Raw genomic sequence first — 461373 nt, 5'->3', positions numbered from 1 at the left:
GCCTAATTACATTATGCCCTAAAAATGTTAAGATCCTAGCAATAGCATCACCAATAATTGCTGAACGTAAATGTCCTACATGCATTTCTTTTGCTACATTTGGACTTCCATAATCTACTACTATTGTTTTAACATGTGGGGTAGAAACTATGCATAGTCTAGGATCATTTAAGAAAGTAGATAGATAAGATTGTAAGAAATTACTATCTATTTTAATGTTAATAAAGCCTGGTTTGGAAGGTTTTACTGTATAATATATATCATTACGTGATAAATTTGTACTTATAATTTCTGCTATTTCCAAAGGATTTTTTTTGAGTTCTTTGGCAATAATAAAACACGCGTCAACTTGATAATCAAACTCTTGTAAAGCTAAATTACTGCGTATTGAGAGAGTACTGAGAGAAAGATTGAATAGTTTATTTATCGTATCAATAAAATCTTGTTCTATTTGGTATTTTAGATAATCCATTGGTCGTTTATGCCTTATTATTATAGCCCTAAAATGTTATTATATTTGTGATGATTTAAGAAAATTTATATTTACTTATATCATATATACTTGAACAGTACAGAAATTTTTATAATGAAATAATGGTGAGTATAAGAACTTTTTATATTTATAGTTTTTTGATTTGAGCTTGCGGACACAGTTAGCTTAAAGCTATCCTACTATTTGTCATACTACCAGACAAAAAATTGTAAGAAAGAATATAGCAAAAAATATAATATATCTTTCACTTCTCCCCTAAGGGAGAAGTCGCGAAAAACTTTAGTTTTGAGCGGATGATGGAAATATTAAATAATTAAATCTACTAGCCCTTCACCTCTCTGAATCATAGATTCATTAGGATCCTCCCTTCAGAGAGAGGTAAAAATTGAGATTATTATTTCTTTTCGCTATACTCGTACTTCCAGTTTTATCTAGTAATAATAAAGTATATACACTACTATTTTAATATTATTGTATAATTATACTATTACCTAGGCTTTTATTAATACTATTGTGACTTGCTCTGACTAAATTCCTCCAAAAATTATTAATGTTAGTGGGTAGATTACAGTTAGATGTATGTGATAAAGTATTTTCTTCTTTAGAAGGCATATCACTTAACAATTGCTTGATAGTAGTATTATTAGAAGGATATGCTTCTTTCTCTTTTAATTTAAGTTGTAAATACTCGCTTAGAATAGATTCATTTTTTACTAAATCTTTTTGTGATATTCTTAATATGTAAAACAGTTCTTTGTCTTTTTCTACTATTGAGTTACTTAATCTTAAACTTGAGGGTAAATCAAAATGATATCCATCAGTTTTGCCATCATCAATAATAATCATACAATTTTCGCTGTGAACAAAAATACCAAATGATTTGATGCTATCAATGGATCTTTTTTCATTTTTATATTGTATTTTATTTAAAGCATGGCAGATTTTATTATGAATATCACTTAGGCCATCATTTTTGATAAAATTATTTAAACTTTGATTAGCATGTTTTACTAGTTCCTCATGTAAAGAGGCGCCGGCTTGTGCTACATACCAAATTTGATATAAATCTTTTATGCCCCATACTTTTTTATCAACTTGTTGTAATTGTGCTGTAAATAGATCATGCACTGGGCGACCAACTAAAGAATAACTAAAGACCAGATTTGACAAATCTTTAGGATGAAAATCTTTTAATTTTTTTATAGCAGCATGCTCAAAAGACTGCCAAAAATCTTCGGCAGGAGTATAACCAGCTAAAGCTATAAAATATATACTTTTTGACAATAATTTTGTATCTAAATAAGGTAATTCAGCAATAGCCATTTTTTGCCATAATTGTATTAGATCACTAGACACATTATGCTTTAATTTTACTAATAGTTTTATATTATTTAATAATTCTCTATAACCTAAAGTAGGTGCTAGAGAATTCCTATTGGCTTGTTTAGGTTGTTCTATATTTTCTACTGCTGGAGTATTTTGGAAAAAAAACTCAGGTAAAATATCTCTATACACCTTTTTTAATAGATTATTATCTTGTGGATATTTATTTAAAATCTTATCAGCTTTTTCCTTTTCCCAGTTTATTAAAAGATTTTTGCAATATGTATAGACAGAATTAGGGAGCATATATTCTATCATATTTAGTAAATAATCATATTTTAAAAACATTATACTCTCTGGTAATGGAGTAGGTTGCTTAGGTTGTGGTACCGTAAAATTACAATGTTTAAATTTATTTATTGTAGCGTTTTCAAAATTTGCTAAAAATTTTATAGGTAATAGATAATTATTTTCAGAAGCAATGTTTAATATTAAGCTGAGTTGTTGAAGATTAAAATTTTCAATGTATTTGTCAGCATTTTTACACCATGCAGTTAAAAATGGTATAGATTTTTTAATGTTATTGCTCTCTATAGGAGAATCCTGAAAAGCCTTGATTATACCTAATAATTGTTCTTGGTTGAAACCTTCTTCTTCCATAACGGTTTTAAAATTATTGATATTGGATATCAAAAATTTTGGATTTTTTGATTCTTCTAAAGATTGAAATAATTTATTTGGTGTTCTTTTTTTTGTAAAAAAGTTTAATTTTGTGCTCACAATGTGTACTCACTATTATGTTATAATTGGTTTAGGCATATTATTTAAATATAATTTAGAAGTTTATAGAATATATATATATAAATCAATAAAATATTTTAACTATTATAAATATTTTCTTAATAATATTTAAAAAAATATGTTTATGTAACCTATAGAAGGTTATAATAAGATAAATGCTAGATTTTGCACAGTTTTTCCTATGTAGTTTCATGATTTGAATTAGCATATGCGTTCTTCTCCGCTAACCTAACAAAAAGTATAGGCTCGCTCATCATTCCTATCTGATAAGGAAGCTGAAAAAGCTATAAATACGCAAATTCAAATGTTTTTACTATAGATTTAATAATGAGGAACATAAAAGTTCTTCATTATATATTTATCAATTTCTTCGGGCATATCAATTGATGCTAAGTTGTGTTTAACAATATAATTAGCAATACTCGAAGCTACATAGAGAGATGTTGTAATGATCTGTTCCATAGGAGGATAAATACACCCTGATTTTAAGTTATCTTCTGTGACTAATTCAGCTACAGCCTTTGCCGCCACAATAAACATTTCTTGTGTAACTCTCTTAGCTTTAGTAATAAAAATAGCCATTCCCATTGCAGGAAATATATAGATATTATTTCCTTGTCCAGGAATAAAAACTTTACCATTTAAGGATACCTCCGGAAAAGGACTACCACTAGCAAATATAGCTCTACCATTTGACCATTTATAGGCTTCTTCAGCAGTACATTCAGAACATGAGGTAGGGTTAGAATATGGAAAAATAATAGGACGTTCGTTAATTTTTGCCATAGCTTCTATAACCTGTTGATTAAATAGTTTAGGTACTGTGCTAACTCCTATAATACCTGTGGGTTTTAATAGATTTATAGCATCTATAAATGTATCTATACTTGGTATATCGTGAGCAAAAGGTTTTTGAAATTCTGTTATGTCAGAACGTGATTTAGTAATTAGTCCATTTATATCATATAAAATATTTCTTTCTTGAGCTTCTCTAATCTCCATTCCCTCTAAAACCATACTTTCAGCAATAAGAGATGCTATACCCGTTGCTGCAGCCCCTGCCCCCATAAATAGAAATTTTTGCTCATTCAAAGTTTTTTTAGAAATTTTTAAAGCGGCGAATATTCCTGCCAGAGCAGCTGCAGCTGTTCCTTGTATATCATCATTATAACTACATATTTTCTCCTTAAATCTATTAAGTATAGAATAAGCATTGAAATTGGCAAAATCTTCCCATTGGATACAACAATCTGGAAAAAATTCCTGCACTGATTCAACAAATTCTTCGATAAATAGCATATATTCTTCATCTCTGACTCGAGGTTGTTTTAATCCAAGATAAAGAGGATCGTTTAAAAGTGATTGGTTGTTTGTTCCAACATCAAACATTACTGGCATACAATATTTTGGAGGAATACCCGAACATAAAGTATATAATCCTAATTTTCCAATAGAAATACCCATTCCCCCTACTCCTAAATCTCCTAAGCCAAGTATTCTTTCCCCATCAGTTGCAACGATAAACCTTACTTCCTTTGTTGGCCAATTTGCTATCAATTCTTTTACTCTTCCTTTGGCATTAATTGGGATATATAAACCTCTAGAACTATGAAAAATATGATCAAATTTTTGACATGCTTCACCTACCGTAGGAGTGTATATAAGGGGAATAAATTTTGCCGGATTAGAACGGAGTACAGCATAAAATAAAGTTTCATTACGGGTTTGTAGATCAGAAAGCATTAAATATTTTTGAAGATTATCATTTAATTTATCTAATGAATTAACCATACGCATAATTTGTAATTCTAAAGTCATAACGCCTGGTGGTAATAATCCTTCTAACCTTAAATTTTTACGTTCTAACAAAGAAAAGGCTGTGCCTTTATTAAGATAAGGACTATATAAAATATCTACACCATTTATACTATTCTATACTATTCATAACTTATCCACTATCAAATAAATTGACAAAAGTAAATAATATATTTTATTTATTAATAAAGTATTAATTTAAATTATAATAAATTAAGCGAAATTAGGTAAATACTAAGCATAATCAATTAATTATGAATATGAGAAAAATTAAAGATAAAAATATTATAGTAAAAGAAGTTGAATATTGATTACTTACCACAGATAGAGCGAAGAGCTAACTGAGCAGGTAAATTCAAATGTTTTTATTATAGATACACAAAATTAGTTAATACTTGTTTACAAATATTAAATAATATTATATATTACTAAAATAATTTACTATCTCTTAACAATGGTATAACAAAATGTTAACATTACAAGAAAAAGAATTTTTAGATGCAGTACGAACAGGCAATATAAGTAAATTAGAAGCTATGCTTCAATTGTCTCCACAGCTAATTATCATAAAAAATAATCATGGATTTACAGCAATGCACTTTGCTGCTCAGGGTGGCCAGAATGTAACTATAGAGTTTTTAGTTTCAAAAGGTTTAAAGCTAGATGACAAAACTAACGCTGGAGCTACAGCAATGCACCTTGCTGCTCATGGTGGCCATAATCATACTATAGAGTTTTTAGAAAAAAAAGGCTTAAAGCTAGATGACAAAACTAACCATGGATCTACAACAATGCACTTTGCTGCTCAGGGCGGCCATAATAATACTATAGAGTTTTTAGTTTCAAAAGGTTTAAAGCTAGATGACAAAACTAACGATGGATCTACAGCAATGCACTATGCTGCTCATGGTGGCCATAATCATACTATAGAGTTTTTAGAAAAAAAAGGCTTAAATATAGAGGAAAAAGAGAATTATGGAAATACACCTTTATCTCTTGCTATTCAACTTAAGCAAGTCCATACAGTACAATTTTTACAAGCAAAAATAGCAGCAAGACAGCTATCTACATCCGCAATATCTTCTACTTCTAATATTAACAATCTTCATTCTGGAAATCATACTACTATTCAACCTAATTTATCTTCTTCTAATAACAATAACGCACCTGCAAATTTAATAAAACAAATTCAAGATTTAACTAATGATAATGAGAAACTAAAAAAATCTAACCGTAATAATGAAGCATTGTTAATAGAAAAAGATTTAGAAATATTACAATTAAAATCTAAATTAGAGTTTGCAGAACAATTACTTAATCGATATATGGGTAATACTCTTGCATTCACTCAAACACCAATTCATGAAAAAAATACTACTACCACAACCACCACTTCAGCTCTTCCCGATCAATTCAGAGAAGTAAATAATAAATAATAATAATAATGCTAATCAACCATTATCTAATATTAAATCTGAAACTTCTAATTTAACTTTTCAAGAGCGAGAACATAGGAAAAGAAGTGCAAATTCATCTGAGATAGGTAGTAATAAAAATTCACGCACGGGATAATTATACTACCTGGACAAAAAGGGTGAAGTAGTGAGTAAAATATATTAGTCTATATTTTCAGATAAACGTGCTGCTTCATCAGCGGACACTAAGGCATCTACAAACTCATCTAACTTACCTTCATTAATAATATCATCCATTTGATAAGATGTAAGGTTAATGCGATGATCGGTTACTCTGCTTTGAGGAAAATTATAGGTACGAATTCTTTCAGATCTATCTCCAGAACCGACTTGTCCTTTTCTTTGAGCAGCACGTGCCGACTCTTTTGCCATACGCTCCGCTTCATACAGTCTAGCTCTTAATATTTTGAGGGCTTTAGCTTTATTTTTATGTTGAGATTTTTCATCTTGCTGTTGTACAACTATACCGGTAGGTATATGTACTATTCTAACTGCGCTATCTGTGGTATTAACCGATTGCCCTCCAGGACCACTTGCCCTAAATACATCTATACGTAAGTCTTTTTCCTCGATACTGATATCAATTTCTTCAGCTTCAGGAAGTACAGCAACAGTAGCTGCAGAGGTATGTACCCTACCCCCAGCTTCGGTTGCAGGAACTCTTTGTACACGATGTACCCCTGATTCAAATTTTAACTTTGAAAACACGCCATTTCCTGAAATTAAGGCTTGTGCTTCTTTATAACCACCTATACCTGTATCACTTAAAGATAATACTTCAAATTTCCATCCTTTTTTATCAGCATATCTTTGATACATATAAAATAATTCTGACGCAAATAGAGCGGCTTCTTCCCCGCCCGTACCAGCCCGTACTTCGAGTATAGCATTTTTTTCATCATCTTTATCTTTTGGCAAAAGAGCTAATTTAACCTCCAGCTCTAGCTTAGGCAAAGCAATTTTTGCTGTTTTTAATTCTTCTTCGGCAAGTTCAAATAACTCTTCATCATCCTGAACATTTTGGGTCATTTCAGTTAATTCAGCAATATTTTTCTTAAGCTGATTAAATTCAGATATTTTTGCTACTACTGGCGTAAGCTCTGCATACTCCCTAGAATATTGGATATATTCATTACTTGCTGGATTTAAGCTATCACTGGATAATTTATTTCCCAATTCTTCATAGCGTATTATAATTCTTTTTAAATTATTCTCAAAATTAGTTTCATTCATAAATTTAGATTACTTATATTTAAAATTACAGAATGATGAGTATATACACAACTTAGGTAGTGTCAATATACACTATATAAGCAAGTTTTTTAAAAACATAATAATAAATTTATAATAAATGCTTGCTGTATGATTAAGCTATGGTTAAATTAAAATAAAATTTTCTATAGAAAGGGAAGAAACTATGCCAAAAATAGATTTGCCTGAAGGATATAAGCCAAGTGAAGATGAAGATTATATGAATCCAATGCAACTTGAATATTTTAGACAGAAATTATTATCTTGGAAAGAAGATATATTAAATGGTTCAAGAGAAACTTTAGAACATTTACGCGAAGAAAATTGGCATGAACCAGATTTTAATGATCGTGCTTCGGTTGAAAGTGAAGCAGCTCTCGAACTAAGAACCAGAGATAGAGATCGTAAATTACTTGATAAAATTGAAGATGCTTTATTACGTGTAGACACAGGACAATACGGCTATTGCGAAGAAACTGGAGAACAAATAGGATTAAGAAGGCTTGAAGCTCGCCCCATTGCAACTTTAAGTATAGATGCTCAGGAAAAACATGAGCGCCATGAAAACCAGTATAATGAAGATGATTATGACGATTAAACCATACATAATTCAAGGATTCTGTTATAAAAACTATGTAAATTAAGACAAGGATAGGAGGTGGATTTGTGATAGCCTCCTATTACGGCTTTTTTTGAAGCCTGTGAAAAAATCAGCAAATTATTCAGGATTAAAATAATGCTGTATAATATCGGTAAGAGTCTCAGATTTTAAGGACATTTTTTTAGTCATAATTTTGCTCCATATAAGTTGATTAATTATGATTCTTGGCACCTAATATCATAATAAAACAAAATCTATAATTCCAGCTATTAATCTTTGCTTAAATCTTGGCGGTACAATAAGATTATTATTTAACTTTTGTGCATAATCTATTGGTTTAGTATTTATTATCATTTAAAACGTCTACTTGATTGGTTCATATATTCATCTATCTATTACCCAATCATCATAGCTTGTATATACAAACTCCCCAAATTCTCTTGACAAGTCAAGACTTGGATTTAAAGTCAAGACTTGGATTTAATAGCTTTTTTATATGTTCAATAAAATTAAGCTTGCTATTATTACAAGTATATGCTTAAAAATAATCATTAATTTTTTACAGGTAAAATATATGCAATCATTTATAAAAATTCTAAGTGATATAATTCCAATAGTATGCTTTTTTATACTATATAAAAAATTTGATCTTGTCATAGCTACCACTGGATTAATTCTGATAACTTTGATTATCAATATTATTACATTTCTATTTACACGTAAATTATCTATTTCTTCCTTAATATCTTCTGGGTTATTAATTGTAATGGGAGGTATAACTGTTTTTACTGGAAATAGTAATTTTATTAAATTAAAACTCACTATTATTAATGTAGTTTTTGCAGCTATTTTGTATGTTGGTACCTTTTTTAATAAAGGATTATTAAAATATTTATTTGGCAAAACCTTAAATTTACCTGAACAATTTTGGGTTAAATTTTCTAAAAGATGGGCATTATTTTTCCTTTTAGTTGCGGTAACAAATGAATTTGTTTGGCGTAATTTTTCTGATGATATATGGGTTAAATTTAAAGTATTTGGAGTATTAGGATGTACTATAATATTTATATTAAGCCAGATACCCTTTTTATCCAAAGGTGTGGCCATAACAGAAAATAATCCTTCAAAGCATTAAAACATAAGCCGATGTAGCTCAGCTGGTAGAGCAACTGTTTCGTAAATAGTAGGTCGCAGGTTCGAATCCTGTCATCGGCACCAGGATTTCTTTATTCTTCTAAAAATTAATACTTTATAATTAATAATATAGTGCTACTTTTAAAATAAATAATATAAAGTTTTTAAGATATAATTTTAGTAAAAAAAATAATTTATATTATTGTTAGTTTTATTAGAATTGCTTTACTTAGAGCCTAGGTGTATAGTTTCGAGGGTTGATGGTTAGGATTAATTCTAAAGCTTTTAGCATTCTGTTGATAACAAGTCAAGATCATTTTCCAAGGGGTTTTTCTAGCAATAGTAGAAAGCCTTTTAGCATAATTATAAGCCATCACAAAAGCTTGCAGATGATCATCTAACTCTTCTTTACTACTATAATGATATTTCTTGATCGTAGCTTCCGATCACTGTAATTCTTTTCTAATTGCGTACGTGGTCTTGGCACAGCCATGTAATATTTGTCCCATAATTCCTCTCGATTACATATCTCTCTTGCTCTTATTATATAGCTTCTTTTTAATCCTTTAACCCTTGAAATTATACAGCTAGCCCCAAATATAACCTTTAATATTAAAACTTACTGAACAAATTATACCTATAAATAGAGCAATATGCACTACTCTATTCAATACTTCCAGAAACATCCTTACTTTATGTAAAAAACTTGTCCACCACCATAAAATTATTGAACATCCCTAATCTTTATAATAGTTTTACTACCCGCCTGTTTTCTAGATAGCCAATTCTGGAAATATTGCTTAGCTACAGCTGAATCATTGATAATTATAACATTTTCTGCATTCTTAAGATCAGCATTCTTACTAAAATTAAAGCTGCCAGTAATGACAGTATGCTGATCAATAATCATTACTTTATTATGAGCAATACCCGGTACATAATCTATCGATACATCAATGCCAGCTTCTTTTACTTTAGGCATTTGTGAATATTTAGAATATAGGTTGCTTTTATCTAGTAATATTGCCACCTTTACACCTCGATTATAAGCAGAGATTAAAGAATCTGCTATACCTACATCAGTAAATCCATATGCTTGAACGTAAATACTTTTAGTAGCCTTATTTATAGTTTCAATTATTACTTTGCTGCAGCCAGATGGGGGAGTGAAACATGTAGGAATTCTGATAGGCTGGCTTATAGTATTATTATGGGTAAAACTTGGTAATGGATTACATGCTGCTATTCCTATCATTATTCCTACAATAAGAGAAAAAGTAATATTACGTACTTTAGATCTATAGGCTAGTTTTCTTTTACTCATATTAAAACCCAATATATTTTATAAATGTTGATATTATTACCAAGAAACATTATTGTTTCTATTATAGCAAGTATTCCAGTTAAAATTCAGTTAAATCTCCTGGTATTAATCCCTCCAGCCTTTGCATAAAGTAAAACTTTAGTTGCTAGATAGTTACTACTGCGATAAATATTAGGATAAACATTGTAAAGGAACAGAAGAATTAAGAGAAGAAGAGCCAGGTTATGATATAAAAATTGGCAAAAAGGCTTGCTTTCAAGCGGGACTTATCTTAGCACATATTAGCCGGTAATATTGAGGTTTATGGAGCTGTAGATACTAATCAACCCGAGCATCCGTTAGTAGTCAAGAGAAAATATAACAAGGTTATTAGGAATATCTTATAAAAGAGATATCATTTCCTTCCCGAGAGGATTTTACTCGTTCTTGAAATGATAGTTTATTTTGTAATATATTTTTTTGGTAAGCAAACTTATCTATTGCAAAATTTTCTCTGGCAGCTTCTACTCCACTAATAGATTTATATAAAAGAGTATCTAATTCTTCTGCAATTTTATCCATTATTTTTTCATCTATTTCAACAATGCGTGATAAATATTGTTCTTTTAATTCTGGACTTATAGTATTTTTTCTTTTTTCTATTTCTCCTATATATATAGTTAATAACAAGGCTGTATTATTTGCTAATTTTAAGTTGCCATTATTATATTCATTGATGATGATATTGAATATATCACACAATTTTGACGTTTTGTTTTGATCTACACTTGAGTAATAATAGAATGTATATAATACATCTTGAGCATGTTTTCCAAATAATATTTCTAATAACTTCTGATCTAAAGTTTGGTTTTCCAAATTTTTTTGGATCAATCGTTCAGAGTCAATCCATGCTAATTTTATTTTAAAAAATTCATTTTCAAAAAGGTGCCGTATTGTAGGATCATTTGTCATTTTTTTGTAGATTAAAGATTGCATATGTCCTAAATCTTCATACAAAAATATACATTCTTCTACATCGGGAGAAATTTTAAATCTACCATTTAGCTCCATAACTATGCTAATCATTCCCATATCTTGTAAAAGTTCAAGAATTTTCTTAACATATATAAAATTATTTTCATCAGTTTCCAAGGAAGTGATAGGCAATGCTGGTAATACTATATCATTTAACCCAGCTTCTCGATATAAATAATTTATAATCTCTTCTATACCATTAAGTTTTACTTCTCTAGATATTATTAAATTTTCCATAATCTTTGTTTTTTATTTAGTTAATTTTTATTAATAAATATAATATAATCTATTTATTAATATAATAAAAGTATTATTTTAATTAAAAATTTTGTAATAATATAGTAAATTAAGTTGTAATTGGGACGAGGCCAGATAGAGCAAAGCGTAGAGATGCTATTGTAGGTAACGAACAACAAAGTAATATTTAAATTACCACAGCTATAACCTCGTCCGCAAGTTCAAATCAAGAAGCTATAGTGATACAAGATTAGCAAGATAAAACTTTTATTATAATTATGTGCATCAAGCATAATAAGCTGGCAAAAATATTTAGACGATTACAGATACTTTAAGTTTGAATATGAAAGATAAAAAAGAAAAATAAAAGAGAATAAAAACAGGATAAAATGATAACATAGAAAGTAATATCTAGCCTAAGATATATAACCTGTAATATCAGAGGCTATAATACATATACAAAATTACTTCTTAATTTTAGACCAAGCAGTTGGATTACCATCTGTATCAAATGCAAGTGTGCCATCTTCATACTGAACAGCCATATATTTACGCATTTCCCCAATATAAAGAACAGGTTTAACTTTTTTACCATTAAAAAAGATTTCTTTTGCTTTTTCACGGGCGACCGGGTTATTTTTACTAGCTGTTTTAGCTTTAGCCATATTAATACCTTCTAAAAAACTTATTTATGTATATAGTGAAAACAGTTGACCAATAATACAAGGCAACCAGCACAAAACCTACAATTAACAGTATGGCAAAAAGACAATGTATGCAAAAGTTCAAATGTTTTTACTATAGCAGTTTCTATATAATTCATATCTAAAAGTCAAGAAAAAATTTTACCTAATCCACCACGTAATAAAGCACTTTTATCCATTTTACCAAATTTTTTGACCATATTACTCATTTCATAATATTGTTTTAACAACCTATTCACATCTTGAACTGTCATGCCTGATCCTAAAGCGATACGACGCTTACGTGATGCATTCAAGATTTTAGGATTGCTTCTTTCATGTGGAGTCATTGAATAAATTATTGCTAGTTGTCTTGCTAAGGCTTTTTCGTTAATATTGGCATTCGAAATCTGATCTTTAATTTTTTTAACTCCAGGTAACATAGTTAAAATTGCTGACAATCCCCCAATTTTATTAATATTTTTTATTTGCGATGCTAAATCATTTAAATCAAAGTTACCTTTACTCAATTTTTTAGTTAATTGCTCAGCTTCTTTTTGATCTACTATTTGGGCCGCACGCTCTACTAAGGAGATTACATCACCCTTATCTAAAATTCTTGAGGCAATTCGATCGGGATAAAATTCCTCTAATTCTGTTAGTTTTTCACCTACTCCTAAAAATTTAATTGGGCAGTTAGTAATAGATTTTAAACTTAATGCAGCCCCTCCTCTGCTATCACCATCAACCCTAGTTAAGATCAAACCTGTTAATTGTAATGTTTCATGAAAACCTTGCGCTACATTTACAGCATCTTGGCCGGTCATAGAATCTACTACTAACAAAATTTCTTTTGGATTAACAAGAGTTTTAATATCATTTAGCTCCTGCATTAAAGAATCATCAATATGTAATCTACCAGCAGTATCTAAAATGACAATATCATACCCTTCGTTATTAGCAATTTTTATACATCTTTTGGTAATAGCAGACGGAGACTCTCCCTCTATAATTGGCAGAGAGTCTACTTCTGCCTGCTTTGCTAAGATTTCTAGCTGTTGCTGTGCTGCAGGACGATATATATCTAAAGACGTGAGTAATATTTTTTTCTTGAGCTTTTGTTTTAGGCGGAGAGCAAGCTTAGCACTTGTGGTGGTTTTACCAGAACCTTGTAGCCCTACAAACATAATAAACACTGGTGGTGTAGCATTTAATTGTAGCTCAGCAAAATCACTACCTAAGGCTTCGATTAAATGATCTTGCACTAATTTAATTACCATCTGTCCTGGAGATACAGATTTTACAATTTCTTGACCAAGAATTTTTTCTTTTACCTTGGCAATAAAATCCTTAACAACTGGCAAAGCAACATCAGCCTCAAGCAAGGCTATACGTATCTCGCGCATTGTGTTATCAATATCATCTTGCGATAATATTCCACGTTTTGTAAGCTTATCAAAAATCTTTGTAAAATTATTACCTAAAGATTCAAACATTTATTTATACCTCGCTTTTTGTGCATATATCTTATAATATATATTATCTTTTGGCCTGATTAATAGCATTTATTAAATCATGGAATGTTAATAATTCAGATAATAATATACCATCAATAGCACGGGGGCCATATACTATATTAAATGGTAATCCAAATCTATTATAGCCTTTCATATAATCCATAATCTCTTTACGATTCTTATCTGTCAAATTTGCTCTCATAGCAACAATTTTATTATCTCTAAATATTTCTAAAAGCTTTTCTCGGTTTAAAACAGTATATTTATTCATCTGGCATATAATACACCATTCAGCAGTGATATCTACAACTACTACATTACCATTTGCAACGAGCTTTAGTATAGCATCTTTATTAAATTCCTGCCATACAAGATCTATATGATCTTTATGTATAGAATCATAATCCGCTATTTTCATGGGTATATAAAACATATAAAACATTATTAAGAAAGCTATTAAAAATTTGATTGGTATATATTTTAATAAAAAGCTATTAGTTTCCAATACAAATTTAAATAATATACATAATAAGAATAGCACTATTGCCGCTTTAATTCCTAACTGAATATATACAATATATAATAACCATAAAACTGTCATTAATAATAAGATACCCAGAACATATTTGACTTTTAGCATCCATGGGCCAGGCTTAGGTAAATATTTTATGCAGCTTGGAAAAATAATTAATATAAAATAGGGTAAAGCCATCCCACACCCTAAACTAAAAAATATAATTAATATTTCAATAGAGCCTTGAGATAATGCAAAACTAACTGCAGTCCCAAGAAAAGGAGCGCTGCAAGGTGTAGCTAAAATAGTAGCTATTACTCCGCTAGCAAAATTATTCATCATTTGCCTGGTAAGATTAGTATTAGAGGGATTAAATCCTGGGAAATAATTAAGGAATTTGCTTGAAATATTAATAGAAAATACTCCTAATAAATTACAAGCAAACAACATCATGATTACTACTAAAAAAATTATAAATAGAGGGTTAGTAAATTGTATTCCCCAACCAACTGTTTTACCTAATTTTGACATTAAAATTGTAAAAACTCCAAGTCCTACAAAAGTCATAACAATCCCAATAGAAGAGGCAAGAAAATTTAGCCTTTGATGTAACTTATTAGCAGCATTTTGATGATTAATAATAGCCAGTAGCTTTAATGACAATACGGGTAGTACACAAGGCATAACATTTAAAATAACTCCACCTAAAAAGGCTGTCAATATAACCAAAAGGAGTTGGTAATAATTATATGATTCATTATCAACAGTAAATTCTTGATCAGTGATATCATTAACTAACGTATCAACTTTTAAATCAAACATTACAGGTATACAACTTTCACCACATACCAAGTAATTTATAGCTAATTGCAAATCTTTTACTTCGGTTTGAGGCATTATAATAGAAATGGGAATAATAACCTTATTACGATATACATGACTTGTCAAACCATGGTTATTCACTTGTAACATAGGATTAGGCCAGTTAATATCCGTAATGCGCGCAAGGAAAGGTTCAATAATTTTTATACTAGTAGGAATTCCTATTTTCTCATCTTTATACCAATATATATACCAATCATTTTCAATATCAAAATGTAACTCTAAATTAAGGTGTGCATTATCTTCAAAAATCTTTAATTCTTTGGTTAATAACCGTAATTGCGAATGAGGAGCGTTTAACCACTTACCTACTACATAATTACTAGCATTTACTATCTCATGAGACAAACAAACACTAAATAAAATTAATAAAATAATTATTTTTCTTACTATATGCATTACAATTGAATTATTTAAGTTTAATCTATATAATTGTTTAGGTACTTGAAAATTAAAAAGACGATTAATATATAATATTTATAAACAGTTTTGTATAGACAAAACTCAGAATTTTGTGTTCATATATAAAGAATTTTAAATAGAGCTATTGTTATGGCCACTAATATATCAAATTATAATACTTATTGGGCAGGTAAACTTTTAATAGCCACACCCTCGATGCCTTTGGACTCTTTTTTTTCTAAAGCGGTAGTTTATTTACTTTCACATAATGCAAATGGCGCAGTAGGGATAGTTGTAAACCATACTGTTGGCAACGTAAACTGTTCAACAATCTTTAATTCTTTAAATATTATTCCATCTGAATTAAATAATTTTCCTCCAGTATATTTAGGAGGCCCTGTTGAAGCGGAAAAAGGTTTTGTCTTGCACACTAATGATTATAATAAAAATCCTTTATTTAAGTCTGAAATCGATGGAGTTTCGGTAAGTTCAGATATACAAATATTAAAAGACATAGCAACTGGCCAAGGCCCTGATAAAATTATTTTTGCCTTAGGTTATGCAGGTTGGCAACCTGGTCAATTAGAAGAAGAAGTTCTTAAGAGTAATTGGTTAGTAATGCCCTTCTCTCCTTATGTAGTCTTTGCAAATAATCACCTATCTAAATGGAATCTTGCCTTGGATGCCATGGGAGTTAAATCTTCACATCTTTCAGTTGAACTAGGGCATGCCTAGGTTATGTACACATAACCTAAATTAATTATCTCCCAGGCAAATAGCTCTCTTATTGCTTATATTCCTATCAAAGGTAAAAGTATTTTTACAATCTTTACAAAATTCATAATTAAAAAATTACACATTTATTAATAAGAATTAACTTGATTAATTATTTATATTATAATATTGTTAACAATTAATATTACAACATTATAAATATGGTAAAAAAATTGAAAGAAAATAATCCTCTATACCAAGCTTTTACTAATAAAAATTATCCTGAAATTGAAAAACTGTTATTTTCAGCTAACGCTAAAGAACTTATAAATATTACCTTTGAGGATCATGCAAATATTTTACATTTAGCTGCTAATAATGACTATCACCAAATCATATCTCGAATAATAGAGCTTGGTATTAATGTCGATAGCAGAAATATTAATGGTGAAACACCTTTACACTTAGCCGCAGAACGTGGAAATACAGAAACTATCATTACATTAGTTAATAATGGTGCAAGTCTTGGACTTCCTAGTCGTGCTGGCGATACTCCTTTACATTACGCTGCATTATTGGGAAACAAAGAGGCTACAGTAGCTTTAGTTAATCATGATGCTATAATTGAGATACAAGATGATTCAAATTATACTCCTATAGCAATTGCCCAAAAATACCACCATACAGAAGTTAAAGATATTTTGGAGGAGGGATTGGTAGTTGATCGATTACGTGATAGTAAAATAGACTTTAAAATAAATTACGCTGATAAAAATATAAGCGAAGTTTTACCTAGATTAGAGCATTTAATAAAAACCGATCCTTCACCTTCTCGTCTACGGAATCATAATAATATTCCTCAACCTATTAGATTAGCTTTATCGAACAATAACCAAAATTTTGAAAAAAAGGCAGATCAAACTTTCAGTTTTGCAGAAAGAGAGCAAGAGCGAAATAAAATAGCTAAAGCTCACGAGCGTTAATACATAGTATGGATATATAAGATGAAAGACAATAACTCTTTATTTCAAGCTTTTACTAATAACAATTATCCTGAAATTGAAAAACTGTTATTTTCAGCTAACGCTAAAGAACTTACAAATATTACCTTTGAGGATCATGCAAATATTTTACATCTAGCTGCAGAACATGGTTATGACAAGCTTATTCCTAGAATAATCGAGCTTGGAATTGATAAGGATAGCAAGAATAACAACGGAGAAACGCCTTTGCATTATGCGGCAAAGGAAGGAAAGAAAAAGACCATCATTAAATTACTTTATGAAGGAGCAAATGTTAATGCTGAAGATCATTATCGCTTCACTCCCCTGCACTATGCTGTCTTTCGTGGAAAGAAAGAAAATATTACTATATTAATTGAGAATGGCGCTGATATTAATATTAAAACTAACAACGATATAACCCCCCTACATTATGCGGCGCAGGCAGGAAATACAGAAGCGATTAATATATTAATTCACAAGGGTACAGAGGTAAATAGCCAAACTACAACTGGCGAAATTCCGCTACACTTTGCGGCAGAAACTGGTGAGAAAGAAGCTATTATAACTCTACTTAATAAAGGCGCCATAGTTGATATAAGAGATAATTCAAATCATACTCCTATAGAAGTTGCTCAAAGAAATAATTATCCGGACATTGCTACTATTTTAATTGGCGAATTGTTAATTACTAAATTATACCATAATAAAATAGACTCTGAAGAGAGTTATACTGAGGAAAATGTCATACAATTTTTACCAAGGTTAGAATTTTTATTAAAAACCAAAGGGTTACCGTCTCACTTACTTATTCCTAATAATATTCCTGAAGCTATAAGATTACAGATTATAAGCTTTATAGAACCATTTAACAATATAGAGAAAAACATACATGATGCTGTAGAAGTTCATTCTGCCGCTATTTTATATAAATTATATCCTGAACAATTTCCAAGTCCGCTGCCTTATTCTCATGCTTTAAAATATAAGGATTATATAATTAATACCAAAATATGTAATAAGCTATTAGAAAGCTATGAACAAAATCCACAGTTTAAGCCTGTTAATTTCTTTAATTGGATTATTGGTCCTGCAAATACTAACTCTGTCATAGAGCAATTAATTAGCTGTCGTAAAGAAGTTAAAAATATGTTCCGTAGTAGTGATAATATTGTCTTAACTCAAGATCAATGTAAGAACTTACTTTCTTTTAAGGAAACATTTAATTCTACTGAGACTAAAGCTAAATTCAAAAATCTACCTCATATGGAACCATCTAATATAATTACCCATCCAGAAAAAGACTTAGAACATGCTATTCAAAAAGAACCAAAAACTGAACAAATATCAGAAACTCAAACTCTGTCATTCCAAGAGAAAATTGCTTTAGAACGAATTTCATCTGAGCAACCTAAAATGGGTACATTCATTCTACCAAGAACGAACCAGAACCAGAGATGAGTAATAGATCAAAATTAACATTTACCACTGCATAAATAATAAATATTACGGATATATAAAATGACAGAAAACAATAGTTTATACCAAACTTTTATTAATAACAATATTACTGAGATTGAAACTATTTTATTTTCAGATAACACCAAAGAACTTATAAATACTACCTTTGAAGATGATGAAAATATTTTACATTTAGCTGCTAAATATGGATATGACAAGCTTATTCCTAGAATAATAGAGCTTGGTATTGATCAAGATAGTATAGATAATAAGGGCAAAACGCCCCTGCACTATGCGGCAAAAAATGGGAAGATAGAGGTTGTTAGGACCTTACTTCAGCATAATGCAGATGTACATAGCCAAGATAATAAAGAGCGGACCCCTTTACACTATGCTATAAATAAAGAAATTGTTATGATCTTAATTGAACATGGCGCAGATGTTAATGCTGAACAGGAAAATGGTAAAACTCCTTTACATTATGCTGTCCTTAATGACAATAAAGAAACTGTTATCACATTAATTGAACATGGCACAGACGTAAATGCGGAAGAAAATAATGGTGAAGCGCCTTTGCACTATGCTAGAAGTGAAGAGACTGTTACTGCCTTAATTGAAGGAGGTGCCAATGTGTATTCTACTACTGCGAGGAAAGAAACTATCCTACATACTGCTGCACTTTATGGAAATATAAAAGTTATCAGTACATTTATTAGACATGGGATAGATGTAAATAGTAAAACTGATAATGGCAGAACGCCCTTACATTATGCTGCAAAAAATGGGAATGTACCAACTATTATGATACTCATTAATAATGGCGCTTCAATTAACATGCACGATAGTTCAGGTAACACTTCTATAAAAATTGCTATAAACAATAATCATCAAGAAGCTGTTGAGACTTTGAAAACCGGATTGTTAATTGATAAACTATATACTGCTACACTAGACCCTAAAACAAATTACGAAGACCAAGATGTAATCAAATATTTACCTAGATTAGAGTGTTTAATAAAAACCAAAGGTTTACCACCTCACTTACTTAATGAAAATAATATTCCTGAACCCATTAGAGATGAAGTTATAAAACTTATAAAACCCTTTAAAAATATAGATCAAAACATACAAAATGCTGTAGAGGTAAACTTAGCTGCTATTTTAAATAGATTATATCCTGATCAATTTCCAACTCCTCTTCCTTATTCTAAAGCTTTAGAGCATAAAGATAGTAAGACTGACCGTAATATATGTAAAGCGCTTTTAAAAAGCTATGAACAGCATCCAGAGTTTAAGCCTGTTAATTTATTTAATGAGATGATTAATTCTATCAACAGACAAACTAGACAAACTGTTATCGATGCATTAATTAGTTGCTATTCAGATGTTAAGTATATGCTCATTCATCTTGATGGTACTGTATTAACCCAAACGCAGCGCAAAAATTTTGTTGCTTTTAAGGAAGTATTTAATTCTTCTAGAACAAAAGATAGAGCTTTAGATAATTTTAATGATATTATTAATATACAACAAGGTGCTTTGCAGCAATCCGAAGAAAAAATTAAGATTTTGCAAAATGAGCATACAAAATTGCAAAAAGATATCGAGAACTTACAGGATGATCAGAAAAAACTGCAAGAACAAATGACTCAATTACTTCAAGCGATTCCTAATCCAAAAAGACTCCCAGAACAAACTTTCAAGTTTGCTAAAAGAGAAGACGAACGGACTAAAATACCTAAAGCTCAAGAGCGTTCATAAAAGTATAAAACATTTTTACCTATAAGCTTGTTTGGTTAGAATACTGCTTTGGTTCTGTAATTTTCTGAACAAAAGGGATATTTCCATTTCGCCTTATTGATATTCTATCTGCAATAGACTGAACGCTAATCTTAGCTAACTCCGGTATTGGCCTATTTTCAAGTATGGCATCTGTATGTTGATCTGTCCAGATAAAACCAAAAAATTTACTATTCTCCAATAACAAATCAAAAATAGTTTGGCCATTATGATTAGGAATTTCAAGATTAGCACCATATTTTTTTAATAATTTTAAAGTATTACATAGATTTTCTAGCTTAATACTTAATATTTCAACGTTAGATTTCTTATAATATTTGTCAAAGCTAGTTTTAGTAATTAATCTGTGAGCAGGAGTATTACCATTATAATCAACAGCATTTAGATTAATATCTAGCTTTAACAATTCTTCTAATATACCAATTGATGGTTGCTCTTGACTTAATTTTCTAATGGAGATATGCAAAAAATTTTGATCATATAAATCTGACATATTAATAGTATCTTGTACTATGTTCTTAGTCATTTGCTCGGAATAACCAAACTTTCTAAGCATGCGTTCTTGGGATTGTATTAGTTCAAATGCAACTTGATAATTTTCATTATTTATAGCTAACATCAAAGGAGGGTAGCCTTTATATACTATGTAGGTACGATATAGTGATAAACAATCCACCGTCATATAATCTTCTACGATCTTTATAAGGGATGGAGCTATAGAAGATTTATTTTCAGCAATAGCATGAAAAATATTATTAAATATATATGGAGAATCTTGATTAAGTACCGCAGGGTTAGTTTTTATATAATTTTTTATAACATTTATACAGTTTTCACTATATGCATTACGTACAGTAAATAGTAAACTTGAAGCAATATCACTACCTTGTGTATTTTCATGTTTTCTTTTCATGATATATTCCTTTGTTAATTTATTTTAATAAAAAAATCTTATACTATTTTAATATATAAAAGTAAATATATAATTTAATATATAAAAGTAAATATATAATTTAATATATAAAAGTAAATATATAATTTAATATATTAATTATTACCATTTATATAAATTAATTTTTAAGTATTTACTAAATATAAATCTCATTTTTTAAAAAAACATTTATGATTTGATTAAAAGATATAATAATTTTCAATAGAGATTAAATGAGGAATGGAAGCCTACTATAGTATTTTCAGCTTCCTTAGAAGATAGGCGTGAAAACCAATATATACATATTAATACATTAGCAATAAACAACGCATATACTATTCACATCAAAACACTATATATTTAGGGTTATAGTATTAATTAGCTCAGCAGATTTTACAATACCATTTATAGTCAATGGTGTTGAATAAAAAAAGCTCAGAAAGTAATTAGCCCCTTAAGTTGCCTGTAAGTTTGAGCATTGATAATAACTAAGAACTTGCGCATACAGGCAGTAATGGGTAATGTACTTGACTTACCATTTGCCTTTAATCTAAGATAAAACTCTCTAATAGTTTGATTAAATCTTATAGCAGCGAGTGTTGCCATATATAGCGCAGATCGTACAATTTTTCTACCACCTGTAATAGATCTTTTTCCTTTAAACATACCGCTATCTCTATTGATCGGCTTTGTTGCATGGTTAATATGGTATATAAAAAAAGAGAATGAGTTAAAGAAAGTTAGATAAAAAGCCATTGTTCAGAGTATTTAGATAATAAAAGAGAGGATAGTAGAGCAACTCAAGCTAAAATTAAATGCAAAATCGTTAACATTATCAATGCAGCTTAGTGAATACCTCTAAGACGCATTTTTTATTACAGCTTAACCATGCAACAAAGCCTCTCCTTCGGGAGAGGTCGAGGAAAACTAAAAAATATTTAAGTTAGAATTATTAATTATAAAAGGCACATACTTATTTCACCTCTCCTGCGGGAGAAGTCGTGAAAAACTTCAGTTTTGAGCGGATGAGGGGTATATTAAATCTAATTATTTAATATAGCCTATAATTAAGATATACTCTTTTTTGTCATTACCACAAAAGCGGTAATCTAGTAGTACCAACTCATGAGATACCCGTTTTCACGGGTATGACATCATTTTTTTGCTCATTATAGTAAAAACAGTTGATTCTTGATATAAGGGCAGATAGAGTGAAGCCTCCAGTTAGTAGGAAAGCTTTGAGCTATAGCAAAGGCAATTTAAAATAATACGAGGTGTAAGGCAGAAAGCTTAGAAATACTATCGCAGGCAACGAACAACAAAGTAATATTTAAATTGCCACAGCTACAACTGCGTCCACAAATTCAAATCAATTTACTATACTCTAGGTTCTGTGAAGTTTTCTAAAAAATATGGTTTTTAGCAAATTTTTGAGCGAAAAAATAGCTTTTATTCGAAGGAATATTAATATATTTCAAGCAATAAAAGCTTTTTTTGTAGCCAAAAAGTGCTAAGAAAACAGTTGTTGAGAAACCTTCACAGAACCTAGTATTACATAGAATTTTCACAATATGCTGAATATATAACCTTACCAAATTTAGATATATCAAATATTTTATTTTGTATAACTTCCTTTTGCAGCAATATATATTGTATATTATTTACAGATAAATAATACTCAGCTACGCGTCCTGAAAAGTCTTTTCCACTAACACGCAAAATTTTGTTACTACCCATTTTACATTACCCTGTGCACGCCTTGAACATTTGTGAGAATAACTTGGATATCACTAATTTGGGTTAAAGGTATAACATAATTTTGCATCTCCTTGGCTATACTAAACATACCTACCATAAATTCCTTAGATGCCTCTTTGCTAATAGCTAATTGCATTTCTGTACGTATGATCAGCATATTACTTTGATTAGTAAGTAGTTTTTTTACATCTTCTAAATATGACGATAGTAATTCCTTAGCTTGTAAAGATTCTAGAGGTGTTTGTGCTACGAACTCTAAGAGATTTTTAGCTAATTCAAAATTCCTTAAAGGTCTATAGGTGCTCTTATGGTAATTGCAGCTGCTCAGCTCGCTCCATAATTCTTGCATATTGTCTGGGAAAGTTAACTTGGCATTTAACTCAACAGAACTATAAGGTATCTCTAATTTAGATAGGCTTTTTATAATTTCAGAGTTACTACTGGTATTAATAGAATGACAATATTTAGAACGTAATTTATTCATATCTGAGTCAGCTGACTCATGCAGAAAAACAGCTAGCCCATGATCAGCAGTTTTATCTATTAAAGACTGAACAAATTTATCCATATTTGGAGCATAATATGCTATATGACTAGCTAACACTAATCCAGCCTTTTCAGGAAGATTGCTCAAATCGTCACCAAAGCAATTACCACATATTAATTCATAATTATTTACTCCAAGCTTAGAAAGTTTATTCTTAGTTTGATCCACAAATTTATTGTCATATTCAATACCTGTATAAAGTAAAGAAGGGTAAATATTTGTTAAACTTTGGGCTATACGTGATGATAATTCACCCTCACCAAAACCTACATCTAACACTACCGGTGCAATATGACACGATTTTTCTTTAACTTTATTAATTAAAAAGTCAAAAGCCAAGGCAGTAATACGTTTTTGATTAGTATTTTCAACAAAGGTTTTAAACCATGTAGATGTTCTTGCTGCTTCTAATTTACGATCTAACTGGTCTACATTTTCACGCTGTATAGCAACCTGTTCTTGACTTGCATTATGAGATAAGTTTATACTAGTATTCATAGGTTTATTGGGACTTTTCATAACTAATACTCCTATATGATAAATTGTGAGAATAGTTTATCTTGTTCGCAGCAAGATAAACTATTTAAATAGTTAATAAATTTTGGTATTTAATTAACTTTGGCCAAATGGTAGCATATAATTTTATAGTTACGGAAGTACCTTTTTTAATTTTTTTTAAAAATTAATTTTGATTTCTTTATTTAGATAAAATGTTAATATTTATTAATAATATACTTTAAGTAATGTTTATTAGATTATATTAACTTCTATGAGAACCTCTATTATTTCCATTATTATGACTCCCTTTATGATGATCTTTTTTATCATTATATACTTTTTCTTTAAAGCTCTTGGGTGATGTACTAATATATATATCACTATTATTTTTTGCTTTATTACTAGATTTTAACTGTTGCATTACCTCTTCATAAATATGATGTGGGGTAGTGCTAGATCCCTTAGTTTGCTTTTCTGATTTATTCGTAAATTCCTTATCATTTTCTAAACTCTTTTTTAGAATTTCAGATAAATTATGATTCTCTTTTATTAAATCATTACTAATACTTAATAACTTTTGAGATAGGGCTTGCATATTACTTAAAAACTGGCTAGATTCCTCATTTAACTTATTTTCAATAGATACATTTTTAGTACGATTTATTTTATCAGAAATAGCACTTCCTATAATGGCAATTGCAGATGGTATTGATGTGCCAATTGCCAAAGGTTTAATAAAAGCTCCACCTAGTACTGTTGCAACCTTAGTTATACCTGCAGCTACTCCGTAAGTGGCAAGCCCCGTAGCTACACCACCAACCACTATAGTAATACCTAACGCTAGAGCTATTGAAGCTACGCAAGAAAAGATAATTAAAGCTGTGCTAAAGGTGACTCCTACAAAATGTTTACAAAACTTATCCTGAGAATATGTATCTATAGAATAATCAATCTGCTTATCCAATATTTTAAGCTGATTTTTTAATAGAGTATCTAGATTTTGAAGTTGTTCTATATTAGCTTTTAATAAAGAATTACTTAACTTATTAAATTTTTGTTTAGATAAAATTTTATCATTTTCTTGGGCTGTTCGTAGAAAATTTTGTATCTGCTCTAACTTTATTATAGATAACAACTCAAATTGTAAATTATTTTTATCATATTCTAATTTTAAGGGAATGTTTTCTTCCTTAAAGAGATTGGTTAATTCGGTAGCAACTTTAATTTTGGTGTTTTTCTTAACATTAACCAATATTTCGTGTTTTTTCTTAGAAGAAAGCTTTTCTTGAGACAAATCATATAATATTTTACTTGTCTCATCTGCTATTCTGCCTAAATTCTCATTAAATTTCTGAGATAATTCATTTTTTACTACCATAATGTAATTTCCTATTTTTAAAATAATTCTATCTATTAATAATAAATTATAATTTTAAAAAAATAGTAAATGATTATAATCAGCTTAAATATTAACTTATAATACAAATTAACAATTTTATTTAAGAGAAAGAAAGTTAAGCTCTTGCTCATAACAAAAAGATATTATAATATCCCCGCTATCACTATCAAAATTGAGTCAATAATGCCAGAATTACCAGAAGTTGAAACTGTCTCACGCGGACTTAAAAAGGAAATATTAGGCCATACTATAGATCACGTGATTATTAATAATGTGAAGCTACGCGAGCCAATTCCAAGTAATTTATCTGAAATTATAGCAGGAGCCCAAATTCTAGATATTTTAAGGAAAGCAAAATATATATTATGTCAGTTAAATAATGGCTATACTCTTATTTTTCATCTTGGGATGACCGGCAAACTTCTGATATCGTTTAATCCTTATATTCCCGATAAGCATGACCATGCTATTTTTCAATTGTCTAACAATAAAAATATAATATTTAATGATGTGCGTAGATTTGGATTAATTACCATAACAGAATCTGATAAATTACACCTTTTGCCTATTTTTAATAAGCCTATTATAGAGCCTTTGAGTGATCAATTTAATATAGAATATCTAACAAAAAAGCTAAAAAATAAGCAAATTCCTATTAAGATGGCTTTGATGGATAATAGTGTAGTAGTGGGAGTAGGAAATATTTATAGTAATGAAGCTTTATTTAGAGCAAAAATAAATCCAAGAAGAGCAAGCAATACACTTACCTTAGAAGAACTTTCCCTCTTAATAACAACGATTAAAAATATATTAATAGAGGCTATCAATCTAGGTGGATCAACTTTTAGAGACTATACTGATGCAAGTGGGAAAACAGGTAATTTTCAAAATAAATTTACTGTTTATAATAGATATGGTAAAAATTGCATGGTATGTTCTGGCGTAATAGAACGTATTAAACAAGGTGGTAGATCAACCTTTTATTGCATACACTGTCAAATATAGTAAATTGAAATCTTTAATTGGATAATGGTTTAATAAATTTAACTAATTCCGCTATGAAGCGTTATTGCATAGTTCAAAACAACCCTCTTAGTCATTATACTTCTCACCTATTTTGAACCATGCAATTACCTAAAGCACAGGTGAAAAAGTGATTATAAAGTAAATTCTACCATCACAGCATATAAATAATCAAAATACCATAATATAGAAGTGGAAAGAGTCAAAATGAATATAAAAAAGCTCAATAACATCTGCACAGGGGTCATCAAGAAAAAAACCTGTACTGCTGGCATCAATCTTGATAGTACACTACTAATTATTAAAATTAATAAGCTAACTATAACATAAGGAGAAGCTATCTTAACGCCTATTTCAAAACTCTCAGCTACTGCTTTAATAATAGCATTCAGCATATCATCTACTATCAATATTTGATAAGGTAATAGTTGATAACTATCTATAATAGCTTCTATAAACACATGATGCATATTGGTTAGAAATACCATAACAATAGCCAAGCTGCTTAAGAAAGTACCAAATACCGCACCTTGGTCTCTTTGATTATAATCAAACATGATTGCCATACCTAGTCCAGATTGAGTAGTAATAAGCATTCCTGCTACATGTAATGCACTAAATAATATACGAACAATAAGGCCTAAAAATACCCCCATTAGAATTTCAATAAATAATATTAAAAATAGACTTATAATATCTTCGGGCATTTTAGGAAGATATACGCTTACTATAGGGTATATAATTATACTTAATATTATTGCGAAAAGTAACCTAGAACGTGACATTACATATAATTCACCTATACCAGGCAAAACCATTAAATTTGCGCCAACTCTACAAAATACTAGAATTATTTTAAATAAATAATCAGCAGTAATACTTTCAGGCAACCCTATCCTACATAAAAATTATAAATTAGACTAAGTATATCTAAGAATTACTTTCAAGTACAGTACTAATATCAGGAGCATCTACCTGTTTCATTCCAATCACATGATAACCAGAATCTACATATAAAGTTTCACCAGTAGTACCACTACCAAGATCACTTAACAAATATACACCTGCTCCACCTACATCCCAAATAGTAGTATTACGCCTAAGCGGAGAGTTATACTCATTCCACTTCAATATATATCTAAAATCTCCAATTCCAGAAGCAGCTAAAGTTTTAATAGGACCAGCAGAAATTGCATTTACTCTAATATTTTTTTTACCTAAATCTACCGCTAAATATTGTACACTTGTCTCTAATGCAGCTTTTGCTACTCCCATAACATTATAATGTGGCATAACTTTTTCCGCTCCATAATACGTAAGTGTTAACATACTACCACCTTCTTTCATCAAAGGTTCTGCATATTTGGCTACAGATGTAAAAGAGTAACAAGAAATATGCATGGTCATAAGAAAATTCTCTAAAGTAGTATCTACATAACGTCCACGTAATTCATTCTTATCAGAAAATGCTATAGCATGCACAAGAAAATCTAGCTGTCCCCATTTCTGCTGTAACTCACTAAATAATTTTTCTACACTAGATATATCAGAAACATCACAAGGAAAAATCATATCTGATCCAAGTTGATTTGCTAAAGGTTCTACCCTCTTTTTTAAAGAGTCTCCCTGATATGTAAATGCCAGCTCTGCTCCTTGAGCTCTTACTGAGGATGCAATTCCCCAAGCTATAGACTTATCATTTGCAACACCCATAATTAAGCCCTTTTTACCTTTTAGTAAGCTGCCACTTAAAGCCTTACCTTCATCATTTTTCATAATATAATCCTTTTATTTAGAAATATACATTTATAGTAAACTAAGTTGGAATAAATATAGCATCGTTCCTTATATTATTTTCACGACTAACTTTTTACTATAACTCTATAGATACTAATATCTTGCTCAAATTTTTTATAAAATATAAAACCTTATCTCTCAATATAAAAATAGTTTAAATGCAGTACTATTTCAATATTTTTGTAACTAATTAAGCAGTTTTACCACTAAGACGTGCAATAATTTTGTCTTTGCCAAGTATAGGTAGTAAATACTTTAATTCTGGACCCTGTGATTTTGCCGTTAAAGCAAGCCTAATTGGTAAAAATAAATTTTTTCCTTTTTTGTTTGTTTCATTTTGTAGAATATTCATCCATTTTGACCAACTATCTATACTTAAATCTTCATTTGGCAATAACTTAATTGCCACATCAGTTAGCAGTTTATCTTCTATAATTGGTGTCAATGGCTGCTTGCAAATATTCCACCATTCTTTTATATCATTCAAATTTTCTAAATTATCACGTATTAATAACCAAAAATCTTCACCAATATCATGAAGACCTAATTCATCTACTCGTGATCTTATTTGTTCAAAAGATAATATACTTAATAATTTGTGGTTTAATTTAAGCAAATCTTCTTGCTGATAACTAGTTGGAGATAAAGTGAAATTACTTAAATCAAATTCATCAACTAATTCTTGTAATAAAGATCGACCCACTATAGATTTTGAAGTACCTAATTTTGCAAGGAAACTATTAATAGTCATAGCTTCAATACCAGCTTCACGTAATCCTTTAATATCAAATCCACCTAGTCTCTTAGAAATTTCTCCTTCTTTAGCTTTAATTAAAGCTAAATGAGCGAAATTAGGCGGAGTAACATTTAAACTTTCAAAAATTTGTATTTGTACAGCCGTATTCGTCACATGATCTTCACCACGTATAATATGGCTAATTGCAAAATCTATATCATCAACTACCGAAGACAAAATATACGTCATACTTCCATCTTCTCGTATCAATACAGGATCGCTTGCATACCTTCCTTCAAAAACAATTTTATCTTTTACTAAATCATTCCAACTCGTCTCCTTGCTTTCATCAAGCAAAAAGCGATAATGCGGTTTTTTTCCCTCCTGATGTAACTGTTCCTTTTGCTTCTCAGTTAATTTAAGAGCAGCACGATCATAAATTGGAGGTAACCCTGCGTTTAATTGTATTTTCCTTTTCATATCAAGCTCAAAACTAGTTTCATAACAAGGATATAATTTACCTTGCTGCAATAAGAGATCCTTCACTTGTTCATAGCGTTTGAGTCTGGAAGATTGGTTTATAGTAAAATCCCACTCTAGCCCAAGCCATTTCAGGTCTATCTTTAATTGTTCTTCATATTCCTTTTTTGAACGCTCTAAATCAGTATCATCTATACGTAGCATAAACTTGCCATGAAACTTCCGAGCATATAAAAAATTTACTAATGCAGTACGTATATTACCAACATGTAATAAACCTGTGGGGCTTGGAGCAAAACGCGTAACAATTGACATAATATATTTTCTCTAATAATTTTAAATTACAAATCCCTATTTACAAAAAGCTGTACAATACCTATCTTCAATAACCATTCCACCACAATTTTGGTAACATAAATTATAATCATTATAGCAAAAATTCTCACAATTAGTTTTATTACTATCACATCTATAATCATAATTTCTATTATAATTATGATAATAATCATAACGTCCATATTTCTCAGAATTTTTATTATTCTCCGTAGCGATCTTTGCCATTTCTACAATTTGAGCACTACTTATACACATCTGTTCTGTATTATTACAATTATTAAAACACTGCCCTTTCTGCATTAAACACATACTCACACAAGTTCTACCTTCAGGATATTCAGGAGGTATATAATTATATTTAGTACCGTATATTGGAGCACAAGCACTAAGCATTACGATAAAAAATAATATCAATTTTTTATTATTGTACCACATAAAACCCCTCATATTATATCTATAGTCAATATACTTTGATAATAACAAAAATATATTAATAATATACTTTTACTATTAAAATTTAATATAAAATTAACTTAATAATCATAAAATACAAATCAAAAGTTGTAGTTTATTTAGAATAATACTATATCTTACATACAGAGTAATTTTTATAATTCAAATAGCAAGGCAAGTTCTATGCTGGAATGCCACAAAAGTTTTATACAACAATTACAAAACGTAATTGAATTTGATATAAATAATCACAACTTTTCTTCATTATTAGTCATAGAAATTAAAAACATGCCTATTCTAATTACACTCTATAATAAAGAATTTGTTTATAACGCTCTACACATGCTAAAACAAGATCTTTTTTTAAAATTAAATCAATTACACCAAGAACAAGATGATAATAGCGTTAAATCTCCAAGTAATATTATTATCAATGTAAACGATTCCTACATTTACATAATTATACATACTAACTTAGACGAGATAGGTCAGTATGTTTATGCTTTATATAACTATATACAACTTTTTTCTTATAATAATGACTTAAAACCTTTACATTTTACTCCAAATATTAGCGGCATATCTATCCCGCACGATGCGAGTAGTGCCATAGAGGCTTTAAATAAAGCATATACTGTATTAAATACGAATAATAATTTTACTTACTCAAAATATTATACTTCATATAAAGAATTTATAAATAATAAAGAGCATTTCAAAAGATCCCTAATTCTTACATCATGCATAAAAAAAGCTTTATTAGAGCAAAAACTGAGATTGGCTTTTCAACCTATTATAGAAAGTAAAACTGGTAATGTAACCCATTATGAAAGTTTATTAAGAATAATTAACAATGAAGGACGCATTGTTTCTGCAGGCCCTTTTATAGAACAAGCTGAAGAAATGGGATTTATTAGTTTTATAGATGAAGCAGTGCTAGAAATGGTAGTAGAAGAATTAAAAACTAGCCCCAATATCCATTTAGCATTTAATTTATCTGCCCTTGGTATCCATAATGAAAACTGGTTAAAAAAGACCAAAAAATTACTTCAAGATTCAAGTTTAGCAAATAGAGTAATTGTTGAAATCACAGAAACTGCTGCTCAAAAAGACTTAAGTAAAACAGCCTATTTTATCGCCACTTTGCAAGAGATAGGATGCCAAGTTGCTCTAGATGATTTTGGCTCTGGCTATACTTCCTTCCGCCAATTAAAAGCATTATCTGTAGATATAATTAAAATTGACGGAGCATTTATACGAGATATTTTAGATCATTCTGATAATCTATTATTAGTTAAAACTTTGCTTAACATGATACGTGGGTTTGGACTCAAATCTGTAGCTGAATTTGTTGAAAACGGCGAGATAGCAAAGCTCTTAATGGATTTAAATGTAGATTACATGCAAGGAAATTATTTTTGTCCAGCAGTCAATTACAGATCCTGGATACAAAATCATGATAATTATACAGTTAAAGAATAAATATATTTGATATATAGTTTTTTCAGCTTCCTTAGGTTCTGTGAAGGTTTCTCAACAACTGTTTTCTTAGCACTTTTTGGCTACAAAAAAAAGCTTTTATTGCTTGAAATATATTAATATTCCTTCGAATAAAAGCTATTTTTTCGCTCAAAAATTTGCTAAAAACCATATTTTTTAGAAAACTTCACAGAAGCTAGGTGTACAATTTCAAGGGTTGATGGAAGAAAAAAAGAGTATATAAGTAAGAGCTAGGGATATAATTAATTTGGAGGAATTGTGGGACAAATATTACATGGCTGCGCCACGACTACGCACGCAATTAGAAAAGAATTACAGCGATCGCAAGCTACGATCAAAGAATTAAGTGAACAATATAATATTAACCCTAAAACTGTGATAAAATGGCGTCAAAGAAAAGAAGAAGGAGTAGAAGATCGCTCTAATGCTCCTAAAAAAGCAACTACTATTTTGAAGCCCGAAGATGAAGCTTTGATTATTGCTTTTCGTAAGTCTACGCAATTACCTTTGGATGATTGCTTTGATGCACTTATTAAAGAAATACCTTATTTAACTCGTTCAAATCTTTACCGATGCCTTAAACGGTACGGTTTATCTTGTTTACCCAAAGAAGATAATATCAAAGAGAAGAAGAAATTTAAGGCTTATGAAATAGGATTTATGCATCTTGATATCACAGAAGTAAGAATTGGTGAGGGAAAATTTTACATATTTGTGGCAATATGTAGAGTGAGTAAATTTGCTTATGTTGAGCTGCATAATAATAGCAATGGCGATACTACAGTTAATTTTCTTGATAACTTGGTAAGTAGCTGTCCCTTTAAGATACATACCATATTAACTGATAATGGTGTTCAATTTGCTTACAATGGTTTAGCCAGGTACAGAGCTCCTAAAGCAAGACATAGATTTGATCTAAAATGTAAAGATTACGGTATCAGGCATCGCACAACAAGGCCTTATAGTCCAAGTACCAATGGTCAAGTAGAAAGAATGAATAGGACTATAAAAGAAGCTACTACTAAGAAGTATCATTATACTAGTAGAGAAGAGTTAGATAGTCATCTACAAGCTTTTGTTATGGCTTATAATTATGCTAAAAGGCTTTCTTCTATTGCTAGAAAAACGCCTTTTGAAATGATCTTGACTTGTTACACACAAAATGCTAATAATTTTAGAATTAATCCTAACCATCAACTACTGAAACCGTACACCTAGTACCAATGTTTGATGAAAGTCTGAAATTATCTTATAATAAAGATGATATTAGTGCTCTAGCCTCTAAAAGAGAAAATATTTGGTCAAGAGTACAAAATTGTAATTTTATGACCATTAATGAAAAACGAGCTGCAGTAGGTTTATCTCCTATACTAGATGGAAATAAAATAGTCTAAAACATTTACTAATTTTTAATATCTTGCTTGTCTGCTCTTATTTCCTTTCAAATTAAACATAATCAAGCTTTTATTTCTAATAAAAGGTTAATTTAACGCTTCCTATTATATAAAATTTATACTATTATTATGGTATATATAAAAAATTTAACTAATTATATAACTATATGTTAATTATTTATGGAGAAATATTATGACCAAAGTAAATAAGGCTATTAACATATCAAAATGGCAAAATAAAATTAATGCTACTGAAATTCATGATCATGGAATAAAAACAGTGATTATGCGGGCTACTGAAGGTGCCACTTATCAGGATCCAAAATTTGTTGAATATTGGAATGAAGTAACTGCCAATAATATAGTACCAGCTGCTTACCATAATTTCCGTGTTTTAACTTCTACTCCAGCGGAGCAAATACAAAATATTAACACTGAACTTGCAAAGGTTAATTTTGATAAAAATATACATGTTCTTGCTGTATCCGTGTTTCCTAATTCAGAGGAAGTTTCGTCTACTGAAAGAGCAGATAAATTGAACGAATTTTTAGATCTCTTAAAACAAGCAGGCTATCAAAAAGTGTACCTTAATACTAATAATAATGATTGGAATGATAAAATTGATTGGCATAAATATGATTTTAGTCAAAATAAATTGTGGATATCACATTGGACAGAGAACCCAGAACCAACTATCCCAGAAACTTGGCAGAATGTAGGATGGGAATGGTGGCAATATAGCTGCATTGGACAAGTGGCAGGGATTTCTGGAGATGTGTGTTTGGATCTTGCTAAAGATGCTTAGTTTTTTAATTTGAATTAGGTGGGGTGTTGATCAATGCTCTCCTAGCTATTAGTAGGCTTCGACTCCTCACTCTTACCCCTAATTCAAATTAATTCACTATAGATCAATATAAGCAACACTTAATCGAAAAAAATAAAAAATCAGGCAGTTTGTAATATGTAATTACTAAATTGTCTGATTTTATTTTTATATTATTAAATTTCTTACCAATTCTTAACTATAGTCAATTAAGTTGAGAATGGCATAGAGAAGCCATAATCAATAGCATCGCTAAGGTTATTAAAATTAGTAATGATAGGTTTGATTTTAGCTTTTAAATGAGCCCAATATTTTTCAATTGGGTTGAGATCAGGAGAGTAAGGTGGTAAGAATAAAAGTTTACAGCCTATATCTTCTATTAAATTCCTAGTTCTAGCTGACTTATGGAACGTTGCATTATCAAGTATTACAACTTGACCAAATCTTAGTTCGGGCACCAAACACTGACTAACCCACTCGTTAAAAACTTCTGTATTACATGTGCCCTTGAAACACATTGGCGCAATAATTTTCTTCCCAACCTTACCTGCAATAAAGCTTTCTCAATCATGTTTTTTACCTGAGATATCACCATAAACTTTACTTCCTCTGAGACTGTATCCCCAAGAATAGTACAAATAGCTATCAATTCCACTCTCATCAATATAAACTATATCTTCCGCTTTATAGTTTGCGATAGCTGCCAAAAATAATTGCCGTTTTGCTTCATCCCGTTCACGATAGAGTGTGGTCTTTTTTTTCGTGTGATCCCCAAAGTCTTGAATGCCAAACAGATAGCAGCTGTAGACACATTAAAAACCTTTGCAAAATCAGATAATAGCCAATTGCTGTTTTTAGACACCTCGTTTAATAATTTGATTGGATCAAGCTTCTTCCATGGCTTAGCTGCTCGTGTGGCTGCTAAATTCCCGGATTTCGATCTCGATAACCATCTATAAATTGTTCTTTCACCTATGCCAAAAATTCTTGCAGCTTCTTCTCTGGTATAACCTTTATTAACATAGTGAATTACTTTTTTACGTAAATCTAAGGAATATGCCATTGCTTCTACTGTTTTGGGTTTATGAGCTTTTTAATATATCATATATCATGTCTTTATCAACTTAATTTACTATAGTATAGACCACTTTGAGAAAATCAGCTTATATATTTCAATATTTTATATTATTTAATTACAATTAATTATTATATTATTTATACTTAAAATTTAAGAGAAATTAGCAATTTAAAATACAATATAAATTATTGAATTAGGAGTAGGCTCAAATAGAACGAGGGCAGATAAAGTAAAGCCTACAAAGAGTAGGAGAGCTTTGATGGGACGATGTATGGAAGTTCAAATGCTTTGACTATAAAAGATATGCTAATAATAAAAATGCTATTTAATCAGTAGTATTCTTGTTAGATAAACTCAGCCAGTATTCAATTCTTTTTTTAATTTCTCGTTCAAAACCACGTTCTATAGGAGAGTAATAAACTGCCTTTTGCATATTATCAGGAAAATAATTTTGTCCAGAAAAACCTTCTGGTAAATCATGGTCATAAATATATCCCTTGCCATAATCATGTTCTTTCATCATGGAAGTTGGAGCATTTAAAATATGTTTGGGAGGGGGAAAAGATCCGGTTTCTTTTGCATCTTTTATAACCTTTTTATAGGCTAGATAGCTTGCATTTGATTTAGGAGCAGTTGCAAGATAAATAACCGCTTGGCTAATTGCTAGCTCTCCTTCTGGTGATCCTAGAAAATCGTAAGCATCTTTTGCAGCTATAGTTTGGGTAAGGGCATTGGGATCGGACATTCCTATATCTTCAACAGCACACCGTACTAGTCTCCTTGCAATATATAATATATTTTCGCCGCCAACTATCATACGTGCTAGGTGTACGGTTTCAGTAGTTGATGGTTAGGATTAATTCTAAAATTATTAGCATTTTGTGTGTAACAAGTCAAGATCATTTCAAAAGGCGTTTTTCTAGCAATAGAAGAAAGCCTTTTAGCATAATTATAAGCCATAACAAAAGCTTGTAGATGACTATCTAACTCTTCTCTACTAGTATAATGATACTTCTTAGTAGTAGCTTCTTTTATAGTCCTATTCATTCTTTCTACTTGACCATTGGTACTTGGACTATAAGGCCTTGTTGTGCGATGCCTGATACCGTAATCTTTACATTTTAGATCAAATCTATGTCTTGCTTTAGGAGCTCTGTACCTGGCTAAACCATTGTAAGCAAATTGAACACCATTATCAGTTAATATGGTATGTATCTTAAAGGGACAGCTACTTACCAAGTTATCAAGAAAATTAACTGTAGTATCGCCATTGCTATTATTATGCAGCTCAACATAAGCAAATTTACTCACTCTACATATTGCCACAAATATGTAAAATTTTCCCTCACCAATTCTTACTTCTGTGATATCAAGATGCATAAATCCTATTTCATAAGCCTTAAATTTCTTCTTCTCTTTGATATTATCTTCTTTGGGTAAACAAGATAAACCGTACCGTTTAAGGCATCGGTAAAGATTTGAACGAGTTAAATAAGGTATTTCTTTAATAAGTGCATCAAAGCAATCATCCAAAGGTAATTGCGTAGACTTACGAAAAGCAATAATCAAAGCTTCATCTTCGGGCTTCAAAATAGTAGTTGCTTTTTTAGGAGCATTAGAGCGATCTTCTACTCCTTCTTCTTTTCTTTGACGCCATTTTATCACAGTTTTAGGGTTAATATTATATTGTTCACTTAATTCTTTGATCGTAGCTTGCGATCGCTGTAATTCTTTTCTAATTGCGTGCGTAGTCGTGGCGCAGCCATGTAATATTTGTCCCACAATTCCTCCAAATTAATTATATCCCTAGCTCTTACTTATATACTCTTTTTTTCTTCCATCAACCCTTGAAATTGTACACCTAGTGTACGTAATTTATTTAAAGCATCAAAAGAAATAGATAATGTGACTTCCAAAGGAGAGAAAAAAACTTATAAAGAAGATGATATATTTAAACGACGCGAGTTTCGTAAGAAAATTGATATGTTTGAACAAAATGCTGGCGATAAACCATTATTTCCTCACAAAATGGCAGAGGAAATGTACAGAACCAGAAATAGAACTACAGTTCAAGATATTCAGAAAGAATCAGAAAAATTAAAAGATAAAATGAAAATAAAAGTTGAAACAAACGACAGTGTTAACAAGCAAATGATAAAAGCAAAAGATAACTATCTTGCAACAGGAAAAAATACGTCTTTGCAGGAAGATGATATATTTAAGCGACGCGAGTTTCGTAAGAAAATTGATATGTTTGAACAAAATGCTGGCGATAAACCATTATTTCCTCACAAAATGGCAGAGGAAATGTATAAAATTAAAAATAATTTAAAAGATAAAGATTTAGTAAAATCAGATTCCAATCCTTCCTCTATCAGATTTATAAAATCTAGTAGTGATAAAGGAAAAAGTAAATAACTCTAAATTATAAACGATAATCTTATTTGCACTATTATATGTACTAGTACAAAACATGTGTACTAGTTCAAACATGGTATGACAGTTACCCATAATGAGGAAGTATTTTACTGTCGTTTAAGTCCTAATTTATAAACTGTTAGATTAAAACCCCTTTATCCTTCCTGATTATTATTTTCTTCTTGCCTTCTAAACTTCTTTTGCACAATAGATTGTATCATCTTTTCTTTTAAGTTTAATTCATTTGCGTTTCCTAGAGATTTTAATAGCTTAATTAATGAATAATTTTCCCCTCTAACTAAATTTTCTCTATCAATATTAATTTTCCATTCTATGATAGACAGTTGTTCCTTCAAAAACATACCAGGTTTATGTTGTAAATCCTCCAATTCTACACTAAGTTTGGTTAGCAATAATGAAATATATTTGTATTTCTTTTCAGAAACTCTATTATTATATAATGCTGCAACTCTAAAAAAATTACGCTTTATAATATTATAATGTTCTATCAACTCTAATATACTGGCTTGTATATCTTGATTAATTTGTTCACATCTTACTAATGTATGGTCTAATAATTTAATAAAGCCCCCTACTTTTAAATCTTGCTGTTCTATCCAACTATGCAACTCATTTTCATTGATTTTTGCTTCTTTTGTACATTCTTGATGATATTTATTTCTAAATGTAAACATCTTGTTTTCCTTTCTTATCCGTCAGCTATGAGAGAGGTATTTCTTACTGACTTAATTAAATGATTTTCTTAACTACTTTTGTATATTGAGGACAATTTAATAGAGATAAAATATTTAATAATTTTTTTAAGGAATATGTTTTATAATTGTAATTATCTTTTTATTTCTCCTATTTGTTTATGTCTCTCCCACTTCAATAGCCTATTTGTTTTTATTAATTTTTCTCATGATTTTACTTCTTTAGCATAATATAATATAATTATTTAATCATATATATGCAGGTATTGTATATTATAAGTGTATTGTACATTTATATGTGTATATCATACATTTATGAGTGCATCAATAGTTTTTATATACATTTATATTGATACGTGAGGAGTCAAGATTTAAGTTGCTTATAGACTTATTTCTAAATAAAGTTTATTAAAGAATCGGTATTTTTGCTTTAAAAATTATGAAAAAAATTAACAAGGATAATAATGTGTATGAAGGCTACTTTGCAGCAGAATATAAAAAATCGTATGGGGCAAAAAAAACTTAATATTAGAGATATGGAACGAAATGCGGGTGTAAAAAGAGGATCTTTTTATAATATAATATCTGGGCGCTCCCTTAACCCTACTTTAGATACTTTATCTAATTTGGCAGACATTTTAGACTGCTCAGTATCAGATTTAATAAATGAGACACCAAGATTTAATAGTCATACTGTAGAAAAAAATAAGGAAAATCTACAAACTGAACAACATCTTTGGAATGATCAACTTTTTACTAATATAGTACATAAAGTACTAGCTTATCTTAAAGAAAAAAGGCTTAATCCAACTTTTGAACAAGTACTTTCTTTTATCAAAGAAACATATCTTTTTTCTTTAAAAGAAAACCCTAATACTAACATACCTAATGAACGCTTTATTGAATGGATTATAGAAAGAGGTATTTAATCTATAATACCTCTTGCATATAGTAAATGAGAGCTTAAGAATAATGATGCGTATTAAAAAACATAGTGAAGCCTACTTACTATAAAACATAGTTGATTCAACTGAAAAAATATAGTCTATCTTACAATTTTTTTGTTCGGTAATATAAGAAATACTACGTGAGCAACAAACAATGAAGTTAATATTTAAATTGCTGCAGCTATAAAGAAAATTTGAAATATACCAATATAAATTACCCACAAAATTTGTGGATAATTTATGTATTGTTTACTTAATTTTTCTGTGTGTGAATATAATGTATAATTAAGATAGAAAGTGATATAAAAAAATGAAATTAAAATTAATTATATGGCGTATAAATTATAGATGGTGTTTCAGTTATTTTACCTAGTCTATAAAAATGATAACCAAATTTTTGATAAAACTCTTGGGATAAATGTTCGATCAAATTTTCTTTAACTGTAAATAATAAACCGTAATCTTCACCGCCATGAATAACACCATCACTGATGGATATAGCTAAAATAGAAGAAATTTTTTGAGTATTATTATCCAATGTAAGGGATGGATTGATATCTACTATAGCGCCTACATTTGAAGCATCACATAAATTTTTTAAATCAATAGATAATCCGTCTGAGAGATCTGTCATAGCGGTTACTTCGTAATAATTACCCAAAAATATTCCTTCACTAAGTTTTGCTTCAGGAAAGAGTTGTGCATTTTTAAAGGTTTCAAATCCGGGTATATTTTTTTCTAGAGCATGAAGTCCTAAATGAGCATATCCCATCCTGCCAGCTACACATATAATATCACCTGGTTTAGCTGTATTAATATATTTTATATTTTTTGTATTACCTATACCGCATACCGTAATACTTATTACTAATTTATCTACCGATGGAACAGTATCACCACCGATCACTATAATAGAATGTTTTTTGCATAAAATAGCTAAACAGTTGATAAACTCTTCAATCCATTCTATAGAAATATAAGGCGGAATGGACATACCAAGCAGTATATATTCGGGCATAATTCCCATTGCAGCTATATCACTTAAATTACTATGTAAAGATTTATGAGCAACAGCTTGTGGGCTAAAATATGATAGCCTGAAATGACTATCTTCTACAAGTAAGTCCTTGCTTATTGCCATCATTTGGGTGTCGCTGATTTTTATTAAAGCTGCGTCATCACCTATGCCAACTATATTTTTGTTAGATGAAGGAAATTTAGACTTTATTAGGTTTATAATTTGAAATTCGTTAAATAAATGCATAATGTTTAAGATAATATAAATTGGGATAAATGAACGATCAATTGATTGAATAATAAAAATAAATTGTCTAATATGTAAAGCAGAAAAAATGTGGAAAGGATCATTATATGGCATTATTTTGGAAGATAGCTTATATATTAATGTATATTCTTATGAATTTCTGTTTTATAAATGAGGTATGCGCTACTAATAATCCTAAGATTATAGCTAATAGAGGAGGCAAAGGTGAGCTCCCGGAAAACACTATATATGCTATAAAAACTGTATTAGAAGCTGGTGTTGATGGAGTAGAAATAGATTTACAACTAACTAAAGATAATAGAGTAGTATTATATAATTATAAAGATTTAGCTATTAAAACTGATTGCCAGGGACAAGTCAAAGATTTAACTTATAATGAAATACTCAAATGTAATGCGGCATATTATTTTGATCCTGAAAATGATAATACTTTTCCGCGGCGTGGCGATTTACATAAAATTCCTACTTTAGAAGAAGTATTAAACATAGTATTAACAGGTAATAATATATTATTTATAGACCTAAAATCTTTACCAAGCAAAATATTAATTGATGAAATAGCATCAATTTTGGATCAAAAAAATGCTTGGAATAATATTGTATTTTTATCTACCAAGAATATTCATCTAGATTATTTAAATGATAAATTCCCTAAAGCTAAAACCTTTGAGCCTCGTGATCAAACTAATAAAAGATTATTATCTTTGCGAAATGAAGGTGTATGTTGTTGTACTAATACAAATAATGAGTATGTGGGATTTGAAACGCACAAAAGTATGATGGTTGAAGATGTACTAACTCTTGGGCCTTTATATACCAAAGTAGAATTTCATTTGTGGGATAAGAATGCAATAAAATGTACCAAAAAATCTAAAGGCGAGAATGTAAAAATAGTATTTCTAGGAGTAAATAATGAGTTAGAATACAATCAAGCTAAAATATTAGGTGTTTATGCGGTTATAACCGATTATCCTATCAAATTATTAAATTCTATAGATTCTTAATAGAGTAAATTGAATAATAATATTTTATTTCCTGTAAATATTGTTACTCCCTGTAATAGTATTTTTAAGGTTGCAAAATATATTTTGTTCTAGTAAACGAGCTAATGTGAATTATATTTTCTCTATAAGAATAAAGAAAGTTATAAACATTTATATTTTATAAGTATTTAATAATTTGAAGTATTTATAAAATGTATAATTATAATATAAAGATCAAAATGGGAAGTTTTTATGACAAATTCTATGGCTGAACTCTTAGAAAATAAACGCCAGATGGCTAGACTCGGTGGAGGACAAGATAGAATTGATATCCAACATTCAAAAGGTAAACTAACTGCTCGTGAACGTATAGAAGTACTACTTGATCCTGATTCTTTTGAAGAGTATGGAATGTTTGTCGAGCATCGTTGTACAAATTTTGGGATGGAAAAAAACATTATTTCTGGAGATGGTGTTATTACTGGGCATGGAACAATTAATGGTAGGTTAGTATTTGTATATAGTCAAGATTTTACAGTTCTTGGTGGGTCGCTCAGTGAAGCTAATGCTAAAAAGATATGCCAAATTATGGATATGGCAATGAAGGTGAAGGCTCCTATAATAGGAATTAATGATTCAGGTGGAGCACGTATTCAAGAAGGTGTTGATTCTTTAGGAGGATATGGAGAAATATTTCAAAGAAATGTACTTGCTTCAGGTGTAATTCCTCAAATTTCACTTATAATGGGTCCATGTGCTGGCGGGGCTGTATATTCTCCTGCGCTTACTGACTTTATCTTTATGGTAAGAGATTCATCTTATATGTTTGTAACAGGGCCTGATGTGGTAAAGGCTGTAACTCATGAAAATGTAACGCATGAAAAACTGGGAGGAGCTGATGTCCATACTGCCAAAAGTGGTGTAGTAGATTTAGCTTTTGAAAATGATATTGAAGCATTATTACAAACTAGACGTTTATTTAATATGTTGCCTTTATCTAATCGGGATATTGCTGCTAAACGTTCTACGCATGATCCTGCAGATCGCGTTGATATGTCGCTTAATACTTTAGTACCTGATAACCCAAATAAGCCTTATGATATGAAGGAGCTAATTGAGCGCATTGTAGATGAAGGAGATTTTTTTGAACTCCAAGCTGACTTTGCTAAAAACATTATTATAGGTTTAGGCTATATGGAGGGCACACCAGTTGGTATTGTAGCAAACCAACCTATGTATTTGGCTGGATGTCTTGATATTAATGCTTCACGTAAAGCCGCAAGATTTATCAGATTCTGTGATGCTTTTAATATACCAATCATTACTTTTGTAGATGTACCAGGGTTCTTACCTGGTATAGATCAAGAATATAATGCCATTATTAAACATGGAGCAAAATTGTTATATGCTTATGCTGAAGCTACAGTACCCAAAATTACAGTAATCACAAGAAAAGCTTATGGTGGAGCTTATATAGTGATGAACTCAAAACATTTGCGTGGAGATATTAATTATGCGTGGGCGAATGCTGAAATTGCTGTTATGGGTGCAAAAGCAGCAGTAGAAATATTATTCCGTAATAAAAATACTGTAGGTGAAGATGGAATAGAAGCTAAAATTGAAGAGTATCAAGAAAAATTCACTACCCCTTTTACAGCTGCTGCTCGTGGCTTTTTAGATGATATTATTAGACCACAAAATACGCGCTGGAGGTTGTGTAGAGCTCTTGCATTTTTAAAAAACAAGCAAGTTGAAACACCATGGAAAAAACATGATAATTTACCTTTATAATTATCAATATAAAAATTAAGTTATAAGGGATTAGGAAGGGGAATTTAGGATATGCCGCACAATGTATTTGAAAAAGTATTAGTAGCAAATAGGGGTGAAATAGCTGTAAGAATCATGCGTACTTTAAAACGTATGGGAATAAAAACTGTTGCAGTATATTCCGAATCAGATACCAATTCTTTGCACGTACAATATGCTGATGAAGCTATATATATTGGGCCTTCTCCTGCCACTGAGAGTTATTTAAGTATAGATAATATTTTATCGGCTATACGAATTAGTGGAGCTCAAGCTGTACACCCAGGTTATGGTTTTTTATCGGAAAATAGTAATTTTGCTAATGCACTTAGGGATGAATGGATAACTTTAATTGGTCCAAGTGTACATTGTATTAAAGCGATGGGAGATAAAATTGAGGCAAAGAAATTGGCACAAGCTTCAGGCGTCAGTACAGTACCAGGCTATATTGGGGTTATTGATACAGCAGAAGAAGCTGTAACTATTGCAGCAAATATAGGATTTCCTGTAATAGTGAAAGCTGCTGCTGGTGGTGGAGGTCGTGGTATGCGCGTAATTTATAGCGAAGATGAGGTACGGGAAGCTTTTCGTTCTGCTACTAATGAGGCGCGTAGTAGTTTTAGTGATGATCGTGTTTTTATTGAAAAATTTGTTGAAAAACCTCGTCATATAGAAATACAAGTACTTGCAGATAAATATGGTAATGTATTATGTCTTGGAGAACGTGAATGTTCTATACAACGTCATCACCAAAAAGTAATAGAAGAAGCTCCTAGTCCTGTTCTTGATGAAGAGACAAGGCAGAAGATGTATGATCAAGTTATCTCGTTAGTAAAAAAGGTGGGATATTATTCTGCAGGTACAGTAGAATTTATATTAGATCAACACAAAAATTTTTATTTTTTAGAAATGAATACCAGATTGCAAGTTGAGCATTGTGTTACAGAATTAATTACTGGGATTGATATTGTAGAACAAATGATTAGAGTAGCAGCTGGTGAAAAACTTGCATTTACACAAGAAGATATACAGTTAAAAGGGTGGGCTATTGAATCTCGTATTTATGCTGAAGATCCAGCACGTGGTTTTTTACCTTCTAGTGGACGTGTTACCCAATATACTGAACCTCCTCGTAATCCTAATGTACGTATAGACAGTGGAATTTATGAAGGTGGTGAAGTTAGTATGTTCTATGATGCTATGATAGCCAAATTATGTACTTATGCTCCTACAAGGCTTGAAGCAATTAAACATATGCAACATGCACTTGGAGAATTTGTAATTCGTGGTATTTCTCATAATATAAGTTTTTTAGAAGCAGTGATGGATAATCAAAAATTTATTGATGGTGATTTATCAACGAATTTTATAAATGAAGAATATCCTGAAGGTTTCTCAGGTGCTGAACTTACATCAGAAATTACCAGAGTGTTTTTGTCAGTATCAATCCACATTCATCTTACCATGGAAAAAAGGATGGCTTCAATGTCAGGTCAATTATTAACTAGTGATGTAAGAATAGGAACAAGGTGGGTGGTTAATATTGATGGAAATTTATATCCTGTAGTAATAAAACCAACGTCTAAAGGTTATAATATTAGATATGAGCGCGAGCGTCTATCAGTACGTAGTAGCTGGATGCCTGGTAATAGATTATTTAGAGGAATAGTTAATGATAAAACTGTTAGTATTAAAATTAATGACGATGAACAGGGATGTTATTTAACACATGCAGGTCGTACCGTAAAAATTAGTGTAAGATTGCCAAGGATAGCTGAATTAGAACGTTTTATGCCAGTGAAAAGTAATATAAAACATTCTAATAATTTAATTGCTCCACTTGCTGGTAAAGTAGTTGCAATTAAAGTTGCAGAAGGCGAAGAAGTAAAAGCTGGGCAAGAATTAGTGTTATTAGAAGCCATGAAGATGGAAAATTCTATTCATACTGAACATAAAGCTATAATTAAAAAAATATATGCTGAAATAGGGGAAAACGTATCATCTGGACAAGTGTTAATTGAATTTGCTGAAGAATAATAGCAATTCCCCTTAAATTTTTATGTTGTATAGTAAATTGCGCTATAGTTTTTTTAGCTTCCTTAGCAGATATAGTAAATTGATTTGAACTTGTGAACGCGGTTAGTTCTTCGCTAATTCAAATCAAGAAGCTATAATATGTAAGACTTTCCTAGGCTTATACCGAAGGATCACACTACCGTACAAAAAAGCTTAAGATAGTCTATAATATGAGGTATATTCTTTTTTGTCATTACCACGAAAGCGGTAATCTAGTAGTACCAACTCATTAGATACCTGTTTTCACAGGTATGACATCATTTTTTGCTCATTACTTACATTTTTTGTCCGGGAGTATAATTATAGCAATTTATAAATCACACCATATTTTTTTAATTCTAAAAAGAGTATAAAAAGTTTGATCGCAGTCAAGACTGATATAAGTTAATTTTAATTCTTCATTTACTAATAATTTTTTTCATTTTAGGCTGAGCAACACCCGTAGCAAAGCTATTACTATGCGCGATTTTAGCCTGTTTACATATCTCCCCTAAACCACTGATTAGATCCTTACTAAGGGTTTTTTTAGTTTCATGTACGGGCGCTTTATAGTATAATGCAAATTTATTAGCTAGCAGTATGCTCGAGATAATAGTACTGTGTGAGGTACAATTTTATGAAGTAAGCCACATTCTTTAGCTTCTTTTGCACACATTCCTTCACAACCAAAAACCATTTTTTGCATTACACTTCTACTAACCTCTTTTCCTCCAGTAGATTCATCCTTTTGCTACTAAAAGGATTATGTGCGTGTCCTAAGCCAAAACAATTATTGAGACTTTATTTTCAATTACAATAAATATATTGTTTTCATTGACATTTGCTGAATTTTTGTGCATTACAATCTACGTTTAAAGTTTATTTAATAATTTATATTTAATATTTATAGATTACTTGTAACGTTAATAATTCTGGTCTATGTATTAGTGATTATGCATAATAAAAAGTCTATCGCAAGCGATTATTTTTATATTATTCTGATAGGTATTATAACAATAATGGCTCTATCCTTATTTTTTACTGTTTATTTATACTTTACAGAAAAAAAAAGATTATATGATAATATAGTACAATCTGCAGAGCAAATTGAAAATAGTATAAATAACTCTTTTGACTATAGTACAGAACTTGCCGCTTTTATTGGTACTCAAATTATTGAACAAGGGGCTACAAACTATGATAATATAGCAAGTATTTTGAGTAGTCAATTAATTACAAATGCCCTCACTAGAACATTATTTGCTTATACTATTTTTGATTGGATTACACCAGAAAAGCAGCTTGTTATCAGTGGACCTTATGGAATACTGAACAAACCTAAAGATGTTTCGTTTAGGCATTATTCACGTAATGCTGAAAAAGATCCTTGGAAGTTACATTTTGATAATCCAAATTATGGTATACCAAGCGGTCAATATATTTTACCAGCTGGTATGGGTATCGTAGATAAAGAAGGTAAGTTTATTGGTATATTAAGCATGGGATTTAATTTATCTAATCTTAGTAATATAGCTCAAAAAAATATTGCTGATAAACGTATTAGATTTATTATTTTATCAAAGGATGGTACTCCCTTATTTGCTTCATTTGAAGGTCATGTATCATTTCCACCATTACCAAATAAAATACGAAATATACCTTCTAATAAGATAGCTTCTGGTTATTTATTAAATAATTTTGTATATAATAATATAAAATATATATTCTATAAAAAATTTAGTAAATATTCTAACGTGGTGCTAGTAGGATATGATCAAGAAGTTTTAAATAAAGAAATTTATGTAATACTTATACCACGCTTAACAGAATTATTAAGTATTGGTGCTATTTCAATCCTCTTACTGTTAATAATAAGGAAAAGAGTAGTAGTACCCCTTATACATCTCTCTGATATAGCAAAAAAAATTTCAGACGGTATTACTAAGCTGGAGATACCCAAATTTTCTTCATTTGAAATGAATATTTTAGCCAATCAGTTAAAAAATGTTATATCATATACAACTAATCTGGAACAAAAAGTCCAAGAACGAACTTTTGAATTGGAACAGGCTTTAGCTATTAAAACTGAGTTCCTTAACAATATAAGCCATGAAATACGTACTCCTATCCAAGGATTTACAAATATTTCTGAAGGGCTAGTAGAACACTGGAATGATTTTGATGACGAAAGAAAATTTGAATTAGCAAATCAAATTGCGATTAATGCAAATAGATTATCTTCTTTACTTAATCATTTGCTGGATCTCTCTAAATTTCAGGCTGGCAAAATGATATTAGATTTAAAGCAAATAAAATTAAATGATTTATTAGAATCCAGTGTTGATGAATGCAAAAATTTATATGTTAAAAATAAACAACTTAATTTTAAAATTATTGCTACTCAAACAAACAATTTAATTACCGCAGATTTGGAACGCCTGCAACAGGTAATACGTAATCTTCTAACTAATGCCATAAAATTTAGCCCAAATAATGGTAGTATTACTATTTTAATACAAGACACAGAACTTATACTAAACAAGATAAATGTTGTGCAAGCAACTCAGATAACAGTTAAAGATGAAGGAATCTCTATACCAGAACATGAACTCCGTACTATATTTTTACCATTTACCCAAAGCAGCTTAGCTAAAGCTGGAGGTACAGGGCTAGGATTAACTATTTCAAAAGAAATTATAGCAGCACATCATGGTAAAATCTGGGCTGAAAATAATTCAGATCAGGGTGGAAGCATACATTTTGTTATACCTAATACACCTACATTTATACTGAATATGCCAGAAAAAATCAATTATCATGATAAGGAAAAATCAGAAAATATGTCTACTACAATTTTAATGATTGATGGTGAGGATGCTTGCTTAATTAGTATGGAATTATTACTACATGATACAAATTATAACTTGATTACAACTAAAAGTGGATTATCAGGCCTTAATTACCTTAAAACTTACCATAAGTCAGTAGATATTATATTATTAGATCTAATGATGCCAGATATATATGGTATAAATGTTTTAACTGAGATTAAACAAAACCCGCTTACTAAAAATATACCTGTGATTTTACAAACAGGGATATACGATCAACAAGAAATAAAAAAGGCTTATGCACTTGGTATCGTATCATATATTAAAAAACCCTATCAAAAACAGATAGTACTTACAGAATTAAGTAAGGCATTATATTAACAACATTTTACTCTTAGCTTCGAGAGTTTGTTCATCTAATTATGGTAAATAGCGTGTTTTAAAAGCTGTTGAGCAAAAATTATAGTTCAATTTGAAGTCAAAAATATTTATCATAATTAGATACACAAGTAACCATTTTAAATTACCTTTGCTATACATTCCATTTGCACTAACCTTTCATAGCTTAAAGCTTTAGGAAAATATTGCTTTAGGTTCTGTGAAGTTTTCTAAAAAATATGGTTTTTAGCAAATTTTTGAGCGAAAAAATAGCTTTTATTCGAAGGAATATTAATATATTTCAAGCAATAAAAGCTTTTTTTGCAGCCAAAAAGTGCTAAGAAAACAGTTGTTGAGAAACCTTCACAGAACCTAGATGTACGGTTTCAGTAGTTGATGGTTAGGATTAATTCTAAAATTATTAGCATTTTGTGTGTAACAAGTCAAGATCATTTCAAAAGGCGTTTTTCTAGCAATAGAAGAAAGCCTTTTAGCATAATTATAAGCCATAACAAAAGCTTGTAGATGACTATCTAACTCTTCTCTACTAGTATAATGATACTTCTTAGTAGTAGCTTCTTTTATAGTCCTATTCATTCTTTCTACTTGACCATTGGTACTTGGACTATAAGGCCTTGTTGTGCGATGCCTGATACCGTAATCTTTACATTTTAGATCAAATCTATGTCTTGCTTTAGGAGCTCTGTACCTGGCTAAACCATTGTAAGCAAATTGAACACCATTATCAGTTAATATGGTATGTATCTTAAAGGGACAGCTACTTACCAAGTTATCAAGAAAATTAACTGTAGTATCGCCATTGCTATTATTATGCAGCTCAACATAAGCAAATTTACTCACTCTACATATTGCCACAAATATGTAAAATTTTCCCTCACCAATTCTTACTTCTGTGATATCAAGATGCATAAATCCTATTTCATAAGCCTTAAATTTCTTCTTCTCTTTGATATTATCTTCTTTGGGTAAACAAGATAAACCGTACCGTTTAAGGCATCGGTAAAGATTTGAACGAGTTAAATAAGGTATTTCTTTAATAAGTGCATCAAAGCAATCATCCAAAGGTAATTGCGTAGACTTACGAAAAGCAATAATCAAAGCTTCATCTTCGGGCTTCAAAATAGTAGTTGCTTTTTTAGGAGCATTAGAGCGATCTTCTACTCCTTCTTCTTTTCTTTGACGCCATTTTATCACAGTTTTAGGGTTAATATTATATTGTTCACTTAATTCTTTGATCGTAGCTTGCGATCGCTGTAATTCTTTTCTAATTGCGTGCGTAGTCGTGGCGCAGCCATGTAATATTTGTCCCACAATTCCTCCAAATTAATTATATCCCTAGCTCTTACTTATATACTCTTTTTTTCTTCCATCAACCCTTGAAATTGTACACCTAGATTCTTCACAACATATTTTTGTCCAGATTTACGATATTTATATTGTTTCCTACTGGAGGTAGGATTGGACCCATCTTGGCTAATACTCAATATTCTATAATTTTGACATTAATTTTAAATTTGGTATTGCTTCCTTTCTTTCGTCAATAATTTTTTGGCTAAAACCTATCTTAGAGATTAAAGATTTGTTATCTCCCAACCAATATTGATGATGCTTTTGATCATAAATATTATGCTTTTCAGCTATAAATTGTGTATCACTTATGGATAATAGCAAATAACTTAAAAAATTAGCACTAAGCGCTGCAGGAAGTGATTCATTGTTAGCTCTTTTTTTTCTAAATTCTTCGGCTCTAGCAAACTTGGAGATATCTTGATCAGCCAATACTTTTAGCATATTAGTATCAACATTGCCCGGATAGACACTTGCTGTAAGAATTTTATGATATTTTAAAATATCAGTTAATTTATCTAACGCTGATTTAGCTATACAATAAGTCACCATACCATTATATAAACCTTCGCCTGGTTTAGAAGTTATATTTAGTACCCTGCTATCTGGTAGTAATTTATTCTTAAGAGCTGAGATTAATATTAATGGAGCAATAATATTTGTCTGAAAATTTTGTTCTATTTCCTCTGGAGTAATTTTATCCAAATCCCCTACGGGAATTATAATAGCAGCATTATTTATTATATAATCAATTTTAGGAAAAGGTTTTAGATAATCGAAAACTTTTCTTCTACCTTCTTTAATACTTAAATCAGCAACAAGAGGTATAATATAATTAGGATATGACCTTTGTAATTTGTTTAATGACTCAGCATTTCTAGCTACAGCTATAACGCAAATTTTATGCTCAGCTAAATTTTTGGCTAACTCTTTACCAATCCCACTACTAGCTCCTGTTATTAATGCTATTTTCATTAAAACTCCTAAAATAATATTATTTCTATTAAATCATCACTACTATAGTAAACTAAGTTGTACGTGGGACGAGCGCAGATAGAGCGAAGCCTACAAATAGTAGGAGAGCTTTGATTTAACTGTGTCCGCAAGTTCAAATTAATTTACTATATATATGGTATTCTATAATTTTTTTACGATTTGGCATAGCTGACCACATAAAAATACCTAATTTGTACAGTAGTATGGCTATTTGTGGTCTTTGATCCTCGCTTCAAGTCATTTAACTTCAATTTTTTACTATAATTTTTATTGGCTTATAAGATGGTTTAAAGTTCGGAATCTATATTATCAAAATATCTTTCTCCTACCATATTGATAGCATGTTCAAGACAAGTAATCATTTTCTGACTAACCGCAATATATTCTTCCACCTGCTCCTCAGTATTATCCAGTGCATAGAATATCTCTATATCGCTTAGATATATTTGTTTGCAATCATACATCCTCTTCATATCATTATTAATATGACCATGTTTAAGTTTTTCATAAAACACAGGATATCTCTTATAAATTTCCTGATAATGAAAGTTTATTATATTATCCAAGAAATTTATATATTAAAATATTAAATAAAGAAAGATATTTTAAAAGAATATAATATACAGTAAATTAAAATGAGCTGGAACATTATTAGATTACCGCTTTTTCGGATATGACATCATTTGTTGTTCATTACTTACATTTTTTGTCCAAGAGTAGGGCTATTTGTAGGAGAGCTTTGAGCTCACTGAGTACACAAATTCAAATCAATTTACTATGGGACTGTTAACAGTCCCATATATCTCCTCTTCAATAAATAGGAAGAAGCACCTACTTTATGAGAGTAAAGATACATATAATCCATTCATCCTATAACTTATGCAAACGACATTTTTAGATCAAACACAGGTAAAATAGCAAATAAATGATCAAAAATATCAGCCTGCATATCTTCATATAATACCATATCAGTGATATGAGTATAAAAATATAACTCTATAGGAATACCATGTGCAGTAGGCTGTAATTCCTTTACTAAACATGCATTATCTTTTTTTATTCCTTCGTGCTGAGCTAAAAAAGCTCTTATATATGCTCTAAATATAGTAATATTTGTGATTTGAGGTGTAGAAGATTCAGAACTCTTTGGGATTATTCCTTCAATTAATTTTATATTACTTAACCTATCTATTAAACTTTGGTCACAAAATTTGACTGTGTCAGGAGATATAGTAAGAGAACGCTTAACACGTCTACTATTCATTTGATCAACTCCACACCAATTTATTATGCTACTAGACAGCAATACATAAGTAGGAAGCATCGTAATCGAATTATCATCATTGCGTATCTTCACAGTACTTAATGAAATATGTATTACCTCACCACTAGCATTATAGCTAGGAATATCTACACAATCTCCTATACTTACCATATTATGTGCAGAAAGCTGAACACTAGCCACTAATCCTAATATTGAATCTTTAAATACTAACATAATCACAGCAGTAAGAGCACCTAACCCTGCAAACAATGTTGCTGGAGACTTATCTATAATAACTGCTACAATACAAATTATTGCTATTGCCCATAAAATTATTTTCATTATTTGTACATAGCTTGTTATTGGATGTTGTATAGCAGTTTTTGCAATATGGCTATAACCATCCTCTATAATGCTAAACAATGCCGAAATCACCCGTACAACTACGAAAATCATGTAAATACTCAGAATTCTCTGTAATACTGTTACAATAGTGTAAGTTATAGGAAAGCCTTTGACCTGTATCATAGGTATTAACAAATAGGTTACTATTGCCGGAACTAATACCAAAATTTTATATATAATCTCATGCTTAACACATAAATCATGCCACAGCGGCTTGACACGTTTAAAAATTATATTAGAAAAATAATTTAAATATAATCTAAATATTACATACCAAATCCAACTTATAGCAGCTATAATTAATAAAGCAGACGTTACAGCTAAAATATAGGAAATAAATGTCCCACATTTTAGAGATACAAACAAATCAAATAATCTATTTATCATACTTTACCTCTTATATACTACATACATAAGTTATTATGAAAGCGCGTAACTTATATTAATATACTTACTGTACAACTAATATTTTAATATTACAAACGTTACAACATTATTAATATTAATTATCTTAATAAAAAATTATAAACTACACAACATCAATCTCCTATATAAAAAATAGTTAACGCTCTTTTTATAGAATATATGGCTATGACAACAAGAAAGCACTGTCATTCTTTATGCTTAAACACTTTAAATGTTATAAATATCATTTTACTTTATAAATCATTTATAATTTATTATATAACTTCTCGCAATCTTGATTGAAATATTGAACGACATTGAAATATCGAGCGGTATGTTTACCTATCACCCGCTCAAAATTTCCTTTTTCTATATTATGTTCTATATTTTTAGGTTCATTTTTTGTAATCTCTCTGCCTGATGTTGCTTTATTTTCTGCAGCCATCTTAGTAAATACCCTCTCTAATAAACTATTTACTTCTTCTATATCGCTTTCTGTTTCAGTACAATCTAATATCTCCCTTTTATCCTCAAGAGTTATTTTATCATCTAAATTATCTAATAAAATATTCACTATCTTCAAATTGCCTTTTATGGTAGCAAAATATAACGCTATTCCTTTATCTTCGATAGTTATCTCCTCTCCTCTAGCCAATAACATCTTTACTACTTCTGTATAACCTTGCTCTGCAGCTAAATATAATGCTTTTCCTTTATAGTGTGGAGTTATATTTTCTATTTTATCTAATAAAAGATTTACTACTTCTAAATAACCTTTACCAGCAGCTAAATATAACGCTTTTCCTTTATTTTTTATGGTAAAATAATCTTTACCTAATCTATTTAATAAAAGATTTACTATCCCTATTCTACCTTCCACTGCAGCTCCATGTAAAACCTCTCCTTTATGCTCAACATTTTTATCATCCTCTATTTTATCTAATAAAAAATTTACTAACTCTAGATAACCTCCTACGGCAGCGAAATATAATGCTTTACATTTATCTTCCATATTTATCTTATCACCTACTTTATTTAATAGAGTACTTACTATTTCTCTATATCCCTTCACTGCCGCCGAGTATAAGGCTTGTCCTATATGTTCTGGAGTAATATTATACCCTATCATATCTAATAAACTATTTACAACCTCTAGACGCCTTTCTATTGCAGCCCAGCATAAAGCTATTCCTTTATCTTCCAGCGTTATTTCATTACCTACACTGCTTAACAAAAGATTTACTACTTCGAGCTGACCTTCTCCTGCACTCCAATACAATGCTTTACCTTTATCTTTTTTAGAAATCTCATCGCCTACTTTATTTAATAAAGTATTTACTACTTCTATATAACCTTGATCTGCAGCCCAATATAAGGCTTCTCCTTTATCTTGTGGAGTTATATCATTCCCTAGTTTCTCTAATAAAATATTTATACACTCTACATGCCCTTCTTTTATAGACCATTTTAATATTTCTCCCTTATCTTTAGGAGAAAGTTCATTAATTATTTTCTCTAATAAGCTATTTATGATTTCTAAATATCCATTTTCTAGCGCTTCTTTTAATATTATTATTTTATTAGCTGTAGGTATCTCATTACCTAATTTATCTAATAAAAGATTTACTATCTCTAAATAACCCCCTTCTACTGCTTCTCTTAATACTCCTATTTTATGATTTATAGGTATCTCATTACCTAATTTCTCTAATAAAATACTTACTCCATCTAAGTACTCATTATCTACAGCCACATATAATATATTTATTTTAACTGGAATAGTTATGCTATTACCTAGCAAGTCTAAAAGATTATTTACCCAATAATTGTTACGTTGCTCTGTTGCCCACGTTAATAACTTATATAAACTATTTTCTTCCTTTTGGAGATGAGGTATAAGATTGCTGATAATGGTATTTAAATTTTTATTATCATTATTATATACTGCCATTCCTATACTTAAAACTTCCTCAGAATTCATGATAGTTAAGAGTGCAGAATGGGTTTGGATAATATTCAAATTTCCATGACTATATTTAGCTATATCTTTAAAAGATAGAGAATACTCAAATAGATTGTTTATAAAAACAAAAAGAAAATTTATTTTGTCATACTTAACTTCGGATAATTCCTGTAAGCCTTTATTTTGATTCCCACTATAAATATTTTTTGCTAATTGAAAAATTTCTTTTATCTTATTTTCATGCTGAGCATAATATAATTTATAAATATTAAGTTCCTCATAATTAAACAACATTGCTTCTTCTTTGGTTAATATATTTTCTTGAACCAATAAATAATCTTCCGTAGAATCTTCTCGTTTGGCCATTCTTAATTGTTGTTCATTATGGGTTAGCAATGCTTGCTTTACTTTAATTTCTCTAGCTTGTTTTTCTTTCCATTGCTTCTTTATCAGATCGGCTTGCTCAGGGTTATTATAAACCTTTACAGCCGTCATATAATTATTCTCTTCCTCTATTTTCCAACTTTTTAATTTTTGTTCTAATTTATTTTCAATCCACTGATCACGATTTAACCAAGCTTGTTTATTTTTAGGAGACGCAGTATTTTCATTATATCCTATAATCCCATTCTTATGATCATACTTACTTACTATTCTAGATTTTAGTTCTAATGCTTTCTCCTTTACCTTATTATTAATCAAGCCATGAATTATATTTTGCTGATTTAGAGGATTTTTTTCAGCAATAATTTCTTTTATTTCCTCGTGTTGAGACATATAAAAATTAATTTTCGTTTGCAAATATTTAACTAAAATTTGTTCACTTAAGCCATAATCATAATGTAAGTTCTCTTTTAATTTACTGGGTATGTTTTTAATTAGTTCAATCTGATCCTTAATTTCTGGGGTAATTGATGCCGGAAATTTTACGGTATTACCATATAGGTAATGAAGTGTATAAAATAACACTTCTGCTATATTCCTGTATTGAAATAGTAAATTATCTTCAATTTCTTCAATATATAAATCAGCAATAGTAATAATCTCTATATCTTTCATAAGTAATACCTTAAATTATAAACGAATTAATAAAATTAATACTAATTAAGATACCATTTACATTAAAAATATCAATAATGTTAACGTTTATGTAAAATATGTTAAAGACATAGAGAGTTATAGTAATTTAAATTTTAGCAGAAGTAATTACGAGAAATATAGCTATAAATGCACAATAACTATATGTATATTGAGATTAGGAACTTGGTATGATTACTAAGCAAAAAAAAATCGTAGGAGATTTTAATAAAATATATAATATAGCTATTCTCTTTTTATAATTAGCTCGTCTTACAGAACTATGTCACAATTTAGCACTGTGAAGAAAAAATAAATTTATGTGAAATGAGGAGCGAGTAATACAAATGAATATATGAGCAACGAACTTACCGCATAATATAGTTGGAATGGTCACGTTGTCGTTCATCCCTCACCCCTAGCATTTAGTCGGCTTCGGATCCTCACTCCTAGTGTCATTCTCAACTTCTCTAACTATATTTAAATTGCAATAAGTTAGGTTCTGTGAAGTTTTCTAAAAAATATGGTTTTTAGCAAATTTTTGAGCGAAAAAATAGCTTTTATTCGAAGGAATATTAATATATTTCAAGCAATAAAAGCTTTTTTTGCAGCCAAAAAGTGCTAAGAAAACAGTTGTTGAGAAACCTTCACAGAACCTAGATGTACCCCCTCAATCCAAAGCTATATAAACAAGCTATTTATATATTCGAGTATAAGATAATATTAAAATTGATAAAATAAGAAGTATAACACCGTAAATAAAGTAAGCATTATCAAAATTATGTATAGAAATGTAATTTGGAAGAAGAAATATAATTATGCTTATAATGCTACCCATGATCCCAAACGAAGTATTAACTCTTCCTATCATACCTTTAGGACAATGAGTTAATAAGTCACCATTATTTAAGGTTTTAGTAAAGGTAAAACAGGCTCCCATCAAAGCGTATATAAATGTTATTGTATATATATTATACAAAAATGCTAAAATAATACATAATATTCCCAAAATAATTAGGGAATATATATCATAATTTTTTAAATTATATTTTTTGGTGTAAGAAGTTAAAAATATAGTAGCCACTACACTACCAATTGTCCAAGAAGCTTCTATATTACCATAAGATTCACTTGTACCATGTAATTTAAATTTGATTAATGCAGGCATAATAATATTAGAAAGAGACGACACAGACATTACTAATATATTGACTAAACCGATAAGTAAAATAAATTTTGTTTGAAAAATAAAAATAAGACCTCGAACTAAATCCTTTAGGTAATGAATCTTGATTTGATGATGTAAGATATAAGAAGGGTTTGGCAAGTAATATGTAACAATTAAAGTTATAAAGGAAACAATACATAATAATAGGTAAGAATTTTTGATACCAAAAAATTTTAAGACAATACCTGCACAAGACATACTAATTATAAAACAAATTTGCTGAACTAGACTAAATTTAGCTATTTGTTGAGGTATTTTTTTACTACATATCACTGATTGTAGAATATGATTAGTAGCACCGTTTGCTAATATATTGCCACATGTGGTAAGAACCGTCATACAATATAATGATAAATTATACAGCTCAAGTGATGTATCAAAAGCTAGAATAGGTAAATAGTATGCTATCAAAATTAATAGATGAGCCTTACTAAGAGTAGGTCTATAAGCATGTTTATCAATAAATATACCAAGCATTGGCCCTAACAAAATATTAACTATACAACCAATAAAAAAAATTTTTCCAACAATAGATATCTCTTTATTAATATGTAATGCTGCCCATATATTTAAAATAAGCGCAAAACCTATACGTAAGTTATTTAAGACCAAATATAAGTAATAATTATTAATTATCATATCTAAATCTACTGAACATTTTGTTTCATTGTAATACCCTGTGAATCAATACTTCTGATAAATGAACGTGTTATATTAATTCCTTCAAGTGGTTCAGAAAATATATCTCTAGCATGAAATCCTAAAGTATTATCTACAAAAATTCCCCTACGCATTTTTTGCAAAACTGAATATCTAACTTCATTATTACTTATAGATTGTTTCATATTATCCATTATTGCATTATTTAATTCATTTCCCTCTGTAGAGGAAATAATATCCCCGTTTAAAAATACATATAATTCTTGATTTTCAAGTTTTTTAAAAATAGGTAAGGTAAGTTTTCTTGTTTTATTTGTCAAAACAGTTGCATCTTGGTTTCTATATATTATAGGTGTAATAGAAATATTAAATTCACGATCTATACCAATAATCTCTGAAAAATATTTTTTGTCTTTCCATAAAGAAGAAGGTACAAAATAAAAATTACCAGGATTTTTATAACCTATAAACAAGTTATAGATCATTAAGTATTTTGGCAGAAAGACTTCTGTTGCTGAAATTCCACCATCATTATGAAATCCTAATTTTGCTTCTGGACTATAAAATAATAGTGCTTCAGATGATAAAATTTTCTCATTTTCTTTAGATGCGTTATATACTGTAAAAGGCGTATTATTTAAGGAATCTTGTATAGGTAAAAAAAGATTTAAAGATATTGATAATAATGACAGCGCTCCCCAAAAAGCGTTTTCATTTGTACTCATATTATCATTTGTAGGAACATCTAATGATGATATACCCAAATCTCTTTGATTTACTGCTTCTTTAATCAAATTAATATATTTGTTAAAAGCTAAATTACCAGCTGCCCTGACCATTTTTTGTATTTTCTCGCTCTTTAGTATGTTTAATTTTGGTACAAATTTACCAGTTTCTTTAAGTAGTGTTATAAATTTTATATAATCCTCTAATTCTATTATATAATTTGGTGCTTCTATAATTTTTTGCTTAATCATAAATTATAACCTGAGTAAATAATTTTAATATATAAGCGCTAAGAAATAGTAACTTCTTAACGCTTTTCATAGCTAGATTATACCCTATCTGTACATTCGGGAGACTGCATACAAACTAACAAATCTTCTAATAGTAAATTAAAATCTAATTCTGTACTAATTTCTAAATTTATAATATTAGACATTTTTTTCTCCTTATATGTGATTTACAACTTAATTTAGTTATACATATATACAACCTGTAGTTGTATATATGTATATTTCATTACTGTCAATATATATAATTTTATTAATTTTTTAGTTATAAACTCTTAGGATTAGATATTATGGGAGCGTTGTAAAAAAGATTTTTTATTAAAAATTTTTCAATTATATCTATTTTTAATCTGCCGTTTTTAAAACTATAAATAATATATAAAAAATTATCAGAAGAGCTAGTGAGAGGTATAATTCTTGATTACAACACACAATGGAAAAATCTATTTTAGCCTATCTCTACCCTGATCAGGGTAGAGATAGATATAATGATATTAGTAATTAGCTAACTAGTTTTAAAATATTTTGTCTTAACTGATTAATCTGAGCAAGTACAGAAGTACTAGCTTGTTCTCTTACTTGTGCCATAGCAAAAGCAGTAGATTCAGAAGGTATATCAGTAGCCAAGAACACGTCTCTAGCTGCAGTAATATTTTGAATACTAGTATTGATGTTATCAGCAGCGTATCTAATTCTAGACTGTATAGCACCAACATTTGACCTAATATCAGATATTACACTAATAGCACGGTCTAACACCACACTAGCTGTTTGTGCTAATTCTGGAGTTTCAATGCTGATTGACTTATAATTACCGTTTTCATCCAAGAAAATATCAGAAGTTTTAGCACCTGGTATCTGTAAAGATATATTATCCGAAGCACTTAAACCTACTTGGAACGCAACAGAAGCAGCACCTGTATTAATATTAAATGCTTTAGCTAAAGCTTTCTCAGTAGCTTCCGCAGCACTAGTACTGGTTAGCGATAAATTAGTTGCAGCACCACCACCAACATAATTGAATATTAATACATTCTTAGGGTTAGTTTGGCTAACAAATCCATATTCACCAGGAGCAAGTTCTCTACCTAAAGGTGTTACGTTACCAACATTATTATAACCACTGGTATATACTTCACCATTTTTAGTAGTAAAGGTTATACTAGCATTACTACCACCTTCCATTGGAGCTTGGACTGACACTTTAGCAATTTCTACATTTTTAAATTCTGAACTAATAAACTTAAATTCAGATCCTGCTAAATCACCTACTATATTATTATTTACGTCTAAGATAGTACCTGATCCTTTATAGCCAGAAACATTACGTGACTGGAAGAAAGTTAAGCCATTAAATGCAGAGTTCAATCTATTAGCAATCAAATCAGCGTCATCTTGATTTTTTACAGATATATCATTTGCATTAAACGTTAACGATAATGAACCTCCATTACCACCGACAGCTGAAAGAGTCACCCTGGTATCAGCAGCGAAATTGGTGTTTACGCTGGCTGCAGTGTAAGTATAATCTCCAACTTTAAGTTCAAGATCCACTACGTTTTCAAGACCTTTATGGATAACTTTAAACCCTTGTATTTTTCCGGCAAAACTAGCGTTATTAGAGATCAAGGAAGTATCAACACCGGTTGCAACTTCAACACCTGACCCATCATTAGTATTACTAGTATTTAATGCTTTTAAAATAGTATCAGTGACAGTACCTTGAGCAACTGTACGTCCAGATCCACTATATGCGCTGTATAAAGCAATATCAGGAGCGTTAGCATTATGCGCCAGTGGGAAAGTACCACCATTTAAATCACCATCTACTGCTATTTGTAAAGGAGAAAAACCATTACCAAGATCAGCATATCCAAGTCCAGTTGCATTTGCTGCAGTAAAGGCTGCACCAGCTACATTTCCTCCATTAAGCAATACGTCATTTGCGTTCGTAGACATAGCTGCAACACCAAAAGCTGCCGAACCGTTATTGGCATCAGTACCTGCACCATTACCAACAGTACCTGCTACATTAGCAGTTATAGTAATATAAGCATCTCCCGGATTATATGCAAATTGCAATTCAGATAACTTTGATTTTATTCCTATTACATTAGCATCGTTACCAGCATAGTTTAACGCTGATTGTATAGAGCTATATAAAGCTTGCGCCTGATTAGCAGCTGTCGTAGTAAGAGTTGTATCAACCGTAATATCTGCTAAATCACCAGTTGTACCAGTAACAGTTCCTATATCAGCTGTAACAGCAAACGGCATAGCAGCACCATTGATATAAATAAAGCCAGCATTATTAGCAGCTGGTGCTAAAGCATTATTAATGGTAATTCTAGCTTGAGCCTGTGTAGCATCAGTTTTGGTACTTGTAACAATTTTAGCAGGAGCATATAAACTGCCATCTATTAATTTTCTTCCACCAAAATTAGTAGATCCAGCAATACGATCAAGCTCTTGGGTTAAATTTTGAAACTCTTGATTCAGTTTTTGTGAAGACTCTTCACCAAGAGCTGAGTTAGCTTGTGTAGCTAGCGCTTTCATACGCTGTAATATATCCCCTTCATTTTTAAGAGAACCATCAGCTATACCAAGCATACTCATACCTTGGCTTGTATTAACTAATGCCGCTTGTAAAGTTGAAATATTACCAGAAAGTATAGAACCAATAGCAAGACCAGATACGTCATCATAAGCATTTGCTATTTTGTTACCGCTAGATATTCTCTTTGCTGATGCTTGTAAATCATTATCAGCTGCAGCAAGATTTTGTCCTACTGAAAGAGCCGTTGGATTAGAAATTATACCCAAAACCATAAAAAATTCTCCTACTTGGATTAAACTTAAAAGGCTACTTGCCTAATATTTACCATGTCATTATACCATATTATCTATTAATAATATATTAACGCTTTAAAAGCAGTATGCTTAACGATAACTAATAATTTCAATTTGAACTTTTTTAGTTTTCCTCACCTCTCCCTTAAGGGAGAGGTCGTGTAAATGCTTGCATTTATACGGGTGAGGGTTTATATAATACCATAACTTTTAATTGATAAAATTATTTATAATGAAAAATTTTCAGAAATTTTTACGCAAAAATACAACTTCTGAAGAACGTATACTTTGGTATTATCTTCGAGATCGTCGATTCTACGATTTTAAATTTCGTAGGCAACATATAATAAAAAATTATATAGTAGATTTTATATGCCTCTCACACAAAATAGTTATAGAATTAGATGGAGGACATCATTCTTATCAACAAAATTATGATAATAAAAGAGATAGCCTTATAAAAGCTGAAGGATTTAAAATATTAAGATTTTGGAATAATGAAATAAAAGATAATGTAGAAGGAGTATTAGAGACACTACATCTAACCTTGTTATCTATTCCCCCTCACCCTCGAAAAGCAAAGCTTTCCTCGACCTCTCCCAAAGGAGAGGTGAAATAAGTATGTGCTTTTTATAATTAATAATTCTAACTTAAATATTTTTTAGTTTCCTCACCTCTCCCTTAAGGGAGAGGTCGTGTAAATGCTTGCATTTATACGGGTGAGGGTTTAATAAATCTAATTATTTAATATACCCCTCATCCGCTCAAAACTGAAGTTTTTCACGACTTCTTCAAATAGGGAGAAGTTAAATTTAGGTCCTTCTATCCAATATTTCTGCAATTTCGTACATTATATTCTGTCTTTGGTAGGGTTTTTTGATGTAGGTGACAATGCCAAGTGTGAATGCTCTTTCAATTTCGGCACTATCGGAAGAGCCAGTTTGAAGAATGACTGGGATTTTGGCAAGCTCTGGGTTCTGCTTGATCTCAGCGAGTACATTTAAGCCATAAATATCGGGCATCATTAAGTCGAGTAAAATTAAATCTATTTCCTTAGAATGTTCTTTCAGATATTCAAGGCCAGCATAACCTCCCGCTGCTTTATGGAGATTATAGCCACTTCCAAAAAGTAGTAATTCCATACTCATTAAGCAGGCATCTTCATCATCTATTATTAAAATATTAGCTGATTTAGTAGTTTGAGGAGCAGGTTTTGTAGGTATTTCGACATTATTTTCTGCAATGATTTTATGGCCATCCATTTGTTTGGCCTGCGATATTGGAATAACAAAGTTAAAAGTTGCACCTTGGTCTTGGTTATTTTCTGCCCAAATTTCACCATGATGCGCGTCGATAATTTCTTTACAGATAGCAAGGCCAAGACCCGTGCCTCCTGCCCTGGTTTTAGTTTTGCTGCTTTGAACAAAGACCTCAAAGATAGTATATAATTCATTTTCAGGAACGCCTACCCCTTCATCTTTAATGGCAAAATGATAAGCTTCAGATTTATTTTGATCATCATAGGTGATTTCAGAAAGCTTTAGCGAAACAGTGATGGTAGAATTATTTGGGCTAAATTTGATGCTATTGACAAATAAATTACGTAAAACTTGGCCTATTCTTTCTTTGTCCGCCAGGATAAAGGCGTCTTTTAAAGGAGTGAAATTAATTTGGAGCTGCTTACCATTGATATATAGGGTTTGAGCTTCGTCAATCATTTCCGTGATAATCAAGTTTAAATCTATTTTTTCTAAACTAAGCCTCATCTTTCCTGCTTGGAACTTAGAAAGATCAAGGAGATGGTTAAGAAGTGAAGACAATCTTTTGGCATTGCTTGCAATTTTATCTGCTAACTCATATTTTCGTTCATCGTTAAACTCTTGCCAATGCTCAACGAGGGAAGTTGAAATCGCAGTGAACCCTTGCATCGGCGTTCTAATCTCATGACTCATGTTATTGAGGAACTCTGTCTTAGCCGCGAGTGCTTGCTGCAGTTCTGCAGTGCGTTCCTCTACTTTTTGTTCGAGCTGTAAGTTAATATTATTGATATTAATATTAACTTTTTCTAATTCGGCTTGAGATAATTTTAATTGTTGTTCAGTAATTTTAAGTTTATATATAAAGTAAATTAAATTACTAAGTCTGGCTGATAAAATATTTAGTTCTTTAATATTGCTTTCAGGTATACTGATTGTTTCTATATTATCTTCTGTTTCTACTATTTTTTCTGCTATTACAGCAAGTTTTATTATTGGATTAATTAGCATTTTACGTAATATAAATAACATAGCAATAATGATTATGCCTATTACTGTAATGCCTGAGGAACGAGAAATTATAATATTATTTATTTCCTGTTGCTTGCTAATTTCATTATAACCAATCAATATAATAAATGGGAAATTATTCATTTTTTGATAATAATTATATCTGATTTTGCCATATTTTAGCTCTTTCTCTAAATATCCTCGATCTGATGAAGAGAGTTTGATATTATTAAAAATGTGTTGCCGCTCTCTTTCGTCCTTTGGTAATTCACTGCTTGGGGGGGCTAAAACAAAGTGAAACTTATCATTTAATATAACATAATGTATTAAATTACCTCTCAAGTCATTTTCAATTTTACTTTTTAATCTTTCTATACTAAATCCCATTCCAATAACACCTAAATATTTTCCTTGATTATCTATAATGCCTAAGCCGGCAGGAATAATTAATTCTCCGCTTGGTTTACCAATAGCTATATTACTAAAATGTAATTTCCAAGGTTTATCACGAGCTTCTTTAATATAGGAGCGATCAGACATATCAATAATTTTATCTATTTTACCTAAAGTAGTAGAAATTACTAAATTATCATTTTGATCAATCCAATCAAATAAGGTCCAGGAAAATATACTGCCTTCAACAAAATTCTTTGGCAGCTTGATAGTTAGAATAGTTTCTATTTCATTTAAATTAGGATCTTTAAGACTTGCTATTTGCTGACCTAAAAACTTCATATAATTACTTAAATAATCTAGCAATTCACCTATATTATTATTCACTTCTTCTGCCCTAGTTTCATAAAGTGAAATTTTCCTTTGTTCATATTTAGAATAGGTGAAATAACATAAAATAATAATAAATAAGATGGTAATAATGAAAATGATCACGGAAAATATGATGCTTTCTTTTTTTAAACTGTAAGTTTCTGTTGCCATAAAAATATATTATATGTATATATTATTAATTAATCTTAATATATATTATTATAGATTAATATTGTAAATAAAGCATTAATATTAACTATATAGTAAAAAATTTAATTTTGTTTTAAAAATTATATATTAAAGATATAATTAGGAATTTTATCAACCAGCACACAGAATTTTCAGCTACAAGTAAAGCTGTTAATAATGATTTTTATACCCTATGGCATAGGCACCCCTTAAATGTTAAGGAAGCAGAAATATTTTTAGCTAACTATTTTGCAAGAACTATTAATACTGTAGTAATGGTAGGAAATGTAATTAAAGCTTTAATTGATCCTATTAAAATTATTAAAAATTCTGATTATGCCAAAGCTGTAATAAACAATTTACAAAATTTGCATGATGAACTTGGCAATGGGAAAGAGAAAAAGCCTCATCCCGTATTGATGGCTGAATGGATAAATATTTTGCTAGAAAAGCTGGGTTCAAATATTTTACCTATAGAAGATATAGTCAATTAAGTTGAGAATGGCATAGAGAAGCCATAATCAATAGCATCGCTAAGGTTATTAAAATTAGTAATGATAGGTTTGATTTTAGCTTTTAAATGAGCCCAATATTTTTCAATTGGGTTGAGATCAGGAGAGTAAGGTGGTAAGAATAAAAGTTTACAGCCTATATCTTCTATTAAATTCCTAGTTCTAGCTGACTTATGGAACGTTGCATTATCAAGTATTACAACTTGACCAAATCTTAGTTCGGGCACCAAACACTGACTAACCCACTCGTTAAAAACTTCTGTATTACATGTGCCCTTGAAACACATTGGCGCAATAATTTTCTTCCCAACCTTACCTGCAATAAAGCTTTCTCAATCATGTTTTTTACCTGAGATATCACCATAAACTTTACTTCCTCTGAGACTGTATCCCCAAGAATAGTACAAATAGCTATCAATTCCACTCTCATCAATATAAACTATATCTTCCGCTTTATAGTTTGCGATAGCTGCCAAAAATAATTGCAGCTTCTTCTCTGGTATAACCTTTATTAACATAGTGAATTACTTTTTTACGTAAATCTAAGGAATATGCCATTGCTTCTACTGTTTTGGGTTTATGAGCTTTTTAATATATCATATATCATGTCTTTATCAATTTAATTTACTATAATTATCATAAACTACTTACCAAAGAGACAGAATTATTTACTGATTTACAAACAAAACTTTATAATCATCAATCTATTATAACAGTCATTGGCACCTCATTTACTCAAGAATTATTTGCTCATCATATGATGCATAAATTATTTGATGGATACCTAAAAAACTATAAACATTTATTTAAAATCTCTGAAGAGTTTGCCAGAACTAAAGTTTATTTTACCGCCCATGTTAACGGCACAGAAGAAAATCATGCAAATCTTATTTCTGATTTAATATATTGTACTTGCCAAGATATGGATGACCTTAAAGAAATAGAAAATAGTTATAAAAAATTTGAAGAAATTACCATAATGTTTTGGAATGGTATATATAAGCAAATTCAAACTATCAATAGTTAACAGTACTCATTTTCTAAAATTATTAGCATCGCCCTACTTCCTAATCTCTAGTAAATACAAATTCTTGTTCGGAAGACAAATTAGATATAAACTGATAATTTGACTCACTAAAATTTTTAAGCTCATTATAATCATTTATACGGTTTTTAATTATAAAATTTGCCATCATTCCCCGCGCACGTTTAGCTAATAATCCTATAGTTTTATAGCTACCTTTATGTAATTCTTTGAAGGAAATATTGATCAATTTTAGTTTAGGACTAAGAAGCTTTTGATTAATAGATTTGAAATATTCTTGAGATGCAAGGTTAATAAGAGCATTAGTGGAAGAAGTGTTAATAAAATCTGTTATTTTATTTCCCCAAAATTCATATAGATTTTTTCTGTTATTTATTGCTAAATTTGTAGACATTTCTAGCCTATATGGCTGTATCAGATCGAGAGGTTTTAATACTCCATATAAACCTGAAAGTATAATTAAATGTTGCTGAGCAAATTCTAAATCTTCTTCAGAGTAATGCTCGACATCCATCATACTATATACATCACCCTTATAAGCAAAAAGTGCTTGCCTCGCATTATCCAAGTTATGGTCTAAGCTAAATGTTTTATATCGCTTAACATTAATTTGAGCTAAAGAATTACTAATTGACATTAGCTTGCCAAGCTCTTCTTCAGTATAACCAGAAAGATATTCAGCAAGCGTTAAGGCTTGCTGAATATATATTGGCTTAGTGTAGTGTTTTATAGTACTATTATGATCAAAATTTAACGTTTTAGAAGGGGATAATAATATAATCATACGTTATCTACTAGAATGGTATTTCATCTTCCAAATCATCATTAAAAGACTTGCTATGTTCATTATTATTCTTGCTATATGTTGCTTCAGAACTATTATTTGCATAATCATTATTATTAGAATTTCTGGTATCAAGTATCATAAGATTTGAGTTATAACCTTGTAATATAATTTCGGTATAATAACGCTCAACTCCTGAATTATCAACCCATTTACGAGTTTGTATAGCACCTTCTATGTATAGCTTGGTACCTTTTTTGATATATTGTTCAACAATATTAACTAACCCTTCAGAAAAAATTACTATACGATGCCATTCTGTTTTTTCACGACGTTCCCCGCTTGATTTATCACGCCATGTTTCAGAAGTAGCTAAAGCTATATTAGCAATTTTTTGTCCATTTTGGGTTACCCTAATTTCAGGATCACGTCCAACATTACCTATTAAGATTGCTTTATTTATACTACCTACCATTGTTCTTGACCTTCAAATAAATTATAATAAAAAAAATTAATTTAAATTAATAAAAAAACCTTTTGAATAGTGTTAGAAAAAAATATATAATGACCCTGTTTGAAATTTAAATATCTCTTGAACATTGAATTTTACTGTATAGCTTTAAAGTTATACTATCAGTTAAAAGTATAATCAAAATATACAATATTAATTTATAATATTATACTATTTTTATAAGTTTTTATGTTCTACAAATAAAAAATATTTATTATATAATAACCTACAAACTTTCAAACTTAAGGGTTATACACTTTTTTTATCATTATTAACTAATTATACTAGATTTAAATAAAATGGAAGAATTTATTAAAGTACGTGGTGCAAAAGAGCATAATTTAAAAAATATTAATGTTGATATACCACGCAATAAGTTAGTGGTAATTACTGGCCTTAGCGGATCAGGTAAATCTTCATTAGCGTTTGATACTATCTATGCAGAAGGACAAAGGCGTTATGTAGAAAGCTTATCTGCATATGCAAGGCAATTCTTGCAATTACAAAACAAGCCTAACGTTGAATCCATATTAGGCCTATCCCCTGCCATAGCTATAGATCAAAAAACTACTTCTCGTAATCCTAGATCTACTGTAGGTACAATTACTGAAATATATGATTATTTACGATTATTATTCGCACGCGTTGGTATTCCTTATTCTCCAGCAACAGGGTTACCTATAGAAAGCCAAACTGTTAGCCAGATAGTCGATACTATCAACACTTTACCTGTAGATGCTAAAATATACATACTTGCTCCTATAGTACGTGGAGGAAAGGGAGAACATCGTAAAGAACTGTTAGCACTTAGAAAACAAGGTTATCAAAGAATAAAAATAGATAACGAGGTTTATGAGTTAGATAGTTTACCTGTTATTGATAAAAATAAAAAGCACAATATCGAAGTTATCATAGACAGAATAGTAATAGATCCCGGACTAGGTAATAGGCTTGCAGATAGCGTTGAGAATGCGCTGAAATTAGGCAATGGGATGTTATATGTTGAAGTATTAGGTAAAAATCATAGTGATGAAAATTATGATATAGAAAAAACTTTAACATTTTCAGAAAAATTTGCATGTCCTATATCAGGCTTTCAACTTGATGAAATTGAACCAAGAATATTTTCTTTTAATAGTCCTTATGGTGCATGTAAGGTATGTGATGGCCTTGGTACGGAGTTATTTTTTGACCCTGATTTTGTTATTCCAGACAAAACTTTATCTATCAGAGAAGGGGCCATAGCACCTTGGGAAAGTTTACAAACACGCGCTCAATTACAATTACTAGAGAGTCTTGCTTCACATTATAACTTTGATTTAGATACGCCTTTTAAAGAGCTATCTGAAGAAGTGCAATCTATGATTTTATATGGGTCAGGAGAAGATGAAATTACTGTTAATTTTGTAGAAGGTATCCATAATCAAAAAATTCGTAAAGTATTTGAAGGAGTAATACCAAGCTTAGAAAAACGTTGGGCTGAAGCAAATGAAGCTTGGTTAAAAGAGGAATTAGGAAAATTCCAAAGCACCCATAAATGTAAATCATGTCAAGGATATCGTTTAAGACCTGAAACATTATGTATTAAAATAGCCGATTGGCATATAGGACGTGTATGTGAAATAAGTATAGAACAAGCTATTGAATGGGTTAAAGCTTTACCTACCAAACTTAACAATACTCAAAACAAAATTGCTGAACGTGTTTTAAAAGAATTAATAGATAGATTGAATTTCTTAAATAATGTTGGACTAGATTATTTAACCCTTTCTAGGGAATCAGGCACTTTATCTGGAGGAGAAAGCCAACGTATTAGATTAGCTTCACAAATTGGTTCTGGCTTAAGTGGAGTATTATATGTTCTAGATGAACCATCAATAGGATTGCACCAATGTGATAATATTAGGCTAATTAATACACTTAAAAACTTAAGAGATCTTGGAAATACAGTTATTGTGGTGGAACATGATGAAGAAACAATGATTGCAGCTGACTATTTAATAGATATAGGTCCAGGTGCTGGTATACATGGAGGGCATGTTATAGCTGCTGGTCTTCCTAAAGAAGTTCAAGAAGCAAAAGAAAGTATTACCGGCCAATATCTAAAAGGTATTAAAGCAGTTGAAGTACCAAAAGTAAGGCGTACAGGGCATAATAAAAAGTTTATAGAACTAAAAGGTGCAAGAACTAATAACTTGCATAATGTAGATATTTCTATACCTCTTGGTACATTTACCTGTATTACAGGCGTATCTGGAGGAGGAAAATCTAGTCTTATCATCCATACTTTATATAAGGCTGCTATTAAGAAATTAGAAAATAGTAAAGTCATTCCAGGAGAACATGATTCTTTAACTGGGCTTGAGCATATTGATAAAGTAATTGAAATTGATCAATCACCTATAGGTAGAACTCCAAGATCCAATCCTGCCACTTATACAGGAGCTTTTAGTCCAATTAGAGATTGGTATGTAGGCTTACCTATCTCTAAGGCTAGAGGTTACAAAGTTGGCAGATTTTCCTTTAATGTTAAAGGTGGTAGATGTGAGGTATGTCAGGGAGATGGTATCATTAAAATAGCTATGCACTTTTTGCCTGATATTTATGTTCCTTGTGAAGAATGTAATGGTCAAAGATATAATCGTGAAACTTTAGAAGTAAAATATAAAGGCAAATCTATATCAGAAGTTTTAGATATGAATGTAGAAGAAGCGTTACTTTTCTTTAATAAAATTCCAGCTGTCAGAGAAAAAATAGAAGCAATGTCTGAAGTAGGACTAGGTTATATCAAAGTAGGCCAATCTGCAACTACTTTATCTGGTGGTGAGGCTCAGCGTGTTAAACTAGCAAAAGAATTATCTCGTAAATCGACAGGCAAAACATTATATATCTTAGATGAACCAACTACTGGTTTACATTTAGATGATATCAATAGATTATTAAAAGTATTGCATAAATTAGTAGAAATGGGTAACACTGTAGTAGTGATAGAACATAATTTAGAGGTCATTAAAACAGCGGATTATATTATTGATGTTGGCCCAGGCGGTGGTAATAAAGGTGGTTACGTAGTATCAACTGGCACACCAGAAGAAGTTAGTCACTGTGAAAAAAGTGTCACTGGTAAATATCTTCTACCATATTTGCAAAATAAAGGTACAATACAAAAAATAGCTTAAATTAAAGAGGTAATATGGAAAAACATGAAGCATTAGAAACAGCCTTAAAGCAGATTGAAAAATCTTATGGTAAAGGCTCTATTATGAAATTAGGGCAGAAAGCTTCTGTAGAAGTTGATACAGTTTCTACTGGTTCAATTAGCTTAGATATGGCACTTGGTGTAGGGGGATTACCTAGAGGACGTATTATAGAAATATTTGGACCTGAAAGTTCAGGAAAAACTACTCTGGCACTACATGTAATTGCAGAAGCACAGAAAAAAGGTGGAAATTGTGCTTTTATTGACGCTGAGCATGCTCTTGATCCTATTTATGCTAGGAAATTAGGTGTAAAAGTTGACGATTTAGTTGTCTCACAGCCAGATACAGGTGAACAAGCTTTAGAAATAGCCGATACGCTTGTACGTTCTGGGGCAATAGATGTAATGGTAATCGATAGTGTTGCAGCACTTGTACCACGTGCAGAAATTGAAGGTGAAATGGGAGATTCTCATATGGGGTTACAGGCCCGTTTAATGAGTCAAGCTTTACGTAAGCTTACAGGCTCTATTTCTAAAACTAATTGTATGATTATTTTCATTAATCAGATAAGAATGAAAATAGGTGTGATGTTTGGTAACCCAGAAACCACTACAGGTGGGAACGCCTTAAAATTTTATGCTTCAGTAAGGCTTGATATAAGACGTACCACTAGTTTAAAAGATAAAGAAGAGGTTATAGGCCATCAGACTCGTGTAAAAGTAGTTAAAAATAAAGTTGCTCCACCATTTAAAATGGGTGATTTTGATATTATGTATGGTGAAGGTATTTCAAAAGTTGGCGAATTAATTGATCTTGGAGTTAAATTAGATATTATTGAAAAATCTGGTTCTTGGTTTTCTTATAATAATATTCGTATTGGACAGGGTAGAGAAAATGTCAAAACCTACTTTAAAGAACATCCTGACTTAATGACTGAAGTTGAAGAAAAAATACGTAAAAACAGTGATGTAATATTAACTGAAACACAAGATAATAATGCATTAGAAGAGGCTTTTTAACATAAGATTAAAGAGAATAGAGAAATTTCTAATCGTATTATTATAGTGAATTAATTTGAATTATGGGTAGGAATGAGGAGTAGAAGCCTACTAGAGAGCATTGATCAGCACCCCCCTAATTCAAATTAAAAAACTATATCTCCATGAAAGCAGGAACAAGTTGTATTATTACTTGATACCCATCTACAGAGAATCATACTACCGAATAAAAAGTACAAGTAGTTAGGAATATACGATTTCATACCTGTTTACGGGTATTAAGTATAATATTATAATTAGATTCCCGATTTTGTGTAATAACCAAGAAATCTTTTTGAACTATATAATAACACCCTCTTGACTTAACTATAATAATGAGTTTTTTAATTGTCTATGTAACTTGAATATATAACTTCGCCATATTCGCTTAAATCTATAAGATTATTGTTTGCAATTTTATTCAATATAATTTCTTTGATATAATTGGTACGTAAATAATATTCTGCTATTCTACCATCTGTATCATTAGCCTTAATAATTATTACTTTTTTATTTACATAGCATAGCTGATAACCTGATTGTTGATTAACAGGAGTTTGAATAATAAGATTATGAATATTAGGATATATGGCATTTTTTACTTCTTGTAATATATCATCTATAGCCTGTAAATCTAAGATTTTTTCCTTAGAAATAGCTATTTGCATATCTGTACGTATAATCAATATATTACCTTGGTCTCTAAGTAATTGTTTTATTTTTAATAAAAATTCGTGTAATTTTCCACGCTCTTTTAAAATTTCTAGAGGAGTTTGTACCACAAACTCTAAAAGATTTTTAGCTTCCGCAAAGCTTTCTAATGTTTCATAACCATCATAACTATCCTTTTGAAATTTATCCCATAGGCTTTCCATATTTGGAAAAGTAAGTTTTGAATATATAGGAATAAATTTATACGGTATTTTGTATTGTTCCAATGCATCTTTAATTTTTTGATTTGCAGAAATACATATAGATTCACAATATTTTTGTCTTAAAATATTCATATCTGAATTTGAAGATTCATGTATAAATACTAAAGATCCACTATAATCCAATTTATTATATAGAGCTTCTACAAAAAATTTAGTATCAAGGATTGTATGCTGATCTGAAGTCTCAGGAGCATAATAGGCTACATGACTTACTAATATTAATCCTGCATTGTTAGGTAGTTTATCTAAATCATTACTAAAACAATTTCCACAAATTAAATTTTTATTATCTAATTCAAAATTTTCTAATTCTTCAAACCGCCCTTTGACTATATTTACAAAACTTTTATCATATTCAATACCATGATATTGTACTTTTTGATTCATTTCTAAATAAGCATTAACTACCTTAAGTGCTAAATCACCCTCGCCAAAACCAATATCAATAATTACCGGATTAACTTCACCTCTGTATTTTTTTAACAATTTTGCTAATATATTTAATGCTTTGCCAGTCACGTTTTTCTGATCAGTCAAAGGCTTTAAACCAATTAGATTCTCTTTCTTGAGCTATCCCTATTTGATCTAAATCATCTTTAGTCATTTGGTTAGATTGAATCCTCATTGGTTTTGTACCTTTTGGATAATGTTATTTAGTTCAGTTGTTAAGGCGTAATATTAGCAGAAATTATAAAAAAGTAATAATATTTTTTTAAAATTAATTTATCTTAGAAAAAGCATACAATTTTTATAAAACTTTTTAGCAAAAGATCTAATTATTTAATATTTTTTATCAACTTAAACTATAAGTTTTACCTAACTTCTTACAAAGATATAATTATGAAACTGTTAACAAAGTATTTTGAGGTAAGATTTTAGGTATTGATTTTCCTGAGTTAGTCAAATCTCTAATCATTGTTCTTGAATATTCTATTATAATCAATGTTTGCTTCTTTATATTTACCTAATTTATAATATACTAAACTACGTAAATAGTAATTTTTTAAATTGTTAGAATCTAGGTGTAGGGATTTATTATAATCTTCTAAAGATTCCTTATATTTCTTAACTTTATAATAGGCTTTGCCTCTATTACTATAATATTCTGGTGATTTTGAATAAAGAGATATAGCTTGTGTATAACCATTAATTGCTTCTTTATACTTACCTAGCCTATAATAAACTTTACCTAAATTAAAATAAAAATTAGATAAATTAAGTAAATTATTTATATCACGGGTATTTTTTATTAATTTAGATTTAGGTATATAATATATTATAGCACTTATAGATAATTTATAAGGTAAAGATTTAGCTTTACTTAAATAATAAATTTGTGCTTTAGGACTCAGTTTTATTGCGGTATTAAAATCTTTAATTGCCTCTTTATGTTTTTCAATTTTTCTAAAGAATTCTCCTCTTTCATTATGTAAAATGGAATTGTTAGGATCCAATTTTATCTTATTAGTATATAATTCTGCAGCTTTTCTATAATCATTTTCAGATAAAACAGTCATGTTCAATCTCCTATATGCCTTACCTCTTTTGTAATAATATTCAGGTATATTGGAGTCTATATATATTGCTTTATTACAGTCTTCTATTACATTTTGATAATTAGAAAGCTTATAATAAGCTCTTCCTCGACTGTAATAAAGATTTGCATTATTTTGTTTGCGCTCTATAGCATTAGTAAAATCATATACTGATTTTATATAATTACCTATAATATAATAAGTATGTCCTCTCACAGCATAAAAAAGTGAATTATTATTATCTAACTCTATAGCATAATCAAAATCTTGTATAGCATTTAGGTATTGTCTAAGTTTATAGCTTATTAACCCTTTATAAAAATAACACTCTGATGCATCAGGACAAAGCTTTATTGCCATACTTAAATCATAAGTAGCACAACAAAATTCTTCTAATTTAATATAAGAAATAGCTCTATAAAAATAACAATCTGCATCTTGAGAATTTAATTTAATAGCTTCACTAAAACTTTCTATAGCATGTTGGTATTGAGCGTATATAAAAAAAGTGTATCCCTGCTTATAGTAATAATTACCATTATGTTCCATAAGTTATTTACACACAATAATTGTCATATATACCTCAATATATAACACTAATATAAAATAATTAATGCTTTACTAAAAAACATAACAATTATGACTATATATTAGAAAAATTCTAATAATACTAAATTATTAATATTTTTATAAAGGCTACAATTAATATTATTCATTAATTTTAAAAAGTAATTAATGAATAATTAACCTTTATTAACTACAACGAACTTCATTGGTTAGCTTACATATTATAGTCAATTAAGTTGAGAATGGCATAGAGAAGCCATAATCAATAGCATCGCTAAGGTTATTAAAATTAGTAATGATAGGTTTGATTTTAGCTTTTAAATGAGCCCAATATTTTTCAATTGGGTTGAGATCAGGAGAGTAAGGTGGTAAGAATAAAAGTTTACAGCCTATATCTTCTATTAAATTCCTAGTTCTAGCTGACTTATGGAACGTTGCATTATCAAGTATTACAACTTGACCAAATCTTAGTTCGGGCACCAAACACTGACTAACCCACTCGTTAAAAACTTCTGTATTACATGTGCCCTTGAAACACATTGGCGCAATAATTTTCTTCCCAACCTTACCTGCAATAAAGCTTTCTCAATCATGTTTTTTACCTGAGATATCACCATAAACTTTACTTCCTCTGAGACTGTATCCCCAAGAATAGTACAAATAGCTATCAATTCCACTCTCATCAATATAAACTATATCTTCCGCTTTATAGTTTGCGATAGCTGCCAAAAATAATTGCCGTTTTGCTTCATCCCGTTCACGATAGAGTGTGGTCTTTTTTTTCGTGTGATCCCCAAAGTCTTGAATGCCAAACAGATAGCAGCTGTAGACACATTAAAAACCTTTGCAAAATCAGATAATAGCCAATTGCTGTTTTTAGACACCTCGTTTAATAATTTGATTGGATCAAGCTTCTTCCATGGCTTAGCTGCTCGTGTGGCTGCTAAATTCCCGGATTTCGATCTCGATAACCATCTATAAATTGTTCTTTCACCTATGCCAAAAATTCTTGCAGCTTCTTCTCTGGTATAACCTTTATTAACATAGTGAATTACTTTTTTACGTAAATCTAAGGAATATGCCATTGCTTCTACTGTTTTGGGTTTATGAGCTTTTTAATATATCATATATCATGTCTTTATCAACTTAATTTACTATATTACAACCTTCAACAATGTTATAAACTTCATGTACTAATTTTTCCATAATATAAGCTGATATCATATTACACTCTAATTACATGTTACTTTACCTAACTTAATACTGATAAAGATTTTAATGTATGTCTAGAATAAATATATTTTACATTAAAAAATTAAACGATTTATAATGAAAACAGTTGATCATTGTTACTATAGTAAAAGCATTTGAATCCGGAACACGGTTAACTCAAAGTTCTCCTACAATTAGTCCTACTTTCGGACAAAAAATGTAAGTAATGAGCAAGAAATGATGTCATACCCGTAAAAACGGGTATCTCATTAGTCTGGAACATTACTAGATTACCGCTTTTGCGTTAATGACAAAAAAGAGTATATCTTAATTATAGGCTATATTAAATAATTAGATTTATTAAACCCTCACCCTCGGAAGGCAAAGCTTTCCTCGACCTCTCCCGAAGGAGAGGTGAAAAAAGTAATTATTTTTTCTTTCCTCGGCTACTTGTGCGTTTTCACGGCTCTGACATCATTCCTTGTATCAATAATCAACTGTTTTTACTATGGGATAAAAAGGTGAGCTGGCAAGTTGGTGTAATAAATTTGAAATAATAGTTGAAGTTATAGTTTTTGGTAATTAGAATCAAGCTATGGTAATTTTAATAAAAAGGTTCAAATATGGGTTATAATTTTGATACTTCAAAGCTAAACATAAAATATACTGCTAAAGATAATAGTTTTAAACTTTCGTTTGCTGATAATGCTAAGTATGAAACTATACTGGATTCTTGTACTATACAATATTCTGCTGGGCAAAATATTGTTAATAATGATATGGAAATTGGGGATTTTAATTTTGAGGCTAAGATAGATAATCCTTGCCCTATTGAGGGTTGTGCTACTGAACAAGATAAAACAAAAATGAGAAATGAAGTCTCAAAAGTACAAGGATTTGTATATAGTTCATTGATGCATTATCCTTCTGTAAAAAGGACTATTGTAAATGAGCAAGAGGATTTACCAAATATCATTAAATATCACAATGATAATAATGAAGTATTAAGAAATTATGATGATAGAAGGGAAGAATCTGAAATTAAGATATTAGTAATGCATTACACAGTTTCTGATGCTCCTAGATCATTTAATACCTTAACTACCCCAAGAGGAGTAAGTAGCCACTATACAGTAGATAAAAATGGTGAAGTTATGCAGCTTGTACCTGAGAGTAAATCGGCATGGCATGGTGGTCTTGGTTATTGGAAAGGGATAAATAGCATAAATCAGAATTCTATTGGTATAGAAATTGTGAATTCAGGTATTAATACTACTACTAACGAATGTGAACCTTATTCTGATGCCCAGATAAAGGCTGTAGAAGTATTATCTCTAGATATTTTGGAAAGAAATAAGGGAATTTTACCTGAATATGTTATTGGTCATAGTGATTTAGCTCCAAGTAGAAAGATTGATCCAGGTCATTGCTTTCCTTGGCATGATCTAGCAAAAAAAGGTATAGGTAAATTTCCTGAGGTGAAATTACCTGAAGTTAATGAAGTAATTTTTACCAAAGGTAGTAAAGGTCCAGAAATTACTAGATGGAAGGATAATATTGCTAAGGTAGGATATAAAGTAACTCCTGATGATAATTTTGGAGAGCCTGAAGAACAAATTTCACAAGCATTTCATATGCATTATTTAGCCAAATATCCTGTTACTGAGTGGGATACTCATGGGGAGACTATGTTAGTTGCATTAGTGGGTGAAGAGAGTTACCTTACCAATGGTGCCTGAAGTTTAGTTTTGTAAACAATTTTTATATCTTGAATAAAATTAGCTAGTTCATCTGAGGTTTTACCAGGTGTTGAACTAGCTTTTATTTTATATAAAATCAATAATTTAAAATTATATATAAAAATATAATAAATAAAGTTTGTAATATATAAAGCAAAGCTGTATTTCTTGTATTAAATTTTGCTGACATCTAATATATTATGAAAATATTAAAAAAAATTCTACAAAGCAACTTTACTAGATTTTTAGTAGCCAAGCTAATTTATTACTATGTAAAATTGGTATATTTAACTGGGAAATGGGCGGTACATAAGCCTAAAGATATAGATGATTATTTAGCAAAACCATGTATATATGCATTTTGGCACGGTAGATTGACTATGATGCCATTGCTTGCGCCTAAAGGACGTAAGATGAATGTTTTAAGTTCTAGGCATAGAGATGGATATTTAATGTCTGCCTCTATGAAAAATTTTGGTTTTTCTACAATCTTTGGTTCAAGCAAAAAGGGTGGAACTTATGCTTTACGTAGTATAATACGTACCTTAAAATCAGGCGAGAATATTGCTATTACTCCTGATGGTCCGCGTGGCCCAAGACATTGTATTAACAGCAATGTAATTTATATGGCAAAGGTAACAAATACCCCTATTATACCTATTAGTTTTGCAGCTAGCAACCACCGTATATTTAACAGTTGGGATAGGTTTATGCTTCCTTATTTATTTTCACGAGGGATTTTGGTTTATGGTCAACCTATTATAGTTTCTAAGGATATTTCTAATCAAGAAGAAGAGAAATTAAAACAAATTTTGCAATTGGAATTAAATAAGATTACTAATAGTGCTGATTTAAGTGTAAAAGGACAAGTTAGTTAAGATAATGTATATTTTAATAATTTATCGTATTATTACCTTCATACTACGGCCAGTAGAATATCTGTATTTTTTGTATCGTAGATTAATTAACAAAGAAGATAAGAAAAGATTTAATGAAAGATTAGGTAAAGCGAGTGTTAAGCGTCCTATAGGAAAGTTGCTATGGATACATGCTGCAAGCGTAGGGGAATCACTTTCTGTAATCTCATTATTAAATTTAATAAAAGAAAAGTTTCCAGATATTAAAATATTAATTACTACTGGAACTGTAACTTCGGCTGCAATAATAAAACAGAAATTATCTACCTATATTATGCATCAATATATACCAATAGATAATATTATATATGTACGTAAATTCCTTAATTATTGGAAGCCAGATTTGTCTATTTGGCTTGAGTCAGAATTGTGGCCAAATTTGATTTTTGAAGCTGCCACTAGCTGTAATCTCATATTACTTAACGCTAGGATGTCTGAAACTTCATACCTTCGGTGGCTTAAATTACCTAAGTTTATCGAAAGTCTTTTAGGACAATTTTCCATTATTATTCCCCAAAGTAAAGGTGATATAGAAAAATTTCAAAATCTAGGCGCTAAAAAAACTATCTATTTAGGAAATATAAAATATTCAGCCTTACCACTGTCTTTTAGTGAGCCAGAACTGGATAAATTAAAATATATGATAAAGGATAGGAAATTTTGGGTTGCAGCTAGCACTCATAGAGGTGAAGAAGAAAAGATTGCAAATGTACATCTAAAGCTAAAAGCATTATATCCAGGCATGCTAACTATTATCATTCCTCGCCATCCGTCGCGTGCCGAATTTATAAAAGAGATGCTATCTGCCAAAGAGCTTAATGTTGTTGTTCGAACTAACAATGACGAGATTAAAGATAACACAGATATTTATTTGGTAGATACTTTAGGAGAATTAGGATTATTCTATCATTTAACAGAAATAGCATTTATAGGTGGTTCATTAATAACTAATGGAGGAGGACATAATCCTATTGAAGCTGCTCATCATAATTGTGCTATTATTATGGGGCCATATCAATTGAATTTTAGTGAAATTTGTCAGGCTTTTAAAGAAAAAGAAGCAATATTATTATTAGAAAGTGAACAAGAGCTTACGTCTACACTGCAAATGTTATTTGAAAATAGTGATAATAGACTTTCGCTTGCCCTTGCTGCTAAAAATTTGGTAAATGAAATGAGTGATATTGTACATAATGTCTTAACCCATCTTAGTCCTTGGATAGAAAAAGGCATTAGAAGTAAGAAATAGCTTCCTTTTTTGTGATTACTGCGTCCCTTTCTGTGATTACCGCCAGGCATTGTTGCGCGAAAGAGATAAAGAAAAAGGTTGAGTACAACGTGATAGAGGTCTAGGGTAATAAATTTAATCTCCCACAGATAAAAATATGTCAAAGTCTCAATACAAAGTACGCGACTAGAAAGACTATAACAAAAGTTTAATCAAAAGGGGAAAGATAATTTTTACTTTTGATCAAGATTATTTTGAAAGTCTATGCAACAATGCCTTACCGCAAAAGCGTACAAGTAGCCGTGGAAAGAAAAAATAATTACTTTTTTCACCTCTCCATTAGGTAGGGCCCTAATAAATCTCTGATTCAGCCAGGTGAGGGAAGTAGAAGATATAATTATTTAATATAACCCTCATCCACCAAAACTAAGGTTTTTCACGACTTCTCCTCTAAGGAAGAAGTGAAAGATACATTATATTTTTTACTATATTATATCTTTTACAATTTTTTGTCCGCAAGTAAGAGCAATTAGTAGGCTTTGTTCTGCATTCCTTGTCTCATACTAAAACTGTTTTTACTATATTTGAAATTGACTTTGTTACATTATAATAATTAATATATTAATTATAATATATTTTTTCCTTAAGAAATTAATTGACATCTTTGTATTTTATCTATTAATTAATATTATATCTATACATAGGTATAATATTTAATTATATAAGGAAAAACTAATGTTTAATATTAAAACTGAAAAACCAATACAAGATTTAACTATCCCTACTGTCCCTCAAAATATTTTAGTTTTTGATGCAAATAATCAAATTAACGTAGCAAAATTTAATAATATAAAACAATTTATATATCATCATGCTCAAGGAAACCGAGAAACGAAACAAGAAATAGATGTTGTAAAAATAGCAGCAGCTAATATAGTTTACAATCTTGCCTCTCGCCCAAACATTCAAATCTTTGAAGTACCGCGTACAATAGCTATAAAGAATATCATAGCTAATATTAGTGATGATATTTCCAATAAAGAAGAAGTTGCAAGCCAGCTTTATGATAATTGGCTTGATATGAGAAACTCACAGTTATTTATTCAAAATGTGGCTGCTCAAAGATCTAGGAACAGAATAGAAACAGATAGCGTAGATGGTTCAACTCCAGAATTACAGTTATCTATTATACCTAATTACTCACTATTTATAAAAAACTTATTAGCTGCTTATGGTAATACCATAATCACTTCTGATGACCATAATATCCTTAAAGCAAAAGAATTTATATATGTTACTGAATTATTACTTAGTACAGCACAAGGCAGAAATTTTGATATAACAAAATGTTAAATTATATAATACAATTCAAGCCCATCTTATACAAGAAATAGAACATTTACATCAAGCAAATAAATCTATCGATCATATAAAGATTTTTCAGCAAATGTTAGAAGAAGAAACTGGTTTATGGTATCAAGTAGATTTACATTATTTAGATCATGATTTAGAATCACTAAGAAGTAATTATAATCAAAATGATATCGAAGAAGCTCTTAATAATTTGTTATCAGGAAAATTAGAAGATTTTACTATAAATCCTAAGTTAAAAGAAGATTTAGAAGAAATACAGAACATTCTTATTCCAGATGAAATCAAAAATAGTTTTTATAAAAAAGTAATTAACGATAGAACAACCCGTTCTGGCGATAACAAGCCATCATTACCTTATTTGATAGAAGCTGCTAAATTTTATATATATGAAAAATTAAAGAATGAAGGTATAGATTTAAAAGTACCAACCTTATCTCAAAAATTTAAAGATGAAAATTCCTTAGAACCTACTATATGGGACAAACCAGCCCCATCAATGCAAGCAATTGATGAAGAATGTAGCAAAATATTACAGGTAGACTACCTTAGAGATATTGAGAATGGTGATACAAGAGAAAACAGCTTTGTCAAAACTGCTGGTATCAATCATAGACAAGATAATAAAGCATGGTTTGATGGTAGTGTTAGTGGAAGAATAACATTGTCATTAGAATTAACTGAAGTTGAAGCAGCACAGCTAAATGAATATTATAAAAATAAAGTGCCAAATTTAATTAGAGAATATTATCCTGATAATGATCCTAATCTACCAGGTAGTAATTATCGTTTTATATTAGATTCTAGAGTTTTCTACCACGAAGCTTTACCCATTATGACTAAAGAAAATATAAAAAACCTTGAATTTAATAATCCTCGGGTAGAAGCACGTTATCATTCTGAATTGTCTAAGTTGTTAATAACAAAATGTAGGGAAGTATTACAACTAGATATACATAAAGATATTGAGAATGGAGAAGCTCTAGAAAATAGTTTTGTAAAAACTACCGGGATAAATCATAGACAAGATAAAAAATCGCATTTTGACACTACAAATCAAGGCAAAATCGAATTCTTTTTAGAATTAACTGAAAATGAAGCAAAACAAATATGTGATTTTTATACTAAAAATGTTCCGGGTTTAATAAAACAACATAGCTCTATTACTGCCCCTAACTCATCAAATTATAATTATCATTTTATATTAGATCTTGACATTTTCTTCCATAAAGCTTTACCAATCATGACCAAAGAAGATATAAAAAATCTTGAATTTAATACCCCTCAGGTAGAAGCACGTTATCAACGCTATCATAGACGCCCAATGCATAACAACATCGAATTCGATATGCCACAAGCAGAAGATGAAGTAGATGGTAATCGACAAAACGGTACTCATGTACAGAGATTATTAAGTACACGTCAAGTAAATGGTGCAGAGAGCAATAGTCATGCAGAAAGAGTATTAAACTCAAGAAATGAACAAAATGGTATTCCTAGACATTAATTTCTTGTAAAATGTGACTGCTTACTCAAATTAAGTTGGAAAGATAACCTAATCTTCCAACTTAATTTATTAAACTCATGGTAAAAATTAGGGAAAATATTCAATAAGGAAATCTATAATAAATTTTCAACGTAAGATATAATATTACCTGCATATATAAATAGCAAAAACACTATAAGAGTAGTAGTAACAGTAGTAAGTCTCATAGATATAGGTATATCTTTAACTACTATATTAATATCTTTAACAGACCAAAATGATTTAAAAATTATAGGTATAAAATAGCAAGTACTAAATATTGTACCTAAAATTATGGTAATAAGAACAGGCCATATAACGTTATTATCTCTGAGAGCCTCGATAATCAAATAATATTTACTCATAAAACCAGCAGTAAATGGCATTCCGATAATTGATAATGCACAAACCATAAAAAGAATAATGGTAAATGGTAGTTCTCTGGCTAACCCTAAGCATTTATTAATTTCAGTGATACCAGTTGCTTTTTGTATATTACCCGCAGCAAAAAACAAAGATATTTTAGCTGCAGCATGCGCAAACATTTGAAAAATAGTCACCGCTATTGCTTTTTTAGAAAATAAACTTAATGTCATAACACAATATGCTAGCTGGGCTATAGTAGAATAAGCCAAAATAGATTTGATTTGATTTTGTTTTATAGCATATAAAGAGGCTATTATAATAGTAACAATCGTAATAATTTGTACGATATTATATCCTAACCAAGCATGTGCTACTAAATAATGTAAATGTTTCACATCAAAAATATAAAATAATATTTTAATCAAGGTAAAAATCCCTGCCTTAACCACAGCTACGGCATGTAATAACGCACTAACTGGAATAGGTGCAACCATTGCAGTTGGTAACCAAGAATGCATAGGAATTAAAGCAGCTTTTGCAACACCAAAAATATACATAGCCAATAAAATTAAGATGATTAAAGGATTAGCATTAAATCCAATGATTCCTCCTAAGGTAAATTCAACACTACCTGCAAGCATGTAAGTTATAATAATAGCTGGTAGTAATAAGCCAGTAGATGTAAATAATAAGTACATCAGATATTTTCTACCAGCATTATATGATGATACCGACTTAGATAATGATACTAACGGATAAGTCGATAAGGTCAGAAATTCATAAAATATAAATAAAGTAAATAAATTGGCTGAAAATCCAAGTAAAGTAGTACATGTTATTCCGATAGACATATATAAATAAAAGTTTCTTGTATGCAACTCTTGATGTTTATTGACAAAATATCCTAACGAATAAATATAAGTAATAAACCATAATACCGCAGTCATAGCTACAAACATTAAAGAAGTTATTTCTAAATAAAATTCTATCTTTAACCCTGGCAACAATTCTAGCCATACCCACTTTACCTGTCCTATATTATCCAGGTTATAGATCGTACACATTATATTATGAATAAAACATACTATTATAAGCAAACTAGTAGTATGGCGTATAATAGCATTCCTTAATATATAATTTAATATAATTACTATACATGGTAGGGAGATAATATTTAATATAGGAAGAAAATTATATTCTACATTAGCCACTATAAATAACCCTTTAATAAATTACTTGCTATTAATTTTGAATATATTATTAAACTTTTTGAATTTAAGGCTAATATAAAATTTAATATAGTAGCAAATACTATAGTATAACTTTTTGTAATATTACTCTTAACAATTTTCCAGCCATAAAGAGCTGTTAAAATGCTTCCTATCACTATCACTATAAATGAATACCAGGCTCCTTCCTGACTAAGTGAAGATAATAATACCCATTTGGCACTAAAACCTAGTGTAATTGGAATTCCTATTAAACTAGCTATATTAAATGCTACACATATATTAGTAGTAAAACCCTTGTAAGAATGTTCTTCTTTATCTTGAAACATAAGCAAAGTCATTTTGCTTAAGCTATGTGCAATCATTAATAAAAACAATGGCTCTATATTTCTTATATCTACTATTACTATAACCATATATCCAAGCTGAGAAATTGTAGAAAAAGCAAGAGTTTTACGTATATTAGTACTCAAAATTGCAAATATACCACCAAAAATAATAGCCATATATGACATCATTTTTAAACATGAAATAAGCGCAGAAAAATTACTATAAAATTGATCTACACCTATAATATTAAATATTATACGTAATAACATATACAAGCTTATTTTGCTTGTAATTCCTGACAATAATACCCCTACAGAAGGAGGAGCATACGCATAAATATTAGCAAGCCATAAATGCATCGGAAAAAAAGCCATCTTTAATAACACACCTGTGACCATAAATATTATACCATATTTAACAGGTACTAACTCAATTTTATGTATCAATTTTTGGAATAAATCAGTCATATTTAAAGTACCTGTCATCATATATAACAGTCCGATGCCAAATAAGATAAATAAAGCAGCAATGCTTCCAAGTATTAAGTACTGAATAGCAGCTATTAAAGCTTTATCATCACCCAGTGCCACTAGGCCATATGATGCAAGCGACGCTATTTCTAAAAAAACATACATATTAAAAAGATCATTGGTGACAACCATCCCAGTAAAGCCGGCTATACTAAGTAAGAATAGAGCATAAAACAAAGATATTTGCTTATCTGGTATTTTATTTTTAATGCAATTTATGCTGTGTAAAAATGCAAAAAAAGCAACTGTTGTAATTATAACTAACAATAAACTGCTAAGATGATCTATTCTATATTCAATACCAATAGGAGGTAACCAACTTCCAAATGCATAAGATATAGTATGAACACTTTGTATTTTTATTATTATAGCAACGGTAATAATTATATTTAATACTGTTGCCACACCAACTAGAAACAGTAACACTACATAATTACGAATTAATACGCATATGGGCGCTGTAAATAAAGGAATTAAAACTTGTAATAGTGGTAAGTGATCTAAAAGAATGATCATAATTATAAAATTATCACTTCAATTTATTATTTATCATTGTATTCAATTTATTTTCTCCATATATTATACACATATACTAAGTAAATAGTAATAATATATAAAAAATGACTATAACTTAGTATATTACAATAGTAAACATATAAGAGGCAGTAGAAATGGTTAAATCTGTTATTACATTTATCATATCACTTATGATATATTTACCAATTGGTTATGCTCAAATTGCTGAGAGTAGCAACGCCGAAAATACCAATAAAGCCTTATCTAATGAAATTTCTAATCTATCTCCTATAATGGTTATTAGGTTCAATAATAACGAAGCTGTCAACTTTAACTCTTCTGCTACTAAAATGGTTAATTTTGTATTAAAAACTAATCCAAATGCACAATTTATTATTTTATCAGTACTAAACGATAAGCAATCAACACATAAAACATATGATGATACTCTGCTTGTTTCTAGTATAAATAAACTCATTGATATATTTACAAGTGAAGGTGTAGAACCTAGCAAAATACATACCTTTACAGAGGTACAAAATTTTTCATCTGAGCCAAATGAAATAAGGGTTTTTGTAAAATAAAATTATATTTAATATTAAACTAACAGAGATATGCTTTTTCACCCCCTCCATTAGGGAGAGGTCGAGGAAAGCTTTGCTTTCCGAAGGTGAGGGTTTAATAGATCTAATTATTTAATATAGCCTAAATTAAGATATACTCTTCTTTGGTCATTACCGCGAAAGCGGTAATCTAGTAATTGTTCCATACTCATGAAATACCCGTTTTCATGGGTATGACATCATTTCTTACTCATTACTTACAATTTTTTGTCCGAAAGTAGGAATTATTTGTAGGCTTTGGTATACCAACGTTTTCCTATTATTTCCACTCTTTTTGACGGGCTAAATGTAAATAATGGTTATAACGTGGTTGTCTATCAGAGAGCGGACAACTTAAATAAGGAGTATCAGAATTATTAAAAGCCTTTAAAAGATTCTTTATACCTATCTCTGTAGTTTCGAGGGTTTTATCTAATTCAGCATTTAAACTTTTTATATTACCTACTCCTTCATCACCAGATAAATCAATATACATGAGATTAGATATATAATATTCCTGATTTGCAGTTTGGCAGCTAAATCCTTTATTTCTTGCAATTAATCCTTCTAATGTTAATTGCGGATTATTCCCGTTCCTAACCTGACTTAAATCAGGTATATAACCTGTTTTATAATCTATTATACTTACTAAATTTCCTTGTTCAATTTCAATTCTATCTGCTTTAGAGGTCAATGTAAATATATAGCCACAATCAAATTTAATTTCAATCTTGCCCATAGTTTCGGTAAATACCAGAATACCTTCATTCTCTGCATAATACTTTTCTCTCTTTGCAAACCACTGAGCAATCCGCTCAAAACGCGGCCACCATAAATAATAGGTAGAATTATTACTTATATATTCCTTTATTATAATCTTACCACATTGTAATAACTCTTGGTATATTTCTTCTTCGTCATTCTTTCCATAAGATTTTGTACTAAAATATTCGAGTGTATTATGAATAAAATTACCAAAATCAGCAGCTGTACTGATACTTAAAGGCTGCAGAGGATTTAATTTTAATATATATTTTGCATATATTGCATAGGGATCTCTCATCAATAATTCTATCTGGGTTACAGAAAGTTTTGTAGGCCTTAATTCTTTTGGAGGTTTAGGAGCTGGAGGCAAAATAGATTTTATCTCTGACACTGTATTTAATAATTTATGCCAATTTAAATACTTACTGTCTTGCACAAGATGTAATAAGTTTAATTTTATTAAAACTGTTTCTAAACGTAATAAGAATCTTGATGCTATGCTCTGAGTTCCACTTAATTTTCGTGCCCTAGTTAATACTATTTCTTTTGCACCAAGTAATGTAAAAAAATCATGCGCCGCTTGCCCTATATTATGCTCCACCAGTTGCAATCCTATTTGAGTTCTCATATGCTTATTGATAATTGGACTGCTTTTCTCTAGCTTTGGCCAATTACCTTCATTTAATCCCCCGAGTATTAATAAATCAAAATCATGAAACCTTGCTTCTATAGGAGTTAAAACTGTGAGGCGATTATTATCTTTATTTTGTGGAAAATATAACTGCCCATAGAGAAAATCGTAAATAATTTCAGTATAGGATATAGGGTCTATTGCTCCGAGTTCTGGTGCGTATTCTCTTAACTGTAATAAGAATTTTGCTAATTCTTGCCCATCTTCACTGTCCCAAATAAAATTACTACTATCTCTTGTTAATGACTCAACCAATAATATATGTTCTTCTAATATTTTACTAAAATTTACTGTTTTACTTTTCTTAATCTCTAAAAACCTCTCTACACATGTTTTGAATCTTATCATTAATTCGTATAATTCTTCATCACCAACTGATTTTATACTATCCAACAATCCCTCAACTCCTGGTTTTATTTTTAGAATGCGTAGTATCTTACATTCAAGTCTAATAATCAGTTCTCCTAAAAAGAGTTTATCATATCCAAGTGAAGTAAAATTATGTTTTAAAACCGACAGGAGTGATACTAACTCAAAATCTTTATTAACAACATCTAATATTAGTCTGAAATATATGGTAGAAGGAGCATTAATTAATTTTTTTCCTGAAGAATTATCAATTTTAATATTCCATTGCTCCAAATGCGCTAGTACCGATCTTGATAGATTTTCATCATTACTTACTAAAGCTGCTGTTTTACCAGGAGTTTCTAAAACTTGGCGCATAATTATAGCAATTACACTCGCTTCCGAAGAAGAATTATCACATACAATATATTTTATATCTTTAATTGCTTCATAATATTCCTGTGAATTAGTAAGATTATACCAATTATTAGGCACTTTATAAGAACGCATAGCTTTAGACAATAGCTTTATTCTGGTATCATTTGTATATTTAAAACTTTCTATACAGCCCGGCCATAATTTTATATCACCTCTATTATAACCTAAATAGTTCAAGAAATTTTTAAGATGATATTGTGGATGTAATTCATCAATATATTGCCAAGTTTTTTCAGACATATATAAATCTAAACTTGGCATAATAACATGACCATAGGGAAGTGAGTCAATAACCTTCAGTAACATTGCCGTGATTTTAGTACTGGCTGTAGAACCAGCAGCAATTACAGGATATTCAGGAGGATTTTCATTCCAGTAATTAATTAACTGTAAAGTAATTAAATTACGATATGCAATTGGGTCTATTAAATTCTTTTCCTCTAATATTTTAGGCCATGAAGTAGCAAGTATATTAAGTAATTGCTTTATATCTTGCCAATGTAATGCCGCTGCATCAATTTCACCTATAATTATACTAATTGCAGTTTTTATATCTATCTGCATTTTTTGTAACTCATCCAATAGATTTATTAACTCAGTAGCCAAATGGCTATATCCTAAATCTGATAATGAATTATAAACAATATTTAATTCTTTGGTACGAACCTTATCTAGAAGTAATTTAGTAAATAAAATTTTCTGTTGTAATTGATTAATTATACTAGGATATTCTACAGTATCAATGATACCTAAAGAATATAATGGAAATTCTTCAGTACCAATATCACCAATAGGACAAATTCTAGGTAATATCAAAGAATTTTGTCCCGAATGTTTAAGTAATTTCTTTTTAAGATTATGTACAGCACGTCTTGAGGGCAAAAATATTTGTATATTACTCAATATTTGAGAATCACAACTATACTGCTTGATAATATAAAACGCTAAACTATCAAGAAAGGAAAAATTAGGTGGTATATGATAAATCATGGCATAAACACTTCTACAAATTTATCTCCAAATTATATATATAAATCCTGCCTAAATTCAATACTATAGTAAATTGATTTGAATTCGGGAAGTTGTTACTCTTCGCCCTCCTACTATAGTTTTTTATATCATCTAGCCTTTATGGTAATTAAATGGATCACCCCTGTTATACGAAAAACTTTCTAAGTTAAAGCTTAAAGATACATAGTTTTTTACTTTTCCTCTAGGAGAGCGTTGTTGCATGGTTCAAAATAACTCTCTTTAGTCATTAACGCTTCGGTGGTGATAATAAAGAAAAGAGCGTCCATATCGTCATTTATTCACTTGTTTTGCACGCATGAACTGCTCTAAAGAGAGCATTTGCTCTCTTAGGCAAAAGTAATATAAATATTAATTTCTTTTCTTATCTTCAAATTTTTTCACCTCTCTTCTTCGTACAGATTGAGTTGAACCCGCTTGTTCAAGCATATTTGCACCTGTTCTATCCAATCCTGTACGCCTTACTGTAGGAGTATAAGAAGTACTTGGTCCTAAATTAGTACCACTAGGTCCACCAGTACCACCAGGACCACCAGGACTACCGCCTCCAGGAGCACCACTTCCTCTACCTGTATTAGGTCCGCCAGCACCAGGACCACCTCCTCCTCCAGGGGCTCCTGGTCCACCAGGCCCAAATCCTCCACCTGTAGGCTCTCCAGTTCCAGGTCCAGCATCTCCAAGGCGTCCTCCTGAACTTTGCATTGACCTTTTACGTAGATTATAAATTTGATTAGCCATGCTACCCACAGTACCAGCACTATATAAACCCCCAAGTGCAGTCCCCACCAGAGGATTAGCGAGTAATGTACCACCAATAATATATTTGGCCCATATATCATTACCCCCTACTATATTACCCGAAGCATTATCAAATATTCCTTTTAACTCTTGATTATACTCTGGCTTAATACCAAATGCTTCTCCAAAACGCTCAGCTACCCCATCAAGATTAGTTCTAACTTGATTAGGATCCTTATAAAATGCATATCGCTCTCCATAAGGATTTACTTTATCATTCATGCCTTTACCAAAATGTCCACCAGTAGCATTATACAAAGCTTGATCTTTTAACATTCCTCCAACTTCTTTTACTGAGTCTATTTTCCCCCCTATCCTATCTTGTAGTTCATGTTTATACTCTTCACCTCTTTTATTTCTATCAATAAGCTTCTGTAGAGGCCTTGGGGTTAATTTTTTACCCATCTTACTATGCATAGTATCAATACCTCCACCTATACTATCTTGCACACGACGTTTAAGGCCTGTTAACATGACTCTCTCTTTTACAGTATCTACATCTTTACTTAAATCTCGTCCTCCGGTTATACGATGATATGCAAGTTGAGTTAATGCGCCACCAGTAATACCTTTAAATGCAGAATCAGCTGTTCCTGCTAAATCTGTGTAGCTGCCTATAACTACCCCTGCTACCCCTTTTGCAATATCAGGCACTATTTTTTGGAATTTCAGCATAATATAGATTAATACAAAGAATAAAAATACGTCAAAAAACGTAACATAAGTGCCAGAAGTAATGCTATCTATTCTTGCTTGATCGTTCGCTTTAGATGAATCTGCTGGTATTAGATATGGTAAATCTGGGTAACGGTTGTCTCTGCACTCATAAGGAGCGCATAAATTTGCGTTTTTACAAGCAAAATTTTTCTGATCTGGATCACATCCTGCAAAAACATCTCCATCTCTTGACCAATATTCAGGTACATCAATACTTCTTAAATCTTTTGTAGGATCAGTACGTACATCCTTCGGATACCAGTATACAATTAAAGGTATATTAAATGGACTAGGTATTTCTAATACTGTTTTTACACATACAGGAAATCCTACCAACACATGTAGTTGATGTAAGACAACTTGAGCCATTAGCGTTAAACCTGCCATCACCATTAGTGGTTGAATTGAATATCCAATAATTTGTTTAAGCCAATTATTAAATAATTCCCTAGTCATTTTAAATAAAATAAATACTAAAAATATAGGAAATAAGGTAATTAATACGCATATAGCTATATAAGCTAATAAATATAATATAACTGCCTTTGCAATAGCTATCATATACACTATCAAAGATGCATAAAATATTAATACAAATACAAAACCCAAGAAAGAAGTAAATAATAAAGACTGAATTTTTGCATTAGTCTCAAATGAAGTAAAAGTAGATACTAAATTATCAAAATAATTTAAGGGACTAGCTCCAGCATCACAACCTACTCCCCCTAAACTACCCACCATGATACATACTAGGCTATCTACTCCTTTTTTAAATAAATCTAAAAAAGTATCATTGAAAAAGTTCCAGCTCGTAGCTGTAGCAGAGACTTGTATAATTAGAGCTATTTTAAATATATGTACAGCTAACTCTTTTTGAGTAATATTAACAATACCAAACATAAAGGCTATGCCTAAAAACATTATGTAAAGCACAAGACAAATTCGAACTACAGTTAAATATTCTGTTTCATTTATCAAATTGTTATAAATAGACTTAGTAGCGGTATCAAGTTGATCTTTAACCCATCCTACCACTGTTGCAATTGGCCCAGGATAAGGATCTGCTACTCCAGACTTAAATATTAATTGATATTGCCCACCGTTATCATCATAATAACTATCTAAAATTCTTAAGTATAAATATCCATTTGCTGGAACCTCTGACGGAGGATTATCATTCCATCCCCCTGCACTAACACCATCTGAGTCAATTAAGGGAGTACTTTCTCCTAAATGGAAAGCTAAACTACCATCAGGAATCTTTTTTAATACTGATTCACTAGCATTAGGATCCGTCCCTTTAGGAACAGCTAACGCATACAATCCTACACCTTTAGTAAATAAGCATATATTATTAGGATCATAAAAACCTGAGGTATTTACTGTTTTACTACAACCCCAATCACTACTCGTACAAGCTCGTAAACTACGTAAAAATAATGGTACATTATCAGTATCACCTGAAGTTCCCCACCACGCTGTCCAACGTGAGTTTTCCCCATTTCTAACTAAAATTACTAATCTACTTCCAGTTAGAGTCAAACGTGCATCTGTCCAAGTAGTTACCTCTTGCCCTTTTTGCGATAAAACGCTTAAATCATGCCCATAAATAGTATCACCACCACGTGCAGATATATTCATCTTATTAAAACCAAAATCATCAGGATCTATACAAGGCTGATTCCAGTCCTTACACCCTACTAGGTTACAAGCTATAATGAATATCGATACTAAAAATTTATTACATGATTTTTTCATATATTTCTATATATTAAATTTATTACACAACACTTACTTAATTTTACATCTTTATTTTCCAATACCACTTACACCTCCTGCTCCACCACCTCCTGGCATTCCTCCTCCACTACTTCCACCTCCCGGTATACCTCCTCCTGAACCACCTCCGCCAGGACCACCTGCTCCACCTCCTGGCATTCCTCCTCTGCTCTTTTCTTTAGATTTAGCTTCATTAATATCACTTCTCTCTTTACGTCTTCCTTTACTACCTTTATCTTGACCTATTGCACCTTTTGCTAAATCTTTGAAATTATCCATAATTGCTCTACTTTGAGATCCTTTACCACTGAAATTAACCCCAAGGGCCCCTGTAATCCAATTAGTTATCTCAGGAGCAAGATCTGCAACTTTCGACATTAGTTTTGCAAATATTAAAAACATCAATAATAATACCAAAAGGGAAAATAAAGGACCACCCATTGCTGTTAAGACATTAGGTAGATCAGTATCGCCAGCATTAGCTGCACCATAAGGTAAATAATAGTTATAACAAAAAAGCTTGACTTTAAATAATCCAAATAAACTAAAATAAAATGGAATAGCGCATCCCCAACAAACTCTAAAACTCATAGCCTGATAAAATGAAAGTAATACTAACTTATTCACAAACATTATACAGGCAAATAATATAACGGGTTGCAGAGAAAAGTTTATTATATATTTTAGCCAATTATCAAATAACTCTTTTGTCCTATTGAATAAGATACAAGCAATAAAAATGGGGGATACAGCTATCATTAGGGATACTGCTATTAATGCAAATAAATAAGCCATTATAGCTTCTACTATAGCCATCATATAAATGATCATTGTGGCTATCACGACGCAAGCATAAATTATACCTGTAATCGAAAATAATAAAGATGTGATTCTAATCCATGTATATTCCGTAAAAAATTGTCCTACAGTTTGGTCAACAAACACAAATAAGCCACTAGTACCAGGAGAAACTGTATTAGTAGTGGTCACAGTAGTAAGTAAATAATCGCTACCGTTTACAAAAATATTAAAAAGATTTTGGGAAAAGAAGCCCCAACTAGCATTACTATTGATTAAATTTAATAATACGCCTATTTTTACAAGCCTAATTACCAAATCAAGCTGGCTAATTTGGACTATACCAACTATGAATAAAATAGCATATACTATTATATACAAGTTAATTAAAGCTACCACCATCTTGTGAAAATAACTATTACCAGCAAGATTACTATATATTGAAGCAGCTGCAAGTCCTACTTGCGCTTTAATAGGGTCGACAAGGCCAGCTATCAAATTTGATAAAGTATGATTACTATTATCTACAGAAACATGTACATAATATTCCCCTGAATTATCTTGATATGCATTTGGAGTATCGTATACCCTTAACCATAAAGTTCCAGTATTATTTGCTGCACCAGAAAAGGTCCCATCAGATAAGGTAGTGGCACTACTTGTATCACCACCATTATTAGGGTCACTACCACTAATTAAAATTTGTAATGCACCTTGAGCATTGGTATTACCATTATTTACGGGGCACCCTAGTACCTTAGCATTTAAACTATATGAGCCTCCATTATCATAAAAACAGCAAGATGATGAGCTTAAATTCCTACACGCAGTATTGGTATCACCAGGGCAATTACAACTATCATAAGCCTGAAATTGTAACTCTCCATCATTGGGAGCCTGTAAATACATTCCTCGTACTAAACCATCATTAAAATAATAGCCTTGTAATCCACCACTCATTTGCTGTTCTGCTGGATCAAAACTCTTATTTATATCATTAATTAATGTATTACCAATATATACTTGTATCCCTATACCATTATAACCATAACATGCACCACCCGTAAATGTTTTAGAAGATTGACCACTACTATCACAGTTGTTTCCACGTTGTACTTTACTAGGAAAATAATATACTCCCCCTCCACCCGAAAGAAGGTTTAATACCAAAAAATCGCCAGCTTTTAGCTGCACACCAGTACGTTGTCTTAGGGAATATTTAGGACAAAAATTGAATGTTGGACTTGAGGCATTACAAAAATACACAGTACCAACAGTACTAAGACTAAAACCTTGCCCCTTTGTTAAAGATAAACCCGTATTATACCAATTACCATAATCACGAGAATTAGAATTATTATACCTTGGAGTTGAAGAATAATAACCATCTCCTTGTACTACGTAATTACCGTTCACATCTTGACCAAAATCTACAGCATCAATACAATCTCCATAAGGAGGGCTACAAGCTGAGACCATATAAAACAACATTACTATAATGGTAGTTCTTATATTAAGTAATACCATTTCCCATTTAAAATTAACCAGCAGTAGTATGAATGGTGAAGTCGATGAGCATACTGTAGTAGGTAAGCGACGAACAACGACGTACATAAGTTCAAATGCTTTTGTTATATATGACAGAGGGAGAATTCTCGAAATACTACAACGTGGGAATTTAAATGGGAAATGGTATAAGGGTTTAACATATGCCAATAGTCGTTTACTTGCGTAAACATTCATACAAGACCGGTAAAAATATTGACATAATTTCTTGAACATACTCACTTATTACTCTTTTAATTAATTTATACTATACCACTTACTCCTGAATCATCATCCTTTGATTTAGGTTGTTGTACTTTATCATTAGTATTGTTTTCTTTTGGACGATCTCTATCAGATTCTTCTTTTTTGCTCTCACGTGCCAGCTCTTCACGAGCCATTTCTTGAATTCTATTACGTTCTTTTCTTCTGCCTATACTTCCCTTATCCATCCCTATTAAATGTTTTGGTGCTTCAGTAAGAGCCTCAGCCATTTGTCCTGCAGCTCCTCCGGGACCTCCCATAGCAGGCGCACTTAAAGAATTAGTTAAAATAGTAGCAATCTTTTGAGAAAAACTACCATACTCGTCGATTAATTTTACTATAATAATAAAAAATATAATCTGGGGAAATAAACCCATAATACTTGAGAGTATACCATGACCTCCGCCTATATTATCCATTCCCCATATGCCAAAAAAGTTTAAGCAAAATAAAGGAATAGATGGCACGCCAGGTATAGGCACTCCTAAATTAAATGGAATTACACATTTCCAACATGCAGCAAAGCCAAACATACCTATAGTTGTTAATAAAATCTGCGTTAAAATACCTAAACCTGTAAGCAAGATAACAGGCTCTAAAGCATATTTTCCTAGATATTTTAACCAATTATCAAAAACATGCCGGGTCATACTAAATAAAATACAAGGTATAAAAATAGGAGCTAGGCTAATTAGTAACCCTGTTGCTACGTAAGCCATCATATATACTATTACAGCCTTAAACATTGCACCAATATATATAAAGACTCCATATAAAATCATTACTAAATATATTATGCCAAATTTTGAGGAAAATAATAAAGCTATTAATCTAAAGACAGCTGTTTTACTAAATAACATTACCGCTAGTACATGATCGGCAAATGTAAAAGGATTTGCAACAGAACCATCATTACCATTCATCATGTTAACAAGCTGTGCCGATCCATCAATAAATATATCAAAAAAGTTGCTGTAAAAAAACTGCCAACTATTTGGGCTAGTAAGAGCTAAGACCAAACCCATCTTCATTACACGTAATACCAAATCTAATTGACTAATTTGTACTAACCCAAACATAAAGGAAATAGCATAAATCATTACAAATAAAGTTAGAAGTGCACGTATAGAGGTTAAATAATCATAACATGTACTTTTATCAGTAGTATTAGAGCAAGTCATTTTATTAAAAATTACCGGAATAGCACCAGTATTTGAATCAAATAAAGTACTTTTAACAATGTTCATGATATAGCAAACAATAGCAGAAAAATAACCACTGGAAATATCACATCCTGTTCCATCCATTACTGTTTCATAACTTAATTCTACTTTATAGCTACCTATATTATCACTATAAGTAGTATCTTGAACTCTTACCCAAACATTTCCAGTTTTATTAACTGGGTTACCTCCATTAGCATTACTCAAAAACTGACCACAGTCCCCCTTAGTAGTATGCTGACTATCTAAGATACATTCTTTATTAGGATCTTTAGTAGTAACAAGCATTTGTAGCCCCCCACTGGGAGCATATTTAACATTAGGACATCCATTAATACCAGGACAACCATAATGCGTTACATAAACTGTATATCCCCCCATATTATCGCCATAACAATTGTTTGCATCATCACAATCCCATATACGAAATTGTAAATTCCCCTCTCCTTGTGTGCTAATTAAATCACTATTTGAGTCACAAGAATTTTTAGTACCTGCTACAAACTCAAAAGAAGTAATAAGTTGATCTTCACTATTATAAGATGAACTTTGTAATGGAAATGTGCCACTACTATCAGTAGGATTTGATCTAGCTCCTATTACCCCATATAATCCTATACCTCGTATATTCCACTCAGCTTGTCCACCACTAGTACACCCTCCCGAAGAACAAATTTTATTACTATTAATAGTTTGAGGCTTCCACGCATCAGGCGCTTTCCCACTCGAACCACCATTCCATGTAGCCCACCTATTACAACTAGGGGGACAATTGGTATTAGTACATGAATTGCATATATCCACGAATTGATCATTTACCTGTTTACGTGGCTCTCCTACAACTATTGCAAATAAATCTCCTTTTTGAATATTAATACCAGTATCGGTCCATTGATAGCTCCTGGAATTAATCGCAAAATCTTTACCTAAACCATTATTTTCACTGACACCATGGGTGCCACATATATATACATTACCAGAGGTTTTAACATTTAGTGTCTGCCCTGATTCCATCCATAAACCAGAATTTAACCATTGTCCTGAATTGGTTTCATTATTATCTTGAACAATTCTGGTACAACCAGGTTCATCCGGGCATCCATACACATAATCTGCTTGTCCTCTTGTACTAGTACAAGTTACAGTACCAGTTTTTGACTTTTCAACTACACATCCTGGATCCCCCGCGTTACAAGTCATTGTACCAGTGACGCCATCGCTTCCTGGTTTACAATTCGGATCATAATTTTCAGCACTTGGTACAATGCTACAAGTTTTTGTACCGGTTGGATTATCTTCAACTTGACATCTAGGATTGGTATCTATATTACAACTTATATGACCACATCCGATGGTATAAGACGAATAATTTCCATCTGCTCGAACAGTTACCTCAGTTTTAGTAGTCATAGTTGCTTGCTTACCATCATTACTAACACTTACATCACTAAAAAAACAAGTTCCAATATCAAACATATCACATGCTGATAAAGTAAAAAATAACGCAATAATAGACATATTACGTATTATAGGTAACAAACAATCATTAGAGTTAGGGAAGTTGAGAATGACACTAGGAGTGAGGATCCGAAACCGACTAAATGCTAGGTAGGGGACGAACGACAACGTGACCATTCCAACTTCGCTGACTATACCTGTTAATACCAATATACTCTTTTGTATTACGGTCCATTTTTTTAAATATACTATAATAAATCTATTTATTACTTTCATATCCAACACTATTTTGACATAGAACTAATATCACCCATATCTTTCATTGAAGCAGCAGAAATACCAGATCCACTTCCAGAACTTTTATTACCACTGTCTCCACCACTACTAGTCGCACTCACTCCTCCAGTACGAGGTCTAGAATCACTTCCATCTCCACCAGCCGCTTCCACACCTCCCTTAGCTTTCGAAGCAGCACCACCTGTTTTTGCATCTGCATATTTCATGGCTAAATCAATCGCTGCATCTACAACAGCATTCGGACTCACTGCCATTGCACCTAAACTTGGTCCTCCACTTACTTCAGCAGCAAAACCACTTAGCATTTTACCAAAACTATAGAATAAGTAAGCAAAGAGAGTAACAGCAAGCATACCTTTAATTAATTTGACCATTACACTTATATTTAAAATGCTTACTTTAAAGAAAAGAGCCGTAAACTCTAAAATAGAATTAGATTTACTAACTAAATCCATATTATATCCAAAAGTATTAATACATGCAGGATCGAGAGAAGGATTGAGTACAAAAAATTTAAATTTAGTAAGAGGTAAAACTATAGTTTTCCAAGTACAAGAACCATAAAATATCTGATCAAAAATGGTAAGCATTAATGCCATAAATGCACTAATTACTACCGGCTGAAGCGCAAATGAAAACATTAATTTTAACCAAGCATCAAAGTAGGATCTCGTAATGCCAAATAAAGCCATAGGTATAAAAATTGGCCCCAAATAAGAAATAATACTCAGCGCAATCAAAGCTATAATAAAAGTATGCACAAAATATACCGCAATTGATATGACAAATATAGAAAATAATATACAAAAAACAGCAAAAATTATTTGGAAACTAAATAAAGCTGGAATAATAAAGGAAAATATCAAAGACAATCCAACTCCAGCCAAATTCGAAGCATTATTAAAACCTAAATAATAGGCAATTCTACAATCTAAAGCATCCCATAATGCTAAATAACTATATCCAGATTTATATTCACTTACATTATATTTACACAAACCTTGGCTTCCACCAGCTTGAAACATCATATTGGATAAATCATTCGCGGCTCCTACAAAACCAGGAATGATATGTTTGGTTAAGCCATCTTCATAACGACCAGTATCAGAGTTGTATATCCCTACTGCAAAATATGCCACCAATATTATCTTTATTATAAAGATAAAAATTTCAGAATTTTTAGGAATATTTCCACCAAGTGCTATTTTGATACCAAAAATTATAATAGTTAAAGCTACCAATATCTGGACTATTTTACGCATATTATTTTGGAAAGTAGGAAATAAATTAGCATTCATTCCATTGGTACCTGCGCAAGATGCTGGATCAACAAATACTTTAAAAATGGTTTCTCTCACACATTGCATAAGAGCCCCAGTAATAGGAAAGAAACTCAAAGAATATCTTGAGGCTAAACTCGTACATGAGGTACCTACATAACACCCTGCCATAAAAGTTATTTCCGGAGGAGGAACCATATACTTACACCCTAAAGTTTGCCAACCAGTAAAGCTCCAATATTGAACACACAACCTATCTCCAACAACTGTAACCCTAATATTTTTTAATAATCCATAGGTATAACCATTTTGTGCCCTACATGTATAACCTTTCAATATATTGCCATCACATCCTTTGGTACTACCACTCCACATACCTATAAAAAATGAAGCAGCACCATTCATTTTAAATCTTAGATCATTGGTATATGGGCCTGTATAATTCGGGTCAGAATATTTATCAACCATTACAGGGGTATTACATCTAATAACTGGCTTATTATTATCGTCACAAACTGCACCATTACTATTTCCGGAAGGATATGAAGGAGTACTTTCTCCATTAATATCACTACACTTTCCTGATGCTTTTTCTCCTTCACAATCTTCATTACTTTTCATTGAGAATCCAGATTCTATTATTAAGCTGACACCGAGTGTTCCAACAGCACCTAAAAGGTCATTTAATAAATTGTTATCATCTATACAACTATCCCAACCAGCAGCTGCAGGCTTCGCATTAATAGTAATTATTAACATCACCAACAACATAATCTTTGTATAATGCCTTATATAATTAAAGCTTCTAAGCAGTATAAATATTATCGTCAAAGGGTATTGCATATCTTTATCCTTTATCCTTTATCCTCCGTAGATTTAGAACTACTGCTAGATAAATCTTTCCTAGTTACTGTCTCACTTCTAGAAGCACCAGAACTAGACTCTGAAGAAGAACCAAAATCAGTCCTAGCTGATATACCTTGTGATTTGGTTGCTTGATTATTACTTGTATTGCCTCCTCTCTGAGTGGTAGACTCTGCTCCTGACTGCAAAGCTGATTTCGTACCCTCTTTCACAGCGCTTGTAGCGGCCTTGACCCCCGCTCTAACTGCTTGCTTTGCTGCTTCTTTTGCAGCTTGTTTTGCAGTTTGAGTAGCAACAGTAACACCTGCTCCTGCCCCTGCAGTTGCAACAGTAAATGCGGCCATTACTAGATTTACAGCTTTTTCTGCTAAATCTAGAGCTTTATTAGTAATTGCATTAGGACCAATTGCAAGAGCTCCTAAACTTGGACCACCTGTAATATCAGCTGCAATCGCCGATACAGACTCAGCAAAGAAGTAAAATAAACAAGAAAATATTACAATGACCAATAATCCATTAAATACATTGTTAGGCAGAGATGATAATACTGAGATATCAAAGAAAATAGCAGCAGTCTTTGTAGATATAACGCTATCACTACTTAACATTTTAGCCATTGCGTAACCAAAGCTTTTTTGACAAGCATCTGGCTGGTTGGTAGCGAATTCAAAAAAAGGCGTACTTCCCGATACCACAGATTTATTCCATTCGCAATTAGTATAAAATGCCTGATCAAATATGGTAAGCATTAAAGCTAAGAAACCACTAATAACCATAGGTTGCATAATAAACGATAAGAGCATTCTGCTCCAGCCGTCAAAATAAGCCTTAGTAGGCTTAAATAAAGCCATAGGCACGAATATAGGAGCTATATATATCATTATACCAATAGCAATAAGAGCAATCACATAAGTATGTATAAAAAATACACACACTGATACAAATAAAATTGCAAAACACAAAGCTAATATAATAAACAATATTTGTAATGAAAAGAAAGCCGCGCCAATTGCAGAAAATATATTATAATTAAATATTGGCAAAGGCACAGAAGAATTTATACCACTACCCCCTATTTGACCTGCTGCATCCTTTGGAGCTACAATCAGAAAATAAAATGCTATTCTACAATCTAGAGCATCCCACAATGCTAGATATTCATACCCAGGATCATAATCAACACATCCAGCACAATGTTGACATAATGTACAGGGTGTATATGAACATAAGTTTGAATTACCACCAGCTTGGAAAGCTATATTAGCGAGCGAATTTGCAATACCCATAGAATATGGAACTAAATACTTACTTAGACCATCTTCATAAGATGAATTAACACTATATGCGGAATGAGGATTTGTTGTTTTATTTCCCATATAAATGCCAACAGAAAAATATAAAACAAGAATCATTTTCATAACAAATACAAACCACTCCCCTTTATCAGGAGCACTTGGACCTAGAGCAGTTCTAATACCAAACAAAACTACATACAACATCAGAGCAGACATAACTGTTTTGCGCAGAGCATTTTGCATTTGAGGTAAAATATTGACCTTAACATTACCATGTTCATCTTTACATGTTTCTTCACTAAGCATAGCTTTTTCTACACTTTCTTTAACACATTCTACAATCACCGAACTCATTGGAAAGAATCCCTTAGAATGTTGTTTAGCACGATCAGCACATGAAGGTGAGACATAACATGGATCATATGCTAAGCTCATGGTACTCCCAGCAGTATTATATTTACACCCCATTGTAGTCCAACCTAGGGAGCCTAAGACTTGTATACAAATTTTTGATCCTGTATCTATTGATCGAAAAAATGCCCCTTGGATATATTTATAATTATCAGTAACACTAGTTGGATCCATTGTAAAACATTGCCTAGAGCCACCAACTGGAGAATAACAAAATTTAATTTTCTGGGTAGGAACGCTACATAACGGTAACACATTACCTGCAGTATCATATAAAATAGGTGTACCATCACTATAAGTTTTAGCACCTGATGCAGGCTTTTCTCCTTCTGCATCTGAAGCATTCATATCAAATCCATCTATAAAAATACTATATTCCGCCATGCGAGAAATAAATTTATTTATATTGGTATTAATATCATCTTCTACTAAACAACTAGCATCACTTTTACAGCTATTATCCTCTAAACAACTACCTACCCCCGCTAAACTATCTACAATTAAATTATCACATATATATAATAATAGTATTATCTTTAAAATACCAAATAACCACATTATAGGCATAGATAATATTCGAACTCTATATAGTGCATATCTAGTCATTTTTCCGATTTACCCTTTCATAAAAAATAGGTAACCATACATCTGGATCATCACCAACTTCCTTACGGATTTCATCTAGCAATAATACAGTTTCTGTCCTACCAGATAATACATTTATAATATTATTCATACCCGAAAGATCTATTCTTCCTACAATAGAATTAGTACCCTGTTTTACTAAGAAGAAACGACTTGCTGGATCAGTAGTTTTGATTAAAATATATTCACGTTCACTTAACATAAAGGCCGTACGATATACACTTGTAGCTTTTAAATTAGGCAAAAATATTTGAGTAGCGGTTTGTTGTATCAAAGTATCACTAATGGCACTTTTACTAGCATCTTCTACACTCTGCGTTGCAAAAATTACAAAAGTATTTAGTTTTCTTAATACTTTAAGCCAATCTTTTATTTTAGGAGCAAAGATAGGATTATCAATAAGTGCCCATGCCTCATCTAGTACTATCATAGTAGGCGTGCCATCAAGTGAAATATTAATTTTATGAAATAGATACAAAAGGACAGGACCAAGACAAATAGGGTTTTTTAGCAATTCAGCCATTTCAAAACCAAATATTCTTTCCTTTTCTAAATCTAAATAATCCTCTTTGTTATCAAAAACCCTAGCATGAGATCCTTTGCTATGCCACATAGCTAACCTACTTGCTATACTGCCCCCAGTTTCCATACCTAGAAAGGGAGCAATATTACGTAATACACGATCTTTTTGAGCTAATTTATAATTACCCTCAACCGCTGATGATAACAACATTATATCTTCAGACGATAAAATTTCCCCGTGAATTGTGACTAGTATTTTTAACCATTCAAGTATAAAAGTTCTATTTTCTCCACTATCTTTAAGCTGCAAAGGATTAAAACCACAAGGCTTACTAGGATCAACGTTAATATGCACACCACCTAATGCTCTAATAAAAATTTCTGCCCCACGATCTTTATCGAAAAAGAACATACGACATTTAAATTTCTGCGCCTGAGCACAGAGAAAATTCATAAGTACAGTTTTACCAGCACCAGTTGGACCTATAATGAGTGTATGACCCACATCTCTTACATGAAAGCTGAAAAAATATGGAGTACCAGAAGTAGTATCTAAAACTGTTACCGCATCTCCCCAGTGATTACCTTTAGGCTTACCTGGAGGATAATTATGCTGCGAAGCAAATCCTGCTAAATTTAACGTATTAATTACAGCTTTACGTACTATATATGAATAATTACCCGGTAACTGACCCCAATAACACGGTTCTAAATTCATCTTTTCCCTTATAGCCTGTATTCCACCATTAGATAATTCTACTACCGTTTGCGCTAATGCATTTTCAAGAGACTTAGGCGTATCTTCAATACACATAACAGTTAAATGATGCTCTCCAAACCCTATATCACCGCTCATTGCCATATCTAACGCTTGTGATATTTCAGCTATTTGTGAAACAGCTTTGTCTGCTGATTGAATCATACGATTCTGTTGTAACTGCATTTTATTAATAGCAACTTGCCTATTAGTAAAAGTAAAGGACTGGGTCATAATAAATTCAAATGGTAATTGTAAAAAACCATCAAACTGACCAGCAGAAGTAGTTGGACCATATTCTTTAATGCTAACTATACCAGCATATTTACGCCCCATAGCTCCTCTAACTTCTATAGATTTATTACCAAAATATAATCTATGATGAGGCAGGTAATGGTCTATAGTGGAATGAGGATAACGGACAGGAATAGAAACACCACAATTTGCTATTTTCCCTAAAAATTCTAACATCTCTGAAAATACGCCATGTTTAGTTTTGACTACTCCAAGTAGTTCGGGATTATAATCCCGAAAAGTAGTCATAATTCTACCAACCATTTCTTCCAGCTCTTCATAAGCTTCTTTCATATCAGCTTCCCAAGCTGTTTTATCAGTTCTCTGTTTAAATTTCTTTAATAAATGCTCTACAATTGCTGCACCTTTAGTATCTGCTTTGCGTATTATAGTTACATAAAGTTCATTTACATAAGCTAGGTGTGAGATATGCTTTTTACGCCATTCATCTTCTACATAGGTAGCAAAATTCTGGCTAATTTTAATATTAGGATCCATTGAAAAATCATCATCACTGGAAACGATACTTTGTTTACGTCTAATGGTGTGAAAATATATCGCTAAATTACCAGAACTCATATTTTTAAATAATAAGTTACGAATATTTTTTCTGATATCCACATCTTCATCATCAGCAGTTTCAAAAGAAAAACCACCAATCCTGATTATTTGCATTAATTCTTCTTTTTTCGTTAAGATAGTATTTTTATTCCAATGACAATGGTAAGGAATAAAATGACCTGCTGAGTATTCCTTTTCAGCATATTTATGTTTTTTTGTACGTGTAATAGCAAGCTTTATCATTTACTACTCACCTTCAATACATATCATACGAATTTGCTCCATGAAATAGCTTGTTTTTACAGTGAGTACATTTTTGTGCCCTTAAAATAAACAACTCCATAAACAATGGCTCTTTAAAACATATTATATATCCTATTAAATGGAGCACCGGTATAGCTATAAAAGTTCTTAAATCAGAGCTATTAATAAAATACATCATACAACTTAAACTGTATAATATTACAAAAGGAAAGCTAACTCCTAAAAACATAGTGGGACGCGTTAAACCTACGAATAAAGGATCTGCCTGTAATTTACCAGTACTAGCCATAAAATTCCTTACCTTACATAATTATAAAAGCTTATAATATATTTTATTAACTATACTCCAATTTTATTAATTTTGGTATCAAAACAAACACTAGCTTTTATACCAAAAGATAATAATTTTATTATACGATCTTATTTCAGGATCATAGAAAATATAGCAATAATTTGTTAAATATTTACAAACATACTTAATAATGTTATAGAGCTAGTATAAATAATTTGTTAACTAACATAATAAATAAAAGCTATATTAGATTAAATTTAATATTTTAATGTTATTAACGCTTTTACACTATAATTAATAACAGTATAAAGCTTCCAAAAGTTGAATCAACTTTCAGCTTAATTATACACAAAACTAGTTATCTAAAGGAATAATATTGTGGCCCATAACACTTCTTTACCACATTTAGAGCATAAACGTTTATTAGATATGGTTAATTATCCACAATCATTAAAAAAATTATCTATAGCCGAATTAGAATTACTATGTGCGGAACTTCGAACAGAATTAATCAACATAGTATCTAAAACTGGAGGACATTTAGGTGCAGGACTTGGGGTGATAGAATTAACAGTAGCCTTACATTATATTTTTGATACTCCACATGATATATTATTATGGGATACAGGACATCAAAGCTATCCGCATAAAATATTAACTGGTAGGAAAAACTTAATGCACACTTTAAGGCAGGCAAACGGAATTTCAGGTTTTGTATCGCGCGCAGAAAGTATATACGATAGTTTTGGAACTGGTCATAGCTCAACCAGTATATCCGCAGCCTTAGGTATGGCAGTGGGAAGAGATCTAAAAAAAGAACAAAAAGATGTTATTGCAATTATAGGAGATGGAGCTTTAAGCGCAGGCTTAGCATATGAAGCAATGAATAATGCTGGTTCAATGAATATGCGCTTAATAGTTATCTTGAATGATAATGATATGTCAATTTCCAGGCCCGTTGGAGCGTTAAGTACTTATTTATCAAAACTTATTTCCTCCAGCCCTTATTTAAATTTTCGCAATAGGGCAAAACAACTTTTAAGCCATTTACCTAAATCCATTGAACATGCTGCAAAGCGTGTAGAACAATGTGCCAAAACTATTGCTACTCATAGTAATTTTTTTGAAGAAATGGGTTTTTACTATATTGGACCTCTTAATGGTCATAATCTAACAGATCTATTACCTGTCTTAAAAAATATAAAAGATGATTACAGCTTTAACCAACCTGTATTAATTCATGTAGTTACAGAAAAAGGTAAAGGATTTAATTCCAAAGAAAACTGTAAAGAAAAATTCCATGCGGTAAGCAAATTTGATCCCTCTACTGGTATACAACAGAAAGTTACTCAACAAAATGATACTTATACAAAAATATTTGCTAAAAGCTTAATTAATCTTGCTAAGCAGGACGATAAAATTGTAGCTATTACTGCAGCGATGCCATCAGGTACTGGACTGAATTTATTCGCAGAAGAATTCCCAAGTAGAATGTTTGATGTAGGTATCGCAGAACAACATGCCGTAACTTTTGCTGCAGGGCTCGCATGTGAAGGTCTTAAACCATTTGTTACTATTTATTCTACTTTTTTACAACGTGCTTATGATCAGATTATACATGACGTTGCATTGCAAAAACTACCGGTACGTTTTGCCATTGATCGTGCGGGTTTAGTTGGAGCAGATGGACCAACGCACGCTGGTTCCTTTGATATATCTTTTCTTACAATTTTGCCAAATTTTATAGTAATGGCTGCCAGTGATGAAAATGAATTAAAATTAATGATCAACACTGCTGCTGCTATTAACGATTCTCCTTGTGCTTTCCGTTATCCACGTGGTGAATCGATATCACCTATCATGCTAAATCCCGAAGAAAAAATATTACCAATAGGAAAAGGTAGAGTTATAAAACAAGGAAATGACATTGCTATCTTTTCTCTTGGAACACGTCTTAAAGATTCGCTGAGTGCTGCTGATATACTCATGCAAGAACATAATATTAGCACGACAGTAGTAGATGCAAGATTTGCAAAACCCTTAGATTATAATTTATTAAAACAACTTGCTACCCATCATAAACTAATTATTACTATTGAAGAAGGTAGTATTGGAGGATTTGGTACACAGGTATTAACATTTTTAGCTAATAATTCATATCTTAATGGTTCATTACAAGTTAGAACTTTACATTTACCGGATCGATTTATTGAACATAATCATAATATAACTAATATGTATGGTGAAGCTGAATTAAATAGTTCTAATATAGTTAATATTGTTTTAAATACTTACAAAAAATAGTTTTTTATGTAGGTTAAACATATAAACTGCCTATAACAATTAATATAGTAAAAATATTTGAATTTGCGTACGTGGCCTTGGCGCAGCCATGTAATGTCCCATAATTCCTCTCGATTACATATTCTCTCTTGCTCTTATTATATAACTTCTTTTTAATCCATCAACCCTTGAAACTATACAGCTAGTCTTAATTGCTTTTGATAAAAGCATTGATACATACAGGATTTACAACGAATATAGATAGATCTAATTTTGCAATTATCTTTAAGTTTAGTACCATAAAACAGCATCGCACCTTCTTAACATTTTTTCCCACCACTAATATAGCAAAGATGGACATCACTTCTATAGTAAAAAAACAGTGTGTGTTAGCGAATTTCAGATAACTTAATACATTTTTTAAATTCTTCAACAAAATTTTGTATCTCAGGAAGAATTAAACGTCTCTTACCTTCAGTTATATATTTCTGAGAAATTTGATTAAAACAATTTTGATATTGATTTTCTAAGCTCTTTTCATAATTTACCTCATTAAAATTAATTGCTGTTAGGGTATCTCCATAAAATTCAGCCTCACCTATACAACATATCGCACAACTATCTAATAAATCATAATTTTCTTCAACCATTTTAAATATTCTCATCAAATCTTCATCTTTAACTATATTACTTTGATGGTTAAGAAGATCAAACATATTAGAGGAAGTAATATTTTGCTTATATATAAGTATATTATTTTCTATTTTAGCATCTGTAATGCTGCCATTACAACGGTCTCCACCTGGACCATCCTTAATCAATATGAAGTTGTTTTTAACACGCTTTAAAGGATTAATATCACTAAAATGACCAGTTCCACCTCCTGACCACTGCCTCCATATCATCAGAACATTATCAATTTTTCCTAAATACTTATATCGATCATATATCTCTGAGCTTCCATCTTTATAGCGACCTCTGTAACCCATAAATCCTTCAGAAATTTCTTCTGGATAATCTTCATACATCTCTAGATTTGGATCTTTTTTAATGCATTCTTCAAGACTAAGGGGGTCAAAACGACTACTATCGACTGTTATTCTACTAAAGCAAAAAGGAGGTATTATCTGACCCTATAATACATTTCAGGAGGCATCATAACCTCACTAGCCAATACTTGCTGCATCAGCAATATTATCATTACAGCAACTTTTCTTATTAGACTAGAGGTAATTATAGCCTCCTCTTCACACATTAATAGAGTTCTAAGGGTTTTAGGAACATTAAAAATTTTCAACTCCATCCTTTTTATGTCACTGAATCCGCTATTAACTATCTTAATTTATAAATTAGATATTAACAATAATGTTTCTAATTATTAGATTTAGCTCTTTTTCTTTCATTAGGGTCTAATAGCTTTTTACGTAATCTAATATTCTCAGGTGTAACTTCCACAAGCTCATCATCTTTTATATAAGACAAAGTTTCTTCCAAGGTAAAAACTTTATATGGCGTAAGTTTTATATTTTCATCACTACCAGCAGCACGTATATTCGTCAATTGTTTACCTTTAATAGGATTCACCTCAAGGTCATTATCACGGTTATGTTCTCCAATAATCATACCTTCATAAACCTTTGTTCTAGGAGCTATAAAAATAACGCCTCTGTCTTCTAGATTCCATAAAGCATAGGCAGTTACTTCTCCAGTTGAATTAGAAATTAAAGCACCATTACGTCTTGAAACAATTTTACCTTTATATGGCTGATACTCTAAAAAGATACGATTTAATACCCCGGTACCACGCGTATCATTTAAAAATTCACTCTGATATCCTATTAATCCTCTAGATGGAACATTAAATATAATACGTACTTTCCCGCCAGTAGATGGCTTAATATCCTTTAATTCACCTTTTCTACTAGATAATTTTTCAACCACAATACCATTGTGATTTTCGTCTACATCGATAATTACTTCTTCAATTGGTTCCAATAATTGGTCATTTTCATCTTTATTAAATAATACTTTTGGCCTTGAAACAGATAGTTCAAATCCCTCACGCCTCATATTTTCTATCAATACACCTAATTGTAATTCACCTCTACCGCCAACTTCAAAGCTTTCTCCATTCGGAGAAATACTCAAAGTTATAGCCACATTACTTTCCGCTTCTTTTGCTAGTCTATCTAAAATCATACGCGAGGTAACTTTTGATCCTTCACGACCTGCAAATGGTGAATTATTTACACTAATAGTAATAGACATAGTAGGTGGATCAACAGGGGTAGAATTAATTGCTGTTTCTACTAAAGGGGCACATATCGTATCTGCAACAGAAGTTTTATCAAATCCAGCAATAGCTACTATATCCCCAGCTTCCGCCACTTCAATTGGCACTCTCTCAATTCCTTTAAAACCAAACAATTTAGTTAATTTAGTATTTTCAATTAATTTACCTTCTAAATCAATACCCTTAACTACAGATCCAACTTTTGCACTCCCAGAATATACTTTTCCTATTAAAATACGTCCTACATATGGATCCATAGTTAAAATACTTGCAAGCATAGCAAATGGCGCATTTAAATCTACAGCTGGTGCATTTACATGCCTTTTTACTACATTAAACAATGGCTCTAAATTCTCCCCTATTATATCAGCCTCTTCAGTCGCCCAACCATTACGACCTGAAGCATATAAAACTGGAAATTCTAACTGTTCCTCAGTTGCATCTAAAGAGAAAAATAAATCAAACACTTCATTGAGAACTTCATTAGTACGACTATCAGGACGATCCACTTTATTAATGACTACTATCGGCTTTAAACCAATTTTTAGCGCTTTAGATAATACAAACTTTGTTTGCGGCAAAGGTCCTTCAGATGCATCAACTAGTAATATTACCCCATCCACCATTGATAGTACTCTTTCTACTTCACCTCCAAAATCAGCATGGCCAGGAGTATCAATAATATTATATTTTATGTTATCAAAATTAATTGAAGTACACTTAGCTAAGATAGTTATACCACGCTCTTTTTCAATATCATTACAATCCATAACTCTTTCTGAAACAGCTTGGCTATCACGAAAGGTACCACTCTGTTGTAACATACTATCTATTAAAGTTGTTTTACCATGATCAACGTGAGCTATAATTGCAATATTTCTAATTTCCATCTTTTTACTTTTTTATACATTTTAAAAATATTGGCTTAATAAAATGATTTAGCCAATTACCAATTAAACGATAGCAAATTAAGCTCTTTTAATTTACTATATTTATAGCCAAAGTAATTTAAAATAGTACATGCACAACGAACGATAAAGTAATATTTAAACTGCTTAAGCTATATAAAATAAAATAAGGCAAACTCATCAAAAACGAGCTTACCTTATTTTAAAAATACATCAATATTGTATATTACCTTGAGTAATACTCAACTACCAAATTAGGAGCCATTAAAACAGGATAAGGCACATCTGCAAGCTTAGGAATTCTTAAAAATTTCCCTTGCATATTTTCAGTATTAACTTCCATATACTCTGGTATATCACGTTCCATCTTTTGCAATGATTCAACAATAGCCAACATTCCCTTAGATTTTTCAGCCACTTCTATAATATCACCATCTTTTACACGGTAACTACCAACATTAACTATTCTACCATTTACCTTTATATGCTTATGACTCACAAGTTGACGAGCGGCAAACACAGTAATACCAAAATTTAACCTGTATACCACTGAATCTAATCTACGCTCTAATAAACCTATTAAATTTTCCCCAGTATCACCCTTCATTCTAATGGCTGTCTGGAATATTTTTCTAAACTGTTTTTCAGGTATATCGCCATAATATCCCCTCAATTGCTGTTTTGCACGTAATTGAGTACCATAATCTGAACTCTTCCTATTAGCAGTAGGACCATGCTGCCCACGAGGATAATTTCTTGTATTATAAGGATCTTTAGCACGTCCCCACAAATTAACCCCTAACTGACGACTTCTTTTATATTTAACTGTTTGAATTTTTGTCACTTCATCCCTTTAAGTTTTGTTAATATACAACATGTACTCCATCAATAGAATACCTTACTTATTTGAGCTTGGCAGTAGATAGCTACCCTATTATTTAGTGCCTTATAACTAACACCTAACTTCCTTAAAACTGCTATAAATTACAGCTATATAGGCTTTACTCTATATATAAATAATTACTATCTGTCAACATAGAACTTAAAAGTAATAAATATAAATTCAAATACTTAAGCTATAGCTTTTTTAAACCCTTCCAAATCTTTCTTAAATATATATTCCAAATTATCACTAATTCTTACTAACAATTGATCTATTATCTCTAATTCTTGGGTAGTTAATTTTGCTAAAACATAATTAGATACTTGTTCTTTGAGTAGCGGCCTGCCCACACCTACCCTTAATCTAATATATTCAACACCAATATAGCTATCCAAAGATTTAAGGCCATTATGTCCTCCATTACCGCCACCAATTTTCACTTTTAAATTTCCCAAAGCTAAATCAATATCATCATGTATAACAATAATACTATCTATAGGAATTTTATAAAAATTTTTAATTTGCACTAAAGATTTCCCAGAGCAATTCATATAAGTCATTGGCTTTACAGCAATAATTTTTTCACCCGAAATTATAGATTCATATAATAATGCATTAAATTTAGTATGGGTACTAAAAGAACTATGGCGACTAACAATTTCATCTATCGCCATAAAACCTATATTGTGTCTTGTATTACTATACTTAGGCCCAGGATTACCTAGACCTACTATTAATATCATTTACTATCTGCTTGAGAATTTTCTGTTGAATCACTTGCCTCATCCGCAGAAGTTCTACCAATAATGGTAGCTATGGTAACACTACGTTCAGTAACTGTACGCACCCCTTCAGGTAATGCCACATCTGTAAGATGCAAGCTACGCCCTATATCTAATTCTGCCACATTTACTTCAAGCGAGTGCGGTATTTTACTAGGATGACACATAACTTCTATATTATGTGTAATAATATTTAAAATCCCCCCTCTTTTTATTCCTATACATTTATCTTCACCAACAAAATGTAAACTAATTACTACCTTCACTTCTGCATTTTCAGACACATGAATAAAATCTACATGCTCAATTCTATCTGTAACAGGATGTAATTGTACTAATTTAGGCAATACTTGATATTTATTTTTATTTAATTCTATGTAAAATAAGTTTGTAGTAAAGTTACCTTTATAATAATAGCTATTTATCTCTTTTTCATTTAAAGAAAAATGTATATTTTCTTTATTTTGGCCATAAATAACTGCAGGTATTTTACCTAAACGACGCAAAGTACGGCTTCCACCCTTGCCTAATCTTTCTCTTGCTTCTGCAGATAGTGGTAAAATTGTTGACATTTTTATAAACCTCCTTAATCAAATAAACTAGAAACAGATGTTTCTTCAGAAATACGTTTAATTGCCTCAGCTATAAGTGGTGCAATAGTCACCTTTCTTATATTATGAGCATTTTTTATTTTATCATCTAAATTAATACTATCAGTAATTACCAGTGCTTTTAGCTCAGACTTAGTTACTAATTCTACAGCTTGACCAGATAATACTCCATGCGTAACATATGCACTAACTGACTTAGCACCTTTTTCTTTCAGTGCAGCAGCTGCATTACACAAAGTTCCGGCAGAATCTACTATATCATCTATTAATATACAATCTCTATCCTGCACATCCCCAATAATATTCATCACTTCTGATACATTTTCTCTATCACGCCTTTTATCCACTATAGCTAAATCAATATCAAGACGCTTTGCTACTGTACGCGCTCTAAACACCCCGCCTATATCAGGAGATACTATCATAAGATTATCTCTAGAATAATTTTTCTTTATATCTTCTATAAGTACAGGAACAGCATATAAATTATCTACCGGTATATCAAAAAATCCCTGAATTTGACCAGCATGCAAATCAACAGTTAATACCCTATGAGCTCCAGCCAAAGTAATTAAATTAGACACCAGCTTTGCTGAAATAGGAGTTCTAGGTGCAGGTTTACGATCTTGCCTTGCATAACCAAAATATGGTATTACTGTTGTAATACGCGCAGCAGAAGCTCTTTTTAAAGCATCTAAAGTAATTAACAGCTCCATTATATTATCATTCGCAGGAAATGATGTCGATTGTATTACAAAAACATCCTGACCACGTACATTTTCTTGTATAGCTACAAAAACTTCTCCATCTAAAAATCTTCTTATAGATGCAGGAGTCAAAGACATCCCAAGATGGCTTGCTATCGATTCTGCAAGTAAAATGTTACTATTACATGATAATATTTTCATATATGCTTAACCAAATAGGTACTTATACATTAATACACTTAAATATTTAAAATCGGGAACTTAGCATAATAAATTATATATGTAAATGTAATCTTTATAATCTTATTTTTTACCAGGATAAAACTATATAAGGATTGAATATGCCATAAGCTTTTATGTCTCTAACTATGATAAATTAACTTATATCTCTTTTTGCTGCAAATTACCGTTTAATTTGCGCTCAAAATCCTATAAAAACAGGCTTTTTACAAAATTAGGTGCCCAGACCTTAGCAAGTAGAGACATTTATTTTTACTCAGAAAGTAGAATATTTGATAAAATTAAGTCAAGATCAAAGCAGAAAAAGCAACCTAAAGCCAATTTAGATCATGCTAAAGAGTAAGCTTTTTAATTTAGCCCTAAGTGTATCCATTTTATATATAGCAAAGACAATTTAAAACAATACGAGGCACGAAGCGTAGAAATGCTATTGTAGGTAACAAACAACAAAGTAATATTTAAATTGCCGCAGCTATAAATATTGATACATTATTTTTTACTTATCTACTACGGCCTGGCTTAATTTTATTCTTTTTATTTAAATAAGCCTTTGCCCTATTACGTGCTTCTGAAGGAGATATATTAGATTCTTCAGATATTGATGATGTACCCTTTTTCCTTAATACAGATCTTATATTTTCTTTTATGTTATCTACTTTTTTCTTTACTATCCCTTTAGGTTTTTTACCCGTGACCGCAACAGATGTTTCTACTTTTCTATTTTTTTCTTGCTTTCTTGCTGCTTTCTTTTCAGGATTAGTATACTCTCTAAGTTTTTCTAGAAGAGATTTTTTAGGAATATCATCTTTTTTCGTTTTACTTGTTGTAATAGCCTCCTTTTTAGGGCTAGGCTTATTAACTTTTTTATCCTTCAAAGCACCAACCAAAGTATTTTCACGAGCTTGTTTTAATTCTTCTTTATACTGAGGATACATCTCTTGTGCGTCTTTTAAGAACTGCATTTCTTTTGAAGAAAACTTACTCTTAGAAAGTAAAGCTTTTATTTTTTCTTCTGGGGTAATATCACTTTTAGAAAGTTGACTTTCGGGCTTACGCTTTTTTTTGAATGAAAAATGAAACTTTTTTTTACCCACGTTTTTTTCTTGTGGGATTTCGGTATTAGTTTTTTTAACCATATAAACCTCTTATCAATATATTATTAACAAATTGATAATAACATATTCGCTAAATTATGATTCTTATATTTTGAATATACATAATAATAGTTAAAATTATATTAAATACAAATATATATTAACTAAACGCTTGTGATATTGTTAAAACGTTAATATTGAGTAGATCTATGAAAGCTGAACAAAATACAAATAATAGCATCAATTCTATATTAAACTCTATTAATCTGATCAATGATTTTGCTGTTTATGGAGAAGTGACAAGCATTAGAGGACTGATTGTAGAATGCAAAGGTTTAGAGTCATTTTTAACCATAGGTACTCATTGCTTAATTATAAATAATACCCAAGAAATATTAGCAGAAGTTGTAGGATTTAAAGAAAAAACTGCAATATTAATGCCATTCGGTGATTTAGATGGTATAGGTATAGGTTCTAAAGTAAAACTTATTAGCGAACGTCCTTTGATATATCCAGAACAAAACTGGCTTGGTAGAGTTATTAATGCATTTGCAGATCCTATAGATAATAAAGGATCTTTACCTCCAGGACTGACTGGATATTCTCTTAAAAACTCTCCTCCTCCAGCCCACAAAAGGCAAAGAATTAATAATAAAATCGATTTAGGTGTTAAAGCTATTAATTCATTCACTACATGTTGTTATGGACAAAGAATGGGAATTTTTGCAGGGTCTGGGATTGGTAAATCAGTATTAATGTCTATGATTACACGTTATGCTAAGGCAGATATAAAAATCATTGGATTAGTGGGAGAACGGGGAAGAGAAGTACAAGAATTTATTCATAGTTATTTAGGTGAAGAAGGTTTACTCAATACTATCGTAGTTGTTGCAACTAGTGATGAACCAGCCTTAGTGAGAAGACAAGCTGCATATCTAACGTTAACACTCGCAGAATATTTTCGTGATCAAGGGAAAGAAGTATTATGTATAATTGATAATATAACCAGATTTGCTATGGCTCAACGTGAAATAGGCCTTGCAAGCGGTGAACCCCCTACCAGCAAAGGATATACTCCTTCTGTATTTAGCGAACTACCAAAATTACTAGAGCGCGCTGGACCAGGAACAAATAACACTTCTATAACTGGCTTTTTTACTGTGCTAGTTGAAGGTGATGATCAAAATGAACCTATTACTGATACAGTAAGAGGCATATTAGATGGACATATTTTTCTAGATCGCACTATTGCTGAACGTGGCCGTTTCCCTGCTGTCAATATTCTACGTAGTATTTCCCGTACTATGCCTGAATGTAATACTGAACAAGAATATCAATTAATACAATATGCCAAAAAACTTATCTCTATATATCATGATATGGCAGAAATAATACGTATTGGTGCTTATAAACGTGGTAGTGATCCAGAAGTAGATCAAGCAATTTTATATCATCCTAAATTAGAACATTTTTTCACGCAACATCCGCGTGAATCTGTAGATTTAAAAACTAGCTATCAACAATTAGCTGAAGCACTTGATTATACGCAGTTACAATATGACTAAATCTCTAACCACCATTAAAAAAATTTTTAATAAGCAATTAGATATTAAAAAATTGCAGCTTAAATCTCTATATGAACAGCAAGAAAGATTAAATAGTTCTATTACACGTCTGCAACAAACTTTGCAGGATGAACAACAAACTTCTATAAAATATCCAGAAATACGTTACAGCTATCATAAATTTGCTGCCCTAAATCTGCAAAGACAAGAAACTATAATGAAGAATATAAAACAGTTAGATAAAAAAATTGATACAATACGTACTGAAATATTTGAATTATTCACCACAGTTAAAAAATATGATTTGATTATAAATAATAAAAAAGAGCGCCAAAGCAAAGAATTAGAACAAAAGGAAATTCAAGAACTAGAAGAAATGATTTTAAGTCGTTTTAATAACGAAGCATAAATTTAATATACTCTTCCTCTGTAATCAGTAAATATACTAAAGTTAAGCTGTATTTGAAATTAGTAGGGATAAGCGAAACCTACAAATAGGCCTATTCTCAGACAAAAAATTGTAAGTAATGAGCAAGAAATGATGTCATAACCGTGAAAACGGGTATCTCATTAGTCTGGAACAGGACTAAATTACCACTTTTGTGGTAATGACAAAAAAGAGTATATCTTAATTATAGACTATCTTAAATTTTTTTGTCCGGTAGTATTATAAGTCTAAAAGATGGTATCCCTAATGAATAATTTTAAATGGAAAATGGTATAATTATTTATTAAAATTCCAGTAAACCCCATATATACAATCCAAGAAGCAATGTATTATTTTTAATATTATAATTTGTAATACTAATTTTTATTAATTAATATTAATTATTTACGTTGACAGGTTAAGCAAGGTAAATTATATATTTATAAAAAATTAATAGAAATAAGGATTTAGATATATTATGCCACATTTGCCAAATTACCTGATTCTTCCTGAGGTTACTAAAGCTATCCCTACATCAGATTTCCTTCCATTATCAGAGATAATAAATAATTTAACCCATAATTATCCAGATATAGATATTAATGCCCCTTATATAGAAAGTGAAACATTACTACATTTGGCTGTAAGAGAAGCTAAGGATGATGATAGACAAGCGCTCAATAATTTATTAAATTTGCCTGCTACACAATTAAATGTACGTGATTATAATAATAGGACTCCATTACATTATGCAGTATTTTATAATGATATTCACTCTGTCAGAGAATTAATAGAGCAAGGTGCTAGCATGGACATACCTGATAATACTGGATGGAGTGCATTTGACTATGCAGTACATGAAGGTAAAGCCAATATAGTCAAAATTATGATTGAATCTGGTGCTATTACAAAAGATTCTATAGAAATATCGAATGAAAAAATACGGATGTTATTAAAATCAGCAATATTTGCTGATAATTTATATGACGGTCTTATATGTCCTACTGAAAATGACTATATATTATATGCTCCTTATAAAAAACTAATAAGAAAGAGAATTAATTATAACCAAGATATGTCAGGCCTCTATGGTGAAGCATTTTCTTCTTCTCTTTTAGATGAGGCTTTAAAACACCTAGATTATACTTATAATATGCTATTAGATTCATTTATAGTCAATTAAGTTGAGAATGGCATAGAGAAGCCATAATCAATAGCATCGCTAAGGTTATTAAAATTAGTAATGATAGGTTTGATTTTAGCTTTTAAATGAGCCCAATATTTTTCAATTGGGTTGAGATCAGGAGAGTAAGGTGGTAAGAATAAAAGTTTACAGCCTATATCTTCTATTAAATTCCTAGTTCTAGCTGACTTATGGAACGTTGCATTATCAAGTATTACAACTTGACCAAATCTTAGTTCGGGCACCAAACACTGACTAACCCACTCGTTAAAAACTTCTGTATTACATGTGCCCTTGAAACACATTGGCGCAATAATTTTCTTCCCAACCTTACCTGCAATAAAGCTTTCTCAATCATGTTTTTTACCTGAGATATCACCATAAACTTTACTTCCTCTGAGACTGTATCCCCAAGAATAGTACAAATAGCTATCAATTCCACTCTCATCAATATAAACTATATCTTCCGCTTTATAGTTTGCGATAGCTGCCAAAAATAATTGCCGTTTTGCTTCATCCCGTTCACGATAGAGTGTGGTCTTTTTTTTCGTGTGATCCCCAAAGTCTTGAATGCCAAACAGATAGCAGCTGTAGACACATTAAAAACCTTTGCAAAATCAGATAATAGCCAATTGCTGTTTTTAGACACCTCGTTTAATAATTTGATTGGATCAAGCTTCTTCCATGGCTTAGCTGCTCGTGTGGCTGCTAAATTCCCGGATTTCGATCTCGATAACCATCTATAAATTGTTCTTTCACCTATGCCAAAAATTCTTGCAGCTTCTTCTCTGGTATAACCTTTATTAACATAGTGAATTACTTTTTTACGTAAATCTAAGGAATATGCCATTGCTTCTACTGTTTTGGGTTTATGAGCTTTTTAATATATCATATATCATGTCTTTATCAACTTAATTTACTATAGATTTGCAGATAAAATTTATCAAAATACTATAGTACCATCGAAAGAAGATTACATAAAATATGCACCTTACCAAAAATCTATAGAATATAGAATTATTGCTCAAGAAAGCTGTAATGGGAAAGCGCATTCTCCAGCTTTGATACGTTTTGCGCTTAATGAACTAAGTAATACTTATAATATTAATATATTATTAGAAGTAGAAGAATTTACATATAAAATTTATCAAAATACTATAGCGCCATCAAAAGAAGATTATATAAAATATACCCCTTATCAAAAGTTAATCACAGAAAATATTTCATATCTCGAAAACATGTTTGGAGCTCCAAGATCTCCGGAGTTTATTAGTGAAGTATTTAAGAATTTCAGTACTATAAACTCAGAAATAAGAGAAAATTCAGATAAGAAAGCAAGAAAAAATCTAGTCGAAGATACCCGAGAAATATCATGGGTTGAACGTATAAGTAAAGGAAATGTAGAGCAAAATATGAAAGTAGGTATTTAATTTATATATGCTCTATTACATAATTATTTGTTTAGTACAGCTATTATACCTATTGCTTCTTGACCATCTCTAACTGAATTTTTATTCCCTAAATGTTTCATAGAAATATAATCACTTTTTTCAATGTGAAAACCAAGCTTTTCCAAAATTCTCTTTAATGGTCTTTCATCCATTACATGTAAGTATTGAGGTAGATTATATTCCTGATCAGGTAGAGCTTTTGCAACTTCCAGATACTCTCCTGGCCATGTTTTACCAGATATCCAATTTTTTTCATACACCGGTAAAAACCAATCTCTAAATTGTATATGTGTTGGTGACATTACTACTATAAAAATCTTTCCTCCTGGTTCTAACCATTTTACAATCTTTTCTAAACCTGTTTCAATTTGAATAGGAGATAAAAAATGTAATACTCTATAGAGTACAACTGCACTTAAAGATCTAGTCGGAAAATCCGTATAAAATGGAAATTCTGCATAATTCAAATATAAGTTATGCAAATATTCTGGTTTATCATCTATTGATTTACGTAAATACAATAGATGTTCAACCGCACTATCATTGGCTATTACTTTTAAATTCAAGGATAAAGCTTTTTTAGAAATATACCCATAGCCTGCTCCTATATCTAGAATAGGCTTCTTTAGCTTTGTACAAAAACTAAGAAAATCTCTTATAATCCAATTATCTTGTGATTCACTATTATTTAGTACATCAAATCCTGTCTTATTAACCGTCAGTAAACTTTTACCAGTCTTACTTATTTTAGGTTCAGGAATTAAGGAGCTTAAATATTTTACTTCAGGGAGATCTGCCTTAACACCAAAATCAGTTACAGGAAGTTGTTTAAATGTTTCTTGAATTAAATGAGATTTATTATTTTGGGCAAATGCAACATTTTTATCTATTAAGTAACATCCTGAAAATATTAATATATAAATAATATAAATTCTAATATTCACTTTGATCACTCCCCAAAATTATTAAAAAATTGTTCCTATCTTTTAATGTGAGCTAATTGGCATCAATTCATCTTTATCCATCCAATTTTCACGTATTTTTACAAATAAAAATAAATGAATTTTTTGATCAAATAATTTTTCCAATTCTAATCTTGCAGTTTCTCCGACTTTTTTGAGCATTTGACCGTTTTGTCCTATAATGATTTTTTTATGACTTGCTCTATTTGTATAAATAGTTTGGTGTAGTTTAGCTGAATTATTGTCTAATTCTTCCCAAGTATCCGTTACAACGGTTAGATTATAGGGCAACTCATTTTGTAGAAATAGAAATAATTTTTCACGCACTATTTCAGCTGCTAAAAATCTTTTAGGTATAGTAGTCATTTCATCTTCAGGATAAAGCCATGGTCCTGGGCTTGCCTGCTTAGCAAAAAACTGTTTTAATTCGAAAATGCCATCATTTTTGAGTGCAGAAACCATAAATATATTATTAAATATCTCATATTGTTGTAGCTGCTTTGCTAAAGCTAATAATTCTGGTTTCTTGACCAAATCAGTTTTATTTAATATTAATTCAGCTCTAATATTTTTGTTCTTCAAACCTTGGATAATCAACTGTGTATTTTCGCAAATACCACGTTTAGCATCTACCAAAACTGCAATTTGATTTACTCCACTAATACCGCTCCAAGCCTGTGATACTATAGCTTGTTCGAGCTTCTTGCTTACTTTATGGTGAAATATACCAGGTGTATCTACAAAAATTAACTGACTATCTTCATGAATAGTAATACCATGGATAATATTACGTGTTGTCTGTACTTTGGGGGAAACAATTGAGATTTTGCTACCTATTAATTGATTTAACAGAGTAGATTTACCTGCATTAGGACTACCAATTAGAGCGATAAAAGAACATTTGGTTTCAGACATGGAAAACTTTTCATTAAAAATATACGAGTGATTATTAATATTTTATATCTAAATTATAGTTTTTTGGCAAGACTAATAGTATAATAAATTAAGTTGTATTTGGGATGAAGGCATATAGAGCGAAGCGTAGAAATGCTATTGTAGGCAACGAACAACAAAGTAATATTTAATTGCCACAACTATAACCGCATCCGCAAGTTCAAATCAATTTACTATATATATTATCTGGCATGCCTATTAAGTCTATATTTTCTGAAAAATTATTACCGATAATATCTAAATATTTTTCCTTATATTTATTGCTATCTATTGAACATTGGTTATATAATTTTTCCTGATAATAATTAATATTAGGGCATACACCTATTTTGGTGCAATCTTCTAATCGCTGTAATAAGAATAAGTCTGCTTTTTTTTCCTTGAAGTAAGCTCAATAGTGCTAAAATTCTTAAACATATGCAGAATATCATGACGTTGTTTAACTATATCCAAAAAATTATCTATTATAAATTTTTGCCTATTAGGTGCTGTGATATCTCTAGCATAGTAATATTCAAGATGAAATTGAATACCTATTTGATTCATACCCACGCTAAAAGCCTCTATTACCCCAGTTTCTGAATGTGCTCCAACCTTTACTTCTCCACCTAAATTATGCTCAACTGCTGAAAAATTATGTGAAGTATAAATGGGAAAAGATACCTCTGGAAATATACACTGATCTAACATATTAAATCTCTCTTCCTCGCTTAACGTAAAAAAGTAGGATACCGTACCTGGAATAAAGTGAGCAATGTGAGGTGCTATATATTCTGACTCTCTATTGACAGTATATCCCTCAACTTTACCTAATGTACCGCCATGATGCAAAATCAAATGTTGTGATCCAGAACAGATACCTAGATAAGGTATGTCATACTTAGTAACTATACTTAAAATATCTTGATATAAATATTCTAATGGAAACATTGTATCATGATCTAAATCTTTTAATGTAAATGGTCTATCAGTAGGAAAACTATCTAGAGCACCAGGATTAATAAATCCATCAAGATTACTCAAAAATTTTTCATTTTTTATATGCTCTGGTCTTATTGTCAAAAAATGTACACCATCTATATGATCCATAATATGATGTATAATATATCTTATCTTACCTGAAGTATCAGCTTCAATATTAGAAATACCTATGAGAACATCATCAATATTTATTCCTACATTAAAGAGTTTTTCTACCAAATCTGTATCAAGCGTGTTTAACGAGTATTGCATTAAAGAATTTAACGGTGGCTTTATATTAATGTTCAGTATTGTGATAATATTCCATAAATAGTTTTCTTCTGACAAAGAACCTTCTACATGTAAATTATAATTATATGTAGAAAATTCTAGTAACATTTGTAACATTTTTACATTATTATTTAAAGCTGAATAAATTATAGCACTATCTGTCACTGGTATCATCTTAATTAAATCTTTTACCCTATCAAGCTTATTGTGTAGTACAGCTAACTCTAGTTCATTTATACTCAATTGATTTTCTGCTTTTGCCATTTTCGTTATCATTGTAATTCCTATAATTTTTTTATAATTGATGATATATATAAAATTATAATCGTTTAGTGATTAAATAATCTAAGGCTATATTTATTATAAAGATATTAATGTAAACGTGTCTTCAATACACATTATTAGTAAATTAAGTTGAATCTGGGACGCGGTTAACTCAAAGCTCTTCTACTATAGTAGTTTCAAATGAAGGTGCATATGTCATCATTCGTCGCTCTCCGAGCAATTAGTAGGCGTAGGCTCCTCATTCCGAGTGTCATCTCCATTTGAAACTACTATTTTTATAGGCTTAGCTTTATCTGATCCTAGCCCCAAATACAACTTAATTTACTATACTACATTTATTGATATTTAATTGCTTCAATTAAAATAGATAAAAACATAAGAAAATTAATGCCTAAATCTCTATTTTTATGTCTTTAAAAAAACGGTAAATGCAAAAAAAATCAAAAAAATGCAATTTTTTATAAATGAGTACTTTACATTAATAGTAAAGTTTTGCTATAACATTGATTCGAATGTTAAGGGGGTGTAGCTCAGTTGGTTAGAGCGCCGGCCTGTCACGCCGGAGGCCGCGGGTTCAAGTCCCGTCACTCCCGCCATCTTAATCATACAAATGATAGTCTTTGGATATGCTTAAAGTTGCTATAAAAAAATTACCATCAAGTTTTAATCTTCCTTTACCTCAATATGCAACTCCTCAAAGTGCTGGAGTTGATTTGATGGCAGCGATAGATCATGATATTATTCTTTCACCTTTGCAGCACTATTTAGTGCCTACAGGAATTGCTATAGCCTTACCTAAAGGATATGAAGCTCAAGTTAGGCCTAGATCGGGTTTAGCTTTAAAAAATGGTGTAACTGTGCTTAATTCTCCAGGTACAATAGATTCTGATTATAGAGGAGAAATAAAAGTTATTATGATTAATTTAGGTCAAGAGGATATAATAATATCTCATGGTATGCGTATTGCGCAAATGATAATATCGCCTGTAATGGTTGCAAAATTTGAGCTAAATGAAAATCTGGAAGAAACTGTCCGCGGTGAAGGTGGATTTGGTTCTACCGGTGTTAAAGAAGTTATTTCGTAACAATTTGAAATGAGCGTAAAGCTTTTACCTCATATAAATAATTTGTTTAATAATAAATTTTATCTTTATTTATTATTAGTGGTAGTGGGCATGCTTTCTGCTCTTAGCCTTCCTCCGTGCTTTTATACTTTTCTTAACTTTATAACTTTTCCTGTATTATATTATTTTACTACTGTTTGTACTAATAAAGTCAAAGCTTTTGTTGTGGGATGGTGGTTTGGGTTTGGTTATTTTATTTTAGGATTATATTGGTTTGCCCATGCATTACTGATTGAAGCAGATAAATTTTCATGGCTTATCCCTTTTGCTAATTTAGGTATACCTTCTTTACTTGCAATATATATAGGTTTAACAACGTGGAGTTTTTACATATTACTTAAATTAATACCTAGAATTACCATAATAGGCAAACTATTAACCTTTTCTAGTATATGGATGATATTTGAATGGTTACGAGGACATTTATTTACTGGCTTCCCATGGAATTTAATAGGGTATAGTTGGGCAAACGATCCTTCTATGCTCCAAGTTACGTCTATATTTGGGATTTACGGTCTTAGTTTTCTTACAACTTTATTATCAACTTCTCCAATTATATTATTAGAACATAAAAAACATTATTATAAATTTATATGTATTGGTGTAGTGGGATTAATCACCTATTATGCTGGATATCAAAGATTAGTTATGTACCCTACAGAGTTTAATGATACTGTTCCGATTAGAATAGTACAAGCTAACATACCACAGAATTTGAAGTGGCAACCAAATATATTACTTGATAATATAATGAGCCATATAAATTTAAGCAAAGAATACCAGAATAACTCTCAAATACGATATATAATATGGCCTGAATCAGCTGTGCCTTACCCCATTAATAATGATTCATTATTACAACTACTTGCACCAATTATTCCTTCAGATGGTCTATTATTAACAGGATCTATACGTGTTATAGGTAAAGGTAAAACACAAAAATGGTGGAATAGTCTTTCTGCTATTAATGCAAAAGGGCAAATTATAGGATATTACGATAAAACTCATTTGGTACCTTTTGGAGAATACGTCCCTTTTAGATCAATTTTACCTATCGAAAAAATAGCTTATGGATTATCAGATTGGGAGCGTGGTAATGGACAATCAACCTTGTATTTATCAGATAATTTACCCTTGGTGAGTCCTCTAGTATGTTATGAAGTTATTTTTCCTCATGAAGTTACAGATAATAGTCATAGAGCAGAATGGTTATTAAACGTGACAAATGATGGATGGTATGGGCAATCTTTTGGCCCTTATCAACATTTTTATATTGCTTTAGTAAGAACAGTGGAAGAAGGTATACCTCTAGTTAGAGCAGCCAATACAGGTATTTCAGCTATCATAGATAGTTATGGTAGAATTGTATCAAAGCTTTCTTTAGGAACTGAAGGAATAATCGATGGTTTGTTACCCTTAACTGCAACCTCCATAACAATTTATAGTAAATATGGAGATATAATGTTATTATCTATATTATTGTTAAATATATTATATGTTTTTTCTATCAAAAAGAAAAAAGTCTCTAACTGATTTCGAGATAAAGTTACAGATTCATATAATGTTGTTTATAGTAAATTAAGATTTTTATTATGAAACTCTATACCAAGCATTAAGTTATTAGCTATTCTATAAGCTTTATGAACAAAAGATAGAGCTACATCCTTAGGGAAAATATTATAAGCATGTTTTTCAAATATATGGAGCCAACGTAAAAAATGCTCTTGATTTAAATTAGGTATATTGAGGTGTTTTAATAAAGGTTGTCCTTTATAACGTGCAGTAGATAATATGATAGAAGACCAAAAATCACACATGCGTGATAAATGTTCATCCCAATTACCATCTATAATTTTTTCAAATATATTGCCAATTAAATCATCATTTCTTACCTCTTCATAGAAGTTATATACTAACTCTTTAATCATAGATTCGGTTATAGCTGGCATATTAGAATGTGGTGAAGGGGGATTTTTTATTATCATTTTGTCATTATTTTAGAAGTTAGATTGGATATATTATTTATAAATAAGGTAACAGAATGGGTATATAAATCAACAATTTTTATCATAAGCAAACATATAAGGCTTGTGTATAACTAATTATGATTAACATGGTATAGCTAATCAATTTGAATTAAAATAAATTGGAGAAAATCTTATCTATCCTTCAAATTTTAGTAAATTAAGTTGTATTTGGGACAAGGGCAGATAGAGCGAAGACTACAAATATAGTAGTCTCAAATAAGATGCATATGTCGTCATTCGTCACTCTCCTAGCAATTAGTAGGCGTAGACTCCTCATTCCGAGTGTCATCTCCATTTGACCCTACTATAGTAGGAGAGCTTTGAGCTATAGCAAAGGCAATTAATAATACGAGGTGTGAGGCAGAAAGCCTAGAAATACTATTGTAGGCAATGAACCACAAAGTAATATTTAAATTGCCACAGCTATAACCGCGTCCGCAAGTTCAAATCAATTACTATAAAAAGCTATAGCATCATTTGGATATAATATAAACTAAATACCGCGCTGGATATTTTGCTCTACATTACCTGCACTTACACGTTCAACCCATGAAGGTTCCCTAGTTTGCGATTGTATGTCAACCAATTTTTTTAATACTTCTCCTATAAATTTATCAGATGAAAATGTCTCATATCCACAATCTCTATAATAACCTATTCTAAAATTTATTAAACTACATATTGAGCATGCTTTCTATAATCTGCTTCTGTTGGAGTAATTAAATTCATATATACTCTATCAGCAAAATAAGCTGCTTCTATAAGGGAAGAGGTCTTTTCATTATGAACTTCTACATGTATATCTAATAATACTCCCTTCCTCAACATCACTTCTATAATATCATGAGCATTATTAAATATAGCATAGTCAAATGCACTATATCCTCTATTATCTCTAATATCAGCTTTGGCTCCATTTCCTATTAATAACTCTAGAATATATGAATCTTTTCTATCTACTGAATAATGTAATGGCGTTTTACCTTGACCATCTTGCACATTGTAATTTATATAAGGCAAATTCACTAAATCATCCAAAAGACAGTCATTATCCTGCACAGTTTCATCACGATCTACTATCACATGAAGCAATGTTTTATTATCTAAAAAACGAGGAGCATTTACATTCGCTTCCGGATGATCACTTATATAGGATATTATATTTTCTAATGTTTCTTCATTAGCTTCCATAATTACGGCCTGAGCCTCTTCTGGTTGCATTTCATTCATTTCAGCATCTACTTCTTCAACTCTTGCTATATTCGTATTATTTACTGCATTTCCCATAATATATCTTCTAATTCCTTACTAATATTAATTTTTTATAAAAATATTTATTATGGTATAGTTTACGTAATTTAACCTGTCAATACTAAATACTTAATTTTAATTAATTAAAATGTATATTACTAATTGTAATATTAATATAGTAGATAGCTTTTGAAACTGGTCAGGAAGAGTTTGCAGAAATTTTAACAGATGCAATGATTTTAAAATTATGCTATAATAAAAATAATGAGAGTAGAATGTATTTACTCGATAGCAAAAATTTATGGTTTATTAAGGTGATCAGGAACACTTTTATAAATCTAAGTATTTCATATTAATTAACTGTAAATTCACATAATAAGGCCTTAAAGTACGTATAAAGATGGTATTTAATTATGAGCGAAGAAAACAAAAAATTATTAAAAGAACTTGGATCATTACAAAAAGAAAAAAAAGCTTTAGATATTAAATTAAAGCTTGAAGCCCATGATCAGTTAACTATCCATAGAATAAAACGGCATAGAGCTATGATTGAAAGTAAAATATCTATGATACAAGCTATAGTATATCCTGATATTATAGCTTAAATTTAAAAAATTCCTTACATAATTACAAATTTATTAGTAGAATTATAGAGTTTATGCTATAACTTCGTTTTAATCTTGTTTTTTAATTGTGAATATTTGATTGACTATGCTATCTAAAAAAGTGACCAAAAAACATATAAAAGATTCTATCCTAGTTAGTATTATAATGGGCAGTAAATCTGATTGGGCTACTATGAAACATACTGCACAGATCTTAGAAACTCTTAATATCAAGTTTGAAACACTCATTATTTCTGCGCATAGAACCCCAGATCGCCTTTTTACCTTTGCCAAAGGAGCAGCTTCACGAGGGATCAAAATTATTATAGCTGGGGCAGGTGGTGCAGCACATTTACCAGGTATGGTAGCTTCTTTAACTACTTTACCTGTTTTAGGCGTTCCCATAGACACCAAACATTTTCAAGGACTTGATAGCTTATTATCTATTGTCCAGATGCCTGCCGGTATACCTGTTGGTACCTTAGCAGTTGGAGAAGCTGGAGCCAAAAATGCAGCTTTACTTAGTGCTGCTATATTATCAATTACTGACAATGAATTATGCATAGGATTAGAAAAATGGCGCCAAAAACAAACTAATTCAGTTACAGAAACACCTTATGAAGAATAAATTATCTATGATTCCTCCTGGTAGTACTATTGGTATACTTGGCGGTGGACAGCTTGGTAAAATGATAGCAATTGCTGCTACAAATCTTGGTTATAAAACACATATATATTGCCCAGAAGCAACCAGCCCTGCCCTACAAGTTACTAATCACTCTACTATTGCCCCTTATCTTAGTCAAAATAAACTTTCAGAATTTGCTTCCAAGGTTGATATTATTACTTTAGAATTTGAAAATATCCCATGTGATACAATTAAGTTTTTAAATAGCCAAAATAAAATTGTATGTCCTGACTGGCAAAGCCTATATATTGCTCAAAATAGGCTTAGAGAAAAGGAATTTGTAAAATCTTTAGGGATTAAAACTACTAAATTCTTTTCTGTGCAAGATAGTGATTCTCTGTGGATGGCAGCCAACAATTTAAAATTCCCCTTTATTTTAAAAACTCTTGAACAAGGATATGATGGCAAAGGCCAAACTTTCATTAACTCTAAGAAAGTTGTGGAAGATGCTGTTAATATGATTAACTCTAATAAAGATCATTCATTTATTGCTGAAGCATGGGTTGATTATCAAACAGAAATTTCAGTAATTATTGCTCGTAATCAAAATGGTGATACCTCTATCTTTCCATGCATAGAAAATATACATAGACAGGGAATCCTTCATACATCAACCGTGCCCGCAACAATAGATAAAACTATTGCAAAGCAAGCATATCAATATGCATATATGATAGCTGAGAAATTAGAACTGATAGGATTACTCACCATAGAGTTTTTTGTTACTAAAAATGGGAAATTATTGGTAAATGAAATGTCCCCAAGGCCTCATAATTCAGGACATTTCACTTTAGACGCCTGCATTACCAGTCAGTTTGAACAACTTATACGGGCAATATGCAGCCTTCCTTTTGGATCAACTAATTACACTTCTAAAGCTATTATGACTAACTTAATTGGAGATGAAGTAAATAATTGGCTTTCTTATATACAAGATCCTAACACCAAATTACACCTTTATGGTAAAGATGAAATCAAACCTGGTAGAAAAATGGGACATTTTACTACTTTATATCCTTGATTATAGGTATAGCTCGTGAACTACTTTAAATTTATTAAACCATTTTTATATTCTTTACCTGCTGAAGCTGCACATAAGGTAGCTACTTGGGTTTTAAAACATAATCTTCTTCCTAAAAATAATATCAATTATTATCCCAATTTAGCTAACACAGTTATGGGTTTAAATTTTTTTCATCCAATTGGACTAGCAGCTGGTTTTGACAAAAATGCTGAATGTATATCTGGCTTATTGAATCAAGGTTTTAGTTTTATAGAGACAGGAACAGTGACTCCTAAAGCACAAGCAGGTAATCCTAAACCTCGTATGTTTCGTTTGACTGAGGATCAAGCTATCATTAATAGGCTAGGATTTAACAACAAAGGCGTAGATTATTTTATTTCTAAATTATCTACCTATCAAAAAAAAGCGGTGGTAGGAGTTAATATTGGTAAGAATAAAGATACTACTGAGTTTATAGATGATTACATATTTTTATTACGTAAATTATACCCATATAGCTCTTATATCACACTAAATGTTTCTTCTCCTAATACGCCAGGACTTCGAGATTTACAACATAGCACACAATTACAATCTCTATTACATGAAGTAGCAAAAACACGCCAAGAATTATCTTTATCTTTTAATAAAAATATACCTATTTTATTAAAAATAGCTCCAGACCTCAGTAATGAAGACATAGAAAATATAGTGCATATAGCATTAAATAATAACATTAATGGTATTATTATTAGTAATACTACTATTCAAAGAAACTTTCATTTAAAGAGTCATAATGCACATCAAGCTGGCGGATTAAGTGGTAAACCCCTTTTTAATTTATCTACCCAACTCCTCAGATCAGTATATAAACTAGTTGGAAATAAAATAGCTTTAATAGGTGTGGGAGGAGTATCTTCCGGCTATGATGCTTATCTTAAAATTTTATCAGGTGCTTCATTAATCCAAATCTATTCTTCCTTAATTTATAATGGCTTTGGTGTAATAGAGTCTATTAATAAAGAATTAAGCTATTATTTAGAACGAGATGGATTAAAAAATATTACTGAAGCTGTGGGAAAAGATGTGACTTAGCCTATGGTTCTTAGCACCTATAGTAAATTAAGTTGTATTTTGGACGAGGTAAGAATAAAGCGAATCCTACAAAAATAGTAGCTTCAAATGGAGATGACACTCGTAATGAGGAGCCTACGCCTACTATAGCTAAGAGAACGACGAATGACGCCGTATGCAAATTCAAATGTTTTTACTATATACCCACGTCCGCAAGTTCAAATCAATTTACTATAATACCATTTTGATCTATAAATTCCCTCATCTTTAATAAATCTTGCCACACTAACCTTTTTTGTGAAGGTTGGCGTAAAAGATAGGAAGGGTGATAAATAACAATAGTAGGTATTGGATTATTTAAATAATCATTAGAGTACTCATGTATTCTAGATCTTAACTTTGATACGGCTTCAGTAGTAGCTAATAAACTGCTAACTGCTGTAGCGCCAACTAAAACTAACAGCTTAGGATTAACTAATGCTATATGTTTTTCAACAAAAGGGAGACACATAGCAATTTCTTCTGGTGTAGGCCTACGATTCCCTGGAGGACGCCAGAAAATGCTATTACTAATATATATATTTTTTTTCCTAGATAAATCTATATATTCAAGCATGTTATCTAATAGTATACCACTTGCTCCACAAAAAGGTATACCTTGTAAATCTTCATTGGCACCAGGGGCTTCTCCAATAAACATAATTTCAGCTTGGTTATTTCCATCACAAAAAACTGTATTGGTTGCTGTTTTTTTTAAAATACATCCATCAAACTCTTTGACTATTTGCTCTAACTTTGATAAATCATGACAATTCTCTACTAGATTTTTAGAATGCTTGATAATATCTAAAACTGGAGTAAAATGGGTTACTGGTTTTGCATGTTTAATATCTGGAATATTTTGTGATACGTGAATTTTTTTTTCTTCGTTAATTGAATTTTGTAATAAAGAATGCGTATTATTAGATACGATTTCGTCAACTCCCATTTGATGATACCATTTTAATAATGTTGTTATAGGCATAAATCTTATTTATTATGATTATTAATTCAACAATTAGCTTAACACCAACAGCAAGTGAACAAGGGCTGCGAGTAGATAAATTTATAGCAGAGCGTCTTAAATATCTCTCCCGCACTAGAATTAAAACTTTAATAACTAGCGGCTATTTAACCATTGATAATTGTATCATAGAAGATTGTAACACATCTGTCAAATTAGGATCTACATATATATTAACCATACCTCCTCCTGTAGAAACCTATATAAAGCCTAATGAATCTTTAAAAATCAACATTATATATGAGGATAAATTTTTATTAGTCATAAATAAACAAGCAGGGTTAACTGTCCATCCTGGGGCTGGTAACCATCAAGATACCTTAGTAAATGCTCTACTTGCTTATTATGGAGATAGTCTATCCGCAATTGGTGGACGTTTAAGACCAGGCATTGTGCATAGATTAGATAAAGATACTAGTGGATTAATGGTAGTAGCAAAAGATGATCCTACCCATCACTCTTTAACCAAACAATTAGCATCCCGCACATTAACAAGAATATATCTAGCTGTCGTTTTTGGAGTACCCAAACCATTACAAGGCACAATCACTGGTAATATAGGTAGACATAATCAAGATCGTAAAAAAATGAGCATTCTAAAGACAGGAGGCAAAGAAGCAATTACCAACTATTCAGTACAACAAATTTTTTATAATAATATTGCCTCCTTAATAGAATGTAAACTAGTGACCGGTAGAACCCATCAAATTCGGGTACATTTCAGTCATTATGGTCATTCTCTAATAGGTGACCAAACATACGGTAATAATAAACGTAAATTATCAAAATTATTTTCCGAAGAAATACAAGAAAAAATCTACAATTTTAATAGACAAGCGCTCCACGCTATATCTATAGGATTTATTCACCCCATTACCAAAGAACATATGCAATTTACTACAGAACTACCAGATGATTTACAAAACCTTGTACAAATATTATCCGATGCAAAATAAAAATATTTTAATAATTTAAAGTTTTGAAGAGTGATTAGAATAGAGCCAAAGAAACTTATCGTTTGAGCAGATAAGGAAATATATTAATAATTAAATTTTACTATAAAGCACTAGTGTCCAATCGTTCTTGATTTATCCTCTTTTCTAGGAATAGTAGGTTCAGAAAGATGTTTTGTTTCCATTCCCTTCTTTAATTCTTCTATTATACCTGAGTGTTTAATAAGTACTTCTGGATCAGTATTATCAGACATACTATAGTAAATTAAGTTGATAAAGACATGATATATGATATATTAAAAAGCTCATAAACCCAAAACAGTAGAAGCAATGGCATATTCCTTAGATTTACGTAAAAAAGTAATTCACTATGTTAATAAAGGTTATACCAGAGAAGAAGCTGCAAGAATTTTTGGCATAGGTGAAAGAACAATTTATAGATGGTTATCGAGATCGAAATCCGGGAATTTAGCAGCCACACGAGCAGCTAAGACATGGAAGAAGCTTGATCCAATCAAATTATTAAACGAGGTGTCTAAAAACAGCAATTGGCTATTATCTGATTTTGCAAAGGTTTTTAATGTGTCTACAGCTGCTATCTGTTTGGCATTCAAGACTTTGGGGATCACACGAAAAAAAAGACCACACTCTATCGTGAACGGGATGAAGCAAAACGGCAATTATTTTTGGCAGCTATCGCAAACTATAAAGCGGAAGATATAGTTTATATTGATGAGAGTGGAATTGATAGCTATTTGTACTATTCTTGGGGATACAGTCTCAGAGGAAGTAAAGTTTATGGTGATATCTCAGGTAAAAAACATGATCGAGAAAGCTTTATTGCAGGTAAGGTTGGGAAGAAAATTATTGCGCCAATGTGTTTCAAGGGCACATGTAATACAGAAGTTTTTAACGAGTGGGTTAGTCAGTGTTTGGTGCCCGAACTAAGATTTGGTCAAGTTGTAATACTTGATAATGCAACGTTCCATAAGTCAGCTAGAACTAGGAATTTAATAGAAGATATAGGCTGTAAACTTTTATTCTTACCACCTTACTCTCCTGATCTCAACCCAATTGAAAAATATTGGGCTCATTTAAAAGCTAAAATCAAACCTATCATTACTAATTTTAATAACCTTAGCGATGCTATTGATTATGGCTTCTCTATGCCATTCTCAACTTAATTGACTATATATGCAATAGCAGCTATCTTAATTGGTATCATTAAATATGCTTCGTTCTTATACATATTAGGCATTTCTTGAGCAATAAGTTGCTCTTGTGTTTCATTAATCACTTTATTAGTTTTTAATGCTTTAATTTTATTATTAGCTGCTGTCACTTCCATTATAGGTTGTAGAATTTTTCTTCTATCCATTGGAAATCCTTCGCTTGTTACCTTTAATGTCCCATAACAACCAATTGTTGCACCACCAGAATATACTCCTCCCGCTTGCCCAGCAGTGTGACCTGACTTTAAAATCTGCTGATCAATATTCTTTATATCAATTTTTAATTTGTTTGCGATAGCCCAACTAGTCTGGTCATGTTCAGCTAATCCCGTTCTATCTTTCCCACTTGCACACATAGTAAGCACTTCAGACTTGGGAACCAAACCTAAAATTTGATCCTTAGAATTTAATATTTTATTATTCAAATAATTCATTTTCTTTGAAATATCCGCACTTATGTTATTCTTGTCATTTCTTCTTAGGAAGAATACATCTGCTTTTTCTACATTTTTCCTTAAATCAGAAGCTATTTCCAATATTTCAATAGCATTTGGAGACAAATTATGAGTTTCTTTTACTTGATTTAACAATTTCCCAAAATCATTTTTTCGTTTATTATTAAATAACCTAGCGAAGAGTCCAACAGGTTTTAAATGTGCCTTTATCTCTTCAAATTCCTTTTCTTTTGGTAAGTTATCAGCTAAATTATTAAGTAAATCTTTAGTTCCTTGTAAGTTATTTAAGGGAGCAAAAATTCTAAATTTATTAAAAGCTGTATTAGTATGAATTCCTCCTACATTGCTCATAGCTCTGTTGGTAAGTAATACTATTTTTGCATCTTGTTCTGGGATATTTACTTTTATACTACCACTGTTTAGAGTGTTGGTATGTAGAACATAATCTTTCCCCATCCATTCTTGAGCTTGTTTAGCGTTCAAATCAGTAATTCTTTGCCTAGAACCATTATCACGTGAAATAGAAGCAAGAGTTCCGGCATGCTTGGAACTATGAAGGATTTCAAAATCTTTATTATCTGTATCGGAAATAGCTGTAATTTTTTCAAAAGCGTTTTTCATACCCACAATTTGCCTTAATTGGGTTGAAATAACATAATTACCCTCAGTTATTTTATCCACATATCTATTAACTAATTCTTGTTCCCAAAGCGGCATTTTGGTAAACCATTTCTGATGATCCCTATTTGTATATTCTGTCTTTTGTTCCTCAGTTATACCTTTTAGAGCCACTTCTGCTTCAACAATTGTATGTTTTTTACCTTTATGATCTATAATCTCTGAAAGAGTAGCTATATTAAAATGTTCATCATTAAAATTTTGAAAATCTTTAGCAATATTTATTTTTTGATAAGGCTCATCAATACCGTTTTTTTCTAGAAAATCCATTATATTGCTGATCTTATTTTTGACATTAACGGAAATTTCTTCTTGTGACTTCCCTTGATTATTTTTATGAAAACTATTAATAAATTTTACTGCTTCCTTCATTAACTGATCTTTAAGTTCAGCTTTATTTTCAATTTCTACTACTTCAATAGCTGCTCTTATTACATTTAAATATTGCATTTCAAAACCTTCAGTATCTAGAATACGGTTTTGATGAGGATTATTTCTACCATCTCTTATCAATATAGGAGTATTACTGTTTGTACCATCAATCTTAATAAGTTTTATACCTGTTTTTTGTTCTCGTAAAATTTCTAAATTTTGTAGTGCTTCTGTGAAATTGTTATTCTCCACTGCTTTATTGATTTTATCTCTATCTGTTTCTAATGGTGTACCAAAATCAGTTTCAGATTTCAAAAATCTAGTAATTTGATCGATAAGAAAATTTTTATCTTGATCTGCCTTTTCTTTTAGAGAAACGTTTAGTATTTCCATATTTTGTTCTATAGAACTTTTCATATAATCTACCTCATTCCACTGATAAACCACTTGCTATATTTATTTTAAGATATTTTCCTTCTTTAATAGTATTATCCGTGCTAAATAAAACATATCTTTATTAATTATATTACTTAATCAAGCTATTATTATATACACCTATAAGGTAAAATTTTTATTAAAATCATCAAAAATATTAATAAATAACTTTATCCAAGTAATCATTAATAATATAGCGACGAATGACAACATATATAGGTAAACATGTTTTCAAGTGTACATATAGATTCTAAGTTGTGTGAAGTTTTCTTTAACGAATCCATATAAGAATGCCTACAAAATTAAGGAAATTTAAGAATATATTTGCAGATTTATCAAATCTTGAGAATATTCTACGAAAATGCTTAATTTTACCAAAAAAACATTCAATCAGATGGCGCTCCTTATAAATATGCTTATCATGAGGACGTATTACTTTACGATTCTTCCTAGAAAGAATAACCATTTCGCAATCATTTGTTTTTAAGCTTTCTATCAATTTGTTCTAGCCATATACGATATGGCCTCTATAAATTTTCTTAGCTTTTTTTGATTTTTGCTTCTTATGTCTTTTCTTTTGCTCAATTGGTAATAAATTTGTTTCCAATCATTATTTTTTATGTAATACTGCATATCGGTAGTTTGTTTATAGTTTTTACAACTTCAAACTACCACTAATCTCAGTATTTTCAACCTTTACATGCTAATACATCTCTAGAAAACTTCACATAACCTAAAGCAGCTGCTACTTTTTTATTAAGCAATTTACCCATAATTATTTCCATATTTTATTATAATATAGGGGATTAAGTTGTATTTGGAACTAAGAGCAATAAGCGAATCCTCCAAATGGAGAGCTTTGAGCTAATTGCGTCCCGGATTCAAATCAATTTACTATAATTATTATTTCATAACCGTATTAAGAATATATTACTAAATAATTATTTTATTTTCTTATATATAAAATATATCAAATTTTATTAAAAATGCTTAGAAGGAGATACGCATAATAAATAATTTATGGTAGTTAGAGAGTTATAATGGAGGTTGTTTTCAAATTTTTCTTGGAGTTGTTATGTGGAGAATGGTACAAGGTAATAAACGATGTGTACGAATAGAGCTGTAAGAGCTAGGAGCGACAGCTAATAATGATTAGCTTAGCCCCGCTCAACGACGTTGCATTTTAACTTAATTAACATAGGCATATTTTTCTATTAATAATTATTATCATTATATTGCATACCCAATTTTTTCTCCTAATGTAAATCACCCCATAGGTATATTATAAAAATTATATTAATTTCTTTCTAACTTGCTAGCCTTTTATATTTGATACGAGTTGGAGCAAGGTTATTGACTCCTATCCTTCTTTTTCTATCCTCTTCATAATCCAAGTAGTTTCCTTCAATAAACACCACTTGACTATCTCCCTCAAAAGCCAATATATGAGTAGCTATCCTATCTAAAAACCATCTATCATGGCTTATAATAATAGCTGAACCAGGGAAATCCATTAATGCCTCTTCTAAAGCACGCAAAGTATCTACATCTAAATCATTTGTAGGTTCATCTAGCAATAAAACATTATTACCTTGTTTTAACATTTTAGCCAAATGCACCCTATTTCTTTCTCCCCCCGATAAGCTGCCTACAGACTTCTGTTGATCACTCCCTCTAAAATTGAAAGCCGCACAGTAGGCACGGCTTTTTACCATTTGTTTTCCTAAAGTAATCTCTTCCTGTTGATCAGAAATCTCTTCCCACACTGTTTTAGCGTCATCCAGCCTATCACGAGATTGGTCAACATAACCCAAACTAACGGTTTCACCTAGCCTAAATGTTCCACTATCAGGTGATTCTTGCGCTGTTATTATACGAAATAAAGTGGTTTTACCAGCACCATTTGGCCCTATAACCCCTACAATTGCACCAGAAGGTACTGTAAAAGTTAAATTGTCAACAAGAAGCCTATCACCAAAAGCTTTGCTAATATTTTTACATTCTAAGACAATCTCTCCTAAACGAGGCCCTTCCGGAATAACAATTTGTGCTATCTGCACTTGCCTTTCTCTCTGTTTATTAGCCAATTCTTCATAAGCTGATAAACGTGCTTTGCTTTTAGCTTGCCTTGCCTTAGGCGATTGCCTTACCCACTCTAATTCACGCTGCAGCTGTTTTTGTCTATCACTTTCTGATTTTTCTTCAAGTTGTAATCTAGATTGTTTTTGTTCAAGCCAAGAAGAATAATTACCTTCCCACGGTATTCCCTGCCCTCTATCAATTTCTAAAATCCAAGAAGTGACATTATCCAAAAAGTAACGATCGTGCGTAATTAATACTACCGTCCCTGTATATTCTTTTAAAAATCTTTCAAGCCATGCCACAGATTCAGCATCAAGATGGTTTGTAGGCTCATCTAATAATAACATATCGGGATGCTCTAACAGTAACTTACATAAAGCTACTCTACGCTTTTCTCCACCAGAAATTTTGGTAACATCATTATTACCAGCTGGACAACGCAATGCATCCATAGCTATTTCAATTTCCCTATCCAAACTCCATCCATTACAAGCTTCTATTTTTTCTTGTAATTCGCCTTGGCGTATAATGAGATCATTCATTTCTTCATCTGTCATCTCTTCAGCAAATTTTGCACTCATTTCATTAAAGAGATCTATCAATTGTTTCTTTTCTTTAACTCCATCCAGTATATTTTCCAAAACATTCTTCTTTGGATCTAATTGAGGTTCTTGAGATAAATATCCAACTTTTATACCAGCTGCCGACCATGCCTCACCCATAAACTCTTTATCAATACCTGCCATAATTTTAAGTAATGTAGATTTACCAGCACCATTTGGACCTATAATACCAATTTTTGCTCCAGGCAAAAAAGATAACCAAATATTTTTTAAAATTTCTTTTGTGTGATATGATTTAGATAAACCTTTCATCACATACACATATTGGTAATTAGACATTAGACTCTCCTGAGGAAGGCAGTTTAAAACTTCAGATGGTGCCGGATGTCGGGATTGAACTGACGACCTACCGCTTACAAGGCGGTTGCTCTACCACTGAGCTAATCCGGCGTAATTTCTATTCTTTTATTCAATAATTTTATAAAATACAAGCAAAATTATTCGTTTTTTCGTTTTTATACTCTATTTTTGCTATATCTTGTATATTATTTGGTTTTATATATAAAATTTTATCAATAATTTAGCATGGTGGTAACGTTAAATTTAATACAAAGTTTTATAATATATCAATATAGTTAATTTATTAATTACCAATATAATCAATATATATTAATATTATTCATATAATATTTGTATATTTTATTGACAATCATTAAACTATTTTATATTATTGGCACATAATTTAGTTTATTTTTCTGATAAACATTTAATTTAACTAAATAAAATAACTTGTAATTTTGAATGATTCAGTATAGATCAATAACACACATACAATATTAATATATTATTTGATAAGTGGTTAGTAAAGGGATTATCATGGAACAAACCAATTTTTTAATAAATTTCGAACAATTATTAGATAATAAAGGTATTGATATAGATGAGTTTTGTACTTTATCAGGTATAAACTATTATGAGTTAGAAAATATAATATATAATCGCATTATTAGTATCTCTAATAGTGTAATACAAAAAATTTGTACTACTTTAGAATGTACAGTTGAAGATTTATTTGCAGCTACCATTAATGATACTTCCGATGAAAACGAGATTGAAGAAGGCAATTATAAGAAATTATTATCACATTTTAATAATATTAATTTAGAGTTGTTTTTTGAAACTATAGCAAAAGTTGATGCAATAATTGACTCTGAAGGCAAGAAAATCTCTTCTCACGATAAAGCCAAAGCTTACATAGCGTTTTATGAATTAGCTGATAAGCTTATTGGTAACGCTAGCTCTTTTTAGAGTATAGGAATTATAGCAAATTAACTTGTTATTTAGGCTAGAAGAGACGAGTTGAATTGTATAAATAGTAAATTGATTTGAACTTTTAGACGCAGTTAGCTCAAAGCCTTCCTACTATAGTAGTCTTTGCTCTATCTAAGCTTCCAAATACAACTTAATTTACTATAGTCAAGTATTTTTGTAAATTTCCTGATATAAGATCATGCATTAATTCATGCATTTCTTTAACTAATTCTTTTTCGTTATTAAATAATACATCATTCCTTTCCATAATCAACTTACTTAACCTATCATATAATTCTTTGTTATTTGCTATTTTTACTGCGATTTCTGCATAATGTACTTTATCGTGCGCAATCATATCTTCTATATTCATCAATTTGTAACACGAATATGTAACTCTACTACGTAAAGATTCCATAGGTAACGTAATCACAGGTATGCCAAGTCCTAACATAAAATAAGATGTTGTTCCCCCACCAAAATGAATTGGATCCAAAATTACATGTGCCTTTAATAACATCTGTTTAAATTGATCCCTATTAAGCCAAGGTATAAATATTACTCTTTGATAACTCTCCGGCATAGTTTTTGCAAATCTTCTACATAATATTTTAGCAAAATGCTTTAGTTTTGCATCATCAAATAAAATTATTATCCCATTTGGATCTGCCTGTAATATATTAGCCATGATTTCATCAAATTCTGGATGGATTTTATATAATGTCATTGGACATACATAATAAGTACCATCTGGTAAATTTAAAAATGATAAATCGGTTTCAAACTCCGGTAACTCTGGCCTTGCTATTAATGCGGGCAAATTATCTAATAATATTAATGTTTCACTATAATGCTCTTTAGCATTTACAGGTTCAAAATTTCTACTAGATATATAATAATCAATAGTACTTAAACCAGTTGTTACAGGATGACCAGATAAGCAACATTGTATAGGCGCAAGACGTGCCATAGCCAAAGCATATGTTTCCTCATTCATCCCTATATCAGTATAAATCAATATATCAAGCTCTTCTTCAGCCACTATTTTAATTGCATATTCATGATTACTCGGTAACTCTCTGTAAAGAATTTTTCCCTCAATTAAATTTTGTAATGCTGAGTCTTTCTTACGTTTTTCTGTAAAAACTATTATTTCTAAATCATCTAGATCGCCGAGCTTTTTAATTAATACGTTAAAGCATTTACCTACAGAATGCTCCCAAAAATAGTGCGAAAGAAAGCCTACTTTAATTTTTTTCAAAGACTTTGATTGACTTATCTTCATTACATGAGGTGCGACATAGTTAAAATATTGCATATTTTTTTTATACAATACATTAAACTTAGAAACCAATTCCTTATCATTAAAACCATGATACGCCAAGTGAAATAATGGGTTTTTTAACATACCACGCAGAAGTGTTATATTATTTGCATAAGAATTTTCCAATGTTGTATTTAACAAAAGATCTACTTCTTTCTGTACCCATTCTCTCATTAAAGTAAGATCTTCATATGTTTCAACTATTACGGGTATTACAATAGCCATAAATGGTATACGCATTACCGTAGTAGCATTTTTCTGAATAAGCTTTTCATATAAATCTTTCAATTCATTAGGTAACTGAGAAGAAGATAAGCATACTGCTAAATTTAAATAAAATTGCAGTTCATCTGGATTTAATTCTATAGCCTTTAATAAAGCATATTTGGCACCTATATTATCTCCTCGTAAAATACAATTATAACTCAATATATTGTATAAATCACTATCATTTGGAGAACATTTGATTGCTTCCGTAATACAAGTATGTGATAATGAAAGTTTTGATAATTTATTATAAACAATTGAAAGATATTTATAATATAAGGCATTTTTAGGGTTTTGGGTTATAGCATTAGTCAGTAAATTAGCTGCTACATCATATTGTCCCGTATCATACATTATTAGCCCACATAAAAACAAAGCTCTATGATTTTTAGGTTGATGTACTAATATTTCCTTACCTAAATGTGCAGCATTCACCAAATCACCTTGCTTATAATAACTTTCTGCTAACTCAATATAATGGTTAACTTTTAGAGAAAATGTAGATGATTGAGAGATATCAGTATGATAACAGCATTTTTTATATTTCTTCCCACTCCCGCAGGAGCAATCGTCATTACGTTTGAGTTTCATAACTACCTTATAATTATAAAAATAGCATATTACTATACAAACGTTAACTAATTGTTTAAGAAAAGCTTAATATAAAATTATTGTACCCAAATAAATTTTATAAGGGCACAACAATAATTTATTTACTACCTTTTTCTACTTTCTTGCTTTAAATCATTCTCTTTCTGCAATCTAATTCTCTCTGCAAAACTAGGCTCTAAACTTGCAGGTTGAAATTTTGCTATATTCCTATTCACTATTCCTTTATTTATACTATTCACATTACTTAACTTAGAATCAGAAACAGATTGTTGAGTTACATTCTTCTGTAAAAAAAGCTCTGGAGCAAGTTTAGGTTTACTTTCAATCTTCCGTGGTGGTAACGGTGGAACAAGTTTAGGTTTACTTTCAGTAGGCCTTGGAGGTAATGGTGGCTTTTCATTAATATTTTGCTCCTTACTTGAAAATCCTACACTTTTATCAAGCGCAGACTTATTATTCAAAACCGTTTTATTATGAATATTCATAATTGTACTTTCACTTACCTGCGGTATTGGGTATAAAGCTGAATATATCTTTTCCTTTGGAGCTGTGATAGTATTCACTTTACTACTTGATTCTTCCTCTTTTTTATATATGACTGAAGGTACAAGGGGTTTTTGAATATATGGCCTTGGGGGAAGAGCGGGTTTTATTTTATTACTAGAATCTACTGTTTTTACCACTTCTGAAGATAAAGCAGAATTTTTATTTATTTCATTATTATTATTTAAATTACTGACTTTATTCTGCTCTTCTTTTAAAATAGCACTTCCTTCTTTTTCCAATTTCTTTTCAATCATCTTTTTTGCATGAGGACGTAAAATCCCCGATAGAGAAGGCTCTTTTTGACCCAATTTATATACTTGCTCAATTTGCTCTTTTGAAGTTTTAAGAGAACATTTACTTAATAATACTCCTAATATTTCTATCTTTTCATTATCAAGAGCTTCTTGAAATAAAGTACGATCTTTTGCATCAGGAAAAACAATATTAGGATCTTCGCCAAGCCCAAATAATATTTTCATACTATCAATATCATTTAATTGATATGCTAACATCATAGGAGTAATACCATTGTTATCAGCTTTGGTATGCAATGTTCTATCATTACGTGAAATAGCCCTACCAAATTCATTTATTTCATGTATAAATGCATTAATATTATTCTTATATATATCTTCTGTAAAAGTCTTCTTTCCCAGTTTACAGTCATTTTTTAATTTAATTATATGGTGCCAAAGATTAGCTCCCCGCTCATCTACAAAATCAAGAGGTGCATTTGTACTCACAAATGTTATTACTTTAGAAGCCTTATTCTTAATTTCTCCATATAATATTTGTGCCATATAGTTCTGCATAAAAGGAATAGCAACCCTTTCTTCACCGCCATATATATCCATTCTACCCTCTAAATAAATATTACAACCCCCTAAAATTTCTGTGACACGTCCTGGTTTCTTATTAATTGGTTTATACATTTTTACATCTTCTTATTATTATAGTTATTTTAATTAAAAAAAATTATAATATATGTAATAATAATAAAAATAAAGTAATATTTTTGTATAATTGTAATAAATAATAAAGAATCCTTAATTTTTTTAAATATGTATTTTTTATTACTTATTACACTATGTAATTAAAGAGAAATTTTAATAAGAAAAAATTCTATGCAAGCTTTGAGAGCAGTAAATTTACTGGAGGAGACCACATAATATAGTAAATTAACCTGTAATTTGTTAACAGTCCCATATATATTATACTAAAGTTTTTAATATACTTTAGATAAAAATACAGCTCCTTTAAAAGTTCAGGACTTATACTTATATATTCAATATTTTTGATTTTAACCAAAAGGTATTCTACTGCATAATTTTACCTTCATCTTTTTATTTTATTTTCTTGTTTCTTCTTTTTTTATCTTGCATATTTAAACTTAAAGTATCAATAATCGTCTAAATATTTTTGCCAGCTATTAGGCTCGATGCATCTAATTAGATACATGGAACCTTCATTTAAAGATTCTCAGAATCCTATTTATAAGAAGTTATTTAGATAAAGTTAAAGCATTAAATTACTACTGCATTTTTGGCTACAGCTATAATTCATTTTTAACTTCTTGGACCTTGTAACTTCTTTTTAAGTTCTGGCCTCTAGCCTAAGCAATTTAAGTATTACTTTGTCGCTTAAAGTTCATGTACTGTTTCGTACATTTCACTTCTCACTCCTAGTAATATTTTAAATTGCCTTTGCTAGACTCTTTAAACGATTACTGATACTACTCATGGTATATATAATTTTTGATCTATGGAAGTATCTTTCTTTAATTTTTTAAAAATTTTTTATTTTTGATAAGAATGTAAGTAAATACAGTAAAAACATTTGAGCTTGCATACGTAGCTACTCTTTCTTTTTCTACTAATGGTTACATGGCCAGACCAAGAAAGCTACAAGTAACGGACAAGAGGTGAGGTCATACTTGGAAGAACTAGTATCTAATTAAAATTTTTACCAGAAGAGCATACATAGCTCCTCTGGTAAAATATATGCTTAAAAAAATTTAAAACACAAATTTTATTTTTTGTGTTTTTTAGCACTCTTACTTTTGTTGCTGCTACCGCTGCTTTTACGATGATTTACAGCATCTTTTAATCCTTTACCAGCTTTGAATTTTGGTAATTTAGAAGCAGGAATATTTAAAGAAGCACCTGTTCTTGGATTACGACCATGACTTGCTTTTCTAGAATTCACAGACCAAGTACCAAAACCTACTAGACGTACTACGCCTTCTTTTCCACCTTTTTCTAAAGTTTCGGTAATAATGTCAACAAATGCATCTAATGCTCTTTCTGCATCAGACTTTGTCATCCCAACTCTATCTGCTATTGCGCTTACAAACTCTTTTTTATTCACTTGAATCCCCTTCTATTTAGTTATACATTATATAATTATTAAAATTCAAACAATATGTATCAGAGCTCTTTATAAAGATAGTCATATAATTTCTATATTCTCTATCTCCTATAATAACACAATCCTAGTACATCTAGTTTCGAACTTTAATACTAAGTGCGGCACTCCATAAAAAAAATACCCACAAAGTAATCTTTTCCTACTTTTGCAAATATGTCAATGAGTTACCACATCTTCAGGCTGTTTTTGTGTTGAAATAGATTCGACATTGTCTATTTCTATCCACTCTACCGGCTTTGGCATAGTTATTAATGCCAAAGAAATAGCTTCAGCAGCTGAAGAAATAGGTATAATTTCTAAACCTTTTTTAACATTTGAAGGAATTTCTTCAAGATCTTTTACATTTTCTTGTGGTATCAATACAGTTTTTATACCACCTCTTAGTGCCGCCAAAAGTTTTTCTTTTAATCCTCCAATACCCAGTACCCTACCTCGCAAGGTTATTTCTCCAGTCATTGCGACTGTTTTCTTCACTGCAATTCCTGTCATAACTGAAACAATAGAAGTAAAAATTGCTACCCCAGCTGATGGTCCATCCTTGGGTGTAGCCCCTTCTGGTACATGTAAATGTATATCTTTACTTTGATATTTAGGAGGAATCACACCAAATTCTAAGGATTTTGACTTAAAATAACTAAAAGCAGCTTGCGCAGATTCTTGCATCACATCTCCCAGTTTACCTGTTGTTTTTATGTTACCCTTACCAGGTAAACTTACTGATTCAATAGCAAGAAGATCTCCCCCAACTTCCGTATAAGCTAAACCCGTAGTTACTCCAATTAAATCTTTTTCTTCAACCTCACCATAACTAAAGCGGTGAACACCCGCATATTTTTGTAGATTACGCGCAGATATACTAACCGTATTAATCTTTTCTTTCTCAATTATCTCTTTAACAGCCTTACGTGCTAAATTAGCAAGCTCTCTTTCCAAATTACGTACACCTGCTTCTCGAGTGTAATATCTTATAATACTAGATAAAGCATCTTCCGATACTTTCCACTCATTTTCTTTTAAACCATGTACTTTAAGTTGTTTAGGTATAAGATGTGTCTTAGCTATTTCAACTTTTTCATCTTCAGTATACCCAGATAACCTAATCACTTCCATACGATCTAACAATGGCCTTGGCATATTCATAGTATTAGCAGTCGCAACAAACATTACATCAGATAAATCATATTCTACTTCTAAATAATGATCTACAAACTTAGAGTTTTGTTCTGGATCAAGCACCTCAAGCAAAGCAGAAGCTGGATCTCCTCTAAAATCAAAACCCATTTTATCTATTTCATCCAATAAAAATACTGGATTCGAAACTTTAGCTTTTTTCATAGATTGTATTATTTTACCCGGCATTGACCCAAGATATGTGCGTCTATGTCCACGTATCTCAGCTTCATCTCTAACACCACCCAAAGAAAATTTAATAAATTCACGCCCTGTAGCCGCTGCAATAGATTTAGCTAAAGATGTTTTACCAACACCTGGGGGACCAACCAAACACAATATAGGACCCTCCATAGATTTTGTACGTTGTTGCACTGCCAAATATTCTAATATACGTTCTTTAACTTTTGTTAACCCATAATGATCTGCATCTAAAGTTTTTTTAGCTAATTTAATATCATTTTTTATCTTAGTATTCTTCTTCCATGGCAAAGCCAAAACCCAATCTATATAGCTACGAACTACTGTCGCTTCAGCCGACATGGTATTCATTAATTTCAATTTCTTAAGCTCAGACTGTACTTTTTCTAGCGCCTCTTTAGGTAACTTTATTTTCTTAATCTGCTGTTCTATTTCCACTAACTCACTTTTATCATCTCCATTCCCTAATTCTTTTTGAATTGCCTTAAGCTGTTCATTAAGATAGTAATCTTTATGAGTTTTTTCCATTTGCTTTTTCACACGACTACGTATCTTTTTTTCCGTATCTAGCAAGTGAAGCTCTAATTGTATACAGTAACATATTTTCTCCAAACGCTTACTGGCGTTCAAGATTTCTAAAATTTCTTGTCTATCATGAATTTTTATTAATAAATGACTAGCAATAATATCAGCTAACTTAGAGGGACTCACAATTTCTTGTAAAGAAACCAATACATCTTGATTAGCTCTTTTATTCATTTTTACATATTGTTCAAAATGAGTAATCGCAGTCCGCATTAATAAATTAGCTTCATCACTCTCACTATCTTCTTCAACTATATCTTCAACAAAGGCCTGAAATAAACTTTTCTCATTGACAAATTTTGTAATCTTTACTCTTTTTTGAGCTTCAACTAAAATTTTTACTGTTCCATCAGGTAATTTTAACAACTGCAAAATATTACCTAATACTCCTACTCTAAATAAATCATCTTCTGTAGGATTATCTACTGCACTATCTTTTTGGGTTATCAATAAAACTTGCCCATTTTTTTCAATAACTTGTTCCAAGGAACGTACTGATTTTTCGCGTCCAACAAATAAGGGAACTACCATGCCAGGAAATATTACTATATCTCTCAATGGTAATGTTGGGTATAAGTTATTATCAGACATAATAAATTTTCCATTTCTGAATTTAATATAATAAGTATGTATAATAAGATAAGTATATAATTCACAAAATTCAACTAGGAATAAGTAATTTTATGCAAATTATAAAAAAAGGACGACCTATAATCCAAATTCTCCCACTTTATGCATCATTTAAGTTTTACTATATTATAATAGTTAAATACTTAAACTATATTAATATAAGCTGAGCTCTAGTAATAAACAAATGATGGATAAACTATAGTTTTTTCAGTTGTAGCAGATAGGAATGATGAGTAAAACCTACTTTTTGTTAGGTTAGCGGAGAAGAACGCATACGCTAATTCAAATCAAAAAACTATAAACAGTAGGATCCCTAGGAAAGCGTTGTTGAGCATGTAGGGTATAGGTATAATTATTTAATATACTATTCACCTTGATCATGATTAGTTGCACAGATTCCATTTGCACAAATGTATTTGGTATCTTGAAGAGTGGCTTTTTCCAAAAATTCAACAATATTAAATTTTTCTCTACTAAGAGCATATTCACTTATGGTACATAAGTTGGGTGCAGCTTTGATAAAAGAATCGGTATAGGATAATCCTGATTTTTCCAGTTCTAGTAAAGTTGAATCTCTTAAACCCATGAACTCAAATTCTGCCCTAATATCAATGTTATTCTCACTAATAAAACTCTTAAATGTTTCAACCCTATCTTGTAATATTAGATATTCTAATTCCAAAGTGTATCGATAGGTAGGTAATTTACTTTTGATGGTTATTAAAAACTCTGCAAGATTTTTAAGAAAGATTAAGTCAGCGCCTATTACAGGATCGTTGAACAATTCATAAACTTCAAACAATTTATTTAATCTACGATAAATCGATTCCTGCCATAAATCATCTGGTATGTGGCCTAGATTACCTATAGCTTCAGCAAGGCAATTTAAATTATCTTTAATAGCTTTGTGTAATCTATAATTCCCTCCCTTTAGAGTTTTTAAAACACGTTCTTGGAAAGTTAAATTACTATAAATACCTATATTAAGGTCATGATCAATTTTAGCAAGAATAACATTATTAGAAATGGGAGTAATAATACCAAAATTTCTTGCATTAGCATCGCTCTCCCCGAGTATCATAGCTAGTGAAATAAAAGTGTAATAATTTGAAAAATTGGCCTCTTTACAATTAGGAAAATCATCAAGTAGTGACCCATAACAAATTTTGTTAGTACTAATCATTGATTCATAATTCTTAATAAATTCAGACCCTATAAGAAGTTCGGTAGGTGATTTTATGAATTGCAAATTAGGAGCAGCATTTCCAAGTACTAGCTTATATATATCAGCTAATAAATAATAAATTAATGGATCAGATAAAGTTTTTCTATCACGCAGTAAAGTTTTAGAGGTGCTAAATACTGCCCAATAATTTTCGTTAAAATCTTGTAAAAGGGTACTATTTTTTGTTTTACCTTGTCGTAAGCTGAGATTACCACTTACTTCTGGTAAGTTATCAACTGACAAAAAGTTTTTTATATCCAAAATCTCTAGAAGAGGTAAATTATTAAAATTTTCAGTATATTCAATTTTAAAGGTTTCTATGGGACAGAGAGTTTCAGCCATTGCTTGAATTATACTAAAAATTTATATTTTTTAATATAACATTATTTGATTAAAAGTAAATAAATAATTATTTAAAATTAAAATCTTAATAATTAGGAGTTTAAACCGGGGTAGTTTATTTCTACCAACTAAAAAGCCTAAGCTATTCTCTAATTAGGATACAATAAGAAATATTGACCGTTTATTTAATTTATAATATAAGAACATAAAATTTCTTCTTTAGCAAAATAGAATTGGTATTAAAAACTTTTAAGATAGTTGCCTATTACTAACTATGTTCCAAAAAAACTTATTTATTCAAAATAACCAACAGTTAATTTGTTGTCCTGTTGCATCTAATGCTAGTAATTGTGTACTTGCTGCTATTTCAATAGATAATCCTACAAAAAATATACTATATATAGTAAATGATGAAGTAGAACTCTCTAGTATTGTTAAAGAATTAAATTTTTTTATAGCTGGCACTAAAATTATAACTCTTCCAGGCTGGGATTCGCTGCCATATGATCGAGTGTCTCCAAGTAAAATTGTTTCCAATAGTAGAATTCAGGCTTTATACAGTATAGTAGCTGCTGAGAATAGGGTAATCTTAGTAACTACTTTAAATAGTATGATCCAATATACGGTGCCTCCGGAAATGCTGATTGATATGAGTTTTTCTATAAGGCAAGGTTTAGAATTAAAGCGCGATGATTTTATCGATAGATTATTAGAGTATGGTTTTTTAAAAGTTTCAATTACGAGTGAAGCGGGAGAGTTTTCAGTACGGGGCAGCATTATTGATATTTGTTTACCAAATGAAGAGCAAGGAATACGTTTAGATTTTTTTGGTAATACCATTGAATCAATAAAAGTTTTTGATCTTATTACCCAAAAAAGTGATAAAATATTAAAAGAAATTACTATATTACCTGTGAGTGAAGTAATATTAAATTCCACCTCCATTAAGAATTTTACGCAAAATTACCTGAAATTATTTGGTATTAATAAATCTGATCTTTTATATGAAGCTACCCTCACTGGTCAGAGATATATTGGTGTTGAACATTGGTTACCGTTATTTTACAAAGATGTCGCCACGATATTTGATTATTTAAAATTTGATATAGTAATTCATGATAGTAATTTTTGGACCGCTTATGAAGAAAGAAAAAATTTAATTCATGAATATTACACTGCACGTCTAGAAAGCATCAAAAATGTTATGAAAGATATGATATATAATGCTGTGCCTCCGGAACTAGTATGGATAAATAAGACTGAATTAGAAAGTAAATTATTATCAAAATCAGTAGTAATATTAGATCAATTCTTGCACACTGATAGCAAGAATGTTTTCACTCTTTTTATTAATAAACTCCCTAATTTTTTATTACAGGCGCGGGTAGAAGAAAAACCTATTTATGACATATTACATTCCTATATTAAAGCTATTCAGTTATCCAATAAAAAATTAATAATTTGTTGCACTACTGAAGGTTCAAGACAAAGAATATCCCATATACTACAAAGTAATAATATAACTATTTGTAATATAGAATTATGGAGTCAAGTACAGAAATTAGATGTTAATATAGTTGGGATTACGGTGTATCCTCTATCACAAGGATTTGAGCTAGAAAAATATGTTTTAATCAGTGAGCAAGATTTGCTTGGAGAACGTATAAGGCCTCGGCGTAACTCTCGTAAAAGACTGGAAAACATTATTAATGAGACTGTTTCTTTTGCTGTTGACGAGTTAGTAGTACATCGTGATTATGGTATAGGGCGTTTTATAGGGCTGGAAACAGTTGATGTGCTTGGTATTAAACATGATTTTTTATCTTTAGTTTATGAGGGCGGAGATAAACTCTATATACCAGTTGAGAATATTGAACTTTTGAGTAGGTATGGATCAGATAATGAAGCATCGGTTCTTGATAAGTTGGGTGGTACATCATGGCAGATACGCAAATCCAGATTACAAAATCGTATTAAATTAGCTGCAGAAGAATTATTAAAAACAGCTGCTGAAAGAGAACTTAAAACTGTAGATAGTTTTAATATAACCAGTGGTATGTATGATGAGTTTTGTGCAAAATTCCCCTATCCAGAAACTGATGATCAATTATCAGCAATTAGAGAGATAGAAGAAGATCTGTCTTTAGGTAAACCTATGGATAGATTAGTATGCGGAGATGTAGGATTTGGTAAAACTGAAGTTGCACTGCGAGCTGCGTTTATTGTAGCCCTAGCTGAAAATATAGTAAAGCCACAGGTTGCTGTAATTGTACCAAGTACTTTGCTTGCTAGACAACATTATTTAACATTTAAGGAGCGCTTTGCAGGGTTTCCTATAAAAATAGCATTACTTTCCAGGATGGTTCCTGAAAAAGAGATTACTCTTGTTAAGCATGATCTTGCAGAGGGTAATATTAATATCATTATAGGTACACATGCCATATTAAATAAAAATATTGAATTTAAAAATCTGCAATTGATCATTATAGATGAAGAACACCATTTTGGTGTCGCTCAGAAAGAACGGTTAAAACAGCTACGTGCTGATGTACATATTTTAACCTTATCTGCAACTCCTATACCTCGTACCTTACAAATGTCTTTAGTTGGGATAAAAAAATTAAGCTTAATTGCAACTCCTCCTATCGATAGAATAGCTGTTAGAACATTTATTATGCCGTTTGATTCGGTAGTAATTAAAGAAGCAATTTTAAGGGAGTATAACAGGGGAGGAAAGATATTTTATGTTTGTCCTAAGATAGCTGATTTAACTGAAATACATAATATACTAAAAGATTTGGTACCCGAAATTAGGATGGTAGTGGCGCATGGACAGATGCCTGCAAGTAGACTTGATGATATAATGAATGCATTTTGTAATAATGAATATGACCTCTTATTATCCACATCAATTGTTGAGTCTGGTTTGGATATTGCAAGTGCTAATACGATCATTGTTCATAGGGCAGATATTTTTGGATTGGCACAATTATACCAATTACGTGGTAGGGTAGGCAGAGGAAAAATACGTGCTTATGCATATCTCACCTTGCCTCCTAAAAAAATTCTCTCTAAAATTGCTTTAGCTAGGCTTGAAGTTATGCAAACGCTAGACTCTCTTGGGGCTGGGTTTTCCTTAGCGAGCTATGATATGGATTTACGTGGTTTTGGGAATTTAGTTGGAGAGGAGCAATCTGGACATATTAAGGAAGTTGGAGTTGAACTATATCAAGATATGTTAAAAGAAGCTGTTGAAGCTTTAATCCAGGATAAGAACATTACAAAGTCTGAATTAGATAAAAATGAAAGCGGTAGCAACACTTTCGTTCCTCAAATGAACTTAGGATTATCGGTGTTGATACCAGAAAGTTATATACCAGATTTATCACTTAGGCTGGGCATATATAAAAGGGCATCAACTTTAGAAAATGAACAAGAGATAGAAGAGTTTGCTCTTGGACTAATAGATCGCTTTGGCGATTTGCCTAATGAAGTAGAACATTTATTAACTATACTTAAATTAAAACAATTATGTTACAAATTCAATATAGAAAAAATAGATTCAGGACCACAAGCTGTAGTTATAGCATTTAAAGATAATATTTGTCATAATCCTGAGGAGTTATTAAATTATATTAGGAAAAATCAGATAAAATTACGTGCAGATCAAAAACTATTATTACCTATAAAGATTAATGATGCGGAAGAAAGATTAAAACAATTAATTATCAAGCTTAAAGAACTGAGTTCCATAATAACTATCTGACCTATAGTAAATTGATTTGAACTTGCGTACGCAGTTAGCTCAAATACCAGATTACCGCCTTCGCGGTAATGACAAAAAAGAAGATGTTTTTTCTTGGACATACCCGCGTATGCGGGTATCTAGGGAGGTTGGTAATGTATTACTAGATTACCGCTTTCGCGGTAAGGCCTTGTTGCATAGTTCTTCTTAGAGAATAATAGTAACTTAGTAAAATTTATACTTTCCTCATAGACTTTTCAATCTATGTATAGTAAAAATATACTGATAGGATTAAATTGGAGGCATCTTTGAATACACTACAAACACTATGGAAAAGAGGAACTGATTTTTTAGGATCTAAATATGCCATTTTAGGTGGCGCAATGTCCTGGGTTTCTGAAAGTAACTTAGTGTCTTCAATCTCCAATGCTGGAGGGTTTGGTATTATTGCGTGCGGCTCTATGACGCCCGCACTATTAAACCAGGAAATCAAAGCAACGCAAACAAAAACCTCAGCACCATTTGGTGTAAATCTTATAACTATGCACCCTAATTTAGACGCTTTGGTAGACGTATGTATTGCATGCAATATATCTCACGTAGTACTCGCAGGAGGCCTACCAAAATCAAACACTATTACCAAGCTTAAATCACATAATATAAAAGTTATGTGCTTTGCACCAGCACTTATTATCGCTAAAAAACTTATAAAATCTGGTGTAGATGCAATAATTATTGAAGGAATGGAAGCAGGAGGACATATAGGACCAGTTTCAACTTCAGTGCTCGTACAAGAAATATTACCCAATATTAGCGAAGTACCTATATTTGTAGCGGGAGGCATTGGACGTGGAGAAGCTATATCAAGCTTCTTACAAATGGGCGCAGCTGGCTGCCAGCTAGGTACCCGTTTTGTATGTGCTCATGAATCAATTGCCCATCCTAATTTTAAACGAACTTTTATTCAATCTCATGCTAGAGATGCTGTTGTATCAGTGCAAGTAAGCGAAGAATTTCCAGTAATACCTGTGCGCGCTATCGCTAACAATGCAACCAAAAGCTTTATTAATGTACAGCACGAAACCATAACGCTGTATAAAAATGGGCTTTTATCTAAAGAAGAAGCTCAATTAAAAATAGAACATTTTTGGGCTGGTGCTTTACGTAAAGCTGTAATAGATGGTGATATAGATTATGGATCAGTTATGGCTGGCCAGAGCGTTGGTATGGTAAATCAAGAACAATCAGTACAAACCATTATTGAAGAATTAGTACAACAAGCAAACAATTATGTCTCTTAAAGATTTATTGTAATTATTCAATTAAACTATAGTAAAAATAGGAATAATGCATATAAATGAATAACATACATATTATTGAATCTAAACAACCCATACTACAATTTATAGTAAAAACATTTGAATTTGCGTATGTCGTTGCTCTTCGCTCATCACTCCTGGCATCTATATCTAATTTCTTTTACCATAGTAATATAATAAGTCATTGGGTTTTTAATATTATATTACTATCTTTATTTTTTATATTAAACATTTCCTGCACTACTAATAACCAGAACAGGTATATTACCCCAAACGAACGTTTGAACCATATTCAAAATTTAGCTAATGAAATTAATCAAACAACTCAAACTCATTATGGTAATATCATTATTAAATATGACTTATTAAATATAGATAATAATTACTGTTTTCCAAGTAATTTATATATTTCTCTTATTACAGATAAACCCGAAACTATAGATCATTTTTTATGTAAATTATATAATATAAAACATAAAATATTATTATACCATAATAATCTTCTAGCTTTAGCTAGTAAAAATTCTGCACCACCTATAACCAAACTTAAATCTTTACTCAGTTTGCATCCCCAAAAACATATAAATAACTTTAGCAGTTTATCAAATAGCGAGGATATATTTTCAGTCATAGAAGATTCTCCTAGATTAAATCTTTTAGATGAATTATCGTGTTTAGATAAACTTGCAAAATCAATACCCACTTATCCCCCCATTTATAATTATAAAATTACAAGCAATTTTGGCATTCGAATATGCCCCATTAGAAAAAGAGTTAAACACCATAATGGTATAGATCTATCTTCAATACATGATGCAAAAGTTTTTGCGTCAAGCACGGGCAAGGTAATAGCAAACTTTTCTCAAAAAGGGTACGGCAATATTATAACCCTTGACCATGGAGATGGCTTTACTACTTCATATGCTCACCTTCACAGAAGTTTGGTAAATATTAATGATATAGTCTTGGCCGGACAACTCATAGGATTACAAGGTAATACTGGTAGCAGTACTAGAGAACATCTACATTATGAAATTAGATATAATCATACACCTCTAAATCCTAAACCCTTCCTAAATTTTAACTATAAATGTTGTAAATAACTAATTTTATACCAAGTGGTAAAGAAATTATAGTAAGAGGACAACATGGAATTTAAACTAGGGAATGGGTATATAGTAAAAGAAGTTGAATATTGGTTACTTGGTCAGATAGAGCTAAGAGCTAACTGAGTACCGCAGACTTTCAAAGATGAATACGTCTATTTTTAAAAGTCACCGAATATACATCAAAAAAACAACTATATTTTTTATATTTGCTTCCTGTTATTTAATACTTATTGAATATTTTATTGAATTTTTTTCTTAAACATTATATACAATAATTATTAAATATTTAATATAAGCGCAATATATGAAAAAATCTGAGAATAATATACCGACATTACCTACTTCTCCGTCTTCCTTTATAAATAACCCAATCTATACAATCCCATATATCTGGTAAAGCTGAAGAAAAAGAGACTACTGAAGAAATTCATAATTTGCCTCAAGAACAAATACAACTCATTCAGAAAATGTCTAGCATTGATATAAATGATAATCAAACTTCTACAAATGAGTATGCAGTTTCGACACCAGATACTAAAAAATTAGAACATGCTCTACACACAGAAAAACAAAAATGTAAAGAATTAACTAAAACATTACAAATCTATCGCGATAAATGCGAAGAACTTTACAAAAGACTTCAAATTTATCATAAACAAGAAAAACTATTACAAGCCTCAATATCCTCTCTGCAAGATCAAATTCAGCTATCTAATATAAAGCAACAGCATTTAATTAATGAATTTATTAAAAATATGACATTACATATTCAAGAATTAAAAAAAGATATTTTATACAAAGAGCAAACTATAGAAATGCTTATCAATAATTTAGAAATATATAAGATAACCCTTGGCCTATTGATACAATACAGTGGAATTCAATATACTATAGAAAAAGCGCAAACAGATTATAATAATGCTTTTGACCAACTACAAAATATTTGTCAAAAATACATAAATAGCAGACATAAGATAATTAATTGTAGTCAAAAAACCATACCTTTAATAAAAAATGCCCATAGCATATCATATGAAGATATACAGGAAAAAATATATGGAAATATACGTACTCCTGGCTTCAAAACTAAACTTATTGAAATACATCAAAATAATCCCGAAAATGTATTAAGTGTTTTAATAGATCTTATCCAACACTATGGCTCTGATTCTAGCAAAAAATCTTATATCTTGCACAAAATTTTAGAAAATCTTTTATAGATGCGGTAGATTTTTTATGTATGGAAAAGACGGGTAAAGAAAATTATAATGACGAAGTAATCTTTCAAACCAATTGGAATAAATATTATAATTTACTACAAAATATTATAGATACTTACAATCCAGAAGATTTTCTAAGCTTCCAAGCTGCTAAACAGGAAAGCTTGCGTAATATAGCTAGCCAAAAGATGAGATCAGCCAAAATAGAAGCTGACAACATCCCTAGCAATAGTGAGGTACTGGAAAACTTTTTTACTAATAGAGAACAAGCAAGAAGAAATCATAATATACCCCACAGAGGAATTTCTTGATATAAACTTTATAACGATCATAACTTTATAATTAGTTATCACTAATTTTTAAAGCAGCAATAAAGGCCGATTGTGGAATTTCAACATTCCCTACATTGCGCATACGCTTTTTCCCCGCCTTTTGTTTTTCAAGTAATTTACGTTTTCTGGAAATATCCCCTCCATAACATTTAGCTGTCACATCCTTACGTAAAGCACTTATAGTTTCACGTGCAATAATCTTTCCGCCAATAGCTGCTTGTATTGCAATTTGAAACATGTGCCTTGGAATTAGATCTTTTAAACGTTCACACAATTCACGACCACGAGTCTCAGATCTTGATTTATGTATAATAGTCGAAAGTGCATCTACCACTTCTCCGTTAACTAATATAGATAATTTAACTAATTCGCTTTTCTGATAATCATCCATTTGCCAATCAAAACTAGCATATCCTCTTGAACAAGATTTAAGCTTATCATAAAAATCAAAAACAATTTCATTTAAAGGTAAACGATATACCAGCATCACTCTGCTACCTACGTAACTAAGATCTATCTGTGAACCACGTTTATCATTACATAATTTTAATACGACCCCTAAAAATTCTTCAGGTACAAAAATGGTAGCCTTGATCCATGGTTCCTCCATATATGCAATAGACGTGGTCTCGGGCATATCTGCAGGATTATGCAATTCTAGTAACGTTCCATTATTTAAGTGTATTTTATAGATAACACTAGGAGCAGTTGTAATAAGATCTAAATCAAACTCACGCTCAAGTCGTTCTTGTACTATTTCAAGATGCAATAAACCTAAAAATCCTGAACGGAAACCAAATCCTAATGCTTTTGATGTTTCCATCTCATATTCAAAACTAGCATCATTTAAGCGTAGTTTTGCAAGCGAATCCCGCAAATGTTCAAAATCACTACTATCTGCCGGATATAAACCACAAAACACCACGGGTAAATTAGGTTTAAACCCTGCTAATGCTTTTGCTGTTGCATTCTTCTCATCCACTATAGTATCCCCAACTTTACAGTCAGAAACTTGTTTGATACTGGCTGTAAAAAATCCTATTTCACCAGCTTTTAACTCATTAGTTATAAGTTTTTTAGGAGTAAATACTCCAACACTATCAATATGATAAATACTATTCGTAGCTAGCATTTTGATTTTCATACTCTTTTTTAAGACTCCATCCATAATTCTTACCAGAATTACTACTCCTAAATAAGAATCATACCAGCTATCTACTAGTAGCGCTTTCAATGGTGACTCCACTTCACCTTGTGGTGGAGGTAATAATTTAACAACAGCTTCAAGTACCGCTGCTATACCCATACCGCTTTTAGCAGAAATTGGAACCGCACCGCTCGCATCCAGACCAATTAAATCTTCTATTTGCGCTTTGACACGCTCCGGATCAGCTGCCTGTAAATCTACTTTATTTAAAACAGGAATAATTTCGTGATTATTTTCTAATGCCTGATAAACATTCGCTAAAGTTTGCGCTTCTACACCTTGGCTCGCATCAACTACTAATATTGATCCTTCACACGCAGCTAGTGACCGACTAACCTCATAGGCAAAATCTACATGCCCTGGAGTATCCATAAGATTCAAAGTATAAGAATGTCCGTCTTCTGCCTTGTAAATTAACCTTACTGTTTGCGCTTTAATAGTAATGCCACGTTCTTTTTCTATATCCATAGAATCTAGTACTTGTGCACTCATTTCACGCATTTCAAGCCCACCACATAGCTCAATAAGGCGATCAGCAAGAGTAGATTTGCCATGATCTATATGAGCGATAATAGCAAAATTACGTATATATTGAAGATGGTTCATATTAATTTATTACCCTTAAATTTTAGGCAATTTTTCAAAACTATGAAAAGGTGGTGGAGAACTTAATGTCCACTCAAGCGTGTTTGCACCTTCTCCCCATGGATTAGATGGGCATGGCTTACCATATCTTAAAGTATGAAAAATAATACCAACAAAGAAAAAAGCAGCAAACATTGAAATAATAGAACCTACTGAAGATACCATATTCCATCCCCAAAAAGCATCAGGATAATCAGGAATACGTCTTGGCATACCTGCAATCCCTAAAAAATGCTGAGGAAAGAAAGTAAGGTTTACTCCTACAAAAGTTAGCCAAAAATGTATTTTACCTAATAGTTCAGAATATTGCTTGCCAGAAATTTTACCAAACCAATAGTAAAACCCAGCAAATGCTGCAAATAAAGCTCCTAGCGACATTACATAGTGGAAATGTGCGACCACATAATATGTATCATGATAAATTTTACTTAAAGATGAATTCGAAAGCACGACACCTGTGATTCCTCCTACTGTAAATAGAAAAACAAAGCCAACAGCAAATAACATAGGAGTTTTAAAATCTATAGATCCTCCCCACATCGTTGCAATCCAACTGAAAACCTTTATCCCTGTTGGAACGGCAATAATCATAGTTGCCGCAGTAAAATAAGAGAGCGTATCTACACTTAAACCAACTGTAAACATATGGTGTGCCCATACCGCAAAACCAACAAAACCTATTGAAATTATAGCATATACCATGCCTAAATAACCAAAAATAGGCTTACAAGAAAAAGTAGAAATTACCTGACTAATTACCCCAAATCCAGGAATTATAATTATGTATACTTCAGGATGGCCAAAGAACCAAAATAAATGTTGGAATAATACAGGATCCCCCCCTCCTGCTGGATCAAAAAATTTAGTGCCAAAATTTCTATCAGTTAATAACATCGTAATTGCTCCAGCTAAAACAGGTAAAGCTAGGATCAATAAAAAAGCAGTGGTTAATATAGACCACACAAAAAGAGGCATTTTGTTTAATATCATGCCATTCGTTCGCATATTGAAAATCGTAGTAATAAAATTAATAGCCCCTAAAATTGATGAAATACCAGCTATGTGTAAACTGAGTATGGCCATATCTACAGCTGGTCCTGCATGCGAAGAAATACCACTTAAAGGTGGATAAATTGTCCAGCCTGTACCAGCCCCTCCTTGTATAAATGCAGAAGCTAGTAGTAATATAAACGAAGGTACTAGTAACCAAAAACTGATATTATTCAGACGTGGAAAAGCCATATCCGGAGCACCTATCATGAGCGGTACAAACCAATTACCAAAACCTCCCATTAATGCTGGCATAATCATAAAAAACACCATAATCAGCGCATGAGCAGTAATTAAAACATTATAAAATTGGTGATCACCATGCAAAAATTGTGCGCCAGGACTTGTTAATTCTAATCTAAATATTAAGGAAAACAGGCCACCAATTATACCAGCAGATATAGCAAAAATTAGATACATACTACCTATATCTTTATGATTGGTAGAAAAAAGCCAACGCTTCCACCCTGTAGGATGGTGAGAATCATGTGCCTGATCTTCAGAGTTCATTACTGTTGTTTCTTGTATCATATATTTCAAACCTCTAGACTTAAGTAAATAATCAAATTAATCTCTAATTCAGTAATTTTTAGCTAATAATGCATACTTGCTCTCGAACTTATTGGCACTAAAAGATGTTTTTGCTTGCTGTAACCACTGCTCATAATCTTCTTTTGTTTTTGCCTCTACAACAATTGGCATAAACCCATGATTAATTCCACATAATTCTGAGCACTGACCATAATAAACACCAGGCTCTTTGATATTCATCCAAGTTTCATTGGTTCTACCAGGAACAGCATCTGTCTTAACTCCAAATGATGGAATAGCCCAGCTGTGAATCACATCAGCCGATGTAATTAAAACTTTAATATTGGTATTAATGGGAACCACTACCCTATTATCTACTTCTAATAATCTTTTTTGACCAGGTTTCAGCTGATCATCAGTAATCATATAACTCATAAATGTTAAATCATCATTATCAGGATATATATATTCCCAATACCACTGATGGGCTACAACTTTTAAATTCATCTCCGCATCTGGTATTCTATCTGCATAATATAAAGTTTTTAATGATGGTACTACTATAGTTACTAAAATAAGTACTGGTATAGCAGTCCAAATAATCTCTAATATAGTATTATGAGAGGTTTTTGAAGGTATAGGATTATTTTTTTTAGAAAATCTAATACATACATACGCTAGTAATATAGATACAAAAATTAATATACACGCAATAACAATATGTATATAGTCATTGAGCTTAGTTAATTCCTCCATCACAGGAGTTATAGCACGCTGTGTCCACATTTGCCAAGGGTGTGGATAATCAGCCACAGCCGTATTTGTCACAGCAATAATAGGTAAGAAGCATCCCATTAATAGTAATATTATTTTTTTTGCTAACATAACTTATCACCATTTATACTAATTTACTTATAGTTTTTTAACTTACTTTATGTATATTATTTATAATTACTTATGCAAGTATTATTATATAGCAAATTAATTTGCTATATAAATTTAATATTACAAGTATATCATGACTGAGTTGTACATCAATCTTAAAGTAATCGCAAGAGCTAGAGTAAATAAAGTTGGTGAAACTTTTATAGACTCGGAAGGACAATCCATCTTAAAAATATATGTTACTTCCCCTGCAGAACAAGGTAAAGCTAATAAAGATGTGATTGCATTACTAGCAAAACACCTGCATATAGCAAAAAGTAATATTGAAATCATCCAAGGAAAGTACAACAATAATAAATTATTACGTATAGATAATTATAATGCTAAATTATAAAAATTTATTTCTATATGCTACGTCCCTTATCTGGTGTCTTAGGTGGCTTTATCTCTGTTGCTAAATTGCTTTTATTTTCGTTTAATCTAATAAAAATTTCTTTAATGGATTCTGAAAATGCTTTCGATAAATTTTTAATAGGTAGATATAATGAAAAAGCGCCTTTTGTTTGTTGATAATATAGCTCCGTAAGAGAGGGTAGGACATTTAATCCAGAAGGCTCAGGAAGACTTCCTACAATTTGCTCTTTTTTATCTTGCATAAAATGTTTGATATCTATGCCTAAATTTTTTACTGTAGTAATAATACCTACTAAATGTTGAAAAATTCGTTCACGATCTAAATTATTCTTACCATGACCAAATATATTATTACCTATATCCTCTACTAAATCTTTAGTTAATATCTTCTCTTCTGGAGTTAAAACAGCCTGGGCTTGTATATAAGATTTTATAGTATATTTTAATTCGGGAGATGTTAAGTCATCGATTTGTATACCTCCAGTCAGATACCCAGCCTTAGTATATTTTGTCCCTCTGTCATAATATATCTGGGTTAAACCTGAAGCTTTATTTACTCCACCTTTGTTTGTAAATTCAATATTACCTATTAAATCTTTTGTATTACTAAAAAATTGATCCCAATTTATAATTGGATTTTCTACCTTTAACTCTTGGATAATATTAGCTAAATGCTCTGCAAGTAAGCGTGTTTCGTTTGTTCTAGCTTGATTTAATTTTTCACCACCTTTAAATAAATTATGTGCTATTTGCATAGACATTTTATAAGGAATTAAGTTTTCTCGAAGAGAAGTAATAGTTTCAGGAATGCTATCAATATTATTACCATTAATACCTTGATCCAAATGTTTTACTAATATATTTAAACCAGGATAATTTTGAGAAATTTGCTGTAACTCTATTAAGTCTTTTTGTAAATGAGGGTCTTTGTCAAAAATTGCTTTTAATGATTTTTGAAATTTTATACAAAATTCTTGTTTCTGTTTATTCTCATCTGGAAACTTGATCTCTCCAATTTGTTTAGTTAAATCATTAACTACCTGTAGAAAAGTGGTATCTTCTAAATTAATTCTTGCATTGGTAACTACATTTGAGATGTTGGCAGCAGATGTAAGTTGTGCTTCTGAAATGTTAGAGTTATATAAGTTTGAATTTGATAAATTTACTCCATTTAATTTAGCTTTCGAAAAATCCGCATTTTTAAAAGACATCTCAGATAAATCCATATTACTAAAATCACCAGATAGTTTTACATTATCTAATACAATATTAGCTCTAGTAAGAACACGCTTTGAATCACGTATCGAAATTAATAAAGTCTGTAAAGACTTGGGATCAAATGTAGCACCACTAAAGTCAGTGGTAATATTTTCTAGTTGTTTGGTATTAGGATTTTCTACTTGCTTAGTTAGAAATACGGTGTTAGAAAAATTTGTCTTAGTAAATACTGCATTTTTAAAAGACCCGCCAGTAAAAGTACTACCTGTAAAATCAAAATCTTTAATATTTAAATTATCAAATGCTATATCAGGTAGTTTTTTTGCAGCAAACGCACGCTCATTAATTTCTTTTTCTATTTTGGATGTAGGAGCAGGATTTTTTTGAATATAGCTAATTAGTATATCATATAAGTCATTGCTAGTAGTAGCACGCGCAGAATTATTTAATGCTTCTTTTAAAAAATTTCCTAACGTTTGATCTTGGCCAATAATATTCCCTAACCCTATTTTATCTTTTAAATGTGCTGCCAAATCAACAGGCGCTATAATATTGTTTTGTAATATCTTTACGGCTTCTGCTCTTGTATCATGACTTTGTAGAATTTGTCCGGTTAATTGTAAACTTTGAGATAGGGTATTATATAATCCACCTAAAGGCTCAAAATTATTTAATTGACCTAAAATTAAACCTGATAGTCCTTGAATATTACCTATACCAGCTTCTACTGACAAAGCTTGAATAAATTTAATAATATGTTTTTGATTTTCTGGACTATTTAAAAATTCTGTGAGCTCTGGGGATTTTTTGGATAAATCTATAATATTATTAACTACACTAATATAGCTAGGATTTTCGTTAGATAATTCTTTCAAAATTGTTTCCAAAGTTTCTGGATGTTGTAATAAAATTCCACTAATTTTTAGTAGCCTAGGATCAACATTATAGGGCTTCAGTATAGCATCAACCATATCAGGCTCTTGTTTAAAATAAGATTCTATAATATTGTTAATATTTTGTGCATTATTTGCAAGAGATGTGCATATATTTTGATCTGATAGTAATTCAGAAAGCTTAGCGATTATAGGAGTCGTAGATAAATTAGGCGTATTTGTCCAGTTTATGTACTCGTCATTCAATGCTTTTAGCAATTTATGATTATTTAGCAAAGGAGGAATCATACTCGATATAGCAAAATTATTATCTCCTACACCATATGGTAGTGTGGCTCTTAAATCATCTCTAACTGTTAAAAAATGCTCTATAGCTTTACCAGTTTCAGGATCACGTAAAAATTTATCAAATTTTTCATTATCAGACGCAAAATTTAATAAAACAGTTCCAAGTTCTGGAAAGTTATTTTGGTTATATAGATCATTAACTTGTTTTAATATTGCAGGATTATCAAGAAAAGGTTCAAGCACACGGAAAATATTAGGATTATCAATACCAATAGCTTCGAATGCGGGCAAATTCTCTTGATAATAATTCATAATATAGGAACTTATTCCTGAAGAATTTTTACTTATAACTTTTGAAAGCTCAGGATATTTATTAACAAAATCAATAAACTCTGTACCTAATTTAAACCAATCTTCCTTGGAAGGTGAATTATAAATTTGTTTCATTTCTTCTAATTCTTTAGAAGATTTTGTTTTGAAAATATCATTAACACTTTTTAGTCTCTGCATGATACTATTTTTATCTGTTATTCCAGATATATACTTCCCTTCTAGATCTTTAGATAGTTGGGTTAAAACAGATAATTTATCAATGATGTCCGAAGCTTTTGAAGGAGGAAGATATGGTGACACTTGCTGATATAATGAATCTATTTCTTGCATTTGAGTAGTAATAGTTGCATTACTATAACTACGATATAAGCTTGCTAGCTCAGTAGGATGACTAAACAATTGATCAGCTATTTCTGAAATATTAAGAGACTTACCAAAAATTTGATCAGTATCTGGTTTTAATTTTTCTAATAAATCATGTATTTTATCTTTATTATTTGCTAATAGTTTCCAAATTTCGTCTTTTTGTAATAAGCTTTCTAACGATAATTTACCTTCTATATATTGACCCACAACAGGCCCCACATTCTTTATTTGCCTTACAGAAAATATAACAACTTTTGCTATTAATTTTAATAATGAAAATATGCTATGATTTTGTGAGAACTTATTATAGGTATGGTATATAGAAGCAACTTCTTTAGGGTTATTAACAATATGCTCAATTATTTTACTAAATTTAGCGTTATTCTTAGCATTTTTATCCGGAGAACTCATAATAAACACCTTATAGTAAATGATTAAAGTATTTTTAGTAATATGAAAAGTATAATTTATAATATGTAACATAAGTTAGTTAAAATTTATTTAATTTATTAAGTAAATAATATTTAGGGAGATAATTGATAATGTATAATAAGGTTAGGGCAAAGGAATTTTATGTACAAGGCAAAGACGCTAGACACAAAATGGCATATATGGAATGGGGTAGCGAAAACAAAGAAGTAGTAATTTGTGTACACGGCTTAACACGCAATTCTAGAGACTTTGATTATTTAGCCCAAGAACTCTCAAAAACCTATCGTGTTATTTGTCCAGATATCATAGGACGTGGTAAAAGTGATTGGCTAGAAGATCATAACTTATATAATTATGATACTTACGTTTCAGATATGAAACAATTTCTTCAATATCTTAATATTCCTGAAATAAATTGGATTGGTACATCTATGGGAGGATTGATAGGGATCATTTTAAGCGCAAGCGATGACAAAAAGGTGATCAAAAACATGGTACTTAACGATATTGGCCCTTTTATTCCTGAAAAATCTTTACAGAGAATAGCAAAATATATTAGTATTAATCCTAAATTTTCTAGTTTAGCGCAAGCTGAAAGATATATACGAGATATCCTTTCTCCTTTTGGCATTAAAAAAGATGAAGACTGGAAATATATTACTATGCATAGTATTTTGGAAGATAGTAATGGAAATATAATACTTGCATATGATCCTGCTATCTCTAAGGTTTTTTCGCAGGCAGATGCACTAAAAGATATAGATTTATGGAATCTATGGGATAAAGTGTGTGCTAATATACTCGTTTTACGAGGCACATTATCAGATGTATTGGAGCAAAAAACGGCAGAATATATGGTCAAAAATAAAGATTCTGCATTATTAGTAGAATTTCAAGACATAGGACATGCTCCTGCTTTAATGAGTAGTGAACAAATAAGTATAATAAAAAATTGGTTAGATAGTAAAAGAATATTATAAAGAGACCAAATATTAATGATATTAGAACTTTTATCTGATTTAGAAACTAAAAAGGTAATATTAGATACTTTACATCAAAATTTTTTGCATAACCTTCAGATAAGCTTACAGCTGGGTACAGAATTAGAGTTTTATTTATCAGAAAATATCTCTCTTGATCAATTATCAATATTTTTAAAGCCACTTTTAAATAAAGAAAATATAGTCTTTGAAAAAGAAAAAGGTAATAATCAATACGAGCTAAAGTTACCAATTATGACTGACCCATGTGTTTTAGCAAAAAAATTAACCTATATTAAAAGTACAATGTTAGAACTATTAGCTATTCACAATATCGATATAATATTTTTAGCAAAACCTTATCCAGACCAAATTGGTAGCTCTTTACATATACATTTGAGCTTGTGGAAAGAGGAAAAAAATTTATTAGAAAAAGATCATGAGGTGGAATCAGATACTATGCTAAATGCAATAGGAGGAATGTGTGCTTTAATGTTAGAGTCTATGATTTTTTTTGCCCCTACCGAAAATTGCTATAAACGTTTTACTCGAAATCATGAAGCTCCTACAACAGTTAGCTGGGGTGGAAATAATAGAACCACAGCGCTACGAATTCCATCTAGTCCTCCAGGTAAAAGAAGAATAGAGCACAGAGTTTCTTCATCAGCAAGTGATCCTTATTTAGCATTAACAGCCATTTTAATTTCAGTTTTTTATGGTATAAAAAATAAAATCTTGGCTCCCAAGCGCATTTATGGTAACGCTTCAGATAATCAATATCAATTAAAACAGTTACCTAAAAACTTGCTAGAATCATTAAATTTATTTGAAAACTCTATAATTATAAAACCTTGGATATATAAGTTAATAAATTAAATGATACATAATATATGTTGCTAAAAAGCAACAGTGAGTAATGATTATAAATAAAACTTAAAAAAGGCAATTTACTATCTATTATCTACCCTTTAAGATATATAAAATTGATAATAATGAGTATTTGATAAAAAAGGAAAAAGAAAATGTTTTCTGGACAAGAATATATGATGAATTTAGTGCCAATAGTTGTAGAGCAAACAAGCCGCGGTGAGCGTTCTTATGATATTTTTTCAAGGCTATTAAAGGAAAGGATCATTTTTGTAAATGGCCCAATAGCAGATGAACCTGCAAGTTTAATTGTAGCACAACTTTTATTTTTAGAGGCAGAAAATCCAGAAAAAGATATATTTATGTATATTAATTCACCTGGAGGTGTAGTTACTTCTGGATTAGCAATTTATGATACTATGCAATATATAAAGCCTAAGATAGCTACTTTATGTTTTGGTCAAGCTGCATCTGCTGGATCTTTATTACTGACTGCCGGTTCTCCAGGTATGCGTTATTGTTTGCCTAATGCACGTATTATGATCCATCAACCATCTGGAGGTTTTAGAGGACAAGCTACAGATATTGAGATACATGCTAAAGAAACCATGAACATTAAAGCCAGATTAAATCAAATTTATGCAAAACATACAGGCCAAAAATTATCTGTTATAGAAAAAAGTATGGAACGCGATAATTTTATGTCACCAGAAATGGCTAAAGATTTTGGTCTAATAGATGCAATAATGGATAAACGTCCAAATGTTGATACAAAAGAAAAGAAATAGTAATTATTTATAATGAGTAAAAGTTAATGTCCAGTTCAGATCAAGATTCAAGAAGTGTGTTATATTGTTCGTTTTGTGGCAAGAGTCAACATGAAGTACGTAAATTAATTGCTGGTCCTACAGTATTTATCTGTGATGAGTGTATTGCTTTATGTTTAGATATTGTTAAAGAAGAGAGCAAATCGTTATTAGGTAGTAAATCAGAGCATATTCCTACTCCTAAGGAAATATGTGCTGTACTAGATGATTATGTTATAGGACAAAGCCGAGCAAAACGTATATTATCCGTAGCAGTACATAACCATTACAAACGTATTGCGCATATGGAAAAAGACTCAGATATAGATATTTCAAAATCTAATATATTATTGGTCGGACCTACTGGATGTGGTAAAACTTTATTAGCTCAAACTTTAGCTCGTATTTTAAATGTGCCTTTTACCATGACCGATGCTACAACCTTAACAGAGGCCGGCTATGTAGGTGAAGATGTAGAAAATATTATCCTAAGATTACTACAAGCTGCTGACTATAATGTGGAAAGAGCTCAAAAAGGTATAGTATATATAGACGAAATTGATAAAATTTCTAAAAAATCAGATAATCCCTCAATTACTAGAGATGTTTCTGGTGAAGGTGTACAACAAGCTTTGCTTAAAATTATTGAAGGCACTATTGCCTCTGTACCTCCTCAAGGAGGGCGCAAACATCCCCAACAAGATTTTCTCCAAGTAGATACTACAAATATATTATTTATTTGTGGTGGAGCATTTAATGGTTTAGAAAAAATTATTGCTGGTAGATTACAAGGTAATTCTATAGGTTTTGGTGCTGATGTACGTTCAAAAGAGGAAAAAAAAGTTGGTGAAGTTTTAAGCAAAATTGAGCCAGAAGATTTAGTAAAATTTGGTTTAATTCCAGAATTTGTAGGTAGAATGCCAGTAGTAGCAACGTTGGAAGATCTAGATGAAAAAGCACTAATTGAAATTTTAATTAATCCTAAAAATGCTTTAGTCAAACAATATCAACAACTCTTTGCTATGGAAAACGTTAAATTAAACTTTTCTGAGGATGCACTAGAAGCTATTGCAAAAAAGGCTATTAAAAGAAAAACAGGTGCTAGAGGTTTACGTGCAATTATGGAAAGTATTTTATTAGATTCTATGTATAATTTGCCGGGTGCTAAAGACATAGAAAGCGTTACTATTAATCAAGGTGTTGTAGAAAATACTATTAATCCTATTATAGAGTATATTGAACCAAAGAAAAAGAAGAGCGCAAAATAATACTCTTATTAGAATATATAGTTTTGCAATTTCCTTAATAGATTAGCGAAGCAATTAATAAATATTTTTTGCTATAGTAAACTAAGGTATATTTGGGACTGGTCAGATAGAGCGAAACCTACAAATAGTAGAAAAACTTTGAGTTAACCACGTCCCAGATTCCAATCACTTTACTATAAATAGTATGAGAGCTTTGAGCTAACTGCATCCGCAAGTTCAAATCAATTTACTATAGCAAAGTTAATCTTTAAATTGCTGTAACTATATAACATCTATACATCTAACAGCTTATCTGCAGCCGCTTTAGCTTCTTTAGTAATATGTTGTCCAGAAAGCATACGTGCAATTTCTTCTGTACGTTCACTACCAGAAATTTCTTTAATATTGGTTACAGTAGAAATAGGAGTATGCTCTTTTATTACATGCAAATGCAACTTACCTTTTGAAGCAATTTGCGGCTGATGAGTTATGACTATTACCTGAGTGTTATGACTTAACAAGAGGAGTTTATTACCTATAGCATCAGCTACTGCTCCACCTACACCTGTATCTATTTCATCAAAAATCATAATGGAAGATGAATGTATTTTTAATAAAGCTATTTTGATAGCAAGCATAAATCTAGATAATTCTCCTCCAGAAGCTATCTTATTTAAAGGGCTAGTCGGAAGACCTGGATTAGTAGCTGCAGAGAAATATACGTTATCTATACCAGTTATATCCCAATTTGTTTCAGATTTTTGGGTTATTATTACAGAAAATATAGCTTTCTCCATATATAAAGAAGATAATTCTTGCATTATGGATAATTCAAGTTGTTCCGCAGCTTTCGCTCTTTCTTTACTCAAAACACCTGCAGCCTCAATATACATTTTCTTAAATTGCTCTAATTCTTCCTCTAACTGATCTATTTCATCCTGCTTAATATTAAGTCCAGCAAATTTTTGCTCTAATTGTTCTAAATATTCTGGTAAATTATTTGAAGAACAATTATATTTGCGCGCTATGGCTCTTAAATCAAATAATCTTTGCTCTATATCTTCTAGGTTATTCTCAAAACTATTCATTTGGCTTTGTTTATGCTCTAATTGAGCAATTACTTCAGATAATTCTATATAATTTTCTTCTAAAGAAGCGATAATAGAAAAACATTCAGTTTGTAAAACTGTATTACGATTAAGTAATTTCGTAGTATTGTTAATAGCTTTTAAAACGTTACAATGTAAAGTAAGTTCAGCTAGAGATTTGTTAATAGTTTCAGATGTTTTTTCTATGTTGAGAAGTGAAGACCGTCTTTCTAAAAGATCACTTTCTTCACCTACTTTAGGCGCTAATTTTTTTATTTCTTCTATAGAGAAGCATAAATATTCTTTTTCTTGAAAATGGTTTCGTTGTAAATCTTTTATATGATATAAATGTGTTTGTTTATTATGTAATTCTTGATAAACTTTTTTAACAGCTTCTACATAGCCTTTTAAATTACCAAAAGCATCTAATATAGCTAGATGACTGTCTGGGCTTAATAAATTACTTTGTTCATTTTGGCCATGAATTTCAACTATCATTTCAGCTAATTGCTTAACTAAAGTATTTTTCACTAAGGTATCATTGACAAATATTTTGCTTTTCCCATCTAAACTAATAGTTCTGCGTAATACTAATTCTCCCTCTGATTCTATATTATGCTCTTCTAAGAATGCTTGCACACCTTTATTAAAATCTACATTAAATGTAGAAACAACAGTTGCTTGAGATTTATTGGTACGTATATATTTATTACTAGCTTTATACCCCAAAGAAAATAATAAAGCATCAAGCAATATAGATTTACCTGCCCCTGTTTCCCCAGTAATAACACATAGGTTAGAATTAAAATCTATTTCTGCTTGTTCTATAAGTAAAAAATCTTTTATATAAAGACTAATTAGCATTATTTTTAATATTATGATTTTTTAATAAATTATAACTATATTTATACCATTTACTCTCAGGATAGTTATGTCCCAGTACAGAAGCATTCAATTGCGCCTCTTTAATCAAACCTAGAGAAAGATCTATTTCGACAAGCCTATATAATGCTTCTTGAACATGAATGGTGGACTGATAATTTTTTATAACTGTTCTAAACCTATTCATTGCAGCTATAAAATCCCCTCTATGTAAATAAAAACGCCCTATAGTCATTTCTTTACCCGCTAGGTGATCATTCACTAAATCCATTTTTATAGTAGCATCTTGGGCATATTTAGTACTAGGGAATCTTTTAATTATTTCTGTAAGGGCACTATAAGCTTGTTCAGTAACCTTTTGATCTTTATAAACATCTGTAATTTGCTCATAATAACATAACATTTTGAGATAATATGCATAATCTATATTAGGATGAGCTGGATGGAAAGATATAAAATTATCTAATGTTACTATCGCCATACTATAGTCACGCTTTAAGTAATAACCATAAGCTTCTATAAGTTGTGATTTTATTGCAACTTTAGAATAAGGGTAATCTTGTGATATTTGACCAAATAACTTTATAGCCTTACCATAAGACTTTTTGTTCATAGCTTGCACAGCTTGCGTATATAACTCTTCTGGCGTTTGCTGGGCTTCACCTGTTACTTTCTCTATAGATTTTGAGCTATTACACCCTAGTAAAAATAATAATAAAATTATATGATAACTTTTTCTTAATTGCATACACATATCCTAATTAAGTTCTCTAAAATTTCTTGTTAGAAATTAAATGCTATATTATTGTTCAATCTATAGTCAAGACAATTAAAATAGTACTAAAAGCAAGGCACGAATAGCACAAATTAGTACATGAGCAACGAGCTACAAAGTAATATTAAATTTCCTTGGCTATAACATACCATTAAACTACTATAATGAGCAAGATGGTATAAATAATTTAAACCCCATAATTCACTGTCTCCGCGTTATACATTATAAATACCTTACTCGCAACATAAGTTTGATTTTATAAACGCAAATCTTCCTTGATAATAGCCAGAATTTATTTATTTTATTATATAGTAAATTGATTTGAACTTGCGGACACGGTTCACTCAAAAGTTCTCCTACTAATTCTAGGCTTCGCTTATCGCTCCTCGTCCCAAATACAACTTAATTTCCTATATACAAAAAGATCAATATATAGAAAACAAAACATAATTTATTAATATTTTAGTTATTATAAATATTTAATGATTGAGGTTATTTTCCACCTTACCATCGTAATAGTTATATTTTTATCATTTAGCGATAACTCCACAACAAAACAACCATCACAATCATTATGTTTGACATTAATTATAGTCAACTCATTAACATTCCCTAAATATTTAGCTGCTATTCGTGCAGCTTTTATTTGATTGTTAGTTTTTATTTCCCATGAGCGTGTACAACCTCCTATCCGCTTATCCCATAAATATCCTGCTGGCCCAAGGCAACCATGATCATCTCTTTGTCCACCTATAGGTTCAATTTTTCTAGGCGAAACCCCAGAGGCATTATTATTGCTTGTGTATTCACTATTAGCTTGTGCATATAAGAAAGGATAACAAATACCCACATATAGCATATACAAAAAGAATATTCTTTTGTTCATAACTGCCCTAATATTGTAAAAATAAGTATATATTAAATAGTGATTCTATAATGAACAAAATGACATTACGAGTAGAAAAAGAAAATAATCAAAAAAATAATTAAATTTTTTAATCTTTATGTGACTTCTAATATATAATTCTTATATTGTTACCATAAATAATATATAGTATAACAAGCTGGATTATATTAGTGAATTTTTGCAGCTAATTAGACCCAAATATTGCTAATAAAGACTTTGTTAACAATCTTATAGTTAAGAAATTTATATTATCATTTTACATCATTGACTAATACTTGCTTACATTTTATGTTCTTTTTATAAATTTACAGGAGAAATTACATGGCTATAGAATTACAAAATTTAGAAAAAATTATTAAAGATGCTTTCCCTGACGCAAGATTTATGATAAAAGATCTAGTAGGAGATAATGACCATTATTATCTTGAAATAAGCTCAGAACAATTCAGAGGAAAACGTTTAATAGATCAACATAGAATGGTTACAGAAGCTTTAGAGACATGCTTAGGTACAACCTTACATGCTTTACAAATTAAAACCTCTGTTCCACCTGCAGAATAAATTCATTAAAGGGAAATATATGAATAAAACAATTTTTGAAATTATTGATAATGACATAAAAAATAATGACGTAGTATTATATATGAAGGGTACAAGCGATACTCCTATGTGCGGTTTCTCTGTAACAGTAGTGCATATATTAAAAAAATTAGGTATAGAGTTTAAAGATATTAATGTTTTAGCCGATAATGAAATACGTGAAGGTATAAAGCAATTCAGTAAATGGCCTACTATTCCTCAATTATATATTAAAGGTGAATTTATAGGCGGGTGCGATATTGTAAAGGAATTATATGAAACAGGAGAACTATTAGAATTGTTTAAAACAAATAAAATATCTACTACTGTTTAAAATACATAAAAGCTAATATTTCTAACCTTAATTAACTAATTAAGGTTAGAAATATTATATAATTTAACTACATATAAGAATATAAGAGTAAATTACTATCCTATTCGCCTTTACCACCATTCCCAGTACCTGGACCACCTACACAATACCCAGCAGCACGTATAGTTTGGATGCAGTCTTCTTTCTCGTTACTATTTAAAGCAGCCCTTAATCTATTAATATATACATCTATAGTTCTAGGAGCCACTTGTTCATCACCACCCCATACATCATACATAATATCTTTACGAGTTAATACTCTAGTAGGCGCTTTCATTAAACATTCTAATACTTTCGACTCTGTAGGACCTAACCTAAAAGTATTATTACCTTTTGTTACTCTACGCGAAGCAGTATCTAACTTTAAATCTTTATATTGTAAAACCTGCTGTACAAAGGCAGCTCTATTTCTACCACGCAATCTAGCTCTCACACGTCCAACTAAATCACTAGGTGAAAAAGGTTTTACTATATAATCATCTATACCACTTTCCCATCCCTTAATTTTGTCAAACTCCTCACCTTTAGCAGTTAACATTATTATTGGAATATTTTTAGTGTTAGGTTTAGTACGCAAAATAGTACATACATCTATACCTGATAATCCTGGTAACATCCAATCTAATATTATTAAATCCGGTTGCTTTTCACTTTTCTTGACTATAGATAACGCTTCATCTCCGTTTTGTGCAGTAATTACCTCAAACCCTTGTTTTGTAAGTGTATAATGTAACATCGTACGTATTTCTTCTTCATCGTCTACTACTAAAATAAAAGGAGCTCTTTCTTCTTGATTCATCTGTTATACCATTCTGTTCATAATTATTGTCAGTTAATACACTAAATTTATATACACTTATTACATTTTTTTTTCAACTATTTAATTTTAATAATTAATACAATTTTTTAATATTTAGCCAAATCTACCTGTTATATAGTCTTGTGTCAACACTGCTTTCGGGTTAGTAAAAATATCTTTTGTATCACCATACTCAATAACGTGACCTAAATGAAAAAAATAAGTGATTTGTGATATCCTAGCCGCTTGTTGCATAGAATGAGTCACAATAATAATAGTAAAATTTTCCTTTAGCTCGTCTATAAGTTCCTCTATTTTAGCTGTAGCAATGGGATCTAACGCTGAACATGGTTCATCCATTAAAATCACTTCAGGATTAATAGCGATAGCTCGTGCTATACATAATCTCTGTTGTTGCCCTCCAGATAAAGCAGTTCCAGGAAGATGTAAGCTATCTTTAACCTCATTAAATAATCCAGCACGCTTTAAACTATTTTCAACTATCTCATCCAAATGCTTCTTATCTTTAATAATACCATGTATTAAAGGAGCATAAGCTATATTATCATAAATTGATTTAGGAAAAGGATTAGGTTTTTGAAATACCATACCAACTTTTGTCCTAAGCCTTACAACATCTACATCTTTATCATAAATATTTTTATCATCTAAGAATAATTTGCCATAAACCGTACAATGATCAATTGTATCATTCATGCGGTTAATACATCTAAGAAATGAAGATTTACCACAACCAGAAGCTCCTATTAAAGCTGTAACCTGATTAGTATTTACATTAACGTTAATATCAAATAAAACCTGCTTATTACCGTAAAATAAATTTAAACCGCTAGAAAATAATTTTGGCATTTTTTTCGTTAAATTAAACATTCTATTCTTATATATTTTCCTTTATTCATTATTAACTTTACACACCAATGATTCTTTGCCCATTAAGAAACAACTTGAATCTTTTTCAACATCTGTATTACATATCAAGGAATTATTATTCCCTAACCTCAATACACAGGAAGTTCCAAACGGTATTGGTCTATTTTCATTCACATGTCCAATTTCATTAATTTGAATCACTGGTACATTAATATTATTTGCAAATCTTTGAAGCGCATAAGGTGCCAAATTTGTTCCATCCTTTTCAAGCGATTCTGTAAAACTACCTAAGATTACTGCTTTAACCCCTTCTAATAATTTAGCTTGTTTTAAATGTTCAAGACTACGATCTATACTGTATCCACGTTCTCCTATATCTTCAAGTAATAATATTTTATTTACGGTATCTATTTGCCATGAAGTACCTATACTTGTTTCAATTAAACACAAATTACCACCTGTAATGGTAGCTTCTATAGTTTGTTGTTTCTTGCTATTTTCATTTAAAAGATTGAAATCAATAAAACTTACTTCATTTTTATTAGCAAATAATATATCTCGAATTTCTGTTACAGCTTGATCCTTAATATCTTTATCAGCTAATTGAACCAAACAATCTGCATGTAAAGAAGGCCATTGCCATTTTTGTTGGACAAAAAGATGTAAAACTGTAATATCACTAAATCCTATTAATAATTTAGAATGCATAGGCTTATCTAGCTGATTCAGAGTTTCTACTATTCTAGAACAACCATACCCCCCGCGCACAGCCCATACAGCTTTGGAATCTGTTGCAAGTAACGCATTTTTTACATACTTAAACCTCTCTTCATCTGTATTAGAACAAAATGGATCGTAACCAAGCTGTACTAGTTCTTCCGAAGATTTCACTAAATTGCTATCCACCCTAGGAGTCAAGCCCAGAGCTTTTAAAAATTCTACCGCCTTTAATATATCACTATAAGTACCTTTAGCAGGAGCTATAATATCAACTATATCTCCAGAAGACAACGCCTTCCAATAGTTTTTGTACATAAATTATTTACCATTTAACTTCATATTTTTTTCTTAAAAAGACAGATAGTATATTCATAAAAATCAATATAGCAAGTAATACCAATATCGCACCAGCAGTTTTGGTTTTAAACGCTACTTCAGGACTATTAGCCCATAAATATATTTGCACAGGCATCACAGTAGCTGGATCAAACACACCAGTAGGTATATCTACCATAAAAGCTACCATCCCTATCATAATCATTGGAGCAGTTTCACCAATAACTCTACAAATAGTTAAAATTGTACCTGTCATAATACCTGGCATAGCAAGTGGCAATGTATGATGTAATAATATTTGTATTTGTGAAGCACCAAGCGCCATAGCACCTTGTTTAATAGAGCTAGGCACAGTTTTAATAGCCTGACGTGTTACAACTATAAGTATAGGTAATGCCATCATAGATAAGGTAATCCCTCCTACAAATGATGAGGATCTTGGCATATTTAATATGCCCAGAAAAATTGCTAAACCTAGCATGCCAAATACAATTGAAGGTACTGCTGCTAAATTATTAATACTGATTTCAATAAAATAATTTATTTTATTTTTAGGAGCTAATTCTTCTAAATAAACAGCACTGCATATAGAAATAGGTAAGGCAATTCCCATACAAATTAATATTACCAGTATAGAACCCATTATACTACCTGCCATCCCCGCCATTTCAGGATCACGTGAATCTCCTTTTACAAAAAATCTAGTATTAAAGACATTTTTTATTAATTTTTGATCAGACAATTTTTTTAAAATTTTATACTGTATCTTACTACATTTTGATGATTCTTCTTGTAAGCATTCTATAGCTAATTGTGACATTGGTAATTTATAAGATATAGCTTTGGAATATTCTATATCAAGCTTATTCACAATATTATCTTTAGATATAATATTTTTTTGAATATAATGTTTTAATTCATATTGCGCTCCATCACTAATTAATAATGAGACCTTAGAAATTTCTGATTGATTTAACTCAGGAAACATAATATGGATAGAGTTATTTATGATAGCTTGATAATCCTTCGCTAGCACTAAATCTGTATTTAAATATAGCTTAGTTTTTATTTCTTTGATAGTAAAGGCTTTATAACCATTAACTATTATAGAACCAATAAAAACAAACAAAAAGATACAGGCAATTAACACTGCAAACAAACCAGCAAATTTAAAAAGCTGCTCATATAAGTAGCGCCTTTTTAGCCTTTCTTTTACTATACTAGAACTATTATTCATATCTTTCTTGATATTTTTTTACAATAAATAAAGCAAGCATATTAATAAATAACGTGATAACAATCAATGCTAATGCGAGTGCAAATGCTGAAAGAGTTCTGGGACTATTAAATTCCTGATCACCAACGAGTAACGCTACTATTTGAGCAGTAACCGTAGTGACTGAAGCAAGAGGATTAAAAGTTAAATTTGCATTCAAACCAGAAGCCATAGTCACAATCATTGTTTCTCCTACTGCTCTTGACATTGATAATAAAATAGCACTCATTACCCCGGGTAATGCAGCTGGAATAACAACTCTTAATATAGTTTCTGATTTAGTGGCACCAAGAGCTAAAGAAGCATCTCGCAAACTACGGGGAACTTTACTAATAATATCTTCAGAAATCGATAACATAAAAGGTATGATCATTATACCCATAACTAAGCCTGCAGCAAGCGCACTTTCTGATGAAATAGTTCTAGCACCAAGTAAAGATGCCATATTACGTATGAATGGAGATACAATTAAAGCAGCAAAATAACCATACACCACTGTTGGTATGCCAGCAAGTATTTCTAATACGGGCTTCACTATATTTCTTACCGAAGAGTTTGCATATTCTGATAAATATATTGCAGATAATAATCCTATCGGCACTGCAACTAAAATAGCAATTACTGTTATTAATAATGTACCTAATAATAAAGGAATTATACCAAAACTATCATCTGACTCTAGCTGAGGATTCCAATATGTGCCAAATAAAAACTTTAGAGGAGAAACATATGTAAAAAACTGTACAGATTCCATAAATACTGCACCAATAACAGCAATTGTAACAATTACTGATAAGAGCGTTGCTACAAATAAAATAACTTTAATAATTTTTTCTTTAATAAGCTTGATCAATGCTATAAACTACTTATCTAATTAATGATGAAAAATTCATATTTACACAAAAATATTTAATATATTAATTGCCTTATATAAATGGATTTTATTATTATTTATAGTAATAATCTTAATATGACAATATATATTGAATTTTTTATTATAAATTCTTATAAGATAATTATTCTATTCTCATATCCAGTGTTTCATTGTCTCTAACAAACTCTAATTTTGCCTTAATATTTTTTAATTTTATTAATATTTCGGACAATTTCTCCTTATTATTACATACCCTTACCTCGATTTTATCTTTTTCTATTTCTGAATTTATATCTACCATATTAAACAAAAAACTTTGAGCACCCTTAATGGTGTATCCTTTCTCATATAACAACCCTTTAATATTTTGAATAATAAAAATAGCTTTACTATCATAATACCTGCGACCTTTAATTTTATGTACTTTAATAACAGAAAATTTTTTTTCCCAAAATCTTAATACTGACTGTGGTACATCTACAAATTTTGCTACCTCACCGATATTAGATAAGTTTACCGGAATTTTGTCTTGCTTTTTTACCATATAATATTTTTTTACCTTTAACAGTTTAAATTAACTTAAATGTAAACCTTTATTATTATACTACAGTATGAACTAAAAAATAGTTATGGATTACAGTAATTTATAATTTAATAATAGAATATTATACTATTTTCTATAAATATTGAATTAATTTATTATTTGAAGTTTTGCTTATAATATAATAAGGTGACCAAGTGGACCTAAATTTACAAAAACCATGGAAAAAATTATCTAATCCTAGGCAAAAAATTGCTATTATTATTAGTTTGCCTTGTTTTATACTAATATCACTTCTTATCTTATATCTACATTCCTTACGTTATATTTCTACTGATAACGCCTATATTAAAACTGGCAAAATCAGCATTGCCACAGAAGTTAGTGGAAAAATTGATAAAATATTTGTTACTAACAACCAAATGGTAGCTAAAGATACCCTTTTATTTTCAATTGATCAAGAACCTTTTATTTTAGACTTAAACAGCACTAAAGCCAATTTAGAACAAGCGATCAATAATATTAAACAATTACGAATAAAATATTTAGAAGATAGAGTAAGACTTAACCAATCAACCAAAAATGCCATCTATAATAAGATAGAATTTTCTCGTGCAGAGGCCTTACTTATAGATAAAGCCATCGCTCCTAGTAATTACGATAAGGCTAAAAATGATTTTGAAATTGCAGAAGAGGACATGCGCATTGCAGAGAAACAAATAGATAACGACTTAGCAGCGTTAAATGATAACCCCAATATAGCTATAGAACAGCATCCTCTTTATTTATACGCTAAATCAAAATTAGATCTTTCTGAATTAAATTTAAAACGAACAAAAATACTCGCCTCTTCCTCAGGTATCATCACAGGTTTTTCTTTAAAACCTGGAGATAGCGTGTTATCAGGACTGCCAGTTTGTACATTAATAGATCCTCATGATATATGGATAGAAGCCAATTTTAAAGAAACAGAAATTGCTAATGTTAAGTTGGGGCAAAAAGTGGAAATTAGCGTTGATACTTACCCAGATTTAAAACTTAAAGGCGTGGTAGAAAGTATTACACCTGCAACAGGTTCAGATCTTTCTATCTTACCTGCACAAAACAGCTCTGGAAACTGGATCAAAGTTGTGCAGCGCATTATGGTAAAAATATTACTCACTAATTATACTGGTACTCCCTTGCTAGCATCAGGAATGAGTACCACTGTTACCATCAATACCGGTACATAAGTAATATTATGGCAGAAATACCGACCTATAATAAACGTATGATCACAATTTCTGTAATGCTTGCAGCAATTTTACAAGTAATAGATACAACCATTGCAAACGTTGCTTTGCCTCATATACAAGGCAGTCTTTCTGCAACTCAAGATCAAATTGCATGGGTGCTAACTTCCTATATAGTGAGCTCAGCAATTATGACAGCTCTTATAGGATGGATCAGTAATAGATTTGGGACAAAAAAAATTTTTTTAGTCTCTGTCCTTGGCTTTGTAGTTTCATCTATTTTATGTGGCATATCCATGTCTATTACTGAAATAGTACTTTTTAGAGTTTTACAAGGTGTATTTGGAGCAGCATTAGTACCCTTGTCTCAATCTACCTTACTCAATATCAATCCTCCAGAACAACATGGCAGCGCTATGGCAATATGGAGTATAGGAGTAATGGTAGGACCTATACTCGGACCAAGCCTAGGTGGATATTTAACTGAATACTATAATTGGAGATGGATATTTTATGTTAATGTCCCTGTTGGAATTCTTGCTTTTTTAGGCATTTTACTTTATTTTCCTGATTCAGAATCAGAAAATTCAAAATTTGATTTTATAGGATTCGGTTTGCTAGCTATCGCAATTACATGTATACAGCTTGCTCTTGATAGAGGGGAACAGGTGGATTGGCTTGGGTCAAAAGAAATTATTGCATATATAGTAATCACCATAATCTCTCTTTGGTTTTTTATATGGCATACTATTTACGCTATAAATCCTTTCATAAAAATCAATATGTTTAAAGATTTAAATTTTCTAATAGGATTGATAGTCATTTTTTTTCTAGGGGTATTATTAAATGCTAGCACTATGTTACTACCTCCTTTTTTACAAAATCTTATGCAATATCCTGTAATAGATGCTGGAATATTAATGGTACCAAGGGGCATTGGTACTATGCTTGCCATAAGTATAGTAAGTAAAATAATTAACAGAGTGAAAACAAAATTTTTAATATTATTCGGCCTTATCCTATTAAGCTTTTCTTTAAAAGAAATGACCTACTTTAATTTATCTGTTCCCGAGCATCTAATTGTATTATCAGGATTTATACAAGGATTCGGATTTGGCTTTATTTTTGTACCTTTAAGTACGATCACTTTTTCCACTCTCCTCCCCAAACAACGAACAGAAGCTGCAGGTTTTTATAGCTTAATGCGCAATATAGGTGGTAGTATAGGTATTTCGATAGCAAATGTAGTTTTATCTCACTCCGTACAAATTAATCATGCCTATTTAGCAGAATATATCACTCCTTATAATAGTAAAATAGCGTTGTATTACACTACAAATTTTGCTAATAACATACTTCTTGCACCTTTTAACATAATAAATCAGGAAATTACAAAACAAGCTTATTTAATTGCTTATCTAAATGATTTTAAATTTATGTTTATAATGAGCCTGATAATGATGCCCTTAGTATTATTAATACGGTCACAAAAAATTATTAAGCAAGCTCCTTCTGCTGTCATTGAATAATTTAAAGCATGTAAATTAATGGAAGAATTTTATTTTTAATAACATATTAGCTAATTAAAATTGCCTTGTTTTTAAATAATTTACTCAATAAAAATAGAGCAATTACTAGATTTACACAAATTGATAACCCTATATACATATAGCTATCTATATAAATATAGCTGACAATTTGTACATTAGCAAAAAAGATTAATAATTTAAATGTTGTAATTGAAGCACCGAGTCGAGCTTTACCGGTTTTACTTGATGATAACATAATGGGATATAATATATTTACTATAGGTGTCATACCTAAAGAATATATAGAAACAACAAATGTAATAATCCATGGTTTCTTTATGTCAAGTACTATTACTATAATAGACGCAATAATAAATACTATAAACAAGCCTATACCTATCATAAAGCTTCTCTTTTCGCCAAGAACACTGATAATCTTATAGTGACCTAAGCTTGTAATAGCAAACACAAATGCCATGACGCCTTGATATACTCCAAAATCCCTTATATTTACTCCTAAAGATCCCATATATAAAATAGGAGATAAAGCAATAAATACCCAATATCCTACTACTAAGAAACATATACAAAATATATAGAGAGTTGCATTCTGACTTTTAAATACAGCTAAATACCCTTTAATTGAAATATCTACTGTGTGATCCTTATCTGTTTTAGGCAAATATAATATACCAAAGTATAAAGATATAAGAGCCAAAATTAATAATAATATAAAATTTCCCTTCCAACCGTAGTAGAAATTTATGTAGCTTCCTACAGTAGGGGCAAAGGCCATGGCAAGTGTAATCAATCCATTTAATATACTCATAATTTTTTGCTGAGTTTTTAGTTCATATAAATCAGCAATAATAATAAATGGCAGAATAGCTGGGCCTGATATACCAACTCCCTGTAGCACCCTACCTATCAATATATAGTAATATTGATGCGCAAAAATACAAATTATGGTCCCAATTATAAAAATTACTATACTATAAAGAATAATAGATCTTTTACCATATTTATCACCTAAAGCACCTATAATTAACGCACTTAATCCATGAGCTACTAAATTTACCCCTAAAGTCAATTCTACCATATATGGAGTTAAGACAAACTCTTCTTGTAAATTGGGAAAACTCGGTACAATTAAGTCTATCTCAGTTCCAGCTAAAACTGACATCATTAGTATAATAAATAATAACATGAAGGCTCACAACGTTAAGATTATTTAGTCAAACCTAATATATGAATATATATTAAAGATCAATAAATTTTTTACATAACATGTTATATATTTTTATCACTAGCACGTTTATTTTTCTTTAATTTAACTTGAAAGTTTTTATTGGGATTATTCATCGCAACACTAGCATAATAACGTGAATATCTCTTATTGCGCTTTATTTTATTAGTATTATGAACAGATTTTAGTTTATTATTTGCTACTGCAGCATAATGTACAGTATGAGGTTTTATTTTTTGGGTATTGGTGTCATAATTTACTACATCTATAAATTCTTCCAAAGTAATATCTTTAGATCCAGCTCTTCTGGTAAAATGCTTGTCTAATAAACTAGCCATTTTTATATCTCTACTTCTTGCTGTTTCTTCACCCATTACCACCCCCACAAGCTTGGTGCTACCCCTTGTAGCAGAAGTCACCAAATTATACCCAGAAGCATTAATAAATCCTGTTTTTAAACCAGTAGCCCCTTTGTAACTATTCAATACATTATTATGACCTTTATAAGTTTTTCCCCTAAACGCAAAACTAGTACGGGAAAATAAATGGTAATACTCAGGAAAATCTCTATATAAAGCAATAGCCAGCTTAGCCATATCATAAGCTGTACTTACCTGTTCTGCATGGTGTAAACCTGATGCATTACGAAACACCGTTTGAGACATACCAAGATCTTGGGCACGTTTTGTCATTTTTAATGCAAAAATTTTTTCATCCTTAGATACAGCTTCAGCAAGTACGACCACAGCATCATTAGCTGATTTTACTATCGCAGCAAGAATAGCATCACGTACTAAAATTTTTTCACCCACTCTCAGTCCTAAATTAGTCTTTGGACGCGAAGCAGCATAGCTTGACACCCCTAATTTATCGTTAAAATTAAATTTACCAGCTTTCATTGCTTCAAATGTTAAATATAATGTCATCATTTTAGTAAGAGAAGCAGGATGCCTTAATTGGTCAGCATTATCACTATATAACACTATACCCTTATCTGCATCAACCACTAATGATGCATATTTTCCACTTGATATATTTTTTGTCCTAGCACTTAATTGTGTGGCAAAACTGTCCTGCATAAATAATAAAAATAGCAATATTAAATTTATAGATTTTGTATTTAAAGTAAAATTTAATAACCTTTGCATATTAATATCACTACTAGTTTCAAAACACACAACACAATTAGGCTACTGAGTATAATCAAAGCCTGTATAAGAATGTAAAATAAAATTATAAATAAAATATTAATTAGAATCTAATAAATAATATTTAATCTGATTATATATACGCGAAAAAAATGGCAATTCTTGTATATTTTCATTAGAGTATAGTGGAAATTCTTGTTTATCTTCACCAATTTTAATAATGAGTTTTCCTACAATATCACCTTTTTGAATAGGAGCTTTAAGAGAAGCAGTATACTCCTTCTCAATTTTAACTTTGTTAACATCCTGGGTAGGAACAGTCATGATAATATCTTTATCAGATACAACTTCTAAAGTTTTACTTTTTCCAAGTAACACTTCAATCTTTTCTATAGGTTGATTAGCCTTGGCTGCTGTAACATTAGTAAAATTTAAAAAACCATAATTTAATAAAGATTCTGCTTCTATAGCTCGAGATTGCATACTATCCATACCATTAATAACTAATATTAATCTACGACCGTTAATTAACGATGACACTGCAACCCCATATCCAGCATCATCAGCATGCCCTGTCTTAAGGCCATCTACACCTATATTACGTGCAAGTAAACTGTTCCTATTTTCTTGTTTTATACCATTAAACGTATAATCTTTAATAGCAAAATAATCATAATATTCAGGAAAATCCTCAATAAGACGTTTAGATAAAATATACAAATCACGCACACTCATGATATGACCTTCTTCAGGCCAGCCACTTGCGTTTTTAAAAAACGTATTTTTCATGCCAAATTCCTGAGCTTTTTTATTCATAGCTTCAGTAAAAGCAAGTTCGCTACCCATTACACCTTCTGCAAGAGCAATACAGGCATCATTACCTGATTGCACTACTGTGCCAAGTAGTAATTCCTTAACTGATACTTTGCTATCTAACTTTAAAAACATTTTTGAGCCTTGCTTACGCCAAGCCCTCTCACTTACAGTAAATTGATCTTCTAAAGATATAAGATTATTTTTGAGCTGCTCAAATACTAAGTATACTGTCATCAATTTACTCATAGATGAGGGAGCCATAGGAGCATCCGCATTTTTTTCTAATAATACTGTATTAGTGTTATTATCAACCAAAATTGCATATAATGCCTTGGTATCCATAGCATATAATTCATTGGTTAATAATAAAGGTAAAAACCATAATATTACTGTTATGCTATATTTCATTTCTTATCATCCTCATCTTTATTTGCTGCCATCGCACATTCTAATATTGTAATATCATATACAGGATGTTCAAATGTTACAACACTAGGCTTATGGGCTAACATCCAACCATAAAAAATCTTTTTCTGCTCCTCTACATTCTCATCACTTATATCTAATAATACTTTACTTTCATCATTTACAGAGGATTTCCAACATAACACAGGTATAATTTTAAAGTTCTTAAAATTTACAGATTGCCCCACTTTTGCATTTATAATAGAATTCTCTGCAGTAATTTTATTTAATATAGATAATTTGGCTATCTCTTGATATGCACCTTTCAAAGGTTTAATATCTCCTGAATCATTTTCTAAAGAATCTAAAAAATCTGCAGGTATATTTTTATTATCTTCAGAAAAATCTTCTTCATACGTATCAGTTACAGGAAAATCTTCTTGCCTATAATCACCTAACTCTATTTCCATTTTCTCCAGATTAGGCATATCATTTGCCATGGCTAAAGCCGAACTTATCAAAAAAAATAATATCTTAAAAAAAAATATACGATAATACATGCCTAATTCTTAAAACCTGGAATTACTCTACATAGTGAAAACAGTTGATTATTAATATGAACCTCAGATAGAACGAATCCTACAAATAGTAGAAGAGCTAACGATGTCACAAATTCAAATCAATTTACTATATAAGCCTTTCAAAGTAACAAAATACTTTTATTAAAGCAAGAGGGTTATAGCAAGAAAATCAATTTTTTCTCTTAACCTCAATACCTCATAATTTTTTATATAAATATTTATTTACAATTTTATTAATAAATAATATAACTATAATTATTAATAGAAGTTAATCTTTTATTATAACATTTATAGTTAATAAATTAATATTTAGGGCCTCCAATATGTTTAAACAATTACACAAAAAATATTCATATCCAACTAATAATTCTAATGTTCAACCTAATATACAGCAAAATGAAAACTGTTATGAAGGTACGTTTAATAAAGCTACAACTACTTCAACCCAACCCCGATTAAAATCTAACTTTCAAAATCTAGAATTATATAAATGGACTGATAAAGATGGCAAAAATATACTGCATATTGCAGTTATTAAAGGCGATTTTAACTTTACGAAAAACCTTTTACTATCTAATAGGCTTGACATAAATTCCACAGATCAATTTAATATGTCAGCTTTACATTACGCTATTATAAAAGGTCACACTGAAATAACAAAACTTTTACTAGAATATAATATTAATCTCAATATTGTATGCTGTTTTGGTAAAACTCCTCTACATTATGCAGTTGAAAATAAATTTGAATCTATACAAGAAATACTGATTAACTCGGGAGCTATTTTAGATAATAAATTTTTTGAAACTAAAAAAGAAGAAATAAAGACATTTAAAGATCAAATCCATCATTTAGATAGAAAAATTGAAAATATTAAAAATGGCCTATATCTTCTAGATGAGAAGTTAAAAGCATCTAAATATTCTCAAAATATAAGTCCTAAAGAATCACAATCAGAGTCTTTAGCCTCCTCTAGCTTAGTGACAAACCCTAGCAAGAGGAAAGAAAATCCAAGTATTCAAGATATTTTTGAAGAATATAAATATCATAAATACACCCAATTAGATGCTAGCTTATTCACTAATTTTGTACAAAAAGTGACTAATGAAAAACAAAATAAAAATAATCAGCATAATAGATAATAATTTTAAGTACTACCTGGCGTTATTCATTAAATGCTGAATAACGCTATTGTTCAGCTTTCACTAATAATATAATTTGCACTTAATTTTAAAATCAACCTTGCTTAAAATAAAAAAATTCTTTAAAACTCAATGTAGAAATTTATAGTATAGTAAAAATTTAAAAATCATAAAATTACCTAATAAAACTAGTATGTCATTATTTAGATCTGGTATTACTGTAGCATTTTTTACGTTTATATCCCGTATTTTTGGATTTATACGTGATATATTTATAACCTCAGCTCTTGGAACTGGCACTTTAGCAGATGCATTTAATGTTGCCTTCCGTTTACCTAATTTTTTCCGTAGAATATTTGCAGAGGGTGGTTTCAGTTCAGCATTTGTACCTATTTTCACAGGGAAAATTGCTAGCGAAGGTATTGAAAAGGCTAAAATCTTCGCTGCAAAAGTATTAACTTTATTATTAATTAGCTTAATAGTTTTTATAATTTTCTTAGAATTAATATTACCAACATTAATATATATATTAGCCCCTGGCTTTGCAATAAATCAAGATCAAAGCAGGTTCAATCTTTCTTTAGAACTGTCCTTCATTACTACTCCTTATTTATTATTTATATCCTTAGTATCTTTATTCGGCGGCATTCTCAATAGTGTAGGTAAATTCAGCGCTTTTGCTTTTTCACCTATTTTACTTAATATATCTATAATTCTTACCTTATGGTTAGGTGCAGATTTTATGCCAACTTCAGCACATGCATTAGCATGGGGAGTATTAATCGCAGGTATTGTACAACTTATTTTTATTATTATTGCAGCTAAATCTGCAAATTTACTAGTTAAACCTATTTATCCTAGCTTAGACAATGATATACGTAAACTATTTAAGAATATTATACCAGCAATCATAAGTGGCGGAGTAGTTCAAATTAATATAATCATTGACCAAATTATAGCTTCATTTATACCTGGAGCTATTTCTACCTTATCTTATGCAGATAGAATCCATCAATTACCTCTTGCTTTAATAGGTATCTCTATGGGCACAATATTACTACCTTCCCTCTCTAAACAACTTAAACAATTAGATAAAACTCGTGCTTTAGCCACACAAAATCGTGCTTTAGAAATCTCTTTACTACTCAGTATACCGTGTTGCTTAGCTCTTATTATTCTAGCAAAACCTATTATTATGATTCTTTTTGAAAGAAACGCTTTCACACCTATTGATACTCTTAATACTTCTCATGCTTTGATTGCCTTTGCTATTGGACTACCTGCTGCAATAGCCATCAAGATTTTTGCGCCTTGTTTCTTTGCCCACTATGATACTAAAACACCATTAAAAATATCTCTCATATGTATTTTAACAAATATTATATGTAGTTTATTATTAATATATCCTTTAAAACACGTAGGAATTGCACTGTCTGGCTCAATATCATGCTTCTTAAATGCGAGTTTATTAGGTATCATTTTATATAAACGTAAGAATTTTCAACCAGATTTACAGTTAAAACAAAATATTATAAAAATTATCTTTTCTGCAGGCTTTATGTCATGCATTCTTATAATATTGACTTATCTTTCAAAGAATTTTTTATTAAATAGCTCAGAAATACTAAGGGTTATAACATTATTCATCATTATTACGATAGGATGTATAACCTATTTAGCTTTTGCCTGGTTTTTTAAAATTTTGGAATTAAAACTTATAAAAGAATATTTAGTACGTAAATAAATCTTACCTTTTTATTGATTTTATATAGCTTTCTAAAATATTATTACAATATTATAAATATTTAAAAATTTGTTGATTTTATTTAACATTTCATATATTGCATAATCAATAGTAATTTTGACGCTTATAATAAAGATATGAAATATTTAGAGAACCATTTTTCTCAAGAAAAAGAAAGGAAGAGTATTAGAAAACTATCCAATAATAATTCTTGTACAAATGATATATGTTATCTAGACCACTATTCTTCTAAAGAGGAAATTCAGAATATTATTAAGAAGCTATCAGATAATGATCCTTCTATAACTAAAATATATATTAATATTTCAAATAATTATATTCTTACCTCTCTATGCGAAGCTATAAAACATAATAAGTTCATGATATTTTGTGAATTTAAATGTGATATACCTAATTTTTATACCCAATATATTACAAATATATTAAAAGAAAATAAATCTTTAAATACCTTTAATTTAAATCATAGTAAATTTAGTAGTGAGGATATAGAAGAGATAGCGCAAGCTCTTAGCGCAAATACAAATATTACATATTTTAGTTTAGAAGGTACTTCACTTACTTCCGAAGCTATCACATCAATTATTTCTACTATACGTAATCATAAATCTATAAAGTCTTTAAATCTTTCATCTACTGTCAAAAAGGTAGAACACAAACAATCACTACTTACTGCATTAAAATTCTTGCTAACAAATAACTCTAAATTACAAACATTACACTTAACTAATAATATGTTTAATAATGAAGATATAATAGATCTGGCCCCTTCTTTAATGAGTAATAAGTCACTACTAACTTTATCCCTAGCTTCTAATAATATAGGACTCAAAGGAATGCAAGTCATTAGTCAAACCCTGACAAAAAGTAATCTTAGAGATTTGGATTTAAGTGGCCCCATAGATACCGAGGAGGTTTTTTCTATGGACAACAAAAACTTTATGACAAATGAATTTAATTATCTTGGTGATAAGGGTTTAGTAGCGCTTATGGATGTTTTATCTATAAATGATAATATTATTTCTCTTAATTTAAGTGATAATTTTTCTCTTTCTAATCAAGGATTTTCTGTGATTACAAAATATTTACGTAATTCTTCATTAAATATACTTAAAATTACTCTACCCTCTCATAATAATTGTGACTTTTCTCGCTCTATAATTGATAATTTAGCTACATTTATAAAAAATAATAAAAACTTAATAACGCTCGAAACCACATTTTCTAAATCAACCTCTTCTAGAGAATTAAAGCGATTACTAGAAAATAACTATAAAGAAGCATCAAAATTAGCTGATTTAATAGTTAAAGGAGAAATCTTAAATCAAAATGAAGTAAAAAATTTATTAGAACGAAAATCAGCAGTAATATATATATTACTCACTGAAAAAGTTGATAAATTACCCGCCCATAATGTTAATGAAAAATTTGTCAACCAACTTCTTGATAATAGTCTTGATAAATCTCACCTTGGTAAACATACATTGTCCTTATTAACAGTCAGCAATGATCTTAATAATTCCCCAGATTTATGTTATCTAAAAAAATTGCCTAAACCTCTACTCAATAAAATATTTAGCTATAATATTTTTACAGAAAATGCAGCTTTATTTCCTAAAAATCTAGAAATCATTACAAATAATTTCTTAGGAGCAATCAAGAATGAAATGGTATGGACGCTCAAAAGATATTTAGAGTTTATGCATCATCAAAATTTCAATTCTTTAATAGAAACTGGTAAACAAAATACTAACCACCCAGAGATATTGAAATTACTTGACGCTCATATAAAGCAGCTTAACCATAATTCTCAGAAACTAATTACCAGATAGATTTTATGAAGTGAATTTATTTCTTAGTCCTATTTGGGACTAGGCTAAGAATAAAGCGAAGGCTACAAATTAGTAGGAAAGCTTTGAGCTAACTGCATAATATTTAAATTGCTGCAGCTATATTAAAACATTCCCCACTTATCAAATAATACTACTAATACCACTTTCGGTGCTACTGGCACTAAACTATCAACCCTATCTAAAATACCTCCATGACCAGGTATAATATGACCACTATTTTTAACACCAAACTTACGTTTTATCCAAGATTCTATTAAATCCCCTATTTGTCCGTATATAGAAAGTACTATACTAAGCGCTATTAAAAAACTTGGTTTATGCGAGTGTGCGTAGACAGAGGTTATTATACCTACCAAATAGGCAGCTAATATGCCACATACAAATCCAGACCAGGTTTTTTTAGGACTAATTTTTGGACATAACTTCCACCCACCTATTAAATTGCCACCTATATAAGCTCCTATATCAGTCACCCAAACTATAGCTAATAACCATATTATAATCACTGCTCCATTAGTATGTGCTCGCAGCCATATCAGAGAAGTACACGGTAATAGAATATATACTAAAGCAATTAGTTTCCAAATTTGTAAAGCTTTTTGATTATCTTCATATTTATTTTTTAACAAATCACTCCATTCAAATGCCATCAAAACAGCTATAATTATAACTGTACCAATATATACTATACCCCCTTGATAAACTATAAATAATATAATTGGCGCAAGAAGCAACGCTGATATAGTTCTCAATACTAACTCTTTGCTTACAAACTTACCATAATTAACTACCATATCTTCTTTCTCGAGTTTGAAATTCTGTAATTGCATGATTTAAATCTTCTTTTGTAAAATCAGGCCATAAAATATCTGTAAAAAATAATTCTGTATATGCTGATTGCCATAATAAAAAATTACTTAATCTTTGTTCTCCACTTGTTCTAATCAACAAGTCAGGATCTGGCATACTATATGTATATAAATAATCACTAAATTTATCTATATCTATTTCTTCTAGGTTTAATTTTCCTGCTAATATATCTTTTGCTATTCTTCGTACGGCTATTATAATTTCTTGCCTACTACCATAACTAAGAGCTATATTAACATTAATAGCATTATTATCCTTTGTCAAATCTTGACATTTTAACACTTCTGTTTGTACATCTAATGGTAGTTTACCTACATCACCAATAATGCGTAATTTAACATTATTCTTATGCAAAGCTTCTACCTCATCCTGCAAATAAATCCGTAGTAACTCCATTAAATCATTGACTTCTTGCTCTGGCCTATTCCAATTCTCAGATGAGAAAGCATATAAAGTAAGGCAAGGTATTCCCAAATCTATACAGGCTTTAATAATGGTTTTAGCAGTCTCTGCACCCTTTTTATGTCCGAGTAATTTAGGTATATTATGAGCTCTAGCCCAACGCCCATTACCATCCATAATAATTGCTACATGATTAGGAATAAGTTTTATCATTCTTCATCCATTAACACATGGGCATCAAGATCCATACCTTCTTTACTGTAAGTATTTAATTTATTACGTAAAGTACGAATTGATATACCTAAAATATTAGCAGCATGAGTTCTATTTCCTAAGCAATGTTTAAGTGTAGACATAATCAATTCTTTTTCAACACTATCAACAGTCCTACCAACTAGAGAATTATCTAATGATCGCTGCTCTAATACAGGCTCTTGTTTATTATGCAGCATTAAAGACTCTTTAGTAATTTTATTATCTACTGCAAGTAATACTGCTCTATGAATAACATTTTCTAATTCTCTAATATTACCAGGCCACCTGTAATTCAAAATAAACTCTTTTGCTCCTTCGCTCAAAACTGGTATAGACAATCCATTTAATGCAGCATATTTTTTTATAAAATGCCCAGAAAATAATAAAATATCTTCTTTGCGATCACGTAGTGGTGGAAGATCTACGTTAATAATATTTAACCTAAAAAATAAATCTTCACGAAAATTACCAGCTTCAACTTCTTTATGTAGAATCCGATTACTGGTTGCAATAATACGCAAATTAAGCTTTATTGTATTATTACCACCAATTCTTTCAATTTCTTTTTCTTGAATTGCTCTTAATAATTTAGCTTGTAGCTTTATATCTATTTCACTAATTTCATCAAGTAATAACGTACCATTATTTGCCTCTTCAAACTTACCAATTCTACGTGCAACTGCTCCAGTAAAAGATCCTTTTTCATGGCCAAATAGCTCAGATTCAAGCAAATTTTCAGGAATAGCTGCACAATTAATTGCTATAAAAGGTTTACCAGCCCGTTTACTTTTTTGATGTATATAACGTGAGATAACTTCCTTACCAGTACCCGATTCTCCACTGACTAAAACATTTGCTTCTGAAGGCGATATCCTATCCACTAAATTCATTATAGGTTTCATAATATCAGAATTACCTATAATCATGCTTACTTCTTCAGCAATTGAAGCAAATATGGCAGCTATTAATTCTTCATTAGGCGGTAAAGTAATATAGTCTTTTGCTCCCGCACGTATAGCATTCACGGCTTTTTCCTTGTGATGATCAAATCCACATGCAACAACGGGTATATAAATACGTTCACTAGTTAATTTTTTGATAAGCTCTTCTACTGATTGATTCACATCCATCATAATTAAATCAGCACCTTGACCATTCCGGAGCAATTCTAATGCATCCATAATACTCCCTACCTGCTTAACTCGTGTCCCCCTATTTACCGCAATCTTACTTGCTGCTCCAAATTGACCCGATAAATCACCTATAATCAATAAACGCATTTTATACCTTTTCTATTCCAGACCTCATGAATATTTAATACCCTTAACACATTTAGCCCTCAGATATCTTAATCTGTGCAGCTGCAAGCCTTGCTATTGGGATTCTATATGGTGAACATGACACATATTCTAATCCTAAATCTTGGACAAATTTCATGGTTTTAGGATTACCTCCATGTTCTCCACATATTCCTATTTTTAAATCATTTTTAGTACTACGTCCACGTTCAACAGCAATTTTCATTAGCTCTCCTACTCCAGATTCGTCCAACCTTACAAATGGATCTTCAGATAAGATATTTTTCTCTTTATAAGTATGTAAGAAAGAACCAGAATCATCTCTAGAAATGCCTAAAGTAGTTTGGGTCAAATCATTAGTACCAAAGCTAAAAAATTCTGCATGCTCTGCTATTTCATGTGCCATTAAGGCCGCTCTTGGTAACTCTATCATTGTTCCTACTTGATAATTTAATTTTATTTTATGAGCAGTTTCTAATCTATTTGCTTCTTTTACAATTAAATCCTTTAAAATAGATAACTCTTTGCCACTAATTACCAGAGGAACCATAATTTCAACCACTGGCTTTATGCCATCTTTGGTCATCACTTCTATCATAGCTTCAAAAATGGCACGAGCTTGCATTTCATAAATTTCAGGATAAGAAATACCTAACCTACATCCTCTATGGCCAAGCATAGGATTCATTTCCTTAAGCTTATAAGCATTTTCTTCTATAACTTCTATACTTAATCCAGAAGCCTTAGCTACTTCTTTTATTTCCTTTTCAGTATGTGGCAAAAATTCATGTAATGGAGGATCAAGTAATCTAATATTGACTGTTTTACTTTGTGCTAATTCTAAAATTGATATAAAATCATTTCTTTGCATAGGTAGTAGCTTCTCTAAGGATTTTTTGCGCCCTTCCACAGACTCTGAAACTATCATTTCACGCATCACAATTATTCTATCATCATCAAAAAACATATGCTCTGTTCTACATAAACCTATACCGTCAGCCCCAAATTTAAATGCCATCTTGATATCATGGGCCGTTTCTGCATTTGCTCTAACCCCCATAGCACGTATCTCATCTACCCATTGCATTAATTGCATGAATTCACTAGAAAGATTAGGCTGTATAGTAGGTATCTCACCTAAAATAATTTCACCAGTAGAGCCATTAATAGTAATAACCTCACCTTCTTTCACTACATAACCATTCACACTTAACGTAGCATTTTTATAGTCTATATTGACATTTGAAGCTCCACAAACACAGCTTTTTCCCATGCCACGCGCTACTACAGCTGCATGAGATGTCATCCCGCCTCTTGCAGTTAAAATACCGCAAGCAGCATTCATGCCACTAATATCCTCTGGACTGGTCTCAATCCTAACTAAAATTGTTTTTTTATGTTCAGAAAGATATTTTTCTGCGTCTGATGCAGAAAACACTACCATACCAGATGCCACTCCTGGCGATGCAGGTAACCCTTGCGCTATTATATTACATTTGGCATTTGGATCAATGGTAGGGTGTAAAATTTGATCTAGAGATTCTGGGTTAACTCTTCTTACAGCATCTTCTTGCGATATAAGCCCTTCTTGCACCATATCCACTGCTATTTTTATAGCAGCTTGCGCACTACGTTTACCATTGCGAGTTTGTAAAATCCATAACCTATTATTTTGCACCGTAAATTCTATATCTTGCATATCGGAATAATGTTTTTCCAATTTTTGAGATATATTAACAAATTCATTAAAAACATCAGGCATTGATTCTTGCATATGCTTGATAGGCATAGGAGTACGTATACCAGCTACTACATCTTCTCCTTGAGCATTAACTAAATATTCTCCATATAAAACTTTTTCACCGGTAGAGGGGTTACGTGTAAAAGCCACACCTGTACCACAATCTTGTCCCATATTACCAAATACCATAGACTGTATATTAACTGCTGTTCCCCATTCTTCTGGTATATCATTTAATTTACGATAGGTAATTGCCCTGTTATTCATCCAAGAATTAAATACCGCCTTTACAGCAGCCCATAGCTGCTCTTTAGTATCTTCTGGGAACGGCCTACCTGTTTCATCTAAGATTTTTTGCTTAAATTCACTAATAATTCTTAATAAATCTTCAATTGTTAAATCTGAATCTTGCTTGATATTATGAACAAATTTTCTATGTGATATTATTTCCTCAAAATATGAATGCGAAACATCTAAGACTACATTAGCATACATTTGTATAAATCTACGATAACTATCATAAGCAAAGCGCTTATTACCTGTTTTTTCTGCGAGCCCCTCAACTGTTTGATCATTAAGCCCTAAATTTAAGATAGTATCCATCATACCAGGCATAGAAGCCCTAGCCCCTGAACGTACTGAAACTAATAATGGATTATTTTTATCACCAAATTTTGCCTGTAATTTATCTTCTATATTAGCAAGTGCCCTATTTAATTGTTCTTCTAAATCACCTGGTAATTGTCTTTCATGCTGATAATAGTAGGTACATACTTCTGTTGTGATTGTAAAACCAGGCGGTACAGCGATTCCGATGTTACACATTTCAGCTAAACCAGCACCTTTACCGCCAAGTAATTCCTTCATAGACGCATTACCCTCAGTATTGCTACCAAAGCTATATATCCACTTATTCATCTGTTTTACCCCACATAGTTATATACTATAATCCTTTACACTAGCAGACTTATTCTGCTAAGAATATTTATCCTTCTAATAATGTAAAATTCGCTATATTACTAATTAATTCTTTTATATTTGCCAAAATTAATAATCGATTTTTTCGAAGCTCTTGATTACTATCATTAACTATAACTTTGTCAAAGAAATTATTAATAGGAATGTATAAATATTCTAACCTCTCTATAGCATCAATATATCTACCTTCATTAATATATTGCTGAATCACAGGCCTATTTGATACTATAGTATCAAATAATATTTGTTCTTCTTCTAGTTGGCATAGTTTTAAATCAGGAGTGCCAATATAAGATGTACTATCTTTTTTTTCTTCTAGTAATACAATTTGACTAGCACGCTTATATATTTCTAATAAAGGTTTATTTTTTTCATTTTCAATACAATATTTAATTGCTTCAACTTTTTTTACTACATTGCAGATATTATAGTCTGTTTTTAAACTTAAAACCGCATTAATGATATAGTGTTCTATATGCCTATCTAACAGTAAAGATTTTAATCGATCAAATATAAAAAATTGTATTTCTTCTAAGCTTTCATTGATATTTTTTATTTCTAAAATATTTTCATACAGTTTTATAGATTTTTCTAGCAAATCTTTAATTGATAGTTGAAGATTATTTTCAAGGATAATCTTAAGAATACCAAATACCGCTCTTCTTAAAGCAAATGGATCCTTAGAACCCGTGGGCTTTTCACCAATCAAAAATAATCCAACCACACTATCAATTTTATCAGCAATTGCAATTGCTATACTAACTGGTTTATTAGGTATATTATCATTTTTACCAAGAGGTTTATAATGCTCTATAATTGCATCTATTACATCTTGATGCTCCTTATAATAAGCAGCATAATAACCTCCCATAACTCCTTGAAGTTCTGGAAATTCGCCTACTAAAGATGTCACTAAGTCAGCCTTACTAAGTAATGCAGCTCTTGTAAGATTATTTTGATCTCCCGGAAAAATTTGTACTATATCTTTCATGCGATTTACTTTATCAAACATACTTCCAAGTTTTGTATGAAACACAACTTGACGTAATTTTTCTAAATAAAATTCCAAGTTATTACGCAAATCTTGCTCAAAAAAGAAACGTGCATCTGAAAATCTTGCTGCAATTACCCTTTCATTACCAGCAATAATTTGCTGCCCTTGACCCTCTGTACTAATATTTGACACTATTACAAAGTAAGGAGCTAAATTACCTTTTTGATCTAATAAAGCAAAATATTTTTGATGAGTACGCATGGTCGTAATCAAAACCTCTTTAGGTAGGTCCATAAAGCTTGGATCAATTTTACCAAGCAAAACTACAGGCCATTCAACTAGCCCTACTACCTCATCAAGCAGTCCCTCATCTTGAAACAAAACACTCTTATAACTTTGTTCAATCTCTCTTATACCGTTTTGTATTATTTCACGCCTTTTATTACTATCAACTACTACATAATTCTCTAATAGCTTTTGCTTATAATCTTGAAAAGAATCAACAACAATATTCTGCTGTTCAGCCATAAAACGATGACCAAATGTTATATTATTTGCTACCAAATGAGCAAAATTAACTGGCAAAACACATTTATCAAATAAACATAAAATATTTTTTAAAGGACGCACCCATCTTGCCGAATATGTTCCCCACTTCATTGATTTAGGCCACGAAAATTCTTCAATAATTTCCTTTAAAATCTTAGTTAAAGTTTCATTTACTGGCCTACTCTTTTCTTTGGTAACATCAAAATATACCTGATCTTTACCAATATTACGTATTTCTAAATCTTCAAGTTTTTTACCTGACTTAGCTAAAAATCCTAAAATAGCATTTTCTGGGGCATTAACTTTAGGGCCTTTTCTTTCAATTATATTTTCTTGAATAATTGGATCAATTGATTCAACATATAACACTAATCTCCGAGGGGTTACATAAGAATTTATATTATTATATATAATATTATGCTGCTCAAATTTTGTAATAATATTCTTTTTTATATCCTCTGCAGCACGAGCTTGCATACGCGCCGGAATTTCCTCCGAAAAAAGTTCAAATAATAATTCAGCCATTTTGCTTCTCAACCCATTTATTACAACAAATTCTAGCAAGTGCGCGCACCCTTGCAATATATGCGCCTCGTTCTGTAGTACTAATAACTCCACGAGCATCAAGCAAATTAAAAGTATGACTTGCCTTAATACATTGATCATATGCAGGTAGAGGTAAATTTTTTTCTATAAGCCTTTTACACTCTATTTCAGCACTATCAAATGTTTTAAATAGCTGATCAGTATTCGCATATTCTAAGCAATATGCTGAGAACTCTTGTTCTGCTTGCAAAAAGACATCCCCATATAAGGTATCATTTTTATTCCAGTTTAAATCATATACATTATTTTTGCCTTGAATATACATGCATAGACGTTCCAATCCATAAGTGAGTTCACCTGAAATAGGTGAACACTCTACTCCACCTATTTGCTGTATATAAGTAAACTGGGAAACTTCCATACCATCACACCAAACTTCCCAACCAAGTCCCCAAGCACCAAGGGTTGGACTTTCCCAGTCATCTTCAATAAACCTCACATCATGTTTGCGTAAATCAACACCTATATAAGCAAGACTTTCTAAATAAAGCTCCTGTATATTATCAGGCGATGGTTTTAAAATCACTTGAAATTGATAATAATGTTGTAATCTATTAGGATTCTTACCATATCTTCCATCTTGTGGCCTCCGCGATGGCTGCACATATGCTGCATTCCATGGCTTACTACCTAAACAACGCAGAGCTGTAGCAGGATGAAATGTGCCAGCACCTACCTCCATATCATAAGGTTGCAAAATAACGCAATTATGCTTCATCCAAAATTGCTGCAATAGTAAAATAATATCTTGAAAAGAATGTTTGCTATTGATCATAAACCAAATCTATTCCATAAACTACTTTCTATAACTTTTTTTTCTATAGTATCCGTAAACACATTCATGAATATACCTAATCTCTTCTTAAGCCAAGATTTAGGACGAGCCATACGTTTTAATTTTACTCTATTACCATATTTTTCTTGTAATACACTATATAAATCACCAATTCCATCTATTAATCCAAGCTCCAAAGCAGTCTTACCAGACCAAAACTCCCCACTAAATAACCTTTCTTCATCAATTTTTAATTTATCTTTTCTACGTTCTCTAACTAAAGATTTAAAACTTTCATGGATATCAGCCTGTACTGACTTTAAAATTTGTATATCTGTTTCTTTTTCTGGAGAAAAAGGATCCAAAATTGATTTATTTTCACCTTGGGTATATACACGTCTAGAAATACCAAGCCTTTTAATCATTTCATCAAAACCAAAACTAGCACTAATTACACCTATACTACCTATAATTGAACTATTAGATGCAAAAATTTCATCAGCAGCACATGCAAGCCAGTATCCTCCCGATGCAGCTACATCTTCTGCAAAGCTATATATCGGAATTTTATTTTTATCAGCTAATTGTCTAATACGCTTATAAATTAGTTCTGATTGTACAGGTGATCCTCCTGGAGAATTAACTGATAAAGCAACAGCCTTTAACTTAGGCAATTTAAAAGCTAACTCTATAGCTTCAACCATTTCTTCTAATGATAAACCGCTACGCCCCCTAGAAGGGGCTAAAATCACTCCATGTAAATTTATCACAGCTACAAGTGGAGGGGGGGTTATATATTTATTCTTTACATAGCGTTTAATTTTTTTTACAGTTTTTAGAAAAATTTGTTTCATTTTTATATATTCTACCATTAAAATAAAAATTACCTTGAATATAAAAACATGTTCTATATAACTAAAGTATGTAATATTAATTATTTAGACTATTTTTAAGGTTGTTATGGAAGATACACAAACTAATGGTAAAAGTAAATTAGAAATGAGCAAAAAAAGACTCGCTAAAGCATTCAATAGTTTAGAGGCTATTTTAGAGGAAAATCGTCTTATACACGCGGAATGTCTTAAAACAACTCAGCATAAAAATGAGGAATTAGAAGATTTACAAAAAAAACTGTTATTTATTAGTGGAGAAAATAAAAAATTGGTCCAAAATTTACAACAACTAGGTCAAGAATACTCATCTCTTAAGACGCTTAATATACAAGCACTAAGAGATTTAGAAGACTCTATATATAATATTGAGTCATTATTAAAAACTGAACAACTCTTACAACCAGAAGAGAATTAATATGTCTGTTATTAATGTAATAATCCGTAATAATACCCATCAAATTGCTTGTGATGAAGCTGATTTTGAGCATGTTAAAACACTTGCCACCAATTTAGGTGAACGCATAGATAAATTAAATAAAACATTTGTAAGAGCAAGTGATATACAGCTTCTGCTTATGACTGCAATTACAATAGAAGAAGAATTAAACGAATTAAAAAAGAAGCAGCAACAACTTACTTTAAATGATAATAATGCTGAGAAATTGTCTGCTGATAAAAAAAATAATAATGATGTTGACATTGCTGTAGCACAAGCTTTAGATGCTATTTCTGAATATGTTGAGTCTCTTGCAATAAAACTTAAAAGGTAATATAATATAAAGATATAAGAATAAGGGCAAAATTTTGGCTATAATTTGTAAGGCCTGCACAGCTCGTTAGATTATTGTTTCCTAGACCGATAATTTTTTCTTTTAGGGAGCTATCCCTGATAAGACCGTGGTCTTGTTAAATGGCGCCCACCTGTAACGTACGGGTCTTGAGAGAACTTATTAGTCGACGGCTGACGTGGGCCATAATTTTTATTACCATTAATAGATTGTTGAAAAATAAATATAGATCCTATTAGTGTATTTATATTATGCTTCCGATTTAAACTATGCTTGACCCTATGGCTCCTTTTGATTATATTCATCCACACATTACACGATTCATTTGGAGTATTTAAGTGTTTACTATTACCTTTCCTGACGGCACAATAAGAGAGTTCTCACAGACTATTACTGGACTAGATTTAGCAAAAAATATCAGCACTAGCCTGGCAAAAATTGCTATTGCCCTTAAAGTTAATGGTCAAATGGTAGATTTATCCTATAATATAAATGAAAATGCAACCATACAAATTATCACTATTAAAGATAGTGAAGCCCTGGAAATTATCAGGCATGATGCTGCCCATCTTATGGCAGAGGCAGTAAAAGAGCTATATCCAGAAACCCAAATAACTATTGGTCCCGTTATTGAAAATGGTTTTTATTATGATTTTGCACGTAATACTCCCTTCACACCCGAAGATCTAATATTTATTGAAAAGCGTATGCATGAAATAGTAAAACGTAATGAAAATATTATAAGAGAAGTATGGGATAGAAATGAGGCTATTGAATTCTTTAAATCACAAGGTGAAAATTATAAAGCTGAAATTATTAATGCAATACCAGAAGGTGAAAAAATATCTTTATATAAACAAGGCAATTTTATAGATTTATGTCGTGGCCCTCATGCTCCATCCACAAGTTATATCAAACATTTTAAATTAATGAAATTAGCAGGAGCTTATTGGAGAGGTGACAGTAAAAATGCCATGCTTCAACGTATTTATGGTACTGCATGGACTAGTGAAATAGAATTAAACGAATATTTACATCGCCTAGAGGAAGCAGAAAAAAGAGATCATAGAAAACTGGGACGGGATTTAGATTTATTCCATTTACAAGAAGAGGCTCCTGGCATGATATTCTGGCATAATAAAGGCTGGACTTTATATTTAATTATTGAAAATTATATTAGAAATAAAATACGTCAGCATGGGTATATAGAGGTCAAAACTCCAATACTTGTCAATAAATCATTGTGGGAAGCATCAGGCCATTGGGAGAAGTTTAGAGAAGCCATGTTCACTTCTAAAGCAGAAGAACAAGTAATGGCTCTAAAACCTATGAACTGCCCATGTCATATTCAAATTTTTAAGCAAGGTATTAAAAGTTATAGAGATTTGCCAATACGTATGGCAGAGTTTGGTGCTTGCCACCGTAATGAATCTTCTGGGTCATTACACGGCATTATGAGAGTACGTGGGTTTGTTCAAGATGATGCTCACATTTTTTGTACCGAAGATATGATTACTGAAGAAACAGTAAAATTTTGTGCATTACTAAAAAATGTATATAAAGATTTTGGGTTTAATGAAATTAAAGTTAAATTCTCAGATCGTCCTGCAATCCGGGCTGGTAGTGATGAAGTATGGGATAAAGCAGAATTATCCTTAAAAAATGCTGTAAATGCTTCAGGGCTAGAATATACCTTAAATCCAGGTGAGGGAGCTTTTTATGGTCCTAAATTAGAATTTGTTTTAAAAGATGCTATAGGTAGAGATTGGCAGTGCGGAACACTACAGGTAGACTTTATTTTACCAGAAAGATTAGGCGCTACCTATATAGGACAAGATGGCAATAAACACCATCCTGTCATGATACATAGAGCTATCCTTGGCACATTAGAAAGATTTATTGGTATTTTAATTGAAGAACATACAGGTAATTTTCCTCTTTGGCTTGCTCCAATACAAGTTATGATACTAACTATTACTAATGATGCAGATGAATATGCCGAGTCTTTAAAGACAAAATTTGATGGTTTAGGGATTAGGAGCTCAATAGATACTTCTAGTGAAAAAATAAGCTATAAAATAAGGCAGCATTCTTTGACCAAGATACCATTACTTGCTGTCATTGGAAAACGTGAACAAGAACAATCTACTCTCTCTATTCGCTTTTTTGGTTCTGAAAATCAGCAAAACATGACTATAGAAGAATTTATAAACTATATAAAAAATAAAACACAATTGAGTGATTAGATATAAACGAATTTTTTTATATTAAATTAGTTATTTTAGAAGAATAATACTTGATTATAATATAATCATATTGTATTAGTTGGCGTATAAATTTTGGTAATTATGCCCGCGTGATGGAATGGTAGACATAACGGACTTAAAATCCGTGGGACTTCGGTCCTTGCCGGTTCAAGTCCGGCCGCGGGTACCATTTTCTTTATAGTTCATTACAAGCTTTTCTTATAAAAATCTTAGGAATGTTTTTATACATTTACTCTTTGATATTGATTTATAATCTATAGTAAATTCAGTGGTATTTGGACCTAGGAGTGATAATCGCAGCAATGAGTCGTACTCTCGACAAATCGTAGTAGAGCTTTGAGCTAACGGAACCCCGAATTCAAATAAATTTACTATATAATAAAAACCTTTATCTTGAGATAATATCCCCATTTATAAAAGGATATATAGAATCTATCGTACCAAACATAAACATAGAGTTTAATTCTTGACAATCAATATAATTTTTCTCCAAATATTGAGAGATTTGATCTATGAAATGTGGGTAAGTTTGTTCAAATATCTTGAAATTACCATGATAAATAGATATTTTTATAATATCTTTTAGGTGTTCATGAATATTTTGTAGATATGAAAAAATTTGATCAAAGATTTTCTGATTATCATTATATACTGCAGCTCCTAAAGCGGATTTTAAGTGTTCAGGAGTATTGTGTAGATATGGAAAAATCTGATCAAAGATTTTCTGATTATCATTATATACTGCAACTTCTAGAGCAGGTCCCAAATATTCAGGAGTATTTTTTAAATATGGAAAAATCTGATCAAACATTTTTGGATTATCATTATATACTGCAACTTCTAGAGCAGGTCCCAAATATTCAGGAGTATTTTTTAAATATGGAAAAATCTGATCAAACATTTTTGGATTATCATTATATATTGTAATTTCTAGAATAGGTCCCAAATATTCAGGAGTACCTTGTAGATACGGAACAATCTGATCAAACATTTTCTGATTATCATTATATACTGCAATTTCTAGAGCAGATCCTAAATATTTAGGAGTATTTTTTAAGTACGGAAGAATCTGATCAAACATTTTTTGATTATTATTATGTACCGCAATTTTTAGAGCAAATTCCAAATATTCAGGGGCACCTCGTAAATATGGATAAAGTTGACCAAATATTTTCTGGTTATTATTATATACTGCTGTTTTCAAAGCAGATTCTAAGTATTTAGGAGAGTTTTGCAAATACGGAAGAATTTGCTCAAATGTTTTCTGATTATTATCATATACTGCAATTTCTAGAGCAGATTCTAAGTATTCAGGAGTATTTTTTAAGTATGGAAAAATCTGATCAAAGATCTCTAAATTATCATGTTTAATTATACTATATATAGTATTTTTTATAGCTTGTAGATTATTTGGAATATGTAATAAAAGGTGCTTAAGAATTATCCCACATCCTTTAATATGACCATAATTTTCTACTAATAAGTTGATAGTTTTAGCTAGAGTTTTTTCTTGAAAATATGTAAAAGATAAGTATGGTAGTATACTTTCAAAATAATTTAAGTGACTAATTATTTTTTTCTCTAAGGCATGATTTAGCTCAATAAGAATTTTTTCATCCTTAAATAATTCTTGTCTATGTAATAAAGATTTAATAATTTTTGCCTTATAACATTCAAGAAAGTGATGATCTATTTTATGATTATAATAAAATTTAAGATTATTAAATAATCCTTCTAACTTGTCATTTAAAATGGCTTTAGGTATATTTATTACCTTTTCTAAACTATTAATTATTTTCTTATTATCATATCCATGATAATAGTATTTAATTGCATTATTAGAGAATTTTAAACTTTGGCTAAAATCTACAACAGCAGACTGGGCTTCTGTATTATTCACTATAACACCTAAGTTTCCTCCATGCATATCATGATGATCTACAAACTCCATCACTATATTGACCTCTTCTAACTGGGCAATATCAGACATTTGACTATTACTTAACAGATCTGAGTTTGCATTATTGTAAGGCAAATAGTCATCTAAAGGTAAAAATAAGTCAATAGCTTTAGAAGCAGTGTACACATTTCCTTTTCTGTCTTTTACAAGTTCAACTAAAGGAGCTTTATCTCCAATGAGAAATCTTGCTATATGACTTCCTATATATTCTGATATAGTAGATATCTTATTCATTTTTTTAATAAAAAATACTTCATGAGATGTTCTTAATTTATATACTCCTCCTTCCTCTATTCCTGAATTTTTAGAAGATTGGTAACTAAAATCATCCAGTAGTGTATGTTTAAGTATTTTTGTTTTTAACATATAATAGCCATATGGTAATAATATCTATTAATAAATTTCTCTTTTGATTGACAATTATATTAATATTAATTAATATAATTGTCAATCATTATCGTTAATAATTTAAATAAAAATTATATAATTAAGAATACGTAATTTTAGAAGAGCCGAGGGATTGTAGGGCAAATATTCGATCATTAATCTTTTTTATATAATTTATTATTGTCTAAAGTTTCAAATTATATATTATTACCATTACTTGTTTCTAAATGTCTTAAAAAAATATATAAAATTCTATTAACTATGATTAGAAAAATATTGAGATAAAAAATTTTTAATAGGAGTAAAAAAATGATCGATGGAAATATAAAAATCGCAGAATTACCTTCAAAAAAGGTGAGCATTCAGAGCCTCAAATATTTAGCCAGTGGCAATATAGCAAGCATGTGGTTTAGTTATGAAAATGTAAATTCTAATATGAAAACTTATCTCCAAATACATGATAAATACGGAACTAAATTAAAAGGTGCTATTACTGTACCAATTGAAGGCAATAATCCAAAACTTGAACCCCTAAGTGATGGTAAGTTTGTAATTTACACTAAAGATAAATTTTATATTTTTAATTCTGAAGCTAATCTATTAGATACTATAAAATTAGATTATATCCACGATAACTATTCTTTTAAATGGGATATTAAAGATGACCACTATCCAACATCTATAACAGCAATGCCAGACAATAAATTTTTATTTACTTGGCATGAACATACAAAAACTTATCCTGGAGGACAACCTTTATCTATCTTTAAAGGTATAGTAAATTAAGTTGATAAAGACATGATATATGATATATTAAAAAGCTCATAAACCCAAAACAGTAGAAGCAATGGCATATTCCTTAGATTTACGTAAAAAAGTAATTCACTATGTTAATAAAGGTTATACCAGAGAAGAAGCTGCAAGAATTTTTGGCATAGGTGAAAGAACAATTTATAGATGGTTATCGAGATCGAAATCCGGGAATTTAGCAGCCACACGAGCAGCTAAGACATGGAAGAAGCTTGATCCAATCAAATTATTAAACGAGGTGTCTAAAAACAGCAATTGGCTATTATCTGATTTTGCAAAGGTTTTTAATGTGTCTACAGCTGCTATCTGTTTGGCATTCAAGACTTTGGGGATCACACGAAAAAAAAGACCACACTCTATCGTGAACGGGATGAAGCAAAACGGCAATTATTTTTGGCAGCTATCGCAAACTATAAAGCGGAAGATATAGTTTATATTGATGAGAGTGGAATTGATAGCTATTTGTACTATTCTTGGGGATACAGTCTCAGAGGAAGTAAAGTTTATGGTGATATCTCAGGTAAAAAACATGATCGAGAAAGCTTTATTGCAGGTAAGGTTGGGAAGAAAATTATTGCGCCAATGTGTTTCAAGGGCACATGTAATACAGAAGTTTTTAACGAGTGGGTTAGTCAGTGTTTGGTGCCCGAACTAAGATTTGGTCAAGTTGTAATACTTGATAATGCAACGTTCCATAAGTCAGCTAGAACTAGGAATTTAATAGAAGATATAGGCTGTAAACTTTTATTCTTACCACCTTACTCTCCTGATCTCAACCCAATTGAAAAATATTGGGCTCATTTAAAAGCTAAAATCAAACCTATCATTACTAATTTTAATAACCTTAGCGATGCTATTGATTATGGCTTCTCTATGCCATTCTCAACTTAATTGACTATATATCTAATTTGAAAAAACTCTATTTTTCAAATCTATAATAACTATATTATATAATATTATTTTAAATATATAGTTTTTTCAGCTTCCTTAGCAGATAGGAATGATGAGCGAAACCTACTTTTTGTTAGGTTAGCGAAGAAGAACGCATTCGTCACTCATGTATTAATATATTATAGCAAATTAGCTTGTTATTTAGGCTAGAGAGACGAGTTGAATTGTACAAATAGTACATAAGACGAGGAACGACAACATACGCAAGTTCAAATCAATTTACTATAATGTCCATGAGTATTAATATATCCACTTTTCTCCTCCATTCCTAACTACATTCCCAATTTATCTTACTATATTAATATTCATTATTTCATTTTAAAAGAAGAAGAAACAGAGATTTGTATTGGCGCACATACAAAATTTTGCCATTTGTTCTTATCTGGAGAATTTTTAATTTTTTCTTTAACTAGCTCTTTACCAGCATAGATTGTACGGGCAAAAGAATCTAAAACATTAGTTAAATTCATCTCTTCTACATTTTCTATTTTTTTAGCTAAAGTTTTTATCTCTACAGGCTTATCGTGAAAAGCAGCACTTGCCTGCTGGGTTTGATAATGCCCATAGGGCTGCGTAGTAACAAGTGATATTACCACTTTATCACCTGGAGCTTTTTTAGCTTGTTCAGTTAACATATTACCATATTTTTCCCACATAAATTTTAAAGAATCTAAAGTATCTGGTCTTGCACCATTTGGTTTTTTTGGAGTATCTACTGTAGGCATAAAATCTATATTTTGGTAATTATATTTATAATTGCTGTTAATAATATAATCCATCATTTCAGTTTCGGTAGGCCACTTGAATTTATAAGGAGTGTCAGTAAAAAACTGTATAGCCTCCGCTCGAGCCTTATTTGTCTCTTTTTCAAAATTACTCTGTAATTCTTGTACTTCACTTATATCGTAATGATTAGAATTAATTTGATTTTCTAATATAGTAGCTTTTGCAAAAATTTTCTGCATTTCTGTGTTTACTTCTTTTTTTGCTTCCTCAAAACTAATATTTTTAGAAGAGGATAGTTGCTTACTTAAAGAGGTTGAGGTATATTCTTCCATAATAGGCCATAAATCTCTCTTTCCTCCAAGCGAATAAACTACTTGAGTAGTGTCAGCAAAAGTAATTAAATAATCAAAACGTTCCTTGACACTGTTTTGCGCTCCGCCAAGTAAAATTTTATTAGGAATTACCGCTCCAGAATTTATTTCTTTAACGAAAGGAGATAAATATTCAATCAGTTCCTTTTTTTGAGCTGGGGTAAATTTATCTACTAATTGTTGACGTTCCATTCCTTTAGGTCTGAGAAAATGATTTTGCATTGATTTATTTAATTGTTCCAATACTTCTTCTTCACTATAGGAACTACCTAAATCATTTATAATTTCAGTTTTTTCTAACACTTTAACCAGATCTTTTGATTCACTAGGATCAAAACCATATAAAGATAAGACACTTATTAATACTTGTTCTAAAAGTTCATTAATCATACTTAATATCTCCCTAACACTTATTTGGATAATTTATAAACTATTATTTAAGAAATCAATTTAATATTATTAGTTATGTACATTTTTATTTAAATTTCTAAATTATTGGAGATATCTTGTTACATAAAACTGTAATATATAGTAAATTAAGTTGTATTTGGGACTAGGAGTAATAAGCGAAGCGTAGATGGTGTCAACTTAAGGAAAGAGTTGGGTAGGTATGAATAAGAAAATTGAATGTGTTGATAAGAACGGAATGAAGGTATATTAAATAAAGATTTAGACATCTTTATTAATAAAATTAAAATGCTAGGCAAGAAATTACTAAGACAAATTAAAATATCAGTAGAGGATAAATTTGGTAGTTATCCAAGTAACCAACACCAAAAGAATCTACCAATTCTTGCTGGAGTATCATTATTTGTGGATATATGTAGTTCAATGATTTTAGATGGTAGGATAAGCAGCATCAAGACCGGAGAAAGAGAGTTGGTTAAAAGAAGGGTTGAAGAGTGTTACTGAAAAGTTCAGGAATATAAACGAGGAATCGTTATTATATGTATATGAGAGGGAATATATATCGGGAGAATTTATCAAACAGCATAAAGAGCTAGGAGTAGAGTCTTTATATAGAGCCTCACGGGTGTCATTAATAAAAATATTTGGTTCAACTAAGAAGACACTTAGAGAGAATTTATTAGGAGATATGCGCGAAGATAATTTTGAAGCTCTTTTTAAGAGGGTAGCAAAAAGGGCAAAATCAAGGTACCTCCTGGTAGATTCTTTGAACGAAAAAACATTGGCAAGCCTAAGCGAAAACACTTCTTCAGACGAATCTGTTAATCTTTAAGTTGACACCACTTGAGCCCAGCCTCTAATTAGTAGGAGAGCTTTGAGTTAACTGTCTCCCGGATTAAAATCAATTTACTGTAAATAGAGTGATATTTTCACTCTATACCTTATCAATGCTCAATTGCTTTCAGTATATGAGTGATTCAAACGTTTTTTAAGAGAAATTATTCTATTATAAGCTGCTTCAATCGTATGTAAGGAAATTTTACCTTGATGTATCGCTTCTTTTACAATATTTAAGATTGTTTGTGGATTGTAATCGGGTTTACAACCAGCTATATCTTTGCAGGCTAGTATATTATTAGAAATTAATAATAGATCGCTTCCAGCATTTATAGACAAAATTATTGAATCTGCAAAACCATATTCTTTTATTATTGCACCCATAAGTAAATCATCAGTTATAATTATACCATCGTATCCTTTATCTCTAAGTAATTTATGCATGGTAATAGGTGATAATGTTGTAGGATATGTTGTATCAAAGTGCTTATTCAGCACATGTGCGGTCATAATCATATCAGTTTTTTTATCAGCAATTAATCTATAAAAAGGTTCCAATTCTTTATCTTGAACTGTATCAGTAACATCTACCATACCTTTGTGGGTATCTCCTATTGCTAACCCATGTCCTGGAAAATGTTTAAGAGCAGTAGCAATATTATATTTATGGTGAGCATCTATAAATCTTTCTGCATAGTTTACGATAGTTTTTACCTCCTCTCCAAAACTTCTATTTAAACCTCCAATTACGTTACATGGACGCTCTTTATTATTTATATCCACAACAGGTGCTAAATTGAGATTTATGCCATTTTCATATAGTTCTTTGGCAAGACTATCATAAATTTGAGCAGCTTGATCAATGGTATACTTAGTTGCTATTTCAAATGCTGAAGGAAAACCATGAAAACCTTTGTCGGAGGATAAACGCTGTACTCTTCCTCCTTCTTGATCTACAGCAATAAAACTGCTAGGTGCTGCAATATGCAAAGCCTTTGTTAGGGATTTTAATTGATTAGGAGATTCAATGTTATATTTGTATAAAACTATACCTCCAAGTAATCCTTGTTTTAAATACGAAATAGTCTGTTCTACAATTTGATCATTCTCAGTTTTACCTTCAAACCCCATTATAATCATTGAACCAATTTGTTGGTCTAAAGATATATCTAAAATTTGCCCACTATTTTCCAGGAAATTTGTTTGAGAAATTTCAAGGGGAAGAGTGGCATTGTTAGCAAAACATATGAATTCATTTTCATCGTACATATAAATCTCCTTAAGTAATTTAGACAGTGCGTGAATTTTTATTACTCCCTATTTCCGCTGAATTTACACTTCTTTTCCTATTTTCTCGCTCTTGAAAGGTTAAATTAGGAGTTTCAGACTTAATAGTTGCAAGAGTAGCTATAACTTCCAATGGTTCAATATTTGCCGCTATCTCATTGTTAGAAATTTTTTCAGAAATATTATTATTTATTTGGGTAAGGAATGGAGTTGTAGCAGAACTAGTAGATGTAGTACGTGTTCCTTCAGTTTGGGTTTGGAAATTATTTCTATTTTGAGAATTAACACTAGGATTAACATTTATATTTTTACTAATTAATTGTTCTGCAAATTCTAATTTATATTTTAATTGCAATATTTCTAAATTTTTTTGAGCAAGTGCTTGGTCTTTCTCATTATTAGCTTTTTTTAACTCAGTATTATCTTTTTTTAAATCAATATTAGCTTTGATTAAAGAGTGAATTTTGTCCGTTAAATTTGCGTGTGCACTATTATTATTGTTATTAGAGAAAGAAGATGGATTGGACTGAGTAATAGGCGTAGGATTCATATTAGAGTTAGATAGCGGCTGGACGGGTTGGAATGTTGGTATAGTATGGGGAGAATTATCTTTATTATGTATGTTTTGGCCTATTCTTCTTAAATTTTCAACGATATCCTTATTTGATAAAGGTAATACGCTGGATTGAGTTGGATTGCTTACAGAATTTATATTAGAAATAGTTTGGGGCTTTTGTTGTAAAAATTGTACTATATCAGTATGATGATCCTTAGTAGCTAAGGATAAGGGAGTACTTCCATCAAGAGTTTTTTCATTTATTGGTATGCCTTCTTTTTCTAAAAACTCTATTATATAGTTTATCCCACAACTAGCAGCTATATGTATGGCTGTCCTACCTTGCTCATCTTTTGTATGTAATAGATTAGGCGAAGATTGAAGCATAGATTTTAATATTTCTATATCCCCTATTTTAACCATATTGAAAAATTTTTTTTGTTCTTGTGTTAACATTTTATGATATCCTTATTACAAAATAATAAATTACTTTAATATATTATTTAATACTTGTAAATAAATTGCCTTGACTATAACATCAAATTTAATTGGGATAATAACATGTAGAAATAGGGATGAATAATTTGGTTGTTAAAAATTCATCATATTTGTTAAAAACCTTCATTTGTCCATTGATCAATTCAATGATTATCACTTCACCTGTTTTGTCGGTAATTAAAAAATGTAATCTAGGCGGAATCAGTAAGTTACTCTGTTCTTCTGCCCAAAGTTTAAATTGAGGTAAATTATCCATTACATCTAATACATTTGCAAAAGAACTCAGTATAAATTTGCCAAATTCTAAAATAGAAATATATAGCTTGTCATCTTTAGTTACAGTTTGACACTCCGTAAATCCAGGCAAAAAATTAGCGCTAAATCCAAGACCTTGGGAATTCTGCCCTTCAAATAAAGCGTTTTGAGCTAAACCGCTAACAATACCTAAGATCGCATATTTACTATTGAATTTTGGTATAGAGGTACTGGATTGATTTGAAGTTGTATTATATATAGAGCTTTTAGGGTAGTATATTAAATTCCAATTCATGGGAATTATCCACCCCATAGAGGGTTCTGCTATTAATGAACTATTCGGAACTTGAGCGTTCACCAAACTAAAGCCTATAGATGGATGGATAGTACATAATACTATAATAAAAACTGCTGATATTTTCTTCATAATATCTCCTTAAAAATTATAGATTTTTTTGTTTTAAGGATGCTATTTGTTCTAGTTTTTTATTAATAAGTTTTTCTCTGCTAGCCCTAAAACAAGTTAATCTGCTATAGTAGGCTTTTCTCCTCGCTTCAAATAATCAAACTTCAACTGTTTTTATTATATTACTAAAGGTAAATTAATTTACTATATTATAAAATAGGTAAGATGCTATAATATATTAAGTTAGTTAGTAGTAACGGTAATATATATTAACATATATTTCTTCTGTGATAATTTTACAAAATATAGCTTAAGTAATTTAAATATTACTTCACTATAAACGTGGATACAGGAAGATAATAATATAAGAATTATTACTTACTTAAGATATGGATTATTCCATGTAAAGTTCTAATATCTTGCTTGGTGAGTGGCGTGACACGTTTAAAAATATTACGTATATTATTGATCATACCTTCTCTTTTTTCTGCTACTTTAAAAAAGTCTTTATGATCTAATATAGATTCTAGATGTTTAAAAAAGCTAAGAATATCTTGATGATCAGCTAATTCATAGGTAGGATTTAAATTTGCGTTTGGAATATTATTAATCTTTGCCATAAAAATCTCATAACTAATAATACCTACTGCTTGAGCCAAGTTTAGAGAAGAAAAATTTGATTCTGTAGGAATTAATACTAATTTATTTGCTATAGTTAAGTAATCATTATGCAAACCAGTTCTTTCTGGGCCAAACATAATTCCAGTTTTTATAGTAGAATTTAGGCTAGATTTATATATTTCTTCTGACATATTACGTGTGGTAATGGTAGTCTTATTTAAATAACGTTTTCTGGCAGTAGTAGCGTATAATATATTGATATCAGCAACTGCTGCCTCAAGAGAAGAAAAGATTTTTGCTTCTTGAATTACGTGTGATGCGTGTACGGCAACACTTAAAGCTTGTTCATTAGGCCATTCGTCCCTAGGATTTACTATACGTAAATGTTCCAGACCAAAATTCCACATCACTCTTGCAGCTGCACCTATATTTTCTCCAAGTTGTGGATTGACTAAAATGATTATAGGTTTTTGTATTTGCGTCATAAGTAATTACAAAAAGAAGTTATATTTTACGCCACAAAGTTTTACCACTGCTCGTATCTTCTAAAAGAATCCCTTGTTCTTGTAGGTGGTTACGAATTTGATCTGCTAGTTCCCAATTTTTTTCTAACTTAGCTTTAGTTCGCTCTAAAATTTTTTGCTCTATCATTTGCTGATCGTTGCTAATATCGTGAAACCATTGCTCTGGAGTAGAGGTTAAAAGTCCTATAAAATTAGCAGATTTTTTTAAGATCTGAATTAGCTGCAGTTTTCGTTCCTCTATCATTTCTTTATTAATATCTCTGACTAATGAGTGCAAAACAGAAATTGCTTCTGGGGTATTTAAATCATCACAAATTGCAGTATATAAAGAATTATCTATATTACTACTATTATTAGTAGTAGAATCTTTAAGTATAGCGCGGTAAAAACTATCCATAGCTTTTTGTGCATCTCCTAAAGATTTTTCATTAAAATCTAATGGCTTTCGATAGTGTGTTGCAAGTAAAAGATAACGTATAACTTCGCCTTTTATTCCTTTATTTAGTAAATCTCTCACAGTAGTAAAATTACCTAAGGATTTACTCATTTTTTCACCATTTACTGTTAGAAAGCCATTATGAACCCAGTATTTAGCAAAATTAATCTTATCGCCTGAACAACAACTTTGTGCTATTTCATTAGTATGATGAGGAAAAATTAAATCAGATCCTCCCCCATGTATATCAAAATTAGGGCCTAGATATTTTATACTCATCGCAGAACACTCTATGTGCCATCCTGGTCTACCTTCACCCCAGGGACTCTGAAATATAGAGGAAGAATCATCTTCATGATCTGCGGGCTTCCATAATACAAAATCACCTGGATGTTTTTTGCTTGGATCAATATTAATTCTACTACCTGGTATCATTTCTTCAATTGTCCTGCCAGATAAGTTGCAGTAATCTGCAAAACTGGTAATATCAAAATAGACATGAGAATTGGATATATAAGCATGAGACCTTTCAATTAAAGATTGTATTAAATAAATCATTTCTTCAATATGTTCGGTAGCTTTAGGCTCTATTGATGGAGATAAGCAATTTAGAGCGTCTATATCTTCATGAAAAATTTTGGTAAATTTAGTAGTAACATCTTGTATGGAAGAGTTTTGGTTACGTGCACTGGTAATAATTTTATCATCCACATCGGTAATATTACGTACATAAGTTACATTAGTATTTCCATAATACTCACATAATAATCTATACAAAATATCATACACCACAACAGAACGAGCATTTCCAAGGTGAGGATAATCATATACTGTAGGACCGCATACGTATAATCCTACTTTGTCAGGAATTAGAGGGGTAAAACTCTCTTTGGATTTTGATAAGCTATTGTAAAGTTGAATTAACATAGGTAACCGTATACTAGATATAGATTTAAAAATTTACCAATATAATGATAATAGCAAAGAATTTATATATTTAATTGCGTGACGTATATTAGTTAAATCTTGGTTACTCGTCAAAACATTTATTAAATATAGACTAAGCAATTTCACCTTACTTAGTTGCTTTAAAAAATTTGTGTAGATCACGTAACAGAAGATTATATCATTTTTTGTTTGACAGTGTAATTTCTTATAGTCCTTTCACCTTATCAGAGCCAGTATTACTTATAAACAATCTCTTTAGCATTGAAACAAAACCCTCTTCATCACGGCCATTATGATCCAGTAAAGGCGCTTTTTCTCCTTCTGATTTTTCTACTTCCATGGATCTAGAAATTGATTTCATCGCTGCTTCTTGTTTAGTTTGCAAAGGTTCATCTGATTTGGACCTATGCCTTAAGCTAGAGTTTTGTCCTTCTAGTATTTTTTCACTCCAAGTTTTGTCTTTCCAAGTTTTTTCCTGCTTTTCTTCAGCTATGGATGTTGATTTTATTATTTCTGGTAAAAACTTCCTGTGATATGGCATAAGGGGTATGTTTTTTGCCTTTGCTTCTAAACATTCTTGATAATAAACTTCCTGCTCTTTAAGTGCTTTTTTTAGCTCTTCTACCACTTCTTTACCTGGGCTTTTGTCAAATTTTTCTGCTTTTATGATAGGAGTATGCTTTATATCATCAGGTTGTTCTATAAGCCAAGGCAAATCTTGATATTTTTCAGGAAAATATGCCCTTTGTTCTGCTTCATAGTTAAGCAACAGCCTAAATATTTGATAAGAATTTGGGACTGTAGACTTATGCTGATCATCTATAATACAACTCACCGCACGACCGACAGAACAGTGTAAAGGATTTGATTTCTCCTTATCGAGTACATAAATATTAGCTCCTTTCTCTAAAAAATATGCTACATATTTAGAAAATTCAGTATATGGTAATGTATGAAGAAAGGTTCTATTTCTGTTATTAGAATCTTTAAAATTTATTATCTCAATATCAGGATATTCTTCAATTGCGTTTTCTACACATTCTATAAAATGGGGATCTTTCATATCAAGAGATATAATTTTTTGTTTCATTTTAATTACCTATTATTAATTAATAATTCCTTAGCGTATAAATACTGATATTTCATCATTAGAATTGATATTGATTCTTGACACGCTGCTACAGCTGTATTTATTTGAGGAACAGGCTGCTGTGAAGAATCAAGTTTATCTCTTAATGCCTTTGCCTTTTCTCGTTCTTGCTCCAGTTGTTGAGTTAACTGTTCATTTGCTTGTGTAAATTTTTCTGCTGCTTCTCTAGCCAAGTTTCTTTCTTCTGTAATATTATTCACTTGCGCTGTTAGTTCTTCTATTGTTTTGTGCTTTTCAGTAAGTATTCGTTGTATATTCATAACTTTTATATTAATGGGGTCATTTTGGACTTTAATTAATCCAGCTAATTCTTCTAATTTTTGACTTATAATAACATTATTAGTGCTAAGTTCTGTTTCTAACTCCTTGGCAAGCTGTGCTTCATTTTGGATTAATATTTCTATTTCTCCTACCATTGGAGCAGGGGGATTTTTTCTCGCCACTTCCCTTTTAATCATAGGTTTCACTAACATCTGCGCGCTACCTGCAATAAAGGTTCCAACCGCAAGGAGTACTGAACTCACAACTTCAGCTCCCTGGTTATATAAACGGATATGCAGACCAAAAAATAATGCTCCAACCACTACAGCCACAATTCCAGGCCAAATAAATTTTGTAATTTCTAAGGCTTTATCCTGCAAAGTTTTTATATCCTTATTTTTTAACAACTCATTTTTTATTAATTTATAATTGTAACCAAAATCAGTAACAGCAGGTTGTAGGCAACTTATGCCAGCTAATATAAAGCTTACTGTTAAACTAGTATGAGCAAGTATAGCATTACATACTGCAGCAAATCCTATAATACTTAAATTAAGTATATTGCCTGGTTTTTTAATACCTTCTTTAATAATGCTAGGTATTTCACCTATTAAAGTTCTGCGATTATTGCTCGAGCGTATTTTAGCTTCAGGTTGATCAAAAGTAATAGTGTCTGCTCTGCCTTTACCTTTCGTCCTTAACATCTATGCCCTCATTTCTCAATTAAAAAGCTATAATTCTTTAGTTTTTGAGGAGTTCTGGCCAGTAGTGAACCATCCCATTATTTTTTCTACAAAACTTCCTTCATCACGGCCATTATGATCCAGTAAAGGCGCTTTTTCTCCTTCTGATTTTTCTACTTCCATAGATCTAGAAATTGATTTCATCGCTGCTTCTTGTTTAGTTTGCAAAGGTTCATCTGATTTGGACCTATGTCTTAAGCTAGAGTTTTGCCCTTCTAGTATTTTTTCACTCCAAGTTTTGTCTTTCCAAGTTTTTTCCTGCTTTTCTTCAGCTATGGATGTTGATTTTATTATTTCTGGCAAAAACTTTTTATGATATGGAGTAAGAACTATGCCTTTTGCCTTAGCTTCTAAACATTCTTGATAATAAGCTTCCTGCTCTTTAAGTGCTTTTTTTAACTCCTCTACCACTTCTTTACCTGGGCTTTCATCAAGTTTTTCTGCACGCATTAAAGGAGTACGACTTCGATAGTCAAGTTGATCTTTAAGCCAAGGCAAATCTTGATATTTCTCTAGAAAATATGCCCTTTGCTCTGCTTCATAGTTAAGTAATAATCTAAGTATTTGATAAGTATATGGTAATGTATGTTTATATTGCACTTGCCTACTACAAAGGGAAGCGCATCCAACAGCACAATGCAGCGGATTTAATTTATCATCATCAAGTGCATAAATATTGATCCCTTTTTCCAAAAAATATGCAATATAACTAGTGAACTCCGTATATGCTAATCGATGAAGAAAAGCTTGATTTCTATTCTTAGGATCTTTATCATTTATTATTTCAATATCAGGATAATTTTCTATCGCTTTTTCGATATGTTCTAGAAAGTTTGTATCTCTTATGTCAAAAATTATCATTTCTTGTTTCATTTTAATTACCTGTTATTAGTTTATAATTTGTTAACGTGTAATAACCGAAATTTCACCTTGAGAATTATTGTTATTTTTTATTCTATTGATATTAGCTGACCCTATTTCATGAATTGGCTTTTCACGCACGGGCTGCTGTAAATAATTAAGCTCTGCTTGTAGTTTGTCTATTTGATCTTGTTTTTGCTCAAGTTGCTCAGTTAATTGAGCTTTGTCGTTTGTAAGCTCCTCTACTCTTGTATTAAAAGTTTTATTGCTTGCTTGTAAATTACTCTTTTCATTATTAAGTCTATCAATTCCTGTTTTCTGCTCCATAAGAGTTTGTTTTATGTTAGAAGTTTTAGTAAGGAATTTACTATTTTGTGCGGTAATTAATTTACTGAGCTCTTCTACTTTTTGATTTAGAATAGTATTAGCAACTTCCTGTTCAAGCTCCTCAGCAGCTTGTATTGCAGGAGATATTAAGATTTCTCTTTCTCCTACCATTGGAGCAGGGGGATTTCTTCTCGCCATTTCCCTTTTGATCATAGGTTTCACTAACATCTGCACGCTACCTGCTACAAAAGTGCCAACTGCAAGGAGTACTGAACTCACAACTTCAGCTCCCTGGTTATATAAACGGATATGCAGACCAAAAAATAATGCTCCAACTACCACAGCCACAATTCCAGGCCAAATAAATTTGGTAATTTCTAAGGCTTTATCCTGCAAAGTTTTTATATCCTTATTTTTTAATAACTCATTTTTTATTAATTTATAATTGTAACCAAAATCAGTAACAGCAGGTTGTAGGCAACTTATGCCAGCTAATATAAAGCTTACTGTTAAACTAGTATGAGCAAGTATAGCATTACATACTGCAGCAAATCCTATAATACTTAAATTAAGTATATTGCCTGGTTTTTTAATACCCTCTTTAATAATGCTAGGTAGATCTTTAATCAACGTTTTAGTATCAGAATGTATTTTAACCTCTTGAGAGCTAGGGATAATATCATCCTCTCTTTGTTTACCTTTATCTTTTCTCTTTGACATATATACCTCATATATAAAGAAATATGTTTCATAATAATGAATAATTTCATTAACGTCAAGAGACCTGTAACTATTATTAATAATATTTAACTATATTTATAAAATGATAAAATATAAAAATTATTTTTGGTATAAATGTGATTGATAGATTGATAAATAAGGTGTAATAATAAAAGTTGTAGTATTATGATAAAATCTATAATTATATATTTTAAATTAACTTAAATTACCAAATAATAAAACTTGTGTTACCAATATCTGAACAACAAACTTATAAAGTGCTGGCTCGTAAATATCGTCCTAATAATTTTAATAATTTAGTAGGGCAAGAAGTATTAGTTCGTACATTGTCTAATGCTATAAAAATGCAGCGTATAGCACATGCTTTTTTATTATCGGGTATGAGAGGAGTTGGTAAGACCACTACGGCTCGTATTATTGCTAAAACAATTAATTGCACTGATTTAGACCTAAACCAATCCATTATAGTTCCGTGTGGAAAATGTGCTAATTGTATGGCATGTAGTGAAGAGCGTCATCCTGACATTATAGAAATGGATGCTGCGAGTAGAACTGGGGTAGGAGATGTTAGAGAGATTATTGAAAGCGTAAATTATTTACCTTTAATGGGTAAAATGAAAATCTATATTATAGACGAAATACACATGCTTTCTACTAACGCCTTTAATGCACTGTTAAAAACGATAGAAGAGCCTCCAGCTCATACTAAATTTATTTTTGCCACCACTGAAGTAAAAAAAATACCTATTACTATTTTATCTAGATGTCAGCGTTTTGATTTGAAAAGACTGTCTAATGATGCATTAATAAACCATTTACAGAATATCACTAACTTAGAAAACGTAAAAATTGAGCAAGCGGCTTTGGATTTAATTATCGCTAAATCAGAAGGATCAGTTAGAGATAGTTTATCTTTGCTTGATCAAGCAATAGCTTGTTCAGATAGCGAAACAGCTATTACTGATGAAGCTGTTAGGCAAATGCTTGGTATCAGCTGCAAGACGAGTCTTTTTAGTTTATTAGAATTGATTTTGAAAGGTCAGGCAAAAGAAGCTATAGAGTTGTTGCATGAACTTTATTATGATGGTGTGAATCCTACAATCTTAATTGAAGAATTACTTGAAATTACCCATTTAATTACTAAAATTAAGATGGTACCTTCGCTTGCAGAATCTAGGGTATTACCTGAATTTGATCGTAATAAAAGTTTAGAATTGTCTAAGTTACTTGAAGTTTCATCATTGACACTTATATGGCAAATGTTGCTTAAGGGACTTGCTGAAGTTAAGAATGCTCCTATTGATATTAGTGCAACAGAAATGGTTATTATTAGATTATGTTATTTATCTAAAATACCTTCTCCTTTAGATTTACTCAAGAAAATAGAGAATACACAAAATACAGTAATTGCAAATGAAAATGGCTTTAAGGCTAACACTATAGCAGCTGGAAACTCACAATTAACACAAGAAAAGCATTTAGAAGATAATACTATAAAAGAAAGTATATTAAATACTTTACTAGAAAACTCTGTAAAGACAAATAAACTAGATATTGTGGAGAATAAAAAAATAGCTAGCTATGAAGAACTGGTGGCAATATTTTATGCAAAACAAGAATTAATAATATACCATCATTTGGTAGATGATATAAGAATAGTAAAATTTTCACCTAATGAGATGGTCATAAAAATAAATAACTGGGTTTCAAAAGATGTAATAAGAAAAATGAAACAATTATTATTAGAATGGACTGGAGATATATGGTCCATAATTGAAACGCAAGATGATTGTAATGTTTCTACTATTAATGAACAGAAATTATTAATCAAAGAGCAAGCAAAGACTGAAGCAAAATCACACCCTGTTGTAAGGGAAATTTTGGATCAGTTTGATGGAACAAATGTAGTAGATGTACGAGAAATAACAGTTTAATTTTATAGGAGGATAGATTGATTAATCCAGGTCAATTAATGAAGCAAATGCAAGCTATGCAGGAAAAATTTGCTAAAATGCAAGAGCAATTAGCAAGTACAGAATTTGAGGGTCAAGCAGGCGGAGGATTAGTGCAAGTAATTATTAATGGAAAAGGCGAACTATTAAAAATCAAAATAGATCCTTCTCTTGGAAATAAAGATGAAATAGAGATATTAGAAGATTTAATTGTCACAGCTTTTAAAGAGGCTAAGAAAAAACTAGATGAATCTTCTGAAGGAAGTATGTCTGGTATGCTAGGCGGTTTGAATTTGCCTCCTGGATTTAAATTACCTTTTTAATTATGGATCAAAACTATATTGATAGGTTGGCGTATTTGTTATCCAAATTGCCTGGTTTTGGCCCTAGATCAGCTAGGAGAGCGGTGTTATATATGTTAGAGCATCGGGAAAGCTTTATGAACTCTTTAATTCATGCAATGAAAGAAGTATCAGAATTTATGCAAATTTGTGATAACTGTGGTAATATAGATATTCATCAACCATGTCATATTTGTAAAGATCATAAACGTGAACAGCACACAATATGCGTGGTAGAATCTGTTACAGATTTATGGGCTATGGAACGTGGTAATATTTTTAAAGGTAACTATCATGTTTTAGGAGGTACATTATCAGTTTCAGAAAATAAAACTCCAAAAGATCTAAATATAGATAAATTATTACAGCGTGTAAATAATAATCAGGTTAATGAAGTGATTTTGGCTACTAACGGCACTATCGACGGTCAAACAACTGCATATTATATTACAGAGTTATTACAAGACCATAATGTAAAAGTCTCAAGATTAGCTTATGGTATTCCTGTAGGGGGAGAATTGGATTATCTGGATGAAAATACATTAAGTATAGCAATTAAAAGTCGTCAGCCTTTCTAAATTACTATAGGACTGTTAAAATAGTAGCAAATATACTAATAGGTAATGGAGATATAGTGGTAATTGGTGAAGATACATCACATATTTTGGTGGTTGATGATGATAACAGAATTAGAGAACTATTATGTAAGTATCTTTACAGTAAGGGATTTTTAGTTTCTACAGCTCAAGATACTATAGAAGCTCGAAAGTTATTTACCACCTTCACCTTCGATTTATTGATACTAGATGTTATGTTACCTGGTGAAACAGGTAAAGAATTTGCACGTATGGTACGTGCTAAGTCAGATGTACCAATATTAATGCTAACTGCTATGGGTGAAGTAGAAGAAAGAATAAGCGGTCTGGAAAGTGGAGCAGATGATTATCTCTCTAAGCCTTTTGAACCTAGGGAACTATTATTACGTGTTGGTAAGATTATCTCAAGAAGTACTACAAAAGAACGAGATAATGCAAATAATATCATTTGTTTTGGAGAATGTGAATTTAATTTAGTTAACCATCGGTTAACTAAAGGAGGTATAAATATATTATTAACTCAAACTGAAGCGAATTTATTATTTATTTTAGCCCAAAATTTTCATCAAATAGTCTCACGTAGTACACTCGCTAAATTATGTGGTGGGATAAATGAGCGTTCTGTAGATGTACAAATTATTAGGTTACGTAACAAAATTGAGAATGATCCCAAAAAGCCATTATATGTACAATCTATTAGAGGTGAAGGATATATATTATATAAATAATGTTTATGGAATTGTGGCAATCAGATCTTTGGTTGGTAATTTTGTCATAAAAATTTGTCTGCGTTCCTCAAAAAATTTTTTGATTATGACAGTTCCATTATCTATAAAATTCTTGAACCCATTCGTGTAAAGGCTCCCATACGGATTTTCTAGCTTCTTTACCAATAATCATGCCTATATGTCCACATGCTGGAGATATTAATGTATGATTAGGTAACACAGTTGTAAGCTGAGTCGCAGAAGAATATGGTACCATCCTATCATATTTAGGAGCTATAATTAATACCGGTAATTTAAAATTTGATACAGTGGGACATAGTGTATGCAATAAATCCTCATCTCCTTTATAAAGATTGATAACTTCATGTAAAACTTTATTTGTAACAGCAATTCCATCATTAACCCAGTGTTCTGCAGCAATAAATAGACTAGCTTCTTTAGAAGTTTTATTAGAATTTGCAAAATTAATGAATTTTTTATATATTTGAGCTTGGTTGGCAAAGTAAAATAACAATCTAATTAATTCAGGAGGGATTAAATCATATTGATCAATTATATATTCTAAATGTTTTGTAATATAAGGAAAGTAAGGATTTTGCTTAATATACCACGGTGTAGCAAGTAATACTATACCATTTACATTACTATTTTTAATACCAGCGGATAGGGCTAAAAGTCCTCCTATACAATATCCAGCGAGCAATATGGGTTTATTATATTTTTTAGTTAAGAAATTAATTATATTGATAACGCGTTGATTAATATAGTTTTGGCAGCAAAACTTTATTTCACGTTGGATAGGATTGTTCCAGACTAGCATAAATACATTGATATTTTGTTTTGCTAAAAATCTTACTAGGCTTTGTTCCTCGGTTAAATCTAAGATATAATGTTTATTAATTAATGATGGTATAAATAATATTATAGGATCATTTTTATTAAATTTCTTATAGCACAATAGTTTTGCTGACCCTAAAGTATAAAGAGGTTTAGGATCAAGAATTAATCTATTACGTGGTGATTTAAGAAATATATTCATACCAGTAATAAAATCATTAAAAGAACTAAGCTGGGTAATATTAAGCACTGATTATCTATATTAAATTGTATGTTTTATAGAAAATATTACTATTATACTGTAATATATTATATTCTTAAACTAGTTTTATTAGGTGCAGAGACTAGTAAAGAATATTTATTAATATACTACGATTTTTAAAATCGTTATGAAATTTTGCTTACAGCTTTAAAATACCGTCAAAGCATTTGAATTTGCAGACACAGTTAGCTCAAAGCTCTCCTACTAATTGTAGAATTTGCTCTATCGCTCCTCGTCCCAAATACAACTCAATTTACTATAGTTTATATATTAAGCTAATTATAGGCTATTTATTAATAAATAAATATTTTAGGCTTATATTCATAAAAAATTAACTATTTAGATGGTATTATTATAGATATGGTTAATAATATAGAAAGCCTTAAATTCTTAATTAAGGAGAATATTATGATTCACCCTTTAGAAAAAGTAATTTTTGCACCAGCTTCACCTGAATCTAATGAGATTGGATTGAATGGTGAAAATACTGCGAATTTAGATAATTAATTTTGACGCTCTAAATAACTATTATGATTATGCAGAATAATTAATTTATATTATATAAATAACTAAATTATAGAGAATTAAAATACATAAATGTTAAATATTTAGTTTTCAGAACAGAACTCAGTTTTAGTAACGCTTTAATGTATTTTTATTATATGGGATTGTTAACAAAATCTTTATTATTAGTAAATTAAGTTGTATTTGGGACGAGGATAGATAAAGGGAATCCTACAAATATAGCAGTGTCAAATGGAGATGACACTCGGAATGAGGAGCCTACGCCTACTATAGTAAAAACAGTTGAAGTTTGATACAAGGAATGAGGAGCAAAGCCTACTAATTGCTAGGTGAGCAACGAATGACGCCGTATGCAAATTCAAATGTTTTTACTATAATTGCTAGGAGAGCGACACATGACGACATATGCACCTTCATTTGAAACTACTATAGTAGGAGAGCTTTGAGCTATAGCAAAAGCAATTCAAAATAATACGAGACGTGAGGCGCAAAGCAAAGCGTAGAAATAATATTGTAGGCAACGAACAACAAAGTAATATTTAAATTGCAACAGCTATAACCGCGTCCCGAATTCAAATCAATTTACTATAGCAATATTTGAAACTAATTTTATGCTATATTTCATATTCTAAATATTTCCTATTCGGGAGGTAATATGTACATTCATAATGCAATCAATAATTACTTAGACAATAATAAATTTGTACATTGTGGAGGTAAATGTATTGATATACCGTTTTACCATCACCCACATAAGTTAAGATATGTAGACATGGTAGAGTTTACATCTTTGAAAGACCCTACCAGAGAACAATATATAATTAAATTAGATAATGGATTTGAAGTAAAAACTGACAATTATATTATAGGATTTTTATATGATGGTTGTGATAAAGAAAAACAACGTATTGATGTTATATCAGCATATAAATTAAGGGAAATAGATAATAGCAAAATTGTTATACCTGAAGATGTAAAGTGTGTGGATGTTTGTCTATTAGGTAATACAAATTGTGTTGAAGAATAATATGTAGTAAGAGAAGTTGGGGGATGCTACGTTGTCATCCATAGCCCATATATTAGTATATACGCTTTGCTCTTCATTCTTAGTGACAATCCCATATAAAAAAATATTTATTTACTCAAAATTATGAGACTTAATAGCCTGTTTAGCAGGTAATTTTGTTAAAATGCTGTCTATTATACCTGCGGGTAATAAACTTATACAGCGTACTATCAAATAAAATAAATACGGAAAAGCAATTAATGAAGGATTATATTTTAATTTTTCTTTAATGATAGCTGCAGCTTTATCTGCGGTTATTATAAATGGCATAGGAAACTTGTTCTTAGATGTTAGAGGAGTTTTAATATATCCAGGGGTAATTACGGTAATTCCTATATTATGAACAGCTAATAGCCCCCTTAATGCTTCTCCATAAACTTTTACAGCAGCTTTACTAGCTGAGTAAGATGGGCAGTTTGGTAAACCACGATATCCAGCTAAAGAGCTAATAATGGCAATTTGTCCATGATTATTTTTAATGCATTGTGGTATAACAGGTAAAATGGTATTGAGTACTCCATGTAAATTAGTATCAAATACTTGCTCAATTTGCTCTAAAGATTCCATACCATTTTCAGAGCCGGCAGATATACCCGCATTAGCAATTACCAAATCAAGGCTTAAAGTTGATAACCATTCACTCATAGATTCCTTATTTCGTACATCTATAATTTTAGTATAAGTTTTGGCCCCTTGTATCTCGCAATTAAATGCTATTTGCGATAAGCGTTCTTGATCTCTGGCAATTAAAAATAAGGTTATGCCGGGTTTAGCATAAGCCTGAGCTAAACTAGCTCCTAGGCCACTACTTGCACCGGTAATTAAAATAGTTTTAGGTAAATATGCCATAATTACTCTAGACTAATAAAAGGTTAAATAATATAGTGCCAATTTATTGAATACAATATTTATTATATTTTAAGATGAGTAATATACAAATAAAACGTCATGGCTTAATGTTTATTTTATCTTCACCGTCTGGTGCAGGTAAGACTACTCTTGCACGGCATTTACTAGATAATAGCGACAATTTAGTAATGTCTGTATCGGTTACTACGCGTTTAAAAAGACCAGAAGAACGTGAAGGTATAGATTATTATTTTATTAATAAACATCAGTATGATACCATGATTCTCAATAATGAATTACTTGAGCATGCGCGTGTATTTAGTTATTATTATGGTACTCCAAGGCAAAAGATTGAAGAAATTTTGGCAAATGGTATAGATGTATTATTTGATGTTGATTGGCAAGGTGCAGCCCAATTAAAGAAAAAAGCTCCAGATCAAGTTGTAAGCGTGTTTATTTTACCTCCATCAATGAAAGTATTAGAACAAAGACTTAGAGGTAGAAATCAAGATCTTGCAGACGTATTACAGGAAAGAATGGCTGGTGCTAGTAATGAAATTAGTAATTGGGTTAGCTATGATTATGTTATCATTAATGATAATATTGAGGATAGCATGAAAAAAATTATGTCTATCTTAGAAGCAGAACGCTTAAAAAGAAAAAGGCAAATAGGTTTAGATGACTTTATAAATGAGTTATTAAGTTAGTAATGCGCACTTCATCTACAAATTTAATACATGATTATATCAAAAATCTTTTTGCTAAAGAGGATGAGTTGTTATTAAAAATTGATAATAACATAAAGAAATTTGATTTACCTATACATATAAGTCCTGAGGAAGGTAAATTATTATACTTATTATTAAGCATAATACAAGCACGCAAGGTAATAGAAGTAGGTACATTAGCTGGTTATTCTACTATATGGATTGCTAGAGCGCTTATTGATGGCGGAGAAGTGCATACCATTGAACATGACCAAAAAAGGCAAATTCTTGCTGAACAAACTTTCAGAAATTTTCGTGGTAACAGCAAAATTATATTGCATAAAAAATCAGCAAAAGAGGCATTAAAAGAATTATCAGGTGAGGCACCTTTTGATGCAATTTTTATTGATGCGGATAAAGTAAATTATCCAAAATATCTCGATTGGGCAGAAGAAAATTTAAGATATAGAGGCTTAATTATAGGAGATAATACCTTATTATCAGGTTCTGTATATGGTGATCGGCAGTATGATAAAAGAATTAGCAATACTGCCAAGGAAGCAATACATGAATTTAATTTAAGATTAGCCGATGAAAAAAAATATATAAGTATTTTGTTACCCTCCCAAGATGGAATTACTATTGCTCTTAAAATATTCTAGTAACTGTGGAACTGTTAACAAAGTCTTTATTAGCAATCTTTTGATCTAATTTTATTCTATATTTCAATAATTTTTAATAAATAGTATATAAATCTCCTAATAGGGTGGTATTTTCTTGTTCCAAATCTGTATCATGAATTATAGTTTTGTTTATAATATTAAATGTCAGCTCCAAATTATTAAATTTTAATTTTGTGTCTGGTAGTATTTCCTTTAAGTTCAGGCCGTTCATTATAACCAATGAATTATTATGATAAGTTAAGGTTACTTCTTCTATATTCATAGGAAAGCTAATACCTAATTGAGTCATTCCTTCTCCGAAATTTACATATAATAGATCTTTGATATTGACGAGATCAGATATATTATCAAGCGCCCATATTTGACCATTATTAATTGCATATTGAATATTATTAATCACAATATCCTGGTTATAGTTAGGAAAGTGATGTAGAATTCTTGTGTTATTACATTTTATAAATTCATAAAATATTCCATCTTCATATACAAAACTATAGTTGTCAGTATTACTTAAATAATCACTATTACCAATAATTTTCTTATTACCTATTTCTCGTTTGTAAGTAAATATACCTAGAAGATATCCTTCTATATTAATGTTATTATCGTTATAATGAGTAATTATTGATGTCGTAGTTTCAGAGTTCACAATATTTAATATTTTTTCATTTATATCCATCACTAAAATTACATTGAATGTTTCTAATTTACCGTTAAAAGTTATAATAATATTTTTTGAAACGATATTCTTAAACAAACATTTTTTATTGAGAATAGAAAATTCTAAATCAATTTGAGAACTGTCTTCTTCCTTATATCTAACAATATTTCTCAGTACATCATCCATATTATTTACTGTTATATTATAAATAATACCGCCATTCGCAATTTCACTTTTATGTATACCAATCGCATCAACCGATGGAGATTGCACATCTATAACAAAAGCAGATTCTTTATGAGTAATAGTTATATTACCAAATACAGTTATATTAAAAGTTTGGGTATTATTCTCAATTTCTAAGGTACTATTTGCATTTAGTCCCTGTACATTAAAAACTTCTAAATGTTTTGCCCCAAAAATTTGTTTCTGACTGATGATATGATGATTATATGTTATGCTTAAATATTTCTTATCAGAAAGTAAATATATATTACTTTCAGTATAACTTTCTTGGTCATTAATCTTATTTATTGTTATATGGCGTGCTATACCATAAGTATAGTAATAATCGGTATTGTTTAAATTGTGATCAAAAATAAAGTTTATTTTGGTGTAACTATTCACATCATAAATAGCACAAGGGCTATGATTATCTATAGTGTAAGAAGTTATCACTCTATCATTATCAGACATTACACTGAGTTCTGCATTATTCTTATGTAAAGGATAAAATACTTTATATTGCTTAGCCAAAACTAAAATGTGAAATGTGTAAGGCATAGAATTATTATAACTTATATTACTATCTATTTCTATTAAATGCACTTTGTTAATGTAATCCATGGTTTTAAGACCATTTGCCTTAATCTTCATATGAACGCTTCCAAAAACTGGATTATAATGTAGAAATATATTATTTAATTGATGTGAATTTTTATTAATATACACTGCAGTAAATCCTGTATTTTGTAAAATAGGAGATTTATTTGTAGTAAATGGACATACATCACTTCCTTTATCTAACTGCGGTACTCTACACCACTCTTCCTTTTGTTGCTTGAAATGATCTAAAAACCAATTATTGGATTCTAACCTCACAATTTTTTGATTCGTAAATTCACTAAAACCAATATCTGAATTTTGTGGTGATATATATAGCTTTTTAATTGCCCATTCTTTACTTTTGATTCCAGTCGTATAACATTTTTTATTTACATTAAATGCCGGCCCCCATATACTAGCTTTAGTTTTAGTATAAAATTTTACTGTTAATTTATATATATCTTCCCTAATGTCTAAATCGTTACAGGCTTTATGAGCTGCGATCTTCTTATTTATCTGATTTAAGATCTTTATGGGTATATGTTGTTCATCTATATACTCCCAGACATCTTTATCAATTTTTGGTATTTGTACTATTTGCCAACCTAAATATTTATTGTATGATAAATATTCTTGTACTAAACTTCTCTCATCAAAAATTCTGGTCAACCTATCTTGCTCAAAACCTAACTCCATTAAAAACGCATCTAAATAAGAAATATCTAGATTATATTCTTTTTTAAATTCATATGTTTCAAAAATTAATTGTACAGCAAATGATATTATCCATAATGGCATTGTTTCTATACCTAGTATATCCATTATTAGTAATCCTGCATTTTCATACTGTAACATCAAAGAGATCTTAAATTTCTCTTTTCGAGGATCATCATCAGGCATTTGATTTAATTCTTTATGTAGTTCTATAATAGAGTATATAGTATATATTTTCATTATTGGATTACTTAATGTTTTGACTACTTGTATATGATTAATCACCTTATTCAGAACTACATTAGATGTAATATCCCCACCTACCATTACAATTGTTTCTACTAAAGGTGTATAATTATGCAAATTTATAGATTTTATTAAGGTAGGTAGAAAAAACAATGTTTGTAAACCGGTTTCCTTCAGTACTTTATTGCTAGAAAATTTTTGTAGTAAATTTTGGTAAGATTTAACTATATCATGGGCTAGAGATTCTGGTATGTTATCCTCAAATTTTATATAGTCCTCTAACAGCTGCTGCGATAGTTTTGATAACATTAATAGGTCAATACTTCCTTGGACATTTATTATATAGTAAATTAAGTTGATAAAGACATGATATATGATATATTAAAAAGCTCATAAACCCAAAACAGTAGAAGCAATGGCATATTCCTTAGATTTACGTAAAAAAGTAATTCACTATGTTAATAAAGGTTATACCAGAGAAGAAGCTGCAAGAATTTTTGGCATAGGTGAAAGAACAATTTATAGATGGTTATCGAGATCGAAATCCGGGAATTTAGCAGCCACACGAGCAGCTAAGCCATGGAAGAAGCTTGATCCAATCAAATTATTAAACGAGGTGTCTAAAAACAGCAATTGGCTATTATCTGATTTTGCAAAGGTTTTTAATGTGTCTACAGCTGCTATCTGTTTGGCATTCAAGACTTTGGGGATCACACGAAAAAAAAGACCACACTCTATCGTGAACGGGATGAAGCAAAACGGCAATTATTTTTGGCAGCTATCGCAAACTATAAAGCGGAAGATATAGTTTATATTGATGAGAGTGGAATTGATAGCTATTTGTACTATTCTTGGGGATACAGTCTCAGAGGAAGTAAAGTTTATGGTGATATCTCAGGTAAAAAACATGATCGAGAAAGCTTTATTGCAGGTAAGGTTGGGAAGAAAATTATTGCGCCAATGTGTTTCAAGGGCACATGTAATACAGAAGTTTTTAACGAGTGGGTTAGTCAGTGTTTGGTGCCCGAACTAAGATTTGGTCAAGTTGTAATACTTGATAATGCAACGTTCCATAAGTCAGCTAGAACTAGGAATTTAATAGAAGATATAGGCTGTAAACTTTTATTCTTACCACCTTACTCTCCTGATCTCAACCCAATTGAAAAATATTGGGCTCATTTAAAAGCTAAAATCAAACCTATCATTACTAATTTTAATAACCTTAGCGATGCTATTGATTATGGCTTCTCTATGCCATTCTCAACTTAATTGACTATATCTATCACATGTTTAACGTAATTATCCATCAAATGTTGTTCTATATTACTTAACTTTTGAGCGGCATCACTCCAAGATCCTTTTATATTATATTCCTTGATAATATGAAATAAATGTGCTTTTTCCTCTGTATTTAAATTTTGTAAGAATTCATGTAATTTATCAACTCGTAAAGTCAGCCTATATTGATTAATCTTAAAAAAATCATCATTTAATTCTTTGTGATTGATTGTTTTATTATCTATCATAAATAAGTTAATTATAGTCTCGTATGTTAGGTTACTAATCTTATGGTTAAAAGTTAATAATAGAGTTTTATCTGATAATTCCATGAGCGAGTCTATATCAGTTAAAAATAATTCTTTGAACCTAGCTTGATCCCCAGTTGTAATATATAACTTATAATCCTTATTAGAGCCATGCCACCTAAATAACTCCTTAATAAAGGAATTTAATTCTTGAGGTAAAAGTTGATTTTTTATCTTAAATAATTTTTTATAATTTAAATTAGCACTATACAATTTATAGTGATCTTCATTTCTAAGCATTAATATTGAAATTTGCCCATTATCATATATAACACTATTATATTTTCCTCTTTCCTCTTCTGTAATTTCTTTTAATATAGTAGATTCTAGACTGATGCTTTCAATCTTTCTAACCAAGCTATTATATTGTTTAAAAATTTGTGATTGATTTTTACTCCAATTATTTTTTGGAATTTTTAATATCTCTACTACATGTCCGTATAATTTAATAACTTTGCTTACCTTCGAATGTTGTTTAACATTATTATCTATCTTCCATATCTCAGACAAAAGAATATTATAATACCTGTTTATAGAAGACTGTATTATATTAGGTAACTCCTCATACTCCAATGGCTCATATGACACTCTATTTTCTTCTTTACAATTTATAGCGCGCTTTCTTCTAAGATTACTGCAATGACCAGAACTTTCACCCTCATCTAAAACCATACCTACATTACCTACAATTTTTGTAAAATCCTGGAAAGATTTAAGATATCTCCTGGAAGCAAGACTAGCTTTATGTTCAGATAATATATTTATTATTTCGGGATTAAATTTAATCATCGCTAAGTCTAAAGGAGTTTCCCCTTGTAGTGTTTTAACATTAATAGCCGCACCATGTGCAATTAACTCTTTTACTATTTTTGTATTTCCCTTATTGGCTGCAAAATGTAACGGTGTCTCACTGTCTACGGTTCTGCTGTTTACATTTGCTCCATATTTAATTAGTTCTCTTACTATTTCTATATCTCCATTCTCTGCCGCTAAATGGAGAGGAGTCTTATGATAGGTTGTTTTAAGGTTAGCATCTGCACCATATTTAAGGAGATTTTTTACTATTTTTATATTTTTATTCTTGGTTGCCATATATAAAGGAGTAACATTCTCTAGTGTTTTAATATTAATATTTGCTCCATGCTTAATTAATTCTTTTACTATTTTTATGTAACCATTATCTGCAGCAAAATGTATAACAGCTTTACCCTCTATTGTTTGTGCATCAATAGGTGCCTCAGATTTTATTAATAATTTTGCTATTTTTGTATAGCCTTTTTCTGCCGCAAAATGTAGGGCAGTTTTCCGATTTATTGTTTTGCTCTTTACATCTGCACCATATTGAATTAATTTTTTTATTATTTTTATATCTTTCTTCATTACGGCAAAATGCAAGGCGGTTTCACCTTGTGTTGTTTTGGCATTTATATCTGCAGCAGCTTTAATTAATTTTTCTACCATAGTTAAATTTCCAATATTGACAGCAAAATGTAATGGAGTCTCACCATTTACTGTTCTGCTATTTACATCTATACCTGCATCAATGAGACGTGATACGAATCTCTTATATAAAATTGCATAATGTAGAAGATTATGATCATACTTATCTGTAATATTAACGTTTATATTCAGCAAATGTAATAAGACAGATTTTATATTCTTCTTTACCACTAAACTTAGTAATGTATCGTTATTCTTGATATTATTTAAAAAAGATATCTGCTTGAGATCATTTTGAGTTAAATAATTAATATCTTTAAAGCTTATACCTTTGTTAGTTAGTAATTTTAAGATATTACTACTGAGCATAATCATAACTTTTTGATAATCTATTTCCCCTAATTCAATAAAGCCTTGATTGCTATTACCAGGGTAAAAATTACGTGCACTATAAAACAGTGTAAATAGCTTATTCGGGTATTGCATATTAGAGTGCATAAACAATAATGTGTTTAATAACTCATAGTTATGTACTAAATATGACATTTCAGTATCAGATAACAGTCCTGCATTTACAAATGCATGCTTTTCTACATTACTAGTGCTTTGATTTTGCTGTCTACTTGCTTCTACCCTTTGTTGTTGCTCTCTAATATTAGATTGTAATTTTTCGTTAAGCTCTCTACGATAACTCTCAATAATTGTGTGATGTTTTTCTTCAGAACTATTATAATATTCCATGGCATATTTTTGTTCAAGTTCATCCCACCCAGCGCTGCTCTGAACATCTGAAGTTTGAAGTGAGAATATTTTATCATTAATATTGTATAAAATATTTTCATTTATTAATTTTGCAGTTTCTTTATATATCCTGCTTAGATCTTCTTTAGTAATTTGTTCTGTATATTTATTAGCAATAGAGTTTTGTTCAAAATTTTTTTTTGTTTCGTTCAATTCTTTTACAGAGTCATTTAATATGGGTAACTCTTCTAATTCTGGTATAGAATTATGGTCTAAATAGGTTGTTAAATGATGTATAAATTTTTTTTGTTTATCGTACTGAAGAGGTATAATATCTTCGGTGATATAATCAATTTGACTCTCAATTATTTTGAAAAACTCTATTCCTGCTAATCTAAAATCTTCCTCTTTCATACTTGACCTCTTGATTAGGATTATAGCTTATCTGCACAATATATACCAAAAATAACGTTATTGCAAAAAATGTAATGAAATTAATCCTTCAGCAAAATATATATCAATAGATTAAGAATATTATGAAGGTAGTGAAATGAGGTCTATAGTTTTTTCATCTTCCTTAGCAGATAGGAATGATGAGCAAAACCTATGCTTTGTTAGGTTAGCGAAGAGTTACGTATATGCTAACTATAAGTTTAAAATATGCTATAGAACAATTAAAACTTCTCTAGTGTTTTCATGTAATTGGCATTTCTTTAATTATATTCTGATATAAATTTTTACCTTTATTTATATTTGACTATTATAAATAATTTATATATAAATACTTATATAATTATTTAAAATTCTATTAATAATAAGGAATATTATGGCTCCTATACTTTTAACATTATTAACTCAAGCTCTAGCTGTAGGCTTAATATGTGATATGGCTACAATGGCATTAGGAGGAAGTGCAAGGATCACTACTGGATTAATTAATGCTACTACTAACTTAGCTTTTAACATCATAGGAGGAGTAGGTACTGCTGGACTTAATGTAGCAGGTAACATAGTCTCTAATGTATTTAATCAATTTCCTAAAGCAACCGTAGGCGCGATAGCCCTAGGAGCTGCATATTATTATATGCCAACATCACCTTTATTAGCTTTAAATTCATTGCCACTCCCTCTAGTTGCAGGGACAGCTCTTGCATTATATGCTTGCAAAGAACCTATGAACCATGTTTGGAACTATATAACTAACGGTAGAAATCATAACCTTGTCAATCACAATGCGCATAGAGTATATGATCCTGCAGTAAATCAGAGGTGGATACAACAGATAGATCAGGAAAGAATGGCTGAACCACAAAGAAATTTTCGAGAAGAAGTACAATTCCAAAGAGACCTAGCTACAGCTCTCGAAAGATCCAGATGGGAAAGATAATAAACATATCATATTTGCCTATCTTACACTTCTCCCCTAGGAGAAGTGTAAAGCATATTATCTCTTATATTATATACCAACTTAATTTCCTATCTTATCCTATTTATTATTAATTTATCTATATACTAATTTAGTAATAGTTAATTTTTATATATAATAATTGACAATTGTTAATAATTTATATATAATAATTCTAAATTACATAAAATAGTAAATAAGAGGTAATATTATGATTAATGTAGGATTAACATTATTAACTCAAGTTTTAGCCATCTGTTTAGTAGGTGATGCAGCTATAATGGCATTAGGTGGACGCCCTAGGCTCACTACCGGCTTAATGAAATCCGCTGCTAATTTGGTTTGCGATACAATTGGAGCAGTACTTTTTACTATAGCTAAGGGTGGAAGTAACTTATCTATGAGTATGCTCAGCAATTTGCCTAATAAAATAGCACCAGTTGCTATAGCTGCAGGATGTGCCTATTTTTTGATGCCTACATTATCTTTATTAGCCGTAAGTGCACTTACACTTCCTATAATTGCAACAGGTGCAGCCATTGCAATATATGGACCTAAGGGTGCTATTACAAAGACTTGGAACTATATAACTAACAATAATCAAAATAATAGCCCTCCTGTAAATACAGCCAATAATGCACAAACTGCTCAAAATGGAGTAAATACTCCTCAAGTAAATAATAACCCAAGATGGGCAGCACGTATAGATCAAGAGAGAAATGCACCTCAAAGAAAATTAGCTCCATCAAATGGTGTATAGTAAATTAAGCTCTATTTGGGACTAGACTCAGATAAAAAATTATAAGAGAGATTGGCTATATATATAAGATATACTCTTTTTTTTCATTACCGCAAAAGCAAGAAAAAATAATTACTTTTTTTACCTCTCCTTCGGGAGAGGTGAAATAAGTATGTGCCTTTTATAATTAATAATTCTAACTTAAATATTTTTTAGTTTTCCTCACCTCTCCCTTAAGGGAGAGGTCGTGTAAATGCTTGCATTTATACGGGTGAGGGTTTAATAAATCTAATTATTTAATATACCCCTCATCCGCTCAAAACTGAAGTTTTTCATGACTTCTCCCCTAGGGGAGAAGTGAAATAAGTATGTGCCTTTTATAATTAATAATTCTAACTTAAATATTTTTTAGTTTCCTCACCTCTCCCTTAAGGGAGAAGTTAAATTTAGGTCCTTCTATCCAATATTTCTGCAATTTCGTACATTATATTCTGTCTTTGGTAGGGCTTTTTGATATAGGTGACAATGCCAAGTGTGAATGCTCTTTCAATTTCGGCACTATCGGAAGAACCAGTCTGTAAAATAATAGGAATTTTAGCAAGCTCTGGGTTCTGCTTGATCTCAGCTAGTACATTTAATCCATAAATATCTGGCATCATTAAATCTATTTCCTTAGAATGTTCTTTCAGATATTCAAGGCCGGCAGCGCCACCAGCTGCTTTATGGAGATTATAACCACTTCCAAAAAGTAGTAATTCCATACTCATTAAGCAGGCATCTTCATCATCTATAATCAAAATGTTAGCAGTTTTAGTAGTTTGGGTAGCAGGTTTTATAGGTATTTCGACATTATTTTCTGCAATAATATGATGGCCGTCCATTTGTTTGGCCTGCGATATTGGAACAACAAAGTTAAAAGTTGCGCCCTTATCTTCATTATTTTCAGCCCAGATTTCACCATGATGCGCCTCAATAATTTCTTTACATATCGCAAGGCCAAGGCCAGTTCCCCCTGCTTTAGTTTTGGTCTTACTGCTTTGAACAAAGACCTCAAAGATAGTATATAATTCATTTTCAGGAATGCCTACCCCTTCATCTTTAATAGTAAAATGATAAGCTTCATTTTTATTTTGATCATCATAGGTGATTTCAGAAAGCTTTAAAGAAACAGTTAGAGTAGAGTTATTTGGGCTAAATTTGATGCTATTGACAAATAAATTACGAAGAACTTGACCTATTCTTTCTTTATCTGCCAGTATAAATGCTTCTTTTAAAGGAGTAAAATTAATTTGGAGCTGCTTGCCATTAATATATAGGGTTTGAGCTTCGTCAATCATCTCAAGTATGATAAGATTTAAATCTACCTTCTCTAAACTAAGCCTCATCTTTCCTGCTTGGAACTTAGAAAGATCAAGGAGATGGCTAAGAAGTGAAGACAATCTTTTGGCATTGCTTGCGATTTTACTAGCTAATTCATATTTTCGCTCATCGTTAAACTCTTTCCAGTGCTCAACAAGGGAAGTTGAAATCACAGTAAACCCTTGCATCGGCGTCCTAATCTCATGACTCATGTTATTGAGGAACTCTGTTTTGGCTGCTAAGGCTTGCTGAAGCTCGACCGTGCGTTCCTCTACTTTTTGTTCTAGGGATTCGTTAGCAAGTTTCACTTCTGCATGAGCTTGTTCTAGCTCCATAGTTCTTTCTTGGACTTTATGTTCTAGCAATTCATTATGTAACCGTATATTTTGAGAGATATAGTCCTTCATATTTTGATAGCTTTCTTTTTTATAAGCAAATAAACCTCCTATAATAATTACAGCAAAATAAGTAGCTACTATATCATATAAAGTTATTTGTCCTGTATTTATAACTAACTTGTAAGAAAAAACATAAGTAAATAGAAATAAACCTAGGCTTGAACCTAGAAGCAAAATTAACAATGCAACTTTAATATTAACCAAAAGTACTAAAAAAAATGCTGCAGATACACAATTCATTAACCATACAGCAGAAGCATGATTTAATAATGTCATGAAAGTGAAAAAGAAAGGTAAACAATATAAAAGCACTGTATACCAATATAATTTTTTATGAAAATTTAATGGTAAAGTGTAGAAATTATTAAATAATAAAGGAAGGCATAAGATACAGGCTATACTTCTTAAAGTTATTTTATTGATAATTTCTGTAGAATGATAATCAAAAATAAAAAAATATAATAAATGATTCAAAATCATAATAATACCAAAGGTTTGCATTATATAGGTATTATTATCCTTATTATTTATATAACTATTAATTGCTTGATTTACACTATAAAAAATTAATCAAAGGATCATTGAGTAATTATTAAAGCTTTATGATTCTATCTATTAATAATCAAGTATAAGGAGAAATAGTTTAAACAAAATTAAAAATTTAATTTATATTTCAATAAATCTAATTTATAGATTATTATGTATCAAGCTATAAACTCAGAAATTAAAGTTAAAAATGTTGTTAGATAAATTTTTCCACATTTCAAGTTGATGGTTTTTAATGAAATTAAATCCTGTAACAATTTTTTCAGGGTATATATTGTAGATATCGTGTAATTTTGTTTTTGTACTTTCAAAATGTTCTACACGTGTGTGAATTTTGAAAAAAATTTATCCAGAGCTACTGATGTTTAAAGACTCTACCATATTCATTAAGTATACATAATCAATATTATCAAGACGTTCATAGGCAGAGAGTGCTGCAAAACGTTCATCGGCGTCATGGGCATGTAACCACTTTAAATGGCCACGATTAAAATCTTGGAGAAAAGGTAAGTAATTTTCTTCATCAATTAATTCTTTTTCAAGGTTTGCTCCTACACTATTTGCAAATTCTATATATAATTGCTCATGTGACTTAGAGGAGCTATTTAATTCTTCAGAAATATTTTTCAATATAATATCTTTAGTCTCTTTATCAGTTGCATGATTGCCAATATACCAAAGAAAATCATGGAAATGTCCTCTAGCATGGTAGAATATCTTTGCAAAATAGATACATTGTTGAGAAGACCATTCTTTAGTATATTGAGTCTTAAATAAAGGAATTTCCTCTATTTTATCTTTATATTCCTTATCCCAATTAATTAAAAAATTTTCTAAATTCGTGTTCTCTCTGTTGAATATAAAATTAAGTCAAATAATACTTTTAAATATACATTAATATTGATAACTATATATAAAGATTTACTTTTGTTATTGAAATATAGGTTAATTTTTATTAATAATGATGTAATTGTGTAACTTAAAAAGCTAACTCAAGATAAAATTAGGAGTTTAGTACATCCCTAGCTATCCCTTTTCACGGGTATGGCAAAAAAGGAAGCAGGAATGAGAAAGAAGGGGTACGCCAGAATGATAAAAAAATTGTTAATAAAGGCTTTGTTAACACTCTCATAATCTCTTAGAAAGTTTTATCCGGTAGTATTATAATATAGACAATGTCTGAATAACTACCTATACTCAAAAACACTATTTAACATCGTAACTCATAAAACTATGTCTACAGTAGATCATGAAGAAATAGAAAAGTTTGCTAAAATTGCTACCGAATGGTGGAACCCTGAAGGCAAATTTAAGCCATTACATATGTTAAACCCGATACGCATTCAATATATTAGAGACCAAATAATTAGCCATTTTAATATTAAATCTCAAGATTATTGTCCTCTAAAGGAACTGCAATTGTTAGATATAGGATGTGGGGGGGGATTAATAGCTGAACCTATGGCTAGATTAGGAGGAACAGTAACTGCAATAGATGCAAGCAACACTAATATAGAAATTGCGACTGAGCATTCTAAAAATGCAGGACTCAGTATAAATTACTTACACAATACTGTAGAAGAACTTGCCAATTCTAAGCAAAAATTTGATATAATTTTAGCACTAGAAATTATTGAACACGTAGCAGATATAGATCAATTTATCAGTGCGTGTAGAAGTTTACTTAATTCTTCTGGTATTATGTTTATATCTACTCTAAATCGTACAGTAAATTCTTTCTTACAATCTATTATTGCTGCAGAGTATATTTTACGCTGGCTTCCGGTTGGTACTCATAACTGGAGTAAATTTATTTTACCATCAGAACTCTCCAAATATTTAAGACAGCATAATCTTGAGCCTAGAGAGATTAAGGGTATAAAATTTAACCTTCTACAACAACATTGGTATCTGAGCGAAGATATTAGCAATAATTATATAATGTATATCTGTTAAATCAAGTTAACATCCAAATTTACAATTTTCATGGTTCTTATAGTAAATTGATTTGAATCCGGAACGATTATAGCTGTGGCAATTTACTATAGCATCTAAAACATATTTCAAACAAACTGAGAGGGGTATTTTTTTGTATCTTTTATATTAAATATTTCATTATTTTGTAATTTTATAAAATTCTAATACATTTATGTGTTATTAATTGATTTATTAATAAATATAGTATATATAATATAAATATTTAATTACGCTTAAGCTAATATCATGGAGGATAATATGAATTTTGAAGATCTATACCAAGAAATAATTGCTGCAAGTCAAAAGAGTAATTTTGATATGTTTATCAATCCTGATGAGCTAACACCAACAATTGCTGAGAAATTGAAATCATTATCTCATGAAGATATAAATAAAACAGATAAAGATGGTAATACCATATTACATATTGCAGCTTCTGGCATTAACGTTATGTTACTTGAAGTTTTATTATCGGATTCTCGTATTAACGTAAATAGCCAAAATAATAAAGGTGATACTGCTTTACATATAATAGCTCGCAAGAGCTGGGGAAAAACTCCATATGACGCAATAGATAATAATGATGTTGGTGATGATATGTTACAGGTTATATTTAAGCATACTAAAAATATTAATCCAAACATCCAAAATAATAAAGGTGATACAGCTTTATCGAGTATGATTTATGAAAATTTTAGGGATAAGAGCATTAGACCTAAACCCATTAAGCAGTTTTTATTAAACAATAATTTTCAAGGATATGTTAATTTAGATATAGTAAATGAAGAAGGTAAAACTGCCAGATATCGTCTACAAGAGTATTGTAGTAATTCTCAATTATTACCTCATGGCGAAAGGACAAAAATGCAGCAAATAATGAAAGAGTATAACACTCTGATGAATAAAACAACCAATTTAGTATCATGGATTATAGAACATTTTCCATCCCCTGATTCGCCTAGTATAAATCTTCCGGATCCAAAATCTTCAGATGTTATTAGTCATCTAAAAATATATGAAAATAATAGAAATTTATTAGTTAGCTTTTTTGAAACAACCCATAACATGAACAAAAAAAATATAAATGAGTGTTTAAATAGAGTAGATAATTATATTAGCTGTAATTTCGCGGTGTTAACTAAAATATGTAATAGTTGGGAATCAAGAGTAGGTAACAAAACTCTAAAACTACCTCCTGAGATTCAGTATAATATCTTTAAGCATTTAAAGCTAAGTGATGTCAAAGAAGATAATATAGTACCAAGATCTAGGTAAGTTAAAGATTATAATATAATTATAAAAGTGGAGTGATTATACATTACATCCACTTTTAATCTTTTAATCCAATCATGGTAATTATTTCAAAGCTAGCTTCAATCTTGTTCTCATCATCGAAAAATTTACTTTTATATATTTCGTCAGCTTTCATTAAAACTTTTTTGCCTAGATAATTTCGAGTGTTATTATATAATATATTAGTTGCGCCCATATAACGCAAATCATACATCAAATGTATGATATTATCATAGCTCACAGTAATTACATAACTATCAACTACAGGTAAGCTAAAGCCTGCTCTTTGAAGCACTGCGCCAATATCTTTAATATCCACAAATGGTATAATATGTGGGCTCACTCCAGTACCTGTAAAAATTTCAGCTTCAAGTAGTGCTTGACGTAATTCGTATAAAGTATTCCCACCTAACATAGATGCCATTAATATACCATTATTTTTTAAACTATTTTTAAGCTGAACTAAAGTCCCAACTAAATCATTAACAAAATGAAAATTAAAAACACTTACAACCAAATCAAAAATATTATCTGCAAAAGGTACCCATTCTGTATCACCTATAACTTTTGGTTTACTACTTACAGAATGGTTAAATATCTCTATTGCACAATCAAAATGTATAATTTCCTTATCTTGATGGGTTTTTAATAATTGTTTTGTATGACATCCTAAATCTAGTATAGTAAAAAAATCTCTATTAAAATCTTTTAACCTATCTTCTATATCCTGAGTAGCAAGTTTAATTAAAAAATCATGTGAATAAAAATTAGAAGCTATTCTATTACGTCTAAGTCGTAATAATTTCTTATTAAATAATTGCTCTACCATTCAATTTCCCTATAAAACATCTTTACAATTAACTTTTTAATTTATATGGTTAATATTAATAAATTACATTATATATAGTATAATTATTAATTTATTATATAGATACTATTATACTATAAATTATTATTAACATTAATTCTTAGACTAATAAAATGACTCAACTCGTATTCCGTCCCCATCATTTTATGTGTAGCTTGATCTTACAAGATATAGGATATTCTACTCATTTCATCAAAAATTTTAAACAAATAAGCAATATACTAAAATATGATTCTGATGCAATGATAATAGTCAAAGAAGGTATCGATTCTATTTGTACGCCATGTCCACATCATTTAAATAATCACTGCAAAAAGCAATTAGATATAACTCCCTTAGACAAGGCATATGCACGAATACTTAACCTAAAAGACGGAGATCAACTCTCTTGGAAAGAAGCTAAAAAACGTATTGGTCATAAAATGACGATAAAAAAATTTCACAGCGCATGTAAAACCTGCGAATGGAAATGTTTAGGTATATGTGAAAATGAATTACAACTTTTTTTAAAAAAATATCATAAAAATAAATAGATTAAACATTTTTATATAATATATTAATATATATTAATATATTTAGTTAATATAAAATTAAACGTTTTGTAGTAGTATTAACATTATATCATTTAAACTTATCACATAGATGGTGGGGTATATTTATGTCTAACAACAAAACAAATATATATGATATAGATTGGAAAAATACCGATAAGGCCATTAAAACTCTTAAACAAATTATTCAATCTGAAGAGAAAAAAAAGATCATACTTAATCCATATCAAAATCTTACAATAATTACCAAATATAAAAATTATAATACTTATGACTCCACATACTCTTATAGCCATAAAACGCTTAGCAACCATACACAACAAAATTCTGATTTTATGCCTAAAGTTAATTTAAACAATTATGTACCTCAATACCAAAAATATATAGGCAAATCTTACATTTTGCAGCAATACCCTTGTCAGCCTCATACTAGCACTCAATTTGTAAATTATGTTAAAGCTGGCGAAAAGGGAAATGAAATTCTGGGAGGATTGGTCAAAAATGGACCATACAAAGGACAATTCTTATTTACAGAAAGTAAAAATTTTACAGGTACCGTCATTATCCCAGAATATATAAAGACTAACAATGCCAATATCACTACAGTATATCCTGAGGAATCTATTACATTCCTAAATGGGAAAATACAAGATATTCATCAGGCTAAGCCTAGCCGATTAAAAATCCATCGTGCTCATTTTAAGGAGGAACGTAATAACAGCTTCCAGCGTGATAAGGCCATTATCCATACCTTTATAGTTAATGATGCAAAATCACATAATCAGGAAATATTTTTTTCAGATAATCCAAATAAACAAATTTCTTCGACAAAACTATCGCCCAAATACATTATATCACCTGATAGACAATTAATACAATCTATAGAAGAACAACAAAAAACTTTTATAGATAAAATTCCTATCATAAACAAACTATTTAAATCATATTATAACAACAGAATATCTAAAGCCTTTTCTTCTGAAAAATTGGCTATTTCTTTTACAGAATCACCTGAAAAATTTCACATTGCTTTATACGCTCAAAATAGAAACGGTAAACCAATGAAAATAGATTTACATAATCTCTATATATATAATAATAATTTTTATAATAAAATAGAGCAAGCGGTCCATTCTTCTTCTCGTCATATTTCTATTAATACTAACCAGCAAACTAATTATCTTAATCAAAATATGGTAGGTAATAATTCCCCCTAACATACAAACTATCAAATCTGCCAATGATGAAATCCCAATAAGCGAGAATATAAGTAAAATTATAATAGGACTTATACCAACCTTCGGCATAATAGTAATTGCTACAACAACTTTCACAACCCAAGGCATAATGTTACCTTTACTAGATTCTATTTTTGGTATTACTATTTTAACTAGTAAACAGCTCATACCTGACTCATTTCAAATGACCATTGAAGGAACAAAAAATTTAATTAAACCCATTTATGTACCAGAAAATTCCAAACAATCTCCTGAACAGGATATTTCTGAAAACCTAGCTCAAAACCAGATATTTAATGAAATTCAACCTAAAAAAGATAATAATTTTGATAACAAAATTAACCAAAATCCTAAATATTTTACAAACTCTGTCTTAGAATCAAGTAAACATACACCAAACAGAAATGTTTAACTATTACTATAGTTAATTCCCATAGGATTAAAAGCGTGGATAATAGCTCACGATATATCTGCCTGCCTAACCATATCTCTGAAATTACATTCATAATATTCGGAAACACCAAAGAAATTTATTATATGTTGTCCAGCACCTGGTTTACTTTTGGTATTGTTAGGTATTAGGCTAATGGTATCTAACTTAACTTTATTACCTTTAGAATCTATAGCTTTGATAAAATTCCGTGAAATTGATTCTAATTTTGAAAAATCTTCATAATAATAAGCTTTTTCACCTGCTTTTAATTGGTTTTTTTGATTAACACGTAAGAAATCTTTAAATCTTTCTTCGTTGTCTTTTCCTGCATATCTTTTATACCAATCATGATGTTTGGTAGGAAAAATAAGTTTTGCTACCTTTGCTTGTATAAAATCATGTAGATTATTACCCATTGTAACTCTTATAAAAAATTAATATATAGAAATAATATTTAATCACTCATTCGTAATAAAGATAATACTTCTTCATCCAGGACTTGCGAAAAGTCTTGATATGCTTGACCAACAGCATAAAAATCAGTTAATTTACATAAACATGCAATTTCATCAACATAAGGCTCTAGAATTGCTTCAATATCACTTGGTCCTACTGGAACAGCAAAAATAATCTTTTGAGCTCCGTGTTTTTTGATATAAGAGATTGCTGCCAAGGCCGTTGCACCTGTTGCAAATCCATCATCTATTATAATCACCTCTTTAGCTTCTAATACAGGGTAAGGTTTATTATTTCTATACAATTTATCTCTCTTAATTAATTCTTTTATTTCTTGATCAATAACCTTTTGTACATCTTGCATAGTTAAATTAAATTGTTTAATTAATGTTTTGTCTAAAAAGATGGTATCAGATAAAGCAATTGCTCCCATAGCAAGCTCTGGATAAGAAGGAACACCTAGCTTTCTAACAAGACATATATTTAAAGGAAGAACAAGTTCTTTAGCAATTTCATAAGCAATAGGTACACCTCCACGCGGTAAAGCTAAAACTATAGTATTAGATGCGTTTCTATATTTAGAGAGTAAAGATGCTAGTTTTTTCCCAGCGTCACAACGATCTTTAAACATTTTATTGTTCTTATAATAGTTATTGGATGATACACAAAAACCTTACTAAATAGTGGTTCTACTACCCTATAAGACTGTAATATTTTTTTATCAAACCTGCCACCATAGTTTCTAATTTATCCATAGAAACCATAATATGATTTGTGCTAGATTTTCTATTAAATTTCCCAGCCCAATACCTAGTAATCACTGGTTCACCAAGCAAGTTATAATGTATATATAATTTATAATAGGAAGTTGTAGATTGAAAGCTGATAATATTAGGACACATAGCCAATAATAAATCGGCGGCTTTATATTTATTATCCACTATAATACCATTAAACAATATTAAACATAATAGATTCCATATAATAAATTACTTCTTATATCAATAAACTTTTATCTTAATATAGTAAATTAAGTTGTATTTGGGACGAGGGTAGATAGAGCAAAACCTACAAATAGTAGGGGAGCTTTGATACGACAACGTCCCGGATTCAAATCAATTTACTATATCCCATTTTTTGTTATATCTTGGTCTATTTTCTCCACTATATTTAACTGTTCAGTCTGTACCCTATAATTATTCTTAGGATTACGTACCCTCACAAACATATTAGATTTTCTACGATTATGATTCCTAGATACATAATTGCCTACGCTTCTTACTCTTGATGAATTCACATTACTTGTCATAATCCTAGGATATTTATATCTATTTACTCTTTTTACTGGTGTACGTTTAATCGCCTGCCAATGAGATAAAACTTTTTGTGCATAAGGATGTCCAAGCGAGTTAGTTTCAGAATGGTAAGCAGCAATTGCATTATACCAGTTTGAATGTTTTTCAAAATTATTACGTAAAAAAGTAGCAGCATATGCTATGTTCGTTTTAGGCTCAAATGCTTGTTCTAAATTCTTAAAGGCTGCGGGATGATAATGTAAGTTTATCTGCATACAACCTACATCTATGGACTTTTTTCCTTCTTTTAAAAATTTTTTTACTGAAGATATAGCTTCATACTTATTTTTATAATAATAACTTTTACCACCTATATTAACTGCCCATGGCCATGGCACATGTTGATTAGATTCTTGGTGCCACCTACCCGTTTCTGTAAGAGAGACCGCTTTTAATAAATTACTCGGAATTTTATTAATTCTTTCATAAAAAGAAAAATAACGCATACAATATTGAGCGTCAGTTAACAGTGAAGACGAATTAGCTAAGCTAATATTAATATTAGAAAATAAAAAAGCCAAAAATACAAAATAAATTTTCATATTTTGATATATTTCAAAAAAAATTTTTATATAAAGAAATGAATAATAAAAACTATTTCTTAAATATTAGTTAATTTTATCATTATGGCATTTAATCTGAGTATATATTAGCAATTTTAGCACTATTATACCTCTAAATTTTCTTCTCTATCTAATTCAAATGCTGTATGTAGACTACGCAAAGCGAGCTCCATATATTCTTCTTTAATCAGCACACTAATCTTTATTTCAGAAGTAGAAATTACTATTATATTTATCCCCTTGTCAGCTAACACCTGGAACATTTGCTTTGCAACACCAGAATGGCTACGCATTCCTACTCCTATAATCGAAACTTTTGCTATATTTGCGTAAGCTGTAAGCGATTCAAATTTAATTGAACCACTCTCTTGATATAATAATTGTTCAGTATTATGTAAATCTTCCCTAGGCACAGTGAATGTAATATCTGATTTATCACCATTTTCACTTACATTTTTTACAATCATATCTACATTAATATTCGCATCTGCAAGAGGTCCAAAAATTGCAGCTGATATCTGCAACTGATCAGGCATACCACGTAAAACAACCATAGCTTCATTACGACTATAAGTTACAGCGGTAATAAGTTTTTTTTCCATATCTTTATCCTCATCTACTACAAAAGTACCTGGTATATCATTAAAACTTGAAAGTACACATAAAGGCACATGGTGCTTCATAGCCATTTCTACTGATCTGGTTTGTAATACTTTTGCCCCTAAAGAAGCCATTTCAAGCATTTCTTCATAAGATACCTTTGCAAGTTTACAAGCCTTGTTCACAATTCTTGGATCAGCAGTATAAATACCATCTACATCAGTATAAATATCGCATCGCTTTGCATGGAGCTTAGCAGCTAACGCAACGGCAGAGGTATCAGAACCTCCTCTACCAAGAGTTGTAATTCTGTAATCAGGTGATATACCTTGAAATCCAGCTACTACTGCTACTTCTTTTTCTTTTAAGCCATTTAGAATTGGCGTCACATCTATATCTTCTATTCTAGCTTTACTGTGTGCTTTATCAGTTTTAAATGGTAATTGCCATCCGCTCCATGACCTAGATTGTATACCTAAATTTTGTAAAGCTAAAGCTAATAACCCAGAACTTACTTGCTCTCCAGAAGAGACTATAGAATCATATTCAGCCCATGATTGTGCCTTAGATAATGTCGATATATTATTAACTAAACTAACTAGTTGATCAGTAACACCAGCCATAGCAGATACTACAACTACCACTTCATTCCCTTTATCTACTTCAGCTTTTACTCTCAAAGCAACTTTATTAATACGCTCAATATTTGCTACAGAAGTACCGCCAAATTTTTGTAATATTAACGCCATAACATTCTATTTAAATCTTTCATTTTGGAAAATCTAGCTTAAACATCTCTAAATGTCTATTATATTCCTGCATTTAGCATAATATTTGATGTAATATATAAAGTTTATTATAAAATGTTGAAATGAATAATTAGCTACAAGGGTATAAAATTTATACCCTTGGAATTAAGATAGTAGCAGTATAATTTATGGATACATTTACTATAGTTTTTTACCTAGTACTCAAATCTTATTTTCTTATATATTCGTCTCTAGTCATAGTTTTCAGAGATAAAGCATGCATATATTCACGTAAATCGTCTTGCAATATATTATATACCATTCGATGCCTTTCTACTTTATTTAAACCCATAAATTTATCAGATACAATACTCACCGATAAGTGAGTAATTACTCCTGGAATGGCAGTAAAATGGTTAGAATGTTTGTCTGTATCATCTTTAATTTCTAAAAATAGCGGATCCAATATTTTAAGTTTTTCTTCAATCAATTTCATAATAATCCTCTTTAATTTTTCTCAATTATTTCCAGCAGTTTCATTCTTACTAACGGTAAAACTATATATTTGGGTGCTAATAAATGCTTTTCTATAAAATATCCTGTAATGAGCAAACCTTGTTTCAATTCCTGATTATTTATCATATCAAAACTTTTTTGTTCTAGAAAGAAGCTTGGAAGTATAAAAAGTTTATTATGATAAGGTTCACCCACTTTCTTTGAAACTGCACGTCCAGATCTAGGTGATACATAATATAAATCATCTACCGTACCAGTTACTGCACATTCACTTAAATCCATTCCAAATCCTAATTCAAATAATAAAAGCAATTCAAACATTATATATTTTATTAACCAATGATTATTATTGTTTTTGGCAAGGGTAAATATCTGACAGAATTCTCTAAATAATTTTTCTTCTGGTACTCGTTCAGGCAAGACCTGACTTAAGATATTGCACATACCTGAAAAAGCAAAAAGCTTTCTTTTATCAACCAATATATTATAAGGTAATGATTCAATTAATTCAATTTGTAGCCACCCTAAATGCTCAGGTAATCTGGCTTTCCATACAAAATTTATAATATTACCGGGTTGATATAGCGAATTTAATTTTTTATTATTCACACCTTTAATTATACCATTGTATAAACCATGTTGTTTAGTTAAAATAGAAGCTATAGCATTATTCTCACCATGCTTTTTTGCTGAAAGAAAGATAGCTAAATCAGTGAATTGCATATATTTAAAGATAAAAAATGATTGATTTCCTAAACCATGCGGTGATTCAAAAAATTATAAACACAGCTTTAAAAGCTGGAGATTTAATAATGGATTTTTATAGTCAACCTTTATCCGTCCAAATCAAATCTGATAATTCACCAGTCACTATAGCTGATATTGAAGCAAATAATTTTATAGTACAAGCCTTAAATCATATTACCCCTGATATATTAGTCATTTCTGAAGAAGATGAAACACCTATACATATTAATGAGAAAATTTTTTGGCTTGTTGATCCTATAGATGGTACTAAAAGTTTTATTAATAAAACAGGACAATTTACCGTAAATATAGCACTTGTACATAATAAATATCCTATATTTGGCGTAATATATGCTCCTCTTAGCCAAACGTTGTACTTTAATAAACATAATATAGCATATAAACAACATAATAATTCCACTATACCTATTAGTGTCAATAATAACTGGGATGAAGTAGTAGCTATAATTAGCGCACATCATCGTAATCGTCAAATAAACTCTTATCTCAATACTCTTAAATTAAAATCTGTTATGACTGCTTCTAGTTCTATAAAATTTTGTTTGATTGCTGAGGGAAAAGCTGATATCTATCCTAACTTTGGTAAAACCATGGAATGGGATACCGCTGCAGGACATGCAATCCTAAATGCTGCAGGAGGCTCAGTTAAAACGCATGATAATAAACCTCTAATGTATGGTAAAGAAAAATTTGTAAATGATTTATTTATTGCCTATGGTAAAAATATATAATGAAAACAGTTTATCAATTGATACTAAGTGCGCAATAAGCAAGGCCTCCTAATTGCTGGATGAGCAAAGAGCGATGACGTAGCAAGTTCAAATGACTATAGTAAATTAATAAGGAATAATATGATACCACGTTATACTCGACAAGAAATGTCTGATATTTGGTCAGAAGAAAATAAATATAAAATATGGTTTGAAATCGAAGCTTATGCTTGTGAAGCTCAGAGTGAATTAGGAATTATACCTAAAGAATCTGTTCAAAATATATGGCAAAAAGGTAAGTTTGATATTAATAAAATTAATGAAATAGAAAAAACCACCAAACATGATGTAATTGCATTTCTTACTAATGTAGCAGAATATGTAGGAGAAGATTCAAGATTTATTCATCTAGGCATGACGAGTTCTGATGTAGTAGATACTTGCTTTTCTGTGCAATTAAAACAGGCATCAGAAATTTTAATCCAAGGTTTAGAAAAGCTCTTGATCATACTAAAAAGACGAGCTTATGAACATAAAGATACCATATGCATGGGGCGAAGCCATGGCATACATGCAGAACCAATTACCTTCGGACTTAAATTCGCATATGCTTATGCTGAGTTTAGCCGTCATTTAAAACGTTTAAAGGGAGCACAACAAGAAATTTCTGTCTGCGCAATTTCTGGAGCTGTAGGAACTTTTGCAAATATTGATCCTTTTGTACAAGAATATGTTGCAAAAAAAATGAATTTAATATCAGAATCCATTTCAACTCAAGTAATTCCAAGAGATAGACATGCTGCATTTTTTACAACACTTGCACTAATTAGCAGTTCTATTGAAAGACTTGCTATTGAAATCAGGCATTTACAACGTACTGAAGTTTTAGAAGCTGAAGAGTTTTTTTCAGAAGGGCAAAAAGGTAGTTCTGCTATGCCACACAAACGGAATCCTATTATGAGCGAAAACATTTCTGGACTTGCGCGCTTAGTAAGAAGTTATGCATTACCTGCAATGGAAAATATTGCTCTGTGGCATGAACGAGATATTTCTCATTCTTCTGTAGAACGTGTTATTGGCCCTGATAGCACACAAGCCTTAGACTTTGCTATACACCGCCTTATTTCTATTATAGATAATTTAATAATTTATCCAGAAAATATGAAAAAGAATATAGCTAAATCTTATGGGCTTATTTTTTCTCAACGAGTCTTATTAGCATTAACTCAAAAGCACTTATCACGTGAAGAAGCATATCAAATTGTCCAAACTATTGCTATGAAATCGTGGAAAGAAAGTAAGGATTTTAAAGGATTATTATTAGAAAATACTATAATATCTAAATATCTTACTAATAATGAAATAGAAGACTTATGTGATACAAAGCATTATATTACTCACGTAAATAATATTTTTGAGTCTGTCTTTAAAGGTTAAATATCTATAATAATGTTATATAGTAAATTAGAGTTTAAGAATAATACAAGGATCGATGCTGTACGTCTTCCAACTTAATTTACTATATAGCTGTGACCTCATGGTTTTTAATCAATTCAACAATGTTTATATAATGCTATTTTTATTCAATATACCCATCTGATGGATTGAAACAAATTTGTAGACATTTTATAGTGTCCTCAAAATATTTATTAATGAATCCTTCACTGGTAAATTTGTTTGCGCTTTCACGGTTTATAATATTTCTTACAATATATCCATATCCACACGATTCATTTGCAGATGTTATTATAAAACTACCATGAGAAGTAGGAATTTTATAGCCAGATTGTTCTTCTAAATCTATTTCTCTTAAGTGTTTTGCCTTTATTTCTAACTGGCTTTTCTGTAGAGCTATTTCAAAATTTTCTGAATATTTCCTAGGTATTTTAAATAGATTGCCATGACATTGTACATGCTTATAATGATAAAAAAGTTCGAAACCGTGATGAGGAGCAAACATTAATCTAGTCAGAGCCATATAAACCTCCATAAATTAAAATTTATTATAGTTAAGGTAATTTTAATATTACTACATTGTTCTCCTGCTAAAAGAGTGTTGTTGCCTACTACAGTAAAAATTGTAAGAGAGGCTATATCTAAGATACACTCTAATGTCCCAGACACATGAGATACCCGCTTTCGCGGGTATGGCATCATTTCTTGCTCATTATTTCACTTTTTTGTCCGGAAGTAGGACAAATAGTAGGAGAGCTTTGAGCTAACTGCGTCCGCAAGTTCAAATCAATTTACTATATAGATGTGACCTCATGGTTTTTAATCAATTCAACAATGTTTATATAATGCTATTTTTATTCAACATACTCATCTGATGGATTGAAACAAATTTGTAGGCATTTTATATCATCATCAAAATATTTATTAATAAATTCCTCACTTGGAAGTTTGTTTATATCTTCACGGATAAGAATATTTTTTACAGTATATCCATTTCCACAAGGTTCATTTGCACATATCACCTTAAAAGTACCATAAGAAGTAGGAACTTTATATCCAGATTGCTCTCCCAAATCTATTGCCTTTAAGTTTTTTTCCTTTATCTCTAAATAGCTATTATACATAGCCTTTTCAAAATTTTCTGTATACTGTCTAGGTAGCCTGTATGTTTCATCGTTACATTCTACATGCTTATAATAACGATAATAACCTGCAAAACCGTGATGAGGACCAAAAATCATTCTACTCAAAGTCATAGTCATAGTGACCTCCAGCAATTAAAATTTATTAACTTGTCATGTGAAATACTCATGGTATCAAACAGTTATTAACAAGTTATTAATTTAATACGCTAAGTATTAATATTTTAATAAATAATGGATATAATAATTAAATAGATTAGATAATCTTACCAAAATTCTCAAACTATAATTTTCTCTTTAGCATCCAAGTGATTTCATTAAGCGTCTCCTCTAGAACAAATCCTGCTTTTTCATAACTACGAATTGCTCCTACATTTCCAGAATCTGGGTCAACAAATACAGCGTCAAAATGTGAGAATACGTAATTTTCTATAAAAAGATTTAAAGCTTTGGTACCAATGCCTTGGTGTAAATATTCTATTTCACCAATATACCAATCGATTGCTGCAAGATTTAGGGGTAAATTTGAGATCTCATAACCGTATTCTGATGGAAAATCGTGTTTATTATAATACTGAATATAACCAATTTCTTGATCATCTTTTAAAATTATATAAGCATGAAAGGGTTTTTGAATTGTTCCAGTTGTAAGTATCAACCGTTTATAACCTTTTACATATTGGCTGTATTTTTCTTCAATTAATTTTGGGGTCCATGCAACATGGTTATCCCACCACTTACGTACATGCGGTGTCATTAGCCATTTATATAACAGTGGAAAATGCGATGTTTCTAACTTTTGAAATTTAAGATCCATACGAATTCAAACCTTCAAAGATATAATCATACAAGCATTTAGTTATGAACGTTAAAAGTAAGATTTTATGTATAGTAAACTGATTTGAACTTGCGTACGCAGTTAACTCAAAGCTCTCCTACTATTTGTAGTCTTCGTTTATTATTAGCCTAGTCCCAAATACAATTTAATTTACTATATAGCCCCGAGCAAAGTCTTTGATAAATGGCGGATGGAGTGGGATTCGAACCCACGGTACGGTCACCCGCACGCCGGTTTTCAAGACCGGTTCCTTAAACCGCTCGGACATCCATCCACCAGTGTTTTTAGCAGATAGCAATAAGCTATGCAAGCCTAAAATTTTCTAAAAAGAATAAAAAAAATTAGTGTGTAATAATTACGCACTATAATATAATAAAAATTCAATTGGATGAGGTGTACGCTCAACTTCATTAATTTCTTTCATTTTTAATTCTATATAGGCGTCTAATTGCTCATCAGAAAATACGTTACCTTTTTTTAGAAAATCTCTATCGTCTTTGAGAGCTTGTAAAGATTCTCTTAAAGATGTAGGTGTACTTAATATAGAAGATATTTTATCTTGTGATATATTATATAAATTTTCTTCAAATGCTTGGCCAGGATGAATTTTATTTTCTATACCATCTAACCCAGCCATTAACATAGCTGCAAAAGTATAATAAGGATTAGAACTGGGATCAGGAAAGCGTACTTCAATTCTTGTTGCTTCCTTAGAAGAAACATATGGTATACGTATAGCAGCTGAACGATTACTTGCAGAATAGGCAAGTAAAGTTGGGGCTTCAAAACAAGGTACAAGCCTTTTATAACTGTTAGTAGTTGAATTACTAAAAGCGCTAATCGCCCTAGCGTGTTTAATTATACCCCCTATATAATATAAGCATAATTCAGATAACCCAGAATATTCATTACCATTAAATAATGGATTTGCATCTTGCCACAAAGATTGATGAAGGTGCATCCCAGAACCATTATCATCTTTAATAGGCTTAGGCATGAAACTGGCAGTTTTTGCATAAGAGTGAGCCACATTTTGGATAACATATTTACATTTTTGTACATTATCTGCTGTATTAGTTAAGGTATCAAATACAAAACTTAGTTCACATTGACCCGGAGCAACTTCATGATGGTGTACTATAGGTTTTACACCAATAGATTTTAATTGTAATAACATTTCTGCCCTAATATCACTTAAAGAATCTATAGGTTGTACAGGAAAATACCCTCCTTTAATTTTAGGACGATGACCATTATTGCCTGCTTCATATCTCTTGTCGGAATTATAAGGCCCTTCTTCAGAATCAATTTCTACGGATATTTTATTAGAGGAAACTTTAAAGCGTATATCATCAAAAATGAAAAATTCTATTTCTGGTCCAAATACAGCTTTATTCGCTATTTTAGTAGTTTCTAAATATGCTTCTGCTCGTTTTGCTGTGCTTCTTGGATCTCTTGTATAATTACTTTTTGTGGATGGATCAAACACATCACAATATACCACAAGTGTAGGGGAAGCGCTAAAAGGATCAACAAAAGCAGTCTTAATATCAGGAATAAGTAGCATATCAGATTCATTAACTTCTTTCCATCCCGCAATAGATGAACCATCAAATGGTAATCCATCTCTTAAATTTGTTTCATTAATAGCATCCACAAAATAAGAGGTATGATGCCATTTACCTACAGAATCTGTAAATCTAAAATCGATAAATTCTATTTCATGTTCTTTGAGTAATGTAAAAAAAAGGTCTTGATCAGTATTAGACATAATTAATTTCCCCATAAATGTGCGCTGCAAAATTTTGCTTTAAATTAATAGCAAAATACTGACCTCAAAACAACCATTTTATTTTGCTATGATAACGATTTAATTACATCTTTAATAATGTAAGAATGTAGTGAAAAAGTTGCTTTATTTTAACTTATTTTTATGTTATAATAAATTATATGTGAATTTATATTAATTCATTAAATATTCAAATAAAGTATTCCTGATCATAATTAACATACTAATAAATTCAGAGGAGTGATGATGTCCAATAATACTACTTTCAAAGTGGGAGATAGTGTCGTATATCCCTCACACGGTGTAGGTGAAATTATCAAAGAAGAAGTGCAAGCTATAGGTGGAGTTGAACTTAAAGTATATGTAATAGAATTTAAAAAAGAAAAAATGACATTACGTGTTCCTGTTAAAAGAGCTGGTATAATAGGCTTGAGAGCTATTAGTTCAAATGAAGTTGTACAGAAAATGGTTAGTACATTGCAAAGTAGAGCTAAAGTTTATAAAGGTATGTGGAGTCGCCGCGCTCAAGAATATGAAAATAAAATTAATTCAGGAGATATAGTTTCAATTGCTGAAGTTGTACGAGATCTTCATAAAAACGTTGATGACCCTGATAGGTCATATAGCGAACGTGTAATATATGAAACAGCTCTAGGAAGGTTAGTTGGAGAGTTTGCTGCTGTTGAAAATATAGATACTAAGCAAGCTGCAGATAAACTAACAGATATTTTGGCAGAAAGAGAAGCAGCTTAACCTAGTTCTTTATTATAAACTATAGTAAATTAAATTGTATTTGAGACGAGGGCAAACAGCACGAAACCTACAAGTATAGTAGTCTCAAATGAAGATGCATATGTCGTCATTCGTCGCTCTCCTAGCAATTAGTAGGCTTCGCCTCCTCATTCCGAGTGTCATCTCCATTTGACACTACTATAGCAGGAGAGCTTTGATCTATAGCAAAGGTAATTTAAATAATACGAGACGCGAAGCGTAGAAATACTATTGTAGGCAACGAACAACAAAGTAATATTTAAATTGCAACAGCTATAACCGCGTCCCAGATTCAAATCAATTTACTATAGTAAAAACAGTTGAAGTTTGATACAAGGAATGAGGAGCAAAGCCTACTAATTGCTAGGTGAGCAACGAATGACGCCGTATGCAAATTCAAATGTTTTTACTATATATATTTTATTTACACCTAGTAAAATATAGCTTAATAGTATTCTTACAATCAAATAAATAGTCATATTACTTATTCAAGTTTATCATTGATTAATCTATACAGAATATGAAGTGATAAAGGGTGATTACGTTCTAATTTTGGGTGCGCAAAGTCGCCACCAAAATCTCGTTTTAATCCAATCCTTTCCATTACACCAATAGAGCGCAAGTTTGCAGGCACTGTAAATGAAACAATTTTCTTTAATTTACAGCGATTAAATCCATATTCTATTGAAGATTTAGCTCCTTCAGTAGCATAGCCTTTGCCCCAATACTTAGATCCTAAACGCCACCCTACTTCCACTGCTGGAGTAAAATGTGCAGCAAAGTTAGTATAATTAAGACCTATAAAACCTATTAATTCACCAGTTTTTTTTAACTCAGTAGCCCATAATGTATATCCATGTTTTTCTTGATTAATATTTACAGCATCAATAAATTTAACCACTTGTTCCATAGTTAATGAACCACAGAGAAATTCGATAACTTTTAAATCTTGGTTAATTTGAAAATAAATATCTGCATCTTCTTTTTTCCAAGTTCGCAGCAATAGCCTCTCTGTTTCAATAATTATAGTCACTAAAGTTATTTTAGTCCTTATTTAAATAATAATTATAACGAACGAAAACGTAAATTATATGTCACAGTAAAATAGCCTGTTAAAGCTCCTATATAAGCACCAGCAATAATATCACTCAAAAAATGATAATATAATACTAATTGGCATACTCCAACAATAGCTGTGATAACCCACCATACATATTTTTTTGAGGATAAAGGATAGATAATACTACAGCTATACTACACATCGCTATCATATGCCCAGACGGAAAGCTTTTATATAAATGATTAAAACTTAAACAGTTAAAACTGTACATATTATCTGATAACAATGAAGGATTATTATAAAAGGTTGAGGGCCAGCTTCGACCAAAGATTATTTTCAAAATTTCTCTTATAGTAAAGCTTATACTCAAAGCTAAAGATATAATATATAACCTATTATCCAAAACAGTTATTTTATTTGCTATAAGCTTTAACCCTAAATATAGTATTACTATAGGTACTAAAGATAGAACTATGCCTGGAATCTCTGCTATATAATCTAAAATCTTATATTGACGTGTATTTAATGCATCAAAAAAATACACTATTTCCCTATCAAGAAAATAATATGATAGTATTACACTTAATACTATTAAGCTAGTTACAACGCTCAAACGTGCATACATATTTTTACCCTATGTATTCAAGAATCCACGTAATTTTTTTGATCTACTTGGATGTTTAAGTTTACGTATAGCTTTAGATTCTATCTGCCTAATACGTTCACGTGTTACGAAGAACTGCTGTCCTACCTCTTCTAAAGTATGGTCAGTATTAATACTAATACCAAACCTCATACGTAACACTCTTTCCTCTCTTGGAGTAAGGCTAAGTAATACTTTTGTTGTAACCCCTCTTAAATTAGATTGTATTGCAGCTTCAACAGGTAAAATGGCATTCTTATCTTCAATAAATGTCCCTAAAGAACTACCTTCTTCATCTCCTACAGGATTTTCTAAACTTACAGGCTCTTTAGCTATTTTCATTACCTTACGCACTTTTTCTACAGGCATTGCAAGTCTTTCTGCAATTTCATTAGGAGTAGGCTCATAGCCAAGCTCATGCAGCATTTGACGAGAAGTACGTACAATCTTGTTAATTGTTTCAATCATATGTACAGGTATACGAATAGTACGTGCTTGATCAGCGATCGAACGTGTAATAGCTTGTCTAATCCACCAAGTAGCATAGGTAGAAAATTTATAACCTCTCTTGTACTCAAATTTATCTACAGCTTTCATTAACCCTATATTACCTTCTTGGATAAGATCTAAAAATTGTAAACCTTTATTCGCATATTTTTTAGCAATAGAAATTACTAAACGTAAATTAGCCTCAATCATCTCTTTCTTGGCTTTATTAGCAGAACGTTCTCCTTTTTGAATCATCTGCACCAACTGCTTAAAATCAGTAATTGGTAGAATAACAGATTTAGCTATGGAAATAACTTCGTGGTGAAACTTTTTTATTTTTTCCCCTTCACTTGATAATAAATTATTCCAATTTTTATTTTTAGCAGCTAGATTTTCTATCCAAGAAAGACCCATCTCATTACCAATATAATTGTCTAAAAAGGATTTTCGATCTATCTCATATGCTGATATTTGACGTAATAAATTTGTTTCTAGGCTTATTAATCTTCTATTTAAACCATATAAATGGTCTATTAATGCCTCAACGCATTTTTCATTTAAATGTAATTCTTTAATTAAATTCACTAACTCTTTACTATGTTTCTTAATATTTTTAGCCCAATTACTATTAGCACTCTGTTTATGGTTTTCTAAGGAATAATCTAAAACTTCAACACGTATTTCAAGTAATTTAGTACATACATCAGAAATTTTACTAAATGTTTCGAGCACCCCAGGAAGTAAAGCTGCTTCTATAGCAAGTAATGAAGTATCACCCTCTTCTTCTCCTTCCTCATCATAATCCTCTTCATCTTCTTCATCATACTCCTCTTCATCTTCTTCATCGTAATCTTCACCATCAGCCTTAAATTTAGTAGGCTTAACTCCTTCAAACCCTTCGCTTTCACTAAATTCCGTATCAGTACCATACATAGCATCAAGATCTAAGATCTCTCTTAGTAATATTTTTTCATTTGTTAAATCTTCATGCCAAGTAATGAATTGCTTAAGTGCTAGAGGACTTTCACACAATGCATACAACATTGTTTCACGACCTTCTTCAATACGCTTAGCAATTTCAATTTCTCCCTCGCGTGAGAGTAATTCTATACCTCCCATATCACGCAAATACATCCTAACTGGATCATCAGTTGTAGCTAACTCTTCCTCTTCCTCTTCCTCTACCTCTTCTGATAATCCTTCTCCATTGTCATCATCATTTAGCGTGATTTCTTCATCTTCATCCTGATTTTCAATTACATTAATACCTGCCTCAGATAATGCAGTAATCGCATTATCAACTTGTTCAGAAGTTAAATATTCTTGAGGCAACATATCATTTATTTCATCATATGTTATAAATCCTTGCCCTTTTCCTCTTGCTAATATCTTTTTTAGAGCTGTAGTTAATGAAGGATGTGCATTACTACTGGAATTATCTTGAGGCTTTTCAGCTGAATTGTTAATATTTTTAGTATTTGAAGATTTACTACGTTTATTCATAAAAAACGAACCATTAATTAATTTTTAAAACTACTAATAATCATTATGTTGCAAAGACTGCTCCATCTTATTCAGATGTTTTTTTGCATAAATTATTTGCGCTTTTAGCGCAGACGCTATCGATACAGAACTTTCAGTCATACATCTTAATACATCTTGGTATTCTTGTTCAAGTAAAGCAATATGGTATTTTTTTATATTATAATTCCACATATCTATACATGTATTAAAACCATTCACTATATAACTTATTGTTTTATAATGTCCATATAAAAAATTCATTTCATCATTATATGTGTTTTTTTCAAGGTAAGAGTGGAGAATTGTACTATCTATTATGTTTAATTCCTTACTATTTAAAATTAAAGTACGTAATTTATCAAGTTTTTCATCACCAAAATCCATGGAAATGAACTCTTCTTTTGCTTGATCGTTACTTAATATTTCAGGATATTTGACTGTAATTGCAACTAATAATTGCTGTAATAGCTGGATAGAAGATATATCTTGTACAGTATTCAATTTAATTCTATTTATTTGCTCCTGATTAATATCGACTTGTTTTATTTTACTTTTTTTAAAATATTCCCATAATTTATTTTTAAAATATTGTCTGTAATAATGTGCAACAGTATTATCTCGGATTTTGTTTACTATATTTTCTAAGTGCTTTTCTAATAAAGCACGTTGCTCCGGAATCAGAGCTGATGAAAGCTCTCTAATTGATTCTTGCCATATAAAATCTGAAAGTGTAATAGTAGATTCTAAGCTACGTAACATAGCGTCTTTACCATAATTCTTAATTAATTCATCAGGGTCCTTACCCATTGTTAATAACACAAAATCTACTGAATATCCTGGCTTTAATATAGGCATTATATTTTCTGCTACCCTTAACATTGCCTGCCTACCTGCTCTATCTCCATCCAAGCAAATCACAGGTACTTTGCTGTACTTCCAAAGATTGAGAATATGCTCTTTATTAATAGCAGTTCCTAAACTTGCAACAACTTCTTCTATACCAGCGATATTCATCGATATACAATCCATATATCCTTCTACCACTATAATTTTGCCTGATTTATTAGAAGCTTCTTTAGCAAAATTCAATCCATATAGAATTTCACTTTTTTTAAATACATCAGTTTCTGATGAATTCAAATATTTAGGCATCACTTCGTTACTAAGCGCACGTCCACCAAATCCTATTATACGGCCTTTATAATCACTAATGGGAAATATCAATCTATTTCTAAATCTACTATATATATCGTTATTACTGCCATGCACCATTAAACCAGCTTTAATCATCAGTTCATTACTAATGCCCTGACTTAATAAAAACTCTTTTAATTTATATGACTCACCTGGGGCATATCCTAATAAAAACTTTTTAATATATGTAGTATTTATATTTCTATGCTGTAAATATGAATATGCCTCTTTGCCAACAGTAGAAAATAATTGATTTTGAAAATAATTACATGCAAGTTGTAAAGCTTGATATAAGTCTTTAGTATAATTGTGATATTCTAATTGTGATTTATTATATTCTATACTGAAGCCAGCTTCTTCTGCTAGAGAGGTAATCACTTCTACAAAATTTAAATTAGATGTATCACCAATAAATTTAATAACATCACCATGCGCCCCACACCCAAAACAATGATAAAAATTCTTTTCATCATTCACCGTAAAAGAAGGTGTTTTCTCAGAATGAAAAGGACACAAACCTAAATATTCATTTCCTTTACGAGATAATTTAACTTTTCTGGATATAATTTCAGATAATCTAAAACGCTCACGTATTTTTTCTATAAAACTTTCTGAAAAATACACAACATTACCTAACTAATAGTTCAAATATAATTGCAATGGTTAAAGGTATAGATAAATTATCATCAATTTTAAAGCCTTTAGAAAAAAATTCAACAAAGGTTGCCCCAAATACCGCTATAGTACCATATAAGATAAAATCTAAATTTTCATTAAACATTTTGCTAATTATAAATACTATGGTTATCCCGGAAAAGAAAAAAGTTAAACTACCTTCTAAAGTTTTATTACCAAGCCTAATACGACCAAAATATTTACCTACTAACGCTGCTAAACTATCTGATATTACTAGTATTGATAAAGATGTAATCGCAATAACCTTTGGAAACAAACCAATAACTAATACAGAAGCGATCATCATAAAACTCGCACCAGTTAGGCTTCTCGCTTCTGAGATACGCGCAAATTTAGCAAAATATCTATATAGTATAAATTGTAATTTATCATTAAAGTGTCTAGCTAAATCCACTACTAATACCAATATTGTAAGTACCATAATCACAGGAAACATTTCTTCTTTACTAAAAAAGTAATAAGATATAGGTACTATAATAAAAGATAAATGTAAAATTTTACGTAATATTTCAGAAGTCACGCTATGTTGTTCTACCATATATATTTCCTGATCTTTCTCTATTAATTAAAGAAGTATAATTTTCCCCTTTATGAACATATTTTTCATCATAAATAATTTGTTTTATTGTTTTACGAGTATATGTTCCTAGTTTTTTTTCATCCTCTGTAAGATTATAGTATTTTTCTTTATTATTACTAACATTTTCATATATTTCTTGTAATATTTTTATTCCATCTTGTAATGTTGCTTCTGTAGTTTGAAATTTTTGTATATATTTAGGCACTTTCCCTTTTACATATGCATGTTTTACGTAATTATGTAATATTTTATATTCTGAATGAATAGTATCTCTTGCAACATATACATCTTTGCCTACTATCTCCATGGCATTATTACGTTTAATTTCTAGCTTTAACTTGTCACCTAATTCCCCTCTTATATAAGATAAAGCTTTCCTAGGATCCAAGCTCAACATAGAAATCTTTTGATCTCCATAATATACAGATGTAATAATATCACCCTTACGTAAACCTACTTTTTCAGCAGGACATCCCTTAAATACTTCATTAATCTTAAAACCTTTATTTTTATGGAAGTCCCCTAAAACACCTATACCAACATATATCTTTGCTATACCATTAATATTTTTATTTTCTCCTAATTCTTCTGCCAATTTTATTTGTAAGTAATGTGTATATTCTACAAAATCATCAAATTTAATTGAATATTTTTGTATAAGCTTATTAAAGTTACTTTGACCTATAAGTTTACACCATTCTTTTGCCTTAGCTTTATTTATATCAATTTCATTACTATATTGCTTTGAGAACAGAGTATATAAACATGCAGCTTGTCTACACATAGCTATAATTAACCTCAGATCCTCATTATTACTAATTTTCTCCTTGATAATTTGCTCTCTTTTTATACCTTCTTGACGAATTTCTGCCGTTGATTTAGAAAGTAACGCAAATCTTTGAGCCTTAAGGTATATACCTAATTCTTCAAGAATACTTATATCCACCTTTAAAGGCTTACCACGCACAATACCCACTATCTCTAGAAATTTATTTAATCTGTCTTGATCATTTCTAGCTAATATTTGAGTGCTGCTATAATATTTATCAAGTGAGCATCTTATTCTGTCAAGAAAATCAATAGTCTCTTCATCTTGATTTATAAATAAATTTCCTAACTCTTCCTTAAGTAGTTCGTCTTCAACTTCGGCACATATTCTACTTAATTCCATAACCTGCTTTCTTTGATCTATATTAAGTTCTAGATTACTATTTAAATTATATGTTGGTTTTGATTTGTTAGTAAATTGAGTTTCCTCAAAATCCTTACCTAACATACTAATATGCTTTGCTCTTAGCACTACTTCACCAGGATTCTCTACGTTTAAATCTGAATTACAAATATAACGCCTTAAATTTTCACAAAGATAAGGACCACAAGCTACAGTTCCAACTGGTTGTGCCCATATTTGAGAAAAGTTTTGGAATTTTATCACACCTTCATTGTCAGGATCTAAGATATTATTAAGAATATCCTTTATTTCAGTTGATATAGAGACACTTTTGTCCAAAGGATCTATATATGTTATTACATATTCGGTTGTGCTATTCTGTTGTTCTATTACTATTCCAGTCCAATGGTTACCTTCTATATTAAGAACACATATTAATTTCCCAGGGAAAAAACCTGCATCAGACTTCATTTTACTCAATAAAATATCTTTTAATAAAGTAACCTTAATTGCAGGCAAATGATGTATTTTTACTCCTATTACACTAGCTTCTGCTATAATAGTAAGAGATTAACTTACTAATATCTTCATCTTCATATTGATATTGTACATTAATTCTATCGGACGCCACGCCAAAATTTTTATTTACTCTAGCCAATAATTCTATTGATTCATCTGATTTATCCAATTTTTTATAACCAAATCCTGGAATATTTATACATAAATTCTTAATAATTTGACTAAATCCCATCTGACTACACCTCTTAAGATAATAATTTATTAATATTTTTTCATATCTTATATGAAAAAATTATAATACACTACGCTTACATTATACGAGACTACAAAATGTGTTGCATTCTTATATAGTTTTTTCAGTTGTAGTTGAGACAAGGAGCGATAGAGCGAAACGTAGAAATAGTAGGAAAGCTTTGAGCTATAGCAAAGGCAATTTAAAATAATAGAAGGCGTGAGGCGCGAAGCATAGAAATACTACATGAGCAACGAACAACAAAGTAACATTTAAATTGCCACAGCTATAACTGCGTACCGGATTCAAACCAATTTACTATATCAGTGAAAACAGTTGATCATTGATTCCTTAGAGCGATAAACAAAACTTATAAACAGTAGGATAATACAGCACTAACTAAGTATACTAGTTCAAATATTTTCACTATAGTGTTTTTAAAAACTAGTATAATATAATATTGAAGCTTAAATTTAGAAATATGAACAAATTTTTGCTCTTTTACTATTAACTAAAATAGCAAAAACTAGAAAATTATTTAGAACTTATAATATAAAATGTTAATGTTTTATTAATAACCATAATATATTTTCAATTAGCATAATAATAAAAATGGTATACAAGATATGTTAAATGATTTAGAAACAACTGAATTACTGGTTGCAAAAATGTGCCATGATTTATCAGGACCTATAGGCGCAATACACAATGGTTTTGAATTCTTTCAAGAAGAAAACCAGTCCATGCGAGAAAGAGCTGTAAAATTAATAGAAACTAGCACCTACCAAGCTGTAATACGCTTACAATTTTTTAGGCAACTATATGGAATTAGCCCTAGTATAGGAGAAGCTAATTTAGGTGAATTACGCATGCTTGCCAAAAACTTTTTTGCTGAGCAAAAAGTAAAAATTATATGGACAGATGAAAATATGACAATACCTGGTATTATCATAAATCATAAATTTGCTAAAGCTATCTTAAATCTCATACATATTACAGGCCTTATGTTAATCCGTGGAGGTACTATTTCAATTCATTTAGAAAAACTATCCAATGGCAAAAAAGCTAGTATAATTGGCGAAGGAGAAACATTAAAATGTGATACTACTGCAATACAAATTCTACAAAATAATTTTGCAGATGTAACTATAAATACTAAAAATATCAATGTCTATTTACTGAGTAAACTAATACAATCTACCAATACTAATTTAACAATAGCTTTAGGCGAAAGACGTATCTCTTTTGAAATAGAATAGTATCTATTATATTATATAAGCTTCTTATATTTAATATACTAATTATTAATATAATCTTAACTCGTATGAATTAGAATTTTTATATGGTATGTATATATTGATTACTACAGAATATGGATGAATTAATTAAAGACTTTATTATTGAGGTTACTGAAGGGCTTTCTCAACTTGATTCTGAATTAGTCAAACTTGAATCTAATCCAAATGACGAAGAATTACTTAGAAATATATTTCGTATCATTCATACGATTAAAGGTACATGTGGTTTTCTCAATCTACCCAAATTAGAATCTATTACACATGCCACTGAAAATGTACTAAGCAAATTACGTGACAAAGTAATCGAGGCAAATAAGAATGTTATTAGCACTATTTTAGAAGCTGTAGATTGCATAAAAACAATTATGACCCATATAGAATCAACCGGTACCGAATCAGATTATGATATCAAGCCACTAGTATTAAAACTCAATTCCTTAATTAATAATTCTATTCCTCTAACTAATATACAAGAAGAAAAATCTTTACAATCTAACACTAATATCCAAAACTCTTCTAAAACATTACCTACCTCTGTTGCGCTAGAGATAGATGATGCTATTATGCATGGTTTAAAGGTTACAGAAGAAGTAATAGAACCCACACATCGCGCTGGTTATGCTTCCATACGAGTCAATTTAAACTTACTAGAAAATATCATGCAAACAGTCAGTGAATTAGTATTAACCAGGAATCAACTTTTACAATTAACTAGGGCTAATCAAGAAAATTTTTTTTCTACTCCAATACAAAGATTAGATATACTGACCTCAGAACTACAAGACAAAGTCATGAAAACTCGTATGCAACCTATCAGTAACGCCTGGGTACAGTTTCCAAGAATGGTTAGAGATTTATCGTTAGAATTAAATAAAAAAATCCATTTAAAAATGCTTGGTGGAGAGACTGAATTAGACCGTCAACTTATTGAAGCTATCAAAGACCCATTAATACATATGGTACGTAATGCAGCAAGCCACGGTATAGAAGATCCTGGCATAAGGCTACACAACCATAAACCCGAGCATGGCACTATTACCCTAAATGCATATCATCAAGGAGGACACATAGTTATTGAAGTATCTGATGACGGCAAAGGCCTAGATATAGACAAAATTAAAGCCAAAATTCTACAAAACTCCTTACTTACTGAATCAGAAATGAATTCTTTAACAGAACAACAAATTAGTAAATATATCTTTCGCCCAGGATTTTCTACTGCAGAAAATGTTACTTCTGTTTCGGGACGTGGTGTAGGCATGGATGTAGTAAAATCCAATATATCCAGCATTAATGGTACAATTTCACTTCAATATGTTAAAGGAGAAGGCTCAAAATTTATAATTAAAATACCTTTAACATTAGCTATAATTCCTATATTAATCATTGAATGCTCTAATGAAAAATTTGGTATTCCCCAAATTAATATTATAGAAATAGTCAGAGCAGGTCCAAAATTAGAACATAAAATAGAATATATAAATAATAAGCAAGTATTGAGACTACGTCAGGCTATTTTACCATTACTTCTATTATCAGATATATTACATCTTCCACAGCAGATCAGTGACACTGTTTTTATAGTTATATGCGAGGTAGGCGGATATAATTTTGGTGTTATTGTTAATAAAATACACGGTACCGAAGAAATTGTAGTTAAACCTATGGTACCTATGCTTAGATCATTATCAATCTATTTTGGTGCTACTTTACTTGGGGACGGTAATGTTATTATGATTATAGATCCTAATGGTTTAGCAAAATTACTTGATAACCTTGATATCAATGATCACAATCAATCTTTAGATGATCAAGAGCTACAAAATAATGAAGAAGATTCTTCCATCACAAGCTTTTTATTATTTAAAGATTTTAATGACTTACAGAAAGCAGTCCCTATTGAATTTATTACAAGGCTAGAAGAAATAGACGTAACCCAAATTACATATTCCGGTAATAGACCTTTAATTCCATATAATAATGAATTAATGTATTTGGCACAATTAGATTCATATCATACAATACCAAATTCAGGAGAACAACCAGTAATAGTATTTAGTACCCAGGATAAAATAATGGGCTTAATTACAAAAGAAATTATAGATATAATAACTCATCCCATGCCACAATTTACACCTGTCATTCAAGATCCTAATCATAATATACTAGGTACCCTAATCATTAAAGGCATAACTACAGATTTAATTGATGTATCCAAATATTTTTATCAAATATTCGGACAAGAATATAATGCACCTGTATATAATAGAAGCTCCGAAGAAAAGAAATTACTTAATATCCTTTTAGTAGACAACAGTCCCTTCTTTAGAAAATTTATTGTGTCTATTCTAACACATCACGGTTATAAAGTAACATCTGTAGATCATCCCTCAAAAGCACTAGAGTTATTATCAACTGAAAATAAATTTGGTTTAATAATAATAGATTCTAATACCTTTGAATTTTCTGACGAAAGTCTTCCGATAGCATATAAAAACTTTGCACAAATTAATCATGCACCTGTTATAATATTATCATCTACACATGTAAGTAACCTATCTTTTATGCAACAAGATAACAATATAAAAACTTGTATTTATAAAACTAATCATACACAATTACTGAAATTTATTGAAGATACTATAACTAATAAATCACTACTTGAAGCAAAACATGAATAACAACTTTTTAAATTCCATTCAAAACAATGATCTTGATATCAAAAACTCAGATAATGAACAAAAATTCGTTATCATTAACATCAGTGGACAATTATTTGGTATATCCGTACATGTAGTAAGGGATGTTTTATCAACCCATAAAATCACTAATATACCTTTATCTCCTCCAGAAGTTCTAGGATCCTTAAATTTAAGAGGACGAATTGTAACTGTTATAGATATAAGAACGATTTTAAATATTCAATCGTGTGTGAATCAAAATTATTTTATGAGTGTAGTAGTGGAGCATAATGGAGAATTATACAGTTTAATTGTAGATTATGTAAACAGCGTAGCAAATCTACCTAAAACAGAATTTATTGATAATCCTAAAAATTTGGAGCCCAAATGGCAAGAATTTTCTCAAGGGGTTTATCCTAGTACTAAAGAATTAATAGTAATTCTCGATATAAATAAATTACTAAATTCTATTACTAAAAATTAGTATTAAATTAATAGAAGTAGAGGAAAAAATGAAATCTTGTATGATTGTAGATGATTCTAAAGTGGTAAGAAAATTTGCAAGGCGCATAGTAGAAGAATTAGGTTTTTCAGTAAGCGAAGCTGGGGATGGACAAGAAGCATTATCAGAATGCGAAAAAAATCTCCCTGATGTAATATTGCTAGATTGGAATATGCCAAATGTAGACGGTTTACAATTTTTAAATTTATTTAGAAAGCATCAGAAATGGTCACATGTAATTGTTATTTTTTGTACTACCGAAAATGAATTACCTAAAATCAAAGAAGCTTTAGGAGCAGGAGCAAATGAATACATTATGAAACCTTTTGATTTAGAAGTAGTAAAGAATAAATTTATTCAAACTGGTGTACTTTAAGTTGGTATAAATCACATGCAACATAAAAATACTATTAAAGTGATGGTTGTAGATGATTCTTTATTTATTAGAGGCTCTATTATAAAAATTTTACAAACTCATCCAGAAATAGAAGTAGTAACAACTGCCAATAGTGGAGAAGCGGCGCTCGCATATATAAAACGTTTTAAAGTTGAAGTATTATTATTAGATATTGAAATGCCTGATATAGATGGTATTACTTTACTACCAAAATTACTAAATATAGATCCTTATTTAAGAATTATTATGGTTTCTAGCCTAACTAAACAATATGCCCCTATTACAATACAAGCTCTATCAATGGGCGCAGCAGATTATATAGAAAAGCCTTCTTCACTTAACAATGGTTCTATAGAAATATTTAAAGAACAATTATTAACCAAAATTAAAAAATATGCCCCTATTACAATACAAGCTCTATCAATGGGCGCAGCAGATTATATAGAAAAGCCTTCTTCACTTAACAATGGTTCTATAGAAATATTTAAAGAACAATTATTAACCAAAATTAAAATTTTAGGGTACTCTGTAAAACATATAGCCAAAACAATACCTGCTATTTCTATAGCCCAAGAAGAGGTTATAGAGAATAAAACTCTAGACATTCCAACTATAAAACATATTCGTAATATACCTAAAGCTATAGCAATTGCTAGCTCTACTGGAGGGCCACAAGCTCTACAAATCCTATTCTCAAACTTTGTTAAAAGCAATATTTTGCATTTAATACCTATTTTTATAACCCAACATATGCCCCCAACTTTTACTAGTTTTTTAGCTACTCATTTAAGCAATACAACTCAACTACCCTGCATAGAAGTTAATGATACGAATATAGTTAGACCTGGCACTATCTATTTAGCTCCTGGAAATTTTCATATGGTTGCACATAAAATATCTGAAGAAATACGTGTAGCTATAAATCAAGATCCTCCTAAGAATTATTGCCGTCCTTCAGCAGACTTAATGATTGATTCTCTTGTTGATATATATGGGGCAAGTTTATTATTAATAATACTAACCGGCATGGGTAAAGATGGTTTAGATGGGGCTACTAAATTAGTACAAAAGGGTGGGCAAGTAATTGTACAAGATGAAAAAAGCAGCATTGTATGGGGTATGCCAGGAGCAGTGGTAAATGCTGGCCTTTGTAGCACTATACTATCTATTAATGATATGGCAAGCTATATAACAACTATATTCAATAGTAAGGGGTTTTATTAACAATGGACTTATCAACAGAAGATTTTGATTTTATTACAAAATTAATAAAAAAACGTTCTGGTATAGCTTTATCTGAAGATAAAAAATATCTTGTGGATTCAAGACTATTAAACATAGTACGTAATTTAAATTTTAGTAACTTACATGATTTAATAAATAAAATTCGTATAAACAAGGATGAAGGATTAATTACAGAGGTAATTAATGCTATTACAACCAATGAAACTTCTTTTTTCCGCGATATAAAACCCTTTGAACAAATACAAACTATAGTCATCCCTAGGCTAATTTCAATGAATCCGGAGAAAAAACTTTTTCGTATTTGGAGTGCTGCTTGCTCTACTGGACAAGAGCCCTACTCTGTGGCTATGAACATAATTGAAAATAAAACCTTATCTTCCTATAAATTTGAAATTATTGCAACTGATATCTCAACTACAGTACTGGAAAAAGCCAAGGCAGGTACATATAGTCAATTTGAGGTACAACGTGGACTTCCTATTACCCTTCTTATTAAATATTTTAATCAAAATGGTGATTCTTGGATTTTAGATGAAAAGATACGTTCTATGGTAACGTTTAAACACCTTAATCTTTTAGAAGATTCTTCTAGCTTAGGTATGTTTGATATTATTTTATGTAGAAATACTTTAATATATTTTGAGACCGAGACTAGAAATACTGTCTTAACTATGATAAGTAAACAGTTAAATCGAAATGGTGTACTAATTTTAGGCTCTACTGAAAATACCTTAGGGTTAGAGCAAAATTTTGTACCTCTTAAGGAGACTGTAGCAATGTTTACACTAAACGATACAATAAAATAAAGGAGAAAAAGGTGAATAATAAATTTCGCACAGAAACTGATTATTTTGGCCCTATAGATGTGCCAACTGAATCTTATTGGGGAGCTCAAACAGAACGTTCTTTACATAATTTTAAAATTGGCCAAGAAAGGATGCCTAAAGCTTTAATTCATGCTTTTGCTTTACTAAAAAAAGCTGCTGCAGAAATTAATATAGAATTAGGTTTATTAGATAAGAAGGTAGGTACTGCTATCGGACAAGCTGCTGACGAAATCCTAAAAGATCAATTAATAGATCAATTTCCTTTAGTAATATGGCAAACAGGTTCTGGTACCCAAACTAATATGAATTTGAATGAAGTAATAGCAAACCGTTCTATTGAAATTTTAGGTGGAGCTTTAGGATCAAAAACTCCAGTACACCCAAATGATCATGTAAATATGGGGCAATCTTCTAATGATTCTTTTCCAACAGCAATGCATATTGCAACTATTCTTGAAATTCATAATAAATTATTGCCAGCAATTAAAAAATTACATACTTCTATTACAAATAAAGTGAAAGAATTTAATCACATCGTTAAAATTGGCAGAACACATCTTCAAGATGCTACCCCTATTACGCTAGGTCAAGAATTTTCTGGATATGCAACACAATTAGAATATGGTATAGAGCGTATTAATACTTCTTTAACTAGATTATATTATTTAGCTCAAGGCGGTACAGCTGTAGGCACAGGACTTAATGCACATCCAGAATTTGCCAAAAAATTTGCTGAAAAAATATCAAACTTTACTAATTTGCCCTTTATAACTGCTCCTAACAAATTTGAAGCACTAGCAACAAACGATGCTATGGCAGAAATTTCTGGATGTTTAAATGTGCTAGCCGTAAGTTTAATGAAAATTGCTAATGATATAAGATGGCTTGGTTCTGGGCCACGCTGTGGACTTGGAGAATTACATTTACCTGAAAATGAGCCAGGATCTTCCATCATGCCTGGCAAAATTAACCCTACACAATGTGAAGCTTTAACTCAAGTATGCGTACAAATAATGGGCAATCATACTACTATTACAATAGCTTGTTCTCAAGGTAATTTTGAGCTGAATGTATTTAAGCCAGTAATTATATATAATGTGTTGCAATCTATACAATTACTCAGTGATGCTACTATTAGTTTTACTGATAATTGTATTAATGGTATTGCGGCAAATATTGATAATATTAATTCAGCTTTACATCATTCTTTAATGCTAGTTACTGCACTTAATCCTCATATAGGATATGATAATGCAGCTAAGATCGCAAAGAAAGCTCATTTAGAAAACATTTCTCTGAAAGAGTCAGCAATTGCTCTTGGTTTATTAACAGACCATGAGTTTGATGAATGGGTAAAACCAGAAAAAATGGTGGGAAATTAGTATATTAATGTAATTCTTAAATATTTCTTAACTATTTAGGTAGAGCATTTATAGTAGAATAATTATTGGTTTATATTATGGATGAAATTAATAAATCTCTGCTAAATAATCTTAAAAGTGGCCAATATTACCATGATGGAAGATTGTGGTATATGCGTAAGTACATATACCCAATCCTTGAAAGATCTCTATTAACTTTTTTATTTGCAATAATAGCAGTTACGTTTTTACTTATTAGCTATGCAATATATACTCAATTACCTCTTAAAAAAATTGTTCCAATCCTAGTCAAAATTCAAAATCTTACAGAAGATATCTCAGTTATACATAGTATAGAATATCCAAATGAATCCACTAGTATCTCTTTAGCAAAATATTTAGCATCTAAATATATTATATGGCGTGAATCCTATTCTTATGCAGATATTGATACTCAAATTAATAAAATTAAAAATAATTCCACGAAATTTGTCTTTAAACAATTTTACAATAGTTTAAGTTTAGAAAATGCTAATAGTCCTGTCTTACTTTATCAGCAATATATAACTCGTTCTATAAATATAGAATCTGTTGCAGTATCAAATCAAGCCCAAAGTATAATTGTTAAATTTAGCGCAACAATTAAAGATACCAATAGCGGATCAGAAGAAAAATCTTTATGGTTAGCTAATATTTCGTATGATATGAGTGATATTGAACTAATAATGAAAAAAAATGCACCATTAAACTTTCTAGTCACTGATTATAATGTACAAGAAATAAAGTAATATATATAATGTGAAAGTTAACTAGGTATAACTTGTGATTAAAAAAGGTATATGAGTTTGATATGATAAAGTCAGTTTTATCTCTATTAAGTGTATGTTTAGTCTTTCTAATTACTGCTATACCTGCTTATGCAATTAGAGAAGCTAAACCTATGGCCATTGATAGTAGAATTAAAGTTATGGTCTACAACCCTGATGATATTTTCAAGTATGTAGGTTATTATGGTTATCAAGGAAATATAGAATTTTCTGAAAGCGAGGTTGTGGATAATATCTCGCTAGGCGATACGATAGCATGGCAGATTGTGCCTTCAGGTAAACGTATTTTTCTAAAACCTATGGAACCAGATGCTACTACTAATATGACTGTTATTACTAACAAAAGAGTATATTATTTTGAATTGCATGCCAAAAGTGCTGAAGATATTGAAGATCCAGAAATAGCGTTTAATATAAGATTTTTATATCCAGATGAAAGCGGAGGAGAAGTTGTAAGGCATTTTTCAGTTTCTGCTGAACCAGATTTAAGCGAGCCAGAAAAATATAATTTTAATTATACCATTAGCGGCAGTAATAATATTTCTCCTCTTAAAATCTTTGATGATAGGGATTTTACTTATTTTCAATTTAGGGAAAAAAACACGGAAATTCCAGCATTCTTTATAGTGGATCCTGAAGGTAATGAATCTATAGTAAATTATCGGGTTTCTGGTAAATATATAGTTGTAGAACGTGTTGCTAATCGTTTTACGTTGCGTCTTGGTAATGATGTATTATGCGTCTTTAATGAATCAATGCCATTTGATTTATCAAGTAAAAAAAACAAGAAAAATAAAAAATAGTAAAACTCTTAAAAAATTTTAATATTTTTTTATGACAAATACCCTAAAAGCTAAAGCAAAAATTAATCTTTTTTTGCATGTTACTTCTCGTACCGAAAATAATTATCATAATTTAGAAAGCATAGTAGCTTTTGCAAATGATATATATGACATTATCTCTATCAAATCTTCTAACTCTTTATATTTAACCATGGATGGACCATTTTCAAGTAGTCTTTCTGCAACTGACAATTTAATATTAAAAGCTGCATTTTGCTTACAAAATTATACCAATACTTCTTACGGTGCACATATACATTTAACAAAAAATATACCTGTAGCTGCTGGGCTAGGTGGAGGATCGTCTGATGCTGCCGCTGTGTTAAAGCTATTAAATAATTTTTGGAAGCTTGATATAACAGATTTTACTTTATATAACATATGTGCCAAGTTAGGTTCTGATATTCCAATATGCTATTATGGTAAATATTCTTATTTTTCAGGAAAAGGAGAAATTATTACGCCTATAGAAACTACTTGCCCAAAGATTTATGCTTTATTAATTAATCCACTTATAGCTACTTCAACTCAAGCGGTTTTTTACAATTTAAGAGAAGAGGAATTTTCAAAGCCTTTTTCAAACCGGCCCCAATCTTTTCTACATCTTCTAGAATTAATTGAGTTTTTAAAAATTCAAAAAAATGATTTAGAGAAAAGCGCAATTAGGCTGGTACCAGAAATAAATGATATTATTAACGTGTTAAATTCTCAAAATGGTTGTATACTAAGCAGAATGTCTGGGAGTGGCGCTACATGTTTTGGTTTATTTACTTCACTAGAAGAGGCAAAACATGCTTTAACAACCATACAAAAACATCACGGTAATTGGTGGAGTGATGTTACATTATTAACCTAGAGAAGGTATTATAGGTATTATATGTATAATAAACAAATTAAGTACGCTGGATTAAGGGGACGTCTTACCGCAAGCTTAATAGACATGACTATTGTTCTTCTCTTATCGATGCCTGTAATTAAATTATTAGACTTTATGTTATATGGTCATAATACTCCTAAGGTTATGATGGAAGAAGTGATAAAAGATATGGAGCAACATCATGATGCGGCCAATCTTTCTCCTATGCATCAATTTTTTACTGATCCAAAAGTATATGATTTCTTTATTACGCATCATGGGTTAGAAAAGTTTATTATTAGTAATATAATTCAGCTGATATTATTTATGATTATTGTAATAATATGCTGGATAAAATATCAAGCTACTCCTGGTAAAATGTTACTATCTTTTAAAATTGTTGATGCTACCACTTTAGATAAACCTAATAAAAAACAATTATTTATAAGATTTTTGGGATATTTTTTATCTTTTATACCACTCTTACTTGGATTTACAGCGATAATTTTTTCTAAAAAAAAGCAAGGATGGCATGATAAATTGGCTAATACTTTAGTTATTAAAAAATAAATAAGCAAAGCTATAGTAAATACAGTTGAGTATTGATATTTAGCGTAATTGAAGCAAAACCTACAAATAGCAGGAGAGCGAAGAACTTAGGCGTACGCAAATTCAAATGTTTTTACTATATTCTTTACTTATATGATTAGCTCTCTTATTACCTTTCAAATTAAACTTAATAAATCTCATCCCATTTATCCATAGGTCAGTTTAAAATTAGATAAATTATTAAAAATATATTAATTATATTTAATATTTCTTTTCATAAATTATTTTAACTAAGGAGTAAAGGTATGCACCATCAAAATCCTGCTTTACAAGCAAAATATCCCTATCATAAAATTATGGGAGTTTATAAAATAAACGAAGAAATAACTGTATTGAAAGTTGAAGGAAGGGAGTGCCCAGCAAATACTGTATATGTAGGACCCTCAGGCGGGTATGCACATCACTATGAATATGTGAATGGAAAACTCGTTACTAATGAATATTCTTCTGTTGTTGAATCTCTGTGTGAGATAGTAGGCTATTGCAAAGATAACAGTTGCGAAAACTAAGAAATTTAAAATAGTTTTCTTATATGAGGAAACTATTTTATCATAACTTGGATCATAAATGCTCGGGTTAAATTAATAAAATATTGATACCTTTAGATTGGCTAGTATAGCCGAAAATGAGTAAAAATCCTTTTTTCTTCTGCAAAATACTATACTTCCATTTAATTTTTTCATTAAAATATTTACTATTAAGAAATAATAAATACAATAATTTTTAATTAATAATTAATTATATAATGCCATATTAATAATATGTAATAATTTTATTATGAATATATATCATGAAAGAATTTATCCAAAAAACAGGGATTCAAACTGCACAATATATACATTCTAAACTAGTACAAGCTCCAGATAGAATGTTTTCTATGGGAAGAGCCATATTAAAAAGTGAGATTGATTCGGCTAAAAGCTATAAAGGTGCAATGAAAACCGCAATCAAAGGTGGGACTGTAGCAGGTATTGTATACGGTACATTTCAAGGCATGAAAGGCCGCATTCAAGATAAAGAGACCGCGACGCAACAAAAACCCGTTGAACAAGCCATGAGTTTTTCTCCAGAGGATGCTAAAGCTCTTGAAACAGCCATAGATAAGGCAGTACCCTCAGTAAAAGTAGCTTTCCAACGTTTTACAGATGATACTTCAAAAGCTGCAAATGAAGTAATAACTAAATGGCAACAAAAGATTGAAAAATCTGATCCTAAAAAAGTTGGACAGAGTGAGGGTGTAAGAGTTGATAAATCGCCTATTACTACTGGTATAATAGCTGGTGTAACTCATATTACAGATAATAAATATGTTGCAGCTATTCCCTCCATTGCCATTGATGCTCTTTTTAGCAGTGTCCCGCAGTTTTTAGCTGGTACAGCATTTCGTGCTTCCAGCAATATAACCGAAGTAGCTGTAAGACATGGTCCTGAGGTTGTTCAACAAGTAGGAAGTATGGCTATAGAAGCCTATCAGAAAGTTTCTAAAGAAAGCAAACATATGCAAGACGTCATAAGAGATAATAAACAAGATCTCAAAGCTGTGCATGATACTATAGAAAATACTAAATCTAAAGAACCTATTACAAAATCTACTAAAGGCCATGAAAAAGATGGCCCCGCCATATAATTATAATAGGAGGGGATAATGACTGCGGAACTCTATAACCAAATTGATGAGATGATAAATAAGGTAATTAAAGCATGTCCATTAAATGAATCGAATTTAGGTAATAAACTTATTATTGCCACTTTACCAAATGAAATTGATGGTAAAGGATTTAATCAAACTCTTGATGAACTAAATAATATGTCGAAAACACATCCACGGTATACCAATCTTGTAGCTGAACTAAAAGATGTCATGTATACAATGCGAGATATCCATACTAAATATCCTGAAACCGAACAATTCACTTCTTTACATATAGCAGAGAATATTGCATCAGTCCAAGGTAGGAAAATGATGAATAGATAATCTTCTTTATTAATATATACTTTTTCTTTATTTTATGATATTAATTAATTTTAAATTAATTAATATCATAGGAAATTAGTTGTGCCTAAACATGAAATTCAGAATAGAGAAACAATTACACAATCCGAAACTCTGGAAGTACAAAAACAACATAAACCTATTCGAGATTGTTTTCAAATCTCTCCTGAACTGATAGGTAAGATATTAACTTCTACTCTACCAAAGGAAGTAAATGATCAAACCTTTAGCAAGACTAAAAAAATTATCGATGAGCACATAAAAACAAAGGGCTATAATCAACCATCCTCCCCTTGTTCTCAAGTGATTTTTGCTATGGAGAACCTAAGAAAGCTTCATTCCGAAAATAATAATGCAATAAAGCATACGAAAAACGTGATCCAAGATATTATCAATAAGAAGAATAATTCGAGCGAATCTTCGTCTGATAAAACTGCTAGAAATACCAGTTCTAAAGCTTTATAGTATAACGTAAGAACATAAATTTATAACTATATAGAAAACGAACTACCACAGCCACAACGTGCCGAACTATTAGGATTTTTTATTTCAAAATAACTACTTCCCAAGGTTTCTACAAAATCTAATATAGAACCTTGCATAAAGCTATTTAAGGATGTTTCATCTATCACTACTAAAGCACCATCTTTTTGAAATATCACATCATTTTGATTACTTTTAACATCAAAACCCAAATTATATTTAAAACCTGAACATCCACCACCAATAACTTCTATACGAAATTTTGCATTAGGTTCTTCTAATTGCAGGAGCTTAACAATTTGCTTAGCCGCATTCTCTGTGATAAGAAATTTTTCTGTACTCATATAGGCCTCAGATAATTATTTAAGGCAACTGTTTTGCTAATTTATCAAATTCTATAAGCTGCTTCATCAGCAGAGGCAGCTCATTTAATTTCACCATACATGGACCATCACTTGGTGCATTATCTGGATCTTGATGAGTTTCCAAAAATACAGCAGCAATCCCAACAGCAGTTGCAGCTTTAGCAAGTGTAGAGACAAAATGCCTCTGTCCACCACTGGCTTGTCCCATACCTCCTGGTTGTTGTACAGAATGTGTAGCATCAAAGACAACAGGCATACCAGTTTCTCCCATGATTGGTAATGACCTCATATCAGATACCAAGGTATTATAGCCAAAACTTACACCTCTTTCAGTAAGTAATATATTGTCATTTCCAAAGGAGATCATTTTTTCTACTATATTTTTCATATCCCACGGCGCTAAAAACTGCCCCTTTTTAATATTAATAACTTTATTAGTTTGAGCAGCAGCTTTTAGAAGATCTGTTTGTCTACATAAGAAAGCAGGTATTTGCAGCACATCAACTACTTCACCTATAACTTTACACTGATCTTCATTATGCACATCGGTTAAAACAGGACAGCCATATTTATTTTTTATGGCTTCAAAAATAGGTAAAGATTTTTCTAGACCTATCCCTCGTTTACCACTAACACTAGTTCTATTTGCCTTATCAAAAGAAGATTTATAAATAAAATTAATAGATAATTTGGATGCCATACTCACCAATGCATCAGCCATTTCTAAAGCATGTGATTCTGATTCAAGTTGGCAAGGACCCGCTATTAAAACTAGCGGTAAATTATTACCTATACTAAAATTATTTAGTTTAATATGTTTATGAATTACCATATATTTTCCTGTTTTTTTAGGCATCACTTAGATCATATTAATTACATTAGCATATTTATTCTTAAATACCAGCTTCATGTTATCAATTATGCAGCGCCTTATTTAGAAACTGCTACCATAGCAGGACGCAATAACCTATCTTTCAAAGTATACCCAGCTTGCATAATTTGTGTTACCAAACCAGATTCTAATTCTTGATCTTCTACATGTGCTACAGCTTGATGTATATTATGGTCAAATTTCTCACCGCGAGCTGGTACTATGCGCTTTAATCCATGTTTTTCAAAAACTGATATAAATTCTTTTTGGGTAATTTCTACGCCTTCTATAACTGCTTTTAATTCTGGAGTGAATGCTACATCACTACTTGATGCAAATTCAGTAGCACGATATAAATTTTCCATAACGTTAATTAAATCTCTAGCAAAATTAGTAATTGCAAATTTAGAAGCTTCTTCATATTGCTTTTCAGCTCTACGACGTACATTTTCAGTTTCAGCTACAGCTCTTAAAAGTTGATCTTTAAGTAAGGTGATTTCTTTTTCAAAATTCTGTATTACCTCTTGGTCTTGCTGCTTTATATTTTCTGAAAATTCTCCATTTTTGCTTTCTGCAGATTTTGGATTTTCTTCTAAAATTTTAGTTTCATTTAATTCATTATTTGGCATTTCATCATCGTTTTTTGATTCCATAATTCCCCGAGACTTATATTTAAATCACAATTCTATAGCAAAGGCTAAAATAGTTCTAGGCTCGATGCACTAATTTGGCAATATTTAAATTGCCTTGGCTATAATTTATTACTAGTAATTTATGTATTATAATGATAATTTTCAAGCCTTGAGTAAAAAAAACTAATAAATGGATTAAATATGCGTCTTTCAGGCCGGTTAGCAACCGAAATACGTTCAGCAAGTATAGAACCAAATTTTTATAACCATGCAGAAGGTTCATGTCTCATTAAAATGGGTAATACTCATGTAATATGCTCTGCTTCGTTAGATGAAACTATACCTCCCTTTTTACGTGGTAAGAATAAAGGATGGGTTACTGCTGAATATAGTATGCTGCCACGCTCTACCCTATCTAGAACTAAAAGAGAAGCTGTACTTGGGAAACAATCTGGTAGAACGCAAGAAATACAGCGTTTGATTGGACGGGCTCTGAGATCGGTTGTAAAATTAGAACAACTTGGAGAACGGCAAATTATTGTAGATTGTGATGTAGTACAAGCAGATGGAGGTACTAGAACTGCGTGTATAACTGGAGGTTATGTGGCTTTATACCTAGCTCTAAAAAAAATGCATAATATGAAATTAATACGCTCCATACCCATTACTGAAGAAATTGCAGCTATTTCATGCGGCGTGCATTCTGGAGAAGCAATTACCGATTTAGATTATCAAGAAGACAGCAATGCCGATGTAGATGCTAATTTTGTTATGACAGCTTCTGGGCAGTTGGTAGAAATTCAAGGCACAGCTGAAAATCACCCATTTACTGAAGAAACTTTTTATAAAATGCTGGCTCTAGCAAAAGATTCTATTGCACAATTAATTCATATTCAAAGAGATGCTATCAATAATGGTATTAAACATAAATAAAGATTTATTAATAGCCACCAGTAATCATGATAAAGTCAAAGAATTTACCTCATTATTATCCCAATTTCATTTGCAAACAAAATCTTTACAGGATTTTGAACCTATTCCTTCACCTGAAGAAAACGGTACTACTTTTGCCGACAATGCTAATATAAAAGCAATATATTATAGTAATAAATATAATATAATGACTCTTGCTGATGATTCAGGATTATGTATAGATGAACTGGATGGTTTTCCAGGCATATTATCTGCACGCTTTGCTGAAGAACAGAATGGATTTAGTAATGCAATAAATAAAATACAATTTTTACTAAATTTACAAGGTAAAACTACTAGTAAAGCGCATTTTATATGTGCTTTATCTTTAAGATTTCCCAAGGGCCATATAGAAAATTTTACTGGCAAAGTAACGGGCACTCTTACTTTTCCTCCTAGAGGTAATAATGGATTTGGATATGACCCGATTTTTGTACCTTTAGGGTATAATTCTACTTTTGCCGAAATGGCCCAAACAGAAAAAAACACCCTAAGTCACCGAAATCTTGCCGTACAAGCATTAATAACTTTTTTATCAATAAATTAAGTTGTATTTGGGACTAAGCTAAGAATAAAACGAAGCCTAGTACACTATTCAACTTCTTTTACTATAGGATATAATATGTTTTTCACTTCTCCAAATAGGACGAAGTCATGAAAAACCATAAATTCTCCGCGGTTGAGAGAAATCAAATAATTAAATTTCTTATATTTTTATTATTTTTTAATTAAAAAATAAAAATTTTTGAAAAAATTAAACAAAGGTACTTCCATAGATCAAAAATTATATATACCATGATAAGTATCAGTAATCGTTTAAAGAATAGGTCAGTACTTAAGGAGTAATGTCCTTAAGAAGAATTTACGAAGGATGACGATTAAAAAATTAATATTAACTGTAGCCAAAAATGCAGTTATAATTTTTTAGCGTGAGTCCTGAGTTTATAGGGTCCTAAAAATCTTTAAATGTAATAAGCTGACAAAAATATTTAGACGATTATTGATACTTTAAGTTTAAATATAAAAAATAAAAAAAGAAAAATAAAAGAGGATAAAATGACCTAAATTAATAATAAAGAATAATTGATTATTTACGCTGTAGTAGCTATATCAAGAATCTTTTTAATTTTCAATTGGCAATTGTACTTTATCAAATAATTTTAAAAAATTATCTGTAGTGTGTTTTACTATTTCTGCATACGGTATGCAAAATAAGTCTGCTAAAAATTCAGCTGTATTATGTACAAATGAAGGTTCATTCCTTTTGCCACGGTAAGGTACTGGAGCTAAATATGGTGCATCTGTTTCTAAAAGTAGGCTAGATAAAGGTAAAGTTTTTACAATTTCTCTTAAATTATTAGCATTTTTAAAAGTAATAATACCAGAAATAGATATATATAATCCCATTTCTATAGCTTTATGTGCTAGATTTTCACCAGTACTAAAGCAATGTATCAAGCCTTTAAATTCATCTTTTTTCATTTCATCTTCGAGCACATCAATAGTTTCTTGATCAGCCTCTCGGGTATGAATTATTATAGGTAAATTACTTATTCTTGCCGCTTGTATATGGTTACGAAAAGACTCTATCTGATTTTTCTTCGAATCTTGTTCGTAGTAAAAATCTAAACCAGTTTCACCTATTCCGATTACCTTATTATGCTTTGTATAATCTAAAAGCTGCTCTGCAGAGATTACCTTCTGCTTTTTAACATTATTAGGATGAATCCCTACCGAAGCGTAAATATTATCATATTTCTCAGCAATCAAAAGTAATTCGGGCATTTCATCAATATTGGTACATATGGTTTGCATTAAACCAACATTCACTTCCTTTGCTCTCTCAAGTATCAAGTTAAAATCACTTGCAAACTCAGGAAAATTCAAGTGACAGTGTGAATCAACTAGCATTCTGTTTAGCTCCATAACGTGCAAATATTATTTCAGGTTGTCGTATTGTTTTACCAACTTGTAAAGCATTTTCACTGCTTAATTCTTTAAAAGTACGTTTGTTAGTATCTACTGATAACTGATCTAATATTTTATTAGCTGCATCTGGGATAAATGGCTGCAATAAAATTGCTATATAACGTATAGTTTCAGCCAGTATATACAATGTTTGTTGCATCTTTGGAACATCAGTTTTAGCTAGATTCCACGGCGCAGCTATATCTATATAAATATTTGCTGCATTAGATAATTTTATTATTATCTCAATTGCATCATTAAATTGCTGATTACGCATATATTGCTCGATAATAGGAAAGGCATTAACAGCCTGCTGTAACAAAGAAATATTGCTATAAAGATCTGTAGTATTGGTAAGCTCTTGGTCGACAAAATTTGGTATTTGCCCTGCACAATTTTTATAAATCATAGTTAAAGTACGCTGAACCAAATTACCAATATTATTTGATAATTCACTATTTATACGGTTTATCAGTGCACTACTAGAATAATTACCATCACTACCAAAAGCTATTTCTCTCATTAAAAAATAACGAGTTTGATCTAAACCATATTCCTCCACTAATGTTATAGGCGCAATTACATTACCTAAGGATTTTGACATTTTTTCTCCTTCAATAGTCCACCATCCATGAGCTACTATCTTTTTGGGCAAAGGTAATTCCGCAGCCATTAGGAATGCTGGCCAATATACCGCATGAAATCTTAAAATATCCTTACCTACCATATGAATATCAGCTGGCCAATAGTTTTGAAATGTTTCAGAATTTGTGTTTGGATAATCAACTGCAGAAATATAATTACTAAGAGCATCTAACCATACATATATTATATGTTTTTCATCTCCAGGTACTGGTATACCCCATTTAAAGCTAGTACGTGATATAGATAAATCTATAAGTCCTGATTTTACAAAGCTTACCACTTCATTATATCTACTTACGGGTTGTATACAATCTGGATTTTTCTTATAATAAGCCAGTAATTTTTCTGACCATTTGGAAAGATTAAAAAAATAACTTGGTTCTTCTACCCATTCAACAGGAGCACCAGTGGGCGCTTTGCCATCAATTAGCTCCGCTTCACTATAGAAAGCCTCATCTCGTACTGAATACCAACCACTATATTTACCCAGATAAATATGCCCCTCTTCTTGCAATTTTTTCCACAAAGCTTGTACAGCATTTATATGATTAGTATCTGTGGTACGTATAAAACCATCATTACTTAAATTTAGCAATTCGCTTAACTCATAAAATTTTTGTGATACTGTATTTACAAATTCTTTAGGAGTTACCTTAGCATTTAAAGCAGATTTTTCTACTTTCTGACCATGTTCATCTGTGCCAGTCATAAATTTCACCTGCATACCACATAAACGCATAAATCTTGCTAAAACATCACATGCTAAACTTGTATAAGCATGGCCTACATGGGGAGCATCATTTACATAATAAATTGGCGTGGTAATATAATAGTGCATACTTAAGTTCCAATAGCTTATAATTATATATAGTAAATTAAGTTGTATTTGAGGCTAGGAGCGATAAGCAAAGCCTACAAATAGTCCTACTCAGACAAAAAAGTGTAAGATAGCAAAAGCAATACACTATTTATCCTTATACCTCAATTAAAAATTCGTTATCAAATGCAATATTTTATAATGAAAATAGTCTAAATAATCTCTTTACAAAAATTCCAAAATATGGGAAAAGTTATTATATTTTATAAATTAGAATAATATTGTTAAAGAGGTGATGTGTCTGATATTTTTACAGAAATTGATCAAGAACTCAAACAAGAGAAGCTTATAAAGGTTATATCTAAATACGCGCCTTACGCAATAATTGCCATTATTATCATTTTAATACTTGCAATATCTAAAATTGCATGGTCAAATTATAATGTTAATCTCCAAGAAAAAGCCGGAGATATATTTAATACTACGATGACTTTAAATAAAACAGATGATCGTCTAGTCAAAGAATCTTTGAATTATTTAATCAGCCTTAATCAAAAAAATATTTTTTCTACTTTAGCTACCTTTAATAAAGCTTCTTTAGAAATAGGAAAAGATAACAAAAAAGAAGCATTACAATTATATCACAACATATATAATAGTAAAAATACGGATTTAACTTTCAGGCAGTTAGCGGGGCTTCTATATGTAGTTAACTCTACAAACCTAACAGAAAAGGAAATAAATGACTACTTTACATCTTTAAATAATATTAAAGGTCCATTTAATGATTTAATTAAATTAGAGAATGCCCTATTTTTACTAGATAGAGATAATAAAAGTGCAGCAATTGATATTTTAGAAAAATTAAAAGATGATCAAAAATCTTATTTTGTTTATAAAAGGGCAGAAGAGATATTAACAGTCATATCCCAAAATTAATAATGTGCAAACTTGAAGCATAGATATAGGTAGATAAATGTTTATAGTAAAATTATTAATAGCTTTTTTATTACTTATAACAAATAATTGTAGTACTTTATCTAATTTAATAGCAGAAAAAGATTCTTCTCCTGCATTAACAGGTGAAAGGATAACAATATTAAAGCTCGAAAACGATTTAGTAGCCAATAAGCAAATGGAAGATATTAATATAAAACTTCCCTTACAGCAAGAGAACTTCGCGTGGTCTAATAGTAATGGTAGTGAATATGACTATCCTGAAAACATAAAGTTACCTCAAATTAAATCTTGTTTATCCTATTCTTTAGGGCTATCTCGTAAAACATACATAAATTCAACACCTGTTATTGCAGATGACCTCATATTGATTATGGCCAAAAAAGCTAGTGTGGTTGCGTTTAAGAACAATAATTTATCTAAACCACTTTGGACCAAAAATACCATGCCTATTGATGAAAAAGAAGATTATATTGGCGGAGGGATGGTTTATGCTCATGATAAGTTATTTGTCACTGCGGGGCATCGTGATGTCTTAGCTTTAAACATACATAACGGTAAAGAAATTTGGCGTCACTCTCTTAATAATATTATTAGAGCAGCACCTATATTAAGTCAAAATACCTTATTTGTAGTAACAATAGATAATAAGCTATATGCTATAGATAGTACTTCTGGTAATGTAATATGGATGCATGAAGGTGCAAGCGAATCCATAGGTATTTTTGGGGCTGCTTCAATTGCAGCAAGCAATAATGTAGTTGTAATACCTCATTCTTCAGGTCAATTGCACGGCCTCAATATTAATACAGGAGAAGAACTATGGAGCGTGAATCTTGCCTTTAATAAAAGCTCCTTAATGGGATTCTCTTTTAGCGATATAGATATTACTCCTGTCATTCGTGACAATATTGTATATGTTGCAGGTAATACCGGTTCTTTATATGCTATTCATTTAGAAAATGGCATGCCTTTATGGCACAAAAATATTAAAGGTATTAAATCTTTATGGGTTGCAGGTGAGTTTTTATATATAATTAATGATGAAAATGAAATTTTAGCTATTTATAATAAAAATGGCCACATAAAATGGGTAAATAAATTACAACTAGCAGATACTAATAAATCTTCTTCTAAAATTAAGTCATTTGGTCCTATTTTGGCCGGTGACTTATTATTATTTACAACTGATATAGGAAAATTATTATTCGTTTCACCTTATGAAGGTAAAATAATACGTGAGATGTCTATATCTAAAAATGTTCACTCACTACCAATTGTTGCTTCATCTAAATTATTTATTATGAGTGACAATGGAACTTTGAGTATTTGCGAGTAAATATCTAGAATGTTTACTATAGCAATTATTGGCAGACCTAACGTTGGTAAATCTACTTTATTTAATAGATTAGCAAATAAAAAATCTGCTTTAACGCATGATATGCCTGGAGTCACCCGTGATCGTAAAGAGGAAAATGGCAATTTGGGATCAATGCATTTTACCATAATTGATACACCTGGATTAGAACATAAAATTACTAATTATCTTACCGAGCGCATGAATTTACAGACAGAACAAGCTGTTCTCAAAGCAGATTTAGCTATTTTATTAATGGATGGCAAAGACGGTTTAATGTCTGAAGATTATTTACTTGCCAAGTGGATTAGAAAGAGAGGCAAGAATACTATTTTGGTAATTAATAAATGTGAAGCTTACAATACAAAGAATAATGCTTTAGAATTTTCTAAATTAGGGTTAGGTATTCCTATATGTATTTCAGCAGAACATAATGAAGGCATGATTGATCTATATGACGCTATCGAACCTTTTTATGAATCAACCACTAACAATGATGAACACATTGAACAATCTATAAAAATTGCAATAGTAGGAAGACCTAACTCTGGAAAATCAACTTTTTTTAATAAGTTACTTGGTGAAGAACGAGTAATTACTGGACCTGAAGCAGGAATTACAAGAGATGCCACTTATATTAAATGGAGTTTTCAAAATACTCATATTAGTTTAATAGATACTGCAGGAATGAGGCGTAAATCAAATATAGATACTTCTTTAGAAAAACTTTCAGTATCAGATAGTTTAAAAGCTATAAAATATTCACATATAGTAATTTTATTAACCGATGCATCGAAGGTTTTAGAAGCTCAAGATATTAATATTGCAAATTTAGTGATAAATGAAGGTAGAGGCCTTATAATAGCTGTAAATAAATGGGATACTATCACTGATAAATTGGCTATTAAAGACAATATTAAATACAAAATTTCTAAGGTACTTGGTGAAATTAAAAATATACCTGTAGAATATATTTCTGCTTTGCATGGTAATTATATATATTCTCCTATTAAATCAGCTCTTAATTTATTTAAATTATGGAATACAGAAATTCCTAAAAAAGATCTTAATAACTGGCTAACTCAAGCTGTAAATCATCATCCTCCTGCTCTAGCAAAATCTAAACGCCGTATACGTTTTAAATATATCACTCAAAATAAGGTTAGGCCTCCAACTTTCTTATTATTTACCAATTATCCAGAAGAAATAGAAGATAGTTATATTAGATATTTAAGCCATTCTTTACGTGAATATTTTAATTTGCCTGGCACACCTATTAGGATTCTTTTACGCAAAACCAAAAATCCCTATATTTAGTTTCATTTTATAAATAAAATATTATACATTTTAATGTTTATGATCATGATAATGTTGGTATACAGCAATTTTATTTATGGCATGTTGTCCAAATAAATCTATATATGAAGAATGCTTACTAATATTTTCAGGCGTGCCCTCACAACATATATGTTTATTAAGGCAAATAACATGATTAGTCGCTTTCATCACCATATATAAATCATGTGATATCATTAAAATAGCAATTTTATATATATCTCTTATGCGTTCAATCATTGTATAAAATTCCATCTGGCCAGTTATATCTATCCCTTGAATTGGTTCATCTAATACTAACAAATCTGGCTTATTAATTAAACTACATGCAAAAATAATTTTTTGTAACTCCCCCCCCGAAAGATTATATATTTGTTTATTCAATAAATACGATATTTTTAGCATATTAGCTATCTCTTCAATCGAATAATGATTACATCTATCATTAATAGATAATCCTAAAAATCGTGCAACTGTTAAAGGCATTAAATGGGTCAAAGAAATTCTCTGAGGCATATACCCTAATGAAATATTCTTTTCTAATTTCACTGTACCTTTATTTGGCTTTAATAAATTTAGAACTAATTTTGCTAATGTAGTTTTTCCACCTCCATTAGGTCCTATAATTGTTATTATCTGGCCTGAATATATAGTAAAGTTAATTTTTTCTAATACAGTTTGCTTATTATAAGAAAAAAAAACATCTTCTAACTTTAGTACAATATTATTTTGCATTCATCAATCTCATTTGGTCTAAAACAGTTTGCAATATATAACTTGCAGCTATTTTATCATCTAAATTTCCTATTTTTTTTCTAGACATACCAGACTCTTTTAGAATACGTAACGCCGCAGCCGTAGTTAATCTTTCATCTTGAAAAAAAATTGGTATATTAAAATATTGATCTAACTTATCTGTAAAATTTTTTACCATAATACAAGCTGATCCTTCAACACCGTCCATTTGTTTAGGAAAACCAATAACCATACCACAAATATTTTTTTGGGTAATAAGGTTATTTAAAGCGTATAAATCTTTTTTAAAAGTCTTACGCAATAATATATCATATGGACTAGCAATTAGTCTATCTATATCAGTTAGTGCTATACCTAAAGTTTTTAAGCCCACGTCCAACCCCAATATTCTACCCTTAGGTAAAATATACATAAACTCAGATATATTAGTGCAAATCAATCCATTTTCCTTATTTAAAAATATTATAGTAAATTAAATTTCCGAGTTTGATTGGCCTTTGTATTTGGGGCTAGGCTCAGATAAAGCGAACCCTAAAATTAGTAGGAGAGCTTTGAGCTAACTGCGTCCGCAAGTTCAAATCAATTTACTATAATTATATAACAAAACTCTTTAAGCAATATAATCAATATAAGAGTAATACTAAAGTTAAAACAGATAAATTATGCTTTTAATCTGCATATATAGTAAAAAAGTTGAATGTTGATCACTTGGACAGATAGAACAAACCCTACATTAGTAGGAGAGCAAAAATGTTTTTACTATACTCAGTTTATTATCTACATATTATAAGATTCAAATAAAAAGCCCGCTTAATAGGCCTGGCAACGACTTACTCTCCCACATCTTAAGATGCAGTACCATCAGCGCAACAGGGTTTCACTTACGAGTTCGGTATGGGGTCGGGTGTGTCACCTGTGCTATAATCACCAAGCCAATTAAACGGGCTTCATAGCTGCTTAACAAGCAATAAAATCTCTACAAACTTTTTCTTTTTCTTTCTCTATTCCATTATGCAGACTTAACGCTGCATATGAATAAAGTACCCTCATATGCAAAATTTAAATCAATCGAGCTATTAGTATTGGTTAGCTTAACACGTTACCGTGCTTACACACCCAACCTATCAACGTGATGGTCTATCACGGCTCTAATGGGGAAATCTAGTTTTGAGGTGGGTTTCCCGCTTAGATGCTTTCAGCGGTTATCCCGTCCGTACATGGCTACCCAGCCGTGCCGCTGGCGCGACAACTGGTGCACTAGAGGTACGTCCATCCCGGTCCTCTCGTACTAAGGACAGATCCTCTCAAATTTCCTACACCCACGGTAGATAGGGACCGAACTGTCTCGCGACGTTCTGAACCCAGCTCACGTACCACTTTAATCGGCGAACAGCCGAACCCTTGGGACCTGCTCCAGCCCCAGGATGTGATGAGCCGACATCGAGGTGCCAAACGATTCCGTCGATATGAACTCTTGGGAATCATCAGCCTGTTATCCCCGGCGTACCTTTTATCCGTTGAGCGATGGCCCTTCCACGTGGAACCACCGGATCACTATGACCGACTTTCGTCTCTGCTCGACTTGTCAGTCTCGCAGTTAGGCAAGCTTATGCCATTACACTCTAAAAGCTGATTTCCGACCAGCTTGAGCTTACCATCGCGCGCCTCCGTTACTTTTTGGGAGGCGACCGCCCCAGTCAAACTACCCACCATGCAGGGTCCCAAACCCAGTTTCATGGGTCATGGTTAGATATCAGGGATTGAAAGGGTGGTATTTCAAGGACGGCTCCATAACAACTGGCGTCATTACTTCATAGCCTTCCACCTATCCTACACATCCAATCCCTAATACCACTGCAAAGCTGTAGTAAAGGTGCACGGGGTCTTTCCGTCTAGCCGCGGGTACTCCGTATCTTCACGGAGAATCCAATTTCGCTGAGTCGATACTGGAGACAGTGGGGAAGTCGTTACGCCATTCGTGCGGGTCGGAACTTACCCGACAAGGAATTTCGCTACCTTAGGACCGTCATAGTTACGGCCGCCGTTCACTGGGGCTTCAATTCAAGGCTTGCACCTCTCCTCTTAACCTTCCAGCACTGGGCAGGCGTCAGACCCTATACGTCGTCTTATAGACTTTGCAGAGCCCTGTGTTTTTGTTAAACAGTCGCTACCCCCTGCTTTGTGCCACCTTTACATGGTTACCCATATAAAGGCCACCCTTCTCCCTAAGTTACGGGTGCAATTTGCCTAGTTCCTTCAGTATCGTTCTCTCAAGCGCCTTAGTATACTCTACTTGTCCACCTGTGTCGGTTTGGGGTACGGTCTATACGTAGGAGCTATTTCCTGGAAGATTTAAGCTGCATATTCAATCCAATAAGAACATACAACGTTCAATCTCCGTCACTTCCTACAGGTTCAGGAATATTAACCTGATTCCCATCGACTACGCCTTTCGGCCTCGCCTTAGGGGCCGACTAACCCTGCGCAGATTAACTTTACGCAGGAAACCTTGGACTTCCGGCGAGAATGTTTCTCACATTCTTTGTCGCTACTCATGTCAGCATTCTCACTTCTGATATCTCCAGCAATTCTCACGAATCACCTTCACAGACTTACAGAACGCTCCGCTACCGCGTATATCCAATGATATACACCCGCGTCTTCGGTATATGGCTTAAGCCCCGTTACATTTTAGGCGCAAGAAGGCTTATTTAGACTAGTGAGCTGTTACGCTTTCTTTAAAGGATGGCTGCTTCTAAGCCAACCTCCTAGTTGTTTTGGCCTTCCTACATCCTTTACCACTTAGCCATAATTTAGGGACCTTAGACGGCGATCTGGGCTGTTTCCCTCTCGACTACGGACCTTAGCACCCATAGTCTGTCTGTTGTACTATACTCACAGCTATTCGGAGTTTGGTTGGGTTTGGTAGGGCTTCGGGCCCCCCTAGCCTATCCAGTGCTCTACCCTCTGTGGTAACCATACAACGCTCTACCTAAATAGATTTCGCGGAGAACCAGCTATTTCCGAGTTTGATTGGCCTTTCACCCCTAGCCACAATTCATCCCATAATTTTGCAACATTAATGGGTTCGGTCCTCCAGCGCATGTTACTGCGCCTTCAACCTGATCATGGCTAGATCACCCGGATTCGGGTCTAATTCGTCGAACTATACGCCCTATTAAGACTCGCTTTCGCTACGCCTACACCTAACGGCTTAAGCTTGCTCGACAAACTAACTCGCTGACCCATTATACAAAAGGTACGCCGTCACATTATTTTTATTCCAAAAAACAAAAAAATGCTCCGACTGCTTGTAGGCATTTGGTTTCAGATACTATTTCACTCCCCTAGTCGGGGTTCTTTTCACCTTTCCCTCACGGTACTTGTTCACTATCGGTCGCCAGGGAGTACTTAGGCTTAGAGGGTGGTCCCCCTACGTTCAGACAGGATTTCACGTGTCCCGCCTTACTCAAGGACTTAAAGTCTTTTACTTATACAGGGCTATCACCTTCTATGGCTGACTTTTCCAAGTCATTCTAATTATTTCCTTTAAGCCACTGGCCTGGTCCGCGTTCGCTCGTCACTACTAACGGAGTCTCGGTTGATGTCCTTTCCTCCAGCTACTAAGATATTTCAGTTCACTGGGTTTGCTTCATATGATTTATTTATTCATCATACGATACCTGTAAAAACAGGTGGGTTTCCCCATTCGGAAATCTTCGGATCAAAGATTGTTCGCATCTCCCCGAAGCTTATCGCAGCGTACTACGTCCTTCATCGCCTCCTGGCGCCAAGGCATCCACCAAATGCCCTTTTTTTATTTAAAATTCACACTTGAGAGTACTTTTCATATGCAGAATTAAATCTACATTAAAAAAAGAACTTATTTCTTGTATCAACTCGCTTTTATTAATAAAGCTAGTATTTTTGTAGAAATTTTATTTACAATGTTAAACAGCTTCTTCTACGCTTCTGGCTTATGTTTTTAAGTTTTTGCCTGCGTAGGAAAGTGTTTATATTATCTCTTGCACCTTTTGTCAACACTAAAAAATACAAAATATTATTTTCCTTAAACCCAAGCATTTTCATACGTTACAGGGCTATTTATGACCTAAATCGCATATATATTACAATATTTTTTTGTTTTTTTTCGAATTTTTTTAATATTTTTTGAGTAATTATAACAATTAGTTTTTACAACTGACTCTAAATATTTCTTAATTTATACCAAATAAATATAGCATATATTTTTTTATCTCTTATAATACCTTCTACTAGACTATTAGGTCTAATAATTAAAATAGCCATCTCAAGAAGCTTAATACATTAATTTAAAATTTTAATCGTATGGAACAATCTTTTAATATCGATCAGCAATTAGCTAAAGATACTTTTTACATTACAGAGCTTGAATTATCTATAATCTTACTTATGAATAATGCTTTGTTTCCTTGGATCATTTTAATACCTAAAAGAAATTATGTAACAGAGTTAATAGATTTATCTACAACCGATCAACAATTACTAATGCACGAGATTATTTATACTTCTAAATTATTAAAACATTTTTTTTCTCCTGATAAGATCAATGTAGCAACCTTAGGTAATGTCGTAGCTCAATTACATATACATATAATAGCAAGATTTAAAAATGATGCAGCATGGCCTAAACCTGTTTGGAACACATATAATGAGCCTTATACTACTTTAACTAGCACCAGACTTACTGAAAAAATTAAACAATATATTAATTTACATAAAATTGAATATATATGAATTTTAACTTTGTTTATCATAGAAGATGGTTTATTTTTGTTGTTGCTTTAATATATACAACATTATTTAATCTACCTTTTATTTTAAAGAGATTATATATATATAATATTTTTTCTACTCAGTTATTAATTTCCATAACTACAGAATTTATCATATCTTGTATAATTACCTGGCTATTTTTTTATACCTTAACCATAAATAAGAAAATTTTTGTATTATTTACTATATTAACTTTTATTATCACTGCTCTAGCTAAATATTTTCTTATAAATTTAGGTCTGAATGTTAATATTTCTACTATTAGTGCTGTATTTGCTACTGATCTTAATGAAGCTAAAGACTTTTTTAACATTGGAATTTTAACCGAAATTATCTTTTCTGGAGTTGTATCTATAATATTAGTAAGAATTTTTGATAAATATGATAACCATACTACGAAATTCCAATATCTTATATCACTTATTTCCCTTACACTATCATTAATGGGGATTTTCTTAAATGGCGCCAAAATAAATGCCAAATATTATCCATATAATATTTTAAAAGAAATAACATATTATGCCCTAGACCAATTAAATTGGTATAAAAGTAGAACAGATATTGCAAATATATATAAATTTCATCTTCAAGAAGATGAAGCAAAAGATTTAATTGTTGTACTAGTCATTGGTGAATCAGCACGTTTTGACCATTTTGGCATAAACGGTTATAATAAACCTACGACTCCCTATCTATCACAAATATCTAATTTATTAAGTTTTCAAAATGTGGAAGCTTGTGCAGCTATGACAATGGATGCAGTACCATGCATAATGACCCGTTCTACCAACCAAAATAGATCTTTAGGTAGAAAAGAAACTTCTTTCGTAAGCATTATGCGAAAATTAGGTTTTAATACTCTATGGCTTGGATCCCAAGGTTCTTCTTCATTTAATCGTCATTACTATGAATTTGGCAAAGAAGCAGAACATCATCTCTATGTAGAAGATTTTATTACTAATAGCGCAAAACCTCAATTTGACGTTGATTTATTGCCGTACCTGGAAAAATTTGTAACCAATCATGGTAAAAAGCTTATCATCTTCCATAGTATTGGTAGCCATTTTCATTATGATTTACGCGCACCATCTAATTTTCAAATATTTATACCTAGGTGCAAACCAGATTTTAAACATAAAAATTTACATAATTGTTCTCAGGAACAGATTATCAATTCATATGATAATTCTATTTTATATACAGATTTCTTCTTATCCAAAATTATAAACTTATTAGAGAAAAAAAATGCATTATTCTTTTATATATCTGATCATGGAGAATCATTAGGAGAAAACGGAATATATATGCATGGCAATAGCAATATAAAAGAACAAATTCATATACCTATGTTTGTATTTGCTTCAGAAAACTACATAAAAAATCATCCCGCATATTTTAATAATATGCAATCCAAACTACACTCCGCTTTAAATCAAGACAATATATTCCATAGCATTTTAGACTGTTCTTTCATTACTTCAGATATAATAAATAAAAACTTGAGTATTTGCCAAAAATAATGCTATATAGTTTAATAAAAATATAATAACCTATAAATAAGGATTTCTCCTTTATGACTATTAGACATGATTGGCAGCTTCCAGAAGTTTTAGCACTATTTAATCAGCCTTTTAATGATTTAATATTTGAAGCGCAAACTATACATAGACAGAATTTCCTTGCTAACAAAATACAAATCAGCACTTTGCTAAGTATTAAAACTGGTAGCTGTCCTGAAGACTGTAAATATTGCCCCCAATCAGCCCATTATAATACCAATCTGCAGAAAGAACCATTACTAAATCTTACAGATATTTTAACTAAAGCTCAGGAAGCTAAAGACTCAGGAGCTTCTAGGTTTTGTATGGGCGCAGCCTGGCGTAATTTACATGATCGTGACCTCCCTAAAATGGTAGAAGTTATAAAAGCAGTTAAAAACTTAGGATTAGAAACCTGTGTTACGCTTGGTATGTTAACTCAAAACCAAGCTTTTACATTAAAAAATGCTGGACTTGACTACTATAATCATAATATTGATACTTCTCCTGAACATTATAAGCATATAATTAGCACTAGAACGTTTCAAGATAGATTAGATACTATTGAAAATATTAGAAATGCTAATATTAAACTATGCTGCGGTGGTATAATAGGTATGGGAGAATCTATTGAAGATCGATTATCCATGCTTATTACTCTTGCTAATTTTAATCCTCATCCAGAAAGTGTGCCTATTAATTTATTAATTAAAGTTAAAGGAACTCCTTTAGAGCATATAGAAAATGTTAATATTTTCGATTTTATACGTACAATAGCAGTAGCTAGAATAATTATGCCTCAATCCGTAGTCAGATTATCGGCAGGCCGAGAAACTATGACTGATGAAGCACAAGCATTATGCTTCATGGCAGGTGCTAATTCTTTATTTTATGGTGAAAAATTACTAACTACCAAAAACCCTGATGCAGATCATGATACAAAACTATTTAATACACTAGGACTAGAAGCGGCAGCTACAGCTTAAACCAAAATGGTACCTATAAGTATTACACATGTTTTACTTCTTGTTCTGTAAATAGATTTATTATTAATAAATTTGTGGCAAATTTCATTTGAATTACAGAAAGAACTGTACAAAATTAGTACAAAACCTAATAGAATCCTTATTCACAGTTAAAAATTTATAATGAAAACAGTCCACAAATTGGTAAATATATTTTTTCATTTTGATAGACAATTAAAGAAACCTTGTGTCTAAACTCTGTCTATTTAATTCCTGAGAAGAATTTTTATGAATAGATAGTTAAATGTCGTTAATAATATTTACAGGTCTCTTGACGTTAATGAAATTATTCATTATTATGAAACATATTTCTTTATATATGAGGTATATATGTCAAAGAGAAAAGATAAAGGTAAACAAAGAGAGGATGATATTATCCCTAGCTCTCAAGAGGTTAAAATACATTCTGATACTAAAACGTTGATTAAAGATCTACCTAGCATTATTAAAGAGGGTATTAAAAAACCAGGCAATATTAGTAATTTAGTTCTAATAGGCTTTACCGCTATGTGTAATGCTATACCTGCCCATCCTAATTTAGCAAGTTAGTTTTGTACTCGCTGGCATCACTTGCTTGCAACCTGCTGTTACTGACTTTGGTTACAATTATAAATTAATAAAAAATGAGTTATTAAAAAATAAGGATATAAAAACTTTGCAGGATAAAGCCTTAGAAATTACCAAATTTATTTGGCCTGGAATTGTGGCGGTAATAGCTGGAGCCGTGTTTTTTGGTCTATATATTAATTATAGCCAAGGCGCAGAAGTAGCCAGTTCTGTACTCCTTGCGGTTGGAACCTTTATTGTAGGTAGCGCGCAGATGTTAGTGAAACCTATGATCAAAAGAGAAGTGGCGAGAAAAAATCCCCCTGCTCCAATGGTAGGAGAAAGAGAACTTTTGATATCTCCTGCAATACAAGCTGCTGAGGAGCTTGAGCAGGAGATTGTTAATAATGATGTACAACTGGAGCAATTAGAACAGATTACAAGTTTAGTTAAGGCACAAAACCGTAACGCTAGCATCAAAACTATGGCATTAAAACAAAAGGTTAATGAACAACAAACAGAAATTGTCCAACTTAGTAAGGCACATAATAATTTACAGGCAAATAATCAAGCTCTTACTGAACAGCTAGATAAAAATGTAGAAACTATAGAAAAACTTACCCAAGAAAAAGAACAATTGACTCAACAATTTGAGCAAGCAATCGAGAATAACAGAGAATTACAAAACCAGCTTAATCATTTACAGCAACCAATTACTCAAATAGATACAGCCAGTAGTAGCGCGTCAAGAATCAACATAAATTCTAATGATGAAATATCAGTATTTATACGCTAAGGAATTATTAATTAAAATAGGTAATTAAAATGAAACAAGAAACTATAGCCCTTGATATACGAGCCCAAAATTTTCTAGAAGATCTAGACAAAGCAATAGAAAAATATCCTAATATTGATATAATAAATTTTAAAGACCCAAATAATAAAAATAAAACATTTCTCCATACATTACCCTATACTAACTTTACTCATTATGTTGCATATTTTTTAGAAAAAGATGCTAATATTTACGTGTTCGATAATGATAAATTAAATCCGCTGCATTGTGCTGTTGGATGCGCTTCTCTTTGTATGAAAGATAATAAGCTGAAACCTCTTGTCCAATTCACTTATCAAATACTTAGATTATTACTTAACTATGAAGCAGAGCAAAGGGCATATTTTCCAGAAAAATATCAAGATTTGCCTTGGCTTAAAGATCAACAAGACAATGTAAAATGGACTCCTGTAATAAATGCACAAAAGCTTGACAAAAGCCCAGGCAAAGAAGTGGTAGTGGAGTTAAAAAAAGCACTAAAAGAACAAGAAGCTTATTATCAAGAATGTTTAGAAGCTAAAGCAAAAAACATACCCCTTATGCCATATCACAGGAAGTTTTTACCAGAAATAATAAAATCAACATCCATAGCTGAAGAAAAGCAGGAAAAAACTTGGCAGGAAAAAACTTGGAGTGAAAAAATACTAGAAGGGCAAAACTCTAGCTTAAGGCATAGATCCAAATCAGATGAACCTTTGCAAACTAAACAAGAAGCAGCGATGAAATCAATTTCTAGATCCATGGAAGTAGAAAAATCAGAAGGAGAAAAAGCATCTTTACTGGATCATAATGGCCGTGATGAAGGAAGTTTTGTAGAAAAAATAATGGGATGGTTCACTACTGGCCAGAACTCCTCAAAGTCTAAAGGATTATAGCTTTTTAATTAAGAAATGAGGGCATAGATGTTAAGGACGAAAGGTAAAGGCAGAGCAGGCACTATTACTTTTGATCAACCTGAAGCTAAAATACGCTCGAGCAATAATCGCAGAACTTTAATAGGTGAAATACCTAGCATTATTAAAGAAGGTATTAAAAAACCAGGCAATATTAGTAATTTAGTTCTAATAGGCTTTACCGCTATGTGTAATGCTATACTTGCCCATCCTAATTTAGCAGTTAGTTTTGTACTCGCTGGCGTCACTTGCCTGCAACCTGCTGTTACTGATTTTGGTTACAATTATAAATTAATAAAAAATGAGTTGTTAAAAAATAAGGATCTAAAAACTTTTCAGGATAAAGCCTTAGAAATTACGAAATTTATTTGGCCTGGAATTGTGGGACAAATATTACATGGCTGCGCCACGACTACGCACGCAATTAGAAAAGAATTACAGCGATCGCAAGCTACGATCAAAGAATTAAGTGAACAATATAATATTAACCCTAAAACTGTGATAAAATGGCGTCAAAGAAAAGAAGAAGGAGTAGAAGATCGCTCTAATGCTCCTAAAAAAGCAACTACTATTTTGAAGCCCGAAGATGAAGCTTTGATTATTGCTTTTCGTAAGTCTACGCAATTACCTTTGGATGATTGCTTTGATGCACTTATTAAAGAAATACCTTATTTAACTCGTTCAAATCTTTACCGATGCCTTAAACGGTACGGTTTATCTTGTTTACCCAAAGAAGATAATATCAAAGAGAAGAAGAAATTTAAGGCTTATGAAATAGGATTTATGCATCTTGATATCACAGAAGTAAGAATTGGTGAGGGAAAATTTTACATATTTGTGGCAATATGTAGAGTGAGTAAATTTGCTTATGTTGAGCTGCATAATAATAGCAATGGCGATACTACAGTTAATTTTCTTGATAACTTGGTAAGTAGCTGTCCCTTTAAGATACATACCATATTAACTGATAATGGTGTTCAATTTGCTTACAATGGTTTAGCCAGGTACAGAGCTCCTCAAAAACTAAAGGATTATAGCTTTTTAATTAAGATTACCTTACGAGAGCTATATATAAGTATTTTATAGATTATTGTTACTATTTGATTAAAGTAATAAAGTAAAAAATATATTAATTTTTGTATTTTTTTTATTAACATTTTTAATATTTAGTGTATAATGTTATAATAAACTTTTATTTATTATAATATAAGAAGAAATATTATGAAAACATCAGAACAAATTTGGAAAATTGCCCAAAGCTCTCCACAAACATATCGTGAACACACTGCTATGGAGAATGGTAACTATAATATTCATTATATGCTCTCCCATGAACAAATTGAAGCAGCTGCATTTCTTGATATTGCAAAGCGTAAGAATATCAGTTTTAATGATGCAATAAAACAATGTTTTATAGATGGATTCTCTATAAAAGGTACTACAACTATATCTCCAGATCTAATGGGTATTTTTTTTGGAGAATCTATAGAAAATGCTATTAACCATACCAAAAAGGGAACACCTGCATTTCTTTCTCTTGATGATGGTAAACACTTTGTTTTAATTAGCTTATTACCACATGGTAAAAACCCAAATGAACTTTCTGTATTATATACAAATTCAATTCCATCAGATACCACAGCTAAGCATTTTGCTAGCACACTGGTAAAATATCTCCAAGATAAAGGTATCAATATACGTGATAATAAATATAAAGAAGTGTCAAATGATCAACAAGTAGGAAATTGCTGTGGATTATCAGTTGCAACCAATATTGCTAGTATAGTTACCCATTACTCTACAAATCAAGAGGTAGATTTTCTTAAATCTTCTTTATTTGCGCCTAAAGATTTAGAAGAAAAAAGAAAATATTACCAAAATTTTGGCCAAGATTTTTTCCAAAAATTAAATAATCCTATATTTGACCATAATAAGCGAAAAGCAAGCTTAGATGATATATTAAAACTTACTAAAAATGGACATATAGACTCTGCTGTTGATATACTTAGAAGTATAAATCTAACTACAAAAGAATTAACTCGCAGTAATTTAAAATTAATTCAAGCCTTAGAAGAAATTAAACAAAAAGCACCAAAGCCTATACCACTAGTTGAAGGATATTTGGATTGTATTTATAGTTATAATCGTAAAATAGGCGTCGATATTAAAGATTATATACGTGAACCTCTTGCAAAGTTTACGTCTACTAGCATAACTGACCAATTTCTCAGTAGTATCCCTGTATCTACAAATATTGACCTCACAACAGAAGAAGAACTAGAGTTTAAAAAAGCCTCTGAACAAGCTAAAGAACAACCAAACTTAGTTGCTGCTCTTAAAAACTTGCATAATGCAGCACCATTACCTACCAAAAGCTTATTATCAAAAATTATTGATTATGCAAAATATATATTAAGTTCTATCAAAGAGACCTTAAGTAGCAATGTTTCTCAAGATACATCTCATAAATTTGCTGATAATGTAAAGACCATTGCTCCAAATGATAACCAAAGATCACGCTAAAGAACGTGTATAAGTAATATATAATATGTTTTTTACTTCTCCCTTAGGGGAGAAGTCGTGAAAAACTTCAGTTTTAAGCGTATTAGGTGTATATTAAATAATTATTTCTATTAATTCCTTACCCTACCCAACAAAAAAGTTTAAGATAGTCTATATACAAAATATACTCTTTTTTGTCATTATCGCGCAGGCGGTAATCTAGTAATATGGGCAAAACTTCACTATAGCTTGTTAGTTACACAATTACATCATTATTAATAAAAATTAACCTATATTAAAATAACTAAAGTAAATTTATATGTAATATTAACGATATTATATATATATTTAAATTATTACTTTTATAAAGAGAATTTAGAAGGCGTTACATGACTAAATCATTTTCCACTTTAAATAGGAATACTAGTAAAAAATATGTTATAGATTGTTATAATTTTATTACGGATTTTACTGAACAAGAACTTATAAAAGTGTCTAAAAATGCTAAAAATTTACCAATACCTACTTTATATGGTACATTTATAGACCAAAAGCATTATTTGGATTCAGTAGATTTATTAGTTGCCTCTACCCGTGAGACAGAACATAGAAGAGAAATTCTCTTTACCAAAATTCTTCCCAGAATAAAATCTTTCAAAAATTTATTGGATATAGGAGTTGGCAATGGTGAGCTTACAAAAGATATAGGGTAGTATTTTACTAATATCACTGTAGTTGATAATAGCATAGCTTCTTTAAATAATATTCCAGACTATCATTGGTATACACATACCAATATAGGTAAACTCTGTGGCTCAATTATAGATATTAATATACCCAAGAAAAATTATGACTTAATTATATTATCTCAAATTTTATATTACATTCCGGTAAATATTAGAAATTTTTTAATAAATAAGTTATATAGTTATTTAAATAAAGAAGGTGTAATTTTAATTATATTTAATGAAGGTTTAAGTCGTTATGAATTAACTCAGCAGTTTAATGGTACGAGTTTTGAATTTAGTGATATTAAAAATTATATTGTAAATAATTATAAGAATGTAGAAATTGTAGAGTCTAAAGAATCTATAATAACTCAAGATCTTATTACTATGCAGCATATTGCTGGAGTATGTTTATGTGATGCTTCAACAACAGCTACTGGCGAAGAATTAGCTGAATATCTAACTAAATATCACTATAACGGAGTAAAATATCATATTGAGATGATTCAGACTATTATTTCAATTGGGGAATTAAATGATTATTCAAAGAGTAAGGCAATTAATTTGGCGCAATATGATTTATAATACTGAAGAAGCAAAACCATATTTTACTATTCTCGGATGGGTACTAATTTTAGCTTTTACAGGATTTTATTTCTTTAATCTTAAAATAGCTGCCCCCAGTGGCTACGAAAACCTTCCTCTTAGGCTGATTATCGCATTATTTGGTATATTATTAATAGTATATAAAGATTGGCCAAAATCGTTTGTATCACAAACTCCGCTGATATTTTACAGTATTCTTATATTTAGCTTTCCTTTTTTCTTTTCGTATATGCTTTTTAAAAATCCAACTTCTAACATTTGGCAAGTCAATGAATTGGTAGGGTTAGTATTATTGACGTTTTTTGTTGATAGTATTATTGACGTTTTTTGTTGATTGGGTAAGTTTTTTATTAATGACAATGATAGGATTATCTATAGCTATTATTATGAGCTCTCTATCAAGCAATTCTTTTGAGCTACATAATAATTTAATAGGTGTATTTGGTTCGTATAGTGCTCCTATAATCTATTTTATTATTTTTTCTAGCAAAAGAAAGGAGCTATATGAAAAACGTAACGACTATCATCATAAAATAGCTGAATTAAATAATCAATTAGAAGATAAAGTTAGTAAACGAACAGCAGAGTTAGAACAAGCTCATGCAGAAGTGAAACTTGCTAACGAATCCCTAGAACAAAAAGTAGAGGAACGCACCGCAGAACTCAAGCAAGCCTTAGCAGCCAAAACAGAGTTCCTCAATAACATGAGTCATGAGATTAGAACGCCGATGCAAGGGTTCACTGCGATTTCAACTTCCCTCGTTGAGCATTGGCAAGAGTTTAACGATGAACGAAAATATGAGTTAGCAGATAAAATTGCAAGCAATGCCAAAAGATTGTCTTCACTTCTTAACCATCTCCTTGATCTTTCTAAGTTCCAAGCAGGAAAGATGAGGCTTAGTTTAGAAAAAATAGATTTAAACTTGATTATCACGGAAATGATTGACGAAGCTCAAACCCTATATATCAATGGTAAGCAGCTCCAAATTAATTTCACTCCTTTAAAAGACGCCTTTATCCTGGCGGACAAAGAAAGAATAGGCCAAGTTTTACGTAATTTATTTGTCAATAGCATCAAATTTAGCCCAAATAATTCTACCATCACTGTTTCGCTAAAGCTTTCTGAAATCACCTATGATGATCAAAATAAATCTGAAGCTTATCATTTTGCCATTAAAGATGAAGGGGTAGGCGTTCCTGAAAATGAATTATATACTATCTTTGAGGTCTTTGTTCAAAGCAGCAAAACTAAAACCAGGGCAGGAGGCACGGGTCTTGGCCTTGCTATCTGTAAAGAAATTATCGACGCGCATCATGGTGAAATTTGGGCAGAAAATAACCAAGACCAAGGTGCAACTTTTAACTTTGTTATTCCAATATCGCAGGCCAAACAAATGGATGGCCATAAAATCATTGCAGAAAATAATGTCGAAATACCTACAAAACCTGCTCCTCAAACTACTAAATCAGCTAATATTTTAATAATAGATGATGAAGATGCCTGCTTAATGAGTATGGAATTACTACTTTTTGGAAGTGGCTATAATCTCCATAAAGCAGCGGGAGGTTATGCTGGCCTTGAATATCTGAAAGAACATTCTAAGGAAATAGATTTAATTTTACTCGACTTAATGATGCCCGATATTTATGGCTTAAATGTACTCGCTGAGATCAAGCAGAACCCAGAGCTTGCCAAAATCCCAGTCATTCTTCAAACTGGCTCTTCCGATAGTGCCGAAATTGAAAGAGCATTCACACTTGGCATTGTCACCTACATCAAAAAACCTTATCAGAAACAAGCTATCATGGCTGAATTAAATAGGACATTTACATCAATATTATAAGCAAGCCTTTACGGTTCTTAGCACCCACTAAATATTGAACAATATATTAATTATTATTTAACTTAAATAGTGCATAATATATAGTTAACTAAATTATATTGAATAAATATAATAAGAGAATAGGAATATTCTATGCACAAGCAAGAAATATTAAATTTAGCATCAATGCCACTCGATAGCCCTAGTTACCCTAAAGGACCTTACAGATTTATTGATCGTGAATATTTGGTCATAACTTATGAATCTAACCCAAGTACAATCGCAGAAGCATTACCAGAGCCCCTTATACCTGATGGAAGCAATACAGTTACATACGAATTCATTAAAATGCCTGATAGCTCAGGATTTGGTAGCTATTGTGAAAGCGGTCTAGTTATACCTGCATTATTTAATAAAGAGCCTGTTAATTTTACTGCACAAATGTATTTAGATTGTGAACCACCTATTGCAGCTGGCCGAGAAATTTGGGGCTTTCCCAAAAAACACGCAAAACCTAAATTATATATTATACATGATACTTTAACAGGTATTTTAGAATATGGTGGAGAAAAAGTAGCCATAGGAACTATGGGATATAAGCACGAAAATTTAATACATAAGCAAAATAGTGCTGAAGATATAAAATCTATAATAAATAAATTATCAAAAACTCAAGTCAATCTTAAATTAATACCAGATGTTAATGGGCAAATGGCAATTGCACAACTAGTTGGTTATCAAATGACAGAACTAGAACTAAAAGGAGCATGGAGAGGTCCTGGCAGACTACATCTTGTCCCCCACGTTAATGCGCCAGTAGCTGATTTACCTGTTAAACGGATAGTTGACGTCACGCATTTTATTGTCGATGCCACTTTACCATATGGCAACGTTTTATTTGATTATTTAAAAAAATAGTAATATGAAAATAAAGAAGAAAATAGTACATTTAGCATTACAAGGTGGAGGTGCTCACGGTGCGTTTACCTGGGGTATACTTGATAAATTATTAGAAGATGGACGTTTAGATATAGATGGAATAGCAGCTACTAGTGCCGGATCCATGAATGCGATTATGTATAGCTATGGTTATATGGAAGGTGGCATAGATGGTGCAAGACAAAAGTTATATGATTTTTGGCAACATGTCAGCAGTTATAGCTCTTCCTTTATCCCAGACTATCCTCCTCTAGAAAAACTATACTATCAAATGATGTATATTGCTTCGATTTCTTTAGGTAGTATATTTTCTCCTTACCAATCTAACCCATATAATATTAATTTTCTAAAAAATATTTTAGACCAATTAATAGATTTTGATAAACTAAAAGCATGCAAATGCAATAGCTTATTTATTAGTGCAACTAATGTACGCAGTGGTAATGTTAAAGTCTTTACCAATAAAGAATTATCAATAGAGGTAGTTTTAGCTTCAGCAGCATTACCTAACTTATATCAAGCTGTTAAAGTAGGGCAGGATTATTATTGGGATGGTGGTTATATGGGTAATCCCCCTATCTTCCCACTATTTTACCATGGTAAGACACGAGATGTTATTATTGTACATATTAACCCTATGTATAGACACAACATCCCTAAAACCGCTAATGAAATTGCTAACCGTATAAATGAAATTACTTTTAATTCTTCATTATTAAAAGAATTTAGATCTATCGCTTTTGTAAATAAACTTATAGAAGAAAAATGGCTTAAAGATAAATTTGCATCTAAGCTCAGACATATTTTAGTACATTCCATACGCGCTGACCATGCTTTACGTGATTATGATGTTGCAAGCAAATTCGACTCTAGCTGGAAATTTCTAACCCATTTACGTGATATTGGAAGACACACAGCATCAAATTGGTTACACGAACATTTTAGCAAAATAGGAAAAATATCCACCGTAGATTTATATAAAGATTTCTTAAACGCTGGATCAAATTAATAATTTATTTTCTATTGAACAAAATTATATACTAATTCCTTATGCTAACAGAATAGCATTCTGCTTTTAATTTTTCCTAATGATAAATAGTTTCAATTTTTTGGGCTTTGTCTTTTCTTTTTATATTTTCTGCTTCCACAAAACTTTCACTAAATTTACGTTTACCTATATCAGGTAAAGCTTCTTTGCTATCATTAGTTTGAGGCTTCACCAACATAGTATCACTACCAGTTTTCCCCTTTGCTTCTATACCTTCTTCCCATAAATTTATTACCTCTTGCTGTTTATTAACACGAGCTACAAGTTGAGCAATAGAATCTTTAAGTTCAACAATTATATTTTCATAATCTTTAGTTTTATCATTCATAATTTTGCTCTCATAATATAGATTTTTTATAATTTGAGCTTGGATAGGCTTACTATTTAGTATTTTATCTAACTTAAATAATTCGTGTTTCTGGTCATAATATAAAGATAAAGGTTTAAGTCCGTAAATAATTAATCTCATTTCTTCAGGCATAGTTATACATAATGTAATAATTTTTTCTCTATTACATGGATTAGTCATGTAGTAGAAAAATTGCACAGGATGAGAATGGGGAATATATTTATAGCTATTTAAATTCTGCTGATAATTATACTTAGTATCACTATCTTTATATTTCAGTAAAAGTGTATATGGAGCTTGGCAAGGAAAATCTTCTGGATATAGCTTGTTAAATATTTCAGCAAGGGGTACTTCTACTGCTTCTATTATTTTCTCTTCTGAAACCTTAATAGATTTAGTAGAATCTTTAATACGATTTTGTAAATCGTGAGGAAGTATTTCAAGATTTAAATTATTTAATATACCTTCTGCATTATATAGATATATTAATCTAGATAAGAATACATCTATATCAAAATTATCTAACATTTCTTTAATATCTTCTGAACCAACATAATATAACCGATCAGCAAGAATTGCTCCCCTCACAGCTTGAATAATTTTAGTAGTATTCTCAAATTCTGCTACATTAAAAGAGTATATTATAGCATTAATAATATAGTCTCCAATCAATACTCCCTTAGATATTAGCTTTGTTACAACTTCTATATTCCCTAAAATTATTGAGGTAATTAATGCCGTATGACCTATTTTACTTTCATTTTCTATATTTACACCATACTCTATAAGCATTAATGCTATCTCAGTATGATTATTTAATATAGCTATTTGTAATGCTGTATTACCTTCAAAATTTTTACTATCTTGATTAGTTTTATCTAGAAATAGTTGAACCATTTCCTTATTACCTATATACCCTGCTATATGCAAAGCTGTATGTTTTAAATTATCTCTACTATTTTTATCTACACCTAAAAGTAATAATTTTTTTATCATATTCATATGTACATTATATACTGCTAAGTGTAATGGAGTTTGCTCCTTATAGTTTTTAGCTTCTTTATTAGCGTGCTCTTTTATTAATAAATCAGCTATTTCAATATTCCCATTTGAAACTGCTAGATGCAGAGCAGTATTACCATCTTGATTTTTTGCTTCTTTATTACAGCCATATTTAATTGCTAAAGCTGCAATCTCTACATTGTTTTGTTCTGCTGCCATATGTAATATGGTAGTGTTAGTTATATTTGTAGCATCTATATTCGCCCCTGCTGCAATCAATATTTCCACTGCTATTTCATTATTATTAGCTGCAGCTACATGCAAAGCTGTATATTTCAAGTGGTTAGGAGCCTCTAAATATACATTTTTGCTAATCAAATAACGTAACATATTTTCACTTTGATTCATTCCAGCCAAATGTAATGCGCTATTTCCTACATCATTTCGATAATTTATATCTATCCCTGCTGCAACAAAATATTCTACTACCTCTAGTTGACTATGAATTATTGCTAAATGTAATGGGATTCTACCATCATTATTATAAATATATAGATTGGCACCAGCTTGAGTTAAAATTTTTATAATATCTAATTTATCTTCTGATACAGCTAAATGTAATGCAGTATTACCATCATTATTTTGTAGATCTTTCTCAACACCAGCCCCAACTAGATAATGAATCATTTCTATATTATTTTCTAATACAGCATGGTGTAATGCTGTATTACCATTAGTTTTATCAATTACATCTTCTATTATAACACCATTTTGAAGATATAAGTCTAACGATTGATCATCTATATCTTCTATTACAGCGCCATTCTCAAAATATTCTTTTAATGATTGTTCTTCTATATTTTTCATACTATTCTGATAATTTTTTATTAATATTAATATAAAATCTTTATAAAGTTTTTATACCAAATATTATTAATTATCAACAACTTATAAAGCATTTTAAGAAATTGTAACTTTTTCTAGACATTTTAAAACGATAAGTATAGTAAAAGAAGCTAGAGTAAGAATGAAGCAGAAGAAAACTTAACTTTATTAAGGTATAGGACTTTAAGATGAAAAATTACACATTATTTACTGCTCTTACTTAACCCTTGATTAATATTATATGTTTCACTTCATTATATATTTATTCGTAATCTGTATTATGCATTTACCAACAAAACAATGCTATACTGCAGCGTGGTTACAAGATGAAGGTGTGTCATTTTTTATTACTAACTATTCCTGGCTAAATAGCTATAAGTTATACACTAATCCCGACATCACATTCTCAAAGCATGGATATTCTCAAGATATTGAATATGGATTAAATAAAAATCTAACTCTAGGTATTAATCATCAAACAGATTTTGGAAAATTTAAAGAAAAAGCAAGACCCCGTAATACGTATATATACTGTAACCATGGATATGGTGATAATGTAGGATGTAAGCATCTGCACAACTCTGATTACGGATATGATGGAAAATTTTCAATGTATTTTAGAAAGTTGTTATTGCAAAATGGTGCTTCTATCTTATCAATACAACCTTTAGTTTCTTTGCATAATTTAGAAGCTGAACTCAGATTATTGCTAGGACATAGTTTTCAAGAACACGGCAAAGATTATTTTATTAATGCAGAATTTGGAATAAAAATAAAGCAATCCGTCCCTGATGAATTAGTTTTTGATTTTACCCATGGAGTAAAATTCCCTCATAATTTTATGTTTCTTACTCAATTTTTTTCTAAATATCATATCAATAAATTAAAATACTCTGACAAATATTTAAACGTACATCCACCCTCAATAGTTACTCTATGGTCTGATAATAAACATGAAAAATTTTATAATGTTATTAAAAATCCTTATTATCAAAGATTCTCTATTATTCCCAAAATTTCTCTAGTAAAAGTGTTTAATAGCTCCTATGCAGTGCAACTTGGTTTATCAAACCATGCTTCTTTTAGCAACATTCCTAAAAAATATCGTGCCAAAGCAAATACCATATCTATAGCCTTATGGCTAACTTTATAATTTTTATTATAACACCATGTCATTACAAATAAATCTAGAAATTAATTATTATTACTTGACGATAAATATATTTTGTTTATACAACCTATTACGTCAGATATTTAGTTTTATTTAATATACAAATTATGTCAATATTATGCCAAAAACCCACTTTTAGATTAGGAGAAATCCTAGTAAAAAAAAATTATATTACTAATGACATCCTACAATTTGCATTACATTTACAAACTAAATGTAAATCACAACTGGGTAAAATTTTACTGACCGAAGGTCTAATAAATAGTAATCAACTCTATACTTCGCTTGCTGAACAATTAGAGTTAGAATTTATAAACTTAATTACCCATCCATGTGATATATCTATATTATCACCCGCTTTAGTAAAATTTTATATAAAATATCAAGCTATACCGTGGAAATATAAAGATAATACTATGGTGATTGCTGTCAGCGATCTTAATCATGAAACTCTACAATGGATTAAGGCAAATTTTCCTAACTATAAGCTTGTGATGACCTCTACTACACAAATACAGTGGAATATTGAAAAATTTTTTAGCCAATATCATCTTTATGATTCTATCAACCATCTCAAACATTCCTTACCAAATAAATCTTCGCATTTTACTTTTTGTAGATGGCAAAAAATTAGCATAATTCTATTAATTTTTTTTATTATAATAAGCTTCAAATTTTTTACTACCTCTACAGTATTAAGCTTATTTATAGCTACTAATTTACTTTATTTATGCTCTAATATTTTTAAAACCATTTTATATATTGCAGGTATTTTTTCTTACCAAAATAAAGAAAAAGAAAATTTAGAACTAATAGATAGTGAATTACCCATATATACTATTTTACTTCCTTTATTACATGAACAAGAAGTATTACCTAGATTAATTTTTTCAATCAATTCTTTAAACTATCCCAAAAGTAAATTGGATATCAAATTAATAATTGAAGAAGATGATCATATCACATTGAATGCCATTAAAAATTTACATTGTGGTGATCATTTCCAATTAATAATAGTACCGAAATCTTTTCCTTGCACAAAACCAAAAGCCTTAAACTATGCCCTCAAATTTGCCCGAGGTACATATATCACAATTTATGATGCCGAAGATAGACCAGAACCAAATCAATTACGAAAAGTGATTAAAGCATTTCAAAATGCTTCTGATGACGTAATTTGTATGCAAGCTAAATTAAATTTTTTTAATAGGGAGGAAAATTTACTAAGTAAATTTTTTGCCCTAGAATATTCTCTATTATTTGATGTTATTCTCTGGGGAGTATCTTCTCTCAAGATGCCAATACCTCTCGGCGGTACAAGTAACCATTTTATTAGAGATAAGCTTGAACAAATTGGTAAATGGGACCCTTTTAATGTAACTGAAGATGCAGATCTTGGTATAAGGTTGTCTAGCTATCAATATAAAACACAAATCCTTAACTCTATTACACTAGAAGAATCACCTCTTACATTATTAAGCTGGATTATTCAACGGTCTCGCTGGATTAAAGGATATATATTAACTTATCTTGTACATATGAGAAATCCTAAATTATTACTTAATTCATTAGGAGTAAAAGGTTTTCTAGGCATACAATTTTTTATAGGATTACCTGCTATATGTTTTCTTACAGCTCCTATCATGTGGTTTGGTAGCTTTGTTATAAATTATAATATATCTGGCAGTTTAATATCTCAAACTACTTATTATTTATGGTATATTAATTTAATATATTGTTTTATACTACCACTTATCTCAGCTTCATTTATTAGTTATTTTAACAAATGGCCTCACATGATTTTATCCTGTTTATTATTCCCATTTTATTTTATATTACACAGTATAGCTAGCTTTCGTGCGGTATGGTATCTAATTTTTGCACCTACTTACTGGGACAAAACTCCTCACGGTATCAGCGATTATATATAATTACACGTAACCAATGATTTATATTTTCAAAACTAAGATCTTCATCAAAGGCTGCGATATCACGATAAGACCTCAAATCTTGAATAGAAAAAATCTCTATATTTACTTTTCTTATAATAAATATTTAAATATGTCAGTTTATTTCACAATATAGTTTTTTTAGCTTCCTTAGCCGCTAGGAATGATGAGCAAAACCTACTTTTTGTTAGGTGAGCGTAGAAGAACGCATATGCTAATTTTAAATCAAGAAACTATATTTAAATATTATAAATTATGCAAATAATATAAGGTTTTAAGTATCTTGCCTCCAAACATTTAATACTATATGTAATATTTATTAATGAAATTTAATAAAATACTTGACTAAAATAATTAATATATTTAAAATATAAATTATTAAATAGATTAATTAGTAACAATAAAAGCATGAGTATAGTGATAAGGTACGTAAAGTTCATTAATTGGAGCCTAACATGAGAAGAAAACCCAGAAATAGGGATTTTAAAAAATTAAATTCTACTTTCATACATAGAAGTTTTAAAACAAAAATTAATATTCAACCCTCGTCTAAATTGAGTAATAATTTGTTAGACTACGTACAAGAGAGCTATAATAGCTTAAAAGATATGTGTAATACTCAGCTAAAGCTTCTTAAGGAAATTATTATTCCTAAAAGATCACTACAAGATATAATTGTCCCAGAGATAATAAACATATATAATACTGCAAAAAAAGTAATTATTATAGGAAGTACAGCTGCTTTTATGGTATCACAACCTACATTAGCAGTGTGTTTTATTGGATTATCTATTAGCACAGCTGGTTATGATCATTTTATTAACTCTACTAATAATAAGCCTTGGATCAATTTTATAGTAGGTATGAGTTTATATAGTGCCTCAATGGTTTCCTTATTCACTTCTCCATGGATTGCTTTAGGACTGAGTTTTGCATGTGGCAGTTATATAAAAGATTCAGTAAAAGCTAGTTCCATTGAATTAGCAGGTATTAATATTCCTAATCATTTAGTTGACCCTTTATTATTAATTATAGGTTATGGAATAAAAGTAACCGATACTCTGTTTGGATATATATTGCCTGAACATTACTTAATAGCTGGATTACATAAAATTGGTATGATTAATACTCCTAATACTATTGATAATGTTTTGATTAATTTAGGTTATAAACATTTCGAGCTTATAGGAAGCAATTTCATTTCTATAGGCAATAATATATATCTCACTATCAAAGAAGCTAATACAATTAACTATTATGAAGGAGAATCAAGTAGGGTGACAGTTGATAATTCTTCAGAAAAAGAAGTAAAGCAAACTACCTTGTTAGAAAATATAACTCCAAATAGTTTTAAATCAACTATTTCATTTGTAGAGCGTTTAATACCAACGAAAACTCGTGCTAGTATAATTGGACAATATAGTGAAATATTTATTTAGAAAATGTTTAATACTTCGAGCATACATACTTTTTTGTAAATAAGGATATTATTATTCTCTTAATTTTTTCCGTTAGCTTTACTATAGATAGTAACATTTAAATGTTACTATCTATAGTAAGAGCAAATTCTACAAAATTTATTAATTACACAAGTTCAATTTTCTGTAACAATAAATTTAGCCTTTTACAAAAAGCAGCTGTATCCTTTACATTTTCACCTTCTATAATACATGCTTGATCATATAATAAATTAACTAATTCCTTAGACATATCACTACCCTGGTTATGAGTTTTATTTAGATCATGACTAATATTAACAATAATTGGGTTTTTAGGATTAATCTCCAAAATTTTAGCAGAAGCAAATTTTAGTTGCTTTTGTTCAAGTAAAAATTTCTCCATTCTAATATCCATTGAACCTTCAGATACTGTCAAACATACTGGACTATCTACTAATTTTTGAGAAATTTTTGCTTCTTTTATAGCTTCTCCCAAAATATCTTTAAAATAAGTAGTCAAATGTTTTTGCTCATCTTCATTGATTGCTGTTTCGTTATTTTGAGATTTATCTTCTTCTATATCAGTCTTAATCTTATTAAGATCAAGATCAGCTCTAGTAATAGACTTAAATTCTTTTTCCTTGTACTTATAAGTTACATTTACCCAGAAATCATCAACGTTATCGCTTAACAGTAATACATCAATACCCCTTTTTACAAAACCTTCTAGCTGAGGTAAAGATTGCTTGTTATCCGAATTATCATCACCTGTTAAATAGTAATAAATATGCTCCTGGCCTTCTTTCATATTGTTTATATATTCATCAATCGAAATCAAATTACCAGTTAGTGCACTCTTAAATAAACAACTACTTAAAATATTTTCTCTATATTCATCAATACCTTCACACAATCCTTCTTTGAGTACCGCACCAAAATTCTGCCAAAACTCTAGATAATTTTCACGATCATTATCCATTTTTTTCTGTAATTCATTTAAGACTCTTTTGATAATAGATTTACGAATTTTTTCTAAAACATTATTATGCTGAAGGGTCTCTCTACTAACATTTAAAGGTAAATCTTCTGAATCTACCACCCCTCTTAAAAAACGTAAATAAGCTGGCACAATATTTACATTATCTTCGGTAATAAAAATACGTTTTACATATAGTTTTACCCTGCATTTACGTTCTGGATTAAATAAATCAAAAGGTTTGTTAGTAGGAACAAACAACAAATTGGTATATTGTATGGTTCCCTCATTGTGGTTATGCAATATCATCCAGGGTTGATCCGGAGCATGCGATACATGCTTGTAAAACTCTTGATATTGCTCTTCAGAGACCTCAGATTTAGGTCTAGTCCATAAGGCAGAAGCTTTATTTAATACACTCGTCTGATCATTTTCTTCCTTTAGTTCTACTGGGAATGAAATATGATCAGAGTAAGTACCAACTATATGACGTATACGAAATTTATCTAAATATTCATCTTCGCCAGCACGTAACCGTAAATGTATGGTAGTACCCCTACTTACTTCACCATCAATAGACGAAATTTCGAATTCGCCTTCTCCTTGAGACTTCCACATCCAACCTTGTGTTTCTCCTGCTTTTCTAGTAATACATGTGACTTCTTCCGCCACCATAAATGCAGAGTAAAACCCTACACCAAACTGACCTATTAACTGCAAATCCTTTTTATCATTTCCTGTTAACTGATTAATAAAGTTTTGTGTACCAGATTTTGCAATAGTACCTAAATTTTCAATTAAATCCTCTTTATTCATACCAATACCATTATCAGCAATGGTTAAAGTACGATTTTGTTCATCAACCGATATTGTAATTTTTAATTCAGTATCACCTGTAAGCAAAGCAGAATTTGTAACTGATAAATATCTCAATTTATCACAAGCATCAGAAGCATTTGAAATTAATTCTCTCAGGAAAATATCTTTATTAGTATAAAGCGAATGTATCACCAAATGAAGAATTTTACCAACTTCTGCATCAAATTTTCTAGTTTCAGGTGCCATAGACATACTTTAATATCCTTTTTTATCAGTATTATAATTTTTCTACCTTTTAATTTAGGGTGTAATTTTAATTATACAAGGGTCAGACTCAAGAAATTTCTCAAATATTTTAGAACCCATTATGTTTCTAAATGAAATAATAATTAATATTATTACAATTCTATCCATCCTTTGTCTTATCAATTTTCTTTTATAAATACACATCTTTAGAATAATTGATTATTACATTTGCTGTAATATATATTAATATGTTAAAACAGTCTTGACAATTATTACAAAACTAGTTAATTTTATACTAGAAAATTAACTATATAAAGTTGTAGGATTATGAGAAAATTATTTAAATTATTAAAGAAATCATTAATTATGTATTTAGCAATCTATGCATCAAGACCCTTAAATGTTAATGCTAACTCCCTAAATGAGAATCAACTACAAATTAATAATGATAATTTACTATCTTCCTCTTCTATTCCAGCAGAAAATAACTATATAGATTTTTCAAGTAAAGAACATCTATTACAAACAGCGATAAATCTGGTATATGCAAATGGTAAAGATTATTACAATACCAATATATATAATCAATTTAATCAATATAATGAAAAGTTAGCAAATTTTCTTACTCAAAAACTCCTTGAAAAATCTGAAATGCAAACTTTCTTTTTAGAGAAAATCTTAGATAAAAATTATATACATTCTGACCAAGCTATTCTTTCATCTTCAGGACGCGATAATTTTAGTAAGCTGCTAAATAATAAACTAGATTTAACTCCACTGTTTAACAAGATATATAACGATATACCGCTTCCAACATTTGATGCTATATTAAATGCATTTTTCAATTATTTAAACTTTGACGATTTACAAACCTTGATTGAACTGCTTCCTGAGGATTGTGATTATGCTAATTTGCCTTCATATATTGTTAAATCACCTAATGATAAATCTAATTTTAATTTTTATAATATAGATATAATTTTAATCAGGAATGATTTATCACCTGATATGAAAATAAAATTATTAAAATTATTAATAGACAAAAATCAAACTATTTTGCCTTATGAACATCTATCAATAAATTGGTCTTTCGGATTAACAAAGCTTTTAATAAATAGCAACCTTCAAGCAGTAAAATTTCTGAACACTATAGCTGATCCTATTACTATGCTATATACCTATTTACATTGCTTAGAAAAAAACAAATCCCATCTTACAAAGCAAACTCTTGAGTTCATGACCGGAGAAATAAATTCCTTTATCAATTCTTATAATAATATTACTAAATTTCCTGATGCTTATAGAGCATTTCAATTACTATAGTCAATTAAGTTGAGAATGGCATAGAGAAGCCATAATCAATAGCATCGCTAAGGTTATTAAAATTAGTAATGATAGGTTTGATTTTAGCTTTTAAATGAGCCCAATATTTTTCAATTGGGTTGAGATCAGGAGAGTAAGGTGGTAAGAATAAAAGTTTACAGCCTATATCTTCTATTAAATTCCTAGTTCTAGCTGACTTATGGAACGTTGCATTATCAAGTATTACAACTTGACCAAATCTTAGTTCGGGCACCAAACACTGACTAACCCACTCGTTAAAAACTTCTGTATTACATGTGCCCTTGAAACACATTGGCGCAATAATTTTCTTCCCAACCTTACCTGCAATAAAGCTTTCTCAATCATGTTTTTTACCTGAGATATCACCATAAACTTTACTTCCTCTGAGACTGTATCCCCAAGAATAGTACAAATAGCTATCAATTCCACTCTCATCAATATAAACTATATCTTCCGCTTTATAGTTTGCGATAGCTGCCAAAAATAATTGCCGTTTTGCTTCATCCCGTTCACGATAGAGTGTGGTCTTTTTTTTCGTGTGATCCCCAAAGTCTTGAATGCCAAACAGATAGCAGCTGTAGACACATTAAAAACCTTTGCAAAATCAGATAATAGCCAATTGCTGTTTTTAGACACCTCGTTTAATAATTTGATTGGATCAAGCTTCTTCCATGGCTTAGCTGCTCGTGTGGCTGCTAAATTCCCGGATTTCGATCTCGATAACCATCTATAAATTGTTCTTTCACCTATGCCAAAAATTCTTGCAGCTTCTTCTCTGGTATAACCTTTATTAACATAGTGAATTACTTTTTTACGTAAATCTAAGGAATATGCCATTGCTTCTACTGTTTTGGGTTTATGAGCTTTTTAATATATCATATATCATGTCTTTATCAACTTAATTTACTATAAAAGATATTGCCAAATTTAAACAATTTAACAAGGTTGATCTACCAACAATCGAACAGAATCTTAGCAAAAATGCTCCCTTTCTTATCATGAAGTCTTTCCCTATAGACATAATTATAGAAAATAAAAACAATCTTATCCTTACTATTCCTACTAACCTATCTGTAATGGTTAAAGATTTAGTATATGCAATACTATCTAACCATAAAGCACAGGTTTCAAAATTACTGAATAAGGAATTAATTAATGAATTTTTTCAAACACTTGGCTCTCCCTTAGAGTTGGCCAATCAGATCCATAATCTAGAGATGATAAAACTCCTCTCAGAAAACAAGTATATTGAAGAGTTATCTAACACTTCCATATCTTATTGGCACACAAATCCTGCTATATATCTAAAAGATGAAAATAGTAAACATTTTTTAAAGCAAATAATAGAATACTATAATCCATTTCAATTTATTTCTTCTGCTGGAAACAGAGCATATACGTCTTATGAGATAATGGATAAAATATCTAATGATAATCCCCTAGAAATGCCATACCATGCTTTTAGTATTAATGCCTCTATAAAAAAAGATATTATAGCTTCTATAAAAAGCAATTATGTTGCCCGCTATCCAAATATACTTGGGTTTTTAGCTGGAATAGTATCGGTGCTCTTTTCACTAAGAATTATATTACATAGTGCTTACTCTATACTATTTTACAAGAGCGATATAGCATTAGATAATATTTTATCCCCTGTAATTAACGAACCTTGGCATCAAACTTCTGAAGGCTTAAAATTAGAAGTTGCTAATATAAAAGAAGTAACACTAGATAATACACCACACAAAATTTATGCTCATAACATAAAATCCTTGTCTAAAATACTAACAGCTATACTTAACAAGATTTTAAATGACGATTTAATGGTTATAAATAACAATGAAAACATATTAATTAAGAGTAAAAATCAAAATATATTATCTACTAAGTTATTTGTAAAAAATATAGACACTATATTAAAAGAAACCCAAAATCAATTGAGTAAAGACCTTGAAAAATTGGTCCACGAGAATAATAATAAAGTTACCATTACCAAAGATAATACAGAAAAAACTACTGCTAAAGTAGAAAAATCAACTGCCATAATAGCTACTTTACAACCAGTATTACAATATCATAACCCTAATAGCTCTAAAAATGCCCTTGTAGAAGAACAGGAAATAATAGAAGCTAAACAACCTCAAGAAATACGCATCTCTAAAAAGAGTCAAAAAACTACACAAGTACTTGAAATTTTACAAAAAAAACAACAACAGAGACAAGAATTAACCGAATTAAATCGTAATAAAATTATTGAGCAAAAGGAAAAAAATAAAAGCAAAGCAGTAGCTATCAAAGAAGAAAATACACCTGAATTTATTAACCAAAATCCTCTGTCGAATATATCTCCAGAAAAGATTAAAGAAAATGATTTAGTAGTGATCTCAATGCTCCATCAATTTCATCTCCTCCAATTTCAAGTAAAGGTAAAAACAAGTTAGAAGCGGTTAGCAACAATAATAATATTAACAAACCTAAACTAGATAATATACTTGCAAATAGAGGTATTATAATAAATCCTCCAAAAAACTTCTCGCCAGTACAAGCTTTGCACAAAATTACTAATACTACCCATAAATTAAAAGGGCTCTTAGAAACACCCCTAACTAATGAATTTACAATTAACACAAAATTAGATTCTATCCAATATTTAATTATCACTTTGATAGAACGTATAAAAAATTATCAACCTCATCGTAAATTCCCTATTGCCTTAACTAACGTTTGAGAAGTGCTGGTAAAAGATTTTTATGTGATTAAGGATAGAAGTGTGGAAATTAATTTAGAACAATTAGAAATATTCTCTCTATTGCTCATTGATTATGCTGAAAACATTCATAATCCAAATAATAACAAGCAAATTGATTTTTTAGGCAACAAATTTGTACAACATATAACAAAATTTATTAATCATGGCTTACCTGCAAATCTTCAAGAGAGAAATAATTTTTATCTACATGCTTTAGAAGAAAGTGTGACAAAACTTGAATATTATCGTGATACTACCTGTACCAATAATGTTATAGATGCTATTTCATATCATTTAGCCAGAATTGGCGAAATCCGTAATCAGTTTTCACATAGATTTAAATTGGACAATAACTTTTTGCTTAATAATATAATTAATGACGATTTTAGAGAAATTAGAAACTCCCTTGTTCATGGGGATATTATAGATCGTGAAATTATATCCACAACTATTGCTAAAGTTCAAGAAATTGCTTATGGCATCCAAAATAGTGTAGCAGCAAAAAATATCTTTATAAAAGATGATTTTAAGCCTATTTTCATAGGATAAATATGATAATTTTGGGAGTAGGAACAATAAGCGAAGCCTACAATTATAGTTTGATTTGCAACAATATAGTTTATATTGTAAAAACCAAGCTACCATTTGCAGACAAAAGTATCAAAACGGATTTATAACAATTAGGTGCTAAGAACCCTAGAAGAATCACAAGATTATATTATAATTATAAAAGTAATAAGCTAGCTAATCCTAAAAAGATAAAGAAACCTACAATATCGGTAATTGCTGTTAAAAATACACTAGAAGCAACTGCAGGATCAGCATGCATACGTGTAAATAATAATGGTATCATTGTGCCACAAAATCCTGCTATAGCGAAATTTACTATAACAGCAAGAGCAAAAATTAAACTTAATTTCAAATCTTTATGCCATACCAACATAATTATTCCACCAAGTATGGCTAATAATACGCCACTTACTACATTCGTAGTCACCTCTTTCACTAAAACTCTACTAGCATTTATCATATTTAATTTACGATGTGCTATTGCGCGCACTGAGATAGTTAGAGTTTGGGTGCCTGCATTTCCTCCCATAGAAGCTACAATAGGCATAATAGCAGCTAAAGTTACTATAGTATGAATAGTATCATTAAAAGATACTATAACGCCTGAAGTTATGCATGCTATCAATAAGTTAACAAATAACCACGGAAATCTCTGAATAACAGCAGTAAAAAATGGGGCACTTAAATCACTATCATGAATACCTACCATTTTCATTATATCCTCTTCTGTTTCTTCTTCAATAACTTCAACTACATCATCAATCAATACTATTCCAACTAAACAATTATTGTTATCAACAACTGGCGCAGATACTAACCCATATTGTCTAAATAAATAACTCACTTCCTCTTGATCAAGATTTACGCTAATAAGATGTGATTCTTCCGTCATAATCTTACTAACTAATATGTTGTTAGGATTACGTATAAGTTGGCTCACTAATATACTACCAACTACATGATATTTTGTATCAACAACAAAAATTTTATAAAACTCTGAAGGTAATGAATTTGCCTCCTTTAAATATTGAATAGCTTGCTCTATAGTTAAATCCTGTTGTACAACCACAAATTGCTTGCGCATCATTCTACCAGCACTATTCTCAGGATACGCTAACCATTTCTGGACAATATCATGCTTTGTACGCGGTAAATAAGAAAGTATATAAGATTGCTCTTCTGGACTTAATTCTTCAAATATAGTGAAGATTTTTTCTGCTTCTAAATCACCTATCTTATATAATTGATCAGATGTTAAGGTTGAAATCATCTCTGATCTCACAGAAGCATTTAAAGTAATTAAAATTTCTGGATCAAAACTACCACCTAATATTCTAAGAATATTCTGCTTACGCTCACTAGTAGTATTATTAATAAATTCAGCTAAATCGGCCTTGTGCAATCCTATTAAAAGCTCTTTTGCTTTTAGTTCATCATGTATTAAAGCATCATTAATCTCATTAATGAGATTACTGTTTAATCCATATGTCGGAGAAATACTTATTAAATCTTTACCAATTTCAGAATGTTGCATTTTTTGCTCCAACATATTTTGCTTAATATTTAATACAACTATTACAGCGTTTTTATTACAAAAAACGTAAGTAACCAAAACTTTTATTTTAAAAAACTTATTATTATTTAAGCAACAATTACTTATAATTGCATTTGATATATCTATCAAACAAATTAAAAAATATTTAAAGTAAGGATTTTTATAAAGTAGTATATTAATTTAATATATAAGACAAGAGACTCTCTGGTGCGGTCGAGAAGACTTGAACTTCCACCCTTTTTCAAGAACAGCGACCTCAACGCTGCGCGTCTACCAGTTCCGCCACGACCGCATAATCCAAGCCTTTTAAGTTTTAGGAGCCAAAACCATCATAATTTGCTTACCATCCATCCTAGGTAGTAATTCTGTTTTAGCAATAGATAGAGTGTCTTCCTGTAACTTAGACATTAACTGCATACCTATTTCATGATGCGTGATCTCTCTACCCCTAAAACGTAAAGTAATTTTAACTTTGTCACCTTCAGTTATAAATTTTTGTATACTCTTTAATTTGACATCATAATCATTCTGACCAATGTTAGGACGCAATTTTATTTCTTTTATCTCTACTATTTTCTGCTTCTTTTTAGCATCATGTGCTTTACGCTTTATTTCGTATTTAAACTTACCAAAACTGCAAATTCTACATACAGGCGGTTCAGCATTAGGAGATATTTCGATTAAATCTAGGCCTTGTGCTTCAGCTAAAGACATCGCTTGAGATATCGATACTATACCAATCATTTCTCCATTACTATCTATTAAGCGCACAGTTGATGACGTAATTTCATGATTTACTTTTGATGACTCATTACTGGCTATTTTTATGTCTCCTTCTTTAATTTATTTTAAATACTTATCTTTATCACAAATTTTAAGATAAGCTATATACACATAATATAGTAAAATATAATAAGGTCAAGAACAACCCAAGAAAGCTCATTACGGCTGCTTCTTTTCAGACCTGACCGACTTACTGAATTACCTGCCTATCCTTGACCCTTTAAGATATATGCTATAAAAATTATTTTCTTTCAAGTTAAATCTTACATTTATGGTTTATTTCTGTATAAATAACTTGACTATTATTATAACAGATGATAATAATTATCATTATCTAGAAAAATTCTTAACACAAGTTAATATATGCACGACTTATATAAATTATTTTTAATCATTTTATTTATTACATTTGCTACTCTTGCAATATTATCATTAAATACAGCCACTCAAGGTGAGTTTGTTATAACCTTACAAAACCACGTCTTTGTACCAAACTCTATTACAATCCCCTCTAACACTAAAGTTAAATTAATTATTAATAACTTAGATGACTCTGTAGAAGAATTTGAAAGTATAGATTTAAAAAAGGAACGCTTAATTCCTGCAAATTCTACTATAAGTACTAGTATTGGACCATTATCACCAGGAACTTATAGCTTTGTTGGTGAATTTCATGAAGATACTGCTCAAGGTAAAATTGAGGTAAAATAAAATTATGTTTGCAATTGCATTAATATTTTTCCGCGAATTATTAGAGGTTACGCTTATTACAGGTATTATAATGGCAGCCACAAAAAATGTCCTAAATCGTAATTTGTGGGTTATCATAGGCATTAGTTTAGGGGTCATATGCTCAGGATACATAGCATATTCAGCTAATTCTTTCAAAAATTTACTTGAGAATATAAACGAAGAAGCTATAAATGTTATTATTTTGTTTACAGCAGTAATAATGCTAAACTGGACTATTATATCTATGAAACATTATACATCCCACTTAAAAAATAACATAAAAAAAGTAGGACAAAATGTACAAAACGGTACAATACCTTTATATACAATAGCAACTATTATATTTGTTGCCGTTGTACGCGAGGGCATAGAAATTATACTATTTACTTATGGCGTTTTAAAATCTTCCTCTGAGTTAAGCTATACACATGTATTACTTGGTATGATTATAGGTAGCTTAGGAGGTATAAGCTTAGGTATAGCGCTATATTATGGCATTATTAATATTAAGAAAAAATATATGTTCTCGGTGACAACCATATTATTAATTTTACTTACATCTAGCATTCTTATTCAAATACCAAACCATTTACCTCTTAATGAATTTTTGCCCTCGCTTTATACAGCAGCTTGGAACACTTCTGATATAATACGTGAAGATAGTCTGTTAGGTAGTTTATTACATGTAACTATAGGATATATTGAGCAACCCTCTAAAATACAATTAATATTATATCTCTTAGAAATAACAATTATAAGCAGTATAATATTTTTTCAAAACAGCAAAGTTTCACATTAATACTATAGAGTTAAATTGTATAAATACAGACGAGTTACAACATCCCAAATAACTAGTTAAAAGCTATATAATACTGCAGCCATCCCAAAATCATTTAGAATGTTAATCTTTATATTTAGCAATCATGTTCTTTTTTAAAATATAACTATAACTACTTACAATTATAATTGATCCTATAATAACCCATATATCAAATTCTTCACGAAATATAATATAACCTAATAATGAACTAAATATTACCCTACTAAAGTCAAAAGGTGCTAAACTAGGCAAATTAACTAAACTAAATGCCCTAAATACAGCAATTAGATGTATAAAATATAACAATGCTAACATTACCATCCAAGGTATATGTGTTAACTTCACTGGTTTCCATTCATATAAAGAAAAGGGCATAGCAAGTATCCAAGAAAATAAACTAATATAAAATAGATACTGTATTGGCTTTTCAGTACGCCCTAGTAATTTTATGGTTAAGTTATCTATAGCCCACACTAGTGCAGCAACTATAACCCATAAAGATTTAATATTAAAATCTAATGCACCAGGACGTATGATAATTAATGACCCTATACATCCTAATAATAATGCTACAATTATATTCTTATTAATATATTCTCTTAAAAACACTACAGCAAGTATACTCATAAACAATGGCTCTGTTAATAATAAAGCACTACTTTCAGCCAGCGATAAGAATTTCAAAACATGAATAAATATTAAGGTTCCTGTAATACTAAGAATAGATCTAAGAAAATGTAGCCACAATTTGTGAGTTCTTAAATTTTTTATACCCTTATATAACACATAGCAGAATATGCATAAAAATAGAAAAAACTTATATAAAAAAGCTATTTGAAAACCACTCAAACTATATAATAGCATCTTGTTTATAGCTTGTTGTATACAACATACTAAATTATTCAGTAATATAAACAATATACCTAGAAAAAACTGTTTATCTTGTTTATTGAGCATTTTAAAATCAATTTTTATTATTAGTATATTAGAGCTAATATACCTATTTTTAGTTGTGCAATATATACAACTATAGTAAATTAAGTTGTATTTGGGACTAGGAGCGATAAGCAAAGCCTACAAATAGTAGGAGAACTTTGAGCTAACTGAGTCCTGAATTCAAATCAATTTACCATATTGACAAAAACCTACCAAAAACTACTATAAGTAATTTAGTAATAACCTAGAATACATATATTAAACAGACGAAGCTTATTAAATAAGCTTCGTCCTTCTGAAATTATTCTATCTCTTCTATATCATTATTACCAGAGTTATTAGGGTTATCAAAGCTTCCTTTAGCTTCTATATCCCTTTCAACAAACTCTATAATAGCTTTAGGTGCCATATCTCCAAAACGGAAACCAGCTTTTATAATACGTAAATATCCACCTGGTCTATTAATATATCTTGCAGCCAACACTTCTAATAATTTATTGACAGCAACTTTATTTTTTAGAATTTTTAACAAATAACGACGAGTAGATAAGTCTTTTTTTCTACTTATAGTAACAAGTTTTTCTACTATAGGGCGCAAATCTTTAGCTTTAGGCAATGTAGTAGTAATTTGCTCATGTTTAATTAATGAAACTGCCATATTCGAAAACATCGCATTTCTATGAGCTGTTTTTCTGTTTAATTTTCTACCTTTCAATCTGTGACGCATAATTTACTCTTCTAATCTATTTATAAGGATCTTCAAAACGTTTTGCTAATTCTTCTATATTTTCTGGAGGCCAACCTTGTACTTCCATACCAAATTTTAACCCCATGCTAGATAATAGCTCTTTTATTTCATTTAAAGATTTACGACCGAAATTAGGAGTTCTAAGCATCTCTGCTTCAGTTTTACTCACTAAATCACCAATATACACTATATTATCATTTTTCAAACAATTTTGTGATCTTACAGATAATTCTAATTCATCAACTCTACGTAATAAACTAGGATTAAAGCTCAGCGCTTCTTCTTTCTTTTCTTCTCTTATCTCTTCTTCAAAATTAATAAATAACTGTAATTGATCTTGCATAATTCTAGCAGATAATGCTATAGCAGTCTCCGCAGACAAAGAACCATTTGTTTCCACGTACATTAATAGTTTATCATAATCTGTTACTTGCCCAACACGACAATTTTCTACTTTATATGATACTTTACGTACCGGAGTAAATACTGAATCTATAGCAATTAAACCTATAGGATCTTCCGCTGTTTTATGTTGTGAAGCAGGAACATAACCTTTACCAATTTCACATGTCATTTCAATATTTAACTTAGCGCCTTTATCCAAAGAACAAATAACCAAATCTTTGTTTAAAATTTCTACATCAAGACCAGTTTCAATCATACCTGCTGTAACAACACAAGGTCCTACAACATTTAATGCTATACGTCTCTTTTCCATAGCAAGCATTTTAATCACTATAGATTTAATATTCAATATAATATCAGGAACATCCTCAACTACACCAGGAATAGAAGAAAATTCATGTACAATACCTTCAATCTTTATTGAGATAATAGCAGCACCTTGTAAAGACGATAACAATACTCTCCGCAATGCATTACCAAGAGTTACTCCAAAACCTCTTTCTAATGGCTCTGCTATTACCTCAGCATAATGATCTCCTATATGTTCATTATTTTTTATAAGCAATTTAGATGGCTTTATTAATTCATTCCAATTCTTGGCAAGTAACGACATAAACTATCCCTTTTAAATTTAGATTTTTTATAGACTCACACCCTACGACGCTTAGGTGGTCTACAACCATTATGAGCCATTGGGGTCACATCTCTAATACAATTAACATTAAAGCCTAGTATCATCAATGCCCTTAATGCAGACTCTCTTCCAGCACCTGGGCCTTTTACATCTATTGATATAGTTCTCATCCCTTGATCATAAGCCTTCCTTCCAGCATCTTCAGCTGCCATCTGTGCTGCATAAGGAGTTGCTTTACGTGACCCTTTATACCCTTTACTTCCTGCAGACGACCACGCTACAATGTTTCCTTGGACATCTGTAATAGTAACAATTGTATTATTGAATGAAGCACACACATGTGCTACCCCTACCGGTACATTTTTTTTAATTTTTCTTTTAATTTTTGATACTTTATCTTTACTCATATATTACCTATTTTTTCTTCCCAGCTATAGGTTTAGTTTTTCCCTTACGTGTACGTGCATTAGTATGTGTACGTTGACCCCTAACAGGCAATTTTTTACGATGCCTTAATCCCCTATAACATCCTAAATCCATAAGATTTTTAATATTAATTGCTACTTCTCTTCTTAAGTCACCTTCAACTACATAATCTCTATCTATTATTTCTCGTAACTTAGCCACTTCCGCTTCAGTTAATTGATTCACTCTTTTTTCCATAACAATAGAAGATTTCTTACAAATCTCTTTAGCCCGAGTGTTACCTATACCATGAATATATGTAAGAGCCACCCAAACCTGTTTATTGGCTGGAATATTTATACCTGCAATACGTGCCACCATTTACTCCTTTTTACCTTAATACAGCAAGAGCGCACCATAATAAGAAATTTTTTTAGTAAGTCAATATACTTGCTCTTGATTTTAATATTAAATTTATTTGTTCACTTACTTCATCTACACCTTCCATACCATTTATAGAAGATAAGAGCTTCTTTTCTTGATAGTATGAAAGTAATTTTTCTGTCTCCTCATGATAAATTTTCAAACGAGTTTCAATTATTTCAAATTTATCATCATTACGTACTACAAATTCTTTACCTCCACATTCATCACATATACCTTCAACAAATGTCTTTTTTAATTTCTTATTATATCCAGTACCACAATTTTTACAAACAAAGCGCTCTATTACTCTATCAATTATAACTTGATCTGCAACCCTTAACTCTATTACAGCATTAATAGACCTTTTAGATAATTCTAATGTTCTATCTAGGCCCATGGCTTGAGCTACATTTCTAGGAAAGCCATCTAATACAAACCCATTTAAACAATCATCTTTCTTAATACGCTCAGAAATTAAAGATAACATTATATTATCTGAAACCAATTTCCCAGAATCTAAAAAGCTTTTAGCATGTATCCCTATTTCTGTACCTTGCGCTATAGCCTCCCTTAACATATCACCAGTAGAAAGCTTTTTAATATTAAACTTTTTTTCTAAACGCGCAGATTGAGTACCTTTACCAGCACCAGGTGGACCTATTAAAATAACATTCATTTCTTTTCTCGTAATTTAGCTTTTTTCATTAAACCTTTGTATTGATGAGCAAAAAGATGAGTTTGAACCTGAGTCATAGTATCTATTACCACGTTCACTACTATCAATATACTGGTACCTCCCAAATAAAAAGGTATAGAATAACGTGATATTAATATTTCAGGCAAAACACATACTAATACGATATAAATTGTTCCTATTACCGTTAGTCGAGTAATAACATAATCCAGATACTCTGCTGTATTTTTTCCAGGTCTTCTACCTGGTATAATACTTCCATACTTTCTTAAATTATCTGCGGTCTCTTCAGGATTAAAAATAATAGCTGTATAAAAAAAACAAAATATACTAATTAATGTTATATACAATATTATATAAAGTAATTTTCCATGCCCTAGATAAACATTTAACCACTCTAACCACTCAGAATTATTACTAGTAAAATTTGCAATAGTCATTGGAAATAACAATATAGAACTTGCAAAAATTGGAGGAATAACTCCAGCAATATTTAATTTAAGCGGTAAATGAGAATTTTCTCCTCCATATATTTTATTTCCCACCTGTCGTTTTGGATACTGTATTATAATTTTTCTTTGAGCACGCTCAACAAAAATTACAAATCCTACTATAAATAACATTACAACTAACAAGATTATAATAAAATACGAAGAAATAGCACCAGCTTTACTCAATTCTAAAGTCTTGATAACAGCATTTGGTATACCCGCTACAATACCTGAAAAAATTATTAAAGATATACCATTACCAATACCACGACTAGTAATTTGTTCACCTACCCACATCAAGAACATAGTACCGCCTACAAGAGTTACTACGGAAGTTACTCTAAAAAACATACCAGCATTTATTACTGCAGATCCATGAGGTAATATAATATGCTCCAAACTTAAAGCAATACCCAACCCTTGAAAAACACACAGCACTACCGTAAGGTAACGAGTATATTGATTAATTCTTTTTCTACCAAACTCACCTTCTTTTTTTAAAGTATCAAGTGCTTTTGAAACCGAAGTCATCAACTGTATAACTATAGACGCAGTTATATATGGAACTATGGCAAGGGCAAACACTGACATTCTACCCAACGCTCCCCCTGATAACATATTAAACATACCCAAAATACCACTTGAATTTTGTGAGGCAATATCAGCTAATATTTTAGGATTTACACCAGGTATTGGTATATATGAGCCAATTCTAAATATTATTAACATTAATAATGTAAATAAAACACGATTTTTTAATTCGTGCGCTTTAGAAAACAAGCTAAAATCAAGCGCGGGGGTAGTAGACATGCTTATTTAATTCACTTTTATTTGTGGTACAATAACAACTTTTCCACCTAATTTGGTAATTTTTTCTATTACATTCTTAGATGCTTTTTCAATTTCGATATTTATTGGTAAAGTTATTTCACCCTTTGCTAACAACTTTACAGACATAAATATATTTTTAATTATTCCAGCTTTATATAAAATTTCTTTAGTAATCATTTGTTCTAACGACCATTTATTTTCTTTTATTACCTGTTCAATAAAAGGTAAATTTATTATTTGGCATCTATTAGAGGAACATTTGCTTTTAAAACCTCTTTTAGGCAACCTTCTATGTAATGGCATTTGTCCACCCTCAAAACCTTTAATAGCAACACCAGATCTCGACTTTTGACCTTTTACACCCTTACCACATGTTTTACCTTTACCGGAACCTATTCCACGGCCTAGTCTTTTACTATTTTTTCTAGCCCCATCAATGTCTTTTATTGTATTTAATTTCATTTTATTAGAACCCTTCCATTACTTAAGAATTTATTTCTGTTACACACACCAAATGGCGTACTTCATAAATCATTCCTCTAACAGATGCATTATCTTGTAGCACTTTATGACTTTGTATTCCTCTCAACCCTAAACCTAATAAATTTAATCGCTGATTCTTATTGCAACCTATAGTACTTTTTAATTGAGTAATTTTTATTAATTTATTTTTCTTTATATTGCTCATATTAATTTTTTACCTCGCCGCTAGTTTCACGTCTTTCAATGATTTCTCCTACTCTTTTATTCCTTTTATCGGCAATTTGCCTAGGAGAATTCAATTCTTTTAATGCATTGAAAGTTGCACCAATCATATTATGTACATTTGAAGATCCTATAGACTTAGCTACTATGTCATGTATGCCCAGTACTTCAAATACAGCACGCATAGGGCCACCAGCAATAATTCCAGTACCTGCTTTTGCAGAACGCAATAATACTTTTCCAGCGCCAAAATTACCCAATACATCATGATGCAAAGTACGCCCCTCACGTAAGTGTATTCTCATCATTGACTTTTTAGCCACTTGCGCTGCTTTCGCTCTAGCTTCCGTCACTTCTTTGGCTTTTCCTAAAGCATATCCCACACGCCCCTTACCATCACCTACGACAACTACAGCTGTAAAGCCAAATCTTTTACCACCTTTTACAACTTTGGATACACGACCTATATATACTAGTATTTCTTTTAATTCTGATTCTTCATTAATATGTTTAGAATCACCACTTGCACTACCCTTCATAAAGACCCTTATATTATTAAAAACTAAAATAACAAACCATTTTCACGCGCACTATCAGCCAAAGCTTTTACTCGCCCATGAAACATATAACCACCCTTATCAAATACTACTTCTTTAATATTAATTTTTTGTGCCCGCTCCGCAATTAAGATGCCTACTTTTTTAGCAGTATCTATATTGTTACTTAATTTCTTTTTTTCTATCCCTTTTAATTTAGTATCTAAAGTAGAAGCTGAAGCTAATGTAATTCCTTGTACATCATCTATTAACTGAGCATAGATATGTTGATTAGACCTAAATACAGATAACCTAATTCTTCCATGTTTATTACACTTTCTAATAGCAGATCTAGTTCTTTGCTTTCTACGCCTAAAAAGTTTATCAGCAGTAATCATTTTTACCTCTATTATTTCTTTTTACCAATTTTTCTTCTTATACGTTCATTTTCGTATTTTATTCCTTTTGCTTTATAAGGTTCAGGTGGTCTTAACTTTCTTATTTCTGCCGCTACTTGACCTACTTTCTGTTTATCAACACCAGTAATGGTAATAGAAGTAGGCTTTTCAGATTTTATTTGTATACCTGAAGGTATAGCATACTTTATTTCATGGCTAAATCCTAAAAATAAAGTTAAAAATAATTTATCAACAGCACACCTATAACCAACTCCGTTCATTTCTAGTTTTACTACAAATCCTACCGATACACCATGTACCAAATTATATATAAGACTTCTAGATAATCCCCACATAGCCTTTGCATCCATTGATTCATCTACAGGCAATACTCTAAGTTCTTGCTTTTGATGATCATAATTCACTTTTACTTTATTACTAATTTTAAAAGCTAACTGACCCAAATTACCAATAACACTAATCTTACCTTCTTCTAGGTTCACTTTTACTCCTGGAGGTACAGTTATAGGCATTTTACCAACACGCGACATATTATATTTCTCTCTCAAATAAATTAAAAAACTTTACATAAAATTTCGCCACCCACCTTAGCTAAGCGCGCTTCGTAATCAGACATAATTCCTTTTGAGGTAGACAAAATCACAACACCTAAACCATTATAAAACTTTTTTAATTCTTTAACAGATGAATAAAGACGTCTTCCAGGCTTAGATATTCTTTTAATTTCCTTGATAGCTGGTTTATTACTATATTTCAATTCTATACTTATCTCTTTAATACCTTTTCTTATTTCATCTATAGAATAATCTCTAATATATCCTTCCTTTTTTAAAACATCTAATACCATAATGTTTTGCATTGACATTGGCATTTTAACAAGAGACAATCTGGCACGCTGACCATTTCTTATTCTTGTAATCATATCTCCTAAAGAGTCTGTAATTGTCATAATTTTTACCCCTACCAACTAGCTTTTATCATTCCAGGAATTTGCTTAACTGCTGCTAAATCACGTAATGCTATTCTTGATAATTTAAATCTACGATAATATCCTCTTGGTCTTCCAGAAAGCAAGCATCTATTACGTAATCTATTTCTAGCACTATTACGAGGCAGTTTTGCCAACTTAAGCTGAGCATCAAATCTTTCTTCAATACTTACATTTTTATTCATTATAATTTCTTTCAATTTAGTTCTTTGTAACTTAAACTTATTTACTAAACGAGTACGCATTTTATTCTTTTCTATTGAACTTTTTTTAGACATAAAACCTCTAATTCTTAAAAGGTAGATAAAAACCTGACAACAATTGCTTAGACTCTTGAACTGTGTTAGCTGTCGTTACTATAGTTATATTTAAACCAAAAATTTTATATATTTTATCATAGTTTATTTCAGGAAAAATTACATGTTCTTTAATTCCCAGCGAAAGATTTGCATTAGAGTCAAAACTATTTATAGAAAATCCTCTAAATTCTCTAATACGAGGTAAAGCCACAATTACTAATCTTTCTAAAAAGTCATACATTTTATCTTTACGCAATGTTACTTTACACCCTATAGGCATGCCTTTACGCAATTTAAATGCAGCTATAGATTTTTTTGCCATAGTAAAAACAACTTTCTGACCAGCAATTAAAGCTAAATCATGCGCAGCTGCTTCTAAGGTTTTACTATCCCCCACTACTTCACCTACTCCCATATTCAAAGATATCTTTTCAATACAAGGAATTTGCATGGGATTAATATAATTAAACTGATTTTTTAAATCTTTAACTATAGCATTTTTATATAATTCTTTAAAACGTAATAACATAATTTTTATCCTACTAGTCTATAATTTCTCCTGAACGTTTAGCAATACGCGCTTTACGACCATCATCTAAAATTTTATAAGCCACCTTAGTAGGCAGATTAGTTTGAGGATCTATGTAAGCTACATTAGAAACATCTATAGGAGCTTCCTTAGTAATAATCCCACCAGAAGACTTCATACTAGGACGTACATGCTTTTTTACAAGATTTATACCTTCTAAGATAACTTTATTAGATTTAGGCATAACTTTCTTTACTACACCCTTACTGCCTTTATCTTTCCCAGATAAAACCTGCACCCTATCACCTTTTTTAATTTTTATTTTAGTACCCATATTATAAAACCTCTGGAGCTAAAGAAATTATTTTCATAAACTTTTTTGCCCTCAATTCACGTGGAACAGGACCAAAAATTCTTGTACCTATAGGCTCACCTTGATTGTTTATAAGAACGGCAGCATTTTTATCAAACTTTATTACACTTCCATCATGCCTTTTAATTTCTTTTGCCGTACGCACTATAACAGCTCTTTGGACTTCTCCTTTTTTTACCTTACCCCTAGGTAAGGCATCCTGAACAGAAACTATTATTACATCTCCTACAAAAGCATACCTTCTTAAAGAGCCTCCAATAACTTTTATACATTTTACACTACGAGCACCAGAATTATCTGCCACATCTAAATGAGTTTGCACTTGGATCATAATTTACCATTTACAGTATTTATATTAATTTAGCTATATATTTATTCGTATACAACTTTCCATTTTTTTGTTTTAGAAATAGGCCTAGATTCCACTATATTTACAATATCACCTATATCACACCGATTCTCCTCATCATGAGCAGTATATTTTTTTAATCTACTTACTGTTTTCTTATAGATAGAATGTATAAACCTTCTTTCTACTTTTACAGTAATAGTTTTATCATTTTTATTACTAACCACTACTCCTTGTAAAACACGCTTAGGCATTACCTTTTTCTCCAACTACTTTTAATCTCTGTTCTAACAAAGTCTTAACTTTAGCTATACTTCTTTTTACAATCCTCAATCTAGCAGTATTCTGTAACTTACCCAAAGGTTTTTGAACACGCAAATTAAAGGACTCTCTCTTAAGTTCTAGCAATAATTCTAATAATTTATCATTATCTTTAGTCTTTATTTCGGAATATTTCATTTTAATTCCCTATTCTTTTTACAAATTTGGTACGTACAGGCAATTTAGCAGCACCTTTGTCAAAAGCTTCTCTAGCTATTTTTTCTGGTACTCCATCAAGCTCAAACATTATTCTACCAGGATGCACTCTACATACCCAAAATTCTGGATTTCCCTTTCCACTACCCATGCGTACTTCCGCAGGCTTTTTAGACACAGGAACATCTGGAAAAATTCTAATCCATAATTTTCCAACTCTTTTCATATGCCTCATTACAGCACGTCTTGCAGCTTCTATCTGCCTTGCTGTAACGCGCTCAGGATCCAAAGACTTTAAGCCAAAGGCACCAAACAATAGATCAGTACCCCCCTTAGCATTACCATGAATCCTACCCTTATGAGCTTTACGGTATTTAGTTTTTTTAGGACTTAACATAATATTACCTTTGTCTATTACCTACAATTCTTGAACTTTATCAACGACTACTTCTTGATCTACTGCATCACCTTTATAGACCCAAACTTTTACTCCTATTACACCATAAGTAGTATAAGCGTTTGCAGAGCCATAACCAATATCCGCTCTTAATGTATGCAAAGGCACCCTACCCTCTCTATACCATTCCATTCTGGCAATTTCAGCACCACCCAATCTTCCAGAACAATTAATCCTAATACCCTTACCACCCATCTTTAAACAAGATTGAATAGCACGCTTCATCGCCCTTCTAAATGCCACACGACGTTCTAATTGCTGAGCTACAGACTCAGCTATAAGAGTAGCATCAATTTCAGGCTTTCTAACCTCTACTATATTCAGCTGTACTTCACTTTTAGTAAACTTACTAATTTGAATTTTAATTTTTTCAATATCAGAACCCTTTCTTCCAATAACCACTCCAGGCTTAGCAGTATAAATTGTTACACAAGCTTTTTTAGCAGGCCTCTCTATCAGAATTCTGCTAACACCAGCCAATTTTAGAGCTTTCTTTAAATAGCTTCTTATTTGTAAATCTTCGTGTAATTGATTTGCATATTCCTTGTCAGCATACCATTTAGAATCCCAGTCTTTATTAACAGCTACTCTAAAACCTACAGGATTAACCTTTTGACCCATTAATTATTTCTCCTCATATTCACGTACAATTATAGATAAATTGCTAAAATATTTATGAATTCTATTCGCCCTACCTCTTGCTCTAGCATGCATTCTTTTCATCACAACAGATTTACCTACTACAGCTCTATAAACATATAATTTATCTATGTCTAAGTTGTGATTATTTTCCGCATTCGCTATAGCAGACTGCAAACACTTTTTTACTTCTCCTGCAATACGCTTCCTCACAAACGTAAGTTGCACTACAGCCTCGCTTACTTTCATATTTTGTATGAAAGAAGCAATAAGCCCTAATTTCCTTGGGCTAACACGCAAAGAAGTAGATTTAGCTATAGCCTCATTATTAGCAATTTTACTTGGTTTTGCTTTTTTACCCATAAAATCCTATCCTCTTTTAGCTTTTTTATCACCACTATGACCATTAAAAGTCCTAGTAGGAGAAAATTCTCCAAGCTTATATCCTACCATCTCTTCCTTAACTAGGACAGGAATAAACTTACGTCCATTATATACACCAAACGTTAACCCAACAAAATCAGGTATAATAGTAGATCTTCTAGACCATGTCTTAATAATCTGATTACGCCCAGATTGCAAGACCTTTTGTACTTTTTTTAATAAATAACCATCTACAACTGGACCTTTCCATACAGAACGTGCCATAATTTTTTATCTCCTATTATTTTGCGTATCTACGACGTATTATATATTTACCAGTAGATTTATTTGATCTTGTTCTTTTACCTTTGGTTGATTTACCCCAAGGAGTTACAGGATGACGACCACCAGAAGTTTTACCTTCTCCACCACCATGAGGATGATCTACAGGATTCATTGCTACACCTCTGACAGTAGGTCTACATCCAAGCCATCTCATACGACCAGCCTTACCATAATTTTTATTCTGGTGATCAGCATTGGATACCGTACCAATAGTAGCCATACAATCGCTTCTAACCATCCTAACTTCACCAGATCTTAACCTTAGCAATGCATAGCCAGAATCTTTACCTATAAGCTGAACATAACTACCAGCAGACCTAGCTAATTGACCACCTTTTAATGGCTTTAATTCTACATTATGCAAAATAGTTCCTACAGGTATGTCATACATAGGTAATGCGTTACCAACTTTAATATCTACATTACGACCTGCGATCACCTTATCACCTACCTCAAGTTTCTGAGGAGCTAATATATAAGACAAAGTATCATCAAGATATTTAATTAGCGCAATATATGCCGTTCTATTAGGATCATATTCTATCCTTTCTACCACCGCTTCTATATTTAATTTGTTACGTTTAAAATCAATAATTCTATAACGTTTCTTATGTCCACCTCCACGATGCCAAGACGTAATACGTCCTAAATTATTACGACCACCTGTGTTTTTTTTACCAGAAGTCAAAGTTTTGACAGGTTTACCCTTCCAAAGATTAGATTTATCGACCAACACTAATTCTCTTTGTGAAGGCGTAGTAGGTCTAAATTTTTTTAATACCATATTATACCTCTATTCCAGAAATATCTATATTTTGACCAGAAGACAATGAAATTATAGCTTTTTTATAATCATTTCTTTTGCCCACTTTACCCCTAAACATTTTTCTTTTACCTGACATATTAATTATATTCACCTTGGTAACATTTATACCAAACAAATGTTCAATAGCAGTTTTTATTGTATATTTTGTAGCACCTACACTTACCAAAAAACTATGTTTATTTTCAACTTCTGTTGCTCTGGTTGATTTTTCCGTTATAATTGGAGATCTAATAATGTCATATATATTATCTTTTATCACTTCAATCTCTCCTCTAGTTGCTTCACTCCCTCTTTAGTAATCAACAATGTATCATGACGTAATATATCATATACATTGGCACCTATGTGAGGCAGTATATCTACAGCGTTTAAATTGTTTATTGATTGTAAAAAATTGCTATCTACATTAGCTCCATCAATGATTAATACAGAAGATAAGCCAAAATTTTTCAATAAATCTTTTACTATTTTAGTTTTAGGAGCAGCTAACTTAGCTTCATCAATAATCAATAGTTTTCCTGATAACATTTTTGCTGATAGTGCTGTTTTTAAACCTAATTTTCTTACTTTCTTAGGTAAATCATAAGCATGACTACGTACATTAGGACCAAATATAGTAGCACCACCCCTAAACTGCCCGGAACGCAAACTACCTTGCCTAGCATGCCCTGTACCCTTCTGCTTATAAGGCTTTTTAGTAGTACCAGAAACCTCTCCCACAGTTTTTGTTTTGTGAGTACCAGCACGCCTCTTCGCCCTTTGCCATTCTATTACTCTATGCAGGATATCCTCTCTATTAGGAAGATTAAAAATCTCCTGACTTAACTGGATTTCACCCACTACTTTATTTTCTAAACTTAATACATTAGTTTTCATAATATACCCTACTCACTCTGTTCTTTGATAATAGCAGCTGGAATTTTTACACCTTCAGGCAAAGCACGTTTTACAGAATCACGTATTAAGACATAACCTTTTTTACCAGGAACAGCGCCTTTTATAATAATTAATCCTTCCTTAGAATCAATACCCACTACTTTTAAATTTTGTATAGTAACTTTTTCAGTACCAAGGTGGCCAGCCATTTTTTTGCCCTTAAACACCTTACCAGGATCTTGCCTTTGTCCAGTAGAACCATGCGATCTATGCGAAATAGATACACCGTGACTAGCTTCTAAACCACGAAAATTGTGCCTCTTCATACCACCAGCAAAACCTTTACCAACCGTAATCCCAGTAATATCTACAAATTGACCCGTAACAAAATGATCAGCTACTATTCTATCTCCTACCGTAAGCATAGCTTTCTCAGAAACCTTAAACTCTACTAATTTACGCTTAGGCTGAACTTTTGCTTTTGCAAAATGTCCCTTCAAAGGCTTTGATACGTTTTTTGCTTTTATCGTTCCTACACCAAGCTGAACAGCACGATAACCATCTTTATCTATAGACTTAGTTGAAACTACTTGACAATCTTCTAATTTCAACAAAGTCACTGGTACACGCACACCATCTTGATATATAGCAGACATCCCAAGTTTTTTAGCAACTAATCCCGTTCTCATCACTCTCCTCCAACCAATTTTATCTCCACATCCACACCAGCAGCTAAATCTACTTTCATAAGCGCATCTATTGTCTGCGGAGTAGGATTGCTAATAGTCAACAATCTTCTATGACGCCTAATTTCAAACTGCTCCCTAGATTTTTTGTCAATATGAGGCGATCTATTAACAGTAAATCTTTCAATTTTTTGAGGCAAAGGTATAGGACTAATTTCAGCACCAGTCCTCTGAACCGTACTCACAATCTTTTTAGTTGCTTGATCTAAAACCTTATGATCAAAAGCTTTTAATCTAATACGTATTTTTTGTTTATGCATAACATTCTCAGTTTCTAACTATTTTTTTATTTTATTAACTAAACCAGCTCCAACAGTCCTACCACCTTCTCTGATCGCAAATCTTAACCCCTCATCCATAGCAATCGGCGCTATTAAACTTACACTCAATTTTACTGTATCACCTGGCATCACCATCTTCTTATCTTCTGGCAATTCTATAGTACCCGTAACATCCGTGGTTCTAAAATAAAATTGCGGCCTATAATTATTGAAAAATGGCGTATGTCTTCCACCCTCTTCTGCCGTTAATATATATACTTCTGTCTCAAAATCTGTATGCGGAGTAATCGTACCTGGTTTAGCCAATACTTGACCCCTCTGAACTTCCTCTCTCTTCGTACCACGCAACAATACCCCAACGTTATCACCAGCTCTACCCTCATCTAGTAGCTTACGGAACATCTCTACACCTGTACAGGTCGTCTTTAATGTCGGCTTTAAACCTACTATCTCTATCTCATCACCCGTCTTGACTATTCCTCTCTCAATCCTTCCTGTTACTACCGTCCCTCTTCCAGATATCGAAAATACATCTTCCACTGGCATCAAGAAGGCTCTATCTATATCCCTCTCAGGTTGTGGTATCGTCTCATCTACTGCCTTCATCAACTCAATAATCGCTTCTTTACCTAGCTTATTATCTGTATTCTCTAATGCCGCTAAGGCTGAGCATCTTATTATAGGTATCTTATCTCCATCAAATCCATAGGAACTCAATAATTCTCTAACTTCCATCTCAACTAATTCTAATAACTCTTCATCCTCTACCATATCTACTTTATTTAGCGCAACTACTAACGCTGGAACTCCTACCTGTCTCGCTAATAATATATGCTCTCTTGTCTGAGGCATAGGACCATCAGCTGCTGACACTACTAATATCGCTCCATCCATTTGAGCAGCTCCTGTAATCATATTCTTTACATAATCTGCGTGACCAGGACAGTCTACATGCGCATAGTGCCTATTCTTTGTTTCATACTCTACATGCGCTGTACTAATTGTTATTCCTCTTGCTCTTTCTTCTGGCGCCTTGTCTATCGAATCATATGCCGCATAGCTCGCTGAACCTATACTCGCATCTTCAGATAATACTTTTGTTATTGCTGCTGTTAATGACGTCTTACCATGATCCACGTGACCTATTGTACCTATATTACAATGCGGCTTATTTCTCTCAAATTTTGCCTTTGCCATAAAATTTACTACCCTCTATTAAATCATTTGTTTAACAAAATTTATTACTAACCAATAACAGCTCATACCCTTCTACTTGGAGCGGGTGATGGGAATCGAACCCACGTGACCAGCTTGGAAGGCTGGGGCTCTACCATTGAGCTACACCCGCTTAATTCCTCCTGCTCCTATACCCTTCTCTAAATATTTGGTGGAGGGGGTAGGATTCGAACCTACGTACGCATACGCGGGCAGATTTACAGTCTGCTGCCATTAACCACTCGGCCACCCCTCCATACAACATATAGCGTTTCTATACTTACTATTTTTCACTTTACAAAAATTGTATAGTAGAGGTTTGCTCTTTTAACCTATTAAGCTATATATGTCAACGTGTAAACTACATTTATTTTGATTTATTAAAATTATTTTGTATGTTATACGTCATGCATTATTAAACTTAAAATTAGGAAACCTTTGAAAAAGATAACACATAATACAATTTGGCTATACGGTAAACATGCTGTTTTTGCTGCACTTAAAAATCCAAATAGAAAATGCTATACGTTACTTATCACCAAACATATTTATCCAGAAATTTTTAATTCTGCAATACCAAATAATAAAAAAATTAAAATTATTACCACTGATGTAAATACCATCGCATCCAAACTACCAAATGCTGCTGTACACCAAAATATGGCACTAGAAGTTGCTACATTACCTGAGATTTCTTTAGAATATTTAATAAATAATTTTAAAGACAATAGAAATTCTATTATTATTTTAGATCAAATTACTGATACCCATAATATTGGAGCTATCTTAAGATCAGCAGCAGCATTCAATTGCTTATGTGTGATTCTGCCACGTAATCATGCACCAAACGAAACTAATACTATGGCTAAATCTGCCTCTGGTGCCCTAGAATCTGTACCATTAGTAAGAGTGACAAATTTAGCACATACTATTAATTATTTAAAATCTGTAGGATATTGGTGTATAGGGCTTGATGCCTCCTCAACAACTTATTTAGAACATAACAAACTGCCTGATAAAACTGTGTTTATCATGGGAAATGAAGAAACTGGCTTAAGAAGATTAACAAAAGAAAATTGTGATTTTTTAATGAAAATTCCTATGAGTGATAAAATAGAAAGTTTAAATGTTTCCAATGCTGCCGCAATAACTTTGTATACATTCTTTCTATCAACAAAATAAATTATAAATCCATAAACTCAGCTATTGAATAACGTATTTCTTCTAATCCTATAGAGTCTCTAGCACTAGTAAAAATTAGTGCTGGATGCAAAGCTGAGTGGTAAGCCTTTATATTTTCTATATCAAGTGCCAATTTTTCTCTTTCTTTATCCGTTACCTTATCAAGTTTAGTGAAAACAATTTGGTAAGATACTCCACTATAATCCAATATATCCATAGCCTCCATATCAATCTCTTTTATAGAACGCCTAGCATCTATTAAGATGTATACTCTTTTTAAATTAGTACGCTTTTCTAGATACTCAATAGTTAAATTATTCCATCCCTTAATACGAGATTTACTAACCTTTGCATACCCATAGCCAGGTAAATCAACTAATATAATCTTTTGATTTAATGAAAAAAAGTTAAGTTGTTGTGTTCTACCTGGAGTATGAGAAACTCTAACTAGTTTTTTTCTATTCAAAATAAAATTTAATAAGCTAGATTTACCAACATTTGATCTTCCCCAAAATGCTACTTCAGGAACAAAAAATTTTGGTATATCAGCAAATTTACGCGCACCAGCCAGAAAGACAGTCTCTTGTGCAAATACATGTAATATTTTTTTATCTACTATCTCTTTCATCACTGCCTTTTTCTAATAAAGTACTATATTTTCCCTGAAATCTTGCCAAAGGTAATTTGCTAGATACAGACACAAAATTCATAACTTTACCCATAAAAATTATATGGTCACCACCTATACTTTCCTGATACTTTTCACATTCTATATAAGCTATACAATCATCAATAACAGGCAAATTACTATTTTTACTCATTGAGATATTAATATTATGCCATTTGTCCGCACCATGCATATAAGCAAATTGATATGCTATATGCTCTTGATCCTGAGCTAATATATTTACATTAAAATATTTAGACTCTTTAAAATATTTAATACTATATGATTTATTACTTAAACAAAATAATACTAGCGGAGGATCAAGAGATAGAGAAGTAAAAGATGTTATAGTAACTCCAATTTTTTCTCTATCTTGAGTCATTGCTGTTATCACAACTACACCAGTAGTAAAATTACTTAATGCTTTCTTAAATTGTAACGGTTCTAAAATCATTTATATAATTTTTCTATAATTTTTGGGCATGCTAACATTTTTTTAATAGATTATATGTTTATCATAGTAGAATAATAGTTATGTTTCTAAAAATTTTCTACATATAAAATTAATATATGTGGAGTATGCTTTAATCAATAGCTTTTATTCTTAAAGCAGATAAAAATTTAAAAGAGTAAGATAATATGTTATTTATCATAGGTTTAATAATAGTAGTAGTATCAGTACTGGGCGGATATGTACTTCATCATGGCCAACTAATTCTATTGTGGCAACCAAGTGAATTTATAATTATTTGTGGCGCAGCGTTTGGCTCCTTTTTGATTACTAATCCAATGGACATTGTAAAAGCTACAGGAAAACAATTAAAATACTTATTTAAAACTAAGCCCTACACCAAACATAATTATATAGAATTATTAACTTTTTTATTTACTATTTTTAAACTTATGAAAACTAAAGGTATGCTTGCATTAGAAGCTCATGTCGAAGATCCAAATTCCAGTGATATTTTTCAACAGTTCCCTGAAGTTATAAAAGACCACCACATATTAGCTTTCATTTGTGATGCCCTAAGATTACTCATTATGGGTGTAGATAATTATTTTCATATGGAAGAGTTAATAGATAAAGAATTAGAAGTTCATGAAATAGATGCTAATCACCCCTCACATGCTCTTATAAATGTAGGAGAAAGCTTACCTGCATTCGGTATCGTAGCTGCGGTACTAGGAGTTATTAATACAATGCGCAGCATATCTTCTCCTCCTCAAATTTTAGGTATGCTAATTGCGGGCGCCCTTGTAGGAACATTTGTAGGTGTATTATTGGCTTATGGTATTGTCTTACCTATGGGAAATTTTCTACATAAATACCATGAAGCTGAACATCAATATTTAAAATGTATTAAAGCTGGAATTATTGCACATATGCAAGGTAATGCACCTGCAGTCACTGTAGAATTTGTTAGAAAGCTTATTCCTCCTCTTGAAAGACCTACCTTTCATGAGCTAGAAAATGCATTAAATGAACGATCAAATACCTAGAGATATTCATTATGTCCAAGGATAGTAATAAAACATTAATAATTAAAAAAATTAAAAAATCAGGACAAGCTGGCGGTCACGGAGGTACTTGGAAACTTGCATATGCCGACTTTGTAACAGCTATGATGGCCTTTTTTCTATTATTATGGATCTTAAATTCTGTATCTTCTAAAAAACTACAAGGTATCGCAGATTATTTTACTCCAACTATTGGTCTACCTAATTCTGCAGGCACTTTACAACCCAACACTCCTACACAAAAACATTCAGCTAACAATAGCATTGTATTTGGCTCACCTCCTCCTGGAGCTATTATTAAGATGCCAGAAAAAATTAGACAAACATTAGAACAGCTTGATGCTAGAAATTTTTCACTTACCCAAAGTAGCTTACAAAAAGCTATATCCGATAATCCAGAACTTAAAGAATTTAGTGACAGTATAATGATTGATGAAACTCCTGAAGGATTAAGAATTCAGTTAATAGAGCAAGAAAAACGTCCATTATTTGTTATAGGAACTTCAAAGTTACAACCCTATACAAAAACTATGTTAGATACAATATCTCAATATATACGCTATATGCCTAATTATCTTTCAATTGATGGACATACGAATAAAGATAGAACTGTCAATAGAATAGATAGCTGGCAATTATCTTCAGAAAGGTCAGTCATGACCCGAAGATATCTCATTAATGCTGGTGATATAGACTCAGAACAAATTTTTCGGGTTACTGGTTATGCAGACCAAGACCCTATTGATGCATCAAATCCTTATGAATTACGTAACATACGTATTTCTTTAGTATTATTGCGTAATACCATCGTACCATTTAGCAAACAAGTATTACCTAAAGCTGTGTTATTTGAAGAAAAATAATTTAACTATGATTCTAATACTAACATCTCATCATAAGTTGGGCGACGCCTAATAACTTTCCATTCATTATCTTTAACCATAATCTCAGGTATTAATAACCTTGTACGGTTTCAGTAGTTGATGGTTAGGATTAATTCTAAAATTATTAGCATTTTGTGTGTAACAAGTCAAGATCATTTCAAAAGGCGTTTTTCTAGCAATAGAAGAAAGCCTTTTAGCATAATTATAAGCCATAACAAAAGCTTGTAGATGACTATCTAACTCTTCTCTACTAGTATAATGATACTTCTTAGTAGTAGCTTCTTTTATAGTCCTATTCATTCTTTCTACTTGACCATTGGTACTTGGACTATAAGGCCTTGTTGTGCGATGCCTGATACCGTAATCTTTACATTTTAGATCAAATCTATGTCTTGCTTTAGGAGCTCTGTACCTGGCTAAACCATTGTAAGCAAATTGAACACCATTATCAGTTAATATGGTATGTATCTTAAAGGGACAGCTACTTACCAAGTTATCAAGAAAATTAACTGTAGTATCGCCATTGCTATTATTATGCAGCTCAACATAAGCAAATTTACTCACTCTACATATTGCCACAAATATGTAAAATTTTCCCTCACCAATTCTTACTTCTGTGATATCAAGATGCATAAATCCTATTTCATAAGCCTTAAATTTCTTCTTCTCTTTGATATTATCTTCTTTGGGTAAACAAGATAAACCGTACCGTTTAAGGCATCGGTAAAGATTTGAACGAGTTAAATAAGGTATTTCTTTAATAAGTGCATCAAAGCAATCATCCAAAGGTAATTGCGTAGACTTACGAAAAGCAATAATCAAAGCTTCATCTTCGGGCTTCAAAATAGTAGTTGCTTTTTTAGGAGCATTAGAGCGATCTTCTACTCCTTCTTCTTTTCTTTGACGCCATTTTATCACAGTTTTAGGGTTAATATTATATTGTTCACTTAATTCTTTGATCGTAGCTTGCGATCGCTGTAATTCTTTTCTAATTGCGTGCGTAGTCGTGGCGCAGCCATGTAATATTTGTCCCACAATTCCTCCAAATTAATTATATCCCTAGCTCTTATTATATACTCTTTTTTTCTTCCATCAACCCTTGAAATTGTACACCTAGCAAAGGCAATTTAAAATATTACTAGGCGTAAGAAGTGAAATGTACAAAACAATACATGAGCTTTAAAGCGACAAAGTAATACTTAAATTGCTTAAGCTAGAGGCCAGAACTTAAAGAGAAGTTATAAGGTCCAAGAAGTTAAAAGATTAATTATAACTGTAGCCAAAAATGCAGTAATAATTTAATACTTTAACACTATTCGCTAAGTAACTTCTTATAAATTAAGATTCTAAGAATCTTTAAATGTAATAAACTGGCAAAAATATTTAGACGATTATTGATACTTTAAGTTTAAATATGAAAGATAAAAAAGAAAAAATAGGAAGATAAAAAGAGAATAAAATGGTAAAATAAAATTCTATAAGCGTAAAAAAGTAAATTATCTAAATTATTTCAAAATAGTTTATGAGTAAGATTGGAAGGAGTTTTACTGACATAGATTATCAAACGCATTATTATATTCAAATAATTTTAACAATAATCTTAATTTATGATTTTTGTCACTTAAAAGCAAAGGATCTTCCTGGATAATGTTGTTTGCTTGTTTCCTCGCCATTGTAAAAAGGGGGGTATGGGTTGTGATATCAACAAATTTGAAATCTGGTAGGCCGCTTTGTTTGGTACCGAGTAAATCACCAGCCCCTCGTAAAGCAAGGTCTTGTTCTGCGATAACAAACCCATCATTAGTATCTTTCATAATTTTTAATCTAGTTCTGGCATCTTCGCTAAGAGGTAAACTATATAATAAAATGCAATAAGACTGGTTTTTTCCACGTCCTACTCGTCCTCTTAATTGATGTAGTTGCGATAAACCAAATCTTTCAGCGTGTTCTATAACAATCACTGTAGCCTCAGGTATATCTATACCTACTTCAATCACGGTGGTAGCAACTAAAATATTTATTTTACCGATAGAAAAATCCATCATGACACTTTGTTTAGAAGAATCTTGCATTTTTCCGTGAATTAATCCAACTTTTTCAGGAAAAAGCTCGTTTAATATATTATATCTTGTTGTAGCTGCAGTTAGGTTAGATATAGAATCTATTTCTGAATCGGAATCTTCCACTAAAGGACATACCCAGTAAATTTTTGCCTCTTCTTTTAATTGAGTTTCGATAGAAGCATAAAGCTTAGCTATATGATTGATGGAAATAAGGGAAGTAATAATGGGTTGCCTTCCTGCAGGCTTATCTGTTAAATAAGATATGTCCATATCACCATATAGAGCCATGGTGAGAGTACGTGGGATAGGGGTTGCACTCATAACCAATATATCAGCTTTCTGGTTTTTATTACTTAGCGTTAGGCGTTGTTCAACGCCAAATCTATGCTGCTCGTCAATAACCATTAGACCTATATCCTGAAACTCTACATTTTCTTGAAATAATGCATGGGTACCAATAATGAAGGATGCTTTACCTAGTTTGATGTCATTTAATATATTTGTACGGTTTTTCCCTTTAATTTTACCAGTCAATAAAACAGTATTTAATCCCAAATGGCGAGTAGTTGAGCCAATCCATTCATAATGTTGATTAGCTAATAAATCTGTGGGAGCCATTAATATAGCCTGTTTACCAATTTCAGCAACATTTAACATGGCGCCCAGCGCAACAAGAGTTTTTCCGCTACCCACATCACCTTGTATAAGACGCATCATACGATGGGGAGAATTTTGATCATGAATAATATCTAAAAGAGCATTATTTTGACTAGAAGTAAGAGTAAAGTTAATATATTCTAATAAGGATTTTAATAAAGTTCCTTTAACATTAATAGATTGGCCAGGAATTTTATTTCGATTGTTACGTACTAAAGCTAAACTTAGCTGATTTGCAAGTAATTCATCATAAGCAAGTCTTGATCTATAGGGGTTTGAGCTGTTTAAATCTTGATAGTTTCTAGGATTATGGCACATTAGAATTGATTCATAGAAACTAACCCAATTATTTTCTATTAGCAACTTCTGATCTAACCATTCTGGTAGTTGAGGTAATATATTTAAAGATTGCTGAATGATTTTACTTAGATGTCTTGAATTTATACCATATGTTAATGAATATATAGGCTCAATTTTAGGTATTGATGATTCTTTGCCCATAGGTACTACATAATCGGGATGAGGCATAGTTATTTTGGAACCTAATTTTTCAATGCGTCCACTGATGATACGTTGTTCTCCTACCTTAAGGGAATTGAATAAATATTCTGGGTAATAATTAAAAAACACTAACGTAATATAATGATTATTAGCAGAACATAATATTTCAAATTTTTGTTTAGCCTGTTTTTTATATTGAGGTGAAGATTGAGACATAGACTCAATAGTAACTTTTAGGGTGATATAGCTTCTGTGTTCGGCATGTTGAATATTGACCGTTAGTTTACGCTCAAGAATATTGGTAGGCAAATGATAAATGAGGTCGATAATTCTATTACATGATAATCTATGTAATGCATTTTCTATTTTAGGGCCTACTCCGTTAATGATACTGGTAGGACGAAATAGTTCTGATATAGACATATGGATAATCTTGATGAAATAATTTTTAATTAATTACTTTTAAAAATTGAAAATTTACTTTATTTATCTAATTAAGATAGCTTATTAAATACAATTTGTTAACTTTTATCACAAAATAATTATATATTTATTGTTATACTTAATTATTTATCATACACAAACTTTAATTATAAATAAAATATGAAAAATAATATAACCAGGTTATTTGTAGAAAATCAACTAGATATAGATTCATCAATTTTATTATCACATTCACAAAGTCATTATCTAATGAATGTCATGAGAAAGCAAATCAAGGATCATATAAAAGTTTTTAATGGGAAAGATGGAGAGTGGTTAAGCGAGATTATACATTATAATAAAAAATTGGGCGTGGAAATTAGTTTGAAAGAGAAGCTTAGAAAACAAGAAAATTTGCCTGAATTATGGCTGATTTTTACGCCTATTAAACAATCTAGGTTGCATTTTATATTAGAAAAATCAGCAGAACTAGGTGTGACAAAAATGTTTCCTATACTTACCTCAAGAACTGTAATTTCTAATATAAATTTAGAAAAAAGTAAATTAGTGCTAGTAGAAGCAGCAGAGCAATCTAATCGTCTTGATATACCAGTTATATATAATTTGCAAAAATTGGATACATTGATTTCTAATTGGAATCCTGATAATAAAATAGTGTTATGTAATGAAAGTGAAACTCATATACATATTAGAAATATAATACATAAATTGGATAAAGATATATGTACTATTATGATTGGTCCAGAAGGAGGTTTTACTTCTCAGGAATTAGATTACTTAGGTAAGCTGCCTTTTCTATATTCAGTAAGCTTAGGGGCACAAATTTTACGTAGCGAAACAGCAGCAATAAGCTCCCTTGCTTGTATACAAATGATGAGGAAATAATAAGATATGCATATAATAGACATTTTAGAAAATTTACTTAAAAAGCAATGCAATGAAATAGTAGAATGGTTCAATGAGCTTGAGGGTAATAAAACCCCATGTTTTTATAGTTCAGTTGACTTACGTTATTCTGGGTACAAATTAGCTCCCGTTGATACCAATTTATTCCCTGCAGGATTTAATAATCTTGCTGATAGAGGTAAGAAAAAAGCTACAGAACTTGCTGATAATTTTTTCTCTTCCTATTTTAAAGATATAAGTAAGATTCTAATTATAGCTGAAGATTATAGTAGAAATTTATATTATCTAGATAATTTAATTACATTAAAAGAAGTATTAGAAGATACTGGTAAGCTTGTAGAAGTAGCTATAGTACGTGAAGAAATAAGTAAAGAAAATATAAAGTTAGAGTCTGCGTCTAAAGGTTCTATTACATTATATACGGTTAAAAAAAATGATGTAGGATATTTATTAACTAGTAATGGTTTTATACCTGATATTATTATTTTAAATAATGATTTAACTAATGGAATACCTAAAATATTACAGGAAGTAAAGCAGCCTATCATACCTTCTATGCATTTAGGATGGCATAATAGACGCAAATCTAGATATTTTGATTATTATCATAAATTATTACAGAATTTTTGTGACACTTTTAACATAGATAGTTTTTTAATGCAGTCTCTCTTTAAAAAATGTACAAATCTAGATTTTAAGCATAAAGATGGCTTAGAATTGCTTGCAGAGCAAACCAATATCTTATTATCAGAAATTAAGGAGAAATATAAATTTTATAATATTAAAGATGAGCCATATATTTTTATTAAAGCTGATCAAGGTACTTATGGAAGAGGTATTATAATAGTGAGGTCAGCTGATGAAGTGTTGCATATGAATAAAAAACATAGACATAGTATGAATATTATTAAAGACGGAATACATAATACACAGGTGATTTTACAAGAAGGTATTAAAACAGTAGAAACAGTTAATGGAAACGCTGCAGAGCCACTTATTTATTTAGTCAATAATACACCTGTAGAAAATATCTATAGGGTTAATCGAGAACATAATCAGTTTAATAATCTTAATTCTCCTGGTATGTATTTTGTAAATAATCATATACCAGAGTATATCAATAGTTTATATTTAGTAGCAAAATTAGCAAATATTGCTGCTATTTATGAAGCTAGTGAAAATAATATTTCTTTCGTTAAATAAACTGTTATAATAAGTCTTCTTTATGTATAAATTTTAATGGTATTATGTAAGAGGTGTATTGTGCCTAAAATTTTAGTTTTATATTATAGTATAGTATGTATGGTCATGTCAAGACTTTAGCACAAAGTGTAGCTGAAGGGGCAAAGTCTATTGCAGGAACTGAGGTTGTTATAAAACGTGTTCCTGAGCTTATGCCTAGTGAATTATTTAAGAAAGCTGGTGGTAAAGAAGATAACACAGAACACGCAAGTCCACAAGAACTTGGAGAATACGATGCTATAATTTTTGGTACTCCTACAAGATTTGGTAACATGTCTTCGCAAATGCGTAATTTTCTTGATCAAACAGGAGGATTATGGGTTAAAGGAGCTTTAATAGGTAAAATTGGGAGTGTATTTATCTCTACAGGTTCAGGCGGTGGTAATGAAAGTACTATTTTATCTTTTTATCATACCTTAATACATCATGGTATGCTTATTACAGGCTTGCCTTATAGCTGCAGCAAATTAACAGATATAGTAAATTAAGTTGATAAAGACATGATATATGATATATTAAAAAGCTCATAAACCCAAAACAGTAGAAGCAATGGCATATTCCTTAGATTTACGTAAAAAAGTAATTCACTATGTTAATAAAGGTTATACCAGAGAAGAAGCTGCAAGAATTTTTGGCATAGGTGAAAGAACAATTTATAGATGGTTATCGAGATCGAAATCCGGGAATTTAGCAGCCACACGAGCAGCTAAGCCATGGAAGAAGCTTGATCCAATCAAATTATTAAACGAGGTGTCTAAAAACAGCAATTGGCTATTATCTGATTTTGCAAAGGTTTTTAATGTGTCTACAGCTGCTATCTGTTTGGCATTCAAGACTTTGGGGATCACACGAAAAAAAAGACCACACTCTATCGTGAACGGGATGAAGCAAAACGGCAATTATTTTTGGCAGCTATCGCAAACTATAAAGCGGAAGATATAGTTTATATTGATGAGAGTGGAATTGATAGCTATTTGTACTATTCTTGGGGATACAGTCTCAGAGGAAGTAAAGTTTATGGTGATATCTCAGGTAAAAAACATGATCGAGAAAGCTTTATTGCAGGTAAGGTTGGGAAGAAAATTATTGCGCCAATGTGTTTCAAGGGCACATGTAATACAGAAGTTTTTAACGAGTGGGTTAGTCAGTGTTTGGTGCCCGAACTAAGATTTGGTCAAGTTGTAATACTTGATAATGCAACGTTCCATAAGTCAGCTAGAACTAGGAATTTAATAGAAGATATAGGCTGTAAACTTTTATTCTTACCACCTTACTCTCCTGATCTCAACCCAATTGAAAAATATTGGGCTCATTTAAAAGCTAAAATCAAACCTATCATTACTAATTTTAATAACCTTAGCGATGCTATTGATTATGGCTTCTCTATGCTATTCTCAACTTAATTGACTATAGTAGTAGGGAAATTAAACTGTCCATTACCATTACCTGAAGAACCAAATTTATCTGAATAGGTAGTATCTTGATTAAAAATCTGTATATTATTTTTTATGCTATCAACTACATAGATTTTTCCTGTAGGAGTAGTAGTGATACTAACTGGATCCTCAAATTGTCCATCTGCGGTACCTTGAGAACCAAAGCTAGTAGTCCATATAGGAGCTGCAAAAGTTTGTGGTATAATAAATAATGCTAAAATTGGATAAAGTAGCCATTTAAAATATGTCATTACTATTATCATATAAGAGTTATAATTCTAACTATTAGAATGTAATAGCGTAAAGAAATAGTAAATATATCATTAAAAAATAATATAGTTTAAATAGAATTTAATAATCATGGTTTTTATATGAATAAAATAAAATTGAGTCCTTCGGTAAGTTTTTCAATTATAAGCTGTATCATATTTTTTATGCTAATAAGTTTAGGTAGCTGGCAAATTTATAGATTAAAATGGAAATTAAATGTTATTCAAGCAATTAAAACCAACTTATCTATGGATACGATAGGCAATAAAGATTTAGTTTTTAATAATAAAGCTCATCTAAATTATAGGAAAGTTAAAATTCAAGGTAAGTTTTTGCATAATAAAGAATTATATTTATATGCAGGTAATATGAGCCCAAATGGCAAACCTGGATATTTTATTGTGACTCCATTTGCCTATGAAACAGATAAATTTATTCTAGTAAATCGTGGTTTTATAGAAGCAAAACAAAAGATACCGACAATAAGATCAGATAATACTCAAAATAAAGAGCAAATTATAGAAGGTATATTAATTCCAGAAACACGAAAACCATATTTTGTACCTAATAATGAAACAAAAAAGAATTTATTATTTTGGATAAAATTACAAGAGATATCTAACTATTTAGGAATAGTTTTGTATAACGCTATATTATTACAATATAATTCTAATGAAGATGAATTACAGCCTAATAAATTTTCATTACACGAAATTAGAAATGATCATCTTGCTTATGCCATTACATGGTATAGCATGGCAATAGCGGTTTTGATATTATATTTTAAATATAAAAATAATTTTAAAAACAAGGATTGAGCTATAGCAAAGGCAATTTAAAATAATACGAAGCGTGAGGCAGAAAGCGTAGAAATACTACTGTAGGCAACGAACAACAAAGTAATACTTAAATTGCCACAGCTATAACTGCGTCCCGGTTTCAAATCAATTTACTATATTAAATAGGTTACATCCTCTGGAGTGTAGATTCTTGAGAGTGTTCATTTTTAATCATAGCTTGGTATTTATTTTGCTGTTGCACTGTCTTTAAAGCGTCTGAATATATTTCTTTTAAAGAAGTTAACATAGATATATGCTGTAATTCGTTAGCTAAAGTAAGAGCAGTGAGACCCTCAAAATATTTAGATACAGTAATCTGGATTTTATGACTAAAAATTTTACAAATTTCTTCTGGTGATTTTTCTTTAAAGAAACTTGTGACTTGCTCATGATTATTTTCTACTATATCTATATAAAGTCTTCTAGTCTCCAGATTACCCTCTATACCTATTTGTACTATATTTGTCATTAATCTACCTAATTTTTTCATTGAATGGTTATCACTTCTGTCCATACAATCTCTTAGGGTATCTCGATTATTTATATATATTAGTTGAGAGTCTTCTTTTTCTTGCACAATTCGGTATGGTTCATGCATTAACTTGCAAGCATAATATAAACCACCTTGCAATAAAGCTGTTTTAATTATCTTTAAAGCAATATGAGTATTAGTATGGTTTGCGCTACATACTTGTAAAGCATTCATATTGATAGATTTAGTTATAGTATTCATATATGTAGAGTATTCAAGATTAGGTTTAAAATCTAAATTGACTCCATATTCAATTAAATTATCAATTATGTTTTCCATTATATTTTCTTTTGTGTACTTTATTACAGCAAACTTCAATGCAGTAAGTCCTCTATAATCTACAGCATCAGGATTCGCTCCTAATTCTAATAATAATCTAACTTTTTTTTCACTACTTAATACTATAGCGTCATGTAATAGAGGATGTAGTTTTCCAACATCGTCTATTATTAATACATTCGGATTAGGATTATGAGCCTTTAATAAAGTACATATTTCCAAATTTTCGGTAGAGTCTTCAGTTTTGATGGCAATAGCTAACGGTGTTAAATATATTACTTGCTCAGGTGAAGTAATTGAAGGAAGAGCCTTTATAAGTATAACATTTTGTGCGAGGTCTGAATAATCTTGGAGATAAAATAACAGATTATTATCTATACTAGATCTTAAGGTAAATTTTATATTTTTATTAATATCACCTTTATAATTTTTGAGTACTTCACTTACAGCTTCTACATTATGCTCAAAAATTCCATTTATAAGGTTATGCCATTGTCTATCTTCTTCATCTAACTTGAGTAGTTTTGATTGTTTGATGGCTAGACTCTTCTGAAATTCTGTTTCCAAAAATTGTTCATCTTGTTTGATTTTTTCTGCCTTAATTATGGCTTCTTTATTTTTTCTAATATTTTCTAACTTATGAAATTCAGGTTTCTCTATAACTTTACTCTTAGTAGATTTTTCTTCTTGAGGTAAAGAATTAGGAAAATTCTTGCTTAAGATTTCAAAATTGTGATCTTTTAAAAGGACTGCTATCTTTTCTTTTAACATAAAGCATTCTTGTAAATTAGAATAGATAATGTTCGGGCTGTTAACTAAACTACCAAAAGATTTGCTATGAGCTATATTATTTCGGATAAGAACCCATTTATTCCAATGAGGATCAATCTCAGAATGCTGCCTATATTCTTTTATAGTCAATTAAGTTGAGAATAGCATAGAGAAGCCATAATCAATAGCATCGCTAAGGTTATTAAAATTAGTAATGATAGGTTTGATTTTAGCTTTTAAATGAGCCCAATATTTTTCAATTGGGTTGAGATCAGGAGAGTAAGGTGGTAAGAATAAAAGTTTACAGCCTATATCTTCTATTAAATTCCTAGTTCTAGCTGACTTATGGAACGTTGCATTATCAAGTATTACAACTTGACCAAATCTTAGTTCGGGCACCAAACACTGACTAACCCACTCGTTAAAAACTTCTGTATTACATGTGCCCTTGAAACACATTGGCGCAATAATTTTCTTCCCAACCTTACCTGCAATAAAGCTTTCTCGATCATGTTTTTTACCTGAGATATCACCATAAACTTTACTTCCTCTGAGACTGTATCCCCAAGAATAGTACAAATAGCTATCAATTCCACTCTCATCAATATAAACTATATCTTCCGCTTTATAGTTTGCGATAGCTGCCAAAAATAATTGCCGTTTTGCTTCATCCCGTTCACGATAGAGTGTGGTCTTTTTTTTCGTGTGATCCCCAAAGTCTTGAATGCCAAACAGATAGCAGCTGTAGACACATTAAAAACCTTTGCAAAATCAGATAATAGCCAATTGCTGTTTTTAGACACCTCGTTTAATAATTTGATTGGATCAAGCTTCTTCCATGGCTTAGCTGCTCGTGTGGCTGCTAAATTCCCGGATTTCGATCTCGATAACCATCTATAAATTGTTCTTTCACCTATGCCAAAAATTCTTGCAGCTTCTTCTCTGGTATAACCTTTATTAACATAGTGAATTACTTTTTTACGTAAATCTAAGGAATATGCCATTGCTTCTACTGTTTTGGGTTTATGAGCTTTTTAATATATCATATATCATGTCTTTATCAACTTAATTTACTATATTTATTTAAGATAGCAGATAATAAATTGTTATTTAATAAGGCTGGCCGATTTTCTCTATGCAAACCTATATTATCCTGAGCAGAATAAGCTTTTTCTCGGGACATCTTTTATACTCTTAATATTTATATTAATATTACTATATAAATAATATTTTAATAGTCAATTTATATTAATAATATTTAATATACAAAAAATGTAAGATAGGAACGTATAATATATTAAAGTTAAAATTGCATTCCCAAATTGAAGAGTGCTTCATGAGCCTGGAAGGATTTACTAAATTCACCACTATATCTTCCTCCAACAGAAACACCATTTTTCTTATTGAGTTCTATCTCAACTGATGGAGAGATTTGATGCTCAGCTTTGCTATAATTGTTACTACTATAGCTAGCAGTTTGTTCTTTAAAGCCTGATTTAATTTTGTTATGTTTTTTAGAGCGAGTTTTATTTATATAACTAAGTTTGCCTTTAATATTTAATTCTTCTTCTGAACTTAGTTTTATAGCTTTACGTAACTTGATACCCAGTTCATTTGTGAATAGATGATTTTGCCCAGACTTAACTCGCATATCAAGCGCGTTTGCTCCTTTTTCGGTATAGCCATTTTCAAAAATTATACTATATTCAGTCGCTGCAAAAGGCGTGATTTGGTAATTACAATCTGTTTTAATATTATATCCTAGCTCTACTCTTGGGCTAACCTCATAAGATCTATGTTTACTTGTTGCATAAGCAGTGGCTAATGTTGGTATATTAATCTGCCTATTTAAATGATGATTATTATACGCTGTTAGTAAAGATCCATTAAGATAACTATTATTTATAGTTTTACTACCATAAATAGTTGCAAAAGTGCCTTTAATTTTATTATCATTACCTCCATGACTATTATGATCAAACATAGCCTGATAATAACCAAGAGATATACCTCCTATCACTGAACTGGAAAGTTTTTGATCATAACCAATAATCATTCCACCAATTTTTGCTTTATATCCCCTACCCTTTTTAGAAGTATCTTGCCTAATAAACTGCGCAAATGGTGAGGCCCATACAGCATGTTTTTCAGAGTTTAACCAGTTATTATTGAGATTAGAAGAAATATTATTGATCAAACTAGCCTTAGTGGATGATAAAAGATCCTTTTTATTATGATCAGTAGCCATAAGGTTTGAGTGAGCGTTAAAATTAGTATCATGAGAACTAATGATATCTAAACGAGCGCTAGTAATGCCCTGAATAAGTTGGTTCATATCTTGATTAACATAATTAGCAGTTAAATTGCGATTAGGAGACATACTTTTAACAGCATTATCTCGTTCATCGATAGGTAATTTATCTAAAACATCAAGTATTTTAATAAAATCAGGACTCATATTGGTTAAAGAATTGATATAGTCAACTAAACTATTAGCATGTTTAATAGTAAGGGAAGGAGGAATATCAGGGATATGAGGGATATCTTTTTTGACAATAGTTAATAACACCTGGTTAGGCGTGTAAGTTATAGGAGCTTCATAAGGTCCTGTAATGTTTAAGGTATAATTAGCAAACTCTCCATTAATGCCATTATCAGCTGTTAAAAGTTGATATTCAGCACCATTAGTGTACGATCCAATTGCAGCATTCACCACAAGGTTGTTAGCTGTAATGTCAGCTGTGCCATTGACTAAGAGCTGAGAATAATCAATACCAGCAACGGGACTTGCGCTTGGAGCAATATAGCTTTCAAGAGAAGCGCCGGGAGCTGTAGTATAATTGCCAGTTACGGTGATGATGCCAGGAGAAGCACCAGGTGCTACAATACCATTATTAATAAGGTTGCTTAAAATAGCTCCTGTGCCCTTTAGTTTTGCACTATTTCCAACGGTGACAGGGGCATTAATATTACTGTTATTTAGAACTATAGTGCCTTGCTGGATATCCAGAGCAGGAGTGGTAATAGTGTTGTTATTAAAATTAGTAGTACCAAGGCCATTTTTAATTATGTTTCCTGTTCCAGAAACATCTTCAAATAAATTATTGTTGTTAAATAGAATAAAATTCGATCCAGTAGCAATATTGATAGGAGTATTATAATTGGTACCTGCAGATCTCACATCACCTTGTTGAATATCTAAATTGGTTGCAGTGATCGTATTGTTATTAGACAATAATTCGCCAAGGCCAGTTTTAATGAGGCTAGCATTACTAGTAATATTACCAATAACAGTGTTATTTCCTTCTATAGTTAAAGGTGAGCCACTAGTAATAGTAGTGTTAGTAGTGAGCCTTACATTATTTAGTTTTAAAGAACCTTGCTGTACATCTAAAGAATTAGCAGTAACTTCATTAAAATTAAAAGATAATTCACCAAGAGCTCTTTTAGTTATATTACCTGCACCTGTAATGTTAGTACTGATAGCACTGTCAAAATCGATAACTAAACCAGCACCAAACGCAATATTTATAGGATTAGTTATATTTAAGGTGCTATCTACAAATCTCAGACTACCTTCTTCTATATTTAAGTTATTAGCAGCAATGCTGGTGGCTGCCTCGAATACTGATTCTCCAATTCCAGTTTTAACAATATTCCCTGTACCAGTAATATTATTATTCATTACGTTTACCCCCTCTAAATATAAATTCGAATTCGTCGCAATATTAATAGGAGTATAGAAGGAAGTATTAATTGTTCTAACATCACCTTGTTGTATATCTAGATTATTGGCAGTCACATCATTATTATCAAATAATGCCTCACCATTTCCTGTTTTGATAATATTATCTGTACTAACAATACTTCCTGTAAGAGTAGCGCTATCTTCTATAGTTAAAGGTACAGTGCTACTTAGATTTGTAGTCGCATTTAAGGTAGCATTCGTAAGTTTAAAAGAACCTTGCTGTATGTTCACTGTATCAGCAGTCACACTATTAGAATCAAAAGCTAATTCTCCTGGATTAGTTTTTGATATCTGACCAGTCCCAGTTACGTTATTACTAATAGTACGCGCACCTTGAATTTGCCATGTACCATTAGATATAATATCTTCTGTAATAGAGAAAGTAGAACCATCATTTAAATTGAAAGTTGAAGTATTATCAATTTCCATTGATCTAGCAGTGATACTGCTTCCATTATTTGCAGTTAAAGTTGCACCACTAATTACAGAAAGCTTACCATCTGAAGTTATAGGAGTGCTTGAAGTAGTATCTATCATTGGCTGTATTTGTAGATTATAGCCATTTTGTAACGTTAAATTTTGATTAAGAGGTAACGTACCAAGTATTGTAGTACCAGCAGTTGTCCAGCTATTCGGTTCAAATAGCACGACGATGCGGCGATTAGCAGAATCTGCTACATAAATTGTCCCGTAGTTGGTAACATGAATACCTCGTGGACCATTAAATTGATCTTTACCACTACCTGGTAAACCAAAGTGATTAATAGGTATGGGAGTACTATAAATGGTTGTCATACGACCGCTTAATTCTGATACATATATATTATCTGCATTATCTATGGCTATATCGCTAGGTTGTGAAATAATTACAGGAGGAATACTTGAAGAATCAAGTTTATTTAAGAAATTACCATTATTGTCAAAAATTTGTATATTATTGCTGACCAGATCCGTTACGTATAACGTATTCAAGTTATTATTAAACCCAAGAGCAAAAGGATTTTGGAATTGTCCATCTGCTGTTCCTTGAGAACCAAACTGCCCTTGGTAAACTCCATTATTATCAAAAAACTGTACCCGAAAATTACCACTATCAGCTACAAAAATTTTATTAGTAGTAGTATCTATAGCAATACCGTTATGATCATAAAATTGTCCATTACCACTACCCTGCGAACCGAACTGCCCTTGGTAAACTCCATTATTATCAAAGAATTGTACACGAAAATTAAGATTATCAGTTATGTAAAACGATCCATCAATAGGAGATCTAACAATATAGTAAATTAAGTTGATAAAGACATGATATATGATATATTAAAAAGCTCATAAACCCAAAACAGTAGAAGCAATGGCATATTCCTTAGATTTACGTAAAAAAGTAATTCACTATGTTAATAAAGGTTATACCAGAGAAGAAGCTGCAAGAATTTTTGGCATAGGTGAAAGAACAATTTATAGATGGTTATCGAGATCGAAATCCGGGAATTTAGCAGCCACACGAGCAGCTAAGCCATGGAAGAAGCTTGATCCAATCAAATTATTAAACGAGGTGTCTAAAAACAGCAATTGGCTATTATCTGATTTTGCAAAGGTTTTTAATGTGTCTACAGCTGCTATCTGTTTGGCATTCAAGACTTTGGGGATCACACGAAAAAAAAGACCACACTCTATCGTGAACGGGATGAAGCAAAACGGCAATTATTTTTGGCAGCTATCGCAAACTATAAAGCGGAAGATATAGTTTATATTGATGAGAGTGGAATTGATAGCTATTTGTACTATTCTTGGGGATACAGTCTCAGAGGAAGTAAAGTTTATGGTGATATCTCAGGTAAAAAACATGATCGAGAAAGCTTTATTGCAGGTAAGGTTGGGAAGAAAATTATTGCGCCAATGTGTTTCAAGGGCACATGTAATACAGAAGTTTTTAACGAGTGGGTTAGTCAGTGTTTGGTGCCCGAACTAAGATTTGGTCAAGTTGTAATACTTGATAATGCAACGTTCCATAAGTCAGCTAGAACTAGGAATTTAATAGAAGATATAGGCTGTAAACTTTTATTCTTACCACCTTACTCTCCTGATCTCAACCCAATTGAAAAATATTGGGCTCATTTAAAAGCTAAAATCAAACCTATCATTACTAATTTTAATAACCTTAGCGATGCTATTGATTATGGCTTCTCTATGCCATTCTCAACTTAATTGACTATACATATGAGGTAAGAGGAGGCAGTCCTTATGGAGCCGGTACTCTGGCAGGTGATGGTAGTAGAGTCGTGCAAGAAGTAGAAAAAGATATGGCTAAGTTTCAAGGCAAGCATGTAGCTGAATTAGCGGCTAAATTATGTAGGTAGTCTATTATTTGTATACCCACTTACGCTACTATAGTAAAAACATTTGAATTTGCCTGCGGCGTCGATCAATGTTCACCTAGCAATCAGTAGGCTTTGCGCCTCATTCCTTGTATCAAACTTCAACTGTTTTTACTATATATATCCAAGTAGAAAACACTAATCAGCTATTAAAATAGCTGATTCAGGGGAAAAACAGTATATCTGTTTGGTGTTTGCAACTTCAGTACGTTCTTTAAAAGAATCATCAATAAATATTGCATCATGATGTTGAATGAAATCTGATTTTGGTTGTTCAGTTAAAATATGATGGATCTTGTGAAATAAAGAATATAAACCATACTCATATAAAGACTGAGTTAGATTTCCTTTGTGCCTTGTTAAAAGAATAATTTGATAATTATTTGAACGCCAGCGATATAATTGGGCAATTAATAGATAATTAACTTTGCCATTTTGGATAATTGTATCGTCAAAATCAACATATATACATGAAAAATTTAAGCCTAATAAAACTTGGCAAGTTAGATGCCTATATAATGTGCCCATATAGGGTAGTTTAGGTAGCTCAGTGATATGGTGACCTAAAGCTTCATAAAGTTGAATTTCTAAGCCATTAACACCTTGAGAGCGACTAAGGCTGTAAGATCCTGGCACTCTGTTTGCTATTTCTAATAAGGTTAGTTTTCCGTGTTGATTTCTTTTTACTTGAAAAAACCATACTCCCCATAAAGGGATATGTTTATTGATAGTGGAGGCCATCTCTATAAATTCCATATTTTGTGTTGATGGTATAACTTCACTAGTGATGGCAATACCACCAGCAATTTTACTACGTTTTCGTGCTACTGCGCATAGTAACTTACCATCTTTGTTACTATAACAGTCAATAGTATATTCATCTCCTGGAAGAAATTCAGTAGCAATTAAATCTGGGTTATTATTTAGGTATTTTAAAGCTTCAATACCATTTTCACACAATATGGTGCCTTTAGAACCTTGCCCATTATCAGGTTTAACAAAGACTTTATTTTGGATTGCAGAAAGATCTTCTTGAGAAAATTGTTTTGGTACAGAAATAAAATCTTTAAAATGCTTATATGTTTTAGATTTAAACCGTAAAATTTCACAAGTCTCAGCAGAGGGCATAAATAGAATAGTGTTATTAAATAAGGCTTGTTTAGAGGATAGTTTATATATAACCTCATCGTGTGCAGGAATTAAAATGTCGATTTGATATTTGTTGCATAAAGCTGCTAGCTTAATTGCCAAGTCAATTGAGTTAATATCAAAATCCACATTAATATAATTAAGGTATAATAGAAAAGAAGAATCTTCTATAGTATTGGCGCCTATTAACTCCAAGGATTTTATACCATTTAATGAACGGTAAATTTCAAGACCAATTTCTGTCCCTGCAGGGAATACACATACTTTAGTTTTTTTATTAATCAAGCTCATAAATATTCTACCGGTAAATAAATAGTAAAAATGCTACCTTCTCCTATAGTGCTTTCAATTTTTAAATTACCTTGGTGACGGGCAATAATTTGTTTTACTATAGAAAGGCCAAGGCCTGTGCCAGTTTGGCGTGATTGATTGACCATATAAAATCGTTCTGTAAGTCTTGGAATATGCTTTTCTTCTATACCATCACTTATATCTTTGATTGAGATTTCTATCAATGATTTAGCATTAGAGATAATATTCATTAGCTCAGTAGGTATAGCTTTTAATAATTTTAAGCTAATTGTAATAGTGCTATTAGAATGGGCATATTTGATGGAATTACCTATAAGATTGGTGAAAAGTTGAATCATTTGTCCATAGTCGGCAGTAATTAAAGGTATGTGATCTTCTGTATGGAACAATATATCTAGATTTTTTGACTTACGACTACCATAAGTTTCATCAATCACTGTATTAATAGCTTGTATAATATCAATTTGTGTAGAGGGTAGAATATTGACATTCATTTCAGCTTTAGACAAAGATAGGAGATTATTAACCAGCATGGTAAGCCTTTGAACTTGTTCACCCATGATTTTAAGGAATTTTTCCTGTATTTCAAAATCGTCTTTTGCAGTAGTTTGTAAAATTTCTATAAAACCTTTTAAGCTTGTAAGAGGAGTTCTGATTTCATGGCTTACATTTGCAATAAAATCAGTTAAGAGCAATTCTGTTCTTTTTGAGTTAGTGATATTGGTCATAGATACCATTACGCTTATTTTGTCTTGGTTAATTAGAGGAAACTGCTTGATACGAACTATATAATATGGCTCAGTAGAATTCTCTCCTAAAGCTACTTCTAAAGTTTTTAAATGACGATCATGCATACTCCATTTTATAAAACTTAGTAATAAGTTATTGGAGATAATGTGATTGATATTTTTTCCTACTATATCTAAACCAAAAGTGGTTAAAGCAATACAATTGGCTCGTGTAATATCCATTTCATCATTTATAATAAGTATAATATCAGGTAAATTATCTACTAAAATTTGATTTTCCGTGCTAAAAGATTCTAATTCCACTTGTTTATTTTGCCAAGAAGTATTCAGTTTACTGATGGCGCTAGATAAATTTTCTATATTAGATAAATATGGTAAATAAGGGGGCTTTACCTTATGGTCATGTGATAATTTCTCAACATATTTAGTTAGAGTATTTAGGTCATTAATATATGGCCTTAATAAAAGAAGAATACTAGGAAGAGAAATTAATATCCAGCCAATGAGGTCAATTAAGGTTAGCTTGCCATATAGTAGATATATGATCAGTACGGCTAGGGGAGCTGCTAAACTTACGAAAGCCATTTTAAATAGAGGTATGAGTTTTAAAAAAAATAATTTCACACTTTAAAATTTTTTAGATTATAGATAAGTTACGTCCAATAATATTTACACAATTATATAAATAATAAATTAAATAAACCATATTAAACTACTATTGATCATACGCTATAATATAGTGCTTAAATAATATTTTATGTTTTATTTATAATTTAATGATCACACTAATTAGTGTTAGTAATAATAACACTAGATTTAGTAAAATCACTTTTTTCACTACAGTCGCATGTGATAAACCACGCCGTACCGCTTGTTGAAAAAAATGTTCTGAATGGGCTTTAAATATGTTTTGTTTAGTAATTAATCTTCGGACCATGGTAATTCCGGCATCAAGTATATAATATAGTGGAATAAGTAAAGCTTGTAGAAACAAGCCTTTGCTTGCTATATGTAGTAAAGTACATCCTAATATAAAGCCAAGTGTAATACTGCCTGTATCACCCATAAAAATTCTAGCTGGATGCCAGTTCCAAATTAAAAAACCACAACTTGATAATATAATAAATACATTCAAGTAATTAAAACTTATGCTTAAAGTATGTGTTATTAAATTTAATAATAAAATAGATATGGAAATATGTATAGTTTCGCATCCGGCCATTCCATCTATACCATCCATAAAATTATAACAATTAATAAACCATGCTAGTAATAAGCTAGCAAAAATGCGGTCAGTTGTATATGGAAATAAACCGTTAAATATTAGATTATTACTAGGTATTAACATTATAGCACAGATTGATACAGTAATATGTAATACTAATCTAATGAAAATGCTAATATTTTTTACATCATCAATAAATGAAATTAATACAAGAGGTAAAGATAAGAGAATAATCTGTATGACATACACATCTATTTGAATGATCGTTGAAAGTAAACATAATCCTATTATGGTGGATGAGATTATTGCGACCCCTCCACCTACTGGGGTTGGTAGCATGTGGTTACTACGTGATTCTGGTATGGCCATTATTTTGAGTTTTGGCATAAGCTGAACCATATATTTGGTGCCAAAATAGGATAATATAAATACTATGATACTAATACATATTAAATAATAATTTATACTCATAATTTAGGTAATCCATGTTGATGTTATGTGTAATTTTTTAGTATTTCTATATATTCTTCAGCATGCTTACTATAATTTTTCTCTGATACTTTAAAGTAATCTATTTCATCTTGACGTAATAAACGTAGAAATTTTGCTGGATTACCAGCCCAAATTTCTCCAGTTTTAATAACTTTACCTTGAGTGACCATGCTACCTGCTGCTACCATAGCATTAGTTTCAACAATAGTGCGATCTATTACTGTTGCACCCATACCAATAAATGCACTATCTTGGATAGTGCAAGCATGTAATAAACATTTATGTCCTACCGTTACCCCTGAACCAATATTAGTTGGTCCGGTTTTGCGTGTAACATGTATTACTGTACCATCTTGGATGTTCGTATTATGCCCTATTTTAATTGGTGCTACATCACCTCTTATAACACAATTAAACCATATTCCAGAACCACTACCAATTTCCACATCTCCTATAATACATGCCCCTGGGGCAATGAAAGCATCAGGTGCTATTTTAGGATATATTCCAAGATAGGGTAATATAATTGGTTTTAATCTTTCCATTTTATTGAACATCCCATACTTGGAAATTGTTTTACTTTAGTATGATCAGTTTTTGCAATTTCTACCATTGCATTAAATAAGTCACGATTACTATTAGATTTTTGTTCTAGGCGTGCATCATCAATACGTCCTCTATATTGTAACTCTAACTTGCTATTAAACCCAAAAAAATCTGGTGTGCATACGGCATCATATTTCTTAGCAATTTCTTGTGTCTCATCTATAACATACGGCATTGGAAAAGTTTTAGCTATAGCAAGTTTTTTCATGTTCTCAAAAGAATCCTCTGGATAGCTATTTATATCATTAGACATTATTGCAATAGCTCCAATTCCATGTTGCTTTAATTCTATAACATCTCTGATAATTTTATCTAATACAGCTTTAACATAAGGACAATGGTTACATATAAACATTATAAGTAATCCTTTTGTACCTTTGACACTACTTAGGTTATAATATTTGTTATCAGTAGCTTTTAATGAAAAATCTACTGCTTTCCATCCTATGTCAACTTTAGGTGTCTCAACTAATGCCATTATTTACCTCTTTTTGGTGTATTTTATCTTTACATATTCACAAATGATATTTTTAAAGTCATTTGCTATATTATTACCACGTAGAGTAGCATATTTTTTACCATCAATAAAGACTGGTGCAGCAGGATTTTCACCATTACCTGGTAAGCTAATTCCTATATTAGCATGTTTGCTTTCACCAGGGCCATTAACTATACATCCCATAACTGCAATAGTCATATTTTCTACGCCTATAAAGTCTTCACTCCAAAATTCCATATTTTGTCTAATAAAATTCTGAATATCAGCAGTTAATTCTCTAAAATAACTACTGGTAGTTCTACCACATCCAGGGCATGAAGTAATACTTGGCGCAAAAGAACGTATATCCATAGCTTGTAAAATTTCTTGGCATACTAATACTTCTTTCTCTCTTGCTGCTCCTGGTTCTGGAGTTAAGGAAACTCTGATAGTATCACCTATACCTTCTTGTAATAAGGTAGCCAAGGCGGCTGTAGAAGATATTACGCCTTTTGAACCCATTCCTGCTTCAGTTAAACCCAAATGTAAAGCATAGTTAGAGCATTCTGCCAATTTTCGATAGATTGCAATTAAATCTTGTACTCTACTAACTTTACATGATAGGATAATTTGATTACTAGGTAATCCGATCTCTTCAGCTTTTTTTGCACTAGTTAAAGCCGATAATACCAGAGCGTTTTGTAATACTAACTCAGAAGTAAGGGGCATTGCACTTTGCGCATTCTGATCCATAAGCGAGGAAGCTAAATCTTGATCTAAGCTTCCCCAATTCACTCCAATACGTATAGGTTTGTTGTGTTTAAGCGCCATTTCAATAATAGTTTTAAACTGAGGATCATGTTTTTGTTTTGAACCTACATTACCAGGGTTAATACGATATTTGTCTAAAGTTTTTGCACATTCTGGATATTTAGTAAGTAAAGTATGTCCATTATAATGAAAATCTCCAACCAAAGCTACATTACAATTCTTTGCAAGTAATAGGTCCTTTATAACAGGCACTTGTTTAGCAGACTCTTCATTATTGACAGTGATTCTTACTAATTCAGAACCAGCTTTGGCTAAGTCTATTATTTGTGCAGAAGTAGCAATAGCATTCGCTGTATCAGTATCTGTCATAGATTGAATAGCTATAGGAGCATTGCCCCCTATAGTGACAGATCCAACTTGTACGGCAAAGGTTTTATGCCTAATATTTACCATATTATACCCTCGTAAGTATAAATTTTAAACTTATTAATTGTATAGGATATATTGAATACATTATTGAATTGAAGTATAGCTATATAAGAAAAAACTACAAGCAAAATATATAGTAAAAACATTTGAATTTGCGTACGGCGTCATTCGTCGTTCACCTAGCAATTAGTAGGCTTTACTCCTCATTCCTTGTATCAAACTTCAACTGTTTTTACTATAGCTGCGGCAATGTAAATTAAGAAGAATGGTTGATTGTTATATACTTTTGTACTGGGTGCGTTGTCTACCTCTCTGCTTAATATGAATTAATTTATTAAAAAGTTAATCATTTAATTCCTTTAGGTATTTTTTTAATTCTTTTTTTGCAGCTGTTGTTAAGTGTTGTTTACGTTCTTTTTCCTCTTTAAGTGCATTTTTGGCATCTTTAGAAAGGCTTTCATATAATATCTGACTTTCTTCTATAAGTTCCTTATAATATTTACGATATTCTCTAATTTCTTTTTTTACGGTTGGCGGTAAATTATTAAGAAAATGAATTAGATTTTGGACTTGTTCTCGGTCTGCATCACTAAGAGCAGTATTATCATTTTTACTATTATCAGTTACAGCTATGGTGACATTGAAAAAACTGAAGAAAATTACAAAAACTAATAGATATAATTTGCTCATATTAAACCTTTATAATTGTTTTATTGTTTCTAATATTTCATCCACATGTCCGGCAACAGATACTTTATTCCATATTTTACGTATAATACCTTGTTGATCAATTAAAAAAGTTGTACGTTCAATGCCCATATATTTTTTACCAAACATACTTTTTTCAGTCCAAACTCCATACTCTTCACATACCTTACTATTATAATCTGACACTAAGGTAAAAGGAAGACAATATTTTTCTTTAAATTTAGAGTGACTTTGTACATTATCTTTTGAAATACCAATGATAACTGTATTTAAGAATAAAAATTGATCATGAGAAGTGGTAAAATCTTTTGCCTCTAGAGTACAGCCAGGAGTATCATCTTTAGGATAAAAGTATAAAACAACATTTTTACCTCGTAAAGAAGATAAAGTGAGCTTGCTACTTGTATCAGTATCTAAAGTAAAATCTGGTGCAGGGTCACCTATGTTTAATGTTTTTGACATATTATGATTTCTCTATTTTTTATATTACCAAACATAATGTTTTAAATTTATAAAGAGTGTGAACTATTTTATATCTTAGGTCAACAGCTTTTATTATAGATTATGCTGGTTATTAATGTTTTTCTTGCTCAATATAAGTTTTATATAATGTGCTATATTCCCCATTTAAAAATAATAATTGTTGATGATTGCCATATTCAATAACCTTACCATGTTTCATGACATAAATTAGATCGGCATCTATAATAGTAGATAATCTATGTGCTATAATGATAGTGGTACGGTGCTTATTAAGTTCTGCTAAAGCTTTATGGATTTTAAATTCCGTTATAGGATCAAGGCTACTAGTTGCTTCATCCAACAGCAGAATGGAACTGTTTTTTAAAATAGCACGTGCAATTGAAATACGTTGCCTTTGTCCACCTGAAAGTTTATTGCCATGCTGACCAATTAAAGAATTATATCCTTCCGGTAGGCTAATTATAAAATCATGAATATCAGCTGCTTTTGCTGCATCTACAATTTCTTTTTTTGTGGCATTTAGATTACCATATTGAATATTGGCGTATATAGAATCATCAAAGAGCATAATATCTTGGCTTACAAGAGAAATAGAATCTCTAAGTGATTCTAAAGTTACCGTATTAATATCTTGATAATCAATGGTTATAGATCCTTCTTTGATAGCATAGAATCTTAGTAACAAATTCATTATTGTTGACTTACCAGATCCTGAAAGACCCACTAAAGCTATAGTTTTTCCTGGAAGCATTTCCAAATGTACTGAATCAAGAGCTAATGATCCATTCGGATAGGCAAAAGAGACATTATTAAAAATTATACGTCCATGTATTACGTTAAGAGGTGTTGCGTCAGGTGCATTAATAATTTTAGGCTTTGAATCAAGTATAGAAAACAGTCTTCGTGCTGAAGTTAGACCTTCTTGTAAGTTGGTATTAAGATCAGTTAAAGTTTTTAAAGGTTTATAAGCTGCTATAAAAGCTACAATAAAAGAAAAAAAACTACCAGGGCTAGTATGACCATCTATAACCTGCATACCTCCATACCAAATTACAGAGGCAATAGCAATTCCGCTTAACGTTTCCATAATAGGCGAGGATAGAGCTTCCGTCCTAATAGCTTTAGTATATAAATGAAATATTTGTTCTAAAATATTTTGCGCCCTATCTATTTCGAATTGCTCTCTTTGGTAAGATTTTATAACACGCATTGCCTGAAAAGTATCATCTAGTTTTGCAGTATATTCTCCTAAATGTTCTTGAGTTTTATAGGAAATTTTTCGCATTCTTTTACCTAAACGTATCACAGGTATAACCGCCACTGGAAATACAATAAATGCAATAAAAGATAAGATTGGTTCCTGATAAATCATCAACGCGACTAAAAATACTACTGTAATCAATTCCTTAGCTATACCAGTTAAAATATTTGAAACAGCACCGCGCATCGTAATAATATCGTTAGTAAATCGTGATATTAATTTACCAGAAGACTGTTTCTGTAAAAATTCAAGATCAGAATAGACTAAATGTTCATATAATGTACTTTGTAGATTAGTAACAATACGTTGTCCTACATATTTCATAAAGTAATTTTGCAAATAAGTAGCACCTCCCTTGATTACAGCTAATAATATAACTGCGATTGGTATATATACCAATAATTGTTGATTTTTGTTTAAAAAAATCTGATCTAAGGCTGGTTGAATCATCCATACATGTAATGCACTGGTAATTGCTACAATGATCATACATATGATTGAAATAGTGAGTTTTTTAAATTGAGGTTTAATGTAATATTTAATTAATCTTTTAATTAAATACGTATTACTATAATCGTGAACAGTAAATGAAGACAAAATTATACTCCTCCCACCATCATACTTGGAATTAATAAAGTTGGAGAATCTATACCGTAACGGAATTCTAAATCATTTGCTAATGAAAGTGTTTTAAACATAGATAATAAATTGCTAGCTATAGTAACTTCATTGACGGGATAAGTAATTACACCATTTTCGATAGCAAAACCGGCAGCTCCACGGCTATAATCTCCTGTTACTAAATTTAGATCAGTTGAAAATAGATCAGTAACATAAAATCCATATTTTATGTTAGAAATTAAATCTTGTGGTGAAGATATTCCTGGATGAAAAAATACGTTGGTAGAACCAGGCATTGGTACAGAAGAAAAACTGCGCTGAGCCCTTCCATTTGACTGTAATCCAAGCTTTTTAGCAGAGCTTAGGTCTAACAGCCAGTTTGTTAATATACCATCTTGTACTAAATTTAGAGAAGGGTTTTTAACGCATTCATCATCAAAGGGTGTAGAATATATACCTTTAGTACGCCAGGGATCATCAGTGATATTAATAGCAGAGGAAAAGATGGGGGTATGAAGTTTATCTTTTAAGAAGCTAGCGCCTTTTGCAATAGTATAACCATTGATGCTTTTGATAAAATCAGATAAAATGCTACTGGCAACTCTTGGGGCAAAGACTACTGGAATATTATTAGTAATAATTTTTTTAGGAAATAATTTTTTCAGTGCAAGGTTAGCAGCTTTAGTACCAATGGAGTGCGGAGATTCTAAATCACCGGCAAATCTAGCCATAGAATAATAATAGTCGGTTTGCATATCAGTACCGGTGCCTGCTACGATTGAAACTGAGATACTATTTAATGAAGTAATATAGCTATAAATTTCGTTATGAATGCTGTTGCTAATAATAAAACTATTAATACCATATGTAGCTTTTGCGCCATTGGAATTAGTTATACCATTTACATTCAAAGCTTCTTCTTCGGTTTGTTTGGCAAGATCTGTTAGGGTAGATAAGTCCATGAGTGTATCATCATAAAGCTGTAAATCTAATAATTCTGATTTAGGCACTGGTGTGTTAGCAATATCAATATAGGGATCTTCGGGTACAGACTTGGCCATGAGAATGGCTTTACTAATTAGATTATGCAGAGAATCTTTATTAAAGTCATTAGTTGCAACTAATGACTGCTTACCATCAATTATAACTCTTAACCCTATGGCTTGTGATTCAGCATTTTTAACGTTTTCACGCTTAGCTAATCTAGTTGAAACAGATAAAGATTGGCTAGAAGATTGGATAACTTCAGCGATGTCAGCCCCTTTTTTTAAGGATTCATCTATAATAAATTTTATTAAATCTGTAGTATTATGCATGGCTAATTTAAACTATTTATACTTAATATTTTGTTAAGTAATATCATTTTTCTTATGAAAGGCAAGTTATAGTTTTTTAATTTAAATCTGTAATATATTATTTTTTATTGAATTTACTATAACTTCCATACCATGTTGAACTATAGCTTTTTAAATTGTTATTGCCAATTAAAAAGCTATAATCCTTTAGACTTTGAGGAGTTCTGGCCAGTAGTGAACCATCCCATTATTTTTTCTACAAAACTTCCTTCATCACGGCCATTATGATCCAGTAAAGATGCTTTTTCTCCTTCTGATTTTTCTACTTCCATGGATCTAGAAATTGATTTCATCGCTGCTTCTTGTTTAGTTTGCAAAGGTTCATCTGATTTGGATCTATGCCTTAAGCTAGAGTTTTGCCCTTCTAGTATTTTTTCACTCCAAGTTTTTTCCTGCCAAGTTTTTTCCTGCTTTTCTTCAGCTATGGATGTTGATTTTATTATTTCTGGCAAAAACTTTTTATGATATGGAGTAAGAACTATGCCTTTTGCTTTAGCTTCTAAACATTCTTGATAATAAGCTTCTTGTTCTTTAAGTGCTTTTTTTAGTTCTTGTACTACTTCTTTACCTGTATCTTCATACAATTTTTCTACACGTACTAGAGGAGTGCATTTTATATTATCTTGCTGATCTTTAAGCCAAGGTAAGTCTTGGTATTTTTTTGGATAGTACGCTCTTTGCTCTGCTTCATACTTAAGTAATAGCTTAAATATTTGATAACTGTCTGGAACAAGAGACTTATGTTGACTATTTTTTATGCAATATGAAGCGCGCCCACTTGCGCAATGCAAAGGGTTTAGCTTACTATTATCAAATGCATAGAGGTTAGCACCTTTTTCTAAAAAATATGCCACATAACCAAAGAATTCAGTGTATGCTAATTTATGAAGATAGGTTTGATTATTACTCTTAGAATCCTGCAGGTTTATTATATCAACCTCAGGATTTTGTCCCTCTATTTGCTCTATATGTTCTAAAAAGTTTAGCTCTCTTACATGTGGGAAATTTATATTTTTTTGCTTCATTTTGATTACCTATTTTCTTGATAAATTATTTTTTAACGTGTAATAACCGAGATCTGATCATTAGAACTATTGCTATTTTTTATCCTATAACTACTATTTGATTGTGTTTGAGCATGTAATTCTTGTTGTAAATTACTGAGAATTTCTTGTAATTTTTCTCCATTCACTTTTTCTTGCTCAAGCTGTTGAGCTAATAGTTCTTTATCTTGGGTAAGAACCTCTAAGTTTGTATTAAGTTTTTTATTAAGTTCCTGTAAATCATTTTTTTCCCTAATAATTTGTTCAAGTTGTACCCGTTGATCCATAACATTTTGCTTGATATCAGCGCTTTTAGTCCGGAATGTATTATTTCGTGTAGTAATGAATTTACTGAGTTCTTCTACTTTTTGATTTAGGGTGTTATCAATAGCTTCCCGTTCAAGTTCCTGAGCTGCTTGAATTAGAGGTGATAGCCCTAGTTCTATTCCTTCTATGCTTGGAGCAGGGGGATTTTTTCTCGCCACTTCCCTTTTAATCATAGGTTTCACTAACATCTGCGCGCTACCTGCAATAAAGGTTCCAACCGCAAGGAGTACTGAACTCATAATTTCAGCCCCTTGGTTATATAAACGGATATGCAGACCAAAAAATAATGCTCCAACTACCACAGCCACAATTCCAGGCCAAATAAATTTGGTAATTTCTAAGGCTTTATCCTGCAAAGTTTTTATATCCTTATTTTTTAATAACTCATTTTTTATTAATTTATAATTGTAACCAAAATCAGTAACAGCAGGTTGTAGGCAACTTATGCCAGCTAATATAAAGCTTACTGTTAAACTAGTATGAGCAAGTATAGCATTACATACTGCAGCAAATCCTATAATACTTAAATTAAGTATATTGCCTGGTTTTTTAATACCCTCTTTAATAATGCTAGGTAGATCTTTAATCAACGTTTTAGTATCAGAATGTATTTTAACCTCTTGAGAGCTAGGGATAATATCATCCTCTCTTTGTTTACCTTTATCTTTTCTCTTTGACATATATACCTCATATATAAAGAAATATGTTTCATAATAATGAATAATTTCATTAACGTCAAGAGACCTGTAAATATTATTAACAAAATTTAACTATGCTCAATATATAGTTTCTTGTCCTAAGCCAATTATTACAACTTTTAAAATATACAGGGGAAAATTAGCACTTGGCGTTTGTTAAACTATTTGTAGTTTTTTAGCTTAGTTTAGAGATGGTATAATCTCAAACTGCATAGAGATTAATCATTAAGCCACTTTGCTAGATCCTTGGCGAAATAAGTGATTATAATACTAGCGCCAGCTCTTTTAATGGAGGTAACGACTTCAAATATAGTACGTTTTTCTTCTAACCAGCCATTTTGAATAGCAGCCTTTAGCATAGCGAATTCGCCACTTACATGATAGGCAGCTATAGGAATATATGGATATAATTCTTTTATACGGTAAATTATATCTAAATAAGTATGAGCTGGTTTTATAATTAAAATATCAGCGCCTTCTTTAATATCAAGTTCTGCTTCTTTTATAGCTTCATAACTATTAGCTAAATCCATTTGATAACTACTTCTATCACCAATTTTTGCTGCTCCTCCTGCAGCTGCCCCAAAAGGTCCATACATAGCAGATCTATATTTTACTGCATAGCTCATAATAGGAATTTTATTAAATCCAGAATTATCTAGAGCTTTTCTAATCGCATACACCATATGATCTACCATGCCTGAAGGAGCTATTACATCTGCTCCAGCTTTTGCATGGCTTATAGCTTGTTTTGCTAACAGATTCAGAGTGGCATCATTATCCATGTCTAGAGTATGATTATGCTCTACTGCAATACCACAATGGCCATGATCTGTATATTGACAAAAACAAAGGTCAGAAATAACTAATAAATGCGGAGCTATATCTTTAATTTTCTTTATTGCTTGCTGAATGATTCCCTGTTCCTCATAGGCATGTGATCCATAAGAGTCTTTTATTTCTGGTATACCAAATAAAATAACAGCTTTGATACCATAACTAATGATTTCTTTTATTTCGGTATCTAGCATATCAATACTTAATTGATAATGTTCTGGCAAAGAGGGAATAGGGTTTTTAATATTGGCGCCATGAATTACAAAAACTGGCAGTACTAGATCATTTACTGTTAAAATAGTTTCTCTTACTAAATCTCTAATAGCAGAATTGTAGCGTAATCTTCTAGGACGAATGGATATATAGTTATCGTTCATAATATAAAAAAACCTCTTAGCTATTAGAAACTATTATTGTGATAAGAAGCAGATTTACGTTCTAAATGTTCTTCAGGTAATTCGGTAATAAAACGTGAAGGAGTATTATTTTGATATTGATTATAAATACGTCTATAAAGTGTAAATAAAATATATAGCCTCTCTCTTGCACGAGTCATGCCAACATAAGCTAACCTTCTTTCTTCTTCTAATTGTTTGGCATTTTCTTCATCTAATATTTTTTGATGAGGAAAAACACCTTCCTCCCATCCAGGTAGGAATACCGTTTTAAATTCTAAACCTTTTGCAGCATGAAGAGTCATTATATTAACCATATTGGAAATATCTTCGGTATCCGTAACATTAACTAAGCCAACATGTTCCAAAAACTCAGTGATATTATTAAAATCTTGTATAGCTTTTATTAATTCTTCAATATTTTCTAAACGTCCTTCTGCTTCAAGAGTTTTATCCTGTTTCCACATATTGATATAACCAGATTCTTCGAGAACTAGCTCTATAACCTTATGATGGGGCTTAATAGAGAGTAAAGAATGCCATTTTTTAAAGTTATCAATTAAGATTTGTAAAGAGGCCTTTATTTTAGGTCTAAATTCATTATTATTTAGCATATTCTCTATAGCAGAGAAAAAAGAGATATCATGTATTCGCGAATGCTCAGAAATCAATTTTATTGTAGCATCACCTATAGCTCTTTTGGGTAAATTAATTATACGTTCTAAAGCAAGATTATCATTATGATTCACTGTAACTCTAATATAAGCAATAACATCTTTTATTTCAGCTCTTTCATAAAATCGGAGACCTCCTATAATTTTATAAGGAACCGCATAACTTAAAAAGCTTTCTTCAAAAGTACGAGTTTGAAATCCAGCGCGCACTAAAATTGCTACCTCTCCAAGATTAATATCATGATTTTGTTTGAGGTGCATGATCTCATTGATAATATATCTAGCTTCTTCTTTATCATCCCATGCCGAGACTAAATTTATTTTTTGTCCTACTTTGTCAGTCCATAAATTTTTGCCTAGCCTTAATTTATTATTGGAGATCACATGTGAAGCAGCAGAAACTATTTGATGAGTTGAGCGATAGTTATGTTCTAATCTAATAGTAGTTGCATTACCAAAATCTTTTTCAAAACGTAAAATATTATCTAACTCTGCACCACGCCAGCTAAAAATCGATTGATCTTCATCGCCAACACAACATATATTCTTATGATGCCCAGCAAGAAACCTTACCCATATATATTGCGCAATGTTAGTATCTTGATACTCATCTATAAGTATATAGCGAAATTTATGTTGATATTCCTGTAAAATAGTAGGATGCATAGTAAGCAGTTTAATGTTATATAATAGTAAATCACCAAAATCTACAGCATCTGAAGATAACAACTTACGTTGATACTCTTTATAAACACTAAAGGATATTTCTAGGAGATAAGATGTGATATCAGAAGAAGATATTTTTTCTGGTAAGAGGCCTGTATCTTTCCAGCGCTGAATTACATTTAAAACTGCTTTAGGGTTATATTGCTTATCATCTATATTAAGATTTGCCATAGTTGATTTAACTAATTTTAATTGATCACTCGCATCAATAATATTATAGTTACTATTTAGTCCAAGTAAGTCACTATGACGCCTTAATATTCTAGCTGCAATTGAGTGAAAAGTGCCAAGCCATAAGCCTTGAGCATCAACCATATTTAATATACGATTTTGCATTTCTTTCGCAGCTTTATTGGTAAAAGTAACAGCAAGTACTTGGCTTGGAGTGGCATGGTTAGACAATATAATATGGGCTATTCTAGTAGTTAAAACACGTGTTTTCCCTGTGCCTGCTCCTGCAAGTACAAGAAGAGGACCATTTAATGTGCATACTGCATCGCGTTGATCTTTATTTAAATCAAATAAATAATCAGATGTAGAAATTATATTATTAGTAGCTAAATCAATATCCATAAATCTCAAAAAATATATTAGAATTTTGTTGATTCTACAATTATATATTTAAAATGCAAAAACATTTTATTGCATTTATAAGACTTTAAGTTTACATAGAAATATATAAAGTAAGATACACTATTTTAACAGCTATTTAATAAATTTTAAAGAAATTAATTGTGTGAATTAGTAAAACATTGATCTCTTATGTATAACAAATTATATGGAATCATTTTATGTGTGGAATAATAGGTGTGTTAACCAATACACATGCCGCGTCAAAATTGATAGAAGGTCTAAAACGTTTAGAATATAGAGGGTATGATTCCGCTGGAATTGTAACTGTTGAGAACAATAAATTATATAGTTTGAAAGTAAAAGGTAAAATTAAAGCTCTTGAAGAAGTATATAATAAAGAACCTATAATAGGTAATATAGGCATAGGACACACTCGTTGGGCAACTCATGGAGTTCCTAGTCAGAATAATGCTCATCCTCATTATAGTGATAAAATAGCGGTAGTACATAATGGTATTATTGAAAATTACCATCTTTTAAAAGTGAAATTAGAAAATTTAGGTTATGTATTTACTACTGAAACTGATACTGAAGTTATATTACATTTAATAGATCACTACTTAAACCAGTTTAAAAATAAAAAGCAAGCTGTTTATAACGCACTGCATGAATTTGAGGGTGCTTTTGCTATTGCTGTAGTCTTTAGAGATGATGATAATTTAATTATAGCTGCTAAGAATGGTCCTCCTCTTGCTATTGGATATGGCGAGGGGGAAATGTATCTAGGTTCTGATAGTTATGCAATGGGTGAGTTTACTAATAAAATTTCTTATCTTGAAGATGGAGAAATGGTAGAATTAACCAGAGATTCAGCTTTATTCCTTAATTATCATACTGGTGATGTAATAGATAAGACAGTTAATATTTTAAGCCATGCTGATCTTATAAGTAATAAGGGACATTATAAACATTTTATGCAGAAAGAAATTTATGAACAACCTACGGTGCTTGCAGATAGTTTAGGATTTTATCTTGATCTGCAAAAAGAAACTATAACTATACCAAAGTTAACTTTTGATGTACTCAATATCCCCAAGATTACTATAATTGCTTGTGGGACATCATATTATGCTGCTATGGTAGCTAAGCAGTGGTTTGAATCAATAGCAAAAATATCGGTGGAAGTTGATATTGCCTCTGAATTTAGATATAGAGATATATGCCTACCTCAGAATGGAGTAACAATTTTTATTTCGCAGTCAGGTGAAACAGCAGATACTATGGCTGCATTACGTTTTGCAAAATCCCATAAGCAACATACAATTGCAATTGTAAATGTTGCAGACAGTTCTATGGAGAGAGAAGCAGAATATAGTTTTAGAGTGCATGCGGGACCAGAAATTGGAGTAGCTTCTACTAAAGCTTTTACAGCTCAGCTTATGACTTTAGCTTGTTTGGTACTCGGGATAGCGGATAAGCGTAACCAAATTACTAAAGAAGAATTGATGTTGTTTACTAATAAATTAATGGAAGTGCCAGGAAAAATTTCATCTTTATTACAGAATGATGATGCAATTAAAAATGTTGCTCAAAAATTATCTAGTTTTCATAATGTGCTTTATATCGGTAGAGGTACTTCATATGCAATTGCTCTAGAAGGTGCCTTAAAATTAAAAGAACTTTCATATATACATGCTGAAGCTGTTGCAGCTGGTGAATTAAAACATGGTCCCATTGCTTTAATTGATGAAAATATACCAGTTATAGCAATAGCGTCATATGATGAACTATTTTCTAAGATGGTGTCTAATATTCAGGAAATAGCTGCACGTGGTGGAAAAATTGTTACTATGAGTACTTTAGAGGGTAATAAGTTTTTAAAAGATGTAAGCTGGAATAGTATTAATATCCCGGATGTACACCCTTTTATTAGTCCGTTTATTTATGTGATACCGTTGCAGTTACTGGCATATTATGTTGCGGTATATAAAGGTACTGATGTGGATCAGCCTCGTAATTTGGCTAAATCAGTAACCGTAGAATAATAGCTTGACAGCTAAGATTATAAGTATTACTTTTTCATTTTCTTATTAAATTATTAGGTTTTTATTATGAAAATATTAAGTTCACTAAAATCAGCTAAACAACGTGATAAAAATTGTCGCATTGTAAGACGTAAAGGTAGAGTTTATGTAATTAATAAAGCTAACCCTCGCTTTAAAGCTTGTCAGGGCTAATTTTATATTATTTAAGTTGCTTATTTTAACTAAATGATATTAAATAAATAGTTTTGTTATATTGCTTTATTACTAAATATAGCTTTCACTTTAATTAGAGGTTTGGGTGCTTATCAATCATGTAATGATATATGTTGTACCATTAGCTTTTTGCTCTAATACAAATTAATTTGCTGTAATTTAAAATAAAATTCTAAAAAATCTCTTGCCTAAATTCATTATATATGGCATGTTCCAAAATGGTTTCGTATAGGAGCCGCCATGGCTCAGTGGTAGAGCACATCATTGGTAATGATGAGGTCGAAGGTTCGATTCTTTCTGGCGGCACCATATATAATATCTTTGTTATATAGTTTTAAAAAGAAGTTTGGGTAAGTTAGTGTTAGAAATCATTGATATCATAGCTAGAGAAATTGTAGACAGCAGAGGTTTTCCAACTGTTGAAGTTGATGTGCATTTGAGTGGTGGGCATAAAGGTCGAGCATCTGTGCCAAGTGGTGCTTCTACTGGCACTTATGAAGCTATGGAACTTCGTGATGGTGATAAGAATAGATATCTAGGTAAAGGTGTATTAAGCTCGATTAGTGCTATTAATGGGGAAATAGTAGATACCATACTTGGTATGGATGTTAGTGATCAGTCTATTATTGATCATGCTTTAATTCACTTAGATGGTACAGAAAATAAATCTAGATTAGGCGCTAATAGTATATTAGCTGTATCTATTGCTGTTGCAAAGGCAGCAGCTTCAGCTTCTTATATGCCTCTATATAGATATATAGGAGGTATTAACAGTAATACTTTACCTGTGCCTATGATGAATATCTTAAATGGTGGAGTACATGCTGATAATGATATAGACATCCAAGAGTTTATGATTGTTCCTGTAAATAGTCATACGATGCAGGATGCGGTGCGGATGGGAGCGGAAATTTTTCATGTTTTAAAAGATATCTTAAAACAGTCTAGTTATAACACCAACGTGGGTGATGAAGGTGGTTTTGCTCCTCAAATGAAGAGCAGTTATGAAGCGTTAGATGTTATTATGAAAGCTATCGAACGAGCTGGTTATAAAGCTGGTAGTGATGTATTTATAGCATTAGATTGTGCTGCTTCAGAATTATATATAGATGGTATATATAATTTAGTTGGTGAAAATAAAAAGCTTACTTGTGAAAAACTTGTAGAATATTATGAAAAGTTAGTAAATAATTATCCTATTTTATCTATAGAAGATCCTATGGCTGAAAGGGATTATACTGGTTGGAAAATGATCACTGAATCTATAGGTAATCGAGTGCAATTAGTAGGGGATGACCTATTTGTTACTAATGTAAAGTTACTTAAAGAAGGTATAAAAAATCATTATGCTAATGCAGTATTAATAAAACCTAATCAAATTGGTACTTTAACTGAGACTCTTGAAACAATTAATGTAGCTTATAAGGCTGGTTATAATACTATTATTTCACATCGTTCAGGTGAAACAGAAGACACAACCATAGCTCACCTTGCTGTGGCTACTAATTCTGGTCAGATAAAAACAGGTTCCTTAGCTAGATCTGAAAGATTAGCAAAATATAATGAGCTAATTAGAATAGAAGAGGAATTAAGCGACCAAGGAAAATTTATAGGCTCAGAAGTATATTCAAAGTATATTAAGTAAGTAATTTATAATTATGCGATGCAATAAAAATTAAAACACAAATTTATATATCTGGAATAGCTTAGAAATAAATATTATTAAGATAAGCAATGCTCTATCCATAAATTGGTCAGTTTTTCCTGCACACTATTTTGGCTTAGTCTATTCGATAAATAAGCAAAATCTACTAAATCCATAGATTGATCTTGGTTATTACAACTATAAACATATGTTTCTTTTTTGGTAATAGGGTCAGAATGTTTTTGTAAACATTGCGCGCAAATTTCTTTCATCATACATTGCATGGGGGAATTGATACTAGCAATAGCAATATGATTAGGGTTAAGATATGGTTTTAGAGAAGTTTCTCTTGCTTGCTGAAGCGCAAACATCATTTTGTCTGAGCCTATAGTAATAATGCGGTTGATTTCAGAAAGATGTATAGTTGTTTTACCAAGTTGACCGGTTGCGTAGCTAATCAAAGCATTTACTATATTACCATGAAATGTTAAATCATTTGGTCTATGATCAGTAAATAGACCTTCATCACAGCACCATACAATTTGATCAGCAGCTTCTTCAATTTCCTGTATTTTATAACGGTCTGTAAATTTTTTATAACCTGCAAAATATAATACTTTAGAATTATTTTGGCGACATGCTTCACCTATAGAAAATAACACGGCATTGCCGAGTCCTCCTCCTATAAGTAATACAGTTTCATTTTGGGGAATATGTGTAGGCGTACCGGTAGGGCCCATGAGTATGATAGGTTCCTGAAGGGGTAAAGATGTGCATAAACTGCTAGATCCACCAGTTACTAAGGTAATCATGGAAACTGTACCAAGTGTTTTATCTATTTTTGCACCAGTTAAGGCTATGGACTCCATTGCTAAGTTGGTATTTTGAACTTTATTGGCAAAAAATTCATAATTTTGAAAACGATAAAATTGCCCAGGCTGAAAATTTTTAGCTGCCAAAGGGGCTTTTACTAGGATTTCTACAATATTTTCTGAAAGAGTATTTATTTGTTCTACATAGGGTATTAGTAAAGAATCTAATTCTTGAAAAAATTGTTCGGTGTTTAGATTATTGGTAGATGGTACTTTATAAATAGTATCTTTAATTACTGTAAAACCTTGCTTAGCAGAAGCCATGGCTTTTACTACATTTCCTGCAAAAGAGGGATGAAGATCTCCTAAAAAACTAATAGCTTTATGATCTTGATTTAAGTAAGTAAGTACATGAATATTATTAGGCTTAGAAATAAATTCTGGCTCTACTTGTGTGCCTTGATTATCTATGACCTGGAAATATTTGCCTGCAATTTTAAAGGTTTTGGGCATTTCTTGAGAAGCAATGATATTAGGTGAAGTGCCAGTTGCAATTAAAATAGTTTTAGCAGGTAAATTAAATTTTTGTCCCTGAATGTTTTTACTAATTAAACTAGCACAAGCATTGAATCTATCAAGTTCTATATCTTCTGGTATCAAATTTTCGATAAGTTTTATACCTTCTTTTAGTGCGTACACAATTTCTTCGTGGTTAATGCGATAACTAGGTGAATTGGTAAAGCTATTGCGATACATAATCGTGACACCACCCCAGCTGTTCAGTAATTTTAAAATGTCAGGTTTAGGTTTATTTTTTTCACTACGCAGAGCTGTTGCGTGAGTGATAAACTCATCTGCAATTATTATATCTTCTTCAGTCCAACTACTTCGTATATATGCTTTACCGTATTTTTCTATGAGTTTCTCATAACGGGTAAGGAATTTTTCTACTTGTATAGGGTAGTAGGTTAAAGCTTCGGTCGCACTATCTATGGCTGTGAGGCCTCCTCCTATAACTATTATAGGTAGTCTTATTTGTAAATTAGCTATTGATGACTGACGTGCTGCGCCGCTAAGTTGTAAATTCATCAGAAAATCTGATGCCATCTTTACTCCTTTATTAATACCTGATTTAAAGGGTATAATATTTGGTTTACCAGCACCCATGGCTAGGGTAATATGGTCAAAACCAAGTTCAAATGCCTGAATATCTGTAATATTACTACCAAACCTAGTGCCTCCATACATTCTAAAATTGGTTCTACGCTCAAGTAATAATCTTAAAATTTTTAAGTGATTCTTATTCCACCGGACTGTAATACCATATTCAGCAACTCCTCCAAAACCACCAGGAACACGGTCTTCTAAAGGTTCATATAATTCACTGACAGAATATATGGGTTTAAATTGTACGCGTTTTCCAAAAGGAGTAATACCAGAGAGTTCTGGAGGAAGGGGTTCAATTTTTAGGCCATCTATAGCAGTCACTATATAACCTTCATTTAGGAAATAATGGCTAATTGTAAATCCTGCAGGTCCTAGTCCTACGACTAATGTTTTATAGGTATTATGTTTATGAGGTAAATAATTTATTAACTTTAAAGGATTCCATCTGGTAAGAAGACTATATATTTCAAATCCCCAAGGTAGGATAAGTACGTCCTGTAACACTGAAGTTTCTACCTGCGGGATATTCACTGGTTCTTGTTTTTGATAAATGCAAGCTTTGCTACAATCATTACATATTCTATGTCCGGTAGCTGCAACCATAGGATTATCAATAATAATTGTAGCTAAAGCGCCAATTATATGTCCCTTAGATTTCAAATAATTCATTTCTGAAATTTTTTCTTCGAGGGGGCAGCCAGTTAAATCATTAGCTAAAGAATTTTTTTGGAAATTGTTATTATCCTTATTTTTGAGCCCTTTAGAACAAGAGTCTTTTCCTTGATTATGGCAATAAATACAATAATGTGCTTGATCAAGGGCATAATTAGGATCAATACCTGCATCGTTTAAAGAAAAGTCAAGTCTGGCATGTAGCTGTTCCTGTGTCTTAATATAAGATAAATTATTATTTTCATATTTATCTATAGGAACTAAATGATCAAAATCTAGCTTATTAGGTATTTTAAATATAATACTGTTATGATAAAGCTTTTGTCCTTGCGTGGAGAAGATAGCCCAGCATGCGTATAAAGAGGCTATCTGTAACTTTTCTTCTTCATTTTCTTTCAGCCAAACTTGAACATGGTGAATATAAAGTGCTTCACTAAAACTATCTGCAAAAAGAGTTTCTAATTGGAGGTGTAGTTTTTTTCCATCTAGTTCATGGGCTTGTTCTCTTGTACATGTTTTTAAAGCTTTGCGCTGAATAAAATTACGTTTAAATTCATAAATTTTAGCAAAAGCATTATGCTTATCATAAAGAGCATATATTTCTTGCTTAATATCAAATAATTTAGCAAAAAAATCTTCTAAATAAGGAGCTAAAGTTATAATAAAATTGCTATAGTTTTTGGCCTCTAAGTCTTTATTATTAGAACGCAAAAAAAGTAATTGATTATATAGCTCAATGTTAGATTCTTTTAGTTCATTTAAAAAGAATAAATCTAATTTTTCTAAACCTTCTGTTTGATATAAATCATTAAAATCTAAAGGTAATCCTAAGGTTAACTTATCCATGAAAATAAAACATGTATTAAATGGTTAAAATGGCATTCACTATAGTAAATTAAGTTATATTTGGGACTAAGAGTGATAAGAGAAGCCTACAAATATAGTTTCTTGATTTGAAATTAGCATATGTGTCACTCTTCACTAACCTAACAAAAAGTAGGTTTCGCTCTATCTGCCCTATCTACTAAGGAAGCTGAAAAAGCTATAGTAGGAGAGCTTTGAGCTAATTGCGTCCCAAATTCAAATCAATTTACTATATAACATTTTTTACAGGGATTTATACTATTTTTTATAATAATTTATATATTACTGTCTGCTACTATAGTGGCTTTATTATGTCCACTTGCAATTAGATTAGATAGTAAATTTTGGACAATCTCTGGTTTAAAAAATGGTCCTATACGTACTTTATATAGAACTGAATCTACATTATTTACTTCTGTAATATGAGCATTTTGCCCTAAATTAGCCGCCTTTTGTACAATGTGTTCAGCATTATTTTTGTTTTTATAGGCACCTAGTTGTACAAACAAAGGCGTAATATCATAACCATTACTTTCTTTGGAATTACTATTTTTTGCTTCTACATATTCATATCCTTTATCTAAAGTACGCGGTTTCATACCCTCAACTTCTGGTAATTGCATGGCAGATAATAGCTCCTTAGATTCATTAGATAAATATTCTACTTTTACTTTGGCAATTCCACGACTCTTCATACCCAATATTTCAGCAGCTCTTTCAGATAAATCAATTATTCTGCCAGGTACAAAAGGACCACGATCGTTGATCATTACCATTACAGAACGATTATTTGATAAATTTGTAACGCGCACCATGCAAGGCATTGGTAGAGTTTTATGTGCTGCAGTGAGAGAGCGTTTGTTGTATATATCACCATTAGCAGTAGTTTTATTATGAAATTTATCAGCTTTACTACCATACCATGATGCAATGCCAACTTCTGTATAGTTGGTATGTTTTTTAGGGCTATATTGTCTATTATTTACTTTGTAAGGTTTACCAACTTTATAGTGGGTATTATTAACAGTTTGCTGTGCATCAGATTTCTTTGCATGTACATTGGGGATACACCCAGACAATGTAATGAAAATTATAGAAGATAATATTTTATTTTTCATAGAATATAATCCTTTAAGGTTAAAACTATTATTGATAGATTTAAAAACTAAAACAAGTTCTCCGATATATATTTATTATTAATAAACGATAACTTTTTTAAACTGTAAGTATTAAGTAACTATTCTGATAATGATATCCTTACTTTATGGATTTGGTGGGCGATGACAGGGTTGAACTGCCGACCCTCTCGGTGTAAACGAGACGCTCTACCACTGAGCTAATCGCCCTTTTTATACTGAATAACGAAGACTGATATAAACAAATCAACGTTCTAATTTTTAAAATATCTATTACATTCATAAGATCGGGATATATATAACGAAGTTTATTTTATTTTGCAAGAAAATAATCTCATTTATTATGTAAATAACTAAAATAGCTGTTTAATAGCTATTTTACATTATGTTAGTCGTCAAAATAAGCAATATATAGGAGGTTGTTAACAAACATTAAATATATAATAAAATAAATTATTATAATAAAGTATTGATGTTTTTCTTCATAAGTAACAAAATATTTAACATATATACCTTATAATAATATTAATGAATCACTAATTAAAACTTATTTTATAACGTTAACGCTAAATTAATTCTTATGCTATTTTATAATATTTGAAGTGTAATAATATATGCGGAGCAATGTCATGCAAACAAGAGAAGTAGTGATAGTAGACGCAGTACGTACTCCTATTGGTAATTTAAATGGAGCTTTTATTAGTATAGCGGCTCATAAGCTAGGAGAAATAGTGATAAGAGCATTACTAGATCGGAATAATGTAGATGCAAATATGATTTCAGAAGTAATGATGGGACAAGTATTAACAGGGGCATGTGGGCAAAATCCAGCCCGTCAGGCTTCAATGAATAGTGGTATACCCAATAATATTCCAGCTTTTACAATTAATAAAGTATGTGGTTCTGGGCTGAAAGCAGTGATGCTTGCTGCTCAGTCTATTATGTTAGGAGAAAATGACATAGTAATAGCGGGTGGTCAAGAAAGTATGACTATGACCTCTCATGCTGCATATGTGCGTACTGGTGTAAGAATGGGAGATACTAACCTAGTTGATATGATGATTAAAGATGGATTAATAGATGCGTTTAATAATTATCATATGGGTATTACAGCAGAAAATGTAGCAAAAAAATATGATATTTCGCGTAGCAAGCAAGATGAATTCTCTTGTAATTCTCAAAATAAAGCTGAATCTGCACAAAAATCAGGAAAGTTTGTAGATGAAATTATTCCTGTAAAGATTCAAAGTAAAAAAGGTGAAGTTATTGTAGAGCAGGACGAATTTATAAAGCATGGTACTACAGTAGAAATTTTAAGTAAATTACGTCCGGCTTTTGATAAAAATGGTACAGTTACTGCAGGGAATGCTTCTGGCATTAATGATGGTGCTGCAGCCTTACTTTTAATGTCTGCAGAGTTGGCAAAAAAATTAGGTAAAAAACCACTTGTATCTATAAAATCTTGGGGAAAATCAGGAGTAGATCCGGCCATTATGGGTATTGCGCCTATTTATGCTGTGGAGAAAGCTCTTAAGAATGCTAGTTGGCAGCATACTCAGTTAGATTTAATAGAGGCAAATGAGGCTTTTGCTTCTCAATCAATTGCAATTGATCAGGAAATAGGGTGGGATATAACTAAAGTGAATGTTAATGGAGGAGCTATTGCTTTAGGGCATCCAATTGGTGCATCGGGTGCACGAATATTGGTTACGTTATTACATGAGATGAAAAGAAGATCTGTGCGTAAAGGTATTGCAACACTATGTATAGGTGGGGGGATGGGTGTTGCAATGTGCGTAGAGGCAAAATAATTATATTTTATTTAAGAGGAAAAATTATGACACGTTTAGCAATCGTTACTGGTGGTACAAGAGGTATAGGTAAGTCAACAGCTATTTCCTTACAAAATACAGGTTATAAAGTTGTGGTTAACTATGCCCAAAATGAGGAAACAGCAAAAAATTTTGAAGCTGAAACTGGGATAAAAACTTATAAATGGAATGTAGCGAATTTTGATGAATGTAAGAACAATATCAAGAAAATTGAAGATGAATATGGAGCCTCTGTAGATGTATTAATTAATAATGCAGGTATTACAAGAGATGGATTTATGCATAAGCATAATTATTTAGATTGGTCTGAAGTTATACAAACTAATCTTGTGTCTTGCTTTAATATGTCACATGCTGTATTAACTCAGATGAGAGAGAAACTTTTTGGTAGAATAGTGAACTTAAGCTCGATTAATGGATTAACTGGGCAAATAGGGCAAACTAATTATTCTGCTGCAAAGGCTGGGGTGCTAGGTTTTACCAAGGCGCTAGCAAGAGAAAATGCCCCTAAAAACGTTACTGTTAATGCTATAGCACCTGGGTATGTAAAAACTGATATGGTAGAAAATATTAAATCTAATGTATTAGATCAAATTGTTCAGCAAATACCAGTAGGTCGCATGGGAGAGCCCCATGAAATAGCCAGAGCTGTTTTATTTTTAGTTAGCGATGATGCAGGGTTTATTACAGGGGAAACTATTTCAGTTAATGGAGGTCATTATATGTAATACCGAGTTTGTATTACATAGGAATCAGGGGTTATGGAAAGTTTTTATTATTTAAATAATAGTTTGCATGTTGAATCTATAGCTCTTGAAAATATTATCAAAACTTTAGAACCCCCTTTTTATTGCTATTCATATAATAGTATATTAAATAATTATTTATTACTTGAAAATTGTTTTACCGCTATTAAGCCATTAATTTGTTTTGCCGTTAAAGCAAATTCTAATTTGGCAGTATTATCAATTATAGCTTCGCTTGGAGGTGGAGCTGATGCTGTCTCAAAGGGAGAAATTATTAGAGCCCTTAAAAGTGGTATTGCCCCAAATAAAATAGTATTTTCTGGTGTAGGCAAAACATATGAGGAGCTTAAATTTGCTCTAGAAAAAAATATATTGCAGTTTAATATAGAATCTAAAGCAGAACTATTATTATTAAATCAGATAGCTGGAGAATTAGGAAAACAGGCTAATGTAGCTTTAAGAGTAAATCCTGATGTTGATGGGATGACTCATCACAAAATTTCTACAGGTAAAAAAGATAATAAATTTGGTATTTATTGGACTGAAATAGAAAAAATAGCTAAGGAAATTCAAAGTCTTCACTATATAAAATTAGTGGGTATTTCTACCCATATAGGTTCCCAGATTGCAGAAATAGAACCGTTTCAGCGTACTTTTATATTAATGACACAATTAGTGCATACTCTTAATAAGCAAGGACATAATATAAAAAGGATAGATCTAGGAGGGGGTATAGGAATACCATATTTGCAAGCTGATATACTATTTCCATTAAAAGAATATGCTATTTTAGCAGAAAAATGTGCATTAGAGACAGGCTGTGAATTAGTTTTAGAGCCTGGTAGATTCATTGTGGGTAATAGTGGTATAGTTGTTACTAGAGTAACTTATGTTAAAGAAACTAAGTGGCGTAATTTTCTGGTAGTAGATGCTGGTATGAATGATTTAATGCGACCTAGGTGTACAATTTCAAGGGTTGATGGAAGAAAAAAAGAGTATATAAGTAAGAGCTAGGGATATAATTAATTTGGAGGAATTGTGGGACAAATATTACATGGCTGCGCCACGACTACGCACGCAATTAGAAAAGAATTACAGCGATCGCAAGCTACGATCAAAGAATTAAGTGAACAATATAATATTAACCCTAAAACTGTGATAAAATGGCGTCAAAGAAAAGAAGAAGGAGTAGAAGATCGCTCTAATGCTCCTAAAAAAGCAACTACTATTTTGAAGCCCGAAGATGAAGCTTTGATTATTGCTTTTCGTAAGTCTACGCAATTACCTTTGGATGATTGCTTTGATGCACTTATTAAAGAAATACCTTATTTAACTCGTTCAAATCTTTACCGATGCCTTAAACGGTACGGTTTATCTTGTTTACCCAAAGAAGATAATATCAAAGAGAAGAAGAAATTTAAGGCTTATGAAATAGGATTTATGCATCTTGATATCACAGAAGTAAGAATTGGTGAGGGAAAATTTTACATATTTGTGGCAATATGTAGAGTGAGTAAATTTGCTTATGTTGAGCTGCATAATAATAGCAATGGCGATACTACAGTTAATTTTCTTGATAACTTGGTAAGTAGCTGTCCCTTTAAGATACATACCATATTAACTGATAATGGTGTTCAATTTGCTTACAATGGTTTAGCCAGGTACAGAGCTCCTAAAGCAAGACATAGATTTGATCTAAAATGTAAAGATTACGGTATCAGGCATCGCACAACAAGGCCTTATAGTCCAAGTACCAATGGTCAAGTAGAAAGAATGAATAGGACTATAAAAGAAGCTACTACTAAGAAGTATCATTATACTAGTAGAGAAGAGTTAGATAGTCATCTACAAGCTTTTGTTATGGCTTATAATTATGCTAAAAGGCTTTCTTCTATTGCTAGAAAAACGCCTTTTGAAATGATCTTGACTTGTTACACACAAAATGCTAATAATTTTAGAATTAATCCTAACCATCAACTACTGAAACCGTACACCTAGACTTTTTAAACGATTACTGATACTCCTGATGGTATATATAATTTTTGATTCATGGAAGTACCTTTTTTTAATTTTTTAAAAATTTTTATTTTTAATAAAAAAGTAAAGAAATAGCTTTTGATTCCAGTATTTTTTGCAGAGAAATGATAAGGAAAGGAATTTGAAGCTAGAATTTGCCCTGATATTACTTATTATTTAATCACCTCCTAGTAAAGATTAAGCTCGTGATATTTTCTCTTTTTGTTTTATAAAACGGTTATAGCTCAAATATTTAAAAATAATTTTTATGATGTCTTGTGAAGAAATTAGATTTGTATTGCGACCTATTTGCGACCTAGAAGTAAATTAGAAATTTTTGTAGAAAGCTGTGAGTATTAAATTTAATGGGGCGGGTGACCGGTCTCGAACCGGCGACCCCCAGAACCACAATCTGGTGCTCTAACCAACTGAGCTACACCCGCCATTATTTAGTTAATTGATAATCTGCCAAGAACCATCTGGTTGTCTACACGCAGTTCCATAAGCCTTATGCACTTGACCACCTATATTAACAGTTTGATTATATTCTCGACAATATTGTCCACCACCTGCTCTATAGGTTCTCACCGGAGTAAAGCTACCAGAATGGCCTGTATCTGGATTCACCCAAGTGGTAGTCTGACCAGAAGATGCTCTCTCCAACGATTGTTGCTGTGCATTAAGCATACGCGATTTATCTACTTGATCTAAGGAATTACCTATCGATCCTCCAAGTAAAGCCCCACCCATAGCTCCTAGAGCTACAGCACCAATTTTACCACTACCCTTACCTAATGTAGAACCCAATAACCCGCCAACACCAGCACCAACTATTGTACCTACACTTTGTTTACTCATTCCACCTTGCTCTGCACAGCTCGTTAACACGATTGAGCTAACAACCAGACTAATAAATAGTTTCTTAGAGTTCATAGATATACTCCTTTGAGTTACAATATCAAATTTACTTAATGAATTATAACTTATTTTGTTTTAATATAAAATAAATTCACTATAAAATTAAAACACTACATATGTGTATATACCCATGTGCGTTAATAAGGTCAACAGGAAAGATTAAAAATATGACATCTGATCTAGACAAATTAAAAAAATATGCCACTTATAGCTCAGTTATAGCTGCTATTATTATCATAATTATGAAATTAGCAGGATGGGTGCTCACTAATTCACTATCAATTTTTGCATCCTTAACAGACTCACTCTTAGATGCAGTAACTTCTATGTTAAATTTATTAGCCGTACATTATGCCCTAAAACCTGCAGATAATGAACATCGTTTTGGACATCATAAAGCTGAAGATTTAGCGGTATTTGTGCAATCAGCTTTTTTTGGTGCATCTGGTATTTTTCTTATTATAGCTGCAATCAAACGAGCCGTTTATCCTATACCCTTAGATTATAGTTATCATGGCATCGTTATTATGATGGGTTCAATTATAGTTACCATTTGTTTAATTACTTTTCAGCGCTATGTCATTAAAAAAACCGGCTCTGATGTAATTAAAGCAGATTCTTTACATTATTCTATCGATCTATTATCTAACATAGCCGTTATTATTTCGCTTATTATCGTTACTATATGGGATATTAATATTATAGATCCTTTATTTGCCATTATTGTTGCAATCTTTATTTTACATGGCTCATGGGAATTATTGTGTGGCGCATTTGATAAATTAATGGATCGTGAGCTATCTGAAGAAAAAAAACAACGTATTATCAATATAATTAGGCTACATGATGTGATAAAAGGGTTTCATGATTTAAAAACTAGACATGCTGGAAATAAAGTTTTTATTCAATTTCATCTGGAATTAGATCCTAATATAACTTTAAATAAAGCCCATAATATATCCGTAGAGATTGAACATAAGTTACTACAAGAATTTGAAGGTGCTGAAATTATCATTCACCAGGATCCTGCCGGTATTGATGAACATGTAGAATATATTGAAACTTAATTTTTATGTTTAATTTTAAAAATAACTATATGGAATTTGCCTTGAAAGAAGCCGAGTTAGCTTCTATGAGAGGTGAAGTACCCATCGGTGCAGTAATTGTAAACTCTCTAACTAATGAAATTATTACCACAAGCAGCAATGAAGTTGAAAAATTACAAGATCCAACCGCCCATGCAGAATTATTAGCTATAAAAAAAGCCTGTTCTTTACTTGGTTCAAAATTTATAAATTATTGTGATTTATATGTTACCTTAGAACCTTGCCCTATGTGCGCTCATGCAATTTCTTTAGCTAGAATAAGAAGATTATATTTTGGCGCATATGATATTAAAGGAGGAGGAGTACAACATGGAGCTAGAGTCTTTTCCTCTAACTCCTGCCATCATACACCTGAAATATATGAAGGAATTGAGGCTTTAAAATCAGAAACACTTCTTAAGAATTTTTTTCAAAAATTACGTTAAAAGCATAGCACCCTAATTTAAATTATGGTTAGGCTGCAACATATAGTGGAACAATGCCTATATAATAATAAAATATTATCCCTGCTCTGATATATCAGAGCAGGGATAATATAGAAGTAAAATATTTTATGCTAAAACTTCTGGCATATCTGGTATTTTCCCAATCACCGATGGTGAGGAATCTGCGTTAGAATCTTCTGCAGTGTTAGAAGTCGAAGATGATTTATCTGTATTAATACTTTCATCTTTGTTATTAGAAGTAAAATAATCATATCCAGTGTATATAAGGTAACTTAAACCAGTACCACCTACAATACCTCCTACTGCTTTTGGTACCCAACTTGGTATACAACTTGAGCTCTCAACTAGTTTTGCTTGTGAATCATTATGATCGCTGGTAGAATCTGGTTGTTGACTATTTTCACTTGTAGCTGCTTTATTTTGATTAGTTGAGGGGGAATTATTATCGTTAGATTTTCTCTGCCGTAATGAAAGCTCTATAGCTTGTTGCAGTTCAGGAAAGTTTAGTGGGTTACCATCACCTGACTTATGACCTACTAAAACTCTTGGAAAACCTTCAGCTGCTTGATTTAGTGCTTGTTCTGCCTGCTCTCTTGATAATATATTATCATTCTCAACATAATTTTCCTGTAGGATAGAAGGATCAAATGTTTCAACTTGTTCTTCATCAATTCGTTCTTGCTCAGTAGAATCTGAAGTACTAGCAATACTAGAATCTTGTTCTTTGCCTTGATTACGATCATTTATTTCCATATTACATTCGTCTTTCTGACGATTTATGTCCTCTAATTTATTTTGACTTTCTTTTAATTGCTGGTTTATGTTATCTAGTTTATTTTGATTTTCTTCTAATTGATTTTGTATGTTATTTAGCTCCTGTGTATTTGTAACAGGATTCTGTTCCTGTTTTGCTAATTCTTTTACAGCTTTACCATATTCATCTATCAATTTTTGCTTTTGCGCCTCTAGCTCTTTTTCTTTTTTCTTGAGCTGCTTGGTCAAATCTTCTGATGTACTATCTAACAATTCTTGTTTTGTTACTTCTAATTGTGAATGTATGTCTTGTGCATTATTTTTTACTTTACTTTCTCTTTCCTGTAATGCCTTTTCTTTTTCTTGTAATTTTTGAATAGACTTTTCTAGGTCTTGTTTTTGCTCTTTTAAAGATCTAATTAATACTTCATGTGTTTTATATTCTTTATCTAATTCTATTAATCTAGTTGCTGGACCGGGAGTAGTAACTTTCTCAAGAGAGCTAGCACTACTTGAAGCTGATGATTTATTTTTATATTTTAAGATTTTATTAAGAGGCATAAATCACTCCATAATTATATTAAACGATTTCAATTATATTAAGCACGCTTATTGGCGTTAATAGTAAGGCTAACAATCAATTATTAATTTTTTGATAATAAAAAGACGAAATCATTCGTTTTTTTAATTCTAAACCTTAAAATATAATAATAAATTAATAATTCTATATTTCAATGACAAATAGTAATTTCTTTCTAATATTGTTTTTATAGTAAAATATAAATATCACAAACTATAGAGTTAAGCTGTTAGGTAAAATACCAACAGCTTAAATCCATAAACGTGTAAATGGGGTTTTTACTCAGTAAGTAACGTTGAATCTCCTCTTATTGTTACCACTGCAACATCATTGACTAATAAGGCCGGAGTATTCACAACAGTACTATTTATCCCTTCATTACTGCAACTTTCCTTATTACTTTCTGGTATTGCTGGTAGATTATGAGGTAATTCACCTCTTACATTACTACCTTGAGCCTCTGTTCCCCTATTACCACTTAAGTCTACGTTTTCCCAAGCTTCTCCTTTATTATATGTTGGATCATCCTGATCTTTTTTTCCTTTATTGCCTCCCAAGCACGAAAAACAACCACCCATAATATCCTCCATTATGTAAATAGTTAATATACATTAAGAGAATAAGCCTAATGGACAAACGTTAATTATTTAATAAAAAAAATAGAACAAACATTCTTTTTTATACTCAAAATATATAAACTTCATGTTATAGTAAGTCAAAAATCCATTTATAATTTTTTATTTTCTTATGGATAACTTGTAATTCAATACAATAATTCATATCTTATTATATGAAGATTTATAATAAAATTTTAAGGTATATGAATTATGAATTTCGAAAAATTTACTGAAAATGCAAGAAATATCATTCAAACTGCTCAAACTTTAGCTATTAAAAACAATCATCAAAGATTTGTTCCTCTACATGTCTTAAAGGCATTACTCGATGATGAAGATCAATTAGCAGTGCGCCTAATTAATGAATGCGAAGGTAATATACAAAATATCGCCACTACTGTAGAACAGGAACTAAAAGCTATACCTATGATTTCAGGCTCAGGCGCTTCTGGCCTTTATCTGGATTCTGAAACAGTAAAACTATTTGATACCGCAGAAGAATTAGCGCGCAAAGCAAGTGATAAATTTATCCCTGTAGAAAGAATATTACAAGCATTACCATCTTATATAAAAGTTTTGCCCACCAATGGTATTACTACTCAAAAGCTTGAAGCAGCTATTATTAAAATGCGCAAAGGTCGTACAGCCGATACTGCAAATGCTGAACAAGCATATGAAGCTTTGAAAAAATATGCTAAAGATGTAACAGAACTCGCACGCAATGGTAAACTTGACCCTGTTATCGGTCGCGATGATGAAATTAGAAGAACCATGCAAGTATTATCACGTCGTACTAAAAACAATCCTGTATTAATTGGTGAACCTGGAGTAGGAAAAACAGCTATTGCTGAAGGTTTAGCATTACGTATTATACAAGGTGATGCTCCAGAAATTTTGAGAAATTGTAAATTGGTATCTTTAGATTTAGGTGCTTTAATTGCTGGTGCCAAATTTAGAGGAGAATTTGAAGAGAGATTAAAAGCCGTATTAAATGAAATAGCACATGCTGAAGGCGAAATTATATTATTTATTGACGAATTACATACACTAGTTGGAGCAGGAGCTGCAGAAGGTGCAATGGATGCCTCTAATTTACTTAAACCTGCCCTAGCACGCGGAGAATTACATTGTATAGGTGCCACTACTTTAGATGAATATAGAAAACATATCGAAAAAGATGCTGCCTTGGCACGTAGATTTCAACCCGTATATATTAATGAACCTTCAGAAATAGATACTATTTCTATTTTACGTGGCATTAAAGAAAAATATGAATTACATCATGGAATCAGAATTACTGATAGCGCCTTAGTCGCAGCAACGTATTTGTCTAATCGCTACATTACAGATAGATTTCTACCAGATAAAGCTATTGATTTGATAGATGAAGCTGCAAGCAGACTTCGTATGGAAGCAGATAGTAAACCAGAAAAACTTGATGAGCTTGACCGTAAAATTATTCAATTAAAAATTGAACAAACAGCTCTACAAAAAGAACAGGATACCGCGTCCAAAGAAAGATTAGTGTTGTTATCTACAGAATTACAGGAATTAGAAAAAGAAGCGTTGGACTTAAGTACTAAATGGGAAGCAGAAAAACTTAAACTTAGTAATGCACAAAAACTTAAGGAACAACTTGATACTGCAAAACAAGAATTAGAGCTTGTAGAACGTAAAGGAGACTTAAATAGAGCTGGTGAACTCATATATAGCATTATCCCAGATCTTACTAAAAAATTACAGGAAGAAGAACAACATAAAAATAATCTTATGATTAAAGAAGCTGTAACTGAACAAGATATTGCCTCTATTGTAGCACGCATTACTGGCATCCCAGTAGAAAGGATGCTCACAGGTGAAAAAGAAAAACTTTTACATATGGAGGATTATTTACGCCAACATGTCATAGGACAAGATGATGCATTAATTGCAGTAAGTAATGCCGTCAGAAGAGCACGCGCTGGCATTCAAGATATCCATAGACCTTTAGGTTCGTTCTTATTCTTAGGGCCAACTGGAGTTGGTAAAACCGAACTAACCAAATCTTTAGCTGCCTTTTTATTTAATGATAAAGCTGCCTTAGTACGCATAGATATGTCTGAATATATGGAAAAACATGCGGTCTCACGTCTAATAGGAGCCCCTCCTGGGTATGTAGGCTATGAAGAAGGAGGCACACTTACTGAAGCAGTACGTCGAAGGCCATATCAAGTCATTCTATTTGATGAAGTAGAAAAAGCTCATCCTGAAGTGTTTAATATTTTATTACAAGTCTTAGATGAAGGAAGGTTAACAGATGGACAAGGCAGAACTGTTGATTTTAGAAATACAATTATTATTCTAACTTCTAATTTAGGAGCAGAAATCCTAGCCTCACAGCCAGAAAATACCGAGCTAGAATCAGTAAGAGAACAAGTTATGGATATAGTACGCACTACCTTTAGGCCTGAGTTTTTAAATAGATTAGACGAAATTATCTTATTCCACAGATTAACACGTTCCCATATGAGCAAAATCGTTGATATACAAGTAAAGCAATTGGCTGATACCTTAGCAGATCGTAATATAATTCTCTCTATAGATGATAAAGCCAGAAATTGGCTTAGCAATAAAGGATATGATAGTATATACGGAGCACGTCCTCTTAAGCGTGTTATCCAAAAAGAATTACAAAACGAATTAGCTACTATGTTATTAGCTGGTAAAATTAATGATAATAATAATATATCAGTATCAGCAGATGATAAAACATTAATAATTAATATAATATAAATAATTATTAAAAGTTAATTGTGGTGTATTTTAAATAACACTAAAGAATTTCTATAGTACCTAATTTAATATATTAGGTACAAATACCGCCAAATATATGATTTTGTTTACCAGATGTACGGCCTTTTTCTATCTGCCCACTATAATCCATCATACTTGATATAATTTTGTTCATATTACTAGTGATAGCTTGATAATTAGCTTTAAACATCTTTTCTTGCAATTTTAATACATCTGTTAAAGTTGCACATTTAAAAAAATCCTTAGATAATTCTAAATTCTCTGCTACTAACTCATTCATAGAGTTCATAACCTGACCACCAATAGTTTCACTCATTTTCATATATGCATCTCCATACGTAAAAACAGACGTAAGATTATTTGCAATAGCAGACTCATCTAACTTATGTCCATGAGGAGATATATGAGGCATTTCATGTTCAACATGTTCCACCTGCTTTTTTAGTGTAGACTTGGCTTTATTAAGCTGCTTATCTATCTTAGGGGTAGTAGCTTTTTTCTTTATTTGTGATAACGGTTTCATAATATCACCTCCTTAACATCTTACTATTTTGACTGACTTTTTATAATAAAGATAGAATACTATATTACTAGTCAAAAATTAAAGTCTACAAGTAATATATAAATTATCAGTTAAAATATCAAATTACAGAAAAACTGCCTTATATATAATATATAGTACTTTAAAATTTGGTAAAGAATTTCAGAAAATCATAAAAAAATATTAAATTTGCCCTAAAGAACACACTATATTTTTGTATCACAATATACACATCATTATAATATATAAAATTAATTATTCTATACTATCGAATTTTTTCTATTATTTAAATATAATAAAATATATGTTTAAATAAATTAACTAGTATAATAAAGACAATTATTAATATAGGTAGAAAATATGCCAAAATTTAAACAAATAGTAAGAGATCTTGCAAGTAATAAACATCAAAGAGCACAAGATGCTGTTCAATATTTAAATGGTCAAGGTATTAAATTATATAATAAAAATACAGGAGAAGAACTTAAGCCTTGTAATTTACCTGAAGATTTAAGTATAGAAAGATACTCAGGTAGCAGCCACGAGCATAGCTACGTAAAAAGACTAGAAGAAAAAGGTTATGTACCATTTAATGACTTACCTGAAAATGTTAAGGTAAGTTCATGCACAAATGAATGTAATCTAGAGTCCTCTCTTGAAGCCCTAGGTAAACCTTCTGATATTATACCAGAATAATAATATTTTGATCAAAATATTATTTGAAGCCAATTTATGGAGGATAGACTCTCCATAAATTCATTCTAGTCAATGGTATTGATATTTTAATTCTCTTTCTTATTAAAATCCCATGAATTCATAATATGGGTTTTACGTTGCTCAAGACGTATAATACGATTTTTAGAGATCATAACAGATATTCTACCGCATAGCTGAGGTAAAAATATTATACATAATATACCTACACTAATAATACCATAAATCATAACCCAAACATCACTATTAGATACCAAAACTCTTGAGAATTCATGTATTTTATAGGTATTAAGTAGCTGAAATATAAAAGGCAACAACGCAAGCGTGTTCATTGCAAGCACAGTATTTAAAGAATATATATTAAGTCTATTTTTAATAATAATAGCAATAATACTAGGCATTGCACCTATTATTATGAAGATTAAAATATAATAGGAAAAAAATATAGTACTTAAAAGTATGATACATAATATAATTAATAATATTTTCTTTATTAGATTCGAGTTTAACTTTGACATAATATTCTACCTAAAATTTTGTAATAATTAAGATTATAAACGTAATCGCACAGGATAAATATGATAATACAGCGCATAATTTTAACCCTAATTTATATCCTTTCACATAACATTGCTTTTCATCATGTAACTCCTTTATTTGTTCATTGATAGATGCTAATTGTTGTTCAGCTAACTCCATCTCTTTCCGGTCAAGTTCTAAATAAGATGTATCAATAATTATGTTGAGCAATTTTATAAAATCACCCCTAGGTATTTGATTATTTAGATTATTATGTAATGCTTGCCTTCTTTTATAATTACCTACCATTTCTAATAGAGGTAATAACATCTCTACAACTATTGCAGATAGATTACTAAGCTTATAAATCTTGTATTTTTCTTGAGCTATAGCCATCATAATCAAAATTGTAATTGCATCATGATCTAAAAATCTTTTACTAACTTTATTATAATCTTTATAATTTAATCTTTGATCCATCCCTAAATTTGCAGCAAGAAAAGCAGCTATATGCCTATCTATAACAAATGTACTAGATTGCTCGGCTTTTTTTTCTATACATAATAATAATTCATATACTGAAGTAATATACTCCTCTGCTATCAAAGGACTTTGACAAGGTAAATTAGGGTTTAATTCATATAAACACCTTTCTACACCAAAACCTATACCTGGTTTATTTATGGCATATTTCGCTCTGCTTAAATGCATTAAAAGCTCACGTGCTTTTTCCTCTGTATAATCTAGTTCTGTAAATTCATTCCAAATAGACATATTAATAATACGACGTATATTATCTACGTAACTATTGGCCTTTTCGGAGAGAGCATAAGCTATTAACACTCCTAAAGCATCTAATGATACCGCACAATCTTGTAATCTAATAGGTGCATATTGATCTAAAATACATAAAGCTTTGATAATAATTTCATCTTTATCGCCAGTACCAGTACCATATATTTTAGGTTTTAAAAGCTTTTCTAATTTTACTACTTGCTGACTTTTAGAATTCATTTCCAGCCATTTTAGTAACACTTCCTCTTTAAGAAAAGCTTTAGCTTTTTCCCAGTTTTGATGCATATTATATGCTAATGATCTAAGATTAGGATAATAATTATTATTAAACATTATATTATGATTTGAATCTATATCCTCATTATCTACCACACTTAATTGTTTTCTATTGTACCAGTCCATAATTTCTTGAAACTGCCAACGTGTTTCCAGATCGTCATTTACTAACCCTTTAATGAGAGGCCTAATAGACATTGCTATAGAGCGACCTCGAGTGTAAATCTTATAAGAGCCATACATAAAACGCTGATTAACTAAATCATCAGACTCTGTTACATTAAAATCATGACCAAAAAATAAATATAAGCACGTTACTCCTAATGCAAAATAATCGGTATGTTCCGCTCCATCTCCTTTAGTAATCATAGGATTACATTCTGCACGCTCCAAAGACTCATATATAATATTTTGTGCAAACCCAGTATTACCATTCACACAATCTCCCAGTACAATCTTTTTATTATCAGTATCTATATAGATGTTTTTTGGATTTATATTACCGTGTACTATACCAAAGGAATGTAAAACCTGTAATATTTGACATATAGGTATTAAAATTATATCTGTAATAAATTCTGCACTAAAAGGACCATGTTCTTTAGAATATTCATCTAAGCTAATGATACTAGGTTTTTCTAATATAACTACAAATTGCTCCATATTAGTTTCTGAGATTTTTACTATTCCATAATCTATTGGCGATATTATATTATTTATTGGGTTATGCTTTAAATTATCAATTACTGATAATCTAAGGGGTAAGGACTTAGTATATACCAATGCATATAAATTAGTATTATCAGAGTTATTACGCTTAACCTTATAAGCTTTACAAAAAATGTTGCTAAGTTCCGGGATAAATTCCAAGCAACAAATTAGATATTCTTCTTTAAGAACATCGATTATATTGCTTTTCTTTATAGGATATTTACTATACTCATGATTATTATCTTGAATATTCATATTTAACTCTTGTTCTTCAAGCATTTTCAATTCTAATTCATCCTTAAAGCGTTAGTAATATTTATAATTATAGTAAATTAAGTTGTATTTAGAACTAGAGCAGATAAAGTGAAGCCTACAAATAGTAGAAGAGCTTTGAGCTACCTGCGTCTTGAATTCAAATCAATTTACTATATAGCTTAAGCTAACCAGACTTATTTCTACTCAGTCCGTAATGACATAATATACATTAAATATATTGCTAACTAGTAAACGAACAAATTTAAATGATTATATATGGGACAAGGGCAGATAAAGCGAATCCTACAAATAATAGGGAAGCTTTGAGCTATAGCAAAGGCAATTAAAATAATACAAGGCGTGAGGCTAAAAGCGTAGAAATACTATTGTAGGCAACGAACAACAAAGTAATATTTAAATTGCCACAGCCATAACTGCGTCCCAAATTCAAATCAATTTGCCATATAGATTTTTTTACACTAAATTATGATAAATATGTTTTTATTTCTTTTGGCCACAAATTAAACTATAATTTTCTTTCAAAGGCTCTTAAAACATGGCTTTACCAAATGATGTGCAAAGAAGCCTAGTAACTCTAAAAACTTCGTGAACTTTTATTGTCTATTATATAAGATAAGTCGCCCTTTCTTTTTTTATTTTCTCGATCTTGAAAAGTTAAATTAATAGTTTCAGATTGCATAGAGAATAATGTCTCCATAGATGGTAATAGTCCATTGTATTCAAAACTATTCCGCTGCTTCAAAGTAGTTATATTATCTTTAATACTAGGACTTTCACTAGATAGTCTATTATAAGAATTATAATTGCGTTTTCTAAGTAAAGGAGGAACTGCAAGATTAGTAGAGGTATTACTTACTTTCTCACTCCACGTTTGCGAATTATTGCTATATAATAAAGGAGTAATAGAATTATTATTCATATTTTTATCAATGTACTGTTCAGCAATCTCTAATTGAAACTTTAATTGATATATTTCCCTACCTTGCTGAATTATTAATAACTCTTTATTACTATTAGATTTTTTTAGATCCTCATTAATTTTGGTCAAATCTTGAATTTGTTTTGTTAAGTTTGCATGCCTATTATTAGAGCTAGGTGATACATTATGTTTATTAGTACTTTTAGATAAGCAATTAATTGAATTAATCGGCTTAGAAACTAGAGTAGATGGTGTCAATAGAATAAAATCTTTAACAAAATTTGCTGATAAAGTATTTGTATTATCTTTTGTAGGTGTTATAGAATTATTATTAACCTGATTAAGTTTATTTGATACTCCTTTTGGAACAGACTGTACGTAGTTAGCAGCTAAGTTTGTACTTACTTCATGAACTTGATCACTTCTTTTCAAGGCTTTCTTTTCTAAGAATTCTATGGTATGGTTCTGACCGCCCATAGCTGCAAAATGTAATAATGTGCGTCCATCTTGAGTTTTTTCATCTGTTCTTAAACCTTTTTGGATTAAAAACTTTATCGTATTATTATGACCATTATAAGCAGCTAAATGTAATCCTGTACTTCCGTTATTAGTTTTTGCATCTATGCTTAAACCTTTTTTTTCTAAAAACTCTATGGTACGGTTCTGACCGCCCATAGCCGCAAAATGTATCAGTGTGAATCCGTTATTAGTTTTTTCATCTAGTTTTAAACCCTTTTTTTCTAAAAACTCTATGGTATGATTATGGCCATTATGAGCAGCTAAACATATAAGTATATGCTCTTTAATGTCGATTTTCAAACCTTTGCTTTCTAAAAACTTTATAACACTATTATGACCGTAAGCAATGGCATAATGCAAAGCTGTACTTCCATCATTAGTTTTTATGTTTATTAGGCCTGGAGAGGATTGAAGCATCTTTTCTAATGTTTCGATTTCTGCTGTTCTGATTAGAGATAAAAATTCTTCTTCCTGGTAAGTTAACATTTTATCACACCCTTATTACAAAATTATAAACTGTTTTAATACATTATAAAATGTTTGTAAATATAGCAAAGACAATTTCAAAATGATACGTTACACAACTTTTGTCTACTCGAGTAAAGAGGATTTTAGGAAAAGATTAGGCTTAATTGGCTGTAATATTACATAAGCTCATATTAGGATTTATAATGGTAGATTTTATACCTATACAATCTAGAATGGTGTGAAACATGTGCATATAGCTTATATTCTTATTCTTATTATATCTTAAAGCCTCAAATTTCTTAGAATTATTTTTAATAAAATTATCAGAAGCCCAAATAAATAAAGGAACATGTAATTGTTCTGGGGTAAGCTTGGTACCATGTAGATAAATCCCATTCTCTCCCAAAGATTCTCCATGATCAGAAACATATATTACTATTGCATTCCTATTTCGCATTCTCTCAATAACTGCATTAATAACCTCATCTGTATATAATATTGTATTATCATACGAATTTATTATTTCGTCATCCGTACAGTGCCCAATTTGCCAATTAAAAAATTTCCGCTCACATATAGGGGTAAACTTTTTAAATTCTTTCGTATATCGCCATTCATAGTGAAAATGACTTCCTCTAGTATGCAATATAATTAATTGATTACCTGAAACTTGCAGTAGCTTTTGTTCCAAAAATGGTATGATTTCTAAATCATATACATCATTTTTATCAATATAATAATGTATTAGCGTCTTATATTTATTGGCATTAGCAATATTATTAAAACTTGTTTCGTAAGCAGAATTAGATCCTTGCGTTGCGATCCAACTAGTCACAAAATTAAGTTGATTCAATACTTGGATTATAGAGGGACCGAAAACATTATTTGGCTTATATTCATTATAATTTAAACATAACAAACAAGGTACTGCATGAAAGGTAAAATTATTACAGGCCTGCATTTTACTAAAGCTAATTAAATTAGATATTTTATCTAATTGTGGTGAAGTATTTCTAGGATAACCATTGATGTGAAAATGATCATATCTTGCTGATTCACCAATAATAATTACTACATCTAAATTCTTTACTCCTTCTTCTAAAGATATATCCTGTACAATTTTATTTACATTCTTAGAGCTGTTATGAGTTAGAGCACGATAGGTGCCTTCTAAATAGTTATATGGTAAATAATGCTCTGTAATATCTACACCACCTAATATTACGGCAAATATTACAAAAGCCATACTAACAAAACTTAATTTAGAATAAGATGGATGAGAATAATCATATTTTATAAATAGAATAACTGCCCAAATAGCAACAATAATAGCTAGTAACAAATAGCCAAGAAAATGCATATTAATAAAATGCAAACATTCTTCTTGATTGGCGTGTAGGAAAGAAGTTACTGTATAGTAATTAATACGAATCTGATAATGATAAACAAAATATGCTCCTATAGCACTACATATAAAGGTAATAATAGTTATAATGCTATATAAAACTTTATTAAAGCTAAAAGCAAAGAAAAATATAAAACTAAATAATATAGAACCTAAATAACGATGAATAAATTCTTTAAATGACTGTACAACATCTTCTAACTGCCCTAAATCAGCCATGATCAGCTTCATATTAAATAACATCGTATAAACTACAGCAATAATTATTATAATATATATACGCTGATATTTAGATTTCATATATTATATATGTATTTTAAATGTTGGTTCAGTACGCGCTCTAATTTCTTCTACAGAAACATCTTGGGCAATTTTGGTAAGAATTAATCCTGCAGAGGTGATATCAAAAATGCCTAAATCGGTAATAACTCTATTAACTACATGCTTTCCTGTCAAAGGCAAGCTACATTCCTTAACTAATTTATACCCTTTATCCTTAGTATTATGTTCCATAATCACAACTATTCTTTTGGCACCAGCTACTAAATCCATAGCGCCTCCCATACCTTTAACCATTTTGCCCGGTACGGTCCAATTCGCTAAATCACCTTTATCTGAAACCTCAAGCGCACCAAGTATACTTAAATCAATATGACCTCCACGAATCATTCCAAAGGATGTAGCACTATCAAAATAACTACTTTCTGGTAATGCTGATATAGTTTGCTTACCCGCATTAATTAAATCTGCATCAACTTCATTTTCATAGGGAAAATGTCCCATACCTAACATTCCATTCTCACTCTGTAATATTACATGCACATTTTCTGGCTTATAATTTGCTACCTCAGTTGGCATACCTATACCTAAATTTACATAATACCCATCTTTTAATTCTTCAGCAGCTGTAATACGATATATGTCTTCTTTACTCCAAGCCATATTTTTCTCCTATAAAACTTTATCACTAATGTTTATTTACTACTAAACGTTCAATACGTTTTTCATAATTTGCACCTTGCAATAATCTATGTACAAAAATACTAGGAGTATGAATATTATCACTATCCAATTCACCAATCTCAACTATCTGTTCAACTTCCACAATTGTCACTTTAGCAGCTGTTGCCATAATAGGATTAAAATTCCTAGCAGTTTTCCGATATATAACATTCCCAGCTTTATCCGCTTTCCATGCCTTAATAATCGCTAAATCTGCAATGAGTGCCTTTTCCATAATATATGTTTTTCCATCAAAATCTTTGTGCTCTTTTCCTTCTGCTACCACCGTTCCAACACCTGTCCTAGTATAAAAAGCTGAAATACCTGCCCCTCCAGCTCTAATACGTTCTGCAAGCGTACCTTGAGGATTTAGTTCCAATTCTAATTCACCATTTAAATATTGGTATTCAAAAGTTTTATTTTCTCCCACATAAGAAGAAATCATTTTTTTTATCTGCCTAGTTTGTAATAAAATACCAAGACCAAAATCATCTATTCCACAATTATTACTTACTATTGTAAGGTTTTTAACACCTGAATCACGTATCGAAAAAATTAAATTTTCAGGAATACCACATAGGCCAAACCCTCCCGCCATAATAGTTATATTATCATGCAAAACACCTTGTAATGCTGATTTTGCATCACCATAAATAGTTACCACAATACACAACTCCTAAGTAAATAATGATTAATCCAAATTATAATTCTTTCTAAGTATAGTAAATTAAGTTGTATTCTGGACTCGGAGCGATAAGCAAAACCTACAAATGGTAAGAACTTTGAGCTAACTGAGTCCGCAAGTTCAAATCAATTTACTATAAATATATAGCCAAGACAACGACATAACAAGTTCAAATGTTTTTACTATAGTAAGAGAAGCTAAAGATGTAATCATTGATGATTAGCTAAAGTCTATAATTTTCTAGGAGAAAAATGAAAGTACAATATATACATCTCAACTTCTCTTACTATATTCATTTTGATCATATTAATTAGATATTAATATTTAGTAAATTAAAACTTAAGAATAATACAAGAATCTAAACATAATCAAATTTCTAATGCAAATTAATTATCATTCACTGTTTAGGTAGTTTTGCATCCGAGGGTCTTATATAAAGTGGTACCAATTCTTGATTTATATCATTGCTAAGATATTTATACCAAGCAGCCTTTGCTACCATATCTGCAGTGATAACATTAAAATCTTCATTTAATATATAAGATTTATTAATTTTCAACAAATCTTCTAATAACTCTGCACCGCTACCAGCAATAATACTATCTTGAGCTATTAATCTGACTGCCTGCTCATAATCTAGTAAAGATGGTGCTAAGGTAGATACCATACCTGAAATAGTATGCATAAAACTTTGCATATATACTTGATTACGCCTTGCATCGAGTACAATACTGATATTTTTGTTAATAGTATCTGTAAAATTCAGAGCTATAGCTTCAAAGCAGCTTACCACAACAACCGGTAATTTTGATGCTAGTTTCATGCCATGCATAGCAGCAATACCTGCTCTAATACCTGTAAAACTACCAGGCCCTACAGTTAAAGCTAACATATCTAAATTCGAATATTTCAGATTATGATTATGTAATATTTTTAATATTAGCGAAAAAAGTAATTCTGCTTGCTTTGATGTTTCATCCGAACATATAGTTTCAATAATTTGTCCATTTTCAATAAGCGCAACTGAACAAAAACTATTACACGTATCTATTGCTAAAATTTTTACCATATTTATATTATATTCTACTTTTATATTGTCATATTTATGGATAAGGAAATATTATATCTTTTATATAGAACCATTTATTCATAACATATACTCTATTATTATAATATAAAAATTTTTCGTAAAAAAATCTCTTGCAAAAATAAATGTAACCTGTTAAAGGAATTAGGTAAGTGGTTATTAGCCACAAATATAATGGTAATAACCTCAAAATATTTTGGGGCCTGTAGCTCAGTTGGTTAGAGCATACCGCTCATAACGGTAGGGTCGCTGGTTCAAGTCCAGCCGGGCCCACCATTATTTTCTAATCTTATTGATGATAATATCTATATGAATATTAACCCTGCTATTGATTTAATTGCACAAATTATCAGCTTATATAATTTAATATTAATCGTATGGATTATAATGAGTTGGTTAGTATATTTTAATATATTAAATAAACACCAACCTCTTGTACAAAAACTAATGCATGCCCTAACGAAATTAGTCGAGCCTGTATTAAATTACATTAGAAATTATATACCTACTATAGGGGGAATAGATTTATCAGCTATAGTGTTATTTTTAGCGCTTGGCTTTATAAAAAATGTATTATATACTTATTTTTATAAATTATAAAAGTTTTAGCTAAATCATGCAGGTAATACTCGCCAAACCTCGCGGCTTTTGTGCAGGCGTCGAACGGGCCATAAAGATAGTAGAACTAGCTTTAGAAAAATATGGTCGGCCTGTTTATGTCAGGCATGAAATAGTACATAATAAATATGTTGTTGATCAATTAAAATCTAAAGGAGCTATTTTCGTAAATAGCCTTGATGAAATTCCGGAAAATTCAATTACTATCTTTAGTGCTCATGGTGTTTCAGAACAAGTAGAAATTGAGGCTCATAATCGTAATCTATCTATAATAGACGCTACTTGCCCTTTAGTTACTAAAGTACATAAAGAAGCACAAAGGAATGAAGAACAAGATAGACAAATAATTCTTATAGGTCATAGAGGCCATCCTGAGGTAGAAGGTACTTCTGGACGTGTAAAACAAGAAGTTATCATTGTTTCTTCAATTGAAGAAGTAGCCCAAATTAATGTGAAAGATCCTAGTAAATTATCGTACGTCACGCAAACTACTTTAAGTGTAGACGATACAAAAACGATTATTGATAAATTAAAGACTCGATTTCCTTTGATTCAAGGTCCAGAATTAAAAGACATTTGTTATGCAACCCAAAATAGACAGAATGCAGTACGTGAATTATCTAAAAAAGTTGATATAATTTTGGTAATAGGAGCTATAAACAGTTCAAATTCAAATCGTCTTAAAGATTTGGGTAACGAAATGGGTATTCCTTCATATTTAATTAATAATTATCATGATATAAATAATGATTGGCTAAAAGATGTGAGCACAATTGGTATAACAGCTGGCGCTTCTGCCCCTGAAATACTTGTTGAGGAAGTAATTAATTACTTAAACACTTTAACTGAAGTAACCACCTATGATTTAGACGGCATTGATGAAAATATTAAATTTAAACTACCAAAAGAGTTGGTAACATGATAGATAAAATTTCTGGTAATTTCTTTAAAATCTTAGATTATTATCAGAAAATATTACAAGTTTTCTTACAGAAGCAATCTTTGCAAAAAGATTCTCTTACAAACACCCTAAAACTTACGCAGGATTTCTTACCTATAATTGCTAGCCTTATATCAGACCCAGAAAAACTCCTTCAATATCAATTAAGTTACACAGAAGATTACTTAAATTTATTAAACGCCACTACTAAAAGATTTATGAATGGTGACGATCAAGAAACAATTATATACCAAGCAGTTACCAAGGATAACAGATTTAAAGATACATCATGGGATGAAAACACTTTTTTTTACTTCATAAAACAATCTTATTTTATGACTTCCACATGGATTAGCAATATCATCTATGAACAAACTAAGAACCTTGATAAAAAAACAGCAAGAAAAATCCAATTTTATACAAAGCAAATTCTAGATGCTTTATCTCCATCAAATTTTGCTCTAATTAATCCTTTAGTACTAAAAGAAACTATCGAATCTCAAGGAGATAATATAGTTAAAGGGATGGAAAATTTTTTAAAAGATTTAGAGCGTAGTAACCATTTGCTTGATATACAAACCAGCGATCCAACCGCTTTTAAGTTAGGGTATAATATAGCTACTACAAAAGGAAAAGTCATTTTCCAAAATGACCTTATGCAACTTATTCATTATGCTCCATTACAAAAACACTATTATTCTATACCTCTACTTATTATACCGCCTTGTATTAATAAATATTATATTTTTGACTTAAGAGAAAAGAATTCTTTTATACGTTGGTTATTAATGCAAGGTTATAATGTATTTTTAATTTCTTGGGTTAATCCAGATAAAAATTTAGCTAATAAAGATTTTGAAGATTATATGCTTGAAGGACCAGTATGTGCATTAGATATGATAGAAAAAGCCATAGGCGCAAAAAAAATTAATATGATGGGATATTGTATAGGAGGTACCTTACTTGCCTCTACTCTCGCTTATTTAGAAGCAAAACAAGATAAAAGAGTTCAATCCGCAAGTTTTTTAACCACATTACTTGATTTTGCAGAAGCAGGCGATATTTCTATTTTTATAGATGATGAACAGCTAAATCACTTAGAAAAAGCAAGTAAAGAAGATGGCTATTTTGATGGTATCACAATGTCTACTGCTTTTAGCTTACTTAGAGCCAATGATATGATTTGGAACTTTTTTGTTAATAATTATTTATTAGGAAAATTACCACTGCCTTTTGATTTGCTATATTGGAATGCCGATTCCACACGCTTACCTGCCAAAATGCATAATTTTTTCTTACGTAATATGTATCAACAAAATTTGCTTTCTAAGCCAGGAGCTCTTACTTTATCTGATGTTAAAATTGATTTAAGTACTATCCAAGTACCATGCTATTTCCTTTCTACACGTGATGACCATTTAGCTCCATGGCAATCTACCTATTTAGCAACCAAACTCCTCAACTGTCCTGTTACTTTCGTATTATCTGCTTCAGGACATGTAGCTGGCGTTATCAATCATCCTGATAATAATAAATATTGTTATTGGAAAAATAATAACTATTCTATTGAAGCAACCGATTGGTTAAATCATGCCAAAGAATTTCCTGGTTCGTGGTGGCAAGATTGGCATCAATGGAACAGTAATATGTCTGGAAAGCTAATAACATCTAAAGCTTTATCACAAGATAAATTATTACCTCTTGAAGATGCTCCTGGTTCATATGCAAAAATGAAATAAAGTATCAATTTTAGAGACTGTATATGTGGGACTGTTCACTCTGTATAATTAGGGTTATGTAAAGACATAGAAGCTTTTTACCTATCACTTAGATAGGTCTAATATAGAAATTAGGAGCAATAAACTCCTAATTCAAATTAATTTGCTATAAAATTGGTGTGTCTGATACCCCCAAACAAACTGGAACACACTTTATTTCCTCTGGAAAATGAAGATATAATTCTTTTACTTCATTTTTAGGCATCATATCAATTAATTGATATCCATCAGGACATATAGGAGAAGCAAATGCCAAGTTATAGTGCTGAAGCTTTACTAAAAATCCATACTGCCTATGGTGTAAATGTGATGATTCAAGGTTAGCTTCAGCTAAAATATCATCTCTTTCTCTAAAATTTTTTGGGATATCTTTAGTAATGATATAAATGCTATCTTCACATTTTACTTTCTTTTTAGTATCAATATTATCTCTATCATATTTATGCCTATTTAAATTAAAAAAAGTGTCTTGTATAATACCCATAAAAGCCTATGTTTGAATTGATTAAAGTAATTTTTTATTTATTTATTAAATCACGGCAAGAACATAATAAATTAATTTATCTAAGTCAATTAGGTTAATAGGCAAATTATTAGATTTTGATAATTAACCTTAAATTTTGAAGATTACTCTGATTATAACACTAGAAAGAGTAGTACTGAAAACAGCTTTTAAAGAACTTAAAATTTTATAGAAAATAAATTTAAAACTCTTGAATTTATTCAACTTAAAAATTTTGCCATGTATTATTTTTAATCAAATCTTCTTATTTGCAATACTGCCTATTTTGTATATGCTAATGGTATTAAAAAGGAACATTCTAATTATAATTATTATCTTTTACCTCCCCTTACTAATTTTCTACATCATACCCATCTTATAATCTGCATTTCTATACCAATCTTAATTATGAGTAATATTTCTAGTTTATTTCAATAAGATTTGTATTGACATATCAAACATTATAGATAATGATTATCATTATCATATTTAAATTGAAACAGTAAATAACATGAATAAAAAAAATTATATCTTGATTTTACAAGAACCTACATTATATAGAATTTTAATATGTTCCAATAATTTATACTTACAATCTGTGGATAAATTATCTGAACTAGAAAATCTAAAATCTTCTTGTCAAACTACGAACGCAAATAGCATACCTATCAATTTTTCTACACCCTTAAATATAGAGCATATTATTTTTCATGACTATAATTATAATATTTTAACAAATAAAAGTGTTTCATGTATAAATTTTAAAACTGATAATAAAGAAATAATTAATAACCTAACACAAGATCAATTAACTATAGTTAATACAAAGATAATAGAATTATATAATACAATTTGCGTACCTAATGTAAGTGGTATATGCGAAAATCGTGACTATAACCTTCAAATCTATATTAAACTATATGAGTTGTTACATAATTTTTGTAATGCTTCTTATATTACTACTCCCAGAATTAGTAATGATTCAAATGACTATCTGCGTGTAATTAAAAAAGATATTAATCTTCAGTATAAAATATTCAAGTGCGATAACATCAGTGTATATGATACAGTCAATATGCCTTCAAATAAGGTACAGAAATTCATCACATCACTTGAAAATATATGCAGTCAACCTTCACATATAAAAAGTTGGACTTCAGATTTTTTTCAATCTATGGATACTCTGATTATTGATGAGTACATTAATTATACAAGATATAATTTTATTTATAATAACGTAGAAAATGAGACTTATTTTAGTGATTACAACCATGAGAAGGGAATATTTGCGCAAACTCCTCATGTTCATTTAGGATCACATTCTATAATTTTCTCAACAGACAAATTATATAAAAATCTTTATAATTACAACTCTACTGCAGAGGCAGAGACTACTAATAAGCTCATCTATAATCTTATAAAAAGTATATACTCTCGAAATGGGCATTATGATATTAATGAACGCATACAAGAAATTTTTTATTACAATAGTATAAAATTTACACCTTTAGAATTTCCTTTAGAGATAACAGAAAGTATGTCTAACATTCCAGAAGATAATATAAATGATAGTAACACATCAACTGAATCCCATTATATTCCAAATAATTATTTGGCATTATTTTCTATAGGACTATTAGGAGGAATAGTAGGAGCAGCATCATACACTTACGGCAATAAAATCTTAATTAGTATGCTATCTTTGATAGGGCTGTACTCACATGCCCCAAATGAAGAAAATTATGAATTATGTAGGCTAGAAACATGATTGTTATTCTCAGACTCCTCTGTTAAACTGATTTTTTGTAAAGAGAAGATAAGTGTAAAGAAGTAATATAACTATCTTTTAAAAAGCTAGTAACGTATCAGTCATAATGCTAATTTTGCTCTTCATAGATAGATCATAATATAAACAGTAAATTCAGTTGTATTTAGAACGAAGGCAGATAGAGAGAGCCTACAAATAGTAGGAGCGCTTTGATACGATAACGTCCCGCAAATCATTTACTATACATAATATACTTGCTAACTAATGCCTTGCTTTAGGAGAATCAATTTTTCTATGTAATTCATTAATAAGCCTACATTGTTCTTTATTTAATTCAAATAGCAGATTTACTTGCTGGGTAGTAATCGTATCTATTTTTTCATTTAATTCTCTAATTAACAGTTCTGACTTCAAATTAACTAAATAGTCATTCTCAGCTTGCTTTCTGTCTTTTTCAGAATGTCTATTTTGACTCATCATAATAATAGGAGCTTGTATAGCAGCAAGACAAGATAATATTAAATTCAATAATATAAAAGGATAAGGATCAAAATCATTAGTAATTTTAAAGACATTAATACCTATCCAAATTAAGATAAATAATATAAATGCTAAAATAAAACCCCAACTACCTCCAAAGCGAGCCATTTTATCAGCTAATCTTTGTCCAATAGTTATCTGCTCATCTTTAGATTGTTGATAAAGTTTTTCTACTAATAACTCTTCTGCTTTAATTGAATTAGCAACAATAGAATTTAATCTATGCAAATTTTTATTCTGTACTCGTAACAACTTATTTATATGATGAGATCTATTATAAGTGTTATTATTAATATTTCCCATATTTTCATACCATAAATAGAACTTGTTTACATTAATCATATAAATAATATACGAAGGTTGTTAAAAAAATCTTGATTTATTCGTTAAACCTGATTAAGGTGACAAGCATCATATTGATATTAATCAAAGTACGTGTGATTAAATCTATGGCCCCTTCGTCTAATGGTTAGGACATCACCCTTTCACGGTGGCAATACGGGTTCGAATCCCGTAGGGGTCACCATTTATTCAAAAAATAAATGGTGTTAATTTAGCATATATCTCTCAATATTTTACTTACCACTTAATTTTTTATTTATAGTAAATTGATTTGAACTTGCGGGCACAGTTAGCTCAAAGCTCACCTAGCAATTAGTAGGCTTTACTCCTCATACACTTAGTATCAAACTTAAACGTTTTTACTATAGTAGGAAAAAGTAGTTTAAAATAGTATTTTCCCCACGAGCACCAAAATAAATATTGAAATTGCTTAAGTTATATACATCTCTGAGAATTATTTTCCTTCTCATATAGAATATTTTCTCTCCAATTTCTTTCGGGAAAGGTATTTTTTATTTGAACACTCTTATATTTTTGTAATTCAACTTCTAGTTCAGCATATCTCATTTCCAGCTGTTTATTTTTACTCTTTTCATGAAATAATTCTATTCTAGTTTCTGACAATAATTCTACAGCGTTATTAGCTTGTGCAGCTTTAAATTCGAATATATTCTTGGTTTCTGGATCTAAGGTCCTAATTTTTTCCAGCGATCCATAAAACTTTTTATACAATTCCATGAATTTTTCAAAATCATCCTTATATAATGGAATTCTTTTTAATATGTTAAAAAGATGAATTGCATGGTTATTATCGGCATGCAATATTAAGAATATTTCTTCATCATTATCTGAATTAATAAAATAATCAAAACAATTTTCAGTTTTATACTGAGTATATTCATCATATACTTTAAATAAATCTTTATCAGCCATATTATAGGCTGTATTTTTTAATGCTGAATATGGGGCAGTTGATAGAAATTTATTCGGATAGGCTTTATGTAGCAATATTGCTAAATCTGTTTCTATATTTTCACCTATATTATATTTGCTAGGTACCATCGAAGTAATTATATTTTTTAAATCATTATCTATTTTATAAAACTCTTCTTTATACTCACTATCTAAAGCAGTTAAATATAGTTCTATATCATATGGGTAACCTTCTTTTAAAGCCATATTATAAATTTGCTGTTTAATTATGAATAAGGCTTCTTCATAAGTACACCAAGAAGATTCTTTATCAATAAGTTTTAATAATGGCTGAATATCTATATCTTTTTTTTCGTAAATAAAATAAGCTATATTGGCTATTTCTGCTAATTCTTTATGCTCTTTAGAGTAGGAGAAAGGATCGATATTTTGATTTATTATTACTCCAAGCAATAATAATGTTTTAAATATTGGAACATCTACTATATTAGCTAAATCTAGAGCATTTTTATTATTATTGTTTATTGCATTAATATCTAACCCTTGCGCAGCTAAATATTTCATTACCGCCTCATTATTATTTTTAGCAGCATAGTGGAAAATGTTTTCTAAATTAATATCTAAAATGTGCATATCTGCACCTTTACTTATTAAATACTTTACTAATTCTAAATTATTCCCCTCTGTCGCATAGTGTAAAGCAGTTTTTTTATCATAATCTTGTATATTAAGATCTATACCATTATTTACCAGAAGCTCTACTAATGCACTATTGCCCTTGGATACAGAATAATGTAATAGAGTTTTTCCATGAGAATATTGTGCATCTATATTTAAATTATATTTGATAAAATATTCCACTAATTCTAATAAATCTTGGGTATGATGTTTAATTATATGAGACATAGGAGTTATACCTTTTATATTAGGTAAATTTAGCTCAGCTCCATGTTTTATTAGATAAGTAACAATTTCCCTATTCCAATTAAATACAGCATGGTGTAATGCGGTGTTATTTTCACTATCTTGTAAATTTAGATCAGCCCCATGTGCTATTATATATTTTATTGTTTCAAATTCTTGCTTAAGCACAGCCCAAATTAAAATTGTTTCTCCTGAGGAATCTGGTATATTTATATCAGCTCCGTGAGATATTAATAATTCAGCTAATTCTAGATTATTATTCTCAAAAGCATAAAATAGTGGAGTTTGATGATGGATATCTTGTGCATTGATATTAACCTTGCAATCCAATAAAAACTCTATAACATTCTTGTACCCCTTGTTTACAGCATAATGTAATGGGGATTTTAATTCTTTATCATTTATATCTGCTCTGGATTTTTCGCGTAACAAACGCTTTACCATTGCTATAGTACCGTATTCTATAGCATAATGTAGAGGAGATTGGTTAGAAAAAGTATGGTATGATATAAGATTTTTATCACCTTCCAATAAATAGTCCACTATCTCTGGATGGTTATTCTTAATAGCATAATGTAAGGTTGTTTCGCCGAATATATTTTGAGCAGTTATATTAGCACCATAGATTTTTAATAAATGTAATAATTCTTTATTACCTATTGCTGCAGCGATATGCACAGCCGCTTTGCCGTCAATATTTTTAGCATTTATCTCAATATGATGCGAAATTAAAAATTGTACGGCCTTTATTTGCTCATTTTCTACTGCAGTATGTAAAGCGGTATTTCCATTCTCATCAATAGACTTACCATCCAAATTGGTATTTTCTATTAACCACTCTAGAACATCTACATAACCTACATAAGCTGCATAATGTAAAAGATTTTTTTTTGATTTATCATGAAGTTCTAAATCTAAATTACGATCTGTAATTTTTTTAAATATTTCCTTATTACAGAGTTGTTTGTCTTCTATAACACAATTTTTAATAATATTATTCAATTCATTTACTATCATTACCATATTGTTTTGCATAACCATAGAAACAAATCTCCAAAAATTTTATAATTTTTTAATTTTTATAATAGAAATCAATTTATTAACGGTCAAGCGTATTTTTTTAACAATATTATAATATGTATTAATATAGTATGTTAAAAGACTATTTAGGTAGAGTCCGTTCAAGTTCATATATTATATTCTGTCTTTGGTAGGGCTTTTTGATGTAGGTGAAAATGCCAAGTGTGAATGCTCTTTCAATTTCGGCACTATCGGAAGAACCAGTCTGTAAAATAACTGGAATTTTAGCAAGCTCTGGATCCTGCTTGATTTCAGCGAGTACATTTAAGCCATAAATATCTGGCATCATTAAGTCGAGCAAAATTAAATCTATTTCCTTAAAATGTTCTTTCAAATATTCAAGTCCTGCATAACCTCCCGCTGCTTTATGGAGATTATAGCCACTTCCAAAAAGTAGTAATTCCATACTCATTAGGCAGGCATCTTCATCATCTATTATTAAAATGTTAGCTGATTTAGTAGTTTGAGTGGCAGGTTTTGTAGGTATTTCGACATTATTTTCGGCAATAATATGATGGCCGTCCATTTGTTTGGCCTGCGATATTGGAATAACAAAGTTAAAAGTTGCACCTTGTTCATTATTTTCTGCCCAAATTTCACCATGATGAGCTTCGATAATTTCTTTACATATCGCAAGTCCAAGGCCGGTACCACCTGCTTTTGTTTTGGTCTTACTGCTTTGAACAAAGACCTCAAAGATAGTATATAATTCATTTTCAGGAATGCCTATCCCTTCATCTTTAATAGCAAAATGATAAGCTTCGCACTTATTTTCATCATCATAAGTGATTTCTGAAGAGCTAAGAGAAACAGTTAGAGTAGAATTATTTGGGCTGAATTTGATGCTATTAACAAATAAATTACGGAGGACTTGGCCTATTCTTTCTTTGTCCGCCAGGATAAAGGCGTCTTTTAAAGGAGTATAATTGATAAGAACCTCTTTTTCAGCCATATATAAAATTTTAGCTTCCTCAATCATTTTAAGGATGATGAGATTTAAGTCTATTTTTTCTAGCTTCATAATCATCTTGCCAGCCTGAAACTTAGAAAGATCAAGGAGATGGTTAAGCAGCGAAGATAATCTCTTCGCATTTGTTGCTACTTGTTTAGCCAAATCAAATTTTCTTTGATCTTCAAGAATATTCCAGTGTTCTACTAACCCTTCAGATAAATTGGTAAATCCTTGTGTCGGCGTCCTAATCTCATGACTCATATTATTTAGGAACTCTGTCTTGGCTGAAAGTGCATGTTCCAACTCTGCGGTTCTGCTTTGAACCTGAGTTTCTAAATATTCATTTACTTCATTTAGAGTTTTTTCTTTGAAATGATTAAAAATTTCCTTATTTTTTGCAAATATAGTACCAAGTATTGTAATACACAAAAACATATAAAAAAATAGATAAGTTTGATAACCTGTAGGCCAACTATCAATCTTATTGCCCAACACATAGAAAAATAATAAGCCTAAAATTATACCTATAGCCTCAACACTCAAAAAAGTAATAGAGTCTAATAGCAAAATGACAATCATCACTCCTATGTTAAAGTTGATAAGCCATTCTAATGAGAAATTATTTTTTAGTAAAAGATAAGTGGTCAAAAACGGGAGTGTAAAAATAATCACACTAAACCAATATAATGGTAAATAAAATTTTAATTTATATGGCCATTGTTTATGAAATAACAATACTAAGCATAGTATGAGTGAAATAATTCTTATTATTATCCCAGTAAGGTAAGATTTTGTGTATATTTCATATATAATAGCAATAGGAAAATTGATGAGACCAACTATAGAAAATGTATAATAAGATGCTCCATATTTTTTTACCCTATTTTCAGCAATATTTGCTAGAGCTTTAATCCAAAAGGCAAGGTTTATGGCTTTTTGCATATTATTAACCGTACTTTATTATTATAATTCAATATATCTAACACACCAAATCCTATTTTATGTAATAAATTGTTAATATCCATTAGGGTAAATTTTTGTGAGGCAGCTCCCCGAAGTTCTTGATTTTGTCTTATAGCAATAGTACCATATTTTTCCATTTCAAAAATTATATTTTCTTTTGCTACAAAAAATTTTTCTATCGTCCTACAATGTTTATGCCATAAAAATCTTATTTCAAAAAAATTTAAATAATCTTTAAAGGGAGGATGAATAATAGCAAAATATTCTAAAATACCCCTAATTAACTTATAAGAATATATATTATCATAGGCTTTAATAAGAGTTTGTTCATCTTGATTCGTATCAACTGCTAGAAGCAATTTATCTCCAATATTCATTAATTTGAATATTTGCTGTAAAGCCTGTAATTGTAGAGAGGAAGAAAAATTCCCTATTGTTCCCCCCAGCAATAATATACATTTCTTATCATCCTCTTTTTTTAATGATTTAAGATTACCAAGAGACATTAAATCAGCTTCAACACCCCTTATATCTATGTTATACGTATTTTCTTTTATAAAGGCACAGGCCTTATCTAAATAAGGTTTTGAATGGTCTATAGCATAATAACGTTTCAACGACTTCGCATAATTTAATAGAGGGATAGTTTTATTAGTTATTGTATGATTTGATCCTGGTCCAATTTCAATAATATCTTTAATATCTGATAGATGAGTAGTAAGCTTTTCAGCATTATTTTTTATTATAGCTACTTCCTCACTAAATAAATAATAATCAGGGTTATTTTTCACCATTAAGTCATAGGTAGAGCTTGATCCCATATAAGCATAAGGTAACATATCTATACCTTTTGGATCAGTAAAAAATTGATAATAATCTGCCAATATTTTCTCTTGTTCAGATAATTTAATAGTAGTATCTAATTTATTTTTTAATATACATTTCATTTCTTGCTCCAATTCCCTTATTTACATCGTTACTTATTCTTAATATAATTTTACAATTATTACAATAATAATACGATTAATAAAAAAATATTTAATTATATAGTATTGAAGCTACAGAAAATATAAATGTAATAAAAAATTAAATTTCTCTATCCAATAACTGCTTGATTTCGGCATTGTCTGAGGAACCAGTTTGAAGAATGACTGGGATTTTAATTAGAAGTTAATCAATATACACCGCGGGCATAATTCATAAAATATTTTTGTAGTAAAGGAATTTTATTGACTGCTGCAAGACCGAGTCTACGCATGACTTTAACTGGTAAATAATCATTTGAGAAAAGAGCATTTAAACCGTGGGTAATCAAAAGCATTGCCTGATTGTCAGCTTGTCTTGTGCGCTCATATTCTGCAAGCAGCTGGCTGTTGTTTAATGCAAAGCCCAACTTCTTATACTGCACCATTAATTTTACTAATATCTCAATATCCCTAAATCCCATATTCACCCCTTGTCCTGCAATAGGATGTATCGCATGAGCAGCATCCCCTACCAGTACAATATTATGAGAATAATATTTTTTAGCATAAGAAAAAGAGAGAGGATAAGCAAATCTTGGTTTATGTATCTTAATTTCTCCTAAATAATCAGTAAATCTTTGGCGTAAAAAATAAAGAAATTCTTCGTCAACCATAGACATAAGCACAGGCACCCTGTCTTTTTTCTCTGTCCACACTATTGCAGAATGGAATCCTCCTCGGAGGGGCAAAATAGCAAAAGGTCCCGAAGGTAAGAAACGCTCTTGTGCAATATTATGATGATTTAATTCATGAGATACACTACATACAATGGCAGTTTGATCATAATTTTTACTAACTACTTCTATATTGGTGAGCTTACGAACAGCCGAATTTTTGCCATCAGCTGCAATTAAAATGTCAGCTGATAATATTGCCTTATTTTCTAAAGTAATAAAAACCTTATCATTTTTTTCTTCTATTAAATTATAATGACACTCAGAATACATAATTAAATTCTCATAATTCTTAGCCGACTCATATAATTTATGTATTAATGTATTATTTTCCAGCATAAAACCTAAGGGCTGACCACTCACTAACTCATGATCAAAATGTAAAAATAATTTTGATTTATTATCACTAACTCTAATTTCTTCTATTAAACCTGCTTCTGATTCTAAGTGATGCCATAAATTAAATGCTTGAAGTATTTGCTTTGAACCATAAGAAATAGCACTAGCTCGCCCATCAGGTTTAGCGTTATATCTAAGTTCCATATTGCTTTTTTCAATTAATGCAACTTTAATATTTTTACTTGCCAGCGCGCATGCAAGTGTTAGGCCCACTATACCCCCACCAATAATCACCGCATCAAAATTTATATATTTCATATTATTTGCATTTTTCTCATAAAATAGATATCCTTATTTATTATAATTTATATCATAATATAAATAAAAAATGCAAAAAAATATATTACTTATCGTTACTGGCAGTATCGCTGCCTATAAATCCGCTGAATTAGTTAGGCTATTAAAAAAGGCTAATTATAATGTAACATGTATAATGACTAAGTCTGCAGGACGATTTATCACTCCTCTTACCTTAGCTTCCCTCAGTAATAATATGGTATATGAAAATTTATTCTCGCTGACAGAGGAAGTAGAAATGGGACATATAACCCTATCAAGGCAAGCAGATATTATTTTAGTTGCGCCAGCAAGTGCCAATATAATTGCAAAAATGGCTACAGGACTTGCAGATGATCTAGCTTCAACCGTTTTGCTGGCAAGTAATAAGCAAATAGCTGTTGCCCCTGCAATGAATATTCAAATGTGGAACAGTAAAGCTAACATACGTAACATTAAACAACTCGCCCAAGATGGTGTAGATATTATTGCACCTGAAGAAGGAGATTTAGCTTGTAATGAAGTGGGTAGCAGCCGTATGGCTTCACCAGAAAATATTTTAAATTATGTAAATACGTATTTTAATAAATGAATTTAAAATCCAAGCAACTTACCGCTCTAGTCACTGCAGGGCCCACTCAAGAAAAAATAGACCCTGTGCGCTTTATCAGTAATTACTCTTCAGGTAAACAAGGTTATGCAATTGCAGAGGCACTTGCAAAGCATCTAGTAAAAGTACATTTAGTATCTGGGCCTACTTGTTTAATGCCTCCCAAAAATGTAGATTTTACCTATGTTGAAACTGCTTCGCAAATGCTCAGTAGCTGTGAGCAATTACTGCCTGTAGATATAGCAATTTTTGTGGCGGCAGTTGCAGACTTTAGACCTAAAATTATTTCTTCACAAAAAATCAAAAAAACTTCTGCAGATGAAATCTCTATTACCTTATGTAAAAACCCCGATATCTTAAAAACTATAAGCATGCATCAAACTAAACGTCCTAAACTGGTGATAGGATTTGCAGCAGAAACAGAAAATCTTTTAGAAAATGCCAAAACCAAATTAGAATCTAAGCAATGTGACTGGATTATTGCAAATAACGTCCATACTGATAAATTCGCTAAATCAGCTTTCAAAAATGATTATAATGAAATATATATAATAACCAAACATAGTATTGAGCATTTTCCTTATATGGATAAAAAATCCATAGCTGAAAAATTAGCACAGAAAATTGTTACATATCTTAAATAGGCTGCCTATCTACCCATACAATAATCTAACGCAAGTACCCTAAATATATCTGAAAATATTTATTTATCAGCTAATCAAGCAATAATTAGAGCATATAGCTAATATCTTCCTTATCGATAATACGCTTTAATGCAATCCAATCTCGCATACCTAAATTAGGTTCAAAATTTCTCATATCATTTGATGCTTTTTCACATATTTTAGAATCAGGCATAATAACCTCTTTACCTGTACCGCAAGCTGCTAATTGCACTTTACAGGCTTGTTCTAAATAGTAGGTATAAAATAAAAAGCTTCTTGAATAGTTTCACCACAGCAAAGAGTACCATGGTTACGTAAAATTAAAGTTTTATTCTTCCCTAAATCTTCAACTAGCTCCTTTCCTTGAGCTTTATAATCCAAAGCAAGAGAATTATAATTATGATATGAAATTTTATTATGAAAATGGAAAGAAAATTGACTCATAGAAACCAATCCTTCTTTAAGAGCAGAAACTGCTACCCCAGCAGTAGTATGTAAATGGAAAATAGCATTAATATCAGGACGTGCATCATAAATTGACCCATGTATTACATAACCTGTTTTATTATATTGATATTCAGAACCTGATAATATTTCACCTGACAAAGATACCCTTAATAAAGAACTCGCAGTAACTTCTTCAAATAACATCCCAAATGGGAAGATAAAAAATTCATTCTTACCTGGTATGCGAGCAGAAAGATGAGTATATGTTAAATCATCCATTTTTAATTTTGCAAATATGCGATATGCAAGAGCTAAGCTTGCTCTAATCTCCTGTTCTGTCATATTATGTCCTATATAAATATAAAAACTATTACTGTAAATAATCTAGAGGATTTACAGGTTTTTTATTTTTTCTAATAGCTAAATGTAGTTGAGGTGTTGAAACATTTCCTGTCATACCTACATAACCTATTATCTCTCCCTGCTTTATAGTATCCCCTTTTTTTACTATAATATTTTTTTGGTGGGCATAAGCTACTAAAGTACCATCGGGTTGCTTTATAATTAATAAATTACCATACCCACGCAGTTCATTACCTGCATATAATACTTGGCCACCAGAAATAGCTTTAATTTTTGTACCTTCAGGGCTCGCTATATTAATTCCATCATTTTTAATCCCTTTACCCTTTACCCCAAAAGTGGAAATAACCTTACCCTGGAGTGGCCATATATATCCCTTATTACTTTTACTCTGTACGTTATTTAGAGTTACATTTTCTACCTCTTCTTCTATTTGGACTTTTGTATTGGCCTTACCATCTTCCTGCTGCAACGAGACAATTTTTACAGTATCATTTTTAACGATCTTTTGTTCACTTACTTCAGTTTTATTTGCATCATCATTTTTATTTATCTCTTCCTCTACCAATACATTTTTTTCAACTTTAACTGATTGCTCGATAATACGTTCTGATTTATCTTGTTCTCTATATAATAATTCACGACTTTCAGCTGTGATATTTAATGCAGGCTTATCATGCTTTCTATTTACTCTCGTGAGAGAATTTTTAGACTCTTTACCATAAAATTTTTCTCCTAAATGCACTATTTGTGCAGGATGATTTGAGGTACAACTGATATTCAATATTATTAGAAACAAAGATAATATAGTAAAATATTTAAGCATAAAAACCTATTTTATTTATAATATATTAAATATCTTGGCACTATAGACTCTATACTAGTCAAATTAACAAGTATCTCTGATAATGAAGATAAATTTTCTGCTTGATCAAATATATTATCGTATTTTAATAATTCTACCTGATCACTAGTTATAATGGGGCAAGGAAGTATTTCCACTATTTTAGCCATTATAGATGCTATCCAAAAAGGGACTGGGAATAAAATACGTTTTTTATTTACCGTCTTTAAAATAAATTCAATCATTGATTGAAAGGTAATAACCTCTGGACCAACTGCGGCATATATTTTACCCTGCAATTTAGGATCTGTAGCTATTTTACCAATAGCTTTAGCAAGATCTCCAACATACACAGGCTGAAATTTTGTTTTACCCCCACCAACCATTGGTATACAAAACATATATTTTATCAATTTGGCAAATTTATTAAAAAACTTATCTTCATGACCAAACACTACACTTGGTCTAATAATAGAAGCCTTATTAAAGGCCGCAATTACAGCTTTTTCTCCAGCAAACTTACTTTGTGCATATTTAGAAGAAATTTGAGACTTATTAGATGCTAGTGCCGAAATATGAATTAATTGCTCAACATTTTCCTCTTTGCATATTTTAGCTATATTTTCAGGTATTTCACGGTGTAAATTATCAAAGTCTTTTTCAGAAAATGTACCAAGTAAATTAATTACTATTGATGCACCACGAATAGCTTTATTAAGATGGCTTGAATTACATACATCAGCAGGCATTAGTACTACTTGCCCTGTAGGCCCAGCTGTTCTTAAATGTAAGGATTTTTGTGGATCTCTAGTAACAACTCGTATAACATATCCTAAAGAAGATAGCTCTTTCACTATATAATTACCTAAAAATCCCCCACCCCCAAAAATAGTTACCAACTTACCATTTTCCATTTATTCCTCGTTCTGAATTATATCACACTATATTATAACAAGTTATGCTAGAAGTACCATTCAAATATTTTGTAATTTATCCTTAATCATGGCTATAACTTCAGGAATTTTTTCGCTATAAATACCTCCTGATTGAGCCAAATCTGATTTGCCTCCTCCACCTGCTCCACCAAGTATAGTAGCTGATAATTGTGATAATTCTACAGCACTTATTCTGGCAGTAATATCTTTACTTACTCCAATGATTACTGATAATTTTGTATCTATATTAGATATAATAATAATAACAGCATTATTAAATTTATTTTTTAAATCTTCAACTAAACTACGCAATTCTTTTACAGGTATATTATCAACTATATGATGCATGAAAGAAATATCACCTATTTTCTCATGATAATTTTTTTCAAAGATAGACATCAGATAATCTTTACGTAGCTTTGTTAAATCTTTCTCTAATATTTTTTTATCATTTATTAAAGATGTAACTCTACTACTAAGATCCTCTACAGGTACCAATAGTAATTCTGACAGCTGTACTAATGTTTTTTCCTGCTGATGTATAACTTTGACAGCTTCTTCTCCAGTCACCGCCTCAATACGTCTTATACCAGCTGCTATTGCACTTTCTGAAATAATTTTGAATAATCCTATATCACCAGTACGATTAACATGCGTTCCTCCACATAATTCTTTAGAGATAAGATTATTATTTTTCGATACAGATACTACACGCACTTCTTCTTCATATTTTTCACCAAATAAAGCTTCTGCACCACTTTTAATAGCATCATCTATTGATTGTTTTACTGTAGATATAGGAATATTTTGATAAATTATTCTATTAATAGTTTGTTCAATTAATAAAATTTCCTCTTTAGTAATAGGCTTATTATGGCTCATATCAAAACGTAATCTATCGCTTGCAACTAGTGATCCTTTTTGAGCAACATGACTACCAAGCTGAGCTTTAAGGGTAGCATGTAATAAATGAGTAACTGTATGATTTGCCCGTAATTTATTTCTATATTCTTCATTAATTTCAGCATTAACAATATCATCAATCTTGATACCCCCAGATACAAGAGTTACAAAATGTACATGTAATTTACTTAAATATTTTTTAGTATCATATACTTCTAATTTTATTCCTTGATTATTATCAGTAATGTTGCCTATATCTCCCATTTGCCCACCAGATTCTGCATAAAAAGGGGTTTGATTTAAAACTATTGCAAATTTCTTACCTATAACATCAACTTTTTCTACTATTTTATTATCTAAAATTAAGGCTATAACTTTAGCTTGAGCAGAGGGTGATTCATAACCTAAAAATTCTGTCGCACCAAATTTATTATATATTTCAAACCATATTTCTGACACAGTTTGTTCGCCTGAACCAACCCATGCTTTCCTAGCTAATTCACGCTGAGCTTGCATCGCAGTTTCAAACTCTGGTTCATTTATAAGTATTTGCTTCCTATCTAAAATATCCTTCGTTAAATCAAAGGGAAAGCCATAAGTATCATAAAGTTTAAATGCTACGTTACCACTTAAAGTATCTCCAGTTTTTAGATCTTTAGCTTCAAGATCTAATAATTTTAAGCCTTTATCTAAAGTAGTTAAAAATCTTTCTTCTTCTTGCTGCAGTGTATTAGTAATTAACCCTTCTGCCCTTATTAATTCAGGATAAGCCTCACTCATTTCTTTATTAATAATAGGTACTAATTTATATAATAAAGGATCTTTGCATCCTAATTGGTGTACATGACGCATAGCTCTACGCATGATTCTACGCAGTACATATCCTCTTCCTTCATTAGAAGGAGAAACACCGTCAGCAAGTAAAAAACACGAAGAACGCATATGGTCAGCAATAATACGATAAGACGCAGCATTTTCAATTTTTACTGGCACATTTGATAATTCTTGGATTTCTTCTATAATATTTTTGAATAAGTCTATATCATAATTATCGTGTACATTTTGCATAACAGCTGCTATACGTTCTAAACCCATACCTGTATCAATAGACGCTTTTGGTAATTTTATTCTCTCACCATTTGACAGTTGTTGATATTGCATAAATACCAAATTCCAAATTTCTACATAACGATCACCATCTGAATTTGGCTGCCCTGGTAACCCTCCCAAAATACGATCTCCATGATCATAAAATATTTCAGAACATGGACCACAGGGACCAAGATCACCCATTGACCAAAAATTATCATCCGTAGCAATACGTATAATTTTTTCATCTCCAAAGCCAGTAATTTTATGCCATATTTTGTATGCTTCTTCATCATCATGATAGATGGTAACGTATAATTTTTGTTTGGGAATTGCGAGTTCAGTAGTCAAAAAATTCCAAGCAAATTCTATCGCTTCTTGTTTAAAATAATCTCCAAACGAAAAATTGCCAAGCATTTCAAAAAAAGTATGATGTCTTGCCGTATATCCTACGTTATCCAAATCATTGTGCTTCCCACCAGCCCTTACACATTTTTGGCTAGTCGCAGCACGAGTAAATAATGCTTTTTCATCACCTGTAAAGATATTTTTAAATTGTACCATTCCAGAATTAGTAAACATTAAACTTGGATCATTATATGGCACAAGAGGACTTGATGGCGCTATAGTGTGATTATGGGTCCTAAAAAAATTTAGGAATAATTCACGTATATGATTGGTATGTTTCATAATAAAATTCTATAATAAATTATTGAGTTTAAATATACAACGTAAGACTTCAGCTTTCTTATTATAATAAAAACGTAGAAATAACAAGAGTATCAATAGCCAGAATTATTAGCCAATAATGATATAAAAGTAAAATATCCTAATTATATTTATATAGATAGTGAAAAAGTAAATAATATTTAATAATATATTACTGAATATTCAATATTTTATTAATACATAATGTTTATACTATAATAAATTAAGTTGTATTTGGGACGAGAAGCGATAAAGCAAAACCTACCATTAGTAGGAAAGCTTTGAGCTAACTATGTCCGCAAGTTCAAATCAATTTACTATATACAATTTATAATCAATTAATTGGGTATACGTATGGTACATAATAAAACCAAGGAATCTATGGAAGATTATATAGATGATAGTATAGAAGCTCTTCACAAGAATTTTAAAACTTTTCAAAAGCAGTCTAAACAAGAGTCTAAGGAATTTATAAGACTTTTTAAAGATTTATGGGCAGAAATTAAAGAATCTCTTGAAGATTTAAAGCGATTTTTACAAAAACATAATATTTTCAGAAAAAAAACTACTCTAGATAAATTATCTGATAGTTTTGAAGATGTTACAGATATAGATATACAAAAACAGAGTCATAAAGCAAAAAATCGCATCAAAGGAGCGTGCAAAAATTTTCGTAGAGAAGTTCAAGATTTATCCCCGGACTTAAATGATGGACTCAATAAATTTAGTGATAAAATAGATAGTATGTTCGATAATATAGCAGAAAAATTATCTAGGAGTAAAAAGGGCTCTCATACACAAAAATATAAACGTGATAAAGAAAGTAAAAAACCGCAGCATATTAGATAACTATAGTAAACTTATATGCAAAAAGATAGGAAAGAATAAATGGCTATAATAACAAATATAACCATACAAAATGTAATCTGTACTGAAGTTGTCGCTACATAAATATAATTCTTTCTCATTTTACTTATTTTAGTATTTATAGTAAATTAAGTTGTATTTAGAACTAGGCTTATATAAAGCAAAGCCTAGTCCTACTCTCAGACAAAAAAGCTTAAGATAATTTATATATAAAATATAATATGTTTTTCACTTCTCCAATTAGGGAGAAGTCATGAAAAATCATAAGTTTTAAGCGGATGAAGGGGGGTGATCAAATAATTATATCTTTTAACCCCTCACCCTCAGCAATCTAAGATTTCCTAGGTCCTTTCCTTAATGGAGAGGTGAAAAAAGTAATTATTTTTTCTTTCCCCGGACACGAGTATGCTTTATGGTAATCTAGTAATATACCCGCTCATTAGATGCCCATTTTCAGAGGTATGACCTAATTTTTGCTCATTATTCACTTTTTTATCCGAGAGTAAAACAATTAGTATAAGAACTTTGAGGCTATAGCAAAGGCAATTTAAATAATACGAGGCGTGAGGCACGAAGCGTAGAAATGCTATTGTAGGCAACGAACAACAAAGTAATATTTAAATTGCCATAGCTATAACTGCGTACCAAATTCAAATCAATTTCTATACTAGCTAGTTTACCAATAAGCGTATAATCACTTACTGAGCATCTACTATGTTATAATGAGTTTCCTGTATAAGAAATATGTATAATTTCTATCCTATATATAAATAGACAATATATTAATTTTATTTCAATTATTTTAACTATTAAGTAAAAAATTTTAAGTTTATGTATTATATTCTTTTAAAGAAAGAAATTATATGTTATCTTTGTAATATTAATGTTAAGCTATTAAATTAATAGAAATATAATGAATAATTATAAATTCAGATATTTTGCTTAAATGTTTGTAGCTTGAGGTTTTTGTTAATTCATTGCGTTCTTTATACCAAAATTATTAACTAATTTATATAAAAATGTAAGGAGATTTATCATGACAAATACCATCACTTCTAACCCTACCGCAGAAAAAGACTTAAAAAAAGACTTAGATAATGCCAAAACAGCCATTGAAAATACAATCAATGAGGCTCAAGAAAATTATGTAAGTTTAGTAGAAGCAGAAAATTCTCTAAGAAATAGTTTAAATGATTTACCAAATCATTATATTAATTTAAAAATTGCTGCTAATAATCAAGATGGCACAATGGTAAAAGCTGAAAAAGATACAATTAATAAATTATGGCATGATATGTCTAATACAATTGTTAAACATCCCACTGCCTTTGTTAATTTACTTAATAATACTACTTATACCCATGATTCTAAAGCAATTCCTGTCTTAAAAATTGAATGTAAATATCCAGAATTAGTAGATGCATATGATAATTTTCACAATCAACTTGATTCTGTCTCTCAGTCTTCTCTAGGAAAAACCTTTGCTTTTATTAAGAATCATATGCCTAAAATATTTACCTCTTCTGAAACCGAGGCAACTTTCTTTAATGATACTTGCCTTAAAACAAATAATATCTCTAATATTTATGATAATAATATTGAACCTATTATAACTGGTATAAATAAATTCATAGAAATATTAAATGATCCTCAAAAATTATATATTTTATCGTCTGCATCAGCAATACATACCCCTGTATACTTATCTGATCAAACACAAAATCCTATTCCTGAAGTAACCTGCAGTGGCCAAGTAGAAGGTAATGGTGAGTGTATATAAAATTTCTTTTTAGTAGAATTGTTATATTTACATAGAAGGTAATAAATATTACCTTCTATATAAATCTTATATGATTCTCCTACTCACAATAGAAAGCTAGTATTCACTATATTGGGTCAAGTAATTAAAACTTTTACCAATAAGCTACTTATTATGCAGCCCTAGCGTAGCGCTAGATACTCTGTTAATCTCTTCTAGATTAGCAACATAACCTGTATTTATATCGGTCATATTCTCTATAATTTTTAACATTTCTGCATCAGGTACATATTGCTGTTGTTCAGCATTCGTGTGATTCTTAACATTCAATATTTCCTGATGTATTTCTTCAATCCTTTCTTCAGATATACATTCTGGATTAACATCTATATTAGACTCACACGTCTTTAATCCTACCAATTCTAGAAAATGATTACTTAGGGCTGTAGTATCACTATTATAATACATACTTAATAGGGTACCTATTACTGTTCCGCCCATACATAACGCCATCGTCAGAGCCACACCTGCTGTAGGTACAAGTAAAGCTATAATACCAACACCAATTATAAAGCCTAGCATTCCCCCACTAATTCCAGCAAGTAAACCACTCTTAAAAAGCTGGATCAAGTCTTGAAATATATTAAGAAAACAATTAGCTTTTTTATTACACCAATCTATAGTGTCATTACATCTAGATCTTATAGGAAAAGCCTCTCTATACTGCTTTTTACACAATTCCTTGAAATCTTTATCAAGACGCGCTGTTTCCTGGTTTTTTATACCTACTACCGATGTAGTGTCATCATACTCTACTCCTGATAAATCAGAATTCTTTATATTAACATTTGTTAAATCAGTACCCTGAATTTTGCTACCTTTAAGATAAGTTTTAACAAATTCTGCTCCCATAAAATCAGAAAACTTTAAATTTGCTTCCTTTATATAACATTCTTCAAAATGCGCTTTACGCCCTTGTATATAATTCATATAGCTATTAATTAATACTGAACGTTTTACTTTAGCTCTATCTAGAGTAGCAAATGCAAGATCCAAATCTTTCCCTTGGATGTGATCTAAAATAGCTTCCTCAAAATTTGCTCCTATAGCTTCAGCATTTTCAAGAGAAACAGCATAAAGTTTTGCCTTATGTGCATTTAGCTCATTTATTAATGAGTCTGAGAAATTCGAATAACTAATTTGTATTGCTTCCATATCTGCATGGCTAAAATTTGCTCCTTGTGCTTCTACATAAGCCATAGTAGCCATTCTAAAATTAGCACGCTCAGCATTAATATGTTCCATAATTGAGTTACTAAATTCTGCTAATTCAGCATTTGCACTTTTAAAAATGGCTTTAGTAAAGTCAGTGCCTTTAAATTTACCACCTTTTAAAATAGCATTTGCCATTTTAGCACCACGCATTTGACAATAGTTAGCATGGGCATGAGCCAAGGTAATACCTTCTGCACGCATTAAACTCAACACTGACTTATCTATTTCTGCATTTTCTAAATTAGCAAAACGCATATTAGCTCTTCTAGCTTGAAACTGACCTTTTATTCCGACTAAATATGCGCGCTCTAAATTAGCATCATTCATATTAACTTGTTCAAAAATAGCCGCTTTTGCTGAAATATACTGCATATTTGCTTGAATAAATATTGCATGTGTGAAATTTGCGTTATCAGCATTCACACCCTCTAAACAAGCTCCAAAAAAATTAGTGTGCTTTGCTTCTTTAATTTTACACCCAGCAAAATTCACATTTCTAAAATTACCATAATTAAGCGGTATTTTAGACAAATCTTGATTTGAGATATCTACATATACATTCTTATCTGTATATTGATATTTTTGTATGAGAAAATCAACAAAGCTAGGTACAGATGATTGTGTCCAGTCAATTTTTTGTGTATTATTCTTTTTTAACGATTTTACAATATCTGATTGATTAATTTCCTCAATATATGCCTGCAGATCTTCTATAGTTACCTTCACAGTAATACTATTATTACCAAAATACTGGCCTTCTCCATTTCTTACATAAAATGGATCTAATAATACGCGATCATTTAACGCATCATATAAAGATTCTGTTATAATGCCCTTATCCCTTGATTTTTTTGGGTTAGCACTGCTAAGCTTGATATATGATTTATTATCATCTTGATATTCTTTATCACTAAACCCACGTAATCCAGTATCTTCATAAGAGTTAGAGTCTATTAGTAATTTATTAGTATCTGCACCTCTTAAGTCTAAATTACCATATAAACATTTATTTAAGGACATATTTAATATGTCACAATTTTGTAAATTCATATCTCTACAATCTGCATCTGTAATATATAATGACCTAATTATACTACCACTTAAATTTATTCCTTTTAGATAACTACCCATATCATACGCATTACTAATATCTGCACTAATATCTGCAATAATTATCTGATTTTTTAAAGATTTTATATGATCCTTTAGCCATTGGTGCAAATTTTGCTCACCTTTATCAGAATCTTTTGCAAATAATTCTAGAATTTTTGCATCTATTATAGGATAGGTCACTTTATAAGATTTATTATTTTCATCTATTTCATTTATACTATACGCAGGTACAAAGTATTTATTACCGTTAAGTATAAGTTCTAAATCTTGTTCAGATCTAGGTCCATGTTTCCATTTTTGATATTCAAAAGAATTTTTCGAATGCTTTCTTTTTTTAATAGCTTCAAATCTTTTATATTTTTCCTCCCTAAAATTTGCCCTATTCACAGGACTGATACCACTTACAGCTCCACTGTATATATTTCCCATTAACTTCTGAAATTCTTGCTTCAATTTTAAGTCTGCAAGCGCTTGGTTATTTACTTTTATTCCACCACTAATTAATCCAGGCATAGTATAAGAAGTATAGTTTTCATATATAAACTGATTTAATGTAGATTTAGCATTTGAACCTTTTGTATACTTATCACTAATTACCTGTTTAGCTTCTTGCATACTTAGAACATCAATATCAAATTCAGAGTAGCTAGTTTTAAGAGCCATTAAAATTTCACATAAATAACCATATAATTGTTTGGTATCTTTTTTTCTATTTAAACTAGACCCTACTCCAAACAAACTATACCCTATACGCCTACTAGTTTTTTTAGCCCAGGCTTGTTCAGATCTACTAAGCGTTCCGTGTTGAGTATTTCTTATAATTTCTTTCATGGTAACCTCAACATTATCAAAATGATTAATATTTATTTACAAATAGTATTATAATATTAATATTAATATTGACAAGAAAAAAATATGTATTATTTGTCAACTACTCTCCTAACCTTTTTTACTATAGATACATACCATGCGTAAAGAATTCTTTTTTATAAAAGTAAGTTTATTAACTATTAGTAACATTTTAACGAAAATGAACGCTCTCAAGCAATCCATAGGCTAAATAAAATATCCTCTCATTTTCCCCCCAAAAGAGTAATATAAATCTTCATACATTATTTTTGCATTAACAAAATAATCAATTATAATTTTAATATTCTCAGGTATCATACCATATTCAAGGCTGTTATGATAAATGAAACTTGCCTTACTCCATACAGGCACAATATTCTTTCTAATATCTCTAATTTCCTCAATCTTTTGTATAACTACAGGCCATTTATTACTTTTTAGTAATTTGTTTAGTATTCTTGATATCCTTAGAATCACATCTTACATGATAATTTTTGCCCCATATTGACTTAACAAAGTTAGACATTTCCTTTCTATATGGGCCAATATAACCTTCCGGATAAATTAAATATTAAAAAATATTAATTCAAGTAATAAATTTTTATGATTTACTACAACAAATTAATTTGAATTAGGAATAAGCTTAGATAGAATGATAGCAGAAAATTAGTACATGAGCGAGAAACAACGTACATATAATATATATAAATAATCAAAAAATTTTATTTTGAATTTCTCTTAAAAATAATAACACTAACCGGTATAGATAACCCATATATAATACCTAAAACTGGTAAAATAACCCATGGTTCTATAATCACACCTATAATTAATAAACTTACCAGTGCTAAGATTAATGACATAAACTCACGCGCTATTGAGATCTTTTTTCCAGAAAATGTAGGAATTCTACTGGACATTAAAATAGCTATTATACTAACATATACAGCCAGCATAACTGGTTGAAAAACCATGTCATATTGAAAATTTAACATCATTGGTACTAAAGTTAAGCATGCTCCCGCAGGAGCAGGTACACCTACAAAAAAATTATTTGCCCAACTTGGCTGAGCTTCTTCTAAAGTTGTATTAAATCTTGCTAATCTTAAAGCACAGCACATTGAGTAAATTAAGGATACAGCCCATCCTAATCCTTTTACAGGTACGTTATGCAACTTCCATAAATATAATACCAAGGCTGGAGCAACACCAAAATTAATAAAATCAGCCAATGAATCAAGTTGTGCCCCCAAATTGCTAGAGGCTTTAAGTAACCGCGCAAGCCTACCATCCATTCCATCTATCAGGGCTGCTATAACTATGAATAATACAGCATTCTCCCATTTTCCATCTAAAGCCAATCTAATAGAAGTCATACCCACACATAAACCTATCAGCGTAACAATATTAGGAAAAAGCCTAATGATAGGCATTTTAGTAGAATGTATATCTCTAGTATTCAAATTATCGTTTTCTATCATATTAATTAAGAAACCTACCTTATTTCACCCGCGCGTGCAGGCAATTCCTTTACCAAATCAGCTAATATGGTCTCACCAGCTATTACTTGTTGACCTTCTATTACCAATGGATTTACACCTTCTGGTAAGTATACGTCCATTCTACTACCAAACCTTATTAATCCAAAACGTTCGCCTGCTTTTACTTCTTGCTGCTCATTTAAAGTACATACAATACGTCTTGCTATAAGACCTGCGATTTGTACAAAAATTAATTCTTTATTATTTGTTTCCATTAATACTAATTGACGCTCATTTTCTTCACTTGCTTTATCCAACGAGGCATTCAAAAATTTACCAGGATAATAGTATAGCGCTTTAATTTTACCCGTAGCAGGCACCCTATTAACATGGACATTGAAAACATTAAGAAATATGCTAATACGAAGCCGCTTATTACCACCTATGTTTAATTCTTTAGGAGTATCAGCCATTTCAATTCTTTGTATTATACCATCAGCTGGACTCACCACTAATTCATCACCAATGGGTGTAATACGCACTGGATCGCGAAAAAAGAATACGCACCAGACTGTAACTATAGCACCAATAAAGCCTAATGTGCTAGAAAAATACCCAATCACAATAGAAACAATTGCAAATAAACAGATAAAATAATATCCGTCATTATGGATAGGAGGAAAAATTATTTTTAATAAATTCATAATTTGTATTTTCTTATAAAATAGTATTTGTTATAATTGATTTAGCTTAAGCAGTATAAATAATAATTATTATAATTCAATTCTATTTTTTTATTTTTGTAATTAACTATGGAAAAAGTACATAATATAGGAATTTTTTGCGGTGCAAGCCCAAATATTCCACAAAATTTTTTAGATGAAGCTTATAATTTGGGCAAATTGCTTGCTCAGAATAAACGAACTGTTGTCTATGGTGGTAGTAAATATGGAGCTATGGGTGCTATAGCAGATGGTGCTTTAAGCGCCTCAGGAGAAGTGATTGGTGTTTTTCCTCAAAGCATAACAATCGCAGGTACCAGAGAAATTATGCATACTCACTTAACAAAATTAATTACCGTACCAGATATGCATAGCCGTAAAATGTCTATTTTTAATCTCTCTGATGCTTTTATTACCTTTCCAGGAGGCTTTGGCACAATGGATGAAACTTTTGAAATTATTACCTGGAAATACTTAAAAATGCATAAAAAACCTATTATAATTTACAATTATCAAAATTATTACAATGGACTGATTCAATTGATAGACCATTTTATTGATTTAGGATTTGCAAATAGCTCTATAAAAAGCTTATACCATATAGTAGAGGATATTGACCAGCTACTTAACATATTTAATATTAATCAAATCTCTACAATTATGGCCTGAGTTTTCTAGTTTACTGCATTATATCAATTTTTATAAATTATAATATTTTGCTTGCAACTTATGATATAGTGCAATAAATAATTTTGTATAATAATTTATTTTAGACGTATAAGTATAAATTATATAATTATTAATAATTATAATGACTAATTAAGTTTTGTAATATATATTATATAAAAACTAAATTTATATACTAATAAAATAATATAATCATCTATAACTACGTAAATAATTATCTATGCCACTTGATTTGACAGTTTTTGACTATATAATTTTTACTATAATAATTCTCTCGACTTTATTTGCTTTATTTAAAGGATTTATTAAATCTTGTATAACGTTTATAGCGTTTATTTTCTCTATTATTTTAGCTTATTTTATATTTCCATATTTATTAATTCTAATTAAACATTACATAAAAAACCCTTCTGGGGCTAATATTAGTACTGGATTAATGAGTTATATAATAGCAGCTATTTTTGTAGCTTTCGTTAGTAACCAATTACTTAAACTCACAGAAAATATAAGAGGAGGAGCCTTAGATCGCTCTCTAGGATTGGCGTTTGGATTTACGCGCGGATGTATTATAAGCTGCATAATTTTTATAATAATAGTGGCCATTTCAAAAGCTTTAATACCAGATTCTGCAGAAGATACTATTTTTAAAAACATTAAACATTCAAAAAGCTTCCTGTTATTAACTACTGGAAGTACAGCTTTAATCGAAACATTACCACCAAAACTAAGTGTAAAATTAAATAAAACTATAAATAACCAGTTAAAAAAGCTTACAACAATATCTGATACTATAGCTTTATCTGAGTTAGCAAAATTAATACCTCCTGATATATTGTCTAACATCGATACAACTCATCTTAACATTTTAATTGATAATAATACTTCTACGCAAGAAAAACAACAAGCTATAGAAGATATAATAAACTCCTACGGTAAAGAAAATACAAACAATAATCCTTTAACTAGAGAACAACTGAAAAAAATCTTGATCAACTATATAAAAACCTACCATAAAGATCCTGGCAGTTACAGTGACAAAGATAATAATGATTTTAACCGTCTTATACAGGTATTGGATTAATATGAAAACATTTAACTTATTACCTTTTAATGATAAACTGAAAGAGGAATGTGGAGTATTTGGTATTTCTAACCATAGCGATGCAGCTGCACATACTATACTAGGGTTACATGCACTCCAACACAGAGGGCAAGAGGCTGCAGGTATAGTAACTTTTGACGGTATAAATTTTCATAATTATAAGGCCCAAGGATTAGTAGGAGATAATTTTAGCAATAACTCTGTACTATCAAGTTTAGTTGGTAATTATGCTATTGGCCATGTACGTTATTCTACAACTGGCGGTAATGAAATCAGAAATGTACAACCTATCTTTGCTGAATTTAGTTTTGGAGGGGTAGCAATAGCACATAATGGTAACCTAACTAATGCTGCTTCTTTAAGAAAACAACTTATTGCCCAAGGATGTATTTTTCACTCTGCTATGGATACTGAAATTCTCATTCACCTAATTGCTACTAGGCCTCACAACGATTTTATTATTAGACTCATTGAATCTTTAAAATTGGTAAAAGGGGCATATTCTCTTGTTTTGCTTACAGCACATTGCTTACTAGGAATCCGTGATCCATTTGGAGTAAGGCCATTAGTACTTGGAAAAATTAAGAATTCTTATGTCCTTGCTTCAGAAACTTGTGCCTTTGATATTATAGGTGCTGAATATATTAGGGATGTTGAACCAGGAGAAATAGTTATTATAAATAATGATGGTTCTATAAAAAGCCTTAAGCCTTTTGAACAGGTTCAACAAAGATTTTGTATCTTTGAATATATATATTTCTCACGCCCTGATAGTAAACTAGAAAATAAAGATGTCTACAAAATCAGAAAGCAAATTGGTGCAGAACTAGCAAAAGAAGCCAAAGTACAAGCAGATTTAGTAGTTCCTGTACCTGATTCCGGGGTAGCATCAGCGCTAGGATACGCCGAATATAGTAAAATACCTTTTGAGCTCGGTATAATTCGTAATCACTATATAGGACGCACTTTTATTGAGCCTACTGAAACTGTAAGACATTTAGGAGTAAAGCTTAAGCATAACGCAAATAAAGAACTCCTTAAAGGCAAAAAAATAATTTTAATAGATGACAGCATAGTGCGTGGCACTACATCACGTAAAATAGTAGAAATGGTAAGAGCTGCAGGTGCTACGGAAGTACATATGCGTATTGCAAGTCCTCCAACAGCTTTTTCATGTTTTTATGGTGTAGACACACCAAATAAAAAAGATTTACTAGCAGCAAACAGCTCTGTTGATGAGATTGCTAAATTTATTAACGTTGATAGCTTAGCTTTTTTATCAATAGATGCATTGTATTTTGCGATTGAACAAAGTAAGCGTAATAATTCTTACCCCCAATATTGTGATGCTTGTTTTACTGGAGATTACCCAATAGAGCTTACCGATTCTAACAACTGCACTTAATAGGTTTTTTATGGCTAAGCTTTTACAAGATAAAATTGCTTTAATCACTGGCAGCTCAAGAGGCATTGGTGCTGCCATAGCACGTAGATACATAAAAGAGGGAGCACATGTAATAGCTGTTGCCCGTAATACCACTCAGCTAGAATTATTAGATGACTATGCACGCAAGCATAATAGTGCTATTACTATAGTACCTCTAGACTTACAAGAATTCATAAAAATTGACGAATTAGGATATGAAATAGCAAAGCGCTTTGGTCACATAGATATATTAGTTGGAAACGCTGCTACACTGGGAGTTTTATCTCCTCTTTCACACATAAAACCCTCTTTATGGGAAAATATTATAGATTTAAACCTTACGGCTAACTGGAGGCTAATTAGAAGCTTTGATCCATTATTACATAATTCAAAAGCTGGTAGAGCAATATTTGTTACTTCTTCAGTTACAAAAGATGTAACCTCATATTGGGGCCCATATTCTATATCAAAATCTGGATTAGAAATGCTTGTTAAAACTTACGCTGAAGAAATATCTATTACTAATATCAAAGCTAATTTGGTTGATCCAGGAATAGTTGAAACAAGTATGCTAGCACAAGCCTTCCCAGGACTTGATAAAACACACATACCAAAACCTGATGATATCACAGATATTTTTGTTGAACTTGCTAGTGAACATTGTAATATAAATGGAGAAATATTAGGAGTACATAATAATGATAAACAATAATATTACTGATATTATAATCGTAAAAGACAAACATATACAATGTGATGGTATATCAGATAACAAGGTTGGTCACCCTTTAATATATCTCAATATGGGAAACAATGATCAAGTAATGTGTCCGTATTGCAGCCGCCAATTTGTCTATAAACCGCTTACCCACCTAGAGCCATAAAATTTTCTAGCTAAAGAAAACATACCACTTTTCAAAAATTGTGCATGAGGCCATTGTTGCTTATGTATTAATACGTATAGTAAATTAAATTGTATTTGGGACGAGGAACGATAGAGCGAAGCCTACCAAGAGTAGGAAAGCTTTGCGCTATAGCAAAGGCAATTAAAATAGTACGAGGCGTGAGGCACAAAGCGTAGAAAAATGCTACGTGAGCAACTAACAACAAAGTAACTTTTAAATTGCCGCAGCTATATTCTTTTTTTATTTATTTGGTATATTATTAGTCGTAAAATTCAATTTATTTATAGTAAAATCTGAGTGCAAAGGGGAAAACGCTGTCCAATAATATAAGCTTGTATCTTTAACTATAAAGCAGAATTTATTGTTTAGCTGGTTAAATGGTTGTTCTAAAATTAAATTTTTCGTTTTATATTTATATATGCTAAAAATAATTTCTGCATTTTTTTCAAGATCCATTTCTAAACAATATTCTTTCTGATGGTCTAAATAAATAGTTTTTGTTTTAAGCCCCCCTGGTTTGTGTTTTAGGTTTTTAATTATAGGTTTTATACTAATTCCCGAATTTAATTGAGGTTAAGGAAGGAAAATTATTGTATCGAAAAAGATAAGATGATAGAAATTATTATGTTAATAATAGAATAGAGTAAGTTATGGGACTATCATCAAAATTAATAACTGAAGAAATTTACAACAAAGCAAAGATAATTTTAAAGGAAAGTAGCGAAATTAGTCGTGTTTCTTTAAGGTTAAGAGCAATAGTAGCAGCCAAAGAGCATGGAGTTGCGACAGTATCAAAAATTTTCAATATAACAAGCAACACCTTACGTTCATGGGTAAAGAGCTTTGTTGCTGAGGAGGTTGGAGGTTTAAACTATAGAACTGGTAGAGGAAGAAAGAGCAAATTATTAGAAGTTCATAGAGAAGCTATAGAAGAATGGATAAGTAAAGATTGCAACTTAACATTAGCGCAGATTGTAATAAGATTAGAAGAAGAATTTTCTATTAAAAGCAGTAAATCTGCAGTACATAGAGTATTGGATGATTTAAAGCTTAGTTACATTACGTCCCGTCCAACACATTCTAAAGGTAATTTAGAGGCTCAAGAGCTGTTTAAAAAAAAATCTAAGGAGGGAAATTGAAGAAGGAAAGCATCAAGAATTATATTTTTTTGATGAGTCAAGATTTGGTACTTACTCTAAATTAGGACATAGTTGGTTTAAAAAGGGAATTAGAAGTCAGGTAAAGGTAAAGTTAGGTTTTAAAAATTTTTACGTTTATAGTGCTACTCACTCTAACAATGGAAAAAGTTTTAGCTTACTTCTGCCTAATGTAAATACGGAATGTATGACTATATTTTTGGAGGAGATGGCTAAATATTTGGATAATAGCCCTGCTACAGTAATAATGGATCAAGCCGGATGGCATAAAGCAAAAACACTTAAGATACCAGATAATTTAAATATAGTTTATTTACCTTCTTAATTCTCCTGAGTTAAATCCTGTAGAGAGGCTATGGAAATATATGAAAAACCACATTATTAAAAATAGGATATATGATACTATTGGCAAGCTTGAAAATAAGGTTTGTGAATTTATAGCGCAGTTAAATCAAGATATTGTTAAAACCATATGTACTATCAATTATTAACTCAATTAAATTCGGGAATTAGTATTATTTCTTCATATCAAGGGATAATATTTCCCGCTTCATTATAAGTTGGAATAATAATACTTAATTCTAGTCTCATTCTAGTACCAAAATTATAAAACCAGTGTTATAACTTATCTAAAATAAATATACAAATAAAAAATATATCACTTAAGTAATTTAAATATTTTGAATTATGTATTTTATTATATTCAAAATATATAAAATTAATATAGAGTTATAGAAAATAATACTTTTATCTACCATAAGATTTTATATTACTATAGATATAACTCTCGCTATTAATATTTATAAATATTAATTTGATTTTTTATATTCATTATCAAGTATATTTGATAATTTTTCTAGATTCATTGCACCCATAAATTTTTTGTTATTAATAAAAAAGATAGGAGTAGCATTTATATGCAATTTATTAGTGGCATCTAATCTAATTTTTAGAATTTTATCTTCTACCTCTTTACTCTTAATACACTTCCAAAAATCTTCTCCACTCATCCCTCCAAGCTTAGCTATATTCTCTAAAATCTCTACGAAATTCTTCTGAGTAATCCAGCTAGATTGGACATCAAACAATATTTTTAAATAAGTATAATAATCATCACCAGTACAACTAGCGAGCATGGCTCCTTTTAACGCTACATTATCAAAAGGACATGGACGTTGTACATATTTTACTTTTCCAGAATCTAAATATTTTGTTTTAAATTGATTAAAAACATTTTGGTGGAAATAAGCACAATGTGGACATGAAAGAGAAGAATATTCTATTACCGTAATAGGAGCATCTTTATTACCTAGAAATAACTCATTAGGCCCTATATTTAATACAGTTTCATCTATATGCTCTTCATCTTTATTTATAACTTCAGCAGTGGCTGGAAATACTGTACCTACCAATATTATCAAATATATTACAATTTTTAACATATATACCTTATTGTTTTACAATGCTAACTGCTATAAATATAGCTTTATTTTCTCTTATTACATGTAATAGTACAGATTTCTTATTATCTTTTTGAGCTTTAATAATTATTTTCTCTAATTCTTCTGGAGTATTTATCTGATTCCCACCAGCAGAGAGAATGACATCTCCTTTACGTAATTTACCAACAAAATTACTGTGTCTATTTACTTTTAAAACAATTACACCTTTTATCTTAGAATCTATACCAAAATTACTCTTCAAATCAGGAGTGAGCTTTGCAACTACTATAGCACCTAAAATATTTTGAGAACCTGGTGATTCAGATAAGGTAGAATCATTACCATCCATAGCTTTATTAGTCTCTTCTTTAAATGCCACAAGCATTACATCAACTGTTTTTTTCACTCCATTACGTAAATAAACTATTTCAGCTTTTTGACCAAGGGGAGTTTCTGCAACTATTCTTGGTAATTTCCTCATAGAAGAAACTTCTTTACCCGCAAATGACAAAATAATATCACCTGGCAAAATGCCAACTTTTTCAGCAGGACTACCTACCGCCACTTCTGCAACAAGAGCCCCTTTAGTATCATGCAAACTCAAGCTCTCAGCTACCTCATCATCTATAGGCTGTATATAAACCCCTAACCAACCTCTAGTCACTTTACCATTATTTTTTAACTGCTCTAATACAGACTTAGCCAGTGAAGAAGGAGTTGCAAATCCTATACCTACATTTCCCATAGACGGAGTTAAAATAGCTGTATTAATTCCTACTACTTCTCCTTTAATGTTAAACATAGGACCACCTGAATTACCACGATTAATAGCAGCATCTGTTTGTATAAAATTATCTACTAAACCACCTGCATTTATATCTCTTGATCGTGAAGATACTATTCCACTAGTTACAGTTCCTCCTAATCCAAAAGGATTACCTATTGCAATCACTAAATCTCCAACTCTTAAAGAATCAGAATCTCCTAATTTTACATAAGGTAGAGGTTCAGGTAAATCGACCTTTAATAAAGCCAAATCAGTTTTAGTATCATAACCTATAACTTTAGCTTTTATTTCTTTTTCATCATTAAATTTTACAGTAACTTCTTCTGCTTCACTAATGACATGATGATTCGTAACTATATATCCTTCAGGATCAATAATAAAACCAGAACCCAATGATACTACTCTACGTTCTTTTTGATCCAATTCAAAACCTGGAGGCAGTAAACCAAATTTTTCTAATAAATCTCCGAATTCTTCTAAAGGATATCCTTCTTTATAAGCTAAATTATTTTTATTATTAATTATTTTTTGTGTAGTAGAAATATTAACTACAGCTGGTAATAAAGGCTCAACAATCTCAGCAAATCCTTGAGGTTGTATAGATACAGATGATGTTAGAGCATTAGCTGTAAGCGCAGATAGTATTATAATAAATATTACAAATAACCCTATATGCAATTTTATAGCGTAATTTTTCATCATATTTTTCCCTAAAATTTAACCTATTAAAAACTCAATTTATTTATTATCTAAATCTTTTAAGTACTTAAAGAACTCACTTTTAGGAGATAAAACAAGCGTTGTGTTATCTTTATTTATAACTTTTTTATAAGCTTGTAGAGAGCGATAAAAATCAAAAAACTCTGGATCTTTACCTAAATTATCTGCAAAGATTTTTGCTGCAATTCCATCTCCTTCACCACGAGTAATATCAGCATCTCTTTTAGCTTCGGCGAGTAGTACAGCCTTATCTTTATCTGCTTTAGATTTTATACGCTGTGCCTCCCCTGCACCTTCAGCACGTAGTTCTTTAGCTTCTTTTTCTCGTTCAGTTTGCATACGCTTATAAATTGCGTTACTATTTTCTTTAGGTAAATCCGCTCTAAGTATACGAACATCTATTACATCTATACCAAAATTCAGAGTCTGAGAGTTAATTAAATCTTTGATCTTTTTCATAATATTGGAACGTTCATTTGTAAGTAATGCTACCAATGGAACTTCACCTAACACTTGCCTTAATGATGAATCAAGCATAGTATTCAAGCGCAATTTTATGCCAGATTCATCTCTCACTGTTTGATAAAACTTAAGAGGGTCAATAATTTTATATCTAGCAAAAGCACTAATAATTAGCCTTTTTTGGTCATTAGCTATCACTTCTTTTTCATCAGCTGTAACATTCAGTAACCTATTATCAAAATAAATTATGTTTTGTATAAAAGGTAATTTAAAATGTAATCCAGGAGATTTCTCTACTTTGACCACTTCTCCAAATTGAAAGATTAAAGCTTGTTGACGCTGATCTACTATAAACAAAGTATTTATTAATAAAATAAGCGCAGTAATAGTTATGATAGTAAAAATAGTTTTCTTTGTCATTTCGCTGATGCCGTATTATCTGTTTTCATTGCAGGACCTAAAGGTAAATATGGTATAACATTTTTATCCATATTACCATCTAATATAATTTTATTAGTACTCTGTAGAATATTTTCCATAGCCTCTATGTATAAACGTTTTCTTGTTAATTGTTGTGCACCTTGATATTGTTTATAAAGAGCATTAAATCTACTCACTTCCCCAGTAGCCACCGCAATTACTTGCTGCTTATAAGCTTCTGCTTCCTGTATAATCATCGCAGCCTCACCTTTAGCGCGTGGCATAATATCATTTTGATATGCCTGAGCCTGATTTATTTCTCTTTCTTTATCTGCTCTAGCAGTTTGAACATCTCTAAACGCATCTATTACTTCAGACGGAGGCTCAACCTTAAGTAAGCGTACATTTACTATTTCAATACCAGCCTGGTATATATCAAGCATATGCTGTAACAACTCCCTGACTCTAGTTTCTACAACTGATCTGCCTTGTGTTTGAGCAACAACAATTGGTGTGTTACCTATAACATCACGCATTGCACTTTCAGCAGCACTTTTGACTGCATCTCTTGGTTTTAATACATTAAAAATATATTGCTTAATATCGCGAATTTTCCACTGTACAATAAAATTTACATCCACCAAATTTTCATCACCCGTAAGCATTAAGCTTTCTTCTGGAACTTGTCTTGGCGTATTCCGTTGGATATATATACCATCTGTTTGTGCAGATCTAGAACCTATTTCTTCGCTTTCTATTCTTTCTACACGTTGTTTTATTACTTTTTCAATAGGATCTGGTATATGATAATTAAGACCAGGCATTGCAAGACGAACAAATTTTCCAAAACGTAATACAATGGCCTGTTCACCTTGTTCTACATTATAAAACCCTGATGATAACCATGCTAATAGCACTACCAGCACAATTAATAAAAAAACCTTGCCTCCACCTTTCTTACCATCACGTAAAACCTTTTGTATTTTTTCTTGGCTACTACGTAATAACTCATCCAATTCATTATCATTATTGGATGGCTGACGTTTTGGTCCCCAGGGCGATTCTATTTTATTGTGTATTCCAAACAATTGACTATACCACAACATAAATTATTACTAAAAATTGGAGATTAAAACTTTTATTTATATAATAAATATTTTATAATCCTACCTAACAATACATTCTCTAATTAGACCCATTTAGTCAAGTAGAAAATCTATAATATAAGCAATCAAGTTAATAATGTAAAGTATATGTCCACTATAAATGCAGAACAAGTTTTAAATATTTTAAAAACTATTAGAATTCCTGGCGATAATAAAGATATAGTAACTAATGGTTATGTCTCATCAATCATAATCAGAAATCAACAACTAGGATTTGCCATTACACTTAAATCTGCCACAGATCAAACTGCCTTAACTACTGAATGCACTACTAAACTTAAATCTAAGCTACCAATAGAAGAAGTCAAAATTGTATTTACCAATGATCTTAAAGATAGTGATAATAATTTCCTTAAAAATAAAACTACTACTTTTAAACCTAAAAACAAATTTGATAATATTAAACATATAGTTACAGTATCTTCATGCAAGGGTGGAGTAGGAAAATCTACAATTTCAGTCAATTTAGCTAAAGTACTTGCGAAGCAAGGATATAAAATAGGATTAGTTGATGCCGATATATATGGGCCGTCTATACCTCATATGCTTGGGCACACTACTCAACCTAAATTAGAAAATAATTTAATTCTTCCTTTTGAATCTCATAATATAAAATCTATCTCAATAGGTCATCTTATATCACAAAACATAGCAACTATCTGGCGTGGCCCTATGGCAACTAAAACTTTATATAAATTATTAAATGGAACAAAATGGGGAAATTTGGATCTATTGTTAATAGATATGCCTCCAGGTACAGGTGACATCTATCTTAGTTTAATTGAAAATTACTTTATTTCCGGTAACATTTTAGTATCAACTCCTCAGGAGGTTGCTTTAATTGATGTCCGTAAATCTATTAACATGTTTCAAAAAGTAGGAGTCAAAATATTAGGGATTATAGAAAATATGAGTTATTTTATTAACCCCATCTCCTCAGAAAAACATTATATTTTTGGTAAGGGGGGAGCATCTAAACTTGCAGAAGAGTTCCATCTTAATTTTTTAGGAGACATTCCATTAGATCCAGAAATCAGAGAAACATCTGATCATCCCTCAACTATCAGCGATAACTCTATTTTACATTATTATAACTCTATTGCCAAAAAAATATCTTATGAGTTAAAACTATAATGTTTTTCAAATAATTAATATCAATTTTATTATCGCTTAAAAAAGTTAATAGCAAGACAAAATATTAGAGAGGAAAGACACTTTAAATATTACATATTAATTAACGCTATTAATTAATTATAGACTTTTATTAATATTATATTATAGTAAATTAAGTTGTATTTGGGACTAGGAGTGATAAGCGAAGCCTACAAATAGTAGGAGAGCTTTAATTTAACTGCGCCCCGGATTCAAATTAATTTACTATATATACTCCTACAGATTAAACTCTATAGTGAATACAGTTGAGTATTAATGAAAACAATTAAAAGAGTATTAGAATATTTGAACAAAAAGAAAATATATGCCTTCGGCATATTAGGGATAATGATATTAATATTGATATTTAATATAGTCATATTTTTCCTGGCATTAAATGAAGAATGGAATCAAATGGAGTCACCATATAATATACAATGGGAATATCAAGGTTTTCTTATATCAACCGCTATTAGACAAAAAATTATAAAGAGCGGTGTTTCTGATAATAATTTTTTATCCCATTATTTAAAAAACTTACAAATTAAATATTATGAATTAATCAAAGAAAAAGTTTTTAAAGATGATTTATTGCTAGATCTATTACTACTTGATATCAAATATTTGGTATATTTAGAAACAAAAAATAACTCAGAGATTTTAAATAGTATTATCATATTAAATTTTGATAATTACATAACCAAATCTAGTAAAATTAAAAAAGTAAACGATATTTTAAAATACAAATACATAAACTATATAGTAAATTATTTTTTATATAACAAGACTATTAATAAAAATTTGGTTTTTACAAATTTTTTTGAAACCAAGCTTAGAAATTCTATAGAAAATAAAAATTATCATCTTAATAAAGAAGCACGATTAATATTATTAACAAAATATATTAGAATTGTTACGAATAAATTATTTCATAGTAAATATGATTATTACTATATATGTAATCATTCTGACTATTTCCACTTAAAGCAAACTCTCCAAGCTTCTACAGATTTTATAATTTCAAATTTTATAATGTATAAATGTAATAATTTTTATTTGAGCCTAATAGATTATATTATAAATTTAAGAAATAAAATTAATAATTTTGATACCACAAAATGCACTAAATTAAAATACTCTTATCCAATGACTAAAATAACATTAGATAACTAAAAAATGTTATGAAGTCAGATACAAACTTGAATAAGATAATACAATAGTTAATAAAACATCGTGATAATGAATTAATATTATAGTAACATCTATCTATATTAATTATTTCCGCATGGAGAATAGTAGATGTTTCATAAAGATCCAGCTTTACAGGCTAAATATCCTACTCATAAAATTAAATATGTTTTAAAGCCAGAATGAGGGAAACCAGGACCAGCTTTATTTATAGTTGAAGGGCATGGATGCCCCGAAAACACTAAATTAATAGAGCCTATTCAACCTCCACCTGTGAAACCAATAACGCAACCTATAACGCCTATTTCGCTTATTCCAGGGAATCAAGACTCGTCCTCTACATACATTAATGACTTAGAGCTGCCAAAGAGTTTTCACGCTCCTGATATCAGTTTCTGTTTTGAAACAGTAGAAACTATAGGTAATTGTAAAAATAATAATTGTGAAAACTAAACAATTTACGATAGTTTACTTATTATATTAGGTTCTGTGAAGTTTTCTAAAAAATATGGTTTTTAGCAAATTTTTGAGCGAAAAAATAGCTTTTATTCGAAGGAATATTAATATATTTCAAGCAATAAAAGCTTTTTTTGCAGCCAAAAAGTGCTAAGAAAACAGTTGTTGAGAAACCTTCACAGAACCTAGTAAAAAGTTGAATATTGATTACTTGGAGAGATAAGCGAAACCTACTTTTTGTTAGGTTAGTGAAGAGTGACGCATATGCTAATTCAAATCAAGAAACTATAACTGCGTCCGCAAGTTCAAATCAATTTATGGTCCATAACCTATCTCCACGTAACTGTTGTAAAGAAACAATTTTTAGCTTATCAAGATAAACCATGTAGATATCTCCTAATTGGGAAGTTATTTTAAGATGTTGTAAAATTTTTTTTGTACTATTATTTACAATATCTATGGAATGTTTAGTAAAAATAAGATCATAATTACCCTTATTATATCTACATTCAAAATCGTTTTTGCAATCAATAATATTTGAAGAATGTTTAAGATCTAGCCATGCAAAATCCTTTTTACCTAGATAATGTAACCAAGCCTCTCTTGTATATTTAGGTATCTGTTTACTGGATAATATTACAGCATTTTTATTATTAATTAAAAAAGTATTATCTTTACTATTAATAATTAAATCTGGCATAAGCTGTGTATAGGTCATAATACCTGCTATCACCATTAATAACATTCCAGCAAATCTTAATTTAGTTTTGCATATATATAGGATCAACATACCAGATGTCATGATAAATAGTGTAAAATTAGACATAAAATGTATAGGTTTAACTGAATATGGCCACTCCGCAATTAGGTTAGATATTGCAATAAACATTTTAATTCCATAACCCATAGGAACTAAAGCAACCGACATTAAATGAAATGGATAAAGTATAAATGATAAAACTACGCATGGCATTACAAGAAATGAGGTTATAGGCACAGCAATTACATTGGCAATTACACTATAATTAGAATATTGATTAAAATGATAAATAACAAAGGGTGCAGTAGCGAGCCCTGCTATTAATGATGAAAATGCGGTAGACAGTATATAAAAGAAAAATTTAGTTACCAAACTCCATGATTGTACTTTAGGTGATAAATATTTTTTATATAAACTATAACAAGAGATTAAGGCGAGTACTGCCATAAATGACATTTGGAAACTAGGATTTACAACTACTTCTGGTCTAAATATTAAAATTATTATTGCAGCAAAAGCCAAACTACGTGCAGGATTAGCAGTACGATCTAACATTACCGCTATAATTATCATACTGGTCATAATAAATGAACGTACTGCTGCCACTTGCATGCCTGAGATCAGTAAATAACCAAAACTACCAAGTAACGCCATAAAAGCTGCTATTTTTTTTATATTAGCGCGATAAAAGATAGGATAAAATAAATTAAGCAATAAACGCACCGTATAAAAAAATATCGCTGCAGCAAGAGATAAATGCATACCTGAAACAGATAAAATATGCGATACACCTGCGATACGCATATTATTTAATATAGTTCTATTAATAAGATTATATTCACCAATCATTAAAGCTGTTGCTACACCACCAATATCTTTACCAAGTAACTTAATCACCTGCTTTTCTATGTTTTTTCTCAAATTAGCTATATAGTTTGTTAAAATATTGCCTTGATTTTTTTTCAATACTTTAATAGGAGCAATGTTGTAGCCTACTGCTCCTATCTGTTCAAAATAACTACTACGTGCAAAATCATACCCTTCTGCAACAACAGATTCTGGGGGAGGCATAATATTAGCTTTTATTATAACTACATCACCAATTTTAGCTTTATTTAGGCCTGTTTTAACTACTAACCTTACTTTAGGTAATGATAATTTGAATGAATTTTTTCTAATCTCTGTAGATTTTAAAATAATACGATCTCCAACAGGAAGAACAGTGATAGCCTCTATTTTACCTATAATTGTTGCATATTTTATTTCTTCGGTTAATTTTGGGACATACAATAAACAAGATCTAATATTTATTGCTGCAAAACCAAGGGATATAATAATTAAAGTGATTATTAATAACGTTCTTTTAAAATATAAAACTATTAATAATGTACTAATTATAGATAAAATATAAATAATATTAGGTTCTTTCTTAAGAAAAAAATATATCAATATACCTAACGAATAGAATATTGGCACCCATAATATCCATTGTGCTCTTTCTTCTAAAAAATTATCGTGTATATTAGACACTAACTTATATAATTGTTTAATCATTATCATAGTATTTTATGTTAGATTCTCTTAATACTCGTTATGTTAAATACTTCCTATGTTTGGTCGCTATTACAGGTATATTATTTTTTTTATTTCCAAATTTAGATTTATATATAACTAAGATATTTTATAAACAAAATCATCAATTTTTCCTTGGTCATCATAATATAGTATTGTTCTTTTACAATATTGTACCGTATATAGTAAAAGCTTTAATAGTTAGCTATGCTATTATCTTTATAATTATTAATATTAATAAAAAAAAGTCATTTTTATTAAACAACAAAATTATCATATATCTTGCACTTGCATTAATTATTGGACCAGGCTTAACAATAAATACTATTTTTAAAGATCAAGTGTTTGGTAGGGCTAGGCCTAAGCATATTACGGAATTTGGTGGCAGTAAATCTTTTTCTACTCCTTTTACCATAGCTAAAGAATGTATGAAAAATTGTTCCTTTGTTTCAGGACATGCAGCTATAGGATTTTATTTTACCGCTTTTGCTTTTTTAATAAGAAAGAAATCTCTTGCAACCTTAATATTTTATAGCTCCGTCATATTTGGTTTTATCATTGGTGCCGCCAGGATTTTGCAAGGTGGACATTTTTTCAGTGATGTAATATTTTCAGGATTTATAGTTATTTCTATTAATTATTTATTATATATATTAATGTTCAAACCTAAATAATCAGTTTATAAATCTTAATCACTAATTATAATTAAATAGGAGCTGATTATCCAATAAATCAATTTCAATTTTTCCACCTTTGGCCAGCTTACCAAATAAAATCTCATCAGCTAGCTTCTTTCTAATTTTTTCATCAATTGTTTTTTCAATAATACGAGCACCTTTCGATTGATTTTCTTCGCCCAGCTTACATAAATAATGCTTAGCATGAGTAGTTATAGACATCATAACCGATTTTTCAGATAGTTGCGATGAAAGATGAAGCAAAAACTTGTCTACAACATAAGAAATTGTTTCTGGAGATAAAGGAGTGAAAGGAATAATAGCATCAAGTCTTCCTATAAATTCCGGTGTAAATAGCAAATTAATTTGTTCTGTATCTTCATGTTCTCTTTTTGTCTTACCAAAACCAAGTACTGGCCTACTCATTTCAAATGCACCTATATTAGTTGTCATGATAATAATACTATGAGTAAAATTAATAGTTTTGCCAGTATTATCTGTCAAATGACCATAATCCATAACTTGCAGTAAGATATTATATATATCACGGTGCGCTTTTTCTATTTCATCCAATAAAATGACTGAATAAGGATTTTTACTTACAGCATCACTGAGTAATCCCCCTTGATCAAACCCCACATATCCAGGCGGAGTACCAATCAAACGTGATATAGAATGTTGCTCCATATATTCTGACATATCAAATCTTAAAAGTTCCATATCAATTAATAATGCAAGCTGCTTTGCAAGTTCTGTCTTACCAACCCCTGTAGGTCCAGAAAAGAGATAACACCCTATAGGTTTTTTACTATCTCTAAGACCAGCCTTAGAAAGCTTAATTGCTGCCACTAATTCCTCTATTGCCTTATCTTGTCCAAACATGATCTTCTTAAGTTCATCTTGTAACTTCATCAATTTACGAGAATCATTAATTGATAATGTTCTACTAGGAATATGTACCATTTTAGCAATAATATTTTCTATATCACGTACAGTAATAATTTTATTTTTATTCATAATTTTATGGTGAGAACCCGCCTCATCTAATACATCTATTGCTTTATCTGGTAAATGCCGTTCTGAAATATATCGTTCAGACAGGATAGCCGCAGCTTCTAAAGCACCTTTAGTGTATTTAATACCATGATGTTCTTCATAATATGGCTTTAATCCTTTTAAGATTTTAATAGTATTAGCTACCGAAGGTTCTTCTACTACGATTTTCTGGAATCTACGTGTTAACGCATTATCTTTTTCAAAATGATCTTTATATTCTTTAAAAGTAGTAGCACCTATACACCTTAATTTGCCTCTAGATAACACTGGTTTTAATAAATTCCCCGCATCAAGAGATCCACCACTAGTTGCACCCGCCCCTATAATAGTATGAATTTCATCAATAAATAAAATAGCTGAATCTAACTTTTGTATTTCTCTAATAATCGCTTTAATTCTTTCTTCAAAATCTCCTCTATAACGAGTTCCCGCTACTAATGATCCCATATCTAAAGAAAAAATAACTGCATTTTTCAATGAAGATGGTACCATACCTTTAATTATACGTAACGCTAATCCTTCAACAATTGCTGTTTTTCCTACCCCAGGCTCCCCTACATAAAGTGGATTATTTTTAGTACGACGGCATAATACTTCTATTGTCCTTTCAATTTCACCTTCTCGCCCAACTAATATGTCTAATTGTCCCTCTTCAGCCATTTTATTTAGGTTAACACAATAATTTACTAATACATTAGGTATATCTTTAGGTTCTTTGAGAATACTACCTATGTTATCGGCTTCTTCTCTATTATTTACTCGATTCGGCTGTAATTGTACATTCGAATTGCTTTGTACCACATTTTCTGGTTTATTAGCACTATAGGCTATATAATTAATTATGTCGTTTTTAGTTACACTCTGTTCATGTAAGAAAAATACTGCAAAAGATTCCTGCTCACTTAATATTTCTGCCAAAACGTTAACACCTGTGATTTCTTTTTGTCCATCATTACTCATATGTAAAGCAGCCCTATGCACCACTCTCTGAAACCCAGCAGTAGGCTTAGCTTCAATAAGATTTTTACAAGCAAATGTTGATAATTCGCTATTTAAAAATTCTCTTAATCTATTAGATAATAAAGAAATATTAGCATTACACACACGCAATGCGTTTTTAGCATCGGGGTCTTCGGAAAGCGCTAATAATAAATGCTCAAGAGTTGCATATTCATGCTTATATCCTAAAGCTATATTAAGTGCCCTATGTAAGCTTAATTCAAGGTTTTTTGATAACATATTTTTCATCCTTGCATAGTAGGCATTGTATAATGTAACCATTCAGGTTAGTTGCGTTACGAATATCTTTTGTTTTTTCTTTAACTATTTCTTTTATAAGATCTCTATAATTTATATAGTTTTTATCGCATAATACATTAACGTAACTAACGATCTTACGTTTAGAAATATTTAAATATTTTTTAAAAATAAATAATAACATTTCTTTATTAATTTTATTACTATTAATTAACCATATACGATACAACATAAACTTAGCAGTTTTCATGTAGATATCTTGCCTTATAGTACACTCTGCATCAAAATCACCTTGCTTTTCCATATTAATTATCCTAAGATATCCTCTATTTTGCTTTTTAGTATCATTACTAGTATGTTATAATTCTAATATAATATTCGTTATTAAATAGTTAAAGCGATAGCATTATTACGCAAATAATAAGAAAATATTTATGATTTCGATTACAATTGGCAATAATTTAATTACTAAACCGGTTATTTTGGCTCCTATGTCTGGAGTCACCGATATGCCCTTTAGGAGGTTAGTTAAAAAATTAGGAGCAGGACTCGTAGTATCTGAAATGATAGCGAGCCGTGCAATGATTTTAGAGACTAAACAATCTTTACAAAAATGTGCGATTTCTGAAGAAGAAGATTATACTTCGGTACAATTAGCAGGATGCGAACCTAACGTCATGGCAGAGGCTGCTAAACTCAATGAAGATAAAGGTGCAAAAATCATAGATATCAATTTTGGTTGCCCTGTAAAAAAAGTAGTAGGTGGTAATGCCGGTTCAAGTTTAATGCGTGACGAAATATTAGCAGCTAATATAATGGAGGCAACTGTTAAGGCTGTTAAAATTCCAGTAACTGTTAAAATGCGCATGGGATGGGACCACAACAATCTTAATGCTCCAAAACTTGCTAAAATAGCAGAAGAATGTGGGATACAAATGGTTACCGTTCATGGACGTACACGTTGTCAATTTTATGAAGGTAAAGCAGATTGGCATTTTATTAAAAATGTTAAACAGAATATTTCAATTCCTGTTATTGCAAATGGCGATATTAAGACATTTGAGGATGTAGAAGAATCTCTGGATGCTTCTGGCGCTGATGGTATAATGATAGGTAGAGGTGCTTATGGTAAACCATGGTTAATACAGCAAGCAATTCATTATCTTGAAACTGGAGAAAAATTAGCCTCACCTGATCTCAATTCTCAGCTTAACATTATTTTAGAACATTATGACGATATTATAGAACTTTATGGTGAAACCACTGGTGTACGTATGGCACGCAAGCATATAGGTTGGTATAGTAATGGACTCCCTAATTCAGCAGAGTTCAGATCAAAGATTAACCAATCAACAGATGCAAATCATGTCCGTAACATGATCTTAGAATTTTATAATAGTTTTATTGGTTAATATATAATGCTGACCTCAAATAAGAGCGAAGCCTATGCTTGAATTATTAAAGACTAAATACAAGTAATAATTATTAATCTTCATACGCTAAATTTACTAAATTAATTTGGAATAATATAATGCACGATACTGTACATATTGCAACTTAATTTACAAAATCGGTGAATTCTTAATATTACTACATACGTATTTCAATAAAGGCCTTTTTCCTTAATTCATGCAAATAATGAGTAGCTTGCAAGGATAATTTCTTTTGAATAAGAGTATCACGTATCTCTTCTCTTTCCTTTTTTGCAACCCCAGTATAATCTCTCTGACATGTGATAATTAAGCTTAATATATCGTCAGTTTTAATTACTTTACTTGCTGTACCACGGGGAGTAACCATAATCATATTACGTAATTCTTCATGTAGCTGATTAATTGGCACTGACATAAGCTGTGCTGATAAATTTTTCTTTTTTGCAACATTTACAGCCTCTTCGCAATTTCTAATTTTCGCTCGTAACTCATTGAGCAGTAACATATTTTTATCTATAGCTTCTCTGTTTAGGCCATTAATAGGTATGGTAATTTGGCGAAATGTAATTTCTGCATTTTCAGGTAATATATGTGATAGCACCTCATCTACTTCCTTTTCACTAATATTAATTCTAGGACGTACAACATAATTTAAAATCTTACTCCAAGCAATTTGGGCTTTGATTTGTTCCAGCACAGAAGCTTTAGGTATATGACGACTTTTAAGATAATTAACAAAACCTTCCTTAGGCAAATTATTACGTTCTTCAATCATCTGAAGCGCAAACTTCATATCTTCATCAGTAACATCTAATTTTAGCCTCTTTGCCTCGTATATAAAGATTTTATCGTCAATCAAGGATTGTAATACTTGTTGTTCTAGAAAATGCATATTTATATTAGCATGTTCTGCTGCTAATGTATCTTTTACTACTATCATTCTATCTTGTAAATCTTGAGAAGTAATAATTTCTTTTCCAACAATTGCAACAATCTTTCCAGGTTCATATGCATATACTGGCATACAAACCAAAAATATTAATATTAATGTAATTCTAAACATACTACCTTCTAATTTGTTAAACTTTTTAATGAAACATTGATAAAATGACTAATAGATTTTTTTCTATTTATAGCTTGATCCTGAGTAAAATCACGTGTCACACTATATGACATATCTATACAATCACCATTGTACAAAATTTGACCTTGTGTTGCTATAGTTTTGCTATTCTTTTTATTTAAATTTCTTCGTATATTTCCACCTATTTTCCATCTTGGATTGAGTATCAAATTCGCATTAACAAAAATCTGTTTATTACTTTGCTGTTTATCTATCAACATCTTTTTATCTGAAGTAATATAATTTATGTTAATATCCATTCTTGATAAATAAAAATTAGTTCCAATTTCGTGACGACGTATGGATAAATCTTGTGAATTTACCTTTGTTCTATAATTTATATCAAAAACATTGTTTAATTTCATACCTATTTTTGCTACATAGTCAGAAAAATTCGTTATCATTCCACTACTAGAATTAACCATACTATCTATTTTTTTATGATAATTCTGGCCTAAAAAGAGTTCAAAATTCGTATTTTTAGGACCTAATATTAGGGTATTGATCCCATAATTTATTCTTGGACCATATTCAACGCGATCTAATCCAGTAAAATGGTTACTATTAAATAAATTCATATCAGTTAACTCTAAATTATGACTATCTTCATTAGGAATTTTGGAACTATTTTTACCATTAGGAGCCAAGATAGCTTCTATTTTTGGCTCTAATAATATTTGATAATTATTTAATTGATTTATTAATGGTAATTTCCACATTAATTTAGCCTCAGGAATAAAACGTGTTTTATTATAATTATTATGAACAGAATTGAACGCATGACTTATATTATATATATCTTCTCTAATACTGCCACTCATTTCTAGTACATGACCACGCTTAGTAATATATGGCATTTTCCACCCGCCATTTAAAGATATTCTCTTACTATGCATTCCTATTTTACGTGTTAAAGATAATACATTACTATCTAAGAAAAAGATAGAATTATTAGAGTAAGCCTCAGTTTCAAAATGTGAATTTACTAATGGAACAATCGAAGGTGTATATGATGCATTTGCAGAAGGTGATAATCCTTGAAAATGTAATGTTCTTATATTATGCAAACTATAATCATTATAATATTCTCCAAACACAGTTGTAGTTAAATAATCTTGGTCACCAAATTTATATTTTCTTAGATAGTTTTTATCAGATGCTCTATGTAATTGTGCCCCCCCAGTGACATGATCAGAAAAATGGAAATACCCATTACCATTAATATGATGCCTCCAAACTTTTTTTGCTTTTTGATTAATGATAACATTATCGCTATCAGCTTTTGTAATACTTCCATCAAAGCTAAGCAATCCGTATTTTGTCAATTGATTATACTTACCAGATAATACTATTCCTGATTGGGTAGTAAAAATAGGCGATAATATAGCTTCTTTATCTGGTGCTATATTAAAATAATACGGAACCATTACTGTCCTACCAATAGAAGAAATATAACCAAGTTTAGGAACCATAAATCCACTTTTACGTGGAGCATTAGCTGAAGCATGAGCAAAATAAGGTGTATAAAGTACTGGCACTCCATATACTTCAAAAAAAGCATTCTTATATCTCACACGTGATTCCTCTTGATTTAATTCTACTGCATCAGCCTTAATTTGCCATTGAGGTGCTTTATTATTACAAATAGTACATGCTGTATATGCAGCTTTTTCCAATTGATACAAATTTTTACCTAAAATTTTTGCTTCTTTGGCAATTAATAAAGCATTATCTTGCAGCCTTGCACTAAAATAAGAAGCTATACCCTTAGTCATATCATCTTGCACTATTAATTCTTCTGCAAATATTATATCACCATTATCACGCATAAAGCTTACATTACCAAATGCCTTAACTTCACCTGATTTGCTATTATATATTATCTGATCAGCAAGTAATACATTTTTTAATTGATTTACTTCAACATTCCCACTAGCTACTACCACACCTTGATTATCATAACTTATATCATTAGCTTTAAGCAATATTTCTTCACCCTGAGATATAGGAGATGATAAAGCATACGTAACACTCCGGAAAGCCATAACCAATATGGTTATAAAAACCAACAACACATAATTAAATTTTTTAAAATTCAACTTATAATAATACATTAACCATCTTCCAAATGTAATACAACTGCCGTAGTAATAAGCATAGATATAATGATTGGAGAAGATGCCGCTAGTATTAAAGGAATTTTCCCTGATAATCCAAGTACAGCTACTAAGTCTACTACAAAATATACTATAAAACCTATAATTAAACCTAAAGCAATAATTGGACTAACCTTTTGTTTCCTAGGTAAGGGCAACGCAAATGAAGCTGCCATCAGCACCATTGTACACATAAAGATAGGTTGAAGCAATAATCTATAGTAGTATAAAGAATATTTTATGGCTGAAAAACCTGCCTCTTTTAACATATTTATAAAATATGGGAGTTCTATAAACGGTATCATTTCTGGTGTAGCAAAGCTATCCTGTAACTGTTCTTTTACAAGCTTTGTTGGAAATTCAAGCATATTATAATACTCTGCAGGACGATTTTCTTGCCTAATTCTGACATCATTTAATTGCCAATACCCAGGCTGTAATTTAGCCATTACAGCATCTATACGTTTTTCAAATACATTTTGATGAGATAATATAAAAAATTTTATATCATGTAACGACATTTCTTCTTGATAAGTATAGTATTTAGCATAAATAATAATATTATTTTGTTTATTATTTTCTCTCAGCCATAAACCAGATTTAGATACAAGTAATGTTTGTGGCACATCACGTAAATATTTTTGTGTAATTTTTTCATGCTTGCTAAGCAAGCTAGAAGAAACATAGCTAAAAACCACCGTCATTAATATACCTATCAACAAAGTAATACTTAGTATAGGAGCTAGAAACTGCCATATCGATATTCCAGTTGCTTTCATTACCACAAGTTCAGCAGTACGAGCAACATACAAAAATGTAAATGTACTAGCAAACAAAATAATAAAAGGTACAGTTCTTTGTATAAGGTAGGGATATTTTAAAAATGCCAATTTTAAAATAACTCTAAAGGGTATTTCTTTACCATACGAAACACGCATAAACTCAAATATAGAAGAAAATATTATAATAACAGATACTACAGATAACACTATAGCTAACCGTACTAAGAAGATTTTGCTTATATATAATGATAAAGTAATAGGAAAACGCACTATACTACTATATATCTTATGCTATTTTATTAACGCACAGGAAAATCAAAGTAACTATCTTTAAATGGTCATCTTTCAGAGTAAAGTGCCACCATTCTTTATAATAATTCTCAAAACCATATTTCAACATAATATCTTTTAAAAACTTTCTATTAATTTTTGCTGATTCAGACAAATTATTATATTCTGTATGACTGACCTCATCGAGTAAATCAAATGAACTGCCCATATTGATACTACCATCATCAATAAATGGTATTTCCTGCCCATTTGGTAATTTTATATAATAATATTTAGGCTCTTTTACTTCTTGATTTTGGCTAATAATAGTTAAATCAACAGTACTACCTCTTGAATGTCCAGATTTTTTTGCTATATAACCTGCACTAAATAAATTCACCTTATCCAGATTAGGATAGAACCATTTTTTATTACTATTGCTATTTTCAATCTCTTCGCTCCAAGCTATAAAATCATTTACAGCTTGTTGAGGTCTATATGAATCATAAATCAATAAAGATAAATTTTCCTTTTTTAACTCATTTTGTATTTTATGCAGCGCATAAGCTGCTTCTTTAGATAGAATCACCCTACTACCATTATAACCTTTTACTACCCGTCCCAAAAAATTATCCTCACTATAATAACGTAATGAACATTTTATTGAAGGATCGACTTGATCAAGATATATAAACCCTTCTGGTAATTTATTATCACTAGCTAATGCAGATCCCATATAAACTACCATCCCTATTATAATACTATACAGTGTCTTCATAAATATACCTTATACCCGTGAAGATTTTTTTAAAATAAAACCATCCAACATCATTTGTACAGACGCTCCTGTCTTTTTGCTATTTGCTTCAAGTATACATAATTCTTCTATTATCTGAATAAGCATACTACTAGTCCACTTTTTAATATGTTGCAAGAAAATATGTACATTTTTAAAAAATAAAGGCGGTTCTAAAATTTTTATCGCTTCAGTAGCCACTATTCCTTTTTCTTCCTCACATTTTACCTGGTATAATCTTATAAAATATCTAGATAACGATCTAATAATAGTAATCACTTGAATATTTTCGGCCAATAATTGCTGCAATATATCATTTGTATTCTCATAATTAAAATCAGCAACACTATAACATAATGCATCCAAAGAGGTAGATAATTGATCCACGGTAGATTCTAATACATCCTGTAGCTTAATATGTTTATCATTACCCTTATAGGTTATTAACTTTTCTATAGCATTTAATATCAAAACCCTATCCCCAGAAATATGAGATTCTAAAAATAACAACGCATCATTATCATAGGAAAATCCATATGATTTTAACTTATATATAATAATATTTTTAATAG

Annotated in this window: 402 protein-coding genes, 13 tRNA genes, 2 rRNA genes and 7 pseudogenes (2 of these 424 cut by a window edge); 174 read left to right on the top strand and 250 right to left on the bottom strand. The window is 30.8% G+C overall.

Annotated features, from left to right (window positions below; genetic code table 11):
- From argS to maeA, 3 genes are all read right to left on the bottom strand, one after another.
- Nucleotides 1-472: the beginning of an Arginine--tRNA ligase gene (gene argS, locus NOVO_07695; protein AIL65875.1), read on the bottom strand. The gene continues 1259 nt to the left of window position 1, outside the view; 472 of the gene's 1731 nt are visible here — the first part of the coding sequence; the start codon lies at nucleotides 470-472; the stop codon falls past the left edge of the window.
- Between the two features lie 489 nt (nucleotides 473-961).
- The gene (locus NOVO_07690) at nucleotides 962-2596 is read right to left on the bottom strand and encodes a hypothetical protein (protein AIL65874.1); all 1635 of its coding nucleotides are present in this window, start codon (nucleotides 2594-2596) and stop codon (nucleotides 962-964) included.
- A gap of 342 nt (nucleotides 2597-2938) precedes the next feature.
- The gene (maeA, locus tag NOVO_07685; protein AIL65873.1) at nucleotides 2939-4486 is read right to left on the bottom strand and encodes a putative NAD-dependent malic enzyme 2; all 1548 of its coding nucleotides are present in this window, start codon (nucleotides 4484-4486) and stop codon (nucleotides 2939-2941) included.
- A gap of 413 nt (nucleotides 4487-4899) precedes the next feature.
- Here maeA and NOVO_07680 point away from each other — a divergent pair, with 413 nt between their 5' ends.
- Nucleotides 4900-5868: an Ankyrin repeat protein gene (locus NOVO_07680; protein AIL65872.2), complete on the top strand. Its 969-nt coding sequence runs from the start codon at nucleotides 4900-4902 to the stop codon at nucleotides 5866-5868.
- A gap of 180 nt (nucleotides 5869-6048) precedes the next feature.
- Here NOVO_07680 and prfA read toward each other — a convergent pair whose 3' ends face one another.
- Nucleotides 6049-7140, bottom strand: a complete 1092-nt coding sequence (prfA, locus tag NOVO_07675; GenBank protein ID AIL65871.1) for a Peptide chain release factor 1 — start codon at nucleotides 7138-7140, stop codon at nucleotides 6049-6051.
- 184 nt (nucleotides 7141-7324) lie between these two features.
- On the opposite strand from prfA, the gene dksA reads away from it, so the two are divergent.
- Entirely contained in the window at nucleotides 7325-7756 is a 432-nt protein-coding gene (gene dksA, locus NOVO_07670) for an RNA polymerase-binding transcription factor DksA (protein ID AIL65870.1), read from the top strand.
- Between the two features lie 495 nt (nucleotides 7757-8251).
- Here dksA and NOVO_07660 read toward each other — a convergent pair whose 3' ends face one another.
- On the bottom strand, nucleotides 8252-8866 hold the full coding sequence (locus NOVO_07660; GenBank protein ID AIL65869.1) for a hypothetical protein: 615 nt from the start codon (nucleotides 8864-8866) through the stop codon (nucleotides 8252-8254).
- Between the two features lie 35 nt (nucleotides 8867-8901).
- Here NOVO_07660 and NOVO_07655 point away from each other — a divergent pair.
- Nucleotides 8902-8977 (top strand) — tRNA-Thr (locus NOVO_07655).
- A 640-nt stretch (nucleotides 8978-9617) separates the two neighbouring features.
- On the opposite strand, the gene pld_1 is transcribed toward NOVO_07655, so the two are convergent.
- The 5 genes from pld_1 to dsbD all read right to left on the bottom strand — a co-directional run bounded on the left by pld_1 (nucleotide 9618) and on the right by dsbD (nucleotide 15466).
- A complete protein-coding gene (gene pld_1 / locus NOVO_07650; protein AIL65868.1) occupies nucleotides 9618-10217 on the bottom strand; it encodes a Phospholipase D precursor in 600 nt (199 codons plus the stop codon).
- A 369-nt stretch (nucleotides 10218-10586) separates the two neighbouring features.
- On the bottom strand, nucleotides 10587-11471 hold the full coding sequence (locus NOVO_07645) for a hypothetical protein (GenBank protein AIL65867.1): 885 nt from the start codon (nucleotides 11469-11471) through the stop codon (nucleotides 10587-10589).
- Between the two features lie 464 nt (nucleotides 11472-11935).
- The gene (locus tag NOVO_07640; GenBank protein ID AIL65866.1) at nucleotides 11936-12136 is read right to left on the bottom strand and encodes a hypothetical protein; all 201 of its coding nucleotides are present in this window, start codon (nucleotides 12134-12136) and stop codon (nucleotides 11936-11938) included.
- A 167-nt stretch (nucleotides 12137-12303) separates the two neighbouring features.
- The gene (ffh, locus tag NOVO_07635) at nucleotides 12304-13650 is read right to left on the bottom strand and encodes a Signal recognition particle protein (protein ID AIL65865.1); all 1347 of its coding nucleotides are present in this window, start codon (nucleotides 13648-13650) and stop codon (nucleotides 12304-12306) included.
- Nucleotides 13651-13693: 43 nt separating this feature from the next.
- The gene (dsbD, locus tag NOVO_07630) at nucleotides 13694-15466 is read right to left on the bottom strand and encodes a Thiol:disulfide interchange protein DsbD precursor (GenBank protein ID AIL65864.1); all 1773 of its coding nucleotides are present in this window, start codon (nucleotides 15464-15466) and stop codon (nucleotides 13694-13696) included.
- Nucleotides 15467-15619: 153 nt separating this feature from the next.
- On the opposite strand from dsbD, the gene NOVO_07625 reads away from it, so the two are divergent.
- The 4 genes from NOVO_07625 (at nucleotide 15620) to NOVO_07610 (ending at nucleotide 20406) form a co-directional block, all read left to right on the top strand.
- Nucleotides 15620-16204, top strand: coding sequence for a hypothetical protein (locus tag NOVO_07625; GenBank protein AIL65863.1), 585 nt, complete (start codon nucleotides 15620-15622; stop codon nucleotides 16202-16204).
- Nucleotides 16205-16404: 200 nt separating this feature from the next.
- On the top strand, nucleotides 16405-17166 hold the full coding sequence (locus tag NOVO_07620) for an Ankyrin repeat protein (GenBank protein AIL65862.1): 762 nt from the start codon (nucleotides 16405-16407) through the stop codon (nucleotides 17164-17166).
- 21 nt (nucleotides 17167-17187) lie between these two features.
- Nucleotides 17188-18645: an Ankyrin repeat protein gene (locus NOVO_07615; protein AIL65861.1), complete on the top strand. Its 1458-nt coding sequence runs from the start codon at nucleotides 17188-17190 to the stop codon at nucleotides 18643-18645.
- A gap of 60 nt (nucleotides 18646-18705) precedes the next feature.
- Nucleotides 18706-20406 carry an Ankyrin repeat protein gene (locus NOVO_07610; protein ID AIL65860.1) on the top strand — a complete coding sequence of 567 codons (1701 nt, stop codon included), beginning with the start codon at nucleotides 18706-18708 and terminating at the stop codon, nucleotides 20404-20406.
- Between the two features lie 19 nt (nucleotides 20407-20425).
- On the opposite strand, the gene NOVO_07605 is transcribed toward NOVO_07610, so the two are convergent.
- The 5 genes from NOVO_07605 to NOVO_07585 all read right to left on the bottom strand — a co-directional run bounded on the left by NOVO_07605 (nucleotide 20426) and on the right by NOVO_07585 (nucleotide 25557).
- Nucleotides 20426-21358, bottom strand: coding sequence for an Ankyrin repeat protein (locus tag NOVO_07605; protein ID AIL65859.1), 933 nt, complete (start codon nucleotides 21356-21358; stop codon nucleotides 20426-20428).
- A gap of 453 nt (nucleotides 21359-21811) precedes the next feature.
- Nucleotides 21812-22042, bottom strand: a complete 231-nt coding sequence (locus NOVO_07600) for a hypothetical protein (protein AIL65858.1) — start codon at nucleotides 22040-22042, stop codon at nucleotides 21812-21814.
- Between the two features lie 885 nt (nucleotides 22043-22927).
- Nucleotides 22928-23113, bottom strand: coding sequence for a hypothetical protein (locus tag NOVO_07595; GenBank protein AIL65857.1), 186 nt, complete (start codon nucleotides 23111-23113; stop codon nucleotides 22928-22930).
- A gap of 1 nt (nucleotide 23114) precedes the next feature.
- Nucleotides 23115-24200, bottom strand: coding sequence for a methyltransferase (locus tag NOVO_07590; GenBank protein ID AIL65856.1), 1086 nt, complete (start codon nucleotides 24198-24200; stop codon nucleotides 23115-23117).
- A gap of 241 nt (nucleotides 24201-24441) precedes the next feature.
- On the bottom strand, nucleotides 24442-25557 hold the full coding sequence (locus tag NOVO_07585) for a hypothetical protein (GenBank protein AIL65855.1): 1116 nt from the start codon (nucleotides 25555-25557) through the stop codon (nucleotides 24442-24444).
- Nucleotides 25558-25761: 204 nt separating this feature from the next.
- Here NOVO_07585 and mutM point away from each other — a divergent pair, with 204 nt between their 5' ends.
- Nucleotides 25762-26583 (top strand): Formamidopyrimidine-DNA glycosylase, encoded by an 822-nt coding sequence (gene mutM / locus NOVO_07580; GenBank protein AIL65854.1) that lies wholly within the window; start codon nucleotides 25762-25764, stop codon nucleotides 26581-26583.
- A gap of 152 nt (nucleotides 26584-26735) precedes the next feature.
- Here mutM and NOVO_07575 read toward each other — a convergent pair whose 3' ends face one another.
- From NOVO_07575 to NOVO_07560, 4 genes are all read right to left on the bottom strand, one after another.
- Nucleotides 26736-27491: a flagellar biosynthesis protein FliR gene (locus NOVO_07575; protein ID AIL65853.1), complete on the bottom strand. Its 756-nt coding sequence runs from the start codon at nucleotides 27489-27491 to the stop codon at nucleotides 26736-26738.
- Nucleotides 27492-27531: 40 nt separating this feature from the next.
- Nucleotides 27532-28377 carry an Enoyl-[acyl-carrier-protein] reductase [NADH] FabI gene (gene fabI, locus NOVO_07570; protein ID AIL65852.1) on the bottom strand — a complete coding sequence of 282 codons (846 nt, stop codon included), beginning with the start codon at nucleotides 28375-28377 and terminating at the stop codon, nucleotides 27532-27534.
- Between the two features lie 211 nt (nucleotides 28378-28588).
- A complete protein-coding gene (gene gltX1, locus NOVO_07565; GenBank protein AIL65851.1) occupies nucleotides 28589-29929 on the bottom strand; it encodes a Glutamate--tRNA ligase 1 in 1341 nt (446 codons plus the stop codon).
- Between the two features lie 36 nt (nucleotides 29930-29965).
- A complete protein-coding gene (locus NOVO_07560) occupies nucleotides 29966-30385 on the bottom strand; it encodes a hypothetical protein (protein ID AIL65850.1) in 420 nt (139 codons plus the stop codon).
- 201 nt (nucleotides 30386-30586) lie between these two features.
- On the opposite strand from NOVO_07560, the gene yfgF reads away from it, so the two are divergent.
- The 4 genes from yfgF (at nucleotide 30587) to acm_1 (ending at nucleotide 34102) form a co-directional block, all read left to right on the top strand.
- The gene (yfgF, locus tag NOVO_07555; protein ID AIL65849.1) at nucleotides 30587-31885 is read left to right on the top strand and encodes a Cyclic di-GMP phosphodiesterase YfgF; all 1299 of its coding nucleotides are present in this window, start codon (nucleotides 30587-30589) and stop codon (nucleotides 31883-31885) included.
- A 276-nt stretch (nucleotides 31886-32161) separates the two neighbouring features.
- Nucleotides 32162-33121 (top strand): Integrase core domain protein, encoded by a 960-nt coding sequence (locus tag NOVO_07550; protein ID AIL65848.1) that lies wholly within the window; start codon nucleotides 32162-32164, stop codon nucleotides 33119-33121.
- 5 nt (nucleotides 33122-33126) lie between these two features.
- Nucleotides 33127-33297 carry a hypothetical protein gene (locus tag NOVO_07545; protein AIL65847.1) on the top strand — a complete coding sequence of 57 codons (171 nt, stop codon included), beginning with the start codon at nucleotides 33127-33129 and terminating at the stop codon, nucleotides 33295-33297.
- 193 nt (nucleotides 33298-33490) lie between these two features.
- Nucleotides 33491-34102 (top strand): Lysozyme M1 precursor, encoded by a 612-nt coding sequence (gene acm_1 / locus NOVO_07540; GenBank protein ID AIL65846.1) that lies wholly within the window; start codon nucleotides 33491-33493, stop codon nucleotides 34100-34102.
- A gap of 227 nt (nucleotides 34103-34329) precedes the next feature.
- Here the strand turns inward: acm_1 and NOVO_07535 are convergent, their stop codons facing one another.
- The 4 genes and pseudogenes from NOVO_07535 to NOVO_07520 form a co-directional block, all read right to left on the bottom strand.
- The gene (locus NOVO_07535; GenBank protein AIL65845.1) at nucleotides 34330-34638 is read right to left on the bottom strand and encodes a hypothetical protein; all 309 of its coding nucleotides are present in this window, start codon (nucleotides 34636-34638) and stop codon (nucleotides 34330-34332) included.
- 152 nt (nucleotides 34639-34790) lie between these two features.
- Nucleotides 34791-35183 carry a Transposase gene (locus NOVO_07530; GenBank protein AIL65844.1) on the bottom strand — a complete coding sequence of 131 codons (393 nt, stop codon included), beginning with the start codon at nucleotides 35181-35183 and terminating at the stop codon, nucleotides 34791-34793.
- A gap of 340 nt (nucleotides 35184-35523) precedes the next feature.
- Nucleotides 35524-36015, bottom strand: a pseudogene (gene rarA_1 / locus NOVO_07525) (recombination factor protein RarA, C terminal domain only).
- A 5-nt stretch (nucleotides 36016-36020) separates the two neighbouring features.
- Nucleotides 36021-36980: an Integrase core domain protein gene (locus NOVO_07520; protein AIL65842.1), complete on the bottom strand. Its 960-nt coding sequence runs from the start codon at nucleotides 36978-36980 to the stop codon at nucleotides 36021-36023.
- Nucleotides 36981-37103: 123 nt separating this feature from the next.
- On the opposite strand from NOVO_07520, the gene NOVO_07515 reads away from it, so the two are divergent.
- On the top strand, nucleotides 37104-37616 hold the full coding sequence (locus NOVO_07515) for a hypothetical protein (GenBank protein ID AIL65841.1): 513 nt from the start codon (nucleotides 37104-37106) through the stop codon (nucleotides 37614-37616).
- A gap of 155 nt (nucleotides 37617-37771) precedes the next feature.
- Here the strand turns inward: NOVO_07515 and NOVO_07510 are convergent, their stop codons facing one another.
- A complete protein-coding gene (locus NOVO_07510; GenBank protein AIL65840.1) occupies nucleotides 37772-38311 on the bottom strand; it encodes a hypothetical protein in 540 nt (179 codons plus the stop codon).
- 482 nt (nucleotides 38312-38793) lie between these two features.
- On the opposite strand from NOVO_07510, the gene NOVO_07505 reads away from it, so the two are divergent.
- Nucleotides 38794-39258: a Helix-turn-helix domain protein gene (locus NOVO_07505; GenBank protein ID AIL65839.1), complete on the top strand. Its 465-nt coding sequence runs from the start codon at nucleotides 38794-38796 to the stop codon at nucleotides 39256-39258.
- Between the two features lie 340 nt (nucleotides 39259-39598).
- Here NOVO_07505 and thiL read toward each other — a convergent pair whose 3' ends face one another.
- Nucleotides 39599-40540 carry a Thiamine-monophosphate kinase gene (gene thiL / locus NOVO_07500; GenBank protein ID AIL65838.1) on the bottom strand — a complete coding sequence of 314 codons (942 nt, stop codon included), beginning with the start codon at nucleotides 40538-40540 and terminating at the stop codon, nucleotides 39599-39601.
- Between the two features lie 107 nt (nucleotides 40541-40647).
- On the opposite strand from thiL, the gene NOVO_07495 reads away from it, so the two are divergent.
- The 4 genes from NOVO_07495 to rpfC all read left to right on the top strand — a co-directional run bounded on the left by NOVO_07495 (nucleotide 40648) and on the right by rpfC (nucleotide 48620).
- Complete coding sequence (locus NOVO_07495; protein AIL65837.1) at nucleotides 40648-41565, top strand: cytoplasmic glycerophosphodiester phosphodiesterase; 918 nt, start codon at nucleotides 40648-40650, stop codon at nucleotides 41563-41565.
- A gap of 231 nt (nucleotides 41566-41796) precedes the next feature.
- Entirely contained in the window at nucleotides 41797-43335 is a 1539-nt protein-coding gene (gene accD5 / locus NOVO_07490; GenBank protein AIL65836.1) for a putative propionyl-CoA carboxylase beta chain 5, read from the top strand.
- A gap of 51 nt (nucleotides 43336-43386) precedes the next feature.
- Nucleotides 43387-45390 (top strand): Acetyl-/propionyl-coenzyme A carboxylase alpha chain, encoded by a 2004-nt coding sequence (gene accA1 / locus NOVO_07485; protein ID AIL65835.1) that lies wholly within the window; start codon nucleotides 43387-43389, stop codon nucleotides 45388-45390.
- A 971-nt stretch (nucleotides 45391-46361) separates the two neighbouring features.
- Nucleotides 46362-48620, top strand: a complete 2259-nt coding sequence (rpfC, locus tag NOVO_07480) for a Sensory/regulatory protein RpfC (GenBank protein AIL65834.1) — start codon at nucleotides 46362-46364, stop codon at nucleotides 48618-48620.
- Nucleotides 48621-48989: 369 nt separating this feature from the next.
- Here the strand turns inward: rpfC and NOVO_07475 are convergent, their stop codons facing one another.
- The 9 genes and pseudogenes from NOVO_07475 to fliC all read right to left on the bottom strand — a co-directional run bounded on the left by NOVO_07475 (nucleotide 48990) and on the right by fliC (nucleotide 61825).
- Nucleotides 48990-49949: an Integrase core domain protein gene (locus NOVO_07475; protein AIL65833.1), complete on the bottom strand. Its 960-nt coding sequence runs from the start codon at nucleotides 49947-49949 to the stop codon at nucleotides 48990-48992.
- Between the two features lie 177 nt (nucleotides 49950-50126).
- Nucleotides 50127-50960: a Short-chain dehydrogenase/reductase SDR gene (yueD, locus tag NOVO_07470; GenBank protein ID AIL65832.1), complete on the bottom strand. Its 834-nt coding sequence runs from the start codon at nucleotides 50958-50960 to the stop codon at nucleotides 50127-50129.
- Between the two features lie 308 nt (nucleotides 50961-51268).
- The gene (locus tag NOVO_07465) at nucleotides 51269-51496 is read right to left on the bottom strand and encodes a hypothetical protein (GenBank protein ID AIL65831.1); all 228 of its coding nucleotides are present in this window, start codon (nucleotides 51494-51496) and stop codon (nucleotides 51269-51271) included.
- A gap of 362 nt (nucleotides 51497-51858) precedes the next feature.
- On the bottom strand, nucleotides 51859-53037 hold the full coding sequence (gene mscM, locus NOVO_07460; GenBank protein AIL65830.1) for a Miniconductance mechanosensitive channel: 1179 nt from the start codon (nucleotides 53035-53037) through the stop codon (nucleotides 51859-51861).
- Between the two features lie 283 nt (nucleotides 53038-53320).
- Entirely contained in the window at nucleotides 53321-56077 is a 2757-nt protein-coding gene (locus NOVO_07455) for an Ankyrin repeat protein (protein ID AIL65829.1), read from the bottom strand.
- A 712-nt stretch (nucleotides 56078-56789) separates the two neighbouring features.
- Nucleotides 56790-57962: an enterobactin exporter EntS gene (locus NOVO_07450; protein AIL65828.1), complete on the bottom strand. Its 1173-nt coding sequence runs from the start codon at nucleotides 57960-57962 to the stop codon at nucleotides 56790-56792.
- A gap of 8 nt (nucleotides 57963-57970) precedes the next feature.
- Nucleotides 57971-58960, bottom strand: a pseudogene (locus NOVO_07445) (phage portal protein, HK97 family; partial).
- Nucleotides 58961-59037: 77 nt separating this feature from the next.
- Nucleotides 59038-59145, bottom strand: a complete 108-nt coding sequence (locus NOVO_07440; GenBank protein ID AIL65827.1) for a hypothetical protein — start codon at nucleotides 59143-59145, stop codon at nucleotides 59038-59040.
- Between the two features lie 352 nt (nucleotides 59146-59497).
- Entirely contained in the window at nucleotides 59498-61825 is a 2328-nt protein-coding gene (fliC, locus tag NOVO_07435; GenBank protein ID AIL65826.1) for an A-type flagellin, read from the bottom strand.
- A gap of 253 nt (nucleotides 61826-62078) precedes the next feature.
- Between fliC and NOVO_07430 the strand changes: the two genes are divergently transcribed.
- Nucleotides 62079-62465, top strand: a complete 387-nt coding sequence (locus NOVO_07430; GenBank protein ID AIL65825.1) for a hypothetical protein — start codon at nucleotides 62079-62081, stop codon at nucleotides 62463-62465.
- 193 nt (nucleotides 62466-62658) lie between these two features.
- On the opposite strand, the gene NOVO_07425 is transcribed toward NOVO_07430, so the two are convergent.
- On the bottom strand, nucleotides 62659-65049 hold the full coding sequence (locus NOVO_07425) for a Sensor histidine kinase (protein ID AIL65824.1): 2391 nt from the start codon (nucleotides 65047-65049) through the stop codon (nucleotides 62659-62661).
- A 293-nt stretch (nucleotides 65050-65342) separates the two neighbouring features.
- Here NOVO_07425 and NOVO_07420 point away from each other — a divergent pair, with 293 nt between their 5' ends.
- Nucleotides 65343-65561, top strand: a complete 219-nt coding sequence (locus NOVO_07420) for a hypothetical protein (protein AIL65823.1) — start codon at nucleotides 65343-65345, stop codon at nucleotides 65559-65561.
- On the opposite strand, the pseudogene NOVO_07410 reads toward NOVO_07420, so the two are convergent.
- Nucleotides 65558-66097 (bottom strand): annotated as a pseudogene (locus NOVO_07410) (transposase; disrupted). The gene NOVO_07420 and the pseudogene NOVO_07410 overlap by 4 nt on opposite strands.
- 239 nt (nucleotides 66098-66336) lie before the next feature.
- Here NOVO_07410 and NOVO_07405 point away from each other — a divergent pair.
- A complete protein-coding gene (locus NOVO_07405) occupies nucleotides 66337-66606 on the top strand; it encodes a hypothetical protein (protein AIL65822.1) in 270 nt (89 codons plus the stop codon).
- A 40-nt stretch (nucleotides 66607-66646) separates the two neighbouring features.
- Here NOVO_07405 and NOVO_07400 read toward each other — a convergent pair whose 3' ends face one another.
- Nucleotides 66647-67408 carry a hypothetical protein gene (locus NOVO_07400; GenBank protein ID AIL65821.1) on the bottom strand — a complete coding sequence of 254 codons (762 nt, stop codon included), beginning with the start codon at nucleotides 67406-67408 and terminating at the stop codon, nucleotides 66647-66649.
- 10 nt (nucleotides 67409-67418) lie between these two features.
- Nucleotides 67419-67883: a Single-stranded DNA-binding protein gene (gene ssb / locus NOVO_07395; GenBank protein ID AIL65820.1), complete on the bottom strand. Its 465-nt coding sequence runs from the start codon at nucleotides 67881-67883 to the stop codon at nucleotides 67419-67421.
- 335 nt (nucleotides 67884-68218) lie between these two features.
- Between ssb and uvrA the strand changes: the two genes are divergently transcribed.
- Nucleotides 68219-71098, top strand: coding sequence for a UvrABC system protein A (gene uvrA, locus NOVO_07390; protein AIL65819.1), 2880 nt, complete (start codon nucleotides 68219-68221; stop codon nucleotides 71096-71098).
- A gap of 14 nt (nucleotides 71099-71112) precedes the next feature.
- Nucleotides 71113-72138, top strand: coding sequence for a Recombinase A (gene recA, locus NOVO_07385; protein ID AIL65818.1), 1026 nt, complete (start codon nucleotides 71113-71115; stop codon nucleotides 72136-72138).
- A 362-nt stretch (nucleotides 72139-72500) separates the two neighbouring features.
- On the opposite strand, the gene NOVO_07380 is transcribed toward recA, so the two are convergent.
- The 5 genes from NOVO_07380 to NOVO_07360 form a co-directional block, all read right to left on the bottom strand.
- Complete coding sequence (locus tag NOVO_07380) at nucleotides 72501-73610, bottom strand: hypothetical protein (GenBank protein AIL65817.1); 1110 nt, start codon at nucleotides 73608-73610, stop codon at nucleotides 72501-72503.
- A gap of 10 nt (nucleotides 73611-73620) precedes the next feature.
- Entirely contained in the window at nucleotides 73621-73716 is a 96-nt protein-coding gene (locus NOVO_07375; GenBank protein ID AIL65816.1) for a hypothetical protein, read from the bottom strand.
- 283 nt (nucleotides 73717-73999) lie between these two features.
- Nucleotides 74000-75175: a lipoprotein NlpI gene (locus NOVO_07370; protein AIL65815.1), complete on the bottom strand. Its 1176-nt coding sequence runs from the start codon at nucleotides 75173-75175 to the stop codon at nucleotides 74000-74002.
- Nucleotides 75176-75424: 249 nt separating this feature from the next.
- A complete protein-coding gene (locus NOVO_07365) occupies nucleotides 75425-75733 on the bottom strand; it encodes a hypothetical protein (protein AIL65814.1) in 309 nt (102 codons plus the stop codon).
- Between the two features lie 152 nt (nucleotides 75734-75885).
- Nucleotides 75886-76278: a Transposase gene (locus NOVO_07360; GenBank protein ID AIL65813.1), complete on the bottom strand. Its 393-nt coding sequence runs from the start codon at nucleotides 76276-76278 to the stop codon at nucleotides 75886-75888.
- A 750-nt stretch (nucleotides 76279-77028) separates the two neighbouring features.
- Here NOVO_07360 and amiD point away from each other — a divergent pair.
- The 5 genes from amiD to NOVO_07335 all read left to right on the top strand — a co-directional run bounded on the left by amiD (nucleotide 77029) and on the right by NOVO_07335 (nucleotide 83167).
- A complete protein-coding gene (gene amiD, locus NOVO_07355) occupies nucleotides 77029-78144 on the top strand; it encodes an N-acetylmuramoyl-L-alanine amidase AmiD precursor (protein ID AIL65812.1) in 1116 nt (371 codons plus the stop codon).
- Nucleotides 78145-78344: 200 nt separating this feature from the next.
- The gene (locus NOVO_07350) at nucleotides 78345-79022 is read left to right on the top strand and encodes a hypothetical protein (GenBank protein AIL65811.1); all 678 of its coding nucleotides are present in this window, start codon (nucleotides 78345-78347) and stop codon (nucleotides 79020-79022) included.
- A gap of 4 nt (nucleotides 79023-79026) precedes the next feature.
- Nucleotides 79027-80310, top strand: a complete 1284-nt coding sequence (waaA, locus tag NOVO_07345; protein AIL65810.1) for a 3-deoxy-D-manno-octulosonic-acid transferase — start codon at nucleotides 79027-79029, stop codon at nucleotides 80308-80310.
- 714 nt (nucleotides 80311-81024) lie between these two features.
- Entirely contained in the window at nucleotides 81025-81642 is a 618-nt protein-coding gene (locus tag NOVO_07340) for a hypothetical protein (GenBank protein AIL65809.1), read from the top strand.
- 94 nt (nucleotides 81643-81736) lie between these two features.
- Nucleotides 81737-83167 (top strand): hypothetical protein, encoded by a 1431-nt coding sequence (locus NOVO_07335; protein AIL65508.2) that lies wholly within the window; start codon nucleotides 81737-81739, stop codon nucleotides 83165-83167.
- A 113-nt stretch (nucleotides 83168-83280) separates the two neighbouring features.
- Here the strand turns inward: NOVO_07335 and mrpA are convergent, their stop codons facing one another.
- Complete coding sequence (gene mrpA, locus NOVO_07330; protein ID AIL65808.1) at nucleotides 83281-84762, bottom strand: Na(+)/H(+) antiporter subunit A; 1482 nt, start codon at nucleotides 84760-84762, stop codon at nucleotides 83281-83283.
- Nucleotides 84762-86156: a Na(+)/H(+) antiporter subunit D gene (gene mrpD, locus NOVO_07325; GenBank protein AIL65807.1), complete on the bottom strand. Its 1395-nt coding sequence runs from the start codon at nucleotides 86154-86156 to the stop codon at nucleotides 84762-84764. The genes mrpA and mrpD overlap by 1 nt, the downstream gene beginning before the upstream one ends.
- 155 nt (nucleotides 86157-86311) lie before the next feature.
- Between mrpD and NOVO_07320 the strand changes: the two genes are divergently transcribed.
- Nucleotides 86312-86740, top strand: coding sequence for a hypothetical protein (locus tag NOVO_07320; GenBank protein AIL65806.1), 429 nt, complete (start codon nucleotides 86312-86314; stop codon nucleotides 86738-86740).
- A gap of 298 nt (nucleotides 86741-87038) precedes the next feature.
- Here the strand turns inward: NOVO_07320 and NOVO_07315 are convergent, their stop codons facing one another.
- From NOVO_07315 to NOVO_07275, 8 genes are all read right to left on the bottom strand, one after another.
- Nucleotides 87039-89990 (bottom strand): Double-strand break repair protein AddB, encoded by a 2952-nt coding sequence (locus tag NOVO_07315; GenBank protein ID AIL65805.1) that lies wholly within the window; start codon nucleotides 89988-89990, stop codon nucleotides 87039-87041.
- A 390-nt stretch (nucleotides 89991-90380) separates the two neighbouring features.
- The gene (locus NOVO_07310) at nucleotides 90381-93302 is read right to left on the bottom strand and encodes a Type IV secretion system protein virB6 (GenBank protein AIL65804.1); all 2922 of its coding nucleotides are present in this window, start codon (nucleotides 93300-93302) and stop codon (nucleotides 90381-90383) included.
- Between the two features lie 51 nt (nucleotides 93303-93353).
- Nucleotides 93354-95909: a Type IV secretion system protein virB6 gene (locus NOVO_07305; protein AIL65803.1), complete on the bottom strand. Its 2556-nt coding sequence runs from the start codon at nucleotides 95907-95909 to the stop codon at nucleotides 93354-93356.
- Nucleotides 95910-95929: 20 nt separating this feature from the next.
- On the bottom strand, nucleotides 95930-98887 hold the full coding sequence (locus NOVO_07295; protein AIL65802.1) for a Type IV secretion system protein virB6: 2958 nt from the start codon (nucleotides 98885-98887) through the stop codon (nucleotides 95930-95932).
- Nucleotides 98888-98895: 8 nt separating this feature from the next.
- The gene (locus NOVO_07290) at nucleotides 98896-101031 is read right to left on the bottom strand and encodes a Type IV secretion system protein virB6 (protein AIL65801.1); all 2136 of its coding nucleotides are present in this window, start codon (nucleotides 101029-101031) and stop codon (nucleotides 98896-98898) included.
- Between the two features lie 11 nt (nucleotides 101032-101042).
- Nucleotides 101043-103364: a Type IV secretion system protein virB6 gene (locus NOVO_07285; GenBank protein ID AIL65800.1), complete on the bottom strand. Its 2322-nt coding sequence runs from the start codon at nucleotides 103362-103364 to the stop codon at nucleotides 101043-101045.
- Nucleotides 103357-105780, bottom strand: coding sequence for a Type IV secretion system protein virB4 (gene virB4_3 / locus NOVO_07280; GenBank protein AIL65799.1), 2424 nt, complete (start codon nucleotides 105778-105780; stop codon nucleotides 103357-103359). Before virB4_3 ends, NOVO_07285 begins: the two co-directional genes overlap by 8 nt.
- A gap of 13 nt (nucleotides 105781-105793) precedes the next feature.
- Nucleotides 105794-106090 (bottom strand): Type IV secretion system protein VirB3, encoded by a 297-nt coding sequence (locus NOVO_07275; GenBank protein AIL65798.1) that lies wholly within the window; start codon nucleotides 106088-106090, stop codon nucleotides 105794-105796.
- A 381-nt stretch (nucleotides 106091-106471) separates the two neighbouring features.
- Here NOVO_07275 and dxs point away from each other — a divergent pair, with 381 nt between their 5' ends.
- Nucleotides 106472-108397, top strand: coding sequence for a 1-deoxy-D-xylulose-5-phosphate synthase (gene dxs / locus NOVO_07270; protein ID AIL65797.1), 1926 nt, complete (start codon nucleotides 106472-106474; stop codon nucleotides 108395-108397).
- Between the two features lie 368 nt (nucleotides 108398-108765).
- Here dxs and NOVO_07265 read toward each other — a convergent pair whose 3' ends face one another.
- The 8 genes from NOVO_07265 to NOVO_07230 all read right to left on the bottom strand — a co-directional run bounded on the left by NOVO_07265 (nucleotide 108766) and on the right by NOVO_07230 (nucleotide 115936).
- Complete coding sequence (locus NOVO_07265) at nucleotides 108766-109404, bottom strand: hypothetical protein (GenBank protein ID AIL65796.1); 639 nt, start codon at nucleotides 109402-109404, stop codon at nucleotides 108766-108768.
- 95 nt (nucleotides 109405-109499) lie between these two features.
- Entirely contained in the window at nucleotides 109500-109679 is a 180-nt protein-coding gene (locus tag NOVO_07260; protein AIL65795.1) for a hypothetical protein, read from the bottom strand.
- Between the two features lie 68 nt (nucleotides 109680-109747).
- Complete coding sequence (gene typA, locus NOVO_07255; GenBank protein ID AIL65794.1) at nucleotides 109748-111559, bottom strand: GTP-binding protein TypA/BipA; 1812 nt, start codon at nucleotides 111557-111559, stop codon at nucleotides 109748-109750.
- A gap of 244 nt (nucleotides 111560-111803) precedes the next feature.
- Nucleotides 111804-112421 carry a Ribosomal protein S4 gene (gene rpsD / locus NOVO_07250; protein ID AIL65793.1) on the bottom strand — a complete coding sequence of 206 codons (618 nt, stop codon included), beginning with the start codon at nucleotides 112419-112421 and terminating at the stop codon, nucleotides 111804-111806.
- A gap of 227 nt (nucleotides 112422-112648) precedes the next feature.
- Entirely contained in the window at nucleotides 112649-113203 is a 555-nt protein-coding gene (gene pth, locus NOVO_07245; protein ID AIL65792.1) for a Peptidyl-tRNA hydrolase, read from the bottom strand.
- Nucleotides 113200-113814, bottom strand: coding sequence for a Ribosomal protein L25 (gene rplY / locus NOVO_07240; protein ID AIL65791.1), 615 nt, complete (start codon nucleotides 113812-113814; stop codon nucleotides 113200-113202). The genes pth and rplY overlap by 4 nt, the downstream gene beginning before the upstream one ends.
- A 14-nt stretch (nucleotides 113815-113828) precedes the next feature.
- Nucleotides 113829-114761: a Ribose-phosphate pyrophosphokinase gene (gene prs / locus NOVO_07235; protein ID AIL65790.1), complete on the bottom strand. Its 933-nt coding sequence runs from the start codon at nucleotides 114759-114761 to the stop codon at nucleotides 113829-113831.
- A gap of 539 nt (nucleotides 114762-115300) precedes the next feature.
- Nucleotides 115301-115936 carry a hypothetical protein gene (locus NOVO_07230; GenBank protein AIL65789.1) on the bottom strand — a complete coding sequence of 212 codons (636 nt, stop codon included), beginning with the start codon at nucleotides 115934-115936 and terminating at the stop codon, nucleotides 115301-115303.
- Nucleotides 115937-116103: 167 nt separating this feature from the next.
- Here NOVO_07230 and fliI point away from each other — a divergent pair, with 167 nt between their 5' ends.
- The 3 genes from fliI (at nucleotide 116104) to NOVO_07215 (ending at nucleotide 119069) form a co-directional block, all read left to right on the top strand.
- Complete coding sequence (gene fliI, locus NOVO_07225) at nucleotides 116104-117459, top strand: Flagellum-specific ATP synthase (GenBank protein AIL65788.1); 1356 nt, start codon at nucleotides 116104-116106, stop codon at nucleotides 117457-117459.
- A complete protein-coding gene (locus tag NOVO_07220) occupies nucleotides 117452-117868 on the top strand; it encodes a hypothetical protein (GenBank protein AIL65787.1) in 417 nt (138 codons plus the stop codon). Before fliI ends, NOVO_07220 begins: the two co-directional genes overlap by 8 nt.
- Before the next feature lie 496 nt (nucleotides 117869-118364).
- Complete coding sequence (locus NOVO_07215) at nucleotides 118365-119069, top strand: Ankyrin repeat protein (protein AIL65786.1); 705 nt, start codon at nucleotides 118365-118367, stop codon at nucleotides 119067-119069.
- Here the strand turns inward: NOVO_07215 and NOVO_07210 are convergent.
- Both NOVO_07210 and NOVO_07205 read right to left on the bottom strand, forming a co-directional pair.
- The gene (locus tag NOVO_07210) at nucleotides 119066-119374 is read right to left on the bottom strand and encodes a hypothetical protein (GenBank protein AIL65785.1); all 309 of its coding nucleotides are present in this window, start codon (nucleotides 119372-119374) and stop codon (nucleotides 119066-119068) included. The genes NOVO_07215 and NOVO_07210 overlap by 4 nt on opposite strands.
- Before the next feature lie 152 nt (nucleotides 119375-119526).
- A complete protein-coding gene (locus NOVO_07205; protein ID AIL65784.1) occupies nucleotides 119527-119919 on the bottom strand; it encodes a Transposase in 393 nt (130 codons plus the stop codon).
- 211 nt (nucleotides 119920-120130) lie between these two features.
- Here NOVO_07205 and NOVO_07200 point away from each other — a divergent pair, with 211 nt between their 5' ends.
- On the top strand, nucleotides 120131-120499 hold the full coding sequence (locus tag NOVO_07200) for a hypothetical protein (GenBank protein AIL65783.1): 369 nt from the start codon (nucleotides 120131-120133) through the stop codon (nucleotides 120497-120499).
- A gap of 23 nt (nucleotides 120500-120522) precedes the next feature.
- On the opposite strand, the gene NOVO_07195 is transcribed toward NOVO_07200, so the two are convergent.
- The 3 genes from NOVO_07195 to NOVO_07185 form a co-directional block, all read right to left on the bottom strand.
- Nucleotides 120523-121464, bottom strand: coding sequence for a hypothetical protein (locus NOVO_07195; protein ID AIL65782.1), 942 nt, complete (start codon nucleotides 121462-121464; stop codon nucleotides 120523-120525).
- A gap of 42 nt (nucleotides 121465-121506) precedes the next feature.
- A complete protein-coding gene (gene era / locus NOVO_07190; protein AIL65781.1) occupies nucleotides 121507-122397 on the bottom strand; it encodes a GTPase Era in 891 nt (296 codons plus the stop codon).
- Nucleotides 122398-122778: 381 nt separating this feature from the next.
- A complete protein-coding gene (locus tag NOVO_07185) occupies nucleotides 122779-123963 on the bottom strand; it encodes a hypothetical protein (protein AIL65780.1) in 1185 nt (394 codons plus the stop codon).
- 528 nt (nucleotides 123964-124491) lie between these two features.
- Here NOVO_07185 and NOVO_07180 point away from each other — a divergent pair.
- The 3 genes from NOVO_07180 to lnt all read left to right on the top strand — a co-directional run bounded on the left by NOVO_07180 (nucleotide 124492) and on the right by lnt (nucleotide 126629).
- Nucleotides 124492-124568, top strand: a tRNA-Asp gene (locus NOVO_07180).
- 30 nt (nucleotides 124569-124598) lie between these two features.
- Nucleotides 124599-125057: a Deoxyuridine 5'-triphosphate nucleotidohydrolase gene (gene dut, locus NOVO_07175; protein ID AIL65779.1), complete on the top strand. Its 459-nt coding sequence runs from the start codon at nucleotides 124599-124601 to the stop codon at nucleotides 125055-125057.
- A gap of 9 nt (nucleotides 125058-125066) precedes the next feature.
- A complete protein-coding gene (gene lnt, locus NOVO_07170) occupies nucleotides 125067-126629 on the top strand; it encodes an Apolipoprotein N-acyltransferase (GenBank protein ID AIL65778.1) in 1563 nt (520 codons plus the stop codon).
- A 35-nt stretch (nucleotides 126630-126664) separates the two neighbouring features.
- On the opposite strand, the gene ctb is transcribed toward lnt, so the two are convergent.
- Nucleotides 126665-127081: a Group 3 truncated hemoglobin ctb gene (ctb, locus tag NOVO_07165; GenBank protein AIL65777.1), complete on the bottom strand. Its 417-nt coding sequence runs from the start codon at nucleotides 127079-127081 to the stop codon at nucleotides 126665-126667.
- Between the two features lie 711 nt (nucleotides 127082-127792).
- Nucleotides 127793-128410, bottom strand: a complete 618-nt coding sequence (locus NOVO_07160) for an Ankyrin repeat protein (protein AIL65776.1) — start codon at nucleotides 128408-128410, stop codon at nucleotides 127793-127795.
- A gap of 377 nt (nucleotides 128411-128787) precedes the next feature.
- Here NOVO_07160 and NOVO_07155 point away from each other — a divergent pair, with 377 nt between their 5' ends.
- The 4 genes from NOVO_07155 (at nucleotide 128788) to pyrD (ending at nucleotide 131765) form a co-directional block, all read left to right on the top strand.
- Nucleotides 128788-128979 (top strand): hypothetical protein, encoded by a 192-nt coding sequence (locus NOVO_07155; GenBank protein AIL65775.1) that lies wholly within the window; start codon nucleotides 128788-128790, stop codon nucleotides 128977-128979.
- 106 nt (nucleotides 128980-129085) lie between these two features.
- Nucleotides 129086-129607 carry a N5-carboxyaminoimidazole ribonucleotide mutase gene (gene purE / locus NOVO_07150; GenBank protein ID AIL65774.1) on the top strand — a complete coding sequence of 174 codons (522 nt, stop codon included), beginning with the start codon at nucleotides 129086-129088 and terminating at the stop codon, nucleotides 129605-129607.
- Nucleotides 129597-130688, top strand: a complete 1092-nt coding sequence (purK, locus tag NOVO_07145) for a N5-carboxyaminoimidazole ribonucleotide synthase (protein AIL65773.1) — start codon at nucleotides 129597-129599, stop codon at nucleotides 130686-130688. Before purE ends, purK begins: the two co-directional genes overlap by 11 nt.
- Before the next feature lie 15 nt (nucleotides 130689-130703).
- Complete coding sequence (gene pyrD, locus NOVO_07140) at nucleotides 130704-131765, top strand: Dihydroorotate dehydrogenase (quinone) (GenBank protein ID AIL65772.1); 1062 nt, start codon at nucleotides 130704-130706, stop codon at nucleotides 131763-131765.
- Between the two features lie 202 nt (nucleotides 131766-131967).
- Here pyrD and NOVO_07135 read toward each other — a convergent pair whose 3' ends face one another.
- Nucleotides 131968-132768 (bottom strand): Uracil DNA glycosylase superfamily protein, encoded by an 801-nt coding sequence (locus tag NOVO_07135; protein ID AIL65771.1) that lies wholly within the window; start codon nucleotides 132766-132768, stop codon nucleotides 131968-131970.
- A 14-nt stretch (nucleotides 132769-132782) separates the two neighbouring features.
- On the opposite strand from NOVO_07135, the gene rluD reads away from it, so the two are divergent.
- From rluD to NOVO_07115, 3 genes are all read left to right on the top strand, one after another.
- Nucleotides 132783-133763 (top strand): Ribosomal large subunit pseudouridine synthase D, encoded by a 981-nt coding sequence (rluD, locus tag NOVO_07130; GenBank protein ID AIL65770.1) that lies wholly within the window; start codon nucleotides 132783-132785, stop codon nucleotides 133761-133763.
- Between the two features lie 327 nt (nucleotides 133764-134090).
- Nucleotides 134091-134483 (top strand): Transposase, encoded by a 393-nt coding sequence (locus NOVO_07120; protein ID AIL65769.2) that lies wholly within the window; start codon nucleotides 134091-134093, stop codon nucleotides 134481-134483.
- Complete coding sequence (locus NOVO_07115; protein ID AIL65768.1) at nucleotides 134447-134944, top strand: hypothetical protein; 498 nt, start codon at nucleotides 134447-134449, stop codon at nucleotides 134942-134944. The genes NOVO_07120 and NOVO_07115 overlap by 37 nt, the downstream gene beginning before the upstream one ends.
- Here the strand turns inward: NOVO_07115 and NOVO_07110 are convergent.
- The 3 genes from NOVO_07110 to NOVO_07100 form a co-directional block, all read right to left on the bottom strand.
- On the bottom strand, nucleotides 134941-136914 hold the full coding sequence (locus NOVO_07110) for a hypothetical protein (GenBank protein AIL65767.1): 1974 nt from the start codon (nucleotides 136912-136914) through the stop codon (nucleotides 134941-134943). The two genes, NOVO_07115 and NOVO_07110, sit on opposite strands and share 4 nt — an antisense overlap.
- Before the next feature lie 1325 nt (nucleotides 136915-138239).
- Entirely contained in the window at nucleotides 138240-139916 is a 1677-nt protein-coding gene (locus NOVO_07105; protein ID AIL65766.1) for a putative ABC transporter ATP-binding protein, read from the bottom strand.
- Nucleotides 139917-139952: 36 nt separating this feature from the next.
- Nucleotides 139953-140027: transfer RNA gene (locus tag NOVO_07100), tRNA-Thr, on the bottom strand.
- A 426-nt stretch (nucleotides 140028-140453) separates the two neighbouring features.
- Here NOVO_07100 and NOVO_07095 point away from each other — a divergent pair.
- Entirely contained in the window at nucleotides 140454-140885 is a 432-nt protein-coding gene (locus NOVO_07095) for a hypothetical protein (GenBank protein ID AIL65765.1), read from the top strand.
- Between the two features lie 154 nt (nucleotides 140886-141039).
- Here the strand turns inward: NOVO_07095 and NOVO_07090 are convergent, their stop codons facing one another.
- The 5 genes from NOVO_07090 to NOVO_07070 all read right to left on the bottom strand — a co-directional run bounded on the left by NOVO_07090 (nucleotide 141040) and on the right by NOVO_07070 (nucleotide 150217).
- Nucleotides 141040-143070, bottom strand: a complete 2031-nt coding sequence (locus NOVO_07090; protein AIL65764.1) for a putative O-linked N-acetylglucosamine transferase, SPINDLY family — start codon at nucleotides 143068-143070, stop codon at nucleotides 141040-141042.
- 125 nt (nucleotides 143071-143195) lie between these two features.
- Nucleotides 143196-144569 (bottom strand): hypothetical protein, encoded by a 1374-nt coding sequence (locus NOVO_07085; protein AIL65763.1) that lies wholly within the window; start codon nucleotides 144567-144569, stop codon nucleotides 143196-143198.
- A gap of 1096 nt (nucleotides 144570-145665) precedes the next feature.
- Entirely contained in the window at nucleotides 145666-146004 is a 339-nt protein-coding gene (gene hupB / locus NOVO_07080; GenBank protein ID AIL65762.1) for a DNA-binding protein HRm, read from the bottom strand.
- 216 nt (nucleotides 146005-146220) lie between these two features.
- Nucleotides 146221-148611: a Lon protease gene (lon, locus tag NOVO_07075; protein ID AIL65761.1), complete on the bottom strand. Its 2391-nt coding sequence runs from the start codon at nucleotides 148609-148611 to the stop codon at nucleotides 146221-146223.
- 403 nt (nucleotides 148612-149014) lie between these two features.
- The gene (locus NOVO_07070; GenBank protein AIL65760.1) at nucleotides 149015-150217 is read right to left on the bottom strand and encodes a hypothetical protein; all 1203 of its coding nucleotides are present in this window, start codon (nucleotides 150215-150217) and stop codon (nucleotides 149015-149017) included.
- Between the two features lie 274 nt (nucleotides 150218-150491).
- Between NOVO_07070 and mfd the strand changes: the two genes are divergently transcribed.
- The 5 genes from mfd to NOVO_07045 all read left to right on the top strand — a co-directional run bounded on the left by mfd (nucleotide 150492) and on the right by NOVO_07045 (nucleotide 157921).
- Entirely contained in the window at nucleotides 150492-153983 is a 3492-nt protein-coding gene (gene mfd, locus NOVO_07065) for a Transcription-repair-coupling factor (GenBank protein ID AIL65759.1), read from the top strand.
- 287 nt (nucleotides 153984-154270) lie between these two features.
- A complete protein-coding gene (locus NOVO_07060) occupies nucleotides 154271-155263 on the top strand; it encodes a Nitronate monooxygenase (GenBank protein AIL65758.1) in 993 nt (330 codons plus the stop codon).
- A gap of 56 nt (nucleotides 155264-155319) precedes the next feature.
- Nucleotides 155320-156384 carry a M23 family peptidase gene (locus tag NOVO_07055; protein ID AIL65757.1) on the top strand — a complete coding sequence of 355 codons (1065 nt, stop codon included), beginning with the start codon at nucleotides 155320-155322 and terminating at the stop codon, nucleotides 156382-156384.
- 473 nt (nucleotides 156385-156857) lie between these two features.
- A complete protein-coding gene (locus NOVO_07050) occupies nucleotides 156858-157610 on the top strand; it encodes a hypothetical protein (GenBank protein ID AIL65756.1) in 753 nt (250 codons plus the stop codon).
- 20 nt (nucleotides 157611-157630) lie between these two features.
- Nucleotides 157631-157921: a hypothetical protein gene (locus NOVO_07045; protein AIL65755.1), complete on the top strand. Its 291-nt coding sequence runs from the start codon at nucleotides 157631-157633 to the stop codon at nucleotides 157919-157921.
- A gap of 31 nt (nucleotides 157922-157952) precedes the next feature.
- Here the strand turns inward: NOVO_07045 and lepA are convergent, their stop codons facing one another.
- The 4 genes from lepA to NOVO_07020 all read right to left on the bottom strand — a co-directional run bounded on the left by lepA (nucleotide 157953) and on the right by NOVO_07020 (nucleotide 166255).
- A complete protein-coding gene (gene lepA / locus NOVO_07040) occupies nucleotides 157953-159755 on the bottom strand; it encodes an Elongation factor 4 (protein AIL65754.1) in 1803 nt (600 codons plus the stop codon).
- A 15-nt stretch (nucleotides 159756-159770) separates the two neighbouring features.
- On the bottom strand, nucleotides 159771-161375 hold the full coding sequence (gene ctaD / locus NOVO_07035) for a Cytochrome c oxidase subunit 1 (GenBank protein ID AIL65753.1): 1605 nt from the start codon (nucleotides 161373-161375) through the stop codon (nucleotides 159771-159773).
- 48 nt (nucleotides 161376-161423) lie between these two features.
- Nucleotides 161424-162260, bottom strand: a complete 837-nt coding sequence (ctaC, locus tag NOVO_07030; protein ID AIL65752.1) for a Cytochrome c oxidase subunit 2 precursor — start codon at nucleotides 162258-162260, stop codon at nucleotides 161424-161426.
- Nucleotides 162261-162664: 404 nt separating this feature from the next.
- A complete protein-coding gene (locus NOVO_07020) occupies nucleotides 162665-166255 on the bottom strand; it encodes a Pentapeptide repeat protein (GenBank protein AIL65751.1) in 3591 nt (1196 codons plus the stop codon).
- A 59-nt stretch (nucleotides 166256-166314) separates the two neighbouring features.
- Between NOVO_07020 and NOVO_07015 the strand changes: the two genes are divergently transcribed.
- The 4 genes from NOVO_07015 to clpX all read left to right on the top strand — a co-directional run bounded on the left by NOVO_07015 (nucleotide 166315) and on the right by clpX (nucleotide 170125).
- The gene (locus tag NOVO_07015) at nucleotides 166315-167184 is read left to right on the top strand and encodes an Alpha/beta hydrolase (protein AIL65750.1); all 870 of its coding nucleotides are present in this window, start codon (nucleotides 166315-166317) and stop codon (nucleotides 167182-167184) included.
- Between the two features lie 15 nt (nucleotides 167185-167199).
- Nucleotides 167200-168060, top strand: coding sequence for a Gamma-glutamylputrescine synthetase PuuA (gene puuA / locus NOVO_07010; GenBank protein ID AIL65749.1), 861 nt, complete (start codon nucleotides 167200-167202; stop codon nucleotides 168058-168060).
- Nucleotides 168061-168206: 146 nt separating this feature from the next.
- A complete protein-coding gene (gene clpP / locus NOVO_07005; protein AIL65748.1) occupies nucleotides 168207-168839 on the top strand; it encodes an ATP-dependent Clp protease proteolytic subunit in 633 nt (210 codons plus the stop codon).
- Nucleotides 168840-168865: 26 nt separating this feature from the next.
- Nucleotides 168866-170125: an ATP-dependent Clp protease ATP-binding subunit ClpX gene (gene clpX / locus NOVO_07000; protein AIL65747.1), complete on the top strand. Its 1260-nt coding sequence runs from the start codon at nucleotides 168866-168868 to the stop codon at nucleotides 170123-170125.
- A gap of 272 nt (nucleotides 170126-170397) precedes the next feature.
- Here the strand turns inward: clpX and recN are convergent, their stop codons facing one another.
- The 3 genes from recN to NOVO_06985 form a co-directional block, all read right to left on the bottom strand.
- Nucleotides 170398-172056, bottom strand: coding sequence for a Recombination protein N (gene recN, locus NOVO_06995; protein ID AIL65746.1), 1659 nt, complete (start codon nucleotides 172054-172056; stop codon nucleotides 170398-170400).
- Nucleotides 172046-172822, bottom strand: a complete 777-nt coding sequence (locus NOVO_06990) for an Outer membrane assembly lipoprotein YfiO (protein AIL65745.1) — start codon at nucleotides 172820-172822, stop codon at nucleotides 172046-172048. Before NOVO_06990 ends, recN begins: the two co-directional genes overlap by 11 nt.
- A 496-nt stretch (nucleotides 172823-173318) precedes the next feature.
- On the bottom strand, nucleotides 173319-173735 hold the full coding sequence (locus NOVO_06985; GenBank protein AIL65744.1) for a hypothetical protein: 417 nt from the start codon (nucleotides 173733-173735) through the stop codon (nucleotides 173319-173321).
- Between the two features lie 342 nt (nucleotides 173736-174077).
- On the opposite strand from NOVO_06985, the gene NOVO_06980 reads away from it, so the two are divergent.
- The gene (locus NOVO_06980; GenBank protein AIL65743.1) at nucleotides 174078-174317 is read left to right on the top strand and encodes a Transcriptional regulator BolA; all 240 of its coding nucleotides are present in this window, start codon (nucleotides 174078-174080) and stop codon (nucleotides 174315-174317) included.
- Nucleotides 174318-174336: 19 nt separating this feature from the next.
- Entirely contained in the window at nucleotides 174337-174669 is a 333-nt protein-coding gene (grxD, locus tag NOVO_06975) for a Monothiol glutaredoxin (protein AIL65742.1), read from the top strand.
- A gap of 100 nt (nucleotides 174670-174769) precedes the next feature.
- On the opposite strand, the gene phoB is transcribed toward grxD, so the two are convergent.
- The 6 genes from phoB to NOVO_06945 form a co-directional block, all read right to left on the bottom strand.
- On the bottom strand, nucleotides 174770-175507 hold the full coding sequence (gene phoB / locus NOVO_06970) for a Phosphate regulon transcriptional regulatory protein phoB (GenBank protein AIL65741.1): 738 nt from the start codon (nucleotides 175505-175507) through the stop codon (nucleotides 174770-174772).
- A gap of 114 nt (nucleotides 175508-175621) precedes the next feature.
- The gene (gene pstB / locus NOVO_06965; GenBank protein AIL65740.1) at nucleotides 175622-176398 is read right to left on the bottom strand and encodes a Phosphate import ATP-binding protein PstB; all 777 of its coding nucleotides are present in this window, start codon (nucleotides 176396-176398) and stop codon (nucleotides 175622-175624) included.
- Nucleotides 176399-176419: 21 nt separating this feature from the next.
- A complete protein-coding gene (locus NOVO_06960) occupies nucleotides 176420-177433 on the bottom strand; it encodes a Murein tetrapeptide carboxypeptidase (protein ID AIL65739.1) in 1014 nt (337 codons plus the stop codon).
- Between the two features lie 7 nt (nucleotides 177434-177440).
- Nucleotides 177441-178691: a Phosphate transport system permease protein pstA gene (gene pstA / locus NOVO_06955; GenBank protein AIL65738.1), complete on the bottom strand. Its 1251-nt coding sequence runs from the start codon at nucleotides 178689-178691 to the stop codon at nucleotides 177441-177443.
- Nucleotides 178684-179583, bottom strand: coding sequence for a Phosphate transport system permease protein pstC (gene pstC / locus NOVO_06950; protein ID AIL65737.1), 900 nt, complete (start codon nucleotides 179581-179583; stop codon nucleotides 178684-178686). Before pstC ends, pstA begins: the two co-directional genes overlap by 8 nt.
- Nucleotides 179584-179746: 163 nt before the next feature.
- Nucleotides 179747-180148 carry a MerR family transcriptional regulator gene (locus NOVO_06945; GenBank protein AIL65736.1) on the bottom strand — a complete coding sequence of 134 codons (402 nt, stop codon included), beginning with the start codon at nucleotides 180146-180148 and terminating at the stop codon, nucleotides 179747-179749.
- Nucleotides 180149-180342: 194 nt separating this feature from the next.
- Here NOVO_06945 and emrA_2 point away from each other — a divergent pair, with 194 nt between their 5' ends.
- Together emrA_2 and emrB_2 are read left to right on the top strand one after the other, a co-directional pair.
- Nucleotides 180343-181377 (top strand): Multidrug export protein EmrA, encoded by a 1035-nt coding sequence (emrA_2, locus tag NOVO_06940; protein ID AIL65735.1) that lies wholly within the window; start codon nucleotides 180343-180345, stop codon nucleotides 181375-181377.
- 8 nt (nucleotides 181378-181385) lie between these two features.
- Nucleotides 181386-182906, top strand: a complete 1521-nt coding sequence (gene emrB_2 / locus NOVO_06935) for a Multidrug export protein EmrB (GenBank protein ID AIL65734.1) — start codon at nucleotides 181386-181388, stop codon at nucleotides 182904-182906.
- Nucleotides 182907-182952: 46 nt separating this feature from the next.
- Here emrB_2 and ydhC read toward each other — a convergent pair whose 3' ends face one another.
- The 4 genes from ydhC to NOVO_06915 form a co-directional block, all read right to left on the bottom strand.
- Entirely contained in the window at nucleotides 182953-184113 is a 1161-nt protein-coding gene (ydhC, locus tag NOVO_06930; protein ID AIL65733.1) for an Inner membrane transport protein ydhC, read from the bottom strand.
- A gap of 83 nt (nucleotides 184114-184196) precedes the next feature.
- Complete coding sequence (gene dacF, locus NOVO_06925; GenBank protein AIL65732.1) at nucleotides 184197-185330, bottom strand: D-alanyl-D-alanine carboxypeptidase dacF precursor; 1134 nt, start codon at nucleotides 185328-185330, stop codon at nucleotides 184197-184199.
- Between the two features lie 69 nt (nucleotides 185331-185399).
- The gene (dacA, locus tag NOVO_06920; protein AIL65731.1) at nucleotides 185400-186524 is read right to left on the bottom strand and encodes a D-alanyl-D-alanine carboxypeptidase dacA precursor; all 1125 of its coding nucleotides are present in this window, start codon (nucleotides 186522-186524) and stop codon (nucleotides 185400-185402) included.
- A complete protein-coding gene (locus NOVO_06915; GenBank protein ID AIL65730.1) occupies nucleotides 186521-187021 on the bottom strand; it encodes a hypothetical protein in 501 nt (166 codons plus the stop codon). Before NOVO_06915 ends, dacA begins: the two co-directional genes overlap by 4 nt.
- A gap of 404 nt (nucleotides 187022-187425) precedes the next feature.
- Between NOVO_06915 and NOVO_06910 the strand changes: the two genes are divergently transcribed.
- The 3 genes from NOVO_06910 (at nucleotide 187426) to NOVO_06900 (ending at nucleotide 191838) form a co-directional block, all read left to right on the top strand.
- The gene (locus NOVO_06910; GenBank protein AIL65729.1) at nucleotides 187426-188244 is read left to right on the top strand and encodes an Ankyrin repeat protein; all 819 of its coding nucleotides are present in this window, start codon (nucleotides 187426-187428) and stop codon (nucleotides 188242-188244) included.
- 193 nt (nucleotides 188245-188437) lie between these two features.
- Nucleotides 188438-189988: a multidrug transporter MurJ gene (gene murJ, locus NOVO_06905; GenBank protein AIL65728.1), complete on the top strand. Its 1551-nt coding sequence runs from the start codon at nucleotides 188438-188440 to the stop codon at nucleotides 189986-189988.
- 137 nt (nucleotides 189989-190125) lie between these two features.
- Nucleotides 190126-191838: a Leucine-rich repeat protein gene (locus NOVO_06900; GenBank protein AIL65727.1), complete on the top strand. Its 1713-nt coding sequence runs from the start codon at nucleotides 190126-190128 to the stop codon at nucleotides 191836-191838.
- Nucleotides 191839-191960: 122 nt separating this feature from the next.
- Here the strand turns inward: NOVO_06900 and cdsA are convergent, their stop codons facing one another.
- The 7 genes from cdsA to NOVO_06865 all read right to left on the bottom strand — a co-directional run bounded on the left by cdsA (nucleotide 191961) and on the right by NOVO_06865 (nucleotide 201199).
- Nucleotides 191961-192689: a Phosphatidate cytidylyltransferase gene (gene cdsA, locus NOVO_06895; protein ID AIL65726.1), complete on the bottom strand. Its 729-nt coding sequence runs from the start codon at nucleotides 192687-192689 to the stop codon at nucleotides 191961-191963.
- The gene (gene uppS, locus NOVO_06890; GenBank protein ID AIL65725.1) at nucleotides 192643-193344 is read right to left on the bottom strand and encodes an Undecaprenyl pyrophosphate synthase; all 702 of its coding nucleotides are present in this window, start codon (nucleotides 193342-193344) and stop codon (nucleotides 192643-192645) included. Before uppS ends, cdsA begins: the two co-directional genes overlap by 47 nt.
- On the bottom strand, nucleotides 193341-194666 hold the full coding sequence (gene zraR / locus NOVO_06885) for a Transcriptional regulatory protein ZraR (protein ID AIL65724.1): 1326 nt from the start codon (nucleotides 194664-194666) through the stop codon (nucleotides 193341-193343). The genes uppS and zraR overlap by 4 nt, the downstream gene beginning before the upstream one ends.
- 52 nt (nucleotides 194667-194718) lie before the next feature.
- Complete coding sequence (gene ppdK / locus NOVO_06880) at nucleotides 194719-197343, bottom strand: Pyruvate, phosphate dikinase (GenBank protein ID AIL65723.1); 2625 nt, start codon at nucleotides 197341-197343, stop codon at nucleotides 194719-194721.
- 67 nt (nucleotides 197344-197410) lie between these two features.
- On the bottom strand, nucleotides 197411-199471 hold the full coding sequence (gene glyS, locus NOVO_06875; protein AIL65722.1) for a Glycine--tRNA ligase beta subunit: 2061 nt from the start codon (nucleotides 199469-199471) through the stop codon (nucleotides 197411-197413).
- Nucleotides 199464-200327 carry a Glycine--tRNA ligase alpha subunit gene (gene glyQ / locus NOVO_06870; GenBank protein AIL65721.1) on the bottom strand — a complete coding sequence of 288 codons (864 nt, stop codon included), beginning with the start codon at nucleotides 200325-200327 and terminating at the stop codon, nucleotides 199464-199466. The genes glyS and glyQ overlap by 8 nt, the downstream gene beginning before the upstream one ends.
- The gene (locus tag NOVO_06865) at nucleotides 200324-201199 is read right to left on the bottom strand and encodes a Peptidase S49 (protein AIL65720.1); all 876 of its coding nucleotides are present in this window, start codon (nucleotides 201197-201199) and stop codon (nucleotides 200324-200326) included. The genes glyQ and NOVO_06865 overlap by 4 nt, the downstream gene beginning before the upstream one ends.
- An 88-nt stretch (nucleotides 201200-201287) precedes the next feature.
- On the opposite strand from NOVO_06865, the gene NOVO_06860 reads away from it, so the two are divergent.
- From NOVO_06860 to NOVO_06845, 4 genes are all read left to right on the top strand, one after another.
- Nucleotides 201288-201635 carry a hypothetical protein gene (locus NOVO_06860; protein ID AIL65719.1) on the top strand — a complete coding sequence of 116 codons (348 nt, stop codon included), beginning with the start codon at nucleotides 201288-201290 and terminating at the stop codon, nucleotides 201633-201635.
- Nucleotide 201636: 1 nt separating this feature from the next.
- Nucleotides 201637-201990 (top strand): Cell division protein ZapA, encoded by a 354-nt coding sequence (locus tag NOVO_06855; GenBank protein AIL65718.1) that lies wholly within the window; start codon nucleotides 201637-201639, stop codon nucleotides 201988-201990.
- Nucleotides 201991-202346: 356 nt separating this feature from the next.
- Nucleotides 202347-204254 carry a Threonine--tRNA ligase gene (thrS, locus tag NOVO_06850; protein AIL65717.1) on the top strand — a complete coding sequence of 636 codons (1908 nt, stop codon included), beginning with the start codon at nucleotides 202347-202349 and terminating at the stop codon, nucleotides 204252-204254.
- Between the two features lie 104 nt (nucleotides 204255-204358).
- A tRNA-Leu gene (locus tag NOVO_06845) sits at nucleotides 204359-204444 on the top strand.
- Nucleotides 204445-204663: 219 nt separating this feature from the next.
- Here the strand turns inward: NOVO_06845 and NOVO_06840 are convergent.
- Nucleotides 204664-206601: a hypothetical protein gene (locus NOVO_06840; protein AIL65716.1), complete on the bottom strand. Its 1938-nt coding sequence runs from the start codon at nucleotides 206599-206601 to the stop codon at nucleotides 204664-204666.
- A gap of 330 nt (nucleotides 206602-206931) precedes the next feature.
- Here NOVO_06840 and NOVO_06835 point away from each other — a divergent pair, with 330 nt between their 5' ends.
- From NOVO_06835 to NOVO_06825, 3 genes are all read left to right on the top strand, one after another.
- Nucleotides 206932-207408, top strand: coding sequence for a hypothetical protein (locus NOVO_06835; protein AIL65715.1), 477 nt, complete (start codon nucleotides 206932-206934; stop codon nucleotides 207406-207408).
- 61 nt (nucleotides 207409-207469) lie between these two features.
- Nucleotides 207470-207862, top strand: a complete 393-nt coding sequence (locus tag NOVO_06830; GenBank protein AIL65714.2) for a Transposase — start codon at nucleotides 207470-207472, stop codon at nucleotides 207860-207862.
- Between the two features lie 152 nt (nucleotides 207863-208014).
- Entirely contained in the window at nucleotides 208015-208323 is a 309-nt protein-coding gene (locus NOVO_06825) for a hypothetical protein (protein ID AIL65713.1), read from the top strand.
- A gap of 368 nt (nucleotides 208324-208691) precedes the next feature.
- Here the strand turns inward: NOVO_06825 and NOVO_06820 are convergent, their stop codons facing one another.
- Nucleotides 208692-209870 carry a hypothetical protein gene (locus NOVO_06820; GenBank protein AIL65712.1) on the bottom strand — a complete coding sequence of 393 codons (1179 nt, stop codon included), beginning with the start codon at nucleotides 209868-209870 and terminating at the stop codon, nucleotides 208692-208694.
- Nucleotides 209871-210176: 306 nt separating this feature from the next.
- Here NOVO_06820 and NOVO_06815 point away from each other — a divergent pair, with 306 nt between their 5' ends.
- Together NOVO_06815 and NOVO_06810 are read left to right on the top strand one after the other, a co-directional pair.
- Nucleotides 210177-210392, top strand: a complete 216-nt coding sequence (locus tag NOVO_06815; GenBank protein ID AIL65711.1) for a hypothetical protein — start codon at nucleotides 210177-210179, stop codon at nucleotides 210390-210392.
- A complete protein-coding gene (locus tag NOVO_06810) occupies nucleotides 210376-210720 on the top strand; it encodes a hypothetical protein (GenBank protein AIL65710.1) in 345 nt (114 codons plus the stop codon). The genes NOVO_06815 and NOVO_06810 overlap by 17 nt, the downstream gene beginning before the upstream one ends.
- 119 nt (nucleotides 210721-210839) lie before the next feature.
- Here the strand turns inward: NOVO_06810 and ybbD_2 are convergent, their stop codons facing one another.
- From ybbD_2 to NOVO_06765, 9 genes are all read right to left on the bottom strand, one after another.
- On the bottom strand, nucleotides 210840-211994 hold the full coding sequence (gene ybbD_2 / locus NOVO_06805; protein AIL65709.1) for a glycoside hydrolase family protein: 1155 nt from the start codon (nucleotides 211992-211994) through the stop codon (nucleotides 210840-210842).
- 19 nt (nucleotides 211995-212013) lie between these two features.
- Nucleotides 212014-213024: an Ankyrin repeat protein gene (locus NOVO_06800; GenBank protein ID AIL65708.1), complete on the bottom strand. Its 1011-nt coding sequence runs from the start codon at nucleotides 213022-213024 to the stop codon at nucleotides 212014-212016.
- An 88-nt stretch (nucleotides 213025-213112) separates the two neighbouring features.
- On the bottom strand, nucleotides 213113-213748 hold the full coding sequence (locus NOVO_06795; GenBank protein AIL65707.1) for a hypothetical protein: 636 nt from the start codon (nucleotides 213746-213748) through the stop codon (nucleotides 213113-213115).
- Nucleotides 213749-214101: 353 nt separating this feature from the next.
- Nucleotides 214102-214833, bottom strand: coding sequence for a tRNA (cytidine/uridine-2'-O-)-methyltransferase TrmJ (trmJ, locus tag NOVO_06790; protein ID AIL65706.1), 732 nt, complete (start codon nucleotides 214831-214833; stop codon nucleotides 214102-214104).
- Between the two features lie 19 nt (nucleotides 214834-214852).
- Nucleotides 214853-216235 carry a Cysteine--tRNA ligase gene (cysS, locus tag NOVO_06785; GenBank protein AIL65705.1) on the bottom strand — a complete coding sequence of 461 codons (1383 nt, stop codon included), beginning with the start codon at nucleotides 216233-216235 and terminating at the stop codon, nucleotides 214853-214855.
- A gap of 226 nt (nucleotides 216236-216461) precedes the next feature.
- A complete protein-coding gene (locus NOVO_06780) occupies nucleotides 216462-217346 on the bottom strand; it encodes a hypothetical protein (protein AIL65704.1) in 885 nt (294 codons plus the stop codon).
- Nucleotides 217347-217351: 5 nt separating this feature from the next.
- Entirely contained in the window at nucleotides 217352-218371 is a 1020-nt protein-coding gene (locus NOVO_06775) for a hypothetical protein (GenBank protein ID AIL65703.1), read from the bottom strand.
- Between the two features lie 27 nt (nucleotides 218372-218398).
- Complete coding sequence (locus NOVO_06770; protein AIL65702.1) at nucleotides 218399-219283, bottom strand: hypothetical protein; 885 nt, start codon at nucleotides 219281-219283, stop codon at nucleotides 218399-218401.
- Nucleotides 219284-219313: 30 nt separating this feature from the next.
- Nucleotides 219314-220318, bottom strand: a complete 1005-nt coding sequence (locus tag NOVO_06765; GenBank protein ID AIL65701.1) for a hypothetical protein — start codon at nucleotides 220316-220318, stop codon at nucleotides 219314-219316.
- Nucleotides 220319-220563: 245 nt separating this feature from the next.
- Between NOVO_06765 and dnaX_2 the strand changes: the two genes are divergently transcribed.
- From dnaX_2 to ompR, 4 genes are read left to right on the top strand one after another with little or no spacing between them, the layout of a single operon-like run.
- On the top strand, nucleotides 220564-222273 hold the full coding sequence (gene dnaX_2 / locus NOVO_06760) for a DNA polymerase III subunit tau (protein AIL65700.1): 1710 nt from the start codon (nucleotides 220564-220566) through the stop codon (nucleotides 222271-222273).
- A 38-nt stretch (nucleotides 222274-222311) separates the two neighbouring features.
- Complete coding sequence (locus NOVO_06755) at nucleotides 222312-222614, top strand: YbaB/EbfC family DNA-binding protein (GenBank protein AIL65699.1); 303 nt, start codon at nucleotides 222312-222314, stop codon at nucleotides 222612-222614.
- Nucleotides 222615-222616: 2 nt separating this feature from the next.
- Nucleotides 222617-223210, top strand: a complete 594-nt coding sequence (recR, locus tag NOVO_06750; GenBank protein ID AIL65698.1) for a Recombination protein RecR — start codon at nucleotides 222617-222619, stop codon at nucleotides 223208-223210.
- A 56-nt stretch (nucleotides 223211-223266) separates the two neighbouring features.
- A complete protein-coding gene (gene ompR / locus NOVO_06745) occupies nucleotides 223267-223956 on the top strand; it encodes a Transcriptional regulatory protein OmpR (GenBank protein AIL65697.1) in 690 nt (229 codons plus the stop codon).
- A gap of 97 nt (nucleotides 223957-224053) precedes the next feature.
- Here the strand turns inward: ompR and NOVO_06740 are convergent, their stop codons facing one another.
- Nucleotides 224054-225043, bottom strand: a complete 990-nt coding sequence (locus tag NOVO_06740; GenBank protein AIL65696.1) for a hypothetical protein — start codon at nucleotides 225041-225043, stop codon at nucleotides 224054-224056.
- 372 nt (nucleotides 225044-225415) lie between these two features.
- Between NOVO_06740 and NOVO_06735 the strand changes: the two genes are divergently transcribed.
- Nucleotides 225416-225562, top strand: a complete 147-nt coding sequence (locus NOVO_06735; protein ID AIL65695.1) for a hypothetical protein — start codon at nucleotides 225416-225418, stop codon at nucleotides 225560-225562.
- Nucleotides 225563-226235: 673 nt separating this feature from the next.
- Nucleotides 226236-226607 carry a hypothetical protein gene (locus NOVO_06730; protein AIL65694.1) on the top strand — a complete coding sequence of 124 codons (372 nt, stop codon included), beginning with the start codon at nucleotides 226236-226238 and terminating at the stop codon, nucleotides 226605-226607.
- A 111-nt stretch (nucleotides 226608-226718) separates the two neighbouring features.
- Here the strand turns inward: NOVO_06730 and ydfG are convergent, their stop codons facing one another.
- The gene (gene ydfG / locus NOVO_06725; GenBank protein AIL65693.1) at nucleotides 226719-227495 is read right to left on the bottom strand and encodes an NADP-dependent 3-hydroxy acid dehydrogenase YdfG; all 777 of its coding nucleotides are present in this window, start codon (nucleotides 227493-227495) and stop codon (nucleotides 226719-226721) included.
- 74 nt (nucleotides 227496-227569) lie between these two features.
- Between ydfG and gmk the strand changes: the two genes are divergently transcribed.
- On the top strand, nucleotides 227570-228202 hold the full coding sequence (gene gmk / locus NOVO_06720; protein AIL65692.1) for a Guanylate kinase: 633 nt from the start codon (nucleotides 227570-227572) through the stop codon (nucleotides 228200-228202).
- A gap of 2 nt (nucleotides 228203-228204) precedes the next feature.
- Complete coding sequence (locus NOVO_06715) at nucleotides 228205-228864, top strand: Putative O-methyltransferase (GenBank protein ID AIL65691.1); 660 nt, start codon at nucleotides 228205-228207, stop codon at nucleotides 228862-228864.
- Nucleotides 228865-228937: 73 nt separating this feature from the next.
- On the opposite strand, the gene NOVO_06710 is transcribed toward NOVO_06715, so the two are convergent.
- The gene (locus tag NOVO_06710) at nucleotides 228938-231640 is read right to left on the bottom strand and encodes a hypothetical protein (GenBank protein AIL65690.1); all 2703 of its coding nucleotides are present in this window, start codon (nucleotides 231638-231640) and stop codon (nucleotides 228938-228940) included.
- A gap of 106 nt (nucleotides 231641-231746) precedes the next feature.
- Between NOVO_06710 and NOVO_06705 the strand changes: the two genes are divergently transcribed.
- Nucleotides 231747-232139, top strand: coding sequence for a Transposase (locus NOVO_06705; protein ID AIL65689.1), 393 nt, complete (start codon nucleotides 231747-231749; stop codon nucleotides 232137-232139).
- Between the two features lie 152 nt (nucleotides 232140-232291).
- Nucleotides 232292-232600, top strand: a complete 309-nt coding sequence (locus tag NOVO_06700) for a hypothetical protein (protein ID AIL65688.1) — start codon at nucleotides 232292-232294, stop codon at nucleotides 232598-232600.
- Here NOVO_06700 and NOVO_06695 read toward each other — a convergent pair.
- Nucleotides 232597-235512: an Ankyrin repeat protein gene (locus NOVO_06695; GenBank protein ID AIL65687.1), complete on the bottom strand. Its 2916-nt coding sequence runs from the start codon at nucleotides 235510-235512 to the stop codon at nucleotides 232597-232599. The two genes, NOVO_06700 and NOVO_06695, sit on opposite strands and share 4 nt — an antisense overlap.
- Nucleotides 235513-235924: 412 nt before the next feature.
- On the opposite strand from NOVO_06695, the gene NOVO_06690 reads away from it, so the two are divergent.
- Entirely contained in the window at nucleotides 235925-236485 is a 561-nt protein-coding gene (locus tag NOVO_06690; protein ID AIL65686.1) for a hypothetical protein, read from the top strand.
- A gap of 229 nt (nucleotides 236486-236714) precedes the next feature.
- Nucleotides 236715-237263, top strand: a complete 549-nt coding sequence (locus tag NOVO_06685) for a hypothetical protein (protein ID AIL65685.1) — start codon at nucleotides 236715-236717, stop codon at nucleotides 237261-237263.
- Nucleotides 237264-237688: 425 nt separating this feature from the next.
- Here the strand turns inward: NOVO_06685 and NOVO_06680 are convergent, their stop codons facing one another.
- Both NOVO_06680 and NOVO_06675 read right to left on the bottom strand, forming a co-directional pair.
- Nucleotides 237689-239500, bottom strand: coding sequence for a Sensor histidine kinase (locus NOVO_06680; protein AIL65684.1), 1812 nt, complete (start codon nucleotides 239498-239500; stop codon nucleotides 237689-237691).
- Between the two features lie 216 nt (nucleotides 239501-239716).
- A pseudogene (locus NOVO_06675) lies at nucleotides 239717-240406 on the bottom strand (putative folate metabolism protein; disrupted).
- A 372-nt stretch (nucleotides 240407-240778) separates the two neighbouring features.
- On the opposite strand from NOVO_06675, the gene ubiG reads away from it, so the two are divergent.
- Together ubiG and NOVO_06665 are read left to right on the top strand one after the other, a co-directional pair.
- A complete protein-coding gene (gene ubiG / locus NOVO_06670) occupies nucleotides 240779-241501 on the top strand; it encodes a Ubiquinone biosynthesis O-methyltransferase (protein AIL65683.1) in 723 nt (240 codons plus the stop codon).
- 279 nt (nucleotides 241502-241780) lie between these two features.
- Nucleotides 241781-242797 carry an Ankyrin repeat protein gene (locus NOVO_06665; protein AIL65682.1) on the top strand — a complete coding sequence of 339 codons (1017 nt, stop codon included), beginning with the start codon at nucleotides 241781-241783 and terminating at the stop codon, nucleotides 242795-242797.
- Between the two features lie 55 nt (nucleotides 242798-242852).
- Here the strand turns inward: NOVO_06665 and NOVO_06660 are convergent, their stop codons facing one another.
- Entirely contained in the window at nucleotides 242853-243644 is a 792-nt protein-coding gene (locus NOVO_06660; GenBank protein AIL65681.1) for a biotin biosynthesis protein BioC, read from the bottom strand.
- A gap of 152 nt (nucleotides 243645-243796) precedes the next feature.
- Here NOVO_06660 and NOVO_06655 point away from each other — a divergent pair, with 152 nt between their 5' ends.
- The 3 genes from NOVO_06655 to NOVO_06645 all read left to right on the top strand — a co-directional run bounded on the left by NOVO_06655 (nucleotide 243797) and on the right by NOVO_06645 (nucleotide 245884).
- Nucleotides 243797-244216, top strand: a complete 420-nt coding sequence (locus NOVO_06655) for a hypothetical protein (protein AIL65680.1) — start codon at nucleotides 243797-243799, stop codon at nucleotides 244214-244216.
- 125 nt (nucleotides 244217-244341) lie between these two features.
- Entirely contained in the window at nucleotides 244342-245451 is a 1110-nt protein-coding gene (locus tag NOVO_06650; GenBank protein AIL65679.1) for a hypothetical protein, read from the top strand.
- Nucleotides 245452-245581: 130 nt separating this feature from the next.
- Complete coding sequence (locus NOVO_06645; protein AIL65678.1) at nucleotides 245582-245884, top strand: hypothetical protein; 303 nt, start codon at nucleotides 245582-245584, stop codon at nucleotides 245882-245884.
- Between the two features lie 47 nt (nucleotides 245885-245931).
- Here the strand turns inward: NOVO_06645 and NOVO_06640 are convergent, their stop codons facing one another.
- The 7 genes from NOVO_06640 to NOVO_06610 all read right to left on the bottom strand — a co-directional run bounded on the left by NOVO_06640 (nucleotide 245932) and on the right by NOVO_06610 (nucleotide 250867).
- Entirely contained in the window at nucleotides 245932-246321 is a 390-nt protein-coding gene (locus NOVO_06640; GenBank protein AIL65677.1) for a hypothetical protein, read from the bottom strand.
- Between the two features lie 38 nt (nucleotides 246322-246359).
- On the bottom strand, nucleotides 246360-246992 hold the full coding sequence (locus NOVO_06635) for a Phosphoribosyl transferase domain protein (protein AIL65676.1): 633 nt from the start codon (nucleotides 246990-246992) through the stop codon (nucleotides 246360-246362).
- A gap of 61 nt (nucleotides 246993-247053) precedes the next feature.
- On the bottom strand, nucleotides 247054-247320 hold the full coding sequence (locus NOVO_06630; protein AIL65675.1) for a hypothetical protein: 267 nt from the start codon (nucleotides 247318-247320) through the stop codon (nucleotides 247054-247056).
- A gap of 164 nt (nucleotides 247321-247484) precedes the next feature.
- Nucleotides 247485-248258, bottom strand: a complete 774-nt coding sequence (locus NOVO_06625; GenBank protein ID AIL65674.1) for a Transglycosylase SLT domain protein — start codon at nucleotides 248256-248258, stop codon at nucleotides 247485-247487.
- Between the two features lie 125 nt (nucleotides 248259-248383).
- Nucleotides 248384-249628 carry an Aspartokinase gene (gene lysC / locus NOVO_06620; GenBank protein AIL65673.1) on the bottom strand — a complete coding sequence of 415 codons (1245 nt, stop codon included), beginning with the start codon at nucleotides 249626-249628 and terminating at the stop codon, nucleotides 248384-248386.
- A 229-nt stretch (nucleotides 249629-249857) separates the two neighbouring features.
- Complete coding sequence (bolA, locus tag NOVO_06615) at nucleotides 249858-250124, bottom strand: BolA family transcriptional regulator (GenBank protein ID AIL65672.1); 267 nt, start codon at nucleotides 250122-250124, stop codon at nucleotides 249858-249860.
- A gap of 11 nt (nucleotides 250125-250135) precedes the next feature.
- A complete protein-coding gene (locus NOVO_06610; GenBank protein ID AIL65671.1) occupies nucleotides 250136-250867 on the bottom strand; it encodes a DNA repair protein RecO in 732 nt (243 codons plus the stop codon).
- A gap of 17 nt (nucleotides 250868-250884) precedes the next feature.
- Between NOVO_06610 and cysQ the strand changes: the two genes are divergently transcribed.
- Together cysQ and purB are read left to right on the top strand one after the other, a co-directional pair.
- Nucleotides 250885-251643: a 3'(2'),5'-bisphosphate nucleotidase CysQ gene (gene cysQ / locus NOVO_06605; GenBank protein ID AIL65670.1), complete on the top strand. Its 759-nt coding sequence runs from the start codon at nucleotides 250885-250887 to the stop codon at nucleotides 251641-251643.
- Between the two features lie 120 nt (nucleotides 251644-251763).
- Nucleotides 251764-253059, top strand: a complete 1296-nt coding sequence (gene purB, locus NOVO_06600; GenBank protein AIL65669.1) for an Adenylosuccinate lyase — start codon at nucleotides 251764-251766, stop codon at nucleotides 253057-253059.
- A 142-nt stretch (nucleotides 253060-253201) separates the two neighbouring features.
- Here the strand turns inward: purB and NOVO_06595 are convergent, their stop codons facing one another.
- The 5 genes from NOVO_06595 to glnA form a co-directional block, all read right to left on the bottom strand.
- On the bottom strand, nucleotides 253202-253600 hold the full coding sequence (locus NOVO_06595; GenBank protein AIL65668.1) for a hypothetical protein: 399 nt from the start codon (nucleotides 253598-253600) through the stop codon (nucleotides 253202-253204).
- Nucleotides 253601-253931: 331 nt separating this feature from the next.
- Nucleotides 253932-254339 carry a hypothetical protein gene (locus tag NOVO_06590; GenBank protein AIL65667.1) on the bottom strand — a complete coding sequence of 136 codons (408 nt, stop codon included), beginning with the start codon at nucleotides 254337-254339 and terminating at the stop codon, nucleotides 253932-253934.
- Between the two features lie 163 nt (nucleotides 254340-254502).
- Nucleotides 254503-255036, bottom strand: coding sequence for an Aminoglycoside N(6')-acetyltransferase type 1 (locus NOVO_06585; GenBank protein ID AIL65666.1), 534 nt, complete (start codon nucleotides 255034-255036; stop codon nucleotides 254503-254505).
- 205 nt (nucleotides 255037-255241) lie between these two features.
- Nucleotides 255242-255331: transfer RNA gene (locus NOVO_06580), tRNA-Ser, on the bottom strand.
- An 81-nt stretch (nucleotides 255332-255412) separates the two neighbouring features.
- Nucleotides 255413-256828, bottom strand: a complete 1416-nt coding sequence (gene glnA, locus NOVO_06575; GenBank protein AIL65665.1) for a Glutamine synthetase — start codon at nucleotides 256826-256828, stop codon at nucleotides 255413-255415.
- Between the two features lie 264 nt (nucleotides 256829-257092).
- On the opposite strand from glnA, the gene NOVO_06570 reads away from it, so the two are divergent.
- Nucleotides 257093-257599, top strand: a complete 507-nt coding sequence (locus NOVO_06570; GenBank protein AIL65664.1) for an RNA polymerase-binding transcription factor CarD — start codon at nucleotides 257093-257095, stop codon at nucleotides 257597-257599.
- Nucleotides 257600-258101: 502 nt separating this feature from the next.
- On the opposite strand, the gene NOVO_06565 is transcribed toward NOVO_06570, so the two are convergent.
- The 7 genes from NOVO_06565 to NOVO_06535 all read right to left on the bottom strand — a co-directional run bounded on the left by NOVO_06565 (nucleotide 258102) and on the right by NOVO_06535 (nucleotide 265725).
- Nucleotides 258102-258650, bottom strand: coding sequence for a hypothetical protein (locus tag NOVO_06565; protein AIL65663.1), 549 nt, complete (start codon nucleotides 258648-258650; stop codon nucleotides 258102-258104).
- A 136-nt stretch (nucleotides 258651-258786) separates the two neighbouring features.
- Entirely contained in the window at nucleotides 258787-259302 is a 516-nt protein-coding gene (locus NOVO_06560) for a hypothetical protein (GenBank protein ID AIL65662.1), read from the bottom strand.
- A gap of 9 nt (nucleotides 259303-259311) precedes the next feature.
- Nucleotides 259312-261312 (bottom strand): RNA polymerase sigma factor RpoD, encoded by a 2001-nt coding sequence (sigA, locus tag NOVO_06555; GenBank protein AIL65661.1) that lies wholly within the window; start codon nucleotides 261310-261312, stop codon nucleotides 259312-259314.
- Between the two features lie 33 nt (nucleotides 261313-261345).
- Complete coding sequence (dnaG, locus tag NOVO_06550; GenBank protein ID AIL65660.1) at nucleotides 261346-263151, bottom strand: DNA primase; 1806 nt, start codon at nucleotides 263149-263151, stop codon at nucleotides 261346-261348.
- Nucleotides 263152-263155: 4 nt separating this feature from the next.
- Nucleotides 263156-263761 carry a Cytidylyltransferase family protein gene (locus NOVO_06545; protein ID AIL65659.1) on the bottom strand — a complete coding sequence of 202 codons (606 nt, stop codon included), beginning with the start codon at nucleotides 263759-263761 and terminating at the stop codon, nucleotides 263156-263158.
- Entirely contained in the window at nucleotides 263745-265493 is a 1749-nt protein-coding gene (locus NOVO_06540; protein AIL65658.1) for a hypothetical protein, read from the bottom strand. The genes NOVO_06545 and NOVO_06540 overlap by 17 nt, the downstream gene beginning before the upstream one ends.
- A 25-nt stretch (nucleotides 265494-265518) precedes the next feature.
- Nucleotides 265519-265725 carry a hypothetical protein gene (locus NOVO_06535; GenBank protein ID AIL65657.1) on the bottom strand — a complete coding sequence of 69 codons (207 nt, stop codon included), beginning with the start codon at nucleotides 265723-265725 and terminating at the stop codon, nucleotides 265519-265521.
- Nucleotides 265726-266351: 626 nt separating this feature from the next.
- Here NOVO_06535 and NOVO_06530 point away from each other — a divergent pair.
- From NOVO_06530 to NOVO_06460, 15 genes are all read left to right on the top strand, one after another.
- Complete coding sequence (locus NOVO_06530) at nucleotides 266352-266984, top strand: hypothetical protein (protein ID AIL65656.1); 633 nt, start codon at nucleotides 266352-266354, stop codon at nucleotides 266982-266984.
- 113 nt (nucleotides 266985-267097) lie between these two features.
- Nucleotides 267098-269704, top strand: a complete 2607-nt coding sequence (cheA, locus tag NOVO_06525) for a Chemotaxis protein CheA (GenBank protein ID AIL65655.1) — start codon at nucleotides 267098-267100, stop codon at nucleotides 269702-269704.
- Complete coding sequence (locus NOVO_06520) at nucleotides 269697-270188, top strand: Chemotaxis protein CheW (protein AIL65654.1); 492 nt, start codon at nucleotides 269697-269699, stop codon at nucleotides 270186-270188. Before cheA ends, NOVO_06520 begins: the two co-directional genes overlap by 8 nt.
- A gap of 28 nt (nucleotides 270189-270216) precedes the next feature.
- Entirely contained in the window at nucleotides 270217-270582 is a 366-nt protein-coding gene (gene cheY_2, locus NOVO_06515) for a Chemotaxis protein CheY (GenBank protein AIL65653.1), read from the top strand.
- 15 nt (nucleotides 270583-270597) lie between these two features.
- The gene (gene cheB / locus NOVO_06510) at nucleotides 270598-271827 is read left to right on the top strand and encodes a Chemotaxis response regulator protein-glutamate methylesterase (protein ID AIL65652.1); all 1230 of its coding nucleotides are present in this window, start codon (nucleotides 270598-270600) and stop codon (nucleotides 271825-271827) included.
- 2 nt (nucleotides 271828-271829) lie between these two features.
- On the top strand, nucleotides 271830-272654 hold the full coding sequence (gene cheR / locus NOVO_06505) for a Chemotaxis protein methyltransferase (protein ID AIL65651.1): 825 nt from the start codon (nucleotides 271830-271832) through the stop codon (nucleotides 272652-272654).
- Nucleotides 272655-272665: 11 nt separating this feature from the next.
- Nucleotides 272666-274057, top strand: a complete 1392-nt coding sequence (fumC, locus tag NOVO_06500) for a Fumarate hydratase class II (protein AIL65650.1) — start codon at nucleotides 272666-272668, stop codon at nucleotides 274055-274057.
- Between the two features lie 77 nt (nucleotides 274058-274134).
- On the top strand, nucleotides 274135-274824 hold the full coding sequence (gene virB8_2 / locus NOVO_06495; GenBank protein AIL65649.1) for a Type IV secretion system protein virB8: 690 nt from the start codon (nucleotides 274135-274137) through the stop codon (nucleotides 274822-274824).
- Between the two features lie 62 nt (nucleotides 274825-274886).
- The gene (gene virB9_2, locus NOVO_06490; protein ID AIL65648.1) at nucleotides 274887-275666 is read left to right on the top strand and encodes a Type IV secretion system protein virB9; all 780 of its coding nucleotides are present in this window, start codon (nucleotides 274887-274889) and stop codon (nucleotides 275664-275666) included.
- A gap of 31 nt (nucleotides 275667-275697) precedes the next feature.
- On the top strand, nucleotides 275698-276561 hold the full coding sequence (ispE, locus tag NOVO_06485) for a 4-diphosphocytidyl-2-C-methyl-D-erythritol kinase (GenBank protein AIL65647.1): 864 nt from the start codon (nucleotides 275698-275700) through the stop codon (nucleotides 276559-276561).
- Nucleotides 276562-276582: 21 nt separating this feature from the next.
- Nucleotides 276583-277131 carry an RDD family protein gene (locus NOVO_06480; GenBank protein ID AIL65646.1) on the top strand — a complete coding sequence of 183 codons (549 nt, stop codon included), beginning with the start codon at nucleotides 276583-276585 and terminating at the stop codon, nucleotides 277129-277131.
- A 284-nt stretch (nucleotides 277132-277415) separates the two neighbouring features.
- Nucleotides 277416-277679 carry a hypothetical protein gene (locus NOVO_06475; protein AIL65645.1) on the top strand — a complete coding sequence of 88 codons (264 nt, stop codon included), beginning with the start codon at nucleotides 277416-277418 and terminating at the stop codon, nucleotides 277677-277679.
- Between the two features lie 281 nt (nucleotides 277680-277960).
- Nucleotides 277961-278797 carry a hypothetical protein gene (locus NOVO_06470; protein ID AIL65644.1) on the top strand — a complete coding sequence of 279 codons (837 nt, stop codon included), beginning with the start codon at nucleotides 277961-277963 and terminating at the stop codon, nucleotides 278795-278797.
- Nucleotides 278798-278815: 18 nt separating this feature from the next.
- Nucleotides 278816-279145: a hypothetical protein gene (locus tag NOVO_06465; GenBank protein AIL65643.1), complete on the top strand. Its 330-nt coding sequence runs from the start codon at nucleotides 278816-278818 to the stop codon at nucleotides 279143-279145.
- 81 nt (nucleotides 279146-279226) lie between these two features.
- Entirely contained in the window at nucleotides 279227-279628 is a 402-nt protein-coding gene (locus tag NOVO_06460; GenBank protein ID AIL65642.1) for a hypothetical protein, read from the top strand.
- A gap of 26 nt (nucleotides 279629-279654) precedes the next feature.
- Here NOVO_06460 and erpA read toward each other — a convergent pair whose 3' ends face one another.
- The 3 genes from erpA to grpE form a co-directional block, all read right to left on the bottom strand.
- Nucleotides 279655-279990: an Iron-sulfur cluster insertion protein erpA gene (gene erpA, locus NOVO_06455; protein ID AIL65641.1), complete on the bottom strand. Its 336-nt coding sequence runs from the start codon at nucleotides 279988-279990 to the stop codon at nucleotides 279655-279657.
- A gap of 19 nt (nucleotides 279991-280009) precedes the next feature.
- Nucleotides 280010-280843 carry a 2-dehydro-3-deoxyphosphooctonate aldolase gene (gene kdsA, locus NOVO_06450; protein AIL65640.1) on the bottom strand — a complete coding sequence of 278 codons (834 nt, stop codon included), beginning with the start codon at nucleotides 280841-280843 and terminating at the stop codon, nucleotides 280010-280012.
- Between the two features lie 98 nt (nucleotides 280844-280941).
- A complete protein-coding gene (grpE, locus tag NOVO_06445; GenBank protein ID AIL65639.1) occupies nucleotides 280942-281535 on the bottom strand; it encodes an HSP-70 cofactor in 594 nt (197 codons plus the stop codon).
- Between the two features lie 180 nt (nucleotides 281536-281715).
- Between grpE and rph the strand changes: the two genes are divergently transcribed.
- Both rph and NOVO_06435 read left to right on the top strand, forming a co-directional pair.
- Nucleotides 281716-282447 (top strand): Ribonuclease PH, encoded by a 732-nt coding sequence (gene rph / locus NOVO_06440; GenBank protein ID AIL65638.1) that lies wholly within the window; start codon nucleotides 281716-281718, stop codon nucleotides 282445-282447.
- Nucleotides 282428-283033, top strand: coding sequence for a Non-canonical purine NTP pyrophosphatase (locus NOVO_06435; GenBank protein ID AIL65637.1), 606 nt, complete (start codon nucleotides 282428-282430; stop codon nucleotides 283031-283033). Before rph ends, NOVO_06435 begins: the two co-directional genes overlap by 20 nt.
- A 575-nt stretch (nucleotides 283034-283608) precedes the next feature.
- On the opposite strand, the gene ycfH is transcribed toward NOVO_06435, so the two are convergent.
- On the bottom strand, nucleotides 283609-284397 hold the full coding sequence (gene ycfH, locus NOVO_06430; protein ID AIL65636.1) for a putative deoxyribonuclease YcfH: 789 nt from the start codon (nucleotides 284395-284397) through the stop codon (nucleotides 283609-283611).
- Entirely contained in the window at nucleotides 284387-285937 is a 1551-nt protein-coding gene (gene metG, locus NOVO_06425; protein AIL65635.1) for a Methionine--tRNA ligase, read from the bottom strand. Before metG ends, ycfH begins: the two co-directional genes overlap by 11 nt.
- 276 nt (nucleotides 285938-286213) lie before the next feature.
- On the opposite strand from metG, the gene NOVO_06420 reads away from it, so the two are divergent.
- Genes NOVO_06420 through der form a run of 3 tightly spaced genes read left to right on the top strand, consistent with a single transcriptional unit; the run spans nucleotide 286214 to nucleotide 289547 of the window.
- Entirely contained in the window at nucleotides 286214-286855 is a 642-nt protein-coding gene (locus tag NOVO_06420) for a hypothetical protein (GenBank protein AIL65634.1), read from the top strand.
- A gap of 37 nt (nucleotides 286856-286892) precedes the next feature.
- Nucleotides 286893-288212 (top strand): Outer membrane assembly lipoprotein yfgL, encoded by a 1320-nt coding sequence (gene yfgL, locus NOVO_06415; GenBank protein ID AIL65633.1) that lies wholly within the window; start codon nucleotides 286893-286895, stop codon nucleotides 288210-288212.
- A 9-nt stretch (nucleotides 288213-288221) separates the two neighbouring features.
- Nucleotides 288222-289547 (top strand): GTPase EngA, encoded by a 1326-nt coding sequence (gene der, locus NOVO_06410; protein ID AIL65632.1) that lies wholly within the window; start codon nucleotides 288222-288224, stop codon nucleotides 289545-289547.
- Between the two features lie 30 nt (nucleotides 289548-289577).
- Here der and znuC read toward each other — a convergent pair whose 3' ends face one another.
- The 4 genes from znuC to NOVO_06390 all read right to left on the bottom strand — a co-directional run bounded on the left by znuC (nucleotide 289578) and on the right by NOVO_06390 (nucleotide 294146).
- Complete coding sequence (znuC, locus tag NOVO_06405) at nucleotides 289578-290300, bottom strand: Zinc import ATP-binding protein ZnuC (GenBank protein AIL65631.1); 723 nt, start codon at nucleotides 290298-290300, stop codon at nucleotides 289578-289580.
- On the bottom strand, nucleotides 290290-290733 hold the full coding sequence (yrrK, locus tag NOVO_06400; GenBank protein AIL65630.1) for a Putative Holliday junction resolvase: 444 nt from the start codon (nucleotides 290731-290733) through the stop codon (nucleotides 290290-290292). The genes znuC and yrrK overlap by 11 nt, the downstream gene beginning before the upstream one ends.
- Nucleotides 290734-291137: 404 nt before the next feature.
- Nucleotides 291138-291251: ribosomal RNA gene (locus tag NOVO_06395) — 5S ribosomal RNA — on the bottom strand.
- A gap of 125 nt (nucleotides 291252-291376) precedes the next feature.
- Nucleotides 291377-294146 (bottom strand): 23S ribosomal RNA (locus NOVO_06390).
- A 522-nt stretch (nucleotides 294147-294668) separates the two neighbouring features.
- Between NOVO_06390 and NOVO_06385 the strand changes: the two genes are divergently transcribed.
- The 14 genes from NOVO_06385 (at nucleotide 294669) to NOVO_06320 (ending at nucleotide 307580) form a co-directional block, all read left to right on the top strand.
- Nucleotides 294669-295097, top strand: coding sequence for an HIT domain protein (locus NOVO_06385; protein AIL65629.1), 429 nt, complete (start codon nucleotides 294669-294671; stop codon nucleotides 295095-295097).
- Nucleotides 295094-296656 (top strand): Phosphoethanolamine transferase eptA, encoded by a 1563-nt coding sequence (gene eptA, locus NOVO_06380; protein AIL65628.1) that lies wholly within the window; start codon nucleotides 295094-295096, stop codon nucleotides 296654-296656. Before NOVO_06385 ends, eptA begins: the two co-directional genes overlap by 4 nt.
- Before the next feature lie 53 nt (nucleotides 296657-296709).
- The gene (gene bioB, locus NOVO_06375; GenBank protein AIL65627.1) at nucleotides 296710-297660 is read left to right on the top strand and encodes a Biotin synthase; all 951 of its coding nucleotides are present in this window, start codon (nucleotides 296710-296712) and stop codon (nucleotides 297658-297660) included.
- Nucleotides 297661-298029: 369 nt separating this feature from the next.
- On the top strand, nucleotides 298030-298248 hold the full coding sequence (locus tag NOVO_06370) for a hypothetical protein (protein ID AIL65626.1): 219 nt from the start codon (nucleotides 298030-298032) through the stop codon (nucleotides 298246-298248).
- Between the two features lie 25 nt (nucleotides 298249-298273).
- Nucleotides 298274-299041 carry a hypothetical protein gene (locus NOVO_06365; protein AIL65625.1) on the top strand — a complete coding sequence of 256 codons (768 nt, stop codon included), beginning with the start codon at nucleotides 298274-298276 and terminating at the stop codon, nucleotides 299039-299041.
- A 29-nt stretch (nucleotides 299042-299070) separates the two neighbouring features.
- The gene (locus NOVO_06360; protein AIL65624.1) at nucleotides 299071-299955 is read left to right on the top strand and encodes a hypothetical protein; all 885 of its coding nucleotides are present in this window, start codon (nucleotides 299071-299073) and stop codon (nucleotides 299953-299955) included.
- Between the two features lie 27 nt (nucleotides 299956-299982).
- Nucleotides 299983-301059, top strand: a complete 1077-nt coding sequence (locus NOVO_06355; protein ID AIL65623.1) for a hypothetical protein — start codon at nucleotides 299983-299985, stop codon at nucleotides 301057-301059.
- 135 nt (nucleotides 301060-301194) lie between these two features.
- A complete protein-coding gene (locus NOVO_06350; GenBank protein ID AIL65622.1) occupies nucleotides 301195-302496 on the top strand; it encodes a hypothetical protein in 1302 nt (433 codons plus the stop codon).
- A gap of 368 nt (nucleotides 302497-302864) precedes the next feature.
- Nucleotides 302865-303188 carry a hypothetical protein gene (locus tag NOVO_06345; protein AIL65621.1) on the top strand — a complete coding sequence of 108 codons (324 nt, stop codon included), beginning with the start codon at nucleotides 302865-302867 and terminating at the stop codon, nucleotides 303186-303188.
- 402 nt (nucleotides 303189-303590) lie between these two features.
- Nucleotides 303591-303788 carry a hypothetical protein gene (locus NOVO_06340; protein AIL65620.1) on the top strand — a complete coding sequence of 66 codons (198 nt, stop codon included), beginning with the start codon at nucleotides 303591-303593 and terminating at the stop codon, nucleotides 303786-303788.
- The gene (locus tag NOVO_06335) at nucleotides 303739-304143 is read left to right on the top strand and encodes a hypothetical protein (protein AIL65619.1); all 405 of its coding nucleotides are present in this window, start codon (nucleotides 303739-303741) and stop codon (nucleotides 304141-304143) included. The genes NOVO_06340 and NOVO_06335 overlap by 50 nt, the downstream gene beginning before the upstream one ends.
- Nucleotides 304144-304162: 19 nt before the next feature.
- Nucleotides 304163-305653: a Sensor histidine kinase gene (locus NOVO_06330; protein AIL65618.1), complete on the top strand. Its 1491-nt coding sequence runs from the start codon at nucleotides 304163-304165 to the stop codon at nucleotides 305651-305653.
- 132 nt (nucleotides 305654-305785) lie between these two features.
- The gene (gene adc, locus NOVO_06325; GenBank protein ID AIL65617.1) at nucleotides 305786-306550 is read left to right on the top strand and encodes a putative acetoacetate decarboxylase; all 765 of its coding nucleotides are present in this window, start codon (nucleotides 305786-305788) and stop codon (nucleotides 306548-306550) included.
- Nucleotides 306551-306554: 4 nt separating this feature from the next.
- Complete coding sequence (locus tag NOVO_06320; GenBank protein AIL65616.1) at nucleotides 306555-307580, top strand: Patatin; 1026 nt, start codon at nucleotides 306555-306557, stop codon at nucleotides 307578-307580.
- A 76-nt stretch (nucleotides 307581-307656) separates the two neighbouring features.
- Here NOVO_06320 and NOVO_06315 read toward each other — a convergent pair whose 3' ends face one another.
- Nucleotides 307657-309837: an Ankyrin repeat protein gene (locus tag NOVO_06315; GenBank protein AIL65615.1), complete on the bottom strand. Its 2181-nt coding sequence runs from the start codon at nucleotides 309835-309837 to the stop codon at nucleotides 307657-307659.
- Nucleotides 309838-310135: 298 nt separating this feature from the next.
- On the opposite strand from NOVO_06315, the gene NOVO_06310 reads away from it, so the two are divergent.
- From NOVO_06310 to NOVO_06300, 3 genes are all read left to right on the top strand, one after another.
- Nucleotides 310136-311008 (top strand): hypothetical protein, encoded by an 873-nt coding sequence (locus tag NOVO_06310; GenBank protein AIL65614.1) that lies wholly within the window; start codon nucleotides 310136-310138, stop codon nucleotides 311006-311008.
- A gap of 125 nt (nucleotides 311009-311133) precedes the next feature.
- Nucleotides 311134-312957, top strand: a complete 1824-nt coding sequence (locus tag NOVO_06305) for an N-glycosyltransferase (protein AIL65613.1) — start codon at nucleotides 311134-311136, stop codon at nucleotides 312955-312957.
- 473 nt (nucleotides 312958-313430) lie between these two features.
- Complete coding sequence (locus NOVO_06300; protein AIL65612.1) at nucleotides 313431-314414, top strand: hypothetical protein; 984 nt, start codon at nucleotides 313431-313433, stop codon at nucleotides 314412-314414.
- Between the two features lie 145 nt (nucleotides 314415-314559).
- On the opposite strand, the gene htpG is transcribed toward NOVO_06300, so the two are convergent.
- Nucleotides 314560-316461, bottom strand: a complete 1902-nt coding sequence (gene htpG, locus NOVO_06295; GenBank protein AIL65611.1) for a Chaperone protein HtpG — start codon at nucleotides 316459-316461, stop codon at nucleotides 314560-314562.
- Nucleotides 316462-316782: 321 nt separating this feature from the next.
- Between htpG and NOVO_06290 the strand changes: the two genes are divergently transcribed.
- Entirely contained in the window at nucleotides 316783-317778 is a 996-nt protein-coding gene (locus tag NOVO_06290; protein AIL65610.1) for a hypothetical protein, read from the top strand.
- Nucleotides 317779-317782: 4 nt separating this feature from the next.
- On the opposite strand, the gene NOVO_06285 is transcribed toward NOVO_06290, so the two are convergent.
- Both NOVO_06285 and NOVO_06280 read right to left on the bottom strand, forming a co-directional pair.
- Nucleotides 317783-318091 carry a hypothetical protein gene (locus tag NOVO_06285; GenBank protein AIL65609.1) on the bottom strand — a complete coding sequence of 103 codons (309 nt, stop codon included), beginning with the start codon at nucleotides 318089-318091 and terminating at the stop codon, nucleotides 317783-317785.
- A 152-nt stretch (nucleotides 318092-318243) separates the two neighbouring features.
- Nucleotides 318244-318636: a Transposase gene (locus NOVO_06280; GenBank protein ID AIL65608.1), complete on the bottom strand. Its 393-nt coding sequence runs from the start codon at nucleotides 318634-318636 to the stop codon at nucleotides 318244-318246.
- 161 nt (nucleotides 318637-318797) lie between these two features.
- Here NOVO_06280 and NOVO_06275 point away from each other — a divergent pair, with 161 nt between their 5' ends.
- Both NOVO_06275 and NOVO_06265 read left to right on the top strand, forming a co-directional pair.
- Nucleotides 318798-320240, top strand: coding sequence for a hypothetical protein (locus NOVO_06275; GenBank protein AIL65607.1), 1443 nt, complete (start codon nucleotides 318798-318800; stop codon nucleotides 320238-320240).
- Between the two features lie 329 nt (nucleotides 320241-320569).
- Complete coding sequence (locus NOVO_06265) at nucleotides 320570-321097, top strand: hypothetical protein (GenBank protein ID AIL65606.1); 528 nt, start codon at nucleotides 320570-320572, stop codon at nucleotides 321095-321097.
- A 175-nt stretch (nucleotides 321098-321272) separates the two neighbouring features.
- Here NOVO_06265 and NOVO_06260 read toward each other — a convergent pair whose 3' ends face one another.
- The 3 genes from NOVO_06260 to infC all read right to left on the bottom strand — a co-directional run bounded on the left by NOVO_06260 (nucleotide 321273) and on the right by infC (nucleotide 323444).
- Entirely contained in the window at nucleotides 321273-322652 is a 1380-nt protein-coding gene (locus tag NOVO_06260) for a Magnesium transporter mgtE (GenBank protein AIL65605.1), read from the bottom strand.
- Nucleotides 322653-322878: 226 nt separating this feature from the next.
- Nucleotides 322879-322965 (bottom strand) — tRNA-Leu (locus tag NOVO_06255).
- Nucleotides 322966-322979: 14 nt separating this feature from the next.
- The gene (infC, locus tag NOVO_06250; GenBank protein ID AIL65604.1) at nucleotides 322980-323444 is read right to left on the bottom strand and encodes a Translation initiation factor IF-3; all 465 of its coding nucleotides are present in this window, start codon (nucleotides 323442-323444) and stop codon (nucleotides 322980-322982) included.
- A 375-nt stretch (nucleotides 323445-323819) separates the two neighbouring features.
- Here infC and NOVO_06245 point away from each other — a divergent pair, with 375 nt between their 5' ends.
- Together NOVO_06245 and efeU are read left to right on the top strand one after the other, a co-directional pair.
- Complete coding sequence (locus NOVO_06245; protein AIL65603.1) at nucleotides 323820-324167, top strand: hypothetical protein; 348 nt, start codon at nucleotides 323820-323822, stop codon at nucleotides 324165-324167.
- A 4-nt stretch (nucleotides 324168-324171) separates the two neighbouring features.
- Nucleotides 324172-324987 (top strand): Ferrous iron uptake protein, encoded by an 816-nt coding sequence (gene efeU / locus NOVO_06240; protein ID AIL65602.1) that lies wholly within the window; start codon nucleotides 324172-324174, stop codon nucleotides 324985-324987.
- A gap of 102 nt (nucleotides 324988-325089) precedes the next feature.
- Here efeU and NOVO_06235 read toward each other — a convergent pair whose 3' ends face one another.
- From NOVO_06235 to NOVO_06085, 31 genes are all read right to left on the bottom strand, one after another.
- Nucleotides 325090-325965 carry a carboxylate/amino acid/amine transporter gene (locus NOVO_06235; GenBank protein ID AIL65601.1) on the bottom strand — a complete coding sequence of 292 codons (876 nt, stop codon included), beginning with the start codon at nucleotides 325963-325965 and terminating at the stop codon, nucleotides 325090-325092.
- A 280-nt stretch (nucleotides 325966-326245) separates the two neighbouring features.
- Nucleotides 326246-326671, bottom strand: a complete 426-nt coding sequence (gene rplQ / locus NOVO_06230) for a Ribosomal protein L17 (GenBank protein ID AIL65600.1) — start codon at nucleotides 326669-326671, stop codon at nucleotides 326246-326248.
- Between the two features lie 16 nt (nucleotides 326672-326687).
- The gene (gene rpoA, locus NOVO_06225) at nucleotides 326688-327710 is read right to left on the bottom strand and encodes a DNA-directed RNA polymerase subunit alpha (GenBank protein AIL65599.1); all 1023 of its coding nucleotides are present in this window, start codon (nucleotides 327708-327710) and stop codon (nucleotides 326688-326690) included.
- A 35-nt stretch (nucleotides 327711-327745) separates the two neighbouring features.
- Entirely contained in the window at nucleotides 327746-328138 is a 393-nt protein-coding gene (gene rpsK, locus NOVO_06220; protein AIL65598.1) for a Ribosomal protein S11, read from the bottom strand.
- Nucleotides 328139-328145: 7 nt separating this feature from the next.
- A complete protein-coding gene (gene rpsM / locus NOVO_06215; protein ID AIL65597.1) occupies nucleotides 328146-328517 on the bottom strand; it encodes a Ribosomal protein S13 in 372 nt (123 codons plus the stop codon).
- A 52-nt stretch (nucleotides 328518-328569) separates the two neighbouring features.
- Nucleotides 328570-329238: an Adenylate kinase gene (locus tag NOVO_06210; GenBank protein AIL65596.1), complete on the bottom strand. Its 669-nt coding sequence runs from the start codon at nucleotides 329236-329238 to the stop codon at nucleotides 328570-328572.
- On the bottom strand, nucleotides 329235-330557 hold the full coding sequence (gene secY, locus NOVO_06205) for a preprotein translocase subunit SecY (GenBank protein ID AIL65595.1): 1323 nt from the start codon (nucleotides 330555-330557) through the stop codon (nucleotides 329235-329237). Before secY ends, NOVO_06210 begins: the two co-directional genes overlap by 4 nt.
- A 6-nt stretch (nucleotides 330558-330563) precedes the next feature.
- Nucleotides 330564-331040: a 50S ribosomal protein L15 gene (rplO, locus tag NOVO_06200; GenBank protein ID AIL65594.1), complete on the bottom strand. Its 477-nt coding sequence runs from the start codon at nucleotides 331038-331040 to the stop codon at nucleotides 330564-330566.
- Between the two features lie 22 nt (nucleotides 331041-331062).
- Nucleotides 331063-331266: a 50S ribosomal protein L30 gene (locus NOVO_06195; GenBank protein ID AIL65593.1), complete on the bottom strand. Its 204-nt coding sequence runs from the start codon at nucleotides 331264-331266 to the stop codon at nucleotides 331063-331065.
- A gap of 1 nt (nucleotide 331267) precedes the next feature.
- Nucleotides 331268-331822 carry a Ribosomal protein S5 gene (gene rpsE, locus NOVO_06190; GenBank protein ID AIL65592.1) on the bottom strand — a complete coding sequence of 185 codons (555 nt, stop codon included), beginning with the start codon at nucleotides 331820-331822 and terminating at the stop codon, nucleotides 331268-331270.
- Between the two features lie 23 nt (nucleotides 331823-331845).
- Nucleotides 331846-332217, bottom strand: coding sequence for a Ribosomal protein L18 (rplR, locus tag NOVO_06185; GenBank protein AIL65591.1), 372 nt, complete (start codon nucleotides 332215-332217; stop codon nucleotides 331846-331848).
- An 11-nt stretch (nucleotides 332218-332228) separates the two neighbouring features.
- Nucleotides 332229-332768: a Ribosomal protein L6 gene (gene rplF / locus NOVO_06180; protein AIL65590.1), complete on the bottom strand. Its 540-nt coding sequence runs from the start codon at nucleotides 332766-332768 to the stop codon at nucleotides 332229-332231.
- 23 nt (nucleotides 332769-332791) lie between these two features.
- Nucleotides 332792-333187, bottom strand: a complete 396-nt coding sequence (gene rpsH / locus NOVO_06175; protein ID AIL65589.1) for a Ribosomal protein S8 — start codon at nucleotides 333185-333187, stop codon at nucleotides 332792-332794.
- A gap of 11 nt (nucleotides 333188-333198) precedes the next feature.
- Nucleotides 333199-333504 carry a Ribosomal protein S14 gene (rpsN, locus tag NOVO_06170; protein AIL65588.1) on the bottom strand — a complete coding sequence of 102 codons (306 nt, stop codon included), beginning with the start codon at nucleotides 333502-333504 and terminating at the stop codon, nucleotides 333199-333201.
- 7 nt (nucleotides 333505-333511) lie between these two features.
- Nucleotides 333512-334054 carry a 50S ribosomal protein L5 gene (gene rplE / locus NOVO_06165; GenBank protein AIL65587.1) on the bottom strand — a complete coding sequence of 181 codons (543 nt, stop codon included), beginning with the start codon at nucleotides 334052-334054 and terminating at the stop codon, nucleotides 333512-333514.
- 13 nt (nucleotides 334055-334067) lie between these two features.
- Nucleotides 334068-334388 carry a 50S ribosomal protein L24 gene (gene rplX, locus NOVO_06160; protein AIL65586.1) on the bottom strand — a complete coding sequence of 107 codons (321 nt, stop codon included), beginning with the start codon at nucleotides 334386-334388 and terminating at the stop codon, nucleotides 334068-334070.
- A 1-nt stretch (nucleotide 334389) separates the two neighbouring features.
- Nucleotides 334390-334758: a Ribosomal protein L14 gene (gene rplN, locus NOVO_06155; protein ID AIL65585.1), complete on the bottom strand. Its 369-nt coding sequence runs from the start codon at nucleotides 334756-334758 to the stop codon at nucleotides 334390-334392.
- Nucleotides 334759-334799: 41 nt separating this feature from the next.
- Complete coding sequence (gene rpsQ, locus NOVO_06150; protein ID AIL65584.1) at nucleotides 334800-335030, bottom strand: Ribosomal protein S17; 231 nt, start codon at nucleotides 335028-335030, stop codon at nucleotides 334800-334802.
- Complete coding sequence (gene rpmC, locus NOVO_06145; protein AIL65583.1) at nucleotides 335023-335235, bottom strand: Ribosomal protein L29; 213 nt, start codon at nucleotides 335233-335235, stop codon at nucleotides 335023-335025. The genes rpsQ and rpmC overlap by 8 nt, the downstream gene beginning before the upstream one ends.
- 1 nt (nucleotide 335236) lies before the next feature.
- A complete protein-coding gene (gene rplP / locus NOVO_06140; protein ID AIL65582.1) occupies nucleotides 335237-335650 on the bottom strand; it encodes a Ribosomal protein L16 in 414 nt (137 codons plus the stop codon).
- A 21-nt stretch (nucleotides 335651-335671) separates the two neighbouring features.
- A complete protein-coding gene (gene rpsC / locus NOVO_06135) occupies nucleotides 335672-336331 on the bottom strand; it encodes a Ribosomal protein S3 (GenBank protein AIL65581.1) in 660 nt (219 codons plus the stop codon).
- Nucleotides 336332-336334: 3 nt separating this feature from the next.
- Nucleotides 336335-336712, bottom strand: coding sequence for a Ribosomal protein L22 (gene rplV, locus NOVO_06130; protein AIL65580.1), 378 nt, complete (start codon nucleotides 336710-336712; stop codon nucleotides 336335-336337).
- Nucleotides 336713-336718: 6 nt separating this feature from the next.
- Nucleotides 336719-336997, bottom strand: a complete 279-nt coding sequence (gene rpsS, locus NOVO_06125; GenBank protein AIL65579.1) for a Ribosomal protein S19 — start codon at nucleotides 336995-336997, stop codon at nucleotides 336719-336721.
- A gap of 16 nt (nucleotides 336998-337013) precedes the next feature.
- Nucleotides 337014-337841 carry a Ribosomal protein L2 gene (gene rplB / locus NOVO_06120; GenBank protein AIL65578.1) on the bottom strand — a complete coding sequence of 276 codons (828 nt, stop codon included), beginning with the start codon at nucleotides 337839-337841 and terminating at the stop codon, nucleotides 337014-337016.
- Nucleotide 337842: 1 nt separating this feature from the next.
- Nucleotides 337843-338142: a Ribosomal protein L23 gene (rplW, locus tag NOVO_06115; GenBank protein AIL65577.1), complete on the bottom strand. Its 300-nt coding sequence runs from the start codon at nucleotides 338140-338142 to the stop codon at nucleotides 337843-337845.
- Nucleotides 338139-338759: a Ribosomal protein L4 gene (rplD, locus tag NOVO_06110; GenBank protein AIL65576.1), complete on the bottom strand. Its 621-nt coding sequence runs from the start codon at nucleotides 338757-338759 to the stop codon at nucleotides 338139-338141. Before rplD ends, rplW begins: the two co-directional genes overlap by 4 nt.
- Nucleotides 338760-338767: 8 nt before the next feature.
- Complete coding sequence (rplC, locus tag NOVO_06105; protein AIL65575.1) at nucleotides 338768-339448, bottom strand: Ribosomal protein L3; 681 nt, start codon at nucleotides 339446-339448, stop codon at nucleotides 338768-338770.
- Nucleotides 339448-339765 (bottom strand): Ribosomal protein S10, encoded by a 318-nt coding sequence (gene rpsJ, locus NOVO_06100; GenBank protein AIL65574.1) that lies wholly within the window; start codon nucleotides 339763-339765, stop codon nucleotides 339448-339450. The genes rplC and rpsJ overlap by 1 nt, the downstream gene beginning before the upstream one ends.
- Nucleotides 339766-339783: 18 nt before the next feature.
- Nucleotides 339784-340983, bottom strand: coding sequence for an Elongation factor Tu (gene tufA_2, locus NOVO_06095; protein ID AIL65573.1), 1200 nt, complete (start codon nucleotides 340981-340983; stop codon nucleotides 339784-339786).
- Nucleotides 340984-341060: 77 nt separating this feature from the next.
- Nucleotides 341061-341134, bottom strand: a tRNA-Gly gene (locus NOVO_06090).
- 37 nt (nucleotides 341135-341171) lie between these two features.
- Nucleotides 341172-341257 (bottom strand) — tRNA-Tyr (locus NOVO_06085).
- A gap of 182 nt (nucleotides 341258-341439) precedes the next feature.
- On the opposite strand from NOVO_06085, the gene NOVO_06080 reads away from it, so the two are divergent.
- Nucleotides 341440-342183 carry a Putative TrmH family tRNA/rRNA methyltransferase gene (locus NOVO_06080; protein AIL65572.1) on the top strand — a complete coding sequence of 248 codons (744 nt, stop codon included), beginning with the start codon at nucleotides 341440-341442 and terminating at the stop codon, nucleotides 342181-342183.
- Between the two features lies 1 nt (nucleotide 342184).
- On the opposite strand, the gene engB is transcribed toward NOVO_06080, so the two are convergent.
- Nucleotides 342185-342811: a putative GTP-binding protein EngB gene (engB, locus tag NOVO_06075; protein ID AIL65571.1), complete on the bottom strand. Its 627-nt coding sequence runs from the start codon at nucleotides 342809-342811 to the stop codon at nucleotides 342185-342187.
- A complete protein-coding gene (locus tag NOVO_06070; GenBank protein ID AIL65570.1) occupies nucleotides 342792-343304 on the bottom strand; it encodes a p-hydroxyphenylacetate 3-hydroxylase, reductase component in 513 nt (170 codons plus the stop codon). Before NOVO_06070 ends, engB begins: the two co-directional genes overlap by 20 nt.
- Before the next feature lie 185 nt (nucleotides 343305-343489).
- On the opposite strand from NOVO_06070, the gene motA reads away from it, so the two are divergent.
- Entirely contained in the window at nucleotides 343490-344350 is an 861-nt protein-coding gene (gene motA / locus NOVO_06065; protein ID AIL65569.1) for a Chemotaxis protein MotA, read from the top strand.
- Nucleotides 344351-344361: 11 nt separating this feature from the next.
- Entirely contained in the window at nucleotides 344362-345231 is an 870-nt protein-coding gene (gene motB, locus NOVO_06060; GenBank protein ID AIL65568.1) for a Chemotaxis protein MotB, read from the top strand.
- An 84-nt stretch (nucleotides 345232-345315) separates the two neighbouring features.
- Here motB and NOVO_06055 read toward each other — a convergent pair whose 3' ends face one another.
- On the bottom strand, nucleotides 345316-346287 hold the full coding sequence (locus NOVO_06055) for an Integrase core domain protein (protein ID AIL65567.1): 972 nt from the start codon (nucleotides 346285-346287) through the stop codon (nucleotides 345316-345318).
- 509 nt (nucleotides 346288-346796) lie between these two features.
- On the bottom strand, nucleotides 346797-348896 hold the full coding sequence (gene recG, locus NOVO_06050) for an ATP-dependent DNA helicase recG (protein AIL65566.1): 2100 nt from the start codon (nucleotides 348894-348896) through the stop codon (nucleotides 346797-346799).
- A gap of 180 nt (nucleotides 348897-349076) precedes the next feature.
- Between recG and rsmE the strand changes: the two genes are divergently transcribed.
- The 5 genes and pseudogenes from rsmE (at nucleotide 349077) to NOVO_06025 (ending at nucleotide 352468) form a co-directional block, all read left to right on the top strand.
- Complete coding sequence (gene rsmE, locus NOVO_06045) at nucleotides 349077-349802, top strand: Ribosomal RNA small subunit methyltransferase E (protein AIL65565.1); 726 nt, start codon at nucleotides 349077-349079, stop codon at nucleotides 349800-349802.
- A gap of 6 nt (nucleotides 349803-349808) precedes the next feature.
- Entirely contained in the window at nucleotides 349809-351026 is a 1218-nt protein-coding gene (locus tag NOVO_06040) for a Glutamate-cysteine ligase (GenBank protein AIL65564.1), read from the top strand.
- Between the two features lie 60 nt (nucleotides 351027-351086).
- Nucleotides 351087-351550, top strand: a pseudogene (locus tag NOVO_06035) (NAD(P)H:quinone oxidoreductase; disrupted).
- A gap of 64 nt (nucleotides 351551-351614) precedes the next feature.
- Nucleotides 351615-352007, top strand: a complete 393-nt coding sequence (locus tag NOVO_06030; GenBank protein AIL65563.1) for a Transposase — start codon at nucleotides 351615-351617, stop codon at nucleotides 352005-352007.
- The gene (locus NOVO_06025) at nucleotides 351971-352468 is read left to right on the top strand and encodes a hypothetical protein (GenBank protein ID AIL65562.1); all 498 of its coding nucleotides are present in this window, start codon (nucleotides 351971-351973) and stop codon (nucleotides 352466-352468) included. Before NOVO_06030 ends, NOVO_06025 begins: the two co-directional genes overlap by 37 nt.
- Here the strand turns inward: NOVO_06025 and NOVO_06020 are convergent.
- Entirely contained in the window at nucleotides 352465-352764 is a 300-nt protein-coding gene (locus tag NOVO_06020) for a hypothetical protein (GenBank protein ID AIL65561.1), read from the bottom strand. The two genes, NOVO_06025 and NOVO_06020, sit on opposite strands and share 4 nt — an antisense overlap.
- 108 nt (nucleotides 352765-352872) lie before the next feature.
- Here NOVO_06020 and NOVO_06015 point away from each other — a divergent pair, with 108 nt between their 5' ends.
- Entirely contained in the window at nucleotides 352873-353589 is a 717-nt protein-coding gene (locus tag NOVO_06015) for an SURF1 family protein (GenBank protein AIL65560.1), read from the top strand.
- Nucleotides 353590-353737: 148 nt separating this feature from the next.
- Here the strand turns inward: NOVO_06015 and NOVO_06010 are convergent, their stop codons facing one another.
- From NOVO_06010 to NOVO_05990, 4 genes are all read right to left on the bottom strand, one after another.
- Entirely contained in the window at nucleotides 353738-355342 is a 1605-nt protein-coding gene (locus tag NOVO_06010) for an Ankyrin repeat protein (protein ID AIL65559.1), read from the bottom strand.
- On the bottom strand, nucleotides 355343-355651 hold the full coding sequence (locus NOVO_06005; protein AIL65558.1) for a hypothetical protein: 309 nt from the start codon (nucleotides 355649-355651) through the stop codon (nucleotides 355343-355345).
- Nucleotides 355652-355803: 152 nt separating this feature from the next.
- Nucleotides 355804-356196, bottom strand: a complete 393-nt coding sequence (locus tag NOVO_06000) for a Transposase (protein AIL65557.1) — start codon at nucleotides 356194-356196, stop codon at nucleotides 355804-355806.
- A gap of 299 nt (nucleotides 356197-356495) precedes the next feature.
- The gene (locus NOVO_05990) at nucleotides 356496-359912 is read right to left on the bottom strand and encodes an outer membrane autotransporter barrel protein (protein ID AIL65556.1); all 3417 of its coding nucleotides are present in this window, start codon (nucleotides 359910-359912) and stop codon (nucleotides 356496-356498) included.
- Nucleotides 359913-360291: 379 nt separating this feature from the next.
- On the opposite strand from NOVO_05990, the gene NOVO_05985 reads away from it, so the two are divergent.
- Together NOVO_05985 and NOVO_05980 are read left to right on the top strand one after the other, a co-directional pair.
- Nucleotides 360292-360684, top strand: coding sequence for a Transposase (locus tag NOVO_05985; GenBank protein ID AIL65555.1), 393 nt, complete (start codon nucleotides 360292-360294; stop codon nucleotides 360682-360684).
- Between the two features lie 152 nt (nucleotides 360685-360836).
- Entirely contained in the window at nucleotides 360837-361145 is a 309-nt protein-coding gene (locus NOVO_05980) for a hypothetical protein (protein ID AIL65554.1), read from the top strand.
- 308 nt (nucleotides 361146-361453) lie between these two features.
- On the opposite strand, the gene NOVO_05975 is transcribed toward NOVO_05980, so the two are convergent.
- The 14 genes from NOVO_05975 to pcrA all read right to left on the bottom strand — a co-directional run bounded on the left by NOVO_05975 (nucleotide 361454) and on the right by pcrA (nucleotide 377227).
- Nucleotides 361454-362755 carry a carbamoyl phosphate synthase-like protein gene (locus tag NOVO_05975; protein ID AIL65553.1) on the bottom strand — a complete coding sequence of 434 codons (1302 nt, stop codon included), beginning with the start codon at nucleotides 362753-362755 and terminating at the stop codon, nucleotides 361454-361456.
- Nucleotides 362752-364110, bottom strand: coding sequence for a Phosphate regulon sensor protein phoR (gene phoR, locus NOVO_05970; protein AIL65552.1), 1359 nt, complete (start codon nucleotides 364108-364110; stop codon nucleotides 362752-362754). The genes NOVO_05975 and phoR overlap by 4 nt, the downstream gene beginning before the upstream one ends.
- A gap of 181 nt (nucleotides 364111-364291) precedes the next feature.
- Nucleotides 364292-365221, bottom strand: a complete 930-nt coding sequence (wecA, locus tag NOVO_05965) for an Undecaprenyl-phosphate alpha-N-acetylglucosaminyl 1-phosphate transferase (protein AIL65551.1) — start codon at nucleotides 365219-365221, stop codon at nucleotides 364292-364294.
- Nucleotides 365222-365244: 23 nt separating this feature from the next.
- Nucleotides 365245-365787, bottom strand: a complete 543-nt coding sequence (gene yrdA / locus NOVO_05960; protein AIL65550.1) for a Gamma carbonic anhydrase-like protein — start codon at nucleotides 365785-365787, stop codon at nucleotides 365245-365247.
- Nucleotides 365775-366326 carry a Peroxiredoxin (PRX)-like protein gene (locus NOVO_05955; protein ID AIL65549.1) on the bottom strand — a complete coding sequence of 184 codons (552 nt, stop codon included), beginning with the start codon at nucleotides 366324-366326 and terminating at the stop codon, nucleotides 365775-365777. Before NOVO_05955 ends, yrdA begins: the two co-directional genes overlap by 13 nt.
- Nucleotides 366327-366329: 3 nt before the next feature.
- Complete coding sequence (gene ispG / locus NOVO_05950) at nucleotides 366330-367550, bottom strand: 4-hydroxy-3-methylbut-2-en-1-yl diphosphate synthase (protein ID AIL65548.1); 1221 nt, start codon at nucleotides 367548-367550, stop codon at nucleotides 366330-366332.
- 318 nt (nucleotides 367551-367868) lie between these two features.
- A complete protein-coding gene (locus NOVO_05945) occupies nucleotides 367869-368216 on the bottom strand; it encodes a hypothetical protein (GenBank protein ID AIL65547.1) in 348 nt (115 codons plus the stop codon).
- 9 nt (nucleotides 368217-368225) lie between these two features.
- Nucleotides 368226-368696, bottom strand: a complete 471-nt coding sequence (gene bcp, locus NOVO_05940; GenBank protein ID AIL65546.1) for a Putative peroxiredoxin bcp — start codon at nucleotides 368694-368696, stop codon at nucleotides 368226-368228.
- A 112-nt stretch (nucleotides 368697-368808) separates the two neighbouring features.
- On the bottom strand, nucleotides 368809-370575 hold the full coding sequence (msbA, locus tag NOVO_05935) for a Lipid A export ATP-binding/permease protein MsbA (protein ID AIL65545.1): 1767 nt from the start codon (nucleotides 370573-370575) through the stop codon (nucleotides 368809-368811).
- Nucleotides 370576-370577: 2 nt separating this feature from the next.
- Nucleotides 370578-371915: a Zn-dependent protease gene (gene pmbA / locus NOVO_05930; protein ID AIL65544.1), complete on the bottom strand. Its 1338-nt coding sequence runs from the start codon at nucleotides 371913-371915 to the stop codon at nucleotides 370578-370580.
- A gap of 176 nt (nucleotides 371916-372091) precedes the next feature.
- Nucleotides 372092-372979: a hypothetical protein gene (locus tag NOVO_05925; GenBank protein AIL65543.1), complete on the bottom strand. Its 888-nt coding sequence runs from the start codon at nucleotides 372977-372979 to the stop codon at nucleotides 372092-372094.
- Between the two features lie 32 nt (nucleotides 372980-373011).
- The gene (locus NOVO_05920; protein ID AIL65542.1) at nucleotides 373012-374004 is read right to left on the bottom strand and encodes a hypothetical protein; all 993 of its coding nucleotides are present in this window, start codon (nucleotides 374002-374004) and stop codon (nucleotides 373012-373014) included.
- Nucleotides 374005-374240: 236 nt separating this feature from the next.
- Nucleotides 374241-375236: a Delta-aminolevulinic acid dehydratase gene (gene hemB, locus NOVO_05915; protein ID AIL65541.1), complete on the bottom strand. Its 996-nt coding sequence runs from the start codon at nucleotides 375234-375236 to the stop codon at nucleotides 374241-374243.
- 23 nt (nucleotides 375237-375259) lie between these two features.
- Nucleotides 375260-377227 carry an ATP-dependent DNA helicase pcrA gene (gene pcrA, locus NOVO_05910; GenBank protein AIL65540.1) on the bottom strand — a complete coding sequence of 656 codons (1968 nt, stop codon included), beginning with the start codon at nucleotides 377225-377227 and terminating at the stop codon, nucleotides 375260-375262.
- A 218-nt stretch (nucleotides 377228-377445) separates the two neighbouring features.
- Between pcrA and glmS the strand changes: the two genes are divergently transcribed.
- The 4 genes from glmS (at nucleotide 377446) to eno (ending at nucleotide 381130) form a co-directional block, all read left to right on the top strand.
- Nucleotides 377446-379272 carry a Glucosamine 6-phosphate synthetase gene (gene glmS / locus NOVO_05905; GenBank protein ID AIL65539.1) on the top strand — a complete coding sequence of 609 codons (1827 nt, stop codon included), beginning with the start codon at nucleotides 377446-377448 and terminating at the stop codon, nucleotides 379270-379272.
- A 66-nt stretch (nucleotides 379273-379338) separates the two neighbouring features.
- Complete coding sequence (gene rpmJ2, locus NOVO_05900) at nucleotides 379339-379464, top strand: 50S ribosomal protein L36 2 (GenBank protein ID AIL65538.1); 126 nt, start codon at nucleotides 379339-379341, stop codon at nucleotides 379462-379464.
- A gap of 255 nt (nucleotides 379465-379719) precedes the next feature.
- Nucleotides 379720-379794, top strand: a tRNA-Thr gene (locus tag NOVO_05895).
- A 49-nt stretch (nucleotides 379795-379843) separates the two neighbouring features.
- A complete protein-coding gene (gene eno / locus NOVO_05890; protein ID AIL65537.1) occupies nucleotides 379844-381130 on the top strand; it encodes an Enolase in 1287 nt (428 codons plus the stop codon).
- A 77-nt stretch (nucleotides 381131-381207) separates the two neighbouring features.
- On the opposite strand, the gene NOVO_05885 is transcribed toward eno, so the two are convergent.
- The 3 genes from NOVO_05885 to NOVO_05875 all read right to left on the bottom strand — a co-directional run bounded on the left by NOVO_05885 (nucleotide 381208) and on the right by NOVO_05875 (nucleotide 385991).
- The gene (locus NOVO_05885; protein AIL65536.1) at nucleotides 381208-384627 is read right to left on the bottom strand and encodes a Dihydroorotate dehydrogenase B (NAD(+)), electron transfer subunit; all 3420 of its coding nucleotides are present in this window, start codon (nucleotides 384625-384627) and stop codon (nucleotides 381208-381210) included.
- Between the two features lie 293 nt (nucleotides 384628-384920).
- Nucleotides 384921-385763: an RlpA-like protein precursor gene (locus NOVO_05880; GenBank protein ID AIL65535.1), complete on the bottom strand. Its 843-nt coding sequence runs from the start codon at nucleotides 385761-385763 to the stop codon at nucleotides 384921-384923.
- Nucleotides 385764-385916: 153 nt separating this feature from the next.
- Nucleotides 385917-385991, bottom strand: a tRNA-Val gene (locus tag NOVO_05875).
- Between the two features lie 419 nt (nucleotides 385992-386410).
- Between NOVO_05875 and phbA the strand changes: the two genes are divergently transcribed.
- Genes phbA through NOVO_05855 form a run of 4 tightly spaced genes read left to right on the top strand, consistent with a single transcriptional unit; the run spans nucleotide 386411 to nucleotide 390357 of the window.
- Nucleotides 386411-387592 carry an Acetyl-CoA acetyltransferase gene (gene phbA / locus NOVO_05870; GenBank protein AIL65534.1) on the top strand — a complete coding sequence of 394 codons (1182 nt, stop codon included), beginning with the start codon at nucleotides 386411-386413 and terminating at the stop codon, nucleotides 387590-387592.
- A gap of 26 nt (nucleotides 387593-387618) precedes the next feature.
- On the top strand, nucleotides 387619-388341 hold the full coding sequence (fabG_2, locus tag NOVO_05865) for a 3-oxoacyl-[acyl-carrier-protein] reductase FabG (protein AIL65533.1): 723 nt from the start codon (nucleotides 387619-387621) through the stop codon (nucleotides 388339-388341).
- A 33-nt stretch (nucleotides 388342-388374) separates the two neighbouring features.
- Nucleotides 388375-389373, top strand: coding sequence for a Diaminopimelate decarboxylase (lysA, locus tag NOVO_05860; GenBank protein AIL65532.1), 999 nt, complete (start codon nucleotides 388375-388377; stop codon nucleotides 389371-389373).
- Nucleotides 389374-389397: 24 nt separating this feature from the next.
- Nucleotides 389398-390357: an Integrase core domain protein gene (locus NOVO_05855; protein ID AIL65531.1), complete on the top strand. Its 960-nt coding sequence runs from the start codon at nucleotides 389398-389400 to the stop codon at nucleotides 390355-390357.
- A 384-nt stretch (nucleotides 390358-390741) separates the two neighbouring features.
- On the opposite strand, the gene NOVO_05850 is transcribed toward NOVO_05855, so the two are convergent.
- Both NOVO_05850 and NOVO_05845 read right to left on the bottom strand, forming a co-directional pair.
- Nucleotides 390742-390818: transfer RNA gene (locus NOVO_05850), tRNA-His, on the bottom strand.
- 10 nt (nucleotides 390819-390828) lie between these two features.
- Nucleotides 390829-391308 (bottom strand): Surface antigen LipA protein, encoded by a 480-nt coding sequence (locus NOVO_05845; GenBank protein AIL65530.1) that lies wholly within the window; start codon nucleotides 391306-391308, stop codon nucleotides 390829-390831.
- 101 nt (nucleotides 391309-391409) lie between these two features.
- Between NOVO_05845 and fieF the strand changes: the two genes are divergently transcribed.
- Nucleotides 391410-392360: a Ferrous-iron efflux pump FieF gene (fieF, locus tag NOVO_05840; GenBank protein ID AIL65529.1), complete on the top strand. Its 951-nt coding sequence runs from the start codon at nucleotides 391410-391412 to the stop codon at nucleotides 392358-392360.
- 29 nt (nucleotides 392361-392389) lie between these two features.
- A complete protein-coding gene (gene tadA / locus NOVO_05835; protein ID AIL65528.1) occupies nucleotides 392390-392824 on the top strand; it encodes a tRNA-specific adenosine deaminase in 435 nt (144 codons plus the stop codon).
- Nucleotides 392825-392950: 126 nt separating this feature from the next.
- Here tadA and NOVO_05830 read toward each other — a convergent pair whose 3' ends face one another.
- On the bottom strand, nucleotides 392951-394159 hold the full coding sequence (locus NOVO_05830) for a hypothetical protein (GenBank protein AIL65527.1): 1209 nt from the start codon (nucleotides 394157-394159) through the stop codon (nucleotides 392951-392953).
- Between the two features lie 297 nt (nucleotides 394160-394456).
- Nucleotides 394457-394756, bottom strand: a complete 300-nt coding sequence (locus NOVO_05825) for a hypothetical protein (protein ID AIL65526.1) — start codon at nucleotides 394754-394756, stop codon at nucleotides 394457-394459.
- Nucleotides 394757-395005: 249 nt separating this feature from the next.
- On the opposite strand from NOVO_05825, the gene clpB reads away from it, so the two are divergent.
- On the top strand, nucleotides 395006-397567 hold the full coding sequence (gene clpB / locus NOVO_05820; protein AIL65525.1) for a Chaperone protein ClpB: 2562 nt from the start codon (nucleotides 395006-395008) through the stop codon (nucleotides 397565-397567).
- A 73-nt stretch (nucleotides 397568-397640) separates the two neighbouring features.
- On the opposite strand, the gene NOVO_05815 is transcribed toward clpB, so the two are convergent.
- Nucleotides 397641-398111 carry a hypothetical protein gene (locus NOVO_05815; protein ID AIL65524.1) on the bottom strand — a complete coding sequence of 157 codons (471 nt, stop codon included), beginning with the start codon at nucleotides 398109-398111 and terminating at the stop codon, nucleotides 397641-397643.
- A gap of 378 nt (nucleotides 398112-398489) precedes the next feature.
- Here NOVO_05815 and NOVO_05810 point away from each other — a divergent pair, with 378 nt between their 5' ends.
- Nucleotides 398490-398825: a hypothetical protein gene (locus NOVO_05810; GenBank protein AIL65523.1), complete on the top strand. Its 336-nt coding sequence runs from the start codon at nucleotides 398490-398492 to the stop codon at nucleotides 398823-398825.
- Nucleotides 398826-398911: 86 nt separating this feature from the next.
- On the opposite strand, the gene NOVO_05805 is transcribed toward NOVO_05810, so the two are convergent.
- From NOVO_05805 to NOVO_05775, 7 genes are all read right to left on the bottom strand, one after another.
- On the bottom strand, nucleotides 398912-399361 hold the full coding sequence (locus tag NOVO_05805) for a hypothetical protein (GenBank protein AIL65522.1): 450 nt from the start codon (nucleotides 399359-399361) through the stop codon (nucleotides 398912-398914).
- Between the two features lie 10 nt (nucleotides 399362-399371).
- Complete coding sequence (locus NOVO_05800) at nucleotides 399372-401423, bottom strand: Serine/Threonine kinase (GenBank protein ID AIL65521.1); 2052 nt, start codon at nucleotides 401421-401423, stop codon at nucleotides 399372-399374.
- A gap of 571 nt (nucleotides 401424-401994) precedes the next feature.
- On the bottom strand, nucleotides 401995-403344 hold the full coding sequence (locus NOVO_05795) for an Ankyrin repeat protein (GenBank protein ID AIL65520.1): 1350 nt from the start codon (nucleotides 403342-403344) through the stop codon (nucleotides 401995-401997).
- Between the two features lie 142 nt (nucleotides 403345-403486).
- A complete protein-coding gene (eptB, locus tag NOVO_05790) occupies nucleotides 403487-405031 on the bottom strand; it encodes a Phosphoethanolamine transferase eptB (protein ID AIL65519.1) in 1545 nt (514 codons plus the stop codon).
- A gap of 3 nt (nucleotides 405032-405034) precedes the next feature.
- On the bottom strand, nucleotides 405035-405673 hold the full coding sequence (gene scoB, locus NOVO_05785; GenBank protein AIL65518.1) for a putative succinyl-CoA:3-ketoacid-coenzyme A transferase subunit B: 639 nt from the start codon (nucleotides 405671-405673) through the stop codon (nucleotides 405035-405037).
- 25 nt (nucleotides 405674-405698) lie between these two features.
- On the bottom strand, nucleotides 405699-406397 hold the full coding sequence (scoA, locus tag NOVO_05780) for a putative succinyl-CoA:3-ketoacid-coenzyme A transferase subunit A (GenBank protein AIL65517.1): 699 nt from the start codon (nucleotides 406395-406397) through the stop codon (nucleotides 405699-405701).
- A 418-nt stretch (nucleotides 406398-406815) separates the two neighbouring features.
- Entirely contained in the window at nucleotides 406816-407487 is a 672-nt protein-coding gene (locus tag NOVO_05775; GenBank protein ID AIL65516.1) for a hypothetical protein, read from the bottom strand.
- A 217-nt stretch (nucleotides 407488-407704) separates the two neighbouring features.
- Here NOVO_05775 and NOVO_05770 point away from each other — a divergent pair.
- From NOVO_05770 to phbC, 4 genes are all read left to right on the top strand, one after another.
- Nucleotides 407705-407781, top strand: a tRNA-Met gene (locus NOVO_05770).
- Nucleotides 407782-407814: 33 nt separating this feature from the next.
- Nucleotides 407815-408105 (top strand): YGGT family protein, encoded by a 291-nt coding sequence (locus NOVO_05765; GenBank protein ID AIL65515.1) that lies wholly within the window; start codon nucleotides 407815-407817, stop codon nucleotides 408103-408105.
- A gap of 16 nt (nucleotides 408106-408121) precedes the next feature.
- Nucleotides 408122-409045 carry a 4-hydroxy-3-methylbut-2-enyl diphosphate reductase gene (gene ispH / locus NOVO_05760; protein ID AIL65514.1) on the top strand — a complete coding sequence of 308 codons (924 nt, stop codon included), beginning with the start codon at nucleotides 408122-408124 and terminating at the stop codon, nucleotides 409043-409045.
- A complete protein-coding gene (gene phbC, locus NOVO_05755; GenBank protein AIL65513.1) occupies nucleotides 409042-410802 on the top strand; it encodes a Poly-beta-hydroxybutyrate polymerase in 1761 nt (586 codons plus the stop codon). Before ispH ends, phbC begins: the two co-directional genes overlap by 4 nt.
- Before the next feature lie 145 nt (nucleotides 410803-410947).
- Here the strand turns inward: phbC and NOVO_05750 are convergent, their stop codons facing one another.
- Nucleotides 410948-411325, bottom strand: coding sequence for a hypothetical protein (locus tag NOVO_05750; protein AIL65512.1), 378 nt, complete (start codon nucleotides 411323-411325; stop codon nucleotides 410948-410950).
- A gap of 529 nt (nucleotides 411326-411854) precedes the next feature.
- On the opposite strand from NOVO_05750, the gene NOVO_05745 reads away from it, so the two are divergent.
- Nucleotides 411855-413111 carry a hypothetical protein gene (locus NOVO_05745; protein ID AIL65511.1) on the top strand — a complete coding sequence of 419 codons (1257 nt, stop codon included), beginning with the start codon at nucleotides 411855-411857 and terminating at the stop codon, nucleotides 413109-413111.
- A gap of 261 nt (nucleotides 413112-413372) precedes the next feature.
- Here the strand turns inward: NOVO_05745 and NOVO_05740 are convergent, their stop codons facing one another.
- A complete protein-coding gene (locus tag NOVO_05740) occupies nucleotides 413373-413954 on the bottom strand; it encodes a putative membrane protein (protein ID AIL65510.1) in 582 nt (193 codons plus the stop codon).
- A 148-nt stretch (nucleotides 413955-414102) separates the two neighbouring features.
- On the opposite strand from NOVO_05740, the gene NOVO_05735 reads away from it, so the two are divergent.
- A tRNA-Glu gene (locus NOVO_05735) sits at nucleotides 414103-414177 on the top strand.
- 251 nt (nucleotides 414178-414428) lie between these two features.
- Here the strand turns inward: NOVO_05735 and NOVO_05730 are convergent.
- The 4 genes from NOVO_05730 to ubiH form a co-directional block, all read right to left on the bottom strand.
- A complete protein-coding gene (locus tag NOVO_05730) occupies nucleotides 414429-416891 on the bottom strand; it encodes an Ankyrin repeat protein (protein ID AIL65509.1) in 2463 nt (820 codons plus the stop codon).
- Nucleotides 416892-417012: 121 nt separating this feature from the next.
- The gene (locus tag NOVO_05720) at nucleotides 417013-418824 is read right to left on the bottom strand and encodes a Sensor histidine kinase (protein ID AIL65507.2); all 1812 of its coding nucleotides are present in this window, start codon (nucleotides 418822-418824) and stop codon (nucleotides 417013-417015) included.
- Nucleotides 418809-419792: a hypothetical protein gene (locus tag NOVO_05715; GenBank protein ID AIL65506.1), complete on the bottom strand. Its 984-nt coding sequence runs from the start codon at nucleotides 419790-419792 to the stop codon at nucleotides 418809-418811. Before NOVO_05715 ends, NOVO_05720 begins: the two co-directional genes overlap by 16 nt.
- Before the next feature lie 227 nt (nucleotides 419793-420019).
- Nucleotides 420020-421201, bottom strand: coding sequence for a 2-octaprenyl-6-methoxyphenol hydroxylase (gene ubiH, locus NOVO_05710; protein ID AIL65505.1), 1182 nt, complete (start codon nucleotides 421199-421201; stop codon nucleotides 420020-420022).
- A 70-nt stretch (nucleotides 421202-421271) separates the two neighbouring features.
- On the opposite strand from ubiH, the pseudogene NOVO_05707 reads away from it, so the two are divergent.
- A pseudogene (locus NOVO_05707) lies at nucleotides 421272-422473 on the top strand (DNA/pantothenate metabolism flavoprotein; disrupted).
- Between the two features lie 85 nt (nucleotides 422474-422558).
- Here the strand turns inward: NOVO_05707 and NOVO_05705 are convergent.
- The 4 genes and pseudogenes from NOVO_05705 to alaS form a co-directional block, all read right to left on the bottom strand.
- Nucleotides 422559-423283: pseudogene (locus NOVO_05705) on the bottom strand (Class II aldolase/adducin domain protein; disrupted).
- 28 nt (nucleotides 423284-423311) lie between these two features.
- On the bottom strand, nucleotides 423312-424130 hold the full coding sequence (gene nlpD / locus NOVO_05685; protein ID AIL65504.1) for a Murein hydrolase activator NlpD precursor: 819 nt from the start codon (nucleotides 424128-424130) through the stop codon (nucleotides 423312-423314).
- 11 nt (nucleotides 424131-424141) lie between these two features.
- Complete coding sequence (locus NOVO_05680) at nucleotides 424142-425062, bottom strand: hypothetical protein (GenBank protein AIL65503.1); 921 nt, start codon at nucleotides 425060-425062, stop codon at nucleotides 424142-424144.
- A gap of 60 nt (nucleotides 425063-425122) precedes the next feature.
- Nucleotides 425123-427765, bottom strand: coding sequence for an Alanine--tRNA ligase (alaS, locus tag NOVO_05675; protein AIL65502.1), 2643 nt, complete (start codon nucleotides 427763-427765; stop codon nucleotides 425123-425125).
- A 372-nt stretch (nucleotides 427766-428137) separates the two neighbouring features.
- On the opposite strand from alaS, the gene NOVO_05670 reads away from it, so the two are divergent.
- Together NOVO_05670 and NOVO_05665 are read left to right on the top strand one after the other, a co-directional pair.
- Complete coding sequence (locus tag NOVO_05670; GenBank protein ID AIL65501.1) at nucleotides 428138-428632, top strand: hypothetical protein; 495 nt, start codon at nucleotides 428138-428140, stop codon at nucleotides 428630-428632.
- A gap of 1054 nt (nucleotides 428633-429686) precedes the next feature.
- Entirely contained in the window at nucleotides 429687-430430 is a 744-nt protein-coding gene (locus NOVO_05665) for a hypothetical protein (GenBank protein ID AIL65500.1), read from the top strand.
- 144 nt (nucleotides 430431-430574) lie between these two features.
- On the opposite strand, the gene NOVO_05660 is transcribed toward NOVO_05665, so the two are convergent.
- The 4 genes from NOVO_05660 to NOVO_05645 all read right to left on the bottom strand — a co-directional run bounded on the left by NOVO_05660 (nucleotide 430575) and on the right by NOVO_05645 (nucleotide 435831).
- Nucleotides 430575-433628, bottom strand: coding sequence for a Pentapeptide repeat protein (locus NOVO_05660; protein ID AIL65499.1), 3054 nt, complete (start codon nucleotides 433626-433628; stop codon nucleotides 430575-430577).
- Between the two features lie 225 nt (nucleotides 433629-433853).
- Complete coding sequence (locus tag NOVO_05655; protein ID AIL65498.1) at nucleotides 433854-434123, bottom strand: hypothetical protein; 270 nt, start codon at nucleotides 434121-434123, stop codon at nucleotides 433854-433856.
- A 245-nt stretch (nucleotides 434124-434368) separates the two neighbouring features.
- Nucleotides 434369-435127: a CDP-diacylglycerol-serine O-phosphatidyltransferase gene (locus NOVO_05650; protein AIL65497.1), complete on the bottom strand. Its 759-nt coding sequence runs from the start codon at nucleotides 435125-435127 to the stop codon at nucleotides 434369-434371.
- Nucleotides 435128-435141: 14 nt separating this feature from the next.
- The gene (locus NOVO_05645) at nucleotides 435142-435831 is read right to left on the bottom strand and encodes a phosphatidylserine decarboxylase (protein ID AIL65496.1); all 690 of its coding nucleotides are present in this window, start codon (nucleotides 435829-435831) and stop codon (nucleotides 435142-435144) included.
- A gap of 108 nt (nucleotides 435832-435939) precedes the next feature.
- Here NOVO_05645 and yvdD point away from each other — a divergent pair, with 108 nt between their 5' ends.
- The 5 genes from yvdD (at nucleotide 435940) to NOVO_05620 (ending at nucleotide 439948) form a co-directional block, all read left to right on the top strand.
- Nucleotides 435940-436518, top strand: coding sequence for an LOG family protein yvdD (gene yvdD / locus NOVO_05640; protein ID AIL65495.1), 579 nt, complete (start codon nucleotides 435940-435942; stop codon nucleotides 436516-436518).
- A gap of 238 nt (nucleotides 436519-436756) precedes the next feature.
- Entirely contained in the window at nucleotides 436757-437617 is an 861-nt protein-coding gene (locus tag NOVO_05635) for a Colicin V production protein (protein AIL65494.1), read from the top strand.
- 1 nt (nucleotide 437618) lies between these two features.
- Nucleotides 437619-439043: an Amidophosphoribosyltransferase precursor gene (purF, locus tag NOVO_05630; GenBank protein ID AIL65493.1), complete on the top strand. Its 1425-nt coding sequence runs from the start codon at nucleotides 437619-437621 to the stop codon at nucleotides 439041-439043.
- 10 nt (nucleotides 439044-439053) lie between these two features.
- Nucleotides 439054-439776, top strand: coding sequence for a putative oxidoreductase yciK (yciK, locus tag NOVO_05625; GenBank protein AIL65492.1), 723 nt, complete (start codon nucleotides 439054-439056; stop codon nucleotides 439774-439776).
- Nucleotides 439763-439948 (top strand): hypothetical protein, encoded by a 186-nt coding sequence (locus tag NOVO_05620; GenBank protein ID AIL65491.1) that lies wholly within the window; start codon nucleotides 439763-439765, stop codon nucleotides 439946-439948. The genes yciK and NOVO_05620 overlap by 14 nt, the downstream gene beginning before the upstream one ends.
- Before the next feature lie 261 nt (nucleotides 439949-440209).
- On the opposite strand, the gene NOVO_05615 is transcribed toward NOVO_05620, so the two are convergent.
- Nucleotides 440210-440425 carry a hypothetical protein gene (locus NOVO_05615; protein ID AIL65490.1) on the bottom strand — a complete coding sequence of 72 codons (216 nt, stop codon included), beginning with the start codon at nucleotides 440423-440425 and terminating at the stop codon, nucleotides 440210-440212.
- A 194-nt stretch (nucleotides 440426-440619) separates the two neighbouring features.
- Here NOVO_05615 and NOVO_05610 point away from each other — a divergent pair, with 194 nt between their 5' ends.
- Nucleotides 440620-441108: a Transposase gene (locus NOVO_05610; protein ID AIL65489.1), complete on the top strand. Its 489-nt coding sequence runs from the start codon at nucleotides 440620-440622 to the stop codon at nucleotides 441106-441108.
- A gap of 827 nt (nucleotides 441109-441935) precedes the next feature.
- Here NOVO_05610 and bdbD_2 read toward each other — a convergent pair.
- From bdbD_2 to hflK, 4 genes are read right to left on the bottom strand one after another with little or no spacing between them, the layout of a single operon-like run.
- Nucleotides 441936-442568 carry a Thiol-disulfide oxidoreductase D gene (gene bdbD_2, locus NOVO_05600; GenBank protein ID AIL65488.1) on the bottom strand — a complete coding sequence of 211 codons (633 nt, stop codon included), beginning with the start codon at nucleotides 442566-442568 and terminating at the stop codon, nucleotides 441936-441938.
- Nucleotides 442569-442575: 7 nt separating this feature from the next.
- Nucleotides 442576-444057: a putative periplasmic serine endoprotease DegP-like precursor gene (mucD, locus tag NOVO_05595; protein ID AIL65487.1), complete on the bottom strand. Its 1482-nt coding sequence runs from the start codon at nucleotides 444055-444057 to the stop codon at nucleotides 442576-442578.
- A 36-nt stretch (nucleotides 444058-444093) separates the two neighbouring features.
- Complete coding sequence (hflC, locus tag NOVO_05590; protein AIL65486.1) at nucleotides 444094-444957, bottom strand: Modulator of FtsH protease HflC; 864 nt, start codon at nucleotides 444955-444957, stop codon at nucleotides 444094-444096.
- Nucleotides 444954-446063 (bottom strand): Modulator of FtsH protease HflK, encoded by a 1110-nt coding sequence (gene hflK, locus NOVO_05585; protein ID AIL65485.1) that lies wholly within the window; start codon nucleotides 446061-446063, stop codon nucleotides 444954-444956. The genes hflC and hflK overlap by 4 nt, the downstream gene beginning before the upstream one ends.
- 147 nt (nucleotides 446064-446210) lie before the next feature.
- On the opposite strand from hflK, the gene NOVO_05580 reads away from it, so the two are divergent.
- The gene (locus NOVO_05580) at nucleotides 446211-447257 is read left to right on the top strand and encodes an antiporter inner membrane protein (GenBank protein ID AIL65484.1); all 1047 of its coding nucleotides are present in this window, start codon (nucleotides 446211-446213) and stop codon (nucleotides 447255-447257) included.
- Between the two features lie 294 nt (nucleotides 447258-447551).
- Entirely contained in the window at nucleotides 447552-448448 is an 897-nt protein-coding gene (locus tag NOVO_05575; GenBank protein ID AIL65483.1) for a hypothetical protein, read from the top strand.
- A gap of 781 nt (nucleotides 448449-449229) precedes the next feature.
- On the opposite strand, the gene NOVO_05570 is transcribed toward NOVO_05575, so the two are convergent.
- Complete coding sequence (locus NOVO_05570; GenBank protein ID AIL65482.1) at nucleotides 449230-451239, bottom strand: ComEC family competence protein; 2010 nt, start codon at nucleotides 451237-451239, stop codon at nucleotides 449230-449232.
- An 8-nt stretch (nucleotides 451240-451247) separates the two neighbouring features.
- Between NOVO_05570 and NOVO_05565 the strand changes: the two genes are divergently transcribed.
- A complete protein-coding gene (locus NOVO_05565) occupies nucleotides 451248-451925 on the top strand; it encodes a PAP2 (acid phosphatase) superfamily protein (GenBank protein ID AIL65481.1) in 678 nt (225 codons plus the stop codon).
- A 21-nt stretch (nucleotides 451926-451946) separates the two neighbouring features.
- Here NOVO_05565 and clpA read toward each other — a convergent pair whose 3' ends face one another.
- On the bottom strand, nucleotides 451947-454223 hold the full coding sequence (gene clpA / locus NOVO_05560) for an ATP-dependent Clp protease ATP-binding subunit ClpA (GenBank protein AIL65480.1): 2277 nt from the start codon (nucleotides 454221-454223) through the stop codon (nucleotides 451947-451949).
- Entirely contained in the window at nucleotides 454204-454545 is a 342-nt protein-coding gene (locus tag NOVO_05555; protein ID AIL65479.1) for a hypothetical protein, read from the bottom strand. The genes clpA and NOVO_05555 overlap by 20 nt, the downstream gene beginning before the upstream one ends.
- Before the next feature lie 130 nt (nucleotides 454546-454675).
- On the opposite strand from NOVO_05555, the gene dus reads away from it, so the two are divergent.
- Nucleotides 454676-455653 carry a tRNA-dihydrouridine synthase gene (dus, locus tag NOVO_05550; GenBank protein AIL65478.1) on the top strand — a complete coding sequence of 326 codons (978 nt, stop codon included), beginning with the start codon at nucleotides 454676-454678 and terminating at the stop codon, nucleotides 455651-455653.
- A 178-nt stretch (nucleotides 455654-455831) separates the two neighbouring features.
- Here dus and surA read toward each other — a convergent pair whose 3' ends face one another.
- The 5 genes in view from surA to NOVO_05525 are tightly spaced (at most 16 nt apart) and all read right to left on the bottom strand, a layout consistent with a single transcriptional unit that may run on beyond the window.
- Complete coding sequence (gene surA, locus NOVO_05545) at nucleotides 455832-456737, bottom strand: Peptidyl-prolyl cis-trans isomerase surA (protein ID AIL65477.1); 906 nt, start codon at nucleotides 456735-456737, stop codon at nucleotides 455832-455834.
- An 8-nt stretch (nucleotides 456738-456745) separates the two neighbouring features.
- Nucleotides 456746-458911, bottom strand: a complete 2166-nt coding sequence (lptD, locus tag NOVO_05540) for an LPS-assembly protein LptD precursor (GenBank protein ID AIL65476.1) — start codon at nucleotides 458909-458911, stop codon at nucleotides 456746-456748.
- Nucleotides 458911-460005 (bottom strand): Lipopolysaccharide export system permease protein lptG, encoded by a 1095-nt coding sequence (gene lptG / locus NOVO_05535; protein AIL65475.1) that lies wholly within the window; start codon nucleotides 460003-460005, stop codon nucleotides 458911-458913. Before lptG ends, lptD begins: the two co-directional genes overlap by 1 nt.
- Before the next feature lie 16 nt (nucleotides 460006-460021).
- A complete protein-coding gene (vanX, locus tag NOVO_05530) occupies nucleotides 460022-460783 on the bottom strand; it encodes a D-alanyl-D-alanine dipeptidase (GenBank protein ID AIL65474.1) in 762 nt (253 codons plus the stop codon).
- A gap of 9 nt (nucleotides 460784-460792) precedes the next feature.
- Nucleotides 460793-461373 carry the 3' portion of a DNA polymerase III subunit delta gene (locus tag NOVO_05525; protein ID AIL65473.1) on the bottom strand. Its footprint extends 436 nt past the window's final position, so 581 of the gene's 1017 nt are visible here — the last part of the coding sequence; its start codon lies beyond the right edge, outside the window; the stop codon is at nucleotides 460793-460795.

The sequence above is a fragment of the Rickettsiales bacterium Ac37b genome, from assembly GCA_000746585.2.
GTDB lineage: Bacteria > Pseudomonadota > Alphaproteobacteria > Rickettsiales > Arcanibacteraceae > Ac37b.
The sequence above is the reverse complement of the archived record's forward strand: the minus strand, read 5'-3'. Positions and strand labels throughout refer to the sequence as shown.

What these genes read in the sequence shown, in the direction of transcription:
- NOVO_07680 (AIL65872.2), top strand. Translation starts at nt 4,900, where the DNA reads ATGTTAACATTACAAGAAAAAGAATTTTTAGATGCAGTACGAACAGGC.
- prfA (AIL65871.1), bottom strand. Translation starts at nt 7,140, where the DNA reads ATGAATGAAACTAATTTTGAGAATAATTTAAAAAGAATTATAATACGC.
- dksA (AIL65870.1), top strand. Translation starts at nt 7,325, where the DNA reads ATGCCAAAAATAGATTTGCCTGAAGGATATAAGCCAAGTGAAGATGAA.
- NOVO_07660 (AIL65869.1), bottom strand. Translation starts at nt 8,866, where the DNA reads ATGGCCACACCTTTGGATAAAAAGGGTATCTGGCTTAATATAAATATT.
- pld_1 (AIL65868.1), bottom strand. Translation starts at nt 10,217, where the DNA reads ATGAGTAAAAGAAAACTAGCCTATAGATCTAAAGTACGTAATATTACT.
- NOVO_07645 (AIL65867.1), bottom strand. Translation starts at nt 11,471, where the DNA reads ATGGAAAATTTAATAATATCTAGAGAAGTAAAACTTAATGGTATAGAA.
- NOVO_07640 (AIL65866.1), bottom strand. Translation starts at nt 12,136, where the DNA reads ATGGCTAAAGCTAAAACAGCTAGTAAAAATAACCCGGTCGCCCGTGAA.
- ffh (AIL65865.1), bottom strand. Translation starts at nt 13,650, where the DNA reads ATGTTTGAATCTTTAGGTAATAATTTTACAAAGATTTTTGATAAGCTT.
- dsbD (AIL65864.1), bottom strand. Translation starts at nt 15,466, where the DNA reads ATGCATATAGTAAGAAAAATAATTATTTTATTAATTTTATTTAGTGTT.
- NOVO_07625 (AIL65863.1), top strand. Translation starts at nt 15,620, where the DNA reads ATGGCCACTAATATATCAAATTATAATACTTATTGGGCAGGTAAACTT.
- NOVO_07620 (AIL65862.1), top strand. Translation starts at nt 16,405, where the DNA reads ATGGTAAAAAAATTGAAAGAAAATAATCCTCTATACCAAGCTTTTACT.
- NOVO_07615 (AIL65861.1), top strand. Translation starts at nt 17,188, where the DNA reads ATGAAAGACAATAACTCTTTATTTCAAGCTTTTACTAATAACAATTAT.
- NOVO_07610 (AIL65860.1), top strand. Translation starts at nt 18,706, where the DNA reads ATGACAGAAAACAATAGTTTATACCAAACTTTTATTAATAACAATATT.
- NOVO_07605 (AIL65859.1), bottom strand. Translation starts at nt 21,358, where the DNA reads ATGAAAAGAAAACATGAAAATACACAAGGTAGTGATATTGCTTCAAGT.
- NOVO_07600 (AIL65858.1), bottom strand. Translation starts at nt 22,042, where the DNA reads ATGTTTAAAGGAAAAAGATCTATTACAGGTGGTAGAAAAATTGTACGA.
- NOVO_07595 (AIL65857.1), bottom strand. Translation starts at nt 23,113, where the DNA reads ATGGGTAGTAACAAAATTTTGCGTGTTAGTGGAAAAGACTTTTCAGGA.
- NOVO_07590 (AIL65856.1), bottom strand. Translation starts at nt 24,200, where the DNA reads ATGAAAAGTCCCAATAAACCTATGAATACTAGTATAAACTTATCTCAT.
- NOVO_07585 (AIL65855.1), bottom strand. Translation starts at nt 25,557, where the DNA reads ATGGTAGTAAAAAATGAATTATCTCAGAAATTTAATGAGAATTTAGGC.
- mutM (AIL65854.1), top strand. Translation starts at nt 25,762, where the DNA reads ATGCCAGAATTACCAGAAGTTGAAACTGTCTCACGCGGACTTAAAAAG.
- fabI (AIL65852.1), bottom strand. Translation starts at nt 28,377, where the DNA reads ATGAAAAATGATGAAGGTAAGGCTTTAAGTGGCAGCTTACTAAAAGGT.
- gltX1 (AIL65851.1), bottom strand. Translation starts at nt 29,929, where the DNA reads ATGTCAATTGTTACGCGTTTTGCTCCAAGCCCCACAGGTTTATTACAT.
- NOVO_07560 (AIL65850.1), bottom strand. Translation starts at nt 30,385, where the DNA reads ATGTGGTACAATAATAAAAAATTGATATTATTTTTTATCGTAATGCTT.
- yfgF (AIL65849.1), top strand. Translation starts at nt 30,587, where the DNA reads ATGCTGGAATGCCACAAAAGTTTTATACAACAATTACAAAACGTAATT.
- NOVO_07545 (AIL65847.1), top strand. Translation starts at nt 33,127, where the DNA reads ATGTTTGATGAAAGTCTGAAATTATCTTATAATAAAGATGATATTAGT.
- acm_1 (AIL65846.1), top strand. Translation starts at nt 33,491, where the DNA reads ATGACCAAAGTAAATAAGGCTATTAACATATCAAAATGGCAAAATAAA.
- NOVO_07535 (AIL65845.1), bottom strand. Translation starts at nt 34,638, where the DNA reads ATGTGTTTCAAGGGCACATGTAATACAGAAGTTTTTAACGAGTGGGTT.
- NOVO_07530 (AIL65844.1), bottom strand. Translation starts at nt 35,183, where the DNA reads ATGGCATATTCCTTAGATTTACGTAAAAAAGTAATTCACTATGTTAAT.
- NOVO_07510 (AIL65840.1), bottom strand. Translation starts at nt 38,311, where the DNA reads ATGTTTACATTTAGAAATAAATATCATCAAGAATGTACAAAAGAAGCA.
- NOVO_07505 (AIL65839.1), top strand. Translation starts at nt 38,794, where the DNA reads ATGTGTATGAAGGCTACTTTGCAGCAGAATATAAAAAATCGTATGGGG.
- thiL (AIL65838.1), bottom strand. Translation starts at nt 40,540, where the DNA reads ATGCATTTATTTAACGAATTTCAAATTATAAACCTAATAAAGTCTAAA.
- NOVO_07495 (AIL65837.1), top strand. Translation starts at nt 40,648, where the DNA reads ATGGCATTATTTTGGAAGATAGCTTATATATTAATGTATATTCTTATG.
- accD5 (AIL65836.1), top strand. Translation starts at nt 41,797, where the DNA reads ATGACAAATTCTATGGCTGAACTCTTAGAAAATAAACGCCAGATGGCT.
- accA1 (AIL65835.1), top strand. Translation starts at nt 43,387, where the DNA reads ATGCCGCACAATGTATTTGAAAAAGTATTAGTAGCAAATAGGGGTGAA.
- rpfC (AIL65834.1), top strand. Translation starts at nt 46,362, where the DNA reads ATGCATAATAAAAAGTCTATCGCAAGCGATTATTTTTATATTATTCTG.
- yueD (AIL65832.1), bottom strand. Translation starts at nt 50,960, where the DNA reads ATGAAAATAGCATTAATAACAGGAGCTAGTAGTGGGATTGGTAAAGAG.
- mscM (AIL65830.1), bottom strand. Translation starts at nt 53,037, where the DNA reads ATGATAAATAGATTATTTGATTTGTTTGTATCTCTAAAATGTGGGACA.
- NOVO_07455 (AIL65829.1), bottom strand. Translation starts at nt 56,077, where the DNA reads ATGAAAGATATAGAGATTATTACTATTGCTGATTTATATATTGAAGAA.
- NOVO_07450 (AIL65828.1), bottom strand. Translation starts at nt 57,962, where the DNA reads ATGATAATTAATAATTATTACTTATATTTGGTCTTAAATAACTTACGT.
- NOVO_07440 (AIL65827.1), bottom strand. Translation starts at nt 59,145, where the DNA reads ATGTCTAATATTATAAATTTAGAAATTAGTACAGAATTAGATTTTAAT.
- fliC (AIL65826.1), bottom strand. Translation starts at nt 61,825, where the DNA reads ATGGTTTTGGGTATAATTTCTAATCCAACGGCTCTTTCAGTAGGACAA.
- NOVO_07430 (AIL65825.1), top strand. Translation starts at nt 62,079, where the DNA reads ATGAAAAATTTTCAGAAATTTTTACGCAAAAATACAACTTCTGAAGAA.
- NOVO_07425 (AIL65824.1), bottom strand. Translation starts at nt 65,049, where the DNA reads ATGGCAACAGAAACTTACAGTTTAAAAAAAGAAAGCATCATATTTTCC.
- NOVO_07420 (AIL65823.1), top strand. Translation starts at nt 65,343, where the DNA reads ATGGTAGGAAATGTAATTAAAGCTTTAATTGATCCTATTAAAATTATT.
- NOVO_07405 (AIL65822.1), top strand. Translation starts at nt 66,337, where the DNA reads ATGATGCATAAATTATTTGATGGATACCTAAAAAACTATAAACATTTA.
- NOVO_07400 (AIL65821.1), bottom strand. Translation starts at nt 67,408, where the DNA reads ATGATTATATTATTATCCCCTTCTAAAACGTTAAATTTTGATCATAAT.
- ssb (AIL65820.1), bottom strand. Translation starts at nt 67,883, where the DNA reads ATGGTAGGTAGTATAAATAAAGCAATCTTAATAGGTAATGTTGGACGT.
- uvrA (AIL65819.1), top strand. Translation starts at nt 68,219, where the DNA reads ATGGAAGAATTTATTAAAGTACGTGGTGCAAAAGAGCATAATTTAAAA.
- recA (AIL65818.1), top strand. Translation starts at nt 71,113, where the DNA reads ATGGAAAAACATGAAGCATTAGAAACAGCCTTAAAGCAGATTGAAAAA.
- NOVO_07375 (AIL65816.1), bottom strand. Translation starts at nt 73,716, where the DNA reads ATGAGGATTCAATCTAACCAAATGACTAAAGATGATTTAGATCAAATA.
- NOVO_07370 (AIL65815.1), bottom strand. Translation starts at nt 75,175, where the DNA reads ATGGAACATAATGGTAATTATTACTATAAGCAGGGATACACTTTTTTT.
- NOVO_07365 (AIL65814.1), bottom strand. Translation starts at nt 75,733, where the DNA reads ATGTGTTTCAAGGGCACATGTAATACAGAAGTTTTTAACGAGTGGGTT.
- NOVO_07360 (AIL65813.1), bottom strand. Translation starts at nt 76,278, where the DNA reads ATGGCATATTCCTTAGATTTACGTAAAAAAGTAATTCACTATGTTAAT.
- amiD (AIL65812.1), top strand. Translation starts at nt 77,029, where the DNA reads ATGGGTTATAATTTTGATACTTCAAAGCTAAACATAAAATATACTGCT.
- NOVO_07350 (AIL65811.1), top strand. Translation starts at nt 78,345, where the DNA reads ATGAAAATATTAAAAAAAATTCTACAAAGCAACTTTACTAGATTTTTA.
- waaA (AIL65810.1), top strand. Translation starts at nt 79,027, where the DNA reads ATGTATATTTTAATAATTTATCGTATTATTACCTTCATACTACGGCCA.
- NOVO_07340 (AIL65809.1), top strand. Translation starts at nt 81,025, where the DNA reads ATGTTTAATATTAAAACTGAAAAACCAATACAAGATTTAACTATCCCT.
- NOVO_07335 (AIL65508.2), top strand. Translation starts at nt 81,737, where the DNA reads ATGTTAGAAGAAGAAACTGGTTTATGGTATCAAGTAGATTTACATTAT.
- mrpD (AIL65807.1), bottom strand. Translation starts at nt 86,156, where the DNA reads ATGATCATTCTTTTAGATCACTTACCACTATTACAAGTTTTAATTCCT.
- NOVO_07320 (AIL65806.1), top strand. Translation starts at nt 86,312, where the DNA reads ATGGTTAAATCTGTTATTACATTTATCATATCACTTATGATATATTTA.
- NOVO_07315 (AIL65805.1), bottom strand. Translation starts at nt 89,990, where the DNA reads ATGATTTATCATATACCACCTAATTTTTCCTTTCTTGATAGTTTAGCG.
- NOVO_07310 (AIL65804.1), bottom strand. Translation starts at nt 93,302, where the DNA reads ATGAAAAAATCATGTAATAAATTTTTAGTATCGATATTCATTATAGCT.
- NOVO_07295 (AIL65802.1), bottom strand. Translation starts at nt 98,887, where the DNA reads ATGAAAGTAATAAATAGATTTATTATAGTATATTTAAAAAAATGGACC.
- NOVO_07290 (AIL65801.1), bottom strand. Translation starts at nt 101,031, where the DNA reads ATGCAATACCCTTTGACGATAATATTTATACTGCTTAGAAGCTTTAAT.
- NOVO_07285 (AIL65800.1), bottom strand. Translation starts at nt 103,364, where the DNA reads ATGACTAGATATGCACTATATAGAGTTCGAATATTATCTATGCCTATA.
- virB4_3 (AIL65799.1), bottom strand. Translation starts at nt 105,780, where the DNA reads ATGATAAAGCTTGCTATTACACGTACAAAAAAACATAAATATGCTGAA.
- NOVO_07275 (AIL65798.1), bottom strand. Translation starts at nt 106,090, where the DNA reads ATGGCTAGTACTGGTAAATTACAGGCAGATCCTTTATTCGTAGGTTTA.
- NOVO_07265 (AIL65796.1), bottom strand. Translation starts at nt 109,404, where the DNA reads ATGTATGAAGATTATCCAGAAGAAATTTCTGAAGGATTTATGGGTTAC.
- NOVO_07260 (AIL65795.1), bottom strand. Translation starts at nt 109,679, where the DNA reads ATGGAGTTGAAAATTTTTAATGTTCCTAAAACCCTTAGAACTCTATTA.
- typA (AIL65794.1), bottom strand. Translation starts at nt 111,559, where the DNA reads ATGGAAATTAGAAATATTGCAATTATAGCTCACGTTGATCATGGTAAA.
- pth (AIL65792.1), bottom strand. Translation starts at nt 113,203, where the DNA reads ATGATATTAATAGTAGGTCTAGGTAATCCTGGGCCTAAGTATAGTAAT.
- rplY (AIL65791.1), bottom strand. Translation starts at nt 113,814, where the DNA reads ATGTCAACAATTTTACCACTATCTGCAGAAGCAAGAGAAAGATTAGGC.
- prs (AIL65790.1), bottom strand. Translation starts at nt 114,761, where the DNA reads ATGAAAATATTATCATGTAATAGTAACATTTTACTTGCAGAATCGATA.
- NOVO_07230 (AIL65789.1), bottom strand. Translation starts at nt 115,936, where the DNA reads ATGGTTAAAAAAACTAATACCGAAATCCCACAAGAAAAAAACGTGGGT.
- fliI (AIL65788.1), top strand. Translation starts at nt 116,104, where the DNA reads ATGAAAGCTGAACAAAATACAAATAATAGCATCAATTCTATATTAAAC.
- NOVO_07220 (AIL65787.1), top strand. Translation starts at nt 117,452, where the DNA reads ATGACTAAATCTCTAACCACCATTAAAAAAATTTTTAATAAGCAATTA.
- NOVO_07215 (AIL65786.1), top strand. Translation starts at nt 118,365, where the DNA reads ATGCCACATTTGCCAAATTACCTGATTCTTCCTGAGGTTACTAAAGCT.
- NOVO_07210 (AIL65785.1), bottom strand. Translation starts at nt 119,374, where the DNA reads ATGTGTTTCAAGGGCACATGTAATACAGAAGTTTTTAACGAGTGGGTT.
- NOVO_07205 (AIL65784.1), bottom strand. Translation starts at nt 119,919, where the DNA reads ATGGCATATTCCTTAGATTTACGTAAAAAAGTAATTCACTATGTTAAT.
- era (AIL65781.1), bottom strand. Translation starts at nt 122,397, where the DNA reads ATGTCTGAAACCAAATGTTCTTTTATCGCTCTAATTGGTAGTCCTAAT.
- NOVO_07185 (AIL65780.1), bottom strand. Translation starts at nt 123,963, where the DNA reads ATGATAACGAAAATGGCAAAAGCAGAAAATCAATTGAGTATAAATGAA.
- dut (AIL65779.1), top strand. Translation starts at nt 124,599, where the DNA reads ATGCTTAAAGTTGCTATAAAAAAATTACCATCAAGTTTTAATCTTCCT.
- lnt (AIL65778.1), top strand. Translation starts at nt 125,067, where the DNA reads ATGAGCGTAAAGCTTTTACCTCATATAAATAATTTGTTTAATAATAAA.
- ctb (AIL65777.1), bottom strand. Translation starts at nt 127,081, where the DNA reads ATGATAATAAAAAATCCCCCTTCACCACATTCTAATATGCCAGCTATA.
- NOVO_07160 (AIL65776.1), bottom strand. Translation starts at nt 128,410, where the DNA reads ATGGGAAATGCAGTAAATAATACGAATATAGCAAGAGTTGAAGAAGTA.
- NOVO_07155 (AIL65775.1), top strand. Translation starts at nt 128,788, where the DNA reads ATGAGCGAAGAAAACAAAAAATTATTAAAAGAACTTGGATCATTACAA.
- purE (AIL65774.1), top strand. Translation starts at nt 129,086, where the DNA reads ATGCTATCTAAAAAAGTGACCAAAAAACATATAAAAGATTCTATCCTA.
- purK (AIL65773.1), top strand. Translation starts at nt 129,597, where the DNA reads ATGAAGAATAAATTATCTATGATTCCTCCTGGTAGTACTATTGGTATA.
- NOVO_07135 (AIL65771.1), bottom strand. Translation starts at nt 132,768, where the DNA reads ATGCCTATAACAACATTATTAAAATGGTATCATCAAATGGGAGTTGAC.
- rluD (AIL65770.1), top strand. Translation starts at nt 132,783, where the DNA reads ATGATTATTAATTCAACAATTAGCTTAACACCAACAGCAAGTGAACAA.
- NOVO_07120 (AIL65769.2), top strand. Translation starts at nt 134,091, where the DNA reads ATGGCATATTCCTTAGATTTACGTAAAAAAGTAATTCACTATGTTAAT.
- NOVO_07110 (AIL65767.1), bottom strand. Translation starts at nt 136,914, where the DNA reads ATGAAAAGTTCTATAGAACAAAATATGGAAATACTAAACGTTTCTCTA.
- NOVO_07105 (AIL65766.1), bottom strand. Translation starts at nt 139,916, where the DNA reads ATGTCTAATTACCAATATGTGTATGTGATGAAAGGTTTATCTAAATCA.
- NOVO_07095 (AIL65765.1), top strand. Translation starts at nt 140,454, where the DNA reads ATGGAACAAACCAATTTTTTAATAAATTTCGAACAATTATTAGATAAT.
- NOVO_07090 (AIL65764.1), bottom strand. Translation starts at nt 143,070, where the DNA reads ATGAAACTCAAACGTAATGACGATTGCTCCTGCGGGAGTGGGAAGAAA.
- NOVO_07085 (AIL65763.1), bottom strand. Translation starts at nt 144,569, where the DNA reads ATGTATAAACCAATTAATAAGAAACCAGGACGTGTCACAGAAATTTTA.
- lon (AIL65761.1), bottom strand. Translation starts at nt 148,611, where the DNA reads ATGTCTGATAATAACTTATACCCAACATTACCATTGAGAGATATAGTA.
- NOVO_07070 (AIL65760.1), bottom strand. Translation starts at nt 150,217, where the DNA reads ATGGCTGAAACTCTCTGTCCCATAGAAACCTTTAAAATTGAATATACT.
- mfd (AIL65759.1), top strand. Translation starts at nt 150,492, where the DNA reads ATGTTCCAAAAAAACTTATTTATTCAAAATAACCAACAGTTAATTTGT.
- NOVO_07055 (AIL65757.1), top strand. Translation starts at nt 155,320, where the DNA reads ATGAATAACATACATATTATTGAATCTAAACAACCCATACTACAATTT.
- NOVO_07050 (AIL65756.1), top strand. Translation starts at nt 156,858, where the DNA reads ATGTCTAGCATTGATATAAATGATAATCAAACTTCTACAAATGAGTAT.
- NOVO_07045 (AIL65755.1), top strand. Translation starts at nt 157,631, where the DNA reads ATGGAAAAGACGGGTAAAGAAAATTATAATGACGAAGTAATCTTTCAA.
- lepA (AIL65754.1), bottom strand. Translation starts at nt 159,755, where the DNA reads ATGAACCATCTTCAATATATACGTAATTTTGCTATTATCGCTCATATA.
- ctaD (AIL65753.1), bottom strand. Translation starts at nt 161,375, where the DNA reads ATGATACAAGAAACAACAGTAATGAACTCTGAAGATCAGGCACATGAT.
- ctaC (AIL65752.1), bottom strand. Translation starts at nt 162,260, where the DNA reads ATGTTAGCAAAAAAAATAATATTACTATTAATGGGATGCTTCTTACCT.
- NOVO_07020 (AIL65751.1), bottom strand. Translation starts at nt 166,255, where the DNA reads ATGTTACATATTATAAATTATACTTTTCATATTACTAAAAATACTTTA.
- NOVO_07015 (AIL65750.1), top strand. Translation starts at nt 166,315, where the DNA reads ATGTATAATAAGGTTAGGGCAAAGGAATTTTATGTACAAGGCAAAGAC.
- puuA (AIL65749.1), top strand. Translation starts at nt 167,200, where the DNA reads ATGATATTAGAACTTTTATCTGATTTAGAAACTAAAAAGGTAATATTA.
- clpP (AIL65748.1), top strand. Translation starts at nt 168,207, where the DNA reads ATGTTTTCTGGACAAGAATATATGATGAATTTAGTGCCAATAGTTGTA.
- clpX (AIL65747.1), top strand. Translation starts at nt 168,866, where the DNA reads ATGTCCAGTTCAGATCAAGATTCAAGAAGTGTGTTATATTGTTCGTTT.
- recN (AIL65746.1), bottom strand. Translation starts at nt 172,056, where the DNA reads ATGCTAATTAGTCTTTATATAAAAGATTTTTTACTTATAGAACAAGCA.
- NOVO_06990 (AIL65745.1), bottom strand. Translation starts at nt 172,822, where the DNA reads ATGCAATTAAGAAAAAGTTATCATATAATTTTATTATTATTTTTACTA.
- NOVO_06985 (AIL65744.1), bottom strand. Translation starts at nt 173,735, where the DNA reads ATGAACAAAAGAATATTCTTTTTGTATATGCTATATGTGGGTATTTGT.
- NOVO_06980 (AIL65743.1), top strand. Translation starts at nt 174,078, where the DNA reads ATGGCTATAGAATTACAAAATTTAGAAAAAATTATTAAAGATGCTTTC.
- grxD (AIL65742.1), top strand. Translation starts at nt 174,337, where the DNA reads ATGAATAAAACAATTTTTGAAATTATTGATAATGACATAAAAAATAAT.
- phoB (AIL65741.1), bottom strand. Translation starts at nt 175,507, where the DNA reads ATGAATCAAGAAGAAAGAGCTCCTTTTATTTTAGTAGTAGACGATGAA.
- pstB (AIL65740.1), bottom strand. Translation starts at nt 176,398, where the DNA reads ATGTTTAATTTAACGAAAAAAATGCCAAAATTATTTTCTAGCGGTTTA.
- NOVO_06960 (AIL65739.1), bottom strand. Translation starts at nt 177,433, where the DNA reads ATGTACAAAAACTATTGGAAGGCGTTGTCTTCTGGAGATATAGTTGAT.
- pstA (AIL65738.1), bottom strand. Translation starts at nt 178,691, where the DNA reads ATGAATAATAGTTCTAGTATAGTAAAAGAAAGGCTAAAAAGGCGCTAC.
- NOVO_06945 (AIL65736.1), bottom strand. Translation starts at nt 180,148, where the DNA reads ATGGTAAAAAAGCAAGACAAAATTCCGGTAAACTTATCTAATATCGGT.
- emrB_2 (AIL65734.1), top strand. Translation starts at nt 181,386, where the DNA reads ATGGCAGAAATACCGACCTATAATAAACGTATGATCACAATTTCTGTA.
- ydhC (AIL65733.1), bottom strand. Translation starts at nt 184,113, where the DNA reads ATGTTATTATTTATTATACTAATGATGTCAGTTTTAGCTGGAACTGAG.
- dacA (AIL65731.1), bottom strand. Translation starts at nt 186,524, where the DNA reads ATGAAATATAGCATAACAGTAATATTATGGTTTTTACCTTTATTATTA.
- NOVO_06915 (AIL65730.1), bottom strand. Translation starts at nt 187,021, where the DNA reads ATGGCAAATGATATGCCTAATCTGGAGAAAATGGAAATAGAGTTAGGT.
- NOVO_06910 (AIL65729.1), top strand. Translation starts at nt 187,426, where the DNA reads ATGTTTAAACAATTACACAAAAAATATTCATATCCAACTAATAATTCT.
- murJ (AIL65728.1), top strand. Translation starts at nt 188,438, where the DNA reads ATGTCATTATTTAGATCTGGTATTACTGTAGCATTTTTTACGTTTATA.
- NOVO_06900 (AIL65727.1), top strand. Translation starts at nt 190,126, where the DNA reads ATGAAATATTTAGAGAACCATTTTTCTCAAGAAAAAGAAAGGAAGAGT.
- cdsA (AIL65726.1), bottom strand. Translation starts at nt 192,689, where the DNA reads ATGCAATTACAGAATTTCAAACTCGAGAAAGAAGATATGGTAGTTAAT.
- uppS (AIL65725.1), bottom strand. Translation starts at nt 193,344, where the DNA reads ATGATAAAACTTATTCCTAATCATGTAGCAATTATTATGGATGGTAAT.
- zraR (AIL65724.1), bottom strand. Translation starts at nt 194,666, where the DNA reads ATGCGTTTATTGATTATAGGTGATTTATCGGGTCAATTTGGAGCAGCA.
- ppdK (AIL65723.1), bottom strand. Translation starts at nt 197,343, where the DNA reads ATGAATAAGTGGATATATAGCTTTGGTAGCAATACTGAGGGTAATGCG.
- glyS (AIL65722.1), bottom strand. Translation starts at nt 199,471, where the DNA reads ATGGCTGAATTATTATTTGAACTTTTTTCGGAGGAAATTCCGGCGCGT.
- glyQ (AIL65721.1), bottom strand. Translation starts at nt 200,327, where the DNA reads ATGATCAATAGCAAACATTCTTTTCAAGATATTATTTTACTATTGCAG.
- NOVO_06865 (AIL65720.1), bottom strand. Translation starts at nt 201,199, where the DNA reads ATGGTAGAATATATAAAAATGAAACAAATTTTTCTAAAAACTGTAAAA.
- NOVO_06860 (AIL65719.1), top strand. Translation starts at nt 201,288, where the DNA reads ATGGAAGATACACAAACTAATGGTAAAAGTAAATTAGAAATGAGCAAA.
- NOVO_06855 (AIL65718.1), top strand. Translation starts at nt 201,637, where the DNA reads ATGTCTGTTATTAATGTAATAATCCGTAATAATACCCATCAAATTGCT.
- NOVO_06840 (AIL65716.1), bottom strand. Translation starts at nt 206,601, where the DNA reads ATGTTAAAAACAAAAATACTTAAACATACACTACTGGATGATTTTAGT.
- NOVO_06835 (AIL65715.1), top strand. Translation starts at nt 206,932, where the DNA reads ATGATCGATGGAAATATAAAAATCGCAGAATTACCTTCAAAAAAGGTG.
- NOVO_06830 (AIL65714.2), top strand. Translation starts at nt 207,470, where the DNA reads ATGGCATATTCCTTAGATTTACGTAAAAAAGTAATTCACTATGTTAAT.
- NOVO_06825 (AIL65713.1), top strand. Translation starts at nt 208,015, where the DNA reads ATGTGTTTCAAGGGCACATGTAATACAGAAGTTTTTAACGAGTGGGTT.
- NOVO_06820 (AIL65712.1), bottom strand. Translation starts at nt 209,870, where the DNA reads ATGATTAATGAACTTTTAGAACAAGTATTAATAAGTGTCTTATCTTTA.
- NOVO_06815 (AIL65711.1), top strand. Translation starts at nt 210,177, where the DNA reads ATGCTAGGCAAGAAATTACTAAGACAAATTAAAATATCAGTAGAGGAT.
- ybbD_2 (AIL65709.1), bottom strand. Translation starts at nt 211,994, where the DNA reads ATGTACGATGAAAATGAATTCATATGTTTTGCTAACAATGCCACTCTT.
- NOVO_06800 (AIL65708.1), bottom strand. Translation starts at nt 213,024, where the DNA reads ATGTTAACACAAGAACAAAAAAAATTTTTCAATATGGTTAAAATAGGG.
- NOVO_06795 (AIL65707.1), bottom strand. Translation starts at nt 213,748, where the DNA reads ATGAAGAAAATATCAGCAGTTTTTATTATAGTATTATGTACTATCCAT.
- trmJ (AIL65706.1), bottom strand. Translation starts at nt 214,833, where the DNA reads ATGACGCAAATACAAAAACCTATAATCATTTTAGTCAATCCACAACTT.
- cysS (AIL65705.1), bottom strand. Translation starts at nt 216,235, where the DNA reads ATGTTAATTCAACTTTACAATAGCTTATCAAAATCCAAAGAGAGTTTT.
- NOVO_06780 (AIL65704.1), bottom strand. Translation starts at nt 217,346, where the DNA reads ATGAAACAAAAAATTATATCTCTTGATATGAAAGATCCCCATTTTATA.
- NOVO_06775 (AIL65703.1), bottom strand. Translation starts at nt 218,371, where the DNA reads ATGTTAAGGACGAAAGGTAAAGGCAGAGCAGACACTATTACTTTTGAT.
- NOVO_06770 (AIL65702.1), bottom strand. Translation starts at nt 219,283, where the DNA reads ATGAAACAAGAAATGATAATTTTTGACATAAGAGATACAAACTTTCTA.
- NOVO_06765 (AIL65701.1), bottom strand. Translation starts at nt 220,318, where the DNA reads ATGTCAAAGAGAAAAGATAAAGGTAAACAAAGAGAGGATGATATTATC.
- NOVO_06755 (AIL65699.1), top strand. Translation starts at nt 222,312, where the DNA reads ATGAAGCAAATGCAAGCTATGCAGGAAAAATTTGCTAAAATGCAAGAG.
- recR (AIL65698.1), top strand. Translation starts at nt 222,617, where the DNA reads ATGGATCAAAACTATATTGATAGGTTGGCGTATTTGTTATCCAAATTG.
- NOVO_06735 (AIL65695.1), top strand. Translation starts at nt 225,416, where the DNA reads ATGGTTAATAATATAGAAAGCCTTAAATTCTTAATTAAGGAGAATATT.
- NOVO_06730 (AIL65694.1), top strand. Translation starts at nt 226,236, where the DNA reads ATGTACATTCATAATGCAATCAATAATTACTTAGACAATAATAAATTT.
- ydfG (AIL65693.1), bottom strand. Translation starts at nt 227,495, where the DNA reads ATGGCATATTTACCTAAAACTATTTTAATTACCGGTGCAAGTAGTGGC.
- gmk (AIL65692.1), top strand. Translation starts at nt 227,570, where the DNA reads ATGAGTAATATACAAATAAAACGTCATGGCTTAATGTTTATTTTATCT.
- NOVO_06715 (AIL65691.1), top strand. Translation starts at nt 228,205, where the DNA reads ATGCGCACTTCATCTACAAATTTAATACATGATTATATCAAAAATCTT.
- NOVO_06710 (AIL65690.1), bottom strand. Translation starts at nt 231,640, where the DNA reads ATGTTATCAAAACTATCGCAGCAGCTGTTAGAGGACTATATAAAATTT.
- NOVO_06705 (AIL65689.1), top strand. Translation starts at nt 231,747, where the DNA reads ATGGCATATTCCTTAGATTTACGTAAAAAAGTAATTCACTATGTTAAT.
- NOVO_06700 (AIL65688.1), top strand. Translation starts at nt 232,292, where the DNA reads ATGTGTTTCAAGGGCACATGTAATACAGAAGTTTTTAACGAGTGGGTT.
- NOVO_06695 (AIL65687.1), bottom strand. Translation starts at nt 235,512, where the DNA reads ATGAAAGAGGAAGATTTTAGATTAGCAGGAATAGAGTTTTTCAAAATA.
- NOVO_06690 (AIL65686.1), top strand. Translation starts at nt 235,925, where the DNA reads ATGGCTCCTATACTTTTAACATTATTAACTCAAGCTCTAGCTGTAGGC.
- NOVO_06685 (AIL65685.1), top strand. Translation starts at nt 236,715, where the DNA reads ATGATTAATGTAGGATTAACATTATTAACTCAAGTTTTAGCCATCTGT.
- NOVO_06680 (AIL65684.1), bottom strand. Translation starts at nt 239,500, where the DNA reads ATGCAAACCTTTGGTATTATTATGATTTTGAATCATTTATTATATTTT.
- ubiG (AIL65683.1), top strand. Translation starts at nt 240,779, where the DNA reads ATGTCTACAGTAGATCATGAAGAAATAGAAAAGTTTGCTAAAATTGCT.
- NOVO_06665 (AIL65682.1), top strand. Translation starts at nt 241,781, where the DNA reads ATGAATTTTGAAGATCTATACCAAGAAATAATTGCTGCAAGTCAAAAG.
- NOVO_06660 (AIL65681.1), bottom strand. Translation starts at nt 243,644, where the DNA reads ATGGTAGAGCAATTATTTAATAAGAAATTATTACGACTTAGACGTAAT.
- NOVO_06655 (AIL65680.1), top strand. Translation starts at nt 243,797, where the DNA reads ATGACTCAACTCGTATTCCGTCCCCATCATTTTATGTGTAGCTTGATC.
- NOVO_06650 (AIL65679.1), top strand. Translation starts at nt 244,342, where the DNA reads ATGTCTAACAACAAAACAAATATATATGATATAGATTGGAAAAATACC.
- NOVO_06645 (AIL65678.1), top strand. Translation starts at nt 245,582, where the DNA reads ATGTTACCTTTACTAGATTCTATTTTTGGTATTACTATTTTAACTAGT.
- NOVO_06640 (AIL65677.1), bottom strand. Translation starts at nt 246,321, where the DNA reads ATGGGTAATAATCTACATGATTTTATACAAGCAAAGGTAGCAAAACTT.
- NOVO_06635 (AIL65676.1), bottom strand. Translation starts at nt 246,992, where the DNA reads ATGTTTAAAGATCGTTGTGACGCTGGGAAAAAACTAGCATCTTTACTC.
- NOVO_06625 (AIL65674.1), bottom strand. Translation starts at nt 248,258, where the DNA reads ATGAAAATTTATTTTGTATTTTTGGCTTTTTTATTTTCTAATATTAAT.
- lysC (AIL65673.1), bottom strand. Translation starts at nt 249,628, where the DNA reads ATGGCGTTAATATTACAAAAATTTGGCGGTACTTCTGTAGCAAATATT.
- bolA (AIL65672.1), bottom strand. Translation starts at nt 250,124, where the DNA reads ATGAAATTGATTGAAGAAAAACTTAAAATATTGGATCCGCTATTTTTA.
- NOVO_06610 (AIL65671.1), bottom strand. Translation starts at nt 250,867, where the DNA reads ATGCAATTCACTGATTTAGCTATCTTTCTTTCAGCAAAAAAGCATGGT.
- cysQ (AIL65670.1), top strand. Translation starts at nt 250,885, where the DNA reads ATGATTGATTTCCTAAACCATGCGGTGATTCAAAAAATTATAAACACA.
- purB (AIL65669.1), top strand. Translation starts at nt 251,764, where the DNA reads ATGATACCACGTTATACTCGACAAGAAATGTCTGATATTTGGTCAGAA.
- NOVO_06595 (AIL65668.1), bottom strand. Translation starts at nt 253,600, where the DNA reads ATGGCTCTGACTAGATTAATGTTTGCTCCTCATCACGGTTTCGAACTT.
- NOVO_06590 (AIL65667.1), bottom strand. Translation starts at nt 254,339, where the DNA reads ATGACTATGACTTTGAGTAGAATGATTTTTGGTCCTCATCACGGTTTT.
- NOVO_06585 (AIL65666.1), bottom strand. Translation starts at nt 255,036, where the DNA reads ATGGATCTTAAATTTCAAAAGTTAGAAACATCGCATTTTCCACTGTTA.
- glnA (AIL65665.1), bottom strand. Translation starts at nt 256,828, where the DNA reads ATGTCTAATACTGATCAAGACCTTTTTTTTACATTACTCAAAGAACAT.
- NOVO_06570 (AIL65664.1), top strand. Translation starts at nt 257,093, where the DNA reads ATGTCCAATAATACTACTTTCAAAGTGGGAGATAGTGTCGTATATCCC.
- NOVO_06560 (AIL65662.1), bottom strand. Translation starts at nt 259,302, where the DNA reads ATGTATGCACGTTTGAGCGTTGTAACTAGCTTAATAGTATTAAGTGTA.
- sigA (AIL65661.1), bottom strand. Translation starts at nt 261,312, where the DNA reads ATGAATAAACGTAGTAAATCTTCAAATACTAAAAATATTAACAATTCA.
- NOVO_06545 (AIL65659.1), bottom strand. Translation starts at nt 263,761, where the DNA reads ATGGTAGAACAACATAGCGTGACTTCTGAAATATTACGTAAAATTTTA.
- NOVO_06535 (AIL65657.1), bottom strand. Translation starts at nt 265,725, where the DNA reads ATGGGATTTAGTCAAATTATTAAGAATTTATGTATAAATATTCCAGGA.
- NOVO_06530 (AIL65656.1), top strand. Translation starts at nt 266,352, where the DNA reads ATGTTAAATGATTTAGAAACAACTGAATTACTGGTTGCAAAAATGTGC.
- cheA (AIL65655.1), top strand. Translation starts at nt 267,098, where the DNA reads ATGGATGAATTAATTAAAGACTTTATTATTGAGGTTACTGAAGGGCTT.
- NOVO_06520 (AIL65654.1), top strand. Translation starts at nt 269,697, where the DNA reads ATGAATAACAACTTTTTAAATTCCATTCAAAACAATGATCTTGATATC.
- cheY_2 (AIL65653.1), top strand. Translation starts at nt 270,217, where the DNA reads ATGAAATCTTGTATGATTGTAGATGATTCTAAAGTGGTAAGAAAATTT.
- cheB (AIL65652.1), top strand. Translation starts at nt 270,598, where the DNA reads ATGCAACATAAAAATACTATTAAAGTGATGGTTGTAGATGATTCTTTA.
- cheR (AIL65651.1), top strand. Translation starts at nt 271,830, where the DNA reads ATGGACTTATCAACAGAAGATTTTGATTTTATTACAAAATTAATAAAA.
- virB8_2 (AIL65649.1), top strand. Translation starts at nt 274,135, where the DNA reads ATGGATGAAATTAATAAATCTCTGCTAAATAATCTTAAAAGTGGCCAA.
- virB9_2 (AIL65648.1), top strand. Translation starts at nt 274,887, where the DNA reads ATGATAAAGTCAGTTTTATCTCTATTAAGTGTATGTTTAGTCTTTCTA.
- ispE (AIL65647.1), top strand. Translation starts at nt 275,698, where the DNA reads ATGACAAATACCCTAAAAGCTAAAGCAAAAATTAATCTTTTTTTGCAT.
- NOVO_06480 (AIL65646.1), top strand. Translation starts at nt 276,583, where the DNA reads ATGTATAATAAACAAATTAAGTACGCTGGATTAAGGGGACGTCTTACC.
- NOVO_06475 (AIL65645.1), top strand. Translation starts at nt 277,416, where the DNA reads ATGCACCATCAAAATCCTGCTTTACAAGCAAAATATCCCTATCATAAA.
- NOVO_06470 (AIL65644.1), top strand. Translation starts at nt 277,961, where the DNA reads ATGAAAGAATTTATCCAAAAAACAGGGATTCAAACTGCACAATATATA.
- NOVO_06465 (AIL65643.1), top strand. Translation starts at nt 278,816, where the DNA reads ATGACTGCGGAACTCTATAACCAAATTGATGAGATGATAAATAAGGTA.
- erpA (AIL65641.1), bottom strand. Translation starts at nt 279,990, where the DNA reads ATGAGTACAGAAAAATTTCTTATCACAGAGAATGCGGCTAAGCAAATT.
- kdsA (AIL65640.1), bottom strand. Translation starts at nt 280,843, where the DNA reads ATGGTAATTCATAAACATATTAAACTAAATAATTTTAGTATAGGTAAT.
- grpE (AIL65639.1), bottom strand. Translation starts at nt 281,535, where the DNA reads ATGGAATCAAAAAACGATGATGAAATGCCAAATAATGAATTAAATGAA.
- rph (AIL65638.1), top strand. Translation starts at nt 281,716, where the DNA reads ATGCGTCTTTCAGGCCGGTTAGCAACCGAAATACGTTCAGCAAGTATA.
- NOVO_06435 (AIL65637.1), top strand. Translation starts at nt 282,428, where the DNA reads ATGGTATTAAACATAAATAAAGATTTATTAATAGCCACCAGTAATCAT.
- ycfH (AIL65636.1), bottom strand. Translation starts at nt 284,397, where the DNA reads ATGCTAGTTGATTCACACTGTCACTTGAATTTTCCTGAGTTTGCAAGT.
- metG (AIL65635.1), bottom strand. Translation starts at nt 285,937, where the DNA reads ATGCACTATTATATTACCACGCCAATTTATTATGTAAATGATGCTCCC.
- yfgL (AIL65633.1), top strand. Translation starts at nt 286,893, where the DNA reads ATGTTTATAGTAAAATTATTAATAGCTTTTTTATTACTTATAACAAAT.
- der (AIL65632.1), top strand. Translation starts at nt 288,222, where the DNA reads ATGTTTACTATAGCAATTATTGGCAGACCTAACGTTGGTAAATCTACT.
- znuC (AIL65631.1), bottom strand. Translation starts at nt 290,300, where the DNA reads ATGCAAAATAATATTGTACTAAAGTTAGAAGATGTTTTTTTTTCTTAT.
- yrrK (AIL65630.1), bottom strand. Translation starts at nt 290,733, where the DNA reads ATGTATATTTTACCTAAGGGTAGAATATTGGGGTTGGACGTGGGCTTA.
- NOVO_06385 (AIL65629.1), top strand. Translation starts at nt 294,669, where the DNA reads ATGGAACAATCTTTTAATATCGATCAGCAATTAGCTAAAGATACTTTT.
- eptA (AIL65628.1), top strand. Translation starts at nt 295,094, where the DNA reads ATGAATTTTAACTTTGTTTATCATAGAAGATGGTTTATTTTTGTTGTT.
- bioB (AIL65627.1), top strand. Translation starts at nt 296,710, where the DNA reads ATGACTATTAGACATGATTGGCAGCTTCCAGAAGTTTTAGCACTATTT.
- NOVO_06370 (AIL65626.1), top strand. Translation starts at nt 298,030, where the DNA reads ATGTCAAAGAGAAAAGATAAAGGTAAACAAAGAGAGGATGATATTATC.
- NOVO_06360 (AIL65624.1), top strand. Translation starts at nt 299,071, where the DNA reads ATGAAACAAGAAACTATAGCCCTTGATATACGAGCCCAAAATTTTCTA.
- NOVO_06355 (AIL65623.1), top strand. Translation starts at nt 299,983, where the DNA reads ATGTTAAGGACGAAAGGTAAAGGCAGAGCAGGCACTATTACTTTTGAT.
- NOVO_06350 (AIL65622.1), top strand. Translation starts at nt 301,195, where the DNA reads ATGAAAACATCAGAACAAATTTGGAAAATTGCCCAAAGCTCTCCACAA.
- NOVO_06345 (AIL65621.1), top strand. Translation starts at nt 302,865, where the DNA reads ATGACTAAATCATTTTCCACTTTAAATAGGAATACTAGTAAAAAATAT.
- NOVO_06340 (AIL65620.1), top strand. Translation starts at nt 303,591, where the DNA reads ATGCAGCATATTGCTGGAGTATGTTTATGTGATGCTTCAACAACAGCT.
- NOVO_06335 (AIL65619.1), top strand. Translation starts at nt 303,739, where the DNA reads ATGATTATTCAAAGAGTAAGGCAATTAATTTGGCGCAATATGATTTAT.
- NOVO_06330 (AIL65618.1), top strand. Translation starts at nt 304,163, where the DNA reads ATGACAATGATAGGATTATCTATAGCTATTATTATGAGCTCTCTATCA.
- adc (AIL65617.1), top strand. Translation starts at nt 305,786, where the DNA reads ATGCACAAGCAAGAAATATTAAATTTAGCATCAATGCCACTCGATAGC.
- NOVO_06320 (AIL65616.1), top strand. Translation starts at nt 306,555, where the DNA reads ATGAAAATAAAGAAGAAAATAGTACATTTAGCATTACAAGGTGGAGGT.
- NOVO_06315 (AIL65615.1), bottom strand. Translation starts at nt 309,837, where the DNA reads ATGAAAAATATAGAAGAACAATCATTAAAAGAATATTTTGAGAATGGC.
- NOVO_06310 (AIL65614.1), top strand. Translation starts at nt 310,136, where the DNA reads ATGCATTTACCAACAAAACAATGCTATACTGCAGCGTGGTTACAAGAT.
- NOVO_06305 (AIL65613.1), top strand. Translation starts at nt 311,134, where the DNA reads ATGTCAATATTATGCCAAAAACCCACTTTTAGATTAGGAGAAATCCTA.
- NOVO_06300 (AIL65612.1), top strand. Translation starts at nt 313,431, where the DNA reads ATGAGAAGAAAACCCAGAAATAGGGATTTTAAAAAATTAAATTCTACT.
- htpG (AIL65611.1), bottom strand. Translation starts at nt 316,461, where the DNA reads ATGTCTATGGCACCTGAAACTAGAAAATTTGATGCAGAAGTTGGTAAA.
- NOVO_06290 (AIL65610.1), top strand. Translation starts at nt 316,783, where the DNA reads ATGAGAAAATTATTTAAATTATTAAAGAAATCATTAATTATGTATTTA.
- NOVO_06285 (AIL65609.1), bottom strand. Translation starts at nt 318,091, where the DNA reads ATGTGTTTCAAGGGCACATGTAATACAGAAGTTTTTAACGAGTGGGTT.
- NOVO_06280 (AIL65608.1), bottom strand. Translation starts at nt 318,636, where the DNA reads ATGGCATATTCCTTAGATTTACGTAAAAAAGTAATTCACTATGTTAAT.
- NOVO_06275 (AIL65607.1), top strand. Translation starts at nt 318,798, where the DNA reads ATGAAGTCTTTCCCTATAGACATAATTATAGAAAATAAAAACAATCTT.
- NOVO_06260 (AIL65605.1), bottom strand. Translation starts at nt 322,652, where the DNA reads ATGCAACATTCTGAAATTGGTAAAGATTTAATAAGTATTTCTCCGACA.
- NOVO_06245 (AIL65603.1), top strand. Translation starts at nt 323,820, where the DNA reads ATGCACGACTTATATAAATTATTTTTAATCATTTTATTTATTACATTT.
- efeU (AIL65602.1), top strand. Translation starts at nt 324,172, where the DNA reads ATGTTTGCAATTGCATTAATATTTTTCCGCGAATTATTAGAGGTTACG.
- NOVO_06235 (AIL65601.1), bottom strand. Translation starts at nt 325,965, where the DNA reads ATGCTCAATAAACAAGATAAACAGTTTTTTCTAGGTATATTGTTTATA.
- rplQ (AIL65600.1), bottom strand. Translation starts at nt 326,671, where the DNA reads ATGCGTCACAGATTGAAAGGTAGAAAATTAAACAGAAAAACAGCTCAT.
- rpoA (AIL65599.1), bottom strand. Translation starts at nt 327,710, where the DNA reads ATGTCGTTACTTGCCAAGAATTGGAATGAATTAATAAAGCCATCTAAA.
- rpsK (AIL65598.1), bottom strand. Translation starts at nt 328,138, where the DNA reads ATGAGTAAAGATAAAGTATCAAAAATTAAAAGAAAAATTAAAAAAAAT.
- rpsM (AIL65597.1), bottom strand. Translation starts at nt 328,517, where the DNA reads ATGGTGGCACGTATTGCAGGTATAAATATTCCAGCCAATAAACAGGTT.
- NOVO_06210 (AIL65596.1), bottom strand. Translation starts at nt 329,238, where the DNA reads ATGAATGTTATTTTAATAGGTCCACCTGGTGCTGGTAAAGGTACTCAA.
- secY (AIL65595.1), bottom strand. Translation starts at nt 330,557, where the DNA reads ATGTCTACTACCCCCGCGCTTGATTTTAGCTTGTTTTCTAAAGCGCAC.
- rplO (AIL65594.1), bottom strand. Translation starts at nt 331,040, where the DNA reads ATGAAATTAAATACAATAAAAGACATTGATGGGGCTAGAAAAAATAGT.
- NOVO_06195 (AIL65593.1), bottom strand. Translation starts at nt 331,266, where the DNA reads ATGAGCAATATAAAGAAAAATAAATTAATAAAAATTACTCAATTAAAA.
- rpsE (AIL65592.1), bottom strand. Translation starts at nt 331,822, where the DNA reads ATGAAGGGTAGTGCAAGTGGTGATTCTAAACATATTAATGAAGAATCA.
- rplR (AIL65591.1), bottom strand. Translation starts at nt 332,217, where the DNA reads ATGATTACTGCTGATAAACTTTTTAGGCGTAGAAAGCAAAGAACTAGA.
- rplF (AIL65590.1), bottom strand. Translation starts at nt 332,768, where the DNA reads ATGTCGCGTGTTGGTAAAATGCCTATAACTGTACCTCCAGGAGTAAAA.
- rpsH (AIL65589.1), bottom strand. Translation starts at nt 333,187, where the DNA reads ATGACAATTACAGACTCTTTAGGAGATATGATTACAAGAATAAGAAAT.
- rpsN (AIL65588.1), bottom strand. Translation starts at nt 333,504, where the DNA reads ATGTCTAAAAAAAGTTCAATAGAAAAGAATAAAATGCGTACTCGTTTA.
- rplE (AIL65587.1), bottom strand. Translation starts at nt 334,054, where the DNA reads ATGTTATTACGTTTTAAAGAATTATATAAAAATGCTATAGTTAAAGAT.
- rplX (AIL65586.1), bottom strand. Translation starts at nt 334,388, where the DNA reads ATGGGTACTAAAATAAAAATTAAAAAAGGTGATAGGGTGCAGGTTTTA.
- rplN (AIL65585.1), bottom strand. Translation starts at nt 334,758, where the DNA reads ATGATCCAAGTGCAAACTCATTTAGATGTGGCAGATAATTCTGGTGCT.
- rpsQ (AIL65584.1), bottom strand. Translation starts at nt 335,030, where the DNA reads ATGCCTAAGCGTGTTTTACAAGGAGTAGTGGTTAGTAATAAAAATGAT.
- rpmC (AIL65583.1), bottom strand. Translation starts at nt 335,235, where the DNA reads ATGAAATATTCCGAAATAAAGACTAAAGATAATGATAAATTATTAGAA.
- rplP (AIL65582.1), bottom strand. Translation starts at nt 335,650, where the DNA reads ATGTTAAGTCCTAAAAAAACTAAATACCGTAAAGCTCATAAGGGTAGG.
- rpsC (AIL65581.1), bottom strand. Translation starts at nt 336,331, where the DNA reads ATGGGTCAAAAGGTTAATCCTGTAGGTTTTAGAGTAGCTGTTAATAAA.
- rplV (AIL65580.1), bottom strand. Translation starts at nt 336,712, where the DNA reads ATGGGTAAAAAAGCAAAACCAAGTAAAATTGCTAATAATGAGGCTATA.
- rpsS (AIL65579.1), bottom strand. Translation starts at nt 336,997, where the DNA reads ATGGCACGTTCTGTATGGAAAGGTCCAGTTGTAGATGGTTATTTATTA.
- rplB (AIL65578.1), bottom strand. Translation starts at nt 337,841, where the DNA reads ATGGTATTAAAAAAATTTAGACCTACTACGCCTTCACAAAGAGAATTA.
- rplD (AIL65576.1), bottom strand. Translation starts at nt 338,759, where the DNA reads ATGAAAACTAATGTATTAAGTTTAGAAAATAAAGTAGTGGGTGAAATC.
- rplC (AIL65575.1), bottom strand. Translation starts at nt 339,448, where the DNA reads ATGAGAACGGGATTAGTTGCTAAAAAACTTGGGATGTCTGCTATATAT.
- rpsJ (AIL65574.1), bottom strand. Translation starts at nt 339,765, where the DNA reads ATGCATAAACAAAAAATACGTATTAGATTAAAAGCTTTTGATCATAAG.
- tufA_2 (AIL65573.1), bottom strand. Translation starts at nt 340,983, where the DNA reads ATGGCAAAGGCAAAATTTGAGAGAAATAAGCCGCATTGTAATATAGGT.
- engB (AIL65571.1), bottom strand. Translation starts at nt 342,811, where the DNA reads ATGAAAGAGATAGTAGATAAAAAAATATTACATGTATTTGCACAAGAG.
- NOVO_06070 (AIL65570.1), bottom strand. Translation starts at nt 343,304, where the DNA reads ATGATTTTAGAACCGTTACAATTTAAGAAAGCATTAAGTAATTTTACT.
- motA (AIL65569.1), top strand. Translation starts at nt 343,490, where the DNA reads ATGTTATTTATCATAGGTTTAATAATAGTAGTAGTATCAGTACTGGGC.
- motB (AIL65568.1), top strand. Translation starts at nt 344,362, where the DNA reads ATGTCCAAGGATAGTAATAAAACATTAATAATTAAAAAAATTAAAAAA.
- recG (AIL65566.1), bottom strand. Translation starts at nt 348,896, where the DNA reads ATGTCTATATCAGAACTATTTCGTCCTACCAGTATCATTAACGGAGTA.
- rsmE (AIL65565.1), top strand. Translation starts at nt 349,077, where the DNA reads ATGAAAAATAATATAACCAGGTTATTTGTAGAAAATCAACTAGATATA.
- NOVO_06040 (AIL65564.1), top strand. Translation starts at nt 349,809, where the DNA reads ATGCATATAATAGACATTTTAGAAAATTTACTTAAAAAGCAATGCAAT.
- NOVO_06030 (AIL65563.1), top strand. Translation starts at nt 351,615, where the DNA reads ATGGCATATTCCTTAGATTTACGTAAAAAAGTAATTCACTATGTTAAT.
- NOVO_06020 (AIL65561.1), bottom strand. Translation starts at nt 352,764, where the DNA reads ATGATAATAGTAATGACATATTTTAAATGGCTACTTTATCCAATTTTA.
- NOVO_06015 (AIL65560.1), top strand. Translation starts at nt 352,873, where the DNA reads ATGAATAAAATAAAATTGAGTCCTTCGGTAAGTTTTTCAATTATAAGC.
- NOVO_06005 (AIL65558.1), bottom strand. Translation starts at nt 355,651, where the DNA reads ATGTGTTTCAAGGGCACATGTAATACAGAAGTTTTTAACGAGTGGGTT.
- NOVO_06000 (AIL65557.1), bottom strand. Translation starts at nt 356,196, where the DNA reads ATGGCATATTCCTTAGATTTACGTAAAAAAGTAATTCACTATGTTAAT.
- NOVO_05985 (AIL65555.1), top strand. Translation starts at nt 360,292, where the DNA reads ATGGCATATTCCTTAGATTTACGTAAAAAAGTAATTCACTATGTTAAT.
- NOVO_05980 (AIL65554.1), top strand. Translation starts at nt 360,837, where the DNA reads ATGTGTTTCAAGGGCACATGTAATACAGAAGTTTTTAACGAGTGGGTT.
- NOVO_05975 (AIL65553.1), bottom strand. Translation starts at nt 362,755, where the DNA reads ATGAGCTTGATTAATAAAAAAACTAAAGTATGTGTATTCCCTGCAGGG.
- phoR (AIL65552.1), bottom strand. Translation starts at nt 364,110, where the DNA reads ATGGCTTTCGTAAGTTTAGCAGCTCCCCTAGCCGTACTGATCATATAT.
- wecA (AIL65551.1), bottom strand. Translation starts at nt 365,221, where the DNA reads ATGAGTATAAATTATTATTTAATATGTATTAGTATCATAGTATTTATA.
- yrdA (AIL65550.1), bottom strand. Translation starts at nt 365,787, where the DNA reads ATGGAAAGATTAAAACCAATTATATTACCCTATCTTGGAATATATCCT.
- NOVO_05955 (AIL65549.1), bottom strand. Translation starts at nt 366,326, where the DNA reads ATGGCATTAGTTGAGACACCTAAAGTTGACATAGGATGGAAAGCAGTA.
- ispG (AIL65548.1), bottom strand. Translation starts at nt 367,550, where the DNA reads ATGGTAAATATTAGGCATAAAACCTTTGCCGTACAAGTTGGATCTGTC.
- NOVO_05945 (AIL65547.1), bottom strand. Translation starts at nt 368,216, where the DNA reads ATGAGCAAATTATATCTATTAGTTTTTGTAATTTTCTTCAGTTTTTTC.
- bcp (AIL65546.1), bottom strand. Translation starts at nt 368,696, where the DNA reads ATGTCAAAAACATTAAACATAGGTGACCCTGCACCAGATTTTACTTTA.
- pmbA (AIL65544.1), bottom strand. Translation starts at nt 371,915, where the DNA reads ATGCATAATACTACAGATTTAATAAAATTTATTATAGATGAATCCTTA.
- NOVO_05925 (AIL65543.1), bottom strand. Translation starts at nt 372,979, where the DNA reads ATGAAGCAAAAAAATATAAATTTCCCACATGTAAGAGAGCTAAACTTT.
- NOVO_05920 (AIL65542.1), bottom strand. Translation starts at nt 374,004, where the DNA reads ATGTCAAAGAGAAAAGATAAAGGTAAACAAAGAGAGGATGATATTATC.
- hemB (AIL65541.1), bottom strand. Translation starts at nt 375,236, where the DNA reads ATGAACGATAACTATATATCCATTCGTCCTAGAAGATTACGCTACAAT.
- pcrA (AIL65540.1), bottom strand. Translation starts at nt 377,227, where the DNA reads ATGGATATTGATTTAGCTACTAATAATATAATTTCTACATCTGATTAT.
- glmS (AIL65539.1), top strand. Translation starts at nt 377,446, where the DNA reads ATGTGTGGAATAATAGGTGTGTTAACCAATACACATGCCGCGTCAAAA.
- rpmJ2 (AIL65538.1), top strand. Translation starts at nt 379,339, where the DNA reads ATGAAAATATTAAGTTCACTAAAATCAGCTAAACAACGTGATAAAAAT.
- NOVO_05885 (AIL65536.1), bottom strand. Translation starts at nt 384,627, where the DNA reads ATGGATAAGTTAACCTTAGGATTACCTTTAGATTTTAATGATTTATAT.
- NOVO_05880 (AIL65535.1), bottom strand. Translation starts at nt 385,763, where the DNA reads ATGAAAAATAAAATATTATCTTCTATAATTTTCATTACATTGTCTGGG.
- phbA (AIL65534.1), top strand. Translation starts at nt 386,411, where the DNA reads ATGCAAACAAGAGAAGTAGTGATAGTAGACGCAGTACGTACTCCTATT.
- fabG_2 (AIL65533.1), top strand. Translation starts at nt 387,619, where the DNA reads ATGACACGTTTAGCAATCGTTACTGGTGGTACAAGAGGTATAGGTAAG.
- lysA (AIL65532.1), top strand. Translation starts at nt 388,375, where the DNA reads ATGGAAAGTTTTTATTATTTAAATAATAGTTTGCATGTTGAATCTATA.
- NOVO_05845 (AIL65530.1), bottom strand. Translation starts at nt 391,308, where the DNA reads ATGAACTCTAAGAAACTATTTATTAGTCTGGTTGTTAGCTCAATCGTG.
- fieF (AIL65529.1), top strand. Translation starts at nt 391,410, where the DNA reads ATGTGTATATACCCATGTGCGTTAATAAGGTCAACAGGAAAGATTAAA.
- tadA (AIL65528.1), top strand. Translation starts at nt 392,390, where the DNA reads ATGGAATTTGCCTTGAAAGAAGCCGAGTTAGCTTCTATGAGAGGTGAA.
- NOVO_05830 (AIL65527.1), bottom strand. Translation starts at nt 394,159, where the DNA reads ATGCCTCTTAATAAAATCTTAAAATATAAAAATAAATCATCAGCTTCA.
- NOVO_05825 (AIL65526.1), bottom strand. Translation starts at nt 394,756, where the DNA reads ATGGGTGGTTGTTTTTCGTGCTTGGGAGGCAATAAAGGAAAAAAAGAT.
- clpB (AIL65525.1), top strand. Translation starts at nt 395,006, where the DNA reads ATGAATTTCGAAAAATTTACTGAAAATGCAAGAAATATCATTCAAACT.
- NOVO_05815 (AIL65524.1), bottom strand. Translation starts at nt 398,111, where the DNA reads ATGAAACCGTTATCACAAATAAAGAAAAAAGCTACTACCCCTAAGATA.
- NOVO_05810 (AIL65523.1), top strand. Translation starts at nt 398,490, where the DNA reads ATGCCAAAATTTAAACAAATAGTAAGAGATCTTGCAAGTAATAAACAT.
- NOVO_05805 (AIL65522.1), bottom strand. Translation starts at nt 399,361, where the DNA reads ATGTCAAAGTTAAACTCGAATCTAATAAAGAAAATATTATTAATTATA.
- NOVO_05800 (AIL65521.1), bottom strand. Translation starts at nt 401,423, where the DNA reads ATGCTTGAAGAACAAGAGTTAAATATGAATATTCAAGATAATAATCAT.
- NOVO_05795 (AIL65520.1), bottom strand. Translation starts at nt 403,344, where the DNA reads ATGTTAACTTACCAGGAAGAAGAATTTTTATCTCTAATCAGAACAGCA.
- eptB (AIL65519.1), bottom strand. Translation starts at nt 405,031, where the DNA reads ATGAAATCTAAATATCAGCGTATATATATTATAATAATTATTGCTGTA.
- scoB (AIL65518.1), bottom strand. Translation starts at nt 405,673, where the DNA reads ATGGCTTGGAGTAAAGAAGACATATATCGTATTACAGCTGCTGAAGAA.
- NOVO_05775 (AIL65516.1), bottom strand. Translation starts at nt 407,487, where the DNA reads ATGGTAAAAATTTTAGCAATAGATACGTGTAATAGTTTTTGTTCAGTT.
- NOVO_05765 (AIL65515.1), top strand. Translation starts at nt 407,815, where the DNA reads ATGAATATTAACCCTGCTATTGATTTAATTGCACAAATTATCAGCTTA.
- ispH (AIL65514.1), top strand. Translation starts at nt 408,122, where the DNA reads ATGCAGGTAATACTCGCCAAACCTCGCGGCTTTTGTGCAGGCGTCGAA.
- phbC (AIL65513.1), top strand. Translation starts at nt 409,042, where the DNA reads ATGATAGATAAAATTTCTGGTAATTTCTTTAAAATCTTAGATTATTAT.
- NOVO_05750 (AIL65512.1), bottom strand. Translation starts at nt 411,325, where the DNA reads ATGGGTATTATACAAGACACTTTTTTTAATTTAAATAGGCATAAATAT.
- NOVO_05745 (AIL65511.1), top strand. Translation starts at nt 411,855, where the DNA reads ATGAATAAAAAAAATTATATCTTGATTTTACAAGAACCTACATTATAT.
- NOVO_05740 (AIL65510.1), bottom strand. Translation starts at nt 413,954, where the DNA reads ATGGGAAATATTAATAATAACACTTATAATAGATCTCATCATATAAAT.
- NOVO_05730 (AIL65509.1), bottom strand. Translation starts at nt 416,891, where the DNA reads ATGGTTATGCAAAACAATATGGTAATGATAGTAAATGAATTGAATAAT.
- NOVO_05720 (AIL65507.2), bottom strand. Translation starts at nt 418,824, where the DNA reads ATGCAAAAAGCCATAAACCTTGCCTTTTGGATTAAAGCTCTAGCAAAT.
- NOVO_05715 (AIL65506.1), bottom strand. Translation starts at nt 419,792, where the DNA reads ATGAAATGTATATTAAAAAATAAATTAGATACTACTATTAAATTATCT.
- ubiH (AIL65505.1), bottom strand. Translation starts at nt 421,201, where the DNA reads ATGAAATATATAAATTTTGATGCGGTGATTATTGGTGGGGGTATAGTG.
- nlpD (AIL65504.1), bottom strand. Translation starts at nt 424,130, where the DNA reads ATGCTTAAATATTTTACTATATTATCTTTGTTTCTAATAATATTGAAT.
- NOVO_05680 (AIL65503.1), bottom strand. Translation starts at nt 425,062, where the DNA reads ATGGAAAATGGTAAGTTGGTAACTATTTTTGGGGGTGGGGGATTTTTA.
- alaS (AIL65502.1), bottom strand. Translation starts at nt 427,765, where the DNA reads ATGAAACATACCAATCATATACGTGAATTATTCCTAAATTTTTTTAGG.
- NOVO_05670 (AIL65501.1), top strand. Translation starts at nt 428,138, where the DNA reads ATGGTACATAATAAAACCAAGGAATCTATGGAAGATTATATAGATGAT.
- NOVO_05665 (AIL65500.1), top strand. Translation starts at nt 429,687, where the DNA reads ATGACAAATACCATCACTTCTAACCCTACCGCAGAAAAAGACTTAAAA.
- NOVO_05660 (AIL65499.1), bottom strand. Translation starts at nt 433,628, where the DNA reads ATGAAAGAAATTATAAGAAATACTCAACACGGAACGCTTAGTAGATCT.
- NOVO_05650 (AIL65497.1), bottom strand. Translation starts at nt 435,127, where the DNA reads ATGATAGAAAACGATAATTTGAATACTAGAGATATACATTCTACTAAA.
- NOVO_05645 (AIL65496.1), bottom strand. Translation starts at nt 435,831, where the DNA reads ATGAATTTATTAAAAATAATTTTTCCTCCTATCCATAATGACGGATAT.
- yvdD (AIL65495.1), top strand. Translation starts at nt 435,940, where the DNA reads ATGGAAAAAGTACATAATATAGGAATTTTTTGCGGTGCAAGCCCAAAT.
- NOVO_05635 (AIL65494.1), top strand. Translation starts at nt 436,757, where the DNA reads ATGCCACTTGATTTGACAGTTTTTGACTATATAATTTTTACTATAATA.
- purF (AIL65493.1), top strand. Translation starts at nt 437,619, where the DNA reads ATGAAAACATTTAACTTATTACCTTTTAATGATAAACTGAAAGAGGAA.
- yciK (AIL65492.1), top strand. Translation starts at nt 439,054, where the DNA reads ATGGCTAAGCTTTTACAAGATAAAATTGCTTTAATCACTGGCAGCTCA.
- NOVO_05620 (AIL65491.1), top strand. Translation starts at nt 439,763, where the DNA reads ATGATAAACAATAATATTACTGATATTATAATCGTAAAAGACAAACAT.
- NOVO_05615 (AIL65490.1), bottom strand. Translation starts at nt 440,425, where the DNA reads ATGGATCTTGAAAAAAATGCAGAAATTATTTTTAGCATATATAAATAT.
- NOVO_05610 (AIL65489.1), top strand. Translation starts at nt 440,620, where the DNA reads ATGGGACTATCATCAAAATTAATAACTGAAGAAATTTACAACAAAGCA.
- bdbD_2 (AIL65488.1), bottom strand. Translation starts at nt 442,568, where the DNA reads ATGTTAAAAATTGTAATATATTTGATAATATTGGTAGGTACAGTATTT.
- mucD (AIL65487.1), bottom strand. Translation starts at nt 444,057, where the DNA reads ATGATGAAAAATTACGCTATAAAATTGCATATAGGGTTATTTGTAATA.
- hflC (AIL65486.1), bottom strand. Translation starts at nt 444,957, where the DNA reads ATGACAAAGAAAACTATTTTTACTATCATAACTATTACTGCGCTTATT.
- hflK (AIL65485.1), bottom strand. Translation starts at nt 446,063, where the DNA reads ATGTTGTGGTATAGTCAATTGTTTGGAATACACAATAAAATAGAATCG.
- NOVO_05580 (AIL65484.1), top strand. Translation starts at nt 446,211, where the DNA reads ATGTCCACTATAAATGCAGAACAAGTTTTAAATATTTTAAAAACTATT.
- NOVO_05575 (AIL65483.1), top strand. Translation starts at nt 447,552, where the DNA reads ATGAAAACAATTAAAAGAGTATTAGAATATTTGAACAAAAAGAAAATA.
- NOVO_05570 (AIL65482.1), bottom strand. Translation starts at nt 451,239, where the DNA reads ATGATAATGATTAAACAATTATATAAGTTAGTGTCTAATATACACGAT.
- NOVO_05565 (AIL65481.1), top strand. Translation starts at nt 451,248, where the DNA reads ATGTTAGATTCTCTTAATACTCGTTATGTTAAATACTTCCTATGTTTG.
- clpA (AIL65480.1), bottom strand. Translation starts at nt 454,223, where the DNA reads ATGTTATCAAAAAACCTTGAATTAAGCTTACATAGGGCACTTAATATA.
- NOVO_05555 (AIL65479.1), bottom strand. Translation starts at nt 454,545, where the DNA reads ATGGAAAAGCAAGGTGATTTTGATGCAGAGTGTACTATAAGGCAAGAT.
- dus (AIL65478.1), top strand. Translation starts at nt 454,676, where the DNA reads ATGATTTCGATTACAATTGGCAATAATTTAATTACTAAACCGGTTATT.
- surA (AIL65477.1), bottom strand. Translation starts at nt 456,737, where the DNA reads ATGTTTAGAATTACATTAATATTAATATTTTTGGTTTGTATGCCAGTA.
- lptD (AIL65476.1), bottom strand. Translation starts at nt 458,911, where the DNA reads ATGTATTATTATAAGTTGAATTTTAAAAAATTTAATTATGTGTTGTTG.
- vanX (AIL65474.1), bottom strand. Translation starts at nt 460,783, where the DNA reads ATGAAGACACTGTATAGTATTATAATAGGGATGGTAGTTTATATGGGA.